Consider the following 367,110-nt stretch of genomic DNA (forward strand, 5'->3'; position numbering starts at 1 on the left):
GCCCTGCGCCGTGGCGCCATCGCCGAAGTCCCAATCATAGGACACAAGCGCCCCGTCGGCATCTGTCGAACCGCTGGCGTCGAAGCGGGCGCTTTGACCGACGGACAGATCTTCGGGCCCGGTGAATAGGGCAACCGGGGCGGCATTGACCACCACCCGATGAACCATCTCCAGCTCACCGCAGGCCTCCGCCCCCCCGGACAGCGCCACCCGCAGGGTGACGTCATAGCTCCCCGGTTCGGTCCAGGTGTGAGTGGCCTCGGCCCCTTCGGCAGTAGCGCCATCCCCGAAGTCCCACAGGATGCTGGAGACGCCCTCTTCGCCCGCCCCCGACAGTCGTGCGGCGAATGCCGTTCCGGCACCGGCACCGGCGCGGGAGGGGCCGTCGATCGCCAGTTCAGGCGCGGGAACCACCTCGACCTCGACCATGTCTGTATCGAGCGGGCTGCAACTCCCCAGCGCATCGCCGGTGATGGTCAGCGTCACGCTATAGTGCCCCGGTTCGCTGAAGGTATGGGCCGGGGTCGCCCCGGCGCCGGTGGCCCCATCGCCGAAATCCCAGGCAAAGGCATTGACCGCACCGTCGGCATCACTGGAGCCGGAGCCATCGAAGCGCACCAGAGTATTGGCGCAGACCTTCAGATCCGGCCCGGCGTCGGCCATCGGCCCCTGCCGGACCAATGCAGCGATCCGGTCCATGTCGGTGCCATAGTCGGTGCCGCTTTCATTGCGAACCCTCAGCGTTACCGGATAGACACCGGGCTTTTCGAAGATCTTGGTGGGGTTAATCAGATCAGAGCTCTCCCCATCCCCGAAATCCCAGGCATAGAGCAACGATCCGCCATCGGGGTCAGAGCTGCCAGAGGCATCGAACAGGATCGGCTGACCAGAGCAGACATCACGGTTGCCACCGGCGACGGCCACCGGCCTGGCCTTGATCCGGACGGTGGTGGCATCGCTTGTCCGCGCATTCGACAGTCCGCTGCCATCATCGACACTGAGCGTCACCGGGTAAAACCCGGGCTGCGGATAGACGTGGGTTACCCGTTGCCCCGCGACCGGATCGGAACCATCGCCGAAATCCCAAAGATAGATCAAGCTATCGCCATCCGCATCGGCCGAACCGCCGCCGTCCAGCGTGACATAAAGGCTTTCGCTCTCTACCGCCGGGCCAGCGTCGGCCACCGGCGGGCTGTTGACCCGGATGGTCACCGCGTCGCTGGCAGTGGCATTCAGAACGCCACTGTCATCGGTGACCGTCAGCTGCGCCGACCAGACACCGGGCGCGGTATAAGCGCGTTCGACCCTTGCCGCTTCAAGAGGGGCCCCGAGATCGTCGAAATCCCAACGCCAGGACACGATCTTGCCGTCAGGGTCATAGGACGCGCCGCCGTCGAAGATCACGCTATCGCCAGGAGCGATATGCAGATCGGGCCCCGCCATGGCGACCGGAGCCGCATTCACCGTGATCAGGACCTCGGCCGAGGCGCTGGCGGCACCGCCAGCGAAATCGTCATAGACGGTCAACCCGATGGGATAGAGACCGGGCTTGTCCAACCGGTGGCTGACCCGCTCGCCCTCGGCGGTAGAGCCATCGGGAAACTGCCAGACGGCTTTGGCAATCTGCCCGTCGGGGTCAACCGAGGCCGCTGCCGAAAGCGTGAACTCCGCCCCCGGCGCCACTGTCCGGGCCGGGCCTGCGTCGGCGATCGGGCTGGCGTTGACGGTGACCACCATGCTGTCGCGGCTTCGGTTCAGCGGTGCGCCACTGTCATCGGTCACGCTCAACGCGACGTGATAGACGCCCGGGCGGGCATATACATGATCGACCCGCTCGCCTTCGCCCGTGGTGCCGTCGCCGAAATCCCAGGCCCAGGCGGCGACCTCTCCGTCAGGGTCCGAAGACCCGCTGCCATCGAAATGCACCACGCTGGCGGTCACGAACTGATCGGGGCCAGCATCAGCCACCGGCGCGGCATCGACACGCACCGTCCGGGTCACGCTTTGCAGGGCCGACGCCGTGCCGCTGTTGTCGATCACCGTCAGCGTCACCGGAAACTCTCCGGCCCGGGTCCAGGCATAGTTCACCACCGGCCCCTCGCCGGTGGCCCCATCGCCGAAATCCCAGATATAAGACAGGATCTGCCCATCCGGGTCGACCGAGGCGGTCGCGTCCAGCACCGCCGCCTCGGACACAGATAGGGCGCGCAGCGGCGGCGTAAAGGCCGGAACCGGTGGCGCGTTGACGGCGATCTGCAAGTGATCCTGCGCCCGAGCATTGGCCACACCGCTGTCGTCGACCACCGTCAACGTCACCGTATAGAGCCCCGGGGCGCCATAGGCATGGGTCACCGTCTTTCCGTCCAGCTCGGTGCCGTCGCCCATATCCCAGATGTAACGGTCGATCAGCCCGTCGATATCATAGCTCGCCCCGGCGCTGACACTCAGGTTCTGCCCAACCACGGCCTGCTGATCGGCACCGGCTTCGGCCACCGGCGGGAAGTTGACCAGCACCCGCCGGGTCTCCACCCCGAAGTTGCAGGGATGATCGCTGTCGTCCTCGACCCGCAGGACCGCACGGAATTGCCCCGGCGCGGCATAACTGTGGCTGGCCTGGATCCCGCGGGCCTCGGCGCCGTCGCCGAAGTTCCACAGATAGCGGGTGATCGGGCTGTCGGAGGGCTCCGAGGCACTGCCATCGAAGGCCACCGCCTGCCCGGGTGCGACAACGATATCGCCACCGGGCACCGCAATAGGGGCGTTGCGCACATGCACCGGAAGCTCCAGCGCGGCACCCCGACCGGGACGGGAACCGGGCTCCAGCACCTCAAGCCGCGCGGTATATCGCCCCGGGGCGGCATAGCGATGGACGATCACCGGTTCGGGCGAACTCTCCCCGTCGCCGAAATTCCACAAATAGGACAACGGAGCCCGTCCGGTGGTGCCGCTGGCATCGAAAGCCACCGCGCGGCAATCGGCCAGCGGTCGGGCGGTCCCCTGCGCCACCGGCCGCGCCGGCACCGGCGCCCGGAGCGGCGGCATCGTCAACGGCAACGCCTGCCCATCGGCGTCGAATACCGACACGGTAACGTCGTTGGGCGTTTCGAAACCGCCGGAAAAGCTCAGCGCCAGATCGGTCTCAGGCGTCTCGACCTGATCCGAAACCCAATAATCCTGCCCCGAGCTTTTCAGCGGCAGGTCGCCGAATCTGGTCACCAGTGCGAAATCGGCGCTGGCACCGTCGAAATTCTGCACCGTCAACGGCCCATCGCCGGGCGCCTTGAAACCGATCAGCGTCGGCGCCTCTCCTCCCGCCCAGCGCACCGTCGCCTGGTAGGAAAACATCTCCAGCCCCTCGGGCGGGCGGTCGCTGTCGCGCTGCAGGCTGACCGACACCGAATACCCGTTGCCCTGGTAGCCCTCGGTGCCCAGAACATCGAGCCGGAAATAGGCGCGGTCGCCGATCACCTCGCCCTGGCGGGCATGCAGGGCCGTCAGCGTCGCCCAGCGGCCATCGGTTGCCGGATCGCTGCCAAAGATCTTTTCACGGATCAGCTTTCCCGGCCCTGGTGCCGGATCGAACTCCTGCCGCCCGGCGCGGGCGCCATCGGCGACCGGCTGTGGCCGATCAACAGCGGAAAAGGCGCCCTCGCCACCGAACAACCGAAAGGTCGTTTCAGATCCCCCCCCGCCGCCATAGGGGAAATCGCCCCGGCCGCCGGTTTCGGGATCGTAGAGGCGCAGATAGACAGGATCGGCCAGATCGGCAGGCAGGCTGAAAAAGATCTCTTCGAGGTGGTCGATATCCCCCTCGCGACTGGGGGCGCGGCGTCCGTAAACCACCAGAAGCCCTGCATCGGTCCCGGCGCCCGCCGACGACTGGGCCGGCAGAACAGAGGGCTCGACCAGCATCATCAGCGCCAGAAGCGCCCCTGTCCCGATCCGTGCCTTTTGCATGAACAAACCTCCGTTACCCCGTCTCGCGGGGCCGCCCCAAACCCTATTCGATGACCGTATTGCCAGCATAATCTTCGATCACCACTTCGATCAGCCGCAGCTTGCCCGGACGTGGTGGCAGACTGGCCTGGCAGCTCCCCACCGCGCCATCGCAATGCAGGAACCCGCGCACCTCTTCGCCGTCGATCGACAAAATGAAAGGCGCCGCCTGCCTCAGCCCACTGGGATCATGCGCCTCGACCCGCAGTTCGATCGGCCCCGCGACACCCTGCGGTCGGCCCAGATCAACCCGCGTCACCTCGGGCGGGTCAAGATCGAGAAAGACGTCGAAACGGGTGTGCGAAACATTGCCAACCGCATCCCGAGCCGTCAGCTCCACCGCATTCCTGCCCGCGACAAGCGGCAAGGTCAGATCGAAACGCCCCGCATCCAGCGCCACCGCACTGCCGTTCAGCTCCAGCTCCGCCGCATCCCCTGCCGCCCCCGAAAGCCGCAGCCCGGCCTCGCCAGTCACCTGCGGTGGCGGCAGATCAAGCGTCACCTCCGGCGCGGTCCGATCGCTCAATGCGACGAAATCAATCTGCCCCTCGACCGTCCCGCCGGGGCCCAGAACCGCAATCGTAAAGCGTTGCCGCTCGGGCTTGACCGGGATGGTGAAATTCAGCTCTCCGGCAGCACCCACCCGTGTCCGCAACAGCTCGAAACCGGCTTCGCCACTCACCACTGCCACCGTCTCGGGCGCGGCATCCGTCTTGGCGGCGACGGTCAGTTCGCCACTGCGGGAGGCCAGGGCCCCCTCGACCCGCGGGATCGCATCGGACAACAGGATGCCGACCGTCGCCGCCGGACGATAGCTCACCGTCAGGCTGCGATTGCTTTGATTGCCAGCCGGATCCGTCGCCGCCAGTTCGATCCGGTTCTCACCCGGCTCCAGCGTCAGCCGCGCCAGGAAGGACCCGTCGGCCCCCAGCTTCAGCGGGTCCCCGTTCAGCACCACCTTAGCCGACAGTTCCGAGGCTCCCAGAACCTCGATCTCGGGCACGGTCACCAGCGTGCCGTCAGCCGGCGACATCAACGCCAGAAACGGCGGCGTGGTATCGACCCGCAGGGTGAAATCGCGCGGCGTGCTCCAGGCGCCGGGCAGCCCCAGCGCGTCGAGCCCCGCAACCCGCCAATAATAATGCCCCGGCTCCAGCCCGGTCATAGAAACCCCCTGCGCCTCAACCTCCCATCGGGAGAAAATCATCTTGTTGAACCCAGGGTCCTCCGCGACCTCCAGCCAATACCCGCGTGCGCCCTCGAGCTTTTGCCACGCCAGGGGGGCTGCCGCGGTATAGATAATGGCACCAGGTGCGGGCGCCATCGGCAGCGGGCGATCCAGCACCAAGGCCCGGCGGGTCCCTGCCCCGGTCAGGACCGCCCCTTCGTTCTTGCCCAGGGTAATGACCTCGGAGCCCCGGGCGATCTGCAACCCCGCGCTGTCGTAATTCACGAAACGGGCGCTCTCCGCATCTTTCCTGACCCAGAAATCGGCCGAGTTGGTGGTGGTCTCGACCCCCGGCACCTCGATCTCGAAAGACGTCCTGTCGGAAAGCTGATTGAGCAGCGCGTAGAAATCACCTTCGGCCAGCGATACTTTGGCCACCTCTCCGCCGGTCAGCGGGTCGGAACGCATCCGTTGAATCGTCGCATTGGAGTTCGGGTTCAGCCGCAGCCGGCTGAGATCGCGGAACGTGATCTGCGTAGAGGAATTGGACAGCGTCCTGAGCTTTTCGTACTCGACCAGAACATCATTGGGCAGCCGGTTCGACCAGGCCTGTTCGGCGGGGGCCCGTCCTTCGACCCTGCCCTGTACGTCCGACACCACCGCCTCGGCTGCACGGTCGCGCTGCGCGACAGAGATCTCCAGCGCTTCGCGGGCGAAATCGCTGGCCTCCGCAGCAGAGCTGACCGCCTGCCGCCATTCGCCACGCTCGCGTTGCAGGATCGCGGCATCCCGATTTTCAAGCGCCTGGCCGATTTCGACAGGGGCGAAGATGCGCGCGCCTTCGGCAGTGGCGGCCTGGATATCGTGAAGCGAGTTCATAAGCGCCTGGTCCGCCACCGTGACCTGCCGCACCGGCAGCGCCAGTTCGGTGCCGGGCCTCAGATCGGCCGGCGAAGCGATATTGTTCAGCGCCAGCACCAAGGGCCAGAGATCAGGATCGTGCAGATACTTGCCCACGAGACCACGCAGCGTATCGGCCTCGTCGAAGCGGACATGCTCGAACGGCGCCTCCATCGGGTCAACCTCGGCATCAATGGCCCCCGACGAGACAAGCAGCATGGTGCAACCGACCATGGCAGCCATCACAGCGCGCATCGGATTTGCGAAGATCACCAGCCGAACCACCGAACACCGTCCCCCGTTGCGGGTCGAACAAACTTTCTGCTGTTTGCCCTATCTTCACGTTAGGTCAAGCATCGGGCAAGAAAATTCCCTGAGAGCCGACAGCCGCGGCAACCAAGACATATGCCGCGTGACACCCCCCGGCGGCTTGATACAGCGTCGCGTCAAAACCGTCGATGACAGCGCCCCACCTAACCCGTGATCGGGCCGCTGCGTTTGATCGTCCGCAATACGACATTGGTCTGGGCACTGGCCACCGCCGGCAGGCGGAACAGGAAATCTTCCAGGAACCGGTTATAGGCCTCAAGGTCACGACACAAGACGCGCAGATGATAATCTGCCTGGCCGGTCGTGGCATAACATTCCTGCACTTCGGACTTGGTTTCGACCGCGCGGATGAATTCGACGATCCGGTCCGGGTCGTGGCGGGTCAGATGCACATGGACGATGGCTTGGAAACCCAGCCCCATCTTCGCCGGCGAAACCACCGCGCCATAGCGCTCGATCACGCCCGCCTCCTCCAGCGCGCGCACCCGCCGCCAGAGCGCCGAGGCCGACATTCCCACCGCCTCGGCCAACTCGGCGTTGGAGCGGCGGCAATCCTGCTGCAGCAGGGTCAGCAGCCGCAGGTCGCGGGTGTCGAGCGGCATCATCGGTTTTTCATTTCTGATTTCCCCCTCTGAACGAAAATTTATACCGATATTGCGCAAAAATCCACCAAATCTGGCAGGCATTTCCGCCCCACCCGGGTGATCATTTCGAAAAGCCACACCATGGACAGCCCCGCCATGAGCCAACATGACCCCGAATTTCACACTTATCGGCTGCAGGACCGCTATGACCTCACCACCGGCCGGGTGTTCCTGACCGGCACCCAGGCCTTGGCGCGGATCATGATGGATCAGGCCCGCCGCGACCGCGCTGCCGGCCTCAACACCGCCGGCTTCGTCTCAGGCTATCGCGGCTCACCGCTGGGCGGGCTGGATCTGGAGCTGTGGCGCGCGCGGGACCGACTGGAAGCCGACAAGATCACCTTTCTGCCCGCCATCAACGAGGAGCTGGGCGCCACGGCCGTGCTGGGCGCCCAGCAGGCCAGTCTCGACCCCGATTGCGAGGTCGAAGGCGTGTTTTCCATGTGGTACGGCAAGGGCCCCGGCGTCGATCGGTCGGGCGATGCGCTGAAACATGGCAACGCCTATGGGGCATCACCGAAGGGCGGCGTTCTGGTGGTCGCAGGCGACGATCACGGCTGTGTCAGCTCCTCCATGCCGCACCAGAGCGACGTTGCGTTCATGGCCTGGTTCATGCCGACACTGAACCCCGCCTCGGTCGCGGAATATCTGGAGTTCGGCGAATACGGGCTGGCGCTGTCGCGATTCTCCGGCTGCTGGGTGGGGTTCAAGGCGATCTCGGAAACCGTGGAATCGGCCCGTTCGGTCGATCTGCGTCCGGATCGCGCCTTTGTCATGCCCGATCTGCCGCCCTATCCCGGTGGGCTGCATGTGCGCCCCTCTGACCTGCCGTCGCCCGAGATCGAAACCCGCATCCGGGCCAAGCTGCGCGCTGTCCGCGCCTTTGCCGAGACCAATCCGATCGACCGCGCGATCTATGACATCCCCGACGCCCGCTTCGGCTTTGTCACCACCGGCAAGGGTCATCTGGACCTGATGGAAGCGTTGCGCCTGCTGGGCCTGAATGAGACCGCCTGTCGCCGGCTGGGCATCGACATCTACAAGGTCGGCATGGTCTGGCCGCTGGCCCGGCGCGACGCGCTGGAGTTCGTGCGCGAGAAACACGAAGTGCTGGTGGTCGAGGAAAAGCGCGGCATCATAGAAAGCCAGTTCAAGGAATATTTCTATGACTGGCCCGGGCACAAGCCCGAGAAGATGGTCGGCAAATACGACAGCCAGGGCAATCCGCTGATCCCCTGGGTGGGAGAACTTGATCCGTTGATGCTGGTGCCCGTGGTTGCCGCGCGGCTGGATCGGTTGTTCCCCGAGGAGGGGCTGCCGGCCAAGGCGCGGGCACTGACCGAAACGCCGCCGCCAGTCCTGACCGTGCCCGGTGCCAGCCGCACGCCCTATTTCTGCTCGGGCTGCCCGCACAATACATCGACCCGGGTGCCGGAGGGATCGCGTGCCGCCAGCGGCATCGGCTGCCACGTGATGGCCAGTTGGATGAACCGCTCCACCAGCGGCTATGCCCAGATGGGGGGCGAGGGCGTGCCGCATGTGGCGACGAGCCTCTTCACCGGTGGCAAGCACATTTTCCAGAACCTGGGCGAAGGCACCTGGTATCACTCCGGCAGCCTGGCGATTCGGCAGGCGGTCGCGGCCAAGACCAACATCACCTACAAGATCCTCTATAATGATGCCGTTGCCATGACTGGCGGCCAGCCGGTCGACGGGCCGGTCAGCGTGTCGGGCATCGCCCAGACCTGCCGCGCCGAGGGGGTGGACCGCATCGCGCTGATCTCCGACGACATCGGCAAGTTTCACCGCGCCGATTTCCCCGCCGGCACCAGTTTTCACGACCGGGCAGAGCTGGATACGCTCCAGCGCGAGCTGCGCAATATCCCCGGCGTCACAGTGCTGATCTATGAACAGACCTGCGCCACCGAGAAACGCCGCCGGCGCAAGCGCGGCACGATGGCGGATCCGGCAGAGTTCACGTGGATCAATGATCTGGTCTGCGAGGGCTGCGGCGATTGCTCGATCGCCTCGAATTGCCTGAGCGTTGAGCCGCGCGAGACGCCTTTGGGGCGCAAACGGCAGATCAACCTGTCGTCCTGCAACAAGGATTTCTCTTGTGTTTCAGGATTTTGCCCGAGTTTCGTGAAAATTTACGGAGGCGAGCGACGGAAAACTCCGCCCTCTACGTATAACTTCATGGCGATTATCGCCACGCTGCCCACCCCGGGGTCACCCCCACTCACGGAACCATGCGACCTTTTGGTCACGGGGGTGGGCGGCACCGGCGTGGTCACCGTCGGCGCGCTGATCACCATGGCCGCGCATCTTGAGGGCAAGGGCGCCTCGGTTCTGGATTTCACCGGCTTCGCGCAGAAATTCGGCACGGTGCTGAGCTTTATCCGCCTGGCGGAGCGGCCCGAGGCGATCCATCAGGTGCGGATCGGCGCCGGCGCGGCAGATGCGGTGATCGGTTGCGACGCGGTGGTCAGCTCGTCCCCCAAGGCCAGCGCCCATTACCGGCGCGGCACCAAGGTGGTGCTGAACCGGGCCGAAATGCCAACCGGCGATCTGGTGCTGCACCGCGACGCCATGCTGCGGATCGACGAGAGAGAGGCCGCCATCGCCACTGCGGTCGGCGCGCGGAACCTCACCGGCCTTGATGCCAATCGGGAGGCCGAGCACCTGTTGGGCGACACCGTTTTCGCCAATATCATCCTGCTGGGGGTCGCCTGGCAGCAGGGGTTGGTGCCGGTCAGCGCCAGCGCGCTCGACCAGGCCATCGTGCTGAACGGGGTGGCAGTGGAGCAGAACCGCGCCGCCTTTGCCATCGGTCGCATTCTGGCCGCAGCGCCGGAGCGGCTGGTCGAACTTCGCCAAGCCCCCCGTGCCGAGCCCGAAACGCTGGCGCAGGAGATCGACCGGCGCGCGGCCTTCCTCGCGGGCTATCAGAACGAAGCCTATGCGGCGCGCTATCGCGACCGGCTGACGCGATTCGCCACCAAGAGCGGCGCGCCCGAGGCCCTGCTGCGCGCAGCAGCACAATCGCTGTTCCGCCTGATGGCCTATAAGGACGAATTCGAGGTCGCCCGCCTGCTGACCGATCCAGGTTTCGAGGCTGAGCTGAAAGAGAAATTCGCCGGCGATTTCCGGATTGAATATCAGCTTGCCCCGCCGCTGCTCAGCCGGGGCCGCGACGCGCGGGGACGCCCGTTGAAGCACCGCTTCGGCCCCTGGCTGCGGCCCGCCCTGCGGGGACTGGCCCGAATGAAGGGGCTGCGCGGCAGTGTTCTGAACCCTTTCGGCCATCATGCCGAGGCGGGACTGCACCGCGATCTTATGGTCTGGTACGACCGGGTAATGACCCGGGTCGAAGACGCCTATAGCCCCGCGCGGCTGGACGATTGCCTGGCCCTGCTGCGCGCGCCGCAAGACATCCGCGGCTATGGTCCGGTACGGATGGCAGCCGCGGAAAGAACCCGAGCCGCCACCGACGATCTGCTGGCCCGACTGGGCTGACGGTGTTCGAAATTGGTCGCAAAGTCGGGATCGTAATCCGGCGCGGGCCTCGGCTTTCACCCAACCGTCCGGCCCGCTTCGGAAACCGATCTCACAACGCGGCGCTGGGGCGGGCCTTGATGCCGTCGAACCAGGCCTGGGTCGCGTTGTTGCCCTCAGGGATGCGGGTCTTGATCACCCGGGCGAAGTCGATGAAGACAAAGCCGGTGATATCGGCCAGCGTGAACCGGTCCCCGGCCAGAAAGGCGCTGTCGCTCAGCCGCGCCTCGATCATGTCGAAGAAGGCCGCCACCCGCGCCCGGCCGCGTTCGACCAATTCCGGGATCTGCTCGTAATCCTGCGGTCCGGGAATGGCGCGCCCCTTCATATGGGGGTTGGAATTGCGGAAGGTCTCCGAGATCGGCATGCCACCATGCTGCTCGACCAGCGCGTTCCACATCATCACCAGCCCCTTCTCCTCCGGCGTCTCGCCCAGAAGCGGCGGTTCGGGAAAGCGCGCCTCGAGATAAGCGGCAATGCCGAGGTTTTCGGCCAGCATCGTGCCCTCTTCCGTCACCAGAACCGGCAGGGTGGCGCGCGGATTCACCTTGCGGAACGCCGGGCTGAGCTGCTCCCCCTTGGCGATCGAGATATCGCGGCTCTCGATCTCAAGCCCCTTCTCGGCGATGAACATCCGCGCCCGTCGCGGATTGGGGGCGGTGGAACAGTCGTAAAAGATCATCTGGGGTCCTCCTCTGGCCGCCACGTTACCCGCGTGGGCCAGCCAGACAACCCCCGTCCTAACGCCCGAGCAACCCGGTGAGCGCCCGTTTCACCATGCCCCGGACCGAAGGCTTGTGGCGCGGGGTGAAGGCCAGCGGCCGGCAGACCTCCATCGCCGCGACACCGACCCGGGCCGAGAGCGCGCCATTGACCAGCCCCTCGCCGAAGCGCCGCGACAGCTTGCTCAGGATCGAACCGCCCAGCAGCGGCTCCAGCATGTCGTCGCCCACCGCCACGGCCCCGGTCGCCACCAGATGGGCGAAGACCGCCCGCATCAGCCGCCAGCTTCCCAACAGCCCGCCGCGGCCGCCATAGACCTCGGCCACCCGGCGGATCATGCGCAGATTGGCGGTCAGCGCCACCGCCACATCGGCCAGCGCCAGCGGCACCAGCGCCGTCACCGTCGCCACCTGCCGCGCCGCCGCCTCGACCTCGCGCGAGGCACGGGCGTCGAGCGGCGCCAGAACCTCGGCCTCGACCAGTTCCAGCACGGCGACCGCGTCGAATTGTTCCGCCAGCCGCTCCTCCATCCGGGCGCGGCCCCAACGGGTGTCCTCGCGCCCCGCATAGAGCCCGATCAGCCGGGCGGCAACCGCCTGGGCCTGTTCCAGATCGGCATCGGCCAGGGCGACATCAGCCTGCCGCCGCAGCCCGTCCAGCCGTTTGAGACGCCCCAGCGCGGCCAGTTCGCGCAGCACCAGAAGCGCCACCACCAGCAGCAGCGCCACGATCAGCGCCGCCACCGCCCAGCCCAGGATCGGCACCCGGTCGATCAGCCGATAGATGAAATCCCACGCCGCGACCGAGATCACCGCGCCCAGCACCCCGCTCAACAGCCCCCAGAACCAGCGCGCCAGCCTTGAGGGCCGGGCGCCGGCGATCCGCGCCGCCCGCCCCATCGCCGTTGCTCCGGCCTCGGGCCAATCGGGATCGGGCCAATCGGGATCGGGTACCGGCGCAGCCTCAGCCACATCCGGCAAGGCCTCGCCGCTTTGCTCCAGATCGAACACCACCGGCCCCTTGGTCATTGCGCCGCCTCCCTTGGCCAGACCATGGTGATATCCGGCAGGTTTTCGTCATTCTCGGCACCATCGCCGCGCGCCACCTCGGCAAAACCCGCGCGCAGATAAAAGCGATGCGCCCGCCTATTGGCTTCGATCACCCTGAGCCACAGCCGGGGCGACCGCGCCTTGGCCTCGGCCATCAGCAGATCGGCCACCCCGCTGCCACGTGCATCCGGAACGAGGTAGAGCGCGCAGATCTCCTCGCCATGACGGGCAAGGAAACCCACCACGGCGCCGGCGTATTCCGCCACCGTCACCCAGCCCAGCGCGATCATCACATCGCAATGGGCGATCGCCTCGGCCCCCGAATGGTGATCGGGCATCCAGTCGGTATCGCGCTGGAAGCGATGCAGGATATCCCCCATCGCCCCGGCATCGAGCGGCCGGGCGGCGCGCAGGAAAAGGCTCACAACCGGTCTCCGATCAGGAATTGCGCAGCGCGGTCCAGCCGGATGTGCGGTGGCCCGTCGCCTGGATGCAGCGCCAGCGGCGCCGGGGCAAAGCGCATCAGCCCGTAGTCGGCGCCGAGCCAGGAGCGCGCGCCCTGGCGCGCCGGGGCGAGAAGCTGCGCCGGATCCTCCGGCAGCTCTCCCGGATAGAACGCCGCCTGCCGGCCATCCTCCAGCAGCCGGCCGCGCACACAGGCCAATTGCTGCCCCTCATGCTCGCGCATTTCCTCGGTGGTGGTGCGCAGCGCGGCGATGGCCATCGCCGCCGTCTCCGCCCCGGCGAATTGCGCACGATCCCGGGCACTGCGGGTCAGCGCCTCCATGATCGCGGTCAGCCGGGCGTGCTGGCTGTGGTGCAGGTGATCGGCCTTGGTGGCCGCAAACAGGATGCGATCGACCCGCTTGCCGCGCCAGAGCCGGGTCAGGAAGGCGTTGCGACCGGGGCGGAAGGCGCCCAGGATGCCCTCCATCGCGCGGCGCAGATCCTCGACCCCCTGCGGGCCGGCATGGATCGCCCCCAGCGCATCGACCAGCACCACCTGCCGGTCGATGCGGGCGAAATGATCGTGGAAGAAGGGTTTCACCACCTTGGCCTTATAAGCCTCGAACCGTCGCTCCATCTCGCGCAGCAGGCTACCGCGCCGGCTGGCGCCCTCGGGGATCGGCGCGAAGGTCAGGACGGGAGAGCCGGCCAGATCGCCCGGCAGCAGGAACCGCCCCGGCGGGATGCAGTCATAGGACCCGCTGCCCTGTGCGCTGTCGAGATAGGCGGTAAAGCTGCGCGTCAGCGCCTGCGCCACCGGTTCGTCCAGCGCGGCATCGGGATCGGCGGCACGGGCCTGATCCAGATAGGGCTGCGCCTCGGGCCGATGGGCCAGCCGGTTCAGCGCATCCTCCGCCCAATCGCGATAGGACATGTCCAGAAGCGCCAGGTCAAGCAGCCATTCGCCCGGGTAATCGACGATATCGAGATGCACGGTCCGCGGCCCCTGCAGCCCCGCCAGCAGCCCCGAGGGCCGCACCCTGAGCGACAGCCGGAGTTCCGAGATCGACCGGGTGCTTTCCGGCCAATGAGGGGTCGGGCCGGTTAGCGCCGCCAGATGCTCCTCGAACTCGAACCGGGGGACGGTGACATCGGGTTGCGGTTGTAGAAAGGCGGCCTCGATCCGCCCCTCCTGCGCCGCCACCAGCCCGGGCATCCGCCCGCGGTCCAGCAGGTTCGCCACCAGAGAGGTGATGAAAACCGTCTTGCCCGAGCGGGCCAGCCCGGTGACCCCGAGCCGGATGACCGGTTCGAAGAAGGTTTCGGCAATGCGCCCGCCGAGGCTTTCGACCCCGCGCGCAACCTCATCCGCCAGATCGGTGATGATCAAATCCGTCTCCCACCTCAATGCCCGTCCAAGATAGGCACGCCCGCGCCCGGGGCCAAGCGGGACTTGCCCGCGCCGGCGCGCCGCGCTACTGCCCGGGCCATGCCACGTTACGCGTTGAAAGTCGAATATCAGGGCGCCCCCTTTGCCGGCTGGCAGAGGCAGAAGGAACATCCCTCGGTCCAGGGCGCAATCGAAGAGGCGCTGGCGCGGCTGCAGCCCGGCCCCCATACCATCGCCGCCGCCGGGCGGACGGATGCCGGGGTTCACGGTCTGGGTCAGGTCGCCCATTGCGATCTGACCAAGGACTGGGATCCGTTCCGCCTGTCAGAGGCGCTGAATTACCATCTGAAGCCGCAGCCCGTCGCCATTGTCGCCGCCGCCCGGGTCGATGATGACTGGCACGCACGGTTTTCGGCGCTGGAGCGGCAATATCTGTTCCGTATCCTGGTCCGCCGCGCGCCGGCGACCCATGACGCGGGGCAGGTCTGGCAGATCAATCATCCGCTCGATGTCAAAGCGATGCAGGCCGGCGCCGATCTACTGCTGGGGCGGCATGATTTCACCACCTTCCGCAGTTCGATCTGCCAGGCGGCGAGCCCAGTGAAGACGCTGGACGAATTGCGGGTCGAGGCCGTTGAGGGGTTCTCAGGCCCCGAGATCCATTTCCACGTGCGCGCGCGGTCATTCCTGCACAATCAGGTGCGCAGCTTTGTCGGCACGCTGGAACGCGTCGGCGCCGGCGCCTGGGCGCCCGAGGATGTGCGCGCGGCACTCGAGGCGCGCGACCGCGCTGCCTGCGGCCCGGTCTGTCCGCCGCAGGGCCTGTATCTGGCGCGGGTAGGCTATCCCACCGATCCCTTCGCGACTTAGCCGCGCAACAGGATCACTCACGCCGCTCGGCGCGGCGCCGCGAGAAGCCGCCTCAGGCTGCGGTGCGCGGGGCTTCCAGCAGCTCGATCTCGACAAAGGCGCATTCGAAATCATTGGGGTTGATCACGTCATGCTCTGCCCCGAGCGGCTTGTAATAGGGCACGCCGTTCTGCACCGGCCACTGGATCACCTCACCGTCCGGCAGATGGATTTCCAGAAACCCGTCGAACAGCGGCACCACGACATAGTCGTATTCATGCCGATGCCAGCCGGTGCTGTCGCCGGGCGCCTTGAACCGCCATTCGGTAACGCGGACACGCTCGTTGTCGATCATGGCTGTGGCCAGGGCCGATCCGCCTTCGGAACACATGGGAAACCTCGCTGTTGTTTCAGCGAAGCCTAGGGGCGCCCAATCTCCTGACATATAGCCACTTTTTCAGTGTCGAGCAGGCCAGTTTGATGCGCCCCGCCCGGATGAAAATCACTTGCCCCCGGGAGGAAGACGCACACCGGCGGCGAGCCACACGTCCTTGCTTCTGTACTCTCAGCCCGGCGGCGCCCGTCAGCCCGCACCGACGACGCTGATGAGGAACCGCCCCCCTGATGTCCTCGCCCACGGCGCAAACCGAATACAGGAGGCGCGGCCTCATCTCGCCCCGACCGCCAACAGAGACGCCGCCTCCCTCTGGCGGTCGAAGGATCGTTGAAGGCCTGGCAATCCGGACATGAGCCACAATTTCCGATCCAGCCTGCCGCCGATCACCACCCCATCATTGCCGTCACCATCGCCAACCCGCCATATCGGCTCTGGTCCATGGCACCATGCCAGTTTCGCGAATCCGGCATGATACCTCTGGCGCCACAGGTCACATGTTCGCTCAGGTCGAGACCCAAGCCGCAATGCCCTGCTGCGCGGACCAGCCCCCGATCCTCACCGGTCCGGGCGTTACTCAGCCTCGGCCAGCGTCAGTGAAATCGGATCGAGCCCGTCAATCCCCCCGGTCATGACATCGCCCGCCACCACCGGCCCGACGCCCGCCGGCGTGCCGGTCATGATCAGATCGCCCGGCCGCAAGTGATAATATTTCGACAAATCGGCGACGATCTCGGCCACATTATGGATCATGTCACCCAGACGCGCATCCTGCCGAACCTCGCCATTCACTTCCAGATGAATGCGCTGCGGCCCGATATCACCCAGTTCCGCCGCCCTGGTCAGCGGTGCGAAAACGGCCGATCCCTCGACATCCTTGCCCAGGTCCCAGGGCCGCCGCTTGTCCTTGCCCAGTTGCTGCAGATCGCGTCGCGTCATGTCGAGCGCGCAACCATAGGCATAGATCGCATCCGCCGCTTCCGCTGCCGAGACCCGGAACACCGGTTTGCCGATCGCCAGCACCAGCTCCATCTCGTAATGGAAATCCCCGGTCCCCGGAGGATAGGGCAAGATTTCCCCGCTCATCAGCGTCGCCTGCGCCGATTTGGTGAAATAAAACGGCGCCTCGCGATCAGGCTCCACCCCCATCTCGATGGCGTGGGCAGCATAGTTGCGACCGACGCAGAAAATCCGGCCCACCGGATATTCCGCCGCCTCTCCCTTGACGGGAATGGAACGAACCACGGGCGGTTCAAACAGATATTGGGTCATTTGCTACGTTCCTCCTGAAAGCCCGTTCAGACTGCTGCAGATGGCGCCCGGCACGACCTGCCCCCGATGGCACGCGCCTCAAGGGCATTGGCCCGGACCGCCCTCCCCGGCGCATACCCCCAAAGTCAGGTATGGAAAAGCACCCCTCGCCCCGGCATGCGCCCGCAAAGGTCCGTGCCGGGGCGCCCCCCGGGCAGACCTCAGCCCAGCAAGACCGCCATCCGCCTCAGCGCCAATTCATAGCCCTGAATGCCAAAGCCCGCGATCACCCCTTCGGCCCGCAGCGAGACATAGGAGTGATGCCGGAAGCTTTCACGCTTGTGGACATTGGAGATATGCACCTCCAGCACCGGCCCGTCGAAAGCGCTCAGCGCATCGAGAATCGCCACCGAAGTATGGGTATAGGCGGCAGGATTGATGATGATCCCCGCCGCTGCCTCGCGGGCCCGATGGATCATCTCGACGATCTCGCCCTCGTGATTCGACTGATAAAGCGCCGTCTCCAGCCCAAGCTCCATCGCCAGCGTGGCGCAGCTGCGCGCCACATCCTCCAGCGTGTCATGCCCATAGATCTCGGGCTCGCGCTTGCCCAGAAGGTTCAGATTGGGCCCGTTGAGGATATGAATGGTCCGGCTGCGCATGGCACTGTCCTGTCGTCTGTCTGCCCCTTCAGACTATCTCGCGGGGCGTGAAACCGAAACCGGAAACCGCCCGCTTACACCGCCGCCAGAAGCGTTTCGACCAACTCAGGAAAGGCCTCATAGGCATCGAAACGCGCGCGCTGCGGCAATGCCTCTACAGGCGACTTGCGGTATCCTTCGGTGAACAGCAGGAAATCCACACCGGCGCGCCGCGCGGCCTCCGCATCGAACTCGCTGTCCCCGACATAAAGCGACACCTCAGCCCCCAGCCCGGCAAAGGCCGCATGCAACGGCGCCGGATCGGGCTTTTTCACCGCCAGCGTATCGCCACCGATCAGCACGTCGAAATAGGGCGCCAACCCCAGCGCCGCCAGGATGTGACGCGCCGGCGCCTCGGGCTTGTTGGTGCAAACCCCCAACACATGCCCCTGCCCCCGCAACTGCCCAAGCGCAGCGATCACCCCGGGAAACACCCGGGTCCGCTCGGTACTCTCGGCGCCATAGACCTCGACCATCCGCGCCACCAAGGCCGCGTGTTGCGCCATCGGCAGATCGCGTGCCTGCATTGCCTGCTCCATCAGTGGCGGGATACCGCCACCGATGAACCGGATCACGCTGGCCAGATCAAAGGGTGTCGCCCCCGCCTCGGCCATCACATCGTTCAACGCTGCCTGAATATCCGGCGCGCTGTCCACCAATGTGCCATCCAGATCGAAAACAATCGCCGCCATGGGCCGTTCCCCTCTCTCCTCACCCCCCGATCGCCGCGCTTCGGCCTTTTTCTGGCCGGAAATATCCCGGGGGCAGGCCGCAGGCCGTTGGGGGGCAGAGCCCCCCTTTGCACTCAGCCGGTGTCAGCCGGCCTGATGATAGGCCGTGATCCGATCGACCTCTTCGGTCGAGCCGAAAACCAGCGGCGTGCGCGCATGCAGCTTGTCAGGCACCTGATCCAGCAGCGCCAGCCGTCCGGTGGTGGCGCGCCCGCCCGCCTGCTCGATCAGAAAGGCGATCGGCGCGCATTCATAGACCATCCGCAGCCGGCCCGCCTCATAGCCCTTGCGGCTGTCCGACGGGTAGAGGAACACGCCACCGCGCGACAGGATGCGATGCGTCTCGGCCACCAAAGAGGCAACCCAGCGCATGTTGAAATTCTTGCCCAAGGGGCCCGCCTCGCCTTTCTGGCAATCGGTGACATAGGCCTGCACCGGGGCCTCCCACCGCAGCGTGTTCGAGGCGTTGATGGCGAATTCCTTGGTCGCCGCCGGGATCGGCTTGGGGCTGGCGACCGGCTTGAACACCCGGTCTGCAGGATCCAGCACAAAGGTCAGCACGCCGGCGCCGAAGGTGACCACCAGCGCCGTCATCGGCCCATAGACCACATAACCGCCAGCCAGTTGCTCGCGCCCGGGGCGCAGGAAGGTCTCGGCGCCGCCGGCCTGCGCCGTCCGGATCGAGAAGATGGTGCCGATCGACACGTTGACGTCGATGTTGGACGATCCGTCAAGCGGATCGATCGCCAGACCCAGCGTGCCGTCGGCATCGATCTCGACCACATCGTCCTGCTCTTCGGACGCGTACCAGCGCACCCCGGTGCCCGGCAGCGCGGCGGCAAAGGCCTCGTCCGCCATCACGTCCAGCGCCTTCTGGTTGTCGCCGTCCGAATTGTTGCCGACCTCTGCCGCCAGCGATCCACCGCCCAGGGGTCCGCGGGCGATGGTCAGGGCCAGATCGGCAGAGACGCGCGCCAGCGCCTGCATCGGGGCGACCAGCGCCTCGGGAATGCTGCCTGCGGGCGCGATAAGGCTGGGGGTGGTGGTCAAGGTCTGGTCCTCCGTCCTCGGGATGGCTGAAACTCGCGGTTCCTGACCTATAGGGAATTCCGGCGCCGGAAAAGCGGATTAGCAGCAGCGCCGGGGAATTTCGGCCCGATCCGGTGCAGGGACACGCACCGGCGCCACCAGAGCGGCACCACTTCGCCGCCCCGTAACCCGACAAAAATACTCGGATTGACAAAGGCGAGAAAATTTGTCAGTTATCAACTCATCCAGCCAGTCCGGAGCCCCGGATCAGCCAGCCGAAGGAAATAGGGAACGCGCCCATGCACAGCCCGAATGCCCCCCGGCCCCTCAGTGACAGACTGGCCGGTACACCCGCCCAAGTGGCATCCGAAGTCTTCGGCATCCTCGGCGATGCCGGATTTTGGTCCGGGTTTTCCATGGACGCCGTGATCGACCGTATCGAGGCCGAAACGAGGATCAGGCGATGACCATTCAGACCACCGACACCATTCGCAGCATTACCGCGCAATCCGTCCCGGCGCATCAGGCCGAGATCCTGACCGGCGGCGGCAATCTGGCGCATATCACCCTGGGTGGCCAAATCTACACCCTGCGGATCACCCGCGCCGGCAAGCTGATTCTGACCAAGTAGTTCGCCCGGCCAGACCCTCCGGCGCGCAACAGAACGCGACGCATCGGCCACCTCCTGCTGCCTGTCGAATCCCCGACTCGGGATTGCAAAACATTCCATATTGTGCATCTGTATCGGGATGAATGAGGGTAGTGAGGAGTGGCGATGCGGACGTTCATTTTGGGAACCGCACTGACGGTTCTGGTGGCCGCCTCCATGGCGACCGCGGCAGAGCAACCGGTCGAGCGGCACGAGATCACCGAATGGAAAGCCGTCTTCGGACGGATCGAGGCGCGCGACCAGATCAGCGCACGCAGCCGGATCGGCGGCACTTTGGTGTCGATCGACGTGACCGAGGGCAGCACTGTCAGCGAAGGTCAGGTGATCGCAACCGTGCACGACCCCAAGCTGGCGCTGCAGCTCGAAGCCTCGCAGGGGACTATCGACGCGCTGCAATCGCAGCTCGACAACGCCCGGACCGAACTCAAGCGTGGCGAAAACCTGCAAGATCGCGGCGTGATCACCAACCAGCAGCTCGACAGTCTGCGTACCAATGTCAGCGTACTGGAAAATCAGATCGCCGCGGCCGTCGGTGACCGGCGGGTGATCGAAGAGCAGGCCGCCGAAGGTGCCGTGCTGGCACCGATCGCCGGCAAGGTCCTGGATGTCCCGATCACCAAGGGCACGGTTCTGCTGTCGGGCGAGACCGTCGCCTCGATCGGCGGCGGTGGCTTCTTCCTGCGTCTTGCCGTGCCCGAGCGCCACGCCCCCTATCTACGCGAGGGCATGGACATCCGGATCGGATCGAATGGCGACGACCGCGCCGGTCGGCTGGCCAAGGTCTATCCCGAAATCGACAACGGCCGCGTCATCGCCGATGTCGAGGTCGAGGGGCTGAACAGCGATTTCGTCAACGCCCGGGTTCTGGTCAGCCTGCCGGTCGGCAAGCACGAGGCCCTGCTGGTGCCCGCCACCGCGATGATCACCCGGATGGGGCTGGACTTCGTCCCCATACGCCGCCCCGATGGCGCAATCGTGCATCGCGCCGTGGTTCCCGGCACCACGGTCACCCTGAATGGAACCCCGATGGTCGAGATCCTCTCGGGGTTGACCGATCGGGACATGGTGGTGACCGACCATGACTGACACCCCTGACGGCAAGGAAAAGGGGCTGGGCATCGCCGGCGGCCTGACCAGGACGTTCATCCGGTCTCCGCTGACGCCGCTGATGATCCTGGCCGCGCTGATGGTCGGGCTGGTCTCGCTGATCAGCCTCCCGCGCGAGGAAGAGCCGCAAATTTCGGTGCCAATGGTGGATATCCATATCCAGGCACCCGGATTGCGGGCCGAAGATGCCGCCAAGCTGGTGACCGAACCGATGGAAACCATCGTGCGCGGCATCGGAGAGGTGGAGCATGTCTATTCCACCTCGACCGACGATTACGCCATGGTCACCGCGCGCTTCCTGGTCGGCACCAACGCCGATTCCGCGATCCTGCGGGTGCATGACAAGGTGCGCGCCAATATGGATCAGATCCCGGTCGGGATAAGCGAGCCGCTGATCGTCGGCCGCGGCATCGACGATGTCGCCATCGTGACCCTGACATTGACGCCGAAACCCGGTGCCGAGGCAATGACCGCCAATGACCTGACCCGCGTCGCGCGTGAATTGCAGGTCGAAATGGCCAAGGTCCAGGACGTGGGGCTGACCTATATCGTCGGCGAAAGTCCCGATGCCATCCGCATCGCCCCCGACCCGGACAGGCTGGCACTGTTCGGGGTAACGTTGCAGGGGCTGGCGGCCAAGGTGAAGGCCGCGAACGAAGCCTTCTCGACCGGTCGGGTGCGCGACAAGGGGCAGCAAATCCCGCTGGTCGCCGGCGAAACCCTGCAGGCCCCCGCCGAGATCGGCAATCTGCTGCTGACCACCCGCGACAACCGCCCAGTCTATGTCCGCGACGTGGCCGATATCAGCTTCGTGCCCGATACCTCGGACAAGATCGTCAGCAACATCGCCCGTGACGGCAACGGCGGGCTGCGCCGCACCCCGGCCGTCACCCTGGCGGTGGCCAAGCGCGCCGGCGCCAATGCCGTGGTGGTCGCCGAACAGATCCTCCACCGCGTCGATCTGCTGAAAGAGACACTGATCCCGGAAAACGTCGCGGTCGAGGTGACGCGCGATTATGGCGAGACCGCTAATGAGAAGGCGAACGAGCTTCTGTTCCACCTCGGCCTCGCCACCATCTCGATCGTGGCGCTGGTGTTCTTCGCCATCGGCTGGCGCGAAAGCATCGTGGTGGCCATCGTCATCCCGGTGACCATCCTGCTGACGCTCTTTGCCGCCTGGATCATGGGCTACACGCTGAACCGGGTGTCGCTCTTTGCGCTGATCTTCTCGATCGGCATCCTGGTCGACGACGCCATCGTGGTGATCGAGAACATCGCCCGCCACTGGGGCCTGCCGGAAAAGGGCGACCGCGCCGAAAAGGCCGTGCGCGCAGTGGCCGAGGTTGGCAACCCCACCATCGTCGCCACCCTGACCGTGGTGGCGGCGCTGCTGCCGATGCTTTTCGTCTCGGGCATGATGGGGCCCTATATGTCGCCGATCCCGGCGAATGCCTCGGCGGCAATGATCTTCTCGTTCTTCGTGGCGGTGATCATCACCCCCTGGCTGATGCTGAAGGTCGCCGGCCACGCGCCGCTGCATGCACATGACGGCGCCGGCCATGGCGGTCGGTTGGGCAAGATTTATGCCTCCGTCGCGCGGCCGATCCTCAAGACCAAGGGCCGCGCCGGTCTCTTCCTGCTGGTGGCGGCCGGGCTCAGCTTCGGGTCGATGACGGCCTTCTACACCAAACACGTGACGGTCAAGCTGCTGCCCTTCGACAACAAGTCAGAACTGGCGGTGATGATCGACCTGCCCGAAGGGTCCCCGGTCGAGGCCACCGACGCAGTGGCCCAGGACGTGGCCCGGGTGATCATGGATCTGCCCGAGGTGATCTCGATCCAGACCCATGCGGCGGCGGCCTCCCCCTTCAACTTCAACGGGCTGGTGCGCCACTACTATCAGCGCGCCAATCCGGAACAGGGCGATCTGCAGGTCAATCTGACCCCCAAGGGTGACCGCGACCGCTCCAGCCACGAGATCGCGCTGGATATCCGCGACCGGATCGCCAAGGTGGCGGTGCCCGCCGGCACCGTACTCAAGACGGTCGAACCGCCCCCCGGCCCGCCGGTGATCTCGACCCTGCTGGCCGAGGTCTATGGCCCCGATGCCGAAACCCGCCGCGAGGCGGCGCGACTGATCCGCCAGGCGTTCGAGGCGGTGCCCTATATCGTCGACGTCGATGACAGCTTCGGCAGCCAGAGCCGGCGATTGCGCGCCACCGTCTCGACCGACCAGACCGAATTCTTCGGGGTGGACGAAGGCGATGTCTTCTCGACCATCCAGATCCTCAATGGCGGCACCACGGTGGGCTACTCCCATCGCGGTGACGGTCGGCGCCCGATCCCCATCGTGGTCGAGCGCGACAAGACCCACAAGGTGGTCGACGAAAGCTTCCTGACCACGCCGATCCCGGCCAATGTCCTGCCCGGCGCCCGCGGCGTCGTGGAACTGGGCGACGTGATCGACCTGAAGGAGGAAAAGGTCTCCTACCCGATCTTCCGCCATAACGGGCGCACCGCCGAGATGGTCCAGGGCGAACTGGCCGGCCAGTTCGAGGCGCCTCTTTACGGCATGATCGCAGTGGCCGACCAGATCGAGAAAATGGACTGGCCCGACGGCACCAAACCCACCATCTCACTGCATGGCCAACCCGAGGACGAAAGCCATGTGACGCTGCTGTGGGACGGCGAGTGGGAGGTGACATGGGTCACCTTCCGCGACATGGGCGCCGCCTTCGGCATCGCCCTGGTGGGGATTTACATCCTGGTGGTGGCGCAATTCGGATCGTTCCGGCTGCCGCTGGTGATCCTGACGCCGATCCCCCTGACCTTCCTCGGCATCATCGGCGGCCATTGGCTGTTCAACGCCCCCTTTTCGGCCCCCTCGATGATCGGCTTCATCGCGCTCGCGGGCATCATCGTGCGGAACTCGATCCTGCTGGTGGACTTCATCCGCCATGAGGGTCGACCCGACACGCCGCTGGTCGAAACGCTGATCCTGGCCGGCTCGATCCGGTTCAAGCCGATCCTGCTGACCGCCGTGGCGGCGATGATCGGCGCGGTGGTGATCCTGGCCGACCCGATCTTCCAGGGGCTGGCGATCTCGCTCCTGTTCGGTCTGCTGACCTCGACCCTGCTGACGGTGCTGGTGATCCCGGCGATCTACCGCGTCTTCAAGACCTGAGGCGGCAGGCGAAATAAACGCGAAACGCCCGGGGGTTTCCCCGGGCGTTTTCATTTGATCGCAGCGTTTCGCGGCCCTTCTGGCTCCGCCCGGAGCGGGCTGAAACGGTCCCCCGGGGCATTCTTCCCGGTCTTTTTCTGGCCCAAAATATCCCCGCCGGAGGCCTGCGCCGCAGGCGCAGTCAGGACATGACGACGACGCTCAGCGCAGCCGCTTGATCAGGGCCGAGGTGTCCCAGCGCGCGCCGCCCATGTTCTGCACATCCTTGTAGAATTGATCGACCAGCGCGGTCACCGGCAGGCTGGCGCCGATCTCGTTGCCCGTGGCCAGGCAAATCCCCAGATCCTTGCGCATCCAGTCGATGGCAAAGCCATGGTCGAACTTGTCGTCGATCATGGTGCCATGGCGGTTGACCATCTGCCACGATCCGGCCGCCCCGCCTGCGATCACCTCGACCACAGCGCGCCCGTCAAGGCCCGCCTTCTCGGCGAAGGCCAGGCCTTCGCTCAGCGCCTGGACCAGGCCCGCGATGCAGATCTGGTTGACCATCTTGGTCAATTGCCCGGCGCCGCTTTCCCCCAGCCGCTTGATCGACTTGCCATAGGCCTGCATCACCGGCTCCGCCGCCGCATATTGATCGGCATCGCCGCCGCACATGATCGACAGCACGCCGTTCTGGGCCCCCGCCTGCCCGCCAGAGACCGGCGCATCGACAAAGCCGAGGCCTGCAGCCTTGGCCGCCGCATACATCTCGGCGGTGACCTTGGCCGATACGGTGGTGTGATCGACAAAGAGCGCGCCGGGCTTCATCCCCGCGAAGGCGCCCGCGTCGCCGATGCAGACCTGGCGCAGATCATCATCATTGCCAACGCAGGCCATGACGAAATCGGCACCTGCCACGGCCTCAGCCGGCGTCGGGGCCGAGGTGCCGCCATGCTCCTTTACCCAGGCCTCGGCCTTGGCCGCAGTGCGGTTATAGACCGTCACCTCATGCCCCGCCGTCACCAGGTGGCCGGCCATCGGATAGCCCATCACCCCCAGCCCCAGAAACGCAACCTTCGCCATATCGTCGTCCTTTCGGTCATTCGCTCTGCCGCCCCGCCCGCCCTGCGCGGGGGGGGGGGGGGCGCTGATGTCATGGCCGGACCCTAGCGGCATCCGCAGCGCGGAGCAAAGCCCACAACCTCGCTTGCCCTCGTTTCACAAATCTGAAACAAAACTATCACCAAATAGTCTTCTGCCGGCGCTAGTGGCGAAAACAGTCTGATCCACAGCCGCGTGCAACCGCACATGGCCTGCCGGAAATCATGAACCGCTCATGGAGGAATGACGATGAGCTTCTCGCGCCGTAATGCCCTGAAACTGACCGCCGCCGCCGTCGCCGCCCCTGCGGTGCTGCGCGCCACGGACGCTCTGGCCTCTTCGGGCAGTGTCAAGGTTCTCGCCTGGCAGGATTACATCCAGCCCAATATCGCCGAGAAATTCGAATCCGACACCGGCATCAAGCTGGAACTCACCACCTTCGGGTCGAACGACGAGGCGATCTCGACCGTGCAGGCCAGCGGCGGCAAGGGGTTCGACGTGGTATTCCCCTCGATCACCAATGCGGCGGGCTATACCGACGCCCATGGCGAAAGCCTCTTCGCACCGGTCCCGGCCGCGGTGAAAAGCAGCGCTATCATCCCCTCGTTCCTGCGTGACAGCGCCACGCTGGGCGGGGTGCATGCGGGCGAACAGATCCTGCTGCCCTTCGACTGGGGCACCGAGGGCGTCACCCTGAACCGCGCCAAGCTGAACATCGCCGATGCCGATATCTCCTTCGGCGATCTCTTCCTGCAGCCGCAGGCCAAGGGCAAGGCGTCGTTCCGGCAGAAATCCTCTCTGATCGGCGCCGGCCTCTATCTGGACGCGATTGGTGACGTCCCTTCGAACCGGATGCTGGACGTCTACAAATCCGAAGCCGATGCCGAACGCGTGTTCGACGGCATCGTGAAATGGATGCTGGCTCATAAGGAAAACTTCGGCGCCTTCTGGAACAATGCCACCGAAGCCTCCGCCGCCTTCAAAGAGGCCGGCTGCGTCATCGGCCAGACTTGGGACACCACCGGCCTGCTGCTGAACCGCGAGAATTCGGATTTCGTCTATCGCGCGCCGAAAGAGGGCATCATCACTTGGCTCGACAGCTTCGGCATGCTGAAAGGCGCACCGAACAAGGAGCAGGCGGTCGCCTTCATGAACTTCATGCTGCAGCCTGAAGTGGGTGGCATGTTCGCCAACAACACCGGCTACAACTCGGCCGTGGCCGGCGCTGCCGAATTCACCACCAACGAATACCGCAAGCAGTTCAACGAGGTTTATACCCCGGCAGTTCTGGGCAACATGTGGTGGTGGCAAGCGGATACGCCGTTCTACGCGCCGACCGTCAACAAATACGTCGAGATCCTGACCAACGCCTGAGGCACCGGATCAGAATGACCATGACACCCGGGCGGGGGCCACAGCCCCCGTCCGGATCGTTTAGAAGACTGCCCCCCAGAAAATCCTGTGAAGAGAAAAGGGAACGACATGCGCGGCAAGGATGTGGTTCTTGAAGGCGTCGGGATCACCTATCCCAACGGCTTCACTGCGGTGCAGCCCACCGATCTGCGGATCGAGGCAGGTGAGTTCTTTTCGATCCTTGGCCCCTCGGGCTGCGGCAAGACGACGATCCTGCGCGCGGTCTCGGGCTTTGTCGACCCGACCCAGGGCCGCATCCTGATCGGTGGCGAGGATCAGGCCGGCATCGGCCCCAACGCGCGACCGACCGCACTGATCTTCCAGAACCTGGCGCTGTTTCCCTTGATGCCGGTCTGGGAGAACGTCGCCTTCGGGCTGGAGGCGCGCGGCATCGGCAAGCGCGCCCGGCGAGCCCGCGCGCAGGAGCTTCTGGAACTGGTCGCGCTTGGCGACCAGGGCGACAAGATGCCGGGCGAGTTGTCGGGCGGTCAGCGCCAGCGCGTCGCCATCGCCCGCGCCCTGGCGGTGGAGCCCGCGGTTCTGCTGCTGGACGAACCTCTCTCGGCGCTCGATCTCAAGCTGCGCCAGCACATGCGGGCCGAGCTGCGCGATATTCAGAAAAAGACCGGCGTCACCTTCATCTATATCACCCATGACCAGGGCGAAGCGCTGACCATGTCCGACCGCATCGCGGTGATGAACGCAGGGGTGGTCGAACAGGTGGGCACCGCGGATCAGATCTATGGCGCGCCGGCCACCGCCTTCGCCGCCTCTTTCGTCGGCGAAAGCAACATGATCGCCGGCCGGGTGCTGGAGGTGCGCGACGGCCATGCCCTGATCGAGACCGCGCTTGGCCAATTGGTCGGGCGCAACCCAGCCGGATTGGGCGCCGGGGCGGCCGCCATGCTTTTCGTCCGCCCCGAAGCGATGCGGATCGGGCACGGAGAGAACGCGATGGCGGCACAGCTCTTGCGGCGTGATCTCGAGGGCGCCTTTCTGAACCTCTTCTTCCACGCCGCCGGTCACGAACTGGCGGTGCATGTCACCAATGACGGCAGCCGACCCGACATGGCCCCGGGCGAGGAACATCGACTGGGCTTTGCCGCCGCTGCCGCCGTGGTGCTGCCCGAGGGGCCGCTGGCGCGCACCGGGCAGGAGCTTGCGGCGCAATGACGTCGCTGCTGCGGGGATACGGGCGCGGGCTGGTTCTGGCCTTCTTCGCGCTGGTGCTGATCTGGGGGCTGGTACTGATCATCCTGCCGCAGCTCACAATGCTGGAAAGCGCGCTGACGCCGCCGCGCCAGGCCCTGGCCAGTTCGGTGGTGCTGGAACTGCGGCGCGATGCGCAGACCTGCGCTCTGGTGCTCGACCGCTACAAGGACCCCGCGCCGGCAAGCTCCGGTGGGCTGGCGATCCCCTCGCCCTCGATAATGGCAATGCCCAGCCCCTCGGGCCAGGCGACACCGACGATCTCGGGCGGAGGCAGCTCCGGCGCGCGGCCCTATATCCTACAATGCGATCGTGCCACCACCCACCGGCAACTGCCGAACGGCGCCTGGATCGACGAGTCTCAGGGCCTGCCGGCGCTTTCGGTGCGGGAAAGCGATCCGATCCCGCAGCAGATCGAGACCGCGCATGAGATCGCCACGCTGGCGCAGGGCCTGTTCGAGCGGCTGAAACAGCAGGAGGCTGCGGCCTTCCCCTATTCCACCGGCAATTTCGCCACGCTGCTGGCCCCCAGGCTGATCCCGCTGCCCGCCGATCAGCGCGCGGCGGAAGAGGCGAAACTGTCGAACCGCCTCTATCGCCTGCTGGGGTTGCGGTTCGATCAGGGGGGCGAGACCTTCGAACGCCTTGGTATGACCACGCTGGTGCGCACGCTGACCTTCGCGGTGATGGCGACCGCGCTGGCGTTGGTGATGTGCTATCCCATCGCCTACAAGGTCGCGCTTGCCACCCCGCCGGAGCGTGCTGTCTGGCTGTTTCTGGGCCTGGTGATCCCCTATGCCATCGTCGAGCTGATGCGGATCTATGCCTGGACCACGATCATCGACAATCAGGGGCTGATCAACGGGCTGTTGCTGCAGGCCGGGCTGATCGCCGAACCGATCCAGTTCAAGCGGATGGCCGGCACCATCTTTCTGGTGATCGTCTATACCTATGTGCTGTTCATGGTCTTCCCGATCTTCAACGTGATGTCGACGCTCGACCGTAACCAGATCGAGGCGGCGCGCGATCTGGGCGCGGGGCCCTTCAGGGTGCATCGCCGGATCATCATCCCGCATGCCAAGCCGGGCATCGCAGTGGGCTGCATCGCCACCTTCATGCTGGCCGCCGGCGCCTTTTCGGTGCCCCGGATCATCAGCCGCGGGTTGCAGGCGGAATGGTTCAGCCAGACCATCTATAACAAGTTCTTCGAATCCGAAAATTCCAACGTCGGCGCCGCCTACAGCTTTGCCTATACGCTGGTCTGCTTCGTGCTGGTGGCGCTGTTCATGTGGATCATGCGTACCCGGCTGAAGGATTTCGCGAGGGTGCAATGACCGCCAACCGCCTGCTCTCTGCCTATACCTGGGCCTTCCTGATCTTCATGTTCGGACCGCTGATCCTGATGGTCGTCAGCTCGTTCAACGATGTCTCACCGCCCTCGGTCACCGAATGGCACGGGCTGACCGGCAAGTGGTACGCCTTTTTCTGGATGCCGGAGGAGGCGCTCAGGGCCGACCCGGTGCTGCGCGCGCTGGACCGCGACCGGTTCATCGGCTGTTTCGGCAATTCGCTGACCGTGGCCGGGGTGGTGGTGCCGCTGTCGCTGGCCTTGGGACTGGCGGGCGCCGTTCTGCTGACCCGCTGGCGGTCACGGGCGAACGGCGTGCTCTGGTGGGTGCTGCTGTCGCCGATGCTGGCACCGGGCATCGTTCTGGGCCTGTCAGCCCTGGTGTTCTGGGGGCGGCTTGGCGTCAATGCCGGGCTCTTCACCATCATTATGGCGCAGGTCACCTTCGTCGCCGGCTATCCGATGCTGATCCTGATGGCGCGACTGCAACGCCAGCCGATCGAGCTGGAAGAGGCGGCGCTCGATCTGGGGGCGACACCGCTGCGGGTGTTCCGCCGGCTGACCCTGCCCTATCTGGCGCCAGCACTGATTTCGGCCGGGGTGATCGCCTTCATGGCCTCCATGGAGAATTACAACACCACCATGTTCGCCAAGGGCGGCGCCTGTACCTTCTCGACCGAGATCGGCGCCATGGCGCGCAATCCCAACGGCCACCCGCCGGTGATCAACGCAGTGGGCACGGTGATCATCCTGCTGACGGTGGCGGCGGCACTGGCGCATACCTTCCTGAGCCGGCGCGAGGGGCGGAAGGCGGAGTAGGAGGAGGCTTGCGCCTCCTGCCTCCGGCGGCCGTATTTGCATCGAGAAGAAGCTGCAGGCGCCCTTGTCTTCCGCTGGCTCTGGGCGTCACATCGCAGTGCCCGCCCTGAAAGGATATCGCCGATGATCAAGGCCCGTTGCCATCCCGCGCTGGAACCGATCCTGCCGAAACCGATGGAGGCCGGCCGCGCCCTGCCCGACTGGCTGCGCGACATGCCCTCGGAGGTGGCGGCCCCCAGCCTCGGCGGCGAGAGCGTGCGCACCTTGAAGCATTGCCCGCCGCTGATCGACGCCCTGTCGCTGGGCGTGCTGATCCCGCTGGCGACCGATCTGAGCTTTGCCGAGGGCGAAGTGTCCTGGGACTGGGCGCCGCCGGTGCTGGAAGACGCGCGGATCAGCCGGGCACCGATCGGGGTGCATGTGCCGGAGCAGACAATGGGCGCGCCGTTTCGGATGGCACCGGGGCTGATCCTGAAGTTCATGAACTTCTGGACCCTGGAGGCGCCCGAGGGTTGGTCTCTCCTCTTCACCCATCCGCTGAACCGCGAGGATCTACCGTTCCGCACCTTGTCAGGAGTGGTCGACTGCGATCTCTTCCGTGACGGATATGTGCATTTCCCGGCGCTCTGGCAGGAGGCGGGGTTCACAGGCATCCTGCCCGCCGGCACCCCGGTGGCGCAGGTGATCGCGCTGCCGCGCGGGGCGCAGGGGCTGGAGACGGGGGTGATGGACCCCGCTGAGGTTGCCGCCAATCGCGCGGTGCAGACGGAGCTGCAGGAAGCGCGCGGCATCTATCGCCGACGCTTCCGGCACTGAGTGCTCAGGGCAGCTGCAGGGGTAACGTGCCTTTCGCGGTCTGCACCAGCGTCTTCAGGGCCAATGCCCGCGCCTCGGGCCGCGCGAGAAGCGCCGCGAGCAGATCGGCTGCCTCGGCATCCCCTGCTTCGGCTGCGGCGTGATAGAGCGCGGCATCGGCCTCCGGCTCTCCGGCCAGGGGAGCCCAGATCGCGCGGGCGCGGGTGAAACCGCCCCGCCGCAGCAGCACCCGGCCGAGGTTGCGCCGCGCGTCCATATCCCCGGGCACCAGTGCCAGCGCCCGATCGAAGCCACGTTCGGCACTGGCGAAATCCTCGGCCAGCAGGGCGGCGCGGCCCAGTTCGAACCAGGCGCGCGCATGGGTTGGATCAGCACCGGTGGCACGGGCAAGCCAAGTCATTGCCGGTGCCGCGCGGCCCTGTTCCAGATAAACCTTGCCGAGGTTGTAGAAGATCGCGGCTCCCGCGCCTCTGGCCCGGGCGGCGCGTTTCAGCACCGCCTCTGCCGCCGCCCAGTCGCCCGCCGCCAGCAGCGCGGGCAGTTTTTCCAGACCCGCCATCACGTGCCCTCACCTTGTTCCGATCACCGCAGGATAGTGCCCCAGCAGGACAGATTTGTCATCGGGCTCCCCTACTCGGATCTGGGTGAACCTCTCCGCGCTATGCCGCCCTGCCGGCGCGGATCATGGCCGATCTTGGCGACGACGGAAGAAGCGGCGTGGATAAACCGGCCGGTTTTCACTCAACCGGGCACGAGGCGGCCCCCTCCGGACCAGAAAAGTGACGTCGCGACGTCACGTTTCCACGGCGAATGGTCGATTGCCTTTGCCACCGCCGCCCGTAGTCTCTGCCGCAACGGAGGATGAGAGGGAGGAGCCAATCATGAGCCTTATCACAAAGACGTCTGCCTGGGCGCAGGACGAACACCACATGTTCGCCGATGCAGTGAGCAAATTCTACGATGCGGAACTGGTGCCTCATCTGGAGCGCTGGGTCGATCAGGGCGTGGTCGACCGCGCGTTCTGGAGCAAGGCGGGCGAGGCCGGCATCATGTCCGGCGCCATCGCCGAGGAATACGGCGGCGCCGGTGGCGGCATCGGCTTTGACGCGGTCACCGTCTACGAGCAGGGCGCGCGCGGCGATTCCGGATGGGGCTTTTCGATCCAGTCGATCGTGATGCACTATCTGGTGGCCTTCGCCACCGAGGAGCAGAAGCAGCGCTGGCTGCCCAAGCTGGTCACCGGCGAGATGGTCGGCGCCATCGCGATGACTGAACCCGGCACCGGATCGGATCTGCAGGCGGTGCGCACCAGTGCCGAGAAGGACGGCAATTCCTATCGGCTGAACGGTTCGAAGACCTTCATCACCAACGGGCACACCGCCGATCTGATCATCGTGGTCGCCAAGACCGACAAGACCGCAGGCGCCAAGGGCGTGTCGCTGATCGCGCTGGAGACCGAGGGCGCCGAGGGCTTCCGCCGAGGTCGCAACCTCAAGAAGCTGGGCATGAAGGCCAACGACACCGCCGAGCTGTTCTTCGAGGACGTCAAGGTGCCGATGACCAACCTGCTGGGCGGCGAAGAGGGCCAGGGGTTTTATCAGCTGATGCGGCAATTGCCCTGGGAGCGGCTGCTGATCGCGTTGACCGCGCTGGGGGTGATCGACTTCGCCATCGCCGAGACGGTGAAATACGTGCAGGAGCGCAAGGCCTTCGGCAGCCGGGTGATGGATTTCCAGAACACCCGCTTCAAGCTGGCCGAGGCCAAGACCAAGGCGGAACTGCTGCGCAGCTTCGTCAACGACTGCATCACCCGGCTCGAGGCCGGAGAGCTGGATGCCGCCACCGCCTCGATGGCGAAATACTGGGGCAGCCAGGTCCAGAACGAGGTAGTGCATGAATGCCTGCAGCTGTTCGGCGGCTATGGCTTCATGATGGAATATCCCATCGCGCGGCTCTACGGCGACAGCCGGGTGCAGATGATCTATGGCGGCACCAACGAGATCATGAAGGAACTGATCGCCCGCTCGCTCGATATCTGAGATCGTCGCGCGCCGTTACGTCACCAGCGGCGCGCGCCGTTGACAGCCTTTGCCCCCGCTGATCAACTTTTCCGCGAAAGAGACGGGGCGCGCAGCCCCCGGCGGAAAGGGAGGCCGCCGAGATCGGTGGGCGCGGGGAGAGGCGTCCGCAGCGCAGGGCATGCCCCGCCGCCAGACAGTTATCAGACCGCAATCAGACAGATGTGCCCGTTTCAGGGCCGGGCCCAGCGCCCGTTTCGGAGGAGACCCGCCAATGACCGAAGCCGCCTATATCTATGACGCCATCCGCACGCCCCGATCGAAGGGCAAGCCCGATGGCTCCCTGCACGAGGTCAAGCCCATCGACCTCGTCACCACGCTGCTGACCGAGATGCAGCAGCGCCATGATCTCGATACCGCGCGGGTCGATGACGTGATGATGGGCTGCGTCACCCCTGTGATGGAACAGGGCGCGGTGCTGCCGAAGATCGCGCTGCAAAAGGCCGGCTGGGACGAATCCGTGCCCGGCGCGCAGCTGAACCGCTTCTGCGCCTCAGGTCTCGACACCTTCAACACGGCCGCTGCCAAGATCGCCTCTGGCTGGGAGGACATGGTCTGTGCCGGCGGCTATGAAAGCATGTCGCGCGTTGCCATGGGCGCCGACGGCGGCCCCTTTGCCGAGGATCCCGGCACCTCGATCCAGACCGGTTTCGTGCCGCAGGGGATCGGTGCCGACCTGATTGCCACCCTTGGCGGCTGGGACCGCGACGCTGTCGACGCCTTCGCGCTGGAAAGCCAGAAGCGTGCGGCGCATGCCCGCGATTCGGGCTGGTTCGACCGCTCGGTCGTCACTGTGCGGGACGAGAACGGCATTGCCATTCTCGAGCGGGACGATTTCATCAAGCCTGGCACCGACATGCAGAAGCTCGGCGCGCTGAAACCCTCCTTCGCGGGACCGGGTGCCATCGGCTTTGACGCGGTGGCGCTGGCGAAATACCCCGAGGTCGAGCGGATCAACCACGTCCATACTCCCGGCAACTCCTCGGGCATCGTCGACGGCGCCTCTCTGGTGCTGCTCGGCAACGAACGTGCCGGCAAGGATCTGGGGCTGGAGCCGCGCGGCCGCGTCGTGTCGATCGCGCTGACGGCGACCGATCCCACCATCATGCTGACCGGGCCGGGCCCCGCGTCGCAAAAGGCGCTGGCCAAGGCGGGGCTGACCATCGACGACATCGATCTCGTGGAAATCAACGAGGCCTTCTCCTCGGTCGCGCTCAGGCTGCAACGCGATCTGAACGTGCCGGACGAAAAACTGAACGTGGTCGGCGGCGCCATTGCCATGGGCCACCCGCTGGGCGCCACCGGCGGTTGCCTGGTTTCGACCATGCTGGACGAACTGGAGCGGCGCAATCTGAAGCGCGCGCTGATCTGCATGTGCGTCGGCGGCGGCATGGGCATCGCCAGCATCATCGAGCGCGTCTGAGGGAGGGGAAACAGATGAGCGACTACACCTACGGCAACGATTACCACTATGACCGCGACGCCGACGGCATCGTCACGGTGACGCTGGACATGGCGGGGCAATCCGCCAACACGATGAACACCCGCTATATCCCGATGATGAACGAAATCCTCGGCCGGCTGCAGTCGGAAGAGGGGTTGGCCGGCGTCGTCATCGCCTCGGCCAAGAAGACCTTCTTTGCCGGCGGCGATCTGAACGGGCTGCGCGCCATCGAACGCGCCGATGAGGACAGCTTCGCCCGGTTCGAAGCCAACAAGGCCCCCTTCCGCGTGATGGAGAAGATGCAGGTGCCCTTCGTCGCCGCGATCAACGGCGCGGCCCTGGGCGGCGGCTATGAAATCTGCCTGGCCTGCAACCACAGGGTCGTGGTGGACGATCCCGCCGCCGTGGTCGGCCTGCCGGAAGTGACGCTGGGCATCCTGCCGGGCGCCGGCGGGGTGGTGCGGCTGACCGCGCTTCTGGGGCTGGAAAAGGCCCTGCCCTATCTGCTGGAGGGCAAGCCGTCGAAACCGCAGGCGGCGCTGAAGGAAGGCATGGTCGACGAGATCGTCGCCAGCCGCGACGATCTGATCCCCGCCGCCAAGGCCTGGATCAAGGCCAACCCCGAGGCCTGGCAACAGCCCTGGGATCAAAAGGGCTTTCGCTATCCGGGCGGTGACGCGCTCAGCCCGCGGGTGCGCCAGACCATCATGGCCGCGCCCGCCATGCTCTACAAGAAGACCCGCGGCCTAATGCCGGCACCGGCCAAGATCCTCGACATCGCGGTCAACTCCATGCGGATGGGGTTCGAGGCCGCGCTCAGGATGGAAAGCCGCGGCATCTGCGCGCTGGCCGTGACACCCGAGGCGAAGGCGGCGATCAACACCTTCTTTTTCGGCAATCAGGCAATCAAGTCCGGCAAGATCCGCCCCGAAGGCCCGGCCTGGACGGTGGAACGCGCCGCCGTGCTGGGCGCCGGGATGATGGGTGGCGGCATCGCCTGGGCGCAGGCGCTGGCCGGGCTGCCCACCGTGCTGAAGGACACCGATCTAGCCAAGGCCGAAAAGGGCAAGGCCTATTCGCAAGCGTTGGCCGACAAGCGGGTGGCACGCGGTCGGATGAGTGAAGCGACGCGCGACGCACTGCTGGCGCGGATCACCCCCAGCACCGAGGACGCCGATTTCGCCGGCGTCGATCTGATCATCGAGGCGGTGTTCGAGGATATCGACCTGAAGGAAAAGGTCATCGGCGCCAGCTTCGGGCAACTGTCGGAAAACGGCATCTATGCCTCCAACACCTCGACCCTGCCGATTTCGGTGCTGGCGGAATTCTGCCCCGATCCGACCCGCTTCATCGGGCTGCATTTCTTCAGCCCGGTCGACAAGATGAAGGTGGTCGAGATCATCCTGGGCAAGAAGACCAGCGAAGAGACCCTGCGCAAGGCCTATGACTATGTGCGCCAGATCGGGTACATGCCCATCGTGGTGAACGACAGCCGGGGGTTCTTCACCAGCCGTGTGTTCTCCACCTATCTCGACGAGGGCATGGCGCTGATGCGCGACGGCATGTCACCGGTGGCCATCGAACGCGCCGCCTGGCTGGCCGGCATGCCGGTGGGGCCGCTGGCGGTGCATGACGAAACCTCGCTGGTGCTGTCCCAGAAGATCCGCAAGACGCATGAGGCGCTGGACAAGCGGCTGGGCGTCGAAAAGGGCATGCCGATCGACATGGAGGCCAGCAATGCCGTGGTCGACGCGATGCTGGATCAGGGCCGTGGCGGGCGCCATTATGGTGGCGGTTTCTATGACTATGCCCCCGACGGCAGCAAATCGCTCTGGTCCGGACTGTCACAATTCGCCACGGGCAATGGCGGCGTCTCGGTCGGCGAAGCGAAGGAGCGGCTGCTTTATCGCCAGGCGATCGAAACCCTGCGCTGTCTGAACGAAGGCGTGCTGAACACCGAGGTGGAGGCGAACCTTGGCGGCATCTTCGCCATCGGCTTCCCACCCCATACCGGCGGCGCGATCCAGTTCATCCGCGGCATCGGCATCGACGCCTTCGCCGCCCGCGCGGCAGAGCTGGCCGAGCGCTATGGCGACCGTTTCGCAATCCCCGAAGGGGCGCTGGACCGGCTGCGCAGCCCCGAGGCCAAGGCCGCATGAGCGGGCCGCTCAAGGGCCTGAGGGTCATCGAGATGGAGGGGCTGGGACCGGCCCCTCTGGCCGGCCAGTTCCTCGCCGATCTCGGGGCGGAGGTGATCCTGATCACCCGCACATCCCGCCCCGCCGATCCGGCCGACATCAACACCCGCGGCAAACGATCCGCTGCGCTGAACCTGAAGACGCCGGAAGGGGTTGAGGCGGCGCTGGCGCTGATCGCCCGCGCCGACGTGCTGATCGAAGGCTTCCGCCCCGGGGTGATGGAGCGGATGGGACTGGGCCCCGAGGTCTGCCAGAGCCGCAACCCGGGGCTGGTCTTCGCCCGCATGACCGGCTGGGGGCAAGAGGGGCCGATGGCCCAGATGGCCGGGCACGATATCAATTACCTCGGTCTCACCGGGTTCCTGAACGCCACCGGCCGCGCCGACGACGTACCGACGCCGCCCCTGAACATCGGCGCCGATTACGCCGGCGGCACCATGTTCCTGCTGTTCGGCATCATGGCGGCGCTGTACGAACGGCAATCCTCCGGCAAGGGACAGGTGGTGGATGCGGCGATGGTCGACGGCGCCTCTGCCCTGATGGCGCTGATCCACAGCTGGATCGCCCGCGGTCACTGGAGCGAGGCGCGCGAGGCCAATCTGCTGGACGGTGGCGCCCCCTTCTACCGCTCCTATGCCTGTGCCGACGGCAAGTTCCTGTCGGTCGGCCCACTGGAGCCGCAGTTCTTCGCCGAACTGGTGCGGCTGGCGGGCTTGCCCGAGGATCACAAGGCAACCCAGATGGACGCCCGCCAATGGCCGGCGCGCCGGGACGCCTATGCCGATGTCTTCGCACAAAAGACCCGCGACGACTGGATGGCGATCTTCGACGGAACCGACGCCTGCGTCGCCCCGATCCTGAGCTGGTCCGAGGCGCCGACCCATCCGCATCTGGCGGCACGCGGCACCTTCTTTACCCGGGACGGCGTTACCCAGGCGGCGCCGGCGCCACGTTTCGACCGTACGCCGACGGATACCCCCGGCCTGCCGCCGACACCTGGCGCCGATACCGAGGCCTTGCTGGCCGAGGCCGGGTGCGACGCCGACATGCTCGCCCGCCTGCGCAACGCGGGCGCCCTGACCTGAAAGACACGCCCATGACCGACAACCTGCTGAACCTGAGCCGCGACGGCGCCGTCGCCACCCTGACCCTGACCCGCCCCGAGGCAGTCAACGCACTGAGCACCGCGCTTCTGGCGGCGCTGCGTCAGGCCGTCGATGACGTCGAAAACGATCCGGCGCTGCGCGTCGTCATCCTGCGCGGCGAGGGCCGCGGTTTCTGTGCCGGCGCCGATCTGACCGAGGGGCTGCAGCCACCGGTGCATCAGCGGCTGGAGGCCAACTATCGCCCGATCTTCACCGGCATCGCCGCCTCGTCGAAAATCTGGATCGCGCAGGTCCATGGCGTTGCCGCCGGCATCGGCGGGGCGCTGGCAATGAACTGCGATCTGGTAACCATGGCGGAAGATGCCTCGATCTACATGGCCTTCGCCGCCATCGGCCTGATCCCCGACGGCGGCACCTTCTGGTTCCTCGAACGCGCCATGGGCCCGCGCCGGGCCCTGCAGGCGATCCTGGAGGGCCGCCGCATCCCGGCAGACGAAGCGCTGGACCTGGGGCTGGTCAATTCCCTTCATACCCCGGAGGCGCTTGCGGTCGAAACCCGGGCAATGGCCGAGCGGATCGCCGAGGGCGCGCCCCTGGCGGCAGCGGCGGCGAAACGGGTGATGCGCCGCACCGACAGCCTGTCATATGGCGAGACCTTCAGCGCCGAGGCGATGGAGCAAAGTGCCCTTGCCCTGAGCCAGGACTGTGCCGAGGGCGTCGCCGCCTTTCTCGCGAAACGCAAGGCACAGTTCACCGGGCGCTGAGGCCGTGTGCGCCGGGATGGCCCGCACCGCCGGGTGAGCGCCTTCGACAATAGCAGAGCCCGTGATCGGACGGTTGCGCCGCGACCGTTGCCATCTGCCCAACCGCCCATGGCGAAGCGGCTGCCCCGCTCACCGCGCCAGGATCGCTTCGGCCCTGGCCAAATCCTCGGGCGTATTGATGTTGAAGAAGGGGTCGAGCCCGGGAGCGGGAAATTCAGCCACCTGCGCGCCCTGTTCCCGTGCCCAGAGCCGCACCTTGCGGGTGCCCGATGCCAAGGCCTGCCGCAGGGCGTCGCGCAGGGAAACCGGCCAGAGGCCAAAGGTCGGCTGCAGATGGACCCCGCCGGCTGCGCACGACGCGGCCAGCGCCAGCGGAGCTGCCCCCCCTTCCGCCGCCAACAGAAGCCGAGGCACCAGATCGCCCGGAAAGAATGGCGTATCGGCGGCCACGGTGACGATGCTGTCGCCCCCCTGCGCCGCCGCCCAGTCAAGCCCGGCCAGCACCCCGGCCAACGGCCCCGGATGCCCCGCCACGGGATCGGCAAGAACCGGCAGGCCGAAGCTGGCAAAGCGCGCCGGATCGCCATTTGCATTGAGTGCGAGCCCCGCCACCTGCGGTTCGATCCGATCGACCACATGCGACAGAAGCGGCCTGCCCGCGAGCGGCAGCAGCGCCTTGTCGCCGCCGCCCATCCGGCTGGCCAGCCCCCCCGCCAGGATCACCCCAAAGGGTTGTTGCATACGCTCCACCTTTCCCGCAGACGCCCGTAAAATTCGGATTTTCCGGACAATCTTCTTTGAGCGAAAATTGGCGCGGCGTCACCTGGCGGGCCCGGCCGCCCGAAGCAATTGCATCGCCCACCGATCGTCTATAGGCCGGAACCATAACGCAAGGAGCGATCATGTCATCCCCCCGCGCATCCGCATATTTCTGGAAAGGCTTTCGCGACGGCACCCCTTTCATCTTTGTCGCGGGTCCCTTCGGCCTGCTGTTCGGCGTGCTCGCCGCCGAGGCCGGGCTGAAGCTGGTCGAGACCATGACATTGACCGCCACGGTCTTTGCCGGGGCGGCGCAATTCACCGCACTACAACTGATGAAGGCCGACACGCCGACGCTGATCGTGATCGCCTCGGCGCTGGCGGTGAACCTCAGGATGGCGATGTATTCGGCCTCGCTCACCCCGTTCATGGGGGCGGCGCCGATGTGGCAACGGGCGCTTGCCGCCTATCTGATGGTGGATCAGTCCTATGCGCTCTCCATCGTCAAATTCGAAACCGAACCGAAGCTGACGGTGCCGCAGCGGATGGGCTATTTCTTCGGCTCGGTCACTCCGGTGGCGGTCGCCTGGAACCTGATGACATTGCTGGGCGCTCAGGTTGGCGGGAGCATTCCGGACAGTTTCGCGCTGGATTTCGCCATGCCAATCGCCTTTCTCGCCATGGTGACGCCGATGCTGCGGACCCCGGCGCATCTGGTCGCGGCGGCCGTGTCGATCACCATCGCGCTGCTCACTGCCGGACTGCCCTATAACCTCGGGCTGATCGTGGCCGGGCTTGTCGCGATGATGGCCGGCGCCCGGACCGAACTGGTGTTGCGTCGCAGGGGGCTGTGGACATGACACCGCCCGAAGCATCAGCCCTTGGCGATACCGCCGTGGCCGCCGGTTTCGCACCGCTCACCATCTGGTCGGTGATCCTCGCGCTCGCGCTCGGCAGTTTCCTGCTGCGCTTCGTCTTCATTGGCTTCATCGGCGACCGCCCGCTGCCGGAATGGCTGCTGCGCCACCTGCGCTACACCGCCGTGGCGGTGCTGCCGGCGCTGGTAGCGCCGCTGGTCGTCTGGCCGCCCGCAACCGGCGGGGAGCCGGATCTGGCGCGGCTGGCGGCAGCGGCGGTGACCATCGTGATCGGCTGGATCAGCCGCAACGTGCTGATCGCGATCTTCGCGGGGGCCGCCACGCTTTATACCCTGCTTTATCTTCTGGGCTGATTCTGAACTGATTCTGGACTGAGGCTTATTCCGTCACGGCCACAGGCACCAGCGTCCCGGCCTTGGCTTCTGCGGTCAGACGGGCGTTGTTCTTCGCCAGCCCCTCTTGCAGATCGCCACTGTCGTTCTCGTACAGCTCTTCGGTCTTCACACCCGGAAACTGACCGAACTGCTGCGCCAGCTTGGTGGGATAGAAGGTGGTCCGAATGCCTTCGAACCCCGGGATCTGTCGCAGCAAGCTCGAAGTCGCATTGGCGCAGAAGGCCTGCGACACCGGACCGGCCTTCAGCGCCAGGCGATATGCGATCTCGGCCTGGGCCGGGCTGACCTGGATGGTCTGCACCACCACATGGTGGGTGCTGCGTGCATGAGACGACCGATAGGCATGCTCAACCGCCGGGGTGATGCCGAACAGCACATCGTTCCGCTCGGGCACGACATCGGCATAGAAGGACCCGGCGGGATCGAAGATCACCCGCTCCGACGCGTTGATCATCAGGGAACTGTGACCCCCGGCCCCGGTGCGGTTGTTCACCATGGTATAGAGCGTCAGCGTCTTCGGCCCCGCGTCACGATAGGAAACCGAGGCAACGGTGGCATCATCGGCATAGGGGCGTTTATGGGCAACGCAGCCAGCAACCGCCAGCAGCGCGACGGAGAGGAGAATAGCACGAAACACGGGAAATCCGGGCTCCTGAATATCGGGAACAAAAAGGAAAACACCGACCCAGCAGGAGATCGGCGCAAACGGCCAATCGGCGCGAATGGATCAGGTCATGAAGACCGCCATGAACACCGCCAGCAGTGCCAGGACGACAACTGCCCAGACGACGAATTTGACAAAGCCCTCATAGGTCTTGGTCTGTGCGGTGATATCCATCGTGCCGTGCTTGAACTCAGCCATGGGACCCCCATCCTGTCAAGAAACCATCGTTTGCCTTATGGATACCCAATTCGGCCCCCGCTGTCACTCGTTTCCGACCTCTTCAAGACGCTGATAGACCCAGGCACCATCGTCGCGGCGACTCCGGCTCACCTGGCCGCTGAGATAGAGGTGATTGACATGTGACACCGCCTCGACCAGCGCCAGCCCGTATTCACCGGGGCCGATGGTCCGCTTGAACAGTGGAGGGAAACACTCGGCGGCGCTGCGGGGCTGCTCCAGATGTTTCAGCAGGCGCTTCAGCGCGCTGTGGTGATTCTGGATCAGTTGCGCCATCCTGAGCGGCAGGCCGACAAAGGGCATCTTGTGACCACCAAGCGCCAGTTGCCCGGGCCGGGCCAGCGCTGACAGCCGTTCGCAGGCGGCCAGCCATTCGGCCAGGGGATCGGCCAGGGGTTCGGTCGCATGCACACCGATATTCGGGCTGATCGACGACAGGATCTGATCGCCGGTCAGCACCAGATCGTCATCGAGGCTCCAGAAGGTCGCATGTTCCGGCGCGTGGCCATCGCCCATATGGACCGACCAGCGCCGCCCGCCCATGCGGATGGTGTCGCCTTCCTTGACCCGGGTGTAACCCAGCGGCAGCGGCGCCACCACATCGGCAAAATTGAAGGGCCGTTCCGCCTTGCGCTGCGCCAGGATCTCAGGGTCCATTCCGGCGCCGCGATAATAGGCCTCGGTCTCGGGCGGCATTTGCTCCTGCACGTCGAGCGTCAACATGCGCGCGAACAGCCAGGAGGTGCGCGAGGTCACCAATTCGGCACCGAAGTCGGTCTGGAACCAGCCGGCAAGGCCAATGTGATCGGGGTGGTGATGCGTCGCCACCACCCGCCGCACCGGCTTGCCCTTGAGCGGACCGGCCAGAAGGCCGGCCCAGATGTCGCGCGACTTTCGGGTGTCGAACCCGGTGTCGACCAGCGTCCAGCCATCGCCGTCATCCAGCGCATAGACATTGACGTGGTCCAGCTTCATCGGCAACGGCAGCCGCAGCCACAGAATCCCTTCGGCGACCTCAATCGCCTCGCCCGGCGCGGGCGGTTCGTCCCAGGGATATCTCAGCGTGCGCGGCGGCTGCGCGTCCATCGCCTCAGCCCCGTTCGAGATCGTCGCCGCTCAGCGCATAGAGTCCCTCTGCGCCGGCCTGAGCATAGGCCAGAAGCGAGGCATGTTCAGGCAGCATGCGCTGGATGTAGAACTCGGCCAGCTTGGCATGCGCCCCTTGCGGATCGGCCAGCGCGGCGACCAGATGGTAATGGCCGCCCAGCACCCGGGCAAAGCCCTTGAGATAGGGAACAGCCCCGGCAAAGCGGGTGTTCATATCCTTCTGCGAGGTCAGCCATTCGGTGGCTTCGCGCAGGGTCTCGGCCGCCTGCCAGACGGCTTCCGCCAGTGCCGGCATCGTCCCGCGGGCGCGTTCGGCCTGATCCTGGATTTCATCCAGCAGGCGTGAGGCGGCCTCGCCCCCGTCCATCATCTTGCGGCCGACAAGGTCCATCGCCTGAATGCCGTTGGTGCCCTCGTAGATCGCGGTAACGCGCACGTCGCGGTAATATTGCGCCGCGCCGGTTTCCTCGATGAAGCCCATGCCACCATGCACCTGCACGCCGGACTGAGCCACCGAGATACCGGTATCAGTGCCGAAGGCCTTGGCGATCGGCGTCAGCAGCGCGGCCCGGGCGGCCCATTCGGGCTCGGCCGTGGCGGTCTGCATGTCGATGGCAACCGCGCAGGACAGCAGGATCGCCCGGGCGGTAAACACCTCGGCCTTCATCTCCAACAGCATCCGACGCACATCGGCGTGATCGACGATCATGCCGGCCCCCTCGACCGGCGTCCGGCCCTGCCGACGTGCCAAAGCATAGGCCACAGCATGCTGATAGGCACCTTCCGCCGCGCCGACACCCTGACCGCCGACGCCGAGCCGGGCGTTGTTCATCATGGTGAACATTGCCGCCATGCCGCCGTGTTCGGGGCCGACCAGCCAGCCGGTGGCACCATCGTATTGCATCACGCAGGTCGGCGAGCCGTGCAGACCCATCTTGTGTTCCAGGCTGACCACCTTCAGGCTATTGGCCTTGCCCGGGTTGCCGTTTTCGTCCGGCAGGAACTTCGGCACCAGGAACAGCGAAATCCCCTTGGTCCCCGGCACCCCGTCAGGCAGCCGAGCCAGCACCAGGTGGCAGACGTTTTCGGTGATGTCGTTGTCACCCCAGGAGATGAAGATCTTCTGCCCCGAGATCGCGAAGGTGCCATCACCATTCGGCACAGCCTTGGAGCTGAGCGCGCCAACGTCGGATCCGGCCTGCGGCTCGGTCAGGTTCATGGTGCCCGACCACTCACCGCTGATCAGCTTCGGCAGATACAGCTCCTTGATCGCGTCCGAGGCGTGATGCGCCAGCGCCTCGATCTGGCCCTGGCTCATCAGCGGGGCAAGTTGCAGCGACAGGCAGGCGGCGCTCATCATCTCGTTGACACTGGTGGACAGCGTCATCGGCAGACCCATACCGCCATATTCCTCGGGCGCGCTCATGCCGATCCAACCGCCCTCGGCAATCGCCTTGAAGCCTTCGGAAAAGCCGGGGCTGGTCCGGACCACGCCGTTTTCCAGCTTGGCCGGATGCAGATCCCCATTGCGGTTCAGAGGCGCCATCACCTCTTCGCACATCTTCCCGGCTTCTGAGAGGATCGCTGTCACCACATCGTTGTCGGCTTCGGCGAAACGCTCGGTCTGGGCAATCTGGTCGTACCCCACAACGTTGCGGAGCAGGAATTCATATTCGGAAACAGGCGCACGATAAGGCATTTGCGTTCTCTTGTCTGCGCGGCGCCTGATCTGGCGGGCTTGGCTTCCACCGGCGGCACCGCTATGGCTCAACCTGCGAAGATACCTAACCAGCCCCCACGTGCAAGCAACCGAAACGCGGCGTCAAAGCCATGCCTGAAAAAGAAACCCTGCGCCTCACCCCGAGACAGGAAGATATCGAGCGGGCAGCAGCGCTGCTGCGCGCCGGCGAACTGGTCGCCTTCCCGACTGAGACAGTCTACGGGCTGGGCGCGGATGCCTGCAACGGCACGGCGGTGGCCGGCATCTATGCCGCCAAGGGCCGGCCCAGCTTCAACCCGCTGATCGCGCATTTTCCCGATGCCGAAACCGCCCGGGCCTATGTCGAATGGCCCGATCTGGCCGAGCGGCTGGCGGCGGCCTTCTGGCCCGGCCCGCTCACTCTGGTGCTGCCCCTGAAACCCGGCCACGGGATTTCCGAACTGACCACGGCCGGGCTCGACACACTGGGGGTAAGGGTGCCGGCGCATCCGACGGCGCAGAAGCTGCTGCGCGCCTTCGGCGGCCCGGTGGCCGCTCCCTCGGCCAATCCGTCAGGTCGCATCAGCCCCACCACGGCGGACCATGTGCTGGCCGGCCTCTCCGGCAGAATCGCGGCTGTGGTGGATGACGGCGCCTGCCCGGTGGGGGTGGAATCGACCATCCTCGGCCTGGTCGAGGCCCCGGTCCTGCTGCGCCCCGGCGGGATCGCGGCAGAGGCAATCGAAGCACTTCTGGGCGCCCCGCTGCCGCACCAGGCCGGCGATGCGGCGATCAACGCCCCGGGACAGCTCCGGTCGCATTACGCACCCAAGGCCAGCGTCCGGCTGAATGCCGAGGCGCCGGAGCCCGGAGAGCTGTTTCTGGGCTTCGGCCCCCGCGACGGGGATCTGAACCTATCGCCCGCCGGCGATCTGGCCGAAGCGGCCGCGCATCTCTTCGGTTATCTGCATGCGCTCGATGCCCGCGGCGCCCCGATCGCGGTGGCGCCGGTACCGGAACAGGGACTGGGCGCGGCGATCAACGACAGGCTGCGCCGCGCGGCAGCACCGCGAGATTGACCATATCCGACTGAAAACAGCCGCAGCGGTTGTCAGGCCCGCCCGGCGCAGGCCGACAGCGTCAGAGGATCCACTCCCAACGTGCGCAGCGCGGCCTCCCATTTGGTGGCATCGGCCGGATCGAAAATCAGCGCCGGATCGGCCTCTGCGGTCAACCAGACATTCATCGCGATCTCGTCTTCCAGTTGCCCCGGCCCCCAGCCGGCATAGCCCAGCGTCAACAACGCCCTGCCCGGCCCTTGTCCGCCCGCGATATCCTCGAGCACATCCATCGTCGCAGTCATGCGGAACTGGTCCGAAACGACCATCGAATGCAGGTTCGCCTCATAATCCGCCGAATGCAGCACAAAGCCCCGGGCGGTTTCGACCGGGCCACCGAAATGCACCGGCATGCGACCGTACTCGGGCACCGACGCCTCGATCTTGAGCTGTTCCAGCAAATCCGCCAACCGCAGATCGGGCGCGGGCTTGTTGACGATCAACCCCATCGCGCCGTCCTTGCCATGGCTGCAAAGGAAGACCACAGCCCGATCAAATCGCGTGTCTCCCATCCCGGGCATGGCGATCAAGAGTTTACCTGTCAGGTCCATCGGCAAGCGGTCCCGAAATGATCAAATCCTTACCATCGTAACATGGTCTTCCCGCGCAGTGGGCGCAAGTCCGCTGCGTCACAGCTTCGTGAAAGGAAAAATCCGCCCCGATATCGTTAGATAGTGTTTCAGAACCGCTTGGAATCCACCGCCTTACACGCCATTTAATGAATATGTTCAATTTTGCTTCCAGATGTCTGATCGCCAAGTTTATGGCACCGAAACTTTTGACGGTCTGCGCCGCCAGCCTGCTGTCGATGGCACCGCTGCCTGTGGTTCCTTTTGCCGCTGGCCCAGCACTGGCTGTCCCCGCCACACTGAAGGATCTGGTCCGGATCGAGGTGCTCGACGGAGGCCAGACCAAGCGCGGAACCTATATCGCCGCCCTGCGGCTGACCCTTTCGGACGGATGGAAGACCTATTGGCGCGCCCCTGGCGAGGCTGGCATCCCCCCCAGTTTCGACTGGCGAGGATCGCGTAATCTGGGCGATGTGGTGATCACCTGGCCAGCGCCAGAGGTGTTCGAGGCCAATGGGCTCAGGACCATCGGATACAAGCACCAGCTTGTCCTGCCGATCGAGGTGACACCGGCGAAACCGGGTCAACCCGTGCGGTTGAAAGGCACCATCGACTTCGGCCTTTGCAGCGATGTTTGCATTCCCGGATCGCTCGATTTCGATCATCAGATCGACCCTGCGGCCGGGCGCAATCCGGCGATCGTCGCCGCCCTGGCCTCGCGGCCCTATTCGGCGCAGGAGGCCGGTGTGCGCGCGGCAACCTGCCGCCTGTCCCCCAGCCCCAGCGGGCTGAAGGTCGAGGCGCGGATTACCATGCCTTCGACCGGCGGTCAGGAGCTCGCGGTCATCGAATCGGGCACCCCCGGCATCTGGGCCACGGAAACCGAAAGCCGCCGCCAGGGCGATACGCTGATCGCCTCGACCGATCTGAGCAGCGACAACGGCGGCGCCTTCGCGCTGAACCGTTCGGCGATTCGGATCACCGTTCTGGGCACCAACCATTCGGTTGACATCCGTGGCTGCGACGCGGGCTGAGATGATGCAGCAAACCCCCAAACTTGGAGCCATTGCCGTGGTCGTGCGCGATGGTCAGGTGCTGCTGGCCCGACGCAAGAAAATGCCCGATGCCGGACTTTGGGGCTTTCCCGGCGGCCATGTCGAACCGGGTGAGACAGCACTTGAGGCCGCCCGTCGCGAGCTTTTGGAAGAAACCGGCCTGTCGGCTCGGGCCGTCGATTACCTGACCTGCATCGACGTGATCCACAAGGATGCCCAAGACCGCGTTCTGGTGCATTACCTGCTGGCCGCCGTCCTTTGCACCGATGCCAATGGTCTGCTCAAGGCCGCCGACGATGTGTCTGAAGCCGCCTGGTTCCCCTGCGATCAGGTCCGCGCCGGCGATCTGGCGATGTCCGCCCAGGTCGCCGAGGTGATGGACCTGGCGATCCTCCGTCAGGGCTGAGCCCGGCGCGCGGCGCGCCCATAGGCAAGCCCCGCCACCAGATTGGCCAGCGCCAGGATCACCAGCGCCCCCGCCACGAAGACCAGCAGCGCCACCAGCATCGGATCCGCGCCCCCAAGGTGCGGCAGGACGCGGGCCAGAGGACCGGGCAAGGCCCCCTCGACCAGCACCCAGCCCATGGTCGCGACCAGCCAGAGCCCCATCGCCGCCGCCGTGCCGGCCACTGTTCCCTTCACCGCCCGGTTCGGGCTGAAGACCGAGCGGCGCAGCGCCGTCAGCGGCCGCGCGATATCCTGCTGGATCGCGACCAGTGCCGGCACCACCAGCAGCACCAGAACCATGCCGAAGCCCAGCCCGTAGACCAGCGTGATCACCGTCGGTTTCAGGAATTGCGCCTGCTGCGAGGTTTCGTAGAGCAGTGGCGCCATGCCCAGAACCGTGGTCAATGTGGTCAGCAGCACCGGCCGCAGCCGGTCCGCAGTCGCATCGACGATCGAGGGGATCAACCCGCGGTCGCGGGCATATTCGTCGATGGTCGACACCAGAACAATGGAATCGTTGATGATGATCCCGGTCATGCCCAGCAGGCCGACAACGGTGAACATCGCCATCGGAACGCCCCAGATATAATGCCCCCAGACCGCGCCCACCATGCCGAAGGGGATCACCGCCATCACCACCATCGGCCGAGTCCAGCTTTCGAAGATCCAGGCCAGCACCAGATAGATCCCGGTCAGGCAGAGGATCAGCCCCGCTTTCGCGTCGCCGAGGAATTCGCTTTCCTGTTCGCTGAGACCGCCCAGCCGCCATTCCACCTGCCGTTCTTCGGCGATCCTCGGCAAGATCTCGTCGCGCAGCAGGTTCTGAATCTCGGTCGCGCGGGCCGGGTCATCTTCGGAAATATCGCCGGTCACGCTGATCACCCTGAGCCCGTTTTCGCGCCGCACGGTGGAAAAGCCGGTACGCTGTTCGACCGTCACGATATCGGAAAGCGGCACATAGGCCCCGGCCGGCGTCCGCATCTGCATACGGTCGAGAAAGTCGGCGCTCAGCTCTGCCTCTGGCAGTTCGACACGAATCGCGGCGCTGCGCGGCCCGTCGGGATAGGTCGCCGCCTCGATCCCGTTCAGCCGGTGGCGCAGAACGCTGCTCAGCTCCTCCATGGTGAAGCCCAGCGCCTGCCCCTGCGCAGTCAGATCGAGAACCAGCTCTTCCTTGTCATAGGACAGGTTGTCCTCCACCGCCGAGACCTCGGGGAAACGCATCAAGGCCGCCTGCAAATCCTGGCTCGCCCCCTTCAGCGTCCCGACCTCGGCGCCATAGAATTGCACATCCAGCGCGTCGCCCCCCGGCCCCGAGCGCCAGCCGCGAAAGCTGAGCAGTTCGGTCATCGGATGACGGCGCACGGCATCTTGCAGATCGGCCACGAAGGCAAAGCTTGAATAAGGTCTCAGATCCGCGTCGATCAGTTCGATGCTGATCCCCCCCAGCAGGTCGGGATCCTTGGTATCGGCCCCCTCCGGCGCCCGCCCGGCACTGCCGCCGATCTCGGCCATGACGAAATCCAGCGGGTTGCGGCCATAGCGCGCCTCGTATTCCTTGGCCAACGCCTCGGTGGCGCGCTGCACCTCTTGCATCATTGCCAGCGTATCGGCCCGGCTCGCGCCTTCGGACATGATGAAATTGCCGGTGACCGATCCCCGCTCCGGCGCGTTGAAAAAGCGCCATTTCACATCCCCGCGCAGGAACAGGGCCGCCTGGCTGGCCAGCAGCACCACAGCACCGGCAACCACCAGATACCGGCCCCGCACCACCAGGGCGATAAGCTGACGGAACAGATGATCACGCAGCCAGCGAAAGCCGCGGTTCACCACCCGGCTGGGAATATCGTACCAATGCGCCTTTTCGGAATGCGCCAGCGCGTGGCTCATGTGATTGGGCAGGATCAGGAAACATTCCACCAAGGACGCCAGCAGCACCATGATCACGGTGAAGGGAATATCCTTGATCATATCACCGAAGCGGCCACCGATCGCCGACAGCCCGAAGAAGGCGATCACCGTCGTCGCGGTCGAGGCGACGACCGGCATCGCCATGTGACGCGCGGCATTCTCCGCGGCCTGAACCGGATGCTCCCGCAGATGGCGTGATCGGAAATCCGCGTGTTCGCCCACCACGATGGCATCGTCGACCACAATGCCCAAGGTGATGATCAGGCCGAACAGGCTGATCATGTTGATGGTGATGCCGAAAACATACATCAGCGCGATCGCCGCGAACATCGAGGCCGGGATACCCGCCGCGACCCAGAAGGCAGTGCGTGCGTTCAGGAACAGGAACAGCAGCACCACCACCAGCGCCAGCCCCATCAACCCGTTGTCGATCAAGATGTTCAGCCGGCCGGTGATCGCCTCGGCCCGGGTGCGGATCAGCTGGGCAGTGACCCCCTTGGGCAGGCTCGCCTGCATCCGTGCGACCACCTCTTCGACCTGCTGCTGAATCTTGATCGCATCCCCCGCATCCGAGCGATCGACCCGGATCGACATCGCCGGATCCTCACCGACGAAATAGGCGCGGGCACGGTCCGTGCCCTGGACCCGCACCCAGGCGACATCACCCACCGTCAGGGTCGAGCCATCCGCATTCGACCTGAGCACAACCCCCGCCAATTCCTCGGCGCTGCGCTTCTCGGTCCCGGTGCGCACCCGGGCATTGGCGCCGGTGACATCGCCGGCGGGGTTCGTCGACACCTCGGCCGCGATCACCGCGGCAATCCGAGCCATGGTCACGTCATGTTCGATCAGCGCCCGCGCCGGCACCTCGATCAGCGTTTCCGGCGCGGCGACGCCGCGAATGGTGGTGCGGGTGACGCCGACCTCGAACAACCGCGCGACCAGTTCATCGGCAAACTGGCCAAGCTGCTCGGGCGCCACCGGCCCGGCGATCACCACATCGGTCACCCGATCCCGCCAGACGCCGCGGCGAACCAGCGGTTCCTCGGCCTCCTCGGGAAGGGTGGTGATCGCATCGACCGCCGCCTGCACATCGTCCTCGGCCCGGGACATGTCCCAGCCAGGTTCGAACTCCAGCGTCACCGTCGCCAGCCCCTCGCTCGAGACCGAGGCGGTGCTGTCCACCCCGTCGACCGTCATCAGCGCCGGTTCCAGCACCTGCACGATGGCACCATCCACATCTTCGGGCCCGGCCCCTTCCCATTCCACCTTCACGGTGACGGTATTGACCACCACATCGGGAAAGAACTGCGCCCGCATGTTGGGAATTGCAGCGATCCCTGCCACCAGCAGGATCATCAACAGAAGGTTTGCCGCCGTGCGGTGACGGGTGAAATAGCTGAGCAGCCCGCCAACCCGACCGGAGAGATCGCGGATCATGGCTCAGCCCCCCATCCGGGCTTCGAGACGTTCGACAAGTTGCGCCGGCACCCGAGGCGCGCCGAGTTGCGCCAGTGTCTGCTTCCGCACCGGCTCGGGCATGGCCGGATTGCTCTCGACAAAGGCCAAAAGCCGGGCCCTGCGGTCTTCGCTCAGCTCCAGCAGGGCGGTATCCTCGGGCGCAATCTCCGCCCGGGCATCCTCACGCAGAGGCCGGACCAGGATGCCTGGCCCCAGAAGCGGCGTGCGGCCGATCACCACCTCGCGCCCTGCAAGCCCGTCGCCACGCAGCAAGACGCTGTCGCCCTGACGCCGGACCAGCTCCACCGGCAGCGCCTCGAGACGGTTGCCCTCGCCCAGGACCAGAACGGTGCCCCCGGCATCAAGCGCCGAGGCCGGCAGGCGGGCGACATTGTCGATCGCCGGTTCCTCGACCGAGACAGTGACAAAGTCGCCAGGCTTGAACCCCGGCGCCAGATCGAGCCGGGCATAGAGCAACCGGCCGCTCTGCCCCTCTCCGACCGCTGCGCTGTCACGGCTGATCCGCCCCCGGGCACTGAGCGCGGCGCCATTGGCATCGAGCGTCACCGTCACCGGGGCCGAAATCAGCGTGCCCGCGCCGGTCAGCAGCCGCGTGTATTGTGCGGTGGAGATGCGGAAGGCGACCTCGAGCGCTTGCGGGTCGATCAGCTCGGCCAATTTCTCATTCGCCGACACCAGCCGCCCCTCCACCAGGGTGACGCCCGAGAGCACGCCGGAAAACCCGGCGCGGATCGTGGTATCGGCAAGCTCCCGTTCGGCTTCCTCCAGCGCCAGCCTGGACCGCGCGATCTGCGTCACCGCCTGATCGCCGCGCGCCTCGGCCTGCGCCACGGCAAGACGCCGCGACAGCACCGCCTGCCGCGCGGCGGCCAGCGCCAGCTCCGCCTCTTCCGCGGCGGCGGCGGAGCCGACACCGCGCTGTTGCAGCCCCTGCTGACGGTCATAGGCCCGCTGGCGCAGATCCTGCTGCGCCTTCGCCGCCTCCAACTCGTCGCGAGCCAGGGTCAGCGCGCGCGCGGCATCGCGCTGCTCTGCCTCGGCATCCATCAGATCGCTTCTGACGCGGTCGCGGGCAGAGGTCGCATCGGCCGGGTCAATCCAGACCAGATCGGCACCTTCGGCCACCGCGCCACCTTCGACGAAAGTCTCCGCCAGCCAGATCACCCGGCCGCCAACGGCGGCGCGCAGTTCCAACGTCCGGCGGCTTTCGACCTGACCATAGGCCTCGAGCACCGGGGTGACGGTTTCCATCCGGGCAGGACGAAGGTTGACCGCAAAGACCCGCTCGCGCGGTTGCGGCGGGCGGGGCGCGCTGGCCATCCGCGTCTCGATCGCCCCCATGACAAGCTGGCCGGCATAGATCAACAAGGCAACGACAACCGACGCCAAGAACAAGCCCAGAAGGCTTTGCCGCAAGAACCGCATTCCCACCCCTTTCCGCGCAGCATGGCTGACGCACAACCTACCCCGTCCCCTCCAGATGCCAAGCGGCAGAGAGCACTTGCGAGGTTATACGCGCGGAATGATCATTTCCGTCGCTGATTTTCAGTCAGGCGCGGCAAAATCTCGACGAAATTGCACGGCCGATGCCGATAATCGAGCTGATAGGCCAGGATTTCATCCCAGGCGTCCTTACAGGCGCCGGGGCTACCGGGCAGAGCAAAGAGATAGGTGCCCCCCGCGACGCCGCCGGTGGCCCGCGACTGCACCGCCGAGGTGCCGATCTTCTGCATCGAGACGATGGTGAAGATGGTGCCGAAGGCGTCGATCTCCTTCTCATAGACATCGCGATGCGCCTCGACCGTCACGTCGCGCCCGGTCAGCCCGGTGCCGCCGGTCGAGATCACCACGTCGATTTCGGGATCGGCGATCCAGACCCGCAGCTGATCGGCGATCCGATCGCGTTCGTCGGGCAGGATTTGCCGCGCGGCCAGCTTGTGGCCGGCCTTCTCGATCCTGTCGACCAGCACCTGGCCCGATTTATCCTCGGCAAAGGTCCGGGTGTCGGAAACTGTCAGCACCCCGATGCGGACCGGGATGAATTCCTTGCTTTCGTCGATAAGATCGACCATGGCTCAGGCCCTTTCCAGAATGGCAAGCCGCAGTGCCAGCGCGGCGAAGATGGTTCCGCTGATCCGGCCCAGCCAGCGGCCGGCAGCCGCAGAGCCAGCCAGCCAGCGGCCAGCGCCCCCGGCGAAGATACCGACGGCAGAATTGACGACAAAGCCGCCCAGCCCCAGCACCACACCGAAGACCAGGAATTGCCCCAGCACCGAGCCCGCCTCGGGGCGGACGAATTGCGGCACGAAGGCCAGCACGAAAAGGATCACCTTGGGATTGGTGAGATTGACCAGCAGCCCGGCGCGAAAGGCCCGCATCGGCGAGAAGGCCGGCCGATCCGACCGTGCCGCGTGACCGCCGCGAAACGCGCCCCAGGCAAGATAGAGCAGATAGCCCACCCCGACCCAACGGATCACATCGAACAGCGCCGGCACCGTCGCCACAACGGCGCCCAGCCCTAGCCCCGCCAGCACCACATGCACCATGCCCCCGACAGAAATCCCCGCGCTGGCGGCCACCGCCGCGCCACGCCCCGACCGCAGCCCCTGGCCGAGGCAGAACATCATATCCGCACCGGGGGTGACGTTCAGCGCCAGTGCGGCGGGCACGAAGGCCAGCAGGGTGACAGCGTCGATCATTCCCCCACCTCGAACCAGGTGCCGGCGGGGCCGAGGTTGACCACCTCGGTTCGGCCGATCTGGCCGCGTTCGCCCCAGCAATCGTGGATATGACCGCAGAGCGCCAATTGCGGCTGCAGCCGTTCGATCGCCGCACGCACGGCGGTGGACCCGACCGAAAGCCCGGTCGAGGTGCGGTCCGCCACGCCCTTGGGTGGCGAATGGACGACCAGCACGTCAACGGCATCACAAGGGGCGAGCAGCGCCTCGGCGGTCTCCTCGGTCACGTCCCAGGACCAATCGCCAAAGGGCGCCGGCGGCACCGCGCCGCCCAGACCGAACAGCCGCAGGCCGCCGATCTCCAGCTCTTCGCCGTGCAGGACCGGAACCGAAGCGGGCGCCGCAGCGCGCAGTTCCTCGGCGCTTTCGTTGTTGCCGGGCACCAGCACCATCGGCGCGGCGATCCCCGCCAGAAGCTGCATCGCCTGATCCAGCCCTTCGCGCATGTTGCAGAAATCCCCCGCTCCGATCACCAGATCGGCATCGGCACTGGCCGCGACCAGATCGGCGGCAGCGCGGCGGGCAAGGTGCAGGTCGGAAAAGGCAAGGATCTTCATGTCTTTCAACTCTCGTTCAGCTTTGATTCAGACGCGCGCGCAATTCCAGCAGATCGGCCCAGGCCTGACGCTTGGCCGAAGGCTGGCGCAACAGGTAAGCGGGATGGAACATCGGCAGCACCGGCTTGCCCATCGCCTGATCCCACTGGCCATGCAGCCGGGTGATGCCGCGTTTCCCAAGCACCGCCTGACACGAGATATTGCCCATCAGCACGATCAGCCTGGGATCGCTCAGGGCCACATGGCGTTCCAGGAAGGGCTTCATCATCGCGATCTCCTCCGGTCGGGGATCGCGATTCTGCGGCGGCCGCCAGGGCAGCACATTGGTGATATAAACATTTTCCTTGCGCGACAGTCCGATGGCGGCAAGCATCCGGTCCAGCAATTGCCCGGCGCGGCCAACGAAGGGGAGCCCCTCGCGGTCCTCGTCACGCCCCGGCGCCTCGCCGATGATCATCACCGGCGCCCCGCGCACCCCATCGGCAAAGACCAGATTGCGCGCGCCTTTCTTCAGATCGCACTGATCGAACCCGGCCATCGCGGCCTTGAGCGCATCGAGATCCGCCGCCCCCGCCGCCGCGGCGCGGGCCAGAGCAACAGGATCGGGGCCCTTCGGCTTGGCCGCCGGCGCCATCTGCCCCGGCTGGGTCGCCGCGGGCTGTTGCTTGGCCGCAGGGCGCTGATGATCGGGCAAGTCGTATCGGTTCACCGGCTGATCGCCGATGGCATCCGTGGCGCCAAGCTCGATCTGCCACTCCAGCAACGCCTTGGCAGTATGATAATCAATTCCCGATTCCATGCTCGGACCCTAGCGCGGAAACCCGCCCCCTGAAACCGCAATACCGGGTTGCATGGCGCCACACGATGTTGCCCCGCACGCCCGGGCTTTCTATAAGCAGCGCCAGCAGCACAGCCGGAGTCCGCGCATGTCCTTTGCCCACCGTCACCTTCTGGGAATCGAACCGCTGAGCCCGCAGGACATCGTAACGATCCTCGATCTCGCCGAAACCTATGTCGACCTGAACCGCCAGTCGGCCAAACATGCCGATGTTCTGGCAGGTCTCACCCAGATTAACATGTTCTTCGAAAACTCCACCCGCACCCAAGCCAGCTTTGAGCTGGCCGGCAAGCGGTTGGGCGCCGATGTGATGAACATGGCCATGCAGGCCAGTTCCATCAAAAAAGGCGAAACCCTGATCGACACCGCCATGACGCTGAACGCCATGCATCCCGATCTTCTGGTGGTGCGCCACCCGCATTCGGGCGCCGTCGATCTTCTGGCGCAGAAGGTTAACTGCGCGGTGCTGAATGCTGGCGACGGCAAGCACGAACATCCGACTCAGGCGCTCCTGGACGCGCTGACGATCCGCCGCGCCAAGGGCCGGCTGCATCGCCTGAACATCGCGATTTGCGGCGACATCTCGCATTCCCGCGTGGCGCGATCGAATCTGATCCTGCTGGGCAAGATGGAAAACCGCATCCGACTGATCGGCCCGCCCACGCTGATGCCCTCGGGCATCGGCGAATTCGGGGTCGAGGTCTATGACGACATGCGCGAAGGCCTGCAGGACGTCGACGTGGTGATGATGCTGCGACTTCAGAAGGAGCGGATGGACGGCGGCTTCATCCCCTCCGAACGCGAATATTACCACCGTTACGGGCTCGACGCCGAAAAGCTGGCGCTGGCCAAACCCGACGCCATCGTGATGCACCCCGGGCCGATGAATCGCGGGGTCGAAATCGACGGCACCCTGGCCGATGACATCAACCGCAGCGTGATCCAGGATCAGGTCGAGATGGGCGTTGCCGTCCGCATGGCCGCGATGGAACTGCTGGCGCGCAACCTCGCGGCGGAGCCCCGGGAATGAACGATCCGCTCAGCATTGCGGCCGGCGAACACGGGGTGACCCGTGTCTTCGCGCTGGAGATGCGGCCCGAACAGGCCGCCTTTCAGCGCGAACCGGGCGCGGCTGAGCAGATGCTGGGCCTTGAAGGGCTGGACCATGAGCAGATCGACGTGATCCGCCTGGCCGACCTGGAGGACATGGGGCTTGCCGGCTACCTGCTGGATGGCTGCGGCATCCCGGAAGACCAGATCGCCCCCGACCGTGACCGGCTCAGGGCACTGACCGGCTGGGTCATGGTGGTGCGCAGCCGCGCTTTCGGTGGCCACGCCGGCCGGATCGCCCCGGCGCCGGGCGTGACGCTGATCGCCGCCTACCACGACCCCGGCACGGACTGGAGCGCCGAACCGCTCCATGCCCGCAGCGCCGAACCTTATTCCGCTCCAAGGATATCGCCGCGCGCAGCGCGCGACAGGGCCCGACGGATCGGCGCCACGCTGTTCGGCATCGTGATGGCGCTGATCGCGCTGATGATGTGGCTGGTGATCCGATGAGCATGACGCATTTCCCCGCCGACCGCACCGCCTATGTCCGCGCCCACCTCTGGCTGGCGCTCGGGGCGATGGCGGGGGCGACACTGATCCTGTGGCTGATCGGCAACCCCTATGTCTGGACCGGACTGGTCGCGGGCGCCGGTGCCATCGCGCTGCGAGGCTTTTATCTGGCATCAGAAGAACTGGCAGCGGTCTGGGCGATCGAGGGGCACGACCTGACCGGCCCCGGCGGCCAGCGCATCTCCCTGGCCCGGATCGAGACCATCCGCACCATCGGCAGCTTCGTGCAGGTGATCACCCGCGACGGACACAAGTACCTGATCAAATACCAGGCCGACCCCCAGGCCACCATGACCGCCATAGAAAGGGCAAGGGCATGACCGATCTTCTCTTCACCAACGCCCGGTTGATCGACCCCGAGGCCGGCACCGATGCGCCTGGCTGGCTGCATGTGGTCGACGGGCGGATCGCGGCGACCGGCACTGCAGAGGCACCGGCGCCCGAGGCCGGCGAGACGCTGGTCGATTGCGGCGGCATGTGCCTGGCCCCCGGCATCGTCGACCTCGGGGTAAAGATTTGCGAGCCGGGCGAACGGCACAAGGAAAGCTATCGCAGCGCCGGGCAGGCGGCGGCAGCCGGCGGGGTGACCACCATCATCACCCGTCCCGACACCGCCCCGGCGATCGACAGCCCGGAAACCCTGGAATTCGTAACCCGCCGTGCCCAGGCCGACGCACCGGTCAACGTGTTGCCGATGGCGGCGCTGACCAAGGGCCGCCAGGGCCGCGAGATGACCGAGATCGGCTTTCTGATGGACGCGGGCGCCGTCGCCTTCACCGATTGTGACCATGTGGTCGAGGATACCAAGGTGCTGTCTCGCGCCTTCACCTATGCCCGCAGCCTGGGCGCGCTGGTCATCGGCCACCCACAGGACACCGGACTGAGCAAGGGGGCCGCCGCCACCAGTGGCAAATTTGCCTCGCTGCGCGGATTGCCCGGGGTATCGCCGATGGCCGAGCGCATGGGGCTCGATCGCGATATCGCGCTGATCGAGATGACCGGGGCGCGCTATCATGCCGATCAGATCACCACCGCCCGTGCCCTGCCGGCGCTGGAACGTGCCAAGGCCAACGGGCTCGACATCACCGCCGGCATCGACATCCACCACCTGACGCTGAATGAATTCGACGTCGCCGATTATCGCACCTTCTTCAAGTTGAAGCCGCCGCTTAGGTCCGAGGATGACCGTCAGGCGGTGATCGAGGCGGTCCGCAGCGGGCTGATCGACATCATCTGCTCAATGCACACACCGCAGGACGAGGAAAGCAAGCGCCTGCCCTTCGAAGAGGCCGCCAGTGGCGCGGTCGGGCTGGAGACGCTGCTGCCGGCCGCGCTGCGGCTGTATCATTCGGGCGATCTGAGCCTGCCGCAACTGTTCCGCGCAATGGCGCTGAACCCGGCCAAGCGGCTGGGTCTGGGGGCCGGCCGCCTGTCCACCGGGGCGCCGGCCGATCTGGTGCTGTTCAATCCCGACACCCCCTTCGTGCTCGACCGCTTCCAGCTCAAATCGAAATCCAAGAACACGCCCTTTGACGGGGGACGGATGCAGGGCCGCGTTCTGGCGACCTATGTGGCGGGCGAGCCCGTCTATCGGAGGGACTGATGCCCGAGATCACCTCATCCGCGCTGACCCTGATCCTCTGGGCCGTGATCGGCTACGGTTTGGGGGCGATCCCCTTCGGCATGGTGATGACCAGGCTTTTCGGGCTGGGCAACCTGCGCCAGATCGGATCGGGCAATATCGGCGCCACCAACGTGCTCAGAACCGGGCACAAGGGGGCGGCGGCGCTGACGCTGATCCTTGACGGCGGCAAGGGCGCCGCGGCGGTGCTGCTGGCGCGCGCCTTCGCCGGTGACGACGCGGTGCAACTGGCCGGGCTTCTGGCCTTCGTCGGCCATTGCTTTCCGGTCTGGCTGGGTTTCAAGGGCGGCAAGGGCGTGGCAACCTTCCTGGGCCTCTGGCTGGCGCTGGCCTGGCCGGTCGGGATCGCCTGCTGCCTGACCTGGCTGGTGGTGGCGGCCCTCAGCCGCATCTCCTCGCTCAGCGCGCTGGTGGCGGCGGCGACCTCGACCTTCTGGGCGGTCGGCCTGGGATACGGCCAGGAACTGGTGCTCGGCGCCCTGCTGACCCTGCTGATCTTCTGGCGGCACCGGGCGAATATCGCCCGGCTCAAGGCCGGAACCGAACCGAAGATCGGCCAGAAATAATCTGCGACATGGACGGGCGTTCAGCCCGCCGTGTTCCGCGCCAAGGTCTCGACAGCGGCCGCCGTCCGCTTGGTATTGTCGCGAATGTCGAGCAGTACATAGATCACGCCCGCGGCCATCACGATCGAGACCAGACCGCCCACCATATAGAGAAGACCGGCAGCACCGCCCCCACCGTAGGGGTTACTCATCATCGCGATGCCGCTGACAACCACGCCGATCACGCCGACAACGACAAAAACCGCGACGAGCACCTCGAAGACATTAACGATCATTGTACGCATGGAATTTCCTCTTTCCACGATATGAACACCACGGAGCGCCATTTAAAAATCGCGAAAACGGCCCCCCACAATCAGCATAAAACGCCAAGACGACAAATGAACAAGAAAAAGGCCCGGGAAAAGGAATTCCCGGACCTTCTGAAATAATGATCCCTGCGCAAAAGAAACCGCAGATGAAAGCGGGCGGCAATTCCCCCTCCCCGATCCTCAGTAGCTGAACGCGTCGTAGATCTTGTCCAGATCGCCGTTCCAGTCACCGTTGTAATGGGCCAAAAGCTCATCGGCCGGGGTCATGCCGGCCTCGACGCTCTCCTCCAGCGCATGGAGGAAATAGCGTTCGTCCTGCTCGATGCCGCAAAGCGCCGGGCGGGCCCGCGCCTTGAGCCCCTCGCGGGCGATCTCAAGCACCTGCGCCGCCAGATCGCGCATCGACTTGCCGCCGACCTCGCCCTGCAGGCCGTTGTCGCCGGCAGCCACGCGCCAGGCTTCGCGGGTTTCAGCATCCCAGCCCTTGACCAGGTCCCAGGCCGCATCCAGCGCGCCCTGATCGTACATCAGCCCGACCCAGAGCGCTGGCAACGCGCAGAGCCGCCGCCATGGGCCGCCATCGGCGCCGCGCATTTCGATGAACTTCTTCAGCCGCGCCTCGGGGAAGGCGGTAGTCAGGTGATCCGCCCAGTCGCTGAGCGTCGGCTTTTCGCCCGGCAACGCCGGCAGCTCGCCCTTCAGGAAGTCGCGGAAGGACTGGCCGAGCGCATTGATATACTGACCATCGCGATAGACGAAATACATCGGCACATCGAGCGCATAGTCGACCCAGCGTTCAAACCCGAAATCCTCGTCGAAGACAAAGGGGATCATGCCGGTGCGCGCCGAATCCATGTTCCGCCAGACCCAGGAGCGATAGGATTTCATCCCATTGGGTTTGCCTTCGAAAAACGGCGAATTGGCAAACAGCGCGGTGGCCACCGGTTGCAGCGCAATGGCGACGCGCATCTTCTGGACCATGTCGGCCTCGGACCCGAAGTCGAGGTTCACCTGAACCGTGCAGGTGCGCCGCATCATCGAGGTCCCGGTCGTGCCGACCGTGCCCATATAGGCATCCATCAGCTTGTACCGTCCCTTGGGCATCAAGGGCATCTGATCATGGGTCCAGATCGGTGCGGCACCAAGGCCGATGAAACCGACACCGATCTCGTCCGAAATCGACTTCACCTCACGCAGGTGTTCGTTCACCTCGTCGCAGGTCTGGTGGATGGTCTCGACCGGCGCACCCGACAGCTCCAGCGCCCCGCCGGGTTCCAACGACACGTTGGCGCCGTCCTTGGTCAGGCCGATCAGATGACCGGCCTCGCGCACCTCGGCCCAGCCGAAACGGTCGCGCAGTCCCTCAAGCACGGTCAGGATCGACTTTTCGCCCTCATAGGGCAGCGGCAGATGGCTGTCCTTGATAAAGCCGAATTTCTCGTGCTCGGTGCCGATGCGCCAGTCCTCTTTCGGCTTGCAGCCCGAGGCCAGGTATTCGGCCAGATCCTCGTGTCGCTCGATCAGGCCGCCGCCGGATTGGGGGATGGACATACGCGCGCTCCGCTCTTGCTTGCATCATTCGGGGGCAGTGGTGCGGTGAAACGGCGGGACTGTCAATGCAGCCGTTGATAGGCGGGCCGCGACGGATGGCGCTCCCAGATCACCACCGGATGGCGCGACTTGCCGTTCAGCTCGGCCAACATGCGTTCGGTTTTCAGCCCGGGCAGGGCGTTGAAGACATCGAAAAGATCGCCCGCGCCTTCGGCATTGACGGGAATGTGAAGCACCGGTAGCCCGGGCTGTTCCAGCACCCAAAGCGTCGGGGAAGAGACCGGATCCAGCACCAACCGTTCAAGATCCTGGACCGAGACAGAGCCGCCGGAAAGCGGCCCCATATAGGTGATCTCGCCCTCGGTGATCATCACCACCCCGGGGCCGCGGCCTTCGGCCCTGAAACGGGCGCGTTGCAGGCCGATCACCGCGATGCCGGCACCGGCCGGGAGCAGCAGCCAGCCGATCCAGCCCAAAAACCCGCCGACCCCCAGCGCCCAGTAAAGCCCCAAGAGCACCACACCCACCCCGATCAGCGCCTCGCGCCAGCGGTGAAGACCCGCTTTCACCTCGGGGCGGATGAAGCTCATGCCGGCACTCCACCCAGGGCCACGACCCCATCGGTCAGCGCCACCCGATAATCGCCGACCCGCCGGAAGCCGATCGCCTCATAAGCGCGGGAAGCAGCGTCGTTGTTCGAAAACAACACCGCCCGGCTGGCGCCATCGGCCGCGACCTGCATCAGCAGCGCCTGCACCGCACGACGGCCGACCCCGCGATTGCGCGCCTCGGGCGGGACATAGACGCCACCGACCTGCACGATATCCTTGACCCGGGCATTCACCGCCGCCATGCCGACCGGCCGGCCCGCTTCCAGCAAGAGCTGAGAGATGCCGGCCTCGATGATCCGGCGCGCACGATCACGCGCCACCTCAGCCGCCTGCGGCATGCCGGCGGCACCGGTTCCGGTTTCGGCCTCATAGCCCAGAAACCAGGCGGCCAGCAGCGCCGCGTCACCGGCCTCAGGCTGGCGCCAGACCAGATCGGCGCGCGGCATCGCGGCCAACTCCAGGTCATAAAGCGGTTCTACATGATCGACCTTAAGGCGCCCCGAAAGACCAAGCGCCTTCAGCCAGAGCCGTGCCTGCGCCGCATCGCCGGTCAGCCCCTGCACCTGGCGCCCGGCCAGCGCGCCGGCGGCCGCGGAGAAGGCCTCGGCCTCCCGCCCCGGGCATTGCAGCATCAGAAAGCCGTTGTTCGAGCAGCCGAAGACCGCCCTGAGCGGCCCTTCGGCTGGCCAGAGGAAATAGTCGCAGGCATGTTCGTGATCGGATTGCCCGATGCCATGCGTCTCGAGATTGCCGCGCAGGAACATCGAGGTTTCGGGATACCCCGCCAGAAAGGCCTCGATCCGCGCCGCGTCCGATACCTCGGCCCGGCGGATCATTTCCAGTCTCCCAGCGCCACCTGCCAGAGCGTCAGCGCCGCGACGGCAGCGGTATCGGCGCGCAGGATGCGCGGCCCGAGGCTGACGGCACGGGCGAAGGGCTGGGCCAGAAGGCGCTTGCGCTCGGCCTCGGAAAACCCGCCTTCGGGGCCGATCAGGATCGCCCAGGGACCGGGCCCTGCGCCCTCAAGGGTCAGTGCCGCGCCCGCCTCGGCCTCATCACAGAACATCAGCTGCCGCCCCGCCGGCCAATCGGCCAACAGCCGGTCGAGCCGGTGCAGATCGGTGACCTCGGGCACGAAGGTGCCACCGCATTGTTCCGCCGCCTCGACCGCATGGGCCTGCAACCGATCCTGGCGGATGCGTTCGGAATTGGTGAAATCAGTCTGCACCGGCACGATCCGCGCCGCGCCCATCTCGACCGCCTTCTCGACGATGAAATCGGTGCGAGCCTTCTTGATCGGGGCGAACAGCAGCCACAGATCGGGCGGCGGCATCAAGGGCCGCGACTGTTCCACACAGTCGAGCACCCCGCCGCGCTTGCCGGCCTCGGCAACGGTGGTCAGCCATTCGCCATCCCGCCCATTGAACAACGCCACGGGGTCGCCGACCGCCAGCCGCATCACCCCGAAAAGGTAATGTGCCTGATCCCGCGACAGCGGAACCGATTGCCCCGCCCCCAGCGGGTGATCTACATAGAGCCTGACCTTCGCTTTCATAGGACTCTACATATGCAACGCGCGACACCAACGCCAGACGCGAACGTGCACGGCCAGGTGGCCGATGCGGTACGTGGCAACTGGGTCGACCGGCTGGCACCGGCCGCCACCCGCCCCTATCTGCGCTTGTCCCGCGCCGACCGTCCGATCGGCACCTGGCTTTTGCTGTTGCCCTGCTGGTGGGGGCTGACGCTTGCGATGCTGTCGGATCGCGCCCCCCGGTGGGAGGATTTGTGGATCTTCGTCGCCTGCGCCCTGGGCGCTTGGCTGATGCGCGGCGCCGGCTGCACCTGGAACGATATCACCGACCGCGATTTCGACGGCTCGGTCGAACGCACCCGGTCGCGGCCGCTGCCCTCGGGACAGGTCACACTGAAACAGGCGGTGGTCTACATGGCAGCGCAAGCGATGATCGCCGCCGCGATCCTGCTGACCTTCAACACCGCGGCCATTGCGCTTGGCGTGCTTTCGCTCTTGCCGGTGGCGATCTATCCCTTTGCCAAGCGCTTCACCTGGTGGCCTCAGGTCTTCCTTGGCCTCGCGTTCAACTGGGGCGCGCTGCTGGCCTGGACCGCCCATACCGGCAGCCTCGGCTGGCAACCCCTGGTCCTTTATGTCGCCGGCATCTCCTGGACACTGTTCTACGACACCATCTATGCACATCAGGATACCGAGGACGACGCGCTGATCGGCATCAAATCGACCGCGCGGCTGTTTGGCGACAATACCCCGCGCTGGTTGCGGAGGTTCCTGATCATCACGGTTCTGCTGATGGCCGTTGCGGTGATCGGATCGGTGCGCCCCACCTCCTCGCCGCTGTCGCTGGTGATGGCGCTGGCCGGACCGTGGTTCATGGGCTGGCACATGCTGTGGCAACTGCGGCGCTTCGATCCGCAGGACAACCCCACATTGCTCAGACTGTTCCGGGCCAACCGCGACACCGGCTTGATTCCGCTCATCTTCTTCACGGCTGCCTTGCTGGTATGATTGCGAAGCCGGTTCCAGGCCTGTAAGACTCACTGCGATCAGACCAGACCAACATCCGAGCCCTTATGCGCCTATCCACCCTGCTGCCCGCCGGGGCGACCTTCGGGGTCGCCGCCATCCTTTGCCTCGTCGCGGCGGGTTTCGCAGTATCGGCCATTGAGGACACCACCGAAATCGAGGTAAGGCGCACCCTAGATCAATCAGGCTTTCCCTGGGCCGAGGTACAGGCCAACGGGCTGAGGGTGATCCTGACCGGCACCGCCCCGGACGAGGCTGCGCGCTTTGCCGCGATCTCGGCCATCGGGCGTCGCATCGACGCCGCCCGCGTCATCGACCACATGCAGATCACCCCGACGGCCGACTTGGCACCGCCGCGGTTCTCGATCGAACTGCTGCGCAACGGCAGCGGCATTTCGGTGATCGGCCTGATCCCGGCCTCGACCGACCGGAATGACATGGTCGACGATCTCGAAGCCCTTGCCCCCGGGAAAAAAATTACCGATCTGCTGGAAAGCGCCGACTACCCCGCCCCCGACGGCTGGGAACCGGCCATGCTCTACGCCATGAACGCGCTGAAGAACCTGCCCCGCGCCAAGGTCTCGGTCAGCGCCGGCCAGGTCGAGATCACCGCCATCGCCGACAGCCGCGATGCGAAGAAATCACTTGAGGCCCAATTGACCCGCGCGGCCCCTCCGGGTCTGCGGCTGGCACTGGATATCGCCGCACCGCGCCCGGTGATCACCCCTTTCAGCCTGCGCTATGTCATCGACGAGACCGGAGGGCATTTCGATGCCTGCTCGGCCGAGGACGAAGAGGCCCGCGATCGCATCCTGGCCACCGCCCGTGCCGCCGGGCTGACGGCCGAGGCAAGCTGCACGATCGGCTTGGGCGTGCCCTCCCCCAACTGGGCGCGCGCCGCCGAGCTCAGCATCGCAGCGCTTTCCGATCTGGGCGGCGGATCTGTCACCTTTGCCGATGCCGATATCACGCTGATCGCGGCCAAGGGCACTGACGCGGGCCATTTCGACCACGTGATCGGAGAGCTTGAAACCGCCCTGCCAGAGGTTTTTGCCCTGCATTCGGTACTGCCGCCGGCAGCAGCAGACGCAGTGGACGGCCCGCCGGAATTTGTCGCCACCCTCAGCCCCGAGGGACAGGTGCAACTGCGCGGCCGGCTCAGCGATGAAACCCTGCGGCAGATGGCCGACAGCTATGCCAAGGCGCGGTTCGGATCGAATAACGTCCATACCGCCGCGCGTCTGGTCGAAGGCCTGCCGGGTGACTGGCCGGTGCGGGTCCTGGCCGGGCTGGATGCGCTATCGCAGCTTGTCAACGGGGCGGTCACCGTCACCCCCGACACCTTGGCGCTGCGTGGCATCAGCTATGACGAGGATGCCAAGGCCAATATCTCTCGTCTGCTGTCCGACAAGCTGGGCGAGGCGGCGAATTTCACCCTCGATATCACCTATCGGGTGCCGCCCCCGCCGGCCGACGCCCCGCCTGACCCCGAACAATGCGAAGCGCGGCTGAGCGAAGCGCAGAAGGGCGGCAAGATCACTTTCGAGCCCGGCTCGGCCACCATTGCCGCAGCTTCACGTCCGATCCTCGACAAGATTTCCGAAATCCTCTCCGATTGCGAAGGGGTTCGGCTGGAGATCCAGGGCCATACCGACAGCCAGGGCCGCGAAGAAATGAACCAGCAGCTCAGCCAGGCCCGGGCGCAATCGGTGCTGAACGAATTGCGCGCCCGCCGGGTGCTGACCTCGAGCTTCTCCGCCGTCGGCTATGGCGAGGCCAACCCAATCGCCAGCAACGCCACCGAAGAGGGGCGGGAAGCCAACCGCCGGATCGACTTCAAGCTGATCCGCCCGAAATCGACCGAGAACGAGACCACCACGCTCGACAGCATGGCCGGAAGGCTCCCCGTCGCCGCCGGCGAGGAAGCAGAGCCGGAAACGGATCCCGAAGACATTCCGGAAGGCAGCGGCGAGGCGATGGAAGATCTTTCACATCAGAATCCGCCAGAAGATATGCCCGAGGATATGCCAAACGGATCGGATGACGGGACAACCGCCACCGACGATGCGACCGCCGCCGGCGGGGAGGACAGCCAATGAACAGAACCGAATTCATCATCACCACGGCCATCATCCTGTTCATCGCCTTCGCCGTGGGCTGGTTCGCCAACTGGCTGGTGCACCGCTTTACCCGCGTGCGGCAGAGCGATGTCGCCGATCTCGACCGGATGAGCCAGGAGCTGCACGAGGCGGAGGAAACCCGCGATCAGGCGATCACCTATCTGCAGCAACGCGAGGCAGAGCTGACCAACCAGCTCAATCAGGCCGAAGCCGAGCTGCGCGCCGCGATGGACGGGCTGCGCGATGCCCGGCGAGAGGCCGAGGAACTGCGCGCGCAACAAAGCCAGAGCTGACGCCCGGCCAGAGGCCTGCAACGGCCTCGCCGCGCGCCTTGCAGGACAGCAATACGATGTCCCCGAGCGACCGGAAAATTTGAAATTTTCCGGGCACCGCCGCCGATGTCACCAGCGATCGAGCGCTGCCTCATCTGCGTCTTTCGCAGCGACCCAATCACCGCCGGCGGTGGTGATTTCCTTTTTCCAGAATGGCGCACGGGATTTCAGGTAATCCATCAGGAATTCCGCCGCCTCGAAGGCCGCTGCGCGATGCGCCGCGGCGGTGGCGACCATCATGATCGCCTCACCCGGCGCCAACCGCCCGTAGCGGTGGATGACCAGAAGATCACAAAGCCCCCAGCGCTGGGTCGCCTCCTCGGCAATGGCGGTAATCGCCTTTTGGGTCATGCCCGGGTAATGTTCGATCTCCATCGCCTGCAATCCGCCCTCGGGCAGATCGCGAACCACGCCGGTGAAGGTGACCACCGCCCCCGCCCCGGCGACGCCGGCGGCAAAGGCATTCGCCTCTGCCCCCAGATCGAAGCTCTCGGCCTGGACCGCGATCCGCATGGCTCAGCCCCCCGTCATCGGCGGGAAGAAGGCCACTTCTCGGACCCCCGCCAGCGGTGCATCGAACTCTGCCAGCTCCTGATCCAACGCCACGCGCAGGGCCGAAAGATCGGCAAAGGCCGCCGCATAGCGATCCTCTCGTGCAATGAGATCGGCAACCAGATCGGCCACGGTGGCAGCCTCGGTTTCGACTGCCTCCCGCGGCACACCGATACGCTCGCGCACCCATGCGAAATAAAGCACCTGCATCATCGCGTCTCCCGCAGAAAGGGCAATGCCTTGCGCAGATAATCGGCGCCGGTGATCAGCGTCAAAGCCGCAGCGATCCACAGCAGCCAAAGCCCGATCCGGCCTGACCAAACCATGCCATAGAAGGTCCAGCGCAGATCCTCGCTGCCTGCCAGGGCGACGGCCAGTTCCTTTTCCGACATCCCGGCGTCGATCCCGAAGGCCGACAGAGCCAGATAATGTTCGAAGATCCCTTGCGAAAACAGTGTGGCGATGGCGATCATCTGCGCCGTTGTCTTCCACTTGGCCAGTTTGGTAACCTTCAACGTGCCAGCGGTATCCCCCAGATATTCGCGCAGCCCGGTCACAAAGACCTCGCGAAACAGAATTACTGTGGCCGGCAGGACCAGCCAGGGCGTCCAGTATTTCGTCGCATAGCCCACCAGGATCATCAGCGCGATCACCACCATCGCCTTGTCGGCGATCGGGTCGAGCATGGCACCGATCTTGGTTTCCTGCTTCCACAACCGGGCCAGATAGCCATCGAACCAGTCGGTGATCGCAGCGCCGACAAAAAGCAGCAGCGCAAACCAGTCGGCATAGGGCCGGCTGAAATAAAGAAACATCACGGCCAGACCTGGCGCCGCCAGAAGCCGCAGAAGCGTCAAGATATTTGGCACATTCCATCGCATGAGGCGGACCCTATACCCGGTCTTCGAAACTTGAAAGCCGGGCAATGGCGAATTTGTCGCGACGCATCCGCACGCCGTAACGCAGGCGGGACATTCACGGTTGCCAAGGCGCCTATAGCTGCCCCGGCGTCCACGCCGCAGGCCCGGGGCGACATCTCTGCGACGGCGACAGAGGGCTTCTTCCGCCCCAGATGCCGGGCCCAGCCATGCAGCACCGGCAGCGCGAAAAACCGCGCCGATCCAGGCCCCTATCCCTTTTCGTGGAAATAGCCATAGATCATCTCTGCCAGCGCGTCCGAGATGCCTTCCACCGCCTTGAGATCGGCCAGATTGGCACGGCTGACCGCCTTGGCGCTGCCGAAATGCGCCAGAAGCGCGCGCTTGCGGGTGGCCCCTACCCCGGCGATATCATCAAGCGGATTGGCACTCATCGACTTTGCGCGCTTGGCACGGTGGGTGCCGATGGCGAAGCGGTGCGCCTCGTCCCGCAGGCGCTGGACGAAATAGAGCACTGGATCGTTGTGGCGCAGCGCAAAGGCGCTCTCACCAGGGCGGTGGAATTCCTCCTTGCCGGCGTCGCGGTCGATCCCCTTGGCGACGCCCACCATAGGAATATCCTCGACCCCGTATTCTTCCATGATCTCATAGACCGCGCTGACCTGACCAGCCCCGCCGTCGATCAGCAGCAGATCGGGCCAAAGCCCCTTGTCACGATCCGGATCCTCTTTCAGCAGCCGGGTGAAACGGCGGGTCAGGACCTCTTTCATCATGCCGAAATCGTCACCCGGGGTCAGATCGTCACCGCGGATGTTGAACTTGCGATACTGGTTCTTCATGAACCCCTCGGGCCCGGCGACGATCATCGCGCCCACCGCATTGGTGCCCTGGATGTGGGAGTTGTCATAGACCTCGATCCGCTGCGGCGCACCGTCGAGGCCGAAAGCCTCGGCCAGCCCCTGCAACAGCTTAGTCTGCGTCGCACTTTCCGACATCCGTCGCGCCAGGGATTCACGCGCATTGCGCAGCGCGCCGGAGACCAGCTCCAGCTTTTCGCCGCGCTGAGGCACCAGGATTTCAACCTTGTGCCCCGCCTTTTCGCTCAGCGCCTCCACCATCAGGTCGGCGTTCTCGATCCCATCCGACAGGATCAACTGCCGGGGCGGCTCCTTATTGTCATAGAACTGGCCAAGGAAGGCCTCCATCACCTCGGCCGGCGACACATCGGCGCCGACGCGGGGATAGAAATCCTTGTTGCCCCAGTTCTGATGCGCCCGGATGAAGAAGACCTGAACACAGGCCTGACCACTGTCCATATGCAGCGCGATCACATCGGCCTCGGCCACACCGCGCGGGTTGATCCCCTGTGCTGTCTGCACCGAGGTCAGCGCCCGGATCCGGTCACGCAGGCCGGCGGCGCGTTCGAATTCCATCGCGTCAGAGGCCGCCTGCATCTGCTCGGCCAGCTCCTCCTGCACCTTGGTCGACCGCCCCGACAGGAAGCGTTCGGCATCGCGCACCGCTTCGGCGTATTCCTCCACGGAGATCTGGCCAGTGCAGGGGGCAGAGCAGCGCTTGATCTGATACAGCAGGCAGGGCCGGGTGCGACTGGAGAACATCGCGTCCGAACAGTTGCGCAGCAGAAACGCCTTCTGCAACTGGTTCAGCACCCGGTTCACCGCGCCGGCACTGGCGAAGGGGCCGAAATAGCTGCCCTTTTCCTTGCGGGCACCACGATGCTTCTTGATCTGGGGAAAGTCGTGGTCCTTCGCCACCAGAATATTGGGAAAGCTTTTGTCATCGCGCAGCAGCACGTTGTACTTCGGCTTGAGCTGCTTGATCAGGTTCTGTTCCAGCAGCAACGCCTCGGTCTCCGTCCGCGTTGTCAGGAACATCATCGAGACGGTTTCCCGGATCATCCGGGCAATCCGCACGGTATGACCCGACGGGCGGGCGTAATTCGAAACCCGCGCCTTCAGGTTGCGCGCCTTGCCGACATAGAGCACCCGGTTCTGCGCATCGAGCATGCGATAGACCCCGGGCGAACTGTCCAGGGTTTTCAGATACTCCTGAATGCACGCGTGCCCGGTCGGCCCGGCCGATGCCTTGTTCGCAGGCTGTTCTGATTCTGTTTCGCTGCCGATCTTTGCGCTCATGCCGCGACCCTATGATTCTCCCCGGTTGGCTGCAATCTCAGGGCGACTATTACAAGACTGAACAAATCCACCAAACCTGTGGATAAGCCTGACTATAACTTCTGGGGATCTCAGAAATTCCCTTGAAACATGGGGATTTCCACGAATTGCCCAAAAATTAAACACAAACACAACCAATTGAAATTAAAAGAAACTTTTTGCGACCAAAGCCAAGTCAATGAAATCAAAGACCTTTTTGTAACGTGCATGTGACGCATCCGTTTCCAGTGCACAACTTCAAAGGAAGCGCGTCACTCCGGCCCAAGGATGTCCGGCGTCCGCCATCCCAGATGCTGGCCGCCATCGACGCAAAGCAATTGCCCGGTTACCGCCGGCGCATCGAGGAAATAGCCGAGGGCCGCGGTGATATCTGTCGGATTCGCCCCGCGCCCCAGCACCGTATTGGCGCGCTGCGCGGCAAAATGATTGTCGCTCTGCCTGTGGCCTTGCAACGTCGGCCCCGGACCGATCGCATTGACCCGGATCGCCGGAGCGAGCGCCTGCGCGGTGGTCCGCGTCATCGCCCAAAGCCCCATCTTGGCGATGGTATAGGTCATGAATTCAGGTGTCAGCTTGAGCACCCGCTGGTCGATCATGTTGACGATCAGCCCCACGGCCTGGGGTTCCCCGGCCGCGTCGGTCCGGGCCTCAAGCCCCTGCGCCGCCATCGCCTGCGTCAACACGAACGGCGCGCGCAGGTTACTGTCCATATGGCGATCCCAGCTTGTCCGACTGGCGGTCTGCACCGTGTCGTATTCGAAGATCGACGCATTATTGATCAGGCAGGTGACCGGACCGCCGAGCGCCGCGACGGCGCGGGGAAACAGCGCCTGGGTCTGATCCTCATCCAGCAGGTCGGCCTGCAGGGTGTCGGCCCGCCGGCCCAGGGCACGAATCGCTGCGGCCGTCTCTTCCGCGCCCTCGCGCGAGGTGGAATAATGCACCGCGACATCAAAACCGCGTCCGGCCAGATAAAGCGCCATCGCACGTCCCAGACGCGCCCCTGCTCCGGTCACCAAAGCACGCATGTGCCCCCCTTTTCCTCTCCGCCCGTGCCGCCGTGCGCCTTAGACCAGCACCGCCACCACATAAAGCCCGTAGAGAGCACAAAGCGCTATGCCCCAAAGCCGGGTGATATCGCGGCGCAAAAACACGAAGGGGATCAGCAGCAGCGATGCGGCCAACATCACCCAAAGGTCGAAATCCAGGAATTGCGGATCCACCGGGATCGGGCCGAACAGCGTCGCCACACCGATGATCGCCAGCAGGTTGAACATGTTCGACCCGATGACATTGCCCAGAGCCACATCCGCCTGTTTGCGCAACGCCGCCATCACCGTCGTCGCCAACTCCGGCAACGAGGTTCCCACCGCCACCAGCGTCAGGCCGATCACCGTATCGCTGACCCCATAGGTATGTGCGATGATCGACGCGTTGTCGACCAGCAGGCTGGCCCCCAGCGGCAGGCCGATCAGACCGAGAAGCAGATAAAGACCGATCCGCCACCAGGGCATGTTTGGATCGGCCTCTTCCAGACCTTCAAGAAGCTCCGTGTCGGCGGCCTCCCGACATTCCCGGCGGTGCCGCATCGCCTCGCGCATCTGATCCCAAAGCATCAGCCCCAGCGCCGCCAGCAGGATTATGCCTGCGGTCAGATCGAACTCTCCGCGATAGGCGAGCGAAATGAACAGCAGTGTCGACAGCAGCATATATATATAGGTCTTGTGACTGCTGCACTGGCTTGTGTGCATCGTTGCCATGATGGCCGGCAGCCCCAGGACAAGCAGGATATTTGCCGTGTTCGACCCCACCACATTGCCCAATGCAATCCCGGGCGCATGATCGAGCACCGCCTTGATCGAGATCAGCAGCTCTGGCGCCGATGTGCCGAAGGCCACGATGGTCAAGCTGACGATCAGCGCCGGCACCCCCAGCCTGAGGCTCAGGTTCACCGCCCCGCGGACCAGCACATCCCCCGCCAGGAGCAGGATCACCAGCCCCAGCCCTGCAAGCAACCAAGCGATCATCCTTGTCCCCTATGTCCGCAGTCGCAGCGCCCTTTGCCGATCCGGAACCGCCCGCAGCGCGGACAGCGCGCCGCATCCAGCCGTTTCGCGCCGGGAAAGCGGAACTTTCCGAACATGGCCAGCACGGCCATCGCCACGAGAAACAGCAAGACGATCTTTAAAATCACGTCAGAGGCCAAAACGCGCATAGGCCGCGCGCTCCTCGATCCCGGCAAGGACATCCTGCGCGAATTCCATTCCGAAGCGCGACCAGATCGGTCGGCGCATCCCATATCGGCGAAACTGCACCTTGGAGCCGAAGCGCTCCTGCATTTTCGGTTTCAGATGGCCGATCCCCTCGATCAGCCCCAATTCAGTGGCCCGCCGCGCGAGCCAGACTTCCCCGGTGAAAAGATCGGTCGCCGCGTCCAGCTTGTCGCCGCGCCGCGCCGTCACATGGGCAATGAAATTCTCGTGCAACTCTTCAAGAAGCTCCTTCAGCCGCGCGACATCCTCGGGATTCTCCGGGCGGAAGGGATCGAGCATGGATTTCGACTTTCCGGCGGTATAGACACGCCGTTCCACCCCCTGGCGGGCCAGGAAGATATGCGCCCCGAAACCGGACGAGATCACGCCGATCGAGCCCAGGATGGACGAGGCATCGGCCCAGATCTCATCGGCGGCAGAGGCGATCCAATATCCACCCGAAGCCGCGACATCCTCGACAAAGACGAAAACCGGCACCTTGGTCTCTTCCGCCAGCCGCCTGATACGCGCGCCGATCAGAGAACTCTGCACCGGCGATCCGCCGGGGGAATTCAGCTCGATCGCGACCGCCGCAGGCTTGCCACGACGAAAGGCCTTTTCCAGGAGCGGCGCCAGCGTTTCGTCATTGAGGGAATTACGTCCACCCAGACCGATCGTGCCGGTCAGGCGCACCACCGAAACGAGGGGCGGGTTCTTGATAAAGGGCAGACGCAGCTTCATGGAGCCGATGTAGAATGCCGGCTGCCGACAAACAAGGTGCAGGGGTCACAGAAACACGCGGGCGTGAGGTTTTCGCCGCCGCGCCGCGCCCCGGATGCCACGACGATCAGCAAAGACTAGGACCGGCAAAGACTGGCAAGAACGATCAATCGCGCCCGGTGATCCGTTTCAACCAGCCTTTCTTCTCACCCTCCGCCGCCTCATCGGTCACCGCCTCATCGGCCACCTCGGCGCTCTCTTCCGGGCCTTCGATCTGCTCCTGCAGATTGCTGAAGAACTGATCCGCCATCTTCTTGGCGAACCCGTCGATCAGCCGGCTGCCAAGCTGCGCCAGCTTGCCGCCGACCTTGGCCTCGACCTCGTAATGCAAAAGCGTGCCGCCGGTCTCGGTCGGCTCCAGGGTGACCGTGGCCCCCCCCTTGGCAAACCCAGCGGCACCGCCCTTGCCCTCGCCGGTGATGGTAAGCCCCTTGCTCTCCACCATGTCGGACATGGTGACCTCGCCCTTGAAGGTGGCCTTCACCGGCCCGACCTTCTGGGTCACCGTGGCGGTATAGCCCTCCTCCGGGTTGCCCTCCACTTCCGAGGCGCCGGGCACACAGGCCTTCAACACCTCCGGGTCCAGGATAGCGGCATAGACGGTGGCCGGATCGGCCTGGATTTCACGACTGTCGTTCAGTTGCATGACCGAGCCCTCCCTGCTGGCTGCTCCGTTTTATCGCATCGCCCCGCCTGGGCCAAGATGTCGCAGATGAGCAGAACAAAACACCAGACCTGCAAAGCGCTCGGCCTGCCTTGCGGAAACGCCCCAGCATGCTACGCCGATGGCAAAGGTTTCCGAGGTCGCCCATGTCAACCATCGCCCAACGCCATACATCCGCTGGTCTTCTGTTCATTCTGATCGGCGTGGTGGGTATCTCGATCAACGACCTGTTGATCAAGCAACTGTCCGGCGGCTACCCGCTGCATCAGGTGGTTCTGGCCCGATCCGCCATCGCCTTGGCCTTCATCCTCTTCATGGTTCGGGCCGAGGGCGGCCTCGGCATCCTCAAGACCCGGCAGCCGCTGCTGCATATGGCCCGCGGGCTGCTGGTGGTGATCGCCAACATGACCTATTTCGTGGCCCTCGCTGTGCTGCCGCTGGCGGATGCCACCGCGCTGTTCTTCGTCGCGCCCCTGTTCATCACCGCCCTGTCGATCCCGCTGCTGGGTGAAAAGGTCGGCGCCATGCGGATCGCGGCGGTAATGGCCGGCTTTGCCGGCGTGGTGATCATGCAACGCCCCTGGGCCGACAGCACGACACTGACCGCCAGCCGGCTGGTCATGGTGCTGCCGGTGCTTTCCGCCTTCGCCTATGCGCTGATGCAGATCCTGACCCGCAAGCTCGGCGCCACCACCAAGGCCTCGGCCATGGCGGTCTATATCCAGGCCACGTTCATCCTGGTTTCCCTCAGCTTCTTCCTGCTGGCCGGAGACGGGCGCTTCGCCGACGGCAGTGATACACCCTCGGTGCAGTTCCTGCTGCGCGCCTGGGTCTGGCCCGCCCGTGACGATCTGCCCCTGCTCCTCGGCCTCGGCGCCCTGGCCGCGGTCTCCGGCTATTGCCTCAGCCAGGCCTACCGGCTGACCGACGCGGCCACAGTCGCACCCTTCGAATATGTCGGCCTGCCGCTTTCGGTACTCTGGGGCTGGCTGTTCTGGGCCGAGTTCCCGGCGCGCGAGGTCTGGATGGGCATTGCCCTGATCGCCGGATCGGGCCTCTTTGTCTTCCTGCGCGAACAGCACAAGGCCCGCATCATTGCTCGCAGCGCCCCTCAACAACGGCTCTGAAAGACCGCGCCCCTTTTTCTGGCTCTAAATATCCCCGCCGGAGGCCCGCGCCGCCCGGCGCGACACGCGCCTGACGCTCAGAACGTCGGTGGCGTGCAGGCGCTGACCACAACGCATTTCTCCGGCCCCACCTGCTTGAACCGATGCGGCTTGCGGCTGTCGAAGTAATATGCGTCCCCAGGGCCGAGGATCTTGCGCTGATCGCCCACCGTCACCTCGACCCGGCCCGAGATCACCACGCCGCCCTCCTCGGCCTCATGCCCATAAAGCTTGCGCCCGGTGTCGGCACCGATGTCATAAGTTTCCAGCAGGATCATCATCGCCTTGCCGTAAAGCGTGGCGCCCACCTGTTTGAACGACAGCTTGCCCTTGCCGATCTCCACCAGATCTTCGGCGGCGAAGAACACCGTCTGTTCCGCCTCCGGTTCAAAGGCGAAGAACTCCGACAGCCCCACGGGGATGCCGTCGAGGATCCGCTTCAGCGCGCCGACCGACGGGTTCACCTTACCCGATTCGATCAACGAGATGGTGGAATTGGTCACCTCCACCTTCTTCGCCAGTGCCCGCTGCGACAGGCCCGCGCGTTCGCGCAACAACCGCAGCCGGCGACCGATGTCCAGATCGAGACTCTGCCCGGCGTCGTTGCTCATGTTCATTATTCCACAACACTACTCACCTTACCCCATTAATATCAATCAGATGCGCCCACCAAAAAACAGACTTTTTTTGCCATCTGGAAACACTAGGGTTGCTGCCTGTCCGGGGGCGCCCCGGGCCGGGGCCAAGACCCCGTTCATTCGAGAGGACATCAGGATGTCGAACGCAGACCTCGCCGCCCGCCGCGCGGCCGCAGTTGCCCGCGGCGTGGGCGTGCAGACCCAGATTTATGCCGAACGCGCCCAGAATGCGGAAGTCTGGGACATCGAAGGCAACCGCTATATCGACTTCGCCGCCGGTATCGCCGTGGTGAACACCGGCCACCGTCACCCCAAGGTGATGGCCGCGGTCGAAAAGCAACTGGGCAGCTTCACCCACACCTGCCACCAGATCCTGCCCTATGAGCCCTATGTGCGTCTAGCCGAACGGCTGAACGATCTGGTTCCGGGCGATTTCGCCAAGAAGACGGTCTTCGTCACCACCGGCGCCGAGGCGGTCGAGAACGCCATCAAGGTCGCCCGCGCCGCCACCGGGCGCAGCGCCATCATCGCCTTTGGCGGAGGCTTCCATGGCCGTACCTTCATGGGGATGAGCCTGACCGGCAAGGTCGCGCCCTACAAGATCGGCTTTGGCGCGATGATGCCCGATGTCTATCACATCCCCTTCCCGGTCGAACTGCACGGCGGCACCGTCGCCGCGACGATGGAAACCATCGAACGGCTGTTCAAGGCCGATCTCGACCCCGCCCGCGTCGCCGGTATCATCATCGAGCCGGTGCAGGGCGAAGGCGGCTTCTATCCCGCGCCCGCCGAGCTGATGCGCGCCCTGCGCAAGCTCTGCGACACCCATGGCATCGTGATGATCGCCGACGAGGTGCAGACCGGATTTGCCCGCACCGGCCATCTCTTCGCGATGGAAGGCTATGACGTCGCCGCCGATATCACCACCATGGCCAAGGGACTGGGGGGCGGTCTGCCGATTTCCGCCGTCACCGGCCGGGCCGAGCTGATGGACGCAGCCATTCCGGGCGGTCTGGGGGGCACCTATGGCGGCAACCCGCTGGGCGTCGCCGCCGGCAATGCCGTGCTCGACGTGATCGAGGAGGAAGACCTCTGCGGCCGCGCCAATGAACTGGGCGCCCGTCTGCGTCAACGACTGGAAGCGATCCGCGAGACCACGCCGCAGATCATCGACGTGCGCGGCCCTGGGCTTATGGTGGCGGCCGAGTTCAACACCGCCGACGGCAGCAAACCCAGCCCCGAGTTCACCAATGCGGTGCGGATCGAGGCCGAGAAACGCGGGCTGATCCTGCTGACCTGCGGCGTCTATGGCAACGTCATCCGCTTCCTGGCACCGCTGACCATCCAGGACGAGGTCTTTGCCGAGGCACTCGACATCCTCGAAACCGCCATCGAAGCCGCCAAGGAGGCAGATGCATGACCGCGACCTTCCCAACCGCCCGCCCGTTGAAGGACCCGAGCCTGCTGGAAACCCGCGCCTATGTGAACGGTGAATGGATCGCGACGGAGAAAACCTTCGCGGTCCACGATCCAGCCACCGGCGCCTGCATCGCCCATGTCGCCGATCTTGGCGCCGCCGAGGCCGCCGCAGCGATCGACGCGGCCCATGCCGCACAACCCGCCTGGGAGGAGTGGACCGGCAAGGAACGCGCCACGGTCCTGCGCAAATGGTTCGACCTGATGATAGAGAACGCCGATGATCTGGCCAGCATCCTCTGCGCCGAAATGGGCAAGCCCTGGGCGGAATCGCGGGGCGAGATCCTCTATGGCGCCTCCTTCATCGAATGGTTCGCCGAAGAGGCCAAGCGCATCTATGGCGACGTGATCCCTGGCCACCAGCGCGACAAGCGCATCGTGGTGCTGAAACAGCCCGTGGGGGTCGTGGGTTCGATCACACCGTGGAACTTCCCCAATGCGATGATCGCCCGCAAGGTCGCCCCGGCGCTGGCCGCCGGCTGTTCCTTCGTCGCCCGCCCTGCCGAGCTGACGCCGCTGTCGGCACTGGCGATGGCGGTGCTGGCCGAGCGCGCAGGTGTGCCCGCCGGCATCTTCAACGTGATCCCCGGCAGCGATGCGGCCGGCGTGGGGCAAGAGCTGTGCACCAACCCGAAGGTGTCGAAGATCACCTTCACCGGATCGACCCGGGTGGGACAAATCTTGATGCAGCAATGCGCCCCCACCATCAAGAAGATGTCGCTGGAGCTGGGCGGAAATGCCCCCTTCATCGTCTTTGACGATGCCGATCTGGATGCCGCAGTCGAGGGCGCCATGATCGCCAAGTACCGCAACAACGGCCAGACCTGCGTCTGCGCCAACCGGATCTATGTGCAGGCCGGTGTCTATGACGCCTTCGCCGAAAAGCTGAAGGCCAAGGTCGGCACGCTGAAGCTGGGCAACGGCTTTGACGAGGGGGTGACCACCGGCCCGCTGATCTCTGAGGCGGCGCTTGCCAAGGTCGAACGCCATATTGCCGATGCGGTCGAAAAGGGTGCTGAAGTGATCGAGGGCGGCCAGCGGTCGAACCTGGGCGGCACCTATTTTCGGCCCACCGTCCTGATCGGCGCCAAGCCGGGCATGCAGGTGGCGAAAGAAGAAACCTTCGGCCCGCTCGCCCCGCTCTTCAAGTTCGAGGACGAGGCAGAGGTGATCGCCATGGCGAATGACAGCGACTTCGGTCTGGCCAGCTATTTCTACAGCCGCGACATGGCCCGGGTCTGGCGTGTCGCCGAGAAACTGGAAAGCGGCATGGTCGGCATCAACACCGGCCTGATCTCGACCGAGGTGGCGCCGTTCGGCGGCATCAAGCAATCGGGGCTGGGCCGCGAGGGATCGAAATACGGGATCGAGGATTACCTCGAGATCAAATACCTCTGCCTGGGCGAGATCGCCTGACACACCGACATACCGGCGGTTCACTCTCCCCTTCGGACCGCCGCACTCAGTCGATCCTCGCATGCTGAGATCGCCGCGCCCCCGACCATCGGGGGCGCGTTTTTCATGTCCGAACTTACGTCAGATACTGGCCGCCGTTCGCCGTCAGGGTCGAGCCGGTGATGAAGCCCGCGTCGTCCGAGGCCAGGAAGACCACGCAGCGCGCGATATCCTCGGGCTCGCCTAGGTGGCCCACCGGGATCTGGGCGGTGATGGCATCGCGGATCTTCTGTTCCACCGCCATGACCATATCGGTGGCGATATAGCCCGGGCAGATCGCGTTGATGGTGATCCCGGCGCGCGCGCCTTCCTGCGCCAGTGCCTTGACGAAGCCGATATCGCCGGCCTTGGCGGCGGAATAGTTCGCCTGCCCCGCCTGCCCCTTCTGCCCGTTGATCGACGAGATGCAGACCACCCGGCCGAACTTGCGTTCACGCATGCCGGCCCAGACGTTATGCGTCATGTTGAAGGCGCCGGTCAGGTTGGTGTCGATCACCTCGCGCCATTGCTGCGGCGTCATCTTGTGAAAGAAGGCGTCGCGGGTGATGCCGGCGTTATTGACCAGCACCGAGACCGGGCCCAGCGCCGCCTCGACCTCGGCCACGCCCTTGGCACAAGCCTCGTAATCCGCGACCGACCACTTGAAGGCCTGAATCCCGGTTTCCTCGGTAAAGGCCTTCGCCGCTTCGTCGTTGCCGGCATAATTCGCAGCGACGCTGTAGCCTGCCTCCTTCAACGCGATACTGGTCGCACGACCGATGCCCCGGGTCCCGCCAGTGACGATTGCAACTTTGGTCATTGTCCTCTCCTTACAATGATCATGGCCTGCTGATCAGGCCATGAGGTGAAAACTGTTGTCGGCGTAGATGACCGATCCGCTCATCGGACTGGCCGCTTCGCTGGCGAGGAAGGCCGCAATGCGCCCCACCTCTTCGATGGAAACGAGCTGATGCGACGGCGTGCGTTCCCGCACCCGGTCGATCAATTCGTCAAAATGGGCGATGCCCGATGCCGCGCGGGTCTTGATCGGCCCCGCCGAGAGCGCAAAGACACGGATATTGTCCTTCGCCAGATCGGCCGCGGCATAGCGCACGCTGGCCTCCAGCGCCGCCTTTACCGGCCCCATCAGGTTGTAATCCTCGACCACCCGATCGGCGCCGAAATAGCTGACCGTCATCAAAGAACCGCCTTCCGCCATCAAGGGCCGGGAAAGCTTGGCCATACGCAGGAAGGAATGGCACGAGATATCCATCGCAAGAGCAAAGCCTTCGGCCGAAGAGTTCACAACACTTGTATGCAAATCCTCGCGCGGGGCGAATGCGATGGAATGAAGCAGGAAATCCAGCCGCCCCCAGGTCTTGTCTATCGCTTCGAACACGGTTTCCAGCTGACCCGGCTCGCGTACCTCGCAGGGCAGGAACAGCGGCACCGACAGCTCGTCAACCACCGGCTGGATAAAGGGTTTCGAGGTATCACTGCGATAGGTGATTGCCACCTCAGCCCCCGCGCCGCAAAAGGCCCGGGCACAGCCCGCCGCGATGCTGTGCACATTTGCCACCCCGACCACCAGGCCGCGTTTACCAGCAAGATCGACATGTTTTTGCACTTCTCAATCTCCTCTCGAAGGGAGTGAATGATGTCACCTCGTCACGCGACACGATCTACCGCAGCGCCCCTCCGGGCGGCGGCCAGCTTCGCCAAAGCGGCTGACGCGATCCGTGCGCTCATCGGATCGGCGCGGCTGGTCAAGACGATCGGCACCCGCGCCCCCAGAACCAGCCCCGCCGCCGTGGCATTTCCGAAATAGATCAATTGCTTGGCCAACATGTCACCGGCCTCGAGGTTCGGCACCAGAAGGATGTCCGCCTGCCCCGCCACGGACGAGGTGATCCGCTTGGTCGCTGCGGCCTCGGCATTGATGGCATTGTCGAAAGCCAAGGGCCCATCGACGATTGCGCCCGAGATCTGGCCACGTGCCGCCATCGCGGTCAGCGCTGCGGCGTCGATGGTCGCCGGCATCTGCGGGTTGACCGTTTCCACTGCCGCAAGCGCCGCAACCATGGGCCGCTCGACCCCCAGCAGATGCATCAGATCGACGGCGTTCTGGCAGATATCCCGTTTGTGCTCCAGCGTCGGCAGGATATTGACGTTGGCATCCGTCACCATCACCAGCTTGGAATATGCCGGCACATCCATCGCGTAGACATGGCTGATCCGCCGACCTGTCCTGAGCCCCGATCCATGCGCCGTTACCGCGCCCAGCAACTCATCACTGCGGATCGAGCCCTTGACCAACATCGAAACCCGCCCCGACACCGCCAGATCGACCGCGCGGGAGGCGGCGGCATGGCTGTGGGGCACCGGTTCGATCTCGATCCCATCGAGCGACAGGCCGGTTTCCTCGGCCAGGGCACGGATCTTGGCCTCCGGACCGATCAGAAGCGGGTCGAGCAAGCCTGCGTCGCGCACCTCGATCGCGGCGCGCAGCGCGGCAACGGAACAGGGGTGCACTACCGCTGCCCTGACCAACGGCAAGGCGCGGGCTTCGTCGATGAAAGCCCCGTACCGGCTGGGGCGCCGGATGGTCACCTCGGGCAAGCTGGTGGCCGGCAGACTGACCGGCTCGTCCGGCGCCTTGACGGTGGCAAGCCCAGACAGAACATCCTTGCCGTTCTGATTGGTGCAGACCGTTTCCAACGTCACCCGACGGTCGCGTTCACGCTTTTCGATCACCCGCACCGTGGCAGTGATGGTATCCCCGGGAGAGACCGGCCGCAAAAAACGGATTTCCTGGCCCAGATAGATTGTCCCCGGCCCAGGCAACCGGGTCCCCAATACAGCTGAAACCAACGCGGCGGTCCACATGCCATGCGCGATCACATGACCAAAGATACCCTTTTCGGCGAACACCGGATTGAGATGCGCCGGGTTGGTATCGCCCGACACGGTGGCGAAAAGCGTGATGTCATCCGGCCCGACCGTTCGCGTCAGGCTGGCGCTGTCATCGACCTCGAGCTGGTCGAAAACGCGGTTGGACAAGATTTCGGAGGGTAATGTCATCGGAACCTCTTTCATGTTTCCGCCAGCCCCCGGCCCCTCCCCGAGCTCTCCAAACCATCTGGCGGCCTCTAAACCGGCATAGATACCGCCTGTGACATCCAGTTGAACATTCACCCGGCCCCTCCCCTTCCGCGACGAAGGCAGCTCACCTTATAGTTGAATTCAACTTTTCCCTGCCCGAAAGGCAGAAGCAACCGCCAAAGAAGTTTGGATTTTCCCGATTTCCACCATTCGCCCAATCGCCCGTTTCTCAGGCGGCTCTGCCCGGTTCGGCATCGCCTTTCCAAGAAAGCGAACGGCCCGGACCTCGGAATCGTGATCGAGGTCATGCTATCGCGGACCGGAATAGGGTTGATCATCCCCCAAAAATCACGAGGTTGGACCCTTGGGCCGCTTCCCGGAACGCAGCTGAGCACCCGGAGGCTGAATTACCTTTCGACCAGCCGGATGCAGGATGCACGACCTCCTCTCTCACCTCTTGCCCACCTTGGACTCCTTCGGAATCTGGTCCTACTGGATCATCGGCCTTTTCTCCTTTCTCGAGGGCTGGTGGGTCAGCGGTGCCATTGCCCCAGGCACCCTGGTGGTGGATGCAGGGGGCGCGCTGGTACGCCTTGGGCACCTCGATTTCTTCGATCTGGTCTGGTTCGTCGCCATCGGCGCGATCCTCGGCGGAGAAGCGAGCTGGCATTCCGGCAAATGGCTGGGCGGACGGATCCGCATGCCACAAAACAAGAGGTTCCTGCGCGCACAGGATCTCGTGCGGCGCCGGGGCCCCTTCGCCGTGGTGCTCGGGCGGTTTCTCGGCCCCATCGCCGGGCTGGCCGCCCTGGCCGCCGCCCTGTCCGGGATGAGCCGGCGCCAGTTCGTCATCTGGAACATCGTCAGCAGCTTTCTGTATGCGCTGACCCATGTCATGATCGGCTATGCGGCGGGTGAGTTTCTGGCGCGGCTGTCGCCCTATCTGCCGAGGCTGGCCCTGCCGTTGGGACTGCTGGCGGCGGTGATCGCGATCACCTGGATCATCACCCGGCAGATACAGCGCGGCATGCCCGCATTGCGCGCCGGGTTTTCCGCGCTGCGCAACCGGGCCGAGACCTGGCCCCCGGCAGCAAGAGCGGCAGCCCGTCACCCCCGCGCGGCCCGCTTTCTGGCGCGGCGCTTCGATCCGGGCCAGGGCGGCGGACTTCTTACCAGCGCGGTCGTCGTTCTTGTCGCCTATCTGACAGGACTTCTCATTGACGGTGCCCTGGATCTGAAGCTGGTGCCGGATACTGTCGCTCTCGATCAGCGCACCGCCAACCTGGCCCATGCCTACTGGTCGCCCGGATGGCTGCGCGCCGCCGGCTGGTTCACCCAGGCAGGCCATGCCCCCGTCGCCACCCTGGCGGCCCTGGGCTGCATCCTGGGCTTTGCCGCCTTCGGCCGCCGCGCCGCGGCCCTGGGGCTGGCCGTCGCGGTGGTCGGCAACGCGATCACGGTAACAGCGCTGAAGCTTCTTGTCGGGCGCGCGCGCCCCGAGCTGTCCTATTTCCTTGAGACCTCCAATAGCTTCCCCTCCGGCCATGCCGCGATCTCGGTCGCGTTTTACGGCACATTGGCCCTGATGCTCTGGCGTGAACGGATCATTGGCCCCACCACGGCACTGATCGCCGGCGTCGGCATGGCAACCAGCCTTGGCCTGACCCGCATCTATCTGGTCGAACACTATCTTTCCGATGTTCTCAACGGCTGGGTCGTTGGCGGCATCTGGCTGGTCATCGGCCTGGGCCTCGCCGAAGGCATGCGCCAGAAGGCCGCCCCGCCGCCGCGCATACGCCGTCTCGCCGGTCTCTGCGCGGCGCTGATCTGCTTTTGTGGTGCAGGTTGGCTGGCACTCTATCACACCAAGAGCCCCGCAGAGCGTGTGGCAATCGCCGCGACCATCGTCCCGGATTTGTCGGATGACACTGCCATCGCCGCCCTTCCGACCGAGGTGGTCTCACTGGACGGCAGCCGCCGCGCGCCCGTGGGCCTGTTGGTGGCAGGAGCCACCGCGTCCGACCTCGGGACGATCCTGACAGCCGCCGGCTGGAGCGAGGTTCCACCGCCCTCCCTCCTGTCGGTCCTTACGGCCATCCGCTCCGACCTGGAGGGCCTGCACCCGGGGCCCTCGGCCACCGCGCCGCTCGCCTTTTACAGGGCCTCGCCTGCAGAGGTCACGCTGCGGGACAACCGGCTGGACAGCCTGTTGCGCGTCTGGACAATCGGGACCACCCCCACGGGCAGGCCGCTGCTGGCACTGGCCTTCGGCCCGGAGGGCAACACTCCGACCTGGCAGGAGGATCACGTCATTGAAGCAGTCTGTACAGTGCTGCGCAGCGCCGATCAGGGCCAGGACATCCAGTTGTGGGCCCTGCCCCCGGGGCTGACGCCTGCCGCGACCAACTAGCGCGAGAAACGGCAGAAAACCCCCGATCAGGGGCAAAACCGCAAAGAGGGCAGCATAGCCCGCTCGCCAATTGAGCCCATGGGTTCATCGCCGCGAGGCGCATGGCACACAGTCACGTTCAGATGCAAATATCTTAGGGAACATGCTGACGGGTAAGCTGGAACAACCGCCAATTTACTTAATCTTTTCAGATGTAAGTGGCGGACCGAGGAGGATTCGAACCCCCGACCCCTTGATTCGTAGTCAAGTACTCTATCCAGCTGAGCTATCGGTCCACTGGGGGAGCATCTACAGTTCCCAATCGGGGTTTGCAACACCCATTTTGATGTTTTTTCACAGTGGCGTCACATAAAGTCAGATTGCGCCGCGCCGGCCCGATGGATCAGCCCGTCACCACCTCAAGCGCGGTCATGGAACGCGGCAGGCGGATGATGAAAACGGTCCCCTCCGGCCCGGTTTCCGCCAGCTCAAGCGTGCCACCATGGCCGCGCACCAGCTCTGCCGAAATCGCCAGACCCAACCCCGAACCACCGGCCCGCGCCCCGCCCCGAAACGGGGTAAAAAGATTTTCCCGTGCCTTGGCTGGCAGCCCCGGCCCGGTATCGGCGACCTCGATCCACCAGCTATCGTTGTCTTCCCGCGCGGTTACCGTCACCCGTCCCGGACGGTGGCTCGCCTCCAGTGCCTGACGTGCATTCCGCACGAGGTTCATAATCACCCGGAACAGCTGTTCGGGGTCTGCCCTGAGCTCCAGCCCTTCGGGCACGCGGTTTTCCAACGTCACCTCAGGCCCGCTCAAGGCCAGCCTTTCGCTGTCGATCACATCGCCGGTGATACTGACTAGGGAAACCATCCTAAGCGCTGGCGGCGGCTCCTCCGCCCGCCCGAAGGCCAGCGTGCTTTCGCACAGCGACACCGCCCGCGAGATCGAATTCACCAGCTTCGGCGCCAGCCGACGCACGCTGGGATCCTCGCTGGCCTCGATCCGGTCGGTGATCAGCTGCGCGCTGGTCAGGATGTTGCGCAGATCGTGGCTGACCTTGGCCACCGCACCGCCAAGCTGGGCCATACGCTCACGCTGTTTCAGAAACTGGGTCAATTCGGTCTGAAGCTGCAATAACGCTTCCTCGGCCTCACGCAACTCCATCACTCCCGCCGATGGGCGGATGATTCCCCGCGCATCCTCCGGCGCGGCGGCATAGCGTTTCATGTAGCCCACGACCCCCTTGATCGGGCGCACCAGCACGATTCGCACCGCCACGAACAGCAGCAGCGCCGTGACGATCGAGATCACCGCCGACAACACCAGGATACGCAAGCCATAGTCAATCATGGCCGTACGCAGCGGTGCCGTTGCGATCGTGACCTCGATCAGCAGACCTGCGTCCTGGGTCGGCGCGCCGATCACCCGGACAATCTGATTCTCAGGCGTGAACAACCGCCTGATGGCATCACGGATCAGAATCGCCGCCCCGGCATCGCGCAGATCATAGGTATTCGCGATCGGCTCGGGGATCGGCGAGGACAGCATGAGCTGGCGCATCTCGTTCCGGCGCAGAACCACGTTGAACACCTGTGCGTTGCGCAACAGCTCTTTCTCAAGGTCGCTATCCAGCATGTCATCGGCCAGCAACGCCATCGAGGCGATCTGCGCCCGTTCCAGCCGGTCATGCAGATAATCGACCCTGTAACGCGCGATCGAGGGCACAAAGATCAACACTTCGGCCAACATGACGAAGACCGTGGTCAGGATCAGAAATCGCCCCGAAAGCGTATTCAACATCGAACCCTATCCCGGTCAGGGCAGGTGTCGCTGTACCGCCCGGACCATTCGTTTGACCGCCTGACTATCAAACAGCCTGCCCGAGAAATAGGCCCCCGCCAGCCGTTTGTTAAGTTCACCCAACGTCGGATAAGGCAAGACGGCATTGGCAATCGCACTTATTTTCAGGCGATTGGCCATCACCAGGGCCCACAGGCCGATCAGGTCGCCGGCGCCATCGCCCAGAATCGAAACGCCCACCGGACGGCCACGCACCACCATCAGCTTGGCGAATCCTTCGGTTCGCGCCTCGGTCACCGCGCGATCGTTGTCGGCGTAATCGGTGCGAAAGACCTCCAGCCGGTCGCCATAACGGACACGCGCCTCAGCCTCGGTCAGGCCGATCTGGGCAAGCTCGGGATCCGTATAGGTGACCCTGGGGATATGATCGCCGCGCGCCCTGGCCGGCAGAGCGAAAAGGGCCGATCGCAGAATGATTCCCGCGTGATAGCCTGCCAGATGGGTGAATTGCCCCTGCCCCGCGACATCCCCCGCGGCGTAAACCCGGCGATTCGTCGTGCGCAGCCGCACGTCGGTACGCAGACCGGTCTCTGTCGCCTCGATCCCCGCGGTCTCGAGATTGAGCCGCGCCAGATCGGCCCGCCGCCCCAAGGCCAGCAACAGGTGGCTGCCGCTGACCTGCCGGCCATGATCGAGATCGAGCCGGACCGCCCCGGCGCCCCCGGCGACGGCGACAAGCCGGGCGGCCTCGATGATCTCCACCCCCTCGGCGCGCAAACGATCCAGCACCGGCGCGACCAGATCGGGGTCCTCGCGCGCCAGGGCCCGACCTGCGTCAATCAGCGTCACCCGGGCGCCGAGCCGAACATGCGCCTGCGCCATCTCCACCCCCACGGGACCAGCCCCGGCGATCAGCAGATGATCCGGACAGGCTCGCAGATCGAACAGTGATTCGGTGGTCAGAAAGGGGACCTCCGTCAGCCCCGGGAGCGGCGGCACCACCGGGACCGACCCAGTGGCGATCACCACCCGGCGGGCCCGGATCACCACACCGTCGACCTCGACCTCCCTGGGCGAGGTGAAACGCCCGATGCCGCGGATCACCAGAACCCCCAGCCCTTCGAACCGCGCCTGACTGTCATGCGGGGCAATGGCGGCAATCGCCCGGGCCGCCTGCTGCATCGCCTCGGCATAGGTCTCGCCCCGCCGCGCCGCCGCCAGCAACGCCTTGGAGGGCACACAGCCGGTATTCAGGCAATCGCCCCCCATTCGGTGGGCTTCAAGCATCACCACCCGCGCGCCCATCTGCGCCGCTCCCGCCGCGACCGATAGCCCAGCAGCACCGGCACCGATGACCAGAATATCGGGTGTGAGAGGCGCCGCCATGATCAGCCCGCCACGCCACGCCGCAGCCGCTTCAACGCGACCGGCAGAGCCGCCAGGACGCATAGCGCCAGAATCGGCCCCAGTACATAGGGTTGCCAGATCAGCGACAGATCGGGACTGCCGCCACGCGCAAAGATGGCCCCGACACCGACACCGATCCAGGTGAAGACCAGCGCCCCGGGAATGATTCCCACCGCCGTGGTCCAGAAAAACCGGCCAAAGCGCACCCCCGCCAGCGCCGGCAGCAGATTGGCCAGGAAGAAAGGCATCACAGGCACCAGCCGCAACAGCAACAGCACGTTGATTTCATGATCACGCAGCGCCGCGCGCCAGCGGGCAAGCCGCCCCTCGGACAGCGCCATACGCGCCGCAAGCGCCTCTCCCGCACCCCAGCGGGCAACCAGGAAGATCACCGAGGCGCCAAGCGTCGCGCCGAGAATATTCAGCGCGACCCCGGGCAGAAGACCGAACAGGAAGCCACCGGTGACCGAGACCACCGCCGCCCCCGGCAGCGACAGCGCCACCACCAGCACATAAACAGCGACAAAGCCCAGGGCCATCAGCCCCATGTGATCGTCGCGAAAGGCCAGCAAGACGGAACGATTGTCGCGCAGGGTCTCGAAACTCAGTGTATCGCCCAGCGTCAACGCCCCCCAAAGCCCGCCGGCCAGCAAGGCCACCAGGGGGATCAGGCGCAGCACGCGGCGCAACGGCCGCGCCTCGGGAGAAGGGTTCGACACGCTCATGGATATAAAGATGCGCAGGTTGCGACGAAAACGACAGCCCCTTCACGCCAGGGTGATGATCGCGCCTTCCATCGTGAGAAATGCCCCCCGATTTCGCGACCAGCCCGGGATTTCGCCGCCCGGCACAGGCAAAGAGGGGAAAATTGTTGCAGTTTCCCTACGGTTTTCACCCGAATCCCTCTGCTCAGGGTTTGACTTGGAGAGAATCCCGCCGTAAAGGACGGGCCTCGAATAACAGACGGGAGGCGAATCCGCGCCGCACCCGACCGCTAGATTGGAGACGGAGCGATGAAACGCACCTTTCAACCCTCGAACCTGGTTCGCAAGCGCCGCCACGGTTTCCGCGCCCGCATGGCCACCAAGGCCGGCCGCAAGGTCCTGAACGCGCGCCGCGCCCGCGGCCGCAAGTCGCTGAGCGCATAACCCAGCCGCCCTGGGTACAGACTCATGACACCGCCGGAGGCCCCCGAAGCAACTACGGGGATACAGCCCCCGGCGGTTTCATCATGCCCCAAGGCCCAAAAGCACCGGCTTCAGGTGCTCAGGAAACGCGCCGATTTCCTGGCCGCTGCCCGCGCTCGCCGGCAGGCGACCAAGGGGATGGTGGTGCAGGCACGTCGCCGTCCCGAGGGGCACACGGCCCTGGGCGTGCGAATTGGCTATACCTGTTCGAAGAAGATCGGCAACGCCGTGGCGCGGAACCGCGCCAAGAGGCGACTGCGCGCCGTGGCGCGCGAGCTGATGCCGGCACTTGGCGTCGAGGGCTGGGATTACGTGCTGATCGGACGGCGCGAGGACACCATCGCGCGATCCTATGACGCGCTGCTGAACGATCTGAAATATGCGATGAAGAAGCTTCACGCAGATCGTTCCACGCCCCGCGCATGACCCCGCTCGCCCATATCGCCGCCCTGCCCGTCCGCGCCTATCGGCTGATCTTCAGCCCTTGGGTCGGGCATAATTGCCGGTATCAGCCGACCTGCAGCGCCTATGCGCTGGAGGCACTGGAGAAACATGGCGCGATCAAGGGAAGCTGGCTGGCGCTGCGACGCATCGGCCGATGCCATCCCTTCGGCAGCTCAGGCTATGATCCGGTGCCCGAGCCGAAGCAGAGGCCCAACCGGAAAATCTGACGAAAGTTCTGATGCCGGCGCATCGCGCCCATCGCCGTCACTGGGGCCCTGCCCCCGTCTCCTTCGGAGCCTCCCCCGGGATATTTCCAGCCAGAAAAAGCCCGGGGAGGTTTATCGCCCCAGTGGAGTTAGCCGCGCCGGCCCTCAAAGGGGAGAATGGCGATGCCGGCGGCCTGCAGGTTGTCACGCACCGCGCCGGCCAAAGCGACCGCTTCGGCGGTATCGCCATGCAGGCAGATACTGTCGATGGCTGCCGGCAGCCGCTTGCCGCTTTCGGTCACGATCGCGCCCTCTTCCACCATCTGGCGAATTCGCGGCCCGGCCAGCGCCGGATCGTGGATCACCGCGCCGGGCAACCGCCGATCGACCAGCGTTCCGTCATCGTTATAGGCGCGGTCGGCGAAGATCTCTCCGGCCCAGCGTGCGCCAAGCGAGCGGGCGGCGCGCTCCTGCGCCGTGGTGGCGAGCACCAGCAGGATAATGTCGGGATCAACGGAGAGGGCGGCCTGGTAGCAGGCGCGCGCCAATGTCTCGTCCTCGGAGGCCATGTTGGCGAGCGCACCGTGCAGCTTGAGGTGACGCAGGGGCGCACCGGCGGCGCGCGCCATCGCCTGCGCCGCGCCAAGCTGATACCGCACCGCATTGGCCAGGCTGTCCTGCGGCACCTGCATCCGATGGCGTCCGAAGCCCTGCAGATCGGCAAAGCCCGGATGAGCGCCGAGGCCCACGCCATTGGCCGCCGCCTGCGCCATGGTGCGGGCCATCACATCGGGGTCGCCGGCGTGAAAGCCGCAGGCGATATTGGCCGAGCTCACCACCCGCAGCAGCGCCGCGTCGTCGCCCATCGTCCAGGCGCCGAAACTTTCCCCCATATCTGCGTTGAGATCGACGGATCGGCTCATGTCAGTGTCCTCTTTCTGCGCGGGGCCGCCCCCGCCGATCGGGTCATATCCCAACGGACCGGGAATGTCGCGCAGTTCAGCCCCCATCAGGTCACGCAACAGTCTGCCCCGGCAAGCGAAAGCGGGAATGCCTGACGATTTGCGCATTTTCAAGGTAGCAGCTCTTGAACCGACCGGATGCGAGACCCGGGTCCCTCCCCCGGATCGCGTATCCTATCCGGATGACCCTGATCTCTTGCGCTTTTCGCAAGCCTTCCATGGGCTTTGTGCCGCGGACCTACCGCGACGATTTCCGCGCCCAGCCCGGAGACCCGGGCCGAGACAAAGCCCGCGGCAGCCTGGACTTATCACATCCCCCGATCTGGACCTACGGAACGCTGGATTTTTGGCGTTTGTGAGAGGTAGCCGCACCCGCCGCCCCGGACTCACCGGGGTTTCGGTGCATCGGTGCTCTGCCGACATTCGAAAGGATCTGCCATGGACGGCGTATTCAATGAAAACGACATCAGCCACATCGTGGACGCCGACAAGGCCCACGTCTGGCACCATCTGACCCAGCACAAGGCCTTCGAGACCGGCGACCCCCGCATCATCCTCGAAGGCAAGGGCATGCGCGTCTGGGACCAGAAGGGCAAGGAATACCTCGATGCCGTGTCCGGCGGGGTCTGGACCGTCAACGTCGGCTATGGCCGCGAATCCATCGCCAAGGCGGTCTATGACCAGCTCATCAAACTGTGCTATTTCGCGCAATCCGCCGGTTCGATCCCCGGGTCGCTGTTCTCGGAAAAGCTGATCTCGAAGATGCCCGGGATGAGCCGCGTCTATTATTGCAACTCCGGCTCGGAAGCGAACGAGAAGGTGTTCAAGATGGTGCGCCAGATCGCGCACAAGAAATACGGCGGCAAGAAACACAAGATCCTGTTCCGCGACCGCGACTATCATGGCGGGACGCTGGCCACCATGTCGGCCGGCGGCCAGGAGGAACGCGTGGCGCAATACGGCCCGCTGGCGCCGGGGTTCGTCAAGGTTCCGCATTGCATGGAATACCGCGCCCAGTGGGATCTGAGCGGCGAGGCCTATGGCCAGCGCGCGGCCGATGCCATCGAAGAGGTGATCCTGGCCGAGGGCCCGGAGACCGTCGGCGCCATCTGCCTTGAGCCGGTAACCGCCGGTGGTGGTGTCATCACGCCCCCCCCGGGCTATTGGGAACGGGTGCAGGAGATCTGCAAGAAATACGACGTGCTGCTGCATATCGACGAAGTCGTCTGCGGCATCGGCCGCACCGGCACCTGGTTCGGTTACCAGCAATATGGCATCAAGCCCGATTTCGTGACCATGGCCAAGGGTGTCGCCTCGGGCTATGCGGCGATCGCCTGCATGGTGACCACCGAGGAAGTCTTTGACATGTTCAAGGACGACGCCAGCGATCCGATGAACTATTTCCGCGACATCTCGACCTTCGGCGGCTGCGCGGCCGGCCCGGCGGCGGCGCTGGAGAACATGCGCATCATCGAGGACGAGAACCTCTTGGACAACTGCACCGCCATGGGCGAGCGGATGATGGGCAACCTTGAGGCGCTGATGGAAAAGCACAAGGTTATCGGCGATGTCCGCGGCAAGGGGCTGTTCCTGGGCGCCGAACTGGTCGCCGACCGTGGCACCAAGGAAGCGGTCGACGAAAAGCTGGTCGGTCAGGTCGTTGCCGAATGCGGCGCCCAGGGCGTGCTGATCGGGGCCACCAACCGGTCGATCCCCGGGCTGAACAACGTTCTGTGCTTCTCGCCGGCGCTGATCGCCACCGCCGACGATATCGACCAGATCACCGACACCGTCGACCGCGCCCTGACCAAGGCCTTCGGCTGACCCCCGGTGCGGGACATCCCCACATCCCCGCAATTTCTGCGGTCAGAGCATTGTAAGCCGGGCCCCACAAGGCCCGGCTTTTTTGCGCCTTAAAGGGCGCCAAGACCGCCTGCGGGCATTCCGTCCGACAGGCTTGCAACAGGATAGGAAGGACCCCCAACATGAGTTCTGAGCTTTGGGCCTGGACCGCCAGCGAACTGGCCGACGCGATCAGTGCCGGCCGCATCAGCAGCGTCGAGGCGACCGAAAGCGCGCTGGCGCGGATGGAGGCGGTGAACGGCCCGATCAACGCTGTGGTCGACCCGCTGCCCGAGCAGGCGATGGAGGCCGCCCGCGCCGCCGATGCCGAGCTGAAGACCTCGGGCCCGCGCGGGCCGCTGCACGGCGTGCCGATCACGGTGAAGATCAACGTCGACTACAAGGGCCGCGCCACCACCAACGGGGTGGTCGCCTACAAGGATCTGATCGCCCCCGAGGACGGCTCGGTGGTCAGGAACCTCAGGGCCTCGGGCGCGGTGATCATCGGGCGAACCAATACGCCCTGCTATTCGATGCGCGGCTGCACCAGCAACGATCTGCACGGCCATACCTATAACCCGCATGACAAGACGCTGACCCCCGGCGGGTCGTCCGGCGGCGCTGGATCGGCCACCGCGGCGGGCATCGGCGCCATGGGTCATGGCAACGACATCGGCGGATCGGTGCGCTATCCGGCCTATTGCTGCGGCATCTACGGGCTGCGCCCGACCGCAGGCATCACCGCCGCTTACAACCCCAGCCAATTGGCCGAACGACCGATCGTGTCGCAGATGTCCTCGGTCCAAGGGCCGCTGGCGCGCTCGGTCGAAGATATCCGCATCACCATGCAGGCGCTGGCCCAGCCCGATCCGCGCGATATCTGGCAAGTGCCGCTGAGCACCATGTTCGACGCACCGCTGGAACACCGGCCCTGCAAGGTCGCCATGCTGGCCGAGACGGATGAAAGCCAGGTCGACCCCGAGGTCACCGCCGCGATCCGCCAGGCCGGCGCCATCCTGGCCGAGGCCGGCTATCAGGTCGAAGAGGTTCAGACGCCCTCGTTCCACGAGGCGATGATGTTCTGGCGGCTGATCCTCGGTAACGAGATGCGCGGCGGGCTCTATCAACTCATGCTGAAGAACGGCGACGAGAAGCTGAAGAAATCCATGGCGCTGATGCTGGAGGGTATCCCGGAGATCGAGGGGCGGGAGGAATTCCTGCAGGCCTTCGCCAAACGCTCCACCCTGCTCAGGCAATGGCAGATGTTCTTCGTCGATTATCCCATCGTGCTGACGGCGATGACCTGGATCAAACCCTATCTGGACGATCTGGATGTGATCGACGGCACCGACTCCGATTGGTTCTTCCGCGCCCACGGGCCGATGATGGGCACGCCGACGCTGGGGCTGCCCGGTCTGTCGGTGCCGGTGGGGACCGTGCCGGGCGTGCCGATGGGAGTTCAGCTGATCTCGGACCGCTACGGCGATCGCCGCCTGCTCGAGGCCGGTGCAGTGCTGGAACGTGCCATCGGGGCGACCCTGCCGATCGACCCGCGCGGCTGATTGACGGCCCCAAAAGGGAACTTCCCCAAACCGCGACGTGACCGGCAGCAAACCACAGGTGCAAGACCAACCGCTTGCTGCCGGCGCGAACCGATCAGAGGTGCGCAGTTGCCTCGAACGGTCGGGATCGCTCACGGATTTCCCGATCAGAGAGCGGCGGCTGCGGACCAAAGAACGGCCCGCACCCCCAATATCCTTCCTGCCGCCCCCTCAGGGGCGCAGTTCTTTCCCGCCATGGGCAAGCAGAAGCTCAACGATGTCGTCGTTGCGATTTGCCTTGGCGCGCACAAGCGGGGAATAGCCTTCGAAATCCAGTGCATTGACGTCGGCCCCATTATCCAGAAGGAACTGGGCGATCTCGATGTTGCCGACCATGCTTGCAAGATGCAAAGGCGTATAGCCGCCCGACACGGAGGTGATCAGAGCCGGATCATTCTTCATCACCTGAAGCGCCTGATCGTTCGTACCCGACCAGATCAGGTCATTCAGTGCTGCATCTCCGGCCAGAGCGGGCCCGCAAAGGCTCGCAGCGATCAGGACGGCGGAAAGAAGTCTCATCGTAAATTCCAATATCAGTGTCTCGTCCGCGCCCCATATCCTGCGAGGGCACGAAGTAACATATTTAAAAGTATTGGAAATTTACGTGATCGCTCAATTTTGGCATGACCGGCGCATTTCCGCCAAGGGGAACGCGCCCGCGCAGTCGGCGGACGCATCTTCCTCTGTCGGAGTGACCTCAGGCGGCGGCTTTCAGCCGTCTCCCGTCCAGAGCCGCCCACGAGAGGACACCCGGCGTCAACAGTATCGCTCAGCGGGGGGATGCAACACGTCGCCTCGCCAACCGAGCGGATTTGTTCGAAGAGCCGAGCCTCAGAAGTCACCCAACCTCAGAAATCCCCGGGGGCGCATTGCAGGCAGACAAGGCCGGCGTTGCGCCAGAACTCCACCACCGCGCTGCGGTCATCGACCACCAGCCAGGGGGTGAACCCATCCGCGCGCATCTTGTCCAGAAGATGCGATTTCACATCCGGATCGGACCAGGTGTCCGCCCCCTCCGGGCGCAGATAGATGCCATCATAGGCAAGACCGGCGCGCGCCAGCCAATCCTCGGTCCGATGCTGCCAGCCCGCCGGTCGGCCGGAGCACAGCACGATCCCCTCGCCCGACTGCCGCAGCCGGTTCAGCAGCCGCGCCACCGGTTCGATCACCGCCGTGTCGTGCATGGCGTCGTGAAACGCGTCCCAATGCTTGTCCTCGCCGTGGACCAGATGGCCCAGCCGGTCGGCATCAAATCGCGCCAGGGTGCCATCAATATCGAAAACCACGCATTCCATTATCGTTCCTTTCGTCAGTCTTTCGCGCCGGCAGCCTGCCAGACGCGATCCCCCCAGCCGCCTGTGGCTGGGGTAAAGAGGATGGGCGTCGCATTGGCCGCGCGCGCCCCGTGTTCACTGCCACCGGTCAGCCGGCGCACAGCGCGGATGGTGCCGGAATGAGCCACCAGAACCGGCAACCCTTCACGTGGATCACTCAGCGCGCCAACCAGGGCGGCATGTACCCGCGCCAACATGTCGGCCCAGGCCTCGCCCGCCTCGGGCGTGTCTTCGCGGCGGATCATCTCGGCCTGTGGCCGCCCCTCCAGCGCCCCCCAATCGCGTTCACGCAGCCCCTCGACGACCAGAGCCACCCGCCCCGGAAACCCCAGCGCGGCAGTTTCGCGCGCCCGGTCCTGCGGGCTGACGAAGACCAGCGGCTCCGCCGGCCAGACCAGCCGCGCCAGCGCCGCCGCCTCGGCCCGCCCCTTGTCGGTCAATTGCGCCTCGATCCGGCCGGCGATCAGACCGGCGCAGTTGGCGTCGGTCTCACCATGGCGGATAAGGATGAAGGCTCGATCAGGCAGCGGCGTCATAGGGTGATCTTTTCGTGAAAGAAGACATCGGCGCCGGTGCGGTCGACCACCAGATACTCCTCGGGCAGAGTACAGAACAGCGGCGCATAGCGTTTCGCCCCCAGCCGCCGCACCAGCCCGAGCTGATCGCGCAACGGCGGGTGGACGTTCCAGCGGGTGAAATGGCCACCCGGATGGGCACAGATGGCACGGGCGTGTGCCGTCATATGGCCGGTGAAGACCACATGGAAATCCTGGCCCAGCCTCCCGGCGTCGCGGGCGGCCTTTACCAGCGTCCAGGCCATGCCGCCATCCGCGTTGGGGGTATCGCAGATCAGGAACCGCGCCGCCGGGTCGAAGGGCTTGTCCAACAGCGGCCGGATCGCGCCGGCGCTGTCGGCGATGCCCGCCGCAGGCCCCGCCGCCAGCGCCTGGGCGACGAAATCGCGGCAGGTGTCGTCCAGCCGCACGTCGCCCTGATCCATCAGGTGCAGCGCCAGCTCTCCTGCCCGGCCCGAGGGCGGCACCGGCAACAGCACGGTGCCCGGCAGCCAGCGCAGCAGCGCGTTCAGATCGGCCTTGCGCCGGTCCTGCGTCACATCGTCCAAGTGATAGGAGGCGTCGATCAGCGCGGTTTCCGCCGCCGGCGGCTCGTCAAAGCCGAACCAATGGGATTCCTCCGACCAGTCGCCGGAATAGAACAGCCCGCCGCCCAGATCGAAATGGAACCAGACCCCGCCCAGAGCATGGCCGTTGCGGCCCGTCGTCAGCCGTACGCCCTCGATCTCGATCTGTCCGCGCACCGGAATTTCGTGCACTTCCGCCCCCGGCGGCAACGACCGCGCGGTGATCGCAGTGGTATAGATCGGCAGGCCGGCGCCGATTGCATGGGCAGCACCACCGATATGATCGACGTGATCATGGGTGATGAAGACGGCATCGGCCCCCTCCAGCCAGGCCGGATCGAAGGGAGAGCTCGCCTCGGGGCCATGGCCGCAATCCAGCAACCAGACGCGGCCCCGATGGGTCAGCCGCAGACAGGCCGGCCCCTTGTCGCCGACGCCCGAAAGAACCTCTATCTCAGCCATGGGCCACCTCCGCGGCAAAGCCCCAGGGCCGCCCGATCGTCAGGCCGAGCGAGGCGCCCTGACGCACCCGCGCGGTGCTGAAGGCCACCAGATCGAGCCCGCCTTCGGCAATCAGCCGCAGCCGGAACCGCCCGCCCAGATAGGTGCATTGGCGCACCTCGGCACGCAGCGCGCCCTCATCACCCAGAGTGATATCCTCCGGTCGGATGCATAGCCGATCCGGCCCTGCCACCCGGGCGCGGGCGGACACCTCCTGCCCCAGCAGTCGCACCGTAACGTCGCCAGTGTCTGAAGGACCGCAAGGCTCCACCGGCACCACGGCCCCGTCACCGACGAAGCCCGCGACAAAGGCGTCGGCGGGTTCACTATAGAGAACCTCGGGCGTGGCGAATTGCCGGATCCGGCCGCCATCCATCACCGCCACCCGGTCGGCCATCGCCATCGCCTCGGTCTGGTCATGCGTGACATAGACCATGGTGGCGCCGGTGCGTTGGTGAAAGGCGGCGAACGCTTCCTGCATCGTGGCGCGCAGCGACAGGTCGAGGTTGGCGAGCGGTTCGTCCAGCAGCACGGCAGAAGGATCGGCGACCAGGCTGCGCGCCAGGGCGACCCGCTGCCGCTGTCCACCCGACAGCGCCGCCGGCATCCGGTCGGCATAATCGGTGAGCCCGGTCATCTCCAGCGCGGCGGCGACGCGCGTGCGACGCTCTGCCCTGGAAAACCCGCGCACCTCCAACGGATAGGCGACGTTGCGCGCCACGCTCATATGCGGCCAAAGCGCATAGGACTGGAACACGATGCCCATGTTCCGCTCTTCCGGCGGCAGAAGCTTGCCGCTCCGGGCGGAGGCGACGAGTGTCCCGTCAACCGCGATCTCGCCTTCGGTCGGCGCCTCGAAACCCGCCAACAGGCGCAGCAGCGTGGTCTTGCCGCAACCCGAGGGACCGAGGAGCGCGACGAATTCGCCATCGTCAAACGTGGCGGACACCTCGGTCAGCGCCACATGGCTGTCAAAGCGCTTGCCGAGTGCGGTCAATGTCAGTTCTGCCATGGCACAACTCCCTTGGGCAGGCGGCGGGAAGCGAGCTGGATCGCGCCCATCAGTACGATCACCACCCCCACCACCGCGACGGAGACAGCCGAGGCCATCACCGTCTCGCCACTGTCTTCGAGGTTGAAGATCACCACCCCCAGCGTCTCGGTCCCCGAGGACCAGAGAAGCGCGGAAACGGTCAATTCGTTGAAAGCGGTCAGAAAGACCAGGATCGCCCCGGCCGCCGCCGCCGGCGCGGTGAGCGGCAGGATGATCGTCCGCAGCCGCCGGCCCAGGCTGGCGCCGGCCGATTGCGCCGCCTCCTCCATCGCCGGATCGAGCTGCGCCAGCGCCGATTGCACCGGGCGCAGCATCACGGTGAAGAACCGCGCGATATAGGCGATGAAGATGATCCAGATGGTGCCGTAAAGCGTCAAATCGGTAAGCGGCAGATTGATGAACAGAAGAATGCAAGCGATCGCCAGCACCACGCCCGGCAGCGCATAGGGCAGATCGACCAGCAGGTCGAAAGTGCGGCTCAGCCGGTTGGGGCGGCGCAGCATCACCCAGGCCAGGGGCAGGCTGATCGCCATCAGCACCACCGCCGCGCCAGTGGCCAGCAGGAAGGAATTGCCAAAGGCCCGCGCGGTCACCGGTTGGCGGAACAGCGCCTCGTACCAGCCGCCAAGGCTGATCGTCTGCCAATTCAGCGGCACCCCATAGGCTGGCACCAGAGAGGTGGCGGCCAGCGCCAGGAGCGGCAACACCAGAATGGCGAAGATCACCAGCCACAGCGCCAGTTCCACCGGCAGCCGCAGGTGCCTGAGGCTGACCTCGAGCGGGCGGTTGGCCAGACCGATCAGCCCATAGGCACGCCGCCGCAGGAACAGCCGGTTCAAAAGCACCCCGGCCAGTGCCACGACGCCGATCAGCAACGCCAGAACCGCCACTTCGGTCAGTACCGAAGTGCCCAACCCCGCCAGCCGCTGATAAATCAGCGTCGGCAGGGTGGAATACCCCGCCGGTATCCCCAGCATCGCCGGGATGCCGAAATTGCCAAGCGCGGTGACAAAGGCCATGGCGGTGCCGGCTGCAAGGCTCGGCACGCTCAGAGGCAACACCACCTGCCACCAGAGCCTGAGCCCACGGGCACCGGAAATCCGCGCCGCCTCGACCGCCTCGGGCGGGATGGCCCGCAATCCGGCGCGCAGGGTCAGGAATACGATGGAGGTATGTTGAATGCCCAGCAGCACGGCGATCCCCAGCGGCGAATGCAGCGGCTGCGGCGAACCGAGCGGCGGCGCCAGACCGATGGTCTTCAGCAGCACGGACGACGGCCCCATCACCTGGGTCCAGGCCAGGGCGGTGATCTGCGGCGGGATCATCATCGGGATCATCAGGCAGAAAACCAGCGCCCCCTTGGCCCGGATATCGGTCAGCGCCACCAGAAAGGCGAAAGCACCGCCCAGAATCACCGAGATCACCGTCCCCACCCCGGCAGTGAAGATCGAATGCCACAGCGCCGACAGCGTGGTCGACTGCGCCAGAACCTCGGCCACAGGCGCCAGACTGAAACCCGCGGGGCCAGAGACGCCTTCGACCAGCAGACGAACGACAGGCGCCAGCGTCAGCAGGATCGCCAGCCCCATCAAGGCGGAAAGCAGCCAGTCGCCCGACCGGCTGCCCCCCATGTTCGTTGCCATCTTCGGCGTCATTTCACACCGAAGATCTCAGCAAAGCGGGTCTTGTTCGCTTCGGCGTTTTTCAGCGCAGCAGCCGGATCGAAGGCCATCAGCTTGATCTCTTCACGCGCTGGGAAACCTTCAGGCATGCCGGTATCGGGCCGTGCCGGGATATATCCCATATCGACAACCAGTTTCTGGCCCGTCTCGCTCAGCACGAAGTCGACGAATTTCTCAGCCGCCGGCACGTTCTTCGCCGTCGACAGGATCGCCACCGGCTCGGTCACATAAGAGACTCCCTCGGCCGGAAAGACGAATTTGACCGGCGAGCCCTTGGCCATGTTCCGGATCGCCAGGAAATCGACAACCATGCCATAGGGTTTTTCGCCCGAGGCAACTGCCTTGAAAGTGCCGCCATTGCCACCCTCGGCCCGCGCATGTTCGGCTGCCAGCTTTTCATAGAAATCCCAACCCAGCGCCGGATTGCCGGTCAGCGTGGCCAGATGAATCAGCGCCGCGCCGGAATAGAGCGGCGACGGCATCGCGATCATGTTGTCCATCCCGTCGCCCGCCAGATCGGCCCAGGCCAGCGGCGCCTTGGCGGCCCCGGTGTTATAGACGATGCCGGTGGTGATCACCTTGGTCGAATAATAATAGCCGTCCGCACTGTAGAGCGCCGGGTCATAGGCCACGGCCTCGGGCGACTTGTAGGCCAGCAGTTCGCCCTTCTGCGCCATGCCTTCCATGGTCACGGAATCGGCGATCAGCAGCACGTCGGGCTGCGGTGCGCCGGCCTCGATCTCGGCGGTCAGGCGGGCCATCAGCTTGGTGGTGCCGTCGCGCACCCAATCAACCTTGATGCCGGGGTTGGCCGCCTCGAAGGCATCGACGGTCTGCTGGGCATCCGCATTGGGCTGCGAGGTATAGAGGGTCAGGGTTTCAGCCTGGGCACCGAAGGGCACGGCCAGGGCGAGAAGGGCGGCAAAGCGCAGTTTCATCAGGGGCTCCTATGGTCCAATCTGCCTTTCGTTCGAAAGCCAAGATGCGGCCTCCGGCGAATGGCCCCCGGCTATAGACGCCGCATGACAGCTTCGTGACACTCGGCAAAAAACAGCAAAAATAAATTCCTTTGCAGAAATGGAGCGTCAGGCTAGGCAAGGGATTGGCGAAAACCACTTTCGAAGGAAAATAGAATGTCCGCCCCGGACCTGGCCCGCCGCCGCGACCGAATCGTCAATCTCCTGTCGATCCACGGCAGCCTGTCGGCCGCCGATCTAGCCGGGCGGCTGGCAGTTTCGGTGCAGACCATCCGCACCGACCTGCGCGAACTGGACGAACAGGGCGTGGTGCGCCGCCGCCATGGCGAGGCGAGCCTGAACCGGGGCACAGAAAACATCGGCTATCAACCGCGCCTTGCCATCGCGCGGGACGAAAAGGGGCGGATCGGCCAGGCAGTCGCCAGGCTGATCCCCGACGGCGCGCGCGTCGCGCTCGGCACCGGCACCACGGTCGAAGAGGTCGCCCGCGCCCTGATCGGGCGGGAAAACCTGCTGGTGGCGACCAACAACATCCACGCCGTACTGGCCCTGCGGGCGGCACCAGGCGTCACCGTGCATCTGGCCGGGGGCAAGGTCCGGCTGCGCGACCTCGATATCATCGGCGCCGAAAGTCAGGAATTCTTCGGCCAGTTCCGGCTGGATGTCGCCGTCTTCAGCTGCGGCGCCCTGTCGCCCGAGGGTGAGGTGATGGATTTCACCCCCGAGGAAATCCGCGCCCGCCGCGCCATCGCCGCCTGCGCCGCGCGCACCGTTCTGATCCTCGACAGCACCAAGATCGACCGCCCGGCGCCGCTGAGGCACGGGCACCTTCAGGACTATGACGTGGTGGTTCACGGCGGCACCCTGCCCGAAGACACCGCCGCCGCCTGCGCCGCTGCCGATTGCCGGCTTATTGCGGTCTGACACCCGGCCCGTGCCCGCCCGTCCGCGCCGGCCCGGCCCCAGCGCCTCCCTCAGGTTTCACCGATCTGTCACCAAGACGTCATGCCAGCGTCGCGCCACCGCAGCAGAGCCACCCGGACACATTTCCTCCAGGAGGTTTCCATGCCCCGTCTTACCCGCCGCGGCTTTCTGGCCCGCAGCTCCGCACTGGCCGCTGCCGCCGCCGTCTCTCCCGCCATCGTCATCCGTGCCAATGCCGCCCCCGGCGCCGGCGAACTGGCGATGGTCGCGGTCCAGCCGAACCCCCGCGGCAGCTTTGAAAAGCTCTATCTTCTGAAGGGCGATCCGCTGTCCGGCCCGATCACCACGATCCTGACCGAAGACGGCGCCACCGAACCCGCCCGCAGCCTGCCCGAGGGCAGCCGTCGGGTGTTGCGGCTGATGCATTTCAACGACATGCACAATCACATGACCGATCTCGACGGCAAGCGCGGCGATACCCACCGCATGGCGCAGATGGTGCAACTGGTGAAAGCCGCCAAGGCGCAGGCCGGCGACGATGAAATCGTACTGCTCCTCTCCGGCGGCGACGATCACACCGGTTCGGTCTTTGACGAGCTGATGGGTTGGACCCCGGAAGACTTCGTCGCCGATGCCGGCTATCGTGCCGCCTCTGCCGCCGGTGTCGATCTCGCCGTTCTGGGCAACCATGAATTCGACCGTGGCGCCGCCCAGCTCAAGATCGGGCTCGACCGCGATGCCGCCTTCCCGGTGCTGTCGGCCAATGTGAACAACTCGGCCCATATCGCGCGGGACGTCGATTACACCCCCGCCGCCGTGGCCGAGGTGAAGGGGCTCAGGATCGGCTTCATCGGCCTGACCACCGCCATCGACACCCGGGTCGGCATGGAAAGCGACCCCACCCTGGCCGTCGCCAGCCCGGTGGAAAGCGCCGCCAACCTCTACAAGGCGGTCGAGGCGGTCTCGGACGTGGTGGTGATCCTGTCGCACTGCGGTTACGGCCGCGGCATGCACCAATCCGGCAAGGCCGGCACCGCCCGGCTGATCGGCGAAGGCGATTTCGACATCGCCGACGCCATCGGCCCGATGGCCAGCAAACCCGTGGTGCTGATCGGTGGCCATTCGCACACCCAGCTCAATACCGACGGCATTGACGCCGACAATATGGTGGCCGGGCTGTTGCTGACCCAGGCCAAAGCCAATGGCCAGTTCCTTGGCGATATCGTGATGTCAGTGGCCCCGGGTCAGGGCCGCGATCAGTGGTTCTCCAACGTCTCGCTGCACCCGATCAAGCGCCGCGACGACCGGCTGAAACCGGAGGACGAGAAATTCGCCAACGCCGAGCATGATGGCGATTTCGATGCCGGTTTCGAGGCGCAAGTGATGGCGCCGATGATCGCGGCGCTCGACGCCAAACTGTCCGAGGTGATCGCCCAGGTCGCCGACGACACCCTGGTCTCCACCCCGCGCACCATTGCCGACCGCTATGTCGGCGAGGCCGCCATCGGCAACCTGATGAACGACACTCTGGTCAAACGCTCGGCCAGCTTTCCAGGTGGAGCGGTCGATTTCTCGCTGTTCAACGCCACCGGGCTGGCCCGCGGCATCGCCAAGGGGCCGCTGACCTTCCGCGAATGGTTCGACGTGATGCCCTATGCCGATGTGATCGACGTCGCCACCCTGACCGGCGCCCAGATCCGCGACATGCTGAATTCGAACGCCAAGCGCATCCTGCGCCCGGAAGAGGTCTCCGGCACCGATCTGTCCGAATTCGTCTCACGCGGGTTCCTGCATTTCTCCTCCGGCATCCGTTACCGGATCGCACTGGGTGGCTCTGCGGCCGAGGCGCAGGCGGTCGACATCACGCTGAACGGCCAGCCGGTGGAAGAGGTGCTGGAGAAACCCTTCACCATGGCCTTCAACAGCTATATCTCGCTCGGCGCCTTTGGTGAGACCTGGAACGGCAAGCCGATCGGCGGCGGCGTGGCAGGCGATATTCCCAGCTTCGACGTGCGTACCCTGCCCTGGAGCCACACCGGCCTCGTCTATCGTAACGAGCTGATCGCGGCGCTGCGCGAGATCGGCACCATTTCGGACCAGACCGGCATCATCCTAGACGGTCGTGTCACCGTCGCCTGAGCGGATCAAACCCGGAACGGGGCGCAACCGGCCCCGTTCACTGTTTTCTGTCGACCTTGATCCGACGAGGCGGTCCGCTACGCTCTGCCCCCATGTCAGGGGCAGAGCATAGCGGGGTCACATCACAAGCTGGAACATCAGTCCCGCCAGAACCGCACCCACCAGCCCCAACCCCAGATAAAGCGCAAAAACCCGCGGCTTGACCAGCGACCAGACCGCAGCCATCGCCGGGATCGAGCTGACCGCACCGGCGATCATGAAGGCCATCGCCGACCCGACACTCATCCCCTGCCCGATCAAGCCGGCCAACAGCGGCGGCGCCACATAGGAGTTCAGATAGGCCGGCATCCCCACCAGTGCCGCGATAGCGATCGACCCGACGCCTTCGCCGCCGACAAGTTGCGCGATCAGGTCGGCGGGAACGTAGCGCACCAGAAGCGCCTCCAGCACATAGGCCAGCGCCAGCCATTTCAGCAAGAACAGCCCGTTGGTGAAAACCTCTTTGCGGAAGATTTCCCGCCGGGGAATTTCGCTCCAGAACCGCCAAACCGGCTTGTCATGTTCCTTCGGGCCGCCGCAGCCGCAACAGCTTTTGCGCTGCACCTGCTTCAACGGTTCTGACAAGGCCCCGCCCCGCGCCAGAGCCTTGACGGCAAGGCCCCCGAACAGGCCCAGCGCCACCGCCGCCACCGCCTTGGCCAGCGCAAACGGCCAACCCAGCGCCCCGGCAGTGATCAACAGCGTCGGCGGATCAATCAGCGGAGACGACAGCCAAAAGGCCATCACCGCCGACAACGGCGCCCCCAGAGCCAGCAGCCCCGCGATGAAGGGAATCACCTGACAGGAACAAAACGGCGCCAACCCGCCCAGAAGGGCCGCGAAAAAGATCATCCGCATCTCTCGCCCTTCAAAGGCCCGGGCCACCAGCGCTTCGGCCCCCGACGCCTTGAGATAGGCCAGCAGCAGCACCGCGATCACGATATATTTTGCAGTCTGAGCCAGTGCAGCCCCTGCAAACAGCCCCACTGGCCCCAGATTTTCCGGATCCAGCACCGCCACCGCCAGCAGCAGCAGCACAATCATCGCCCAGGGCGATTTCAGCCCTTGCAGCATCGCCCGCAGACGAGACCGCCCGGCCGCCACTGGCCGGATTTGAGTCGCTTCAACCATCCGTTTTCCCTCCGTCTTCCAGATCGGCGCAACATTCGCTCAGAATAAAATCGGCCAGTTCCCGCAGCCGTTCGTAATGCGCCCGGTTGATCACCTGGCGCCCCTGCTTTTCCTGCTCCACCACGCCCCCAGCAGCGAGCACCTTCAGGTGATGCGCAAGCGTCGAAGGCGCGATGCCGGTTCGGTCCTGAATGTCTCCGACGGTCAGCCCGGCACCGCCGGCCCGAACCAGAACGCGCAACACCTGCAATCGCGAATCCGCCCCCATCGCCGCAAACCCCTGGGCCATTTCTGCCAGCATTGCCTGCACCTCCAAACATAACTATAAAACTAGTTATATCGAATCATTAAAAACTGTCAACTCCCCCAGGCTGTGTAGATCGCCCCGGGCACGCGTTCACCGCCCCACCCCGGTGCAAGAATAGGTGGCAAAGATGCGGCTTTGGCGACGAGAACGGACAGTTTTAGATTGAGGATGGCAGACGGTTCTGGCGCCCCCCTTAAGTCCAGTTTACAGCCAACTTAAGTCCAACTTATGCTGATCTCATGCCCATCGCCGTCGAAACCTTTTTCCTCAGCCCCGACGCGCCCGGCACCCTGCAGGCGCAGGTGCAGCAGATGATTGCCGAAGGCATCCTGTCGGGCCGCTTTCACGCAGGGGAAAAGCTGCCCTCCTCGCGTCGTCTGGCAGCACATCTGGGCGTCAGCCGGATCACTGTGACGCTGGCCTATACCGAACTGGTGGCCAACGATTATCTCAGCGCCCGGGGGCGCTCGGGTTACTATGTCTCGGACACCGCCCCGGTGCCGCCGGTCTATTCGCCGCAACCACGCAACGCCGACCGGGTGGATTGGTCGCATGCCCTGGTTCAGCGCTTCACCGGCGGCGACACCCCGGTCAAGCCGAAGGACTGGCGCAGCTTCCGCTATCCCTTCATCTACGGGCAGACCGATCCGACGCTGTTCGATCATGCCAATTGGCGGCAATGCGCGATGCGGGCGCTGGGGCAGAAGGATTTCGCCGCGCTGACGGATGATTACAACGACCGCGACGATCCGCTGCTGGTCGAATACATCGCCCGTCACACATTGCCCCGGCGCGGCATCTCGGCCCGACCGGAAGAGATATTGATCACGCTGGGTGCCCAGAATGCCCTCTGGCTGACCTCTCGCATGCTCCTGAACCAGCGCCGGCAGGCGGTGATCGAAGATCCCTCCTATCCCGCCCAGCGCGATCTGCTGACCCATTCGGGCTGCCGGCTGATGCCGGTGCGGGTCGATGCCGACGGCTTGCCCCCCGAGGCGATCCCCGAAGGCACCGAAGTGATCTTCACCACCCCCAGCCACCAATGCCCGACCACCGCCACCATGCCACTGGCACGGCGCCAGGCGCTGCTCGCCCGCGCTCGCACGCTCGACGCGCTGGTGATCGAGGACGATTATGAATTCGAAATGGCCTTTCTGGCGCGCCCATCTCCCGCGCTGAAATCGCTCGATGAAGACGGGCGGGTGATCTATGTCGGCAGCTTCTCGAAGTCACTGTTTCCAGGGCTGCGGCTGGGCTACATGGTCGGTTCGGAACCCTTCATCCGTGAGGCGCGCGCCCTGCGCGCCGCCATGCTGCGCCACCCGCCCGGCCACATCCAGCGCACTGCCGCCTATTTCCTGTCGCTCGGCCATTACGACAGTCAGATCCGGCGAATGAGCCAGGCCCTGCACGACCGTCGCCGAGAGATGGAACAGGCGATCTCCACCCAGGGGCTGACCATTGCCGGACGGGGCGTCTATGGCGGCTCATCTCTCTGGATGCAGACGCCCGAAGGTGTCGACAGCGGCCGGCTCGCGGCCCGGCTGCTGGATGAAAGCGTCTATATCGAACCCGGCGCCCCGTTCTTTGCCGGACCGGAGCGGCCAAGGGGTTATTACCGGCTGGGCTATTCCTCGATCCCCACGGCACGGATCTCCGAAGGTATCGCCCGGATCGCCGCAGCCGGACGCGCCCTGCTCTAGCCCGGCGTCGCTGACCGCTGGGGCAACAGTCTCAGAATGGCCGGGCGACAAACGGAAAAGCGCAGGACACCAGCACGGTGCCCTGCGCTCTCGAATTCTACGCAACAGCACGCGCGCCGCCCTGGCGCGCCCGCCCCGGGATCAAAGAATGCCCGCGTGCTTCATCGCGGCGTCGATCGCGGCCTTGGTGCTGTCTTCCAGCCCGGTCAGCGGCGAGCGGACTTCGTCACTGCACATGTCCAGTTTCGACAGGGCGTATTTCGCGCCGACCAGCCCCGGTTCGATGAAGATCGCCTCGTGCAGCGGCATCAGCTTGTCCTGATAGTCGAGCGCAAGCTTGTAATCGCCGGCGAGCGTCGCTGTCTGGAATTCGGCGCAGAGCTTCGGTGCCACATTGGCGGTGACCGAGATGCAGCCGACGCCGCCATGGGCGTTGAAGCCCAGAGCGGTGGCATCTTCGCCCGACAGTTGGATGAAATCGGCGCCGCAGGTCATGCGTTGCTGGCTCACCCGCTCCAGCTTGCCGGTGGCGTCCTTGACGCCGACGATGCGCGGCAGTTTCGCCAGTTGCCCCATGGTGGCAGGCGTCATGTCGACGGCCGAACGACCGGGGATATTGTAGATGATGATCGGGATCTCGGCGCAATCGTGCAGCGCGGTGAAATGGCCGATCATGCCGCGCTGGGTCGGCTTGTTGTAATAGGGCGTCACCACCAGTGCCGCATCGGCACCGGCGAAGGCGGCGAATTGCACAAAGCGAATCGCCTCGACCGTGTTGTTCGACCCGGCGCCAGCAACCACCGGCACCCGGCCGGCGGCGGCCTTGACCACCTCGGCGATGACCGTCTCGTGTTCGTCATGGCTGAGCGTCGGGCTTTCACCAGTGGTGCCGACCGGCACCAGACCGGTGGTTCCTTCGGATATCTGCCATTCGACCAGACGTTTAAGTGCATCCAGGTCCAGCTCGCCGTTGCGGAACGGGGTGACGAGGGCTGTCATTGAGCCTTTGAACATGGAGGTGCTCCTTAAAGCGTGTCGGGCGGGGCTCCACCCGCCATCAAATCTGGTGATTGCGGGCTGCAGTCCGCCGAACCGAACCGTTTTCCGCGATTGTGTGTTGATCCCCGCTCTGCGCGGATTATCGTCAAAGGCTCTAGCCACGGTTATATGAGAAATGCAAGGGATGTCGCACAAGCGGGCGGTCTCGCCTCACCTGATCCGGATGCTCTTCGCGGGGCTGGCGCTGGCGCTTCTGGCGCTTGCCCCCATCGCCCGGGCCGCCGCCCCCGAGGGCCTGACCAAAGGGCTTGAGGCGATGCGTGCCGGCGACTGGGATCAGGCGCTGGCGGTGTCTGGCGCGCGCGGCTCGATCTCGCGCGATATCGTCGTCTGGCACTGGCTCCGTGCCGGCAAGGGCACTGCCGGGGATGTGCAGGTATTTCTGGCGCGCCGACCGGATTGGCCCGGGCTCGACTGGCTGCGCCGCAAGAGCGAGGCAGCCTTCGACGACGCACCGACCGATCAGGTGCTGTCCTTCTTCGCCAATCACCCGCCGCAAACCGCCGAAGGGGCCCTGGTTCTGGCCAAGGCCCAGGCGGCGCGGGGGCATCTCGGCGATGCGGAAGCCGGGCTGGTTCTGGCTTGGCGCACCCTGCCGATGGGCGCCGGTCTGCAGGCGATCTATCTCGACCGGCACCGCAAGCTTCTGGCCCCTCACCACCAGGCCCGGCTCGACCGGATGATCTGGGACAGCAATTTCGCCAGCGCCCGGCAGATGCTGCCGTTGGTTTCAGACGACCAGCGCGCCTTGGCCGAAGCCCGGATCGCCCTGCTTGAGATGTCGCCCGGCGTCGACGGGTTGATCGCGAAGCTCCCCGACCGGCTGCAGGAGGATCCGGGCCTGTCCTATGCGCGATTTGTCTGGCGCCACCGCAAGGGGCGCAGCGACGATGCCATCGCCCTGCTACTGGCCCATTCCCAAAGCGCCGCCGATCTCGGAGAGCCCGCCGCCTGGGCGCAGCGCCGCCGCTGGCTGGCGCGCGAACAACTCCGCGCCGGCAACGGAGAACAAGCCTATAAGATCGCCGCGTTCCATCAGCTCACCCCGGAGGCCGGGTATGACTATGCCGATCTGGAATGGCTCGCCGGCTATGCCGCATTGACCCGCCTGCACGATCCGAAGACCGCGATCCGGCATTTCCGCAATTTCGACGCGTCTGTCGCCACGCCGATCTCGAAGGGACGCGCGGGCTATTGGCTGGGCCGCGCCTATGCGGCACAGGGAGATACCGACAACGCCTATGCCGCCTATGCGATGGCCGCCGGGCAGCAGACCTCGTTCTACGGTCTGTTGGCAGCAGAGCGGATTGGCCGCCCCTTCGACCCGGCGCTGGTCACCCCCGCCCCGCCGCCAGACTGGCACAAGGCCGGTTTTCTGACCTCCAGCGTCACCCAGGCGGGGCTGATGCTGCTTGACGCCGACGAAGTCGACCTGGGCGAACGTTTTCTGACCCATCTGGTCGAAAGCCTCGATCCGCAGCAGGCGGCCCAGATGGGGGCGATGGCGCTCGACATGGGCCGGCCGCATCTGGCGGTGATGATCGCCAAACGCGTCGCCTCTCGCGGGATCGTGCTGGAGGGGGTTTATTACCCGCTACACCCGGTTGCCGATCTCGAGTTGCCGATGGCCAAGGAAATGACACTGGCGATCGCCCGGCGGGAAAGCGAATTCGACCCCACGGTGATCAGCGGCGCCGGCGCGCGCGGGCTGATGCAGGTGATGCCCGCCACCGCCAAGCTGGTGGCCGGACAGCTCGGCCTTCTGGGCGGGCACAGCACCGACCGGCTGACCAGCGACTGGAGCTATAACGCCAAGCTCGGCGCCAATTACCTGGCGAAACTGGCGGGAGATTTCGACGGCAACGTCGTGTTGATGGCTGCTGGATATAACGCCGGGCCGCGCCGCCCGGCGCAATGGATCGAGGATTTCGGCGATCCGCGGACCTCCGGCACCGATATCGTCGACTGGATCGAAAACATCCCCTTCGACGAGACCCGCAATTACGTCATGCGAGTCACCGAAAGCCTGCCCGTCTATCGCGCCCGGCTGGGGATGACGCCGCTGCCGATCCCGTTTTCGCAGGAGCTTGCCGGCTCAACCCTTCACGCGTTCGCGCCATAGGGTGAACAGCCCCGCTGCCACAATCAGCGCAGCGCCGATCAGGATGTTGTTGCGCAGCACCTCGCCGAACACCGTCATCCCCAGGATCGACGCCCAGATCAGGTGGAAATAGGCGAAGGGCTGCACCGCCCCGGCCTCGGCCACCTCATAGCATTTGATCAACAGCCAATGGCCCAGCGCCCCCATCACACAAAGCAGCGACATCCAGGCCCAGTCGGGACGGGTCATCGGCTCCCAGAACCAGATACCAATCGCCGACATCATCACCGCCCCGGCCACCCCGGTCCAGAAAAAGCTGGTGGCCGCCGTATCGCGCCGCGCCACATAGCGGGTCAAAAGCCCGTAAAGCGCGAACATCAGCGCCGAGATCAGCGGGATGATCGCCGCCAGATTGAAGACGCCGACGCCCGGTTGCAGGATGATCATCACCCCGACAAGCCCGATGCCGATCGCCACCCAGCGCCGCCAGCCAACGCTTTCACCCAGAACCGGCCCCGACAGGGCAGCCACCAGCAGCGGGTAACAGATGAAGACCGCCTGGCTCTGGATCAGCCCTAGAACGGTGAAGCCATAGATCGCGACACAGACCTCGCCGGCCAGCAGAAGCCCACGAAAGATCTGCAGAAATGGTTGCTCGGTCCGCGTCGTCGCCCGCAGCCCGCCGCGCGACCGGGCGGCCAGAAAGATGACGAAGGCAGCAAAGAACCAATAGCGGATCATCACCACCATCCAGGTGTTGTAAGCCCCCGCTAGATGGCGCGAAATCCCGTCCTGCAGGGCAAAGACGATGGTCGATCCCACCATCAGCAGAATGCCCAGACGCACGTTGTTGCGTTGCGCCCCGATCATTCCGGCATCCTCGCCCGTGTCATATGCCGCTTGCGCCCGAAGCCCGGCGCGCGTTCCACCGCGAAGCCGGCAGCCTCCAGCCCGCGACGCACGAAACCGGCGGCGGTATAGGTCGCGGCCATGCCGCCCGGAGCGGTGTGGCCGGCCACCTCCGCCAGTAGATCGTCGCCCCAGAGTTCGGGATTCTTGGCCGGCGCGAAACCGTCAAGGAACCAGGCATCCGCGTGGCCTTGCCATGCGGGCAGGGTGACGCGGGCATCGCCCTCGATCATTTCGAAATGCAGCGTGTCCAGCTCCACACGGCCGGTCCCCGGCCAAACCGCCAGGAACCGCGCCGCCCAGGGGGCGAGGTCGGGAAAGGCCTCCAGCGCCTGCGCCATGTCCACAGGCGCCATCGGAAAGGCCTCGAAGGTGGTGAAGTTGAGTGCACCCGGCTGACCGCTCTGCTCCCACAACGCCCAGGCCGACAGCAGGTTCAGCCCGGTGCCGAAGCCCAGTTCGGCAATCCGGAAACCGGGGCGAAACCGCACCGGCAGATCGTTGCCGGCCAGGAAGACATGCCGCGTCTCCGCCATCCCATTTTCCAGCGAGAAATAAGGGTCGTCGAATCGCGTCGAGACCGGCACGCCGCCGTCGCGCCATATGAGTTCCGCCCGCTGGTCGGCCATTCGAATTTTCCGTAAGACAGTCAAGAACGGCGCGACATTGAAGAAAGGCGGCGACGATGGCAATGGCGGATGTGACGATCTTCGGCGCGGGGGCCTTCGGGCTGGCAACCGCCTGGGCCTGTGCTCGGCGCGGGGCAAAGGTGCGGGTGATCGATCCCTTCGGTCCCGGCGCCGGCGCCTCCGGCGGACTGGTCGGCGCCCTCGCCCCCCATGTGCCCGAGAATTGGAACGACAAGAAGGCGTTCCAGCTCGACAGCCTGCTGATGGCCGAAGACTTCTGGACTGGGGTCGAGGCGACGGGCGGCACCAGCACCGGCTATGGCCGCACCGGCCGGCTGCAGCCGATCGCCGACGCGCGTGCGCTGGAGCTGGCCCGCGCCCGCGAGATCACCGCGACCGAACTGTGGCAGGATCGCGCCACCTGGACCGTGCGCCCGACGGAGGACTTCGGCCCCTGGGCACCGCCATCGCCCACGGGCCTCGTAATCCACGATACCCTCAGCGCCCGCATGCACCCACGCCGCGCCTGCGCCGCGCTGGTCGCGGCGCTCAAGGCCAAGGGGGCCGAGATCGTGACCGAAGGCGCGGGAGAGGGTCAGGTGCTCCACGCCACCGGCGCCGCCGGCCTGGCGGAACTTTCCGCCCATTTCGGCAAGGTGGTGGGCAATGCGGTCAAGGGACAGGCGGCACTCCTCGCCTATGACGCCGGCCCCAAGGCGCCGCAACTTTTCGCCGATACGGTCCATATCGTGCCCCATGCCGATGGCACCCTGGCGATCGGCTCTACCAGCGAGCGGGACTTCGACGATGCGACCGCGACCGACACCCAGCTTGACACGGTGATCGCCCGCGCCATCGCCGCCATGCCGGTGCTCGCCGATGTGCCGGTGATCGAACGCTGGGCCGGGCTGCGCCCCCGCAGCAAGTCGCGTGCGCCGATGCTGGGCGCGCATCCGCTGCACCCAGGCCAATTCATCGCCAATGGCGGTTTCAAGATCGGCTTTGGCATGGCCCCCAAGGTGGCCGAGGTAATGGCCGATCTGATGCTCGACGGGCGCGATGCCATCCCCGACGCCTTCCGACCAGAGGCCTCGCTGTGACCACCCCCCGCCTCACCGCGCTCGACCATCTGGTCCTGACAGTGACGGATATCGACACGACGGTCGACTTCTATACTGATGCACTCGGCATGCGGATCGAGGTTTTTCATCCCGCCGACGGCAGCCGCCGCACCGCGCTGATCTTCGGGCACCAGAAGATCAACCTGCACCCCGCCGCCGCCCCCTTCGATCCGAAGGCCGCCCAGCCCGGCCCCGGAACGGCAGACCTCTGTTTCCTGACCGAGACACCGCTTACCGACTGGCAGGCCCATCTCGCCGCCCGCGGCATCCCGATCGAAGAGGGCCCTGTCCGCCGCACCGGCGCCAACGGCCCGATCCTGTCGCTCTACATCCGCGACCCCGACGGCAATCTGATCGAGATCGCGACGCCGATCATCTGACCTCGCGCCCCTCCTTCGATCTGGTCCAAATATCCTGGGGGTCCGGGGGCAAAGCCCCCGGCGTGCGGGGCAGGCTCAGCCCCTGATCTCGGCGCGCAGCTTCTGCATCAGCTTCTCCAGCGTCGCGGCATAGCGATCGCTGATCAACCGGCCCTCGGCATCGAACTGATTGCGACAATCGGCGACATGCAGCTCCGGCCCGGTCAGCAGACGAGGCTGGAACGGGGTGAGAAAACCACGCAGCACCATCTGCGACCGCTCGCCACCGGCGCGCCCTTCGGCCGAGGACATCACCGCCACTGGCGTGTCGATCCAGGGATTATTCGCCGTCCGGCTGACCCAGTCGAGCGCATTCTTCAGCACTCCCGAGGGACCCTTGTTATATTCCGGAGTGGAAATCACCACCGCATCGGCCGCAGCAATCTGATCGGCCAGCCGCTGCACCACATCGGGAATGCCCGCGCTCTGCTCAAGATCGCCATCATAGAGCGGCAGCGCCAGATCGGCCTCGATAAAATCGGCCGGACCGAAGGCCCTCGCAGCCTCGCGGATCAACATGCGATTGGTCGACTCGCGGCGGAGCGCGCCGGCGAGACCCAGAAGGGTAAGAGCAGTCATTCAGATTCAATCCTTATCGCATTAAGCTATCGGACCCAGCCTAGACCGCCCCGCCGCCCGGCGCCACCGTGGCGCCGGGCCAGCCCGTCTTACCTGGTCACCTTGCGGCCCCAGCTCATTTGGTCGGGATCATCACGATTTCGACCCGACGGTTCCGGGCCTTGCCCTCGGCCGTCAGGTTCGAGGCGACCGGCTGTTCCTCGCCGCGCCCGATGGTGGTGAGGCGGGTGTAGGAGATGCCATCGGCTTGCAGGATATCGGCCACGGCACTTGCCCGGCGGCGCGACAGGCCAACGTTATAGGCCGCGTCGCCATCGCTGTCGGTGTGCCCGATCACCTGCACCAGCATGTCGGGATAGCGTTGCAGATGCTGGGCGACCGTATCCAGATCGGCCCGCAGCGCCGGACGCACGGTGAAACTGTCGGTGGCAAAGGTGATGTCGTTGGGCAGGGTCAACACCAACTGGTTGCCGGTATTGACGACGGTGATGCCGTCGCTGGCGAGCTGCTGACGCAGCTCCGCCGCCTGCTTGTCGAGCGACTGGCCAACGGCCGCCCCCAGAATGGTGCCCACAGCGGCTCCGCCCAACACGGCGGTGGTCTTGTGCGAGGAATTCGACACCGCACCGATCCCCGCCCCCAGCAGGCCGCCGATCAGCGCCCCGTTCTTGGTCTTGGCATTGGGATCGTTCGAGCTGAGCAATTGCGTGTCGGTACAGGCGCCCAGCAGGACGGCGGCACAAAGCGTTACCGCGGTGGAGGTCTTCAGGAAGGTCATCAGCTTGCCTCTTGTGGTCTTATCCCGTCCAGGCGGGATATTGCAGGCAATATCGAGCCTCGGACCGGCTCTCTCAAGCACTGAGCGGATGATTTCGGCGAAATGCCGCCCATGTGATCATGCGCCCAGAGCCCGGCGGGCGGGGTCGGCGGCACGATCAGGGGCTGAAGATGTAATTCCAGTCCTCCTGTTCGCGCCAGAGCTTGCGCAGCGCCGCCGCCTCCCCGGCAAAGCTCTGATCCAGAAGGTCGGCCCCCAGCATCCGGTCGGTGCGAAAATGGCGAAAGCCGCCGCGCAACTCGCACCAGCCGGCCAGAAGGGTGCACTCGACGTGATAGATCAGCCCCAGCGGCCGCAGCACCCGGGTGGTCTGCTGCCCCTCCTTGTCGACATAGGTCAGCCTGAGCTTGCGCGCCCCGCGCACCGCCCGGCGCAACAGCGCGGTCGAGACGCAGGCCAGTTCCGGATCGTCCTGCGGCGCGCCCCAGGGCGCCACCTGCAGCCAGTCGGCCGCGTCATGAACATTGGCAATCTTGCGGCTGACCCTGGCCGCGGCCTGTTGCAGGGCCCCGTCACCGGTACGGATCAACATGGCCAGGCCGACATGCAGCGCCTCGATCTCCTCCTCGTCAAAATTCAGCGGCGGCAGATCGTATCCCTTGCGCAGCATATACCCCACGCCGGCCTCGCCCTCGACCGGGGTGCGCATCGCCTGAAGCGCCGCGATGTCGCGATAGACCGTGCGTTTGGACACTTCGAGCTTGTCGGCCAGATCCTCGGCCCGGATCGGCACACGGGCGGCGCGCAAGATCTGGATGATTTCGAACAAGCGGTTGCTGCGGGGCATTGCGAAAGGTCCATGCAGGTCTGTCGGCGTGTCAGTCTGCTGACATCCTAGCATGGCCCACTGACAACATGCTGTCAGCAGCGATCGGGTTTTCTCGGCTCAACAGACAGGAGAAAACCGATGTGTTCTTATGATTGGATCGTGATGATCACCCTCGGGCTCGACCGTTGGGAACAGGAACGGCGCCCCAGCCCGCACGAGATCGAGCTGCGCGTGATCCGCAAGCTGCATGAGGCGCGCAAGGCGACCGAGCTCCCGTCAGGACCCAAGGGCTGGCGGCGCTGGCTGCGATGGCGGGATCAGCCGGCGGCTTGTCCCCGCCCCTCGTCACGGGCCACGCCACGGTCATCCTCCCGCGCGGCCTCATAGGCCAGCATGACGCGCTTGACCGGCAGCCCCCAGTGATAGCCGCCAAGCCCGCCGGATTTGCGCAAGGCCCGATGGCAGGGGATCAGCCACCCCACCGGGTTACGCCCGACCGCCGTTCCCACCGCGCGCACCGCGCGCGGCGCGCCGATCGACTGGGCGATCTCGGAATAGGTGGTGACATGGCCCGAGGGGATGCGCAGCAGCGCTTCCCAGACCTTGATCTGCAGCGGCGAGCCGATCATGTGCAGCGCGGTTTCCCCCTTTTGCTCAAACGCGGCCTCGACCAGCGGGCGCAACCGGCCAGCATCCTCGACGAACTCCGCCTCTGGCCAGCGACCGCGCAAATCGGCCATCGCTGCCTCCGGCCCGGTCTCGGCGGCGAAGGCCAGACCGCACAGGCCCTTTTCGGTTCCCATCGCCAACGCCGGGCCGAAGGGGCTATCGAACCAGCCCCAAAAGATCGTCAGCCCGGCCCCGTGGCGGGCGTATTCCCCGGGGCTCATCGCCTCCCACCTGAGAAACAGGTCGTGCAGCCTCCCGCCGCCCGACAGCCCCACCGCATGTGCCGTCTCCAGCGTCGTAAACCGTTCCCGCAGCAGCGATTTTGCCTGCCCCAGCCGCAGATATTGTTCGAATTTCTTCGGCGACACCCCCGCCCAGCGCGAAAACAGCCGCTGGAAATGCGCCGGGCTCATCGACACCTGCGCGGCGAGCTCCTCCAGCGACAGGGCTTCTCCACCGGCTTGCTGAGTACGGTCGATCAGCTCGATCGCCCGGCGCATCACATTGAAATGATAGCTCTGCTCTCCCATCTCGCCGCCCCGCCCGATCGCTGTCTGAACGCTCATCATCCGCTCCCTTTCTCTCGCGGAATAAGGTAGGGCCTGCCCGAAGACGAAGCGACCCGAATATTGCGCATTGGCCCGCGAAGGCCGATACCATGCGGACGCGAAAGATAGGGATATATGGCGATGACAATCCTGATGGCCGCGGTCGATGCCGCAGGGCACAGCCTGCACGATACCGCCGGCGCGGCGATTCTGCCGTGGTGGAGCGTGACCAAGACGGCGATTGCCGCGCTTGTGCTGCGCGACGCCGAACGCGGACTGATCGCATTGGACACACTGCTGCCCGGTCGCCCCTATACCCCGCGCCAGCTTTTGCAACACCGTGCCGGCCTGGGCGATTACGCCAGCCTGCCCTCCTATCGAGCGGCGGCGGCAACCGACGAAGAGCCCTGGCCGGTGGACGAGCTGCTGCGACAGGCCGGTGCCAAGACATTACGCTATATCCCCGGCGCCGGCTGGGCCTATTCCAACATCGGCTATCTGCTGCTGCGACAGATGCTGGAACAAACCCACGAGGCACAGCTGTCCACGCTGATACGGGACAGCATCCTGGCGCCGCTGGGTCTCAACGCCCGGCTGGCCAAGACCCGCGCTGATTTCACCGCCCTGCACTGGCCGGCGGCGCAGCATTATCACCCCGGCTGGGTCTATCACGGCTGCCTGATCGGCACGGCGCGCGAAGCAGCGCTGATGATGCAGATGATCCTGCAAGGCGACCTGCTGTCACCGGACATGCGTGCCCTGATGCGCACACCGGCAATGGAGGGCCCCGCCATCCCCGGCCGCCCCTGGAGCGCGACCGGCTATGGCATGGGGCTGATGCTGGGGGCGGCACCCGGGGTCGGCGCTGCCCTGGGCCACAGCGGCAGTGGGCCCTTCGCCGCGAATTACGTCGGCTGTTTTCCCGACAAGCTGCCCGGGGTGACACTGGCGGCCTTCTGTGACGGCCCCGACAGCGCCCCGGCCGAGCAGGCCGCCATCGCCCTGGCCGATAAGGTCGCGACCACGGTGTGATCCCCCGCCGCTACTGCCATGAGGCGAGACAGCGATAAAGCGCTCTGCGCCAGGCGGGGCGGCGACGCACCTCTTCGACCAGGCGCTCCCTGACTCCGGCGAAAACTTCATGGGCGTTCTCGGTGATGATCTCACCATGCGCCATCAGAATGCGTTCAAACGGCCATGCGGCAATGGCCTCCATTCCCGCCTGCGCGGCCTCGGCGTCATCGGTATACATGCGGAATTCGGGCGACGGCAGCGGCCGACCCAGGATGCGCCCGGCCCGCGCAGCTGCCCGGGCAAGCCCCCCAGACATTGTGGTCTTGGTGACATTCTCCACCAGATCAGCCAAAATCAGCGTCCTGCTGGCCCGATGAAAGAACGCAACTTCCGAGAAAAACAGATTGCCCCGGGTCAGATGCTGGTCCAGCACCGGCGCCCAATCCGGATGCGGCGCATCGCCAAGCGTGCCGGCATATACCAGTCCGGGCAACCGCTCAGGCAAGCCGGGGCTGGCCCAGATCTGCGCTCCGGGAAAGGTGGCGGCCATGCCCGGCAATCCCTGATTATGGATCTTGTTGGGCGAAATCAGATGCCGCACCGGCCCCAGCGCCCGCAGCGCCCCAAGCAAGGACGGGGAAGGCAAGAGCGGGGAAATCACCGCGCAGCCGCCGCCGGGCAGCGCCACCACGCTCATCCTGGTCATCAACCGGGCGCCATAAAAGCGCACCTCGCCCTCGGCATAGCTCAGCCCCTGGCCGATCTCGGTCAACATATCCGCCCCTCCGCCGCCGGACTTGCCGGCAACAGTGCCAGCCCGTCGCCCCGGGCACAATCGCCCCACGCTTTCACGTTGCACGATGCCGCGACCCACGGCATTAAGTTCCAGATGGCAAAGCAGCTCGATTATCATACGATCCGCGAGATCTTCACCCGGTTCCAGGCCCGGGAACCCGAACCCAAGGGCGAATTGGAACATGTCAACGCCTATACCCTGCTGGTCGCGGTGGCGCTGTCGGCACAGGCGACCGATGCCGGGGTGAACAAGGCCACGCGAAACCTGTTCCCGATCGCCGACACGCCGCAAAAGATGCTCGAGCTGGGCGAAGATCGGCTGATCGAGCAGATCAAGACGATCGGGCTTTACCGCAACAAGGCCAGGAACGTGATGAAGCTGTCGAAGATCCTCGTCGAGGACTATGACGGCATCGTCCCCAACTCCCGCGCCGCGCTGCAATCGCTGCCCGGCGTGGGGCGCAAGACCGCCAATGTGGTGCTGAACATGTGGTGGCACTATCCGGCACAGGCGGTCGATACCCATATCTTCCGGGTCGGCAACCGCAGCGGCATCTGCCCGGGCAAGACTGTCGATGTGGTAGAACGCGCCATCGAAGACAATGTGCCGGTGGATTTCCAACAGCACGCCCATCACTGGCTGATCCTGCATGGCCGCTATCACTGCAAGGCGCGCAAACCGCTTTGTGGCACCTGCCTGATCCGCGATCTCTGCCAATTCGAGGACAAGAACCTATGACCACCTATCAACTCGTCGGCATCGGTAATGCCATCGTCGACGTGATCAGCCAGGCTGACGACAGCTTTCTCGACCATATGGGCATCGAGAAGAGCATCATGCAGCTTGTCGAGCGCGACCGCGCCGAACTGCTTTACGGCGCCATGACCAACCGGCTGCAGACGCCCGGTGGATCAGTCGCCAATACCATCGCCGGCGCCGGCGCACTGGGGCTGAAGACCGCCTTCATCGGCCGGGTCCGCGACGACCCGCTGGGACGGTTCTATGCCGATGCGATGGCCGATCAGAGCGTCGATTTCGTCAACCCGCCGGTGGCCGAGGGCGAACTGCCGACCTCGCGCTCGATGATCTTCGTCTCGCCCGACGGCGAACGCTCGATGAACACCTATCTGGGAATTTCCTCGGAACTCAGCTCGGACGACGTGCCAGCCGAGGTCGCGGGCCAGGCGCAGCTGATGTTCCTCGAAGGCTATCTCTTCGACAAGGACAAGGGAAAGGACGCCTTCCTGCAGGCCGCGAAAGAGTGCCACAAGGGCGGCGGCAAGATCGGCATCGCCATCTCCGATCCCTTCTGCGTCGACCGTCACCGCAGTGACTTCCTGTCTCTGATCGAACATCAGATGGATTTCGTCATCGGCAACGAGGCTGAAATCCAGTCGCTGTTCCAGACCGATCACCTGGACGACGCGCTGATGATGACCGCAGCCCTCTGCCCGCTGGTGGTCTGCACCCGCTCCGGCGACGGGGTCACGGTGATGGAGGGCACCAGCCGCACCGACATCCCGGTCGAAAGGATCACTCCCGTGGATGCCACCGGCGCCGGCGATCAGTTCGCCGCAGGCTTCCTCTATGGCCTGGCGACAGGGCGCGATCTGGAAACCTGTGCCAGGATCGGCAATATCTGCGCCCGCGAGGTGATCGCCCACATCGGGCCGCGGCCGGAGGCCGATGTCTCTGCCCTGCTGAAAGACGCGGGCCTGCTCTGATGGCGCTGGCGCCGGGTTTTTACGATCTGCCTCCGGGCACATTGGCGACAGTGGTGACGCATCTGGAAATGCGCGCCCCTGCCGTCCCACGCCCGGCGCCCCTGCCCGACGGCGTCACCCTGCGGCGCGTCAGGTCCCCCGGGACCGACTGGTATCGCGACCTCTACACCCGGGTCGGCGCCGACTGGCTCTGGTTCTCGCGCCTGCGGATGCAGAGGGCAGAGCTGACCGCCATCCTGACCGATCCCGGCGTCGAGATCTGGGTGCTGGAAAAGGACGGCCGCGCCGAAGGGCTGCTGGAACTCGACTTCCGGCAGGAAGGTGATTGCGAACTGGCCTTCTTCGGCCTGACCGGCACACTGATCGGCTCCGGCGCCGGTCGCTTCCTGATGAACCAGGCCATCGCCCGCGCCTGGGCCCGCCCGATCACGCGCTTCCACGTCCACACCTGCACGCTCGACAGCCCTGCCGCACTCGGCTTCTACCGCCGCAGCGGCTTTACCCCCACAGGACAGCAGATCGAAATCGCCACCGATCCGCGCCTGACCGGCGATCTGCCGCGCGATGCGGGCGCCCATATCCCTCTCTACGAAGACTGACCCCGGGGCTCCGGCCCTTTTCTGGCCTTTTTCTGGCTGAAAGTATCCCCGCCGGAGGCTCCCACAGCCGATGCCCCTCCAAGGGGTCCAAGATATCACAGATGCAGGCCCAGCCCCATCCCCCCTGACCCGACGCGCACATTCATCGGCCCGCAACTTTGACCCACGGACATATGCGAATGGGTGCCGCTGCTGCCGATCCCGACGCCGGCATTCACATTCGGGTGATCGTTGCAGCCGCTGCATCCGGCAAGCGCCAGCATGGCAGCCAGCAAGACAAGACAAAGACGCATCCCCTGTTCCTTCTCTCGACAGGCGGGGAAGATCATACCCACGCCCGGCTGCCAGTCAAAGCCCCAGATAGGGGGCGAATTCCGCCACCACCCGCTCATAGACCGCGCGCTTGAACGGCACGATACGATCGACCAGATGCACCGGCTCCTGCCAGCGCCAGGTGCTGAACTCCGGGTGCTCGGTGGCGATATCGACCTGATCGTCGGTCCCGAGAAACCGCATCAGGAACCATTTCTGCTCCTGCCCGCGATAGCGCCCCTTCCAGATACGCGGCACCAGATCATGCGGCAGGTCATAGGGCAGCCACGAGGCAGTCTCGGCCACGATCTGCACCAGATCGGCGGTCACCCCGGTTTCCTCCCAAAGCTCGCGCAGCGCTGCCGCATCCGGGGCCTCTCCCTTATCGACGCCGCCTTGCGGCATCTGCCAGGCATCCTCGTTGCGGTCGTTGCGCTGACCGACGAAAACATTCCCTTCGGCGTTCAACAACATCACGCCGACGCAGGGCCGATAGGGCAGCCTGGCGATCTCTTCGGGGGTCATGGGCCCGCTCCTTTCGCTGTGCCCCTTCTGTCTAGCGCCTGCATCGGCGGGTGCAAGCCAGTGACGCAGGGTTCCGGCGTGACAGAGACCGACAATGCGGCAATTCTGCCGCCAGCTAAGGGAGGGCGATATGACCGAGTACCCACATCTTCTGGCGCCGCTGGATCTGGGCTTCACCACATTGAAGAACCGCGTGCTGATGGGCTCCATGCACACCGGGTTGGAGGAGACCGGCGATTGGAACCGCGTCGCCGAATTCTATGCCGAACGCGCCCGCGGCGGCGTGGCACTGATGGTGACCGGCGGCATCGGCCCGAACCTCGAGGGCTCGGTCGCACCCGGCGCGGCGATGATGACCACAGACAAGGACGTGGCGAACCACGCCATCGTCACCGACCGCGTGCATCGGGCCGGCGGTAAGATCGCCATGCAGATCCTGCATGCAGGCCGCTATGCCTTCGGTCCGAAATGCGTGGCGCCCAGCCCGGTGAAATCGCCGATTTCCCCCTTCCCGCCGAACGAGCTGGACGAAGAGGGGATCGAGAAACAGATCGCCGATTTCGTCCAGGCCGCCGTGCTGGCGCAACAGGCCGGTTACGACGGGGTCGAGGTGATGGGATCGGAAGGCTATTTCATCAACCAGTTCCTGGTCACCCACACCAACAAGCGCAGCGATCGCTGGGGCGGCTCGTATGAGAACCGCATGCGCCTGCCGATCGAGATCGTCCGCCGCACGCGGCAGGCTGTCGGCCCCGACTTCATCATCATCTATCGGCTGTCGATGATCGACCTGGTTCCCGATGGCTCCACCCATGACGAGGTGGTGCAACTGGCGCAGGAGATCGAAAAGGCCGGCGCCACCATTCTCAACACCGGCATCGGCTGGCACGAGGCGCGCATTCCCACCATCGCCACCTCGGTGCCGCGCGCGGCCTTCGCCTGGGTGACGAAAAAGCTGATGGGCAAGGTCTCGGTCCCGCTGATCACCTCGAACCGGATCAACACGCCCCCGGTGGCCGAGCAGGTTCTGGCCGAAGGCTGCGCCGACATGGTGTCGATGGCGCGCCCGATGCTGGCGGATTCGCATTTCGTCGCCAAGGCGGCAGCCGGCGCGGCGGCGACCATCGCCCCCTGCATCGCCTGCAATCAGGCCTGTCTGGATCACACCTTCGGCGGCAAGCTGACATCCTGCCTGGTCAACCCGCGCGCCTGTAACGAGACCGAGCTGGTGCTGGAAAAGGCCGCCACACCGAAAACCGTGGCCGTGGTCGGCGCCGGCCCCGCCGGCCTCTCGGCCGCACTGGCGGCGGCCGAACGGGGCCACAAGGTCACGCTCTTCGACAAGGCGGACGAGATCGGCGGCCAGCTCAACATGGCCAAGCAGGTGCCCGGCAAGGAAGAATTCCGGGGTCTGGTCGACTGGTACAAGACCATGCTCGCCACCTCCGGCATCACGGTGGAATTGGGGCACGCGGTCACGGCCGACGATCTGACAGGTTTTGACGAAGTGGTGATCGCCACCGGCGTCACCCCGCGCGATCCGCAGATCCCCGGCGAAGACGGCGCCAATGTGCTCAGCTACATCGAGGTGCTGCGCGACAAGGCGCCGGTCGGCCAGTCGGTCGCGGTGATCGGCGCCGGCGGCATCGGCTTCGATGTCTCGGAATTCCTGCTGGAAGACCACAGCCCGGCTACCGACCTGCCGGCCTGGATGAAAGAATGGGGGGTGACAGACCCGGCGGAGCACCGCGCCGGCCTCGCCCCCGACGGGCCGCAACCGGCGGCGCCCACGCGGCAGGTAACGCTGCTGCAGCGCAAGAAACAGGCGCATGGCAAGGGGCTTGGCAAGACCACCGGCTGGATCCACCGCGCCACATTGAAGATGAAGAATGTCAATTTCATTGGCGGCGTGAATTACGAAAAGATCGACGCAGACGGGCTGCATGTCAGCTTCGGCGAGGCGCGGGAAAACCCCACGCTGATCACCGCCGATACCGTGGTGCTCTGCGCCGGGCAGATGTCGGACCGCAGTCTCGCCGACGCACTCGCCGCGAAGGGCATCGCCGCCCATGTAATCGGCGGCGCCGATGTGGCGGCAGAACTCGACGCCAAGCGGGCGATCGACCAGGGCACGCGGCTCGCCGCCGCGCTCTGATCCACACGGGACGGGAAGGTCCTGGTCGAGGCGCGGGGCCCCTGGCCATCGCCTTGGCCCAGGCGCCTCCCCGGGGCTACGCCCGGTCGCGGCTGAAAACAGTCCACTGGACTGTTTTCCGGGCGCCGCTCACCCCCCCTTTTTCTGGCTGCAAATATCCCGGGGGAACGGCCGCAGGCCGTGGGGGCAGAGCCCCCTACTCTCCATGTGCCGCCCGGCTGTCCCCGGGGGCCTCAGCCCGCTCGGTCATGCCATAATCGCGCAACACATGGGCGACCCGCAGCCGATAGTCGCGAAATAGCCCACCCCGCCCCTTCGCCTGCGCCGCGCGATGCGCCGCCAGCGCCCGCCAGCGTTCCACCGCCTCCTCATCCTTCCAGAAGGACAGCGACAAGAGCTTGCCGGGCCGGGTCAGGCTTTCGAACCGCTCGACCGAGATGAAGCCCTCGATCGCCTCGGCCAGGGGGCGCATCTCGGCGGCGATGTCCAGATAGGCGGGCGTCGCGCCCTCCATCGGTTCCACTTCGAAAATCACTGCGATCATGATGCCCCTCCTCCCGAGGCCAGTTTCAGAAAAGTCCGCTCCTCACGCAGAATAAACCGCTCCTTCTGCGCGAAAAGATAATTCTCCCGCCCCAGCGGATCGGCGGCCAGCCGGGCGCGATAGGCCTCATAGACGGCCAGGCTCTCGATATTGTAGATGCCATAGGCCAGCGTGCTCGACCCCTCGTGCGGGGCGAAATAGCCGATCAGATCGGCACCGTTGCGCGGGATCGCCCGCCCCCAGGTGCGGGCGTACTGGCGGAACTGGTCGTGTTTGTTGGGGTCGATCTGATAGCGGATCACGCAGGTCAGCATGGGCTTTCTCCTTGGTCTGAAGCCCCCTTCTAACCGCTTGCGCCGCGTCAATGCTTCGCCCATGATCGAAGCATGAAGGAAGGACCAGATATCGCCCGCATCGCCGCGCTGATCGGCGACCCGGCCCGCGCCAACATCCTCACCGCGTTGATGAGCGGCAAGGCCCTGACCGCCAGCGAACTGGCGGCGGAGGCAGGCGTCGGCCTGCCCACCGCCTCGTCGCATCTGCGCAAGCTGGAAGAGGGTGGGCTGATTGCCCTGCGCAAATCGGGCCGCCACCGCTATTTCACCCTCTCGGGCGGCGAGGTCGCCCGGGTGCTCGAGGCGCTGATGGGGCTCGCCGCTGGCCATGGCCACGTGCGCAGCCGCACCGGCCCGAAGGATAACGCGCTGCGCCGTGCCCGGGTCTGTTACAACCACCTTGCCGGCGAGATGGGGGTGGAGATGTATCAAGCGATGCGCGCCCGCGGTTTCGTGACTGACGAAGGCGGTACCCTGACACTGACCCAAGCGGGAGAACGCTTCATCACCGGGCTGGGTGTCGATCTGGCCACCCTGCCGCGCAGCCGCGCACCGCTTTGCCGGGAATGCCTGGACTGGAGCGCGCGGCAATCGCATCTGGCCGGTCAGCTAGGCCGGGCACTGTTCGCGCAATTCATCGCCAATGGCTGGGCGCGGCGCACCGAGGGCAGCCGCGCGATCCGCTTCACCCCGGTTGGAGAAACCGCCTTCGCCCGCGCCTTTGGCCGTGACGGCGCCACGGTCAGCACTGGCTGAGCCGCCAGCGCCCCACGCCAAACGTCGTTTCCACGTCATAAACGATACCCGTTAAAATCCCGAGAATATCCCATCCCTGCCCCGATCTTGCCCAGATTGGTCGCGATAACCGGTTGAAAGACAAGACACCGAGGATCGTGGGATGGACCGACTGACCGAAATGGAAGCCTTCGCCAATGTGGTGGATCAGGGCGGCTTCACCGATGCGGCCAAGAAAATGGGGATCTCCAAATCCGCCGTGTCCAAACATGTCTCCAGCCTCGAAGCCCGGCTGGGCGCGCGATTGCTGAACCGCACCACCCGCCGGGTCAGCCCGACCGAGATCGGCCTGGCCTATTACGATCGCGCCCGCCGGGTGCTGAACGACGCCGGAGAGGCCGACGCGCTGGTCACGTCGATGCAATCGGCGCCCTCAGGGCTGCTCAGGATTTCGGTCGCGACCGATTTCGGGGTGAACCTGCTGTCGCCGATCCTGTCGAACTTCCTGTCGGATTTCCCCGACATCACCGTCAACATGGTGCTGAACAACCGTTACGTCGAACTGATCAGCGAAGGTTTCGACATGGCGATCCGGATCGGAGAGCTTGAAGACAGTACCCTGCGCGCCCGCAAGCTGACCGAAACCACCAAACGGCTGATCGCCAGCCCGGACTATATCCAGAAATTCGGTCGGCCGCAGAAGATCGACGATCTGAACGAACACAAGCTATTGCATTATTCCAACCAGTCCAGCGGCAACGTCTGGAAGCTGACCGCCCCCTCGGGCGAGAAGCGCCAGGTACGGACCTCTGGCTGGCTGTCGGTGAATGATGGCCAATCCCTGCTGAACGCTGCGATCTCCGGGCTCGGCATCGCGTACCTGCCCAGCTATCTCTACGCCCACGCGATGAAGGACGGGCAAGTCGAGGATGCGATGCCCTCGCTCCCTCAGGAGACTCAGGGCATCTATGCCGTCTACCCGCCGGGCCGCTTCACCCAGCCCAAGGTCCGCGCCTTCATTGATTTTCTGGTCCATGCCTTTGCCGAAAAAGGCCCGACCGACTGGTAATTGCCTGAGCCGAAATCTGTTTCCCTTGGCGTCCAGCCTGCCCCTGTGGCCGATCCGTCTCAAGATCGCTCACGGGGGCTTTTTTTATGCTCGGCACGAACAGCGGCCCAATACCTCCTCCGTCGGACATTCTTCAGGTCAGCCGCCTCCGGCCTCAGCGGCTTTGCGCAATCTGCCCCTCAGCCGCGAGCGACCATACCCGCCTGGCGCGACGGGATGCCCTCGGTGCACAAAACAGCGAAAGCCTATAGCCCAGCCCCCCAGTGTCCGACCGGGTGGCCAACCGCCCCGCCGCGACATCGGCCTCGATCAAGGAAGCAGGCAGAACCCCACGCCCGCGCCCGGCGATGCAATGCGCCCGGATATCGGCGGCCATCCCATGCGGCACCTCCTCCGTAACCGGCAGATCGGAACGGCAAGCCTGCCAGATCCGGCCGATATAGGTCAGCGGGTGCGACACATGCAGCGGCAATGCGGCCTCTCCGGCCCCGATCGGTTCAACGATCACCAATTGCTCTGTCGCGATATCAGCACAGCGAAAGACGGCGAAATCATCATCTATCGGCACCTGCGGGTGACGGGTGACAATGGCGAGATCGACCTCGGATTGCGTCAACATCCGCGCTGCCATGTCGTGATTGGCGATCCGCGGCGCGAAATAGACACCGGGCAACGCCTGCGACAGCCGTTCCTTGAACTCCGGAAAGATCGTGACAGTTGCGCTGTGCGGCATGACGATGGACACCCCGCCCTCGTTCGGGCTCCAGGGGGTCGAGGCGCCGCGAAACATGTCGATCTCGGCCAGGATCTGGCGCGCCCTCGGCACGAAGTCCTCGCCGGCCTCGGTCAGCCGGATCGGCCGGCTGCGGCGGTCGATCAGAAGCCGGCCGAGGTATTCCTCCAGCGCCCGCAACCGTTTGCTCAGGTTCGATTGGGTGGTGTTTCGCTGCGCGGCGGCCAGCGTCAGGTTCAGCCGTTCCGCCACACAGAGGAAATCCCGCAATTGTTCGATATTCATGGCCCCGCCATTCCCTGCCCGGGGCAAGAAGGCATCCCCGACCGGCGCAGTGTCAAGGCGGACTCAGTTCAGCGCACCATCCGGCCCGAACAGCGCCATCACCAGACCGCTGCGCGCAATCCCCCCCGGAAAGCCCGAGGTCGGACGGGTGTCGAAGCGGACAAGGCGCGCGAAGACCACCCGGCGAGACCCGTTGTCGGCCCAGCCGACATACCAGCCGAACGGCTGCCCCCGCAACAACTGGCCGGCCTTGTCAAAGGGCAGCCCGGCGCCGGTCTTGCCATAAAGGTGCCAGCCGCCCGGCTGATCACCATTGTCCATCAGCAGCCAGGTCTGATCGACAGCGAAGGCCGAGACCGGCAATTGTCCCTCGATCATGCGGGTGAGGAACGCGACCTGCTCGGCGGGAGAAATCTGCAACGACGAACTCAGCCACGCGCGGGTCAGGCCATTCGCCTTTCCCGCATCGCCCGAGACATCCATATTCCCATAGTCGAAGGCCGCGACATAGGCGGCGAAACGGTCAGCGCCGAGTTGCTCGGTCATCCGCTGCGAATACCACACCACCGAATCGCGCATCCAGCTTTTCGGAGTGGTCACCTGCCGCCAGACCGGGTTCCAATCCGCATAGCCCGGCTTGAACGGCCATTCCGGCGCGTCCGGCGAGGTCAGGATCCCGGCGTCGAACCCCATCAGGCTGATCGCGACCTTGAAGGTCGATGCCGATGAGATCCTGTCATCGCATTGCCCCTGACGCACCAGAGGGGCAGAGACGCCAACCTCCTGCACCAGGGTGCAGATCACCCGCTCTCCGGCGGCGGCGCCCCCCGTGACGGCCAGAAACGCCGCCATGAAGATAAAGATTATCCTGCCCATTGATGTCTCCTTGCCTGCCCCCCGCGATAGCGCGCGGCGCGGCCCGAAGTCCAAGTCATGTTTCGACTGATCGTGCCGCAATATGGAATGGAACGACGCGGCCGATATCAGGCAGCAGGCGGGTCAGCCCGCCGGCAGCAAAACCGCCTCGACCCGGCGGTTTTGTTCGCGCCCCTCGGGGGTGAGGTTCGAGGCGCGCGGCGCCAGATAGCCGACCCCTTCGGCACCGATTCGCGCCGGCTCGGCGCCATAGGCGGTGATCAGCCGGTCGCGCACGGCCCCGGCCCGTTGCCGCGACAGCGTCAGATTACCTTCGAGCGCACCGACGCTGTCAGTGTGACCGACCAGCACGATCCGATAGCCGCCATTGGCCTTGAGAAAAGCCGCCAGCTTTTCCAGCGAGGCATAGGGCCCCGCCCCAAGCGTGCCGGCGCCAGTGCCGAAATCCAGATCCGAGAGCACGATATGCCCCTCAGACACCAGTTGATCTGTCAGTGCCTCCCCCGTGGCTGCGGCAATGACCGGCGCTGAGGTGGAAGCGGCGGGAGCCGGGGCAGTTCCCTCCTCTTCCTGGGCAGCGGGGCTGACATGAATTTCCTGAATATAGGCGCTGCTGCCGGTGCGGCTGATCAGCAGACTCAGCGCCTCATCAGCACCGCGAATGGCCGAGACGAAACGGTAGTTGCCCAGATCGACATGCATCTGCGGTGCCTCGGCCACATCGGTGCCGAAGCGGAAATCGAAGCCACCGCAATCGCGCGCGGCGCAATCAAAGATCACCAAATAGCCCGCCGCCCTGAGCTGATCGCGCAGCGGGTCCAGCAGCTGCAGCGGCGTCGCGGCGCTGCCGTCGATCCGCCAGGTCCGGCGCGCCACCCGGCCCTCGAAACCGCGGGCCGGCACCTCTGCCCCGTCAAAGCCAGCCACCGGCAGATCATAACCGCCCAGCGGCACGATCCGTTCCGACAGCAGCCGCGCCGCCGCCGGCATCTCCAGAGCGGAGGCATTGCCTGACCACAGAACGGGCGCCGCCATCAGCAGCGCCCGGGCCCCGATCTTCCACCATCCGCTCCGGAGCATTCGTTACCTGTACATCCCGTGATATTCGTCGTTGGGCCACATCCCGGTGGCGCTGGCCACCCGGTTGGTCATGTTGAAGAAGCCCGCGACATTGGCGATATCCCAGATATCGCGATCACTGAACCCGGCCTCGCGCAGCGCCTGCCGGTCGGCCTCGACGATGGTATAGCTGGCCATGGTCGCCTTTTCGGCGAACTCCAGCATCGCGCGCTGTCGATCATCCAGCGGCGCCACGCGATAGTTCATCACCAGCATCTCGCCCAGCATCGGATTGCCCGACAACTCACGCACGGCAGCACCATGGGCGACCTGGCAATAAAAGCAGCGGTTGATCGACGAAACCACCACCGCGATCATCTCGCGTTCGAGCTTGCTCAGCCCGCTGGGAGCCAGCATCAGATCGTTGTACATCGCCGAAAAGACGTTCAGCTTGTCGATGTCGAAGGCATTGGCCTTCAGGACATTCGGCACCAGCCCCAGCTTGTCCTGGCAGATGTCGAAGTATTTCTGTGTCGCCTCGGGCAGCGGGTCGACCATCGGCAGGTCAAGCGCGGTGGCGGCTCTCTCTTCAGTCACTTGCAATCTCCTCCTTTTGCAAGATGCGGTAGTGGTAGGCCCCCACTACAGACATTCCGAGAGAGGAATACAAGGCATTCGCCCCGACATTCGCACGGGTACAGACCACCGAAAGCGTATGGGCGCCATTGGCCCGCGCCCAGAAGGCGGCGCCGCGCATCATCCATCTGGCCAGCCCCTGCTTGCGCTGATGCGGCAGTATTTCCAGCGCGTGCAACATGGCAATGCCGTCGTGGATCGCCACGAAGGCCGCGCCGCCCGGCTTGTCATTGAAGCGGGCCAGCAGCCCGGTCTTGGGGCCCTGCGCCCGCTCCATCACCGCCAGCCGCGCCGGGCCGACCCCACCCTCGGCCCAGATCTCGCGCATGATCTCCAAGGGCTCCCAGACCTGCAATACGGTGACCCGGGGCACAGGAATATCCGTCAACGTCTCGACCGGCGCGGCATAGGCCTGAACCGGATCCATCACCTGATAGCCGCGCGCCGCCAGCATCTGATCGAGCATCTCGTCGCCCGGACGGATCATGAACAAGAGGCGCTGATCCAAAGCCCGCATGCCTTCTTCGGCGCGCGCGATATCGGCCTCGGTCACCGGCCCCATGGCCGAGGTCGCCGAGACCCGGCTGCCGCCGCCCAGCCCCTGCCGCAGCAGCCAGGGGCCATCGTGGATATAGCGCGCCGCCGGCCAGGTGCCGTCGACAGTGGCGAAAAGCCAAGGCGCCACGGCCTCAGCCGCCGCCATCACAGACCGACCTCGCGCGCCAGACGGGTCATCGCGGCGTCGATCTGCGGGCCTTCGGTGCCGCGGATGACAATATTGGTGCCATAGACCCCGTCCTTCTGGAACGGGTAGGAGCCGATGGAGAGATCGGGGAAATCGGCGGCGAGCGCTGCCAGCGGTGTGGCGATCTCGCCCTCGCCGCGCAGCAGGCGCAGGCTTTGCGACAACAGCGGCGCGCCGCCGGTCAGATGCGGCAATACGCTGGCAACCATCGCCTCGAACACCGTCGGCACGCCAGCCATCACATGGACGTTGCCGATGGTGAACCCCGGCGCGGTCGACACCGGATTGTCGATCAGCGCGGCACCGTCCGGGATCCGCGCCATGCGCAGGCGGGCCTCGTTCAACTCCGCCCCGGTCTTGGCATAATGGGCGGCCAGCAGCGCACGGGCATCGTCGCGCACCGAAATCGGCGTATCGAAGGCGGCGGCGATACTGTCGGCGGTGATGTCGTCATGCGTCGGCCCAATGCCACCGCTGGTGAAGACATGATCATAGGCCGCGGACAGCGCGAGCACGGCGGCGACGATGGTGTCGCGCTCATCGCCCACGACGCGAACTTCCTTCAGGTCTATGCCCTGCCTGGTCAGCTCCCCGGCGAGGAAATACATGTTGGAATCGCGGGTCCGCCCCGAAAGGATCTCGTCCCCGATCACAAGCATGGCTGCGGTTGGATTGCCCATGGTATCCGTCCCTTGCTGCGCGGTCTTGAAGGGCCGCGCCGGCAGGTATAGGCCGGGTTTCATGCGCTTTCCAACCCCTCTCGTCCCCGCCCGGCTGATCCGACGTTACAAACGGTTCCTGGCCGACTGCCGACTGGAGGACGGGCGCGAGGTGACCGCCCATTGCGCCAACCCCGGGTCGATGATGGGTCTGGCGGAGCCGGAGATGAAAATCTGGCTGGAGCCCAACGACGACCCGAAGAAAAAGCTGAAATACGGCTGGCGATTGGTCGATCACGAGAACGGCCATTTCACCGGCGTCGATACCTCGGTCCCCAATCGCGCCCTGAAGGCGGCCCTTGAGGCAGGCGAGGTTCCTGGCCTTGAGGCCCCTGTGGTACGGCCGGAAGTGAAATACGGCGAAAACAGCCGGGTAGATTTCCTGCTGTCCGGCGCCGGGCAGGACACCTATGTCGAGGTCAAATCGGTGACGCTGAGCCGTCAGCCCGGCTTTGCCGAATTCCCCGATGCCAGAACCGCACGCGGGCTGAAACATCTGGGAGAGCTCTCCGCCATGGTCGCCGCAGGCCATCGCGCGGTGATGCTCTATCTGGTGCAGCGCACCGATTGCGACCGAGTCGGCATCGCGGGTGACATCGACCCGGCCTATGCCGCAGGCCTTGCCGCCGCGCGCGCCGGCGGGGTCGAACTGCTGTGTTTCGATTGCCGCATCTCGCCCGAGGAGATCACCCTGGGCTACGCCCTGCCCTTCGTCGATTAGGTCGGCCCCGTTGCACCAGATGCAAGTCTGCCGACCATCCGGGCGCGCCTCTGGCACTTTCCCGCCGAAGTTATTAGATACAGGCATAATCAGGCAGAAAGATGGAGCCTACCCTTGAAAACCGAACTCAGCGGACATCTGAACCGGGACGGTATCCGAATTTATCAGGACGCCGACTTTGCCGGCATGCACAAGGCCGGTCAGGTTGCCGCCAAAATCCTCGACGAGATGGCCGAACATATTTTCCCGGGCCAGACCACCGGTGAAATCGACCGCCTCATCGAGGAAAAAGTGAATGCGGCCGGTGCCACCTCAGCCACGATCGGCTACAAGGGGTATAAACACGCAAGCTGCATCAGCGTGAACCATGTGGTCTGCCACGGCATTCCCGGCGACAAGAAGCTGAAGGATGGCGACATCCTGAATATCGACGTCACCGTGATCGTCGACGGCTGGTTCGGCGACACCAGCCGGATGTATGTCGCCGGCAAGCTGTCCCGCAAGGCGGAGCGGCTGCTACAGGTCACTTACGACTCGCTGATGATCGGTATCGACATGGTCAAGCCGGGCAACACCTTCGGCGATATCGGCCATGCCATCCAGTCCTATGTGGAAAGCCAGCGGATGAGCGTGGTGCGCGATTTCTGCGGCCATGGTCTGGGCCAGGTGTTCCACGACCGCCCCAACGTTCTGCACTATGGCCGGCAGGGCACCGGTGCTGTTCTGGAAGAAGGCATGTTCTTCACCATCGAACCGATGGTGAACCTGGGCCGCCCCGAGACCAAGACGCTGGCCGACGAATGGACCGCGGTGACCCGCGACAAGTCGCTGTCGGCGCAATATGAACATTCGGTCGGGGTAACCGCCGATGGCGTCGATATCTTCACCCTGTCGCCAGCGGGCAAATTCCATCCGACCTACGGATGATCGGCGCCCGAGACACTCCGGACATGAAAAAAGGCAGGCTCAGGCCTGCCTTTGTCATATCTGCCCCGGGGAAATGGCTCCGAGGCCGCGATGCCCTTACTGCGCGTGCAGCGACATTGCCTTTTGCACGTGAAGGGGCGCTTCCTGATACCGTTGGGAAACCCGCTGCCCGCAATCGGCGGCATAAAGCGCCACCGTCCCCGCGACCAGGGCAGACAGGGCGATCCCGCCCAGAAGAGACACACGCAATCCAGTCATTATTCTCGCTCGTCAGTCTTGTTCTTGTCGTTTTTGTTCTGCGCGGGAAATAGGCATGCCACCCGGAAAATGCGAGAGCTACAGGCGCGAAAAACGCTGCGCCGCAGCGTCACAAATTTGTTACTTGGCTGAAAGACGGAAACTATCCCGCCGCATCGACCTCAAGCAGGGTCATATGGGTATCGCCGTATTTGCGTCGCTCCAGCAGGGTGAAGCCCACGGGCGGCTCCATCGGCGCGCTTTCTTCCCAGACCACCAGCGCGCCGGGTGCCAGCCAGCCCCCGGCCAAGGCGGCGTCGAGCGCCTTGACCCCCAGCCCCATACCATAGGGTGGATCGAGAAAGATCAGGTCGAAGGGCACGCCCTCGTGCGGGCCCAGCTTGATGGCATCGCGGCGGATCAGCCGGGTCGCGCCCTTGCTGCGGGTGATCTCGATATTCTTGGCGATCAGCCCCTGCCCCACCCGGCCGTTTTCCACGAATGTCACCTCGGCCGCACCGCGTGACAGCGCCTCAAGCCCGAGCGCACCGGTGCCGGCGAAGAGATCGAGCACCCGGGCGCCGGGGATCACACCGTAATGGGTCAACACCGAGAACAGGCTTTCGCGCACCCGGTCGGTGGTGGGGCGCAGATGCGCCCCGGCATCCCCCTTGCCGACCGAGGCAAGCGTACGGCCCCGAAACTCTCCTGCGATGATCCTCACGTCCGCATCAACCCCTTGAGGTCGACCCCGGGATCGCCAACCAACGCGGGATCGGCGCTCTTGCCGGCGTCGATCAATCGCTTGCCGACCATATAGGCGCGCGGATCGTTCATCGCGTCCACCGCCAGAAGCTGAGCGCCCTTGAAGTACCAGAACGACGCACTCAGCCCCTCGCCTCGGCGCGCGACGATATGGTCATAACCGGCATGCAAGCCGGCGATCTGCAGCTTGACGTCATATTGATCAGACCAGAACCAGGGCTTTGGCACGTAATCCATTCCGGCGCCAAGCAGGTTGCCGGCAACGCATTCGGCCTGATCAATCGCGTTCGGCACGCTTTCCAGCCGCAGCCGCCCGCCCTTGTAGGGGAAAGACGCGCAATCCCCCGCCGCCCAGATATGCGGTTCCGAGCTGCGGCCCAGCCCGTCGACCTTGATGCCATTGTCGATCTCGAGCCCGGCGGCCTCGGCCAAGGCGGTGGCGGGCGCGATGCCGACACCGACGACGACAAAATCGACCGCCAGATCGCTACCGTCCGAGAGCACCGCGCCACAGACCTTGCCATCCGCGCCCACCAGCCGGGTCAGCCCGACGCCTTCGCGGATATCCACCCCGTGGGAGCGGTGAAGATCGCGGAAATAATCGCTGGTCTCGGGCGCGGCCACCCGTTGCAGGATGCGGTCGGCCATCTCGACCAGGGTGACCTTGACGCCACGCTTGGCGCAAACCGCAGCGGCCTCCAGCCCGATATAGCCACCGCCGACGATCAGCGCATGGGCGCCTTCGACCACGGCGGGAGACATGGCATCGACATCCTTCAGGGTACGCACGGCAAAGACCCCGCCCAGATCGCCACCGATCGCCGCCGGCAACAGCCGCGGCTCCGACCCGGTGGTCAGCACCAGATCGTCATAGGCGATCACCTCGCCCCCGACCGTCACGGTCTTGGCCACAGGGTCGATGGCGCTGACCGGCTGGCCCAGCTTCAGGGTGATGTTCTGATCGGCATAGAAGCTTTCCGGCCGCAGGAAGAGACGTTCCAGCGCCATGTCGCCCAGCAGATAGGCCTTGGACAACGGCGGGCGCTGATAAGGCGGCACCGGCTCGGCCCCGATCAGGGTGATCTGGCCTTCGAAACCATCCTTGCGCAGCTTTGCCACCAGAGAAGAGCCGGCCTGCCCGGCCCCAATCACCACAATATGGCTCATCCCGCACTCTCCCGCTGTCATTGCCGTTTCCCTTTTCCGCCCCGACACTATCTTCACCAGCGGGCGTAACACAATCGCTCGAGAAAGGAACACTCATGACCATCAAGACAGGCGACACCCTGCCCGAGGCAACGCTGATCCGCTTCGGCGACAATGGCCCCGAGCCGCTGGCGCTTTCCAACCTGACCAAGGGGCGCAAGGTGGTGATCTTTGCCGTCCCCGGCGCCTTCACCCCCACCTGCCATTCCGCCCATGTGCCCAGCTTCATCCGCACCAAGGCCCAATTCGACGCCAAGGGCGTGGACGAGATCATCTGTATCGCCGTCAACGACCCCTTTGTCATGAAGGCCTGGGGCGAGGCGACCGGCGCAACCGCGGCCGGGATCACCATGCTGTCGGACGCGCAAAGCGCCTTCACCACCGCCATCGGCATGAATTTCGACGCGCCCCCCGCCGGCCTGATGGCACGGTCGAAACGCTATGCCATGCTGGTCGAGAACGGCGTGGTCACCGTGCTGAACGCAGAAGAGAATTCCGGCCAGTGCGAAATCTCTGCCGGCGAAGGCCTGCTGGACGCAATGTAATCCCCTGCGTCCCCCAAGCCCCCGGGGGATCGGACAAGAGCCGGTCCCCCCCCCCGTCAGGGCTGACAAATTAGCAGGACTGGCAAATCAGGCTGTCCATCTTGCGCGCCAGCTTGGCATCCTGGGCGCAGAGCCCCCCCAGATCATGTGACCAGAGTTCGACCTCGACGGTCTTGTAGACATTGCGCCAGGCCGGATGGTGATCCCATTTCTCGGCCCACATCGCCACGCGGGTCATCCAACCGAAGGCATCAACGAAACTGTCGAATTTATAGGTCTTGACCAGCGCATCGCGCCCCTCGGCCAGAGCCCAGCCATTTTTCAACAGCGGCTCCAGCAGCAGGTGGCGCGCCTCGTCTGACAGAATATCGCTCATTCCTGCTCCTCCACTTGGATCTTTCTGAACGGGCCATAATCGGTGAGGATGTCGATCTCTTCCTCCACCGCTGCGCGCTCGGCCTCGAGAAAACGCGTCACCGCATCGGCGAAGCCAGGATCGGCCAACCAATGCAGGCTGTAGGTCTGGGCCGGCAGATAGCCACGGGCCAGCTTGTGTTCGCCCTGCGCGCCAGCCTCGACCCGGGCCAACCCATGGGCAATGGCATAGTCGATGGCGCGATAATAACACAGTTCGAAGTGCAGACAGGGATGATGTTCGATCGCCCCCCAATAGCGGCCGAACAGCGTCTCGCGACCGATGAAGTTCAGCGCCCCGGCAACCCAGCGGCCATTCCGTTCCGCCAGCACCAACAGGATGTCGTCCCGCAGATGCTCCTGCGCCAGATCGAAGAAGGCCCGCGTCAGATAGGGCGATCCCCATTTGCGCGCGCCAGTGTCCTGATAGAAGGCCCAGAAGGCCTGCCAGTGCTCGGGGCGCAGGTCGTCGCCGGTAAAGGCGTGGATGGTCCCGCCGAAGTCGTTCGCCTCGCGCCGTTCCTTGCGGATGTTCTTGCGCTTGCGCGAAGAGAGATCGGCCAAGAAGCCGTCGAAACCGGCATAGCCGCGATTGACCCAGTGGAATTGCTGGCTGACCCGCGATTGCAACCCCATCGCCTCCCCGGCTGCGGCCTCTGCCTCGGTGCAGAAGGTGACATGCAGCGAGGAAAGATTATTGGCGTCAGCCAATTGCACAGCCCCCTGCAGCAGCGCCGATTGTCCGATTCCCTCAAACCCCGAACGCACCAGAAACCGCCGCCCCGTCGCCGGGGTGAAGGGAACTGCGATCTGCAGCTTGGGGTAATACCGCCCGCCGGCGTTCTCATAGGCATGCGCCCAGCTATGGTCGAAGATGTATTCGCCCTGACTGTTGGATTTCGCATACATCGGCGCGGCGGCGATCATCCGTCCGTCCAGATGTGCAGTCAGATATTGCGGTTGCCAGCCGGTGCCGCGCCCGACCGATCCGCTATCCTCCAGCGCCTTGAGGAACCGGTGGGTGGTGAAAGGATCGGCAGGGTGCCCGCCGTCGCCCACCTCAGGGCAGGCGCAGGCATCCCAATCGCCGGCGTCGATCTCCGCCAGTGACGGGACGACCTGAATTTCGATCTGCGCCTGATCCATCTTTCCTCCGGGGTCAGGGCTCTATCTGGGCCCGGACCCCGCCCGTTCAACCCGGGATATCAGCCAGATACCCCTCGAAGGTGATATTATCGGCAAGCTTCCGCGCCTCTGCCTCAGCTTCGGGCGACCGGATGGTCCAGCACAGGACCGGCACCCCCTCACCATGCAGCGCCCGCACCCGGGGGCGGGCCAGATCGGCGGCCTCATGACTGATGAACGCGGCCTCGACCCGGTCGAAATCGGGGATTTCGCGCAGATTATCACAAGTCGCGGCGGAGAGCGGCCAATGCGCCGCATCATAGGCGCTGGTCACCAGACCGCGCGGCACATCGGGGACGAGCCGCGCCATTTCCGCCATCGAATGCGGATTGAAGGACATCAGCGCCAGCGGACCGTCATAGGCCTTCAGCGCCCGGGCTGCCGCAGCTTCCAACGGCCCCACATCAGGCCCCATGGCGCCATCTTGATCCTTGATCTCGACCAGCAGCGGCACCTGGCCCGCGACCAGGTCCAGCACCTCGGAGAACGAGGGAATGCCTTCGCCATCGCCCCCGGCAAGCGAGATGCGCGACAGCTCTGCCGCAGTGCGCTGACGCAGTGGGCCGGTGTCCCCGGTCAACCGCTTCAGATCGTAATCGTGGAACACCATGGCCTGACCATCGGCGGTCAGTTGCAGGTCGATCTCGATCGCATAACCGGCAGAGATGGCCGCGCGGATCGCCGCGCGGCTGTTCTCGGGGCGGCCCTCGGCCACATCATGCAATGCCCGGTGGGCCACTGGCAGGCGCAGAAGACCGTCGGGCAGCTTGGCCAGATGTCTCATCGCAGCAGAAAGATCCCTTCGACCTCGACCGCGACACCGCGCGGCAGGGCCGCAGCGGAAACCGCCGAACGCGAATGGCGCCCGGCATCCCCCAGCGCCTCGACCATGAAATCCGAGGCGCCATTGATCACCTCAGGCTGATCGGTGAACTCCTGGGTCGAATTGACAAAGCCGGTCAGCTTGACCACGCGCACCAGCTGATCCAGATCGCCCTTGCAAGCCGCCCGCACCTGCGCCAGCAGGTTGATCGCGCAGGCCCGCGCAGCGGCGGCGCCAGCCTCGACAGTCATGTCGGCCCCCAGCTTGCCGCAGATCAGCCCATCCGCGGCCGCGGAAATCTGACCCGAGACATAAAGCATGTCGCCCACCCGCACGAAGGGCACGTAATTCGCCGCCGGGGCCGGTGCGTCGGGAAGGGTGACGCCCATATCTTCCAATCTGCCTTCGATGCTCATCGCTCGGCTCTCCTTCTGATCTATTTGGTGCGGAAGCTATCCCCTCCCCGCCGGAGCGGAAAGGGGAAACCTCAGCTTTCGCGGAAGGCCTTGGTGAAGTAATCGGTCAGCGGCTTCACCAGATAGGCCAGCGGCGAGCGGTCAACGGTGCGCACGAAGGCTTGTACCGGCATCCCCGGGATCAGCACCTTGCCCTCGGGCAGCAGATCGACCTGCCCGTCGTCCAGCACGATCTCCGCCCGATAGAAGGACCGCCCGCTGTTGGCGTCGTCAAAGGCATCGGCAGACACCCGCACCACCCTGCCCGAAAGCTGCGGCGTATGGCGCTGATCGAAGGCCGACATGCTCAGGATCACCGGCTGGCCAACATGGATCTCGTCAATATGGATCGGATCGACCTGGGCCGCGATCACCAGCGGCTGATCCTGCGGCACGATATACAGCAGCGGATCGGCGGGACGGACCACCGCTCGCGGCGTATGTACCCCAAGCCCGTAGACCACCCCCGCGACAGGCGCCTTGATGTCGAGCCGCAGTAGCTGCTCTTTCAACGAACGGCGCTGTTCGGCCAGTTCCAGTTCGCGATAACCAAGATCGCGCAACCGGGTGATCGCCTCTTCGCGTTGCGTGGTTCCGAGCTTGAGCACCTCGATGTCGATCTCGGTGATCCGGCCCTCGGCCTGCGCCTTGGAGGCCTTCAGCTCGCCCAGCGTACCTTCCAGATCAGCGGCGGTGCGGCGCAGGTTCAGCACCGTGGCCGCCTGCGCCAACCCACGATCAAGCAACCCCTGCTGATTGTTCAGCTCCTGCTGGATGAGATCGAGCTGAAGCTTGAGAGAGGCCTGTTGCGCCTCGATCCCCTCGATCTGGCTGCCGATCTGACCGCTGCGTTTTTCCAGCTGTTCGGTTTCTCGCGCGATGGAATCCCGGCGCGCCTCGAACAGACGGCGCTGACCGTCGATCAGTTCAGCGACCTCCGGACGATCGAGCGCGATCGCCTCAAGCTCCGGATCGAAACTGATCGTGTCGGCCCCATCTCGTTCAGCGTCAAGCCGCCCGCGCCGGGCCATCAGCTCGAAAAGCTGCCCCTCGACGATTGCAAGTTGCGATTTCAACATGGTGGCATCGAGCCGGATCAACACCTGGCCGGCCTGCACCTTGTCGCCCTCGGCGACCAGGATTTCCGACACCACGCCACCGTCGGGGTGCTGCACCACCTGACGATTGCTTTCCACCTCGATCCGACCGCTGACGACGATGGCACCGGCGATCGACGACACCACCGCCCAGGTGCCGAACCCGCCGACCAGCAGGAACAGCGCCACGAAGCCCACCATGAGCGGTTTGAATGCCGACCAGCCACGCGGAGGCGCCACTGACGCCCCGGTCGCCGCCACGGCCGCAGGCTTGGCAGACAGCTTCATTTCGGGTTGTTTCGCGGACGGTTTGTCTGCGGATTTCACTTCGGCCAGGCTCATCGCATGCCCCCCATGCCCGACGATTTCAGCAATTGCTGATGGTTCGCCACCATCTCGCGCAGCACCTGGTCTTTCGGTCCGAAGGCGCTGCGGTGACCATCGTCCAGCACCAGCAGCAGATCACATTCCTGAATGGCCGAAGGGCGATGCGCCATGATCAGCACCGACTTGCCCGCCGCCTTCATTCCCTTGATCGCGTTGTTCAGCGCCAGAGACCCTTCGTTATCGAGGTTCGAGTTCGGCTCGTCCAGGATCAGCAGCACCGGATCGTCGTAAAGCGCACGCGCCAATGCCACCCGCTGCATCTGTCCGCCGGACAGCCGACCACCGCCGGCAGTGATCCGGGTGTCATAGCCATCGGGCAGCGACACGATCAGATCATGAGCCGCGGCCTTCTTGGCGGCCTCCACCACCTTGGCGCTGTCCGGTTCGGGGGCAAGACGCGCGATATTCTCGGCAATCGTGCCATCGAACAACTGCACCCGCTGCGGCAGGTAACCGATGTGCTGCCCCAGGACATCAGGCGCATATTGGTCGAGCGCCGCCCCATCGAGCCGCACCACACCGCCAGCGGGGCGCCAGAATCCGGTCAACGCCCGAGCCAGCGTGGTCTTGCCCGACCCCGACGGCCCGATCACCCCCAGCGCCTGGCCCGGTTCGACCTTGAAGCTGACGGTCTTCAGCTTGGCCCGCGTATCGCCCGGCGGCACCACGGTCAGCCCGCTGACCTCAAGCCGCGCCTTGGGCTTGGGCAGGGCGGTCTTCCGCGTTTCTTCCGGGGCTTTCGCCAGCAGATCGCTCAGATGTTGCCAGCCCTTGTGGGCCCGCTGCACCTGCGGCCACTGGCCAACCAGCAATTCGATCGGAGCCAGGGCGCGGCTCAGCAGGATCGACGAGGCGATCATCACCCCGCCGGTCGCCATGCCCTGAAGCACCAGATAGGCACCAAGCCCCAGCATCGCCGATTGCAAGAACATCCGAAGCGTCTTGGTCAGCGACGAGAAGGAGCCCCCCACGTCGCTGGCCACCACGGTTTCGGCCAGCGAATTATCCCGCGTCTTTTTCCAGCGGGTAAAGGCGGCCGACCGCATCCCCATGGATTGGATCGTTTCGGCCTCGGTCCGGATTTCCTCGGCCATCAAGCCGGCGCGATGCGACGAGATATTGGCCTGCAACACCGGCTTGCGCGAATAGATCTGGTTCAGAACGGTGATCAGCACCAGAAGCGTGCCGCCGCCGACCGCCAACATCCCGAGATAGGGATGAAACAGCGTGATCCCGACCAGGAAGAACGGCGTCCAGGGCAAATCGAAGATCACCAGCAGCACCGGCGAAGCGATCAGCCGCTGCACCGCCTCGAGATCCTGCAGACCGGTCTGCGCCACCGAATCGTTGGACACGGCGGATCGGCGCAGCATCGCTTCGAATACCCGCCGGTCGAGCGTGGCCTGCAGCCGCGCGCCCACCCGCGCCATCACCCGCCCCCGAGCGAAGTCCAAAAGCCCCATGATCCCGTAAAGGAAGGCCACCAGGATCGACAAGGCGACCAGGGTTTCCACCGACCGGCTGCCCAGCACCCGGTCATAGACCTGCAACATGTAAAGCGGTCCGGTCAGCATCAGCATGTTAGAGAACACGCTGAACAGACCGACGGCCCAATAAAGCGATCGACTTTGACGACGCGCAGCGGCAAGCTCGGCGTAACCCTCCGCGCTATTTTGGTAAGCGGTAACCATGTCTCTCCAATTGTGCTTATTAGCTGTGGCAGGCCCAAAATCAGGCGCCTAAGCGCGCAATCTACCCGGAGGCTGTTTCAATAAGGTAACACATCCAGTATTGGACGAAGTGCCATCTTTGACCAACCATGTCAGTCTCTACATTTCAAGAGCTACTCGCCCGCTGCCTGTAAATAACGGATTCGACTCGGACCATGGAACTTTCGCTGCGCCCCCTGCTCGCCGCCAGCCTGATCGGGCTGGCAGGAATCACTTCCGGTTGTGCAACAAAAACGCCCGCCCAAAAGGCGAGCGGAGAGATATTCGACCCCTATGAGAGCACGAACCGCTCTATTCACGGTTTCAATCTCGGCCTCGACAAGGTGCTCGTCCGCCCCGCCTCGAAGGGCTACATCGCCGTCATGCCGCCGCCGATGGTCGATAGCGTCAACTATTTTGCAGAGAACCTGTCGATGCCGGGGCGAATGGTCGACTCGCTGCTGCAGGGCAAGTTCAAACAGGCGGGCCATGCGCTGGCCCGCTTCCTTATCAACTCGACCGTCGGCTTTGCCGGGCTCGCCGATCCGGCCACCGAATTCGAGATCCCGCAGGTCGATACCGATTTCGGCGAGACCCTGCATGTCTGGGGCTTCGGCGAAGGCGCCTATGTCGAACTGCCGATCTACGGCCCCTCGACAACGCGTGACGCGGTCGGGGTCGTGGTGAACATGTTCACCAATCCGCTTGATTTCGCCCCCACCAAACCGGTCAACAACATCAGCCTTTATGCCGATGGCGCCCGACGGCTGGGCGATCGGGGCCGCTATGCCGATACGGTGGATGCTGTTCTCTATGACAGCGCTGACGGCTATGCCCAGGCACGGGCGCTCTACCTGCAAAATCGCCGTTACAAACTGGAAGGCGACGCTCCCGATCTCTACATAACGCCTGACGAGATCAGTACCGAGGGGTTTTAATTGATGACTGTTTCCGTTTCCAGACGCCACCTGATCGGTGCCGCAGTGGCCGCGGCCGCTCTGCCCGGCACCGCATTCGCCCTGAACCAGACGAATGCGCGCACAATGGTCACCAAGCTGATCGCCGACATCAACAAGGTGATCGACAGCGGCAAGAGCGAAACCGCGATGTATCGCGATTTCGAGCGTATTTTCAGATCCTACTCGGACACGTCCTATATTGCGGCCTACGCGATGGGCGTGGACGGGCGACGCGCCTCCGCCGCGCAGAAACGCGCCTTCACCGATGCGTTCACCGGTTATATCTCACGCAAATACGGCCAAAGGTTCCGGGAATTTATCGGCGGCCGGCTCGAGGTCGATGGCGTGCATCAGGTCAAGAATTTCCTCGAAGTGCGCACCACCGCGTATCTGCGTGGGGAATCGCCGTTCGAAGTCAACTTCCACGTCTCCGATCGCACCGGGAAAGAGCTGTTCTTCAACATCTATATCGAAGGTGTGAACATGCTGCTGACCGAACGGACCGAAATCGGCGCGATGCTGGACAAGCGGCAGGGCAATATCGACAAGCTTATTGCCGATCTGAAGACCGCAAGCTGACCAGTTCCAAGGCATTCACTGAAAAGTGATCGCCCGGCCCCGCCAAATGGCAAAGGGCCGGGCTTTTTCATGCCCGGCCCCCGCCCCTGTCCGCTCTACCGGGACAGCCCGGCAATCCGCGACCTGTCGCCGCTCATCGCTCCGACGGTGCCGGGGCTCTCCCGCCGCCACCGCCACCAAAGATATCGCGCAGCAGCTTGTCGACCGCGCCCCCCAGACCGCCGCCGCCACTGGCCGGCGCCTGAGTCTTGGGCTGGGTCGGCGCGATCGGCTCACGCATCGGCAACGGCTTGGGCTCCATCCCTTCCTGCACACGCATCATGGTCTCGTGCCAGATTTCGGCGGGTAGCCCGCTGCCGGTCACCCCCTTCAACGGCGTATTGTCGTCATAGCCCATCCAGACGCCGGTAACGTAGTCGGCGGTAAAGCCCACGAACCAGGCGTCCCGCGCCTCTTGCGAGGTTCCGGTCTTGCCGGCGACCTGCCAGCCCGGCAGCTTGGCGCGTCCACCAGTGCCTTCGGACACCGCCTTGGACAGCATCCAGACCAGTTGTTGCGCCGCTTCGGGGCGGATCACCCGTTCGCCGATCCCGCCAGCCGCGCCGAAGACCGGAGTGTCGTCCCCCAGCAGCCTGAGTTCGATCAGCCCATAGGGTTTGACCGAAGATCCGCCGTTGAGGATCCCCGCATAGGCCCCCGTCATGTCGATCAGCGTGCTTTCCGAGGCGCCCAGCGCCAGCGCCGGACCCATCGCCAGATCACTGTCGAGCCCGAATTCGCGCGCCACCAGCCGCACCTTGTCGCGGCCGTATTTCTCCGAGGTCTTCACCGCCGGAATGTTCAGTGACTTTTTCAGCGCTTCGGTCAGGGTCACCTCGCCATAGAACTTGTGGGTATAGTTCTGCGGACACCACTTCCCCGACCCGGGGAGCGTCATACAGAAGGGTTCATCCACCACCGTATCGAGCGGAGAAGCCCCGAGATCGAGCGCGGTAGCATAGATGAAGGGCTTGAAGGCCGAACCAGTCTGTCGCTTGGCCTGGGTGGCACGGTTGAACACACCCGACACCCGGGTCTTGCGACCGCCCACCATGGCGCGGACGGCTCCGTCCGGGCTCATCACCACAATTGCGGCCTGCGCCTTCGATCCCGGGCTGACCTTCTCCTGGAACACGAATTTCATCGCCTCCTCGGCTGAGGTCTGGATACGCTGGTCAAGCGTGGTCTTGATGATCACGTCCTCGGTGGTCTTGTCGCCGAAGAATTCCGGCGTCTCGTCCATCACCCAGTCAGCGAAATATCCCCCCGCCCGCGCGGCGGCGGCCTCGGAAAGCTCAGCCGGATGCGCCCGGGCCTGGCTGGCCTGGGCATGGGTGATATAGCCCTGATCCTCCATCAGCCCGACAATCACCTTGGCGCGGTTCTGCGCCCGGGTCAGGTTGTTGGTTGGTGCAAACCGGGTCGGCGCCACCAAAAGCCCGGCCAGCATCGCTGCCTGGGCCGGAGAGATATCCGAAGCCGATTTGCCGAAATAGCGCTGGCTCGCCGCCTCGAAGCCGCGGGCCCCGGCACCGAGGAAGGCCCGGTTCATGTAGATCGTAAGGATATCGTCCTTGGAGTATTTCAGCTCCATCGCCATGGCATAGATCGCTTCCTTGACCTTGCGCCACAGCGTGCTCTGCCGACAATCCGTCTCGTATTCGCTTTCCGACATGCCCGAGGACGGATCATAGGGCACCCCCAGACAGAGCAGCTTGGCCGTCTGCTGGCTGAGCGTCGACCCGCCATGCCCAGACAGGGGACCGCGGCCTTCACGCAGGTTGATCGCCACCGCGCTGGCGATACCGCGCGGACTGACCCCGAAATGATGATAGAACCGCTTGTCCTCGGTCGCGATGATGGCGTGCTTGAGGTAGGGCGAGACCGTATCCGCCGTGACCACCCCTCCGAACTGATCGCCGCGCCAGGCAAAGACCTTGCCCGAGCGGTCCAGCAGCGTCACCGACCCGCGCGCACGCCCGTCCAGAAGCGCGGCCATCGGCGGCAACTGGCTGTATTGATAACCGATGCCGGCGGCGATCAGCAGCACGATCACCATGCCCATGCGCCAGGAAAAGCCCCAGACCAGCCGGAAGATGCCACCGATCAATCGGCGGAACATGCCGAAGATGCCGCCACCGCCCGCACCGCCACCACCTCGGCGCGGCGCCGCCTTGCGCCTGGCCGCAGCCTTTGTCCCGGTTTTTGCCCGGGTCTTTGCAGCAGGCTTGGAAGCCGCTTTCGTCGTTTTCGTCGTTTTCTTCGCCCCGGCTGCCGCCGACGTGCGCCGCCCCGAAGAATAGCGTTTGTCCGCCACCAGCGGCGGCTTGCCCCGCGAGGTATTTGCCATGCCCGATCCTGCTCGATCTGTGTTCTGCCCCCAGGATACAGGCTGCGGGACGATTTGTTGAGAGCCCCTTGCAATAGCTTTTTCGCGACTCAATTGTGACTATTTTTTATGCACAAATATATATTCGCACAATAAATAGGCGGCAATCGTTCGGAAATCACAATTTATCAGCACCAAACATTCCATTCCCGCCCCCATGGCGCCTTGCTTGCGAGGCGACCGCAGGGGGACCTGCCGAACGAAGGGGACGATCGTGAAACTGATCATTGCGACAATCAAGCCGTTCAAGTTGGAGGAGGTCCGCGAGGCGCTGACCGAGGCCGGCGTTCGCGGCATGATGGTGACGGAAATCAAAGGGTTCGGATCGCAGTCCGGCCATACCGAAATCTATCGCGGTGCCGAATACGCCGTGAATTTCGTGCCGAAAATCAAATTGGAGATCGTGGTCAGCTCTGCCGTGGCCGATCAGGTCGTCGAGACCATCACCAATACCGCCAAGACCGGCAAAATCGGTGACGGCAAGATTTTCGTCCTGGACGTGGAACAAGCGATCCGCGTGCGCACCGGCGAAACCAACGAAGACGCACTCTAAAGCGCGCAACCAAGGGAAAACGGAGCTATGAAACGACTCAACGCACTTGCCGCCGCGGCGGCGCTGATTGCGCTGCCCACGCTGGGCCTGGCGCAAGAGGCGGACGTAACCCCGCCGAACTCCGAGATCGGCTATATTTTCACCACCTTCATGTTCCTGGTCACCGGTTTCCTGGTGATGTTCATGGGCGCGGGCTTCTCCATGCTCGAGGCGGGCCTCGTGCGTCAGAAGAACGTGACCATGCAGCTGATGAAGAACGTCGCGCTCTTCGCCTTCGCTGCCATCATGTACTATCTGATCGGCTACAACCTGATGTATCCGGGCGACGGCTGGAGCATTGACGGCATCCTGGGCGCCTTCAGCCCCGCCGTGCTGGAACCGGTCGGCCTGGCCGACACCGAAACCGATCTGACCTATGCCTCCGTCGGTTCGGACTTCTTCTTCCAGCTGATGTTCTGCGCCACCACAGCCTCGATCGTATCGGGTACCCTGGCCGAACGGATCAAGCTGTGGCCCTTCCTGATCTTCGTCATCATCCTGACCGCACTGATCTATCCGATCCAGGCATCGTGGAAATGGGGCGGCGGCTTCCTGGATGCGGCTGGCTTCCAAGACTTCGCAGGTTCGACCGTGGTGCACTCAGTCGGTGGCTGGGCTGCTCTGACCGGCGCACTGATCCTCGGCCCGCGGATCGGCAAATACAAAGACGGCAAGGTGCATCCGTTCCCGGGTTCGAACCTGACGCTCGCCACCCTGGGTACGTTCATCCTGTGGCTGGGTTGGTTCGGCTTCAACGGCGGTTCGCAACTCTACATGGACACCGCCGGCAACGTGGCTGACATCAGCCGGATCTTCGCCAACACCAACACCGCCGCCGCCGGTGGTGCCGTGGCCGCACTGATCCTGACCCAACTGCTGTACAAGAAGGCCGATATCACCATGGTGCTGAACGGCGCCCTGGCCGGCCTGGTGTCGATCACCGCCGAACCGCTGATGCCCTCGCTGGGCGCGGCAACCCTGATCGGCGCCGTGGGCGGTATCCTGGTGGTCTTCGCCGTGCCGTTCCTGGACAAGCTGAAGATCGACGACGTCGTCGGCGCCATCCCGGTGCACCTGGTCTGCGGCATCTGGGGCACCCTGGCGGTTCCGCTGACCAACCCCGATGCCTCCTTCGGCACCCAGCTCTATTCGATCATCGTTGTCGGCCTGTTCGTCGCCATCGTCTCGGCTGTTGTCTGGTTCCTCCTGAAGGTCATCATGGGCATCCGGGTCGACGAAGAGACCGAGATCAACGGTCTCGACATGGCCGAACTGGGCATGGAAGCCTATCCCGAATTCTCGAAGAGCTGATCGTTCTTCCTGACGGGACAAAGACAAAGAGACCCGGGCCATCGTGCCCGGGTCTTTTCATTGCGAAGCCTCTCCGCCTGCCCCTCCCCCGTCGCTGACGGGAAAGCCAGAGCGACAGGGCTGCCGAAGGCCTGACCCGCGCAAAAGAAAACGCCCCGACCTGCGGGTCGGGGCGTATCTGTTTCGAACGATGGGACTGGCGGTCAGGCGCCGGCGTCGACAATGGCCTGGGCCAGGATCGGCACCGTCCTGCTGTTCAGCCCGGCGATGTTCATCCGGCTGTCGCCAACCATATAGACGCCATAATCGGTGCGTAGCCGCTCAACGATCTCGGGCGAGACACCAAGGCGCGAGAACATGCCGCGATGACCGGCCAGGAAGGCGAAACGATCAGAGCCGGTCAGACGTTGCAGCTCGTCCGCCAATTGCTGACGCAGGCCCAGCATCGACAGGCGCACGTCCTCCAGCTCAGCCATCCAGTCGGCGCGCAGCGCATCATCGTTCAGGATGGTGCTGACGATCCGTGCCCCATGATCGGGCGGGAAGGAATAGGCCAGACGATTAAGCGTTGCCATCGTATCCAGCACCAGCGCCCTGCGGCTGATATCGGCGGAAATCGCCATCAGCATCCCGGTCCGCTCGCGATAGATGCCGAAGTTCTTCGAACAGCTCGACGCGATCAGGCACTCAGGCACCGAAGAGGCCACCAGCCGGGTGCCGGCGGCATCTTCTTCCAGACCGTCGCCGAACCCCTGATAGGCGATGTCGATCATCGGCAAGAGGCCCCGGTCATTCAGCAGGTCGGCGACCTCCTGCCACTGCACCAGGTTCAGGTTGGCGCCAGTCGGGTTGTGGCAGCAGCCATGCAGCAGCACCGCGTCACCCGCCTGCGCCCCTTTCAGATCCTCGATCATCGCGTCGAAATCGACACCCCGGGTCTCGGGGTCGAAATAGCGATAGGTTTTGATCTCGATGCCCAGGTAATTCAGGATCGCGATATGGTTCGGCCAGGTCGGATCGGAAACCCAGATCCGCGCCTTTGGGTTCATCATCTTGATCAGTTCGAACCCCAGCCGCACCGCGCCGGTGCCCCCCGTGGTGGCCACCGCCGAGATCATATCCCGGGCGACCGCATCACCAAGCAAAAGGTTGACCATCCCCCCGGTAAAGGCGGTATCGCCAGTCAGCCCGGTATAGGTCTTGGTGGTCTGCTCGTCCCAGATGCGCTTTTCGGCGGCCTTCACCGCACGCATCACCGGGGTGATGCCATCGGCGTTCTTATAAACCCCGACCCCCAGGTCGATCTTCTGATCGCGCGGATCGTCGGCGTACATCAGCATCAACTGCAAGATCTTGTCCGCAGGCTGCTGTTTCAAGGTTTCGAACATCACATGTCTCCAGTTGCGACGGGCAATGTGGGGAAGGCACCCCATTCGGCCCAGGAGCCGTCGTAAAGCGAATGATCGGTCTTGCCCAGACGCTCCAGCGCCAGGCTCAACACAGCGGCGGTCACCCCGGACCCACATGATGTAATTGCGGGCTTTGCCAGATCGACACCGGCAGCCTCGAAGATCGCGCGGCACTCCTCGGGGGATTTCATCGTGCCGTTCTCGTTCAGCAGTGTGGTATAGGGCACGTTTCTGGCCCCGGGAATATGGCCGCTGCGCAGCCCCGGGCGCGGCTCGGGCTCCTCACCGCGGAAGCGGGGGGCAGAGCGCGCGTCGATGATCTCGTGATCGCCTAGCTTGGCGGCGGCCGACACCTGGGTGACATCGCGCACCATCTGGTTCTGCACCCGCACCGTCATGTGACGATCGCGGACCACCGGCGGCAGATCCTCGATCTCGCGCCCCTCGGCCTGCCATTTCGGCAAGCCACCGTCCAGCACGGCGATATTGGTCTGCCCCATCAACCGGAACAACCACCAGACCCGCGGCGCCGAGCTGATGCCAGCGCCGTCATAGACCACCACCTGATGGCCGTCGCCCACCCCCATGGCGCGCAGACGCGACATGAATTTCTCGACCGGCGGTGCCATATGCGGCAGGTCCGAGCGGTGATCGGAAATCTCGTCGATATCGAAGAAGCGGGCGCCGGGAATATGCGCGGCCTCATATTCCGCCCGGGCGTCCCGCCCCGACTGCGGCAGATACCAGGAGGCATCGAGAATCCGCAGATCGGGGTCCTTCATATGCGCCGCCAGCCAATCGGTCGAAACCAATGTTTTCGGGTCGTCCTGCATCGCTCCACCCTGTTCGAAAAAACCGTGTTCTGCCTACTATCGGGAGGCTTGGGGTGCAAGGCAAGCAGGCTTTGGCGCCTGAGGCCCCCAACAATCGCCCCCCTTCAGCGAACACCTTCAGCAAGACCGCCTGAAGCGAAAGCGGGCAGCACCCACACCAGGACCGACCGGCGCATGCCTTCTCTGCGCCCTCAGGGCCAGCCCCCTGCCTCCTGTCGCCTCGGATATCCATCCGGGCCAGCCGGGCAGGCAGCATCCCTCGCCGCTTTCCTCATTCCCCGTTTTCTGGCAGCATCTCACCCCATGTCCCGTTTCCCGAACCCCGCCTTCCCGCTGAAAGCGAATCGTGTGCATGAGGTCTGCGGCCCCGCCGCCACGGCCTTTGCCGGGGTCTGTTGCGCGCAAGGGACCGGGCCGCTTCTGTGGATCACCGAAAGCTGGCGGGGCAAGGGGCTGAACCCCCTGGGGCTCACCGCCTTCGCCGATCCGCGCCGGCTGCTTATGGTGCGCGCCAAGGATCAGACCGATACGCTTGCCTCGACCGAGGAGGCGCTGCGCGCCGGCGCGGTGGATCTGGTGGTGATCGAACTGAGCAAACCGCTGAGCCTGACCGCCGGGCGCCGGCTGCAACTGGCGGCAGAGGCCGGGCGGACCCGCGGGCTCTGCCTGATCCCCGAGGGCATGGGCAGCAATGCCACCGAAACCCGCTGGCAGGCCATGCCGCTGTTCGATCCCGAAGAAGGCGCGGACTCGACTCTGATGCGCTGGTCGCTTACAAAGAACAAATCAGGAACATTTGGGGCCTGGGATGTTCGATGGAATCACGCGGCGCGTCGTCTCGATGTGGTTTCCCCGGCTGGCCAGCGACCGGAGCCTCCGGGCGCAGCCGGTTGACGGACCCGTCGCGCTGACGCTGACACAAAGCAATGCGGAACGGATCGTCTGCCTGAACAGCCTGGCGGAACGGCTGGGGCTGGCCGTTGGCATGACCGGGGCCGATGCCCGCGCCTATTGCCCCGACCTGCGCACGCGGCCGGCCGATCCGGCAGGCGACGCGCGGTTTCTGGCGGCGCTCAGACGCTGGGCCACGCGCTACTGCCCCTGGGTCGGGATCGAGGGGGGCGACGGGCTGGTTCTGGACATCACCGGGGCGGCACATCTGTTCGGAGGGGAGGCCGGGATGCTGACCGACATGCGCCGGCGGCTGGCCCGGGCCGGGCTGACGGTACGGCTGGGGCTGGGCGACAGCCGCGGCGCCGCCTGGGCTCTGGCGCATCATGGAGAAGGCGTGGCGACCCCGGGCGATCCGCTGGCCACGCTCGCCCCCCTGCCCGTCGCCGGCCTGCGGCTGGAGACGAAAGAGGTTGTCACGCTGGAACGGCTGGGGCTGCGCAGCATCGGCGATCTTGCCGCCACCCCGCGCGCGCCGCTGGCCCGTCGCTTCGGCGCAGGCCTGCTGTTGCGGCTGGATCAGGCGCTGGGGCGGGCGGGGGAACAGATTTCACCCGAGGCGGAGCCGCCGCATTACGCCGTGCGCCTGACCCTGCCCGAGCCGATCGGGCTGACCGCGGATGTGATGGCAGGCACCCAGCGGCTGCTGGCCCAGCTCTGCGACCGGCTCGATCACCAGCAGGCCGGCGCGCGGGTGCTTTGCCTGACGCTGCGGCGGGTCGATCAGGACAGCCGGCAGGTCGAACTGCGACTGGCCCGGCCACTGCGCGATCCGGCGCGCATCCTGCCGCTGTTCGAACGCGGTGTCGCCGGGGTGGAGGCGGGCTTCGGCATCGACCAGCTCCGGCTCGAGGCCAGGGTGGTCGAACCGCTGCCCGCCCGGCAGAGCGTGGCGTTCGGCCCCCAGCGGGGGGACCGGCTGGAGGATCTGATCAGCCGGCTCGGCACCCGGATCGGGCTGGAGAATATCCAGCGCTTCCTGCCCGCCGACAGCCATATCCCCGAACGCGGCTTCCTGATCGCCCCGGCGGCCTATTCCGATCCCGAAGGCCCCTGGATCGCCCTGCGCCCGCGTCCCTTGCGGCTGTTTGCCCCCGAACCCATCAACGCCCATGGCCCGCAACCGCCGCGACAGTTCCGCTGGCGCGGCATGGCGCTGACCACGGCCCGTGCCACCGGCCCCGAACGCATCGCGCCGGAATGGTGGCTTGAGGATGACAATTGGCGCAACGGGTTACGCGATTACTGGCGGGTGGAGACGCGGCAGGGCTGTCGGCTCTGGCTGTTTCACACGCCACAGAACCCCGGCTGGTACGTGCAGGGGGAATTCGCATGAGGGATAGCGACATTCGGCCTGACGCCCTCCAGACAGACGGGACCAGGAAGCCAGAGGTGGATATCCCCTCAGGCTATGCCGAACTCTGCGTCACCTCAAACTTCACCTTTCTCACCGGCGCCTCCCACCCGGAAGAGCTGGTCGCCCGCGCCGCTGAACTGGGGCTGGAGGCCATCGCCATCACCGACCGTAATTCGCTGGCCGGCGTCGTTCGCGCCTATGCCGCCCTGAAGGAATTGCGCCGCGCCGCCGAAGAGGCGGCAGCCGCAGACGGCGTCCCGATCCGCTCCAGCCAGCGGACCGATCCCTCCAGCCGCCAGCAAATGGGGGCGGCTCGCCGCGTCAGCGCCGGCGCCCGCCTGCCCCGGCTGATCACCGGCACCCGGCTGGTACTGAGCGACAGCGCCGCCGACTGGATCGCCCTGCCCACAGATCGGGCCGCCTATCACCGGCTGGCGCGGCTTTTGACCCTGGGCAAGCGGCGGGCCGAAAAGGGGCAATGCCAGCTCGAATTCGCCGATCTGCTGGCTGGCTGTGCCGGCATGATCCTGATCGCCCTGCCGCACGCCGATCCCGAAAGACCCGAGGTCATCACCCAGATCACCCGGGCGTTGCGGACGTTTCCCAACCATGTCTTTCTGGGCGCGGCGCCGCGCTATGACGGCAGCGACAGGGCCCGGCTGGCCGCCTGTGCCCGCGCCGCCCATCGCAGCGCCGCGCCGATGGTGGCCGTGGGCGACGTGCTGATGCACACCGCCCGGCGCCGGCAACTGGCCGATGTGCTGACCTGCCTGCGCGACGGGATCACCATCGACCGAATCGGCACCCGCGCCTTGCCCAATGGCGAACGCCGGCTGAAAGGGGCCACCGACATGGCCCGGATGTTCCGCGACCACCCCGCCGCCCTGCGCCGCACGCGCGAGATCGCCGCGCGCTGCGCCTTCGACCTGGGGGAACTCAGCTATGAATACCCTGACGAGATCGCGGCGGGCGAAAGCCCGCAGGACCGGCTGGCGCGGCTGGCGCGTGCGGGGCTGGCCCGGCGCTATCCCGATGGGGCGCCCGAAAGGGTGCAGGGCCTGATGGAAAAGGAACTGCGGCTGGTGGCCGAGCTGAACTTTCCCGCCTATTTTCTCACCGTTCACGATATCGTCGCCTTCGCCCGGTCGCAGGGCATCCTCTGCCAGGGGCGTGGATCGGCGGCGAATTCGGTGCTCTGCTACCTGCTGGGGATCACCGATGTCTCCCCCGATCAGATCGCCATGGTCTTCGAACGCTTCGTGTCGAAACACCGGGGCGAGCCGCCCGATATCGACGTCGATTTCGAACACGAACGACGCGAAGAGGTGATCCAGCATATCTACCGGACATATGGCCGCGACCGCGCCGGGCTCTGCGCCACGGTGATCCATTTCCGCACCCGTGCCGCAATCCGCGAGGTGGGCAAGGTGATGGGGCTGTCCCAGGATGTCACCGCCGCGTTGTCGGGCCAGATCTGGGGCCAGTCGAACGGTGGGGCAGAACCCGAGCGGCTGCGCGAACTGGGCCTCGACCCCACCGATCACCGGCTGGCGCTGACCGTCCGCCTGATCGGCGAGATCATCGGCTTTCCCCGCCATCTCAGCCAGCATGTCGGCGGCTTCGTCATCACCAAGGGCCGGCTGGACGAACTTTGCCCGATCGAGAATGCGGCAATGGAGGATCGCACGGTGATCGAATGGGACAAGGACGACATCGACACGTTGGGCATCCTCAAGGTCGATGTGCTCAGCCTCGGGATGCTGACCTGCATCCGCAAGAGCTTCGATCTGCTGCGCGATCACGAAGGGGTCCGCCACAGCATCGCCTCGGTCCCGCAGGAGGATGGGGCCACCTATGACATGCTCTGCCGCGCCGATGCGGTGGGGGTGTTTCAGGTCGAAAGCCGGGCGCAGATGAACTTTCTGCCGCGGATGCGGCCGCGCACCTTCTATGATCTGGTGATCGAGGTCGCCATCGTCCGCCCCGGCCCGATCCAGGGCGGCATGGTCCAGCCCTATATCCGCCGCCGCCAGGGGCGCGAGGCGCCTGAGCCCTTCGGCCCGGCGCTTGAGGCAGTGACCGCCCGCACCCTCGGCGTGCCGCTGTTTCAGGAACAGGCAATGCAGATCGCCGTGGTCGGTGCCGGCTATACAGCGGAGGAGGCCGACCGGCTGCGCCGCTCGCTCGCCTCCTTCCGGCGGATGGGGACGATCGGCGACCATCGCGACCGCTTCATCGACGGCATGCTGACCAATGGCTACAGCCGCGAGGTGGCCGAACAATGCTTCGGCCAGATTGAAGGCTTCGCCGATTACGGCTTTCCCGAAAGTCACGCGGCGGCCTTCGCCATGCTCACCTATGTCTCCTCCTGGCTGAAATGCCACCACCCGGCGGTGTTCGGCTGCGCCCTGCTGAACGCCCAGCCGATGGGCTTCTATGCCCCGGCCCAGATCGTCCGCGACCTGCGCGATCATGGGGTCGAGGTGCGACCGGTCTGCATCAACGCCAGCACCTGGGATAATACCCTGGAACGCCGCGCCGACGGCCGGCTGGCATTGCGGCTGGGGTTCCGCCAGATCAAGAGCTTCCCGCGGGAGGAGGCAGAGTGGATCACAGCCGCCCGCGGCAACGGCTATCCCGATGTGCAAAGCCTCTGGCTGCGCGCCGGCGTGATGCCCGCCACGCTGGAGCGGCTGGCCGAGGCCGACGCCTTCGCCGGCATCGGGCTCAGGCGCCGTGACGCGCTCTGGCAGGTACGCGCGATCCGCAGCCCGGCGCCGCTGCCGCTGTTCGACGATCCTTTCGAGGGCGAAGGCATCCGCGAACCCGAGGTCACCCTGCCGCCGCTGCATCTGGGCGAGGAGGTGGTGGAGGATTACCTCGCCCTGCGGCTGTCGCTGCGCGCCCACCCGATGGAGCTGCTACGCCCGATGATCGCCGGGCTGACCCCGCATGCAGAGCTGTCCCGGGTGCCGCCACAGCAGGTCTCCGTCTGCGGGCTGGTGATCACCCGGCAACGGCCCGGCACCGCCTCGGGCGTGATCTTCCTGACGCTGGAGGATGAGACCGGCGTGTCGAATGTGGTGATCTGGCCAAAGCTCTACCAACGCTTTCGCCGCGCGGTGATCGGCGGGCGGCTGTTGCGCGTCACCGGCCGGCTGGAGCGCGAGGGCATCGTGGTGCATCTGATCGCCGAGAGAATCGAGGATCTGTCGCATCGGCTCAGCGATCTGGGCCACCCGCTGGACGATGTGGTCGGGATCACCCGACCGGAAACCGATGATGCGCCACGCCCCCGCGCGCGCGCCACCCGTGCCCGCCATCCCCGCGACCAGGCGAAGAAACTCTTTCCCAGCCGGGATTTTCACTGAAGGGGCCCATCACCCCTGCCGCCCGACGCCCCAGGTCAACGGGTCCAGCCGAAAGAACACCTGCAACTGCTGGTAAATCTCCGGCTCGTGCTGCTTCAGCGGTTCGGGCCGCTCGAAAAACGCCTCGACCGCCACCGCAAAGAACTCCTCCGGTCCCTCGGCACCATAGGGGTCCAGCACCGTCTTGCGCCCCGCCTCCACCGCCCGCACATGCGCCTTGTAGGCCGGCAGAAAGGCATGCGCCCAGCCGGCAAAGCTCTGGTCCCGGCGCAGATCGGGAACCCCGTCGGTATGGCCCGACAGATCGTCAAGCTGATGGGCAAATTCATGGAAGACGACGTTATGACCGTCCCGGCCATCCAACGCCCCCTGCCGGGTATGCGCCCAGGACAGGATCACCGGCCCACGCGACCAGCTTTCCCCCACGCGCACCACCTCCCGCTCGGTCACCACATAACCGTTGTGCCGGGCCTGTCGCGATTTGAAGGCGCCCGGATAGATCAGCACGGTGGTCAGATGATCGTACCAGGCGCCACTGTTGACGACCAGGAGGCAGGCCTGCGCGGCGATCGAAAGCCGCATCTCCTCACTCACCTCCAACCCGTTGCAGCCAACGAAATCGACCTGATCCAGAAAGGCGTTGACCTTGCCCTCGAAAGCGCCGCGCAGATCGGCGGGCAGCTTGCGGATCAAGGGCACCTCTGCCTCAACGATGGCGCGCCGATCTTCCGACAGGGCCGCGCCCAGAAGCTGCCTGTGCCGCAGCCACTTCGACCACCGCCAATAGCCAAAGCCACCAACCGCGATGAGCAGGATGATCAGAAAAACCGCCATCACTCCCCTCCCTACGGGATCAAAGGCACGGCTCGGTCAGGGCCTCAGCGATTGTCCTTCAGCAGCCGCTGCTTCTGCCGCGACCAGTCGCGCTTGGCACTGGTCTCGCGCTTGTCATGGGTCTTCTTGCCCTTGGCGATCCCCAGCTTCATCTTGGCGATGCCGCGATGGTTGAAATACATCACCAGCGGCACCAGCGTCATGCCCTTGCGCTGGGTGGCATTCCACAGATCGGCCATCTGCTTGCGGCTGACCAGAAGCTTGCGGCGCCGCCGTTCCTCGTGACCGAAGGTCTTGGCCTGGGCATAGGGCGCGATATAGGAGTTCACCAGCCAGAGCTCGCCATTCTCCACCGCCGCATAGCTTTCGGCGATATTGCCACCATGGGCGCGCAATGACTTCACCTCGGACCCCTCCAGGATGATGCCGCACTCCAGATCCTCCTCGATCGCGTAATCGAAGCGCGCGCGCCGGTTCTCGGCGATAATCTTATAGTTCGGATCTGTCTTCTGCTTGGCCATGCGCACCGATCTACGCATCGGGCGCGCCTTCCGCAAGATGGCAGACGCATGGCGGGCCATCCTGGCCCTCCGCCCCTGCCTTTTTCTGGCCCCAAATATCCCCGCCGGAGGCATCGCGGCAGAGCCGCGAATAGGGTCAGTTCCCCAGCTTGGCGTGCACCTCGTCCAGGTCGATCTCGCCCACAGGCATCTTGTTCGAAGGATCGAAGGGATCGTACTTGAACAGCTCGAAATCGCGTTTGTAGATCTCATAGACCAGATGCATCGACAGATCGTCGAAATAATCCTCGACCGGATGCGCCCGCTTGGGGCCGTGACCTTCGCTTTCGTTGAACCGCGGGATCGTCGCCAGATCGACCGAATGCGGGGTCTTGACTGCGTCCAGCACCACCTGCATGCCCTCGTTGAACTTCTCGGTCCAGAAGATGTGGTCATAGCGACCACCGTTGACGATGAAGGTCGAGACATGGCCCGACATCGCCGACCAGTGGATGTCGGGATCCATCGGTCGGCGCCACCGAATGGTGTCGCGGGCGAACAGCAGGAAACGGCGAAAGCTCTTGATCTGATCGAATTCCTGCTTGCCATCCTCACCACCGACCTCGATCCCATAGGTATAGGTCAGCTTCGGCACCAGATTGCCGCGATACCGGCTGCCGTTGCGCTGGATGCCGCAGATCTTGTCAAAGAACGAACTCAGGATCCGCGTATAGGGATTGCGCACGCAGGTGAAGGCATAGGAGTGATGCCCCTGCACGTTGCGGCTGATCGGCTCGTGGCTGCCTTCCTGCGCCCATTTATAAAGGCCCTCGGTGGCATCATGGATGTCACCGTCGAAGAACCGGCCGTGATCGGAATAGAACATGATCTGCCCGATCGTCGAACAGGCGCATTTCGGGACGACCCGATACACCATGCTTTCACTCTCGGTCATCCAGGTGCCGGGAAACCCCATCTGCGCTTGCCTCCATGCCTGCGGCTCCAGTCCTGACATCGCGCCGGGCCTGCGCCGTCAAAAAACCAAATTATCGGTGTTTATTCAATCGAACTTCATCTTTATCTACCTGAAGAAAGATCAGTTAACGGTACATCCTGTTTGGCCATGGCGAAAATCGCGTACATCCTGCTGTGTCACAAGGACCCCGACGCCATTGTCATGCAGGCGCAGCGGATCACCGATGCCGGCGACTATATCGCGATCCATTTCGATGCCCGCGCCCCGCAAGAGGCCTATCGCAGCATCCGCCGTGCACTAGCCGACAATCCAAATGTCACCTTCGCCCGCCCGCGCATCCGCTGCGGCTGGGGGGAATGGTCGCTGGTTCAGGCCACGCTGAACGCGGTCGAAGCGGCCGAGCAGGCCTTTCCGCGCGCCACCCATTTCTACATGCTTTCGGGCGACTGCATGCCGATCAAGACGGCAGAATATGCACACCGTTTCCTTGACGAACATGACACCGACTATATCGAAAGCTTCGATTTCTTCGATAGCGACTGGATCAAGACCGGCATCAAGGAAGATCGGCTGATTTATCGTCATTTCCTGAACGAGCGGAAACACAAGCGGCTATTCTATGCCGGGCTCAACCTGCAACGGAAACTGGGGCTCAGGCGTGCCATTCCCCATGACTTGCAAATCCAGATCGGCAGCCAGTGGTGGTGCCTGCGACGGCGCACAATCGAATGGATCCTCGATTTCACCCGACAGCGCCGAGACGTGATGCGGTTCTTCCGCACCACCTGGATCCCGGACGAGACCTTTTTTCAGACCCTGGTGCGCCATCTGGTCCCCGAAAACGAAATCGAAAGCCGCACCCTGACCTTCCTGATGTTCTCGGACTATGGAATGCCCGTCAGCTTTTACAACGATCATTACGATCTGTTGGTGTCGCAGGACTTTCTTTTCGCCCGCAAGATCAGCCCAGAGGCGACCGAGCTGAAGCTCAGGCTGGGGCGGCTCTACGCCGCCCATGATGTGGAGTTCCGGATCTCCAACGAGGGCCGCAGCCTCTACAAGTTCCTGACCGGGCGCGGCCGGATCGGGCGGCGCTTCGGTCTGCGTTTCTGGGAGACCGAAAGCAGCCTGGGCCGCGAACGCGAACTGTTGATCGTGGTGTGCAAGAAGTGGCATGTCGCCAAAAGGCTGCTGGCACATATCCGCCAGCTCACCGAACTGCCGGCAGTGGATTATCTGTTCAACGAAGCTGACACGCCGCTGCCCGATCTGGGTGGCATCCAGACCACGCTGGAAAAACGCACCCGCCACCGCCGGGCGCTGATGCGGATGCTGTTCGACTATTTCGAAACCAACCGCCTGATCGTCTGCATGGATCCCTCGAACCTCGATCTGATGCAGGATTTCGCCTCGGACCGCTCCGAGACCCGGATACTCGAGATCGACTGCCAGTTCTCGGACGATTACCTGATCGGCCACGCGCATCGGGTGGGGCTGGCCGGGGAACAGACCAGCGCGGCCACGCTGGAACGCATCCTGCCGACAATTCGCAACGATCTGACCTATGAGACCGATCGGATTCGCGATGCCGACTTCCCCCATTACGGCCGGATCAGCGAAACCGCCCCGCCTGAGGAAAATGCCGAGAAAATCGCTGATTTTCTCAGCATTTCCCGCGATCAGGCCGAGCAGCTGGCCCGGACGGAATATCTGTTCGCCGACTGACGCGCGGCCAAGGCGCGCTGCGCCTCAGCCCCGCCGGCCATCCAGCCAGCGCCGAAACCGGCTGCGCCGCTCGGCGATCGCCTCGCCGGCGATATCGACACGGTCCTCCAGATTCTCGAGCAGCGGGTCGATCCGGCGCTGCCGGAACCGCCGCCAGCGCACCCAGATCGCATAAACGATCGCGGCCAGCACCGTCAGGATGATAATATTGAACCAGGGGATCAGCCGCACATCGGGGCCGGCGACCGGGGTGATCCGCACCGCGTTCGGAAAGATCGACAGGAATTCATTGCGCCAGCCATAGTGCCGGATCGCCACCCATTTTGGATTTTCCGCCGTCGATTTCATGTCCACCGCCTCGGCCTGCAAGTTCGAACTGTTGACCTTGAAATAAGGCGGCCAGGACCAGGCGGTATCCTCGTTACGATAGACCATCACCTTGCCATTGGCCCCCCGCGTCTGAATGAAGAAGACATCCCGGTTGGTGGTATTGGGATCGCCGCCGACATCGTGCTGCGCCCAGAACCAGCTGTTTTCGCCCGGATCAATCCGCTTTTCATAGGTATCGGTGATCCGCGCGATATCCCGCTGCGGCAGGGTATAATGCAGGAATGCCCCGACTGCGGTCCAAAAGATCAGGATGATTGCCCATTTGACATAGACCATTACGGCGCCCTCAGGTGAAATTCGTGTAATAGACGAGTATGGCGATCAGCCCCAGGGGAACAATATAAACCCCCAGGATCAACTTGCGACGAAAAGACCGGTCGTATTTCGCCAGCCCGCGCCGGACAAAGACGTCCTGATCGCCAGTCAACCGGTTGCTTTGCCAGCGCGCGATCAGCTTTTCCCGCCGACGACGGCGGGAATAGACCGACAGACCGATGTAGATCAGCGTCAGCACCACCAGCAACGGGATCAGCAGACGCAACAGCGCGATCATGTCAAAGCCCCTTTCCCAGCCGGCCACCTCTTTTCTGTGATACGCGTGAGTGCAGGCTTCGGCAACCTGCGGCGCCTCACGCGCCTCGCTGCGAGAGGCGGCTTCAGCAAGGGGGAAACGTTCCCCCGAAACGGATGCCATCTTGTCTAAATACTGCGCGGCCGGCATCCTTGCTGCACTTTGATCTGATCCTTTTTTCGGAGAATTACCCATGTTCCGGCATCATTTCATGCCCGCGGCCCTCGTTCTGGCCCTGACCACGCCCTTCGCTGCCGCGGATGAGATCACCGACGCGCTGACATCCGCGCTTGGCGCCTATCAGGACGGCGATGTCAAATACGCGCTGGAAGAACTCGACTATGCCAAACAGAAACTGACCGAATTGCAGGTCGATGCGCTGGCGCAATACCTCCCCGAAGCCCCCGCCGGCTATACGCGCGAGATGAACACCGAGATGAGCGCCGGCATGATGCTGATGGGCGGCGGCACCGGCGCCGAGGCCACCTATAGCAACGAGGCCGGCGACAGTTTCACCGTCACCCTGATCGCCGACAACCCGATGGTCGGCGCCATGGCCGGCATGCTGGGCAATCCGGCGGCGATCGGCGCCAAGGTGGAACGGATCGGGCGCCAGAAGATGATGCTGCAGGACGGCGAGGTGACCGGGCTGGTCGACAACCGCATTCTGGTGCAGGCCAAAGGCGAAGACACCGCGCTGATGCTCGAGGTGCTGAAAACCATGGACTTCCGCGCGCTGATGGATTTCGGTCGCTAAGGCAAAGGCCCCGCCCGATCCCCCGGGCGGGGCAGCGGAAGGATCAGCCCACCACGTTGAAATCCGGGCCATAGGGGTAACCGGTGATATTCTCGGCCCCCGCGTCGGTGATCACCAGAATATCGTGTTCCCGATAACCACCGGCGCCGGGCTGGCCCTGTGGTATGGTCAGCATCGGCTCCATGCTGATCACCATGCCCGGCTCGAGAACGGTGTCGATATCCTCGCGCAGCTCAAGCCCCGCCTCGCGGCCATAGTAATGGCTGAGCACGCCGAAGGAATGACCATAGCCGAAGCTGCGATACTGCAGCAGGTCGCGTTCGGCGAAAAATGCGTTGATCGCATGGGTAACCTCGGCACAACTCGCCCCCGGCTTCAGCAGCGACATGCCATATTCATGCGCCGCGATATTGGCCTGCCAGATCGCCAGACTGGCAGCATCGACCTCCTGCACGAACATGGTGCGTTCCAGCGCAGTGTAATAGCCCGAGATCATCGGAAAGGTGTTGAGGCTAAGGATATCGCCCCGCTGCAACCGCCGCCCCGTCACCGGGTTATGCGCCCCGTCGGTGTTCAGCCCCGACTGGAACCACACCCAGGTGTCGCGATATTCGGCATCGGGAAAGCGTTTCGCGATCTCCAGCTCCATCGCATCGCGGCCGGCCATGGCGATGTCGATCTCGCGCGCGCCCAGCTTCACCGCCTCGCGGATGGCATAGCCACCGACATCGGCCACCTGCGCGCCCTGACGGATCAGCGCAATTTCGGCCGGCGATTTGTACATCCTCTGGCGCATGGTTGCCGGCGCCATGTCCACCATCGTCAACGGCTCGAGGAAATCCTCCATCCGGTCGCGCTGCGCCAGGGTCAGATGATCGCCCTCATAGCCCACCACCTGATCCCTGCCCGCGACCGAGACCACCGCGCGCCAGAAATTGTCGCGCGCCCAGTCGGTATAGGTGAGGTTGTCGCAAAAGCCCCGCCGCCAGGGCTGGCCCGCGTCAATGCCGGCGCTGACGGTGACGGCCTTGTCCTCGGTCACGACCAGCGCATAGGGGCGCCCGAAGGAACAGTAGAGAAAGCCCGAATAATAGGCGATGCCCTGCATCGAGGTCAGAACACAGACACTGGCGCCGGCCTCTTCCATCGCGGCGCGCAGACCGTTCAGACGGGCCTGATATTCGGTATCGGCGAAGGGCAGCGGCGCCTTGTCGCCATTATGAAAACGAGAGAACTCGGGACGTGCGGTCATCAAAGACCCTCCTTTGCAGAAAGGTCCCGGCGTACAGGACTGAAAATTCGGACCGCTTTCCGGGCGAAATGCTGATTGCGGAAAGAAGGCGACGCCATCGCCGGGTCCGGTGCCAGATTGGCGTGCTCTGCCTCAGTGCGCAAGCCCGTTTACCGTGCCAAGCGCGACACAGGCTTTGCATCCGGCCCGCGCAGGCTCTACCTAATGCAGCAGACCCGGACGGGGCGCCGAACGCCCTGCCCCACCACGACAGGACTGAGGACAACGCCATGCTCGACGCGCCCACCAATCTGAAAGCCCTCCTGAAGGATCCCACGCTTCTGGCAACCGAGGCCTATATCGGCGGCAAATGGGTTGCCGGCGATCAGGGCAGCTTCGAAGTGCTGAACCCCGCGCGTGGCGATGTCGTCGCCGAAGTCGCCGACCTGAGCCGCATGCAGGTGGCCGGCGCCATCGACGCCGCCTATGCGGCGCAAAAGGACTGGGCCGCCTGGACCGGCAAGGAACGCGCCAACGTGCTGCGCAAATGGTACGATCTGATGATGGAAAACGCCGATGATCTGGCCACCATCCTGACCGCCGAGATGGGCAAGCCCCTGCCCGAGGCGAAGGGCGAGATCGTCTATGGTGCCTCTTTCGTCGAATTCTTCGCTGAAGAGGCCAAGCGCATCTATGGCGAAACCATCCCCGGCCATCAACGCGACAAGCGCATCACCGTGATCAAGCAGCCGATCGGGGTGGCCGCCTCGATCACGCCGTGGAACTTCCCCAATGCGATGATCACCCGCAAGGCTGCCCCGGCGCTGGCCGCCGGCTGCGCCTTCGTCGCCCGCCCGGCAGAAGACACACCGCTGTCGGCCATCGCCCTGGCGGTTCTGGCCGAGCGCGCCGGCATCCCCGCCGGTGTCTTCAACGTGCTGCCCTCGACCGGCTCCTCCGAGATCGGCAAGGAATTCTGCGAAAACCCCAAGGTCCGCAAGCTGACGTTCACCGGGTCGACCGAGGTGGGCCGCATCCTGCTGCGTCAGGCCGCCGATCAGGTGATGAAATGTTCGATGGAACTGGGCGGGAATGCGCCCTTCATCGTCTTCGACGACGCCGATCTGGATGAAGCCGTCGAAGGCGCGATGATGTGCAAGTTCCGCAACAACGGCCAGACCTGCGTCTGCGCCAACCGGATCTATGTGCAGGCCGGCGTCTATGACGCCTTCGCCGAAAAGCTGAAGGAAGCCACCGAAAAACTGGTGATCGGCGACGGGCTGGACGACGGCGTCACCACCGGCCCGCTGATCAACCAGGAGGCGATCGACAAGGTGCTGGAGCACCTGGGCGACGTCACCGAAAAAGGGGGCACCATCCTGACCGGCGGACACCGGTCGAACCTGGGCGCGAACTTCTTCGAACCCACCGTGGTCACCGGCGTGACACAGGCCATGAAGGTCGCCAAAGAGGAAACCTTCGGCCCGCTGGCACCGCTGTTCAAATTCGAAGATGTCGACGAGGTCATCGAAATGGCCAACGATACGATCTTCGGTCTGGCCGCCTATTTCTATGCCAAGGATCTGAGCCGGGTCTACAAAGTGGCCGAAGCCCTGGAATATGGCATCGTCGGCGTCAACACCGGCATCATCTCGACCGAGGTGGCCCCCTTCGGCGGCGTCAAGCAATCCGGCCTTGGCCGCGAAGGCAGCCACCACGGCATCGAGGACTATCTGGAAATGAAATATATCTGCATGGCAGTCTAAGCCGCAAGTTCGGCCAGGCGCTGGTTGAAACGGGTAAACACGTCGATCCAGCGCCGCAACTCCTCAGCACTGAGACGATCCGCAAGGGTCGTCTTGAACGCCTCCGCCAAGGCCTGATTGCCCACTCGATAGTGCTCGGGCCTGACCCCCAGAGTGCGATGTCGCGTTGCAAGCTGCTGCGCCACTTGCTCCATCACCCCATCGCATTCAGCGCCGAGCGCCACCTGCGTCAGGAATGTCGCGAAAAGCTCCTTCCGGCGACCATAATTGTGGGGAAAGAACTGGCGCATTTCCGGCGCCGTAAGAAACACTTTGTCAAAGAACTGATCGGCAATCGCGGCCTTCTTCCCGAAGACCAGAGGCAGGGTTTTTCTCAACCCCTCTGTCGTCGCTAAAATCATGTTACAAACCTCTTTTAACTCAACCTTTGCAAGAAATACGGTAACAAGAAGTAAACATATCATAACACACTTGATGCCCCCACGCGTTGCCAGCCAGAGAAGGCAATTTACGCTGGGCGCCCGGACAGTCTGGCACAAGAAGAGGGCGCAAGCGATATTACTTGCGCCCTCGTCCTTACTCATCATCCCGTTCCTCGATCGCCGGGACAGCGATCGAAACAGCCGGACGGCCTGCTATCAGTTCACAGCCTTGGCCTCGACCACGTCGGCATCAGCAGGCGCAGCCTGCGACGGGGCGGCCGATGCAATCTGAATCCGGCGCGGCTTCAGCGCCTCGGGCACTTCGCGCTTCAGGTCGATATGGAGCATCCCGTTCTCATGGGTGGCTCCGGTCACCCGCACATGATCGGCCAAGGTGAACCTGCGTTCAAAGGCGCGAGTAGCGATGCCACGATGAAGATAGGTGCGCGCACCGTCCTCCTCGGCTTTCCTGGCCGAAACGATCAGCGCATGATCGCGCACTTCGACCGAAAGATCGGCTTCGGAAAAGCCGGCCACCGCGATCGAAATGCGATAGGCATCGGCGGCGGTCTTTTCGATGTTATAGGGCGGATAGCTGGACTGGCCGACATCATTGGCCATAACGCGATCCATAAGATCGGCAATCTGGTCAAAGCCAACGGTGGCACGGTTCAGCGGGGCGAAATCAAAACTACGCATGTGTCGTCATCCTCATGTTGCGAGCGATTCACGAAAGCGCCCTCCGGTTTCGGACGGGCAATGAAACCCTTGACCCCAAATTTGGCGGCCCGGGTATGCATCCGATGTGGGAAGTCGATTTGCGGGTTTCAAGCCCCTGGAAGAGGACAGGTTTTGACGTTTTCTCAGCCGCCGGGACGGTCGAATTTCGCTCCGGTCTCGCTCCGGGCATCGCCCACCATCACATGACGAACCCCACGGGGCGGCGTCGACCTGGCCAGTCCCCGCCCGGCATCAATGATCGCGCGCAACAGCTCCAGCGGCTCCCCCAGCTCGGTGCCCAGAGCCACCCGGGTCCCCCGGACTTCGGCCTTGGCGGAAACCACCGACACGATCCGCGGCACCCCCCCAGTGAAGGAAAAGATCGGCGATCCCGAAGACCCGAAATCCACATCGCAGGACATCACCAGGATACCATCCTGCCGGGCGATGATACCGCAGACTTCCTGCAATGTCGGAGCCTCGGCCCGGTCGCGGGCATAGGACACGACACCGACCTCATCCTCAGAGCCGGGATGGTCGGCGGTCCGGAACGGCATCACGGTGGTGTTTCGAATCGGCTGCTCCAACTGCAACAGCGCCAGATCGTTGCGGACCCGGGTCGAGGTGACCGATCCGTCAAAGACATAATCGGGATGCACCACCGCGCGCCGCACCCCGCGATAGGCCGAAGCCCGCCCGTTGCGCCAGCCGGCACGGAATTCGATCATTTCGGGGCGAATGCGCTTCTTGGTCTTGCGGTCGAACAGGCAATGCGCCGCAGTCAGCACCAGATCGGTATCGATCAGCGTTCCGGTGCAAAAGCCCTTGCCGTCGATATCAAGCCGCCCGACCGCCTGCCAGGCACGCCCCGTTTCCAGACTGTCGAGCCGCTGCGGCCGCGCGTCCTTGGCCAAAGCCATCGCCGGCAACAGTGCAACAACCAATCCGATCACCCAAGCTCGCACATTACCCTCCGTCATCACCTGCCCCCTCAGGGCTAGGGGGGTGGTGGGGCGAAAATAGGGCGCCTATCAGGCATTACCCACGCAAGTCCGGCACCGATATGGCAGCGCCCCGCCCCACTGGCTCCGAAGACCGGCCCAGGGCTGGCGGCATCGGCCCACCCGTCGCCCAGTCCAGCAACTCTACAGTATGCACGACCGGCACCCCGGTGCCAGAGCCGATCTGCATCATGCAGCCGATATTGCCCGCAGCAATGACATCCGGCTCCTTCGCCTCCAGCGTCCTCACCTTGCGCACCTTCAATTCGGCGGAAATTTCCGGCTGCATAAGGTTATAAGTGCCGGCAGAGCCACAACACAGATGGCTGTCCGCCGGCTCCACCACCCGGAACCCGGCCCGTTTCAACAGGGCCTTGGGCTCTGCCCGAACCTTCTGCCCATGCTGCAGCGAACAGGCAGCGTGATAGGCCACCGTCAGATCGCGCGGCGCCGCCTCCGGCAGATCGAGCTGTACCAACAGCTCGGAGATATCCATCGCCCGGGCCGAGATCTGCGCCGCAGCCTCGGCCAGCGGATCGTTACGAAACATATGGCGGTAATCCTTCACCGTGGTGCCGCAGCCCGAGGTGTTGATGACGATGGCATCCAGCCCCTCGCCGGCGATCTCGGCGCTCCAGGCGCGGATATTCCTGGCGGCCGCCGCATGGCTTTCCCCCTCTCGCCCCATGTGATGGGTCAGCGCGCCGCAACAGCCCGCCCCTTTCGCTACCACCACCTCGCAGCCCAGCCGGCGCAGCAGCCGGATGGTGGCATCGTTGATATCGGTGTTCAGCGCCCGCTGCGCGCAGCCTGTCATCAACGCCACCCGCATCCGCCGCCCGGCCTTGGGCGCGAAGACCTGCGGCGCATCGTTGGGGCTGACCGGCGGCAGCGTCTCCGGCGCCATGTCCAGCATCGCCCGCAACCGCGCATCCGGCAGCAGCGCCCGGACCACTCGCCCCAGCTTCGCCGCCCGCAAGGCCAGCCGGAACCGCCCCGGATAGGGCAGGATCCGCGCCAGCATCCAGCGCAGCGCCCGGTCGGCCAGGGGACGTTGGTAGTGCCGTTCGATATAGACGCGGGCGTGATCGACCAGATGCATGTAATGCACCCCCGACGGGCAGGTCGTCATGCAGGAGAGGCACGACAGGCAGCGATCCACATGCTGCACCGTCTTGGCATCCGGCACCCGCTCGTTCTCCAGCATGTCCTTGATCAGATAGATGCGGCCGCGCGGGCTGTCCAACTCGTCCCCCAGCACCTGATAGGTCGGACAGGTCGCAGTGCAGAAACCGCAATGCACGCAGGCGCGCAAGATCTCGTTGGCCCGCGCAGTGCCCGGATCCCGCAACTGCTCTTCGGTAAATGTCGTCTGCATCAGCCCATCAACCTCGGATTGAGAATGCCCCTCGGATCGAACTTCGCCCTCAGCCCGGCGGCCAAGGCCGCCAACGGCGCCGGTTGCGGCTGAAACCGCCCCAAGCGCTCGACCGTCTCCGGCTCCGCCCGCACCAGCGTCGCATGGCCGTCATAGCGCCCGGCCCGCTCCCTGAGATCAGTGCCCGGCGCAGCAAGCGCCCAGATCAGCCCACCGCCCCAGTCAAAGAGCAGCGCCTCTGCCTCGATCCGCGCCGCAACTTCCGGCGCCTCGGACGGCTTGCAAGAGATCCGCCAGACATCACCGGTACGCCCATGAAACGCCTCGACATCGCGGATCCCGCGCCACACCGCCGCCGAAGCCTCACCCTCCAGCCGCACGTTCTCGCCCGCGCCCACCAACAGCGCCTCCAATCGCCCCAGCCGATAGGCGACCGAAGCTGCGAAGCCCTCTACCCGCAGCAACACAGCCCCCACTGCGGGATCATAAGCCGCGCCGGTCACGTCAAATGGCGAGCCCAGCGCCTGAGACATCAGCCGCACCGCCGCGCCGGCATCCGGCACGGCAACCCGCAGGCTCGCCTCGGTCTCGGGCCGGGGCAATACCTTCAGCGCCACCTCGCTCAACACCCCCAGGGTGCCATGGGCGCCGGCCATCAGCTTGACCAGATCGTAACCGGTGACATTCTTCATCACCCGGCCGCCGTTCTTGACCATCCGGCCGGCGCCATCGACGAACCGCACCCCCAGCAGGAAGTCCCGCGCCGCCCCGGCCTGAATTCGGCGCGGCCCCGAGATATTGGCGGCAAAGAGCGCGCCCAGCGTCGGTGCCCCCGCCGTGCCCATCAGCCCACGATGATCCATCGGCTCGAACGCCAGCCGCTGGCCTTCCGCCGCCAGCGCCGCCTCCACCTCGGCCAGCGGCGTGCCGGCCCCCGCCACCAGCGTCAGCGCACCAGGTTCATAGAGAGAAATCCCCGACATCCCGGCAAGGCTCAGCTCCTCACCGGCAACCGCGATCGCCCGGGTGCCACCGCCACGCACCGCCAGCGGCCCCGCCGCCCCGCGGATCGCCTCCGCCAGTTCCTCTTCGGTTTCCGGTCTCATCCTCATCCCGCCCTCTCTGCCTTTTTCTGGCCGGAAATATCCCGGGGGAGTCGCGCACCGCGCGACGGGGGCAGCGCCCCCTACTCCGCCGCCAGCCGCCCGAGCCGCCGGCTCGCCGTCACCTCCAGCGGGAACACCTTGGCAGGGTTCAGCAACCAGAGCGGATCGAACACGTCCTTAACGTCAAGCTGTGCCTCCAGATCGCCACGGCTGTATTGATGCAGCATCAGATCGCGCTTCTCGATCCCGACCCCATGCTCGCCGGTCAGACAGCCACCCGCCTCGACGCAAAGCTTCAGGATCGCGGCCCCCAAGGCCTCGCATTGCTCCAACTGCCCCGGGGTGTTGGCGTCGAACAGGATCAGCGGATGCATGTTGCCGTCGCCGGCATGGAACACATTCGCCACCTCCAGCCCATAGTCCTGCGACAGCTCGCCGATCCGGCGCAGCACCATCGGCAGCGCCGAGACCGGAATGGTCCCGTCAAGGCACATGTAATCATTGATCTGCCCCATGGCGCCAAAGGCCGACTTGCGCCCCAGCCAGATCCGCCCGGCCTCCTCCGGGTCGCGGGCCTCGCGAAACTCGACCGGGCCGTGCCGCCGGGCGATCGCCTCGATCAGGCCGAGCTGTTGGGCGATCTCGGCCTCCGATCCCTCAACCTCGACGATCAAGAGCGCCTCGCAATCGGGGTATCCGGCATGGGCGAAGGCCTCGCAGGCGCGAATGCAGGGGCGGTCCATGAATTCGATCGCCACCGGCAACACGCCTGCCTTGATGATATCCGACACGCAGGCGCCGGCCACTTCGGAACTGTCGAACCCCATCAGCACCGGTCGCGCCCCCTCGGGCTTGTGCAGGATGCGCAGGGTCGCCTCGGTCACCACGCCCAATTGCCCTTCCGAGCCGCAGATGACACCCAGCAGATCAAGGCCGCCGGCATCCAGATGCGCGCCACCGATCTCCACCACGGTGCCATCCATCAGCACCATGGTGACCCCCATCAGGTTGTTGGTGGTCACCCCGTATTTCAGGCAATGCGCCCCGCCCGAGTTCATCGCCACATTGCCGGCGATGGCACAGGCGAGCTGGCTTGAGGGATCGGGCGCATAAAAGAACCCCTCTTCTTCCACCGCACCGGTCACGCTCAGGTTGGTGCGCCCGCTCTGCACCCGGATGAAGCGGTTGTCGAAATCCACCTCCAGCACGGCATTCATCCGCGCCACCCCCAGCACCACGGAATCCGCTGTCGGCAGAGCCCCACCAGCCAGCGAGGTGCCCGAGCCGCGCGGCACCACCGGCACGCCCTCCTCGTGGCAAATCCGCAACACCGCCGCGACCTCCTCGGTCGAGGCGGGCAGGACCACCAGCAGCGGCGCGCATCTATAAGCGGTCAGTGCGTCGCATTCATAGGCACGGGTCTGGGACGGATCCTGTATCAGCGCCGCCTCGGGCAGCACCTGCGACAGGCGCGCAACCAGCCGCGCCTTGCGGCCCAGGATCGCGGGATCGGGCTGTGGCATTTGCATCGACTGGCTCCTCCCAATCTGGTAAATTTCTATGGCCAATTCTTCCTGATGACAAGACACCGGCTTTGCCCCTAGGGTCTGCATCATGACTTGGATTGCCCCACTCACCCTGTTCTCGGCACTGGATTACGCTGCCTTCGCCCTGCTGCTTCTGGCCTGGATCGGCATCGGCTGGCGCATTGAAAACCCGTCGCCGTCGCGGCCCTCCGTGGCTGAGTTGATGGCGGATTTCCGACGTGAATGGATGCGGCAACTAGTCACGCGGCAGCCGCGTATCTTCGACGCCAACCTGATCGGGAACCTGCGCCAGAGCACGGCCTTCTTCGCCTCGGCCGCAATGATCGCATTGGGGAGCGGCATGGCGCTGATCCGCAACCCCGGGCCGGTCGAGGGATTGGCGAGCGATCTAGCGATCGCCCCGTCGCCACCCGTGGTCTGGGAGCTCAAGCTTTTGCTGGCGCTTCTGCTGCTGACGTCGGCCTTCCTGAAATTCGTCTGGGCCAACCGGCTGTTCGGCTATTGCTCGGTGGTGATGGGCGCGGTGCCGAACAACGCGCAGGATCCGCTGGCCGCGCCGCGCGCGGATCAGGCGGCCGAACTCTGCATAAGCGCCGCTCGCAGCTTCAATCGCGGCCTGCGAACCACCTATTTCGCGCTCGCCGCCGCGACCTGGCTGATGGGGCCCATCGCGCTGATCGCGGCCACGATGCTGACAGTAGGCATGCTCTACCGGCGCGAATTCGGCTCCTCTTCGCGCGAGGTGCTGATGCAGGTGCCGCCCGATCTTGCCGACCGGCCTTGAATGCCCCCCGGTCAAACCCGGTGATAAGGTGAGCCCGACAGGATGGTGGCGGCACGATAGAGCTGCTCGGCCAGCATCACTCGCACCAGCATATGCGGCCAGACCATCTTGCCGAAGGACAGGCTGAAATCGGCCTCGGCGCGTAGCGCCGGATCAATGCCGTCGGCGCCGCCGATGATCAGCGCCAGATCGCCGCGCCCCTGATCGCGCCAGCCCGCCATCCGGTCGGCGAACTCGGGCGAGGAGACCAGCTTGCCCCTTTCGTCCAATGTGCAGATCACCGCGCCGGCGGGCAGCACCTTGCGCAAGAGCTGCGCCTCGGCCGCCATGCCGGCATTCTTTCGGTCCTCGACCTCAACCACCTCGGCAGGACCGAGGCCCAGCGCCCGACCGGTCCGGTCGAAGCGGGTCAGATAATCGTCGATCAAGGATTTCTCTGGCCCGGCGCGCAAACGACCGACGGCGCAAATCCGGATGCGCATGAGTTCAGGGTCCAATCCCCGGCCCGCGTGAACAGGCCAGTCCGATGTCAGCCTTTGGCCGGAGCCTGCGGCACCCACATCTTTTCAAGCTGATAGAATTCGCGCACTTCCGGACGGAACAGATGCACGATCACATCGCCGGTATCCAGCAACACCCAGTCGCCGATATCCTGCCCCTCGATCTTGGCAATGACACCGAATTCCTTCTTCAGGCGCTCTTGCAGATGCTCGGCCATGGCCGCGATCTGCCGCGACGAGCGCCCAGAAGCGATCACCATGTAATCACCGATCGAAGACCGACCGTGCAAATCGACCTGCACGATTTCTTCGGCCTTGTCGTCGTCGAGCGAAGCAAGGATCTCTGCCAGCAGGTCCTGGCTGGTCGGCAGGGGACGGGCCGTCATAACACCGGCCCGGTCGTCAGCGGAAAGCGCCGCTTCAGCATTGGGTGACAGGACAAAGTCCTCCTTCTGATACGCCGGCCTGACCCCCGGCGCGGGGCAAACTTAAAGTAGCAAGCCAGCGGACCGATTTCAATGTAACCGCGCCGGCGCAGTAAAATCGTCGATTTCATACTGCCTCTCTCTCTGCTGCGGCCAGCGGTGCATCGCCCAGGACCCGCACCTCGCGCTGCGGGAAGGGGATCGAAATTCCATTGGCCTTGAATGCATCCCAAAGCGCCAGAAAGACATTGCCGCGAATATTGGTCAGCCCGTCTGACGGATCGGTGATCCAGAATCGCAGCACATAATCGACACTGCTGTCACCGAATCCCACGATATGGCACACCGGCGGCGTCGGATGCGTCAGCACCCGGGCGACGTTCTTGGCCGCTTCGATCGCCACTTTGCGCACCTCATGCGGATCGTCGCCGTAAGAGGTGCCGAATTTCAGATCAAGTCGCACGAACTTGTTGGTATGGGACCAGTTCACCACCTGAGAGGTGATCAGGTCCTCGTTCGGGATCAGATATTCCCGCCCGTCGCGGGTGACAACGCTGACATAGCGCGCCCCCAGCGAATCGATCCAGCCGAAGGTATCGCCCAGGCTGATCACATCCCCCGGCTTGATCGATCGGTCGAGCAGGATGATGATCCCTGACACTAGGTTCGACACCACCTTCTGCAGGCCAAAGCCGATGCCGACACCGATGGCGCCCGACAACAGCGCCAGCCCGCTCAGGTCGAAGCCCAGCGCACGGATACCGATCAGCGCCGCCAGCCCATAGAGCAGCACCTGCACCGCCTTAATCACCAGAACCCGCATCGAGGGCGAGATATCGTCATTTCCGGTCAGGCTGCGACTGGTCGCTTGGGTGCCGAGCCGGGCGGCCACCAGTAGCGCTGAAAGCAACAACAGCGCCTTGACCGCAGTCAGCACACTCAGCCGCAGGGTCCCCACCTGCACCGCCAGAGTGTCCAGAAACCGCTCCACATCATCGACCAACTCCAGCGCGTAGAGCGTGGCGTAGATCCACAATGTCCAGGTCAGGATTCGCCTGAGCGTGCGATTCTGCACCAGACGCGACAGCATGGCGATCACCAGCCAGGCGGTGACCAAGGTGGCGACAATGCCGATTATATAGCTACGCGAGGGCCAGGTGACCTGCTGCATCACCCCGTACACTACCCAGATGCCGAAGGCGAAATAGATCAGCGCCAGCCGCCGGCGGAGCTGTACCATCATCCTGAGCCGCCATTTCGGCCAGCCGTCTCGGGCACGGGTCCAGTCCTGCACCCAGGACGCGGTCAGCAGCCGCAGCAGCCAAGCCAGCACCATCAGCCCCAGGATGATCAGAATTTGGTTCTGACGCCAGCCCGGCGTCACCACCATATGCACCAGCCTCATCCCCTGGGCCCAAAGATCGGCGATCAGCGACCCCACTTCTGGCGGCAGGATTTCCTTCTCCATCGCGGCCCTCCTCTACCGCAGGGTGGACCGGCCGCGGCGCCCTTGGCAAGCCTCCTGTGCCCGGCCCTTACCGGTTTCCCTCCTTGATTGCCGCCTCGGGCGGGAGTATCTCCTCCGGTATGACACCGGAAACCGCCCCCTATTTCGATCTTCAGGACCGCGCGCGTCTGCGCGAACGGTTCTTTGGGGCTGCCCGCACCGTTCTGGCCCGCCTATAAGCGGCCGCCAGCCCGCGCACGCCAGTAATTCGCAAGACAGCAAGAACGGGAGAGGACAGATGTCCCCCAAGACACTCTATGACAAGATCTGGGATGCCCACCTCGTGCATGAGGACGAGGACGGCACCAGCCTGCTTTATATCGACCGCCATCTGGTGCATGAAGTCACCAGCCCGCAGGCCTTCGAAGGGCTTCGCATGGCGCACCGCAAGGTGCATGCGCCCGACAAGACCATCGCGGTCCCGGACCACAACGTGCCCACCACACTCGACCGCGAAAAGGGGATCGAGAACGAGGAGAGCCGCATCCAGGTCGAGGCGCTGGACAAGAACGCCAAGGATTTCGGCATCAACTATTATCCGGTCGATGACATCCGTCAGGGCATCGTGCATATCGTCGGCCCCGAACAGGGCTGGACCCTGCCGGGCATGACCGTGGTCTGCGGCGACAGCCATACCGCCACCCATGGCGCCTTCGGATCGCTCGCCCATGGCATCGGCACCTCCGAGGTGGAACACGTTCTGGCCACGCAGACGCTGATCCAGAAGAAATCCAAGAACATGAAGGTGGAGATCACCGGGAAACTGCACCCGGGCGTCACTGCCAAGGACATCACCCTGACCGTGATCGGCAAAACCGGCACCGCCGGGGGCACCGGCTATGTCATCGAATATTGCGGCGAGGCGATCCGCTCGCTGTCGATGGAAGGCCGGATGACCGTCTGCAACATGGCGATCGAGGGCGGCGCCCGCGCCGGTCTGATCGCACCGGACGAAACCACCTTCGAATATATCAAGGGCCGCCCCCATGCGCCGAAGGGCGCGCAGTGGGAGGCCGCACTGAACTGGTGGAAGACGCTCTATTCCGATGACGACGCGCATTGGGACAAGGTGGTCACCATCGACGCCTCGGAAATCGCCCCCGTGGTCACCTGGGGCACCTCGCCCGAGGACGTGCTGCCGATCACCGCAACCGTGCCGGCGCCCGAAGACTTTGCCGGCGGCAAGGTCGACGCGGCGCGCCGGTCGTTGGAATACATGGGGCTGGAGCCCGGCCAGAAGCTGACCGACATCAAGATCGACACGGTCTTCATCGGCTCCTGCACCAACGGCCGGATCGAGGATCTGCGCGCCGTGGCCGAGATCGTGAAGGGCAAGAAGGTCAAGGACGGCATGCGCGCCATGATCGTTCCCGGCTCGGGCCTCGTTCGCGCCCAGGCCGAGGAAGAAGGCCTGGCCGATATCTTCATCGAGGCCGGTTTCGAATGGCGGCTTGCCGGCTGCTCGATGTGTCTGGCGATGAACCCGGACCAGTTGTCGCCCGGCGAACGCTGCGCGGCCACCTCGAACCGTAACTTCGAAGGCCGTCAGGGCCGCGGCGGGCGCACCCACCTGCTGAGCCCGGCCATGGCCGCCGCCGCCGCGGTGACCGGCCACCTGACGGATGTGCGCGAGCTGATGTAATTCCCGGATCGGCCCTGCCCCGGCAGGGCCGCCCCGCCCCCTCAGACCGGGTTAACCCCGCTTTACAGGGTATGGGAATAATGTCAGCGTCACACACAATCTGAACAGGAGTATCGACATGAAAGATTGGGTCAAATGGCTGCTGCTGGGGTTTCTGTCCCTGGCCTTCGGTGTCTTCGCCCTGGCGAATACGGTGGCGGCCTCGCTGGCGGTGACGACGATCACCGGGGCACTGTTCCTGATCATCGGCGTCATCCAGACCGTTGCCGGGCTTTCCGGCAATTCGATCGGCAATCGTATCGTCGCGGTTTTGATGGGGCTTCTGATGGCCTTTCTCGGCTTCTCTTTCCTGTCGAACCCGCTCGAAGGGGCGATCTCGCTGGCGATGCTGGTGCTGATCCTGCTGGGCGCCGGGGGTATCCTGCGGCTCAGCTTCGCCTGGATGATGCGGCAGACCGCCTATTTCTGGCCGATGCTGCTGTCCGGCGCCCTCACCATCGTGCTGGCCGCCTATATCGGGGCGAATTTTGCCGCGATTTCGGTACAGCTTCTGGGCATCCTTCTGGGGATCGAGCTTTTGTTCAACGGCGCGGGCCTGATCGCGCTGGCGCTGTTCATCCGTGGCGCTGGCCGCCGGCTCTGACCACGCCGCATCAATGTTTCATCGGGGCGCACAGCGATCCGTGCCCCGTCCCGTTCATCTCTGGCCCGCATGACCTTGCAGGCCGCGCCCCTCCGGGGCCCCGTATATGGAGAGCTTCATGGATAAGTTCGAAAAACTCACCGGCGTTGCCGCACCGTTGCCGCTGATCAACGTCGACACCGACATGATCATTCCCAAGCAGTTTCTGAAGACCATCAAACGCTCCGGCCTGGGTGTGAACCTGTTCGACGAGATGCGCTATAACGACGACGGCAGCGAAAAGCCCGATTTCGTGCTGAACAAGCCCGCCTATCGCAACGCGGAAATCCTGGTCTCCGGCGACAATTTCGGCTGCGGCTCCTCGCGCGAACACGCGCCTTGGGCGATCAAGGATTTCGGCATCCGCTGCGTCATCGCGCCCAGCTTCGCCGACATCTTCTTTAACAACTGCTTCAAGAACGGCATCCTGCCGATCGCCCTGCCGCAAGACCAGGTCGACCTGCTGATGAAGGACGCCGAAAAGGGCGAAAACGCCCGCATGACCGTCGACCTGGAAAAGCAGGAGATCACCACCTCGGACGGTGAGGTGATTCCCTTCCAGGTCGATGCCTTCAAAAAGCACTGCCTTCTGGAAGGCCTGGATGACATCGGCCTGACCATGGCGAAAGCTTCGGAAATCGCGTCTTTCGAAAGCAAGGCCGCAATGGAACGGCCCTGGGTCTGATTCCCTCCGGAACCGAAAACTTCCTTTGGGCGGCCTCGAATGGCCGCCCAAAGCGCATGTCGCCCCCAGGTAGAATCGTGCGAGAGCGCCACCAGACATGGTGGATCGGCGCCGGAAACACCGGAAATTTCTGTCGACATTGATGCAAGAAGGCACCAGTCGACGCGCCGTTTCGTCGCGAATTCAACCTTTTGCCCGCTCGCTGCTTGAGCCGGAGGCGAAATCCCGGCACAAATATGGCATAAATGAGGCACGCCACCCCGACTGCGGGCGGCATCAAGGTGGAACAAGGGTCCGGCAACGTATCGGGCCAGTCCGGCTTTGAAGGGATCGAACAGTGTTGGTACGCTTCACAGGCGCGACCCTGCGCGGGTTGCTCGTGGCTTTGGTGGTGGCGCTTCCGTCGCTGCTGCTGCCTGTGCGCGCGCCCGAGATCGTGACCCTGCTGGCGCTGGTAGCCGGGCTTCTGACCTTCGCGGAATACAACTCCTCCTATCCCAGCATCGTCGAATTCCGCAGCGCACCGCCACTGAACCGGCTGCGCTTTATCGCGCTGTTCTCCATGATCACCATGCTGACGCTGATCACCAAGCACCAGCAAGACCCCAGCAACCTGACCGCCCTGGCCAACGGACTTGGTCTGTTTCTGGGCCATTGGGCCGATTTCCCCTATTCGCCGGTTCGCCTCACCGTGCTGATGCTGCCCCCCGAGACCCCGCAGGCGACCGTCGAGACGGTGCGCATTGCCGCCAGCCTCGCCTATGTCATTGCATTGCTGGCGATCGCGGCTTTCTTGCTGAGTGTGAAAGTCTTCGGCTGGCCGGTGGCGAACGGCGCCTTCAACGTCTGGACCAACCTGCCACTGTTCGACCCCACCGCCGGGGGCGATGTGGTGCACCGGCTGCAACGTGACGGCCAGATCAACATGGTGCTGGGCATTCTGCTGCCCTTCGCGATCCCCGCGCTGATCAAGTTGGCCTCGGCCCTGATCCAGCCACTGCCGTTTGACGAGCCGCAGACGATGATCTGGCTGATCAGCGCCTGGGCCTTCCTGCCCGCCAGCATGATCCTGCGCGGCATCGCCCTGCTGCGAATCGCCGCGCTGATTGCGCAGAAACGGCGCCGCGCCTATGCGGATGCCGACGCCGCCCAGGTGGCATGAGGGGGCTTGCCGCCCTTCTGATCTGCCTCGGCCTCACCTCACCGCTATGTGCCGACCCGATCCGGGTGGCGAGCTTCAATACCGAATTGTCCCGCAGGGGGCCGGGCCTGCTGCTGCGCGATCTGACCCGCAAGGGGGATGCCCAGATCGACGCAGTGATCGCGGTGATCGCCGGCGCACATCCCGACATCCTTGCCCTGCAGGGCATCGACTGGGATCTGGAGGGCCGCACGCTAACCGCCCTCGCCAGCCGTCTGGAACAGGCGGGCCTGGCCTATCCCCACCGGCTGGCACTCAGACCCAACAGCGGGCTGGACAGCGCGCTCGACCTCGATGGCGACGGCCGGCAGGGCGGGCCGGGCGACGCCCAGGGCTGGGGGCGCTTCACCGGCCAGGGCGGCATCGCGGTGCTGTCGCGGTTTCCGATACTGACGCAGGAGGTTCGGGACTTCACTCCGCTGCTCTGGCGCGATCTGCCGGGGGCGGAGCTACCAACCCATCCCGATGGCGCCCCCTTCCCCTCCGAGGCGGCGCAGGCCGCGCAGCGGCTGTCCTCGACCGCGCATTGGGCGGTGCCCATCGCCCTGCCCGATGGCCCACGACTGACGCTTCTGACCTTTCAGGCGACCCCGCCGGTCTTCGACGGGCCGGAAGATCGCAACGGGCGGCGCAACGCCGATGAAATCCGCCTCTGGCAGCTTTACCTCGACAATGCCCTCGGTCCGGCACCCGAGGGCCATATCGTCATCGCCGGCGGCGCCAATCTGGATCCGGAGCGGGGTGCCGGGCGACACCAGGCAATCCGCGATCTGCTGGCTGACCCCCGTCTGCAAGACCCGCTGCCGGGACAGCCGACCGCCGCATTCGACGGACCGGGGCCGCTCAGGGTGGATTACCTCCTGCCCTCCTCCGATTGGCGAATTGAGGGCGTCGGGCTTTCCGCCCCCGCGCCCGAGGCCAGCCGTCACCGGCTGATCTGGCTCGATCTAGTGCCGGACCAGCTCTGAGGGGATGGCGCCGGCCAGAGCCTCCTCCAGCGGGGTGTGCTGAAACTCGGGCAACAGGCGCTCAAAGCGGCTGCCGTCCAGCGCGTGCGGCGTGGACCAGAGATAGCTCATCTCAAGCAACCGCCGCGCCAATGGCCAGAATGGCGAGGCCAACCGCAAGGGCAGCCTGGACATCGACCGCAGCGTCAGCCGCCGGCCCATCACATGCCCCAATGCACGGCACATCTCTACCCCGCTCAACGCATAGCCGGGAAAGGGAACCTCGCAAAACTCCGGCAACTCGGCCCGCTTGGCTGCCAGCGCCTCGGCCGCGCGGGCGAAGTCGGGCAGATAGGCCCAAGCATGCGGGATGTCCGGATTGCCCGGATAGGTGAAGATGCCTCGATGCAGCGCCGGGATCATCATCCGGTCGAACCAGTTGCCTGAGGCCTCGGTATCCAGGAAATCGCCACCGCGCAGCAGGACGGTCCGCACCCCGGCATCGCGATAGGCGGCCTCCATCGCGATCCTGAGCCGGCCAAGTTCGTTAGTCGCCGCCCGCGGCGAAGTTTCCGACCAGGGCGAGGGCGTGGTCGGCCCGAAGACATAGACATTACCCGCCAACACCACCGTCGCGCCGCTTTGCCGTGCCACCGCGATCACCTGATCGGTCAACTCAGGCAACAACCGCGGCCAGTCCGGATAGGCCGGGTTCCAGCCGTTGACGATCACATCCACGCCCGTCGCGGCCTCGGACAACGTATCGCGCTTGCGGTCGAAGCGCCGCACCTCCCAGCCGGCCTGGGCGAAGGCCATCGCACAATTGCGGCCGAACCGCCCATGCGCCCCAAGGATCAATGCCACCTGTGCCATCTCGGCCTCCTGTCTCTGGCTGTTGTCCCTACTCAGATACGCTCCGTTTCATACCATGGATATTGCATGGAATTGACAATCCTGTATTCAAAATTGAATGGATATATCTCCCCTCCCTCCCGACTGGTCGCTGATCCAGAGCTTTCTGTCCGTGGCCGAGGCCGGATCACTCTCGGCCGCGGCGCGGGCGCTGGGGCGCAGCCAGCCCAGCCTTGGCCGCGATATCCGCGCGCTGGAGAGCCAACTGGGCGCCACGCTGTTCGACCGCCACGCGCGCGGGCTGCGCCCCAGCGCGACCGGCGCGCGGCTGCTGCCCCATGCCCGCCGCATGCGCGAGGAGATTGCCGCCATCGCCCTGACGGCCGCGGGCGAGGCGCAACAACTGGCCGGAACGGTTCGGATCACCGCCAGCGTCTTTGTCGCCCATTACCTGCTGCCGCCGGTGCTGGCCGAAATCCGCACAGCGGAACCGGCGATCCAGATCGACCTGATGCCCAGCGATGACAGTGAAAATCTGCTGTTTCGCGCGGCAGATATCGCCGTGCGCATGTACCGCCCGACCCATCCCGACCTGATTGCGCGGCATGTCGGCGACGTGCCGATGGGGATATTCGCCGCCCGCAGCTATCTGGAGCGGGCCGGTCGCCCCCAGCGGATCGAGGATCTGAGGGCCCATGCCATTGTCGGCTTCGACCGCAACCCGCTGATCCTGTCGTCGATGCGCGCTCAGGGCTGGGTTGTGGACCGCGATTTCTTCGCCATCCGTTGCGACAATCAGGCGACCTATTGGGAGCTGGTCCGCGCCGGTTGCGGCATCGGCTTCACCCAGGCGCAGGTCGGCCGCGCCGATCCGCTGGTCGAAGAAGTGGAGCTGGGCCTCACGCTCCCGGCGCTGCCGATGTGGCTGACCGCGCCAGAGCTGATGCGGCGCACCCCGCGCATCGCCCGGGTCTGGAGCCTGCTGTTCGACGGGCTGCAGGCACAACTCGGATCACGGCCAGAGGGCTGAAACCCCATTCCCGGTGGACAATCCTCTATTTCGCCCCACCCGGTGTTATTGACCACTCGTTGCTGGCGCGCTAGGCCCTTGCGCAACATCTGTAAAGGAGTCTGCGCATGTCCAATCCTTCGCTTCTGATCCTGCCCGGCGATGGCATCGGCCCCGAGGTGATGACGGAAGTCACCAAGATCATCGACTGGTACGGCGCCAAGGGCGGCCTGAAGTTCGACGTCACCATGGATCTGGTCGGTGGCTGCGCCTACGACAAGCATGGCACGCCGCTGACGGACGAGACCATGGCGAAGGCGCAGGACGTCGACGCCGTCCTGCTGGGCGCCGTGGGCGGCCCGAAATACGACAACCTCGATTTCAGCGTCAAACCCGAACGCGGCCTGCTGCGCCTGCGCAAGGAAATGGACCTTTACGCCAACCTGCGCCCGGCGCAGTGCTTTGACGCGCTGGCGGACTTCTCCTCGCTCAAGAAAGACGTGGTTGCCGGGCTCGATCTGATGATCGTGCGCGAACTGACCGCCGGCGTCTATTTCGGCGAGCCCCGTGGCATTTTCGAAGAAGGCAACGAGCGCGTCGGCATCAACACCCAGCGCTATACCGAGAGCGAGATCGACCGCGTCGCGCGGTCTGCCTTCGAACTGGCCCGCAAGCGGGACAACAAGGTCACTTCGGTCGAGAAGGCCAACGTGATGGAATCCGGCATCCTCTGGCGTGAGGTGGTGCAGAAGGTTCGCGACGAAGATTATCCGGATGTCGAACTGAACCACATGTACGCCGACAACTGCGCCATGCAGTTGGTCCGTGCCCCAAAGCAATTCGACGTGATCGTCACCGATAACCTGTTCGGCGACATCCTGTCCGACTGCGCCGCGATGCTGACCGGTTCGCTCGGCATGCTGCCCTCGGCCTCGCTCGGTGCGCCGATGGCCAATGGCCGGCCTAAAGCGCTGTACGAGCCGGTGCATGGCTCTGCCCCCGATATCGCAGGCCAAGGCAAGGCCAACCCGATCGCCTGTATCCTCAGCTTCGCCATGGCGCTGCGCTACAGCTTCGATCAAGGGGCCGAGGCCACCCGTCTGGAACAGGCGGTCGAAAAGGTGCTGGCCGACGGTCTGCGCACCGCTGACCTGCTGGGCGAAGAGGGTGTCAAGCCGGTCTCGACCAGCGAAATGGGCGATGCCATCGTGGCAGCCCTCGACGCCAGCCTCTAAGGCTCACTCTCCCGGCGGGGTCTCCTGAAGCAGGCCCTGCCGCGCGACACGGTCGTAATGGCCGATGCGCGCGGCGTGATGCACGCTGCGCTGCAGCCAGCGCATCGCATCGGTATGCGCGAAAACCTCCGTCAGCGAATAGAGCCCCGCATGCTCGCCCAGCAGCAGGCCGCGGCGGTGCCGCCCCACCCGATGTGCGATAAGCGCTTCCAATCGCGCTAGCCGGTCGGCCTCCATCTCTGCCGGCGAAGCGGCGGCGGCGCAGCCCAGAAGCGCCCCCATCAATACTGCAGGACGACGCAGGCTGCGGTCTTCGAACAGGGTCTGGATATAAGCGGTCTGTCCTGCACGTTCGGTCAGGCGGCGCAGGTGGTCCGCCTCGTGCAAAAGCGCGGAATAAACCTCCTCCTCCCGGTCCAGCCCCTCGGGCGGACGAATCGCCGCAAGATATTGCTCCAGCCGGTCGAGCGCCGCAGGCAAGGCCGGAGCCAATGCGGCGATCAACCGATAATCGGGCGTTTCCCGCATTGCCGCGGCCAAGGCCGCGAACAGCCGATCCGCGATGATCTGGGCCCCACCCCGGGCCACCGTCATCGCCGCCCGCGCATCGCTCAGCAGTGCCCGATCAAGGCCCAGCCGCAGCCGGTCCTCCTCCCGTTCAGGCACCAGCCGCTCGATCAACGCGGTGAAGCGCGCGGTCATCGGCAGGAACAGAACGGTCCCCATCAGGTTAAAGCCGGTGTGAAAACACAACAGCGTATTCAACGGCCCGATCGTCGCGGCCAGGTCGGACAGCCCCGGCGCGAAGATCAGCAGCAGCGGAAAGGTCAGCAGGGTGGTGATCACGTTGAACCCCAGATTGGCGACCGCCGTCTGCCGCATCACCCGCGATCCCCCGACCGAGGCCAACAGCGCGGTAAAAGTGGTGCCGATGTTCATCCCTAGCACCAGCGCCGCCCCCTGCTCGACCCCGACGGCACCGCCCTGCAACAGCACCAGGGCCAGAGCCACCATCGCGCCCGAGCTTTGCAGCACCGCCGTCATCACCAGCCCCGCCAGCGTCAACACCAGCATGGCCAGCGCCCCGTGCTGGGGCAGCAGATCGGGGCGCAGCAAGCCGCTGACATCGGCCATCCCGGTCTGCATCAGCTCCAGCCCCGACAGCAGCAGGCAAAGGCCGGCCACCACCTGCCCGGCCCGGGCCACACGGCCCCGACCGATCAGCGCCAGCAGCGCCGCCGGCAATAGTGCCAGCATCGCCATCGCCCCAAGCTGCAGCTTCATCCCCAGCAGCGACACCAGCCAGCCGTTGGTGGTGGTGCCGATATTCGCCCCGAAGAGGATCCCCATGGCCTGCGGCAGGCTGATCAGCCCGGCCCCCACGAAGCCCACCGTCATCACCGTGGTGGCGCTGGAGGATTGCACCAGCGCTGTCGCTGTCGCCCCGGTGACCACCCCGCGCAGCGGCGTCGTGGTGAACTGCGCGAGAATCGCCCGCAGATTCGACCCCGCCATGTCCTTCAGCGCCCGGGTCATCGCATCCATGCCCATCAGAAACATGCCGATGCCACCCAGAAGGTAGAAATAATTCGCCGTCATTGCCCGCTCTCCCAGAGGCGCAACACTGCCCCGCCCGCGCGGTTCTGGCAAGCAGAGCAAAAGTCCGGCTTCATTGCATAATGGCCCTTGCAAATCCCCCAGGGCCCGTATAATCCCGCCCGCACGGTCGGAGTGTAGCTCAGCCTGGTAGAGCACTGTCTTCGGGAGGCAGGGGCCGGAGGTTCGAATCCTCTCACTCCGACCAGATTTTCCATGTCGATAGTCAGGGCATTTGCCCTTTCGGGTCACGAAATGCCCTTTGGGTGCCGCGGCGCCCTGGCTCGGTTTGCCCGCCGCTAGAGGGCAAACTCCTTATCTGCACCCGCCGCGCGGGTGCGCCGCTTCATGAAAACACTGCTTCGTGAGAACATAGTGTCTGTGGCTGCCCCTTAAGGTTGCAGATGAGGCTGCGGCCTGAATGACCTCGGCCCGAACGGCGCGGCCCGGCACCGTTCATACCCACAGCCAAGGCGCGCCTGCCGAGATCAGGCCACGACACGCCTTGCGGGCGGTACGGCGGCTGGTAACCTGTGACGGAACCCACCCGACGATCGCGGCACTTGTGCCCCGAATTCATGAAAGGACAGCATGCGAGAGGTCAATCGCCTGCAGGAAATGGAGGTTTTTCTTGCCGTGATGGAAGAGGGCAGCTTTTCCGCCGCCGCCGTGCGGCGGCAGATGACCCCATCGGCCGTTTCCAAAATGATGACACGGCTTGAAACCCGGCTGGGCGCGACGCTGCTGCGCCGAACAACGCGACGCGTTCAGGTCACGGATGAAGGACAGGCCTTTGCCCGGTCGGCCCGCGGCGTGCTGGCCGCGCTGGACCAGGCCGAACGCGAGGTTGGCGGCGGCCCGGTCGCCGGCCTGGTGAGGATCGCCACCAGCTCTGCCTATGCAAATTACATCCTCGCGCCAATGCTGCCCCGCCTCCTGCGCGCCCACCCCGAACTTGATCTGGAATTGATCGTCGGGGATGGGATCACCGACATGGCCGGCCAACCCGTCGATCTGGCGATCCGGGCCGGGCCACTGCCGGATTCAACGCTGCAGGCCAGATCGCTGGGTACGACCGAGGTGCTGACCGTGCGGGCCCCCGGTGCGGTGGCGGCCCAAGTGGGCTTTGCCTATCCCCGGCGCGATCCGCTCTGGCATGGCGATACCCCTCGGGTGCGCGCCAATGATGGCGCCACCGTCACGGCGCTGGCCGCGTCGGGCTGCGGCACCGCGCGCGCCGGCGCCTTCATGCTGCGAGAGGCGCTTGCCTCCGGTACATTGGAAACCGTCCCCGGCAGCGCCATCGGACAGGAGCAGTTCCACGTCGTCTATCTTGGCAAGGCCACGACGCTGCCGGCCCGCATAACTGCCGTGGTCGAATTTCTCACCCGTAATGGCCGCGTCGACACCTGAAGCCCCCGCATATCGCCATAACAGCGCCCCCCAAACCGAAGCGTGCACCTAGCTCTGGCCCATCGACAGCTCCGCCAGTTTCGCCACCGTCCGCAGATTGCGCACGGTTCCCTCCGCCATAACCGGCAGCCTGAGCCGGGATCGCCCCATGCCATCGGGATAGTGGATGAACACATCGCACCCCGCCGGCACGATATCCTCCGATGCCCTGCCCCTCGCCCGGTCGATCAGGTCGGGCGGCGCTTCGCTTTCAAGGAAGAGAACGGCAACCTTATCCGGGGCAGCCTCAGGAAAGGGATTGCGCGCCAGAAGACTGCGCATCGCCGCGCCGTCCCGCAGGATGACGCTGACAGGCTTGCCGCAATGATCCAGCAACCCGGCCTCAAGCGCGGCACGGGCGACGGCGGGCGAATTATCGGTTTCAAAGACCACATTGCCGGACTGGACATAGGTTCGCACATTCGAAAACCCGGCGCTTCTGCAAACCTCCCGCAACTCTGCCATCGGCAGTCTTCCGGTGCCGCCGACGTTGACGGCCCGCAGCAGAGCGATCAGGGACATCATGCCCGCCTCCTCGACAGAGGATCCCGGGCTTCATCACGAAACCTGTCATGGAATCGGCTCGAACAAAGCATCCGTGAGCTTGCAGTCGGTGATCGTGTCGCGCCCGCAGGGAACAGGTTTCAGGCTGCGCGACAGACAAACGCGTACCTCCTGAATATAGCCGCGCTGGCAGGTGACGGTCAGCATGTCGCCGGTCAGGGCGGGGTTGGCCTGCCGAAACGCATCCTCCACCACAGAGGCCGGCAGTTTCACCGTGCTCTTGAGCTTGCGGAAGACCGCCGGGCGGTTGATCCGGCCATAAGCCTCACGCGCGAGGGCGAAATAGGCCGGCGCCGACAGGCCCGAACAGACCCCGTGTTTCTTCCACTGATACCACGCCAGGCCCGACGTCCCCATGATATCGGCCATTTCGGCGGTCATGCGGCGGGTCGGCGCAGGCTCGGCGGTCCGGCAATACTCGGGCCAGCCCCGGTGATATTGCGGCCAGAGCCCGTGCAGCACCCAACCGTAATCACGCCCCGGATCACATTGTTCCGAATTGCGGCCCCGCCCTTCGGTGGCGCACCAGTTGGGCGACCAGCTCAGCGACATGACGTAATAATCGAACTGCCCGGCCTTTTCACCCCCGGCGAAAGCCGGCAGGGCCATCATCAGCCACAGGAGGATCCAGCGCATTCACTCTTCCCTTATTTGCTTGAGCCTACTATATAGGCCCGAAGTTCCCCCACAACGGAAACCCGTTCCGGAGACCCTCCGGGACCGCCCCTGATCCGGGCGACGGGAAAACTACGCGTAAGGAGACACGAGATGGCAAAACTGCTGCACCCCAAGGCAACCGCCGTCTGGCTGGTGGACAATACAACGCTGACCTTCAAGCAGATCGCCGATTTCGTGGGCATGCACGAGCTCGAGGTTCAGGGCATCGCCGATGGAGACGTCGCGGTCGGGGTCAAAGGCTTCGACCCTGTCGCCAACAACCAGCTCACCCAGGAAGAGATCGACAAGGCCGAACAGAACCCGCTTCTGAAGCTGCACGTCAAGTTCAACCCCGCCGCCTCCGGCGAGGAAAAGCGCCGTGGCCCGCGCTATACCCCGCTGTCGAAGCGGCAGGACCGCCCCGCCTCGATCCTGTGGCTGGTGAAATTCCACCCCGAGCTGAGCGATGGCCAGATCTCCAAGCTGGTCGGCACCACCAAGCCGACCATCCAGGCGATCCGCGAACGTACCCACTGGAACATCGCCAACATCCAGCCGATCGACCCTGTGGCACTGGGGCTGTGCAAACAGTCCGAGCTTGACGCGGCAGTGCAGAAAGCTGCAGCCAAGCGCGCCGCCGAAGGCTCGGTCATGACCGATGACGAACGCCGCAAGCTGGTCAGCACCGAACAATCGCTGGGCATGGATATCGAACCGAAGATCCCCACCGCGATCGAAGGCCTTGAAACCTTTACCCTGTCAGGCTCGCACGATGCGGATGAGGACAAACGGCCCGAACCCGACATCACCGACGCCGACAGCTTCTTCAACCTGCCGGCTGGCGGGGCTGACGATGACGACGAGGATGAGGACGACTTCCGCCGCTAAACGCGCGCGCCCGCCGATCCAGCACACCCCCGAGGCCGATGGTCTTCGGGGGTTTTTTATGCGGCGTGGCCCCTCCCTGGCCCGACCAGTTCGGTTTTGACAGCCCCGGAGCGATACGGCATCTTGCCCGGGCCGGCACGATCCCGGCCACCGAAAGGAACATCATGTCACCGCTCTTCAGGGATTTTTCCCTCAGCTCAGTCACATCGGGGCTGCTATCGGCTTTTGTCGGCTTTTCCAGCTCCTTCGCGGTGATCGTGCAGGGGCTGACTGCGGTCGGCGCCTCGCCGGCGCAAGCCTCCTCGGGGTTGATGATGGCGGCGGTGGCGATGGGTCTTGCCGGCATCGTCCTGAGCCTGCGCCACAAGATGCCGCTGTCGGTGGCCTGGACCACGCCCGGCGCGGCATTCCTGGCCACGCTGCAGGCGCCGGAGGGCGGCTTTGCCGTCACCGTCGGCGCCTTCATGCTGGCGGCGGCGCTGTGCATTCTGGCCGGGCTTTGGCGTCCGCTGGGGCGGCTGGCCGAATCGATTCCGATGACGCTGGCCAATGCGATGCTGGCGGGCATTCTGCTGCCGTTGTGCCTTGCCCCCTTTCGCGCCATGGGCCTGCTGCCCGAAATCGCGCTGCCGATCTTCCTGGCCTGGGCGATTATGGCCCGCATCAACCGGCTTCTGGCGGTGCCTGCTGCGGTCGTGGTCGCCGCCACACTGGTCGCCAGCGGGCTGGAACCTGGCGCCTTCGCCCCCGAACAGCTCTGGTCCGGGCCGGTCTTCGTGATGCCCCAGCTCACCCTGGCCGCCGTTGTGGGGATCGCCCTGCCGATGTTCGTGCTGACCATGGCGTCGCAGAACGTGGCCGGCATCGCGGTGCTGAAATCCTTCGGCTACACACCGAAAGCAGGGCCGCTGATTTCTTTCACCGGTCTGGCCGCGCTGCTGTCGGCGCCGTTCGGATCGCCCGGCGTCAACATGGCTGCGATCACTGCCGCGCTTTGTGCCGGACCCGAGGCGCATCCCGATCCCGACCGCAGGTACTGGGCGGCCATCGTCGCCGGCATCGGCTATATCGTGATGGGCTTGGGCGCCGCGCTGGCGGTGGCGCTGATGGCCGTGGCACCGCCGGCGGTGATCGCTGCTGTGGCGGGCCTCGCGCTGATGGGGGCACTGACCGGTTCTCTGACCGCCTCCATCGCCCAGCCGGAAGCGCGCGAAGCCTCGGTCATCACCGTGCTGATCACCGCCTCGGGCCTGTCCTTCTTCGGGATCGGCGCCGCCTTCTGGGGGCTGATCGCAGGGGCCGCGCTCTATGCCTGGGATACCCGCAAGCTGCGTCGTGCGGCGACAGCAGAAGCAGCCGAGTAGCGCTCAAACCTCCTTGCGGGCCCTGAGCGCTGCGCTGATCGTGCCGTCGTCGAGGTAATCGAGCTCTCCGCCGATCGGCACCCCCTGTGCCAGCGAGGTCAATTTCACCTGCCCCTCGAGTTGATCGGCGATATAATGCGCCGTGGTCTGGCCCTCGACCGTGGCGTTCAGCGCCAGGATCACCTCGGTGATGTGCTCGCCAGGGATGCGATCCAGCAGCTTGGGAATGCGCAGCTCTTCGGGCCCCACAGCGTCAAGCGCCGACAGCGTGCCGCCCAATACGTGATAGCGCCCCTTGAAGACCCTCGCGCGTTCCATCGCCCAGAGATCGGCGACATCCTCGACCACGCAAAGTTCACCATTGGCACGGCGGTTGTCCTGGCAGATGTCGCAGATGTCCGACGTCGCCACATTGCCGCAATTGAGGCATTCGCGCGCAGTCGCGGCGACCTCCTGCATCGCATCGGCCAGCGGCGTCAGCAGCAGCGCCCTCTTGCGGATCAGGTGCAGCACCGCCCGGCGAGCCGAGCGCGGGCCGAGCCCGGGCAACTTGGCCATCAGCTCGATCAGATTTTCGATCTCGCGGTTTGCGGGCATGAGCAACCTGTGCGGCGGGAATGCGGCCGGGCGGGACGCCCGGCCGATCTGTCAGATCCGGAGATCAGAACGGCAGCTTGATGTCCTTCGGCAGGCCCATGCTTTCGGTCAGGGCGGCCATTTCCGCCTGCGCCTTTTCCCCGGCCTTGAGCTGCGCGTCCTTGATCGCGGCAAGGATCAGATCCTCGACCACTTCCTTGTCATCGCCCGAGAAGATCGACGGGTCGATATCAAGGCCGACAAGTTCCCCCTTGGCAGTGGCGGTCGCCTTGACCAGACCGGCTCCGGCCTCGCCGGTAACGGTCAGATTGGCCAGATCTTCCTGCATCTGGGCCATTTTCGTCTGCAGTTCCTGGGCAGACTTCATCATCTTGGCCATATCGCCGAGCTGGCCGAGTCCTTTGAACATGGGGCTCTCCTGAAAGGTGTTCGTGCTTGGTTCACAGATACGCGCGCAAGCGCCCCGGCACAAGACCACGCCACCGCGATCCCCCTAGCCCCGGCGCCCCGCCGCGATGCGAAAACGATCCCGATACGCCCCCGGGCTGAGCCCGGTCACCGCCTTGAACGCGCGGGAAAAGGCCGACACGTCCCGATACCCCACCGCCCAGGCGATCCCGGCGGTGCTTTCGCCGCCACGCTCCAGCGCGCCGCGCGCCTTTTCCACCCGCAACCGCTGCAGATAGGCCGCCGGGCTCATCCCGGTGGCGCGCAGGAAACGACGCAGAAAGCTGCGTTCGCTCATCCCCGCGCCGGCGGCGAGCATGGCGACGGGCAGCGGATCGGCAAAATCGGTATCCATGCGCCGCTGCACCCCGAGGATCGCCACATCCCCATGGCTGCGCGGGGGGCGGAACCCGGCATAGTGGCGTTGCTCCCGCCCGGCGGGATCGACCAGCAGGTGGCGCGCCAACCGCGTCGCCAGATCGGCGCCGAACCAGAGCCCCACCAGATGCAAGCCCATATCCAGCCAGGCCATCAGCCCACCGGCGGTGACCACGTCGATATCGTCGATCAGGATATGTTCGGGCTGTAGCTTCACCCCGGGAAAGGACGCACGAAACCCGGCCTCCAGCGCCCAATGGGTGGTCGCGGGGCGCCCGTCCAGAAGCCCCGCCTGCCCCAGCCAGAAGGCCCCGGCGCAGACCGAACAGGCCAGCGCCCCTTCGGCATGCCGATCCCGCGCCCAATGAACCAGCGGATGATCCGGCGCTGCCTGCGTCGCCTCCAGCGACGGCGGAAAGACAAAGGCATCCACCGCGGCCTCGGGCCGATTTCCGGCATCGACGCGGATCAGATCGACTGCCGCGCCGGCGGCCCCCGCCCCGGTGAGGCGCGGCAGCAGGGCAAACATATCCGCCATCCCCTCCAACGCCGAGCGTTGCACACCGGGATAGGCGACCAGAGCCAGACGGATCGGAGAATTTGGCGATACCTGCATGCAATTTGTCATAACCGCCAATATCGAACTGCGTCAATCCGGGCCAGACTGCGCCAATCAATCGAAAGTGGGAGTTTCAAGATGACCAAGCGCGCCCTGATCCTGGTGGATATCCAGAACGATTATTTCGCAGACGGCCTGTGGCCAGTGGCGAAGATGCAGGAGGTGGCAGGAAATGCCGCGCGGCTGCTGATCCACGCCCGGGCCACCGGCGACCTGATCCTACATGTCCGGCACGAAATGGCCTCGGACCAGGCGCCGTTCTTCCGCCCCGGAACCCCGGGGGCCGAGATCAACCCGACCGTGGCCCCGGCAGAGGGGGAGGCCGTGATCACCAAGGCGCGGCCCAACAGCTTTCACGGCACCGGCCTGCTGGACCGGCTGCGGGCGGCCGGGGTCGAAGCGGTGACGATCTGCGGCGCAATGAGCCAGATGTGCATCGACGCCACCGCCCGGGCGGCAGCCGATTTCGGATTTGCGGTGACCGTGGCTGAGGACGCCTGCGGCGCCAAGGAGACCAGTTTCGGCGGCGTCGCCCTCACTGCGGAACAGGTGCATGCCGCCTTCATGGCACCTCTGGCAATGAGCTATGCCAAAGTGATGCAGACAAAGGATCTGCTGGCGGATTAAGCGCGGCACAGGGCCCGGTCGCCCGGGCCCTCAGCCATCCTCGAAGGGATCCCATTCATCCTCGACCTCCGGCAGCGCCTCCTGCGCCACTTCGGCAGCGATCTGCTCGGGGGTCCGGATCTGGGCGATCTGCGCCTTGGGAAAACGCGCCAGCACCGCCTGCACCAACGGATGTTCCGTGGCCTTTTCGCGCAGGGCGATCTCGGCGGCGTCCCGCTTTTCGGCGATGGTCTCGGCGGTTCCCTCGCCGGTGACGATCACCGCCCAGCGATTGCCCGTCCAGCTTTGCAGCTTGGTGCCCAACCGCTGCGCCAAGTCGGCAGGCGCCGCATCGCTGGGGGTGAATTCGATCCGCCCCGGCTGATAGGATACCAGCCGCACGCCGATTTCGACCTCGACCAGAAGCTTGACGTCGCGATTGGTCCGGATCAGTTCGATCACATGATCGAAGGTCGGATAGCGGGAGAGCGCCTCGGCGACGTCTCCGGCGAGAAGGGCGGTGGGACCTCCGCCCGCCGAGCCGCGCGCGGCCACCGGGGCAGCACCGGCGCCAACGGCCGGAGCCTGCCAGCCCCGGGTCCCGGCATCGCCCATGCCACCACCAGGACCACCGCCCCCCATCGGGCCGCCTGGCATCGGCGGCGGCGTATCCTGCAACTTGCGCAACAGTTCCTCGGGCGCCGGAAGATCGGCCACATGGGTCAGCCGGATGATCGCCATTTCAGCCGCCATCATGGCATTGGGGGCCGCCGCGACCTCTTCCAACGCCTTGAGCAGCATCTGCCACATACGGCTGAGCACCCGCATCGGCAGCGCCTCGGCCATGGCCAGGCCGCGGGCACGTTCATCCGGCCCGATGGTCGGATCCTCCGCAGCCTCCGGGGTGATTTTCACGACGCTGACCCAATGGGTGATCTCGGCCAGATCGCGCAGAACCGCCATCGGATCGGCACCTTCGGCATATTGCGCCCCCAGTTCGGTCAGGGCGCCGGCGGCATCGCCGTGCAGGATCATGTCCATCAGATCCAGCACCCGGCCACGATCCGCCAGCCCCAGCATGGCGCGGACCTGATCGGCGCTGGTCTCACCGGCACCGTGGCTGATCGCCTGATCCAGCAGCGATGTTGCATCCCGGGCAGAGCCTTCGGCGGCCCGGGTGATCAGCGCCAGCGCATCATCGGCGATCTCGGCATGTTCGGCAGTAGCGATCTTGCGCAACAGCCCGATCATGTCCTCGGGCTCGATCCGGCGCAGATCGAAGCGCTGGCACCGGCTCAGCACCGTCACGGGCACCTTGCGAATCTCGGTGGTGGCGAAAATGAATTTCACGTGGGCGGGAGGTTCCTCAAGCGTCTTGAGCAGCGCGTTGAATGCGCTGGTCGAGAGCATGTGAACCTCGTCGATGATGTAGATCTTGTAGCGCGCAGAAGCCGCCCGGTAATGCACGGAATCGATGATCTCGCGGATATCGCCCACCCCGGTCCGCGAGGCGGCGTCCATCTCCATCACATCGACATGACGACCTTCCATGATCGCCCGGCAATGTTCACAAACGCCGCAGGGCTCCGTCGTCGGACCACCGGTGCCGTCCGGGCCGATGCAATTCATCCCCTTGGCGATGATCCGCGCCGTGGTGGTTTTCCCGGTGCCGCGAATCCCCGTCATGATAAAGGCCTGGGCGATCCGGTCGGCGGCGAAGGCATTCTTCAGCGTCCGCACCATGGCATCCTGGCCGACCAGATCGGCGAAGGTCTCGGGGCGGTATTTGCGGGCGAGAACCTGATAGGCTGGGCTGTCGGACAATGGGCTACCTGAAGGTCGGGGATTCTGGGTCATAACCTAGGGGTTGGGGGGCTTGAGGTCCAGTAGCGCCGCACCCATCCGCCCCCCCCCGCGCGTCGCAGACAACAATCATCGCCCCCTCCCGCGCGGCCGATTTCCTTCCCCTGCACGCCCCATTCACAAGATAAGAGCCCGACATATTCAGGACACTCCGGCCAACAGAAAAAAATTAACAAGGATTTATCGCGCTTTAACCCGCATGGGATAGGTTAACCGCGAGGCAGTATAACAAAATCCCCGGAACAAACCGAATGAGCATAGCCGCGTATAAGCGGACGATCTCGGAGACGGAGTCCCCCCGCCAGATCGAGCGCCGCGTCCTTTCCCGAGTTACCGCAGATCTCGAGCGGTTCGGCCCCGAGTTCGACCAAGCAGAAGCCAGCGCCGAAAAGCTCGCCTTGCTGGCCGGCGGGCTGAACGATGCGCTCTGGCGCAATCAGCGCGTCTGGATGGCGCTGCAGGGAGATCTGGCCCAGCCGGGCAACCAGTTGCCCGCCGATCTGCGCGCCGGGCTGATTTCCCTGGCCGTCTGGGTCAACAGCCACAGCAATGGCGTCATCAAGGGCAAGCACAAGGTGCAGCCGCTGATCGACATCAACAAGACGATCATCCGCGCGCTGGAAGGCAATCCGCTGCAAGTAATGGAATGACCCAATGGCACTGCGGCTGACACTGAAACCGAACGAAAAGATCGTGATCAACGGTTGCGTGATCCGCAACGCGGACCGACGCCAGACCCTGACGATCGAGAATTACGCCGATGTGGTCCGCGGGGTTGACCTGCTGGATGAAGACGGTGCCGCCACGCCGGTGAAGAAGGCCTATTTCTTCATCCAGTCGGCGCTGCTGCGTCCTGAGTTGCGCAAGGAACTGACGCCGATCATCCACAAGAGCCTGGCCGAGCTTGTACCGATTTTCAACCAGCAGATCGGAGGCCATATCTGCGAGGCTGCCAACCATGTCTCGGCCCGCAACTACTATAAGGCGATGCGGGCGCTGCGCGAGGTGATGCAGTATGAAGACGAGCTTTTGAACTTGCTGGCATCGCGGCCGGCCACGACGGCACAGGCGGCGGAATAGGACGAGGTTTCCTTCATGGTGATAAGCATTTCCGGCCTGAACAGCCCCTTGGCGCTCAAACTGATCGACAGCACCCATGACAGCCAGATCGAAACGCTGAGCGCATCCGGCCAGCACGCGCGCGCGGTGTCGGTGTTTCAGGAGCGGATCGGTTCGATCACCTCGCCCGAGGACCTCGTGCAGGATTACGAAGTCTACAGCTTTGTGATGAAAGCTTTCGATCTGGAAAGTCAGATCTTCGGCAAAGCCATCATCCGCAAGGTTCTTGAAAGCGACCCGTCGGATTCCTCCTCGCTGGTCAACAGGCTGACCGACGACCGCTTCAACGACCTGAACGAAGCGCTCGGGTTCACCGCCGAGGGCGGCGAGCAAGTGGTGCCCGATTTCAACGACCCCGACTGGCAGCAGGGCATCATCGACAAGTATTTCGAACAGACTCTGACCAACGGCTATACCGAAGAAAATGAAAACGTCGGCATCGCGCTGACCTTTCGCAACAAGGTCGAGAGTATCGACAACTGGTACGATGTCCTGAAGAACAAGGACCTGAGCAACTTCTTCATCACCGCCCTGGGTCTGCCGACGGAAATGGCGGCGATCGACGTCGACAAGCAAGCGCAGCTTTTGTCAAAAAGCTATGATCTGGAAAAGCTCTCCGATCCCAAGGAACAGGACCGTCTGGTCACCCGGTTCCTGGCGATCGCCGACGTCCAAAACCCCCAGACCTCGAACATCAAAAGCGCCGCCCTTACGATCCTGCAGAATTCCTCATCGCTGAATTCGTCGCTGATCCAGCTAAGCTGGGATATCCCCTCGGTGCGCTTCTCAAGCTACTCACTTTATCGCTAGGGGCGCACCCCCTCAACCGGCCTTCGCCGATCAAAGGCCGATTAGTCGATCAGATCTTCGTCTTCACCGCTGGGCAGCTCGATATCGCCGTCCCGGGCCAACCTGATCGCGGCCTCGACCAGCTCGGACTGGGCTTGCTTGACCTCGCGGGTCCGCACCGGCCCCATCGCCCGCATCTCTTCTTCCAACATATCGCGCGACCGTCCCGGCAGCGATGACAGGAAATGATCGCGCAGTTCCTTGTCCGCACCGCGCAGAGCCAGCGGCAAGGTCTTGCCAGAGACTTCGCGCATGACCCTGGCCAGGGCATTCGGCTTCAGGTCGATCAGATCGCTGAAGACGAACATCTTCTGCTTGATGGCGCGGAACTTCTCGGGAATTTTCTTCTCCAGCTCGCGCGACAGCCCTTCAAAGACATTGGAATCGAGCTTGTTGAACACCATGACAAGCTGCTTTTCCGTCTCAGCCTCGGCATTGCGGCCGGCCTTCGCCAGCACCTCGCGGCGCAGGCTTTCCTCAATGCTGCGCAACGCCTCGGCCGGCAGCGCCTCCATTGCCACGATACGTTCGATCAGTTCGACGGCCCGCTCCTGCCCCAACAGCGGCAGAACCTTGGCCGCCGCATCCGCCTTGATCCGGCTCAGGATCACCGCAACGGTCTGATTGTGCTCCTTGCGCAGGAAATCCGCCAGGGTCTTCTCATCGAGCTGCGAGAGATCGCCCCAGAGATTGCCAGTGGCGCTGTCTTCGATTTCCCCAAGAATTTCGGTAACCCGGTCCTCGGGCAGAAAGCCCTTGAGCAAGCCACGCGCCACGTCAACAGAACCGGTGATGCCGCCATAGCTAGACATCTTCTCGCCGAACTCTTGCATCACCTCTTCGACCACCTCGGCGGGCACCTCGCCCATGGCCGAAATCGCCCGGGTGATCTTGCGGATTTCTCCAACACCGAGCTGCTGCATCAATGCACCGCCGCGCTCTTCACCCAGACACAGGAACAGGATCGCCGATTTCTCGGCGCCGCTCAGAGGCCTGTGCTTGCGCAGGGGAGTGAAGTGGTTCATCGGCACCAGCCAAGGACGGGGATACGAGGTTAACGGCGTGGAGCCAAAATAGCGCCCCCTATCCATGCGGCGCAAGGAATTCTCACAAGAATTTCCGATTAATTTCTTCCCTAACGGCACCGCAAGACCGGTTTAGCCCAGCTAGCCCCCCGTCACCGCCGAATAGGATTGCATCAGCGAACCGGCCAGCATGTACCAGCCGTCGATCAACACGAAGAAAATCACCTTGAAGGGCAGCGACACGATCACCGGCGGCAGCATCATCATGCCCGCGCTCATCAACACCGACGCGACGATCAGGTCGATGGCGATGAACGGCAGATATAGCAGAAAGCCGATGGTAAAGGCGCGCCTGAGCTCGGATATCATGAAGGCCGGAACCAGCACCCGCCAACTGACCTCGGCCGAGGTGGCGGGGGCGGCTTCCGGGTTTTCCTCTCCGGCGATGTCGCGAAAGAGCGCGATATCCTTGTCGCGCGCATTGGCGTACATGAAGGCGCGAAACGGTTCGGCGATATTCACGATCGCCTGTTCCTCGGTGATCGAATTCTGCATCAAGGGCCTGAGCCCGCCGGTCCAGGCGTCATCCAGTACCGGCTGCATGACAAAGAAGGTCATGAACAGCGCCATCGCGTTCAGAACCATGTTGGGCGGCGTCTGGTTCATCCCCAGGGCCGAACGCAGCATGGAAAAGACGATGACAAAACGGGTAAAGCTGGTGGTCACCACCAGCAGCCCCGGTGCGATGCTGAGCACTGTCATCAGCGCGAAAAGCTGGATCAGCCGCCCCGAGAAGCTCGCCCCCTGATCGCTGCCCGGCACCGCCCCGCCCAGGGCCGAGGACAGATCACGCACCAATCCGCCCAGATCGGTTTCCTGCGCCACGGCAGCCACCGTCCCGGCCAGAAGGAAACCACCGGCAAGAACAGCGCAGCGCGCGGCAAAGGATTGTGGGCGGCGCATCGAGAAAATCCTCAGGCGTCGGAAATGAAATCTTTGACGATTTCCCGCAGGGCCACGCCGATCCGGTCGCCCTGCACCTTGACCAGATCGCCACGTGCCACCAACCGGTCGTTGATCATGATGTCCACCGGCTCGCCAACCTTGCGGTCAAGCTCAATCACCGCGCCCTTGGACAGTTCCAAAAGCTCGGAAATCGGCATCCGGCTGCGCCCCAGAACCACCCGCACATCCAGCCGCACATTCAGCAGGGCATCGACATTGCGCCCCCCCGCCGCCGCAGCCACCGCCACATCCTTAAGCGAGGTTTTTTCCGCCGCCGCGGCGCCGTGTTCCTCGGTCCCGGAGGCCGGATCGGCCATATTCGGGGTTTCGGTATCAGACATTTATCCGACCTTCTCCTGATCGTCCTTCAGTTTCGCCGCCGCCTCGCGCAGCGCCGCAAGCACCGTGTCGCAAAGCGCATCCAGGCTGTAGCTGAGCCCGCCCCCATCCCAATCCAGCCGCGCCTCGCCATCCGCCAGCGCCGGGTCCGCCCGCACATCGGGCACGGGCCCAGCGGGCGCCAGAAGATCGGCAATATCCGCCTCCATCGCCTCGGTCATCTGCGGCGACAGCCGCAAACGCAGCCGCGCACTGCCCTGCGCCATGCGTACCCCCTCGCGAACCCGCTCCTCGGTCAGCCCCCGGCCATAGGCGGACAGAAACTCCGGTGCGACCCGCTCGGCGATATCCAGCGCCAGACCGACCATATCGCGCTCCATCTCCCTGCGGCGCCGATCTTCCTGTGACAGCAACACCTCCACCTGACTGCAAAGCACCTCAAGCGTGGCGGCGACACGGGTCTCCCGCGCCTGTTCCAGCATCGTGCGCACCTCGTCGGCGCCCTGTTCCCGGCCCTGGGCAAAAGCCAGCTCGCGCGCCTCGACCAGCAACCTATCCACCTCGTCCAACGGCAGGCTGCGGATTGGCTCCGGCTCGACCGGGGCCTGCCCCCCCTCCGCGACACGGGCATCCTCCGCGTCGAAATCCCGCAACAAAAGCCTCATCACGCGTCGACCTCGGCCACCAACCAGCCGCGCAGCACCCGCAACACCTCTTCCGGCTTGTCTTCGGCCAGGGCCTGGATCGCCTCGACCCGCGCCTTGATCAGATTGCCGCGCACACCCATGGCTTCGATATACTCATGCGGCCCCTTGTCCGCTTCGGGATCGAAGACCGAAGCCTGTCCTTTCGCCTCGGCCAGAGCGGCCTCCGGGCCCGGGGCCTCTTCCTTGCGCGCCGCAACCAGCGCCGGCATTGGCGCATCGCCTGACAGCGCCTCTCCGTCGGGTCCGCCCAATGCTGCGACAGCGCCATCAGGCAGGTCCCGCAAATCGCGCTGCCCAAGCTGACGCAGCAGCGGCCGCACCCCCAGGATCATCACCAACGCCACGATGATCAGCGCCAGCACCCCGCGCACGATCGACACGATATTGTTGCTGATCTGCTGGCCCAGGCTTTCCTTCACCGGATCGCCCACTTCCATGGAATAATCCATGAACCGCAGGCTATCGACGGACACGCTATCCCCGCGCCGCGCATCGAAACCCACCGCCGTCTTGACCAGCTCGGACAGCCGATCCAGCTCCTCCGGGCTGCGCTCGGAGTAGGTCACGTCAGACCCGTCGACGGTGTAGATGCCATTGACCAGCACCGCGACCGAAACACGCTGCACCTCGCCGGCCTCGCGCACCACCTCGCGGCGGGTATTTCCGATCTCGTATTGCACGCTTTCGCCAGTTTTCGACTGGCTGGAGGTGCTGCCGGCGTTCGGATCGGCCAGGGCCGCGGGGATATTGTTTTCCACCCCGACATTGCCGCCGCCCTCACTGCCCGCGCGCTGTTCGGCCCGGCTGTCGGTCGACCGAACCACCTGCTGATCGGGATTGTAGGTCTGTTCTACGATCACCTCGCGCGCGGTGGACAGATCGACATTCACCTTCACACGCGCGTTGCCGGCCCCGACCCGGGCTGTCAGGATGCTTTGAATCTGCTGCGCCAGCCGATCCTCGATCCCCGAGCGCGCCGACTGCATGGTCGCCTGCCCGTCACCATCCGCCGTCTCTGCCAGGATGGTTTCCCCGCTGGCCGACAGAACGGTGACCCGCCCCAGCTCGAGCTCAGCCACCGCCGAGGCGATCAGGTTCCGGATCGACACCGCCTGCTTGCGCGAAATGGTCCGCCCCGGCAGCGGCCGCACGATGACCGAGGCGCGCGGCTCAGGCCGTTCGCGGGAAAACGCCTCGCGTTCGGGCAACACCAGATGCACCCGCGCGCTCTGCACCCCATCCATGGTCTGGATAGATCGGGCCAGCTCCCCCTCCATGGCACGCAGGCGGTTCACCTTCTGCATGAAGGAGTTCATCGCCAGGCCGCTGTTCTCGTCAAACAGCTCCCAACCGGGATCCCCCTCGATCGGCAACCCCGCCTCGGCCAACACCATCCGCGCCCGCGCCAGATCGGCCCGCGGCACCGAAACGCTTGACCCGTCTTCGCTCATCCGGGTCTCGAACCCGGCCCCCGACAGGGTGGTCTCGATCGAGCTGGAGGCCGAAATCGGCAGATTGGTGTAAAGCGTCGCGAACTCCCGCTGGGAAACGGCCGAGATCCCCAGGACCAAGGCCAGAACCACCCCCAGCGCAACCCCGCCCAGGATCATCAGCCGACGCTGACCCAACGCCTTGAGGTTGTTGATCAGATCCTGCACGGCGCCCTCACTCGAAACCATCCCCGACTGTTCTTTGTATCAAAGGATATTCTATTTTTGATCTTCAAGTAAACAGAGATGTCTATACTTGCATTAAAAAGAAAAAACCGGGATTATATCCATGACAGCCTCAAGTTTCAGACCAGATCACCATGGCCCGCCCAACAACGAAGAAATCAGGCAGACCGGCTCCGGAGCGCGACGATAGCGCACCGGCCACAAAGCCGCGCTCGGCCCGGGCCCTGCTGATGGCCGCCGCGCTGCTGGCGGTGAGCTCTCTGGGCGGGGGCTTCGTGCTGGCGCGACTCGCCTTTCAGCAGGATGCGGCCACCTACGAACCCGACTATCTTCCCGACGAGCCGACAAGTCCGACCTCCGCCAGCGCGAAGGACAAGGCGACGGCGGAAGACCACCAAGCCGAAACAGACACTGCCCAGCCAGAAGAGACCGACCCGCTCGACGGCATCCTGCCCTTCGAAGAGATCATCACCAATATCACCAGCTATGATGCCCGCGGCAACGCCAGCAAGGCATTCCTCAAACTGACGCTTGTGCTGGTCTACCGGCCCGAGCCCGGCGCGGCCAAGCTGATGCGCGAACGGCAGCCCTTCATGCGCGACCTGTTCACCGGCTATGCCCACAGCCTGACCGAGACCGACGTCCGCGGCATGGCCGGGGTGATGAATGTGAAGGCAGAGCTTCTGAAGCGCGCCCGCGCCGCCGCCGGGAACGATCTGCCGCAAGAAATCCTGATCAGCGATCTGATCGTGCAGTAGGGGCCGGCAATGAGCGATCAGATATCCCCGGAAGAACTGTCCTCCCGCAACAGCGAGCTGCTCGACGAAATCATCCGCATGTCGGACTTCAGTTTCGAACGGCTGCCGATGCTGGACATCATCGGTGAACGGCTGGCCGATTCCCTAGCCCTCGCCCTGCCCAACATGACCGGCACGCTTTGCGAGGCCGAGCTGACCCAGCTCGATTACCTGCCGATGTCGCAGATCAACGACGCCCTGTCCGATCCGGTACTGCTGGCGGTCTGTTCCTCGCACCAGCTCTACGGGCCCATCCTGCTGGTTCTGGACAGCCCCCTAGTGCTGACCGCGCTGGAACTGATGCTGGGCGGCACCCCCCGCGGCGCGACGCCGCACAACACCGAAGGCTTCACCGCCATCGAACGCGGCTTTGGCAAGCGGCTCGCCGGGCTGATCGCGCAGGAACTGCAGCGCAACATGGCGCTTGTGGGCGATATCGAACTGGATCTCGACCGGATCGAGACCGATCCGGATGCCGCCTCGGTCACCCAGCCCGCCAATCTCTGCGTCCGCATGCAGATCGCCCTGGCACAGGCCGGCCACAGCGGCGCGCTCGAGGTGATCCTGCCCTATGACGCGCTCGAACCGCTCCGCCCCAAGCTCGGCCGCATCCATTTCGGCGGCCCCGGCGAAGACGCCAGCCCCTGGCGCGAACAACTCGCCAGTCAGATCGAACGCGCCACCGTCGAACTCGAGGCGGTTCTGACCGATATCCGCCTGCCAATTCAGGACATCATGGGCTGGGCCCCCGGCGACACCGTGAACCTCTGGATCGAAGAGGATCACGAGGCCACTGTCCTATGCGCCGAAACCGCGATGTTCCGCGCCGCACTTGGCAAACGCAACAACGGCAACACCGCGATCCGGATCACCGAAACCCTCACCCCCGAAGAGGAGACCTCCCATGGCTGCAACGATCACTGATCTTCTGATCATTCTCCTGCTGGCCGGCAGCATCGGCTATGGCGTGGTGATGTCGCGCCGGGTGCAGAAACTGATGGCCGCGCTCGAGGATCTCGAACCCCTGGTCCGCGAATTCTCCAGCGCAGTGGACAAATCCGAATCTTCGGTTGCCGCGCTGCGTCAAAACCTCGACGACACCCGCCTCGCCCAGACCGCCCCCGCAGCAGAGCCCGCCGCAACACAGGGGGCGGCCATGACCGTCGCGCCCGACCCCGAGGTTCCGGCCTTCTCCTCACGCCGGCACTCCGCACCACGCCGCCTGCCCGGGGTCCAGGTGGTCCGCAACAAGCAGGATCTGGTCCGCCGCTTCTTCGAAACCTCCCGCAGCGAATCGAGGGCCTGAACCATGGCACGTGGCCTCGTCAGCAAGCTTTTCCTGGGCGGCCTCGCAATCACGGCCTTCGCCAAGGCCGCGATCTCCTTTCCCGAACTGGCAGGCCCCGGCGCCGACCTCGGCCGCCCGGACACGGAAATCGCTGCCGTCGTTACCTCGGACAGCGACCACCCCCGCGCGACGCCCATCCAATCCGGTTCCGTCAGCAGATCACCCACCTCGGCCCAGCAATGCGAGACACCCGAGGAAGTGCTGCAATCGCTCGCCCGCGAACGCGAGCTGATCGCCAAACAGCGCGAAGATCTGGAAAGCCGCCAATCGGAACTGTCGCTGGCCAAGGAAAAGCTCGACATCGAAAAGCAGGCGCTGCTCGAACTGAAAACCGAGATCGAGGATCTGCTGGCCCGCGCCAAGGCTGCCCAGACCGAAGACCTCGATCGCCTCATCGCCTTCTACGAGAACATGAAACCCGCCGAGGCCGCCCGGATCATGGACGATCTCGATATCGAGGTGACAATCCTGGTGCTGGCACAGATGAAGCCCCGCGCCGCCGCGCCGATCCTGGCCAAGATGTCGCCGGTACGCGCCCGCGCAGTCTCCAAGATCATCCTCGAACGCTCGCAATTGCCTGGCGATCAGGATCTGGTCGGCATCCGCCTGAAATGATCCGCCCTTTTTCTGGCTGAAAATATCTCGGGGGGCGGCCGCAGGCCGTGGGGGGCAGAGCCCCCCGCCTCGCCTACGCCGCACTCAGTCGGGCGAGGTTCTCAACACCGACCCCTCAGGGGGCTTGCGGTTACGGTTGGCCTTCAGATCCAGCACGAAGCTGATGATCTCCGCCACCACCTGCCAATGTTGCATCGGCACCATCTGGTCGATCTCGACCCGGTCATACAGCATCCGTGCCAAGGGCTTGTTCTCGACGATCGGCACCTCATGCTCGAAGGCGATCTCGCGGATGCGCCGGGCCATCAGATCGGCCCCCTTGGCCACACAGACCGGCGCCTCGTCGCTGCCTTTCTCATAGCGCAGCGCCACGGCGTAATGGGTCGGGTTGGTCAGGATCACGCTGGCAGTGGGCACTGCCGCCGCGGCGCGCTGGCGGGCGCGACGGCGGCGGATGGCCGCGCGACGCGCCTTGATATGCGGATCGCCTTCGGCCTCCTTCATCTCGTCGCGCACCTCTTTCACCGTCATCATCAGCTTCTGGCGCCATTGGAACCGCTGCCACAGGATATCGACCACAGCCACCGGCACCAGAAAGACTGCGGCCGCCAGCAACAGCCGCCGCGCGGCGAGGATCAGATATCCGGGCAGATTCTCAGGGATGAATCCCGGCGCCTCCCAGATGCTTTCCACCGCCCAAAGCGTCACCCAGATCGCCAGCCCACCGACCACCAGAACCTTGACCAGGCTCTTGCCGAATTCCACCAGGGTATTGGCTGAAAACAACCGCTTCAGCCCCTGCACCGGCGACAATTTCGACAGTTTCGGCTTGACCCGATCCAGCGCCGCCACCGTCTCGCCCTGGATCAGCACACCGAAGACCCCGCCGGCCAGGATCAACAGGAACAACGGCGCCAGGATCGTTGCCAGCGACAGCACCACCTCGCGCAACAGCTGCCCCAGCGCCGCCAGGCCCGAACGCCCCTCCCCCACCACCACCTGCCCCGATCCATCGATCAGGGCAGACAGGGTCTCGGCCAGGCGCGGCCCCATCCAGGGCACCACCAGAGCCGCAACGCCAAAGAGCGACAGCACCACCATCATGTTCCCCGTTTCGCGCGAAGACGGCACCTCGCCGCGCTTGCGCGCGTCGCGCAGCCGCTTCTCGGTCGGTTCCTGTGTCTTCTGGCTGTCCTCCTGATCTCCCTGCGCCATGGATCAGAACCTGAACACGCCAAGCCAGGCGGTGAACTGATCGAGAAAATGGCCGATCATCGCCGGCGTTGCCACCGACAGGATCAAAAGCCCGGCCACGATCAGGATCGAGGAGGCAACGAAGAACACCGGCAGTTGCGGCATCATCCGGTTGGCCAGCCCCATGCCAAGATTCAGAACCACCCCCATGACGAAGAAAGGCGCCGCGATCGACATGCCGATATAGAGGCTCTCCCCCCCCGCCCGCACGATCTGCTGGGCCAGATCTCCGGTGATCACCAGGCCGACTGGAAACACTCGATAGCTGTCCAGCAGCGCCCTGAGGATCAGGTGGTGCGCATCAGAGGCGAAGATCGCCGCCACCGATCCGATGATCAGCAGCGAGGCCACCAGCGTCGCCCCCTCGAAAGCGCCGAGCGAGGGACCGAAGGCATTGGCCAGCCCGGAAACCTGACCGACCTGATAGCCGGCGAAGTCCATCGCCGACAACAGCACCCGGCCACACAGCCCGATCCAGATGCCGATCGTCGCCTCAAGCCCCAGCAGCAGCACCGTCTCGACCGGCGTGCCGGGCAGACGCGCGGCGACCGGGGTCGCGGGATAAAGCGCCGCACAGAGCACCAGCGCAAAGGCCACCCGCATCCGGATCGGGATCTGGGTTTCGCCAAAGCCCGGCATGAACATCACCGCACCACCGATCCGGGCCACCACGAGGATGTATCCGAAGATCAAGCCGGCGATATAATCATCCAGCGTCATCGCCTCAGGCGCCGATCGTCGCCACGGTGCGCAACGAGGCCTTGCGGTGGACCTCATTGTGGGAAATCACCTGAGTGACCGGGCTGACCCTCTCGAGGATCTGGCGCACATAGGGGCGCACATCCGGCGTCACCAGCAGCGCCGGCCATTCGTCGCCCGCGGCAAACCGCTGGATTTCCTTGCGCGCCGCCAGAACGAAATCCTGCACCCGCGCCGGCGACATCATGAAGCCGTCGCCATCGCCCCCCGGAGCCACGGCATTGTTCAGTTCGCGTTCCCAGTCCGGGCTCAGCACGATCACCGGAACATATCCCTTGGCATCCGCCAGCGCCTGGCAGATCTGCTTGGCCAGCCGGCCGCGCACATGTTCAACGATATTGCGCAGGTTCTGCGTCGTGGTGGCGGCCTCGGCCACCGCCTCGATGATGCGCGACAGGTTGCGGATCGACACCCGCTCCGACAACAGCGCCTGCAGCACATGCTGCAGCAGCACGGCGGGCGACTTGCTGGAGGCATCGCCCAACAGCTTCTGATATTCCTTGCTCTGCCCCGCAATCAGCTCCTGCGTGGCCGCATAGGTCAGAAGCTCGGGCATGTATTCCTTGATCACCTCGGTCAGATGAGTGGTGATCACGCTTTCCGGATCCACCACCGTCAGCCCGCGCATCTCGGCCTCGGACGCCCGCCCCTGATCGACCCAGACCGCATGCAGGCCGAAGGTCGGCTCGCGGGTACGCTCGCCCACCAGCTCGCTGTCCTTGCCCGACGGATCGATTACCATCATCGACCCGGGCCGCACCTCGCCCCGGGCGGTCTCCACCCCCTGCAGCGAAATCGCATAGGTCATCGCCGGCAGCGCGCTGTCATCCTTGATCCGCACCGGCGGCAGAACGAACCCGAAATCCTTGATGAAAAGATTGCGCAGGCTTTTCACCTTGCCCGGCAGGGCCGCATCGGCCGAGCTGATCAGCGGCACCAGCGCAGTGCCGAGATCAAGCCGCAGATCATCCAGCTTCAGCGCCTCGGCAATCGGGTCCTCGGGTTTCTTCGGCTTGGCCCCGGCCTTGGCGGCGGCCTCCTTGGCGCGGTCACGCTCCTCAAGCTGTCCCCGCATCACATAGCCCAGCACTGCCATCCCCGCGGCCAGCGCGGCAAAGATCATGAAGGGGAAACCGGGCAGGAAACCGATGATGAAGGCCAGCACCGCCGCCATGTACAGCGCCTTGGGAAAACCGCTGAGCTGTTGCAGCACCGCCTCGTTCGCGGCGCCATGGGTGCCGCTCTTGGTGACCAGCAAGCCCGCCGCCAGCGACACCACCAGCGCCGGGATCTGTGTCACCAGCCCGTCACCGATGGTCAGCGCGGTATAATTTCCCGCCGCCTCGGCCACGCTCAGCCCGTGGCTTGCCACCCCGATCAGGATACCGCCGACCACGTTGATCACGGTGATGATCAACCCGGCCACCGCATCGCCACGGACGAATTTCGACGCCCCGTCCATCGCCCCGAAGAACGAGCTTTCCTCCTCCAGCACGCGGCGGCGTTCGCGAGCCTGCTCCTCGTTGATGATGCCGGCCCCCAGATCGGCGTCGATCGCCATCTGCTTGCCCGGCATCGCGTCCAGCGAGAACCGCGCCGCGACTTCGGCGATGCGGGTGGAGCCCTTGGTGATCACCACGAAGTTGATGATCACCAGGATCGCGAAGATCACGATCCCGATGATGAAATCCCCCCCCACGATAAAGCGAGAGAACCCTTCGATCACCTTGCCCGCCGCCTCGGAGCCCTCATGTCCGCGACTCAGGATCAGCCGGGTCGAGGATACATTGAGCGCGAGCCGCAGCATGGTTACGACCAGCAGCACCGTGGGAAAGGAGTTGAACTCCAGCGGCGTCGGGATCCACAGCGCCACCATCAGGATCAGCACCGCCAGCGACAAGGAAATCGCCAGCCCGAAGTCCAAAAGGAAGGGAGGCATCGGAATGAACAGCATCCCGAGGATCATCATCACCCCGACCGCGAACCCCACATCGCGGTTCGCCATGCCAAGGCGCGACCACACCCCGACAACGGATTTCGGCACGGTGATATCCCTTGCGCTCATCTGCCCCTCAATTCACGATCCGGCAATCCGGCAACACAGGCCGGATCGGATAAGCCGAATAAATCGAAAACCGCGCCTCTTCGGTCTGCCGCCCACCGCTCCAGAACACCGGCGGCTGCGGCACGACGGGCGGCTCCGGCGTCTCGGCACGCGCCGTCGCAAATAGGGCCGACCCGCGCGCCAATGCCAGAAGCCGGCCCAGTTCGGCGTTGACCACCGCCTGATTGCGCCGAAGAGACGCCAGATAAGAGGTCTGATAGGTTTCGGTGGCAGAGTGATATCGCCCCGCTGCCGCCCACCAATCGCCAGTCTCGCGATAGAGGCCGCTCAGATAACGCGCGGCGTAATCGACATTCGCCAGAGGTTCGAACGCCAGATCGAGCGTGTCGAAATGCGCCCCATGCCAGCGCTGGTTCACCTGCATGCACCCCACGTCGATCGAGGTAACGCCCGCGGCCTGCTTGCCCCGAACCCAGGCCATCGCTTCGGCGCGGGTGGCGAAAAAGGCACCTTCGCCCTCGGCATTGACGGTCCAGGGCCAGACCGTCAGCCCACCCTTGCCGCGACGCCCGGCCTCCTGCACGCCGATCGCCAGCAACAGGTTGTCGGGAATGCCGTACCGCGCCTGCGCATCCAGAATGGCCGCAACGCAATCGGCGCCGGTCCGTACCGGTGCCGCCGGAACGACCGCCTCCTGCGCGGGCGCCGGTCGCACGACCGGCGCGTAAAATCCCGCGAAGAATTCCGCCCGCGCCGGACCGCAGATCGCCACCGCCGACAGAAACACCCTGGCCCCGGCCAGAGCAAGCCGCCCGCCCCCCATCTCAGCCGCCACCACTGACGATCAGATCGAACACCTGATTCGACAGCCGCGTCAGCGTTCCGTAGATGAACGGCAGCGTCAGGGCCAAGGCCAGAAAGATCGCCACGATCTTCGGCACGAAGGTCAGCGTCATTTCCTGAATCTGGGTCAGCGCCTGCACGAAGGAAACGATCAACCCGACCAGCAGCGCCACCGCCATCACCGGTGCCGAGGCCAGCAGCACCGAATTGAGCGTCAGCCGGATGATCTCGTATGTGCTGACCGTATCCAATCGGCGTCCCCCCGGGGCGAGACGGGCAAGGCGCCCGCGTCAGATCGACATGTTGATGATGTCTTTGTAGGCGTCGACCAGCTTGTCGCGCAGTGCCACCGAAACGCGCACCGTGCTTTCCATCGCCATTGTCGCCTCAACCGCCTGCTGCATCCCGATCTTGTCAGTCATGCTGGCCTGCGCCGTGACGTCGCCATAGCGCACGGACTCCACCGCCCCTTCGGCAGCCTTGCGGATCATATCGCCGAAACTTGGCCCCTGATCGGGTTCAGCGGCCGCCACGCCAAGGCCCTTGGACTTGCCATAGGCCGCTTCTGCGATCAGGTCGGGGCGGATGCTGGAGAGCTCAGCCATAAGTCAGGTCCTATTCGATAAGATCAATCAGCTCGCTACGCATCTGCTTGGCGTTTTCGAGCATGGTCAGATTGGCCTCATAACTGCGCGAGGCCTCGCGCATGTTGCTCATCTCGATCAGCGGATTCACATTCGGCAACTTCACATATCCGTTTTCGTCCGCCGCCGGGTGCGCCGGATCGAACCGCAACGAGAATTCCCCCATGTCACGGGTGATATCGCTGACCTCGACCAGCGCTGCACCGGTCGCCTCGTCCGTCATCTCGCCGAAACTGATCACCTTGCGACGATAGGGCTCCTTTCCCGGATCGGTCGCGGTGGTGGCAGAGTTGGCGACGTTTTCCGATACAACGCGCAACCGCGCGCCCTGGACCCGCATACCGCTGGACGCGATTTTCACGATGGAGGACAGCGCATCCATGACCTTACCCCCTAGCGATTGCCGGCGACGCTGAGAACCATCTCATGCGCCTTGCGATACAAGTTCGAGGCCAGGCGATACTGGCTTTGGGTGTTGGTCGCCTCGAGCACCTGTTCTTCCATGACGACCGTATTGCCTGAAATCGTCGACCCCCATCCGGCTTCGACCTGCGAAACCTCAGCTTCGGGCGAAATCGGTGAAAATCCGGCGGCATCGAGATAGGAGTCAAAGCTTTGCACTTCGCGCAGACGGTAACCGGCGACATCGGCGTTCGCGATATTCTCGGAAACCGCGCGCTGCTTGTCCGACAACCACTGCAGACGACGCGAGGCGAGCTGAAACAGGTTGAGGGATTCGAAATTCATCATGGACTCCGGATCAGTTCTTGGTGACTATAGCAACAGAGACAAAGATTAACAGGCCTATTCTTGTGACTACGGCATTTTCAGACCTGAGACAAAAGATTTCAGCCCTGGAACCGACAAGAATTTCGGGGCACGTTCAATCCGTTGTCGGACTGACCTTGCAGGTCGCCGGATTGCAGCGCGCTGCAGGCCTTGGGCAACGTTGCCGCGTGCTCGGCCAGCATGGCACCGTGACCGGCGAGATTGTCGGCGCCGGCGACAGCGGGTTGCAACTATTACCCTTCGGCACCTGGGACGGGATCGCGGTCGGCGACCGGGTCGAGCTGATCCAGTCGGATGACGTCATTCGCCCCGATGAGAGCTGGATCGGCACGGTGATCGACGCGCTTGGCCGGCCACTGTCTCCGGCGCCGCAATTTCGCCACGGCAACCGGCGCGCGCGGGGCCGCAACAGCCCACCGCCGGCCTATGACCGCCGCCGGGTCGGGGCCAAGCTGGAAACCCGGGTCAAGTGCATCGACCTGTTCACTCCGATCTGCCGAGGCCAGCGCATGGGGGTTTTCGCCGGTTCCGGCGTGGGCAAATCCACCCTCATGGCGATGCTGGCCCGCAACACAGATGCCGAGATCATCGTCATTGGCCTGGTCGGCGAACGCGGCCGCGAGGTGCAGGACTTCATCGAGGAGGACCTCGGCCCCGAGGGCATGGCGCGCTCGATCGTTGTGGTCGCAACAGGAGACGAGGCGCCGTTGCTGCGCCGTCAGGCCGCCTGGACCGCAACCGCCGTGGCCGAACATTTCCGAACCGAGGGCAAGCAGGTGCTGCTGATGATGGACAGCGTCACCCGCTTTGCCATGGCTCAGCGCGAAATCGGCCTGTCGAGCGGCGAGCCCCCCACTACGCGGGGCTATCCGCCGACGGTATTTTCCGAACTGCCGCACCTGCTGGAACGCGCGGGCCCTGGCCGCGAAGGCGAAGGCGATATCACCGGCATCTATACGGTTCTGGTCGACGGCGACGACATGAACGAACCGATCGCCGATGCCGTGCGCGGAATCCTCGACGGGCATATCGTACTGGACCGGCGCATCGCCGAACAGAACCGCTACCCCGCGATCAACGTGCAGAAGTCGATTTCGCGCATGCTGCCCGGCTGCCATAGCAGCGAGGAATTCACCATCATGCAGGCGGCTCGGCGCGCCCTGGCCCGCTATGCCGACATGGAAGAGCTGATCCGCGTCGGAGCCTACAAACCCGGATCGGATCCGGAGACCGATGCCGCGATCCGCCTGTTCCGAAGCCTCGACGACTTTCTGGCGCAAAAGAGGGACGACACCCTGCGCGCCGAACAGAGCTTTGCCGAAGTCTATCGCATGTTGCTGGAAGCCGGGATCGAAGTCGCCCTGCCATCTTCCGGAGGCAAGTGAAGCCCGCCTCAACGCGGCTCAGGCAACAGCCACCCGGGCACGGAACCATGTGCCCGATCGCAGGCACCTGAGGCGGCCGCCAGGGGTTGCCCCCTGACGGCCAAGACCCGTTTACCGGAACAGGCTCAGGATGTTTTGCGGCGACTGGTTCGCGATCGACAGCGATTGCGTCGCGAGCTGCTGCTGCACTTGATAGGCCTGCAGACGCGCGGCTTCTTCTTCCATGTTCGCATCGACCATGGCGCTGACACCCGAGTCCAGCGTGTCGGTCAACGACGACAAGAAGTTCTGCTGACCGTCAAGCGTATCCTCGACAACGCCCAGGCTGGTCGCTGCGGTGATGGAATCGGCCAAAGCACTTTCAGCCGTCGCCAGATCGGCCGTCAGATCGGTCGAAGAGGTCAGGTCGATGCCTTCCAGAGTCGTCTTGATCGCCGACAGATCGACCTTGTTGAAGGAGATCGTGGTGGTCGCGAAGCTGCCCGAGGAGCGGCTGATACCGGTCACGACAGTGACGGCATCCGTCGAGGTCACGAGATCGTCACCATTGAAGGTCGACTGATCGATCGCCGCACCGATTTGAGACACCAGCGCGTCGAGCTCGGATTGAACATCGGCCAGATCAATGCCGTTGCCTTGGGCGAACGCCACACGCTCGGCGAACTTCTCGGTCAGGTCAGAGACGGTTTCGGCCCCAAGACGCGCGGTCGAAACCGAGTTCTTGGTCGAGGTCAGGCCCTCGTTGATGGCGCCGAACATGCCGCTGTCGCCGGACATCGTCTGCGAAATGGCAAAATAGGCCGCATTGTCCTTGCCCGAGCTGATCGCCAGACCGCTGGAGACGCGGTTCTGGGTGCTTTCCAGACCCTTGTTGATCTGGTTCAGGGTAGCCAGGGCGACGGTTGCGGAGCTATTGTTGAGAATGGACGACATTTAATGCTCTCCTCAGTTCTCGTTTTTTGAGTCCAGTCTTCTGACTGTGATCTGGTTCGTAAACCAGTACCGAAGATATTAACCCCGCGATTAAAGCGGGGTTTACGTTTTGCCGGCTTCAGGAAACTGTGATCAAAATTCCCGGTCGATCCGCAATCGCCCGCCCGGCTGCGCTGCGATTTTCTGCCCCGATTTTCCATAAAGCCCGTTAAGCCCGCTGCGCTCGGTCGCCTTCTTGATCTCGCGCACGATGCTGCCCGCGGCGCGCGCCATACGCTGCAACAATGCCCCGTCCTCGCTGACCACCTGCTGCAATTCGGTCAATTTGGCGGGCAACCCATGCTGCTGCGCGACCTCTCCGGCCAGGAAGGGCTCAACCAGCGGCACCCGCAACTCCAGCCATTTCAGCAACGCCGATTTCGGCTCGAACAACTCACCGACCCGCTGAAGTCGACCGGCACGGATGGCAGCGATTTCCTCGTTCAACAGCTCGATCGCCTCCACCACCTTCAGAGTGAAGGCTTCGATATTGGCCTCATCCTCCACAGTCAGCACCCGGCTGCCGGCGTCGTTTGCCGCCCGGCGCGCCTCAGCCCGCTGCCCGATCCTGAATTTGCGCGGTTCCCGCATGTCGCCCCTCCTGCGCCCGATATCGCTCACGCCGCGCTCAACGGCGATAGGCCGCCAGCATCCGCCCGATACTATCGCTCATCCCCAGGCCTCCGCGCTCGGCCAGTTGCTGCGCCATCGCCTCGGACAGGAAGGATCGCCACATCTCGGCCCCCTGCCCCCCCGAGGCCGGACCATACTCCACCGTCGACATCATCTGATCCACGAACTGGCTCAGGAAGACTGTCTCGAATTTCTTCGCCACTTCGGCATCCTCGGCCGTGGGCTGGGGCTGAGGCCGTACAGCATCACCGGCCTGCATCGCGACCAGAGCGGAAACAGAAGACAGATCAACCATCAGATAATCTCCAGATCGGCATGCAACGCACCCGAGGCCTTGATCGCCTCGAGGATCGAAATCGTCTGCCGCGCACCAACACCGATGGCGTTCAGGCCATCGACCAAATCCTGCAGACTGACATCGCCCTCGAGGATGGTAAATTTGCTATCCCGTTCCTCGACGTCGATATTGGTCTCGGGCACCACCACGGCAGTACCGCCGATACTGATCGGATTGGGCTGGCTGACATTATAGCGCTCCCGCACCCGCACCGTCAGCCCACCTTGGCTGATCGCCACCTGACCGATACGGACATTGGCGCCGATCACGATGGTCCCGGATTTTTCATCCACGACAACGCGGGCCACGGTATCGGGCTGCACCGTCAGATTTTCGATCGCCGCGATGGTTTCGGCGACATCCCCCTTTCCGGGGACGCGCACCTCGACCGTGGCAGGGTCAAGCGCCCGGGCCGAGCCACCGCCAAGCGTCATGTTGATCACATCCTCGATCCGCGCCGCGGTGGTGAAATCCGGCACCCGGAGCGAAATCCGGAAACTGTCGAGCTGACGCAGTTCGAAATTCACCTCGCGCTCGACAATGGCGCCATTGTCGATCCTGGCGATGGTAGGCACGCCTTCGACCACGCTGGCGGCATTGCCCTGCGCCATGAAGCCCGAAACCGCGACAGGCCCCTGCGCCACCGCATAGACCTCTCCGTCGGCGCCAGACAGCGGCGTGACCAGCAAGGTGCCTCCGCGCAGGCTGGTGGCATCCCCCAGCGACGAAACCACCACGTCAATCGGCGCGCCACGCCGGGCGAAAGGCGGCAATTTGGCCGTCACCATCACCGCAGCGGTGTTCTTGGTCTTCAGCAGGTCGCCATCCAGATTGGCGACCCCTAGCCGTTCCAGCATACCCTTGACGGCTTCGCGGGTGAACGGGCTGTTGGTCATCTTGTCACCCGAGCCATGCAGCCCGACCACCAGACCGTAGCCGATCAGATGGTTTTCGCGCACGCCCTCGAAGCTGGCGATATCCTTGATCCGCACCTCGGCCCGGGCCACCGGCGCCAGCGAAATCGCAAGCAGCACGGCCAGCACGACGCGCAGCCGACACCAAGCAGCCGCAGCCGTCGCCTTAAACACCCTTCTCGGCCTGCCTGCAGACATGGAATTCACCTCTGACTTCTCTCATGAAACTAGCAATTTGTTTTTGCCAAGTCCATATACAGCGCAAACTAATCATGCCTGTGGACAACTTTATCATTGAACTGGCCATCTTTCCTTGCTAGCGATTAAGAATAGTTATGCATTATGGCGGGAACGGAGGTGTTCATGCGCGCCTATGTTTTCGAACCACGTGAAAAGCGGCAGATGGCGCTGAGCAACGAGCTCGAGAACGCGGGCATCGAGCCACATTTCGTTGACGAGGACTTCTTCGAAACCGGCCTCGCTCCGCTGACACAGCCAGGACATGAAACCCGCGCGATCCTGATCGGCGAATCTCCGAACATCCACGACCAGATCCGCGCCATCCGCCGCGCCGGCTGTGAAAATCCGGTGATCGTGCTGCGCGACTTCCGCAATTCCCAGGATACCTCGGCGGCCCTTGATCGCGGCGCGGACGACGTCATCGTCAGCCCGATCAAGGGAAGCGAGGTGGCTTCACGCATCAATTCCATCGTCCGCCGCTTTCACGGGCATGCCGCCGAAAGCGTCGAGGTTGGGGAATTGGTCGCATTCTTCGACGGTCGCGACCCCATCGTCTCGGGCGCGCGCATCAAGCTGTCAAAGCGCGAACATTCTATCTTCCAGCACTTGGCGCTGAATTCGAACAAGGTGATTTCGAAGAACGCCATCTATGATGCCGTTTACGGGATGAGCCCCGATCAACCCTTCGACAAGGTGATCGACGTCTATATCTGCAAGCTGCGCAAGAAAATCGCCGCCGCCGCCGCCAGCGGCGCGCAATATATCGAGACAGTGCATGGCCGCGGCTACAAACTGAGCGCACCGGAACAGCTTGAACTGCCCGTGCCCGAGATCCAGCCCGCCCCGCGGGCGGGACATGGCGCCAGCTATCAGGCACGCGCCTGATCTCTACCGCAGTAGCTAGACCGGACTAAGTCATCCGGGCCCTGCCATCAGAGATAATTCAACAGAGACAACTGCGACAGCTTGGCAGTGACCGAATAGCTCGCATCGAGCTGGTATTCGAGGTTCTTCACCCGTGTGGAGGCTTCATAGGGGTCGACGCTTTCGTAATCCGAGATCTGGGTCTTCTGGACCAGTGCCAGATCGGTCAGCCGCGTCTGCGCATTCTCGGCCACCTGCTGGTTGAAACCGATGCCGGCTGAAATCTCCAGCATCCCCTCGACACCATTGCTAAGCGCAGCGCTTGCCGCCCCCATCCAGATGGCATAGGCCCCTTCATCCTCGATCGCGCCGACATCCACCGAGGCCAACATCGCCAACCCCTTGATCACGTCCCGGATCCCCTGGTCATTGGCCTGAACCCCGTAATCCAGCGCCTGCCCCTCGCCGATCCGGGCAGTGACCCGGGGGGCCGGAGCACCATCTTTGGCCAGCGCCGGCGCCCCACGATAAAAGGTGCCCTCGAAGCTCTGCGCCGTCTCCCCGGAGGTCGAGGCGAATACCGCGTCAATCTGCGCCAGCATATCCTCCGCCTCGCCGGCAGAAGCGGGCCCACTGCCGACGATATCGGCCAGAACCTGCGATGGCGATGTCCCCGTCGCCTCGTTGACGTCACTCCAGCGCGTCAACGGCTCCTGATCACTGTTGACCCCCGAGAACAGATAATCGCCGTTGTAGCTGATGTTCAGCGTCGCGATGATGCTTTCCAGCGCTGCGCGTGCCTCGTTTCGCAGTTCGCTGACCCCACTTGTGGGACGCGAAGAATTGACGATCGCAGTCTGCAACACACTGTCCGCACTCGTGCGCGCCGCGTCCACCGAGGTCAGCATCGCCTCAAGCTTGCCGTCCAGGGTCTTGTTGGCGGTCATGTAAGCCTCGGTATTCTCGAAGCTGGCGCGCAAGCTCGTCAGGGTTGCGGCACTCGCCCCGAGCGATCGGTAGATATCCGACTTGAACCCGGTGGAAAGCTCTTCGCCAGCAGTCGCCAGGGCCTTGGTGGCCGAAGACACGAAGCTTCGATTCAGCAGATTGAATTGCAATGACGATACCCGGCCGATATTCCAGCTCATGTTCTACCCTCAGACTGCGGCCAACAGCGCATCGAGCATATCGCCCACCGCCGTCAGAACTTTGGAATTCGCAGCATAGCTCTGCTCGATCAGCATGAGCTGCTGCAACTCGTCATCGATGTTGACGCCCTCGACATTGGCACGCGACGCCTGCACCAGATCCGCCGCCGATGCCGCGGCGCTATAGCTGCTTTCGGCGCGCGAACTGGTCAGCGCCTGGGCAGTCACCAGTTCTCCGGCGAAATCGGCCAACGAAATCGAAGCGCTGAGCCCGGTCGCAGGATCGGCACCGACCTTGACCTTCAGCCCGTCGATATAGGCCTGCACCTGAGTTGCGTCGGCGACGGCCCCTTCTTCGGCAACCCCCATGCCATCACGGATACGCCAGATCTCGGCCCTGCCAGCATGTGACACGGCCTCATTCACCGAGATCCGCGCAGAGAGCCCATCAAGCGTGCCCCCCTCAAAAGCGCCGCCATTGTCAGTGAAAAGCCCCGCCCCGCCAGAGGCGACAGAGGCATCAACTGACTGGAACGTCTCGATCAACCCACGCGCATATTCATCCAACTGAAGCCGGAACTGCGGCAGGATATCGTTCTTCAGTTCGGCGAAGCCAACCAGGCTGCCTTCCTCGATCCCACGCACGCCATCCTTGTTCGGGGTGATCTCGGTCTCTCCAGCGTAGATATTGCCATCGCCGGAGCTGTAGGTCACGTCGCGGACCTGAGTTCCTTCCAGCAACGCGACGCCACCGGACGTGTAGAGGCTGACGGTACGGTCCGAATTATGCGTGATGCGCACACCGACGATACCGGACACCTGATCCAGAAGCGCATCCATCTGATCGCTCAGATTAGCAGCCTCGGCCGTGCCGCTCTCGACTTTCCCAACCTTCGCGTTCAGCTCCGACAGATCGTAAAGCGCCTGATTCAGATCCGCGACCTCATAGCGGATTTCCATATCCACATCGCCGCCCACCTCGGCCAGCATGCCGCTGGTATCACGGATCGCCGCAGCCAGATCCTCGGCCGCATAAACCGCCGCCGATTGCGCCTCGGTCGAGGAGGGCATGTTGACCAGCGTCGTCAAGGCCGTGTTGAAATCGGAAAACTTGTCCGGCAGCGACAGCCCATCCCCGGGCTTCCCCAGATAGGTCGAATAGGTTTCAAGCGCCTCATAGATCGCCTGCTGATGCGCCGCCTTGCTGCCTTCCGAACGCGACATACGCACCAGCGCATCGTCGACGTCGCGGGCGATCTGCCCCACCCCGACACCACCACTGCCGGTGGACACCAGGATCGCGTCGCGGCGCACATAATTTTCGTTCATCGCATTCGCGATGTTCTCGGATGCGACCCGGGCCTGGACCTGAGTTGCCGCCAGCCCGCTGGAGGCCGCGTTCAATGCCGCTGAAAGGCTCATGTTTTACCCCCTGAACGCCAAGCGATCTTAGCGTTTGAGCTGGGCGGTGGTTTCCATCATGTTGTCGACCGTCGTGATGATCTGGGCATTGGTCGAAAAGGCGCGCTGCGCCACGATCAAATCCGTCATCTCCTCGGCGATATCGACATTCGACCCCTCCAGCGACCTCGACGCGATGGTGCCCAGCGACCCGGACCCAGCCTCGAGCGCCATGAAGTTGCCGGCATCCTTCGACAGCTCGTAAGCGTTGCCATCCGATTGCTTGAGGCCGTTCACATTCGCGACCGTTCCGACCGGAATCTGATAGAGCGCCCGCCGCACCCCGTTGTCAAAAACCCCGTAGAGCGTGCCATCTTCGTCGATTTCGGTTCGGCTCAATTCCCCCACGCTGGAGCCATCGCGATCAAAGGACTGATTAAAGTCCCCTGCGAACTGGGTGAGGCCGCCAAAACTTCCCGGAGCACCGAAGGAAACCGTCAGCTCCTGCGGCGTTGACCCGTTGTCGAGCGTGAGCGTTGCAACGCCGGTTGCGGTGTCGAAGGAGAAGGCCGCGGGAGCAACCGCGACGGAGGTCACATCCGAATAGGACACCGGCGTCCCGGCCAGGCTGCCAGCATCGGAATAATCTATGGTGACCGATCCGAGTTCAGCACCTTCATTGTCTCGAACCGTCACAGTCCACTGATTTTCAGTTGACGTCGGCTGCCAGGAGAAATTCAACCGCTCGGACTTTCCCAGCGCGGTGAAATATTCCGTCGAAGAACTGAAAGCCGATCCCGGGTCGGCCAGGCCAGTGTCCTGCGCCGGCAGGTTACCCGAGATCGTCACCGCAGTCGTGGCCGCCGCCGACAGCGAAATATTGGAAACGTTTACCGTCTCCATATCGCCAAAGGAGGCGCGATCCACATCCCCCAGCTCACCATTCAGATCATAGGGGTAACCGGCCAGGTAATACCCCGCCTTGTTCACCAGGTTGCCATCTTCGTCCGCCAAAAACGACCCCGCCCGGGTCAGCAGGTAATTGGTGGAGAGCGTTTCGTTCGGCCCCGCCGACACCACGAAGAAACCATCACCGCTGATCGCAAGATCGGTGTAGGAATCCGTTGGCAGCAGCCCGCCGGCAAGATCAATCTTGGACACATCCACCGCTGAGACCGAAAGCACCGAGGACGAGCTGCTGCCCGATGCCGATGAGGTCACGAACTGCGAAAAGCCGCGCTTGTAGCCGATTGTATTCGCGTTCGCGATATTCTCGGAGATCTTGCCAACAGCCTGAGAATTCGCCTTCAGACCGCTGACACCCGTTTGCAATGCGCTGGAAATGCTCATCTGACCGCCGCCTATTATTCTTGTGATGGAGTGTTTTCTTCAAGAAATACACAAGGGGCTTTTAAGGCGGGTTAAAGAACAGAGAAAAACGCAAGATCTGGAAGGGATTGCCGCCCCAACCACCAATTCGGACAGGGGCCCCAGCATCAGGTGGCCCGCGCCGGATCACAACCCACTGTCACGGAGCCGGCCCAGAGCACGATCAAGGCTCTCCAGCCGGTTCGATGCGCTCCCCTCGCTCAGCGGCAGGATCGGCGCCGGCGCTTCGACCAGGCTCTGGGCGATTTCGATCCAGCCCTCGGAACTGGTCAGATCGGGAAATGCCGCGACCACCTCGGCGGCAACAGCTTCATTCCCGGCCTTGCGCGCAGCCAACAGCAGATAAGAGGCATCGCGCGCGGCGAATTGATCGGGGAAGCCGGACCACAGGCGACGATAGAACAGCATAGCTTCAATCCAATCGCCGCTTTTCCACAGGGCCAGGGCGACATCCCGCAAATTCTGCGCATCCGGGGCCGCCACATGCGTCCGCAGAACCTCGTCAGACTTCCCCATATCGGCCAGCACCTGCGATTTCAGCCGGTTCACCTGTTGGCGCAGGGCCGGGTCCTCGAAGGCCTCGATATGATCGAGCTCTGCCAGAGCCTCATCCATCAGACCGCCACGCGCCAGCGCCTGCGCCAGCTTGAGCCGCAGCCGGACCATCCGAACGACCGGCACCGGCTGGCCGGCAAACCCATCCAATTCTTCCAACAGCGCCAGCGCGCGACGGTATTCCAGCGCCGCCAGATCGGTGCCACCGATCTCCAGCGCGCGATCTGCCAACACTTCAGTATATTTGGCGAAATCCGGGAAATATCGGTACAGCGGCACAAGCTGCAGATGCACGGTCAACCATTGCGCAAGGGGAAGCTGCCCCTCAGCGCCGCGCCGATAGACCTGCCCCATGTCTTCCGAAGCCCGGGCCGCCGCCCAAGTGGCCTCGGGCGTCCCGGGGAAGCGCGACATAAGCTGCCCCAACACCCCAAGCGCCTCGATATTGCTACCCGACTGGGAATAAACCTCTGCCAATGCCTTCAGAAGCTGCAGCTCATAGACATCGCCGCGCCAGGCATCGGCGCCATGCTCAAGCACGTCCCGCGCCGCCAGCAAAGCACCACGCCCGCCATTCTCCAAAGCCATATCTGCCAATGCCAGCCGCCCGCGCGCCGCATAGCGATCCCACCCTCTCGACGCCTCGAAAAAGGCCTCGAGCGCCGTACTGGCCTGGTCGGTCACCTCGGCCGACCGTCCGCGCAGGAAGTACCCCACCGGAGCCGAGGACAGATCGGGCAACGCCTCGACCATCTCCAGAAGCTCGGCGACGACATCATTTGCGCCCGCCTCGATCGCAGCCTCTGTCACGCTGGCCAGCACCCCACGCCGCAACGCCCGCGGCTGGCGCGCCATGGCGCCGGGCACACCGTCCAGATTGTCCCGCAACATCTGCGCGTCCCCCGCGGCGATGGCCTGCAACACCAGCCAAAGCGACCGATCCTGCCGCCCGGGTTCCGACAGCGGGGACCCGGACAAATCGGGGGCGACATCGCCCGCCAGCAGACGAACCGCGTCCGACATCGCCCGCCAGCGCCGACGATCACGCGCCACCTCTGGAGTGACCCCGTCGAGGATCGACCGCGCTTCTGGCAGCAGCATCTGCGCCAGAAACAATTCGGCCATGTCCAGAAACACACCGGGGCGCTCCGGCCCGTGGGCAACGCTCAGCGCCTGAATGCGTCCGGCCAGATCAGGCTGGAATCGTGCCTGCGGCCAGCGCTCCAGAACCATCGCCGCCGCCGCCCCCTGCCCCAGCTCTGGGCGCACCACGGGAGCACCATCCGACGGCGTCCCCCGCGCGGCCCCGGAGGCCAGAGCGAAACCGCTGCGACCGCCGAGCCCCAGACCGGCCAGCAGCATCGCCAAAACTGTCATCGGCCTTTTCATGCCCACCCGAAACTGTCCTTGTAGGTGACCTTTCAAACGGCAATTATATCTTGCCTTAATTCTTATATTGATGGATAGTTTAGCACGCAACAACGTGAATTGCACCGAATTCCTTCATATTGTTCTTGTTACGACATGCCAGGGGGGCAGCGCGCAGATGGGCAATGCAAATTATGTCTCGCTCTCGCTTGCCACCGCGCTTGAACGCAGCATGGATCTGGCCGCGCACAATATGGCGAACGCCTCCACTGCCGGATACAAGGCAACGCAGGCACTGTTCGAGGCCGTCGAACCCGATGGCAACACCGACACCACCGCGATCAGCTATGTCCAGGACCGCGGGACCTATACCGATGCCAGCCAGGGGGCGCTGATCGCCACCGGCAACCCTCTCGACATCGCACTAACCGGCCCCGGCTGGTTTTCCTTTCAGGCCGAGGGCGACATCACCGCCTATGGCCGCGACGGCCGACTGACGATGAACAGCGAAGGCCAACTCGCCACGCTGAGCGGCGCGCCGATCCTGAACGCCAGCGGCAATCCGATCACCCTGCCCAACGACCTTGGACAGGAAATCATCTTCACCCAGGACGGTACCATCACCGATCTCAACGGCACGGCGCTTGGACAGATCGGTATCTTTCGCCTGCCGGACGTGAATCAGCTCGTTCCCATGGGCAATGGCCTGTTCCAGTCAGACGACAGCCTGGGCAATGTCGAACTGGACCGCGAAACCCAGCTTTCGCAGGGCTTCATCGAACAAAGCAACGTGCAGCCGATCATCGAGATGACCCGGCTGATGGACATTCAGCGTGCCTATGAGCGCGCCTCGAAACTCATGACGGAATCCAACGACCAGACCCGGCAGGCGATTCAACGCCTTGGCAATGTGGTCTGACCCGTCGGGCAGGCAAGGAAAGGGCAGGACATGAAAGCACTCGGGATCGCGGCGACGGGGATGCTAGCGCAGCAGACCAATGTGGACGTCATCGCCAACAACATCGCCAACGCCAATACCACCGGCTTCAAGAGCGGTCGCGCCGCATTCCAGGATCTGATCTATCAATCGGTCCATTCCGAGGGCGCGCTGACCTCGACCGAGGGCACCGCACGCCCCATCGGCATGAACGTGGGCCTGGGCGTGCAAAGCGTCGGCGTCGTGCGGCTCGGTTCCCAAGGCGGGCTGTCGCAGACCGAAAACGAGCTCGACCTCGCCATCGAGGGCAAGGGGTTCTTTGTGATCAACCGTCCCGACGGCACCCAGGCCTACACTCGTGCAGGCAGTTTCCAGCTCAGTTCAGAAGGGCAGATCGTCACCCTCGACGGCTATGAGATCGACCCCGGCGTCACCATCCCCGACAACACCACCCAGGTCGAGATCAACAGCGAAGGCGTGGTGATGGCCTATGTCGACAACGACCCCACCCCGGTGGAACTGGGACAGCTTACCATGGCCATCTTCCTGAACGAGGCCGGGATGAAACCCATCGGCAACAACATGCTCGAAGAAACCACCGCCTCGGGAGAGCCGACCCTGACCACCCCCGGCGACGTCGGTGTCGGCATCATCCGGCAAGGTTATCTGGAAAACTCCAACGTCAACATCATCCAACAGATCACGGATCTGATCTCGGCCCAGCGCGCTTACGAGATGAACTCGAAGGCGATCGAAACCGCCGACGAGATGCTATCCACCGCCAACCAGATCAAGTAACGTCGATGCCCCGCCCCGCCGCCCTCCTTCCCAAGCCGATCCGTTGCCTGCTGGGCCTCGCCGCGATCGCTCTGGCCGCCGCAGCGCCGACACGGCCGGCCACCGCCGCCCCGGTCACCGACCTGGTCGCCGAACGCGCAACGCAAGACTATGGGCCCGGGCTGCCCGATCAGGGGTATTTCAAGGTCCGGCTGGCAGAAGGGCTGACCCGCGAGGGCGAGTTGATCCGCGAATTCTGGATCGACAAGGACACCGGCCAGTTCATCGCCAATGTCGTCACCGACACCGGAGAGGTCCGGCGGGTCTGGGGGCTTGCCACCCTGACCGTGCCGGTTCCGGTGCCTGTACGCCGGATCATGCCCGACAGCATCGTGCAGCCCGAAGACATCGAGACGGTGGAACTGCCTTGGACACGGGTCAATGCCTATGCCGTCACCGAAGAGGCCGGACTGGTCGGAATGCAGGTGCGCCGCATGCTCAGCCCCGGCAGGCCGGTGCAGCTCCAGTCGGTCATGCCGCCGATCATCATCGCCCGCGGCGACCGGGTGACAATCCAGCTTGTCCACAAGGGGATGCAGCTGTCCGCCGCCGGCAAGGCGATCTCAGACGCCCATCTCGGGCAGGAAGTGCGGGTCGTCAATCTCAGCAGCAACAAGACCATCGTGGGCGTGGCCCGCGGCGACGGCTTAGTGGAGGCCAGCTTTTGACCCGTACCAGTGACACCGCCCGCCAGTCCCTGCCACGACTGGGCCTTGCCACCCTGGCGGCCCTGCTGTCGCTGTCAGCTTGCAACCAATACACCAAACACCGCGACCCCAAGCTGAGCGATGTGGTGCTTGATGGCGAGACCCTGCCCGAGGTCAACCGGATCAGCGTGCCGATGCCGGCCTCCGAACCCATGCTGCCGCCGAAACGGGCCGAGGCCTCCGGCCTCTGGGGCAAGAACACCCGCAGCTTCTTCGGCGACCGCCGGGCACAGGCGGTGGGCGATCTGCTGACCGTGGTGATCGACATCGACGACGAGGCCCAGCTCAAGAACGCATCCGAACGGTCCCGGACCAACGGCACTAGCGCATCAAAGCCCACGTTCTTCGGCTATGGCAGCCAGATCGACAAAATCCTGCCCGGGGTCGACCCGAACGACCTGCCCACCGGCGACAATATCATCGACCTCTCCTCCACCGCCTCAAGCGCCGGCGAGGGGACGATCAAGCGCAACGAGAGTATCCAGCTCAAGGTCGCGGCGATGATCGTGAAGGAATTGCCGAATGGCAATTTCGTCATTGGCGGTCGGCAGGAGGTGAAGGTGAATTACGAGCTGCGCGAATTGCGCGTCGCTGGCGTGATCCGCCCGGTCGACATCAATATCGACAACACCATTTCCTATGATCAGATCGCCGAGGCGCGCATCGCCTACGGCGGGCGCGGCCAGCTGTCCCGCGTGCAGCAACCACGCTATGGCGAGGATATGCTGGACGTTGTCCTCCCCTACTGACCGGGCATGGGGCGCGTGAGGAAACTGCTCTTCCTGATCAGCCTGATCCTTGCGATGGCGGGGCTCGGCTTTGCGGCCGGTCGCCTCCTCTGGCCACGGGTCATGGCGCCCGGAGGCCCTGCCGCATCCGCCACAGCGCAACCGCCGCTGCTCTACAAGATGCCCTTGGGAAAATTCACCATCCAGGTCCTGCAACCGGACCGCATCCTCTATGTGCAGATCGACATGGATGCCCTGATCGCCGGCGCGGCCAACTTCGAACGCCTTGGCGATGCCAAGGGCCGCGCCCAGTTGCGGGACGCGACCATCCGAAGCGCCTCGGATCTGGCAGAAACCATGCTCTGGGTCTCACCGGGGGCAGAGGATACGCTGGACCAACAGGCGCTGGCCGATCAGATCGCGCGAAAGGTACACAACAGCTTTCCCTCGGTCCGCTCCGCACAGATCAACAACTTCACCACCCATACCACGCCGCGCCGGGACTGAAACGCCGCACATCGGTCAGCGGATTGCCATCACCGCCTCGGACGGAACGGTTTCGTCGCCACTGAGGGTGTAGAAAAGACCGCCGTTCGAGAACAGGACCTCATTCACCTGGGTCTTGCGGAAAGAATAGGCCTCAAGCGCGTTACCCTCGCTGTCGGCGGCACTCACCGCGATCCGGTAGGGACCATCCAGGACCGCTTCGCCAAGATCATCGGTCCCGTCCCATCCGATCGAATGCAGCTCACCGGCCCCGGTCGGCAGATCGGAAATCGTACGCACCACGCGATCGAGCGAATCATAGACCTCGATCTTCACGCTGGCCGCCTCAGTGGGCAGAAGGTAATGGGCATCAGTGCCCCCCTTCTCGAGCATCGCGGTGCTGGAAGAGACCGTCACATCCCGGCCGATCATCTGCGCCCCCGACATCGCATTCAGCGCACTGAATTGCGACGACAGGGTTTCCAGGTTGCTGTTGGTCTTGACCGATTGCTCGACCTGACTGAGCTGGGCAAGCTGCGACACGAATGTCGTGCTGTCCATCGGCTCCATCGGATCCTGGTTCTGGATCTGGGCGGTCAGCAGTGTGAGAAAGCGGGTATAATCCGCAGACAGCGCCGAAAGCGATCCGGTGCTCCCCGATGCGGTCGCCGTCGCGGTGCCACTTGTGCCGGTTACAGTCGTCATCTTGTCCCCCGTCTCAGCTGTCAGGTCACGATATTCAGGCGTCCGCTGCCGATCAGATCGTCAGTCGGAACGCTTTCGCCGGAGGCGCCAGCCCCGGCGCCTTGCGGCGCAGCCACGGCCAGCGACGACGCGCGCCGCTGATCCGAACCCCGATGATCGGAGCCCTGCGAAAAGGATTGCAGATCAAGCCCGCCGCCGCCCAGATCGCCCAGCGCCTGCGAGAGCAGCTCCCGCCCCGACCGAAGTGCACTCAGAACCCCAGGGTTTTCCGCCCGGACGACAACATTCAGCTTGCCGTCCTCGGCGGTGGAAACATCCACCTCAAGCGCCCCCAGCCCACGCGGGTTCAGCTCGATGCGGGTATGCCCCTCAGACACTTCGGCAGCGCGCACCTGATCCGCCAGAACCGCGGCAAAGCGGGGCGGATCGACGGTTTTTGCCGCCGGCACGGCGGCATCATCACCAGACACAACATCTGCCCCACCGAAAACCGCCTGCGGCAGTGCTGAAAGCACATCTGCTGCCGTCACCCCTCGCCGACGCGGCCCGATCGAGGCCACCGCCCCATTGCCGTCGGAACCGGCGGCAGCCGCAACGATCTGCCCCAGAAGCTCGACCGCCCCGGCATCGGCCCATCCCGCACGCCCAACGGGGCGGGACAAGATCATATCGCCCGGATCGCCCCCTTCGGCACCGGCCTCTGCGGCGCTCTCTGCCGCCAGCCCCTCGACAAACTCGCCCTCCGCCGCCGAAACCATCTCAGGGCCCACCACAGCAGGCATGCCATCCTCATCCACCGGCGCATCCGCAGCCACCAGCAGGCCCATGAACAGCCCGGATTGCCCAGAGACCGGTCCGACCTGTCCAGCAGCCTGACCATCCAGCAGCCCCGCCACCCCGGGCTGCGCCCTGAGCGCCCGCCCCACCAACGAGAGGGTCGAGCGGAACATATCCAGCGCGGCCGATGCGGTATCAGGTGTGATGTCGACCGCTCCAACAGAGGGCATTTCGGTCCCCCCACCGGCCCGCTCCAGCAGCGGGCCGAATATTTCCAAAAGGCCAACCGCAAGGTTTTCATCGAGGTCGTCAAGCGCATCGGCCAGATCAGAGGCCATATCCGCCACCTCTTCCACCGCATCCTCGGCGGCAAGGCCCTCGGCGTGCAGCGCCCTGCGCCCAAGCGTATTGAGAAGCTGCGACAGGCCGGCGCCCGGCCCCTCGGAGCCACCGCCGCCCATCTCAGACCCCTTTCCCGCCTCGGCGGCAAACAACTGCGCAAACAGCTCCGCCGCAGCACCGAGGCCACCCGCACGTGCGGCAACCTTTCCTGCACCGCCGGCTTGCACCGGCGCCAAGGAGGACATGGGAACAGCGTTATTCATCACGGCCTTCTATCTTCTATCCCAACCGAGCCGCGGTCACGCCGCGTGACAGCAGTTCGTATTTCAGGCGCAGCATGGCCCGTCTCTCGATCTGGCGCAGCCGGTCCCGGCTCACCCCCAGACGCTGGGCCAGCTCCTCGACCGTCGCGGGCACCGGGCGCAGGTTGCGGGCCAGCACGATCTCACGCTCGTCCTCGCCCAGCTTGCCCATCGCCTCGGCGATAACTCGGCGCAAACGGCCCATTCCCGAGGCGACAATCATCCGTTCCTCGGGCGTCGGTTCAGGCGAACGCATCGCCTCCAGCCCCTCAGCATCCGGGGCCTCCTCGTCCGGCAGCGCAATCATCCTGCCCCACCCCTGATTGTCTCTCCGCGCCTGCGGCGGAAAATCCACAACAGAAGCCAACCGTGCCGCGCCCCGGTTCACCGCATTCAGGATCCACCACTGCGCATAGGTCGAAAACCGCACGCCACGGGTCAGATCGAACCGCTCCGCCGCCCGGATCAACCCCACGATCCCCTCGGCGATCAGCTCTTCACGATCCGCGACCGGCCCACCCAGCCGCACCACGCAGGCATAGACCTGCCGGTTGTGCGACAGAATCACCCTTTCGAGCGCGCCGCGGTCACGGTCCTGCTGCCATCGCCGGATCAGCTCCCTCTCCTGATCGGACTCCAGCAACGGCGCCTGACGCGCGGCCGCATAAGAGATTGCCATGACCTGCCTCGCGAAAACGTGCCGTTTCGTTAACGCCACAAGATCACAGCAAGGTCAGCCTGCAAAGACTTAAGTGATTAACGCCGATTTAATCCGAGGAACGCACTGCGGACACAAAGCAAGAACAAGGACAATGCAACCATTATCCTTGCCCAAACAGGTCTGTTACGCGCGCATTTCGTCCTGGTAGCTGCGCCGGTCGATCTCCGTGGCGGCGCGACTGAAATCCCGAACCACCGGGCGAACCTCGACCCCCGCCAAGGCATCCATACGGATCAACGTCGAATGCCCGGTACTGGCCAGCTCCATCAGAAGGCGGCCCAGCTCTTGCCCCAGATCACTCCCCGAAAGCGCCTCGGCTTCGGCACTTTCCACCGGCTCGATCAACACCACCGCATCATGAGGGATATCAACCCCCAGCTCTTCGGCCAGCACATCGCCCAGAGACGCACCAGGCAGCAATTCGGTGTCTTCCATAAGGGCATGCGCCCTCGCCATCCCCGCGTGGGTAACCAGCGCGACGGTCGGGACAGTCAGCAAGGCCGAAAGCAGCTTGGCCAATGGCGACATATCCGCCGGAGCGCAGTATTCAACAGCCTCGCCCCAGATTTGTTCTAGCAACGTATCGTTCTGCACGGTCCGATCCCCCAAAATCTTGCCGCCCAATGCCACACATGCAGCATATTTTGTCTTCACTACTAGGAGAATGATTTGTTTGTAAACCTTGCACTAACCTTACTCCCCAGTCTTTGTGCCGCTCGCCACACTTACCTGTTCAATCCTGAGGCACCCGTCGACCTCCTTAAAACGCAACGCTCTGTGTCACATGAGGGCTTTCTACATCTATCCACAGATTGCCACCCTTCTACCACAGGTAGTCAACTACCCTAGAGCTAGAGGGTGAGGCAGGTTGCTAGATAAGATTTACATTTCGTTACTTGACTGACCGGCGCAGCAAGGGCCGCACCAAGCCTGGCCCCTCTCCCCCAGTCATCCCCGGTGTCGCGTTAACCGCAACTGCCGCATCGGCAACGGTCATCAGATACCCAGAAGACCGCACGGTACGGACCGAGATCTGGCTACCGAAGACCCGGTGCAATTTCTTCCGGATCTTGGCGACATGCACATCGAACTTGCGATCCCCATAGTCCCAGGGACGCCGATCAATCGCTTGGCTCAACTCGTCCCGGGTGACGATATGACCGTCGCGACCGATCAGGACACGCACCACCCGCGCCTCGGCCTCGGTCAGCCCCGCCCTCAGGGCGATATCGGCCTCGGCCTCCCAATCGGCGGAAAAATCCAGCCGGCAGGACTGCAGGCCACTGAGCTCGGCCCCCAGCCGCGCCTGCATCCGCAGTGCAAGCTCCTTCAGCCGCACAGGGGCCCGGGCGACATCATCAGCTCCGGCCAGAAACGCCTGTACAGCATCCTCCGTGCCCCGCTGCCAATCCAGGGCCATGACACAGGCGCCACGCATCTTGGCCTCGCGGATCAGAGTCAGTGCACCGGTCGCAGGCCGGGGCACGCCGACCACCACCACCCGCGGGCGCACCCCATCGCGAAGCTGCGCCATCACACTCTCACAATCGGCAAATGCACGAACCGGCAGTTCCAGGATCACCGAAAACAGGTGCTGCAACCCCATTCGGCAAGCCATATCAGCCTCGGCGACCAGGGCATGCGGTTGATTTGACTGAATGCCTTCTCCCTGCAACATGCCCACCGTTTCCCCGCCGCGGATCGTTTCCGCCAGACCGTCAGCACCATCCGGTTCCTGCACGAACTTAGTCCCAGAGCCCCGCACGAAGCCAGCGGGAATTCCCCGAGCTGACGAAGCACCACCGCCATGGGGCACGCAAGGTTTCGCAAGAACTGATGCCTCGGACGGCGTCAGCGGAAAAGGATTAACTCCGATGTAACCATTTACCTGCTAAGTACGAAGAACTTTGACCAAAATTTAACCTTGCGCCCCCTATAAAATCCCGCAGCAGAATGCGCCATTCCGCCAAACTGCGGGGAATATGGGAGACCTCATGGTAGGTAAGAGAAGCAGCACAATCGCCAGGGCCGCAGCCATTGCCGCCGCCGAGCGGGTCAAATTGCTGCTTACCGTGGTGAAAGACGACGACTTTCTGACCGAGGTCTTGCACAATGCCGATCGCACCATGTCCGGCCTCCAAGGCGCGCCGGACCGGTCGGAGCGATTGGCGGAAACGCCCCGGGGCCGCGCCAGACTGACGCGCATCGCCTCTGGGCGGGGCCGTCATGGCGGCCGGGGATAACGGATCGGCAAAGGACTGCACGATCCCGCTGTTCTTGTCTGCTATCATTGACTTCTTGCAGACGCTTTCCATAACGTGCGTGAAATTTCTTCTGTCTCTTCGCCAGTTCTGGATTTTATCCCATGACCACAGGGAACACAGCGCCCCAACCTGCCGAAACCACCCGGGATGACTCCGGGCGGGAGGCCGTCGCGCGTATTGTTGCCGCCTTTGCCCAGCGCCCCGACAGCAGCGCGGATGACATCGTGGCGCTGAGCCGCCGTCTGCTGCAGATTTTCGGCCCGGCCAATCCCCCTGCCGCCCGGGAAACTGCCCCCCCGCCTCACGCCCCCCAGGAGGCGGAACTGCCAGTGCAGCCGACCACTCCACGCGCGACACCGGCGCTGCCAATGGATCAGGCCGTCACCGACGACAAGGTCTATTGCCTGTGTTGCGGGCGCGGCTTCACCATGCTCAAGCGCCACCTGAAAGCCGAACACGGGCTGACAGAAGACGAATACCGCGCCCGTTTCGACCTGCCTGCGGACATGCCGCTCGTCGCGCCCAACTATTCCGAACGCAAGGCCGCCTATGCGAAACGCGTGGGATTGGGCAGATACCAGCGCGACACCGGAGAGAGCTGACCAGGGCCGCTCCGGCCAGGTATTGTTTACCCTGCCATATTTCCCCGCCCCGCGCCCCAAACATGTCGCAATTGCGCCCCTCTGAGCGCATCTTCTTCGCCGATGACTCGGAAAGGTTCGGTCGGCGCAGAAGGCGCGGCCCTCCGGAACAGCCGGTTGACCCGGCCCCGACGAGGCAAAGAAAATGGCAGCGAAAACGGGCATCAGCATCATCCGCAGGGTGGAAGTCACCGAAGAGGGCGGCCATCACGGCGGCGCCTGGAAGGTGGCTTACGCGGACTTCATGACCGCCATGATGGCCTTCTTCCTTCTTCTTTGGATTCTCTCGTCTTCGGACGAACAAAAGCTCCGCGGCATCGCGGAGTATTTCACCAACGCTACCATGCCGAACGGCAGCGGACTGTTGGACGGCGCCACCTTTGGCCCTCCGGGCACGTTGAACGCCTCGAGCGGCATGGTCGTCGCCCGCGGCGCCGAAATGGGCGAAATCGACGATCCCAGCCCCGCCCGATGGGAAGTGATGGACGTCACCCAGACCGCCAATCCCGACGATCTGATCAAGGGCACCTATAAGGGCGCCTTCGATAACCCGGCCACCGGCGCGCTTTCAGACCATGACAACCCCGCCGGCATCACCGACCGCGAAGGTCAGGCCGAAGGCGACAACAGCCATGAGACTGCCGGCGCCCCGCATGACACCGAAGGCCGGAGCGATCGACCGACAGAAGGGCGGCAAATGGCCAGCCAGACTGCGGCGCAGAACATGGCACAGGCGATGCGCGCCACCGACACCGCCCAGTTCAACACCGTGGAATCCGATCTGCGCCAGGCGATCCAGGCCAACCCCGACCTGCGTCCGCTGGCAAAGAGCGTCATGTTCGAAAAAACGCCGGATGGTCTGCGCATCCAGGTGGTCGACCAAATTGGCAAACCGATGTTCGCCAGCGGCAGCGCCAACATGTCGCCGGCAACCCTGAAGTTGATGGAAAAACTGGGGCAATCCCTGGCCGGCCTGCCCAACGACATGGTGATTTCGGGCCACACCGACGCGGTGCCGTTCACCAAACGTCAGGCCTATGACAACTGGGATCTGTCCTCAGATCGGGCCAATGCGCTGCGCCGCGTGCTGGTGCAGACCGGCGTCGATGCAAGCCGCATCACCCGGGTCTCCGGCATGGCAGATACCGATCCGCTGGTGCCCGCAGATCCGTTCGACCCGTCGAACCGGCGCATCTCGATCCTGCTGGAATACCGCAAGCTGCCCGATGCCGGGCTGACGCCCGCAGCGCAGGGTGAACCCGGGGCCAGCCTGCAACCGCAGGACAGCACCCCGGCTGCCGGCCCGTTGCCCGCGCCGCAGCCCAGCATGGCACAGGACAGCCGCCGCGCCGAAGCCCCCATAGCCCCGCAGCCGCAACGGGTGAGCGAACTGAACGAAGAAGTCTTCGAAAATCTGCGCACGGCCCTGCGCTGATCCCCCCAGCACGGACTATTTCGGCCCCAGCCCTTCCGGGGGATGGGGCCGATCTATCCAGCCTTCGCCGTCTGTGAGGACAGGCGGAATTTATCCCAGTCGACCGGCGCCTTGACGCCACTGGCATCACGTTCGAACGAGCCGCCAAGCTGCAACCCCACCTGCAGCAAAAGCAAAAGCGAAGCCGCCGCCGACGCCATCATCAGCCAGCGCCGCCGCGTGCGCTTCGGCCTTTCCGGCGCCCGGGGCGCGGTCGGGGCGGCCCCCTTGGACACCGGCGGCGAAACAGGGGTTGGCATCTGCGACAGGGCGGTCTTTGCGGGGGCCTCGACGGCTGCGCGCCCTTCGCCCTCGTCATCCTCCAGGCCGACGGCGGCCTCATCCTGCCCCAAGTTCATGCCCTCGTCGCGCCCGCCCCCCTCAGGCTGCTCGACCGCAGGCATTGGCGCAAAGGGCGCAGGCTCCCGCTGGGCAAGAAGGCGCGGCCCGAAATGCAGATAGAGAAAACTGCCCGTACCGCTCAGCTCGGCCTGACCGATCCGATCCCCGAAAACCCCACGCAGGCTGCCCGGCAACCGCTCGGTACGTATCCAGATACGGCCCGGCAGTGCCGCGGTGGACTGCCAGGGCGGTTCCTGCCGGATCGCCACCACATTGCGATCGTCCCGCAAATAAAGCAGATCGGTATCGCTGATCCGGATATCCGCACCGCCCTCCCCCGTCTGGGCAATCAGGATCCAACCATCGTGTTCGGGCAGCACATCGCAGGGCACCCGGGTTTCCTCTGTCACCTCCAGCTCGCGGACCGACCGGAAATGCGGCCCGGGCCCGATGGCCTCTTGACGTTGCATAAACCCCGGCAGCAGCGCCTTGCGCACCCGTCCCACCGCCTCGCCCCCCGCAACCACACTGCGGCGAGACACGAAATCAGCCTCGCGCTCTTCGGCCATATGAGCGAAATGCAGCGGCTTTTCCGTCACCTGCGGCTCAGACCCCGGCGTCGGGTCCGGTGCCGCCCGATCCAGCCCGAGGAAGGCCACCGGATCCAGCCCCTCCTCCAGAGCGTAGGCATAGTTGACCGAGTAATCCGCAGCCTCTTCGGCGATCTCGGGCGCTTCAGCGACCAGCGACATCAGCTTTTGTTCATCGGAATAGAGCAACGCGCGCGTGGCGAACCCCTCGACGGGCGGGAAAAAGCACAAATCCCCAGAGCGCAGCGCGAGCTGCCCCTGCAGCCGGCGCGGGAAAATCCCGGCTTCCTCATGATGGAAGACCATGAGTTGGCAATCCCCGCTCTGCATCAGGCAAACAGCCAGACACATGTCACCCGGCCAGTCCCGAAATGTCTGGCGCACCTCGGCAGGCCCCATCAGGACAGCCATCACCTGTTCCTTGCCAGACATCTGCCGAACCCCTTCAGACATGAGAAGCCATGAATAAAATTCTCTACCACGCCGGCACTAGTTGTCAATTATCCTTGATACCCCGACAGGTCACCAAAGGAATAAAGGAGATTTTTATTTTATTCTTGCTCAATCCACGTATAGTGGCCGGGAACAGATGCAGCCCGGCCAGCCGCCCTTGGCAACGCGGCCTCTTGGACCATACGTGACATGACCATTATCCTCGGCTTTATCATCGTCATCGCGCTCGTCTTCGGTGGCTTTGTCCTCTCCGGCGGGGAAATGGCGGTCATCCTTCACGCGATGCCCTTCGAAGGCATGATGATCGGCGGCGCCGCGCTCGGCTCCTTCATCGCGGCGAATTCCTTCGGAGAGATCCTCGGCACCTTCAAGTCAGTGCTCAAGACCTTCAAGGGCCCCAAGTGGAAAGAGAAGGATTACATCGACCTTCTCAACCTGATGTACACGCTGACCAAGATGTATCAGCGCGACGGCATCCTGGCACTGGACGAGCATATCGAGAACCCGCAGGACAGCGCGATCTTTTCCCGCTTTCCCAAGCTGCAGAAAGACCATTTCGCCATCGACCTGATTACCGACAGCTTTCGCATGCTGGCGCTGCAGTTCGATGACCCGTTCCAGACAGAGGATGTGATCAACAAGAAGCTGAAGAAGCATCACCATGAATCGCTGACCGCCGCCCACGGTCTGACCACGGTGGCCGACGCGCTGCCGGCAATCGGTATCGTTGCCGCCGTTCTGGGGGTGATCAAGACCATGGGATCGATCGACAAACCGCCCGCGGTGCTGGGCGAAATGATCGGTGGCGCGCTGGTCGGCACCTTTCTGGGTGTCTTTCTTGCCTATCTCTTCGTCGCCCCGGTGTCGAACCGGCTGACCACGATCGAAGAACAGGACGGCGCCTTTTATTCGGTGATCCGCGACATCTTCATCGCGATCCTGCACAATCATTCTCCCACCATCTGCATCGAAATCGGCCGCGGCAATATCCCGTCCAAGCTGCAACCGAACTTCTACGAGATGGAAGAGGCGCGCCAGGACATGGCCGAAGCGGCCTGAGCCGATGCCCGAACGTCGCCGGATCGCGGCCCTGGAACTGATCGGACGCATCCGGCAGCATGAAATAGACGATCTCGGCGCCCGGATGACTGCGCTGCGCGAAGCGCAGTCCAGGGTGCAGGACCAGATCGCGGCACTCGATACTCAGGTCGACCGCGAGGGGCGCGTCACGTCCCCTGAAAATGCCGGCTATCTGGCAAGCTTCCTGCGTGCCGCCCGCGCCCGCCGCAATCGGCTGAGCGCACAGTTCGCGCAGCTCGAGACCGAGGCGGCGATGATCGAGGCAGATCTGCTCGAAGCGTTTCGCGAGACCAAGATCAACGATGCTGTTCTGGACCGCGCACGCGACAGCCAGAAGCTCCATCAAAACCGGATCGAAACCACCGCAGCGGAAGAAGTCGCGCGAAACGCCTATCTCAGGCGCAAGGCCGGCGGCTGAGCCCCTTAGCCGCGCTGCGCCCAGAGCCCGCGAATTTCATCGGCCAGCGCGGTGGGATCGAACGGCTTGGAAATCACCCCGATATCATGATCCCCCAGCAGCGCATCGCGTTCGGATTCCATGACCTTGGCCGTCATATAGATGCAAGGGATCGTCTCATAACCCGGCACCGCGCGGATCGTGGCAAGCGCTTCCGGGCCGGTCATGCCCGGCATCTGCACATCGGACAGAACCAGCTGCGGCGCGAAATCCTCCAGCACATCCATCGCCGCCTCTCCGGTCCCAGCCTGGCACACTTCGAATCCGCCGATCAGTTCAAGCGCCATCTGGGCGATTTCCCGGATATCCGCCTCATCCTCGATATGCAGGATTTTGGTAAGTTCAGACACTGCGTCGCCTCGTTCTTCTTGTTTCTGGCCCATCCAGATGCGTTGCCCGGATGGTTTTGCCACCCTGTAAACCTATGATCCAGCCGCCCAGCGCCGCGCCTTGCCACGCGCCGTTTCCGCCGGACGCGAGAATTTCGACACCAGGCCGCGGCCACCTTCGGCGCCGGCACCACGTGCGGCGATCACCATGATCGGCAAATCCTGTGGCAACCGCCCGCCGCTGAGCGGCAGCAGCGCAGTGACCCGCGTCTCGCCACTCAGGTCACTGAACATCAGCAGATCGAACCGGTCTTCAGAGGCCAGTTTCTGCGCCTGCGCCATGGTCCCGACCCGCGCGACCACCACATCCTCGCGCGAGGGCAAAGCGCCATCACCGCCGTCGATCTCGAGCACCCGGATCATCTTGTCGCGCCCCAGGCCCTGCAGCCAGTCGGCCAGCACCTCGGCCTGCCCTTCGGGGCGCAGGATCTGTTCGGCCCCCGGCTTGCCCGACGGGCTCGCCTCGATTACCGACACCGCCCGGCTGTCCAGCAGCTCCTTGTCGCACAGCGCCGCCAACAGCCCACGCCCCTGTTCGTTCAGCCAGGTCAACACTGACGATTGCCCCAGCACCCCAACACCCTTGGCAACCTGGCTGGCGGTAACCCGGCCGGTTTCGAATTCGACCTGAGCACCGGCCTTGCGCAGCAGGACGATCAGACGGCGGAATGCATCGTCCTCGGCTTCCAGCGCGGCAATCGCCTGATGTTGTGCTGCATCATCCACAGCACCTCCCACCCCCAGCGGCACCGCCTTCACCGGGATCAGCGCCTCGTCCTCAAGGCGCGGCAGATCAACGAAGAATTCGGTCCCGACCCCCTCTTCGCTGACGAAGAAGATGTTCCCCTTATGCTCCTCGACGATCAGTTTGGCGATCGACAGCCCCAGACCGGTGCCGCCCTTGGAACGGGTATCGGAACTGTCGGCCTGGGTGAATTTTTCAAAGATGGTCGCCTGCGCGGTTTGCGGAATGCCACTGCCGTAATCGCGCACCGACAGCCTGAGCGCCCCCATATAGGGATGCAGCCGCACGATGATCTCGCCCCCCTTGGTCGAGAATTTCGACGCATTGGACATCAGGTTGTCCATCACCTGCATCAGCCGATTACGATCCCCCAGGGTGATCAGCTCTCCGTCGGTCCTGTCGATATCGGCGCGCAGGGTGACACCGAACTTTTCAGCATAGAACCTGTTCGCCTCAATCGCCGAGGCGATCAGATCGGCCAAGTTCAGAGGCTCCATCTTGAAGTCCATCTTACCGGCTTCGATCTTCTCGAGATCGAGGATGTCGTTGATCAGCATGACCAGACGATCACAGTTGGAGCTGGCCATCGACACCATCTTCTTGACCGGATCGGACATGTCGCCGATCGACCCCGACAGCGCCAGCCCAAGCGCCCCCTTCATCGAGGTCAGCGGCGTGCGCAATTCATGGCTGACCGTCGAGATGAATTCGTTCTTGGCCTTTTCGGCCACCTTCCGCTGGGTGATATCGCGATAAATCGCGATCAGCCGCGGTTCGTCCTGATCGGGCTGCACATATTCCAGGCTGATTTCATAAGGCGTGCCGGATTGCGCCGTCACCTCCCAGGTGATGCGGCGCTGCGGCCCGGCGGCCAGCGCATCCCGGCGCAGCTCCAACGCGCGCAGATCGTCCGACGTGATGAAATCGCCAACCTTGCGCCCCTTCCATTTGCCACCGACCCGCCCCTTGATCAGGCGCTGCATGGCTGCCTGATTGCAATACAGCACTTCCAGCGTCTTCGGCCGCAGCACGACGACCTGATCCTCGATCAGCTCCAGCGTGTCGTTGAACCGCTCCTCGGAAATCCCCTTGCGGGTCTTGGTCACGTCAGAGGCGACCACGGCAATTTCGCTCAGCTTGTCATCGCTGCCCGTGACCGGAATGCAGGTGCATTGCACAAAGGCCGCCGATCCGTCGGCCTTCACCAGCTTGAGCGCGCCGCTCCAGGAGGTTCCCGCCCTCATCGCCGCCATGATGTCCCTCAGCGCGCCGTCCCGATCGTCCTCGGACAGAAGATCTGAAAGATTGCGGGACAGCAGCCGCGACCGCGCCTGATCGGCGATGGAGCAAAAGCGATCATTGACATGCGAGATGCTGCCGTCCTGGGCCAGCATGCAGAACACCGTGTGTTCCTCGATCGCGTTACGATAGAAGACCTTGGACCGCACCTCGGATTGCAGAACGTTGCGGCGCTGCTCGGCCAGACGGATGTTGCGGCGCAGTTCATAGGCCAGAAACAGCAGCGACAGCAGAATCAGGATGATGCCGCCCAGGATCGGCGCCCGATAGGTACGGAAAATCCGGTTTGCCGCCTGCAGCAGATAGTTTTCATAGGGCCGCACCCGCAGTGAAATCAGCAGGTCATGCACCGATTGATAGTTCTGCGGCGCCTGCCAGACCATGCCACCGGCGGCCGCGGCCTCGGGGCTGTCGACATCGACGGTCAGCAGCGCGTTGATCACCATCGCCAGAACCGGCTCAGGCACATCGGGCAGCGCCGACAACACCCATTCAGGATAAAGCGGCGTCGAAACCCAGAACGGATAATCCTCGGTCGGCATCGCGGAAACCGGCGCGAAATCCTTCAGCGCGATGGCGCCCTGGTCCGCCAGATCCTCCAGCAGGCCGGCGCGCACCACGCCGGCGTCAACCAACCCGGACTGCACAGCATAGACGACCTCGCGCTGATTGCCGCCGGAAAACACCAGCTCGGACAGGGCCTTTTCGGGCTCCATCCTGCGCTTTCGGAACTCCTGCGCCGCCAGCCACCAGCCCCCGAAGTCATTCGGGGCCACCGCCATCACCCGCTTGCCGGCAAGCTGACGCAGGTCCCGCAGCGGGCTTTCCGCGCGGGTGAAGATCAACGCCCCGGTCATATCATAGGTGCGCCCCTGCCATTGCCTGGCAGTGGACAACAGCGCCCGCGCCCCATCCTCGACCTCGGTCGCGACATAAGAGGCAGGATCGGTCAGCGCGAATTCGATTTTGTGCTGTTCGACCACATCCGACAAGGAAGCCAGCGTATGCGGTTCGATACTGAACCGATAGGGCAACCCCTGCTGCTGGGCGGTCTCGTTCAGAAATGCCGCCGTCGGCGCCCAGGCCTCAAGCGTGCGGGTGGCCCCCTCGGTCGACAAGACACCGATCCGGAACGTCTCGGGGGCGGCAGACTGCGCCAGAACAGGCCCCTGCAGTCCGGAGATCCAGCAGATCGCGCAAATCAGAAAAAGCGCCAGCCCCCGCAAGGACCGACGCCACATGCGCCCCATGACTGGTTCTGCCGCGTCAGGCCGCATCCAAGCTCTGCTCCATCGTATCGAGCAGTTGATTCAACAATCCGCGAATCTCGACCAGATCGGCCGACGCGGGCGTGCCTGTCAGACTGTCGATTCGCGCCTCAAGACGAGCAGCTTTTTTGCCGATATCCGCAAAACCGACGCTGCCACTAATGCCATGAAGCTTATGCGCATTCGCACGCAGATCCGCTGTGACATCTTGCCAGTCACCACCGTCCTGCAAGCCGCCAAGAAGTTCGTAAAACCCGTCTATGCGATCCGAAAGGGACGCAATGAACCGTGCCCTTACACGCGCCAACCCGGCGTCAAGCTGCGCCGCCCTATCGGCGTCCAACCCTTGAACCATTTGACCGTACCAACCCGTTCTGCCCAGTGCCTGGCGCAATTCTTGCACCTCTTAGCGCGTTTCTCGCACTTACTGACGTCTTGGCCGCGGCGATGCTCGAGGTCGCCCACGGCAGAACGCTGATAACCTGTCCAGGTTTAAGGCGAGTATAGAAAGTGAGGAATTTGTTAACGATTGCCCCCGACTGGTGCGGATTGGACACGCTATGGCGCCAAATGCAGGAAGTGGGATGCGACAGGACAACAAAGGGGCGCCGAGGCGCCCCGTCGTTCCAGTATTTTTGGTTCGGGGCTGGCCCGCGATCACGCGGCATGAGCGGAAACAAAGCGCCCGGCGGCGCGTTCGGCCCGGCCCAGCCCCAGGGCCTCATGAGCCGGGCACTGCTTTAGATTTTCCACCGCCCGTTCGAGAAATCGCAAATCCTCGCGACGCTCCAGCAGCTTGGGAGCAGCGACCGCACCGATCTGGGCGGAAAAGCTGGTTTTGACGTCTTCACAATAGACCAGATCGGGGTCGTTCAGCATGCTGATCAACTGATCCTGCATGGTTTCGACCTCGGGCAGCGACCGCTTCGGCCCGACGCAGAGGAACACCCCAGCCCCGACATAAGTCACGAAGGCCTGGCTGCCGACCAGCACATCCGAGATCACCTCGGCCACATCAGTGATCACATAGGCGAATTCTTCCGTCGTCGATCCCGCGTGAACATGCTCCAGCTCGGGCACGCGGATGGCAAAAGCACCGATGGCGAACTGCTTTTGCTCTTTCATGATCATCACGTAGTTCTGCAGAACCCCTTGCGAAACATAGCCCTTGATCTCTTCGATCGCGATCGGATGGGCGAAGGAGCTTTTCTGTTTTTCCGGTCGCGCGGGCGCCGCCGCGGCGATGGCAGTACGCTGCATCTCTGCCTGCAACCGATCGGCCAGCCGGATACGCGTGATCATTTCGGTGGTGTCGAAAGGCTTGGTGACATAATCGGTCGCGCCGGCAAGAAAGGCCCGATCAATATAGTCTTTCTGATTCATCGCGGTGATCATCACCACGGGAGATCTACGATAGATCGCCATTTCCCTCACCCGATGGGTAAGCTCGATCCCGTCCATGCCCGGCATCTGGATATCGAACATAAACACGTCGAACGGGGTGCTGGCCATCGCGATTTTGCGCAGGGCATCCTCGCCGCTCTCCGCGAGGACGACATCACTGTAGCCATGCGCCTCCAGCGTTGCGAGAAGAAGTTCCCGGATCAGTTCGTCGTCATCGACAGCGAGGATCTTCATTTTTCTCTCCAGTCGTTCTGCCGATCTTCGTCCGACAGTTACGTCTCGGTCGGGCACTTCTGCGCCATGTTCCTGTTTGCCACCCTGACGGTCCGATTCGACCATTAAGGTGACCCTGCTCTACTCTTCAGGTTGCATTAGGGGGGAGAAATATGGCGCAAATTTGACCGAGTTTTGGACCCCGTGAGATGTTTGCATTTTAGGAAAATTATCCACAACCCGACAACTCAGGCTCTCCCCACGACCGCCGCCCCCTAACGCCCGGCGGCGAACACAAGCCTTAGTTGCGGAAGGGGTCGCCTTCGTCGGGATCCAGTTCATGCCAGTAGAACCGCCCCTGAGAGCTGTCGTCAGATACACAGCGCAGCGCCTTGCGGGGCCGATCGGTCACCACCTCACGACGCACGGGAACCTCGACCGAGATCAGCGACCCCGGCGAATAGGCCAACCCCGAGAAATAGCAGAACCGGTTTTCCACCTGATCCGGCAAGGGACTGGCCCCCAACGCAGCGGGCGGTTCGCCCGGGCCGGCCAGGGCTGTCGCGGACCCGCTCAGCCCCCCCACCGTCAGCATCAGGCAAAATGCCACGCCCCGGGCGGCTCTATCTGTCATATCGGCTCCCTCCTGGTCATTGGTGCAGGCTACGGTGGTGCCTGCGAAAACCCAAGCCGGAAACGCTCTACTTTCAAGGGAAACCGATTGCCGGGACCACTGAAGCGAATCTGACCGCAAGGCGCCATGACGCACGCCCCGCGACGGCCAAGCCACCCTGCCCCGGCTCCGTCATGAAAAACGTACAATTGTTAAGGAGTTCCCGAACGCACAGAATTTGGTCAAATCCCCGCGATGCAGTCGACGCGACACATGGCGAGCCATCCGCCCAACGCGTCGTCCGCACTTCCGGCGCCTCAGGAAAAGCCACGCAACGTCTCGTCCGGCAACCGCTTGATCACGCCTCGCTCCGCCAGCGACGAAAAGGTCACCTGAAGCCCGTCGGGCAGCAGATCGCAGATCGCGAAACCGCCATCCTCAAGAATCGTCATGCCAAGGTCCAATTTCTCATCGACACCGGATTGCTGGCCGATGCTGGTCACCACCGGAATGCCCCGCCAGAGGGCAATCCGGTTGGTGTGGATATGCCCCGCCAACACCGCCAGAACGTTGCGACCGGCCAAGAGATCGCCCAGCCGCGCCGTGCTTTGCGCGTTCAAGGTTTCCCAAACATAGGGCGCCTGCGGGTCAAGCCGCGGCGGATGGTGGATCACCACCAGCTTCGGCAGATCGGGATGGTGCGCCAGCATCTCCTCGGCATGGGCCAGTTGCGCCGGGCTCAGCCCGCCGCTGACCTGACCGGGTTGCAGACTGTCCAGAACCACCACATGCACTCCGCCGATCACCGCATCATGATCCAGCGTCCCCTCGGGCCCTGCCGCATGATCGGGGAAGACCGTAAAGAACCCCTCGCGCTTGTCATGATTGCCCAGGGCATAGAGCACCGGCATATCGAGCGGCGCCATCATCTGCCGCAGCAGGCGATAGGACGCGGCGTCGCCGACATTGGTCAGATCACCCGAGGCGACGATGAAATCGGGGCGCGGGGTGATGCCTTTGGCGATCTCGACCATCCGCGCCAGCACCGTTACCGTATCGGCGTATTGATGCGGGTCCTCGGCCTCTGGCGCGGTCAGGTGAATATCCGTCAGATGTAGAAAGCGGGTCATGCCGCATGCTCCCCCTGCAATTCCAGTTGCGCCGCTGTCAGCAGCGTATGTGTGTATTCGTGCCCCGGGTTGTTCAGGATATCGCCCGCCAGCCCCTGTTCGACGACCACCCCGTTCCTGAGCACCAGCAGATCGTCGCACAGGCTGGAAACGACGGCGAGGTCATGACTGATGAAGAGAATGCCAAGCCCCATCTCGTCCTGCAGATCCATCAAAAGGTTGAGGATCTGCGCCCGCACCGAGACATCGAGCGCCGAAACAGCTTCGTCCGCGACCAGAAGCTTGGGTCTGGTCACGATGGCGCGCGCGATTGCGATCCGCTGCCGCTGCCCGCCAGAGAATTCATGCGGGAAACGGTCGATATCCGCCGCGCGCAGCCCCACCTGCTCCAGCGTTTTCAGGATCAGCGCCTGATCGGGCTTCATCCCGGCGGCGCGCAGCGGCTGCGCCACCGACCAGCCGACCGACCGGCGCGGGTCGAGCGATCCGAAGGGATCCTGAAAGATCATCTGGAACTCGGGCCGCAGCGCCTGCAGCTCGCGCTTGCCCAAGGCATGGATGTTCTTGCCCTCGAACAGCACCTCGCCCTCATCCGGCGCCTCGAAGGCCATGACCATCCGCGCCAGCGTCGATTTACCCGAGCCGCTTTCTCCGACAATGCCCAGGGTACGGCCCTGGGTGATCTGGACCGTGACGTTATCGACCGCGACCAGCGCTTCCTCGTGATGAAAGAGCTGCTTGCGCGGGCGGGGATAGCGGCGGGTGACCCCGCGAATGTCCAGAAGCACGCTCATTCCACCACCTCCGGCACATGATGACAGGCGCAGGCGCGCAGGCCGCCAATCCCGAGCAGGGCCGGGCGAACCTCGGCGCATTGCGGCAGCTCGACCGAACAGCGCCCAGAGAAGCGGCAGCCATGCGGCAGATCGGCCAGCGCCGGCACATTGCCCGGGATCATCGGCAGCCGCTTGCGCAGTTCGCCTCCGGTGATGGTCGGGCGGGCATGCAGCAGCCCCTTGGTATAGGGGTGCCGCGGGTCGGAGAGCACCTGCGCCACCGGCCCCTTCTCGACAATCTCGCCGCCATACATCACCGCCACCGTCTCGACGGTGCGGGCGACGGCGGCCAGATCGTGGCTGATGAAGACCAGCACCATGCCGCGATCCCGCGCCAGCCGGGTCAGCAGATCGGTGATCCTGAGCGCCACATGCGCATCGAGCGCGGTGGTCGGCTCGTCCGCGATCAGGATGCCCGGATCGCAGGCCAGGGCCAAGGCGATCAGCACCCGCTGCCGCTGACCTCCGGAGAGTTCATGCGGGTATTGCCGCAGCTTCTCCTCCGGCTCCTGAATGCCGGTCTCCTCGAACAGCTCCAGCGCCCGGCGGCGGGCGTCGGATTTGCTCAGGCCCAGATGCAGCCGCAGGGGTTCCATCACCGTGTCGCCCACCCGCCGCAGCGGGTTCAGCGCCATCATCGGTTCCTGAAAGATCATCGCCACCTTGCGCGCGCGCATGTCGCGCCATTCGTTATCGGTGGCCCGGGACAGATCATGGCCGTCGATCGCCAGCCGCCCGGTCATCTGCGCCGCCTCCGGCAACATGCCCATCAGCGCCAGCCCCAGCATCGACTTGCCTGATCCGCTTTCGCCGACCAGCCCCAGCCGTTCGCCCGGACGCAGGCTAAGTGACACGCGCCGCAGCGCCTCGGCCTCGCCGAAAGCGACCGAGATGTTCTCCGCCTCGATCATGCGCGCGCCCTCGCTAGTCGGGGATCGGAGATATCCCTGAGCCCGTCGCCCAGCAGGCCGAAGCCCAGCACGGCGGCAATGATGCAAAGCCCAGGATAGATCGCCAGTTGCGGCGCCAGATACATCAGCGTCTGCGCCTCGTTCAGCATGCGCCCCCAGGAGGGCATCGGCGGCTGCGCGCCCAGGCCCAGATAGCTCAGCGCCGCCTCGGCCAGGATGGCGACGGCGAATTCGATCGTCGCCTGCACGATCAGCGTGGCCGATATGTTCGGCAGCACATGGTCGATGGTCAGGCTGAACTGGCTGGCACCGGCGGCGCGACCAGCCAACACGTAATCCCGCGTCCAGATCTGATTCGCCGCGCCCCGCGCCACCCGGGTGAAGATCGGCACGTTGATGAAGGCAATCGCCAGGATCGCGTTGGTCAGCGACGGGCCGAAGGCCGCCGCCAGCATGATCGCGAACAACAGTGCCGGAAAGGCAAAGCCCAGATCCGCCACCCGCATGATCACGGTCTCGACCCAGCCACCGAAGGCCGAGGCGGTCAGCCCCAGCGCGGTGCCGATGCTGCCGCCGATCCCGACCGAGATGAAGGCCACCGCCAGTGAATTGACCGAGGCCGCCATCAGCAGGCTGACCACATCACGGCCAAGCTGATCGGTGCCCAGCCAATGATCCGCCGAGGGCGGGCGGAATTTCTGGGTGACACTCAGCACGGTATAATCGTAGGGCGTCCAGACCAGCGACAGCAGCGCCGCGACGGTCAGCACCAGCACCAGGCCCGCACCGATCCTCAGATTGATCGCGCGGGTCATGACAGCCGTCCCTTCAGCCGCGGATCGATCAGCACATAAGCGATATCCACCAGGAAATTCGCCGTGACCACGATGGCGGCGAACAGCACCACCAGCGCCTGCACGGTGAAGAGATCCCGGTTCGAAATCGACTGGAACACCAGCCGGCCAAGCCCGGGCAGATAGAAGACGTTTTCGATCACGATGGTCCCGGTCACCACGGCGGCGACCTGCATGCCGACGATGGTGACAATGGGCACCAGGGCATTGGGCAGGATATGCCGGCCAAGGATGCGGCCCCGCGTCATGCCGGTAGCCCGCGCGGTGCGCACGAAATCAAGCCGCATAACCTCCAAGGCCGAAGACCGCGTCACCCGCGCCAGCACCGCCGATTGCACCAGTGCCAGCGCCGTGGTCGGCAGGATCAGGGACCGCAGCGCCGCCACCGGCTCGTCCCAGCCGGGAAAGCCGCCGGGCGGCAGCCAGCGCAGCTTCACCGCGAAGAGAAGCACCAGAAGCATCGACAGCCAGAAGGCCGGGATGGCGATGCCAAGCTGGCTGAGCAGCATGATGATCCAGTCGCCGGCACGGCCATGGTTGGCCGCCGCAATCACACCCAGAACGATCCCCAGAACCACCGTCGCCAGGGTGCCGAAAGCCGCCAGCGACAGGGTCAACGGCAGACGTTCGGCGATCAGCTCCCCCACCGGCACACGGAAGAAATAGCTGGTGCCGAAATCGCCCTGAGCCACCCCCCAGATCCAGTGCAGATAGCGTTGCCAGATCGGATCATCGAGCCCGAGCTGCGCGCGCAGGGCGGCGCGGGCGTCTTCGGAGGAATCGATACCCAGAATGGTGACCGACGGATCGCCGGGCAATACGTTCATCACCAGGAAGACAATGACCGAGATCGCCAGGATCGTGGTCAGGAAGCCCAGCGTGCGTTTGATCAGGAATACTTGCATGCGGAAAAGCCAAAAGTGCCGGAGGCAATCACCCCCGACACGGGTTTTGAGTGATGGATTACTGAACGGTCACGCCAGCCAGCGGCTGGAACAGCACCGGCGCAGAGGTCCAGAAGCCATTCACCCCCTGCCGATAGATCGCCAGCCGCGGGAGCTGGAACAGGAAGGCATGGATCGCGTTCTCCGCGATAAACACCTGCGCCTGTTTCTCAAGCTCATGCCGCTTGTCGTCATCGGTCTCGGTGTTGATGGCATTCCACAGCGCGTCATATTCGTCCGAGTGATAGCCGTAGAAATAATTCGGTCCCTTGGCAAAGTTGCTCAGATCGTTGGGCGAGGTATGGGCGATGATGGTCATGTCGTAATTCTTCTTCTTATAGACCTCGTCGATCCAGAAGCCCCATTCGACATTCTCGACCTTCACCTTGACCCCGGCCTTGGCCATTTCCGCCTGCACGATTTCGGCCGAGCGGGTCGCATAAGGGAAGGGCGGCACCCGCAGGGTGACTTCGCCGCCTTCCAGACCGGCTTCGGTGAACAGTTCCTTGGCCTTGGCGGTGTCATGCGGATACATGCCGGTCAGATCGACATAGGCCGGCCCGTGCGGCGGATAGAACGACCCGATCGGCACCGCGCGGCCATACATCGCGCCTTCGATGATCTCACTTCGGTCGATGGCATAGGAAACACCCCGACGCGCGTTCAGATCGCTGAACGGCGGTTTCGAGTTGTTCAGGGCCAGGATCACCTCGCCCTCGGTCGAGCCGACGACGACCTTGAAGCGCGGGTCGGCCTCGAACTGATCCAGCAGTTCCGGCGCCGGGAAGCCCGGGAAGGCATCGAGTTCTTCCGACATCAACGCGGCAGTGGCGGCAGCGGGATCGGAGATGAAACGGAATTCGACCTTGTCCAGCGCCACATCAGCGGCGTCGCGATAATCGGCGTATTTCTTCAGCGTCAGCCGGTCGCCTCGGGTCCAGCCATCGAAGACAAAAGGGCCGGTGCCGACGGGTTTGGTGGCATCATTCTCGGCGCTCTCCGGCGCCAGGATCGATGCCGCGCCCTGCGCGATGTTGAACAGGAAGAATGCATCCTTGCGCTTCAGCTTCATCTCGATGGTCTTGGGGTCGATCACCGTGATGCTTTCGATCGGCTCGAAAATCTTCTTGGTCGGGTTCAGCGACCCTTCCGCCATGGCGCGATCAAAGCTGAATTTCACGTCATCGGCATCGAAGCTGGTGCCGTCGTGAAACTTGGCCCCCTCGACCAGGGAGAAGGTATAGGTCAGCCCATCGTCGGAAATAGTCCAGCTCTGCGCCAGGTTCGGCAGCACCGCCCCGCTTTCGTCCACGGTGGTCAGCGACTCATAGACATTATGCACCAGCATCCCCGAGATCGAAGCCGTTGCGTCGCTGGTCGGGTCGAGAACGGTGGGCTCCTGCTGCAAACCGATCCGCAGAGTGCCGGCGGCAAAAAGCGGCGAGGCCAGCGCGACGGATGCGACAAGCGCCGTCAGAACAGTAGTGCGAAACTTGGTCATGATATTCCTCGTTGGCAGAGAGTTGCGGCTGCATAGGATCTGGCTGTTACTTAAATATGACAATTTTCAGCGCCGCCCCCTCCCAGACTGTGCGGCGACGCCCCGGCTGACGCGCCCGATACGCAGGCGCATGACAAAAATCCCATATTACCTGATGGCTCGACCCTCCCCGCATTGTAACAATTTTATGACACGACTTTTTGACAGACAAAATAAATTTCCCCCGGGAACCATGGCGATGCCCGGAAACGCCCCGAATGGCGTCAGTTGCCCGTCGCTCGATCAGAACGGGAGGAAAGCCCCTCTGGCAACGCGTCGCCCGACAGCTACGGCTTGTGTTTCCGTGCGAAACGACAACACTCGCGCCAGCAAACTGGGAGATCACCACATGCCCGTCATCGACGAAATCGCCGCCTATGCCGACGATCTGACCGCCATCCGCCGCGATCTGCACGAACACCCCGAACTCGGGTTCGAGGAAGTCCGCACATCGGGCATCGTTGCCGAAAAGCTGAAATCCTGGGGGATCGAGGTCACCACCGGCATCGGCAAGACCGGCGTGGTCGGCGTGCTGAAGGGCTCAAAGCCGGGCAAGACCATCGGGCTGCGCGCCGATATGGACGCGCTGCCGATTCACGAGGAAACCAACCTGCCCTATGCCTCGAAAACGCCGGGGGTGATGCATGCCTGTGGCCATGACGCCCATACCACCATGCTGCTGGGCGCCGCGAAATACCTGAGCGATCACCGAGATTTCGCCGGCACCGCCGTGTTCATCTTCCAACCCGCAGAAGAAGGCCTGGGGGGAGCCCGGGCGATGATCGCCGACGGGCTGTTCGATCGCTTCCCCTGCGATGAAATCTACGGCATGCACAACGCCCCGCACCAAAGCCCGGATGTCGTCGGCATAAAACAGGGCAAGGCGATGGCCGGATCGGATTTCTTCGACATCAAGATCACCGGCCGCGGCAGCCACGGCGCCCGCCCCGAAGGCAGTCTCGATCCCATCGTGATCGCCACCAACCTGGTGCAACAGCTCCAGTCCATCGTCTCGCGCAATGTGCCGCCGACCAAGCCGGCGGTCATCTCGGTCACCAAGCTGAACGCGGGCGCGGCCTATAACGTCATCCCCGAAACGGCCACCTTGGGCGGCACCATCCGCTTCTTCCACTCCGAGGTGGGAAAGCTGATCTCGGAGCGTATCCGCGCGCTCTGCGATGGCCTCGCCAAAGGGTATGGCGTCGAGGTCCAGGTCGATATCCGCAATGTCTTCGACGTGCTGGAAAACGATCCGGCACTGGCCGATGCAGTGATCCGCGCCGCCGCCCCGGTGGTGGGCGAGGCCAAGACCGAGATGACAGACGAACTGGTGATGGGGTCCGAAGACTTCGCCGACATGCTGCGCATCGTGCCCGGCGCCTATTGCACTGTCGGTCATGGCGGCGACGTGCAGTTGCACAATCCGGCGTTCGTCATCGACGATGCGATGTTGCCAGTCGGATCGAACATCTACGCCAATCTGGTGATCGACCGCGGCGTCGCCGCCTGATCCCCGGCGCGGGTCCGGGCGGCTTCGCGCCGGCACCGGACCTGCGACATATTCCATCTTGAGAATTCGTTCGTTTCGCGGGAAGCTCCGCCGGCAGCGGGGCCTTTCCCGCCCGAAAGGAGAATGACATGCAAACGGTGGATTTCGTCGCCACGCTTTTCGATGGCACCTCGAACCCCAACAAGATCACCGTCGCCTTCACCATGGCGCTGAACGCGCTGAAGAAGGGCCACAGCGCCATGGTCCTGCTGATGGTCGAGGCGGTGGAGCTGGGCAAACCCGCCATGCTCGACCCGATCGACATCGGCAAACCCTTCTCGCCCGCCGCCGAACTGCTGGAGCAATTCCTGGCCGCCGGCGGCCGCATCGGCATCTGCGGCTCTTGCATGATCCACAACGGCTTTACCGCCGAAGAGATGGTGCCCGGGTATGAGATCATCACCGCCCCCGATGTGATCGACCTGCTGATGGCGGCCAAGGGCTCGCTTCAGATCACCTGAGAGCTTTCCGGGGGCCGGCGTTGCGCTCTGGCGACGGCGGCCCGCCCGGGGTCTTCAGCCGGGCGGAGGTCATCCGCTCGGCCCGGCGCCGGATCAGTTCGCTGACGAACAACAGGGCAAAAGACAGCACGATCATTATCACCGCAGCCGCCGCGATGGTCGGACTGAGAAATTCGCGCAGCCCCGCGAACATCTGACGCGGCAGGGTCACCTCTCCCGGCCCGGAGATGAAGATGGCAATCACCAGTTCGTCGAACGAGATGGCAAAGGCGAAAATCGCCCCCGAGGCGACCCCCGGCAGGATCAGCGGCAGGACCACCCGACGAAAGGCAGTCAGCGGCGGCGCTCCCAACGACAACGCCACCCGCATCAGATCGGGATCGAAGGTTCTGAGCGAGGCGAGCACAGTGATCACCACATAGGGCGCCGCAATGATGGTATGCGCGACGATCAGCCCGGTCAGCGAATTGGTCAGCCCCACCACGGAGAACGCCAGAAACATCGATGCGGCGGTGACGATCAGCGGCACCACCATCGGCAGCGACAACACCATCAGCACGAACCGCTTGCCACGGAACTCCGACAGGTTGAGCCCATAGGCCGCGCAAGTGCCCAGCCCCGTCGCCAGGGTCATCGTGGCCAGGCCGACAATCATGCTGTTCCAGGCCGCCGGCAGCCAGCGTCCATCGAACAGGAAATCGCGATACCATTGCAGCGAATAGCCCGGCACCGGCAGCGTCAGGATATTGCCCGAGGAAAACGACAACGGGAAAATCACCAGAAGCGGCGCCACCAGGAAGATCAGCACCGCCCAGGCGGCAATCGCGATCAGGATATGCCTCATGCGCCGCTCACTCCCGCGGACCGGGGCCGATGTGCGGGGTCAGCCGACGCGCCGCAGCAACCAGCGCTCCGGTAAAGACCAGCAGCAGCAACGACAGCGCCGCCGCCATTCCGAAGTTGATCGACTGGTTGGTGTAGAAGGCGATATAATAGCTGATCATCTGGTCCTGCAGCCCACCCACCAGGGCCGGCGTGACATAGAACCCCACCGACAGCATGAAGACCATCACCGCACCGGCGGCGACCCCGGGCATGGTCAACGGCAGATAGACAGATCGGAACTGCCGCCAGGGCGACGCCCCGAGCGAGGCCGCGGCTTGCAGATACTGAGGCCCCAGCCGTTTCATCACGCTGTAAAGCGGCAGGATCTGGAACGGCAGCAACACATGCACCATCGCCACATAGACGGCGAAACGAGTAAAGATAAGTTGCAAGGGGGCATCGGTGATATGCAGCCCCTCCAACGCAGCGTTCATCGGCCCTTCGCGCTGCAACAGAATGAACCAGGCAGTGGTGCGCACCAGGATCGAGGTCCAGAACGGCACCAGCACCAGCAACATCACATAGCGCGCCCCCCGATCCGACAGGGTCGAGATATAATAGGCCGCCGGATAGGCCAGCAGGACGCAAAACACCGTCACCCAGAGCGAAATCCAGAAGGTCCGCTGGAACAGATCGACAAAGATGGCGCGATCGTGCGGCACCGGTTCGATCTGGCCCTCGGGCGTGACCTGAAGGTCAAGCGCCCGCAACAGGAAACTGGCGGTAAAGGGGTTGGAATTGGTCTTGATCAACAGCCACAACTGCGGCGTGTCCCAATCGGGCACCGCGGTCGGAAGACTTTCGGCATAGGGCGGGGTCAGACTGTCCAACTGGCGACGCGTCGCCCGCATGACAGATCGCGCACCGCTCAGTTCGAAATTCAGCCGCCGGGTCATCGCCCCAAAGGCCTGCGCATCGTCGGCACCGCGCAAATCCTCAACCAGAGCGGCAAAGGCCTGTTCGGACGGCAACCCGTTGCCGTCCCAGCGCTCGAGCATCGCAACAGTGCGCGGCAGCGCCCCGGTCACCTCGGCATTGTCGACTGCCCGGGTCATTGTGTAGCCGATCGGCACGAGAAACCCCGCCACCACCAACAACAGAAGCGGCGCGACCAACAGCCAGGACAGGCGGGTCCTGCGCGATGGCGCACCGACAGCCGGCTTGCGGAACAGGGTGGCGGCGCAGGGCACGGCGTCGTCCTATTGCGCGGCCCAGGCGGTAAATCGGGCCTCGAGCGCATCACCATGCTCGATCCAGAATTCGGTATTGATGAACAGCCCCTCTTCGGCGTGATTCAGCACCATCCCGGGGTTGGCCTCCTGCAACGCCGGATCGGCATTAACCTCCTTGTTCGCAGGCGAAATCGGCCAAAGCGCCGCCTGCGCCCGCAACGGGCCGGCATCGGTGATATAGTCGATCATCGACATCGCCTCTGCCCTCTTCGGCGATCCGGCCACAACGGCCCAGGAATCAATGGAATACAGCAGGGTATTCCAGTTCAGCGCATACGCGCGGCCCTCGCCCTGGGCACGTATGATCCGCCCGGTATAGCCGAAGGCATAATCAGCTTCTCCGCTGCCCACCAATTGCAAAGGCTGGGCGCCCGATTTCCACCAGATCACGTGATCCTTGATCTCGTCGAGCTTGGCAAAGGCCCGATCGACACCCGCGTCGGTCGACAGCACGTCATAGACCTGATCCATCGACACGCCATCGGCCATCAACGCCGCCTCCAGCGTCATCTTCGGGCCCTGCCGCATGGCGCGCATGCCCGGGAATCCCTCCAGATCCCAGAACTGGGCGAAAGTCGCCGGTCCGACCGGATGACGCGCCTGATCATAGAACATCGCCGCCCCCCAGCCGGTGCCGCCGACACCGCAATCGGTGGCGGACCCGGCGATGAACTTCGACTTGTCGATCACGTCATAGTCGATCCGGGCGAACACGCCATCCTCGCAACCACGCACCAGCTCAGGCGCCTCGACCATGATCACGTCCCAGCTCACGTTGCCGGTCTCGACCATACCGTAGATCTTGGCCATCTCGCCATTATAGACGTCATCGAGAACGGCAATGCCCGTCGCTTCGGCGAACCCCTTGAACAGGGTCTCCCGGGCGCTGTCCTGATACCCGCCGCCGAATCCCACGATCGTCAGATCGCGCGCCACCGCAGCGCCGGGCAGACCCAGGGAAACAGCCGCCATGAGCGCGACTTTGATTGCTTTCTTCATTCTCGGTTCTCCCTTGAGGATCTGAGCGCAGGCCGCCCGCTGACGATAGACCCGGCCAAGGCGCAACTCCCGACCGCAGCAACCGCGCCTCCGGCAACCGTAGCCAGCGGGCCGACAAACAGCATCGTTCCACATCCCGTCTTGATCGGCTTACCAAACGCCGCCCCGATATAGACGCGGCAGCCCCCTACGCTCAAGCGCAGAGAGGCCGCAGCCCCCAGAGCTGAGCCAACCCTGCCCACATCATGCCGGAACAAAACTGTCGAGAACCTCATTCCGCCGGCCATAAGCGGCATATCGCGGCCCCAACGCCAGAAGTTCCCGCGCCAGCGTCGCATCCAGACCCGAGAGGATCAGGTGGTGAAGCTGCAGCACCTCTCCGGGCCGGCGCTTCAGCACCGCATCCCCCCTGAGATAGCCCAAGGCCTCGGCCAGCGGATGCTGCGGCTTCAGACGCAGCAACAGGGCGACACCCTTCACCACCATCCCGAGCTTCAATGCCAGAGAGCCCGCCCCATAGACCGGGGCGATCCCTTCGGAAAACGGCACATCCGCATAAGCGGGATAGGCCTTGGCCAGCGCCTGGTTATGCAATTGCTGATCCCGGGTCACCGCATAGGGCAGCGACAGGCCGAACCGCACATAGTCCGGCGCCAGGAAGGGACAGAACACCGCCTGCGCCGACCCGAAGATCGAAGAAGAGACAAAGCCGATCTCGCGCCGGGTGCGGTTCCAGAACCACCAGGCCTGATAGGGATCGGCCGCCTCGCCATACCGCGCGATGCAATCCCCGACATAGGCGATCGCCTCATCGCGCCGACCGGGGGCATAGCGGCTGCCCGGCCCGTCCGGATACCCGGGTTTCGAGATCACCCGCGCATGTCCGTCCATCATGTCCCGCGCGATGGCGGCATAATCGCCGCGTTCGGCATGGCGCATATGGCCTTCAGCATCGTCGTCGGGGTTGGTCAGGATATCGCCCGCAATCCCGTCCAGCACCGCCCAGGGACCACCGAACAGGAAATCATGCAGCGCCAGCATCTGCATGTGTTCATCCGAACAAAGGCTGTTGAGCACCTGACAGCGTAGCAGATCCTGTGGCCGCATCCGCGGCTTGCCAAGGATCTTGTGCGCCACCCCCATCCGTTCGCAAAGCGCCCGGGCGGATTGTGCATCCGGATCGACGCGCATCGCCGCGTTCTGGAAACTGACGCAGAGCTCTGGCCTCTGCCCCAGATGATCCATCGCCAGCAGGATATGCCGCGAATCGCGCCCACCACTCAAAGGCAGCAGCACCGGTTGATCCCAATCGTCCAGGATGCGCCCGACGCTGTCCCGCGCCAGGGTGACGATCCCCTCCACCGCCTCGGCACGGCTGATCTGCTGCACCCGCGGGATAAAGCTGTGGTCCTGCGGCTGCTCGGCCCGCCCATCGCGCCAGCGGAACACCCCACCCGGCGGCAGCACCTTGATATAACGGAATGGCGTGTCGCCGTTGACGAACATCCCCAGCCGGTAAAAGACCGCCAGCGCCCGTTCATCCAGCTCTGGATCGGCCCCTTCGGCAATCAGTTGCAGGATCGAGGGCGACAGCGCCACCTCCTCCCCCTTCTGGTAGAGGAACAGGCTGTAGAACCCCAGCGGATCAACCCCGGCCTCCAGCCCGGCCCCGTCCCAGTGCCACCAGGCGAAAACGCCCTCCTCCGGCAGACCCGCGCGCCCCGGCACCGGCCTGCCCAGCTTGCAGTCCGGCTTGCCGTGCATCTGCGCCCGCCCGTCATCCCAGGCCAGGCGAATATGCGGCGGCGCCTTGCGATAGATCGGCCAACCCTCTGCCGGTACGGTAAAATTCACACTCAACTCCAGCGTTGCCTGCGGTCGCATCGGGTCCCAGTCTGCCGACAACGGCGCCCGAAGAACAGCCCGGACCCACCGGTCACCGGCGTGGAAAGGTCGCGTAACGAGAAAATGACAAAAAGCTGAAAAAATCAGCCGAATGCCCTTGAGCTTCCCAGCCGACTTCATTAGGTAAGCCTCATTGACGCGGGATGGAGCAGCCCGGTAGCTCGTCAGGCTCATAACCTGAAGGTCGTAGGTTCAAATCCTACTCCCGCAACCAAAATCAAACAAAACCCTCGCATGATTGCGAGGGTTTTGTTGCTTTCAAGGCCGGCGGCAGCCGCCGGCGCGCAGGATCGCCCCTCATCCCGCCACCACGCTAGCCCCGCAGGAATTTTGCCCAAAAATCAGGCAAAGGAACATGCCATCAGGTATGGACTGGCAAAAATCACTGTTTCGCGGCCCCTCGCCCCCGCAACACGGTTGCCTCGCACCGCATTCCATAGGTTTCTGAAGCGGCATAATAACGATAAACGACGAGACACCTAATGACAGACCACTCCACGGACGCACTGCCCGTCCTTTCGGTGCGCGATCTTTCCGTCGCGCTGCCTGGCAAACACGACCGCCCCTATGCAGTTCAGAATATCAGCTTCGACCTGCAGGCGGGAGAAATCCTCTGCATCATCGGCGAATCCGGCTCCGGCAAATCAGTGACCGCGAATACCGTCATGGGGCTGCTGCCCGATGTGATGACGGTCGAGACCGGCAGCATCGACTTCAAAGGGCGCGCCCTGCTTGAGCTGCCTGAATCCGAACTGCGCAAGCTGCGGGGCCGCGCGGTTTCCATCATCTTTCAGGACCCCCTGTCGGCTCTGAACCCGCTGATGACCATCGGCGATCAGATCCGAGAGGTGCTTGATGCCCACAACATGGGCACAGCGGACAGCCGCGCCAAACGGGTGGTGGACATGCTGACCGAGGTCGGTCTGCCCGACCCTCTGCTGATCCAGCACCAATACCCGTTCCGCCTGTCGGGCGGGCAGCGCCAGCGCGTCATGATCGCCATGGCACTGGCGCTCGACCCCGACATCCTGATCGCCGACGAGCCCACCACCGCGCTCGATGTGACGACGCAGGCGCAGATCCTCGATCTGATCGCCCGCATCCAGCAGCGCAAGGGCATGAGCGTTATGTTCATCACCCATGACTTCGGCGTGGTGGCCGAGATCGCCGACCGGGTGATCGTGATGGAAAAGGGCCGTCTGGTGGAACAGGGGACAGCGCGGCAAGTGCTCGACGCTCCCCAACACCCCTATACCCAAAAGCTCATCGCAGCGGTACCGAAGATGCGCGAAGCGGACCGCCAGCGCGCCGAGACCCGCCCCGTCGCACTGGAAGTGCGCAATCTGCACAAGACATATCGCACCCGCAGCGGATTTCTCGGCCGTATGCGCGAGGTCAAGGCGGTGGATGACATCAGCTTCACCCTGCACAAGGGTGAGACCATCGGCATTGTCGGCGAATCCGGTTCTGGCAAATCCTCGATGGGCAAGGTTCTGATGAAACTGGTCTCGGCCGACAGTGGCGAAATCATGTTTCAGGGCGAAAACACCCTCGCCCTGTCCGAGGAGAACTTTCGCCATCTGCGCCCACGCATCCAGATGATCTTTCAAGATCCCTATGCCTCGCTGAATCCGCGCTTCACCGTCGGCCAGGCACTGACCGTCGGGCCGATCGCGCACAGCCTGCTGACCCATGACGACGCCCGGAAAAAAGCCGAAAAGCTGCTCACCCTCGTCGGGCTGGAGCCATCGGCCTTCGACCGTTATCCGCACGAATTCTCAGGTGGGCAGCGCCAGCGTGTCGGCATTGCCCGCGCGCTGATGTTCGACCCCGAGGTGATCGTCGCCGACGAAGCGGTTTCGGCGCTGGACGTCTCAATTCAGGCGCAGGTTCTCGAACTGCTCGACAAGATCCGGCGCGAACGCAAGCTGGCGATGGTTTTCATCACCCACGACCTGCGCGTCGCCAGCCAGATCAGCGACGAGATCCTGGTGATGCATCGCGGCAAGATGGTGGAATACGGCCCACCGTCGCAGATCTTCCGCGCACCACGTCACGATTACACCCGTTCTCTGGTCGCAGCGATTCCCGGCGCCCAAGCGGCCTGAGACCACACACAGAGACTCACCCAAGGGCGGCTTTGGCCGCCCTTCTTTTTGCCTGGCCCCCAGGAAACACGACAAAACGCCACGATCCCGGCACCCCAGTTGCACAAAAAACGGGCATTAGTTGTTTTTCACAATCATTTGGTTGTGTTTCACAACTTATTTCTTGCGAGACGCCTCTCGCCGACAAAACATGAAGGAAAGGTGACAATGACCGACCGCTACCCACCCCGCCGCTTTCAGAGAGGCTCCATGGCAACCACCGTGCCGGACGATCAAGACGACCAGCCGATCACGCTCGCCGGCCTGCATATTGATGTGCTCGATGGCGCGTTCAGCTGGTACATCCGATCACTCGATTCCGTGGTGTCGCGCGATCTCGATCACCGCATGGCCCATCTCGACATCGCCAAGGGCAAGGGCAAGATCACCACGCTGCTCCTGGTCGACGATTACCCCGGCGTGCGCCCTTCGCAGATCGCCGAAGTCCTGATGCGCGACCGCCCCGCCACCGGCCGGATCATCGACCGTCTGGTTCAGGCCGGCGACATCCGCCGCGAGACCGCCCCCGAGGACCAGCGCGCCCAGGCGCTTTTCATCACCGAAAAGGGCCATGCGCTGGCCGATGAGGTCCGCGGGATCATCCGCGAACAGGAGAATGAATTCTTCGACTTCATCGCAGAGGAAGACCGCGCGCAGTTCATGCGCATGCTCAAACGCGCCTATCTGAACATGAGAAAGAAACTGGAATGACCCAATCCCGTCTCGCCCTGATCTCCGGCGCCAGCCGGGGCATTGGCGCCGCCGTCGCCAAGACCCTGTTCGATGCCGGCTGGACCGTATCGCTGGGAATGCGCAACCCCACCCTGCCGGCCTGGGCCGAAGCCGCGCCTGACCGGGTGCACCTGTTCGCCTATGACGCCACGGACGCCAACAGTGCAAACCGCTGGGCTGCAGAGGTCACCGGGCAGTTCGGCCGGATCGACGCCGTGGTCGCCAACGCCGGGATCACCATCCCGAAAACCCCAATCGAGATTTCCGACGCGGAGATGGCGCAGCTTCTCGAGGTCAACGTCCAGGCGCCGCGCCGTCTGGCCGCCGCCTGCTGGGAGGCACTGGGGCAATCGGGCCGGGGCCGGATCATCCTGCTGGGCTCGCTATCCGGGAAGCGGGTGAAATCGGCCCGCTCCGGATCTTATTCGGTGTCCAAATTCGCCGCCGTCGGCCTGGCCCATGCCCTGCGTCACGCCGGGTTCGATCAGGGAATTCGCGCCACCGCCGTCTGCCCCGGGTTCGTCGCAACCGATATGGCAATGAGCCTGACCGACCGCGCCACCGAGGCGATGACCCAGCCCGAAGACCTCGCCCGGGTGATCAACATGCTGATCGACCTGCCCAACGAGGCCAGCGTCGCGGAATTCTGCGTGAACTGTCAGCTCGAGGAGTCCTTCTGACATGCCCGGACCGTTCGTTGTTCCCGTTCACGGGGATCTGGAGCTGCCCCGGAAAGTCGATGTCGTGGTTGTCGGCGGCGGCATCATCGGCGCCTCGACCGCGCTGGAGCTGGCCGATCAGGGGCTCAAGGTCGCGCTGTGCGAAAAGGGCGGGATCGGGCACGAACAATCCAGCCGCAACTGGGGTTGGGTACGCATCACCCGCCGCGATCCGCGAGAAATCCCCCTGATGGCCGAAGCCCTGCGGATCTGGCCAACGCTGGCCGAACGCACCGGGCGCGACCTGGGCTATGCGCGCGCCGGCATCGCCTTCGCCTGCGCCTCGGACAAGGAATTCGCCGAGCACGAGCGATGGCTGGATCACCTGAAGGATTATCAGATCGACAGCCGCATGCTGTCAGCGCAGGAATTCGCCGCAATGTCGCCGGGATCGCGCTTCCCGATGAAAGGCGCGCTTTATACTGCCGCCGACGGCCGCGCAGAACCGCAAAAGGCTGCCCCTGCGATTGCCGAGGCAGCGCGCGAGCGGGGGGTGCATGTGCTGACCGAATGCGCCGTCCGCGGGATCGAGACCAAGGCCGGCAAGGTCTGCGGTGTGGTCACCGAACGCGGCGAAATTGCCTGTGAACAGGTGGTTCTTGCCGGCGGCGCCTGGTCCAGCCTGTTCGCCCGCAACACCGGGCTGCGGCTGCCACAGCTCAAGGTGAAGAACTCGGTCATCCGCACCAAGCCGCTCGATGGCGGGCCGGAACATGCGATCTGGTCCGACGGCTTCGCCATTCGCAAACGCCAAGACGGCGGCTACACGATCGCCGACGGGTTCCGCAACATCGCCGAGATCGTGCCGGACAGCTTCCGTTACATGCGCGATTTCCTTCCGGCGCTGGGGGCCGAGTGGAAATCCCTGATGCTGCGGGTCGGCGGTCGCTTCCTTGATGAGGCCCGCCTGCCGAACAAGTGGTCCTTGGACGAAGCCAGCCCGTTCGAATACAATCGCGTGCTTGATCCAAAACCGGCCTTTTCATTGCAGGACAAGGCCCTGGCCAACCTGCGCAAGGCCTTTCCGGTCTTCGAGAAAGCCGAAATCGCGCAACGCTGGGCCGGCGCCATCGATGTGACCCCGGACGCGATCCCGGTGATTTCCGCCATCGACGCCATTCCGGGCTTTTACATCGCCACCGGCTTCTCCGGCCACGGCTTCGGCATCGGTCCGGCAGCCGGCCGGCTGGCCGCCGATCTTGTCACCGGACGCGTGCCGCTGGTCGACCCCAGTCCGTTCCGCTTCAGCCGCTTCAGCGATGGATCGAAGATCAAGATCATAAGCGGTTTTTGATCCGGTCTGGGCCGCGTCCGGCACAGGCGGGCCCGACCACGGCGAGCTGCGACGCGCAAGCGCAGACCACCGATCCGCACCGTCTTGCGCCACAACAGGGAAAACAAAATGACCAAAGACAAGAAACATAAGCAACAGCCCAACCGCCGCCAGGCCCTGATGATGATGGGCGCGGCCGGGACCGCCGGCCTGATGGGCCCGATGGCCATCGGGCGTGACCGCGCCTTTGCCGCCAATGCCGATGCCAGCGGCCAACTGGTTCTGGCATTTTCGCAGGAACCGACGGTGTTCAATCCGCTGATGCCTCATATCGAGGTCGACGAAGGTCTGTATTATGCAGTGTTCGACCCGCTGTTCGATTTCGATCCCTCGGGCGAATTCTTCCCGATCCTCGCCGCCGAGGTGCCGACCGTCGCCAATGGCGGGATTTCCGAGGACGGCCTGAGCTGGAGCCTGAAGCTCAAGGACGGGGTCACTTGGCACGACGGCACCCCGTTCACCGCCGAAGACGTGAAATTCTCTCTCGAACTGACGATGGATCCGGACTTCCGGTCGTTCCGCTCCACCGGCTACAAGTTGATGCGCAACATCACCGTGGTCTCTGACACCGAACTGACCTGGGAAATGAGCGCGCCCTTCGCGCCGATGGCGGCCATTCTGGCCTCGACCTACATCATTCCGAAACACGCCTTTGACGGGGTCGCGGACAAGAATAACACGCCCTTCAACAATGCGCCGATCGGCACCGGCCCGTTCAAGTTCAAGACCCGCATGGCCGGCGACCATATCGAGCTTGAGGCCAATGCCGATTATCACATGGACGGCCCCTTCCTGAAGACGCTGATCATCAAATACGTTCCCGATCTGAACGTGATGTACACGCAATTCAAATCCGGCGACATCGACGTGATCGGGCTGCAATACATCACCCCGGATCACCTGGCCGAGGCCGAAACGCTCAAGGGCAAGGTGGTGACGGTCGCGGGCACGGCGACGTTTGAATCCCTTGGCCTGAACATGACCCGGCCGCAATTCCAGGACCGGGCTGTGCGTCAGGCGCTTTATGCCGCGCTCGACAAGAGCTCGATCATCGAGGCGCTCTATTACGGGGTCCCCTCTCCGACCGAGACCTACATGCCGCGGCAATCCTATTACTATAACCCGGACCTGCCCAAGCATGAGTTCAGCATCGACAAGGCCAATGCCATCCTGGACGAGGCCGGCTGGATGCGCGGCCCCGATGGCATTCGCGAAAAGAACGGCGTGAAGCTTGTCTTCTCGAACTCGACCACCGCCGGCAACCACCTGCGGGAACAGGCACAACAGTTCATGCAACAGACCTTCTCGCAGATCGGCGTGAAGATGGAGATCAAGAACCTGCCGCCAGCGGTCATGTGGGGCGATTACTGGATGAATTCCGAGTTCGACTCGGTTGTCGTCGGTCTCAACGCGCTGGCCGGCGCCGATCCCGACACCTCGAACTATTTCATGTCCACCATGTCGCCGGCATTGGGCGGATCGGGGCAGAACACCTTTGCCTATCAGAACCCGAAGGTGGACGAACTTCTGGTCAAGGGGGCGGCAACCTTTGTGCCCGAACAACGCAAGGCGATCTATGAAGAGATTCAGATGATCATCCGCGAGGACCTGCCGTTCCTGCCGATGTTCCAATACGCCGTGATCAAGGGCTGGAAAGACGATGTGACCGGCCCCGCGCCGAACGTGAACAACCGCATCGACACCTGGAACGTCCGCGACTGGAAGCGCGGCTGATCCACCTCCTGCCCAGAACCAGCGCGCGGCGTCCTCTTCGCCGCGCGCCCCATGCAGCCGGCTCCACCGGCTGATCGGTCACGAAAATCGCAAAAGAGGGTGCCCGCCATGCTACGCTATATCCTTTCCCGGCTCGGCCAGAGCCTTGTCCTCCTTCTGATCGTGTCCTTCATCGGCTTCGCGGTCCTCACCCTCGCCCCCGGCGGTCCGCTGTCGCAATTCGCGCTCAGCCCCGGGATGACCCAGGAACAAATCGAAAAAATCGCCGCGCAAATGGGGCTCGATCGCCCGGTGGCGGTGCAATATTTCGACTGGTTGCGCCATCTAGTGGTCGGCGACTGGGGCACCTCGTACCGGGACGGCCAGTCGGTGCTGCATGTCATCGGCAGCCATCTCTTTGCCACGTTGCTGCTGATGGGCAGCGCGACCGTCATCTCGGTCTCTCTCGGCAGTACCATCGGCATCTTCAGCGCGCTCAGACGCCGGTCCGGTTTCGATTACACGATGACCGTCCTTGCCATGATCGCCCTGTCGATCCCGACCTTCTGGTTCGGGCTGATCGCGATCTATGTGTTCTCGCTCAACCTTGGCTGGCTACCGGCCGGCAACATGTACACCGTGGGCGACGGTTCGGTCCTGGATTACCTGCGCCACCTGATCATGCCCGCCGCCGTCCTGGCGCTGGTCGATGTCGCGATCTGGAGCCGCTACATGCGGACCTCGACCCTGAATGTGATCAATCAGGATTTCGTCCGCACGGCCCGCGCCAAGGGGCTCACCCGCCGGCGTGTCGTGCTCAAGCATATCGTCGGCAATTCCCTGGTGCCGATGATCACCCTGGCCGGGCTGCAATTGCCTATGGTGCTGGGCGGCGCGCTGGTGACCGAGACAGTGTTCACCTGGCCCGGCATGGGGCGGCTCTTTCTCGATAGCCTCGGCTACTCGGATTACCCGGTGGTCATGGGGCTGCTGATGGCCTCGGCCATCCTGGTCCTGATCGGCAACCTCGCCGCCGATCTCATCGTCGCCCTGATCGACCCGCGTATCCGCCTCGACTGAAGAAAGCCACGCCATGACCTCTGTCACCACGAATACGCCCGCCCGTCGCCGCTTCCTGAAATCCCGCGCATTGCGCCGCTTCGTCAGCCACCCGCTTGCTCTCATCGGTCTGCTCATGGTGCTGGTGCTGACCATCGCCTGTTTCCTCGGGCCCTATTTCCTTCCCTATGACGAATTGTTCATCGACCTGCGCGCCCGTTTCGCCCCACCGGGCACCGGGGCGCATATCTTCGGCACCGACCCACTGGGCCGCGATATCGCCGCGCGCCTGTTCCACGCCGGCCAGATTTCCATGGCGGTGGGCTTTGCGGTGATGATCATCGCCACCGCCATCGGCTCTGTCGTCGGCGTCATCTCCGGCTATTACGGCGGCAAGGTGTCGGCGGTGCTGATGCGGATCGTGGACGCCTTCCTGTCCTTCCCCTCGGTCTTTCTTCTGCTGGCGCTGGCCGCCTTCCTCCAGCCCGGCCCGGTGATGATCGCACTGATCATTTCCGCCACCAGCTGGATGGAAGTCGCACGGATCGTCGAGGCCGAAGTCAAATCCCTGCGCAATCAGGATTTCGTCCAGGCCGCACATATGCTGGGACTGTCGAACCGCTGGATCATGTTTCGCGAGCTTCTGCCCAACGCGATCGGCCCGATCATCGTCGCCGCCACCCTGACGGTGGCCCGCGCCATCCTGCTCGAGGCCTATATCTCCTTCCTCGGCTATGGCATCCAGCCGCCGCTGCCGAGCTGGGGCAACATGCTCAATGGGGCACAGCAATATCTGGCCAGCGCGCCTTGGCTCGCCATCGTGCCGGGGGTGGCGATCACCATCGCCGTGACCGGCTTCAACTTCATCGGGGACGGGCTGCGCGACGCTTTCGACAGCCGCACGCAGGGCCACTGAAAGACGCGCCATGCCACGCAAATTCTCAGAATTCAAAGACACGCTGTGGTACGCCACGGCCCCCCAGGCACCCGACACCGCCCCCCTTCAGGGCGAGGTCAAGGCGGATGTCTGCATCGTCGGCGCCGGTTATTCCGGCCTGACCACGGCGCTGGAGCTGGCCCGGCAGGGCGTCTCGGTTGTGTTGCTGGAACGCGAGGAAATCGGTTTCGGCGGCTCGGGTCGCAATGCCGGTCACTGCACCCCGACCTTCACCCACTACAGCCTGCCCGAACTGCGCAAGGTCCTGGGCGCCCCCTGGGCCGAACGGCTGATCCAGCGCCAGACCCGGGCCAATGACAAGGTCGGCGCGATGATCGCGCGCTATGACATCGACTGCGAATGGGAACAGAACGGCTATGTCCAGGGCGCGCTGTTTCCATCGCATCTGAAGACGCTTCAGGGACATATGGCCGCCTATAACGCGGTTGGCGCACGCACCCGGATGTTGGACCGAGACGAGGTCCGGGCGGTGACCGGATCGTCGCGGTTCTATGGCGGCTGGTTCCACGAAGAGGCCGGCGGGCTGAATGCGCTGGCCTATTCCCGCGGTCTGGGACGTGCGGTGATCGCCGAGGGCGGCCGGATTTTCACCGGCTCCGGCGTCACCGGCTGCACCCGCGAAAACCGCGCCTGGGTGGTGCGGACGCCTCAGGGATCGGTGCGGGCGGAAAAGGTCATCTACACCACCGGGGCCTATACCGTCGCCGGCTGGCCGAAACTCGACCAGAGTTTTCGGATCATGCGGGTCTTCGTGGCCGCGACCCAACCGCTGTCCCAGGCCTCGCAGGCCGTGGTCCTGCCCCGGCGCACCACCATTCAGGACGGTCGCGGCGATATCTATGTCTACAAATACAATCGCGAGAACCGCATCGTCGCCTCGATGTTCCCGATGGGCGCACGGGGACAGGACCCGGCCTTTACACGCCAGGTTCTCAGCGACCGGCTCAGATGGCTGCACCCCGACCTGCGGGAGGACCTCAGGTGGGAATTCTTCTGGTATGGCGAGCTGGACATGCAACGCCGCACCGTGCCGCGCCTTTACGGTCTGGCCCCCGGCGTCGTGGCGATGACCGGCCTTTCCGGGCGAGGTGTGCCGACCGGGTCGATGATCGGCGGCATCCTGTCCGACTGGGCGATGGGCGTGGCCGAAAAGGATCTGGACCTGAAGCTTGAACCGCTGAGCCGACAACCGCTTTACATGAGCATCGCCCCGCAAATGGCGCTGCGCGGCTACCGGCTGCGCGACAACCTGCGGGCCAGACGGCAGGGCGCCCCCTTGCCACCCCACGCATAGAAGATAACGCACAAGAGCCGGCGCAGGGTGCGCCGCAATCAGGAGAAGAACCATGCCAGGACCGAAACTGGACCCGGTCGAAAGCGACGCCGAACTGCCATCCAGTGTCGACGTTGTCATCATTGGCGGCGGCATCGCAGGCGTTTGCACCGCACTGGAACTGGTCGACCGAGGCAAGACGGTCGCGATTTGCGAAAAGGGACAGGTCGGCGCCGAACAATCCAGCCGCAACTGGGGCTGGGTGCGCCTGACCCACCGCGATCCGCGCGAAATGCCGCTAATGGTCGAATCCGTGCGGCTGTGGAAAGGGATGAACGAGCGCATCGACGACGAGACCGGTTATCGCCAATGCGGCGTGACCTATACGGTTGCCACCGATGCTGCGCTGGCCGCCGAACATAATGCGCTCGACGAGTTGCACCAATACCAGATCCCCGCCCGCATCCTGAACCGCGAAGAGGCGCTGGCCGCCTTCCCCGGCCTGTCGCTCGAGATCAAGGGCGCGCTGCACAATCCGCATGACGGACGCGCCGAGCCGCAAATGGCCGCCCCCGCGATCGCCCGTGCGGTGCAGGCCCGGGGTGGCACCGTGCATCAGAACTGTGCCGTGCGCACCGTCGAGACCGCCAACGGCAGGGTATCCGGCGTGATCACCGAGAAAGGCCCGATCAAATGCTCTGCCGTTCTGGTCGCGGGGGGCGTCTGGTCGCGGCTGTTCCTGGGCAATATGGGCATCTACCTGCCGCAACTGCGCACCAAGAACACGGTCATGCGCACCGATCCGGTGCCCGATGGCCCGGAGACGACCCTGAAATACCGCGACTTCGCGATGCGCCGGCGGCTCGATGGCGGCTATAACATCGCTTCGGCAGAGCCGAGCCGCTATCAGCTCACCCCCGACAGCTTCCGTCTTTTCAAGGCCTTCCTGCCGACGCTGAAAAACGAATGGAGAAACGTGAGCCTCGGCCTCGGACCGGCGTTCTTCGAGGCGCTGCGCACGCCGCGGCGCTGGACCAGCAAAGATGTGACCCCTTTCGAGAAGACCCGCGTGCTCGATCCCGAGCCGGAAAGCACCATGATCGACAAGGTCCTCGACGGCGTCAAATCCGGCTATGCGCCGTTCAAGGACGCCAAGGTCGCGCAACGCTGGGCAGGATATATCGACGTGCTTCCCGATGTGATCCCCGTCATCTCGGCGACAGAGGGGGTCAAGAACGGCCTGCCCGGGCTGTTCGTCGCCACCGGGTTTTCCGGTCATGGCTTCGGGCTGGGCACCGGTGCCGGGCTGCTGGCTGCCGATCTCATCACCGGGCGGTCGCCCTGCGTCGATCCGACCCCCTTCCGCCTGCATCGCTTTACCGATGGCTCGAAAATCTCGGCCATGCAGGTGCTGGCGCGACACTGACAGGAGCCTCCGGCCCCTGACTCCAAGTCCCCAAACTGCCCCCTGCGCACCCGTATCAACGGGCGCCAGGGGGCGATTTTTCATCAGGCCCGGCCCGGGCCCTCTTCTTATCACCGGTCGAGAAAGTCGCGCAGCCGGAAATAATGGATCCCGAGGCTGCCATAGATCGGATGCAGCCCGTGGAAGGGCAGTGCCGGGATCGAGGCAACGGTCGGGATCGGCAGCGGGGTGCCCCGCGCCAGATAGTCGGCGATCGCCTTGCCCAGCGCCACCGAAAGCGCCACACCACGGCCGTTGAACCCGGTGGCCGCCAGCAGCCCCGGCGCCGGTTCGCACAGGCGAATCCGATGGTCAGGGGTCATCCCGACCCGACCGAACCAGCGCCGTTCGATCCGGAACCCGGCCCCGAAGAGCCGCGTCAACTCGGTTTCGATCCTAGAGAAATCAGCAGCCCGCCGCGGGTCGGAGAAACTGCCGCGCCCGCCGATCATCAGCCGGTTTTCCGGGCCGATGCGGAAATAGGTGCCGACGCGCCGCACCTCGGAGGCAACAACACCGTTGGGCAGGATACGCGCCAGTTGTTCCGGGGTCAGCGGCGCAGTAGCGATCTGGAAGCTGTTGGCCGGCACAGTGGCCCGGGCCAACTTCCGGTCCAGCCGGGGGGGCGTATAGACATTGCTGGCCAGCACCACCCGCGCGGCGTCGACCTGCACACCACCGGCGAGCTGCGCCCGCCAGCCGGAACCGTTTCGCGCCAATCCCGTGACCGGTGAACGGGCATAGACCTTGACGCCGATCGTCTCTGCCGCCTTGGCCAGCCCCTGCGCCAGTTTCAGCGGATGAATCTTGCCAGCGCGCCGGTCGATCCAACCGCCGTGAAACGCCCGGGACCCCGTCGCCTTTTCCATCGCCGCCGCGTCCAGCCATTCGACCGGCGCGCCACGGGCCTGCCACTGCGCCATGCGAGAGCGCAGCCCGGACAGATGCACCGCCTTGTTGCCGGCCTGGATCCAACCGCCCCGCACCGCGTCGCAGTCGATGCCAAGCCGGTCAACCACCGCGAAAAGCGTATCCGCCGTTGCGCCCGCGAATTCAGTGGCCTGTGGCCCCCAGAGCCGATCGAGCCCATCCGGGTCGTCCTTGAGACCGGGAATCACCTGGCCTCCGTTGCGGCCCGAGGCACCGGCACCCGGCATCTCGGCCTCGAGCAACACGACCTGCGTGCCCGCTTCAGCCAGATGAAGGGCGGTCGACAGCCCCTGAAACCCGCCACCGATCACCAGCACGTCGGTGCGCAGGCTTTCGGTCAACTGCGGCAATTCCGGCGCCGCCGGGGCCGTCGCAGCCCAGAGAGATTGAAAATCCATTGCCTGCCCCAAAATCAAACCGGATGGGTCACGCGCCGCAGGAACTCCTGCGTCCGCGCATTCTGCGGCCGAACCAGAACGTCCTTGGCCGCGCCATGCTCTGCGATCAGCCCCTTGTCGAGAAAGAACACGTTGCTGGCCACCTCGCGGGCGAACTGGATTTCATGGGTGACGATCAGCATCGTCATATGCTCCTCTGCCAGATCGCGCAGCACCGAGAGCACCTCTCCCACCATCTCGGGATCCAGCGCCGAGGTCGGTTCGTCGAGCAAGATGGCCTCGGGCCGCATCGCCAGCGCCCGCGCGATGGCGACCCGCTGCTGCTGACCGCCGGAGAGCGCCGAGGGATAGAAATTCATCTTGTCGGCAAGCCCCACGCGGCGCAGATGCTCCTCGGCGCGGGCCCGCACCTCGGCCTTGTCTTCCCCAAGCACCTGGACCGGACCCTCCATGACGTTCTGCAGGGCGGTCATATGCGGGAACAGGTTGAACCGCTGGAACACCATCGCCACCCGGGTCCGGATGTTGTGGATGGACGCAGCATGGGCATCGACCCGCTCGCCGTCGATCAGGATGTTGCCAGATTGGTAATCCTCAAGCCCGTTGACGCAGCGCAGCAGCGTCGACTTGCCCGAGCCGGAGGCGCCGATCAGACAGACCACCTGCCCCTTGTCGACTTCCGCGGTGATGCCCTTGAGCACCTCGTGCTTTCCGAAGGACTTGTGGACGTTCTCGAAACGGATCACTTCGCGGCTCCCATCTTGAGTTCGACCCGACGCATCAGGAAATTGAGCGGGATCGTCAGGCACAGGTACAATGCGGCGACCATGGTGAAGACGGTCATGTTGTCGAAGGTCGAAGAGGCCAGCATCTTACCCTGCATGGTCAATTCCGCCACCGAGATCACCGAAACCTGGCTGCTGTCCTTCAACAGCATGACCACATTATTGCCATAGGGCGGCAAGGCGATCCGGAAAGCCTGCGGCAGCACGATCCGGCGCATCATCTTGCCGTGTTTCATGCCGATGGACTTGGCAGCCTCGACCTGCCCCTTGTCCACCGCCTCGATCCCGCCGCGGAAGGTCTCGCCGATATAGCACGAATACGTCAGCGCAAGGCCGATCACCCCGGCCTGGAAGGCGGTCAGATCGAGCCCGAGTTCGGGCATCACGAAGTAGATGTAGAACAGCACGACAAGGATCGGGATACCGCGCAAGAACTCCACGACATAGCGGGCGGGCAATTCCAACCACCGGCTTCCGGAACTGCGCATGATGGACCAGAGCAACCCCAGCGCAGATGCCAGCACCAATGCAAGCGCGGTTACGGCAACAGTCTGCCAAAGACCGGTGAGAAGGAGCGGCAAGTAATCCTGAATCCGCTCAGATAAGGGCGACATGAACGTCTCCTGTCAGAACAATTCAGGCCCGGAGCAGCACCCCGGGCCTCTTTTCACAGGCCTCAGAGGCCGTATTTCCCGAAAATCGCCGACAACTCGCCGCTTTGTTTCATCGCCTCGATCGCCGCGTTGATCTCGGCCAGCAGCTCCGGCTTATCCTTCGAGACCGCCAGCGCGACCTTCCCGATGCTCATCGGCTCATAGCCATCGACCAGCCGCACGCCCAGCCCCGGGTTTTGCGAAATCTGATAGGCCACGATCGGCTTGTCGCCGAACCCCGCCTTGATCCGCCCCAGCTTCACGTCACGCATGATATCGGCCAGGCTGTCGTAAAGCTTCACCTCGCTGAAGATGCCCTTCGCCTGCAGTTGATCGGCAAAGGTCGTGCCGATCTGCGCACCAACGACTTCGCCTGCAAGATCGTCGAGCTGATAGGAGCCGGTATCGTCGCCGGAGACAAAGACCGCATCGCCATAGCTGTAGACCGTCTCCGAGAAATCGACGACTTCCTTGCGCTTGTCGGTGGCGAACATCCCTGCAGAGATCGCATCAATCTTGCCGGTCTGCAGCGCCGGGATCAGGGCCGAAAACTGAGTGATCGCGAATTCAGGCTCCATATCAAGATCGGCAGCGATCGCCGCAGCAAGATCGACCATCGCGCCGGTCGGCTTCTGGGTCGAGGTATCAATGAAGGTGAAAGGCACGCCGGTGGTCGTGACCCCGACCCGAAGGTCCTCTGCCTGAGCCTGCAAAGCGCTGAGCGCAAGAGCACCCGCGAGAGCGATGGAACGGAATTTCATGAGCAGCTTCCCTGTGTCGCGCGCCACGCTCCCCACTTTCAGCAGGGGCGGCGCAGTTTCTAGACATTCTTCACCATAATGAAACATCTTCAGGAAGCAACCAAAACTACGGCCCTTCTTCATATTTATGAAGAATGCCTATGTTTCCACTGTTTTTTCTTCATTCTCTTCCCCAAACAGGTTAAACGTGCTGTACCGGGGGGATAGCTTCTCGGGCACCACGTTCACCCAAATGAAGAATCGCCGATGCCCCTTGCCGAAAATGAAGCAACGCTGCAAACCGACCCGCTCAGCGGAATGGACGATGTCTCGCTTGGCGAATCCGTGCGTCAGGCTCGCAAGAGCCGCGGCCTGTCCCTGCAGACCGTGGCCGAAGGCGCCGGCATCTCCACCGGACTGCTGAGCCAGATCGAACGCGGCATTTCCTCGCCTTCGATTCGCAATTTGCGCGCCATCTGCGATGTGATCGAAATCCCGTTCCTGTCACTCTTTGCCGAAGCTGACAGCGCCAGCCGAGAAGCCGGAATGATCGTTCGCGAAGGCCGGCGCCGGACCGTAGATTTCGGCGACAAGGGTATGGTGAAATCCTTCCTCACCGCCCATGACAACGGCGCTCTGCAGGTGATGGAGATCGTCCTCGCCCCTGGCGGAACCTCGGGCGAGGAAGCCTATGCCCATGACGGCGAGGAATGCGGCGTGGTGCTGCGTGGCAAGCTTGAGCTCTGGGTCGAAGACGACAGATTCGTTCTGGATGAAGGCGACGCCTTCCATTTCGAAAGCCGCCGACCGCACCGGTTCCGCAACCTCGGCAACGACGAAAGCCGGGTGATGTGGGTCACCACCCCGCCGGTCTGGTAACCCCTCCCTGGATAGGCTGCCCCCCTGACCGGAATAGCACCTCGGGATTATCGCCTCAGGGCGAAGATTGACAAAGCCCTCCCCCCGGCGCAGGGTACGCGCACTCACCCGGGGGGTCCCGACAAGGGGCTGAGATACTGATAGCCGGCCGTAAGACCCGTGCAGCGCAGTGACCCGATGAACCTGATCCAGTTCACACTGGCGTAGGGATGGTGCACCGGCTGCGCGGGTCTTGCCCGGAAACGTCACAAGCGTCCTGCGCGGGCTTTCTCCATTCGACGCGGAACTGGGTCTCCAACGCTTAGAGCTATGGAGGCTCCGACCGATGAAAGATAACTCCCCAACCGTCACCACCGGTCCGCTCCCGGCCTCGCACCGGGTCTGGCATCAAGGCACCCTGCATCCCGGGATTCGCGTTCCGATGCGTGAAATCACCCTGCACCCCACGGCAGGCGAGCCGCCGGTCACCGTCTATGACAGCTCCGGCCCCTATACCGACCCCGAGGCCGAAATCGCCATTGACCGTGGCCTGCCGCGCCTGCGCGAAGACTGGATCACCGCGCGCGGAGATGTGGAACGCTATGCCGGGCGTCACGTGAAACCCGCGGACAACGGCTTTGCCGAAGGGACCCGGCTGACGCCGGCATTCCCCGTCCGTCACGAGCCCCTGCGGGCCCGGGACGGCAAGGCGGTGACCCAGATCGCCTATGCCCGCGCCGGCATTGTCACGCCGGAGATGGAATTCGTGGCCATTCGCGAAAACCTCGGCCGCAAGGCCGCGCAGGAGACACTGGCGCGCGACGGCAAGGATTGGGGCGCCGAGATCCCCGATTTCATCACCCCGGAATTCGTCCGCGACGAGATCGCGAAGGGCCGCGCCATCATCCCCGCCAATATCAACAACCCCGAAGCCGAGCCGATGGCGATCGGCCGCAACTTCCTGGTCAAGATCAACGCCAATATCGGCAATTCCGCCGTGACCTCCTCGATGGCGGAAGAGGTGGAAAAGATGGTCTGGGCCACCCGCTGGGGCGCCGATACCGTCATGGACCTGTCGACGGGGCGCAACATCCACAACATCCGCGACTGGATCCTGCGCAACTCTCCCGTGCCGATCGGCACGGTGCCGCTCTATCAGGCGCTGGAAAAGGTCGGCGGCATCGCCGAGGATCTGAGCTGGGAGGTCTTCCGCGACACGCTGATCGAGCAGGCCGAACAGGGGGTGGATTATTTCACCATCCACGCGGGCGTGCGGCTGCACATGATCCCGATGACGGTGAACCGGGTCACCGGGATCGTCTCGCGCGGCGGCTCGATCATGGCCAAATGGTGCCTGCACCATCACCGCGAAAGCTTCCTTTACGAGCATTTCGACGAGATCTGCGATATCGCGCGGGCCTATGACGTGTCCTTCAGCCTGGGCGACGGGCTGCGCCCCGGCTCCATCGCCGACGCCAACGACCAGGCGCAATTCGCCGAGCTGGAGACGCTGGGCGAGCTGACCCATATCGCCTGGGCCAAGGATTGCCAGGTGATGATCGAAGGGCCGGGCCACGTACCGATGCACAAGATCAAGGAGAACATGGACAAGCAACTGGAGGTCTGCCACGAGGCGCCCTTCTATACGCTGGGCCCGCTCACCACCGATATCGCGCCGGGGTATGACCATATCACCAGCGGCATCGGTGCGGCGATGATCGGCTGGTTCGGCTGTGCCATGCTCTGCTATGTCACGCCGAAGGAACACCTCGGCCTGCCGGACCGCGACGATGTAAAGACCGGTGTGATCACCTACAAGATCGCCGCCCATGCCGCGGACCTGGCCAAGGGCCACCCGGCGGCCCAGATCCGCGACGACGCGCTCAGCCGCGCGCGGTTCGAATTCCGCTGGGAAGACCAATTCAACCTCAGCCTCGACCCGGACACCGCGCGCTCGATGCATGACGAAACGCTGCCGAAAGAGGCCCATAAGGTGGCGCATTTCTGTTCCATGTGCGGGCCGAAATTCTGCTCGATGCGGATCAGCCATGACATCCGCGCCGAAGCGCAGAAGGAGGGCATGGAGAAGATGGCCGAGAAATTCCGCGAGGGCGGCGAGCTCTACCTGCCGCTCGCATCGGCAGGAGAACAGTGAACAATGGACATGAGCATGACACAACAAACCCCGGGCGTTCTGCTGAGCCGGCTGCGGGCCGAACCGCCGCTGGTGCAATGCATCACCAATTTCGTGGCGATGAACATCGCGGCGAATGTGCTGCTGGCCGCCGGCGCCAGCCCCGCCATGGTCTCGGACGCCGAGGAGGCGAATGAATTTGCCCGTATCGCCGGGGCGCTGACGGTGAATATCGGCACGCTCTCCGCGCCCTTCGTGGCCGGAATGCGGACCGCCATCGAAGGGGCGCAGGCAGCCGGGCGGCCCTGGGTGCTGGATCCGGTGGCCTGTCAGGCAACGGCGCTGCGCCGGCGCACCGCGGCCGATCTGCTGGCACTGACCCCCACCATCATCCGCGGCAATGCCTCGGAAATCCTGGCGCTTGCTGGAGAGGACAGCCGAGGCCAGGGCGTCGATGGACGCGATTCCGTGGAGACGGCGGAGGCCGGCGCGCGACACCTGGCCGAAACCAGCGGCGCGGTGGTCGCGGTGACCGGCGAAGTCGATTTCGTCACCGACGGCACCCGCGCCGTGCGGATCGCCGGCGGATCGCCCTATATGCCGCTCAATACCGCTCTGGGCTGTTCACTGACCGGGCTTTGCGGCGCCTATGCGGCGGTGGCGGACGATCCCTTCGATGCCGCCGTAGGGGCGCTGGCGCATTATGCCGTGGCCGGCAGCCGGGCGCATGAGGGCGCGGCAGGGCCCGGCTCTTTCGGCGTCCGGTTCCTCGATGCGCTACATGGGCTTGCGCCCGGGGCGCTCGACGCCGAGGCACGGGTGAGCCAGGCATGATGAGGCCAACATTCGATCTTGCGGTCTATCTGGTGCTCGATCCCGGCCTCTGCGCCGGGATCGGCATGGTCGAGACCGCCCGCCGCGCAGTTGCTGGCGGGGCGACGATGGTGCAACTGCGCGACAAGGACGGCGGCACCGCGCGGATGATCGAGACCGGGCGCGCGCTGAAGACCGCGCTGGCCGGAACCGGCGCCCGGCTCATCGTCAATGACGATGTTGCGGCAGCGGTGGAGATCGGCGCCGACGGCATCCACATCGGCCAGGGAGACATGAAGGCGACCGAGGCACGCCGGCTGATCGGCCCCGACGCGATCCTCGGGCTCACGGTCGAAACGCCGGAGCTGGCCGCCCAAGCCGACCCAATGCTGGTCGATTACATCGGCGCCGGCCCGGTCTTTGCCACGCCGACCAAGCTGGACCACAAGACCCCGGTGGGCTTTGACGGGCTCGCCACCCAGATCGCCGCCAGCCCGGTGCCAGCGGTCGCCATCGGCGGTCTCAAGGCCCCGCATGTCGCCGCCGCCCTGGCGGCCGGCGCATTGGGCGTGGCAGTTGTCTCGGCCATCTGCGGCCAGCCCGACCCCGAGCAGGCCGCCCGCATCCTGCGCCAGGAGGTCAACGCCTGCCGACGCATGTCCAGCGACAGCTCCGTCAGGGTCTGATCACACCCTGACCACATCCGAAGGCCAGCAAACGGACGGGCGTGCGCTCATGTATCGGGCCTGCGCCCGCCTGGTTCCGGACCGGCAGACAGCCCCCCTGCCAAGTGGACAGCCACAGGCCCAATACATTAGAAAAACTGAACATTTGATTTCAATATATTCGTTATTCACAACAGTATTCGCCCGATATGCTCCTGACAAAGCCGGGTTGCAGCCCCTGCGACAGGCTTCGACACAGCAAGGGCAACCATGACACCAGAGATATCCTGCGGGCATGATCAGCCGCCGCACTCCGCCACATCCCATCTCGCGCATCCAGGCGCGCCCGGACAATGACCGGCAAGCTTCTTCTGCTCTGGCTGTCCGCCTTTCCGCTGATGGGCAGCCCAGGGCCCGCAACGCTGACCCTTGCCAGCCTGGGCGCGGCCTTCGGCTTTCGCGCCTGCCGCCGCTACCTGCTCGGGATCATCACCGGCACCACGGCGGTCCTGCTGATCGTGGCGAGTGGCGTTTCCGCCATTCACGCCCTTCCGCCGGAGCTGCTGAGCGCGCTTCAGATCGCCGCCATCGCCTATATCCTCTATCTCGCCTGGAAGATCGCCACCGCCCCAGTAGGCGCCACCGACGGGCACCAACCGCAAAAATCTTCGGTCGTTATCGCGTCTTTCCTGCCTGGGCTCGGATTGGCGCTTGCCAACCCCAAGGCCTTCGCCGCCATCGGAGCAGTCTATTCCGGCCATATGATCCTGCCGGGTCAGCCAGGCCCGGACACCGCTCTGAAGATCGCCGCCCTGACACTGGTCATCGTGACGGTGAACGCCGCCTGGCTGGCCTTCGGCACGACCTTCTCGCGACTGCTGACGCAGCCCAGCCTGGGCAGAGGCCTCAATATCCTGTTCGCCCTTTTGCTTCTGACCTCGGTCTGCTTCCTTCTGGCAGGCTAACCCGCCCCCCCCAAAAATTTGACCGACCCGGACCGGCGCGATGCCAGGCCCGGGCCGGCCTCCAGCCGTCCGGCAAGCCGCCACAGGGGCAACCGGCTCCTCTCTACTGGGTGGCGTGAGATCGGAACACGGCGATGGGTGGCACCCCGACGTGGCGCAGGGCCACCGGATTGCCGACTGGAATGGCAAGCTTCAGATCATCGGGTCATCGGGAAACAGAAACTTCATCAAGGCGCGCCAGGCGCCAGCTCCACCAGCCATTCAGGCAGACCAGCATCAGCACGATCACCGGCGGCACCGCATGCGCATATTCTGCATTCAGCAAGACGGTCGTCGCAGCCGAGGCCATCACTGCCCCGGCAAGGATGCTGCCCGCCAGTCGAAAGGCCGGCAAGGCCAGCAACAACGCCGCCCCCCACTCCAACACCCCGGTGGCGACGTGAAACCAATCCGGGAACCCCCAACGCCGGTAATCGTCGAGCACCTCGGGGGAAGCGAAGATATTGAGATATCCGCCCAGGCAGAAGAAAGCGGCCAGAAGCCAGGCATAGAGATGACGCCAGGGAAATTTTCTCATGTTTTCTCTCGCTGTCTTCGGGTCATGACGACCCCACCCCGACGAACGATGATGGCAAGAACAGTCACAGCGTGCACACCCCGTTATAGTGCCGCCCATGCCAGACCAGCGGTTGCCGGCCGCCATCGTGCCGGATGTCGCGCGGCGCGCCCGCGAACAACAGATGATCGGCCAGTTCAATCTCACTGATCACGGTGCAATCCATCGCGGCGACGCCACCGGCCAGCCGGGGCTGCCCCGAGCTCCAGCTCTGCCAGTCCCCGACCTCGAACCGATGCTCTGGCGCCACCTTTCCGGCAAAAGCGTCCGCCACGGCCTGCTGCCCCTCGGACAGCATCGCGACGGAGAACTGCCGCCCCGCGCGGATCAGTGCCGCAAGCGGCGCTCCGGCAGCGATCGAAACCAGAATCGCCGGGGGCGCAACATTCAGCGAAAACGCCGCCGTCACCGTCCGGCCAAAACACTGCCCGGCCCCCCGTGCGGCAACGATACAAACCTTTGCTGCCAAAGATGCCATGGCGTCGCGGAAATCAGACCGCAGAGACGCCGAAGCAGAGCGAAGCGCCGCGCAGTCGGCAGAAACATCCTTGCTCTCACTCATATTGCCCCTCCCCGGGGTTGGCTCCAAACAGACCCGCGTATCAGCGACCCAAGGGCGGCTGCCCTGCCATGAACGGGAGCGTTGTCATGGCAGGACAGCCCCACCCCGCGTCAGGCGAGGTTCGCTTCGGCGAACTCGTAGTTCGCCAGATGGTCGAGGAAGTTGGTCACATAGTCGGGACGCCGGTTGCGGAAATCGACGTAATAGCTGTGCTCCCAGACATCGAGCCCCAGCAAGGCCGTGCCTTCGCCGGTAGCCAACGGGTTCACGCCGTTGGGTGTCTTGGTCACCGCCAGCGCGCCATCCGCCTTCTGGATCAGCCAGGCCCAACCCGATCCGAACTGGCCCACGGCCACCGCCTTGAACGCATTCTTGAACTGATCGACCGATCCGAAGGCCTCGACAATCTTGGCCTCCAGCTTGCCCGGCATGGCGCCACCGGTAGGCGACAGCGCATTCCAGAAATGGATATGGTTCCAGTGCTGCCCGGCATTGTTGAAGGCCGGCGCCCGGGCGTCATCGCCATAAGTCAGGGTGATGATCTGCTCCAGCGTCTTGCCCTGCAGATCGGCGTTGGCCTCGACAAAACCGTTCAGTGCCGTGACATAGGCCTGATGGTGTTTGTCATGATGCAGTTCCAACGTTTCCTGGCTCATGCCGCGCTCAGCCAGGGCCGCATGCGCATAAGTCAACGAGGGCAATTCGAAAGCCATGATTTGTCTCCTTCCGGGCCGGCGCTTGCGCGACACGGCTCATTCCGATAATTAAACAAGCAACGCCTTTGAAAAACATCGAGATCAATATGTCAACAGATGTCTTGGAAAATTATGCATGGTCCCCTCGGGCCCCGGCCGAGCGCATCCTGATGGCGTTGAAGATGCAAGGGGCACAGACCTCGTCCCAGATCGGCGCGAAGCTTGGGATCACCGGCGAGGCGGCCCGCCAGCAGCTTGTGAAACTGTCGGAAGAGGGTCAGGTCCGGGATGAACGGCGAGCCTCGGGGCGCGGCCGTCCCTCGACCTATTGGCACCTGACCGAAAAGGGGCAATCCCGTTTCCCCGACAGCCATGCGGCGCTGACTGTGGAACTACTCGGCTCGATCCGCGAGATATTGGGGCAACAGGCGCTCGATCAGCTTATCGACGCCCGGGAAGGCAGCAGCCAATCGCGCTATGCCGCCGCCATGGCAAGCTGTACCACCCTGAGGGAACGGGTCGAAAAGCTTGCGGAATTGCGTTCGGCGGAAGGCTATATGGCCACCGCCGAGGAGGCCGGTGACGACACCATGCTGCTGATCGAAAACCATTGCCCGATCTGTGCTGCCGCGACCTTCTGCCAGGGTTTCTGCCGCACCGAAAAGAAGGTGTTCGAAACCGCCCTCGGCAGCGACACGGCGGTCGAACGTATCGAGCATATCGTCGAGGGCGGCCGGCGCTGCACCTATCGAATCACAGGAAACGCCTCATGACCTCTCGCCCCGGAGAAGAATCCCGCCCGACGCCGGCACAGGCCATTGCCGAAGGGCTCGACGCCCAGATGGTGCGGCGCGTCGTGCATCGTTTCTACGATCAAGCCCGCCAGGACAGCGTGATCGGCCCGATATTCCGCAAATACGTCGCCGACGACGACTGGCCAGCCCATCTGGCGAAGATCGAAGCCTTCTGGGGCGCTTCCCTGCTCGGGACCAAGGCCTACAGCGGCCGCCCGATGCCTAAGCACCTCGCGATGCCGGAACTTGACGACAGCCATTTCATGCGCTGGCTGGCGCTGTTTCGCAATACGGTCACCGAGATCTGCCCGCCGCTGACCGCGCGGCTGTTCATCGACCGTTCGGAACGGATCGCCGAGGCGTTCCGCATCAATATCTCCATGCACCGCGGCGAGGAGCTGGTCTTCCTGCCGCCCCTGAAACGCGAACCCTATCCCAGAGCAGGAGGGTAGCGAGCCGGCCAGGCTGCAATGCCTACCCGGTTTCGGCCTCCCCCATCGACTTCATGAGCAAGGCTCATATATCCTGATGATATCCGGCACATATCGCCCCAGATTTCAGGCCCCACATGCTTCGTGAGAATGTAAACGATCTGATCGCCTTCGCCGCCGTTGCCGAAGAACGCAGCTTCACCCGGGCGGCGGCCCGGCTGAATGTCTCTCAATCGGCACTGAGCCATACGATCAAAGGGCTAGAACAGAGGCTTGGCCTGCGCCTGCTGACCCGGACCACCCGCAGCGTCGCCCCGACGCTTGAAGGTGAGGATCTGCTTGCAACACTGACCCCCTGTTTCGACAAGATCGAAACCCGGCTGCAGGCGATCAACGACGCCCGCGACAAACCCACCGGCACGGTGCGGATCGTGGCTGTGGATTATGCCATCGAAAGCATTCTCTGGCCCAAGCTCTCCCCGGTGCTGAAGCAATACCCTGCAGTGAATATCGAATTCGTCATGGATTACGGCTATACTGATCTGGCGAATTTCCAGTGCGATGCCGGCGTGCGTTATGGCGAGCAGGTCAGCGACGGCATGATCTCGGTCCGCATCGGCCCCGACGAACGGATGATCTGCGTCGGCTCTCCGGCGTATTTCGAACAGATGGGCCAGCCGGAGACGCCACAGGATCTGGCCCGGCACAACTGCATCAACCTGCGGCTTTCCACCCATGGCACGCTTTCCGCTTGGGAATTCGAAGACGAAAGCGGCCAGGAGATCCGCGTCAAGGTCCAGGGCCAGGCCTGTTTCAACACGATCACCCCGGTTCTTCAGGCCGCCTGCGACGGCAACGGCCTGGCGCTGGTGCCCGAACGACTGGCCCGCAAACAAATCGGCTCGGGCGCCCTGGAGATCTGCCTCGGCGAATATTCGCCCTATTTTCCCGGCTTTCATCTCTATTATCCAAGCCGTCAGCGATCATCCTCTGCCTTCGACGTGGTGTTGGAGGCGCTGCGCGAACGCTCCTGACCATTCATGAGCGGCACTCATGACTGGCTTGATCGTCTTCCGTATTAAGACTGTCCGCCAGATGCCCCACATCGTTGGAAGACGCCTTTTGATAAGGAGCTTTCGATGAAAACCGTTTCCACCCGCCGCCCCGGATCGCGAGGACGCGGTAGATGAGGATCGGCATCCTTGGCTCTGGTCTGATGGGGGCCGGTCTGGGCCGGCTCTGGGCGCTTTGCGATCACGATGTGACCTTCTCCTATGCCCGCAGCCGCCATAAGCTGGAGCGGCTGGCCCGCGAGAGCGGCAGCGCCCAAGGAACGGTCGCCGAGACGGTGGCGACCTCAGAGGTGCTTTTGTTGGCGGTACACTGGTCGCGGATCGACGACGTGCTGGAACAGGCCGGGGAGCTCGACGGCAAGCCGGTGCTGAACTGCTGCGTGCCGCTGAACGACCGCAACAGCGAGCTGGTGCTCGGCACCACCACCTCCGGCGCCGAAGAGCTGGCGCGGCGACGCCCCCGCGCAGGCTGGGTTTCCTGCTTCAACACCACCCCCTCGGAAAGCTTCGCCCCGGTTTTCGCCCGCAAAGGCAAGGCTCCGGCGCCGCAGGTTCTTGTCTGCGGAGACGATCCCGACGCCAAGACCATTGCCGGCGGGCTGATCCGCGATATCGGCTTCACCCCCCTAGAGGCAGGAAGACTGCGCAACGCCCGGTTCATCGAACCCTTTGCCATGGCCACCGCAGAACTCGCCTATGCCCAGCCCGGGGGCCCCGCCCTCACCTACCGTTTCGAAAAGCTGCGCGGCTGATCGCGCGACAGAACAGAAAGGAAATCACCATGAAAATCATCCGTGCGGGCAGCACCCCCTCGATGCCGGGGCCTGATGACTGGTTCACCGGCACCGTTCGCATCGACCCGATGTTTCAGGCCGACGCGCCCGGCCGCACCAGCGGCGCCCATGTCACATTCGAGCCAGGCGCGCGCACGGCCTGGCACACCCACCCCGCCGGCCAGACCATCATCATCACCTTTGGCCGGGGTCGGGTGCAACGTGACGGCGGCCCCATCGAAGAGGTGCGCCAGGGGGATATCGTCTGGTTCCCCGCCGGGGAGAAACATTGGCACGGTGCCGCGCCCGACACCGCAATGAGCCACATCGCCATTCAGGAAAGCATTGATGGCAGCCCCGTCACCTGGATGGAGAAGGTCTCGGACGCCGACTACAACGGCTGACCCGTGCGAGTTCCGGGCGGCAGCCACCGCCCGGAACTCCCCGCCCCCTGTGACAGAGCGGTGCCTAGCGTTTCAGATAGGTCTGCCAGACCCAGATCACCACCAGCGCCCCAAGCACAGCGCCGACAAACCCCGCCAGCGCCCCCATCATCGCCAGCAGCGCCCTGAGCACCAGGCCGCCCACTAATGCGCCGACGATACCGATCAGCATGGTAGTGGGAATATCGGCCTCGATATTCATGATCCGCGTTGCCAGGAAGCCGGCGGCGGCTCCGATGATGATCAATGCAACAATCCCCACGGCTCACTTCCTCCAGTGGAACGGCACGATGATCAGCGCCCCGATTGACGACGCGATGGCGTTCATCCCGGCAGAATGAAAGCCGATGCCAAACATCACCCGGACGAAATAGAACAGGAAGGCCCCGCCGATGCAGATGATGATCGAGGGGATGATACCATTCTGGGTAAAGCCCGATCTTTCCGAGGCATAGCCGACGATCCCCGCGATCACCACCGTGCCCATCAGCGTCATATACATCGCGCGCGCCCTTCCCGGTTACAGACGGGTTCCCGCCGGCACCGGCCGGCCGCGCAGGAACACATCGGCATCCTGCGCCCCCTTGCCCGCCCTTTGCAAGCGGGTCAATTGCACCGCCCCCTCGCCGCAGGCGACGGTCAGCGCATCGTCCAGCACCTCGCCCGGCGCGCCGGCACCGGGCGCCAGGCACGAGGCCAGAAGTTTCAACCTCTCACCTTCAAAGTCGCACCAGGCACCGGGGAAAGGGGACAGCCCGCGGATCTTGCGATCGACCTCGACCGCAGGCAGGGCCCAGTCGATCCTTGCCTCGGCCTTGTCGATCTTGGTGGCATAGGTGACACCTTCATCCGGCTGCGGCTCGGGCACCAAGGCATCGAGGCGCGCCAGCGCGGTGACGATCAGCGCCGCGCCCATGGCGGACAGCCGGTCATGCAACTGTTCGGTGGTCTCCTCCTCCCCGATCGGCGTGGCCTCGCGCAGCAGCACAGGCCCGGTATCGAGCCCGGCCTCCATTTGCATGATGCAGACGCCGGTTTCCGCATCGCCCGCCATGATGGCGCGATGGATCGGCGCCGCCCCGCGCCAGCGCGGCAACAGGCTCGCGTGGATGTTCAGGCACCCCTTTACCGGTGCATCCAGCACCGCCTGCGGCAGGATCAGCCCATAGGCGACCACCACGGCGATATCGGCCTTCAGCGCGGCGAATTCCGCCTGCGCCTCGGGTGTCTTCAGACTGGTGGGATGGCGCACAGTCAGGCCCAGCACCTCTGCCCGTGCCTGGACTGGGCTCGGGCGATCCTTCTTGCCACGACCGGCGGGGCGCGGCGGCTGGCAATAGACGGCAGCGATCTCGTGCCCCGCCGTGACCAGCGCGTCGAGCACCGGGACCGAGAAATCGGGGGTTCCCATGAAGATGATGCGCATTGCCAAACCTCCGTCTTGTCGCCGGCCTTCAATTGCGGCGCACCTTAGTCATGCGCCAGCGGGTGTCCAGCTTTGGCAGTACCATGAGCGCGGCCCCCCGCGACATGGTTCCCTGCGCTGACGCCGGGCCATCAGAGCAAGCCGCGCGGGCAATCGCCGGCCCGCGGGGACGGTCCGGCGCCCTTCGGATTTGTTCCGCAGGGGGGGGGGGGGGGGGCTCGGGGGGGGGGCGGAGGTTTAGGACACTCAGCCCGCCGCAGCCTCGCCGCGCGGGAAAATGCCGTTGCTGATGAATTCCATCACCGGCACGCCGTCCTGATTGCTGACCGTCACCTTGCTTTTGACAAAGCCGATCGGACGGCTTTTCGACGGCGTCAGCTCCAGAACCTCCATCCGTACCGACAGGACCTCACCGGGGTAGACCGGCTTCAGCCAGCGCAGCGAATCGATCCCGGGCGAGCCCAGAGACCGGCCGGTCCGGTCCAGATTCTCCACCATCATCGCCATGGTCATGGCGCAGGTGTGCCAGCCACTGGCGCAGAGCCCGCCGAACAGCGACTGCTTCGCCGCCTCCTCGTCGAGGTGAAAGAACTGCGCATCGTATTTGCTGGCGAATTCGATGATCTCTTCCTTGGTCACCGCATAGGCGCCAAAGTTCTGCACCTGGCCGATCTCGAAGCTCTCGAAGGGAATGAAATCCATTGCGGTCTCAGTCATTTTCATCCTCCCTGACTGGTTCTCCTCGCCCAAAGCAGGCGAGAAGCACCGGAGGGATGCAATTCCCAAATCACCCGGACTGGCCAAAACGCCGCGTCACTTGACCGATCAGCCGGCCAGCTTGCGGGCCTTGCGCAGCAGCATGTCGCGTTTGACCTTGCTGAGATTGTCGAAATACATCCGACCGTTCAGATGGTCGATCTGATGCTGGATCGAGGTCGCCCAGAGGCCGACGAAATCCCGCTCCTCGGCCTCGCCCTGATCGTTCAGAAAGCGCACCGTCACTGCCCGGGGCCGTTCGATTTTGGCCGACACACCGGGCAGGTTCGGGCTCGCCTCCTCATGCACGCGCGGCTGGACCGAGGCATGAAGAATTTCCGGATTGGCCATGCGCACCGCCTGACCCCGGCTGTCCGAGGCATCGACCACCGCCAGCCGCAGCATCACGCCGATCTGCGGCGCGGCCAGCCCGACACCGGGCATCGCCTCCATGGTGTCGATCATGTCGGTCCAGATCGCGCGAATGTCGTCGGTGATCGCCTCGACCGGTTCGGCCGGGGTACGCAGCCGCTTGTCGGGCCAAGGCAGGCAGATGCGAACGGTCATGCGGTCGACTTTCGTGCATAGGACGCCAGCGCAGCATCCCGCGCATCGGGCGCGAGACGATCGAATGTGACCAACCCATCGAGGTGATCCAGCTCATGCTGGGCACAACGGGCAGCGAACCCCTCGAGCCTGCGGCTCTGGCGTTGGCCCTCGGCATCGGTCCAGTCCATCACCACCCAGTCGGGCCGCGCCACCACGGCGGTGATGCCAGGGATCGACAGGCAGCCCTCCTCCCCCTCGATCAGCGTGGCGGATCGGTCGGTGATCTCGGGGTTGATCATCACCTCGGGGCTGGGCGTGCCTTCCTTCCAGCTGACATCCATGACGAAGAACCGCTTCATCACCCCGACCTGAGGAGCGGCGAGACCGCGGCCGGGCGCGTCATACATGGTGGCGAACATCTCGGCGATCAGTTCGGACAGCTCTTCCGTCGCGCCGACGGGCGCGCAGCGCTGTGCCAGCCGCGGATCGGGCCACTTCAGGATCGGCAAGGCGACCATGTCAGCCCCGCGCCCTGTCGCGCTTCAGCTTCTGCATCTTGCGGGTGATCATCTGCCGCTTCATCGGCCCTAGATAATCAATGAAAAGCTTGCCGTTCAGGTGGTCGATCTCATGCTGCACACAAGTCGCCCAAAGTCCGTCGAACGTCTCGGTTCGTTCCTTGCCGTCACGGTCGATCCAGCGGACATCCACCACCTTGGGGCGGGTCACTTCGGCATATTGCTCGGGGATCGACAGGCAGCCTTCCTCATAGGTGTTCAATTCCTCAGACGAAGCGATCACCTCGGGATTGAACATGATCAGCGGCCGCGGCGCATCGCCCTCTGCCTTGACGCAATCGAGCACGATCAAACGATCGAGCACACCGACCTGCGGCGCGGCCAGCCCGACGCCTGGCGCGTCATACATGGTTTCCAACATGTCGTCTGCCAGCTTGCGCAGATCGTCCGACACATCGGCGACGGGCGCGCAAACCTTCTTCAGGCGGGGATCGGGGTGAATAAGGATCGGACGTTTCATGGACCTGATGTAGGCGATGACACGCCCTATCGCAACGCCCCCCTTGCACCCGGTGTCATTCCCGCTAGCCTCCGCCCCAAGCAGACGGAGACACTTGATGACGACCCCCATGAATTTCGATGAGCTAGTGGACCGGCGCGGCACCGATTGCGCCAAATGGGACCGGATGGAGGCGATCTATGGCGTCTCCGCCGATGAGGGAATCCCGATGTGGGTGGCCGACACCGACTTCAAGGCGCCCGACGTGATCCTGAACAAGATCGGCGAGATGGTGGCGCATGGCGTCTTCGGCTATGTCGATTGCAGCAAACCCTATACCGACGCGATCCGCTGGTGGATGCAGACCCGCCACGATTGGGAGGTCGCCCCCGAGGCGATCTTTACCACCACCGGACTGGTGAATGCGGTCGGCATGTGCCTGGATGCCTATACCGAGGCGGGGGACGAGATCCTGCTGTTCACCCCTGTCTATCACGCCTTCGCCAAGGTGATCCGCGCCGCCGGCCGGGTGGTGGTGGAATGTCCGATGGTGAACGACAACGGGCATTACGAACTGGATTTCGACGCCTGGGACAAACAGGTGAGCGACAAGGCAAAGATGGTGGTCTTCTGTTCACCGCACAATCCCGGTGGCCGGGTCTGGACCCGTACCGAGCTGCAGGGTGTGATCGACTTCTGCAAGCGACACGACCTGCTTCTGGTCTCGGACGAAATTCACCACGATCTGATCTATCCCGGGCAAAAGCACATCCCGATGGCCGCGGTGGACACTGCCGCCAATGACCGGGTGATCATGCTGACCGCCCCGTCGAAGACCTTCAACGTCGCGGGGCTTCATACCGGCAATGTGATCATCCCCGACGCCGGTCTGCGCGCGCCCTTCGCCGACCGGATGGAGGCGCTGCACCTATCGCCCAACTCGATCGGACAGGCGGTTGCGATCGCCGCCTATTCACCCGAGGGCGCGGCCTGGGTCGATGAGCTGATGGAGTATCTCGACGGCAACCGGAAACTGTTCGACGCCGCCGTCAATGCCATCCCGGGACTGAAGTCGATGCCGTTGGAGGCCACCTTCCTGGCCTGGGTCGATTTTTCCGACACCGGGATGAGCCGGGAGGAATTCACCGCCCGGGTCGAGAAGGACGCGAAGATCGCCGCCAACCACGGGCCGACCTTCGGCCTGGGCGGCGACAGCTTCCTGCGGTTCAACCTGGGCACCCAACGGGCCCGGATCGCCGAGGCCTGCGAGCGGCTGAAAGCGGCCTTCGCCGATCTGCAGTAACCGCCCCAAAGGCAAAGGCGCCTTGCCTGTCGCTGCGACGGGTCTGGCGCCCCTCGCCGGCGCGACCGGACCATCACCGTCTCACCGCCCTGGCGGCAAGAAGACACCATTCCAAGTTTCAGAAAACGTCCCTGCAGTCCCCGGCGTTCGATTTGATCCTTTCTCAGGGCCGCATCGCCGACCGGACACCGGGCGCGATCCGAGGGGCGGCCCTGACCGCCACGGCGCCGGGGTGCGCCCGGAACAGGTCATCCTGATCGGCGCCCGCGATATCGACCGCCCCGAGCAAGAGCTGTTGCGGCAGGCCGGTGTCAGGGTCATCCCCCCGGCCGAAGCAACCGCCGAGACCGTGCTAAGAGAGATCGGCAGCGCCCCCGTCTGGATCCATATCGACTGGGACGTTCTGGAGCCCGATTTCGTCCCCGCCGCCTACAAGGTGCCCGACGGGCTGCTGCCGACGCAGAGCAAGGCCATTCTGGACGCCCTGCCACCGCAACAGATCGCCGGGGTCGAACTGGCCGAATTCGAAGCTTCGCAGACCACGACCGAGAACCGCGAGGCCCTCACCATCATTCTCGACACCATCAGCCCGCTGTTCGCGACACGATAAAAGCTGCCGTCCGGTGTCACTCAGGCCGCGCCAGAAGCCCTGCGGGCGCATCCGGTTCGCGGCTGTAGTCGACCAGCGGCGCCGTCTCGCTCGCCGCGGTGTGGCGCTTGAAATCAAAGCGCATCTCGCCGGCCTCTTCCTCGGCGGCGACGATCAGGCATTGATACAGATGGCGGCTCCCCTCGTAGAGATCGACCAACCCGCGCAGATGCGCGGCTTCCGATGCCTCGACCGAAAACCCATCCTTCCACATCTGTAACACCGGATAAAAGGTGTCATCGGCCAGAACCCTCAGGCGGCTGGCCTTTTTCAACCCCGCCAGCCGCGCCGCGGCCAACCCCTCGCTCAGCTCTTTCGACAGATAGGTCGTCATGGTTCGGTCCTCCCGGGAACGCCTAGGGATAAGCCTGCGCCAAACCGGCACAAAATCAAGTCTCGCTCAGAGATTCGGCAGGAGTGTGACAGAAAACCGCCGTTCTGCGGGCCTGCGCTCTCCGGCCGATTGTGCAGCGATGCAGAAGACTTGCGCGCAAGTTTTTCTGGGCCGGCCCGCCCAAAGCCCCTAGGTGTCAGGACACAGCGGAAGGAGAACATGATGGGTATGCTGGTCGACGGCACTTGGCAGGATGTCTGGTACGATACGAAAGCCACAGGCGGGCGCTTCGAACGCTCGGCCTCAGCCTTCCGCAACTGGATCACCCCGGACGGCAGCGCCGGCCCATCGGGCCGCGGTGGATTTGCCGCCGAATCGGGTCGCTATCACCTCTATGTCAGCCTGGCCTGCCCCTGGGCCCATCGCACCCTGATCTTTCGCGCCCTGAAGGGGCTGGAGGATCATATCGGCGTCTCGGTCGTTCATCCCGACATGCTGGATCAGGGCTGGACGTTTCTGACCGACGACCATGGCGCCACCGGCGACAGGCTCCACGGGCTCGACTATGCGCATCAGCTCTATACCCGCGCCAAACCCGACTACAGTGGACGGGTGACGGTACCGATCCTCTGGGACAGGCAGACCGAAACCATCGTGTCGAACGAAAGTTCCGAAATCATCCGCATGTTCAATTCCGCTTTCGACGGGATCACCGGCAACACCGACGATTACTGGCCCGAAGACCTGCGGGAAGAGATCGAGGCGGTCAACGCGCGCGTCTATGACACGGTGAACAATGGTGTCTACAAATGCGGTTTCGCCACCACGCAGGAGGCCTATGAGGCCGCCGAAGCGCCGCTGTTCGACAGCCTCGCCTGGCTGGACGATCGTCTATCTCGCAATCGCTATCTGATGGGCGACCGGCTGACCGAGGCCGATTGGCGGCTGTTCACCACGCTGCTGCGGTTCGACATGGTCTATCACCACCATTTCAAATGCAGCAGGGCGCGGATCGCCGATCACCCCAATCTCTGGGCCTATACCCGCGAGCTGTATCAACGGCCGGGCGTCGCCGGAACGGTGGGGATCGCGCATATCGTGCGCCACTATTATTACAGCCACCAGACCATCAATCCGAACCGGATCGTCCCGGTGCTGACGACGCCCGACTTCGGAGCGGCGCACGGGCGGGGATAACCCCCCGCCTCACCGAACCGAGCCGTAGTGCTCAACAATGGCAGCCAGATCCTCAGGGGTCGTATGGCTCTGAACATAGGCGCAGGCATTGGCGCTGTGTGCAAAGATCGACCCATCCGAAAAGAAGGTGGTATCGGTCACGAAGATGACCCGCGTCTCCGGACAGCGGAAACTGGCAAAATCGGCCACCGCGAGGGCACTGCCGCCTTCCAACACCAGATCGAGCACGATGATATCGAAAGGCCGGCTCTGCAGTTCGAGAATTGCGGCCTCCTGCGTCGAGGCCAGGGACACCTGCCCGCCCTGCCTTTGCAAGTGGCGCGCCCAAAGCCCTCCAAGCTCGGGCTCCCCCTCAACGATCAAGATTCTCATGGTCCCGCCCGGATGTCCCGACTGCCGGAAATCGCGCAACGATCCCCTTCTGTGTCCGATGTTGTCATCTTATCAAATTTCCGCTCTCGCTCCAAGTCACGCATAAGTTGTACCCGAGCCAGCGCTTGTGCCGGCCGGTCAGATCCGGTTCAAGCAGGCTGACGCAACCCTCGGAACGGCCCTGACATGTCCCACTCCACGCCCCTGCCCCCGACGCCCCGCGACCATGGCGGCGGACTGGACGATGCCATCGCGCGCCATGGCGGGGCCCGGCCCGACTGGATCGACCTGTCCACGGGGATCAACCCCCAGCCCTATCCGCTGCCAACCTTCACGCCGGGCGACTGGACCGCCCTGCCCGACCGCGCAGCGCAGGACCGCCTGATCGCCGCCGCCCGCCGGTTCTGGCAGGTGCCCGACGGGGCCGCCGTGCTGGTGGCGCCCGGCGCCTCTGCCCTGATCGCGCGAATGCCTGCACTGGCCCCCCCGGGGCGGGTGCGGATCGTGATGCCCACCTATAACGAACATGCCGCCGCCTTCGCCGCGCAGGGCTGGCAGATCGTGGATGATGGACCCGCCGAGGCGCGGGTGATCGTGCACCCGAACAACCCCGATGGGCGGCTGTGGCAGGCCGAAGATGTCGACGCGCCGCTGACCGTGATAGACGAAAGCTTCTGCGACATCTGCCCGGACCAAAGCCTGCTCGCCCTCGCCGACCAACCCGGGCGGGTGGTTCTGAAAAGCTTCGGCAAGTTCTGGGGGTTGGCCGGCCTGCGGCTGGGGTTCGCCATTGCCAGCCCCGACACCATCGCCCGGCTTGCCGATCTGACCGGCCCCTGGGCGGTTTCCGGCCCGGCGCTGCGGGTCGGCGCCCTGGCTCTGGAAGACGTGGATTGGGCCGCCGCCACCCGCGCCCGGCTGGCGACGGAAGCACGGCGGCTCGATACGCTGATGCGGGCAGGTGGCGCCGAGGTGGCGGGCGGCACCGATCTCTTCCGCCTCTACCGCGTTGATCACGCCGCCCGCTGGCAGGAGCGATTGGCCCGCGCCCATGTCTGGAGTCGCATTTTCCCTTATTCAGATACCTATATCCGCCTCGGCCTGCCGCCTGCCGAGGGCTGGACCCGGCTGGAGAGCGCGTTGTGACCACCGCCGCGATGCTTGCCCTGGCCATGGTGATCGACGCCATTCTGGGAGAACCCAACTGGCTCTGGTCCCGGCTGCCACATCCAGCGGTGCTGATGGGACGCGCGATCTCTCTCCTCGATCGGCTGCTGAACCGGGGCGGGGCGAAGGTGCTGAAAGGGGCGCTCGTCACCGCCATTCTCGCGCTTGGCGCGCTGACCCTGGGCGAGGCGCTGAGCCGGCTGGGCTGGGTCGTCGAAATCCTTTGCGCCGCCATTCTTCTGGCGCAACGCTCGCTCGCCGATCACGTCGCCGCCGTGGGCCATGGCCTGAGGCAGTCACTTCCGCAGGGCCGCGCCATGGTCGCCCGTATCGTCAGCCGCGACACCGCACAGATGAGCGAGGCGCAGGTCACCCGCGCCGCCATCGAGAGCGCGGCCGAGAACCTCTCTGACGGGGTAATCGCCCCGGCCTTCTGGTTCCTGATCCTCGGGCTGCCGGGGCTGATGCTTTACAAGGCGATCAACACCGCCGACAGCATGATCGGCTATCGCAATGCCCGCTACGAGGAATTCGGCAAGGTTTCCGCCCGCACCGATGATCTGCTGAACTTGATCCCGGCGCGGCTGACCGGGTTGCTGATCGCGGCCCTGACCGGGCAACTGCCCCGCTGGCCCGAGATCGCCGCAGATGCCCGGCGCCACAAATCCCCCAACGCCGGCTGGCCCGAGGCCGCCATGGCCCGCGCCCTGGACGTGGCCCTGGCCGGGCCGCGCAGCTATCATGGCGAGATGCGAGACCTGCCCTGGGTCAACGGCCAGGGCCGCCGCCAGATCGGGCCGGCCCAGATCGACGCCGCCGTTCGGCTGCTCTGGCGGATTTGGATCGGCACTCTCGGCCTTGTGATTGCCGCCGCGCTGGCGCTGCCACTAGTCTAAGACCTACGTATAAAGGATATTGATTTCATGCGTGTTTTCGCCCCTCTTCTCGCTCTCGGCCTGATGGCCTCTGCCGCCCATGCACAATGCGGCGGCCCCTTCCCCGCCTTCGTCAAGGGGCTGAAATCCGAAGCCGTCGCCGCCGGCCACAAGCAGGCCACGGTGGACGCGTTTTTCAGTGGCGTGCAGCAGGATCCCAAGGTGCTGAAAGCAGATCGCGCCCAGGGGGTGTTCCAGAAACCCTTCATCGAATTCTCGCGCCGGCTGATTTCCAAGCAACGGCTCGACAAGGGCCGCGCCATGGCGAAGAAATACGATGCCACCTTCAAGCGGATAGAACGCGATTATGGCGTGTCGCGCGGTGTGCTGCTGGCCTTTTGGGCCTTCGAGACCGATTTCGGCGGCTTCCAGGGCGATTTCAACACGCTGAACGCGCTGACCACCCTGGCGCATGACTGCCGCCGACCGGAGCTGTTCCGGCCGCAAATCTTTGCCGCGCTTACCCTCTACGAACACGGTGATTTCGACCCCGCCCGCACCACAGGTGCCTGGGCGGGAGAAATCGGCATGGTGCAGATGCTGCCGCGCGACATCCTGATCAACGGCGTCGACGGCGATGGCGACGGCCATGTCCGGCTGAAGACCTCGGCCCCCGATGCGCTGATGTCAGGCGCCAAGATGCTGTCGCATCTGGGCTGGCGCGCGGGGGAACCCTGGTTGCAGGAAGTCACCGTGCCTGCCGATCTCGACTGGTCGCTGACCGGCCCGGGCCAGAACCTGACGGTCGCCGATTGGGCCAAGCGCGGGGTGCGACCACGCGAAGGCAAGTTGGCACAGGGCGGCCTGCCCGCCTCGATCATCCTGCCGCAGGGGCGCAAGGGGCCGGCCTTCATCGCCTATCCGAACTTCAACGTCTATTTCGAATGGAACCAGAGTTTCACCTATGTGCTGACGGCAGCCTATTTCGCCAACCGGCTGGAGGGCAGCGCGATCTATGACGCCGGCACGCCGGAGCCCGGGCTCGACGGACCGCAAATGAAACGGCTGCAGCAGAAGCTGGCGGCGCGCGGCTATGATGTCGGCAAGATCGACGGCATCCTCGGCGCCGGCACCCGTGCCGCCGTTCAGGCGGAACAGAAACGCCTGGGGCTGCCTGCCGATGCCTGGCCGACAATGGCGCTGCTGAACCGGCTTTGAGGCAGCGGGCTTTACTTGTCGGGAAGGGGCGCCCACTCTTCTGAGCATTCGATAGGTTTCGGTCAGCCCCCCAAAAAAAGTTGGCCCTGCAGAGATGCCTCTCCGCAGGGCCTTTCTCGTGCCCGATCTCAATGGCCGGGCAAAGGCGAACGGCGGTCAGCACCACGGTCACGACCGCGATTGCCCCCCACTTCCAATAGGTGTTTTCTGTCAGGCTCCTCACCTGCTTCCGCCGCGGGGCGTCGCGACCGGAGAACAGCACGCGAGGCAGGGTTGAACCAGAACCCCAGCACCCCACGCCACGGCCCTGGACCGCTCAGTTCCCCACGCCCAATTCGAAGCGGAAGGGCAACCTGCCCTGCCCATCGCCCAGCAGCATGCGCATCTGCCCATCCTTCAGGTACAAATCGCAGCTTTTGCCCCCCACCCCCAGTTCGACACAGATCTTGCCATCCGGGCGCAGCGCCAAAAGCCCGAAATCGGTTCGACCGTCATAGGTCAGGCCCTCGGTCTCATACCCACGCCGCACCGATCCGTCAGGAGCGAGATAGGGCCGTTTCGGATCATAGAACGGCTGCGGTGACATCATCGGCGAGGTCTTTGGCCAGGGTGTCCCCCCCAACAGGCCCCAGTCCTGCGCGACAAGACACGCGGGCAGCAGCCAGAGGCCGAGACTCAGCAGCGGAAGACCAAGGTTCATGATCCATTAAAGCGCCACAAATCTACGAAATTCGAGTGAAAATTTGATCCGGAAGCCGATCACGCCACCAGTTGTTCAGCCTTTTTCAGATCGACCGAGACCAGTTGGCTCACCCCCTGCTCTTGCATGGTCACCCCGAACAGCCGGTCCATCCGGCTCATCGTCACGGCGTGGTGGGTGATGATCAGGAACCGGGTTTCGGTACGGCGGCACATCTCGTCCAGCAGATCGCAGAAACGGGTCACGTTGGCGTCATCCAGCGGCGCGTCGACCTCGTCAAGCACACAGATCGGCGCCGGATTGGCCAGGAACACGGCAAAGATCAGCGCCAGCGCAGTCAGCGTCTGTTCGCCCCCCGACAGCAGCGACAGGGTCGACAGTTTCTTGCCCGGCGGCTGGCACATGATCTCAAGCCCGGCCTCGAGCGGATCCTCGCTTTCAACCATGACCAGATTGGCCTCGCCACCGCCGAAGAGATGGGTGAACAGGAGGGCAAAATTGCTGTTCACCTGTTCAAAGGCGGTCAGCAAGCGTTCGCGCCCCTCACGGTTCAGCCCGGCAATTCCGCCACGCAGGGCCTTGATCGCCTCTTCCAGATCGGTCTTTTCAGTGGACAGGGTGTCGAATTCGTCCTGCACCTCGCGGGCGTCTTCCTCTGCCCGCAAGTTGACCGCCCCAAGCGCCTCGCGCTGGCGTTTGAAACGGTTCACATCCGCCTCCAGCACGTCGGAAGAGGGCATCTCACCCGGCGCGACATCAAGGCTTTCCAGCAGTTCCTGCGGAGTTTTCTCCAGGTCTTCGGCAATGCGCTCGGCGGTGGCCGCGACGGTCTCGCGGGCGGCTTCTGTGCGGGCCTCGGCGGCGGCGCGCGCCTCGCGCGCGTCCGAGGCATGGCGTTCGGCATCGCGTTCGGTCTGAATGGCCGCGCGCTGACGCGCTTCGCCAGCCGCCAGCGCATCGGCGGCCCGCGCCCGGCGCTCCTCGGCGTTTTCGCTCTGCTCGGCCAGTTCCTCGCGCCGCTCGGCGATCTGTTCGGGCACCGCCCGGGCCTCGAACAGCTCCTCTTCCGAGCTTTCCTTGCGTTCTTCCAGCTCGGCGATACGGCGACCAGCAGTCTCCAACCGGTGGCGCCAGCCGCTCAGTTCCTTCGCCACTTCCTGGGTCCGACGTGTCCGGGCCTCGCCCTCGCGGCGCAGCTCGTCATGCGAGGACCGGCGCGTCAGCATGGTGATCCGCGCCGCCTCCACCGTCTGACGGACAGCTTCGACCTGGGTCCGGGCGGTATCCAGATCGCCCAGCTCCGCCATCCCCGCCTCGGCCTCGCGCAACTGGGCCCGGGCAGACATCGCCTCTTCCTTGTGGCGCGTAACGGCAAGCCCGAGGTTTTCCAACTTGCCCCGCGCCAAGTTGCGGTCGGCCTCCGCCCGGCTCAGAGCGCGGGCAGTATCGGCCACCCGCTGGTCGGCAGTGCGGCGCGCAGCCCGCGCGGATTTATCGGCCTCGGTCACATCCGCCAACTTGCGGTTCAGCTCCTCATGGGCCGCCCGCGCAGCCTCGGCCCGGGCGGTCAGCTCTTCCAGCTCCTGCTGCAACGCCTCCAGCCGGTTCAACTGCTCCAGCCGCAGCGCGGCGGCAGAGGGCGCGTCCTCGGCCCAGGCGCGGAATCCATCCCAACGCCAGAGATCGCCGGCCACCGTCACCAGCCGTTGCCCTGGCTTCAGCAGCGGCTGCAAGCGCGGCGCCTCAGCCACCTCGATCACCCCGATCTGGGAGATGCGGCGGGCCAGAACCTCCGGCACGGTGACATAATCAGACAGGCCCGCCACGCCTTCGGGCAGGGGCTGGGCTGCATCATACCCCGACAACCGGGTCCAGCCAGAGGGGCCTTCCGCCGCCACCACAGGCGCCCGCAGATCGTCGGCCAGCGCGGCCCCCAGTGCCTTTTCATAGCCGGGCGTGACCCGCAGCAGATCAAGCACCTGGCCGCCCTCGGCAGTATCGCGCGCCACCAGCTTGGCCAATGCCGCCGCCTCGGCCCTGAGCGCGCCGGCCTCGCCCTCGGCCTCAGACCGATGGGCGCGGGCCTCGGCCTCGCGCATCTGAATCTCGCCCCGCAACTCCTCCGCCGCGTTCAGCGCCTCTTCGGCGGCATCGGCGGCATCGCGCGCCTCTTCTTCCGCCTCGCGGGCCGTTTCAAAGGCCTCCTCCGCCTGCTCGACCGCCTCCTCGGCGGCCTCAACCGCCTCGGTTGCGCGGGCCTCTTCGGCCTCCGACCGCGCCAGAGTCTTTCGGCTGTCGTCCAGCAACCGCTGCGCCGATTGGTGCCGCGCCGCCAATCGGGCGACATCCTCGGTCATCTGCGACAGGCTTTCCTCGCGCTCCTGCAGGACCGAGGCCGCCTCATGTGCCAGCTCCGACGCTTCGGTCAGCCGCTCCTCCTGGCCCTCGCCAGCCTTGGCCAGCTCTCGCTGTTCCCACTCCAGCCGCTCGATCGTCTCGCCAGCATCGCGGTTCAGTCCGGCCTCGCGTTCGATGTCGCGGGAAAGCTGGTCGATCCGCGCGGTCAGCGTCTCGATGGTCTTGCGCGCCCGCGCCTCCTGATCGTTCAGCGCATCCCGCTCGACCTGAAGCCGCTGCAAAATCGCCGCAGCGATGGCTTCCTCTTCACGCAGCGGCGGCATCGCCTCATCCGCCTCGGCCCGGTTCCGGCTGGCCTGCCCCGCCGCAGCCTCGGCCCGCGCGGCTTCGGTCACCCGCTCGCGCAATATCGCCTCGGCCGCGACCCGCGCATCATCCGCCTCGCGCCAGCGGCGATAGAGCAACATGCCCTCAGCCAGCCTGAGCTGCGTGCCGATCTCACGATAGCGCGCTGCCTGCCGCGCCTGACGCGCGAGCTGGCCAAGCTGCCCGCCCAACTGCTCCAGCACATCATCGACGCGTGTCAGGTTGGCCTCGGTCGCACGCAGTTTCAGCTCGGCCTCGTGGCGGCGCTGATAAAGACCGGAAATCCCAGCGGCCTCCTCAAGAATGCGCCGCCGCGCCGTGGGCTTGGCGTTGATCAGTTCGGAAATCTGTCCCTGCCGCACCAGCGACGGCGAATGCGCCCCGGTCGAGGCATCGGCGAACAACATCTGGATATCGCGCGCCCGCACATCCTTGCCATTGACCTTGTAGGCAGAGCCCGCATCCCGGGTAATCCGGCGCACCACGTCCAGGGAATCGGCATCATTGAACCCGGCAGGGGCCAGCCTGTCGGCATTGTCGATGGTCAGCGCCACTTCGGCGAAATTGCGCGCCGCGCGCGCCGAGGCACCGGCGAAGATCACGTCTTCCATACCGGCTCCACGCATCGCCTTGGCGCGCGTCTCGCCCATCACCCAGCGCAACGCTTCCAGCAGGTTCGACTTGCCGCAGCCGTTCGGCCCGACCACCCCTGTCAGCCCTTCGGCGATGATCAGATCGGTCGGATCCACGAAGCTTTTGAAGCCGGTCAGTCTGAGACGGGTGAAGCGCAAAGGCGGACCATCCTGATTCCGTTGAACTGGAAATTTGTGCATCCGGCCAACCGAGAGTCAACAGGTCTGCCGCTGCATCTGGCGGGGAACACGAGGTTATCCCCAAGATATTGACGTAACCGGCCGCCTTCCGCCACCTAGCCCGGCCTGCCCAAGCCGCAATCATACGCCGGATAGCGGCGCCCGTCACGGCCCTGCACCTGCCCCAGCGGCCTGCAGATTTCCCGCGCCGAAGGACGCGACGGCCGAGGGCAGGACAGCTTGCCGGTGGCCTGCGCCTGGTCCCCCAACACCCGTTTCACCGGACAACCGCTGACCAGCTCCATCGCCAACCCGGCCCGGGCGCGAATTGGCCCGAAACGCGGGGCATATTGCGAATTGACCCGGATCGCCTCGGCCAGGGTGCCACGGACCCGCACGTCGAAAACCGACCCGTCGACCGCAATCCGGCTGACCGGCGCGGCCCGAAAATACGCGCTTGGGCTGTTGCAGGCCGCCAAGCCCGCGACAACCAGCAATAAAGCGCAAAACCCCCGCATAGGCGCCTCCCTCAGGACACAACCTATGCGAGCGTATCAGATTTTGCCGCCGTTGCCGAGCGTCAGAGCCCGCGCAGCAACCGGCCCAGACGCTGGATCCCCTCGACGATCAGCTCTTCCTTCATCGCCGAGAAACTGAGCCGGATGGTATTGCCGTTACTGGCATCGGCGAAAAAGGCCCGCCCCGGCACGAAAGCGACCTTTTCAGTCTCCAGCGACCGCGCCAGAAGATCGGCCCCATCCACCTCCTCCGGCAAGGTGATCCAGACGAACATGCCGCCCTCGGGTCGGGTCCACTCCACCCCTTCGGGCATGTAGGTTGCCAACGCCTCCAGCATCACGTCGCGACGACGATGATACACTTCGCGGATCCGCGCGACATGATCATCAAAGCACCGCTCGGCCACCTCGCACACCGCCATCTGGTTGATGGTCGAGGAATGCAGATCCGCCGCCTGCTTGAGCAGAACCATTTGCGAAATCACCGGCTGCGCCGCGACAACCCAGCCAACCCGCAACCCTGGCGACAGGGTCTTGGAGAACGACCCGCAATAGATGGTACGGCAGTTTTCGATATTGCCCTTCCGCGCGATCTCAAGCGCCAGGATCGGCGGGATCGCCTCGCCATCATAGCGCAGCGACTGATAGGCCGCATCCTCGATCACCGCGCAATCGGCGCCCTCGGCCAGGTCTAGAAGATGCTCTCGCGCAGCGCGATCCAGCGTCTCACCCGTGGGGTTGGCGAAGTCCGCCGACAGATAGGCGAATTTCACCGTCCCGCCGTTTTTCTCGGCCGCCTCGACATAGCTTTCCACCGTCCGGTTGCCGTTGACGTTCAACTGATCGTAATGCGGCTCATAAGCATTGAAGGCAGCCAGCGCCCCCAGATAGGTCGGCCAGCCCACCAGTGCGGTATCGCCCGGCGACAGGAACAGCTTGCCCAGATAATCCAGCGCCTGCTGCGACCCCGAGGTGATCAGCACGTTGTCGACATCGCAAGCGATGCCGATCCGCGCCATTTCCCCGACGATCCACTGGCGCAGCGGCAGATAGCCTTCGCTCACCGAGTATTGCAGCGCCAGCGCCTGACGTTCCGGCGTCAGCGCATCGGCGAAAGCCTCGGCAAAGGCATCGGCCGGAAACAGCGCCGCATCGGGGATCCCGCCGGCGAAGGAAATGATGCCCGGCTGATCAAGCAGCTTCAACAGCTCGCGGATCTCCGATGCCTTCATCCGCGCCGCGCGGGTAGCAAAGATCTGTTGCAGGGACATCGCCGCACCTCCTGGCCTTTATTCCGGTTGCGCAAAGTAATTTTTCGCAAGCAAATGTCAACCTTCCTGACCTATTATTTCAACAAAGGAGGTATGCGCTTTTTGATGCTACCGGAACAGCCTGTGGCCTTGTGCCCTGGGTGGTCATATGATTTGACCAATCCCCACATTCCCAGCGTCAAAAGGCAAATGCCGTTTCAAAAAGTCCAGTCCGAAAAGCTCTCCCGCTCGGTCGTGCGCCAGATCGAGGATCTGATTCTCCGTGGCATCCTGCGCCCCGGCGAACGATTGCCGCCGGAACGCGATCTGGCGACGCGGCTCGGAGTATCGCGCCCCTCGCTGCGCGCCGCGGTGGCCGAACTGCAAAACCAGGGGCTGCTGACCACCCGGGCCGGTTCAGGCATCTTCGTGGCAGAGGTCCTGGGCTCCGCCTTCTCGCCGGCGTTGACCCGGCTCTTCTCCACCCATGAAGAGGCGGCCCTGGATTATCTCTCGTTTCGCCGCGACATGGAGGGGCTCGCCGCCGAACGCGCCGCCCGGCGGGGATCGGACAGCGATCTCAAGGTGATCCAGACCGTTTTCGACCGCATGGAAGAAATACAAGGCGGCCCCAACACCGCCGGAGAAGAGGCCAGGCTCGACGCCCAATTCCATTCCGCGATCATCGACGCCTGCCATAACGTGATGATGCTCCACATGATGCGCGCGATGTACGATCTGCTGCAACAGGGCGTCTTTTATAACCGCCGGGTGATGTTCAAACAGCCCAGCTCCCGCGCCACCCTGCTCGACCAGCACCGGGCAATCAACGATGCGCTGCAGCGGCGCAACCCGGCGGCCGCCCGCGCCGCGGTCGAGACCCATCTCGACTACGTCCAGCAGGCGCTGAAGGATCGGCACCGCGCCGACCGCAACGAAGCCGTGGCGCGCCTGCGGCTCGAACACGAAAGCAGCAAGGGCTAAACGCCCCACTTTTTCTGGCTGAAAATATCCCGGGGGACTCGCCACAGGCGAGGGGGGCAGCGCCCCCCTGCCCGGTCAGGACTTGCCCAGACCGAAACGGCAAAGAAAAACCCGGCACGATGGCCGGGTTTCCTGATGTCATGTCACTTCGCCCAGGGCTCAGTGCAGCTTGGCGTCCACTTCCAAGATGGCGTCGTCGATCAGCTTGTTGGCTTCGGCGGCGCTCATCTGCTTGGCGATCACCTCATTGGCGGCAGCCACTGCGATGGCGACGGCCTGATCGCGCACTTCCTTGACCGCGGCGGATTCGGCCGAAGCGATCTGTTCCTGCGCGGCAGCCATGCGGCGGGCAATGGATTTCTCCAAGTCGAGCTTTGCCTGCTCTGCCGCGGCGGCGGCATCGCTGCGGGCGTTGGCGACGATGCGCCCCGCCTGCTCCTGCACTTCCTTCTGCTTGCGCTCGTAAGAGGCCAACAGCGTCTGGGCTTCCTCGCGGAGCGCCCGGGCTTCGTCCAGCTCGGACTTGATCCCCTCGGCGCGCTTGTCCAGCAGGCCGCCGATGGTGCGCGGAACCTTGAAATAGACCAAGATCGCCACGAAGACGATGAACGCCAGCAGCACCACGAAGTTGGTGTTATGCAGCGAGAAGAACGGACCGGATGCGGCCAGGGCCGGGCTCGCGCCCGCCAGCATCAGGATGAGAGCGGAAAGGTTACGCATCCTTCTTATCCTTTCATCCGGTCGGTGACGGCGCCATTGACGGCCGCCTCGTCCGCCTGGAACCCCAGGGCGGTCACGATCTCGGCCGTGGTGTCTTTGGCGACGGCCTGAATGCTTTCGATCGCGCCGGCGCGGATCTCGGCAATCGCCTTTTCGGATTCCGCGACCTTCTCGGCGATACCGGCATCTGCTTTCGCGATGGCATCGTCCAGGTCGGCCTGAATTTCCGCACGCGCCTCGGCAGCGATCCGCTGCGCTTCGGCCCGGGCTTCGTTCAGCGCCTTGTTATAAGCTTCTTCGGCCTCGACGGCCTTCGCCTTGAGGTCTTCCGCTGCCGCCAGATCGTTGGTGATCGTCCCGGTCCGTTCGGCCAGAATGCCACCGATCCGGGGCAATGCGACGCGCGACAGGACAAGGTAGATCACGACAAGCGTGACAGCCAGCCAGAAGATCTGGTTCGGAAAGCTCGTGAAATCGAGCTGCGGCATGCCGGTCCCGCCGGAAGCGGCGCCATGGGCCATATCGGCAGCGGCGTCGTGTGTCTGTGTTGCCATGTCGTCCTCCTTGGGAACTTAGCCTACATCGGGCAGCGCCGGCTCTGTCGCCCGCGCTGCCCGACCGTAAGGATCAGATGTTCCGGAGTTGGATTAGACGGCGAACATCAGCAGCAGGGCAACCAGGAACGAGAAGATGCCCAGAGCTTCCGCAAATGCGATACCGATGAAGAGGGTGGCAGTTTGCGAAGCTGCCGCCGAGGGGTTGCGCAGTGCGCCGGCCAGGAAGTTGGCTGCCACGTTGCCCACACCCAGGGCCGCGATGCCGGAACCCATGCCAGCCAGGCCAGCGCCGATGTATGCGAGATCGCCTTCCATTTGATATCTCCTTACGATGGAAAGTTTGTCAGTCTTTAGGTGAAGTTCGGTCCGGCGTCAGTGCGACGGATGCAGCGCATCCTTGAGGTAGACGCAGGTCAGAATGGTGAACACATAGGCCTGGACGAAAGCGACCAGCAGCTCCAGGCCGTACATTGCGGTAATCGCCAGCACCGACACCGGGCTGACCAGGGTCAGCGCGGCGAAACCCGCGAAAACCTTGATCACCGCGTGGCCGGCCATCAGGTTGCCGGCAAGACGAATGGAGTGGCTCACGGGCCGGACGAAGTAGGAAATCAGTTCGATCACAGCCAGAACCGGGCGCAGGCCCAGCGGCGCGCTCGACACCCAGAAGAGCCCGAGGAACGCGGTGCCGTGCTTGACGAAGCCAACGATGGTCACGGTCAGGAAGACCAGCAGCGCCAGAACCACGGTCACGGCGAAATGCGACGTCAGGGTGAAGGACATCGGGATCAGCCCGAGAAAGTTCGCGGTGACGATGAACATGAACAGCGTCATCACATAGGGAAAGAACTTCAGCCCGTCCTTGCCGCAGATGTCTTCGACCATCTTGTGGATGAAGCCATAGGCCATTTCCGCGATCGACTGCATCCGCGACGGCACGATGGCCCGGCGGGAAGAGCCCATGACCAGCAGGCCAAAGATCACCAAGATCGCGATTGCCATCCACAGGGTCACGTTGGTAGGCGTGTACCAGGCAATCGTGTCGCCACCGAACAGCGGCTTCACGATGAACTGATCCATCGGATGGAATACCAGACCGCCGGTCTCGGCGGCGTGTTCTGCACCAGTCGCTTCGGTTGCCACGTTCAGTCCCTCTCGTCCTCTCGCGCGGGCTCGTCAGCCCTAGTCGTTTGCGCGGCCTTCTCGGCCTTTGTCTGTTTCAAAGCCTCGTCGGCCTCGATCTTCTCCTGGATCTCCTTGGCGCTGCGCAGCATCGTCTTCACGCCTGCAGCCAGACCCAGCAATGTAAATGTCACCAGCAAGATCGGGATAGTCCCGAACAGGCTGTCCAGCCCATAGCCGATGCTGAAACCGATCCCGAGACCGGCCACAAGTTCAATCACCATCCGCCAGGCAAGGTTCGCCTGAGAATAATGTTCGTCCACGCGGGGCTTCGGCTCCTGAGCCTTCTTGGCCTTGGCGAGCCGCGCCTCAAGCCGCGCGAGGCGCTGCTTTTGGTCGTCCTCGGTCACCGATGGTCCCCACGCTGTCGTCGCGGATGGTGCTAAGGGCTGGGGGGCGAGGAGTCAATCGCTAGAATGTGAAGAATGAGGATGTCGCAACCCATTGTTATATCTTGATATTTTTAGAACCCCACAGCACAGGCCTGGCGCGGCACCGCGGGCTCTGGCGCGAAATCGCCCGAAAGGGCATATTCAACCGAAAGGTTGACGATTGCCGTCCACCGCAGCAAGAGAGCCACATGGCCGATCCTCTCGACAGCGTATTCGCCGCCCTGGCCGACCCGACCCGGCGAGCGATCCTGACCATGCTTCTCGAAGACGACATGGCAGTGACCGACGTGGCCGCCCCGTTCGAGATGTCGCTGGCGGCCGTTTCCAAACATCTGACCATCCTGACCCGCGCCGGGCTGATCAGCCAGGAACGGCGCGGCCGGGTGAAGTGGTGCAAGCTGGAACCCGACGCCCTGCGCACCGCCAGCGTCTGGATGCAGAGCTTCGGCCAGTTCGAGCCGGTCAACCTCGAGGCCTTCGAACGGTTCCTGAAAGTCGAGCTTTCCGAAGCGGAGCCGATGGAAACAAAGGACGCGCCCGGCGCCTAACCCTCCTGCTCCAGCAACATCACCAGCGCCACCACCGTCAACAGGACACCAACCAGAACCAACCCCGAGGGTGCGCCATGACCAAGCGCGATTTCCCACAGGATCACCCAGGAGGGGGTGAGATAGGTATAGGCCATCACCTTGGCCGACGGCAGCCTGAGCGTGGCGAATTGCAACAGGACGAAGGTGGTCGCGCTGGCGAAGATCGCCAGGTAGAACAGACCGATCCAGACGATCGGCTTCAACGCCAGCCAGTCGGTGGCGCGGATGTCGGACCAACCGTAAAGCGTCAGCAGCACAAAGCCCGCCAGCAACATGCCAAAGGTGAACATCACCGCCGGCTCACCCCGGTTCAGCTTGCGCACCATCGGCGTATAGACGGCATGGGCGATACAGCCGAGAAAATAGATGGCCTCTCCCCTGCCGAGATGAACCCGCTGCGCCACCTGCCAATCGCCGTCGAAAATCACCCAGAGCGCGCCGGCGGCGCCGATGGCCAGCGCCAAGGCCATGCGCCGACTGGTCACCTGACGAAGCAACACCCAACCGAACAGGCCAGCCAGGATCGGCGTCAGGGTAAAGACCGCCGCAGCGCTGACCGGCGCCGCCGTCTTCAGCCCCTCGAACATCAGCACGAAATAGACCGCGAACAGCCCGCCCAGCAGCAGATAGCGCCAAGGGGCGGCGAAGGCCTCGCGTCTCAACTTGCCTGTGGTGGCGGCGAGCGCGCCGATCACCACCGCCGCGATGGCGAAGCGCGCCGCATTCAGCGCTGCCGGTGCGATCTGGTTGGCCACCTGCGACCCGAGCGAGAATGACCCGGCCACCAACGCCGAAAAGGTCAGCATTGCCAGATGCCCCTGTGCCCTGGGGCTCAGATGGGCCAGCGACAGCCCGCTTGCCCGGCGGATCATTCCGGATACCAGCCCTGGGCGCGATCCTTGAGAAATTTCAGGAAGGCCTGCACCTTGTTGGTGCGGTGCAAATCCACATGCGTCACCAACCACAGCGCGCCGGACCAATCCGGCTGCGGCGGCATGATCTGCACCAGGTCCTCGTGGCGGGAAGCCTCCCAGACCGCCATGAAGCCGATGCCGGCCCCGGCCAGGATCGCCTCTTGCAGCGCATCGCCGCTGTTGCAGCGAAAGGTCACGGCTTCGGCCGGGATGTGGGCCTGCAACCATTTCGAGAAGGGGGCCCGGGTATCGGGATCGTCGTCGCCGACAAAGCGGTGATGGGCGAAATCCTCGACCGTCTCGGGTCGGCCATGGGCGGCGATATAGGACTTGCTGGCATAGACCGCGATCGGCAGATCGGCGAACCGCTGCACCACGTTGTCAGGCTGGTTCGGCGCCGATCCGGCGCGCACTGCCACATGCGCCTCGCCATATTCCAGGCGGAACAGGCGTTCGCCGGTCAGGAAACGGACGATCAGCCCGGGGTGAGCCCGCTGGAATTCTGTCATCACAGGCACCAGCAGCGGCGAGAGCGAAGCCAGCGAGGTTACCACCAGCTCCCCCGTCACCTCATCCCCCTGCCCCTTTAGCCGGCCGATAAGCTGGCTGAACTGGTCATCGGTGGCCTGCGCCACCCGCAGCAGATCCTGCCCGGCCTCGGTCGGGGTATAGCCGCGCGCGTGACGCTGGAACAACTTGACCCCAAGCCGGGTTTCAAGCGCGTCGATATGGCGGATCACCGTGGCATGATGGACCCCCAGAACCTCAGCCGCGCCGCTGACGGTTCCCATGCGCGCCACCTGATAGGCGGTCCGGATTTCGTCCCAATTATCGAGCTTCATATGTGCACCAAATCACAATTCCTGTTCAGCCTCTCCAATTGTGTTCGTAGACGCAAGGAGTATCTCCTCTGTTGCAAGCAACGACCACAACTCAACCGGAGTTTCGAAAATGACCAATATTCTTCGCATCGACAGCTCGATCAAAGGCGAGGCTTCGGTTTCGCAAAAACTGCTCGACCGCACCCAGGACAAGCTGCTCGCCGCCCACCCGGGCGCCCAAGTGGTGACCCGCGATCTATCCGCCGGCGTGCCGGCGATCGACGGCGCCTGGATCGGCGCCATCTTCACCCCGGCCGAAAGCCGCAACGCCGGCCAGGCCGAAATCGCCGCCTATTCCGACGCGCTGCTGGCCGAGGTTCGCGCCGCCGACGTGCTGCTGATCGGCCTCCCGGTCTACAACTTCAGCGCCCCGGGCCAACTCAAGGCCTGGTTCGACCATCTGGCGCGCAAGGGCGAAACCTTCCGCTATACCGAAGCCGGCGCCGAAGGCCTGCTGAAAGGCAAGCGCGCCATCGTCGTCTTCACCTCGGACGGCACCGAATTCGGTTCCGACATCGACTTCGCTTCGGGCTGGGTGCGCCACATGCTGGGCTTCTTCGGCATCACCGACGTGCAATTCGTCCATGCCGACCAGATGGTCTTCGACGCCGAAGCGACGCTGAAGGCCGCCGAGGCCCAGGTCGACGCGCTGGCCGCCTGAGCCTGATCCGTCGGGCGCCTCTCCCGTCACCACTCTGCAGCCCGACACCGGCGCGCCCTCATGGGGCGCGCCGTTTTCATTGCCGCGGGCCCGCTTGCCACGTCCGGGGATCGGTTTTGGCCAGCAAAACTTGACTCAGCACTGCAAACCGCGTAACGCCTACCCCAAATCCGGAAGCATCAGGCCTTCCGGTCCCGGCCCATATGCCGGGATCGCCCCCCACCAGCGAGTTTCGCCCGTGGGGGCAAAATCGTTTGGGATTGTCCCTGCCCCATCCCCGGGGTGTTTGTGAATCGAGCCGTCACCTCCTACCTTGGGGGCGACACATGGAAACCGGCATAGGAGGCCGAGGGCATGTTTGAAAATCTATCCGAACGCCTCTCCGGCGTCTTCGACCGGCTCACCAAACAGGGCGCGCTTTCCGAAGAGGACGTCAAGACTGCCCTGCGCGAGGTGCGCGTCGCGCTGCTTGAGGCCGACGTCTCGCTGCCGGTGGCCCGCGATTTCGTCAAAAAGGTGCAGGACCAGGCCACCGGCCAGGCGGTGACCAAATCCGTCACCCCCGGCCAGCAGGTGGTCAAGATCGTGCATGACGCACTGGTCGACGTGCTGCGCGGCGAGGGCGATCCCGGCAAGCTGAAGATCGACACGCCGCCGGCACCGATCCTGATGGTCGGTCTGCAGGGCTCTGGGAAGACCACCACCACCGCCAAGCTCGCCAAGCGGCTGAAGGATCGCGACGGCAAGCGGGTGCTGATGGCCTCGCTCGACACCAACCGCCCGGCGGCCATGGAGCAATTGGCGATCCTGGGCAATCAGATCGGCGTCGATACCCTGCCGATCGTCAAGGGAGAGGACCCGGTTGCCATCGCCAAGCGGGCGAAGACCCAGGCAAGCCTTGGCGGCTATGATGTCTATATGCTCGACACCGCGGGCCGGCTGCACATTGATCAGGAGCTGATCCAGCAGGCCGCCGATGTCCGCGACGTGGTCAAGCCGCGCGAAACCCTGCTGGTGGTCGACGGGCTGACCGGCCAGGACGCGGTAAATGTCGCCACCGAATTCGACGACAAGATCGGTGTCACCGGCGTTGTCCTGACCCGGATGGACGGCGACGGCCGCGGCGGTGCCGCCCTGTCGATGCGCGCGGTCACCGGTAAGCCGATCCGCTTCGTCGGCCTCGGCGAGAAGATGGACGCGCTGGAAACCTTCGAGCCCGACCGGATCGCCGGCCGCATCCTCGGCATGGGCGATATCGTCGCCCTGGTCGAGAAGGCGCAGGAAACCATCGAGGCCGAGCAGGCCGAAAAGATGATGCGCCGCATGGCCAAGGGTCAGTTCAACATGAACGACCTGAAGATGCAGCTCGAGCAGATGCTCAAGATGGGTGGCATGGAAGGCATGATGTCGATGATGCCCGGCATGTCCAAGATGGCCAAGCAGGTGGAAGAAGCCGGCTTCGACGACAAGGTGATCAAGCGGCAAGTGGCGCTGATCCAGTCGATGACCAAGAAGGAACGCGCCAATCCGCAGCTTTTGCAGGCCAGCCGCAAGAAACGCATCGCCGCCGGCGCCGGCATGGATGTCAGCGATCTGAACAAGCTTCTGAAGATGCATCGCCAGATGAGCGACATGATGAAGAAGATCGGCAAGATGGGCAAAGGCAAGATGCTGAAACAGGCGCTGTCGGGCATGTTCGGCAAGGGCGGCGGCATGCCGGCCGGCATGGACCCGTCGCAGATGGACCCCAAGGCGCTGGAAGCGGCGGCCAAGCAGCTCGGCGGCAAGATGCCGGGCGGTCTGCCGGGCCTGGGTGGCGGCATGGGCCTGCCCTCGGGGCTGAGCGGTTTCGGCAAGAAGAAGTAAGGTTGCGATGACCCTTTGGATCAACAGACACGGGATTGATTGCCCGGCGCAACGCGCCGGGCGCGTGGTGCATCATGTTGATCCTGCGCAGGCACAAGGGGGCCGCGCATGACCGCCTTCACCATCCAGACGCTGGAAACCGATCGTCTGATCCTGCGCGCGCCCAAGCTTTCCGACTTCGAACGCTGGGCCGAGTTCTTCTCGACCGAACGCGCCCGCTATGAACGCGGGATGATGTCGCGCAACGCGGCCTGGCGGGTCTGGGCCGCGGACGTGGCGATCTGGCAATTGCGCGGCTATGGTCCCTTCGGCATCGACGACCGAGCCAGCGGCCAATATCTGGGCGAGGTCGGCATCTATGAACCCGACGGCTATCCGGGCCCTGAACTGGGCTGGTTCGTGGTGCCCGAGGCCGAGGGTCGCGGCATCGCGTCCGAGGCCGCCCGTGCCGTCATGCTCTGGGCCCGGCGCAATTTCGGCTGGGACCGGATCAGCAATATCATCGACCCGAACAACGCGCGCTCCATCGCGCTCGGCCTGCGCCTTGGCGGGGTGATCGACCCCGAGGGTGTCGGCGAGGATCCGGGCGACGTGGTGATCGTTCACGACCTGAGGGCGCTGGCATGAGTTATAGCCTTACCATCCCCACACTGGAAACCGAACGGCTGATCCTGCGCGCACCCGATCCGCGAGATTTCCGCCCCTTCGCCGCCTTCTACGCCAGCCCGCGCGCCGATTTCGTCGGCGGGCCGCTGACGGCAGAAGGCGCCTGGCGGATGCTGGCGATGGAGATCGGCCATTGGACGCTGAAGGGCTTCGGCCGCTGGACCGTGACCGCCAAGGGCAGTGATGAGGCGGTGGGCATGGTCGGCCTGTTCGACCCCGAAGGCTGGCCCGAACCGGAAATCGGCTGGGATCTGTTCAACGGTCACGAAGGCAAGGGCTATGCCACCGAGGCCGGCGCCGCGGCGCGCACCTATGCCTATGCGATGCTGGGGCTGCCAACGGTGATAAGCCTGGTGAAGCCCGCCAATATCGCCTCGGCCAAGGTTGCCCAACGGCTGGGCGCCCGGCATGACGGCGATTTCGTGCACGAACGCCATGGGCCAATGCAGATCTGGCGCCACCCCGGCCCCGACGATCTGACGGACGGCGGGATGGAGGCCTACGCATGACCGCGCTGCGCCTTGACATCCCCACCGTGGAAACCGAACGACTGACCCTGCGCGGACCGGAAACGCGCGACTTCGGCCCCGTCGCCGATTTCTTCGCCGATGAAGCGCGCAGCTGGGGCTTCGGCGGCCCCAAGAGCCGCAACGACGCCTGGCGCTGGTTCGCCGGCAACATCGGTCATTGGGCATTGAACGGCTACGGCTTCTGGACGGTCGAAACCCAGGACGGCGACATCATCGGCATCGTCGGCCTCTGGGCCCCCGAGGGCTGGTCCGAACCGGAACTGGGCTGGGTGATGTTTGCGGGCAGCGAAGGCAAGGGCCTAGCCCGCGAGGCCGCCGAGGCTGCGCGCGATTATGCCTATGACCATATGGGGTTCACTACGCTGACCAGCAATATCCTCCCCGGCAACGCGCGCTCTGTCGCGCTGGCCGAGCGGCTGGGCGCCTGGCACGAGGCGGATTTCGAAAACGTCACCCATGGGATCGAGATGCGCTTTCGCCATCCGGGTCCCGATGCGCGCGCCAAGACGCGGGAGGGCACGGCATGACCGGTTTCGCATTGCCCATTCCCGTTATCGAAACCGAACGGCTGATCCTGCGCGCCCCGCGCGAAAGCGACTTTCCCGCCCACGCCGCGCTGATGGCCTCGGATCGCAGCCGCTTCATTGGCGGCCCGCAAGAGCCCGCCTTTGCCTGGCGCGGCTTCAGCGCCTCGCTCGGTCATTGGGCGCTGCGCGGCTATGGCATGTGGCTGGTCGCCGACAAGGCGGACGACACCCCGCTGGGCCGGGTCGGCTTCATCAATGCCTATGGCTGGGACGAACCGGAACTGGGCTGGCATGTTTATGCCGCCGCCGAGGGCAAGGGCGTGGCCTATGAGGCAGCGCTGGCCGCGCGTGCCTATGGCGCAGCGCATCTCGGGCTCGACGGGGTGATCTCCTATATCGACCCTGCCAACGCACGCTCGCAGGCACTCGCCGCCCGTCTGGGCGCCGAGGTCGAACGCGATGGAGAGGTCATGGGCCATCCCTGCCAGGTCTGGCGCCATCCGAAGCAGGGGACGCTCTGATGCCCCTGTCCTTCGCCCCCTCTGCGATTCCGGTGATCGAGACTCGTCGGCTGATCCTGCGCGGCCCCGAGCCGCAGGATTACCCGACCTTCAAGGCGACCTTCACCAGCTATCGCGCCCGCTTCATGGGCGGGCCGCTGAACGCGTATGAATCCTGGATGCTCTATGCCGCCGAGATCGGGCATTGGCAGATCCGCGGCTATGGCATGTGGATGATCCACGACCGCGATACCGACGAAACCCTGGGCATGGCCGGCGGCTGGAAACCGGCGATGTGGCCCGAGGCCGAGATCGCCTGGGTGATCTGGCCCGGCAAGGAAGGCCGCGGTATCGCGCTCGAGGCCGCCCATGCGGTGCGCGGATACCTTTATGGCGCGCTCGGCTGGGACACGGCGGTCAGCTATATCGACCCCAAGAACCTCGATTCGATCCGTCTGGCCGAACGGTTGGGCGCGGTGAAGGATGCCGCAGCCACCCCGGTCGACGGCAACGACGTTGTCTATCGCCACCCCGCGCCCGCCGCGCTGGCAGACAGCCAGTTGGCCCATGGCATCGAAATGGAGATCGGCCATTACGCCGACCCGCTGTTCAAACCGAAAGGATGGCCCATTGACTGACGCCGCCCAGATCGACGCCACCCGCGCCGCCGCCCTGCTGAAAGAGCACCGCGAAAGCATCGACCGGCTTGATGCGATCCTTGTCTACACTCTGGGCGAGCGGTTCAAGCACACCCAATCCGTCGGCAAGCTCAAGGCCGAACACGACCTTCCCCCGTCCGATCCGGCGCGCGAAGCGACGCAGATCGCACGGCTTGAAGACCTGGCGATCAAGGCCGATCTGGACCCCGAATTCGCCAAGGCTTTCCTCAATTTCATCATTGAGGAAGTCATCCGCCACCACAAGAAACACCAAGAATGATCCTCTGGATCAATAAACACCAGGAATAACCGGAAGTTATCCGGTCAACGCCATCAAAGGAGAAACCACAATGGCAATGAAAATCCGTCTGGCCCGCGGTGGGTCGAAAAAGCGCCCCTTCTACCGCATCGTCGCCGCTGACAGCCGCATGGCGCGCGATGGCCGCTTCATCGAAAAGCTGGGCACCTACAACCCGCTGCTGCCGAAAGACAGCGAAGAGCGCGTGAAGATGGACCTGGACGCCATCAAAGCCTGGCTTGCCAAGGGCGCCCAGCCGACCGATCGTGTGGCCCGCATGCTGGAAGCCGCCGGCGTTCTGGAAAAGAAAACCCGCAGCAACCCGAATAAAGCCGTCCCGGGCAAGAAAGCCCAGGAACGCGCCGAAGAGAAAGCCGCCAAGGCTGCAGAAGCCGCTGCGGCTCCGGCCGAAGAGTAAGATCGTGGCCCCGCGGGACCCGGAATTCTCTGCCGAGTTTCGCGGCCAGCTCGATCTGCTGATGCGGCTCCGGCGCGACGTGCGCCGGTTCCGCCAAGATCCGGTGGACGAGGCGGAGCTGTTGCGCTGCCTTGCCACCTTTCGTCTCGCTCCCTCGGTGGGGCTGAGCGAACCCTGGCGCATCCTGCGGATCGAAAGCGATACCGCCCGCGCCGCCGCTCTGCAGAATTTCAAGACCGCCAATGCCCGCGCCCTAGCCGGCTATGATGGCGAACGCGCCGCGCTCTACAGCCGGCTCAAGCTGTCTGGGATGGAAGAGGCCCCGGTGCAGCTCGCGCTCTATTGCGACGAGACGACGGAAAAGGGCCACGGGCTGGGCGCCGCCACCATGCCCGAGATGCGCCGCTATTCGGTGGTCACCGCCATCACCCTGTTCTGGCTGCGCCTGCGCGCCGAGGGGCTGGGGCTCGGCTGGGTCTCGGTGCTCGACCCAGAGGCGCTGAACCGCGCATTCGACGTGCCGGAAAGCTGGCGGCTGATCGGATATTTTTGCCTCGGCCATCCCGAAGATGTATCACAGACCCCGGAACTGGAAGAACAGGGCTGGGAACACCGCGCCGCGGACCTGCCCATCGAAACACGCTGAGGCCCCATGACAATATCGCCTGCTGAGGAACGTATCTGTGTCGGCGCCATCGCCGGCTCTTTCGGCGTCCGGGGCGAGGTGCGGCTGAAAAGCTATTGCGCCAATCCCGAGGATATCGAAACTTACAGCCCGCTGACCACCGAGGACGGAAGCCAGAGCTTTCCGGTGGTGCTGACCCGCGTGGTCAAGAACGGCTTTGCCGCCCACCTTGGCGGGGTGGAAACCAAGGAAGAGGCCGATGCGTTGCGGGGCGTTCTGCTGTTTGCCCCGCGCGACCGGCTGCCGGCGCTGCCCGATGATGAATTCTATTATTCCGACCTGATCGGGCTCGAGGTCCTGGATACCGGCGGCACCCTGTTGGGCCGGGTCAAGGATGTTCAGAATCACGGCGCCGGCGATCTTCTGGAACTGCAGCCACCGGGCCAATCGGCCACCGTGCTTCTGCCCTTCACCCGCGCCCATGTGCCTACTGTCGATCTCGACGCCGGGCGGATCATCGCCGACCCGCCCGAGGGGCTTCTCTGATGACCCGGGCATACAGCCGCAGGGCCCATGCCCTGATGGCTGTGCCGCTTTATGCGGGGCCGCTTCTCGCGGGCTGGTCCGATGCGCCCGCCGGAGTGGCAGCCGTGCTGATCGCGCTGACCTTCCTGGCCAGGATCATGGCTGGCCGCCTGCCCCCACGCCCCGAGACGCCGTTGCCCCTGACGCTGATGGCCCTGCTGCTGAACCAGAGCTTTCTCGTGCTGGCACTCTATGCGGCGGGGCTGGCGCTGACCTGGCTCGGCGGGCCGCTGGCATTGCCGCTCTGGCTGCCGCTGGCGCTGACCGGCCTGGGGGCCGCACTGCTGATCCTGCGCCATCCCGCCGACCCCGACCCGCACGAGACGGTGGACTTGCTGGAAGAGGCGCTGGAGGACATCGACCCGCCCGCGCCCTTCGAGGAGAGGGAGCAGACCAATGCCCCCGATCCGGAAGTTGTCGAAGCCACCGGTCGCGCCATTGCCGCGCTCTGGGCGCTGCCCGCCGATGCGCGGGCCGAGAGCTGCGACGACATCGTGCAGGAGCTTGAGGACCGTACCGGTCCGCGCGCCTTTCCGATCCTGTTGGAGGAAATCGGCGAAGGCGACCCCGCCGTCGACCGCGCCATGATCCGCTATCTGCTGCGGCCTCCGATCCGCCAATGGCTGGTGGCGGAAGGGGCCGATCTGCGCTTTGCCTTCGATCTTCTGCTGCAAAGCGGCGATCCCGCGATCGAGAGCGATCTGGTCCAACTGATCAAGACCCTTCTGGACGAAGGCGCACCGGTCAGCGCCCTGCCCACGCCCGAAACCCTGCGCCACCGCGCCGAAACCCTGCCGGCGCTGATCCCGCTGATCGCCCGCGTGACCCAGGCCACCACCACCGAGGCGGATCGCGACGCATGAGGGTGATCCTGCATGCCGGTTTCCACAAGACCGGAACCACCACACTGCAGAAGGCGCTGGAACGGAATGCCAAAACGCTCGCCCCCTGTCTGCGGCTGATCCCCCGCGCCGCCCTGCAACCCGCGGGCCGCGCGGCCCGCGCCTATTCGATCGCCAGTGATCCGCTGGAACTGGCGCTGTTCCAATATGAGCTGGCCCAGGCGCTGGAGGAAGGCCTCGACATCACCGGCGACGATCCCCGCCCGCTGCTGATGTCCTGCGAGGATCTGGCCGGTCAGATGCCGGGGCGTTCCGGGGTGGAAAGCTATGGCGCCGCGCCCGTCCTGATGCACGCGACGGTCGAAACATTGCGGCAGCTCTGGCCCGGTCTGCGTACCGAGCTGTATTTTTCCACCCGCGCGGCCGAGGCCTGGCTGGCCAGCCTGCACGCCCAGCACCTGCGCGCCTGCCGGATGGAGCTGGACGCCAACACCTTTGCCGCGCGCTATCGCGCCGCAGCCGATCTGGAGGCTGTTGTCGACCGCATCGCCGCTGCAGTGGCACCGGTGCCGGTCCATCGCGCCGCTCTGGAACAGAGCCGGACCCGCAAGCTCGGGCCGCTCGACCCGCTGCTCGATCTCTGCGACCTGCCGACCGCCCTGCGTGCAGCTCTGAAGCCGCACCCGCCGGCCAATACCTCCGCCCCTGCCGACTGCGCCGCCGAACTTCTGACGCTCAACCGCAGCAATCTGGACGACAGGGCGCTGCGCGCCGCGAAACAGGCGCTGCTGACGGGGCGGGGCTGATGCCGTGCGCCATCGTCATCCATCCCGGTTTTCACAAGACCGGAACCTCGACCCTGCAACAGGTTCTGCGCCGGAACCGGGCGGCGCTAAAGCCTTATCTGCGCACGGTTCTGGGCCCGCAAATGCCCGACCTCCTGCATGCCGCTCGGGGCTATTCCACTTGGCGCGATCCCTTCACCCTGGACAAATTCGCCCACCGCTTTCGCGACTTGCTGCAGCGATTGGGGAACATGCCGAAGCGGGTGCTCTGCCTCTCGGCTGAGGAGCTGTCCGGCCATCTGCCCGGGCGCGACGGGATCCCGGATTACAGCGCGGCCCCGGTGCTGGCCGCTGAAATGGCCAAGATCGTGGCCCAGGTGCATCCGGGCGTCCCGCTCAGCTTTTGCCTGACCCTGCGCCGCCCCGAAAGCTGGCTGCGGAGCGCCTATTGGGAGCATGTGAAATCCTCCTCGCTCACCCGCGACTGGGAAGATTTCGCGACCGACACCCGCGCCGGCGCCGATCTGGCGGCAGCGGCTGATCGGGTTGCGGCAGCGCTGCCCTGCCCGCTTCATCGCATCTGGCTGGAGCACTGCGCCGACACGCCGCTGGGGCCCGCGGCGCGCCTTCTCGATCTCTGTGGTGTCCCGGCAACTGTTCAGGCCACCCTTGTCTCGGTGCCCCGGGCCAATGCCCGCGCCAGCGATGCGGTTCTGCTTGCACTTCTGGCCGCCAACCGCGATTACACCGACCGCGACGCGCGCCAGGCTGCCAAGCGCGCCATCCTCAACGCCGCGCAGGAGACCAGCCGTGACTGACGACACACCCGAAGGCACACCCAAAGCCCCCAGCCGGTCGCTGGGCCGGATGGCGATCCGCCCGTCGCTGACGCCGCGCGAACTGATCACCCCGACGCCAGAGCTTCACGGCGCCTGGACCGCCAAGATCATAACCCTTTTCCCCTCAGCCTTTCCCGGCGTCCTGGGCGAGAGTCTGACCGGCAAGGCCCTGCAGGAAGGGCTCTGGCAGCTCGAAACACTGGACCTGCGCCGCTGGGGCATTGGCAAGCACCGCAATGTTGACGACACGCCGGCGGGCGGTGGCGCCGGCATGGTGCTGCGCGCCGATGTGCTCGGCCCGGCGATCGAAACAGCCATGGCCGGCACCGGCCGCAACTGGCCGCTGATCTATCTGTCGCCCCGCGGCCGGCGGATGGATCAGGCGATGATGCGCAGCCTGTCCCGGACCAATGGCGTCACCCTCATCTGCGGCCGTTTCGAAGGCGTCGACGAACGCGTGCTTGAGGAATACGGGGTGATGGAGGTCTCGCTCGGGGATTTCGTGATGACCGGCGGCGAGATTGCCGCCCAGGCGCTGATCGACGCGACCGTGCGGCTGCTGCCCGGTGTGCTGGGCAACCAGGCCTCGACCGAGGAGGAAAGCTTTTCCGCCGGCCTTCTGGAACACCCGCAATATACCCGCCCCGCCGAATGGAAGGGCCGCCCGATCCCCGAGGTGCTGATGTCCGGCCATCACGGGCGGATCGCCGACTGGCGCCAGCAGATGTCCGAAGAGATCACCCGCGTGCGTCGCCCCGACCTGTGGGAAGCGCAGCAGTCTCGCAAGGACGGCGAACAGGACGGTTAACCGAACGATTGCAGTAGCAGCCATCCTGGGGAATAGTCGCCAAAGTTGTAATGTTAATTTCGGGAGGCCGGGCAATGGCAGGCAAATTCGAACTCTACAAGGACAAGGCGGGCGAGTTCCGCTTTCGCCTGAAGGCGGGCAACGGCGAGATCATTCTTGCCAGCGAGGGTTACAAACAACGTGCCAGTGCCGAAAATGGTATCGAATCGGTGCGCAAGAATGCCCCGGTCGACGAACGCTATGAGCGCAAGGATACCAGTTCCGGCAAGCCGATGTTCAACCTGAAGGCCACCAACGGCCAGGTGATCGGCACCAGCGAATCCTACAGCAGCGCCGCCGCGCGCGACAACGGCATCGAATCCGTGAAGAAGAACGCCCCCGAGGCTGCGCTGGTCGATCTGACCGCATGACGCGATAGCGCCGCCCTCCGAAACCTTTCAGGGGGCGGCAGCACGCCGCGAGCCGCGGAAGCCGGCAAGATTGTTGAGTGCCTGTCCCGGTGGCTGGCCCCTGAAGGCCGGGGGCGGATGTGGCGGATGGTAAAGGCCGCAGTCGCCCAGCCGAATGGCTTCGAACAATCGCCGGAGCCGATATGCGCCATCCCCCGGTCGCCCCCCTGCGGGCGCCGTCCCAGGCCATGGCACCAACCAGCGCGCGCCTGGGCCAGAGGATCGGCGCAACCTGAACCACCCCCCCAGCAGATGCGCTGATCGGTGTGCGCGTCGGACGCATTACCAAGCCCCGCCTTCCTCGTGCGAAACACGATCAGCATCTCGACTATGACAGGCAAGGCAGACCCCTTGGTGTGCGGCCTTCATCCCTCGGGGAGCCTCGGTTGGAGTTTGGCGATGCCAGCCCCCCGGATCGGCGGAACACCCTATTGAGAGTTCAGGGCCTAGCCCATCAGGGCGCGACGAACCAGGTTCAGCCCGGCAATCAGCAGCACCACCAGGGTAAGCCGGCGGAAGGTGGCCTGTTCGATCCGATCATGCACCCGACCGCCCAGCCACATGCCCAAGAGCACCGGCACCAGCAGCGCCACCGAGAAGGGCAGCGTCGCCCGATTCAGGACCCCCGACCCCAGATGCGCCCCCAGCAGCGCCAGCGCGCCAAGCCCGTAGATCACCCCCTGCACCCGCACCTGTTCGATCTTCGGCGTACCGATGGCGGTGAGATAGGCCACCGTCGGCGGCCCCCAAACACCGGAGACACCGCCAATGGTGCCGGCGAAAGCGGCCACCATCGCCTCGATCCGGGAGGAGGGTTTGGCCATGTGGAATTTCATCCCGACAAGCTGCATCAGACAGAAGAGCGTGATCAGCCCCCCCAGCACCAAGAGCATCACCTGCACTGGGATGATCGAAACCATCTGCGCGCTCGCCATCAGAAACAGGCCGCCCACGATAAGGAACAGCCGGAACCGTTTGATCGACCCGATCGCCGCCTCCACACCCTGACGCAGCGCCTGAATGCCATTGGTCGCCAGCGTCGGCAGGATCAGCCCGGCCAGCGCCACCTCGGGGGGCAGAAAGGTGCTCAGCCCCGAAATCAGGATCAGGGGCAGGGCAAAGCCCACCATCCCCTTCACCAGCCCAGCCACCAGGGCAAGAGCGAAGGCAAGGATCATCTGGTCGGGACTCATCAGGGCTGAGATCATATCCATGTGCCCGTCTTATCATCCCTGGACGGCGCTGCACTGCAAAATACGTCGCGCAACTATCGAACCCGACCAGAGACTTGAATGAATTTTTGTTGCGCTGCGACTGCGAAAGAATTAGGAGCAATCGACCGCCGCCCGCGCGGATGATTCATGTCTCATGATGATCAGGAGCCCAAGCCGATGACCCAGACCGCCCTTCTTCCCGACCTGCTGGCACTGACCGGCGCCGCGATCCCCTCTGCCGTGATCGTGATGGATGTCGCCAAGGCGAAACTGCGTGACGCGCTGAGCGAGGGCGGCAAGGTCTCGGCGGCGCTGCTGGAACAAAATCAGGCCGCCGCCCACGGGCTGTCCTGGCTCGCCACCTATGTCGAGGCGCTGCGTCAGATGCAGGCCTGGGCCGAGCGGCTGCAGGCCGAAGGCAAGTTCGGCGAGGTGGAACAATTGATCCACCAGATCGCCTGTGGTGAATACCTGGCCCAGATGCAGGGCGGCATCCCGATGAGCCAGGGGGAAATTCTGCGCCTGACCGCACTGGGGCTGAGCGCCGAGGACATGGCGCCGCTGCATGACGCCACCGTCGCCGCGCTGGTGGCCGGCGGCAACACACCCTCTGCCCGGGCCCGTCTGGTCGCCCTGATGCAGGAGCGTGCGGCGGAAACCACCGTCGGCGCCACCGGGCTGGAAGAAGAGCTGGAGATGATCCGCGACCAGTTCCGCCGTTTCGCGGTGGAAAAGGTCGAACCCTTCGCCCATGAGTGGCACCTGAAAGACGAGCTGATCCCGATGGAAATCATCGAGGAGCTGGCCGAGCTAGGCGTCTTCGGCCTGACCATCCCGGAGAACCTTGGCGGTCTGGGGCTGTCGAAAGCCTCGATGGTGGTGGTCTCGGAAGAACTCTCGCGCGGTTATATCGGCGTGGGCTCCCTCGGCACCCGGTCCGAGATCGCGGCCGAGCTGATCCTGGCCGGCGGCACCGACGAACAGAAGGAACATTGGCTACCGAAGATCGCCAGCGGGGAAATCCTGCCGACCGCCGTCTTCACCGAGCCGAACACCGGGTCTGATCTGGGCTCGCTGCGCACCCGGGCGGTGAAGAATGCCGCCGGAGATTACGAGGTGACCGGCAACAAGACCTGGATCACCCATGCGGCGCGGACCCATGTGATGACGCTGCTGGCGCGCACCGATCCGAACACCACCGATTACCGCGGCCTCAGCATGTTTCTGGCCGAGAAGATCCCCGGCACCGATGAAGCCCCCTTCCCCACCCCCGGCATGACCGGCGGCGAGATCGAGGTTCTGGGCTATCGCGGCATGAAGGAATACGAGCTGGGCTTCGACGGTTTCAAGGTGAAGGGCGAGAACCTGCTGGGCGGCGAAGAGGGCAAGGGCTTCAAGCAACTGATGCAGACCTTCGAGAGCGCCCGCATCCAGACCGCCGCCCGCGCCATCGGCGTGGCGCAATCGGCGCTGGACGTGGCGATGCAATATGCGCTCGACCGCAAGCAGTTCGGCAAGGCGCTGATCAACTTCCCGCGGGTCTCCGACAAGCTGGCGATGATGGCGGTAGAGATCATGGTGGCGCGTCAGCTCACCTATTATTCGGCCTGGCAGAAGGACCACGACAAGCGCTGCGATCTGGAGGCGGGGATGGCCAAGTTGCTGGGCGCCCGCGTCGCCTGGGCGGCGGCCGACAACGGGCTGCAGATCCACGGAGGCAACGGCTTTGCGCTGGAATACAAGATCAGCCGCATCCTCTGCGACGCGCGGATCCTGAACATCTTCGAAGGCGCTGCCGAGATTCAGGCGCAGGTGATCGCCCGGCGGCTCTTGGGGTGAGACACGCCCGGGAAACAGTCCGGAGGACTGTTTTCACTGGCGAACGGGCGTAGCCCGGGGAACCGACGCGCCCCGAGCCGTCGACCACAGATGACAACCCACCGGGACAGGCGCCGCGAGGCGCCTTTCTCGTTTTCCGGGGCGCTTTCGGATGGGCGTGCGGTTGGGGGCGCTGCCCCCGTCGCGGCTGGCGCCGCGCCTCCCCCGCCGTATTTCGGACGAGAAGAAGGGACCGGGCACGCTCTAGGAGGCTGGCGGGATATCAATGCCCTCGAACCAGGGCTTGATGTCGATCACCGGGGTCATGTCGAAGGCATCGGTGGCGTCGATGCCGATCTTTCCAGTCTCGAAATCGAGCGCTGTGACCCGCACCAAGGCCATCGCGACCGGATTGGGCCGCGCCGGCGAGCGCAGAGCGAAGGTACCGCGCGGGCCCGAGCCATGGCGCGGCGCCTGCACGATCAGGTCGCGGCGGCTTTGATCCATCCAGTAGAGCACCCAGATCCAGCGCCCGACCTCGAGCCCCTGCAGGCCGCAGGCATAAGCGGGATCAAGCTCGATCCGCGCGCGACCACCGCCCTGTTCGCGCGACTGGGTCAGGTTGCGCGGCGCCCTGCCCCGCGCCCAATCCGAACGGATATGTCCGATGAAGGTGATCTGGGCCACGCCTTTGTCGCCCGGATCGAAGCCCAGCCGCTGCTCGCCCTCGCGCATCTCGTCCATGGCCACCCTCCTGTTCGACACGGCCATGAGAGACGGAGATCGGCGCAGGAGCAAGGGACAGAGTGTCGCCCCGCAGATCACAGCCGGCGGGAAAAGAGATCAACAAACCTGCCGCGCGCCTCCGGCAGGGCGCGATGCCCCAGCGCCGGCGCCAGGCGATGCGCAAGGAAATAGCCGGTGGTGCGCAGCGCCTCGGCCACTTCGGCATCCGGCGCCGGCCCCTCGCCCAACAGGCAGGGCGGCAGCGGCAGCAACCGGTCGACCCAATCGCCAGCCCCGGCCCGCGATACCGCCCGGCCGGATTTGGGCGAGACATAGACCAGCCCCGAGGTCAGCCCGGTGACGGCGCAGGACGACAGATCGAGGCCGAAGCCCAGTTCTTCCAGCAGCGCCAGTTCCCAGTTGAGATAGGCAAGCGGCCAAATGTCGTCCTGGCCCAGCAGGTCCATAAGCTGTTCGCTGCGTCGATAGAGGCCCGGATGCGGCACCCGCTCGGGCAGGCAGAAGGACAAAAGCGCGGTGACGGCGTTCAGCCCGGCCAGGGACAGGCGCCCCGACAACGCCGCCGCCGCACGGCTGCGCAGCGGTTCGACCCGATAGCTCCCGATATGTTCTTGCAGCCGCGCCTGCCATTGCACATCGAGCTGCGCCCCCGGCTGCAGGATCGGCGCCAGCTTGCGGCTCGCGCCGCCGCGCACCACGCCGGCATGGCGACCGTGATCTTCGGTAAAGACCTCGATGATCGCTGCGCTTTCGCCATGGCGGCGCATGCTCAGCAATATGCCGTGATCCCGCCACTCCATCTTGCGCCGCCTCTCGCCCCTGAGCCCGGAGGGCCCGCTCTCTCTGTCAGGATACCCGAGGGGGTGGCGCCCGCAAGGGTGGCGGGGCCGGCAACCCGATCAGCTCAGACCGTCCTCGTCCAGCAGATGGCGGCCACGGCGGTCCTCGACTTCGATCACCCAGAGGTCGGGATCAAAACTGCGCTGGCGGGCGACGGCCTCATCGACCGTGCGCTCTTCTCCGCTCGCCAGTTCGATCCATTTGCGGTCCCCGGTCATCAGATCGAACGAGCGTTGAAAGGCAGTGGCCTGCCCGTCGAGGGTGTTGAGCTTGACCAGAACCGCGCCGGCGGTGTCATCGCCATGGGCGGTGACGAAGGCGGGGATATCGACCAGGCGCAGGCGGGTCAGATAGGCATCGACCCAGATCCGGGCAGTCAGCCGCATCAGCCTCAGTTCCCGTCCTTGAATTCAAGCCCCATCTCGGAATAGCGCTCGGCCTCTTCCAGCCAGTTCGGCCGCACCTTCACCTGCAGGAACAGATGCACCCGGCGACCGAGGAATTCCTCGAGCTCTTCCCGCGCGGCCTTGGAAACCGCCTTGATCGTCTCGCCCTTGTGGCCCAGCACGATGCCCTTGTGGCCATCGCGCATCACATAGATCACCTGGTCGATCCGGGCCGAGCCATCCTTGCGCTCTTCCCAATTCTCGGTCTCGACGGTGAGCTGATAGGGCAGTTCCTGATGCAGCCGCAGCGTCAGCTTTTCACGCGTCATTTCGGCAGCGATCATCCGCATCGGCAGATCGGCGATCTGATCCTCGGGATAGAGCCAGGGGTGTTCGGGCAATTCCCGTGCCAGCCATTTACGCAGATCGGCAATGCCATGGCCCCGCTCGGCCGAGATCATGAAGGTTTCGGCAAAGGGGTAACGATCGTTCAGCTCTTTCGACAGGCCCAGCAGGACCTCGGATTTCACCCGGTCGATCTTGTTGATGGCCAACGCCACCTTGCGGCCCTTGCCGATCTCTTCCAGCCCTTCGAGGATGCGTTCCACCCCATCGGTGACGCCGCGATGCGCCTCGACCATCAGCACGGTGATATCCGCATCCGCCGCGCCGCCCCAGGCGGCGGCGACCATGGCGCGATCCAGCCGGCGACGCGGCTGGAACAGGCCCGGCGTGTCGACAAAGACGATCTGCGCCTCGCCCTCCATCGCGACGCCGCGGATACGGGTGCGTGTGGTCTGCACCTTATGGGTGACGATCGACACCTTGGCCCCCACCATGGCGTTGGTCAGGGTGGACTTGCCCGCGTTGGGCTCTCCGATCAGGGCGACGAAACCGGCGCGTTGGGTCATGGGGATCCTCTGGTTGAGCGAGCCTCCGGATAGAGGATCATAGGACTAATGACCAGAGCCGAACAAGACCGGAAGCCACCTCAGAAAAGAGCAAACCGCACTCAGCTTGCGCTCACAAAGGGGTTTCCATCAGGCGGGGCCGCCGCGGCACTTTGAATTTCCGCAGGAACATGGCAAGAACATCCTGACACCAAGGCCCTAATGGCACGCATCGAGAGAGGAGCCGGCATGAGCTTTGACATCCGCCCCGCCGATTGGGAGGGCTTTTCCGCCGTCATGGGAGACAAGGGCGGCTGCGGCGGCTGCTGGTGCATGCTGTGGCGCCTGCCGCGCAAGGAAATGGAAGCCGGAATGGGCGCGAGCAACCGCGAGGCGATGCGGCGGATATTCGACAGCGGGCATATTCCGGGACTTGTCGCCTATCGGCAGGACGAGGCTGTCGGCTGGATCCAGATCGACCGGCGGATGGCTTTCCCCAGGCTGGCAAAATCACGCATCCTGAAGCCGGTGGATGACGCCGAGGTCTGGAGCGTGTCGTGCTTTCTGGTCGACAAGCGGGTTCGGCGTCAGGGACTGTCGGTTACCCTGCTGCGGGCGGCCTGCGACTTTGCACGCGAACGCGGGGCACGTATTCTGGAAGGATACCCGATCGACAGCCCGAAGCCGAAATACCCGGCGGTCTATGCCTGGACCGGCTTTGCCCAGGCCTATCGGGAGGCAGGCTTCACCGAAGTTGCGCGGAGATCGGAAACGCGCCCGATCATGCGGCGGGTTCTGGTGTAATCCACACCGCCCCCCGCACTCGTCGCAACAGGCTCACTCGGCGCCGTCGACCTGTTCCAGCAGCGCCTTGGCAGCGGCCTGTTCGGCCAGACGTTTCGATCCGGCAACGGCCTGCGCCGTCTCTCCTGTCGACAGCTGCGCCTCGATGGTGAATTCGGGGGCATGATCCGGGCCGGAGCGTTTGATCTGGCAGTATTTCGGGGGTTGCAGCCCGCGCGCCTGGGCCCATTCCTGCAGCACCGTCTTGGCATCGCGGGCGTCGGCCTCGACCGTGGTGATCCGCGCGCCCCAAAGCCGCAGGATCATCGCACGGGCGACATCGAACCCGGCATCGCGATAGACCGCGGCGATCACCGCCTCCATCGCATCGCCCAACAGCGCCTGCTTGCGCCGACCGCCCGACATCATTTCCGATCGGCCCAGCTTCAGCACCGCGCCCAGATCAATCTCCCGCGCGACCTCGGCGCAGGTTTCCTTGCGAACCAGCGCGTTGAAGCGCGGCGCCAGCTGGCCCTCGCTGGCCGAGGTGTCGCTTTTCAACAGCGCCTCCGCCATCACCAACCCCAGAACCCGATCGCCCAGAAACTCAAGCCGCTGGTTGTCGGCCCGGGTCGGAGACGACACCGAGCCGTGGGTCAGTGCCCGTACCAAAAGCTCGGTTCGGACGAAGTGATGCCCGATCCTGCCTTCGAACTCCTTCAGATCGCCCGAGAGTTTCACTTGATCGCCTTGAAGAACCGATCTCCGCGCCAGGTCCAGAAGAACAGCATGGACCGCCCGGCGGAAGAGAACATGATGCGATCGGCACGACCGACCAGATTTTCAGCCGGCACGAAACCGACACCCCCGGCGGCCTGCGGCAGGCGACTGTCAGCTGAGTTGTCGCGGTTGTCGCCCATGAAGAAATAATAGCCTTCGGGCACAGTATAGACCCCGGTGTGATCCGAAGCCTGATCACCGATGTTCAGAATATCATGGCTGACCCCGTTCGGCAGGGTTTCGATCTTGCGCGATTTCAGGCAGGAACCGCCCTCGCCCACCGGGCCGTTTTCACAGCGCGGGCGATAGCCCTGCGGCCCCTGCGGTTCGGAAATCTCTTCGAAATAGCCCGCATCCTCAAGCTTCACCGGCGTACCGTTGATGTTCAGCACCCCGTTGATCATCTGGATGCGATCCCCTGGCAGACCGATCAAGCGCTTGATGAAATCGGCCCCGGTCACCGGATGGCGGAAGACCACCACATCGCCACGCTCGGGTTCGCGCCCCAGAAAGCGGCCCTCATCGCGCTTGAGAAACCCGCAGAGCTTTTCGGCATCCAGGTTGATGCCGATCGCAGGGATTCGGATCGACGGGCAGGAGGCATAAGAATAGCCGTAAGCCATCTTGTTGACGAAAAGGAAATCGCCGATCAGGAGCGTGTCCTTCATCGAGCCCGACGGAATCCAGAAGGGCTGGAAGAACAGGGTCCGGAAAACGCCGGCGATCAGCAGCGCATAGACAATGGTTTTGACCGTCTCGACGAAGGCGCTTCCCTGTTTGGTCTTGCTGGCCATGCGGCCCTCCGGGCTCTGGTAAGAATACCGGCATGTCATGGGACCCAGCCCCGCCGGTGTCAAGGCGAAGCCCGCCCCCGCACCGGGCCAGCCGGCGCAACGCCCCGGGACAGAGCATAACCACACCACTGCCTCGTGGGCGATTTCCCGGGCGGCACGGGCCCGGCCCCACGCCCGAACTGACGCTGGGGTCGGGCGCTTCAATCCTTTGTGAGCCTTCCCTTCGTGAGCCTCGTCCGGCAGCACCGTTCAGCCTGCCTGATCCCCCGTCAGGGGGCGCGCCTCGATCACCACGAAAGCCTGCGCCCAGGGGTGATCGTCGGTCAGGGTGACATGGATGATCGCCTCATGCCCCGGGGGTGTCATCTCGGCCAACCGCTCCGCCGCCCAGCCGGTGACCTGCATCACCGGCTGCCCCGTCCGCAGATTGCTGACCGCCATGTCGCGCCAGGAGATGCCCATCCTGAGCCCGGTGCCCAGAGCCTTGGAACAAGCCTCCTTCGCCGCCCAGCGTTTGGCATAGGTGCCGGCGGTATCGCGGCGGAGCTCAGCCTTCTGCTGCTCCAGCTCGGTGAAGACACGGTTACGAAACCGGTCGCCAAACCGCTCCAGCGTGCCTGCGATCCTGTCGATATTGGCCAGATCGGTACCGATGCCGAGGATCATGTCACACCCGCAACCGAGCCGTGAGAATCTCGGCACTCGCGGCCCCGAAGAGCAGTCCGAAGGAGGCATCGAACCAGCGCCGCAACCGACCGTAACCGCGTGCGATACGCGGCACCGAAAACAGCAGGCCATAGCCGGAAAAGACCGTGATGCTGGTTGCGATCAGGCAGGCAAACAGCGTCCAGATCTGTGCACTGCCCGCATCCAGCGGCAGCGCGATGACATAGATCGCACTCCAGGACAGGATCGCCTTGGGGTTGGTCAGGTGAATCAGCAACCCCTTGAGAAACAACCGATGACCGGCCGCCGCCAGCGGCGCGGCGGGTTTCGGCCGAACCGCGCTCTTCAGCGATTTGACAGCAAGGAGCAACAAATATGCGGCGCCGATATAGCGCATCGCCTCAAACACCCAGACATTGGCCAGCATCATCGCGTTCAACCCCAGCCCGGCGGCAATGCCCCAGATGGCCGAACCGCAGACCACCCCCGCCGCTATAGCCAGCCCTGCCCGACGGCCATGCAGCATTGCGGTGCCGGAGATCGCCAAGGTCGCCGGCCCCGGGCTGCCGCTTGCCACCATCCAGCCCAGCAGGATCAGGCCGAGGTGAACGCCGATCATGCCGTGGTCCCGCCGCGGGCCTCGTCCATCAGGCGACGCATTTCGCGGATCGCGGGATCGAGGCCGCGGAAGATCGCCTCGCCGATCAGGAAGTGACCGATGTTCAACTCCCGCACCTCCGCCATGGCGGCAATGGGGGCGACGGTGTCATAGGTCAGCCCATGGCCGGCGTGCACCTCTAGGCCCAGCGAATGGGCAAACACCGCCGCCTCGCGCAGGCGCTCCAGCTCCTCGTCGCGCTCATCGAACCGGCCCTCGGCGTGGAAATCGCAATAGGCCCCGGTGTGCAGTTCAACCACCGCCGCGCCGATCCGGGCCGAGGCCTCGATCTGCGCCAGATCGGCCCCGATGAACAATGACACCCGGCAGCCGGCATCACGCAGGGGCATGATGAAATCGGTCAGATGGTTCTGATCACCCGCGACCTCGAGCCCGCCTTCGGTGGTGCGCTCCTCGCGCTTCTCGGGCACGATGCAGACGGCATGGGGACGATGCCGCAGGGCGATCGCCTGCATCTCGGCCGTGGCGGCCATCTCGAAGTTCAGTGGCACACGCAGCCCATCGACCAGCGCCTCGATATCAGCGTCGACGATATGACGGCGATCCTCGCGCAGATGCGCGGTGATGCCATCGGCCCCGGCGGCCTCGGCCAGCTTGGCAGCGCGCAGCGGCTCCGGATAGGCACTGCCGCGGGCGTTCCGCACGGTGGCCACATGGTCAATATTGACGCCCAAACGCAGGGGAGGAACGGTCATGGCTTGAGGATCCTTGTCAGACGAGTCGCGCCGACACTAATCCGCCTTCGCACCAAGGTCAGCCTCTGCTTGCGCCTTTTTCTTGATCGCCTCGAACTTGGCCTTGATCTTGGCCCGGCGCCGGTGCTGATAGGCCCGGATCACTGGCACGCTGAGGAAATAGGCGATGGTGCCGGCAACGATCCCGGGCAACAGCCCGCCAATCAGATAGGGAAAGAAAATCTCGTGATAAAACACCCTGAGCCCTTCCCAATTGGGTTGGCCATGGGTGAACAGCGCCACGATATTGTCCTTAAGATCGCGACTGGCATCCGCGAATTTTCCGAAAAAACTGCGATGCCGCCCCTCGTCGAACTTGGTGCCAAGAAAAAAATACCCGGTTTTCAAAGAGATGATCCCAATCGGGACATAGGTCAGAGGATTTCCGAAAAACGTTCCCGACAGCGCTGCCAGAATATTGCCGCGGATCATCCGCGCGATCAGAAAGGCCACAACGAAATGCAACCCGTAAAACGGCGTGAAAGTGGTAAATACCCCGGCCCAGATGCCCCGCGCGATACGTTCAGGCGTATCCGGCAACCGTCGCACCCGGTGCTGGACATAAAGAAATGCCCGCCCCCAGCCGCCGCGCGGATAGACCAATTCCGTCAGGATCTGAAGCAGAGAACGGCGATCCCGGCGCTTGAAAACCAACGGCGTCGTCCCCCTTCGTTCTTGCCCTCTGGCGTCAGCCCGCAGTGGCGCGGATCGGTGGCTTTTCCCGATACCGCTCTAGTGCGGCGACATCGCTCTCGGCTTCGAGCGCCAGCATCAGCGAATGCAATTGCTCGACATCGCGCAATTCGACATCCACCAGCAGGCGATAGAAATCCGGTTTTCGGTCAACGAATACAAGATTGCTGATATTGGCCTTCTTCTCGCCGATCAACGTGCAAACGCGCCCAAGCATCCCCGCATCGTTGCCGATGGTCAGATCCAATGTCACCCCATAAACCGCCGGGTGGGTGCCGCTGTGCCAATGCAGGTCGACCCAGCGGTCGGGCTGCTCTTCGAACTCGCTCAACCGTTCGCAGTCGATGGTATGCACCACCACCCCCTTGCCGCGATAGGTGATGCCGACGATCCGTTCGCCCGGCAGCGGCTGACAACAGGGCGCGCGCTCAAAGCTCTGGCCCGGCTCCAGCCCGACCACCGCGCGACGCGGCGAAACCTGATCCCCCTCGTCGCGGATCAGTTCTGGATAAACCGCCTGGACCACGTCATGAGTGGACAGTTCGGCACTGCCAAGCCGCGCCAACAGCTCGTCCCGGTCCTTCAGCCGCAGGTGCCGGGCCGCGGTTTCCAACACCTTGTCGGTGGCCTTGCGACCGACGTGATCGAAGGCCGAGCGTGCCAGTTCCTGCCCCAACTTGATGAACCGGCCACGGTCCAGCTCGCGCAGGGCACGCCGGATCGCGGTGCGCGCCTTGCCGGTGGTGGCGATCTCAAGCCAGCTGACCTGCGGCATCTGGCCTTCGGCGGTGATGATCTCGACCGATTGGCCATTCTTCAGCCGGGTCCACAGCGGCACCCGGATACCATCCACCTTGGCACCGACACAGGCATGCCCGATGCGGGTGTGGATCGCATAGGCATAGTCGATGGGCGTCGCCCCGCGCGGCAGTTTGACCACATCGCCCTTCGGCGTGAAGCAGAACACCTGATCGGAATACATCTCGAGCTTTACCGCTTCGAGAAAATCCTGGTGGTCCTCTTCCGCCGTGAACTGTTCGGTCAGCGAGGCGATCCATTTGGCGGGATCGACTGCAAAGGGGTTCTCGGACCGGACCCCATCGCGATAGGACCAATGTGCCGCCACCCCGGTTTCGGCGACGTCATGCATCTGCCGGGTGCGGATCTGCACCTCGACCCGCTTGCCGTCACGGCCCGAAACGGTGGTATGGATCGACCGGTAACCGTTCGACTTCGGTTGGCTGATATAATCCTTGAACCGCCCCGGCACCGCCCGCCAGCGCTGGTGGATGACCCCCAGCGTGCGATAAGCGTCTTCCTCCGAGCCGGTGATGATGCGAAATCCGTAGATATCCGACAGCCGGGAAAAGCCCTGATTCTTCTCCTGCATCTTGCGCCAGATCGAATAGGGTTTCTTGGCCCGTCCGAAGACCTCGGCGTCGATCCCCGCGCGTTCCAGCTCGAACCGCATATCGCCGGTGATCCGGTGGATCACATCGCCGGTCTCGCGCTGCAGCATGATAAAGCGGCGGATGATCGACTGGCGGCCTTCCGGGTTCAACACGCGGAAAGCCAGATCCTCCAGCTCCTCGCGCATCCACTGCATCCCCATGCGGCCGGCCAGTGGCGCATAGATATCCATCGTCTCGCGGGCCTTCTGCACCTGCTTTTCCGGCTTCATCGCCTTGATCGTCCGCATGTTGTGCAGACGGTCGGCAAGCTTGACCAGAATCACCCGCAGGTCCTTGGACATCGCCATGAACAGCTTGCGGAAGTTTTCCGCCTGCTTGGTCTCGCGGCTGGACAGTTGCAGGTTGGTCAGCTTGGTGACCCCGTCGACCAGCATCGCCACCTCGTTACCGAAGCGCGCGGCAACCTCGGCCTTGCTGGCCTTGGTATCCTCGATGGTGTCATGCAGAAGCGCGGTGATGATGGTGGCATCGTCCAACCGCTGTTCGGTCAGGATTGCCGCCACCGCCACCGGATGGCTGAAATAAGCCTCGCCCGAGCGGCGGAACTGGCCCTCGTGCATCTGCCGCCCATAGTCATAGGCGGCAGTGATCTTGTCAGCATTGGTTTTCGGATTGTAGTTGCGGACCAGCGCAATCAGATCTTCAGCCGATATCATTTCGTCCGCATCCTCATCCGAGGTCAGCCCTGCCCCTGGGCCTCCATCAGCTTGCGGAGCAGCATTTCCTCGGTCAGATCATCTTCGGCCGGCTTGTCGGCCTCGGCCCCCATCAACAGGGCCATCGAATCCTCTTCGGGTTCGTCAACCTCGATCTGGCTCTGGTTCGACTCGATCAGACGCTCACGCAGCTCATCGGCGCTCTGGGTCTCTTCGGCGATTTCACGCAGGGCAACGACAGGGTTCTTGTCATTGTCGCGATCGACGGTCAGCCCGGCCCCCGAGGAGATCTCGCGCGCACGATGTGCCGCCAGCATCACCAGCTCGAACCGGTTCGGAACCTTGTCTACGCAATCTTCAACCGTCACGCGGGCCATGGGGAGCTCTCCAATAATCAAGTTTGGGTCCGGAACGGTGTTTTGTAATGGCGAATCCCTCTCTTGACAAGACGATATCCTGAAAATCAAGCGTCATATCGGCGTGATCTGTCCCAGCTCCTCCGCCGGCAGCGCCGCCAGCAACTCGGCAGCCGTGCGTCCCAGCAGCGGATGGCGCCAGTCCGGCGCGATATCGACCAGGGGCACCAATACAAATCCCCGATCCTGCAGGCGCGGATGCGGCAGGATCAGCTGATCAGGCGCAAGCCGGCGCTGGTCGGCATCCGGCAGATCACGCCAGCGCGCCTGCGTCTCGCGATCCGGACGAACCAACCCATCCACCGCCAGCAGATCCAGATCCAGCGTCCGCATTCCCCAGCGCACCTGCCGGTCACGACCAAAGTGCATCTCGACCCGATGCAACGCCGCCAGAATCTGCTCGGGGGTCAAGGCGGTTCGGACCTCGATGACCGCATTGACATAATCCGGTCCGGCTCCCGGCGGAAAACACGGGGTCTCGAAAAACCGGCTGACGGCGCGAATCACCATCCCCTCTGCCGGCAGGGCGTCAATGGCCTGAACCAGGGTCTCGGCTGGCGCCCCGGCCACCGAAGGCAGGTTCGCACCCAGCGCAACCAGCGCTTTTAAGCGCGTTTCAGTCATCTGAGAACGGCTTTCGTGTTGATACGGACCTTGCGGCGCACCCGAATTCTCCTATTTTGGTAATATCATTTTGCCAGATTTAATCACTCACTCACGGAACACCACGGCGAAATGGTCACACCGGAAGGACATTTTGATGTTTTACAAAGACGAACGGCTCGCGCTGTTCATCGATGGATCGAATCTTTATGCCGCCGCAAAGGCCTTGGGATTCGACATCGACTACAAGCTTCTGCGCCAGGAATTCATGCGGCGTGGCAAGCTGTTGCGCGCATTTTACTACACCGCCCTACTTGAAAACGACGAGTATTCTCCGATCCGCCCACTGGTGGATTGGCTGCATTACAACGGCTTCACCATGGTGACCAAACCGGCCAAGGAGTATACCGACAGCATGGGCCGGCGGAAGGTCAAGGGGAACATGGATATCGAGCTGACCGTGGATGCGATGGAACTGGCGCCGCGGGTCGATCACATCGTGCTGTTTTCGGGAGATGGGGACTTCCGACCGCTGGTGGCCAGCTTGCAACGCCAGGGCGTACGGGTCTCGGTTGTTTCGACCATCCGCAGCCAACCGCCGATGATCTCGGACGAACTTCGCCGTCAGGCCGATAACTTCATCGAGCTGGAAGAGCTGAAGGACGTGATCGGGCGCCCTCCGCGCGAAATGAATAGCGACAGCCGAAACATCGCACACGTCGGCGGGCAATAAAGCCCGCCCTCTTCCGCGCCGACCAGAACCTGCACATAACGAGCCATAGCCGCCCCTTGGCGCAAACAATGCACGACAGGGCGCGATCCAGATCAGACGCTTTTGTAGCCATCGCCAAAAGGCCTCTGACATCGCCCTCCCTGCCATCTGACATCGCCCCCGAGACATCCGTTTTTCGGGCCGGAGCGCTATGGCCCGCTCTGGACCATCTGGCCCCAACGCTCTACCTCTCAGGGCGCAAGGAGACCGCGCCATGACCAAACCGCCCCTAACCCTCTATCTGGCCGCCCCGCGCGGATTCTGCGCCGGTGTCGACCGTGCCATCAAGATCGTCGAGATGGCCTTGGAGAAATGGGGCGCCCCGGTCTACGTCCGGCACGAGATCGTGCACAACAAGTTCGTGGTTGACGGGTTACGCGCCAAGGGCGCCGTCTTCGTCGAGGAGCTTGAGGACTGCCCAGAGGATCGCCCGGTGATCTTTTCCGCCCATGGGGTGCCCAAGGCGGTGCCGGCCGCAGCGGCGCGGCGGCAGATGGTCTATGTCGATGCCACCTGCCCGCTGGTGTCAAAGGTGCATATCGAGGCGCAGCGGCATTCCGACAACGGGCTGCAGATGATCATGATCGGCCATGCCGGCCACCCCGAGACCATCGGCACCATGGGCCAGTTGCCCGAGGGCGAGGTCTTGCTGGTCGAAACCCCGGCCGATGTCGCCCATGTCGAGGTGCGCGATCCCGAAAAGCTCGCCTATGTCACCCAGACCACACTCAGCATAGACGACACCGCCGAAATCGTCGCCGCCCTGCGCGCACGATTCCCGGCCATCGTCGGGCCGCATAAGGAAGACATCTGCTATGCCACCACCAACCGTCAGGAGGCGGTGAAGGCGATGGCGCAGAAGTGCGATGCGCTCCTGGTGGTCGGCGCGCCGAATTCGTCGAACTCTCGCCGGTTGGTCGAGGTCGGCGCCAAGAACGGCTGCCGTTATTCGCAACTGGTACAGCGGGCCGAGAATATCGACTGGCGCGCATTGGACGGGATCAGCAGCGTCGGCATCACCGCCGGCGCCTCGGCCCCCGAAGTGCTGGTGAACGAGGTGATCGACGCCTTCCGCGCCCGCTATGACGTGACCATCGAAACCGTCGAGACCGCGGTAGAAAATGTGGAATTCAAGGTCCCGCGTGTGTTGAGGGAGCCCGCCTGATGTCGTTGCAATTTCTTCTGACCGCCTTCGTCGTGGTGATCGCACCGGGAACCGGGGTGCTCTACACTCTGGCGCTCGGCCTTGGGCAGGGGCGCCGCGCTGCGCTCTGGGCGGCTCTGGGCTGCACCTTCGGCATCGTGCCGCATCTTCTGGCGGCAACGCTGGGGCTGGCGGCAATCCTGCACGCCTCGGCCCTTCTGTTCAACGCGGTGAAATTCGCCGGCGTCGCCTATCTGCTCTATCTCGCCTGGCAATCGCTGAAATCGGGCGGCGCGCTCAGCGTCGCGGCGCAACGCAGCGGGGAACCCGGCTGGCGCATCGCCCGGCGCGGCGCATTGATCAACATCCTGAATCCGAAGCTGTCGGTCTTCTTCCTGGCACTGCTGCCGCCGTTCCTGTCGGGCGATCCATCCACCGCGACGGCCGAGATGGCGGGGCTGGGCGGCATCTTCATGGCGATGACGCTGGCGGTCTTCGCACTTTACGGCATTTGCGCCGCACAGGCCCGCGCCCTGGTGCTGGGATCCGAGCGGGTGATGCGCTGGCTCAACCGCTCCTTTGCGGCACTTTTCGCGGCCCTGGCCGGCCGTCTGGCCCTGGAGCGGATCTGAGATGCTGCGCGGCGTCCCCACCACCGCCCGTTTGCTGGGTCTTCTGGCTCTTGCTCCCTTCGTCTGGGGCATCGCCACCCATTTCAGCCCCGATCTCACCGCCTGGGGAGCGGCCCGGCTGGGGCCGCGCTTCGTGGCACCCTATGTGCAGCTCTTCTTCGGCTCGGCGATGCTCTGCTTCTTCTGCGGCGCGCTTTGGGGCAATGCCGGTCGCGCCGGTGGCGCCCTCGGGGTTGCCGCCCTCATCCTGGCGATCGTTCCGGTGGTTTGGGCCTATGTGGTCAACGGGAGCGGGCCTGTCTCTGACTCGATGAACCTGATCTTCGGTTTCGCAGGCCTGACCCTGCTGGATCTCGCCTTCGCCTATTGGCGGCTGGTGCCCTCCTGGTGGCTGCGACTGCGGTTGCCGATGGCCATTGTCATCATCGGCAGTCTCGCCGTCGAGGTCTATTTGTGAGCGATCCCGAAACCATCGCCGTCTATGACCGCCGCGCCGCTGATTATGCCGCCCGGAACGAGCGCTATGTCCGCCGCGACCCCCAGCTTGCCGCCTTTATCGCCGCCTGCCCCCCGGGCGGTCGCGTGCTGGATCTGGGCTGCGGTCCCGGCACCTCTTCGGCGCGGATGGCCGAGGCCGGCCTCAGGGTCGACGCCACCGACGCCTCGGCGGAAATGATCGCGCTGGCCGCCCGCGCCCCCGGCGTCACAGCCAGGCAAGCCACCTTCGACCAGATCGAAGGCACCGACATCTATGACGGCATCTGGGCCGGCTTCTGCCTGCTGCACGCCCCGCGCTCGGATTTCCCCCGCCATCTGACGGCCCTGCGCCAGGCCTTGAAACCCGGCGGACAATTCGCCATCGGCATGAAGCTGGGCGAAGGCGAGGCGCGCGACCAGATCGGCCGGCACTACACTTACTACACGCATGAGGCGCTGATGGATCATCTAAGCACCGCGGGTTTTACCCCCGCTAGCGAGACACGCGAACAGGGCAAGGGGCTGGATGGCAGCCCGGCCGATCTGATCACGGTGATCTGCAATGGCTAAGCTTTTCGCCTATACTGATGGTGCCTGCTCCGGAAACCCCGGGCCCGGCGGCTGGGGGGTGTTGCTGCGCGCGATGGAGGGTTCCGAAATCGTCAAGCAACGCGAACTGAAGGGCGGCGAGGCGCAGACCACCAACAATCGGATGGAGCTTCTGGCGGCAATCAACGCGCTGGAGAGCCTGACCCGGCCGACCGAAATCACCATCGTCACCGACAGCAACTATGTGAAGAACGGCATTACCGGCTGGATCTTCGGCTGGAAGACGAACGGTTGGAAGAATGCCGCCAAGAAGCCCGTCGCCAATGCCGAGCTGTGGAAACGGCTGGATGCAGCACAGCACCAACACAAGGTGACCTGGACCTGGGTCAAGGGGCACGCCGGCCACCCCGAGAACGAGCGTGCCGATGAACTGGCGCGCGAAGGCATGAAGCCATTCAAGACGCCTGCCACCACCCGCTGAAGCGACTGAACCGGCAAGCCCGCCCGCGCGGGCTCAACCCTTTCTAGGCCTGACGTAGATGTCCAGCGTATGGCTGACGATGTCAAAGCCATACTGCCGGGCGATCTCTTCCTGGATGCGCTCGATCTCGTCCGAGCGGAATTCGACCACTTCGCCGGTCTCGACATTGATGAAATGGTCGTGATGCGTTTCCGGCACGATCTCGAACCGCATCCGGCCATCGGCAAAGCTGTGACGTTCGATCAACCCGTGTTCGGCCAGGGTGTTCACCGTGCGGTAGATCGTGGCGATATTCACGCCCGGTTCGATCGCTTCGACGCGACGATGCAGCTCTTCGACATCCGGGTGATCGTCCGACGCCTCCAGCACCTGAAGGATCACCCGACGCGGTCCGGTCAGACGCAGCCCTTCCTGCCGGCAACGTTCAGTCAATGTCGGGTGCGCCTTGGTCATGCCACGCGGCCTTTCTTCGTCGAAATCTGCAAACCGGCCGCGATCCGCCTGGCCGCGCCACCGTCCTGCAGCCCTAGCATAGCCCCCCGGAAAGGTCACCACGCGGCGACGGCCCCGAAGATGCAAACGCATTGCACTTGCATTACCAGAAGGAAAGGTTACTCATATATGCGAATCACTCGCATCTAAGCCTCAGCGCAACGACCATGAAAGGACATTCCATGCCCAAATCCCTGAGCTTGCTGATCGCGGCCGCCGTTACCGCTGCGCTGATGGCGGGCTACGCGCGGGCAGATGCCCCCCGGATCAAGGTGGTCACGACCTTCACGGTTCTGGCCGATATGGCGCGCCAGGTGGCCGGCGACGCCGCCGATGTAGTCTCGATCACCAAGCCCGGGGCGGAGATCCACGGCTATCAGCCGACACCCCGCGATCTGCTCCAGGCGCAGGACGCGGACCTGATCCTGTGGAACGGCATGAATCTCGAACTTTGGTTCGAACAATTCCTCCGCAATCTGGGCAACATCCCATCGGTCACCCTGACCGAAGGCATAGACCCGATCCCGATCGCCGCCGGCGCATATCAGGGGCTGCCCAACCCGCATGCCTGGATGGGGCTTGAAAACGCGATGGTCTATGTCGACAATATCGCCACCGCGCTCTCGGCCCGCGATCCCGGCAACACTGCCACCTACATGCAGAACGCCGCCGCCTATAAGGACAGGCTGCGCGCGATACTGGAACCGATGAAAGCCGAAATCGCCGCCCTGCCCGCGCCCCAGCGCTGGCTGGTCACCTGCGAAGGGGCCTTTAGCTATCTCGCCCGCGATCTAGGCCTCCGGGAACTGTACCTCTGGCCGATGAACGCCGATCAGATGGGCACGCCGCAACAGGTGCGCCGGGTGATCGACACGGTCGAGGAGAATGAGATCCCCGTGGTCTTCTGCGAGAGCACCGTCAACACCGCCCCGGCCAGACAGGTCGCCCGAGAAACCGGCGCGCAATATGGCGGCGTGCTCTATGTCGACAGCCTCAGCACGCCCGACGGGCCTGTGCCCTCTTATCTCGACCTGCTCAAGGTCACCACGCAGACCGTCGTTGACGGGCTCACCGCGGCCGGAAATTGAGGAGAGACAGCAGATGCAACAGCCTCCCTCCGAACCGGCGCCCTCCGCCACCAGCAGCGGGATCATGGCCCGTGATGTGACCGTCACCTATCGCAATGGACACACAGCCCTGCATAACGCGAGCTTCGAAATTCCGCGCGGTACGGTGACCGCCCTGGTCGGTGTCAATGGGGCCGGGAAATCGACCCTGTTCAAGGCGATCATGGGGTTTGTCCCGCTTGCCCGGGGCGATATCCGCCTCCTCGGCATGACGGTGAAACAGGCCCTGAAACAAAATCTCATCGCCTATGTGCCTCAGTCCGAAGAAGTCGACTGGTCGTTTCCCGTACTGGTCGAGGATGTGGTGATGATGGGCCGCTATGGCCATATGGGCCTGCTGCGCCGCCCATCGCGGCAAGATCGCGACGCGGTGGAGACGGCGCTCGCACGGGTCGGCATGACGGCCTATCGCCACCGCCAGATCGGCGAACTGTCCGGCGGGCAGCGCAAACGGGTCTTTCTGGCCCGGGCCCTGGCACAGGACGGGCAGGTCATCTTGCTTGACGAACCCTTCACCGGGGTCGACGTGAAAACCGAAGAGCAGATCATCGCCCTGTTGCGCGCGCTGCGCGACGAGGGCCGGGTGATGCTGGTATCGACCCACAACCTCGGCTCGGTACCGGAATTCTGTGATCGCACCATCTTGGTGAAGGGCACGGTCCTGGGTTTTGGCCCCACCGAAACCACCTTTACGCGCGCCGCTCTCGAAGCCGCCTTCGGCGGTGTTCTGCACCATTTCTCTCTGGGCGGGGCGGAACTGCATCAGGACGACGACACGCGCCGACTGTCGATCCTGACCGATGACGAACGCCCCCTGGTGCAATACGGCAACGAAATCCGCCTGTCGGAGGACAGCGAATGAGCCCGCTTCTGGAGCCTTTCAGCTATGGCTACATGACCAATGCCATGTGGGTGTCGGCCCTTGTCGGCGCGGTCTGCGCCTTTCTCTCCGCCTATCTGATGCTGAAGGGCTGGTCCCTGATCGGAGACGCGCTATCGCATTCCGTGGTGCCGGGCGTCGCCGGCGCCTATCTGCTGGGCCTGCCCTTCGCCCTGGGGGCATTCCTGTCGGGCGGGCTGGCGGCGGCGGCAATGCTGTTCCTGTCGGATCGCTCCGGGCTGAAAGCGGATGTGATCATCGGCGTGATCTTCACCTCCTTCTTCGGGCTTGGGCTGTTCATGGCCTCGGTCAATCCGATGGCGGTGTCGATCCAGACCATCACCATGGGCAACATCTTGGCAATCGCTCCGGAGGACACCCTGCAACTGGCGATCATCGGCGTCGTCTCTCTCGCGGTTCTGGCGCTGAAGTGGAAGGATCTGATGGTCGTCTTCTTCGACGAGAACCACGCCCGCTCGGTCGGGCTCAGACCCGGGGCGCTGAAGGCGGTGTTCTTCGTTCTGCTCTCGGCCTGCGTCGTTGCGGCGATGCAGACCGTCGGCGCCTTTCTCGTCATCGCGATGGTGGTGACCCCCGGCGCCACCGCCTATCTGCTGTGCGACCGCTTTCCCCGACTGATCGCGACATCGGTCGCCATCGGTACGATGACCAGTTTCACCGGCGCCTATGCCAGCTATTTCCTGGATGGCGCGACCGGCGGGATCATCGTGATCCTGCAGACACTGATCTTTCTCATCGCCTTCGTCTGGGCGCCGAAACACGGGCACCTGGCGGCCCGGCGCAAGGCCGCGCAGGCGCTGCGGGAGGGCCAGGCATGATACTGGACAGCTTGCTGGCCCCGTTTCAGTTCGGCTTCATGCAAAACGCCTTCTGGATCGCTCTGATCATCTCGGTGCCCACGGCGCTGCTGTCCTGTTTCCTGGTGCTGCGGGGCTGGGCCCTGATGGGAGACGCCGTCAGCCATGCGGTGCTGCCAGGGATCGTTCTGGCCTATATTCTGGGACTGCCGCTGATCCTCGGCGCCTTCGGTGCCGGCATGGTGACGGCGCTGGCGACGGGATATCTGTCGGACAACAGCCGAGTAAAACAGGACACGGTGATGGGAGTGGTCTTCTCAGGCATGTTCGGGCTGGGCATCGTCCTTTATGTCGCGATCCAAACCAACGTACATCTCGATCATATCCTCTTCGGCAATATGCTCGGGGTCGAAGCGACGGATCTCAGAACCGCCGGGCTGATCTCCCTTGTGGTGACCACGGCGCTGCTGCTGAGCTGGAAGGATCTGATGCTGCACGCGTTCGATCCGGCCCAGGCGAAAGCCTCTGGCCTTGCCGTCGGACTGCTGCATTATGGCCTGCTCGCGGCGCTGTCGCTGACCATCGTGGCGACGCTGTCGGCCACCGGGCTGATCTTGGCGGTGGGGTTGCTGATCACCCCAGGGGCCACGGCCTTTCTGCTCACCCGCCGGTTCGGCGCCATGCTGGCAACCGCCGTTGCGCTATGTGCCACCGCGACGGTGGGCGGGGTCTATGTCAGCTTCTTCCTCGACAGCGCGCCAGGGCCCACCATCATCCTGATCCTGACCGCGATGTTCATCGCCGCCTTTGTGCACAGGACATGGCAGGGCCGACGCAGGCACCGCACCGAAGCTGTCCGAGGCAATAATCTTTGAGGCGATCGCGCCGCATGTGACAACGACCACTCGTCAATCCCGCAGGGGCGCGATTTCCTCATGGAAGGCGCCCCCGCCTTGGCCGGCAAAAGGACAATCGACGAGGTCATATGCGGCACAGACGCCCGCAGAGAGACAGGCCCCGCCGGAGCATCGCGAAACCATCGGCCTTGGCGAATTCAAGCCACACGGGCTTGACCTCAAGCCGGCTTCAAGTGGCATGGCCCCGGGCATCGTTTGATATGCAAGGGAAACCACCAAGATGCCGCTGACCGACATTGAAATCCTGCCGCTGGCTTTCGAGGCCACGTTCCTCGGCGCCGGGGCAACGCTGATCATGGATCTCGTGGCGCTGGCCCGCCGCCGGCTTTTTGACACACCATCGCTGGACTATGCCCTAGTGGGGCGCTGGCTCGGCTCTTTGCCCAAGGGGCGGCTTGTGCATCGCCCGATCACCAAGAGCCCCCCGATCACCGGAGAGCGCCCTTTGGGATGGGCAGCACATTATCTGATCGGCATCATCTTCGCCGCGGCCTTTCTGCTGATCGCACCGCTGTCGCCCGGGGCCGGCCCCAGCCTGCCGTCGGCGCTGCTTTTCGGGCTGGCGACGGTGGGCGCACCGTTTTTCCTGCTACACCCCTGCCTTGGCGCTGGCATCGCCGCCCGCGCGACCCCACGTCCCTGGGTGGCGCGGCGCAACAGCATGACTGCACATCTGTCCTTCGGGCTTGGGCTGTGGATCACCGGCTGGGCCCAGGCCATCGCCCTGTCGGCCGGATAACGCCGGAACCGCCCCGGCGCCGGCAACCTCCACAAGTTCCAAAAGACCACGGCCCGCACCATCACGGGCCGTGGTCCCCTAGAGCGAACCGACAGCGATAGCGGGCAGTCAGCGCATCTCGAACAATTCCTGATGGAAATTGCGATCGACGTTCAGCCCCTGCTGCGCGAAATCCTCGCGCAGGCTCTTGCCGAAACCGCTTGGCCCGCAGAACCACAGGCTGGCCTCGCGCCAGCCCGGCACCGCCTCGCGGATACGTTCACCGCCAAGACGGCCATCACGCGCATCAATCAGCAAATGCAGACGCACCTTGGCAGCATGGGCCTCGGCAGCGATCCGCTCCAACGCGGCCTCATCGACCTCGCGCGTCGAATGAAACAGGTCGATTTCCGGGCGCTCGGTCCCCGGCGCCTCCTGGGCCAGTTCCTTCAACCGGGCCAGAAACGGGGTGATCCCGATACCGGCACCAATCCAGATCTGGCGCGGCGCCCCATCATCGAAGGTGAAACACCCATATGGGCCCTCGACGGTCACCTCCTGACCGACCTTCAGCCGTTCGGCAAGGCCAGTGGTATGATCGCCCAGTTCCTTGGTCACGAAAGTCACGGTGGGATCTTCCGGTGTCCAGGCCGAGGCGATGGTATAGGGATGCGCCCCCTCCAACCGGTTCGAGGTGACAAAGGCGAATTGCCCGGCCTGGTGCCCGGCCCAACCCGGCCGCAGACGGATTTCACTTTCCAGCGACCGCACGCCTGCATAGTTCCGCAGGCCGACGATCTCACCCGTCACCCGCCGACCGCGACCGATCGCCCCGAACAGCGAAACCAGCGCGGCATAGCAGCCGAGCAGGATCAGCACCGCCATGATTGCCCCCAGCGGGGTCATCCATTTGTCATAGTCGATCAACACCACCGAATGAAAAGCCAACACGAGATAAACCACGGGCAACACGCGGTGCGTATATCGGAACAACCGATAGGGGATCAGCTTGACCAAGGCGATCACCAGCAGAATCACCACGGCATAGAAGGCCCATTCGCCGAGCCCCTCGGCAGTGCCGCGCAGCGAGCGAAAGAACGCCTGTACGGGATCGGTGATTTCTGGACGAGGCCCGCGCTCCGGCCGCGCAAGCAGCCCGGCCCCCACCGCCCATTTCGGCGCCTCCGACCAGAGCCAGTGAAACACCGCGAGGCCAAGCGCCCCGATCCCGAGCCATTTGTGAAAGCGGTACATCTTGTCCAGACCGCCCAGCCGCCGTTCGACCCAGCGCGGTCGCAGGGACAAAATCATCGCAATGCTCATCGCCGCCATGGCAACAACGCCGGACCACTGCATGATCGAGTCACGCAGCGCAAAAATGCCCGAGGCAGTCAGGATTTCCGGGCTGACCGCCAGCCACAGCAAGGCGATCGCGGCCCAAAAGCCCCAGAAAATCTGCAAATTCGTTCGTGTCATAATCTCATCTTTCTCGTTTGCCCCATGGGCTCGTGTGGCGATTGCTTCACACGAGAAGACCGCGCGGATACCGCAGCTTCATATTATACGTCGGCCTCAGAAAATTTTGTCGGCCCCAAGACAGTTTTTTCTTTCACAGCAACCGGCAACTGCACCTCGGCAAAAAATCCGTCCTTGGCCCCCGGCAGTGGCGACACCAGGCGAAGCGCCCCTCCGGTGCGCTCGGCGATGGTCGCCACGATGGCAAGACCCAGACCGCTGCCGCCACCCTGCGTCGTGCCGCGTTCGAACCGCCGCGCCAGCCGATCCAGAACGTCACGCGGCAGCACCGGCGCCTCATTGGCGACGCTTAGCCGCCCGTCAGAGCTCAGACCGATACGGATCGGAGCACCGGGGCGCCCATGGCGCAGCGCGTTGTCAGTCAGATTTCGCAGAACAATCCCGAAAGCGTCTGGATCGAGATCGGACAGCACCGGCCATTTCGGCAGGGTCAATTCAAGCCTGCTGTCCGGCGCTTGCCGGCCCAGATCCTGCACGATCATCTGCAGCACCGGCCTCAGATCCAATGGGTGATCGCCGCGCAGCCGCCCGCCTTCTGCCCGGGCCATCTGCATCAACCGTTCCGATACGCGGGTCAGACGCTTCAGCGTCACCTCGATGTCATCGGCGCGGCGCCGCGCTTCGGGGTCGGCGGTCTCCGCCTTCAGGCGCTGCGCCTGGGCGATGGCCCCGGCCAGCGGCGTCCTGAGCTCATGCGCGGCATTCGCGGCAAAGCTGCGCTCGGCATCGAAGGCGGCCCTGAGACGCACCAACAGATCATTCATCGTATCGGCCACCGGTGCGATCTCGGCAGGCAGATCCGGGGCCGGCACCTGCGACAGATCGCGTGCGCCACGCGCGGCCAACGCAGCGCGGAACCGCCGCAGCGGGCCGAGGCTGGCCCGCACGCTCAGCGTCACCGCGATCAGCGCCACGGGAAGCGCGATCAACAGCGGCAATCCCAGCCCCATCTGCAGCTCCCGGGCCACATCTGCCCGATGCTCCAGCGGCTCAGCCACGGTGATGCGGATACTGCCCCGCAGCGCATCGTCGTTATAAAACCGGTGTGTGGCGCTCTGCCGGAAGCCGGGGCCATCATAGGCCGGGAACACCGCCGGATCAGCGCTGTGCGATTGCAGCAGGATACGGCCCTGCCCGTCGCGCACCAGATAGGTGAAGAATTCGTCATGCGCCCGGATCGCGCCAAGCCGCTGGGTCACGCCTTCGTCCTCGCGCGCGACGATCTCGGTCGCGGCCAGGGGCAGCAGGCGCTGCGCGGTCTCCTGCAGGCTGGCGTCAAAGACCACGTCCATCTCGCGACGCAGCACCAGCGCGGTCACCGAGGCGGCGGCCAGCCACAGGATCGTCAGCACCAGCCCGATGCCGATGGCCAGCCGGGCCTGAAGACTGCGCGGCCCTGTCATCCCGCCCCCAGCCGATAGCCCAGGCCGCGCTCGGTCTCGATCACCCCGGCGCCCAGCTTCTTGCGCAGCCGGCTGACATGCACCTCGATGGTATTGCTCTCGACCTCGGAACCGAAGGCATAAAGCTTGTCTTCAAGCTGGGCTTTCGACAGCAATTGCCCCGGACGCTGCAGAAAGGCCTCGAACAGCGCCCATTCCCGCGCGGTCAGTGTCACCGGTCGCCCCTCGCGCAGGACCGAGCGCGCGGCCAGATCGACCTCGAGCCCGCCATGGGTGATGATCGGATTGGGATTGCCGGCATAGCGCCGCGCCACCGATCCGATGCGCGCCGACAGCTCTGCCAGATCGAAAGGCTTGACCATATAGTCGTCGGCGCCGGCATTCAGCCCCTCGATCCGGTCGCTGATCTGGTCGAGCGCGGTGAGAATGATCACCGGCGTCACGTCCCCCCGGGCTCGCAGCACCCTGAGAAAGGGAATGCCGCGCCCGTCCGGCAGCATGAGGTCGAGCAGCATCAGATCATAGCCTGTGCCAGAAAGCGCCTCGGTCGCGGCGTCGAGCCGGGTCACCCAATCGACAGACTGGCCGTCGCCGGCGATCTGATCGCGCACGGCGGCGCCCAGAACGGTATCATCCTCGATCAACAGAATGCGCATGCGTCCCCGGGCCTTTCCTGTTTCCCATGCCCCTAGGCGATCAATCTGACAGCAAGCTGACCGCCGCAACAGGGGGTCTTCAGGATATCGTCAGCTTGGGCTGCCATATATCATGCGAACATTGCCGCTGGACGGAGCATGCCACATGAAGAAATCGCTGGTCATCATTTCCTTTGCCGCCGTGACCGCCCTGACCGGAGCCGCGCGGGCCGGGGACGACTGCTATGTCCCCATGGCAGACTGGCAGCCCCGGGCGGCAGTGGCACAACTGGCCGAGAGCAAGGGCTGGGCCGTTCGCCGCATCAAGATCGATGACGGCTGTTACGAGATCAAGGGTCAAGATGCAGACGGTCGCCGGATCGAGGTCAAGCTGGATCCGGCCACGCTCGATGTGCTGGAGATCGAATACGAGGATGATGAACACCGACATCACGATCGCGATCGTGACCACGGCAAGGGAAACTGACCCTTCCGTTCCTGACGCCAGGCTGACGCAGAAAATGCGCCGCCGTCAGGAAAGCCTCAGACTGCGGGTGCAAATCTGGGTCATCGGATGACAAGGAGACCCGACATGAAAAAGACCATCGCCCTGCTCGCTGCCTCGACGGCGCTGACCGCCGTGATCGCCTTGCCGGCCCTGAGCGACACCCGCCGCCCCGACGAAGAGAAGGGGGTTTTCGCCGCTCTCTTCGGGGAAGACGGCGATGGGATGCGCCACTGGTTCGTCAGCGATGACGACGATGACGACGATGGCGAGAAAGAGCATGGCCATTCCCGCAAGGATCGTGACGATGATGACGACGACGATGACGGCGCCCGTGGCGGCATGAACCCGGCCCCCGCCGGGACCAGCGCGCCGCCGAAAAACGGGCTGTTCGGCAGCGGCGCAGCGCCGCAGGTCCAGGTCAATTGACAATCAGTGGCCTGACAGACCCACAAAACGCTGCGACGATATCAGCGAGCCGTCAGGTCAGACTGACATAGTCGCGGCGACCCGCCATCCACCTTTGAAAGGCAGACAGCATGAAACCCCTTCTGACCACCCTCGCCCTGACCACCGCGCTGACCGCTCCGGCGATCGCGCTGGCCCGGCCGGTGACCTTCACCACCGCCATGACGAATTACGGCGGTGACGGCGCCTATCTGGCCTATTACGTCACCGACGCCTCGGGCGCCTATGTCGGCAGCCTGTGGATGGCTGGCGGCAAGTCGAAGTATTACAAGCACCTCACCGACTGGTATCGCGCCACCGGCGGCGATACCGCCGAGATCAACGGCATCACCGGCGCCAGCGTCGGCGCCGGGCGGCAGCTTGAGATCACGCTCGATCTGGCGGATGCGCTATTCGACGCGGGCTATACCCTGCATATCGACGCCGCGGTCGAGGACATGCGCGACAGCCCCAATGAAATTGCCGTGCCGCTGACCGCCCAAGGCGCCGGCAGCGCCGTCAAGGGCCGCCGCTATATCGCCGATTTCACCTATAAATACTGACGGAGGCCCGCGATGCTCCGCTTCGTTCACCGCTGGCCCGGCCTGCTGGCCGCGCTGTTGCTGTCGCTGCTGGCGCTGAGTGGCGCGACGCTCTCCGTCTTTCCGGCGGCGGAGCGTCTGGCCGCGCCGCAAGCGGTGAGCGGCCAGAGCGTCGCCGATCTGGCCAGCCGGATTCAGGCCGCTTATCCCGGCGTGGAACAAATCCGGCGGGCGCCTTCGGGGCAGATCACCGCCTATTGGTTCGACAATGGCCAACCCGGCGCCGCGGTGATCGACCCGGCCACCGGCCAGGCGGCGGGATCGGCGGACCCCAATCAGACCCTGCGCTGGCTGACCAACCTGCACCGATCGCTGTTTCTGGGCGATGGCGGCCGGCTGACCATGGCGGCGGGGGCGGCGATGATGCTGGTTCTCTGCCTCTCGGGCGCGCTGCTGGTGGTGCGGCGGACAGGGGGCTGGCGGCGCTGGTTCGCCCACCTGCGCGGCCCGCTGGCCGGGCGGCTGCATGTGGAGATCGCCCGTATCGCCCTGCCGGCGCTGCTGCTCTCCTCGCTCACTGCGCTGTGGATGACCGCCTCGACCTTCGGACTGCTGCCCGAGGGCGACAGCACCCCCGCTTTTCCGACGGAGGTGAGTGGCCAGATCGACGCGCCCCTGCGCGACATGCCCCTGCTGGCCGAGACGCCGGTGTCCGAGCTGCGCGATCTATCCTTTCCCTATGCGGGCGATACCACCGACGTCTTTAGCCTGACCACCGCCCAGGGCAGCGGATACATCGACCAGGGCACCGGCGCCACGCTGGCCTGGGCCGACTTGAGCGGCTGGCAACGGGCCTATGAGACGATCTACATGCTGCACACCGGTCAGGGGGCCGCGGGGCTGGGGCTGCTCCTGGGGCTGATGGCGCTCGGCGTGCCGACGATGGCAGTGACCGGGGTGATCCTCTGGCTTGCGGGCCGGCGCGGACGGCCACGGATACGCCACAACGTGGCGCCGGGGCGGGCCGACACGGTGATTCTGGTCGGATCGGAAAGCGGCACCACCTGGGGCTTTGCCGCCACGCTGCAAGCGGCGCTGAGCGCTCAGGGTCACAGCATCCATGTGGCGCCGATGTCCTCTTTCCTGCCGGATCGCTATGCCCGGGCGCAACGGCTGCTGATCCTTGCCGCCACCTATGGCGAGGGCGCCGCCCCGGCATCCGCCAAAGGGTTCCTCGACCGGCTGAAACGACTGCCGGCGCGTCCCGGCGTGGCGCTGGCCGTCCTCGGCTTCGGCGATCGCAGCTTTCCCGCCTTCTGCGGTTTCGCCGGGCAGCTGGCTGAAACGGCCCGCGCCCGCGGCTGGCAGGAACTGATCCCCTATGACACCGTAGACCGCCAGTCATCGCAGGATTTCGCCCGCTGGGGCCGCGCCCTTGGCACCGCGCTGGGGCTGGAGCTGGAGCTGGCGCATGTGCCGGTGATCCCGGCGAGCCTGCCGCTCAGCCTGATCTCGCGCCGCGACTATGGCGCCGAGGTGCAGGCGCCCACCGCCATCCTGCGCTTTGCCCTGCCGCCCCGATCGCTCTGGTGTCGGCTGAGCGGGCGCGGCTTCGGCCGCTTCGCCCCGGGCGACCTGCTGGGCGTGCTGCCCGAGGGTTCCGAGGTGGCGCGCTTCTATTCGCTGGCCTCCGGCTGCCGCGACGGCTTTGTCGAGATCGCGGTCAAGAAACACCCCGGCGGGCTCTGCTCGGCACAGCTGATGGCGCTGCAACCGGGCGACAGCGTGCGGGCCTTCATCCGCCGCAATCCGGATTTCCGACCCGGCCCGGGCAAGGCGCCGCTGATCCTGATCGGCGCCGGCACCGGGGTGGCGCCGCTGGCGGGTTTCCTGCGCGGCAATACCCGGCACCGGCCCGCATGTCTGATCTTCGGCCTGCGGCACCCGGACAGCGATTTCCTCTATCGCGAAGAATTCGCCACCTGGCAGCAGGACGGTCGGCTGACCCGGCTGCTGCCGGCGGTGTCGCGCGGAACAGCCCCCGCCTATGTGCAGGACCTGGTGCGCCGCGAGGGGCCCGAGCTGGCCCGGCTGATCCGCGACGGCGCCCGGGTGCTGGTCTGCGGCGGACGCGAGATGGCCAGCGGCGTCACCACCGCCTTGGCCGAGGTTCTGGCGCCATTTGGCACCACACCGACCGATCTGAAGGCAGAGGGGCGCTATGTCGAAGACGTCTACTGAGACCCGCCAGGCGCTGAACGGCCCCACCATGGGCACCCGCTGGTCGGCGCTGGTCTTTGCGCCCGAGCCCTTCGATGCCGCGCCGGTGCGCGCGGCGCTGCAGGCCGCGGTCGACCGGGTCGATACCCAGATGTCGCTGTGGAAGCCCGACAGCGATCTGCTGCGCCTGAACGCGGCGCCGGTGGCCGAATGGGTCGCGGTGCCGCCCGAACTGATGCAGGTGCTGCAACTGGGGCTGACGGTCGGCGCCGCCTCGGGCGGGGCCTTCGATCTGGGCTTGGGCGATGCGGTCACCGCCTGGGGCTTCGGCCCCGAAGCGGCCGACCCCGCGCGCATCCGCGCTGCCTTGCAGGCGGACCGGCGCCCGGCGCATGAGATCCTCACGCTCGACCCCGCCGGCGGGCGCATCCGCAAGGAGGCACCGCTGCAGATCGACCTGAACGGCATCGCCAAGGGGTTCGGCGTCGATCAACTGGCCGAGGTGCTGCGCCAGCAGGGCGTACCCGCCGGGCTGGTCGGCATCGACGGCGAGATGCGCGCGCTGGGGCTGCGCCCCGACGGCCAGCCCTGGACCGTCGCGGTCGAGGCGCCCGACCATGACCGCCGCAGCCCGCAGTCGATGCTGGCGCTGGAAGAGGCCGCCGTCGCCACCTCGGGCGATTATCGCCATTGGGTCGAGGTTGGCGGGAAACGGCTGTCGCATACCATGGACCCGCACATAGGCGCGCCGCTGCAGGCATCTCCGGCCTCGGTCACCGTTGTCGCGCCCCGCTGCGCCGAGGCCGACGCCTGGGCCACCGCGCTGATGGTGCTGGGCACTGAGAAGGGGGCGGCCCTGGCCCGCCGGATGGGGCTGAGCGCGCTATTCCTGTCGCGTGGCCCCGATGGTGTCACCCCCCTTGGCATCGGCACGCTTTTCGCTGAACCGCCGACATAGACTCTGATAGACCCGTCTCCGACACCTCTCTTTCTCCAACACACAGCCAGAAGGATCGCGCCAATGAGCCGCCTCAGCCATTCCGAAAATCACATGGTCCATCGCATCGGGTGGTTGCGCGCCGCCGTTCTGGGCGCCAATGACGGCCTTGTGTCGACCTCGAGCCTGGTGGTCGGGGTTGCCGCCGCCGGCACCGGCGCGACCGAAGTAATGCTGGCCGGCCTTGCCGGTCTGGTCGCCGGCGCCATGTCAATGGCGGCCGGCGAATATGTCTCAGTCAGTTCGCAGGCCGATGCGGAACAGGCCGATCTGGCGCGCGAACGACGCGAGCTTGAGGACATGCCGGAAGAAGAACTGGAGGAACTGACGATGATCTATGTCGAGCGAGGGCTCGACCGAGACCTGGCCGAACAAGTGGCGCATCAATTGACCGAACGCGACGCGCTTGGCGCCCATGCCCGCGATGAACTGGGAATTTCCGAAACGATCGCCACCAATCCTATCCAGGCGGCTCTGGTGTCTGCACTGACCTTCTCGGTCGGTGCAGTGGTGCCGCTGATCGTGGCGATCCTGGCGCCGCCCATGCAGATTTCGCTGATCGTCGCGGTGGCCACCCTGCTGGCGCTGGCGGTTCTGGGCGGACTTGGCGCCTCGGCCGGGGGGGCCGGAATGGTGCGCGGCGCGTTCCGCGTCACCTTCTGGGGCGCACTCGCCATGGCAGCAACGGCGCTGGTCGGCACGCTCTTCGGTGTTGCCGTCTGACACCAGGCGCTGGCCGGTACCTCTGCGCCCCTCACATCGCGCGGTCGCGCGTCAATCCGAGGGCGCAGAGGGCCGCCGGCCTTCAGGCCTGAAACGGCAGAACCAGATTTCCCTCCTGCCGCAGCTCTGCCAGGCTGGACAGCCCCATAAGCTGCAGGGTGATCCCGATCTCAGCGCGCAACAGTCGGAACAGGTGATCCACCGCTGCCTCGCCTCCGGTCGCGACCGCCCAGGCGAAGGGGCGCCCCATCAGGACGAAATCCGCGCCCAGCGCCAGCGCCTTGACGATATCGGAACCGCGGCGGAACCCGCTGTCGACATAGAGCACAGGGCCCTCTCCCAGCGCCCGGCGGATGTCTGCGACGCGGGAAATCGCCGCCATCCCGTGATCGAGCTGCCGACCGCCATGATTGGACAGGACGATCCCATCCACCCCTTCGGCACGCGCCCGCTCGGCATCGGCGGGATCGGATATCCCCTTGATGATCAGCCGGCCCTGCCAATCGTCGCGCAGCCGGCGCAGTTTCTCCCATGTCAGATCCTTGTCGAGCCGGGCCGACAGGTTGCCAGCCTGCGCCAGCGCACCCTTGCCGAATTCGGGCCGCCCCGCCACCAGCTCGACCTCGGGGAAACCGCCCCTGAGCATTTCAAAGGACCATGCCGGACGTCGGGCGAATTGCCACAGCAGCGCCGGCGTGATCCGGTCGACGCTGCGAAACCCGTTGCGCACGTCGCGTTCACGCACCGAGGTGATCGCGGTATCCACGGTAAGAAAAATCTGTTCGACCCCACTGGCGCGACAGGCCGCAAGGTATGAGGCGTTCACCTCGGGATCGCGATCGAGATAGAGCTGGAAATCCGGGGCCCGCCCGGTCGCCCTGGTGATGGTCTCAAGCCCGTTGATCGAAAAGGTCGACATCACATAGGGCACATTGTGACGGGCAGCAGAGCGTGCGACGGACACATCCCCATCACGCCGGTAGAGCCCCAGAAATCCCACGGGGCCCGGTCCGAACGGCAGATCCATCTTTCGCCCGCCCGGACTGACCGACAGCTCTGGATCGGCAAGCGGCCGCAACACCCGCTGACTGAGGGCATAGCGATCGAAGCCGACCCGGTTGCGCGCCAGGGTGGTTTCGGAAAATGCCCCACCCTCGATATAATCCGCGAAGATCCGCGGCAGTCGTCTCCGCGCCAGACGGGCAAAGTCGTCGACATTCACCACACGCCGCTCGAGCTGACGCATCATGGGCGCACCCGGTCGAAGAAGGCGGTAAAGATATCTTCCCCCGACACTGGCCGCGATCCCGCCGCCAGGGCCACCGACAGCCCGATGGCCGAAGACACCGGCGTATGCCGCTCACCGCCCTCGCCTGCATTGAGGTTCATGACCAGCGTCGGCGACAGGAACAGGCCGATGCGGATCACGTCCTCCCAATCCTCGGGCAGCAGCTGCTTATCAGCCAACTCGCGCAGCCAGGGTTTCCAGAAATGCGTTGCCTTGGCCTGCAGCAAATCGGCCCGCAGCGGGCTGATCCGCCAATCGGTGTCGATCAGCACCCGGTCGCCCTCCAGCCGAACCGAGGCGCGATAGGTCTCGGTCGCCATCTCGGGATTATAGAGCCAGAGCGGATGCGCGAAGATATTGTGAAAGGTCGATTTCACCTCGGCCAGAAGCGAGGGCACCTTGTCGCCGGCGAAGGCGGGATCGAAAAAGGACAGGTGATCCGCCTCGGCCCCGCGTTCGTACCAGACATTGGCGTTATGGGCGTCACCATGGGCGACGATCCCCCCCGCGTCCGCCAAGCGTGCCGGCGCGTAGCGGCGGTGTGCCAGATCGAACATCTCTCCCAGGCTGCGATCATATTCGAGCCCGTTGATCACCGGCCCCGCGGTGCTGAGCCGGTCCCAGCCGATCGACACGCCCCCGGGAAAATCGAAACGCTTGCCGACATAGAATTTGGCCAGCCGGCCGCCGGGAAAATGCCGATCCCCAGGATCGACCAGACGTTCATGAAACAACCGGTGAATCGGCTCGGCCGCGGATTGCTCTGCCGTGATCGGACCCAATGTGCGGCGGGCGCAATCCAGGATGCTGTCGTTCAGCTCGGCCTCGGCCGGCACTGCCCGGGCGGCCGCCTCTGCATCCGGCGCCCGGTCAAGATCGAACAGCACATCGGAAAATCGCTGTTCGTCCCGGCGGGCATAGACCAGAAGCTGTTCACCCGGCAGCGTCGAGATATAGATCGGCTGATCCACAGGCAGGCCAGCGCGGGCCAAGATATCAGCGCGGTAATATTCTCCGCGCATCTCCTCTTCGCCCTCTTCCTGGTGGAACTTGAAAAAGTAATCCTTGCCGTCAGAGGAAAAGAACCCGTTGAGCGAATTCAGAGAATACTGATCGAAGTTGATCCGCAGACCGGTCACCGGAATGTCGAACAGCCCGGCGATGAACTGTTCCAGCTCGGTCTCGGCGGCGGCGGCGTCCTGCCGGGCCAGCGCCCGGATCTGCGCAGTGCGTGATGCGGGTATCGCCATTCTCAGCCCTCCTGACAACGGATGATGGTTTTCAGTCCGGCCACCTCGGCGCCGATATGGCGGCGATAGGCATCCGGCACCTCGTCAAGGCCGATCTCCTCGGCAATGAAGGCATCCAGCGCGCCGGCCAGCTCCGGCAGCATATCGCGAATGTCGGCCAGATCCCGATCGGTGAAGGCATGACAGCCCAGCAGCGAGATTTCGCGTTCGACCAGCGTGACCGCATCGACCGAAGGCAATGCGGCGCCGATGCCGACCAGAGCGATCGAGGATGCCCCCGCAACCACCGCGATCAGCGCCCCTATCACTGTGGCGTTCCCCGTGGTCTCGATGGCGTGGTGCAAACGCTGGACCGGCAGATCCTCAAGCGTGGCGATCTCGGCCCCGGTCGCGGCGCTGACAAGGCTCGCCCGCGCCGCGTTGCGGTCGATCACCTGCACCGGATGCCCGGCCCGCCGCGCCAGCAGCGCGGCAAGCCCGCCGATCGGGCCACATCCGGTGATCGCGATCACCGCCCCCTGTGGCGCCGACAACCGGCGCAGCGCATGCAGGGCAACCGCCAGCGGCTCGGCCATCGCCAGATGCCGGTCGGCCACCCCGCCTGGCGCGCGCAACAGATTGCGCGCAGGCAGGGTCACGGCCTCGGCAAAACCGCCGTCGATGATCTCGCCGAGAAAACCCAGGTTTTCGCAAACCTGGCCCAGCCCGTCACGGCAGGCCGGACACTCACCGCAAAGATAGCGACTGTCGACGATCACCCGATCCCCCGGCGAGACATGGGCAACCCCCGCACCACAGGCGGTGACCACACCGGTGAATTCATGGCCCGCAACCGAGGGCGCGCGGGAGATCCAGGCGCCGGTGCGGAAGTTGTGCAGATCAGAGCCGCAAATGCCCGCCGCCGTCAGCGACAGGCTCACCTCATCCGCGGCGGGGGGCGCCGGCGGGGCGATGTCCTCGACCCGCAGATCCTCGACACCGTAAAGCCGGACCGCACGCATCGCTCAGCCCTTCAGAAAGCGTTGGCGCATATCGCTGACCGCATTGGCATGCGACGAGAAGCCTTCGTATTCGGCCAGTGTCTTGGCCGCGGATGCCATCTGCGAAAAGCCCTTTTCGGTGACATAGCCGATCGAGCTGCGGCGCACGAAATCACTGACCGACAGCGGCCCGTAGGTATTCGCCCCGCGCGACGTCGGCAGCACGGCATTCGGGCCCAGCGCGAAATTCGCGATCGACACCGGCGTATGCGTGCCCATCAGGATTTCCGAAGCCTCGGTAATATCCCCCAGATATTCGAAGGGCTTGGTCGACAGGATTTCAAGGTGCTCGGGCGCGTATTCGTTCACGAAGGCACAGGCATCCTCCATCGTCTCGGCCAGGACGATACCGCCCGATGTCCCGGTCAGCACCGTGCGGGAGAATTCGACGCGCTGTTCGGTCATCTGCCCCCAAAGCTCGGGCAATGCCTCGAGCGCCTCGGCCACCACGCGTTCCGAGCTGGTCACCAGCCAGGCCGAGCTGTCGGGGCCATGTTCGGCCTCGATCAGCAGATCCAGCGCCGCCAGACCGCCCGATACGGTATCGTCCGCCAGAATGACGCATTCCGAGGGGCCCGCCGGCAATCCCGGGTCGATCACACCGGCCAGAAGCCGCTTGGCCGCCACCACCCAGGGGCTGCCCGGGCCGACGATCTTATGCGCCTTCCTGACCGTTTCGGTGCCATAGGCCGCCGCCGCCACGGCCTGCGCCCCCCCGGCCTTGTAGACGGTTTCGACCCCGGCGATCCGTGCCGCGACCAATGTCGCCGCATCGACCTTGCCGTCAGGTCCCGGCGGGGTGAAGATGGCCAGGTTCGGCACCCCTGCCACCACGCCCGGCACCGCTGTCATCATCGTCACCGAAGGAAACGAGCCCTTGCCCCGCGGCACATAGAGCGCCACCGAATTGATCGGCAGAAAGCGGTCACCGGCGAAAGCGCCCGGGCGCACCTCTTTCAGCCACATCGGCTCGGGCGCCTGTTCCTCGTGAAAGCTGCGAATGTTCGAAATCCCGAAGCGGATGGCTTCGATCACCTTGTCGTCGACCAGACCAAAGGCTTCATCGAATTCGGCCTCGGATACTTTCAGCGTGTCTTTCGTTACCGCCGCCTTGTCGAGCTCGCGCCCGAAGCGCACCAGCGCCTCGTCGCCCTCAGTCCGCACCGCGTCCAGGATCGGCTGCACCTTCTCGAGAAAGAAGGACAGATCGGATTCCGAGCGTTTGACCAGCCCAGCTCGCTCTTCCGCGGTGAGGGAGTTCAGCCGCTGGACATTGACTTGAGACATTTGGATTCCTTTCCTGTTGCGCCGACGGCCAGCAGCCGCCCGCCGCATCATTTGGATTTGAGAAAGATTTCGAGACCCACGAGCTTGTCGAGCAACCAGACCGCGATCAGGGCCACCACCACGAAGACCGAAGAGATCGCCGCCAGGTCGGGCGTGATGATCGAACGGATGTTGTTGTAGATCTGCACCGGCAGGGTGACCGTGCGCGCGTCGGTCAGCAGCAGGCTGACCAGAAATTCAGTCATCGCCAGCACGAACATCAAAAGGCCGCCGGTGATCACCCCCGGCATCACCCCGGGCAGGGTCACGTGCAGAAAGGTTTCGATCCGCCCGGCACCGCAATTGGCGGCGGCCAGCTCAAGATCGGAATCCAGAACTGCGGCAGAGGAAGAGACCGACCAGATGATGAACGGCAGGTTGATCACCGCGCAGGCCAGCCCCACCGGCCAGACATGCCCCAGGATGCCCCAATTACCGAATACCAGCATCATGCCGATCCCCGACCCGATCAGCGGGATGGTGAAGGGCAGCAGCAGATAGATCTGGATCAGGCTGGTGAAACGCAACCGATAGCGGGTTAGTGCGATGCCGGCAAAGGTCCCGACCGGCACCGAAATCACCAGACAGACAAAGGCGACGATCAGCGACCGGCCGAAGGCGCCGCGGATATCGCGGGCCAGGGCGATCTTTTCGTACCATTTCAGCGAAAACCCTTCAGGCGGGAAGGCGATCATATTGCCGCTGGTGACCGAAGCCCCCAGCACGATGATGGTGGGCAAGGAGAGAACCAGGATCGAAAACCAGACCAGACCCCAGAACACCCGCCGCTGCGTTGCGCTGATCATTTCTTCTCTCCCATTCCGAGGGTGCCGGCGCCGAACAGCCCGATGATGACCGCGACCAGGACCGAGCCCAGCGCCACCAGCAACAGCGCCAGTGCCGATCCGAGCCCCTGATCCGCGGTGCGGAAGAACTGGTCATAGATCGCATTGGCGATGAAATCCTGCGATCCCCCGCCCAGCATCGCCGGCATGGCGAAATCGGTCAGCGACAGGGTCATGACCACCAGGCTCGCCCCGACGATCCCAGGCTTGGCCATCGGCAACACCACATGGCGCATCGACCGCAACCAATTCGCCCCCAAAGAACTGGCGGCCGTTTCGGTCTCCTGCGGGATCGAGGTCAGCGCCGGGGCCAGCATCAGCACCGCGAAGGGCAACATGTATTGCACCAGCCCGAAGACCACGGCGGGAAAATTGAACAGCAACCGATAGGGCCCCACGCCGATCAGACCGAACACATCGTTCACCGCCCCCGAGGTGCCCAGAACGATCAAGATCCCATAGGCGCGCACCACCTGGCCGATGAAGAACGGCAGGAACAACGCGATCAGCAACAGCTTGCGCACCCAGGCGCGCGGCGTGCGCACAAGGACATAGGCGAAGGGAAAGGCCAGCAGCAGCGTGAAAACAACCGTCCAGACCGCCCCTTGAACCGATCGCCAGATCACCTTGAAATAGGTCGCGCTCTGCCAGATCGTGCCGTAATTGCTGAGCGTATACTCCTCGGACGGCAGGAAGGTATTGCGGTCCAGCACATGCAGGGAACTTTCGGCCATCTGCCACAGGCCCAGCACCAGGATGCCCACCAACAGCAACGCCGGCAACAGCAGCAGCCAGCCGGTAAAACGACCAAAGCGTCTGGGCCAGACGATTTCAAGCAACCGTTCGGCGCCATCCATCAGGCGCCATCGCAGCGGATAGCGGAAATCTGAATTATCGGGGTCAGTGGTCATTCCGGTGGGTCCTGAACCATGCAGCCGCCCCGGAGCCGGATCGCCCGGGGGGCCGCGCCTTTCACCGGCCGCAGCCAGTGTCTTCGGATGTCTTCGGGGCATTCGACGGGCGCGCAGGAAAGGGCGCGCCCGCTATCATCTAGTGGCAGGGATCAGCCCTGCATGATTTCTTTGAACCGGGCGAACCAATCGCTTTCGTTCTGCACCTGAACCTTGGCCGAAATCCGGATCAGATGTTCGAAATCCTCGGGCGTGGTCGGGTAGGAGGGATCCGCCTCGAGACCGGCGGGCGGGGTCAACCCCGGCACCACCCCCGGCAGGCCGAGCCCGTCGAGCCAGACCTGCTGCGCCTCCTTGGTCAGGGCGAAATTCACATATTGCTTGGCCCAGTAGAGTTCGTTCTCGGGCAGGCCCTTGGGCACCCAGAGACCATCTGTATCGAATTTGCAGCCCTCGACCGGCACGGTCCAGGCCAGGTCGATGCCGTTCTTCTTGGCCGCCAGCGCGTTAGTCGAAATGGTGCAGGCCGCGTCGATCTCGCCGTTCTGGAACCAGTTGGTGAAATCGGGGTCTTCTCCCAGCAGCGGTTCTTGCGCCTTGATCTGACGCACGAAGTCCCAACAAGCTTCCATGTTGTCGGGAATGTCGGACAGCTTGCCGCCACCGGCCACCTGCGCCGGGAAGTGGAACCCGATACCGTCGTTGTAAAGTGCGATGCGCCCCTTGAGCTTCGGATTCAGCAGGTCCTTCCAGGAGGTCGGCGCCCCGTCAGGGAAGGCCTCGGGCCGATAGGCCAGCACATAGACATAGCCGTAGGTGTTGACGATGGGATAGCCATCCAGCCCCACCGGCTTGGCGAGCTCTGTTGTATTCTTCAGGTTGGACAGATCGGAAAGATCCTCAGTCACCCCGCGCAGGGCGGATTTGGTGGCGTTGGTGGTGGTGTCCCAGTTGACGTGGATCGGAGGCATCCGCTTCTGCGCCACCGCCGCCCAGAGCTTGGGCTGGATTTCGTTATCCTCGGTCAGATCGTGGCGAACAGCGATACCGGTCATCGCGGTGAACGGATCAGAAACGCCCTTCTTCAACGCCTCGACCCATTCGCCACCCCAGGCGCGCACGATGATTTCCTTCGGTTTTTCGGGCTCTTGCGCGAACAGACGGCTGGCAGGCAGGCCCGACAGCAGGGCCGCGCCGCTGGTCGCCATCCCCGCCTGCAGCATCGTGCGACGTGTGAGTTTCTTTGACATCTCAGTCCTCCAGTTGGTGAAGTGCCGCTCTTCTTAATCTGCGGCTTTGAAAACCTTAAGATCTCCTGCCTTCCAGCCGATCCAGACCTGCTGGCCGACCTCATACAGATCGAAGGCCTCGGGATCGTGGTGATAGATCTGGAAATCGACCCCCGGCAGAATCGGAGAAGCGGCGGTGTAAAGCAGCCGTTCGCCCTCGAAAATCACATCCTTGATCGCGACTTGCAGAACCGTGTCGCAATGCGACAGCCCACCCTGATCCTGATCGATCCGGATCTGTTCGGCCCGGATGGCACCACGCCCCCGCTGCCCCGTCTGCAAGCCGACCGAAACCGGCGTGCCCCGCAGCAGGCTGCCATCGGCGGCGTGCATCCCGCCCTCGGCCACCTGCCCGTCGATGAAGGTGGACACCCCCAGAAACGAGGACACAAACAGATTCTCCGGTGCGCGATACATCTCGACAGGCTTGGCGTGCTGCTGAATGATCCCGCCATCCATGACGATGATATCGTCGGAAACCACCAACGCCTCGCGCTGATCATGCGTGACATTTATGGTCGTCACCCCCAGCTCGCGCTGGATGCGGCGGAATTCAAGCTGCATCTCTTCGCGCAGCTTGCGGTCGAGCGCGGCCAGCGGTTCGTCCAGCAACAACAGTTCGGGTTCGAAAACCAATGCCCGGGCGATGGCAACCCGTTGCTGCTGCCCCCCCGACAACTCGTTCACCCGCCGTCCGCCGAAATCGCCCAGCTTGACCAGATCGAGGAATTCGCGAACCCGGGCCGGTGTCTTCGCCGGGTTGAACCGGCGCATCTTCAGCGGAAAGGCGACATTCTCGGCCGCCGTCATATGCGGGAAAAGCGCCAGTTTCTGAAACACCATACCAACGGATCGGCGGTGCGGCGGCGCCGCATCGACCGGCTTACCGCCGATGGTGATGTCGCCTCGGGTCGGGCGCTGAAACCCGGCAATCATCCGTAACAGCGTGGTCTTGCCCGACCCGGACGGGCCCAGAATGGTCAGAAACTTGCCCTTTTCCAGATCGAAAGAGGCCCGGTCCACCGCAGGAGAGGAACCTGACCCGAAATCCATCGTGACATCGCGCACGCGGACCGCATGGCTTTGCCCGGCAACCGCCGTCTTCGTCACTTCGGACAGGATCGGACTCGCTCTCATTCTCTCACCTCTCCTCGAGGATAGTCTCGCAATGATAGACTAGACGGGATCGGCACCAATTTGTATATACTTATTTGGGGACCAATCGGTTTCAGACAGGGTTTGCGAGGAATCGCCTAAATCGTAGACAGATATCCACCGTCAATGACTATACATTGACCAGTGACATAGGCGGAAGCCTTCCCCCCAAGAAACAGCACCGCCCCGATCAAATCGTCGAGTTTTCCCAGCCGCCCCAAGGGCACCTTGGCTGTCATTGCCGCCACCCAATCGGGATCCTCATAGAACACATCGGTCAGCCCGGTATGGAAATATCCCGGCGCGATGGCATTCACCCGGATGCCTTTCGGCGCCCATTCCGCCGCCAGTGCCCGCGTCATCCCCAGCACCCCGGATTTCGACGCGCTGTAAGGCACCGCCGTCGGCACGCCGACGAAAGAAGTCAGAGAAGCCAGGTTGACGATCGCCCCGGCGCCACGCACCGCCATCCCCGCGGCCACCGTCTGAGCGACGAAAAACGCGCCTTTCAGGTTGGTATCGACAATGCGATCCCACAGCGCTTCGTCGATATCGGCGGCGTCGCAAACCTGTTCGATCCCGGCATTGTTGATCAACACATCCACATCGCGCAGCCCGGCAAGCTGCGCCCGCACCGCGCCGACATCGCGCTGATCGATGCCGAGGCATTGCACCGCGGCCCCCAGATCACGTGCAGCAGCGGCCGTGTCGTCCAGAGATGCAGCATCGCGCGCCGTCAGCACCAGATCGGCGCCCACCCGGGCAAAGCCCAGCGCCAACGCCTGCCCGATGCCCCGGCTTGCCCCGGTGACCAGAATCTTCCGGCCGCGAAACCCGAACTGCTCCGCCAGATATTTGTCGATTGAGTTATCCATTCTCGCTTTCAACGCCCCCACTATGTATATACTTAATTATAAAACCTCATTCGCATCGCATCAACGGAGAGCTTCATGACTGCGCCCCATGTGAAACTGCGCCCGGAACTCGCACCTTTACGAACCTACAATGCGGGCCTCAGCCTCGAGGCCGTCGCGGACCGCTGCGGCGGCGGCCCCATCGCCAAACTCGGTTCCAACGAAAACCCGCATGAAATCTCTCCCCAGGTCAAAGCCGCCATGGCTCAGGCCGTCGAAACGGCCTTTCTCTATCCCGATCCCACAGCCGGACGCCTGGCGCGAAAGATTTCCCACGAAACCGGCGTGGCTGTCGAGCGGATGATTTTCGGGGACGGTTCAGAAGACCTTCTGAACGTGCTGGCCCGCACCCTGCTACAGCCCGGCGACGAGGTGGTGACATTGTACCCCTCTTTCCCGTTACATGAAGATTACGCACAGATGATGGGCGCAGCGGTGACGCGAATCGAGCTGACCCACGACCACCGGATCGACATCGACGCGCTGCTTGCCGCCGCCGCCCGCCCGGTCCGGTTGATCCTACTGGCCAATCCGATGAACCCCGCCGGCCTGTGGCTGTCGGCCGATGACCTCGCCCGCCTGCTTGCCGCGCAACACCCCGATAGCGTGCTGTGCCTGGACGAGGCCTATGTCGAATACGCCAAGGGCGGCGATTTCGAACCAGCAACCCGCTGGCTGCGCGACCATGACAAGCCGCTGCTGATCCTGCGCACGTTTTCAAAGGCTTACGGTCTTGCCGCCCTGCGCATTGGCTATGGGTTCAGCAACAGCGACGATCTGATCGGCGGCATGAATCTGGTCCGGACGCCGTTCAACGTCAACGCCGTGGCCCAGGCCGCGGCACTGGCCGCGCTGGATCAGCCCGAACATGTGGAGACCGGAGTTCGGGACAGTCTGGCCGAACGCGACCGGATGGCGGCCGCCCTGAGCGATCTGGGCCTGACGGTGCTGCCGTCGAAAGGGAACTTCCTGTTCGTCGACTGTGGCCGGCCCGCGACCGAACTGGCCGATCGGCTGCTTGATGCCGGGGTGATCGTCAAACCCTGGAAACAAGAGGGATATGAGAGCTTCATTCGTGTTTCCGCCGGCCTGCCCCCTGAAAACACCCAGTTCCTCGACGCCTTGACCCGGCTGCTCGCCGCGCCAGGCCTGTGATATCCTGGATGGGCGCCGCCGCATATCCGGCGCAGCGCCCTCCCTCGCAAAGCCGCTGCAGTTTCAGCTTTGCGCAGCGCTCAATTATGTATATACTTAATGAAAACTCCAACAGCAGGAGAGAGTCGTGTCGCGCAAACGCATCTGGATCAACGCCAGGCTGGGCCCCAGCCTCTCCGGAACGGAGCACCTGCAAGACATCGTCGTCGAAGGCGGACGCATTGCCGCCATCGGCGCCGGGCTGTCCCGCGACGGCGGCGAAATCCACGACTGCGACGGCCGGCTGGTGACCCCCGCCTTCATCGACAGCCATACTCATCTGGTTCATGGCGGCGACCGCGCGCGGGAGTTCGAAATGCGACTCGAGGGGGCCAGCTATGAAGAAATCGCCCGCGCCGGCGGCGGCATCGCCGCCTCGATGCGCGACACCCGCGGGCTCGATGTCGACGGGCTGGTGGCACAAAGCCTGCCCAGGCTCGATGCGCTACTTGCAGAAGGCTGTTCGACCGTGGAAATCAAATCCGGCTACGGGCTGACCGTCGAGACCGAGCTGACCATGCTGCGCGCGGCCCGTGCCCTGGCCGACCGCCGCGCCGTGCGGATCAAGACCACCTGGCTGGCCGCCCATGCCATGCCCCCTGATTTCGATGGCAGTAAATCGGATTATATCCATGAGGTGGCGATCAAGGGGCTCGACCGCGCGCACGCCGAGGGGCTGGTGGACGCGGTGGATGCCTTCTGCGAGGGGATCGCCTTTTCGGCGGCAGAGATCGAACCGCTGTTCGATCGCGCCCGCGCGCTCGGCCTGCCCGTCAAACTTCATACCGAACAGCTCAGCCGATCCGGCGGCACCGACCTCGCTGCACGCTATGGTGCGCTATCGGTCGATCACTTCGAATATGCCGGCGCCGAAGAAGTCGCGGCGATCCGCGCCTCGGGCACTGTGGCAGTTCTGCTGCCCGGCGCCTTCTACATGTTGCGTGAAACCCGCAAGCCTCCGCTGGATCTGCTGCGCCAGGCCGGCGTTCCGATCGCGCTGGCGACCGACTGCAACCCTGGCACCTCTCCGATCAGCTCACTTCTGCTGACGATGAACATGGGGGCGGTCCTGTTCGGAATGACTGTCCGGGAATGCCTGCAGGCCGTCACCGCGAATGCCGCCCGCGCGCTCGGGCTGACGGAAGAAACCGGGCGATTGCTGCCCGGGCTCTCCGCCGATTTCACGATCTGGGATGCCGCGTCGCCGGCGCAACTGGTGAACCGGGCAGGCTTCAATCCGCTCCACACCCGTATCTTCAAAGGATCCGTTCAGAATGGTTGAAATCCTTATCCCCGGCGCCGTGACGCTGAAGACGCTTGCGAAAATCTACTGGCAACAATGCCCTGCCGCCCTGTCCGACACGGCGTTTCCCCGGATGGAGCGCGCCGCCGCCCGGATCGAAGAGGTCGCCGCGGGCAACGCACCGGTTTACGGGGTGAATACCGGCTTTGGCAAACTCGCCTCGATCCGCATCGAAGCGGCGGACGTGGCGACATTGCAGCGCAACCTGATCCTGTCGCATTGCTGCGGTGTCGGCGCCCCTCTCCCCCCCGAAATCGTGCGGCTGATCATGACGCTCAAGCTGATGTCGCTGGGGCGCGGGGCGTCGGGCATCCGCACCGAGGTGGTCCGGCTGATCCAGGCAATGCTGGAACGGGGCGTGCTGCCCTTGATCCCGGAAAAGGGATCGGTCGGCGCATCCGGTGACCTGGCGCCGCTGGCCCATATGACCGCCGTGCTAATCGGCGAGGGCGAGGTGCTCTATCAGGGCCACCCCCTGCCCGGCAGGGCGGCGCTGGAACAGGCCGGGCTCGCCCCGATCTCCCTTTCGGCGAAAGAGGGGCTGGCGCTGATCAATGGCACCCAGGTCTCGACCGCCCTGGCCCTGGCGGGATTGTTCCGCGCCACCCGGGCGTTGCAGGGGTCGATCGTGACCGGCGCGCTGTCGACCGATGCGGCGATGGGTTCCACTGCGCCCTTCGCCGCCGAAATCCACGACCTGCGCGGACATCAGGGCCAGATCGACGTGGCCGGCGCGCTGCGTCATCTGCTGGATGGATCGGAAATCCGCAACAGCCATGTCGATAACGACGAACGGGTGCAGGATCCCTATTGCCTGCGCTGCCATCCCCAGGTCTCCGGCGCCTGTCTCGATCTACTGCGCCAGGCTGCCCGGACACTCGAGATCGAGGCCAATGCCGCCACCGACAACCCGCTGGTACTGTCGGACGGCGAGGTCGTCTCGGGCGGGAACTTCCATGCCGAGCCGGTGGCCTTCGCCGCCGACCAGATCGCGCTGGCAGTGGCCGAAATCGGTGCCATTGCCCAACGCCGCATCGCCATGCTGGTCGACCCGGCGCTGAGCTTCGGCCTTCCTGGGTTCCTCACTCCGAAACCCGGGCTCAACTCCGGGCTGATGATTGCCGAAGTGACCTCTGCCGCCTTGATGAGCGAGAACAAGCAGCTCGCCCATCCGGCCTCGGTCGATTCGACCCCGACCTCTGCCAATCAGGAAGACCACGTGTCGATGGCCTGCCATGGTGCCCGGCGCTTGCTGCAGATGACGCAGAACCTGTTTCACATCGTCGGGATCGAAGCACTGACCGCGGCGCAGGGGATCGACCTGCGCGGGCCACTGCGGACCTCGCCAGTACTGAACCAGGCGATCACCAGCCTCCGGGCCGAGGTTCCGCCACTGACCGAGGATCGCTATATGGCACCGGACCTGTCCGCGGCGACCGACCTGATCCACAGCGGCGCCCTGGTCTCGGATGTCGCGCAGCATCTGCCGGACGTCTTCTGACATGCCAATCTTCTCCCCCAGCGCGGACCGCCGCAGCCGGCCGACCAAACGCCTGACGACATCCTGATTGCGGCCGAGGCCGCGCCCCACTGAAAGGATTCCCCATGAGCACCTCCCGTCACAACACCCGCGACATATTTCCGCCCACCGGCCCCGAGCTGAACGCCAAGAGCTGGCAGACCGAAGCGCCGCTGCGCATGCTGATGAACAACCTGCACCCGGATGTGGCGGAAAACCCGCATGAGCTGGTGGTCTATGGCGGCATCGGTCGCGCCGCGCGCACCTGGGAGGATTTCGACGTCATCGTCGCAACGCTCAAGGATCTGGAAGCCGATGAAACCCTGGTCGTGCAATCCGGCAAGCCCATCGCGGTCATCCGCACCCATGCCGATGCGCCCCGGGTGCTGATCGCCAACTCAAACCTGGTGCCGCATTGGGCCACATGGGAGCATTTCAACGAGCTCGATAAGAAAGGCCTGATGATGTACGGTCAGATGACCGCCGGCTCCTGGATCTATATCGGGGCACAGGGCATCGTGCAGGGCACGTATGAGACCTTCGCAGAGGCCGGGCGCCAGCATTACGACGGCAAACTTACCGGCAAGTGGATCCTGACCGGAGGCTTGGGCGGCATGGGTGGCGCGCAGCCGCTGGCCGCGGTCATGGCAGGCGCCTGCTGTCTGGCGGTGGAATGCGACGAGGACCACGCCGATTTCCGCATTCGCACCCGCTATTGCGACGAGAAGACTCATTCGCTGGACGAGGCGCTGGCGATGATCGAACGCTGGACCATAGCCGGAGAAGCGAAATCCGTCGCGCTGATCGGCAATGCCGCCGAGGTTTTTCCCGAAATCCTGCGCCGGATGCAGGCCGGAGAGCCGCTGCCGAACGGGCGCCCCGATATCGTCACCGACCAGACCTCTGCGCATGATCCCTACCACGGCTACTTGCCGAAGGGCTGGACCGTCGCCGAATGGCGTGCCCGGCAGGAAAGCGAACCTGAAGAGGTGAACCGCGCGGCGCGGGCCTCGATGAAGGATCACGTGGCGGCCATGGTCGGCTTCTGGAACGCCGGTATTCCGACGCTCGATTACGGCAACAACATCCGGCAGATGGCCAAGGAAGAGGGGTTGGAGGACGCCTTCGCCTTCCCCGGCTTCGTGCCCGCATATATCCGGCCACTGTTCTGCCGGGGCATCGGCCCGTTCCGCTGGGCCGCGCTGTCAGGCGACCCCGAGGATATCTATAAGACCGATCAGGCCATGCGGGAGCTGTTCCCCGAAAACACCCATCTGCACCGCTGGCTCGACATGGCACGCGACCGGATCGCTTTTCAGGGCCTGCCTGCCCGTATCTGCTGGATCGGGTTGGGCGACCGCCACCGCGCCGGGCTGAAGTTCAACGAAATGGTCGCCTCGGGCGAGCTGAAGGCGCCGGTGGTGATCGGACGCGATCACCTCGATAGCGGATCGGTCGCCTCCCCCAACCGCGAGACCGAGGCCATGCGCGACGGGTCGGACGCGGTCTCCGACTGGCCGCTTCTGAATGCGCTAGTGAACACCGCGTCGGGGGCGACCTGGGTGTCGCTGCATCATGGCGGAGGCGTCGGCATGGGCTTTTCGCAACACGCCGGGGTGGTGATCTGTGCCGATGGCACCCCCGAGGCCGCCAAACGGCTGGAGAGGGTCCTGTGGAACGATCCGGCCTCGGGCGTCTGGCGCCACGCCGATGCCGGCTATCCCGAGGCGATCGAATGCGCCCGGGAACACGGGCTGCGGCTGCCGCGCATTCTGGGAGAGAAATGATGACCCGCCCCGAGCAGCTCCTCCGCGCGGCCGAACGGCCGTTCACCCCTTGGAAAAACGGAGGCGGGCTGACCGCCGAAGTGCTCTGTGTCCCGCAGGGCGCAGGGTTCGACGCATTCGACTGGCGCATCAGCACCGCCCGGGTGACACAATCCGGGCCATTTTCCATCTTTCCCGGTGTCGAACGATCCCTCAGCGTGATTGCTGGCGGCGCCATGATACTGCACTTCGGGGATGGTGCCGATATCACCATCTCGCGCCAGAGCGAGGCAGTGGCCTTTTCCGGCTCCCGCCCCTGCGAGGCCGAGCTTCAGGGCGAACCGCTGCTCGATCTCAATGTGATGGTGCGTGCACCCTATGCCTGTTCGGTACGGGCACCCGATCAGCCCGGCGTCTGCTCCGGCCCGGTGGTGGCGCGTTACCTCTTCGCACTCACAGAGATCCCCGCGCTGGGGCTGGAGACGCATGATCTGGCAGTTCTGAACGGGATGCCAGAAACAGCCTGGGCCGATCTTCCGGGTGACGATGCCCGGCTGATCGAGATCAGCGGGAGGACCTAAGACCGCGGGCCAGCGCCACCCGCCGGCAGGCCGGGTTCGAACTCGGCCACAAGCTGGTGCATCTCGCCGGGATAAAGCAAGCGCACATAGGTGACCCAATCCTGACCGACCTTGGTCTTGCGCAGGATTTCCAGCCCGGCGCCGCCCACTGGCAGCTCGAGAAGCTTGGCGTCGCGACCGCTGGCATTGATCGCCCGCACCTTGTGGCTGGCCTTGCTCCACGGCATGGATTTCAACAGCCAGATGCCCGGGCTCTGACGACTGAAATCCTCACCCTGGGCGGCGGTCACGACGTTGAGGTTGATGATCCGCGTTTCCAGACAAAAGGGCTCCTGCCGCGCCAGATGCAGCCCCTGGATATAGAGAACGTTCGCGATATCCTCTGACGAGGGTACATCCAGACTGCGCCGCTCCAGCTCACTGACGGTGCGGGTCTCGCATTGCAGCAGCTTCCAGTCGTAGGGCAACCCGAGCGCCTGGACTTCTTCCTCGATGTCGTTGATTTCCATCACCGCCGATTGCGCCCGCGGCTGCGCCACAAAGGTGCCGCGCCGCTTGCGCCGGATCAGGAAACCCTCTTGCGCAAGCTGGGTCAGAACCTTGTTCATGGTCATCCGCGACACGCCGTAGCTTTCGGCAAGCTCGGTTTCCTTGGCCAGATGATAACCCGGCTGCCAAACCCCTTCGACGATCTTCTGGCGCAGGTCCTCGAGGATCCGGGCATGATGGGTATCGGCCTGGCGCACGGATGTCATGTGCCGCAGTCCCTCCTGATGCAGGCGTGTTCAGGCCCTCCCCCTGCGGGAGCCTGTCTTCTTATGTGCAGACCCGAAAGAAAGATGCAAAGCGATTCAGGGAATTGGCTGCCCGCGACACCGGCTGCCGCCGCCTGCGCGGGCTTCTCGCCATCAGTATCCCTCCGCTCCGCTGAGGCCTGCCGCAACGATCCGCATTGCGATCGCGACATGGGCCGAGGGCCTATTTCAGAAACCGCCGGAAATAATGCAGCGAGATCGAGAACAGCGCCGCGCCGATCCCCGCAAGCCAGATCATCTGCGGCCAGATCACGTCGAGCCCGGCCCCCCGGAACAGCACGGATTGCGACAGGATCACATAATGGGTGTTGGGGGCGAACAGCATGATGTCCTGCACCAATTGCGGCATCGATTCCCGGGGCGTCTGCGCCCCAGACAGCACCTGCAGCGGCAAGAGCACCAGGATCATCAGAATCCCGAACTGCGGCATCGACCCCGCCACGGTCGCCAGGAAAATCCCCAGCGACGCGGTGGCAAAAAGGTGCAGTGCCGTCCCCAGCAGGAAAAGCGCCAAGGATCCGTTGACCGGAATGCCCAGCAGCCATTCGCACATGACCACCAGGGAAAACGCGGTTCCCACCAGCACCACCAGGCTCATCGACCAGATTTTGGACACCATGATCTCAAGCGGTGTCACCGGCATGACCAGAAGATGTTCGATGGTCCCATGTTCGCGTTCGCGGATCAGTGCAGCGCCAGCCAAGACAAGCGCCAGCAGGGTCACACTGTCGGAAATGCCCATGATCGCCTGGAACCAGCCGCCGTTCAGGGTAGGATTGTAACGGGCACGCAGCACCAGATCGGCCGAGGGCGGTTCGGACGACCGGTAGTGATTGAGGAATTCATTCACCTCGGCGGCGACGATCTGCTGCACATAACCCGAGCCTGAGAACGCCTGCGCCATCCGCGTCGCATCGACGTTGAGCTGAATTTCGGGCACCTTGCCCGCCAGAAGATCACGCTGGAACCCCGGCGGGATATCAAGGGCAAAGGTATCGCGCCCCTCATCCATCCGGCGATCCATCTCGCCCTGGGTGATCAGGACCGGCGGGGTGAAATAGGGCGGCTGAAACGCCTGGATGATCCGGTTCGACACTGGCGAATCGTCTTCATCCACCACCGAGATGGGGGCCCGGTTCAACGTTTCGATCACCGCCGTGGCCGAGGTGTAGATCTGCACAGTAAACGAGAAGACCACCAGAAACATCATGATCGGATCGCGCAGGAGGCCCCGGATCTCCTTGATCCCGAGATTCAGGATATTGACCAGATCCATCCTATTTCTCCTGCTTGCGCATCAGCGCCGTGGCGATTGCCAACAGCACCGGAATGGTCAGCACCAAAGGCCAGATCGAAGCGGCCAGATCGGCAAAGCCCAGCCCCTTGGAAAAGGCGCCGCGCGCAATCGTCATGAAATAGGTGGTGGGATATATACGTGAGATCACCGCCCCCAGCCCTTGCAAGGACGAAACCGGATCAATCAAACCGGAGAATTGTACCGCCGGCAGCAAGGTCCCCATCGCAGTGGCGAAAACGGCGGCAAGCTGGCTTTTCATGAAAGCGGAGACAACCAGCCCCAGCGCGGTTGCGGCGGAGACATAGAGAATGCCCGACAGGACATAGACCAGGAAGCTGCCGGTAAAAGGCACCTTGAAGATGAAGATCGCCACCGCGGTGATCAAAAAGAAATTCAGCGTGGCGATCGCGGTATAGGGCAATTGCTTGCCCAGCAGGAACTCCAGCCGGGTGACCGGCGTCACATAGAGGTTTGTGATCGACCCGAGTTCCTTTTCACGCACCACAGACAGGGTCGACAGCATCGCCGGGATCAGCATCAGCAACAACGGGATCACCGCCGGCACCATGGCAACAAGGCTTTTGATATCCGGGTTATAGCGATAGCGGAGCTGAAGGCTGAAATCTCCGGCCACGGCGGCATCGCCATATTCCTCGCGTGCCCTTTCAGTCAGCCAATAGGCGTGCATCCCCTGAACATAACCCTGCACCGTCTCGGCCCGGGTGGGATTGGCGCCATCGATCCAGGCGCCGATTTCAACATCCTTGCCCCGTAACAGATCGCGGCCGAAATGCGGCGGTATCTCCAATGCCAGATCCAGCCGACCCTCCCGCATGCGACGATCCATTTCAGCGTAATCCAGCAAGGGCGACTGTTCGATAAAGTAACGCGAGCCAGAAAGCTGATTGACATAGTCTTGGCTGATCTTGCTGTCATCGTGGTCCAGAACCGCAAAGCTCAGATCCTCGACATCCATGTTGATGCCGAGCCCGATCACCAGCATCAGAATAAGAGATCCGAGGATTGCCAGCGTTCCCCGGATCGGATCGCGGCGCAGCTCCATGGTTTCGCGCATGGCGTAACTGAACATACGACGCGGATCGAAGATGCGCCTGGACGGCGCACCCCGGTTCTGTTTGGGCCCAGTGGGCGCCGGAGCCTCAGCCGCGGCGTCGGTTTCCCCGATGGCCGCTTCAAGATAGTCAATGAAAGCGTCTTCCAGCGTCGCGGCGCCATGCGCCTCGACGATCGCCTGTGGCTGGTCCGAAACCAACACACGGCCCGCATGCATCAGCGAAATCCGATCACAGAGCATCGCTTCGTTCATGAAGTGTGTCGAGACGAAAATCGTCACCCCGTCCTTGCGCGACAGCTCTGCCAGGATTTGCCAGAATGCATCTCGCGCCACCGGATCCACGCCCGAGGTCGGCTCGTCGAGGATCAGGATATCGGGGGCGTGGATCATGGCAACCGCCAGCGACAGCCGCTGCCGTATCCCCAGAGGCAAGGCATCCGGTCGCACCCCCATCACATCGGTCAGGTCGAACCGTTCGGCCATTTCACGGATTCGCGGCGTGATGCGGGCCTCGTCCAGCTTGAACAGCCGCGCATGCAGATCGAGGTTCTGCGCCACCGTCAGCTCACCATAGAGAGAAAAGGCCTGGCTCATGTATCCGACCCGGCGGCGAATCGCGATATCCTGCGGTTTCACCTCCTGACCGAATAGCCTGGCATGGCCCTCGCTGGCCGACAAAAGCCCGGTCAGCATCTTCATCGTGGTCGTCTTGCCGCAGCCATTCGACCCGAGAAACCCGAAGATCTCACCACGCGGGATCTGGAAACTGACGTCATCCACCGCAGTGAAATCGCCAAACCGCATGGTCAGCCCTTCGGCCTCGATGGCGTAATCGCTGGCAACATGATCAAGCGGCGGGATTTCGACCCGGCGGTGCCCCATGCGGTCGGCCTCGGGCAACAGCGCGATGAATGCCGCATCCAGATCCGCCGCGCCGGTCTGCTGTCTCAGTTCGGCCGGGGTGCCGGTCGCCAGAACCTGGCCGGCATTCATCGCCACCAGCCAGTCAAAGCCGGCAGCCTCTTCCATATAGGCGGTTGCGACGATCACGCTCATCCCCGGACGGCCAGCGCGGATGCGGTCGATCAGGTCCCAGAACTGACGGCGCGATAGTGGATCAACACCGGTGGTAGGTTCATCGAGAATCAGCAGATCGGGATCGTGGATCAAGGCGCAGCACAAGCCCAGCTTCTGCTTCATGCCGCCCGACAATTTGCCGGCCGGCCGATCGCGAAACCGTTCGAGCCCGGTGGCCGTCAGCAGATCAGTGATCCGCGCCTCGCGCTCGGCCCGATCCAGGCCGAACAGCCGACCGAAGAAATCGACATTTTCGAAGACGGACAGGGTCTGATACAGGTTCTTGCCCAGTCCCTGCGGCATATAGGCGATACGCGGGCAGACCGCTTGCCGGTGCATGGTACTGCGCATGTCGCCGCCCAGAACCTGCAATTCACCCTGCTGCATCGCCCTGGCACCAGAGATCAGCGCCAGCAGGCTGGACTTGCCGACACCATCGGGTCCGATCAACCCGACCATCCGCCCCGCGGGGATATCCAGGCTGACCGTGTCGAGCGCCCGAACCGCCCCGTAGCTGAGCGTGACCGCCCCGCTGCGGACCACCGACGCCGCCGCCATTACTGCACCAGGTTACGATTGAGAAACTCAGGCCAGGGGGTCGTCGGGTCCAGCTTGACATAGGCCATGCCGGGCAGGCCGGTCTTCACCTGTTCCATGTAATGACGCAGCAGCTCCGGCGCGATCCGGGCGCGAACCCGAAAGGTCAGTTTCAGCCGCTCTTTCTCGGTCTCCACCGTTTTCGGGGTGAACTGCGCCACATCGGCGACGAAAGACACCCTGGCCGGGATTACCACGTCCGGGGCAGTGTCCATTACCAATCGCACTTCGGCCCCGAGGGCCACCCGTCCGGCCTGTTCGGTGGGCAGGAAGAAGCTCATGTAGACGTCAGAGACGTCGACCATATTGATCACTCGCCCGCCCGAGCCCAGCACTTCGCCCGGTTGTGCCAGCCGGTATTGCACCCGCCCGTCACGCGGCGCGGTCAGGGTGGCATCGTCGATCTGCGCGGAGACCCGGGCAACCGAGGCTCGTGCGGCCTCGACCGCGGCTTCGGCGTCGATCACCTGCGCCTCAGCCGCACCGATCGCGGCCTCCGAGGCCGCCACCGAGGCCCGCGCCGACGCCAGAGAGGCCCGCGCCTGGCGTTCCGAGGCACGATCGTCATCCAGGGTCTGTTGCGAGATCGCATTGCTCCGAACCAGATGTTCCGACCGTGCCAGACGGCTGGTCGCGGCATCCAAAACCGCTTGCTGCAGCTCGACACCGGCCTCTGCGGCCTCGCGTTCGGCCCTGCGCTGGGTGACGACACTGCGCGCCGTGTCAATGCCGATCTCGGCCCGGCGAAGCTGCGCCGAGGCCTCAGCCTTTTCCGCCATCAACTCTGAGGTATCCATCTGCGCCACCACCTGTCCCTCGGTGACGAAATCGCCCTCCTGCGGCAACACGTCTTTCAGACGCCCACCAGTCTTGGCCGCGATATCTATATCCACCGCCTCCAGCCGACCGTTACCGCTGGCAATTCCGACAGGAAGATCGGTGCCTTCGGCCCGACGCCACAGGCTATAGGCCAGCACGGTCCCCACGACGAGAATGATGATCAGCGTCCAGCGTGATTTCAACGTCATGATAACCCTGCGCATTGATGTGCAACACCGCGTTGCGTGCAGGATTCTGAATATTGAACTGATGTCCAACTTTCAACGCGCGAAACGCGTGGCGCAGACGCCGTCAGCATTTCGTCATCGACATATATTGGGATATTGATCGCTATAGAGAGGAATTAGAGCGCTTATTAGGACTGGCGGCGACCTACTCTCCCACGTCTTAAGACGCAGTACCATTGGCGCGACAGCGCTTAACGGCCGGGTTCGGGAAGGGACCGGGTGTTTCGCTTGTGCTATGACCACCAATCCGAATAAGGGCTCTACGTCGCGAGGTATTTGACCGTCGCGACGGGCAGGATGCATCGTATTTCACGGAGTAAAATGCGAGTTCCTGCTCGTTGATCAATCGTGTTGTCGAAGTCAGTACACTGTTGGGGTATGCTTTTGATTTTACAGTAAGTTTGTCTATTACTGGAACAAAT

General features: G+C 64.4%; 374 protein-coding genes, 3 tRNA genes, 1 rRNA gene and 1 riboswitch (1 of these 379 only partly in view). Of the genes, 166 read left to right on the plus strand and 212 right to left on the minus strand.

Annotated features, from left to right (window positions below; genetic code table 11):
- The 3 genes from G455_RS26335 to G455_RS0103185 all read right to left on the minus strand — a co-directional run.
- Positions 1-3,957, minus strand: the 5' portion of a protein-coding gene (locus G455_RS26335) for a PKD domain-containing protein (RefSeq protein ID WP_028092351.1). The gene continues 912 nt to the left of window position 1, outside the view; only the first 3,957 of its 4,869 coding nucleotides appear in the window; it begins with the start codon at positions 3,955-3,957; the stop codon falls past the left edge of the window.
- Positions 3,958-4,000: 43 nt separating this feature from the next.
- A complete protein-coding gene (locus G455_RS0103180; protein ID WP_028092352.1) occupies positions 4,001-6,349 on the minus strand; it encodes a FecR domain-containing protein in 2,349 nt (782 codons plus the stop codon).
- 188 nt (positions 6,350-6,537) lie between these two features.
- Entirely contained in the window at positions 6,538-6,999 is a 462-nt protein-coding gene (locus G455_RS0103185; protein ID WP_035366057.1) for an Lrp/AsnC family transcriptional regulator, read from the minus strand.
- Positions 7,000-7,134: 135 nt separating this feature from the next.
- On the opposite strand from G455_RS0103185, the gene G455_RS0103190 reads away from it, so the two are divergent.
- Positions 7,135-10,554: an indolepyruvate ferredoxin oxidoreductase family protein gene (locus G455_RS0103190; protein WP_028092354.1), complete on the plus strand. Its 3,420-nt coding sequence runs from the start codon at positions 7,135-7,137 to the stop codon at positions 10,552-10,554.
- 91 nt (positions 10,555-10,645) lie between these two features.
- Here the strand turns inward: G455_RS0103190 and G455_RS0103195 are convergent, their stop codons facing one another.
- The 4 genes from G455_RS0103195 to G455_RS0103210 are packed head-to-tail and all read right to left on the minus strand — an operon-like array spanning position 10,646 to position 14,202.
- Positions 10,646-11,275 carry a glutathione S-transferase family protein gene (locus tag G455_RS0103195; RefSeq protein WP_028092355.1) on the minus strand — a complete coding sequence of 210 codons (630 nt, stop codon included), beginning with the start codon at positions 11,273-11,275 and terminating at the stop codon, positions 10,646-10,648.
- Between the two features lie 58 nt (positions 11,276-11,333).
- Positions 11,334-12,344: a YcjF family protein gene (locus G455_RS0103200; protein ID WP_028092356.1), complete on the minus strand. Its 1,011-nt coding sequence runs from the start codon at positions 12,342-12,344 to the stop codon at positions 11,334-11,336.
- Positions 12,341-12,790 (minus strand): GNAT family N-acetyltransferase, encoded by a 450-nt coding sequence (locus G455_RS0103205; RefSeq protein WP_028092357.1) that lies wholly within the window; start codon positions 12,788-12,790, stop codon positions 12,341-12,343. Before G455_RS0103205 ends, G455_RS0103200 begins: the two co-directional genes overlap by 4 nt.
- Positions 12,787-14,202, minus strand: coding sequence for a YcjX family GTP-binding protein (locus G455_RS0103210; protein ID WP_028092358.1), 1,416 nt, complete (start codon positions 14,200-14,202; stop codon positions 12,787-12,789). The genes G455_RS0103205 and G455_RS0103210 overlap by 4 nt, the downstream gene beginning before the upstream one ends.
- Before the next feature lie 99 nt (positions 14,203-14,301).
- Between G455_RS0103210 and truA the strand changes: the two genes are divergently transcribed.
- Positions 14,302-15,072, plus strand: coding sequence for a tRNA pseudouridine(38-40) synthase TruA (gene truA, locus G455_RS0103215; RefSeq protein WP_028092359.1), 771 nt, complete (start codon positions 14,302-14,304; stop codon positions 15,070-15,072).
- Positions 15,073-15,124: 52 nt separating this feature from the next.
- On the opposite strand, the gene G455_RS0103220 is transcribed toward truA, so the two are convergent.
- From G455_RS0103220 to G455_RS23225, 5 genes are all read right to left on the minus strand, one after another.
- Complete coding sequence (locus G455_RS0103220; RefSeq protein ID WP_229861723.1) at positions 15,125-15,406, minus strand: cupin domain-containing protein; 282 nt, start codon at positions 15,404-15,406, stop codon at positions 15,125-15,127.
- Between the two features lie 612 nt (positions 15,407-16,018).
- The gene (locus tag G455_RS0103225) at positions 16,019-16,717 is read right to left on the minus strand and encodes a fumarylacetoacetate hydrolase family protein (RefSeq protein ID WP_028092361.1); all 699 of its coding nucleotides are present in this window, start codon (positions 16,715-16,717) and stop codon (positions 16,019-16,021) included.
- A 200-nt stretch (positions 16,718-16,917) separates the two neighbouring features.
- Positions 16,918-17,358 (minus strand): type II 3-dehydroquinate dehydratase, encoded by a 441-nt coding sequence (gene aroQ, locus G455_RS0103230; protein WP_028092362.1) that lies wholly within the window; start codon positions 17,356-17,358, stop codon positions 16,918-16,920.
- Between the two features lie 74 nt (positions 17,359-17,432).
- On the minus strand, positions 17,433-18,089 hold the full coding sequence (gene gph, locus G455_RS0103235) for a phosphoglycolate phosphatase (protein ID WP_028092363.1): 657 nt from the start codon (positions 18,087-18,089) through the stop codon (positions 17,433-17,435).
- Positions 18,090-18,212: 123 nt separating this feature from the next.
- On the minus strand, positions 18,213-19,178 hold the full coding sequence (locus G455_RS23225; RefSeq protein ID WP_084436977.1) for a class 1 fructose-bisphosphatase: 966 nt from the start codon (positions 19,176-19,178) through the stop codon (positions 18,213-18,215).
- Positions 19,179-19,620: 442 nt separating this feature from the next.
- On the opposite strand from G455_RS23225, the gene hemP reads away from it, so the two are divergent.
- The 3 genes from hemP to G455_RS0103260 all read left to right on the plus strand — a co-directional run bounded on the left by hemP (position 19,621) and on the right by G455_RS0103260 (position 24,118).
- Positions 19,621-19,788 (plus strand): hemin uptake protein HemP, encoded by a 168-nt coding sequence (gene hemP / locus G455_RS25915; protein WP_084436978.1) that lies wholly within the window; start codon positions 19,621-19,623, stop codon positions 19,786-19,788.
- Positions 19,789-19,932: 144 nt separating this feature from the next.
- Positions 19,933-20,913, plus strand: a complete 981-nt coding sequence (locus G455_RS0103255; protein ID WP_028092364.1) for an efflux RND transporter periplasmic adaptor subunit — start codon at positions 19,933-19,935, stop codon at positions 20,911-20,913.
- Positions 20,906-24,118: an efflux RND transporter permease subunit gene (locus G455_RS0103260; RefSeq protein ID WP_028092365.1), complete on the plus strand. Its 3,213-nt coding sequence runs from the start codon at positions 20,906-20,908 to the stop codon at positions 24,116-24,118. The genes G455_RS0103255 and G455_RS0103260 overlap by 8 nt, the downstream gene beginning before the upstream one ends.
- Before the next feature lie 201 nt (positions 24,119-24,319).
- On the opposite strand, the gene G455_RS0103265 is transcribed toward G455_RS0103260, so the two are convergent.
- Positions 24,320-25,183: an NAD(P)-dependent oxidoreductase gene (locus G455_RS0103265; protein ID WP_028092366.1), complete on the minus strand. Its 864-nt coding sequence runs from the start codon at positions 25,181-25,183 to the stop codon at positions 24,320-24,322.
- Positions 25,184-25,450: 267 nt separating this feature from the next.
- On the opposite strand from G455_RS0103265, the gene G455_RS0103270 reads away from it, so the two are divergent.
- The 5 genes from G455_RS0103270 (at position 25,451) to G455_RS0103290 (ending at position 30,806) form a co-directional block, all read left to right on the plus strand.
- Positions 25,451-26,575: an extracellular solute-binding protein gene (locus G455_RS0103270; protein WP_028092367.1), complete on the plus strand. Its 1,125-nt coding sequence runs from the start codon at positions 25,451-25,453 to the stop codon at positions 26,573-26,575.
- A gap of 108 nt (positions 26,576-26,683) precedes the next feature.
- Positions 26,684-27,787, plus strand: coding sequence for an ABC transporter ATP-binding protein (locus G455_RS0103275; RefSeq protein ID WP_028092368.1), 1,104 nt, complete (start codon positions 26,684-26,686; stop codon positions 27,785-27,787).
- On the plus strand, positions 27,784-29,157 hold the full coding sequence (locus G455_RS0103280; RefSeq protein ID WP_028092369.1) for an ABC transporter permease: 1,374 nt from the start codon (positions 27,784-27,786) through the stop codon (positions 29,155-29,157). Before G455_RS0103275 ends, G455_RS0103280 begins: the two co-directional genes overlap by 4 nt.
- Positions 29,154-29,990, plus strand: coding sequence for an ABC transporter permease (locus tag G455_RS0103285; RefSeq protein WP_028092370.1), 837 nt, complete (start codon positions 29,154-29,156; stop codon positions 29,988-29,990). The genes G455_RS0103280 and G455_RS0103285 overlap by 4 nt, the downstream gene beginning before the upstream one ends.
- A gap of 123 nt (positions 29,991-30,113) precedes the next feature.
- Complete coding sequence (locus G455_RS0103290) at positions 30,114-30,806, plus strand: hypothetical protein (protein ID WP_035366058.1); 693 nt, start codon at positions 30,114-30,116, stop codon at positions 30,804-30,806.
- A 4-nt stretch (positions 30,807-30,810) separates the two neighbouring features.
- On the opposite strand, the gene G455_RS0103295 is transcribed toward G455_RS0103290, so the two are convergent.
- On the minus strand, positions 30,811-31,365 hold the full coding sequence (locus tag G455_RS0103295; protein ID WP_028092372.1) for a tetratricopeptide repeat protein: 555 nt from the start codon (positions 31,363-31,365) through the stop codon (positions 30,811-30,813).
- Positions 31,366-31,687: 322 nt separating this feature from the next.
- Here G455_RS0103295 and G455_RS0103300 point away from each other — a divergent pair, with 322 nt between their 5' ends.
- The 5 genes from G455_RS0103300 to G455_RS0103320 all read left to right on the plus strand — a co-directional run bounded on the left by G455_RS0103300 (position 31,688) and on the right by G455_RS0103320 (position 38,396).
- Positions 31,688-32,845, plus strand: coding sequence for an acyl-CoA dehydrogenase family protein (locus G455_RS0103300; protein WP_028092373.1), 1,158 nt, complete (start codon positions 31,688-31,690; stop codon positions 32,843-32,845).
- Between the two features lie 253 nt (positions 32,846-33,098).
- Positions 33,099-34,307, plus strand: a complete 1,209-nt coding sequence (locus G455_RS0103305) for an acetyl-CoA C-acetyltransferase (protein ID WP_028092374.1) — start codon at positions 33,099-33,101, stop codon at positions 34,305-34,307.
- A gap of 14 nt (positions 34,308-34,321) precedes the next feature.
- Complete coding sequence (locus G455_RS0103310) at positions 34,322-36,487, plus strand: 3-hydroxyacyl-CoA dehydrogenase NAD-binding domain-containing protein (RefSeq protein WP_028092375.1); 2,166 nt, start codon at positions 34,322-34,324, stop codon at positions 36,485-36,487.
- Positions 36,484-37,611 carry a CaiB/BaiF CoA transferase family protein gene (locus G455_RS0103315; RefSeq protein WP_028092376.1) on the plus strand — a complete coding sequence of 376 codons (1,128 nt, stop codon included), beginning with the start codon at positions 36,484-36,486 and terminating at the stop codon, positions 37,609-37,611. Before G455_RS0103310 ends, G455_RS0103315 begins: the two co-directional genes overlap by 4 nt.
- An 11-nt stretch (positions 37,612-37,622) precedes the next feature.
- Entirely contained in the window at positions 37,623-38,396 is a 774-nt protein-coding gene (locus G455_RS0103320; protein WP_028092377.1) for an enoyl-CoA hydratase/isomerase family protein, read from the plus strand.
- Positions 38,397-38,525: 129 nt separating this feature from the next.
- Here G455_RS0103320 and mobA read toward each other — a convergent pair whose 3' ends face one another.
- The gene (gene mobA, locus G455_RS0103325) at positions 38,526-39,137 is read right to left on the minus strand and encodes a molybdenum cofactor guanylyltransferase MobA (protein ID WP_028092378.1); all 612 of its coding nucleotides are present in this window, start codon (positions 39,135-39,137) and stop codon (positions 38,526-38,528) included.
- Between the two features lie 161 nt (positions 39,138-39,298).
- Between mobA and G455_RS0103330 the strand changes: the two genes are divergently transcribed.
- Both G455_RS0103330 and G455_RS0103335 read left to right on the plus strand, forming a co-directional pair.
- The gene (locus tag G455_RS0103330) at positions 39,299-40,015 is read left to right on the plus strand and encodes an AzlC family ABC transporter permease (protein WP_028092379.1); all 717 of its coding nucleotides are present in this window, start codon (positions 39,299-39,301) and stop codon (positions 40,013-40,015) included.
- The gene (locus G455_RS0103335; protein WP_084436979.1) at positions 40,012-40,386 is read left to right on the plus strand and encodes an AzlD domain-containing protein; all 375 of its coding nucleotides are present in this window, start codon (positions 40,012-40,014) and stop codon (positions 40,384-40,386) included. The genes G455_RS0103330 and G455_RS0103335 overlap by 4 nt, the downstream gene beginning before the upstream one ends.
- A gap of 25 nt (positions 40,387-40,411) precedes the next feature.
- Here the strand turns inward: G455_RS0103335 and G455_RS0103340 are convergent, their stop codons facing one another.
- The 4 genes from G455_RS0103340 to G455_RS0103355 form a co-directional block, all read right to left on the minus strand.
- Complete coding sequence (locus G455_RS0103340) at positions 40,412-41,065, minus strand: hypothetical protein (RefSeq protein ID WP_028092381.1); 654 nt, start codon at positions 41,063-41,065, stop codon at positions 40,412-40,414.
- A gap of 90 nt (positions 41,066-41,155) precedes the next feature.
- A complete protein-coding gene (locus G455_RS0103345; protein WP_028092382.1) occupies positions 41,156-41,290 on the minus strand; it encodes an aa3-type cytochrome c oxidase subunit IV in 135 nt (44 codons plus the stop codon).
- Between the two features lie 63 nt (positions 41,291-41,353).
- Positions 41,354-42,415, minus strand: a complete 1,062-nt coding sequence (locus G455_RS0103350; RefSeq protein WP_028092383.1) for an MBL fold metallo-hydrolase — start codon at positions 42,413-42,415, stop codon at positions 41,354-41,356.
- A gap of 4 nt (positions 42,416-42,419) precedes the next feature.
- Positions 42,420-44,135 (minus strand): acyl-CoA dehydrogenase, encoded by a 1,716-nt coding sequence (locus G455_RS0103355; RefSeq protein WP_028092384.1) that lies wholly within the window; start codon positions 44,133-44,135, stop codon positions 42,420-42,422.
- A gap of 131 nt (positions 44,136-44,266) precedes the next feature.
- Between G455_RS0103355 and G455_RS0103360 the strand changes: the two genes are divergently transcribed.
- Complete coding sequence (locus tag G455_RS0103360) at positions 44,267-45,214, plus strand: L-threonylcarbamoyladenylate synthase (RefSeq protein WP_028092385.1); 948 nt, start codon at positions 44,267-44,269, stop codon at positions 45,212-45,214.
- Between the two features lie 32 nt (positions 45,215-45,246).
- Here the strand turns inward: G455_RS0103360 and G455_RS0103365 are convergent, their stop codons facing one another.
- A complete protein-coding gene (locus G455_RS0103365; RefSeq protein ID WP_028092386.1) occupies positions 45,247-45,804 on the minus strand; it encodes a YqgE/AlgH family protein in 558 nt (185 codons plus the stop codon).
- A 212-nt stretch (positions 45,805-46,016) separates the two neighbouring features.
- Between G455_RS0103365 and G455_RS0103370 the strand changes: the two genes are divergently transcribed.
- Positions 46,017-46,856, plus strand: a complete 840-nt coding sequence (locus G455_RS0103370; RefSeq protein WP_028092387.1) for a protein-disulfide reductase DsbD domain-containing protein — start codon at positions 46,017-46,019, stop codon at positions 46,854-46,856.
- A 1-nt stretch (position 46,857) separates the two neighbouring features.
- Positions 46,858-47,283 (plus strand): NUDIX hydrolase, encoded by a 426-nt coding sequence (locus tag G455_RS0103375; RefSeq protein WP_308434065.1) that lies wholly within the window; start codon positions 46,858-46,860, stop codon positions 47,281-47,283.
- Here G455_RS0103375 and G455_RS0103380 read toward each other — a convergent pair.
- From G455_RS0103380 to G455_RS0103405, 6 genes are all read right to left on the minus strand, one after another.
- Positions 47,274-50,675 (minus strand): efflux RND transporter permease subunit, encoded by a 3,402-nt coding sequence (locus tag G455_RS0103380; RefSeq protein ID WP_028092389.1) that lies wholly within the window; start codon positions 50,673-50,675, stop codon positions 47,274-47,276. The two genes, G455_RS0103375 and G455_RS0103380, sit on opposite strands and share 10 nt — an antisense overlap.
- A gap of 3 nt (positions 50,676-50,678) precedes the next feature.
- Complete coding sequence (locus G455_RS0103385) at positions 50,679-52,142, minus strand: efflux RND transporter periplasmic adaptor subunit (protein ID WP_028092390.1); 1,464 nt, start codon at positions 52,140-52,142, stop codon at positions 50,679-50,681.
- Positions 52,143-52,243: 101 nt separating this feature from the next.
- Complete coding sequence (moaB, locus tag G455_RS0103390) at positions 52,244-52,789, minus strand: molybdenum cofactor biosynthesis protein B (RefSeq protein WP_028092391.1); 546 nt, start codon at positions 52,787-52,789, stop codon at positions 52,244-52,246.
- Between the two features lie 3 nt (positions 52,790-52,792).
- Positions 52,793-53,416 carry a LysE family translocator gene (locus G455_RS0103395; RefSeq protein WP_028092392.1) on the minus strand — a complete coding sequence of 208 codons (624 nt, stop codon included), beginning with the start codon at positions 53,414-53,416 and terminating at the stop codon, positions 52,793-52,795.
- The gene (locus G455_RS0103400; protein ID WP_028092393.1) at positions 53,413-54,012 is read right to left on the minus strand and encodes a metallophosphoesterase family protein; all 600 of its coding nucleotides are present in this window, start codon (positions 54,010-54,012) and stop codon (positions 53,413-53,415) included. Before G455_RS0103400 ends, G455_RS0103395 begins: the two co-directional genes overlap by 4 nt.
- A 16-nt stretch (positions 54,013-54,028) precedes the next feature.
- Positions 54,029-54,811, minus strand: coding sequence for a uracil-DNA glycosylase (locus G455_RS0103405; RefSeq protein WP_028092394.1), 783 nt, complete (start codon positions 54,809-54,811; stop codon positions 54,029-54,031).
- A 127-nt stretch (positions 54,812-54,938) separates the two neighbouring features.
- Between G455_RS0103405 and G455_RS0103410 the strand changes: the two genes are divergently transcribed.
- From G455_RS0103410 to plsY, 5 genes are read left to right on the plus strand one after another with little or no spacing between them, the layout of a single operon-like run.
- Complete coding sequence (locus G455_RS0103410; RefSeq protein ID WP_028092395.1) at positions 54,939-55,880, plus strand: aspartate carbamoyltransferase catalytic subunit; 942 nt, start codon at positions 54,939-54,941, stop codon at positions 55,878-55,880.
- Positions 55,877-56,410 (plus strand): hypothetical protein, encoded by a 534-nt coding sequence (locus G455_RS0103415; RefSeq protein ID WP_028092396.1) that lies wholly within the window; start codon positions 55,877-55,879, stop codon positions 56,408-56,410. The genes G455_RS0103410 and G455_RS0103415 overlap by 4 nt, the downstream gene beginning before the upstream one ends.
- Positions 56,407-56,790 carry a hypothetical protein gene (locus G455_RS0103420; RefSeq protein ID WP_028092397.1) on the plus strand — a complete coding sequence of 128 codons (384 nt, stop codon included), beginning with the start codon at positions 56,407-56,409 and terminating at the stop codon, positions 56,788-56,790. The genes G455_RS0103415 and G455_RS0103420 overlap by 4 nt, the downstream gene beginning before the upstream one ends.
- Positions 56,787-58,073 (plus strand): dihydroorotase, encoded by a 1,287-nt coding sequence (gene pyrC / locus G455_RS0103425; protein ID WP_028092398.1) that lies wholly within the window; start codon positions 56,787-56,789, stop codon positions 58,071-58,073. Before G455_RS0103420 ends, pyrC begins: the two co-directional genes overlap by 4 nt.
- Positions 58,073-58,678, plus strand: a complete 606-nt coding sequence (gene plsY, locus G455_RS0103430) for a glycerol-3-phosphate 1-O-acyltransferase PlsY (RefSeq protein WP_028092399.1) — start codon at positions 58,073-58,075, stop codon at positions 58,676-58,678. Before pyrC ends, plsY begins: the two co-directional genes overlap by 1 nt.
- A 20-nt stretch (positions 58,679-58,698) precedes the next feature.
- On the opposite strand, the gene G455_RS0103435 is transcribed toward plsY, so the two are convergent.
- From G455_RS0103435 to G455_RS0103455, 5 genes are all read right to left on the minus strand, one after another.
- Positions 58,699-58,962, minus strand: a complete 264-nt coding sequence (locus G455_RS0103435) for a hypothetical protein (RefSeq protein WP_028092400.1) — start codon at positions 58,960-58,962, stop codon at positions 58,699-58,701.
- Positions 58,963-59,169: 207 nt separating this feature from the next.
- A complete protein-coding gene (locus tag G455_RS0103440; protein ID WP_028092401.1) occupies positions 59,170-60,540 on the minus strand; it encodes a glutamate--cysteine ligase in 1,371 nt (456 codons plus the stop codon).
- Between the two features lie 62 nt (positions 60,541-60,602).
- A complete protein-coding gene (locus G455_RS0103445) occupies positions 60,603-61,130 on the minus strand; it encodes a hypothetical protein (protein ID WP_028092402.1) in 528 nt (175 codons plus the stop codon).
- On the minus strand, positions 61,127-61,987 hold the full coding sequence (locus G455_RS25495; protein ID WP_028092403.1) for a GNAT family N-acetyltransferase: 861 nt from the start codon (positions 61,985-61,987) through the stop codon (positions 61,127-61,129). Before G455_RS25495 ends, G455_RS0103445 begins: the two co-directional genes overlap by 4 nt.
- Positions 61,984-62,706: a 16S rRNA (uracil(1498)-N(3))-methyltransferase gene (locus tag G455_RS0103455; protein WP_028092404.1), complete on the minus strand. Its 723-nt coding sequence runs from the start codon at positions 62,704-62,706 to the stop codon at positions 61,984-61,986. Before G455_RS0103455 ends, G455_RS25495 begins: the two co-directional genes overlap by 4 nt.
- Before the next feature lie 12 nt (positions 62,707-62,718).
- Between G455_RS0103455 and ubiA the strand changes: the two genes are divergently transcribed.
- The 3 genes from ubiA (at position 62,719) to G455_RS0103470 (ending at position 66,124) form a co-directional block, all read left to right on the plus strand.
- Positions 62,719-63,693, plus strand: coding sequence for a 4-hydroxybenzoate octaprenyltransferase (ubiA, locus tag G455_RS0103460; RefSeq protein ID WP_028092405.1), 975 nt, complete (start codon positions 62,719-62,721; stop codon positions 63,691-63,693).
- A 65-nt stretch (positions 63,694-63,758) separates the two neighbouring features.
- Positions 63,759-65,810, plus strand: a complete 2,052-nt coding sequence (locus G455_RS23235; RefSeq protein WP_084436980.1) for an OmpA family protein — start codon at positions 63,759-63,761, stop codon at positions 65,808-65,810.
- Complete coding sequence (locus G455_RS0103470; protein ID WP_028092406.1) at positions 65,807-66,124, plus strand: hypothetical protein; 318 nt, start codon at positions 65,807-65,809, stop codon at positions 66,122-66,124. The genes G455_RS23235 and G455_RS0103470 overlap by 4 nt, the downstream gene beginning before the upstream one ends.
- Positions 66,125-66,232: 108 nt before the next feature.
- On the opposite strand, the gene G455_RS0103475 is transcribed toward G455_RS0103470, so the two are convergent.
- The 9 genes from G455_RS0103475 to G455_RS0103515 all read right to left on the minus strand — a co-directional run bounded on the left by G455_RS0103475 (position 66,233) and on the right by G455_RS0103515 (position 73,466).
- Positions 66,233-66,676, minus strand: a complete 444-nt coding sequence (locus G455_RS0103475; RefSeq protein ID WP_028092407.1) for a molybdenum cofactor biosynthesis protein MoaE — start codon at positions 66,674-66,676, stop codon at positions 66,233-66,235.
- A gap of 3 nt (positions 66,677-66,679) precedes the next feature.
- The gene (gene moaD, locus G455_RS0103480; protein WP_028092408.1) at positions 66,680-66,925 is read right to left on the minus strand and encodes a molybdopterin converting factor subunit 1; all 246 of its coding nucleotides are present in this window, start codon (positions 66,923-66,925) and stop codon (positions 66,680-66,682) included.
- The gene (gene pgsA / locus G455_RS0103485; protein WP_028092409.1) at positions 66,925-67,596 is read right to left on the minus strand and encodes a CDP-diacylglycerol--glycerol-3-phosphate 3-phosphatidyltransferase; all 672 of its coding nucleotides are present in this window, start codon (positions 67,594-67,596) and stop codon (positions 66,925-66,927) included. The genes moaD and pgsA overlap by 1 nt, the downstream gene beginning before the upstream one ends.
- Positions 67,597-67,844: 248 nt before the next feature.
- Complete coding sequence (gene uvrC / locus G455_RS0103490; RefSeq protein WP_028092410.1) at positions 67,845-69,749, minus strand: excinuclease ABC subunit UvrC; 1,905 nt, start codon at positions 69,747-69,749, stop codon at positions 67,845-67,847.
- 290 nt (positions 69,750-70,039) lie between these two features.
- Complete coding sequence (locus tag G455_RS0103495; protein ID WP_028092411.1) at positions 70,040-70,816, minus strand: SDR family oxidoreductase; 777 nt, start codon at positions 70,814-70,816, stop codon at positions 70,040-70,042.
- 39 nt (positions 70,817-70,855) lie between these two features.
- Positions 70,856-71,815, minus strand: coding sequence for a calcium/sodium antiporter (locus tag G455_RS0103500; protein ID WP_028092412.1), 960 nt, complete (start codon positions 71,813-71,815; stop codon positions 70,856-70,858).
- On the minus strand, positions 71,812-72,003 hold the full coding sequence (locus G455_RS0103505) for a hypothetical protein (RefSeq protein ID WP_035366060.1): 192 nt from the start codon (positions 72,001-72,003) through the stop codon (positions 71,812-71,814). Before G455_RS0103505 ends, G455_RS0103500 begins: the two co-directional genes overlap by 4 nt.
- A complete protein-coding gene (locus tag G455_RS0103510) occupies positions 71,984-72,781 on the minus strand; it encodes a S49 family peptidase (RefSeq protein WP_028092414.1) in 798 nt (265 codons plus the stop codon). The genes G455_RS0103505 and G455_RS0103510 overlap by 20 nt, the downstream gene beginning before the upstream one ends.
- A 145-nt stretch (positions 72,782-72,926) precedes the next feature.
- Positions 72,927-73,466 (minus strand): CoxG family protein, encoded by a 540-nt coding sequence (locus G455_RS0103515; protein WP_028092415.1) that lies wholly within the window; start codon positions 73,464-73,466, stop codon positions 72,927-72,929.
- Between the two features lie 164 nt (positions 73,467-73,630).
- Here G455_RS0103515 and G455_RS0103520 point away from each other — a divergent pair, with 164 nt between their 5' ends.
- Positions 73,631-74,611, plus strand: a complete 981-nt coding sequence (locus G455_RS0103520; protein ID WP_028092416.1) for a DMT family transporter — start codon at positions 73,631-73,633, stop codon at positions 74,609-74,611.
- A gap of 77 nt (positions 74,612-74,688) precedes the next feature.
- Here the strand turns inward: G455_RS0103520 and G455_RS0103525 are convergent, their stop codons facing one another.
- Positions 74,689-75,267, minus strand: coding sequence for a cupin domain-containing protein (locus tag G455_RS0103525; protein ID WP_154664330.1), 579 nt, complete (start codon positions 75,265-75,267; stop codon positions 74,689-74,691).
- Positions 75,268-75,424: 157 nt separating this feature from the next.
- Here G455_RS0103525 and G455_RS0103530 point away from each other — a divergent pair, with 157 nt between their 5' ends.
- Both G455_RS0103530 and G455_RS0103535 read left to right on the plus strand, forming a co-directional pair.
- The gene (locus G455_RS0103530; RefSeq protein ID WP_028092418.1) at positions 75,425-76,708 is read left to right on the plus strand and encodes a 4-aminobutyrate--2-oxoglutarate transaminase; all 1,284 of its coding nucleotides are present in this window, start codon (positions 75,425-75,427) and stop codon (positions 76,706-76,708) included.
- Positions 76,705-78,180: an NAD-dependent succinate-semialdehyde dehydrogenase gene (locus tag G455_RS0103535; RefSeq protein ID WP_028092419.1), complete on the plus strand. Its 1,476-nt coding sequence runs from the start codon at positions 76,705-76,707 to the stop codon at positions 78,178-78,180. Before G455_RS0103530 ends, G455_RS0103535 begins: the two co-directional genes overlap by 4 nt.
- A 115-nt stretch (positions 78,181-78,295) precedes the next feature.
- Here the strand turns inward: G455_RS0103535 and phbB are convergent, their stop codons facing one another.
- The 3 genes from phbB to G455_RS0103550 are packed head-to-tail and all read right to left on the minus strand — an operon-like array spanning position 78,296 to position 81,279.
- Positions 78,296-79,018 (minus strand): acetoacetyl-CoA reductase, encoded by a 723-nt coding sequence (phbB, locus tag G455_RS0103540; RefSeq protein WP_028092420.1) that lies wholly within the window; start codon positions 79,016-79,018, stop codon positions 78,296-78,298.
- Between the two features lie 33 nt (positions 79,019-79,051).
- Positions 79,052-79,825, minus strand: coding sequence for an enoyl-ACP reductase FabI (gene fabI, locus G455_RS0103545; RefSeq protein WP_028092421.1), 774 nt, complete (start codon positions 79,823-79,825; stop codon positions 79,052-79,054).
- Positions 79,826-79,866: 41 nt separating this feature from the next.
- Entirely contained in the window at positions 79,867-81,279 is a 1,413-nt protein-coding gene (locus tag G455_RS0103550) for a bifunctional enoyl-CoA hydratase/phosphate acetyltransferase (protein ID WP_028092422.1), read from the minus strand.
- Positions 81,280-81,733: 454 nt separating this feature from the next.
- On the opposite strand from G455_RS0103550, the gene G455_RS0103555 reads away from it, so the two are divergent.
- Entirely contained in the window at positions 81,734-83,710 is a 1,977-nt protein-coding gene (locus G455_RS0103555) for a phosphatase PAP2 family protein (RefSeq protein ID WP_084436981.1), read from the plus strand.
- Between the two features lie 198 nt (positions 83,711-83,908).
- Here G455_RS0103555 and G455_RS0103560 read toward each other — a convergent pair.
- The 4 genes from G455_RS0103560 to G455_RS0103575 all read right to left on the minus strand — a co-directional run bounded on the left by G455_RS0103560 (position 83,909) and on the right by G455_RS0103575 (position 87,625).
- A tRNA-Arg gene (locus tag G455_RS0103560) sits at positions 83,909-83,985 on the minus strand.
- Positions 83,986-84,092: 107 nt separating this feature from the next.
- Complete coding sequence (locus G455_RS0103565; RefSeq protein ID WP_028092424.1) at positions 84,093-85,493, minus strand: sensor histidine kinase; 1,401 nt, start codon at positions 85,491-85,493, stop codon at positions 84,093-84,095.
- 15 nt (positions 85,494-85,508) lie between these two features.
- On the minus strand, positions 85,509-86,879 hold the full coding sequence (locus G455_RS0103570) for a dihydrolipoyl dehydrogenase family protein (RefSeq protein ID WP_028092425.1): 1,371 nt from the start codon (positions 86,877-86,879) through the stop codon (positions 85,509-85,511).
- A 2-nt stretch (positions 86,880-86,881) separates the two neighbouring features.
- Positions 86,882-87,625: a TVP38/TMEM64 family protein gene (locus G455_RS0103575; protein WP_084436982.1), complete on the minus strand. Its 744-nt coding sequence runs from the start codon at positions 87,623-87,625 to the stop codon at positions 86,882-86,884.
- Positions 87,626-87,913: 288 nt separating this feature from the next.
- On the opposite strand from G455_RS0103575, the gene rpmH reads away from it, so the two are divergent.
- Genes rpmH through yidD form a run of 3 tightly spaced genes read left to right on the plus strand, consistent with a single transcriptional unit; the run spans position 87,914 to position 88,758 of the window.
- On the plus strand, positions 87,914-88,048 hold the full coding sequence (gene rpmH, locus G455_RS0103580) for a 50S ribosomal protein L34 (protein WP_028092427.1): 135 nt from the start codon (positions 87,914-87,916) through the stop codon (positions 88,046-88,048).
- Positions 88,049-88,072: 24 nt separating this feature from the next.
- On the plus strand, positions 88,073-88,513 hold the full coding sequence (rnpA, locus tag G455_RS0103585) for a ribonuclease P protein component (protein ID WP_028092428.1): 441 nt from the start codon (positions 88,073-88,075) through the stop codon (positions 88,511-88,513).
- Entirely contained in the window at positions 88,510-88,758 is a 249-nt protein-coding gene (yidD, locus tag G455_RS0103590; RefSeq protein WP_028092429.1) for a membrane protein insertion efficiency factor YidD, read from the plus strand. The genes rnpA and yidD overlap by 4 nt, the downstream gene beginning before the upstream one ends.
- 128 nt (positions 88,759-88,886) lie before the next feature.
- Here yidD and G455_RS0103595 read toward each other — a convergent pair whose 3' ends face one another.
- Complete coding sequence (locus tag G455_RS0103595) at positions 88,887-89,660, minus strand: LamB/YcsF family protein (protein WP_028092430.1); 774 nt, start codon at positions 89,658-89,660, stop codon at positions 88,887-88,889.
- Positions 89,661-90,137: 477 nt separating this feature from the next.
- Between G455_RS0103595 and G455_RS0103600 the strand changes: the two genes are divergently transcribed.
- Entirely contained in the window at positions 90,138-91,523 is a 1,386-nt protein-coding gene (locus G455_RS0103600) for an aminotransferase family protein (RefSeq protein WP_028092431.1), read from the plus strand.
- 161 nt (positions 91,524-91,684) lie between these two features.
- The gene (locus tag G455_RS0103605; protein ID WP_028092432.1) at positions 91,685-93,103 is read left to right on the plus strand and encodes an amidase; all 1,419 of its coding nucleotides are present in this window, start codon (positions 91,685-91,687) and stop codon (positions 93,101-93,103) included.
- A 210-nt stretch (positions 93,104-93,313) separates the two neighbouring features.
- Here the strand turns inward: G455_RS0103605 and G455_RS0103610 are convergent, their stop codons facing one another.
- The 7 genes from G455_RS0103610 to G455_RS0103640 form a co-directional block, all read right to left on the minus strand.
- Entirely contained in the window at positions 93,314-93,661 is a 348-nt protein-coding gene (locus G455_RS0103610; protein ID WP_154664331.1) for an ankyrin repeat domain-containing protein, read from the minus strand.
- Positions 93,662-93,990: 329 nt separating this feature from the next.
- Positions 93,991-94,437, minus strand: a complete 447-nt coding sequence (locus G455_RS0103615; RefSeq protein WP_028092434.1) for a phosphatase domain-containing protein — start codon at positions 94,435-94,437, stop codon at positions 93,991-93,993.
- A 14-nt stretch (positions 94,438-94,451) separates the two neighbouring features.
- Positions 94,452-95,012, minus strand: coding sequence for a histidine phosphatase family protein (locus tag G455_RS0103620; protein ID WP_028092435.1), 561 nt, complete (start codon positions 95,010-95,012; stop codon positions 94,452-94,454).
- Positions 95,009-96,079, minus strand: a complete 1,071-nt coding sequence (locus G455_RS0103625; protein ID WP_028092436.1) for an MBL fold metallo-hydrolase — start codon at positions 96,077-96,079, stop codon at positions 95,009-95,011. Before G455_RS0103625 ends, G455_RS0103620 begins: the two co-directional genes overlap by 4 nt.
- Positions 96,072-97,130 carry an ABC transporter ATP-binding protein gene (locus G455_RS0103630; protein ID WP_028092437.1) on the minus strand — a complete coding sequence of 353 codons (1,059 nt, stop codon included), beginning with the start codon at positions 97,128-97,130 and terminating at the stop codon, positions 96,072-96,074. The genes G455_RS0103625 and G455_RS0103630 overlap by 8 nt, the downstream gene beginning before the upstream one ends.
- Positions 97,118-98,815, minus strand: coding sequence for an ABC transporter permease (locus tag G455_RS0103635; RefSeq protein ID WP_154664332.1), 1,698 nt, complete (start codon positions 98,813-98,815; stop codon positions 97,118-97,120). The genes G455_RS0103630 and G455_RS0103635 overlap by 13 nt, the downstream gene beginning before the upstream one ends.
- Before the next feature lie 8 nt (positions 98,816-98,823).
- Positions 98,824-99,792 (minus strand): ABC transporter substrate-binding protein, encoded by a 969-nt coding sequence (locus tag G455_RS0103640; protein ID WP_035366064.1) that lies wholly within the window; start codon positions 99,790-99,792, stop codon positions 98,824-98,826.
- Positions 99,793-99,987: 195 nt separating this feature from the next.
- Here G455_RS0103640 and G455_RS0103645 point away from each other — a divergent pair, with 195 nt between their 5' ends.
- Both G455_RS0103645 and G455_RS0103650 read left to right on the plus strand, forming a co-directional pair.
- A complete protein-coding gene (locus G455_RS0103645; RefSeq protein WP_028092440.1) occupies positions 99,988-100,755 on the plus strand; it encodes a DeoR/GlpR family DNA-binding transcription regulator in 768 nt (255 codons plus the stop codon).
- A gap of 141 nt (positions 100,756-100,896) precedes the next feature.
- Positions 100,897-102,894 carry a bifunctional metallophosphatase/5'-nucleotidase gene (locus G455_RS0103650; RefSeq protein WP_028092441.1) on the plus strand — a complete coding sequence of 666 codons (1,998 nt, stop codon included), beginning with the start codon at positions 100,897-100,899 and terminating at the stop codon, positions 102,892-102,894.
- A 117-nt stretch (positions 102,895-103,011) separates the two neighbouring features.
- Here G455_RS0103650 and G455_RS0103655 read toward each other — a convergent pair whose 3' ends face one another.
- Together G455_RS0103655 and G455_RS0103660 are read right to left on the minus strand one after the other, a co-directional pair.
- A complete protein-coding gene (locus G455_RS0103655) occupies positions 103,012-104,064 on the minus strand; it encodes a permease (RefSeq protein WP_028092442.1) in 1,053 nt (350 codons plus the stop codon).
- Positions 104,057-104,365, minus strand: coding sequence for an ArsR/SmtB family transcription factor (locus G455_RS0103660; protein WP_028092443.1), 309 nt, complete (start codon positions 104,363-104,365; stop codon positions 104,057-104,059). Before G455_RS0103660 ends, G455_RS0103655 begins: the two co-directional genes overlap by 8 nt.
- A 245-nt stretch (positions 104,366-104,610) precedes the next feature.
- Between G455_RS0103660 and pdxR the strand changes: the two genes are divergently transcribed.
- Positions 104,611-106,074 (plus strand): MocR-like pyridoxine biosynthesis transcription factor PdxR, encoded by a 1,464-nt coding sequence (gene pdxR, locus G455_RS0103665; RefSeq protein ID WP_028092444.1) that lies wholly within the window; start codon positions 104,611-104,613, stop codon positions 106,072-106,074.
- Positions 106,075-106,215: 141 nt separating this feature from the next.
- Here the strand turns inward: pdxR and dapA are convergent, their stop codons facing one another.
- The gene (gene dapA, locus G455_RS0103670) at positions 106,216-107,088 is read right to left on the minus strand and encodes a 4-hydroxy-tetrahydrodipicolinate synthase (RefSeq protein WP_028092445.1); all 873 of its coding nucleotides are present in this window, start codon (positions 107,086-107,088) and stop codon (positions 106,216-106,218) included.
- Positions 107,089-107,257: 169 nt separating this feature from the next.
- Between dapA and G455_RS0103675 the strand changes: the two genes are divergently transcribed.
- On the plus strand, positions 107,258-109,255 hold the full coding sequence (locus tag G455_RS0103675; protein WP_407636236.1) for a lytic transglycosylase domain-containing protein: 1,998 nt from the start codon (positions 107,258-107,260) through the stop codon (positions 109,253-109,255).
- Here G455_RS0103675 and G455_RS0103680 read toward each other — a convergent pair.
- Both G455_RS0103680 and mnmD read right to left on the minus strand, forming a co-directional pair.
- The gene (locus G455_RS0103680; RefSeq protein ID WP_028092447.1) at positions 109,229-110,104 is read right to left on the minus strand and encodes a DMT family transporter; all 876 of its coding nucleotides are present in this window, start codon (positions 110,102-110,104) and stop codon (positions 109,229-109,231) included. The genes G455_RS0103675 and G455_RS0103680 overlap by 27 nt on opposite strands.
- Positions 110,101-110,772: a tRNA (5-methylaminomethyl-2-thiouridine)(34)-methyltransferase MnmD gene (gene mnmD, locus G455_RS0103685; RefSeq protein ID WP_028092448.1), complete on the minus strand. Its 672-nt coding sequence runs from the start codon at positions 110,770-110,772 to the stop codon at positions 110,101-110,103. Before mnmD ends, G455_RS0103680 begins: the two co-directional genes overlap by 4 nt.
- A gap of 56 nt (positions 110,773-110,828) precedes the next feature.
- Here mnmD and G455_RS0103690 point away from each other — a divergent pair, with 56 nt between their 5' ends.
- Both G455_RS0103690 and G455_RS0103695 read left to right on the plus strand, forming a co-directional pair.
- Entirely contained in the window at positions 110,829-111,872 is a 1,044-nt protein-coding gene (locus G455_RS0103690; RefSeq protein ID WP_028092449.1) for an NAD(P)/FAD-dependent oxidoreductase, read from the plus strand.
- Positions 111,869-112,273 (plus strand): VOC family protein, encoded by a 405-nt coding sequence (locus G455_RS0103695; RefSeq protein WP_028092450.1) that lies wholly within the window; start codon positions 111,869-111,871, stop codon positions 112,271-112,273. Before G455_RS0103690 ends, G455_RS0103695 begins: the two co-directional genes overlap by 4 nt.
- A 75-nt stretch (positions 112,274-112,348) precedes the next feature.
- Here the strand turns inward: G455_RS0103695 and G455_RS0103700 are convergent, their stop codons facing one another.
- The 4 genes from G455_RS0103700 to G455_RS0103715 all read right to left on the minus strand — a co-directional run bounded on the left by G455_RS0103700 (position 112,349) and on the right by G455_RS0103715 (position 115,733).
- Positions 112,349-112,891, minus strand: coding sequence for an NADPH-dependent FMN reductase (locus G455_RS0103700; RefSeq protein WP_028092451.1), 543 nt, complete (start codon positions 112,889-112,891; stop codon positions 112,349-112,351).
- Between the two features lie 115 nt (positions 112,892-113,006).
- Positions 113,007-113,669 carry an OmpA family protein gene (locus G455_RS0103705; protein WP_028092452.1) on the minus strand — a complete coding sequence of 221 codons (663 nt, stop codon included), beginning with the start codon at positions 113,667-113,669 and terminating at the stop codon, positions 113,007-113,009.
- Between the two features lie 157 nt (positions 113,670-113,826).
- On the minus strand, positions 113,827-114,516 hold the full coding sequence (locus tag G455_RS0103710; protein WP_028092453.1) for a helix-turn-helix transcriptional regulator: 690 nt from the start codon (positions 114,514-114,516) through the stop codon (positions 113,827-113,829).
- A gap of 299 nt (positions 114,517-114,815) precedes the next feature.
- Entirely contained in the window at positions 114,816-115,733 is a 918-nt protein-coding gene (locus G455_RS0103715; RefSeq protein WP_028092454.1) for a methylated-DNA--[protein]-cysteine S-methyltransferase, read from the minus strand.
- Between the two features lie 117 nt (positions 115,734-115,850).
- Between G455_RS0103715 and G455_RS23240 the strand changes: the two genes are divergently transcribed.
- Positions 115,851-116,747: a serine hydrolase domain-containing protein gene (locus tag G455_RS23240; RefSeq protein WP_051312129.1), complete on the plus strand. Its 897-nt coding sequence runs from the start codon at positions 115,851-115,853 to the stop codon at positions 116,745-116,747.
- Between the two features lie 10 nt (positions 116,748-116,757).
- On the opposite strand, the gene G455_RS23245 is transcribed toward G455_RS23240, so the two are convergent.
- On the minus strand, positions 116,758-117,504 hold the full coding sequence (locus G455_RS23245; protein WP_051312131.1) for a DUF4336 domain-containing protein: 747 nt from the start codon (positions 117,502-117,504) through the stop codon (positions 116,758-116,760).
- 114 nt (positions 117,505-117,618) lie between these two features.
- On the opposite strand from G455_RS23245, the gene nth reads away from it, so the two are divergent.
- From nth to G455_RS0103740, 3 genes are read left to right on the plus strand one after another with little or no spacing between them, the layout of a single operon-like run.
- On the plus strand, positions 117,619-118,263 hold the full coding sequence (gene nth / locus G455_RS0103730; RefSeq protein WP_028092455.1) for an endonuclease III: 645 nt from the start codon (positions 117,619-117,621) through the stop codon (positions 118,261-118,263).
- The gene (locus tag G455_RS0103735; RefSeq protein WP_028092456.1) at positions 118,260-119,249 is read left to right on the plus strand and encodes an adenosine kinase; all 990 of its coding nucleotides are present in this window, start codon (positions 118,260-118,262) and stop codon (positions 119,247-119,249) included. Before nth ends, G455_RS0103735 begins: the two co-directional genes overlap by 4 nt.
- The gene (locus G455_RS0103740; protein ID WP_028092457.1) at positions 119,249-119,848 is read left to right on the plus strand and encodes a GNAT family N-acetyltransferase; all 600 of its coding nucleotides are present in this window, start codon (positions 119,249-119,251) and stop codon (positions 119,846-119,848) included. Before G455_RS0103735 ends, G455_RS0103740 begins: the two co-directional genes overlap by 1 nt.
- A 95-nt stretch (positions 119,849-119,943) precedes the next feature.
- On the opposite strand, the gene G455_RS0103745 is transcribed toward G455_RS0103740, so the two are convergent.
- Both G455_RS0103745 and G455_RS0103750 read right to left on the minus strand, forming a co-directional pair.
- Positions 119,944-120,141 (minus strand): hypothetical protein, encoded by a 198-nt coding sequence (locus G455_RS0103745; protein WP_028092458.1) that lies wholly within the window; start codon positions 120,139-120,141, stop codon positions 119,944-119,946.
- Between the two features lie 55 nt (positions 120,142-120,196).
- Entirely contained in the window at positions 120,197-120,685 is a 489-nt protein-coding gene (locus tag G455_RS0103750; RefSeq protein WP_028092459.1) for an RNA pyrophosphohydrolase, read from the minus strand.
- Between the two features lie 130 nt (positions 120,686-120,815).
- Here G455_RS0103750 and G455_RS0103755 point away from each other — a divergent pair, with 130 nt between their 5' ends.
- Positions 120,816-122,840: an NADPH-dependent 2,4-dienoyl-CoA reductase gene (locus tag G455_RS0103755; protein WP_028092460.1), complete on the plus strand. Its 2,025-nt coding sequence runs from the start codon at positions 120,816-120,818 to the stop codon at positions 122,838-122,840.
- A 196-nt stretch (positions 122,841-123,036) separates the two neighbouring features.
- On the opposite strand, the gene G455_RS0103760 is transcribed toward G455_RS0103755, so the two are convergent.
- Both G455_RS0103760 and G455_RS0103765 read right to left on the minus strand, forming a co-directional pair.
- Positions 123,037-123,384: an antibiotic biosynthesis monooxygenase family protein gene (locus G455_RS0103760; protein WP_028092461.1), complete on the minus strand. Its 348-nt coding sequence runs from the start codon at positions 123,382-123,384 to the stop codon at positions 123,037-123,039.
- Positions 123,381-123,698, minus strand: a complete 318-nt coding sequence (locus G455_RS0103765; RefSeq protein WP_028092462.1) for an NIPSNAP family protein — start codon at positions 123,696-123,698, stop codon at positions 123,381-123,383. The genes G455_RS0103760 and G455_RS0103765 overlap by 4 nt, the downstream gene beginning before the upstream one ends.
- Before the next feature lie 72 nt (positions 123,699-123,770).
- Here G455_RS0103765 and G455_RS23250 point away from each other — a divergent pair, with 72 nt between their 5' ends.
- Entirely contained in the window at positions 123,771-124,475 is a 705-nt protein-coding gene (locus tag G455_RS23250) for an ArsR/SmtB family transcription factor (RefSeq protein WP_035366068.1), read from the plus strand.
- A gap of 142 nt (positions 124,476-124,617) precedes the next feature.
- A complete protein-coding gene (locus tag G455_RS0103775; RefSeq protein WP_028092463.1) occupies positions 124,618-125,523 on the plus strand; it encodes a LysR family transcriptional regulator in 906 nt (301 codons plus the stop codon).
- Between the two features lie 154 nt (positions 125,524-125,677).
- On the opposite strand, the gene G455_RS23255 is transcribed toward G455_RS0103775, so the two are convergent.
- From G455_RS23255 to G455_RS0103805, 6 genes are all read right to left on the minus strand, one after another.
- Entirely contained in the window at positions 125,678-126,541 is an 864-nt protein-coding gene (locus G455_RS23255; protein WP_035366070.1) for a LysR family transcriptional regulator, read from the minus strand.
- Between the two features lie 63 nt (positions 126,542-126,604).
- The gene (blaOXA, locus tag G455_RS0103785) at positions 126,605-127,417 is read right to left on the minus strand and encodes a class D beta-lactamase (protein ID WP_154664335.1); all 813 of its coding nucleotides are present in this window, start codon (positions 127,415-127,417) and stop codon (positions 126,605-126,607) included.
- Positions 127,418-127,540: 123 nt separating this feature from the next.
- Positions 127,541-128,497 (minus strand): OmpA family protein, encoded by a 957-nt coding sequence (locus G455_RS0103790; protein ID WP_028092465.1) that lies wholly within the window; start codon positions 128,495-128,497, stop codon positions 127,541-127,543.
- 3 nt (positions 128,498-128,500) lie between these two features.
- Positions 128,501-129,073, minus strand: coding sequence for a peroxidase-related enzyme (locus G455_RS0103795; RefSeq protein ID WP_028092466.1), 573 nt, complete (start codon positions 129,071-129,073; stop codon positions 128,501-128,503).
- Positions 129,066-129,815 carry a GNAT family N-acetyltransferase gene (locus tag G455_RS0103800; protein ID WP_035366073.1) on the minus strand — a complete coding sequence of 250 codons (750 nt, stop codon included), beginning with the start codon at positions 129,813-129,815 and terminating at the stop codon, positions 129,066-129,068. Before G455_RS0103800 ends, G455_RS0103795 begins: the two co-directional genes overlap by 8 nt.
- Positions 129,815-130,537, minus strand: coding sequence for a competence/damage-inducible protein A (locus G455_RS0103805; protein WP_028092468.1), 723 nt, complete (start codon positions 130,535-130,537; stop codon positions 129,815-129,817). Before G455_RS0103805 ends, G455_RS0103800 begins: the two co-directional genes overlap by 1 nt.
- Positions 130,538-130,598: 61 nt before the next feature.
- On the opposite strand from G455_RS0103805, the gene sfsA reads away from it, so the two are divergent.
- Together sfsA and map are read left to right on the plus strand one after the other, a co-directional pair.
- On the plus strand, positions 130,599-131,297 hold the full coding sequence (sfsA, locus tag G455_RS0103810; protein ID WP_028092469.1) for a DNA/RNA nuclease SfsA: 699 nt from the start codon (positions 130,599-130,601) through the stop codon (positions 131,295-131,297).
- Positions 131,298-131,411: 114 nt separating this feature from the next.
- The gene (map, locus tag G455_RS0103815; protein ID WP_028092470.1) at positions 131,412-132,224 is read left to right on the plus strand and encodes a type I methionyl aminopeptidase; all 813 of its coding nucleotides are present in this window, start codon (positions 131,412-131,414) and stop codon (positions 132,222-132,224) included.
- Between the two features lie 96 nt (positions 132,225-132,320).
- Here map and G455_RS26340 read toward each other — a convergent pair whose 3' ends face one another.
- The 3 genes from G455_RS26340 to G455_RS0103830 form a co-directional block, all read right to left on the minus strand.
- On the minus strand, positions 132,321-132,482 hold the full coding sequence (locus G455_RS26340; RefSeq protein WP_154664336.1) for a hypothetical protein: 162 nt from the start codon (positions 132,480-132,482) through the stop codon (positions 132,321-132,323).
- A 142-nt stretch (positions 132,483-132,624) separates the two neighbouring features.
- Positions 132,625-133,185, minus strand: coding sequence for a 16S rRNA (guanine(966)-N(2))-methyltransferase RsmD (gene rsmD, locus G455_RS0103825; RefSeq protein ID WP_028092471.1), 561 nt, complete (start codon positions 133,183-133,185; stop codon positions 132,625-132,627).
- Complete coding sequence (locus tag G455_RS0103830; RefSeq protein WP_028092472.1) at positions 133,182-134,393, minus strand: NAD(P)/FAD-dependent oxidoreductase; 1,212 nt, start codon at positions 134,391-134,393, stop codon at positions 133,182-133,184. Before G455_RS0103830 ends, rsmD begins: the two co-directional genes overlap by 4 nt.
- Positions 134,394-134,488: 95 nt before the next feature.
- Between G455_RS0103830 and G455_RS0103835 the strand changes: the two genes are divergently transcribed.
- Positions 134,489-134,977 (plus strand): peroxiredoxin, encoded by a 489-nt coding sequence (locus tag G455_RS0103835; protein WP_028092473.1) that lies wholly within the window; start codon positions 134,489-134,491, stop codon positions 134,975-134,977.
- A gap of 70 nt (positions 134,978-135,047) precedes the next feature.
- Here G455_RS0103835 and G455_RS0103840 read toward each other — a convergent pair whose 3' ends face one another.
- The 6 genes from G455_RS0103840 to G455_RS0103865 all read right to left on the minus strand — a co-directional run bounded on the left by G455_RS0103840 (position 135,048) and on the right by G455_RS0103865 (position 141,029).
- Entirely contained in the window at positions 135,048-135,353 is a 306-nt protein-coding gene (locus G455_RS0103840; protein ID WP_028092474.1) for a 4a-hydroxytetrahydrobiopterin dehydratase, read from the minus strand.
- Positions 135,350-136,537 (minus strand): GNAT family N-acetyltransferase, encoded by a 1,188-nt coding sequence (locus tag G455_RS0103845; protein WP_028092475.1) that lies wholly within the window; start codon positions 136,535-136,537, stop codon positions 135,350-135,352. The genes G455_RS0103840 and G455_RS0103845 overlap by 4 nt, the downstream gene beginning before the upstream one ends.
- Positions 136,538-136,583: 46 nt before the next feature.
- On the minus strand, positions 136,584-137,360 hold the full coding sequence (locus G455_RS0103850; RefSeq protein ID WP_028092476.1) for a glycerophosphodiester phosphodiesterase family protein: 777 nt from the start codon (positions 137,358-137,360) through the stop codon (positions 136,584-136,586).
- Complete coding sequence (locus G455_RS0103855) at positions 137,357-137,815, minus strand: RidA family protein (protein WP_028092477.1); 459 nt, start codon at positions 137,813-137,815, stop codon at positions 137,357-137,359. Before G455_RS0103855 ends, G455_RS0103850 begins: the two co-directional genes overlap by 4 nt.
- Before the next feature lie 71 nt (positions 137,816-137,886).
- A complete protein-coding gene (locus G455_RS0103860) occupies positions 137,887-139,152 on the minus strand; it encodes an HlyD family type I secretion periplasmic adaptor subunit (protein ID WP_051312190.1) in 1,266 nt (421 codons plus the stop codon).
- 137 nt (positions 139,153-139,289) lie between these two features.
- Complete coding sequence (locus G455_RS0103865; protein ID WP_028092479.1) at positions 139,290-141,029, minus strand: type I secretion system permease/ATPase; 1,740 nt, start codon at positions 141,027-141,029, stop codon at positions 139,290-139,292.
- 194 nt (positions 141,030-141,223) lie between these two features.
- Here G455_RS0103865 and G455_RS0103870 point away from each other — a divergent pair, with 194 nt between their 5' ends.
- On the plus strand, positions 141,224-141,985 hold the full coding sequence (locus tag G455_RS0103870) for an MlaA family lipoprotein (RefSeq protein WP_028092480.1): 762 nt from the start codon (positions 141,224-141,226) through the stop codon (positions 141,983-141,985).
- A gap of 3 nt (positions 141,986-141,988) precedes the next feature.
- Positions 141,989-142,585, plus strand: a complete 597-nt coding sequence (locus tag G455_RS0103875) for an MlaC/ttg2D family ABC transporter substrate-binding protein (RefSeq protein ID WP_035366129.1) — start codon at positions 141,989-141,991, stop codon at positions 142,583-142,585.
- Positions 142,586-142,718: 133 nt separating this feature from the next.
- Here the strand turns inward: G455_RS0103875 and G455_RS0103880 are convergent, their stop codons facing one another.
- A complete protein-coding gene (locus G455_RS0103880; protein WP_028092482.1) occupies positions 142,719-144,974 on the minus strand; it encodes a transglycosylase domain-containing protein in 2,256 nt (751 codons plus the stop codon).
- A 253-nt stretch (positions 144,975-145,227) separates the two neighbouring features.
- Between G455_RS0103880 and G455_RS0103885 the strand changes: the two genes are divergently transcribed.
- Positions 145,228-145,566 (plus strand): P-II family nitrogen regulator, encoded by a 339-nt coding sequence (locus G455_RS0103885; RefSeq protein ID WP_028092483.1) that lies wholly within the window; start codon positions 145,228-145,230, stop codon positions 145,564-145,566.
- Positions 145,567-145,593: 27 nt separating this feature from the next.
- Entirely contained in the window at positions 145,594-146,916 is a 1,323-nt protein-coding gene (locus tag G455_RS0103890) for an ammonium transporter (protein WP_028092484.1), read from the plus strand.
- A gap of 203 nt (positions 146,917-147,119) precedes the next feature.
- Here G455_RS0103890 and G455_RS0103895 read toward each other — a convergent pair whose 3' ends face one another.
- Both G455_RS0103895 and sseA read right to left on the minus strand, forming a co-directional pair.
- Positions 147,120-148,304, minus strand: coding sequence for an amino acid aminotransferase (locus G455_RS0103895; protein ID WP_028092485.1), 1,185 nt, complete (start codon positions 148,302-148,304; stop codon positions 147,120-147,122).
- Positions 148,304-149,158: a 3-mercaptopyruvate sulfurtransferase gene (sseA, locus tag G455_RS0103900; RefSeq protein ID WP_028092486.1), complete on the minus strand. Its 855-nt coding sequence runs from the start codon at positions 149,156-149,158 to the stop codon at positions 148,304-148,306. The genes G455_RS0103895 and sseA overlap by 1 nt, the downstream gene beginning before the upstream one ends.
- 303 nt (positions 149,159-149,461) lie before the next feature.
- Here sseA and G455_RS0103905 point away from each other — a divergent pair, with 303 nt between their 5' ends.
- Genes G455_RS0103905 through G455_RS0103915 form a run of 3 tightly spaced genes read left to right on the plus strand, consistent with a single transcriptional unit; the run spans position 149,462 to position 154,837 of the window.
- Positions 149,462-150,052 (plus strand): ImuA family protein, encoded by a 591-nt coding sequence (locus G455_RS0103905; protein WP_028092487.1) that lies wholly within the window; start codon positions 149,462-149,464, stop codon positions 150,050-150,052.
- Positions 149,967-151,445 carry a Y-family DNA polymerase gene (locus G455_RS0103910; RefSeq protein WP_028092488.1) on the plus strand — a complete coding sequence of 493 codons (1,479 nt, stop codon included), beginning with the start codon at positions 149,967-149,969 and terminating at the stop codon, positions 151,443-151,445. The genes G455_RS0103905 and G455_RS0103910 overlap by 86 nt, the downstream gene beginning before the upstream one ends.
- Positions 151,446-151,501: 56 nt before the next feature.
- Positions 151,502-154,837 carry an error-prone DNA polymerase gene (locus G455_RS0103915; protein ID WP_028092489.1) on the plus strand — a complete coding sequence of 1,112 codons (3,336 nt, stop codon included), beginning with the start codon at positions 151,502-151,504 and terminating at the stop codon, positions 154,835-154,837.
- Between the two features lie 9 nt (positions 154,838-154,846).
- On the opposite strand, the gene G455_RS0103920 is transcribed toward G455_RS0103915, so the two are convergent.
- The 3 genes from G455_RS0103920 to G455_RS0103930 form a co-directional block, all read right to left on the minus strand.
- Complete coding sequence (locus G455_RS0103920; RefSeq protein ID WP_035366077.1) at positions 154,847-155,671, minus strand: M90 family metallopeptidase; 825 nt, start codon at positions 155,669-155,671, stop codon at positions 154,847-154,849.
- A gap of 44 nt (positions 155,672-155,715) precedes the next feature.
- Entirely contained in the window at positions 155,716-156,192 is a 477-nt protein-coding gene (gene smpB, locus G455_RS0103925) for an SsrA-binding protein SmpB (RefSeq protein WP_028092491.1), read from the minus strand.
- A gap of 136 nt (positions 156,193-156,328) precedes the next feature.
- Positions 156,329-157,147 carry a sulfotransferase family protein gene (locus G455_RS0103930; protein ID WP_028092492.1) on the minus strand — a complete coding sequence of 273 codons (819 nt, stop codon included), beginning with the start codon at positions 157,145-157,147 and terminating at the stop codon, positions 156,329-156,331.
- Between the two features lie 147 nt (positions 157,148-157,294).
- Between G455_RS0103930 and G455_RS0103935 the strand changes: the two genes are divergently transcribed.
- Positions 157,295-158,872 carry a DUF5928 domain-containing protein gene (locus G455_RS0103935; RefSeq protein WP_028092493.1) on the plus strand — a complete coding sequence of 526 codons (1,578 nt, stop codon included), beginning with the start codon at positions 157,295-157,297 and terminating at the stop codon, positions 158,870-158,872.
- Positions 158,873-158,896: 24 nt separating this feature from the next.
- Here G455_RS0103935 and G455_RS0103940 read toward each other — a convergent pair whose 3' ends face one another.
- Positions 158,897-159,538 carry a DUF1523 family protein gene (locus tag G455_RS0103940; protein WP_028092494.1) on the minus strand — a complete coding sequence of 214 codons (642 nt, stop codon included), beginning with the start codon at positions 159,536-159,538 and terminating at the stop codon, positions 158,897-158,899.
- Between the two features lie 10 nt (positions 159,539-159,548).
- A complete protein-coding gene (locus G455_RS0103945; protein ID WP_028092495.1) occupies positions 159,549-159,815 on the minus strand; it encodes a hypothetical protein in 267 nt (88 codons plus the stop codon).
- Between the two features lie 211 nt (positions 159,816-160,026).
- Here G455_RS0103945 and G455_RS0103950 point away from each other — a divergent pair, with 211 nt between their 5' ends.
- Positions 160,027-160,590 (plus strand): hypothetical protein, encoded by a 564-nt coding sequence (locus G455_RS0103950; RefSeq protein ID WP_028092496.1) that lies wholly within the window; start codon positions 160,027-160,029, stop codon positions 160,588-160,590.
- A gap of 43 nt (positions 160,591-160,633) precedes the next feature.
- On the opposite strand, the gene G455_RS0103955 is transcribed toward G455_RS0103950, so the two are convergent.
- The gene (locus G455_RS0103955; RefSeq protein WP_028092497.1) at positions 160,634-161,842 is read right to left on the minus strand and encodes an aminopeptidase P family protein; all 1,209 of its coding nucleotides are present in this window, start codon (positions 161,840-161,842) and stop codon (positions 160,634-160,636) included.
- Positions 161,843-162,111: 269 nt separating this feature from the next.
- Here G455_RS0103955 and G455_RS0103960 point away from each other — a divergent pair, with 269 nt between their 5' ends.
- Positions 162,112-163,587, plus strand: a complete 1,476-nt coding sequence (locus G455_RS0103960; RefSeq protein WP_028092498.1) for an NAD-dependent succinate-semialdehyde dehydrogenase — start codon at positions 162,112-162,114, stop codon at positions 163,585-163,587.
- On the opposite strand, the gene G455_RS0103965 is transcribed toward G455_RS0103960, so the two are convergent.
- From G455_RS0103965 to G455_RS0103990, 6 genes are all read right to left on the minus strand, one after another.
- The gene (locus G455_RS0103965; protein ID WP_161629384.1) at positions 163,584-164,171 is read right to left on the minus strand and encodes a globin; all 588 of its coding nucleotides are present in this window, start codon (positions 164,169-164,171) and stop codon (positions 163,584-163,586) included. The two genes, G455_RS0103960 and G455_RS0103965, sit on opposite strands and share 4 nt — an antisense overlap.
- A gap of 54 nt (positions 164,172-164,225) precedes the next feature.
- The gene (locus G455_RS0103970) at positions 164,226-164,708 is read right to left on the minus strand and encodes an Hsp20 family protein (RefSeq protein WP_028092500.1); all 483 of its coding nucleotides are present in this window, start codon (positions 164,706-164,708) and stop codon (positions 164,226-164,228) included.
- A 164-nt stretch (positions 164,709-164,872) separates the two neighbouring features.
- On the minus strand, positions 164,873-165,709 hold the full coding sequence (locus tag G455_RS0103975; RefSeq protein WP_189658327.1) for a trypsin-like serine peptidase: 837 nt from the start codon (positions 165,707-165,709) through the stop codon (positions 164,873-164,875).
- Positions 165,710-165,767: 58 nt separating this feature from the next.
- A complete protein-coding gene (gene glcF, locus G455_RS0103980; protein WP_028092502.1) occupies positions 165,768-167,108 on the minus strand; it encodes a glycolate oxidase subunit GlcF in 1,341 nt (446 codons plus the stop codon).
- A complete protein-coding gene (locus tag G455_RS0103985) occupies positions 167,108-168,214 on the minus strand; it encodes an FAD-binding protein (RefSeq protein WP_028092503.1) in 1,107 nt (368 codons plus the stop codon). The genes glcF and G455_RS0103985 overlap by 1 nt, the downstream gene beginning before the upstream one ends.
- An 80-nt stretch (positions 168,215-168,294) precedes the next feature.
- Positions 168,295-169,743 (minus strand): FAD-linked oxidase C-terminal domain-containing protein, encoded by a 1,449-nt coding sequence (locus tag G455_RS0103990; protein WP_028092504.1) that lies wholly within the window; start codon positions 169,741-169,743, stop codon positions 168,295-168,297.
- Between the two features lie 85 nt (positions 169,744-169,828).
- Here G455_RS0103990 and G455_RS0103995 point away from each other — a divergent pair, with 85 nt between their 5' ends.
- Complete coding sequence (locus G455_RS0103995; RefSeq protein WP_028092505.1) at positions 169,829-170,545, plus strand: DUF599 domain-containing protein; 717 nt, start codon at positions 169,829-169,831, stop codon at positions 170,543-170,545.
- 11 nt (positions 170,546-170,556) lie between these two features.
- On the opposite strand, the gene rlmH is transcribed toward G455_RS0103995, so the two are convergent.
- The 3 genes from rlmH to G455_RS0104010 all read right to left on the minus strand — a co-directional run bounded on the left by rlmH (position 170,557) and on the right by G455_RS0104010 (position 172,938).
- The gene (gene rlmH, locus G455_RS0104000; protein ID WP_028092506.1) at positions 170,557-171,027 is read right to left on the minus strand and encodes a 23S rRNA (pseudouridine(1915)-N(3))-methyltransferase RlmH; all 471 of its coding nucleotides are present in this window, start codon (positions 171,025-171,027) and stop codon (positions 170,557-170,559) included.
- 47 nt (positions 171,028-171,074) lie between these two features.
- Positions 171,075-171,431, minus strand: coding sequence for a ribosome silencing factor (gene rsfS, locus G455_RS0104005; RefSeq protein ID WP_028092507.1), 357 nt, complete (start codon positions 171,429-171,431; stop codon positions 171,075-171,077).
- 166 nt (positions 171,432-171,597) lie between these two features.
- On the minus strand, positions 171,598-172,938 hold the full coding sequence (locus G455_RS0104010; protein ID WP_028092508.1) for a mechanosensitive ion channel family protein: 1,341 nt from the start codon (positions 172,936-172,938) through the stop codon (positions 171,598-171,600).
- Positions 172,939-173,057: 119 nt separating this feature from the next.
- Here G455_RS0104010 and G455_RS23260 point away from each other — a divergent pair, with 119 nt between their 5' ends.
- From G455_RS23260 to G455_RS0104040, 6 genes are all read left to right on the plus strand, one after another.
- Complete coding sequence (locus G455_RS23260) at positions 173,058-173,156, plus strand: hypothetical protein (protein WP_028092509.1); 99 nt, start codon at positions 173,058-173,060, stop codon at positions 173,154-173,156.
- A 59-nt stretch (positions 173,157-173,215) separates the two neighbouring features.
- The gene (gene leuC, locus G455_RS0104020; protein WP_028092510.1) at positions 173,216-174,619 is read left to right on the plus strand and encodes a 3-isopropylmalate dehydratase large subunit; all 1,404 of its coding nucleotides are present in this window, start codon (positions 173,216-173,218) and stop codon (positions 174,617-174,619) included.
- 118 nt (positions 174,620-174,737) lie between these two features.
- Entirely contained in the window at positions 174,738-175,262 is a 525-nt protein-coding gene (locus G455_RS0104025) for an HdeD family acid-resistance protein (RefSeq protein WP_028092511.1), read from the plus strand.
- A 118-nt stretch (positions 175,263-175,380) separates the two neighbouring features.
- Entirely contained in the window at positions 175,381-175,986 is a 606-nt protein-coding gene (gene leuD / locus G455_RS0104030; RefSeq protein ID WP_028092512.1) for a 3-isopropylmalate dehydratase small subunit, read from the plus strand.
- A gap of 337 nt (positions 175,987-176,323) precedes the next feature.
- Positions 176,324-177,148, plus strand: a complete 825-nt coding sequence (locus G455_RS0104035; protein WP_028092513.1) for a hypothetical protein — start codon at positions 176,324-176,326, stop codon at positions 177,146-177,148.
- Complete coding sequence (locus G455_RS0104040) at positions 177,145-178,155, plus strand: endonuclease/exonuclease/phosphatase family protein (protein ID WP_028092514.1); 1,011 nt, start codon at positions 177,145-177,147, stop codon at positions 178,153-178,155. The genes G455_RS0104035 and G455_RS0104040 overlap by 4 nt, the downstream gene beginning before the upstream one ends.
- Here G455_RS0104040 and G455_RS0104045 read toward each other — a convergent pair.
- Positions 178,135-179,007 carry a Rossmann-fold NAD(P)-binding domain-containing protein gene (locus G455_RS0104045; protein ID WP_028092515.1) on the minus strand — a complete coding sequence of 291 codons (873 nt, stop codon included), beginning with the start codon at positions 179,005-179,007 and terminating at the stop codon, positions 178,135-178,137. The two genes, G455_RS0104040 and G455_RS0104045, sit on opposite strands and share 21 nt — an antisense overlap.
- A gap of 97 nt (positions 179,008-179,104) precedes the next feature.
- Here G455_RS0104045 and G455_RS0104050 point away from each other — a divergent pair, with 97 nt between their 5' ends.
- Positions 179,105-180,016 carry a LysR family transcriptional regulator gene (locus tag G455_RS0104050; RefSeq protein WP_028092516.1) on the plus strand — a complete coding sequence of 304 codons (912 nt, stop codon included), beginning with the start codon at positions 179,105-179,107 and terminating at the stop codon, positions 180,014-180,016.
- Between the two features lie 107 nt (positions 180,017-180,123).
- The gene (gene leuB, locus G455_RS0104055; protein ID WP_028092517.1) at positions 180,124-181,230 is read left to right on the plus strand and encodes a 3-isopropylmalate dehydrogenase; all 1,107 of its coding nucleotides are present in this window, start codon (positions 180,124-180,126) and stop codon (positions 181,228-181,230) included.
- A gap of 3 nt (positions 181,231-181,233) precedes the next feature.
- Here leuB and G455_RS23265 read toward each other — a convergent pair whose 3' ends face one another.
- Positions 181,234-182,829 carry a Na/Pi cotransporter family protein gene (locus G455_RS23265; protein ID WP_051312133.1) on the minus strand — a complete coding sequence of 532 codons (1,596 nt, stop codon included), beginning with the start codon at positions 182,827-182,829 and terminating at the stop codon, positions 181,234-181,236.
- A 128-nt stretch (positions 182,830-182,957) separates the two neighbouring features.
- Between G455_RS23265 and G455_RS0104065 the strand changes: the two genes are divergently transcribed.
- Together G455_RS0104065 and G455_RS0104070 are read left to right on the plus strand one after the other, a co-directional pair.
- Positions 182,958-183,034: transfer RNA gene (locus G455_RS0104065), tRNA-Pro, on the plus strand.
- Between the two features lie 383 nt (positions 183,035-183,417).
- Positions 183,418-184,239 (plus strand): LysR family transcriptional regulator, encoded by an 822-nt coding sequence (locus G455_RS0104070; RefSeq protein ID WP_035366082.1) that lies wholly within the window; start codon positions 183,418-183,420, stop codon positions 184,237-184,239.
- 48 nt (positions 184,240-184,287) lie between these two features.
- Here G455_RS0104070 and G455_RS0104075 read toward each other — a convergent pair whose 3' ends face one another.
- Positions 184,288-184,803, minus strand: coding sequence for a DUF1697 domain-containing protein (locus G455_RS0104075; protein ID WP_028092519.1), 516 nt, complete (start codon positions 184,801-184,803; stop codon positions 184,288-184,290).
- Between the two features lie 45 nt (positions 184,804-184,848).
- Positions 184,849-185,478 (minus strand): ribonuclease T2 family protein, encoded by a 630-nt coding sequence (locus G455_RS0104080; protein ID WP_028092520.1) that lies wholly within the window; start codon positions 185,476-185,478, stop codon positions 184,849-184,851.
- Positions 185,479-185,610: 132 nt separating this feature from the next.
- On the opposite strand from G455_RS0104080, the gene G455_RS0104085 reads away from it, so the two are divergent.
- Positions 185,611-186,387: a DUF1013 domain-containing protein gene (locus tag G455_RS0104085; RefSeq protein ID WP_028092521.1), complete on the plus strand. Its 777-nt coding sequence runs from the start codon at positions 185,611-185,613 to the stop codon at positions 186,385-186,387.
- A 164-nt stretch (positions 186,388-186,551) separates the two neighbouring features.
- On the plus strand, positions 186,552-187,751 hold the full coding sequence (locus tag G455_RS0104090) for a benzoate/H(+) symporter BenE family transporter (RefSeq protein WP_035366085.1): 1,200 nt from the start codon (positions 186,552-186,554) through the stop codon (positions 187,749-187,751).
- 3 nt (positions 187,752-187,754) lie between these two features.
- Here the strand turns inward: G455_RS0104090 and recR are convergent, their stop codons facing one another.
- The 3 genes from recR to G455_RS0104105 all read right to left on the minus strand — a co-directional run bounded on the left by recR (position 187,755) and on the right by G455_RS0104105 (position 189,789).
- Positions 187,755-188,348 (minus strand): recombination mediator RecR, encoded by a 594-nt coding sequence (gene recR / locus G455_RS0104095; RefSeq protein ID WP_028092523.1) that lies wholly within the window; start codon positions 188,346-188,348, stop codon positions 187,755-187,757.
- Between the two features lie 64 nt (positions 188,349-188,412).
- A complete protein-coding gene (locus tag G455_RS0104100; protein WP_028092524.1) occupies positions 188,413-188,757 on the minus strand; it encodes a YbaB/EbfC family nucleoid-associated protein in 345 nt (114 codons plus the stop codon).
- Positions 188,758-188,841: 84 nt separating this feature from the next.
- Complete coding sequence (locus G455_RS0104105) at positions 188,842-189,789, minus strand: GlxA family transcriptional regulator (RefSeq protein WP_028092525.1); 948 nt, start codon at positions 189,787-189,789, stop codon at positions 188,842-188,844.
- 81 nt (positions 189,790-189,870) lie between these two features.
- Here G455_RS0104105 and G455_RS0104110 point away from each other — a divergent pair, with 81 nt between their 5' ends.
- On the plus strand, positions 189,871-190,419 hold the full coding sequence (locus G455_RS0104110; protein WP_028092526.1) for a cysteine hydrolase family protein: 549 nt from the start codon (positions 189,871-189,873) through the stop codon (positions 190,417-190,419).
- 30 nt (positions 190,420-190,449) lie between these two features.
- On the opposite strand, the gene G455_RS0104115 is transcribed toward G455_RS0104110, so the two are convergent.
- Complete coding sequence (locus tag G455_RS0104115) at positions 190,450-192,255, minus strand: DNA polymerase III subunit gamma/tau (RefSeq protein ID WP_189658328.1); 1,806 nt, start codon at positions 192,253-192,255, stop codon at positions 190,450-190,452.
- A gap of 257 nt (positions 192,256-192,512) precedes the next feature.
- On the opposite strand from G455_RS0104115, the gene flaF reads away from it, so the two are divergent.
- From flaF to G455_RS0104130, 3 genes are read left to right on the plus strand one after another with little or no spacing between them, the layout of a single operon-like run.
- The gene (gene flaF, locus G455_RS0104120; RefSeq protein ID WP_028092528.1) at positions 192,513-192,911 is read left to right on the plus strand and encodes a flagellar biosynthesis regulator FlaF; all 399 of its coding nucleotides are present in this window, start codon (positions 192,513-192,515) and stop codon (positions 192,909-192,911) included.
- Between the two features lie 4 nt (positions 192,912-192,915).
- Positions 192,916-193,341, plus strand: a complete 426-nt coding sequence (locus tag G455_RS0104125; RefSeq protein ID WP_028092529.1) for a flagellar biosynthesis repressor FlbT — start codon at positions 192,916-192,918, stop codon at positions 193,339-193,341.
- Between the two features lie 15 nt (positions 193,342-193,356).
- Positions 193,357-194,190, plus strand: a complete 834-nt coding sequence (locus tag G455_RS0104130; protein WP_229861725.1) for a DUF1217 domain-containing protein — start codon at positions 193,357-193,359, stop codon at positions 194,188-194,190.
- A 41-nt stretch (positions 194,191-194,231) separates the two neighbouring features.
- Here G455_RS0104130 and G455_RS0104135 read toward each other — a convergent pair whose 3' ends face one another.
- The 5 genes from G455_RS0104135 to fliF form a co-directional block, all read right to left on the minus strand.
- Entirely contained in the window at positions 194,232-195,254 is a 1,023-nt protein-coding gene (locus G455_RS0104135; RefSeq protein WP_028092531.1) for a flagellar motor switch protein FliG, read from the minus strand.
- A 141-nt stretch (positions 195,255-195,395) separates the two neighbouring features.
- Positions 195,396-196,217, minus strand: coding sequence for a flagellar type III secretion system pore protein FliP (fliP, locus tag G455_RS0104140; RefSeq protein ID WP_028092532.1), 822 nt, complete (start codon positions 196,215-196,217; stop codon positions 195,396-195,398).
- 11 nt (positions 196,218-196,228) lie between these two features.
- The gene (fliN, locus tag G455_RS0104145; RefSeq protein WP_028092533.1) at positions 196,229-196,600 is read right to left on the minus strand and encodes a flagellar motor switch protein FliN; all 372 of its coding nucleotides are present in this window, start codon (positions 196,598-196,600) and stop codon (positions 196,229-196,231) included.
- Positions 196,601-197,251 (minus strand): FliH/SctL family protein, encoded by a 651-nt coding sequence (locus G455_RS0104150; protein ID WP_028092534.1) that lies wholly within the window; start codon positions 197,249-197,251, stop codon positions 196,601-196,603.
- A gap of 11 nt (positions 197,252-197,262) precedes the next feature.
- A complete protein-coding gene (gene fliF, locus G455_RS0104155) occupies positions 197,263-198,984 on the minus strand; it encodes a flagellar basal-body MS-ring/collar protein FliF (protein WP_229861726.1) in 1,722 nt (573 codons plus the stop codon).
- A 131-nt stretch (positions 198,985-199,115) separates the two neighbouring features.
- Between fliF and G455_RS23270 the strand changes: the two genes are divergently transcribed.
- From G455_RS23270 to G455_RS0104175, 4 genes are read left to right on the plus strand one after another with little or no spacing between them, the layout of a single operon-like run.
- Positions 199,116-199,739, plus strand: coding sequence for a flagellar basal body-associated FliL family protein (locus G455_RS23270; RefSeq protein ID WP_084436986.1), 624 nt, complete (start codon positions 199,116-199,118; stop codon positions 199,737-199,739).
- A 9-nt stretch (positions 199,740-199,748) separates the two neighbouring features.
- Positions 199,749-200,702: a flagellar motor switch protein FliM gene (locus tag G455_RS0104165; RefSeq protein WP_051312137.1), complete on the plus strand. Its 954-nt coding sequence runs from the start codon at positions 199,749-199,751 to the stop codon at positions 200,700-200,702.
- A complete protein-coding gene (locus G455_RS0104170; RefSeq protein WP_028092537.1) occupies positions 200,683-201,084 on the plus strand; it encodes a hypothetical protein in 402 nt (133 codons plus the stop codon). Before G455_RS0104165 ends, G455_RS0104170 begins: the two co-directional genes overlap by 20 nt.
- 3 nt (positions 201,085-201,087) lie before the next feature.
- Entirely contained in the window at positions 201,088-201,741 is a 654-nt protein-coding gene (locus G455_RS0104175; RefSeq protein WP_028092538.1) for a MotE family protein, read from the plus strand.
- A gap of 84 nt (positions 201,742-201,825) precedes the next feature.
- Here the strand turns inward: G455_RS0104175 and G455_RS0104180 are convergent, their stop codons facing one another.
- The 8 genes from G455_RS0104180 to G455_RS0104215 are packed head-to-tail and all read right to left on the minus strand — an operon-like array spanning position 201,826 to position 208,053.
- Positions 201,826-202,956 (minus strand): EscU/YscU/HrcU family type III secretion system export apparatus switch protein, encoded by a 1,131-nt coding sequence (locus tag G455_RS0104180; RefSeq protein ID WP_028092539.1) that lies wholly within the window; start codon positions 202,954-202,956, stop codon positions 201,826-201,828.
- A gap of 3 nt (positions 202,957-202,959) precedes the next feature.
- Positions 202,960-203,715, minus strand: a complete 756-nt coding sequence (locus G455_RS0104185) for a flagellar biosynthetic protein FliR (protein ID WP_028092540.1) — start codon at positions 203,713-203,715, stop codon at positions 202,960-202,962.
- A gap of 4 nt (positions 203,716-203,719) precedes the next feature.
- Positions 203,720-205,819 carry a flagellar biosynthesis protein FlhA gene (gene flhA, locus G455_RS0104190; RefSeq protein ID WP_028092541.1) on the minus strand — a complete coding sequence of 700 codons (2,100 nt, stop codon included), beginning with the start codon at positions 205,817-205,819 and terminating at the stop codon, positions 203,720-203,722.
- A gap of 7 nt (positions 205,820-205,826) precedes the next feature.
- Positions 205,827-206,654 carry a lytic transglycosylase domain-containing protein gene (locus G455_RS0104195; RefSeq protein ID WP_154664337.1) on the minus strand — a complete coding sequence of 276 codons (828 nt, stop codon included), beginning with the start codon at positions 206,652-206,654 and terminating at the stop codon, positions 205,827-205,829.
- Entirely contained in the window at positions 206,644-206,913 is a 270-nt protein-coding gene (locus G455_RS0104200) for a flagellar biosynthetic protein FliQ (protein ID WP_028092543.1), read from the minus strand. The genes G455_RS0104195 and G455_RS0104200 overlap by 11 nt, the downstream gene beginning before the upstream one ends.
- A gap of 39 nt (positions 206,914-206,952) precedes the next feature.
- Positions 206,953-207,267, minus strand: a complete 315-nt coding sequence (locus G455_RS0104205) for a flagellar hook-basal body complex protein FliE (protein ID WP_028092544.1) — start codon at positions 207,265-207,267, stop codon at positions 206,953-206,955.
- Between the two features lie 10 nt (positions 207,268-207,277).
- The gene (gene flgC / locus G455_RS0104210) at positions 207,278-207,688 is read right to left on the minus strand and encodes a flagellar basal body rod protein FlgC (RefSeq protein WP_028092545.1); all 411 of its coding nucleotides are present in this window, start codon (positions 207,686-207,688) and stop codon (positions 207,278-207,280) included.
- Positions 207,689-207,699: 11 nt separating this feature from the next.
- Entirely contained in the window at positions 207,700-208,053 is a 354-nt protein-coding gene (locus G455_RS0104215; protein WP_028092546.1) for a flagellar basal body protein, read from the minus strand.
- Between the two features lie 65 nt (positions 208,054-208,118).
- Here G455_RS0104215 and fliI point away from each other — a divergent pair, with 65 nt between their 5' ends.
- Positions 208,119-209,480 (plus strand): flagellar protein export ATPase FliI, encoded by a 1,362-nt coding sequence (gene fliI, locus G455_RS0104220; protein ID WP_084436987.1) that lies wholly within the window; start codon positions 208,119-208,121, stop codon positions 209,478-209,480.
- Positions 209,481-209,591: 111 nt separating this feature from the next.
- Here the strand turns inward: fliI and G455_RS0104225 are convergent, their stop codons facing one another.
- The 4 genes from G455_RS0104225 to G455_RS0104240 all read right to left on the minus strand — a co-directional run bounded on the left by G455_RS0104225 (position 209,592) and on the right by G455_RS0104240 (position 212,510).
- Positions 209,592-210,413, minus strand: coding sequence for a flagellin N-terminal helical domain-containing protein (locus G455_RS0104225; RefSeq protein WP_028092548.1), 822 nt, complete (start codon positions 210,411-210,413; stop codon positions 209,592-209,594).
- Positions 210,414-210,545: 132 nt separating this feature from the next.
- A complete protein-coding gene (locus tag G455_RS23275; RefSeq protein WP_051312139.1) occupies positions 210,546-211,043 on the minus strand; it encodes a hypothetical protein in 498 nt (165 codons plus the stop codon).
- Positions 211,044-211,080: 37 nt separating this feature from the next.
- Positions 211,081-211,380, minus strand: coding sequence for a rod-binding protein (locus tag G455_RS0104235; RefSeq protein ID WP_229861727.1), 300 nt, complete (start codon positions 211,378-211,380; stop codon positions 211,081-211,083).
- Positions 211,380-212,510 carry a flagellar basal body P-ring protein FlgI gene (locus tag G455_RS0104240; protein ID WP_407636234.1) on the minus strand — a complete coding sequence of 377 codons (1,131 nt, stop codon included), beginning with the start codon at positions 212,508-212,510 and terminating at the stop codon, positions 211,380-211,382. Before G455_RS0104240 ends, G455_RS0104235 begins: the two co-directional genes overlap by 1 nt.
- A gap of 189 nt (positions 212,511-212,699) precedes the next feature.
- On the opposite strand from G455_RS0104240, the gene G455_RS23280 reads away from it, so the two are divergent.
- On the plus strand, positions 212,700-213,461 hold the full coding sequence (locus G455_RS23280) for a response regulator transcription factor (RefSeq protein WP_035366086.1): 762 nt from the start codon (positions 212,700-212,702) through the stop codon (positions 213,459-213,461).
- A 47-nt stretch (positions 213,462-213,508) separates the two neighbouring features.
- Here the strand turns inward: G455_RS23280 and G455_RS0104250 are convergent, their stop codons facing one another.
- The 4 genes from G455_RS0104250 to G455_RS23285 all read right to left on the minus strand — a co-directional run bounded on the left by G455_RS0104250 (position 213,509) and on the right by G455_RS23285 (position 219,310).
- A complete protein-coding gene (locus G455_RS0104250) occupies positions 213,509-214,588 on the minus strand; it encodes a flagellin (RefSeq protein WP_028092551.1) in 1,080 nt (359 codons plus the stop codon).
- Between the two features lie 9 nt (positions 214,589-214,597).
- Complete coding sequence (gene flgK, locus G455_RS0104255; protein ID WP_028092552.1) at positions 214,598-216,010, minus strand: flagellar hook-associated protein FlgK; 1,413 nt, start codon at positions 216,008-216,010, stop codon at positions 214,598-214,600.
- 27 nt (positions 216,011-216,037) lie between these two features.
- On the minus strand, positions 216,038-217,339 hold the full coding sequence (locus G455_RS0104260) for a flagellar hook protein FlgE (RefSeq protein ID WP_028092553.1): 1,302 nt from the start codon (positions 217,337-217,339) through the stop codon (positions 216,038-216,040).
- A gap of 165 nt (positions 217,340-217,504) precedes the next feature.
- Positions 217,505-219,310, minus strand: coding sequence for a tetratricopeptide repeat protein (locus G455_RS23285; RefSeq protein WP_051312143.1), 1,806 nt, complete (start codon positions 219,308-219,310; stop codon positions 217,505-217,507).
- Positions 219,311-219,479: 169 nt separating this feature from the next.
- On the opposite strand from G455_RS23285, the gene flgF reads away from it, so the two are divergent.
- From flgF to G455_RS23290, 5 genes are read left to right on the plus strand one after another with little or no spacing between them, the layout of a single operon-like run.
- Positions 219,480-220,220: a flagellar basal-body rod protein FlgF gene (flgF, locus tag G455_RS0104270; RefSeq protein ID WP_028092554.1), complete on the plus strand. Its 741-nt coding sequence runs from the start codon at positions 219,480-219,482 to the stop codon at positions 220,218-220,220.
- 30 nt (positions 220,221-220,250) lie between these two features.
- Positions 220,251-221,036: a flagellar basal-body rod protein FlgG gene (flgG, locus tag G455_RS0104275; protein ID WP_028092555.1), complete on the plus strand. Its 786-nt coding sequence runs from the start codon at positions 220,251-220,253 to the stop codon at positions 221,034-221,036.
- A gap of 5 nt (positions 221,037-221,041) precedes the next feature.
- Positions 221,042-221,743, plus strand: a complete 702-nt coding sequence (gene flgA / locus G455_RS0104280) for a flagellar basal body P-ring formation chaperone FlgA (RefSeq protein ID WP_028092556.1) — start codon at positions 221,042-221,044, stop codon at positions 221,741-221,743.
- Entirely contained in the window at positions 221,740-222,531 is a 792-nt protein-coding gene (gene flgH / locus G455_RS0104285; RefSeq protein WP_035366089.1) for a flagellar basal body L-ring protein FlgH, read from the plus strand. Before flgA ends, flgH begins: the two co-directional genes overlap by 4 nt.
- Positions 222,532-222,546: 15 nt before the next feature.
- On the plus strand, positions 222,547-223,017 hold the full coding sequence (locus G455_RS23290) for a flagellar basal body-associated FliL family protein (RefSeq protein ID WP_154664338.1): 471 nt from the start codon (positions 222,547-222,549) through the stop codon (positions 223,015-223,017).
- A gap of 15 nt (positions 223,018-223,032) precedes the next feature.
- Here G455_RS23290 and G455_RS0104295 read toward each other — a convergent pair whose 3' ends face one another.
- From G455_RS0104295 to G455_RS25500, 5 genes are all read right to left on the minus strand, one after another.
- Positions 223,033-223,701 (minus strand): flagellar hook assembly protein FlgD, encoded by a 669-nt coding sequence (locus G455_RS0104295; RefSeq protein WP_028092558.1) that lies wholly within the window; start codon positions 223,699-223,701, stop codon positions 223,033-223,035.
- Positions 223,702-223,721: 20 nt separating this feature from the next.
- A complete protein-coding gene (locus tag G455_RS0104300; RefSeq protein ID WP_084436989.1) occupies positions 223,722-225,083 on the minus strand; it encodes a flagellar hook-length control protein FliK in 1,362 nt (453 codons plus the stop codon).
- 16 nt (positions 225,084-225,099) lie between these two features.
- Entirely contained in the window at positions 225,100-225,801 is a 702-nt protein-coding gene (locus G455_RS0104305; protein WP_028092560.1) for a sigma-70 family RNA polymerase sigma factor, read from the minus strand.
- A 165-nt stretch (positions 225,802-225,966) separates the two neighbouring features.
- Complete coding sequence (locus G455_RS0104310) at positions 225,967-226,437, minus strand: hypothetical protein (protein WP_154664339.1); 471 nt, start codon at positions 226,435-226,437, stop codon at positions 225,967-225,969.
- Positions 226,438-226,735: 298 nt separating this feature from the next.
- Positions 226,736-227,584 carry a winged helix-turn-helix domain-containing protein gene (locus tag G455_RS25500; protein WP_051312147.1) on the minus strand — a complete coding sequence of 283 codons (849 nt, stop codon included), beginning with the start codon at positions 227,582-227,584 and terminating at the stop codon, positions 226,736-226,738.
- Positions 227,585-227,837: 253 nt separating this feature from the next.
- Between G455_RS25500 and G455_RS0104320 the strand changes: the two genes are divergently transcribed.
- The 3 genes from G455_RS0104320 (at position 227,838) to G455_RS27090 (ending at position 230,183) form a co-directional block, all read left to right on the plus strand.
- Positions 227,838-228,086 carry a hypothetical protein gene (locus G455_RS0104320; protein WP_154664340.1) on the plus strand — a complete coding sequence of 83 codons (249 nt, stop codon included), beginning with the start codon at positions 227,838-227,840 and terminating at the stop codon, positions 228,084-228,086.
- A gap of 122 nt (positions 228,087-228,208) precedes the next feature.
- Positions 228,209-228,709: a MucR family transcriptional regulator gene (locus G455_RS23300; RefSeq protein ID WP_051312149.1), complete on the plus strand. Its 501-nt coding sequence runs from the start codon at positions 228,209-228,211 to the stop codon at positions 228,707-228,709.
- A gap of 184 nt (positions 228,710-228,893) precedes the next feature.
- Positions 228,894-230,183, plus strand: a complete 1,290-nt coding sequence (locus G455_RS27090; RefSeq protein ID WP_051312151.1) for a flagellar motor protein MotB — start codon at positions 228,894-228,896, stop codon at positions 230,181-230,183.
- A 53-nt stretch (positions 230,184-230,236) separates the two neighbouring features.
- Here G455_RS27090 and G455_RS25505 read toward each other — a convergent pair whose 3' ends face one another.
- Positions 230,237-231,586 carry a hypothetical protein gene (locus G455_RS25505; RefSeq protein ID WP_051312153.1) on the minus strand — a complete coding sequence of 450 codons (1,350 nt, stop codon included), beginning with the start codon at positions 231,584-231,586 and terminating at the stop codon, positions 230,237-230,239.
- A gap of 210 nt (positions 231,587-231,796) precedes the next feature.
- Between G455_RS25505 and motA the strand changes: the two genes are divergently transcribed.
- Both motA and G455_RS0104345 read left to right on the plus strand, forming a co-directional pair.
- Positions 231,797-232,666: a flagellar motor stator protein MotA gene (motA, locus tag G455_RS0104340; protein ID WP_028092563.1), complete on the plus strand. Its 870-nt coding sequence runs from the start codon at positions 231,797-231,799 to the stop codon at positions 232,664-232,666.
- 4 nt (positions 232,667-232,670) lie between these two features.
- Positions 232,671-233,105 carry a hypothetical protein gene (locus G455_RS0104345; RefSeq protein ID WP_028092564.1) on the plus strand — a complete coding sequence of 145 codons (435 nt, stop codon included), beginning with the start codon at positions 232,671-232,673 and terminating at the stop codon, positions 233,103-233,105.
- A 5-nt stretch (positions 233,106-233,110) separates the two neighbouring features.
- Here the strand turns inward: G455_RS0104345 and G455_RS0104350 are convergent, their stop codons facing one another.
- The 11 genes from G455_RS0104350 to G455_RS0104400 all read right to left on the minus strand — a co-directional run bounded on the left by G455_RS0104350 (position 233,111) and on the right by G455_RS0104400 (position 245,251).
- A complete protein-coding gene (locus G455_RS0104350; protein ID WP_028092565.1) occupies positions 233,111-233,494 on the minus strand; it encodes a response regulator in 384 nt (127 codons plus the stop codon).
- 72 nt (positions 233,495-233,566) lie between these two features.
- On the minus strand, positions 233,567-236,854 hold the full coding sequence (locus G455_RS23315) for a PhnD/SsuA/transferrin family substrate-binding protein (protein WP_084436990.1): 3,288 nt from the start codon (positions 236,852-236,854) through the stop codon (positions 233,567-233,569).
- Positions 236,844-237,239, minus strand: a complete 396-nt coding sequence (locus G455_RS0104360; protein WP_154664341.1) for an Hpt domain-containing protein — start codon at positions 237,237-237,239, stop codon at positions 236,844-236,846. Before G455_RS0104360 ends, G455_RS23315 begins: the two co-directional genes overlap by 11 nt.
- A 263-nt stretch (positions 237,240-237,502) precedes the next feature.
- Positions 237,503-238,483: a response regulator gene (locus tag G455_RS23320; protein ID WP_051312159.1), complete on the minus strand. Its 981-nt coding sequence runs from the start codon at positions 238,481-238,483 to the stop codon at positions 237,503-237,505.
- A 280-nt stretch (positions 238,484-238,763) separates the two neighbouring features.
- Entirely contained in the window at positions 238,764-239,096 is a 333-nt protein-coding gene (locus G455_RS0104370) for a hypothetical protein (protein WP_154664342.1), read from the minus strand.
- Positions 239,097-239,392: 296 nt separating this feature from the next.
- Positions 239,393-240,205: a metallophosphoesterase family protein gene (locus G455_RS0104375; RefSeq protein WP_035366092.1), complete on the minus strand. Its 813-nt coding sequence runs from the start codon at positions 240,203-240,205 to the stop codon at positions 239,393-239,395.
- Positions 240,202-240,999, minus strand: a complete 798-nt coding sequence (locus G455_RS0104380; protein WP_051312161.1) for an ATP-binding cassette domain-containing protein — start codon at positions 240,997-240,999, stop codon at positions 240,202-240,204. The genes G455_RS0104375 and G455_RS0104380 overlap by 4 nt, the downstream gene beginning before the upstream one ends.
- The gene (locus G455_RS23325; protein WP_051312164.1) at positions 240,996-241,952 is read right to left on the minus strand and encodes an ABC transporter ATP-binding protein; all 957 of its coding nucleotides are present in this window, start codon (positions 241,950-241,952) and stop codon (positions 240,996-240,998) included. Before G455_RS23325 ends, G455_RS0104380 begins: the two co-directional genes overlap by 4 nt.
- Entirely contained in the window at positions 241,949-242,767 is an 819-nt protein-coding gene (locus G455_RS0104390; RefSeq protein WP_028092570.1) for an ABC transporter permease, read from the minus strand. Before G455_RS0104390 ends, G455_RS23325 begins: the two co-directional genes overlap by 4 nt.
- The gene (locus tag G455_RS0104395; RefSeq protein ID WP_028092571.1) at positions 242,764-243,711 is read right to left on the minus strand and encodes an ABC transporter permease; all 948 of its coding nucleotides are present in this window, start codon (positions 243,709-243,711) and stop codon (positions 242,764-242,766) included. Before G455_RS0104395 ends, G455_RS0104390 begins: the two co-directional genes overlap by 4 nt.
- A gap of 58 nt (positions 243,712-243,769) precedes the next feature.
- Positions 243,770-245,251 carry an ABC transporter substrate-binding protein gene (locus G455_RS0104400; RefSeq protein WP_028092572.1) on the minus strand — a complete coding sequence of 494 codons (1,482 nt, stop codon included), beginning with the start codon at positions 245,249-245,251 and terminating at the stop codon, positions 243,770-243,772.
- A gap of 388 nt (positions 245,252-245,639) precedes the next feature.
- Here G455_RS0104400 and G455_RS0104405 point away from each other — a divergent pair, with 388 nt between their 5' ends.
- Both G455_RS0104405 and G455_RS0104410 read left to right on the plus strand, forming a co-directional pair.
- Positions 245,640-246,800, plus strand: a complete 1,161-nt coding sequence (locus tag G455_RS0104405) for a M20 aminoacylase family protein (protein WP_028092573.1) — start codon at positions 245,640-245,642, stop codon at positions 246,798-246,800.
- 128 nt (positions 246,801-246,928) lie between these two features.
- Positions 246,929-247,300, plus strand: coding sequence for a DsrE family protein (locus G455_RS0104410; protein WP_028092574.1), 372 nt, complete (start codon positions 246,929-246,931; stop codon positions 247,298-247,300).
- On the opposite strand, the gene G455_RS23330 is transcribed toward G455_RS0104410, so the two are convergent.
- From G455_RS23330 to G455_RS0104430, 4 genes are all read right to left on the minus strand, one after another.
- Entirely contained in the window at positions 247,293-248,144 is an 852-nt protein-coding gene (locus tag G455_RS23330; protein WP_084436992.1) for an ABC transporter permease, read from the minus strand. The genes G455_RS0104410 and G455_RS23330 overlap by 8 nt on opposite strands.
- A gap of 7 nt (positions 248,145-248,151) precedes the next feature.
- Positions 248,152-249,375 (minus strand): ABC transporter permease, encoded by a 1,224-nt coding sequence (locus G455_RS23335; protein WP_051312166.1) that lies wholly within the window; start codon positions 249,373-249,375, stop codon positions 248,152-248,154.
- 9 nt (positions 249,376-249,384) lie between these two features.
- Complete coding sequence (locus tag G455_RS0104425) at positions 249,385-250,416, minus strand: ABC transporter substrate-binding protein (protein WP_035366094.1); 1,032 nt, start codon at positions 250,414-250,416, stop codon at positions 249,385-249,387.
- 243 nt (positions 250,417-250,659) lie between these two features.
- A complete protein-coding gene (locus G455_RS0104430; RefSeq protein ID WP_154664343.1) occupies positions 250,660-252,270 on the minus strand; it encodes an asparagine synthetase B family protein in 1,611 nt (536 codons plus the stop codon).
- Positions 252,271-252,458: 188 nt separating this feature from the next.
- Between G455_RS0104430 and G455_RS0104435 the strand changes: the two genes are divergently transcribed.
- The 10 genes from G455_RS0104435 (at position 252,459) to G455_RS0104480 (ending at position 263,681) form a co-directional block, all read left to right on the plus strand.
- Positions 252,459-252,535 (plus strand) — tRNA-Met (locus G455_RS0104435).
- Positions 252,536-252,803: 268 nt separating this feature from the next.
- Positions 252,804-254,429, plus strand: coding sequence for an ABC transporter ATP-binding protein (locus G455_RS0104440; RefSeq protein ID WP_028092577.1), 1,626 nt, complete (start codon positions 252,804-252,806; stop codon positions 254,427-254,429).
- A 207-nt stretch (positions 254,430-254,636) separates the two neighbouring features.
- Positions 254,637-255,179 carry a MarR family winged helix-turn-helix transcriptional regulator gene (locus G455_RS0104445; RefSeq protein ID WP_205620453.1) on the plus strand — a complete coding sequence of 181 codons (543 nt, stop codon included), beginning with the start codon at positions 254,637-254,639 and terminating at the stop codon, positions 255,177-255,179.
- Positions 255,176-255,880, plus strand: a complete 705-nt coding sequence (locus G455_RS0104450) for an SDR family NAD(P)-dependent oxidoreductase (RefSeq protein ID WP_028092579.1) — start codon at positions 255,176-255,178, stop codon at positions 255,878-255,880. Before G455_RS0104445 ends, G455_RS0104450 begins: the two co-directional genes overlap by 4 nt.
- 1 nt (position 255,881) lies before the next feature.
- Positions 255,882-257,213, plus strand: a complete 1,332-nt coding sequence (locus tag G455_RS0104455) for an NAD(P)/FAD-dependent oxidoreductase (protein ID WP_028092580.1) — start codon at positions 255,882-255,884, stop codon at positions 257,211-257,213.
- A 108-nt stretch (positions 257,214-257,321) separates the two neighbouring features.
- A complete protein-coding gene (locus tag G455_RS0104460; protein ID WP_028092581.1) occupies positions 257,322-258,986 on the plus strand; it encodes a peptide ABC transporter substrate-binding protein in 1,665 nt (554 codons plus the stop codon).
- Between the two features lie 108 nt (positions 258,987-259,094).
- Positions 259,095-260,045, plus strand: coding sequence for an ABC transporter permease (locus G455_RS0104465; protein WP_028092582.1), 951 nt, complete (start codon positions 259,095-259,097; stop codon positions 260,043-260,045).
- A gap of 13 nt (positions 260,046-260,058) precedes the next feature.
- Entirely contained in the window at positions 260,059-260,940 is an 882-nt protein-coding gene (locus tag G455_RS0104470) for an ABC transporter permease (RefSeq protein WP_028092583.1), read from the plus strand.
- Between the two features lie 10 nt (positions 260,941-260,950).
- A complete protein-coding gene (locus G455_RS0104475) occupies positions 260,951-262,276 on the plus strand; it encodes an NAD(P)/FAD-dependent oxidoreductase (RefSeq protein WP_028092584.1) in 1,326 nt (441 codons plus the stop codon).
- A gap of 52 nt (positions 262,277-262,328) precedes the next feature.
- Positions 262,329-263,681, plus strand: coding sequence for an NAD(P)/FAD-dependent oxidoreductase (locus G455_RS0104480; RefSeq protein WP_028092585.1), 1,353 nt, complete (start codon positions 262,329-262,331; stop codon positions 263,679-263,681).
- Positions 263,682-263,791: 110 nt separating this feature from the next.
- Here the strand turns inward: G455_RS0104480 and G455_RS0104485 are convergent, their stop codons facing one another.
- From G455_RS0104485 to G455_RS0104500, 4 genes are all read right to left on the minus strand, one after another.
- The gene (locus tag G455_RS0104485) at positions 263,792-265,048 is read right to left on the minus strand and encodes an NAD(P)/FAD-dependent oxidoreductase (RefSeq protein ID WP_028092586.1); all 1,257 of its coding nucleotides are present in this window, start codon (positions 265,046-265,048) and stop codon (positions 263,792-263,794) included.
- Between the two features lie 14 nt (positions 265,049-265,062).
- On the minus strand, positions 265,063-265,794 hold the full coding sequence (locus tag G455_RS0104490) for an amino acid ABC transporter ATP-binding protein (protein ID WP_028092587.1): 732 nt from the start codon (positions 265,792-265,794) through the stop codon (positions 265,063-265,065).
- Positions 265,791-266,447, minus strand: coding sequence for an amino acid ABC transporter permease (locus tag G455_RS0104495; protein WP_028092588.1), 657 nt, complete (start codon positions 266,445-266,447; stop codon positions 265,791-265,793). Before G455_RS0104495 ends, G455_RS0104490 begins: the two co-directional genes overlap by 4 nt.
- 62 nt (positions 266,448-266,509) lie before the next feature.
- The gene (locus G455_RS0104500) at positions 266,510-267,247 is read right to left on the minus strand and encodes an ABC transporter substrate-binding protein (protein WP_028092589.1); all 738 of its coding nucleotides are present in this window, start codon (positions 267,245-267,247) and stop codon (positions 266,510-266,512) included.
- Positions 267,248-267,493: 246 nt separating this feature from the next.
- Here G455_RS0104500 and G455_RS0104505 point away from each other — a divergent pair, with 246 nt between their 5' ends.
- The 5 genes from G455_RS0104505 to G455_RS0104525 all read left to right on the plus strand — a co-directional run bounded on the left by G455_RS0104505 (position 267,494) and on the right by G455_RS0104525 (position 272,661).
- A complete protein-coding gene (locus G455_RS0104505; protein ID WP_028092590.1) occupies positions 267,494-268,105 on the plus strand; it encodes a cupin domain-containing protein in 612 nt (203 codons plus the stop codon).
- 99 nt (positions 268,106-268,204) lie between these two features.
- Positions 268,205-268,333: riboswitch (TPP riboswitch) on the plus strand.
- Between the two features lie 97 nt (positions 268,334-268,430).
- A complete protein-coding gene (thiC, locus tag G455_RS0104510; RefSeq protein WP_028092591.1) occupies positions 268,431-270,239 on the plus strand; it encodes a phosphomethylpyrimidine synthase ThiC in 1,809 nt (602 codons plus the stop codon).
- A gap of 15 nt (positions 270,240-270,254) precedes the next feature.
- A complete protein-coding gene (thiM, locus tag G455_RS0104515) occupies positions 270,255-271,052 on the plus strand; it encodes a hydroxyethylthiazole kinase (RefSeq protein ID WP_035366167.1) in 798 nt (265 codons plus the stop codon).
- Positions 271,052-271,717 (plus strand): thiamine phosphate synthase, encoded by a 666-nt coding sequence (thiE, locus tag G455_RS23340; protein ID WP_035366169.1) that lies wholly within the window; start codon positions 271,052-271,054, stop codon positions 271,715-271,717. Before thiM ends, thiE begins: the two co-directional genes overlap by 1 nt.
- Before the next feature lie 332 nt (positions 271,718-272,049).
- Positions 272,050-272,661, plus strand: coding sequence for a LysE family translocator (locus G455_RS0104525; protein WP_028092593.1), 612 nt, complete (start codon positions 272,050-272,052; stop codon positions 272,659-272,661).
- 205 nt (positions 272,662-272,866) lie between these two features.
- On the opposite strand, the gene G455_RS0104530 is transcribed toward G455_RS0104525, so the two are convergent.
- The 3 genes from G455_RS0104530 to G455_RS0104540 all read right to left on the minus strand — a co-directional run bounded on the left by G455_RS0104530 (position 272,867) and on the right by G455_RS0104540 (position 274,552).
- Positions 272,867-273,238, minus strand: coding sequence for a DoxX family protein (locus G455_RS0104530; RefSeq protein WP_028092594.1), 372 nt, complete (start codon positions 273,236-273,238; stop codon positions 272,867-272,869).
- Positions 273,239-273,302: 64 nt separating this feature from the next.
- Complete coding sequence (locus G455_RS23345; RefSeq protein WP_051312168.1) at positions 273,303-273,839, minus strand: flavin reductase family protein; 537 nt, start codon at positions 273,837-273,839, stop codon at positions 273,303-273,305.
- Positions 273,840-273,949: 110 nt separating this feature from the next.
- Complete coding sequence (locus tag G455_RS0104540; protein ID WP_028092595.1) at positions 273,950-274,552, minus strand: superoxide dismutase; 603 nt, start codon at positions 274,550-274,552, stop codon at positions 273,950-273,952.
- A 152-nt stretch (positions 274,553-274,704) separates the two neighbouring features.
- On the opposite strand from G455_RS0104540, the gene G455_RS0104545 reads away from it, so the two are divergent.
- The 5 genes from G455_RS0104545 to G455_RS0104565 all read left to right on the plus strand — a co-directional run bounded on the left by G455_RS0104545 (position 274,705) and on the right by G455_RS0104565 (position 278,009).
- Positions 274,705-275,307 carry a helix-turn-helix transcriptional regulator gene (locus tag G455_RS0104545; protein WP_205620454.1) on the plus strand — a complete coding sequence of 201 codons (603 nt, stop codon included), beginning with the start codon at positions 274,705-274,707 and terminating at the stop codon, positions 275,305-275,307.
- A complete protein-coding gene (locus G455_RS23350; RefSeq protein ID WP_035366097.1) occupies positions 275,304-275,780 on the plus strand; it encodes a group III truncated hemoglobin in 477 nt (158 codons plus the stop codon). Before G455_RS0104545 ends, G455_RS23350 begins: the two co-directional genes overlap by 4 nt.
- A 116-nt stretch (positions 275,781-275,896) precedes the next feature.
- On the plus strand, positions 275,897-276,793 hold the full coding sequence (locus G455_RS0104555; RefSeq protein WP_028092597.1) for a LysR family transcriptional regulator: 897 nt from the start codon (positions 275,897-275,899) through the stop codon (positions 276,791-276,793).
- A 152-nt stretch (positions 276,794-276,945) separates the two neighbouring features.
- Positions 276,946-277,584: an NADPH-dependent F420 reductase gene (locus G455_RS0104560; RefSeq protein ID WP_028092598.1), complete on the plus strand. Its 639-nt coding sequence runs from the start codon at positions 276,946-276,948 to the stop codon at positions 277,582-277,584.
- A 29-nt stretch (positions 277,585-277,613) separates the two neighbouring features.
- Entirely contained in the window at positions 277,614-278,009 is a 396-nt protein-coding gene (locus G455_RS0104565; protein WP_028092599.1) for a (R)-mandelonitrile lyase, read from the plus strand.
- 64 nt (positions 278,010-278,073) lie between these two features.
- On the opposite strand, the gene G455_RS0104570 is transcribed toward G455_RS0104565, so the two are convergent.
- The 7 genes from G455_RS0104570 to def (G455_RS0104600) form a co-directional block, all read right to left on the minus strand.
- Entirely contained in the window at positions 278,074-278,310 is a 237-nt protein-coding gene (locus G455_RS0104570) for a GlsB/YeaQ/YmgE family stress response membrane protein (RefSeq protein WP_028092600.1), read from the minus strand.
- Between the two features lie 3 nt (positions 278,311-278,313).
- The gene (locus G455_RS0104575) at positions 278,314-278,550 is read right to left on the minus strand and encodes a hypothetical protein (protein ID WP_028092601.1); all 237 of its coding nucleotides are present in this window, start codon (positions 278,548-278,550) and stop codon (positions 278,314-278,316) included.
- Positions 278,551-278,568: 18 nt separating this feature from the next.
- On the minus strand, positions 278,569-279,474 hold the full coding sequence (gene fmt, locus G455_RS0104580; RefSeq protein WP_028092602.1) for a methionyl-tRNA formyltransferase: 906 nt from the start codon (positions 279,472-279,474) through the stop codon (positions 278,569-278,571).
- Positions 279,475-279,720: 246 nt separating this feature from the next.
- Positions 279,721-280,191 carry a MaoC family dehydratase gene (locus G455_RS0104585; protein ID WP_205620455.1) on the minus strand — a complete coding sequence of 157 codons (471 nt, stop codon included), beginning with the start codon at positions 280,189-280,191 and terminating at the stop codon, positions 279,721-279,723.
- A 108-nt stretch (positions 280,192-280,299) separates the two neighbouring features.
- A complete protein-coding gene (gene def, locus G455_RS0104590; RefSeq protein WP_028092604.1) occupies positions 280,300-280,797 on the minus strand; it encodes a peptide deformylase in 498 nt (165 codons plus the stop codon).
- Entirely contained in the window at positions 280,794-281,297 is a 504-nt protein-coding gene (gene def / locus G455_RS0104595; RefSeq protein ID WP_028092605.1) for a peptide deformylase, read from the minus strand. Before def (G455_RS0104595) ends, def (G455_RS0104590) begins: the two co-directional genes overlap by 4 nt.
- 1 nt (position 281,298) lies before the next feature.
- Positions 281,299-281,817: a peptide deformylase gene (gene def / locus G455_RS0104600; protein WP_028092606.1), complete on the minus strand. Its 519-nt coding sequence runs from the start codon at positions 281,815-281,817 to the stop codon at positions 281,299-281,301.
- A gap of 109 nt (positions 281,818-281,926) precedes the next feature.
- On the opposite strand from def (G455_RS0104600), the gene G455_RS0104605 reads away from it, so the two are divergent.
- Together G455_RS0104605 and G455_RS26775 are read left to right on the plus strand one after the other, a co-directional pair.
- Positions 281,927-283,099 carry a MalY/PatB family protein gene (locus tag G455_RS0104605; RefSeq protein WP_028092607.1) on the plus strand — a complete coding sequence of 391 codons (1,173 nt, stop codon included), beginning with the start codon at positions 281,927-281,929 and terminating at the stop codon, positions 283,097-283,099.
- 232 nt (positions 283,100-283,331) lie between these two features.
- Positions 283,332-283,709: an arginase family protein gene (locus tag G455_RS26775; protein ID WP_051312170.1), complete on the plus strand. Its 378-nt coding sequence runs from the start codon at positions 283,332-283,334 to the stop codon at positions 283,707-283,709.
- 16 nt (positions 283,710-283,725) lie between these two features.
- Here the strand turns inward: G455_RS26775 and G455_RS0104615 are convergent, their stop codons facing one another.
- Entirely contained in the window at positions 283,726-284,082 is a 357-nt protein-coding gene (locus G455_RS0104615) for a hypothetical protein (protein WP_028092608.1), read from the minus strand.
- 222 nt (positions 284,083-284,304) lie between these two features.
- Here G455_RS0104615 and G455_RS0104620 point away from each other — a divergent pair, with 222 nt between their 5' ends.
- Positions 284,305-285,279: a glutathione S-transferase family protein gene (locus tag G455_RS0104620; protein WP_028092609.1), complete on the plus strand. Its 975-nt coding sequence runs from the start codon at positions 284,305-284,307 to the stop codon at positions 285,277-285,279.
- Between the two features lie 9 nt (positions 285,280-285,288).
- Here the strand turns inward: G455_RS0104620 and G455_RS0104625 are convergent, their stop codons facing one another.
- Positions 285,289-285,651, minus strand: coding sequence for a response regulator transcription factor (locus G455_RS0104625; protein ID WP_028092610.1), 363 nt, complete (start codon positions 285,649-285,651; stop codon positions 285,289-285,291).
- A 186-nt stretch (positions 285,652-285,837) separates the two neighbouring features.
- Here G455_RS0104625 and cobD point away from each other — a divergent pair, with 186 nt between their 5' ends.
- From cobD to G455_RS0104640, 3 genes are read left to right on the plus strand one after another with little or no spacing between them, the layout of a single operon-like run.
- Entirely contained in the window at positions 285,838-286,797 is a 960-nt protein-coding gene (cobD, locus tag G455_RS0104630) for a threonine-phosphate decarboxylase CobD (protein ID WP_028092611.1), read from the plus strand.
- Positions 286,794-287,714: an adenosylcobinamide-phosphate synthase CbiB gene (cbiB, locus tag G455_RS0104635; RefSeq protein WP_028092612.1), complete on the plus strand. Its 921-nt coding sequence runs from the start codon at positions 286,794-286,796 to the stop codon at positions 287,712-287,714. The genes cobD and cbiB overlap by 4 nt, the downstream gene beginning before the upstream one ends.
- Before the next feature lie 27 nt (positions 287,715-287,741).
- Entirely contained in the window at positions 287,742-288,911 is a 1,170-nt protein-coding gene (locus tag G455_RS0104640) for a lytic murein transglycosylase (protein WP_028092613.1), read from the plus strand.
- Positions 288,912-289,227: 316 nt separating this feature from the next.
- Here the strand turns inward: G455_RS0104640 and G455_RS0104645 are convergent, their stop codons facing one another.
- The 4 genes from G455_RS0104645 to G455_RS0104660 all read right to left on the minus strand — a co-directional run bounded on the left by G455_RS0104645 (position 289,228) and on the right by G455_RS0104660 (position 294,936).
- Entirely contained in the window at positions 289,228-289,611 is a 384-nt protein-coding gene (locus tag G455_RS0104645) for a hypothetical protein (RefSeq protein WP_028092614.1), read from the minus strand.
- Between the two features lie 59 nt (positions 289,612-289,670).
- Entirely contained in the window at positions 289,671-293,126 is a 3,456-nt protein-coding gene (gene smc / locus G455_RS0104650; RefSeq protein ID WP_028092615.1) for a chromosome segregation protein SMC, read from the minus strand.
- A gap of 137 nt (positions 293,127-293,263) precedes the next feature.
- Entirely contained in the window at positions 293,264-293,665 is a 402-nt protein-coding gene (locus tag G455_RS23360) for a hypothetical protein (protein WP_189658330.1), read from the minus strand.
- Positions 293,666-293,727: 62 nt separating this feature from the next.
- Positions 293,728-294,936 carry an aminotransferase-like domain-containing protein gene (locus G455_RS0104660; protein ID WP_028092616.1) on the minus strand — a complete coding sequence of 403 codons (1,209 nt, stop codon included), beginning with the start codon at positions 294,934-294,936 and terminating at the stop codon, positions 293,728-293,730.
- A gap of 189 nt (positions 294,937-295,125) precedes the next feature.
- Here G455_RS0104660 and G455_RS0104665 point away from each other — a divergent pair, with 189 nt between their 5' ends.
- Positions 295,126-295,899 (plus strand): FadR/GntR family transcriptional regulator, encoded by a 774-nt coding sequence (locus tag G455_RS0104665; protein WP_028092617.1) that lies wholly within the window; start codon positions 295,126-295,128, stop codon positions 295,897-295,899.
- A gap of 159 nt (positions 295,900-296,058) precedes the next feature.
- On the opposite strand, the gene G455_RS0104670 is transcribed toward G455_RS0104665, so the two are convergent.
- The 5 genes from G455_RS0104670 to G455_RS23365 all read right to left on the minus strand — a co-directional run bounded on the left by G455_RS0104670 (position 296,059) and on the right by G455_RS23365 (position 298,708).
- Positions 296,059-296,619 carry a F0F1 ATP synthase subunit B gene (locus G455_RS0104670; RefSeq protein WP_028092618.1) on the minus strand — a complete coding sequence of 187 codons (561 nt, stop codon included), beginning with the start codon at positions 296,617-296,619 and terminating at the stop codon, positions 296,059-296,061.
- 5 nt (positions 296,620-296,624) lie between these two features.
- Positions 296,625-297,173, minus strand: a complete 549-nt coding sequence (locus tag G455_RS0104675; RefSeq protein ID WP_028092619.1) for a F0F1 ATP synthase subunit B' — start codon at positions 297,171-297,173, stop codon at positions 296,625-296,627.
- A 93-nt stretch (positions 297,174-297,266) separates the two neighbouring features.
- The gene (locus G455_RS0104680; protein ID WP_028092620.1) at positions 297,267-297,491 is read right to left on the minus strand and encodes a F0F1 ATP synthase subunit C; all 225 of its coding nucleotides are present in this window, start codon (positions 297,489-297,491) and stop codon (positions 297,267-297,269) included.
- A 57-nt stretch (positions 297,492-297,548) separates the two neighbouring features.
- Positions 297,549-298,319 (minus strand): F0F1 ATP synthase subunit A, encoded by a 771-nt coding sequence (locus G455_RS0104685; protein ID WP_028092621.1) that lies wholly within the window; start codon positions 298,317-298,319, stop codon positions 297,549-297,551.
- Between the two features lie 2 nt (positions 298,320-298,321).
- Positions 298,322-298,708: an AtpZ/AtpI family protein gene (locus G455_RS23365; RefSeq protein WP_051312172.1), complete on the minus strand. Its 387-nt coding sequence runs from the start codon at positions 298,706-298,708 to the stop codon at positions 298,322-298,324.
- 230 nt (positions 298,709-298,938) lie between these two features.
- Between G455_RS23365 and G455_RS0104700 the strand changes: the two genes are divergently transcribed.
- Positions 298,939-299,298, plus strand: a complete 360-nt coding sequence (locus tag G455_RS0104700; protein WP_028092622.1) for an ArsR/SmtB family transcription factor — start codon at positions 298,939-298,941, stop codon at positions 299,296-299,298.
- Here G455_RS0104700 and G455_RS0104705 read toward each other — a convergent pair.
- Together G455_RS0104705 and G455_RS0104710 are read right to left on the minus strand one after the other, a co-directional pair.
- Complete coding sequence (locus tag G455_RS0104705) at positions 299,295-300,212, minus strand: DMT family transporter (protein WP_407636235.1); 918 nt, start codon at positions 300,210-300,212, stop codon at positions 299,295-299,297. The two genes, G455_RS0104700 and G455_RS0104705, sit on opposite strands and share 4 nt — an antisense overlap.
- The gene (locus G455_RS0104710) at positions 300,209-301,096 is read right to left on the minus strand and encodes a LysR family transcriptional regulator (protein ID WP_028092624.1); all 888 of its coding nucleotides are present in this window, start codon (positions 301,094-301,096) and stop codon (positions 300,209-300,211) included. Before G455_RS0104710 ends, G455_RS0104705 begins: the two co-directional genes overlap by 4 nt.
- Before the next feature lie 109 nt (positions 301,097-301,205).
- Here G455_RS0104710 and G455_RS0104715 point away from each other — a divergent pair, with 109 nt between their 5' ends.
- The 16 genes from G455_RS0104715 to G455_RS0104790 all read left to right on the plus strand — a co-directional run bounded on the left by G455_RS0104715 (position 301,206) and on the right by G455_RS0104790 (position 312,154).
- Positions 301,206-301,796, plus strand: a complete 591-nt coding sequence (locus G455_RS0104715) for an FMN-dependent NADH-azoreductase (RefSeq protein WP_028092625.1) — start codon at positions 301,206-301,208, stop codon at positions 301,794-301,796.
- 354 nt (positions 301,797-302,150) lie between these two features.
- Positions 302,151-303,662 (plus strand): signal recognition particle protein, encoded by a 1,512-nt coding sequence (gene ffh, locus G455_RS0104720; RefSeq protein ID WP_028092626.1) that lies wholly within the window; start codon positions 302,151-302,153, stop codon positions 303,660-303,662.
- 108 nt (positions 303,663-303,770) lie between these two features.
- Positions 303,771-304,289, plus strand: a complete 519-nt coding sequence (locus G455_RS0104725; RefSeq protein WP_028092627.1) for a GNAT family N-acetyltransferase — start codon at positions 303,771-303,773, stop codon at positions 304,287-304,289.
- Positions 304,286-304,837: a GNAT family N-acetyltransferase gene (locus G455_RS0104730; RefSeq protein WP_028092628.1), complete on the plus strand. Its 552-nt coding sequence runs from the start codon at positions 304,286-304,288 to the stop codon at positions 304,835-304,837. Before G455_RS0104725 ends, G455_RS0104730 begins: the two co-directional genes overlap by 4 nt.
- Positions 304,834-305,385: a GNAT family N-acetyltransferase gene (locus G455_RS0104735; RefSeq protein WP_028092629.1), complete on the plus strand. Its 552-nt coding sequence runs from the start codon at positions 304,834-304,836 to the stop codon at positions 305,383-305,385. Before G455_RS0104730 ends, G455_RS0104735 begins: the two co-directional genes overlap by 4 nt.
- A complete protein-coding gene (locus G455_RS0104740; protein WP_028092630.1) occupies positions 305,382-305,906 on the plus strand; it encodes a GNAT family N-acetyltransferase in 525 nt (174 codons plus the stop codon). The genes G455_RS0104735 and G455_RS0104740 overlap by 4 nt, the downstream gene beginning before the upstream one ends.
- Positions 305,906-306,523 carry a GNAT family N-acetyltransferase gene (locus tag G455_RS0104745; RefSeq protein ID WP_035366099.1) on the plus strand — a complete coding sequence of 206 codons (618 nt, stop codon included), beginning with the start codon at positions 305,906-305,908 and terminating at the stop codon, positions 306,521-306,523. Before G455_RS0104740 ends, G455_RS0104745 begins: the two co-directional genes overlap by 1 nt.
- The gene (locus tag G455_RS0104750) at positions 306,516-306,824 is read left to right on the plus strand and encodes a chorismate mutase (protein WP_028092632.1); all 309 of its coding nucleotides are present in this window, start codon (positions 306,516-306,518) and stop codon (positions 306,822-306,824) included. Before G455_RS0104745 ends, G455_RS0104750 begins: the two co-directional genes overlap by 8 nt.
- 70 nt (positions 306,825-306,894) lie before the next feature.
- Complete coding sequence (gene rpsP, locus G455_RS0104755) at positions 306,895-307,260, plus strand: 30S ribosomal protein S16 (protein WP_028092633.1); 366 nt, start codon at positions 306,895-306,897, stop codon at positions 307,258-307,260.
- A gap of 4 nt (positions 307,261-307,264) precedes the next feature.
- Entirely contained in the window at positions 307,265-307,906 is a 642-nt protein-coding gene (gene bluB, locus G455_RS0104760) for a 5,6-dimethylbenzimidazole synthase (protein ID WP_035366101.1), read from the plus strand.
- Positions 307,907-307,912: 6 nt separating this feature from the next.
- Entirely contained in the window at positions 307,913-308,431 is a 519-nt protein-coding gene (rimM, locus tag G455_RS0104765; RefSeq protein ID WP_028092635.1) for a ribosome maturation factor RimM, read from the plus strand.
- A complete protein-coding gene (locus G455_RS0104770) occupies positions 308,431-309,333 on the plus strand; it encodes a hypothetical protein (RefSeq protein ID WP_028092636.1) in 903 nt (300 codons plus the stop codon). The genes rimM and G455_RS0104770 overlap by 1 nt, the downstream gene beginning before the upstream one ends.
- A complete protein-coding gene (locus tag G455_RS0104775; protein WP_028092637.1) occupies positions 309,330-310,118 on the plus strand; it encodes a hypothetical protein in 789 nt (262 codons plus the stop codon). Before G455_RS0104770 ends, G455_RS0104775 begins: the two co-directional genes overlap by 4 nt.
- Complete coding sequence (locus G455_RS0104780) at positions 310,118-310,915, plus strand: hypothetical protein (RefSeq protein ID WP_028092638.1); 798 nt, start codon at positions 310,118-310,120, stop codon at positions 310,913-310,915. The genes G455_RS0104775 and G455_RS0104780 overlap by 1 nt, the downstream gene beginning before the upstream one ends.
- A 49-nt stretch (positions 310,916-310,964) precedes the next feature.
- Complete coding sequence (trmD, locus tag G455_RS0104785) at positions 310,965-311,744, plus strand: tRNA (guanosine(37)-N1)-methyltransferase TrmD (protein ID WP_035366177.1); 780 nt, start codon at positions 310,965-310,967, stop codon at positions 311,742-311,744.
- Between the two features lie 74 nt (positions 311,745-311,818).
- Positions 311,819-312,154 (plus strand): YegP family protein, encoded by a 336-nt coding sequence (locus G455_RS0104790; RefSeq protein WP_028092640.1) that lies wholly within the window; start codon positions 311,819-311,821, stop codon positions 312,152-312,154.
- 485 nt (positions 312,155-312,639) lie between these two features.
- Here the strand turns inward: G455_RS0104790 and G455_RS0104795 are convergent, their stop codons facing one another.
- Complete coding sequence (locus G455_RS0104795) at positions 312,640-313,407, minus strand: sulfite exporter TauE/SafE family protein (protein WP_028092641.1); 768 nt, start codon at positions 313,405-313,407, stop codon at positions 312,640-312,642.
- 147 nt (positions 313,408-313,554) lie between these two features.
- Here G455_RS0104795 and G455_RS0104800 point away from each other — a divergent pair, with 147 nt between their 5' ends.
- Complete coding sequence (locus G455_RS0104800; protein WP_028092642.1) at positions 313,555-315,246, plus strand: acyl-CoA dehydrogenase family protein; 1,692 nt, start codon at positions 313,555-313,557, stop codon at positions 315,244-315,246.
- A gap of 243 nt (positions 315,247-315,489) precedes the next feature.
- Here the strand turns inward: G455_RS0104800 and G455_RS0104805 are convergent, their stop codons facing one another.
- The 4 genes from G455_RS0104805 to era form a co-directional block, all read right to left on the minus strand.
- Complete coding sequence (locus tag G455_RS0104805) at positions 315,490-315,969, minus strand: SAM-dependent methyltransferase (RefSeq protein ID WP_028092643.1); 480 nt, start codon at positions 315,967-315,969, stop codon at positions 315,490-315,492.
- 77 nt (positions 315,970-316,046) lie between these two features.
- Complete coding sequence (gene recO / locus G455_RS0104810) at positions 316,047-316,772, minus strand: DNA repair protein RecO (protein WP_028092644.1); 726 nt, start codon at positions 316,770-316,772, stop codon at positions 316,047-316,049.
- Between the two features lie 99 nt (positions 316,773-316,871).
- Positions 316,872-317,201: a DUF1491 family protein gene (locus tag G455_RS0104815; protein ID WP_028092645.1), complete on the minus strand. Its 330-nt coding sequence runs from the start codon at positions 317,199-317,201 to the stop codon at positions 316,872-316,874.
- Positions 317,202-317,203: 2 nt separating this feature from the next.
- On the minus strand, positions 317,204-318,109 hold the full coding sequence (era, locus tag G455_RS0104820; RefSeq protein ID WP_028092646.1) for a GTPase Era: 906 nt from the start codon (positions 318,107-318,109) through the stop codon (positions 317,204-317,206).
- Between the two features lie 228 nt (positions 318,110-318,337).
- On the opposite strand from era, the gene G455_RS0104825 reads away from it, so the two are divergent.
- On the plus strand, positions 318,338-318,892 hold the full coding sequence (locus tag G455_RS0104825) for a GNAT family N-acetyltransferase (RefSeq protein ID WP_084436995.1): 555 nt from the start codon (positions 318,338-318,340) through the stop codon (positions 318,890-318,892).
- Positions 318,893-318,925: 33 nt separating this feature from the next.
- Here G455_RS0104825 and rnc read toward each other — a convergent pair whose 3' ends face one another.
- The 9 genes from rnc to folK all read right to left on the minus strand — a co-directional run bounded on the left by rnc (position 318,926) and on the right by folK (position 326,385).
- The gene (gene rnc / locus G455_RS0104830) at positions 318,926-319,612 is read right to left on the minus strand and encodes a ribonuclease III (protein WP_028092648.1); all 687 of its coding nucleotides are present in this window, start codon (positions 319,610-319,612) and stop codon (positions 318,926-318,928) included.
- Positions 319,609-320,445, minus strand: a complete 837-nt coding sequence (gene lepB / locus G455_RS0104835) for a signal peptidase I (protein WP_028092649.1) — start codon at positions 320,443-320,445, stop codon at positions 319,609-319,611. The genes rnc and lepB overlap by 4 nt, the downstream gene beginning before the upstream one ends.
- Positions 320,446-320,694: 249 nt before the next feature.
- Positions 320,695-321,111: a holo-ACP synthase gene (acpS, locus tag G455_RS0104840; RefSeq protein ID WP_028092650.1), complete on the minus strand. Its 417-nt coding sequence runs from the start codon at positions 321,109-321,111 to the stop codon at positions 320,695-320,697.
- Position 321,112: 1 nt separating this feature from the next.
- The gene (locus G455_RS0104845) at positions 321,113-321,730 is read right to left on the minus strand and encodes a LysE family translocator (protein WP_028092651.1); all 618 of its coding nucleotides are present in this window, start codon (positions 321,728-321,730) and stop codon (positions 321,113-321,115) included.
- Complete coding sequence (locus tag G455_RS0104850; protein ID WP_028092652.1) at positions 321,727-322,485, minus strand: pyridoxine 5'-phosphate synthase; 759 nt, start codon at positions 322,483-322,485, stop codon at positions 321,727-321,729. The genes G455_RS0104845 and G455_RS0104850 overlap by 4 nt, the downstream gene beginning before the upstream one ends.
- Positions 322,486-322,521: 36 nt before the next feature.
- Positions 322,522-323,178: a DUF2062 domain-containing protein gene (locus G455_RS0104855; protein WP_028092653.1), complete on the minus strand. Its 657-nt coding sequence runs from the start codon at positions 323,176-323,178 to the stop codon at positions 322,522-322,524.
- 34 nt (positions 323,179-323,212) lie between these two features.
- Positions 323,213-325,345: a RelA/SpoT family protein gene (locus G455_RS0104860; RefSeq protein WP_028092654.1), complete on the minus strand. Its 2,133-nt coding sequence runs from the start codon at positions 325,343-325,345 to the stop codon at positions 323,213-323,215.
- Positions 325,346-325,368: 23 nt separating this feature from the next.
- On the minus strand, positions 325,369-325,722 hold the full coding sequence (gene rpoZ / locus G455_RS0104865; RefSeq protein WP_028092655.1) for a DNA-directed RNA polymerase subunit omega: 354 nt from the start codon (positions 325,720-325,722) through the stop codon (positions 325,369-325,371).
- A gap of 93 nt (positions 325,723-325,815) precedes the next feature.
- Complete coding sequence (gene folK / locus G455_RS0104870) at positions 325,816-326,385, minus strand: 2-amino-4-hydroxy-6-hydroxymethyldihydropteridine diphosphokinase (protein WP_028092656.1); 570 nt, start codon at positions 326,383-326,385, stop codon at positions 325,816-325,818.
- 136 nt (positions 326,386-326,521) lie between these two features.
- On the opposite strand from folK, the gene G455_RS0104875 reads away from it, so the two are divergent.
- The 6 genes from G455_RS0104875 to rnhA all read left to right on the plus strand — a co-directional run bounded on the left by G455_RS0104875 (position 326,522) and on the right by rnhA (position 330,419).
- Entirely contained in the window at positions 326,522-327,097 is a 576-nt protein-coding gene (locus G455_RS0104875) for a LabA-like NYN domain-containing protein (RefSeq protein ID WP_028092657.1), read from the plus strand.
- A gap of 253 nt (positions 327,098-327,350) precedes the next feature.
- Positions 327,351-328,301, plus strand: coding sequence for a 4-hydroxy-3-methylbut-2-enyl diphosphate reductase (gene ispH, locus G455_RS0104880; protein WP_028092658.1), 951 nt, complete (start codon positions 327,351-327,353; stop codon positions 328,299-328,301).
- Positions 328,298-328,912: a LysE family translocator gene (locus G455_RS0104885; RefSeq protein ID WP_028092659.1), complete on the plus strand. Its 615-nt coding sequence runs from the start codon at positions 328,298-328,300 to the stop codon at positions 328,910-328,912. The genes ispH and G455_RS0104885 overlap by 4 nt, the downstream gene beginning before the upstream one ends.
- Position 328,913: 1 nt before the next feature.
- A complete protein-coding gene (locus G455_RS0104890) occupies positions 328,914-329,369 on the plus strand; it encodes a DUF3429 domain-containing protein (protein ID WP_028092660.1) in 456 nt (151 codons plus the stop codon).
- The gene (locus tag G455_RS0104895) at positions 329,366-329,959 is read left to right on the plus strand and encodes a class I SAM-dependent methyltransferase (RefSeq protein ID WP_028092661.1); all 594 of its coding nucleotides are present in this window, start codon (positions 329,366-329,368) and stop codon (positions 329,957-329,959) included. The genes G455_RS0104890 and G455_RS0104895 overlap by 4 nt, the downstream gene beginning before the upstream one ends.
- Positions 329,952-330,419, plus strand: coding sequence for a ribonuclease HI (gene rnhA, locus G455_RS0104900; RefSeq protein ID WP_028092662.1), 468 nt, complete (start codon positions 329,952-329,954; stop codon positions 330,417-330,419). The genes G455_RS0104895 and rnhA overlap by 8 nt, the downstream gene beginning before the upstream one ends.
- Positions 330,420-330,452: 33 nt before the next feature.
- Here rnhA and G455_RS0104905 read toward each other — a convergent pair whose 3' ends face one another.
- On the minus strand, positions 330,453-330,872 hold the full coding sequence (locus G455_RS0104905; RefSeq protein ID WP_028092663.1) for a Fur family transcriptional regulator: 420 nt from the start codon (positions 330,870-330,872) through the stop codon (positions 330,453-330,455).
- Between the two features lie 221 nt (positions 330,873-331,093).
- On the opposite strand from G455_RS0104905, the gene G455_RS0104910 reads away from it, so the two are divergent.
- From G455_RS0104910 to G455_RS0104930, 5 genes are all read left to right on the plus strand, one after another.
- Positions 331,094-331,999 (plus strand): metal ABC transporter substrate-binding protein, encoded by a 906-nt coding sequence (locus G455_RS0104910; protein ID WP_028092664.1) that lies wholly within the window; start codon positions 331,094-331,096, stop codon positions 331,997-331,999.
- Between the two features lie 13 nt (positions 332,000-332,012).
- On the plus strand, positions 332,013-332,900 hold the full coding sequence (locus G455_RS0104915; RefSeq protein ID WP_028092665.1) for a manganese/iron ABC transporter ATP-binding protein: 888 nt from the start codon (positions 332,013-332,015) through the stop codon (positions 332,898-332,900).
- Positions 332,897-333,757 carry a metal ABC transporter permease gene (locus tag G455_RS0104920; protein ID WP_028092666.1) on the plus strand — a complete coding sequence of 287 codons (861 nt, stop codon included), beginning with the start codon at positions 332,897-332,899 and terminating at the stop codon, positions 333,755-333,757. The genes G455_RS0104915 and G455_RS0104920 overlap by 4 nt, the downstream gene beginning before the upstream one ends.
- Positions 333,754-334,611: a metal ABC transporter permease gene (locus G455_RS0104925; RefSeq protein ID WP_028092667.1), complete on the plus strand. Its 858-nt coding sequence runs from the start codon at positions 333,754-333,756 to the stop codon at positions 334,609-334,611. The genes G455_RS0104920 and G455_RS0104925 overlap by 4 nt, the downstream gene beginning before the upstream one ends.
- A gap of 262 nt (positions 334,612-334,873) precedes the next feature.
- Positions 334,874-335,392, plus strand: coding sequence for a DUF2938 domain-containing protein (locus G455_RS0104930; protein WP_051312174.1), 519 nt, complete (start codon positions 334,874-334,876; stop codon positions 335,390-335,392).
- 108 nt (positions 335,393-335,500) lie between these two features.
- On the opposite strand, the gene G455_RS0104935 is transcribed toward G455_RS0104930, so the two are convergent.
- From G455_RS0104935 to G455_RS0104945, 3 genes are all read right to left on the minus strand, one after another.
- Positions 335,501-336,847: a ferredoxin reductase family protein gene (locus tag G455_RS0104935; RefSeq protein WP_035366103.1), complete on the minus strand. Its 1,347-nt coding sequence runs from the start codon at positions 336,845-336,847 to the stop codon at positions 335,501-335,503.
- A gap of 83 nt (positions 336,848-336,930) precedes the next feature.
- Entirely contained in the window at positions 336,931-338,310 is a 1,380-nt protein-coding gene (locus G455_RS23370) for a sensor histidine kinase (RefSeq protein WP_051312176.1), read from the minus strand.
- The gene (locus tag G455_RS0104945) at positions 338,307-338,966 is read right to left on the minus strand and encodes a response regulator (protein WP_028092670.1); all 660 of its coding nucleotides are present in this window, start codon (positions 338,964-338,966) and stop codon (positions 338,307-338,309) included. Before G455_RS0104945 ends, G455_RS23370 begins: the two co-directional genes overlap by 4 nt.
- 145 nt (positions 338,967-339,111) lie before the next feature.
- On the opposite strand from G455_RS0104945, the gene G455_RS0104950 reads away from it, so the two are divergent.
- From G455_RS0104950 to G455_RS0104975, 6 genes are all read left to right on the plus strand, one after another.
- Positions 339,112-339,432 carry a PepSY domain-containing protein gene (locus G455_RS0104950; protein ID WP_028092671.1) on the plus strand — a complete coding sequence of 107 codons (321 nt, stop codon included), beginning with the start codon at positions 339,112-339,114 and terminating at the stop codon, positions 339,430-339,432.
- Positions 339,433-339,537: 105 nt separating this feature from the next.
- A complete protein-coding gene (locus G455_RS0104955; RefSeq protein WP_028092672.1) occupies positions 339,538-339,879 on the plus strand; it encodes a hypothetical protein in 342 nt (113 codons plus the stop codon).
- A gap of 110 nt (positions 339,880-339,989) precedes the next feature.
- A complete protein-coding gene (locus tag G455_RS0104960; protein ID WP_028092673.1) occupies positions 339,990-340,460 on the plus strand; it encodes a DUF2271 domain-containing protein in 471 nt (156 codons plus the stop codon).
- Positions 340,461-340,472: 12 nt separating this feature from the next.
- Positions 340,473-342,680 carry a PepSY domain-containing protein gene (locus tag G455_RS0104965; protein ID WP_028092674.1) on the plus strand — a complete coding sequence of 736 codons (2,208 nt, stop codon included), beginning with the start codon at positions 340,473-340,475 and terminating at the stop codon, positions 342,678-342,680.
- On the plus strand, positions 342,661-343,617 hold the full coding sequence (locus G455_RS0104970; RefSeq protein ID WP_028092675.1) for an FAD:protein FMN transferase: 957 nt from the start codon (positions 342,661-342,663) through the stop codon (positions 343,615-343,617). Before G455_RS0104965 ends, G455_RS0104970 begins: the two co-directional genes overlap by 20 nt.
- Before the next feature lie 63 nt (positions 343,618-343,680).
- Complete coding sequence (locus G455_RS0104975; protein ID WP_028092676.1) at positions 343,681-344,379, plus strand: VIT1/CCC1 transporter family protein; 699 nt, start codon at positions 343,681-343,683, stop codon at positions 344,377-344,379.
- Between the two features lie 82 nt (positions 344,380-344,461).
- Here the strand turns inward: G455_RS0104975 and G455_RS0104980 are convergent, their stop codons facing one another.
- From G455_RS0104980 to G455_RS0105020, 9 genes are all read right to left on the minus strand, one after another.
- The gene (locus G455_RS0104980; protein WP_205620456.1) at positions 344,462-345,628 is read right to left on the minus strand and encodes an alpha-hydroxy acid oxidase; all 1,167 of its coding nucleotides are present in this window, start codon (positions 345,626-345,628) and stop codon (positions 344,462-344,464) included.
- Complete coding sequence (locus G455_RS0104985; RefSeq protein ID WP_028092678.1) at positions 345,625-346,917, minus strand: hypothetical protein; 1,293 nt, start codon at positions 346,915-346,917, stop codon at positions 345,625-345,627. The genes G455_RS0104980 and G455_RS0104985 overlap by 4 nt, the downstream gene beginning before the upstream one ends.
- A 2-nt stretch (positions 346,918-346,919) precedes the next feature.
- Positions 346,920-347,918: a zinc-dependent alcohol dehydrogenase gene (locus tag G455_RS0104990; RefSeq protein WP_028092679.1), complete on the minus strand. Its 999-nt coding sequence runs from the start codon at positions 347,916-347,918 to the stop codon at positions 346,920-346,922.
- Between the two features lie 3 nt (positions 347,919-347,921).
- Entirely contained in the window at positions 347,922-349,244 is a 1,323-nt protein-coding gene (gene hisD / locus G455_RS0104995; protein WP_028092680.1) for a histidinol dehydrogenase, read from the minus strand.
- 47 nt (positions 349,245-349,291) lie between these two features.
- Positions 349,292-350,089, minus strand: coding sequence for an ABC transporter permease (locus G455_RS0105000; RefSeq protein ID WP_028092681.1), 798 nt, complete (start codon positions 350,087-350,089; stop codon positions 349,292-349,294).
- The gene (locus G455_RS0105005; protein WP_028092682.1) at positions 350,086-351,039 is read right to left on the minus strand and encodes an ABC transporter permease; all 954 of its coding nucleotides are present in this window, start codon (positions 351,037-351,039) and stop codon (positions 350,086-350,088) included. Before G455_RS0105005 ends, G455_RS0105000 begins: the two co-directional genes overlap by 4 nt.
- A gap of 152 nt (positions 351,040-351,191) precedes the next feature.
- The gene (locus G455_RS0105010) at positions 351,192-352,289 is read right to left on the minus strand and encodes an ABC transporter substrate-binding protein (protein ID WP_028092683.1); all 1,098 of its coding nucleotides are present in this window, start codon (positions 352,287-352,289) and stop codon (positions 351,192-351,194) included.
- A gap of 33 nt (positions 352,290-352,322) precedes the next feature.
- Positions 352,323-353,465 carry an ABC transporter ATP-binding protein gene (locus G455_RS0105015; RefSeq protein WP_051312177.1) on the minus strand — a complete coding sequence of 381 codons (1,143 nt, stop codon included), beginning with the start codon at positions 353,463-353,465 and terminating at the stop codon, positions 352,323-352,325.
- 116 nt (positions 353,466-353,581) lie between these two features.
- A complete protein-coding gene (locus tag G455_RS0105020) occupies positions 353,582-354,358 on the minus strand; it encodes an SDR family NAD(P)-dependent oxidoreductase (protein ID WP_051312179.1) in 777 nt (258 codons plus the stop codon).
- Positions 354,359-354,433: 75 nt separating this feature from the next.
- Between G455_RS0105020 and hisC the strand changes: the two genes are divergently transcribed.
- From hisC to G455_RS23375, 5 genes are all read left to right on the plus strand, one after another.
- Positions 354,434-355,552, plus strand: coding sequence for a histidinol-phosphate transaminase (gene hisC / locus G455_RS0105025; protein ID WP_028092686.1), 1,119 nt, complete (start codon positions 354,434-354,436; stop codon positions 355,550-355,552).
- 142 nt (positions 355,553-355,694) lie between these two features.
- Positions 355,695-356,873, plus strand: coding sequence for an imidazolonepropionase (gene hutI, locus G455_RS0105030; protein WP_035366181.1), 1,179 nt, complete (start codon positions 355,695-355,697; stop codon positions 356,871-356,873).
- On the plus strand, positions 356,866-358,395 hold the full coding sequence (gene hutH, locus G455_RS0105035) for a histidine ammonia-lyase (RefSeq protein WP_028092688.1): 1,530 nt from the start codon (positions 356,866-356,868) through the stop codon (positions 358,393-358,395). Before hutI ends, hutH begins: the two co-directional genes overlap by 8 nt.
- 104 nt (positions 358,396-358,499) lie before the next feature.
- Positions 358,500-360,200, plus strand: coding sequence for a urocanate hydratase (gene hutU, locus G455_RS0105040; protein WP_028092689.1), 1,701 nt, complete (start codon positions 358,500-358,502; stop codon positions 360,198-360,200).
- Positions 360,200-360,760: a HutD/Ves family protein gene (locus G455_RS23375; RefSeq protein WP_154664344.1), complete on the plus strand. Its 561-nt coding sequence runs from the start codon at positions 360,200-360,202 to the stop codon at positions 360,758-360,760. Before hutU ends, G455_RS23375 begins: the two co-directional genes overlap by 1 nt.
- Here the strand turns inward: G455_RS23375 and G455_RS0105050 are convergent.
- The 5 genes from G455_RS0105050 to rrf all read right to left on the minus strand — a co-directional run bounded on the left by G455_RS0105050 (position 360,757) and on the right by rrf (position 366,935).
- A complete protein-coding gene (locus tag G455_RS0105050; protein ID WP_028092690.1) occupies positions 360,757-361,515 on the minus strand; it encodes a UTRA domain-containing protein in 759 nt (252 codons plus the stop codon). The two genes, G455_RS23375 and G455_RS0105050, sit on opposite strands and share 4 nt — an antisense overlap.
- Before the next feature lie 223 nt (positions 361,516-361,738).
- Positions 361,739-362,851, minus strand: a complete 1,113-nt coding sequence (locus G455_RS0105055) for an ABC transporter permease (protein ID WP_028092691.1) — start codon at positions 362,849-362,851, stop codon at positions 361,739-361,741.
- A 1-nt stretch (position 362,852) separates the two neighbouring features.
- Entirely contained in the window at positions 362,853-365,582 is a 2,730-nt protein-coding gene (gene rbbA / locus G455_RS0105060) for a ribosome-associated ATPase/putative transporter RbbA (RefSeq protein WP_028092692.1), read from the minus strand.
- The gene (locus G455_RS0105065) at positions 365,582-366,649 is read right to left on the minus strand and encodes an HlyD family secretion protein (RefSeq protein ID WP_028092693.1); all 1,068 of its coding nucleotides are present in this window, start codon (positions 366,647-366,649) and stop codon (positions 365,582-365,584) included. Before G455_RS0105065 ends, rbbA begins: the two co-directional genes overlap by 1 nt.
- A gap of 171 nt (positions 366,650-366,820) precedes the next feature.
- Positions 366,821-366,935: ribosomal RNA gene (gene rrf, locus G455_RS0105070) — 5S ribosomal RNA — on the minus strand.
- Positions 366,936-367,110 lie beyond the last annotated feature (175 nt).

The organism is Pseudodonghicola xiamenensis DSM 18339, from assembly GCF_000429365.1.
GTDB classification, from domain to species: domain Bacteria; phylum Pseudomonadota; class Alphaproteobacteria; order Rhodobacterales; family Rhodobacteraceae; genus Pseudodonghicola; species Pseudodonghicola xiamenensis.

Excerpts from the sequence above, each read along its gene's own strand:
- fliP (WP_028092532.1), bottom strand. The coding sequence starts at position 196,217 with ATGCGCCGCCCACAATCCTTTGCCGCGCGCTGCGCTGTTCTTGCCGGT.
- G455_RS0105000 (WP_028092681.1), bottom strand. The coding sequence starts at position 350,089 with ATGATCAGCGCAACGCAGCGGCGGGTGTTCTGGGGTCTGGTCTGGTTT.
- G455_RS0103910 (WP_028092488.1), top strand. The coding sequence starts at position 149,967 with ATGTTCGATGGAATCACGCGGCGCGTCGTCTCGATGTGGTTTCCCCGG.
- G455_RS0104085 (WP_028092521.1), top strand. The coding sequence starts at position 185,611 with ATGGCAAAACTGCTGCACCCCAAGGCAACCGCCGTCTGGCTGGTGGAC.
- G455_RS0103195 (WP_028092355.1), bottom strand. The coding sequence starts at position 11,275 with ATGATCTTTTACGACTGTTCCACCGCCCCCAATCCGCGACGGGCGCGG.
- G455_RS0103605 (WP_028092432.1), top strand. The coding sequence starts at position 91,685 with ATGAGTTCTGAGCTTTGGGCCTGGACCGCCAGCGAACTGGCCGACGCG.
- rsfS (WP_028092507.1), bottom strand. The coding sequence starts at position 171,431 with ATGACGGCCCGTCCCCTGCCGACCAGCCAGGACCTGCTGGCAGAGATC.
- G455_RS0103805 (WP_028092468.1), bottom strand. The coding sequence starts at position 130,537 with ATGGGCAATCCAACCGCAGCCATGCTTGTGATCGGGGACGAGATCCTT.
- G455_RS0104345 (WP_028092564.1), top strand. The coding sequence starts at position 232,671 with ATGCCCGAACGTCGCCGGATCGCGGCCCTGGAACTGATCGGACGCATC.
- G455_RS0103520 (WP_028092416.1), top strand. The coding sequence starts at position 73,631 with ATGTCAACCATCGCCCAACGCCATACATCCGCTGGTCTTCTGTTCATT.
- G455_RS0103270 (WP_028092367.1), top strand. The coding sequence starts at position 25,451 with ATGAGCTTCTCGCGCCGTAATGCCCTGAAACTGACCGCCGCCGCCGTC.
- G455_RS0103950 (WP_028092496.1), top strand. The coding sequence starts at position 160,027 with ATGTTCCGGCATCATTTCATGCCCGCGGCCCTCGTTCTGGCCCTGACC.
- G455_RS0103315 (WP_028092376.1), top strand. The coding sequence starts at position 36,484 with ATGAGCGGGCCGCTCAAGGGCCTGAGGGTCATCGAGATGGAGGGGCTG.
- G455_RS0104985 (WP_028092678.1), bottom strand. The coding sequence starts at position 346,917 with ATGGCGATACCCGCATCACGCACTGCGCAGATCCGGGCGCTGGCCCGG.
- G455_RS0104205 (WP_028092544.1), bottom strand. The coding sequence starts at position 207,267 with ATGGCTGAGCTCTCCAGCATCCGCCCCGACCTGATCGCAGAAGCGGCC.
- G455_RS0103920 (WP_035366077.1), bottom strand. The coding sequence starts at position 155,671 with ATGGCGGTTTTTCTGATCATCCTGCTCATCGCGGTTGGTGGCTTTGGC.
- G455_RS0104770 (WP_028092636.1), top strand. The coding sequence starts at position 308,431 with ATGACCCGGGCATACAGCCGCAGGGCCCATGCCCTGATGGCTGTGCCG.
- G455_RS0104970 (WP_028092675.1), top strand. The coding sequence starts at position 342,661 with ATGTCGAAGACGTCTACTGAGACCCGCCAGGCGCTGAACGGCCCCACC.
- G455_RS0103620 (WP_028092435.1), bottom strand. The coding sequence starts at position 95,012 with ATGACGCCGCTGCCTGATCGAGCCTTCATCCTTATCCGCCATGGTGAG.
- rpmH (WP_028092427.1), top strand. The coding sequence starts at position 87,914 with ATGAAACGCACCTTTCAACCCTCGAACCTGGTTCGCAAGCGCCGCCAC.
- G455_RS0104805 (WP_028092643.1), bottom strand. The coding sequence starts at position 315,969 with ATGGACGAGATGCGCGAGGGCGAGCAGCGGCTGGGCTTCGATCCGGGC.
- G455_RS23245 (WP_051312131.1), bottom strand. The coding sequence starts at position 117,504 with ATGTTGACCGAGATCGGCCAGGGGCTGAGCTATGCCGAGGGCGAGGTG.
- G455_RS0104680 (WP_028092620.1), bottom strand. The coding sequence starts at position 297,491 with ATGGAAGGCGATCTCGCATACATCGGCGCTGGCCTGGCTGGCATGGGT.
- G455_RS0103930 (WP_028092492.1), bottom strand. The coding sequence starts at position 157,147 with ATGGGGTTTCCCGGCACCTGGATGACCGAGAGTGAAAGCATGGTGTAT.
- G455_RS0104395 (WP_028092571.1), bottom strand. The coding sequence starts at position 243,711 with ATGCAAGTATTCCTGATCAAACGCACGCTGGGCTTCCTGACCACGATC.
- G455_RS0104930 (WP_051312174.1), top strand. The coding sequence starts at position 334,874 with ATGCCGCTGACCGACATTGAAATCCTGCCGCTGGCTTTCGAGGCCACG.
- pdxR (WP_028092444.1), top strand. The coding sequence starts at position 104,611 with ATGCCCATCGCCGTCGAAACCTTTTTCCTCAGCCCCGACGCGCCCGGC.
- G455_RS0103565 (WP_028092424.1), bottom strand. The coding sequence starts at position 85,493 with ATGTTGAATACGCTTTCGGGGCGATTTCTGATCCTGACCACGGTCTTC.
- leuC (WP_028092510.1), top strand. The coding sequence starts at position 173,216 with ATGTCCCCCAAGACACTCTATGACAAGATCTGGGATGCCCACCTCGTG.
- phbB (WP_028092420.1), bottom strand. The coding sequence starts at position 79,018 with ATGACCAAAGTTGCAATCGTCACTGGCGGGACCCGGGGCATCGGTCGT.
- G455_RS0103510 (WP_028092414.1), bottom strand. The coding sequence starts at position 72,781 with ATGAAGCTGCGTCTGCCCTTTATCAAGAACCCGCCCCTCGTTTCGGTG.
- G455_RS0103640 (WP_035366064.1), bottom strand. The coding sequence starts at position 99,792 with ATGAAACTGCGCTTTGCCGCCCTTCTCGCCCTGGCCGTGCCCTTCGGT.
- G455_RS0103365 (WP_028092386.1), bottom strand. The coding sequence starts at position 45,804 with ATGGACCTGACAGGTAAACTCTTGATCGCCATGCCCGGGATGGGAGAC.
- rbbA (WP_028092692.1), bottom strand. The coding sequence starts at position 365,582 with ATGGCGGCGGCGTCGGTGGTCCGCAGCGGGGCGGTCACGCTCAGCTAC.
- G455_RS0104010 (WP_028092508.1), bottom strand. The coding sequence starts at position 172,938 with ATGGAGAAGGAAATCCTGCCGCCAGAAGTGGGGTCGCTGATCGCCGAT.
- G455_RS0103550 (WP_028092422.1), bottom strand. The coding sequence starts at position 81,279 with ATGACATTACCCTCCGAAATCTTGTCCAACCGCGTTTTCGACCAGCTC.
- folK (WP_028092656.1), bottom strand. The coding sequence starts at position 326,385 with ATGACTGAAACGCGCTTAAAAGCGCTGGTTGCGCTGGGTGCGAACCTG.
- G455_RS0104825 (WP_084436995.1), top strand. The coding sequence starts at position 318,338 with ATGAGCTTTGACATCCGCCCCGCCGATTGGGAGGGCTTTTCCGCCGTC.
- G455_RS0104125 (WP_028092529.1), top strand. The coding sequence starts at position 192,916 with ATGGCACTGCGGCTGACACTGAAACCGAACGAAAAGATCGTGATCAAC.
- G455_RS0103840 (WP_028092474.1), bottom strand. The coding sequence starts at position 135,353 with ATGAGCGATATTCTGTCAGACGAGGCGCGCCACCTGCTGCTGGAGCCG.
- G455_RS0104555 (WP_028092597.1), top strand. The coding sequence starts at position 275,897 with ATGCTTCGTGAGAATGTAAACGATCTGATCGCCTTCGCCGCCGTTGCC.
- G455_RS0103800 (WP_035366073.1), bottom strand. The coding sequence starts at position 129,815 with ATGGCGGCGGCTGAGGCCGTGGCGCCTTGGCTTTTCGCCACTGTCGAC.
- flgG (WP_028092555.1), top strand. The coding sequence starts at position 220,251 with ATGAAAGCACTCGGGATCGCGGCGACGGGGATGCTAGCGCAGCAGACC.
- G455_RS0104425 (WP_035366094.1), bottom strand. The coding sequence starts at position 250,416 with ATGAAGAAAGCAATCAAAGTCGCGCTCATGGCGGCTGTTTCCCTGGGT.
- G455_RS0103320 (WP_028092377.1), top strand. The coding sequence starts at position 37,623 with ATGACCGACAACCTGCTGAACCTGAGCCGCGACGGCGCCGTCGCCACC.
- G455_RS0103280 (WP_028092369.1), top strand. The coding sequence starts at position 27,784 with ATGACGTCGCTGCTGCGGGGATACGGGCGCGGGCTGGTTCTGGCCTTC.
- G455_RS0103880 (WP_028092482.1), bottom strand. The coding sequence starts at position 144,974 with ATGGCAAATACCTCGCGGGGCAAGCCGCCGCTGGTGGCGGACAAACGC.
- gph (WP_028092363.1), bottom strand. The coding sequence starts at position 18,089 with ATGGCGGCGATTGTTTTCGATCTGGATGGCACATTGGTGGACAGCGCG.
- G455_RS23265 (WP_051312133.1), bottom strand. The coding sequence starts at position 182,829 with ATGACGGCGAATTATTTCTACCTTCTGGGTGGCATCGGCATGTTTCTG.
- G455_RS0103495 (WP_028092411.1), bottom strand. The coding sequence starts at position 70,816 with ATGCGTGCTTTGGTGACCGGAGCAGGGGCGCGTCTGGGACGTGCGATG.
- G455_RS0104740 (WP_028092630.1), top strand. The coding sequence starts at position 305,382 with ATGACCGGTTTCGCATTGCCCATTCCCGTTATCGAAACCGAACGGCTG.
- G455_RS0103405 (WP_028092394.1), bottom strand. The coding sequence starts at position 54,811 with ATGGAATCGGGAATTGATTATCATACTGCCAAGGCGTTGCTGGAGTGG.
- G455_RS0103420 (WP_028092397.1), top strand. The coding sequence starts at position 56,407 with ATGAGCATGACGCATTTCCCCGCCGACCGCACCGCCTATGTCCGCGCC.
- G455_RS0103630 (WP_028092437.1), bottom strand. The coding sequence starts at position 97,130 with ATGGCAGAACTGACATTGACCGCACTCGGCAAGCGCTTTGACAGCCAT.
- G455_RS0104730 (WP_028092628.1), top strand. The coding sequence starts at position 304,286 with ATGAGTTATAGCCTTACCATCCCCACACTGGAAACCGAACGGCTGATC.
- glcF (WP_028092502.1), bottom strand. The coding sequence starts at position 167,108 with ATGCAGACGACATTTACCGAAGAGCAGTTGCGGGATCCGGGCACTGCG.
- G455_RS0104175 (WP_028092538.1), top strand. The coding sequence starts at position 201,088 with ATGGCACGTGGCCTCGTCAGCAAGCTTTTCCTGGGCGGCCTCGCAATC.
- G455_RS0104445 (WP_205620453.1), top strand. The coding sequence starts at position 254,637 with ATGACCGACCGCTACCCACCCCGCCGCTTTCAGAGAGGCTCCATGGCA.
- flgC (WP_028092545.1), bottom strand. The coding sequence starts at position 207,688 with ATGGATGCGCTGTCCTCCATCGTGAAAATCGCGTCCAGCGGTATGCGG.
- yidD (WP_028092429.1), top strand. The coding sequence starts at position 88,510 with ATGACCCCGCTCGCCCATATCGCCGCCCTGCCCGTCCGCGCCTATCGG.
- G455_RS0103740 (WP_028092457.1), top strand. The coding sequence starts at position 119,249 with ATGGCGCTGGCGCCGGGTTTTTACGATCTGCCTCCGGGCACATTGGCG.
- G455_RS0103940 (WP_028092494.1), bottom strand. The coding sequence starts at position 159,538 with ATGGTCTATGTCAAATGGGCAATCATCCTGATCTTTTGGACCGCAGTC.
- G455_RS0104890 (WP_028092660.1), top strand. The coding sequence starts at position 328,914 with ATGCTGCGCGGCGTCCCCACCACCGCCCGTTTGCTGGGTCTTCTGGCT.
- G455_RS0104710 (WP_028092624.1), bottom strand. The coding sequence starts at position 301,096 with ATGAAGCTCGATAATTGGGACGAAATCCGGACCGCCTATCAGGTGGCG.
- G455_RS0104700 (WP_028092622.1), top strand. The coding sequence starts at position 298,939 with ATGGCCGATCCTCTCGACAGCGTATTCGCCGCCCTGGCCGACCCGACC.
- G455_RS0103890 (WP_028092484.1), top strand. The coding sequence starts at position 145,594 with ATGAAACGACTCAACGCACTTGCCGCCGCGGCGGCGCTGATTGCGCTG.
- G455_RS0103835 (WP_028092473.1), top strand. The coding sequence starts at position 134,489 with ATGACCATCAAGACAGGCGACACCCTGCCCGAGGCAACGCTGATCCGC.
- rnhA (WP_028092662.1), top strand. The coding sequence starts at position 329,952 with ATGGCTAAGCTTTTCGCCTATACTGATGGTGCCTGCTCCGGAAACCCC.
- G455_RS0104705 (WP_407636235.1), bottom strand. The coding sequence starts at position 300,212 with ATGATCCGCCGGGCAAGCGGGCTGTCGCTGGCCCATCTGAGCCCCAGG.
- rpoZ (WP_028092655.1), bottom strand. The coding sequence starts at position 325,722 with ATGGCCCGCGTGACGGTTGAAGATTGCGTAGACAAGGTTCCGAACCGG.
- G455_RS0103635 (WP_154664332.1), bottom strand. The coding sequence starts at position 98,815 with ATGGCAACGAACATGGGGGGCAGCCGGTCGGGCGACTGGCTGCTTTCC.
- G455_RS0104625 (WP_028092610.1), bottom strand. The coding sequence starts at position 285,651 with ATGAGAATCTTGATCGTTGAGGGGGAGCCCGAGCTTGGAGGGCTTTGG.
- G455_RS0104950 (WP_028092671.1), top strand. The coding sequence starts at position 339,112 with ATGAAGAAATCGCTGGTCATCATTTCCTTTGCCGCCGTGACCGCCCTG.
- G455_RS0104080 (WP_028092520.1), bottom strand. The coding sequence starts at position 185,478 with ATGCGCTGGATCCTCCTGTGGCTGATGATGGCCCTGCCGGCTTTCGCC.
- G455_RS0103415 (WP_028092396.1), top strand. The coding sequence starts at position 55,877 with ATGAACGATCCGCTCAGCATTGCGGCCGGCGAACACGGGGTGACCCGT.
- thiC (WP_028092591.1), top strand. The coding sequence starts at position 268,431 with ATGAAAGATAACTCCCCAACCGTCACCACCGGTCCGCTCCCGGCCTCG.
- acpS (WP_028092650.1), bottom strand. The coding sequence starts at position 321,111 with ATGATCCTCGGCATCGGTACCGATCTGGCCAATATCGACAGGATCGCA.
- G455_RS0103275 (WP_028092368.1), top strand. The coding sequence starts at position 26,684 with ATGCGCGGCAAGGATGTGGTTCTTGAAGGCGTCGGGATCACCTATCCC.
- G455_RS0103680 (WP_028092447.1), bottom strand. The coding sequence starts at position 110,104 with ATGATCGGGGCGCAACGCAACAACGTGCGTCTGGGCATTCTGCTGATG.
- G455_RS0103645 (WP_028092440.1), top strand. The coding sequence starts at position 99,988 with ATGTCCGCCCCGGACCTGGCCCGCCGCCGCGACCGAATCGTCAATCTC.
- G455_RS0104915 (WP_028092665.1), top strand. The coding sequence starts at position 332,013 with ATGCAACAGCCTCCCTCCGAACCGGCGCCCTCCGCCACCAGCAGCGGG.
- G455_RS0103945 (WP_028092495.1), bottom strand. The coding sequence starts at position 159,815 with ATGATCGCGCTGTTGCGTCTGCTGATCCCGTTGCTGGTGGTGCTGACG.
- G455_RS23360 (WP_189658330.1), bottom strand. The coding sequence starts at position 293,665 with ATGCGGGGGTTTTGCGCTTTATTGCTGGTTGTCGCGGGCTTGGCGGCC.
- G455_RS0104715 (WP_028092625.1), top strand. The coding sequence starts at position 301,206 with ATGACCAATATTCTTCGCATCGACAGCTCGATCAAAGGCGAGGCTTCG.
- G455_RS0104185 (WP_028092540.1), bottom strand. The coding sequence starts at position 203,715 with ATGACGCTGGATGATTATATCGCCGGCTTGATCTTCGGATACATCCTC.
- G455_RS23270 (WP_084436986.1), top strand. The coding sequence starts at position 199,116 with ATGGCCCGCCCAACAACGAAGAAATCAGGCAGACCGGCTCCGGAGCGC.
- G455_RS0104040 (WP_028092514.1), top strand. The coding sequence starts at position 177,145 with ATGAGGGGGCTTGCCGCCCTTCTGATCTGCCTCGGCCTCACCTCACCG.
- G455_RS0103775 (WP_028092463.1), top strand. The coding sequence starts at position 124,618 with ATGGACCGACTGACCGAAATGGAAGCCTTCGCCAATGTGGTGGATCAG.
- G455_RS0105055 (WP_028092691.1), bottom strand. The coding sequence starts at position 362,851 with ATGGATCTGGTCAATATCCTGAATCTCGGGATCAAGGAGATCCGGGGC.
- G455_RS0104945 (WP_028092670.1), bottom strand. The coding sequence starts at position 338,966 with ATGCGCATTCTGTTGATCGAGGATGATACCGTTCTGGGCGCCGCCGTG.
- G455_RS0104605 (WP_028092607.1), top strand. The coding sequence starts at position 281,927 with ATGAATTTCGATGAGCTAGTGGACCGGCGCGGCACCGATTGCGCCAAA.
- G455_RS0103285 (WP_028092370.1), top strand. The coding sequence starts at position 29,154 with ATGACCGCCAACCGCCTGCTCTCTGCCTATACCTGGGCCTTCCTGATC.
- G455_RS0104400 (WP_028092572.1), bottom strand. The coding sequence starts at position 245,251 with ATGACCAAGTTTCGCACTACTGTTCTGACGGCGCTTGTCGCATCCGTC.
- G455_RS0104545 (WP_205620454.1), top strand. The coding sequence starts at position 274,705 with ATGGCGTTGAAGATGCAAGGGGCACAGACCTCGTCCCAGATCGGCGCG.
- rnpA (WP_028092428.1), top strand. The coding sequence starts at position 88,073 with ATGACACCGCCGGAGGCCCCCGAAGCAACTACGGGGATACAGCCCCCG.
- flhA (WP_028092541.1), bottom strand. The coding sequence starts at position 205,819 with ATGAGCGCAAGGGATATCACCGTGCCGAAATCCGTTGTCGGGGTGTGG.
- G455_RS0103625 (WP_028092436.1), bottom strand. The coding sequence starts at position 96,079 with ATGGCTGAGATAGAGGTTCTTTCGGGCGTCGGCGACAAGGGGCCGGCC.
- G455_RS0105010 (WP_028092683.1), bottom strand. The coding sequence starts at position 352,289 with ATGTCAAAGAAACTCACACGTCGCACGATGCTGCAGGCGGGGATGGCG.
- G455_RS0104235 (WP_229861727.1), bottom strand. The coding sequence starts at position 211,380 with ATGGTTGATCTGTCTTCTGTTTCCGCTCTGGTCGCGATGCAGGCCGGT.
- sseA (WP_028092486.1), bottom strand. The coding sequence starts at position 149,158 with ATGCAGGACGACCCGAAAACATTGGTTTCGACCGATTGGCTGGCGGCG.
- G455_RS0103525 (WP_154664330.1), bottom strand. The coding sequence starts at position 75,267 with ATGAACATGAGCAACGACGCCGGGCAGAGTCTCGATCTGGACATCGGT.
- G455_RS23280 (WP_035366086.1), top strand. The coding sequence starts at position 212,700 with ATGCGCGCCTATGTTTTCGAACCACGTGAAAAGCGGCAGATGGCGCTG.
- recO (WP_028092644.1), bottom strand. The coding sequence starts at position 316,772 with ATGGAGTGGCGGGATCACGGCATATTGCTGAGCATGCGCCGCCATGGC.
- G455_RS0103965 (WP_161629384.1), bottom strand. The coding sequence starts at position 164,171 with ATGAGTAAGGACGAGGGCGCAAGTAATATCGCTTGCGCCCTCTTCTTG.
- G455_RS0103515 (WP_028092415.1), bottom strand. The coding sequence starts at position 73,466 with ATGCAACTGAACGACAGTCGTGAAATCCAGGCCGATCCGGCCACCGTC.
- G455_RS0105065 (WP_028092693.1), bottom strand. The coding sequence starts at position 366,649 with ATGACGTTGAAATCACGCTGGACGCTGATCATCATTCTCGTCGTGGGG.
- fliF (WP_229861726.1), bottom strand. The coding sequence starts at position 198,984 with ATGGTTTCGAGTGAGGGCGCCGTGCAGGATCTGATCAACAACCTCAAG.
- G455_RS0103375 (WP_308434065.1), top strand. The coding sequence starts at position 46,858 with ATGATGCAGCAAACCCCCAAACTTGGAGCCATTGCCGTGGTCGTGCGC.
- G455_RS0104180 (WP_028092539.1), bottom strand. The coding sequence starts at position 202,956 with ATGGCGCAGGGAGATCAGGAGGACAGCCAGAAGACACAGGAACCGACC.
- G455_RS0103610 (WP_154664331.1), bottom strand. The coding sequence starts at position 93,661 with ATGAGACTTCTTTCCGCCGTCCTGATCGCTGCGAGCCTTTGCGGGCCC.
- G455_RS0104965 (WP_028092674.1), top strand. The coding sequence starts at position 340,473 with ATGCTCCGCTTCGTTCACCGCTGGCCCGGCCTGCTGGCCGCGCTGTTG.
- G455_RS0103745 (WP_028092458.1), bottom strand. The coding sequence starts at position 120,141 with ATGCGTCTTTGTCTTGTCTTGCTGGCTGCCATGCTGGCGCTTGCCGGA.
- G455_RS0104170 (WP_028092537.1), top strand. The coding sequence starts at position 200,683 with ATGGCTGCAACGATCACTGATCTTCTGATCATTCTCCTGCTGGCCGGC.
- G455_RS0104070 (WP_035366082.1), top strand. The coding sequence starts at position 183,418 with ATGCGAGAGGTCAATCGCCTGCAGGAAATGGAGGTTTTTCTTGCCGTG.
- G455_RS0104575 (WP_028092601.1), bottom strand. The coding sequence starts at position 278,550 with ATGTATATGACGCTGATGGGCACGGTGGTGATCGCGGGGATCGTCGGC.
- G455_RS0104530 (WP_028092594.1), bottom strand. The coding sequence starts at position 273,238 with ATGAGAAAATTTCCCTGGCGTCATCTCTATGCCTGGCTTCTGGCCGCT.
- G455_RS0103385 (WP_028092390.1), bottom strand. The coding sequence starts at position 52,142 with ATGCGGTTCTTGCGGCAAAGCCTTCTGGGCTTGTTCTTGGCGTCGGTT.
- G455_RS0104450 (WP_028092579.1), top strand. The coding sequence starts at position 255,176 with ATGACCCAATCCCGTCTCGCCCTGATCTCCGGCGCCAGCCGGGGCATT.
- flaF (WP_028092528.1), top strand. The coding sequence starts at position 192,513 with ATGAGCATAGCCGCGTATAAGCGGACGATCTCGGAGACGGAGTCCCCC.
- G455_RS0104560 (WP_028092598.1), top strand. The coding sequence starts at position 276,946 with ATGAGGATCGGCATCCTTGGCTCTGGTCTGATGGGGGCCGGTCTGGGC.
- G455_RS0103895 (WP_028092485.1), bottom strand. The coding sequence starts at position 148,304 with ATGTTCGAAACCTTGAAACAGCAGCCTGCGGACAAGATCTTGCAGTTG.
- recR (WP_028092523.1), bottom strand. The coding sequence starts at position 188,348 with ATGCCCGCAAACCGCGAGATCGAAAATCTGATCGAGCTGATGGCCAAG.
- mobA (WP_028092378.1), bottom strand. The coding sequence starts at position 39,137 with ATGCAACAACCCTTTGGGGTGATCCTGGCGGGGGGGCTGGCCAGCCGG.
- G455_RS0104375 (WP_035366092.1), bottom strand. The coding sequence starts at position 240,205 with ATGACCCGCTTTCTACATCTGACGGATATTCACCTGACCGCGCCAGAG.
- G455_RS0104920 (WP_028092666.1), top strand. The coding sequence starts at position 332,897 with ATGAGCCCGCTTCTGGAGCCTTTCAGCTATGGCTACATGACCAATGCC.
- G455_RS0104370 (WP_154664342.1), bottom strand. The coding sequence starts at position 239,096 with ATGACAGATAGAGCCGCCCGGGGCGTGGCATTTTGCCTGATGCTGACG.
- G455_RS0104660 (WP_028092616.1), bottom strand. The coding sequence starts at position 294,936 with ATGTCCCTGCAACAGATCTTTGCTACCCGCGCGGCGCGGATGAAGGCA.
- dapA (WP_028092445.1), bottom strand. The coding sequence starts at position 107,088 with ATGTTCAAAGGCTCAATGACAGCCCTCGTCACCCCGTTCCGCAACGGC.
- G455_RS0104390 (WP_028092570.1), bottom strand. The coding sequence starts at position 242,767 with ATGACCCGCGCGATCAATCTGAGGATCGGTGCGGGCCTGGTGCTGGTG.
- G455_RS0103535 (WP_028092419.1), top strand. The coding sequence starts at position 76,705 with ATGACCGCGACCTTCCCAACCGCCCGCCCGTTGAAGGACCCGAGCCTG.
- G455_RS0104405 (WP_028092573.1), top strand. The coding sequence starts at position 245,640 with ATGCCCGTCATCGACGAAATCGCCGCCTATGCCGACGATCTGACCGCC.
- G455_RS0104475 (WP_028092584.1), top strand. The coding sequence starts at position 260,951 with ATGCCACGCAAATTCTCAGAATTCAAAGACACGCTGTGGTACGCCACG.
- G455_RS0103830 (WP_028092472.1), bottom strand. The coding sequence starts at position 134,393 with ATGAGCCATATTGTGGTGATTGGGGCCGGGCAGGCCGGCTCTTCTCTG.
- G455_RS0103690 (WP_028092449.1), top strand. The coding sequence starts at position 110,829 with ATGGCAATGGCGGATGTGACGATCTTCGGCGCGGGGGCCTTCGGGCTG.
- G455_RS0103295 (WP_028092372.1), bottom strand. The coding sequence starts at position 31,365 with ATGGCGGGTCTGGAAAAACTGCCCGCGCTGCTGGCGGCGGGCGACTGG.
- def (WP_028092604.1), bottom strand. The coding sequence starts at position 280,797 with ATGACCGTTCGCATCTGCCTGCCTTGGCCCGACAAGCGGCTGCGTACC.
- G455_RS0103875 (WP_035366129.1), top strand. The coding sequence starts at position 141,989 with ATGACTGTTTCCGTTTCCAGACGCCACCTGATCGGTGCCGCAGTGGCC.
- G455_RS0103380 (WP_028092389.1), bottom strand. The coding sequence starts at position 50,675 with ATGATCCGCGATCTCTCCGGTCGGGTTGGCGGGCTGCTCAGCTATTTC.
- G455_RS0104460 (WP_028092581.1), top strand. The coding sequence starts at position 257,322 with ATGACCAAAGACAAGAAACATAAGCAACAGCCCAACCGCCGCCAGGCC.
- G455_RS0103290 (WP_035366058.1), top strand. The coding sequence starts at position 30,114 with ATGATCAAGGCCCGTTGCCATCCCGCGCTGGAACCGATCCTGCCGAAA.
- G455_RS0103370 (WP_028092387.1), top strand. The coding sequence starts at position 46,017 with ATGGCACCGAAACTTTTGACGGTCTGCGCCGCCAGCCTGCTGTCGATG.
- G455_RS0104025 (WP_028092511.1), top strand. The coding sequence starts at position 174,738 with ATGAAAGATTGGGTCAAATGGCTGCTGCTGGGGTTTCTGTCCCTGGCC.
- G455_RS23370 (WP_051312176.1), bottom strand. The coding sequence starts at position 338,310 with ATGACAGGGCCGCGCAGTCTTCAGGCCCGGCTGGCCATCGGCATCGGG.
- G455_RS0103555 (WP_084436981.1), top strand. The coding sequence starts at position 81,734 with ATGCACGACCTCCTCTCTCACCTCTTGCCCACCTTGGACTCCTTCGGA.
- hemP (WP_084436978.1), top strand. The coding sequence starts at position 19,621 with ATGACCATTCAGACCACCGACACCATTCGCAGCATTACCGCGCAATCC.
- fliN (WP_028092533.1), bottom strand. The coding sequence starts at position 196,600 with ATGTCTGATACCGAAACCCCGAATATGGCCGATCCGGCCTCCGGGACC.
- G455_RS0103735 (WP_028092456.1), top strand. The coding sequence starts at position 118,260 with ATGACCACCTATCAACTCGTCGGCATCGGTAATGCCATCGTCGACGTG.
- G455_RS23255 (WP_035366070.1), bottom strand. The coding sequence starts at position 126,541 with ATGAATATCGAACAATTGCGGGATTTCCTCTGTGTGGCGGAACGGCTG.
- G455_RS0103185 (WP_035366057.1), bottom strand. The coding sequence starts at position 6,999 with ATGATGCCGCTCGACACCCGCGACCTGCGGCTGCTGACCCTGCTGCAG.
- G455_RS0103505 (WP_035366060.1), bottom strand. The coding sequence starts at position 72,003 with ATGCGCGTTTTGGCCTCTGACGTGATTTTAAAGATCGTCTTGCTGTTT.
- G455_RS0103600 (WP_028092431.1), top strand. The coding sequence starts at position 90,138 with ATGGACGGCGTATTCAATGAAAACGACATCAGCCACATCGTGGACGCC.
- G455_RS23300 (WP_051312149.1), top strand. The coding sequence starts at position 228,209 with ATGACCACAGGGAACACAGCGCCCCAACCTGCCGAAACCACCCGGGAT.
- hisD (WP_028092680.1), bottom strand. The coding sequence starts at position 349,244 with ATGTCTCAAGTCAATGTCCAGCGGCTGAACTCCCTCACCGCGGAAGAG.
- G455_RS0104225 (WP_028092548.1), bottom strand. The coding sequence starts at position 210,413 with ATGTCGTCCATTCTCAACAATAGCTCCGCAACCGTCGCCCTGGCTACC.
- G455_RS0104540 (WP_028092595.1), bottom strand. The coding sequence starts at position 274,552 with ATGGCTTTCGAATTGCCCTCGTTGACTTATGCGCATGCGGCCCTGGCT.
- G455_RS23330 (WP_084436992.1), bottom strand. The coding sequence starts at position 248,144 with ATGAGGCATATCCTGATCGCGATTGCCGCCTGGGCGGTGCTGATCTTC.
- G455_RS0104465 (WP_028092582.1), top strand. The coding sequence starts at position 259,095 with ATGCTACGCTATATCCTTTCCCGGCTCGGCCAGAGCCTTGTCCTCCTT.
- G455_RS0103350 (WP_028092383.1), bottom strand. The coding sequence starts at position 42,415 with ATGGACGCGCAGCCGCCGCGCACGCTGAGATATCCCTGGGACGAACCG.
- G455_RS0105005 (WP_028092682.1), bottom strand. The coding sequence starts at position 351,039 with ATGACCACTGACCCCGATAATTCAGATTTCCGCTATCCGCTGCGATGG.
- G455_RS0104675 (WP_028092619.1), bottom strand. The coding sequence starts at position 297,173 with ATGGCAACACAGACACACGACGCCGCTGCCGATATGGCCCATGGCGCC.
- G455_RS0103760 (WP_028092461.1), bottom strand. The coding sequence starts at position 123,384 with ATGATCGCAGTGATTTTCGAAGTGGAACCGATGGAGGGCGCGACGCCC.
- G455_RS0103225 (WP_028092361.1), bottom strand. The coding sequence starts at position 16,717 with ATGACCCAATATCTGTTTGAACCGCCCGTGGTTCGTTCCATTCCCGTC.
- G455_RS0103750 (WP_028092459.1), bottom strand. The coding sequence starts at position 120,685 with ATGACCCCCGAAGAGATCGCCAGGCTGCCCTATCGGCCCTGCGTCGGC.
- G455_RS0104910 (WP_028092664.1), top strand. The coding sequence starts at position 331,094 with ATGCCCAAATCCCTGAGCTTGCTGATCGCGGCCGCCGTTACCGCTGCG.
- G455_RS0103200 (WP_028092356.1), bottom strand. The coding sequence starts at position 12,344 with ATGACCAAGGGGCCGGTGGTGTTCGATCTGGAGCAAAGCGGCGAGGCC.
- smpB (WP_028092491.1), bottom strand. The coding sequence starts at position 156,192 with ATGGCCAAGCAGAAGACAGATCCGAACTATAAGATTATCGCCGAGAAC.
- era (WP_028092646.1), bottom strand. The coding sequence starts at position 318,109 with ATGACCCAACGCGCCGGTTTCGTCGCCCTGATCGGAGAGCCCAACGCG.
- G455_RS0104725 (WP_028092627.1), top strand. The coding sequence starts at position 303,771 with ATGACCGCCTTCACCATCCAGACGCTGGAAACCGATCGTCTGATCCTG.
- uvrC (WP_028092410.1), bottom strand. The coding sequence starts at position 69,749 with ATGAGCGCAAAGATCGGCAGCGAAACAGAATCAGAACAGCCTGCGAAC.
- G455_RS0103500 (WP_028092412.1), bottom strand. The coding sequence starts at position 71,815 with ATGATCGCTTGGTTGCTTGCAGGGCTGGGGCTGGTGATCCTGCTCCTG.
- rpsP (WP_028092633.1), top strand. The coding sequence starts at position 306,895 with ATGGCAATGAAAATCCGTCTGGCCCGCGGTGGGTCGAAAAAGCGCCCC.
- pyrC (WP_028092398.1), top strand. The coding sequence starts at position 56,787 with ATGACCGATCTTCTCTTCACCAACGCCCGGTTGATCGACCCCGAGGCC.
- mnmD (WP_028092448.1), bottom strand. The coding sequence starts at position 110,772 with ATGGCCGACCAGCGGGCGGAACTCATATGGCGCGACGGCGGCGTGCCG.
- G455_RS0103615 (WP_028092434.1), bottom strand. The coding sequence starts at position 94,437 with ATGGAATGCGTGGTTTTCGATATTGATGGCACCCTGGCGCGATTTGAT.
- leuD (WP_028092512.1), top strand. The coding sequence starts at position 175,381 with ATGGATAAGTTCGAAAAACTCACCGGCGTTGCCGCACCGTTGCCGCTG.
- G455_RS0103530 (WP_028092418.1), top strand. The coding sequence starts at position 75,425 with ATGTCGAACGCAGACCTCGCCGCCCGCCGCGCGGCCGCAGTTGCCCGC.
- thiM (WP_035366167.1), top strand. The coding sequence starts at position 270,255 with ATGACACAACAAACCCCGGGCGTTCTGCTGAGCCGGCTGCGGGCCGAA.
- flgF (WP_028092554.1), top strand. The coding sequence starts at position 219,480 with ATGGGCAATGCAAATTATGTCTCGCTCTCGCTTGCCACCGCGCTTGAA.
- G455_RS0104565 (WP_028092599.1), top strand. The coding sequence starts at position 277,614 with ATGAAAATCATCCGTGCGGGCAGCACCCCCTCGATGCCGGGGCCTGAT.
- G455_RS23240 (WP_051312129.1), top strand. The coding sequence starts at position 115,851 with ATGGCGATGACAATCCTGATGGCCGCGGTCGATGCCGCAGGGCACAGC.
- G455_RS0103395 (WP_028092392.1), bottom strand. The coding sequence starts at position 53,416 with ATGATCGACGCTGTCACCCTGCTGGCCTTCGTGCCCGCCGCACTGGCG.
- G455_RS0104525 (WP_028092593.1), top strand. The coding sequence starts at position 272,050 with ATGACCGGCAAGCTTCTTCTGCTCTGGCTGTCCGCCTTTCCGCTGATG.
- G455_RS0104135 (WP_028092531.1), bottom strand. The coding sequence starts at position 195,254 with ATGAACCACTTCACTCCCCTGCGCAAGCACAGGCCTCTGAGCGGCGCC.
- G455_RS0103190 (WP_028092354.1), top strand. The coding sequence starts at position 7,135 with ATGAGCCAACATGACCCCGAATTTCACACTTATCGGCTGCAGGACCGC.
- flgA (WP_028092556.1), top strand. The coding sequence starts at position 221,042 with ATGCCCCGCCCCGCCGCCCTCCTTCCCAAGCCGATCCGTTGCCTGCTG.
- G455_RS23320 (WP_051312159.1), bottom strand. The coding sequence starts at position 238,483 with ATGAAGATCCTCGCTGTCGATGACGACGAACTGATCCGGGAACTTCTT.
- G455_RS0104735 (WP_028092629.1), top strand. The coding sequence starts at position 304,834 with ATGACCGCGCTGCGCCTTGACATCCCCACCGTGGAAACCGAACGACTG.
- G455_RS0103790 (WP_028092465.1), bottom strand. The coding sequence starts at position 128,497 with ATGCTCCGGAGCGGATGGTGGAAGATCGGGGCCCGGGCGCTGCTGATG.
- G455_RS0103995 (WP_028092505.1), top strand. The coding sequence starts at position 169,829 with ATGACTTGGATTGCCCCACTCACCCTGTTCTCGGCACTGGATTACGCT.
- G455_RS0104110 (WP_028092526.1), top strand. The coding sequence starts at position 189,871 with ATGACCAAGCGCGCCCTGATCCTGGTGGATATCCAGAACGATTATTTC.
- G455_RS0103440 (WP_028092401.1), bottom strand. The coding sequence starts at position 60,540 with ATGTCCATCCCCCAATCCGGCGGCGGCCTGATCGAGCGACACGAGGAT.
- G455_RS0103955 (WP_028092497.1), bottom strand. The coding sequence starts at position 161,842 with ATGACCGCACGTCCCGAGTTCTCTCGTTTTCATAATGGCGACAAGGCG.
- G455_RS23315 (WP_084436990.1), bottom strand. The coding sequence starts at position 236,854 with ATGCGGCCTGACGCGGCAGAACCAGTCATGGGGCGCATGTGGCGTCGG.
- G455_RS0104045 (WP_028092515.1), bottom strand. The coding sequence starts at position 179,007 with ATGGCACAGGTGGCATTGATCCTTGGGGCGCATGGGCGGTTCGGCCGC.
- G455_RS0104115 (WP_189658328.1), bottom strand. The coding sequence starts at position 192,255 with ATGACCCAGAATCCCCGACCTTCAGGTAGCCCATTGTCCGACAGCCCA.
- G455_RS0103675 (WP_407636236.1), top strand. The coding sequence starts at position 107,258 with ATGTCGCACAAGCGGGCGGTCTCGCCTCACCTGATCCGGATGCTCTTC.
- plsY (WP_028092399.1), top strand. The coding sequence starts at position 58,073 with ATGCCCGAGATCACCTCATCCGCGCTGACCCTGATCCTCTGGGCCGTG.
- G455_RS0103700 (WP_028092451.1), bottom strand. The coding sequence starts at position 112,891 with ATGACTGCTCTTACCCTTCTGGGTCTCGCCGGCGCGCTCCGCCGCGAG.
- blaOXA (WP_154664335.1), bottom strand. The coding sequence starts at position 127,417 with ATGGGCAGGATAATCTTTATCTTCATGGCGGCGTTTCTGGCCGTCACG.
- sfsA (WP_028092469.1), top strand. The coding sequence starts at position 130,599 with ATGCGCTTTCCAACCCCTCTCGTCCCCGCCCGGCTGATCCGACGTTAC.
- G455_RS0104775 (WP_028092637.1), top strand. The coding sequence starts at position 309,330 with ATGAGGGTGATCCTGCATGCCGGTTTCCACAAGACCGGAACCACCACA.
- G455_RS25495 (WP_028092403.1), bottom strand. The coding sequence starts at position 61,987 with ATGATCCGCCGGGCCGAGGTATCGGACGCGGCGCGGATCGAGGCCTTT.
- G455_RS23350 (WP_035366097.1), top strand. The coding sequence starts at position 275,304 with ATGACCTCTCGCCCCGGAGAAGAATCCCGCCCGACGCCGGCACAGGCC.
- thiE (WP_035366169.1), top strand. The coding sequence starts at position 271,052 with ATGAGGCCAACATTCGATCTTGCGGTCTATCTGGTGCTCGATCCCGGC.
- G455_RS0103655 (WP_028092442.1), bottom strand. The coding sequence starts at position 104,064 with ATGGTTGAAGCGACTCAAATCCGGCCAGTGGCGGCCGGGCGGTCTCGT.
- G455_RS0104215 (WP_028092546.1), bottom strand. The coding sequence starts at position 208,053 with ATGAATTTCGAATCCCTCAACCTGTTTCAGCTCGCCTCGCGTCGTCTG.
- G455_RS0104980 (WP_205620456.1), bottom strand. The coding sequence starts at position 345,628 with ATGATGCGTCAGCTCGAGCGGCGTGTGGTGAATGTCGACGACTTTGCC.
- fmt (WP_028092602.1), bottom strand. The coding sequence starts at position 279,474 with ATGCGCATCATCTTCATGGGAACCCCCGATTTCTCGGTCCCGGTGCTC.
- G455_RS0103260 (WP_028092365.1), top strand. The coding sequence starts at position 20,906 with ATGACTGACACCCCTGACGGCAAGGAAAAGGGGCTGGGCATCGCCGGC.
- G455_RS0105015 (WP_051312177.1), bottom strand. The coding sequence starts at position 353,465 with ATGAGAGCGAGTCCGATCCTGTCCGAAGTGACGAAGACGGCGGTTGCC.
- G455_RS0103755 (WP_028092460.1), top strand. The coding sequence starts at position 120,816 with ATGACCGAGTACCCACATCTTCTGGCGCCGCTGGATCTGGGCTTCACC.
- G455_RS0104645 (WP_028092614.1), bottom strand. The coding sequence starts at position 289,611 with ATGAACCTTGGTCTTCCGCTGCTGAGTCTCGGCCTCTGGCTGCTGCCC.
- G455_RS0104250 (WP_028092551.1), bottom strand. The coding sequence starts at position 214,588 with ATGAGCTGGAATATCGGCCGGGTATCGTCATTGCAATTCAATCTGCTG.
- G455_RS0103310 (WP_028092375.1), top strand. The coding sequence starts at position 34,322 with ATGAGCGACTACACCTACGGCAACGATTACCACTATGACCGCGACGCC.
- G455_RS0103305 (WP_028092374.1), top strand. The coding sequence starts at position 33,099 with ATGACCGAAGCCGCCTATATCTATGACGCCATCCGCACGCCCCGATCG.
- G455_RS0104640 (WP_028092613.1), top strand. The coding sequence starts at position 287,742 with ATGCGTGTTTTCGCCCCTCTTCTCGCTCTCGGCCTGATGGCCTCTGCC.
- G455_RS23285 (WP_051312143.1), bottom strand. The coding sequence starts at position 219,310 with ATGACAGTTTTGGCGATGCTGCTGGCCGGTCTGGGGCTCGGCGGTCGC.
- ispH (WP_028092658.1), top strand. The coding sequence starts at position 327,351 with ATGACCAAACCGCCCCTAACCCTCTATCTGGCCGCCCCGCGCGGATTC.
- G455_RS0104130 (WP_229861725.1), top strand. The coding sequence starts at position 193,357 with ATGGTGATAAGCATTTCCGGCCTGAACAGCCCCTTGGCGCTCAAACTG.
- def (WP_028092605.1), bottom strand. The coding sequence starts at position 281,297 with ATGGTCGCCTTGCCGATCCTGAAGTGGCCCGATCCGCGGCTGGCACAG.
- G455_RS0103935 (WP_028092493.1), top strand. The coding sequence starts at position 157,295 with ATGGCGAAAATCGCGTACATCCTGCTGTGTCACAAGGACCCCGACGCC.
- G455_RS23375 (WP_154664344.1), top strand. The coding sequence starts at position 360,200 with ATGACCCGCCCCGAGCAGCTCCTCCGCGCGGCCGAACGGCCGTTCACC.
- G455_RS0104800 (WP_028092642.1), top strand. The coding sequence starts at position 313,555 with ATGTCTCATGATGATCAGGAGCCCAAGCCGATGACCCAGACCGCCCTT.
- G455_RS0104090 (WP_035366085.1), top strand. The coding sequence starts at position 186,552 with ATGTCACCGCTCTTCAGGGATTTTTCCCTCAGCTCAGTCACATCGGGG.
- G455_RS0104850 (WP_028092652.1), bottom strand. The coding sequence starts at position 322,485 with ATGACCGTTCCTCCCCTGCGTTTGGGCGTCAATATTGACCATGTGGCC.
- G455_RS0104165 (WP_051312137.1), top strand. The coding sequence starts at position 199,749 with ATGAGCGATCAGATATCCCCGGAAGAACTGTCCTCCCGCAACAGCGAG.
- G455_RS0104860 (WP_028092654.1), bottom strand. The coding sequence starts at position 325,345 with ATGATATCGGCTGAAGATCTGATTGCGCTGGTCCGCAACTACAATCCG.
- G455_RS0104380 (WP_051312161.1), bottom strand. The coding sequence starts at position 240,999 with ATGAGCGTGCTTCTGGACATTCGCGGGGTCACCCGCCGCTATCCCCGC.
- motA (WP_028092563.1), top strand. The coding sequence starts at position 231,797 with ATGACCATTATCCTCGGCTTTATCATCGTCATCGCGCTCGTCTTCGGT.
- G455_RS0104845 (WP_028092651.1), bottom strand. The coding sequence starts at position 321,730 with ATGATCGGCGTTCACCTCGGCCTGATCCTGCTGGGCTGGATGGTGGCA.
- G455_RS0103970 (WP_028092500.1), bottom strand. The coding sequence starts at position 164,708 with ATGCGTAGTTTTGATTTCGCCCCGCTGAACCGTGCCACCGTTGGCTTT.
- G455_RS0103660 (WP_028092443.1), bottom strand. The coding sequence starts at position 104,365 with ATGCTGGCAGAAATGGCCCAGGGGTTTGCGGCGATGGGGGCGGATTCG.
- G455_RS0103990 (WP_028092504.1), bottom strand. The coding sequence starts at position 169,743 with ATGCAAATGCCACAGCCCGATCCCGCGATCCTGGGCCGCAAGGCGCGG.
- G455_RS0103335 (WP_084436979.1), top strand. The coding sequence starts at position 40,012 with ATGACACCGCCCGAAGCATCAGCCCTTGGCGATACCGCCGTGGCCGCC.
- G455_RS0103255 (WP_028092364.1), top strand. The coding sequence starts at position 19,933 with ATGCGGACGTTCATTTTGGGAACCGCACTGACGGTTCTGGTGGCCGCC.
- G455_RS23325 (WP_051312164.1), bottom strand. The coding sequence starts at position 241,952 with ATGATCGAGGCGGAGAACATCTCGGTCGCTTTCGGCGAGGCCGAGGCG.
- G455_RS0104780 (WP_028092638.1), top strand. The coding sequence starts at position 310,118 with ATGCCGTGCGCCATCGTCATCCATCCCGGTTTTCACAAGACCGGAACC.
- hutH (WP_028092688.1), top strand. The coding sequence starts at position 356,866 with ATGGTTGAAATCCTTATCCCCGGCGCCGTGACGCTGAAGACGCTTGCG.
- G455_RS0104665 (WP_028092617.1), top strand. The coding sequence starts at position 295,126 with ATGCCGTTTCAAAAAGTCCAGTCCGAAAAGCTCTCCCGCTCGGTCGTG.
- trmD (WP_035366177.1), top strand. The coding sequence starts at position 310,965 with ATGGCGATCCGCCCGTCGCTGACGCCGCGCGAACTGATCACCCCGACG.
- G455_RS0104260 (WP_028092553.1), bottom strand. The coding sequence starts at position 217,339 with ATGAGCATTTCCAGCGCATTGCAAACGGGTGTCAGCGGTCTGAAGGCG.
- G455_RS0104105 (WP_028092525.1), bottom strand. The coding sequence starts at position 189,789 with ATGCAGGTATCGCCAAATTCTCCGATCCGTCTGGCTCTGGTCGCCTAT.
- G455_RS0103650 (WP_028092441.1), top strand. The coding sequence starts at position 100,897 with ATGCCCCGTCTTACCCGCCGCGGCTTTCTGGCCCGCAGCTCCGCACTG.
- G455_RS0103860 (WP_051312190.1), bottom strand. The coding sequence starts at position 139,152 with ATGGTGGGCTTCGTGGCGCTGTTCCTGCTGGTCGGCGGGTTCGGCACC.
- G455_RS0105050 (WP_028092690.1), bottom strand. The coding sequence starts at position 361,515 with ATGACATCCGTGCGCCAGGCCGATACCCATCATGCCCGGATCCTCGAG.
- nth (WP_028092455.1), top strand. The coding sequence starts at position 117,619 with ATGGCAAAGCAGCTCGATTATCATACGATCCGCGAGATCTTCACCCGG.
- leuB (WP_028092517.1), top strand. The coding sequence starts at position 180,124 with ATGTCCAATCCTTCGCTTCTGATCCTGCCCGGCGATGGCATCGGCCCC.
- G455_RS0104075 (WP_028092519.1), bottom strand. The coding sequence starts at position 184,803 with ATGATGTCCCTGATCGCTCTGCTGCGGGCCGTCAACGTCGGCGGCACC.
- G455_RS0104670 (WP_028092618.1), bottom strand. The coding sequence starts at position 296,619 with ATGCGTAACCTTTCCGCTCTCATCCTGATGCTGGCGGGCGCGAGCCCG.
- G455_RS0103265 (WP_028092366.1), bottom strand. The coding sequence starts at position 25,183 with ATGGCGAAGGTTGCGTTTCTGGGGCTGGGGGTGATGGGCTATCCGATG.
- G455_RS0104470 (WP_028092583.1), top strand. The coding sequence starts at position 260,059 with ATGACCTCTGTCACCACGAATACGCCCGCCCGTCGCCGCTTCCTGAAA.
- G455_RS0103400 (WP_028092393.1), bottom strand. The coding sequence starts at position 54,012 with ATGAAGATCCTTGCCTTTTCCGACCTGCACCTTGCCCGCCGCGCTGCC.
- G455_RS0104745 (WP_035366099.1), top strand. The coding sequence starts at position 305,906 with ATGCCCCTGTCCTTCGCCCCCTCTGCGATTCCGGTGATCGAGACTCGT.
- G455_RS0103985 (WP_028092503.1), bottom strand. The coding sequence starts at position 168,214 with ATGAGACCGGAAACCGAAGAGGAACTGGCGGAGGCGATCCGCGGGGCG.
- G455_RS0103445 (WP_028092402.1), bottom strand. The coding sequence starts at position 61,130 with ATGAGCTTCATCCGCCCCGAGGTGAAAGCGGGTCTTCACCGCTGGCGC.
- moaD (WP_028092408.1), bottom strand. The coding sequence starts at position 66,925 with ATGCAGGTGCTTTATTTCGCATGGGTGCGCGAGCGTATCGGTGTGCCG.
- G455_RS0103710 (WP_028092453.1), bottom strand. The coding sequence starts at position 114,516 with ATGCCCCGCAGCAACCGCTTGTTCGAAATCATCCAGATCTTGCGCGCC.
- G455_RS0104990 (WP_028092679.1), bottom strand. The coding sequence starts at position 347,918 with ATGCGTGCGGTCCGGCTTTACGGTGTCGAGGATCTGCGGGTCGAGGAC.
- G455_RS23250 (WP_035366068.1), top strand. The coding sequence starts at position 123,771 with ATGAAGGAAGGACCAGATATCGCCCGCATCGCCGCGCTGATCGGCGAC.
- ffh (WP_028092626.1), top strand. The coding sequence starts at position 302,151 with ATGTTTGAAAATCTATCCGAACGCCTCTCCGGCGTCTTCGACCGGCTC.
- G455_RS0103960 (WP_028092498.1), top strand. The coding sequence starts at position 162,112 with ATGCTCGACGCGCCCACCAATCTGAAAGCCCTCCTGAAGGATCCCACG.
- rimM (WP_028092635.1), top strand. The coding sequence starts at position 307,913 with ATGACAATATCGCCTGCTGAGGAACGTATCTGTGTCGGCGCCATCGCC.
- cobD (WP_028092611.1), top strand. The coding sequence starts at position 285,838 with ATGTCCCACTCCACGCCCCTGCCCCCGACGCCCCGCGACCATGGCGGC.
- G455_RS0104485 (WP_028092586.1), bottom strand. The coding sequence starts at position 265,048 with ATGGATTTTCAATCTCTCTGGGCTGCGACGGCCCCGGCGGCGCCGGAA.
- G455_RS0103455 (WP_028092404.1), bottom strand. The coding sequence starts at position 62,706 with ATGAAAGCGAAGGTCAGGCTCTATGTAGATCACCCGCTGGGGGCGGGG.
- G455_RS0104295 (WP_028092558.1), bottom strand. The coding sequence starts at position 223,701 with ATGACGACTGTAACCGGCACAAGTGGCACCGCGACGGCGACCGCATCG.
- G455_RS0104925 (WP_028092667.1), top strand. The coding sequence starts at position 333,754 with ATGATACTGGACAGCTTGCTGGCCCCGTTTCAGTTCGGCTTCATGCAA.
- G455_RS0104455 (WP_028092580.1), top strand. The coding sequence starts at position 255,882 with ATGCCCGGACCGTTCGTTGTTCCCGTTCACGGGGATCTGGAGCTGCCC.
- G455_RS0103220 (WP_229861723.1), bottom strand. The coding sequence starts at position 15,406 with ATGATCGACAACGAGCGTGTCCGCGTTACCGAATGGCGGTTCAAGGCG.
- G455_RS0105020 (WP_051312179.1), bottom strand. The coding sequence starts at position 354,358 with ATGGATAACTCAATCGACAAATATCTGGCGGAGCAGTTCGGGTTTCGC.
- G455_RS0103345 (WP_028092382.1), bottom strand. The coding sequence starts at position 41,290 with ATGGCTGAGTTCAAGCACGGCACGATGGATATCACCGCACAGACCAAG.
- G455_RS27090 (WP_051312151.1), top strand. The coding sequence starts at position 228,894 with ATGGCAGCGAAAACGGGCATCAGCATCATCCGCAGGGTGGAAGTCACC.
- G455_RS23275 (WP_051312139.1), bottom strand. The coding sequence starts at position 211,043 with ATGCGGGAACCGCGCAAATTCAGGATCGGGCAGCGGGCTGAGGCGCGC.
- G455_RS0104620 (WP_028092609.1), top strand. The coding sequence starts at position 284,305 with ATGGGTATGCTGGTCGACGGCACTTGGCAGGATGTCTGGTACGATACG.
- G455_RS0104495 (WP_028092588.1), bottom strand. The coding sequence starts at position 266,447 with ATGTCGCCCTTATCTGAGCGGATTCAGGATTACTTGCCGCTCCTTCTC.
- G455_RS0103470 (WP_028092406.1), top strand. The coding sequence starts at position 65,807 with ATGAACAGAACCGAATTCATCATCACCACGGCCATCATCCTGTTCATC.
- G455_RS0103865 (WP_028092479.1), bottom strand. The coding sequence starts at position 141,029 with ATGGTTACCGCTTACCAAAATAGCGCGGAGGGTTACGCCGAGCTTGCC.
- G455_RS0103410 (WP_028092395.1), top strand. The coding sequence starts at position 54,939 with ATGTCCTTTGCCCACCGTCACCTTCTGGGAATCGAACCGCTGAGCCCG.
- G455_RS0103330 (WP_028092379.1), top strand. The coding sequence starts at position 39,299 with ATGTCATCCCCCCGCGCATCCGCATATTTCTGGAAAGGCTTTCGCGAC.
- G455_RS0104975 (WP_028092676.1), top strand. The coding sequence starts at position 343,681 with ATGAGCCGCCTCAGCCATTCCGAAAATCACATGGTCCATCGCATCGGG.
- truA (WP_028092359.1), top strand. The coding sequence starts at position 14,302 with ATGCCACGTTACGCGTTGAAAGTCGAATATCAGGGCGCCCCCTTTGCC.
- G455_RS0104410 (WP_028092574.1), top strand. The coding sequence starts at position 246,929 with ATGCAAACGGTGGATTTCGTCGCCACGCTTTTCGATGGCACCTCGAAC.
- G455_RS0103705 (WP_028092452.1), bottom strand. The coding sequence starts at position 113,669 with ATGACCTTCCTGAAGACCTCCACCGCGGTAACGCTTTGTGCCGCCGTC.
- G455_RS23345 (WP_051312168.1), bottom strand. The coding sequence starts at position 273,839 with ATGAGTGAGAGCAAGGATGTTTCTGCCGACTGCGCGGCGCTTCGCTCT.
- G455_RS0104615 (WP_028092608.1), bottom strand. The coding sequence starts at position 284,082 with ATGACGACCTATCTGTCGAAAGAGCTGAGCGAGGGGTTGGCCGCGGCG.
- G455_RS25505 (WP_051312153.1), bottom strand. The coding sequence starts at position 231,586 with ATGTCTGGCAAGGAACAGGTGATGGCTGTCCTGATGGGGCCTGCCGAG.
- G455_RS0103595 (WP_028092430.1), bottom strand. The coding sequence starts at position 89,660 with ATGAGCCGATCCGTCGATCTCAACGCAGATATGGGGGAAAGTTTCGGC.
- G455_RS0103765 (WP_028092462.1), bottom strand. The coding sequence starts at position 123,698 with ATGCTGACCTGCGTGATCCGCTATCAGATCGACCCCAACAAACACGAC.
- moaB (WP_028092391.1), bottom strand. The coding sequence starts at position 52,789 with ATGGTCGATCTTATCGACGAAAGCAAGGAATTCATCCCGGTCCGCATC.
- pgsA (WP_028092409.1), bottom strand. The coding sequence starts at position 67,596 with ATGCGATGGAATGTGCCAAATATCTTGACGCTTCTGCGGCTTCTGGCG.
- G455_RS0103715 (WP_028092454.1), bottom strand. The coding sequence starts at position 115,733 with ATGAGCGTTCAGACAGCGATCGGGCGGGGCGGCGAGATGGGAGAGCAG.
- rlmH (WP_028092506.1), bottom strand. The coding sequence starts at position 171,027 with ATGCGCATCCGGATTTGCGCCGTCGGTCGTTTGCGCGCCGGGCCAGAG.
- G455_RS0104955 (WP_028092672.1), top strand. The coding sequence starts at position 339,538 with ATGAAAAAGACCATCGCCCTGCTCGCTGCCTCGACGGCGCTGACCGCC.
- aroQ (WP_028092362.1), bottom strand. The coding sequence starts at position 17,358 with ATGCGCAGCCGGACCATTCATATCCTCAACGGGCCCAATCTGAACCTT.
- G455_RS0103850 (WP_028092476.1), bottom strand. The coding sequence starts at position 137,360 with ATGAGACATCTGGCCAAGCTGCCCGACGGTCTTCTGCGCCTGCCAGTG.
- G455_RS0104790 (WP_028092640.1), top strand. The coding sequence starts at position 311,819 with ATGGCAGGCAAATTCGAACTCTACAAGGACAAGGCGGGCGAGTTCCGC.
- hisC (WP_028092686.1), top strand. The coding sequence starts at position 354,434 with ATGACTGCGCCCCATGTGAAACTGCGCCCGGAACTCGCACCTTTACGA.
- G455_RS0104795 (WP_028092641.1), bottom strand. The coding sequence starts at position 313,407 with ATGGATATGATCTCAGCCCTGATGAGTCCCGACCAGATGATCCTTGCC.
- G455_RS0104050 (WP_028092516.1), top strand. The coding sequence starts at position 179,105 with ATGGATATATCTCCCCTCCCTCCCGACTGGTCGCTGATCCAGAGCTTT.
- G455_RS0104320 (WP_154664340.1), top strand. The coding sequence starts at position 227,838 with ATGGTAGGTAAGAGAAGCAGCACAATCGCCAGGGCCGCAGCCATTGCC.
- G455_RS0103570 (WP_028092425.1), bottom strand. The coding sequence starts at position 86,879 with ATGGCGGCGCCTCTCACACCCGATATTCTGGTCATCGGTGCCGGTGCT.
- G455_RS0104300 (WP_084436989.1), bottom strand. The coding sequence starts at position 225,083 with ATGAATAACGCTGTTCCCATGTCCTCCTTGGCGCCGGTGCAAGCCGGC.
- G455_RS0103870 (WP_028092480.1), top strand. The coding sequence starts at position 141,224 with ATGGAACTTTCGCTGCGCCCCCTGCTCGCCGCCAGCCTGATCGGGCTG.
- G455_RS0104440 (WP_028092577.1), top strand. The coding sequence starts at position 252,804 with ATGACAGACCACTCCACGGACGCACTGCCCGTCCTTTCGGTGCGCGAT.
- G455_RS26340 (WP_154664336.1), bottom strand. The coding sequence starts at position 132,482 with ATGACTGGATTGCGTGTGTCTCTTCTGGGCGGGATCGCCCTGTCTGCC.
- G455_RS0104585 (WP_205620455.1), bottom strand. The coding sequence starts at position 280,191 with ATGACTGAGACCGCAATGGATTTCATTCCCTTCGAGAGCTTCGAGATC.
- G455_RS0103475 (WP_028092407.1), bottom strand. The coding sequence starts at position 66,676 with ATGCGGATCGCGGTCCAGGCCGAGAGCTTCGATCTGGGGGCAGAGGCG.
- G455_RS0104875 (WP_028092657.1), top strand. The coding sequence starts at position 326,522 with ATGTTTTACAAAGACGAACGGCTCGCGCTGTTCATCGATGGATCGAAT.
- G455_RS0103845 (WP_028092475.1), bottom strand. The coding sequence starts at position 136,537 with ATGGATCAGGCGCAGATCGAAATTCAGGTCGTCCCGTCACTGGCGGAG.
- G455_RS0104505 (WP_028092590.1), top strand. The coding sequence starts at position 267,494 with ATGCCCCTTGCCGAAAATGAAGCAACGCTGCAAACCGACCCGCTCAGC.
- flgK (WP_028092552.1), bottom strand. The coding sequence starts at position 216,010 with ATGAGCCTTTCAGCGGCATTGAACGCGGCCTCCAGCGGGCTGGCGGCA.
- G455_RS0103905 (WP_028092487.1), top strand. The coding sequence starts at position 149,462 with ATGTCCCGTTTCCCGAACCCCGCCTTCCCGCTGAAAGCGAATCGTGTG.
- G455_RS0104500 (WP_028092589.1), bottom strand. The coding sequence starts at position 267,247 with ATGAAATTCCGTTCCATCGCTCTCGCGGGTGCTCTTGCGCTCAGCGCT.
- lepB (WP_028092649.1), bottom strand. The coding sequence starts at position 320,445 with ATGGCCAGCAAGACCAAACAGGGAAGCGCCTTCGTCGAGACGGTCAAA.
- G455_RS0103575 (WP_084436982.1), bottom strand. The coding sequence starts at position 87,625 with ATGAGCGTGTCGAACCCTTCTCCCGAGGCGCGGCCGTTGCGCCGCGTG.
- G455_RS0104100 (WP_028092524.1), bottom strand. The coding sequence starts at position 188,757 with ATGTTCAAAGGACTCGGCCAGCTCGGCGATATGGCCAAGATGATGAAG.
- G455_RS0103855 (WP_028092477.1), bottom strand. The coding sequence starts at position 137,815 with ATGAGCATCGAAGGCAGATTGGAAGATATGGGCGTCACCCTTCCCGAC.
- ubiA (WP_028092405.1), top strand. The coding sequence starts at position 62,719 with ATGCAACGCGCGACACCAACGCCAGACGCGAACGTGCACGGCCAGGTG.
- G455_RS0104960 (WP_028092673.1), top strand. The coding sequence starts at position 339,990 with ATGAAACCCCTTCTGACCACCCTCGCCCTGACCACCGCGCTGACCGCT.
- hutU (WP_028092689.1), top strand. The coding sequence starts at position 358,500 with ATGAGCACCTCCCGTCACAACACCCGCGACATATTTCCGCCCACCGGC.
- G455_RS0104905 (WP_028092663.1), bottom strand. The coding sequence starts at position 330,872 with ATGACCAAGGCGCACCCGACATTGACTGAACGTTGCCGGCAGGAAGGG.
- G455_RS0103435 (WP_028092400.1), bottom strand. The coding sequence starts at position 58,962 with ATGCGTACAATGATCGTTAATGTCTTCGAGGTGCTCGTCGCGGTTTTT.
- G455_RS0104305 (WP_028092560.1), bottom strand. The coding sequence starts at position 225,801 with ATGGCAATCTCTTATGCGGCCGCGCGTCAGGCGCCGTTGCTGGAGTCC.
- G455_RS0103975 (WP_189658327.1), bottom strand. The coding sequence starts at position 165,709 with ATGACGGAGGGTAATGTGCGAGCTTGGGTGATCGGATTGGTTGTTGCA.
- G455_RS0104935 (WP_035366103.1), bottom strand. The coding sequence starts at position 336,847 with ATGACACGAACGAATTTGCAGATTTTCTGGGGCTTTTGGGCCGCGATC.
- G455_RS0103355 (WP_028092384.1), bottom strand. The coding sequence starts at position 44,135 with ATGCCTTATCGTGCGCCTGTTTCCGAATATGAATTCCTGCTCCGCAAC.
- G455_RS0103300 (WP_028092373.1), top strand. The coding sequence starts at position 31,688 with ATGAGCCTTATCACAAAGACGTCTGCCTGGGCGCAGGACGAACACCAC.
- G455_RS23260 (WP_028092509.1), top strand. The coding sequence starts at position 173,058 with ATGACACCGGAAACCGCCCCCTATTTCGATCTTCAGGACCGCGCGCGT.
- def (WP_028092606.1), bottom strand. The coding sequence starts at position 281,817 with ATGAAACGTCCGATCCTTATTCACCCCGATCCCCGCCTGAAGAAGGTT.
- G455_RS0104480 (WP_028092585.1), top strand. The coding sequence starts at position 262,329 with ATGCCAGGACCGAAACTGGACCCGGTCGAAAGCGACGCCGAACTGCCA.
- G455_RS0103360 (WP_028092385.1), top strand. The coding sequence starts at position 44,267 with ATGCCTGAAAAAGAAACCCTGCGCCTCACCCCGAGACAGGAAGATATC.
- G455_RS23235 (WP_084436980.1), top strand. The coding sequence starts at position 63,759 with ATGCGCCTATCCACCCTGCTGCCCGCCGGGGCGACCTTCGGGGTCGCC.